The organism is Knoellia pratensis (assembly GCF_042666395.1).
GTDB classification, from domain to species: domain Bacteria; phylum Actinomycetota; class Actinomycetes; order Actinomycetales; family Dermatophilaceae; genus Knoellia; species Knoellia pratensis.
The window spans coordinates 572,455-1,021,976 of the sequence record NZ_JBHTDJ010000001.1; the positions used below are offsets into that span (position 1 = coordinate 572,455).

Consider the following 449,522-nt stretch of genomic DNA (forward strand, 5'->3'; position numbering starts at 1 on the left):
GTTGGCGTCGGGATAGAACGCACCTGCCTTGAAGAGCTGGGCGGCGAAGTCCACCGAAGCCTTGAACTGCTCGGTCTCGTAGCGGTGGACGAGCTTGCCGTCGCCCGTGGCCATCCAGTTGCCGAGCACGCCGTGCCACTGCGAGATCATGTGGACGACGTTGATGTAGGCCGGTTCGAGGGCGTAGCGGTTGCCCTTGGGGTCGTTGATCTCCTTGACCTTGTCCATGAACTCGGCGCCCGAGGTGCACTGGAGTCCGCCGACCTCGGACCACACGGCCTTGTTACCGAACATGACCTGGCCATAGGGCGTCGACGGGATCGGGGCGCCCCAGATCTTGCCGCCCACAACAGCGGTCTTCCACGACTCGGACTTCAGCGCCGCGAGGTTGGGGTACTCGAGGACGGCGTCACCGCTGAGGTACTTCGTGAGGTCCTGGAACTTCGCCTCGAGCATCGCGCCGACGTTGGGGATGCCCTGATTCGGCGGCACCCACATGAGGTCCGGCAGGTCGTTCGACGCGAGGACGGTCGCGAATTTGGACGGGTAGTCGTCGATGACGATCTGCATGTCGAGCTCACCACCGAGGGCAGTGTTGAGGCGGCCCCAGTAGGGGTTGTCCTTCATGCCGGGCGACACCGTGTCGAAGGTCTGGGACAGCGCCGTGACGCGACCCTTGAGCGGAGCGCCCTTCGTCGAGGCGACGGGGTTGGGCATCTTGCGGAAGCCGGCCTGAAGGCCCTGGGCGTTGCCCGGGAAGTCGGGGGTCGCGCCGGTGAACTCCTTGTAGGTGGGGAGCTTGAGCGACGCCGAGTCGGCGGCGCCTCCACCGGAGCCGGGCTTGGGGCCACGGCTGCAGGACGCGAGGCTCACGCCAGCGGTGACCAGGCCCATGGCTCCGAGGAAGTTGCGGCGGTTGAGGCTGGGTGAGGGAGTGGATGACGGCGTCATTGATGTGAACCTCTCGTGTGGGTGTGACTCAACGGGATGGGGCAGGGGTGGGGCAGTGGTGGGGCAGAGGAAGAGGGCGTCAGCCCTTGACGGCGCCGGTGATGACGCCCTTGGTGAAGTGGCGCTGGAGGAACGGGTAGAGCAGGCAGATGGGGACGAGGGCGATGACGACAACGGCCATCTTGAGTGACTGCGGCGGGGCCGAAACGCCGACGCCGAGCTGGTCAGCGGCGACTTGCGAACCCTGGATGACGTAGTTGCGCAGGATGATCTGCACGGGCCAGAGGTTCTGGTCGTTGATGTAGAGCAGTGCATTGAAGAAGGAGTTCCAGAAGCCGACGGCGTAGAAGAGGCCGACGACGGCGACGACCGCCTTGGACAGTGGGAGCACGATCTTCCAGAGGATCTGCCAGTCGGAGGCGCCGTCCATCTCGGCGCTCTCGATGAGCTCGCGCGGGATGTTCATGAAGAACGCGCGCATGACCACGAAGTTGAAGGCCGCGAACACTCCCGGGAGGATCAGCGACCACACGCTGTCGAGCAGGCCGAGCTGACGGAGCATGAGGAATGACGGGATGAGCCCGGGCGCGAAGAGCAGGGTGAAGAGCACGCCGATGATCACCGGCCGGCCGAAGAGCACCTTGCGACTCGTGGCGTAGGCCATCGTGATCGTGACGAACAGCGCGATGAGGGTGCCGACGACGGTGACGAAGAGACTGACTCCCAACGCCCGGAACATCAGTGGTCCGGTGAGCAGTGCCTTGTATGCCGCGAGCGAGGGGTGCGTGGGCCACAGGACATAACCGCCGGCCTCGACCAGCTGCTCGTCGTCGGCGAGTGAGGTCGAGACGACGACGAGGATCGGGATGATGATGGCGATCGCGAAGAGGCCGAGGAAGAGGGTCTTGAAGGTCTGAAGGCCGGGGGAGGCCTTCTCCTTCCAGACGGGACGCTTGCTGTCGCGGCGCAGCTTGCGCTCGATGGTTGCTGAGGGGACGGTCATGGTTGGTCTCAGCCCTTCTGGTAGATGCCGGCTTCGCCGAACTTGTGGGCGAGCTTGTTGGCTCCGACGATGAGGATGAGGCCGATGACGCCCTTGAAGAGGCCGGCGGCGGCGCCGACGCTCCACCCGCCACCGACGACGCCGGTGTAGTAGGTGAAGGTGTCGAGGACCTCGGCCGCGTGGGGTCCGACGGCGGGGCGTTGGAGGATGAACTGCTCGAAGCCGACCGACAGGATGTCGCCGATGCGCAGGATGAGCAGCAGGATGATGACCGGCCGCAGAGCGGGGAGGGTGATGTGCCAGAGGCGACGCCAGCGCCCGGCGCCGTCGGCCGCGGCCGCCTCGTACAGCGAGGTGTCGATGCTCGCCAGCGCCGCGAGGAAAATGATCATGGCCCACCCGGCGTCCTTCCAGACGAGCTGGGCGACGACGAGCATCGGGAACGTGTCGGGGTTGGTCATGAACGGGATCGCGTCGACGCCGAGGTCACGTAGGGCGTTGTTCACGAGGCCGGCCCCACCGAGGACCTGCTGGAAGAGCGCGACGACGAGCACCCACGACAGGAAGTGGGGCAGGTAGACGATGCTCTGGAACCAGCGGCGGGCGCGCTGGCTCACGAGCGAGTCAACGGCCACGGCGAGCACGAGCGGCACGGGGAAGAAGAAGATCAGCTGCCACGCCGCGAGGTAGAGCGTGTTGGTGAACGCGTTGATGAAGTCGGGGTTGCTGTAGAGCCCGACGAAGTTGTCGAGGCCGACGAAGTCCGACCAGCTGATGCCGAGGTAGGGCTGGTAGTCCTGGAACGCGATGACGTTGCCGAGGATCGGGACGTAGAAGAAGAGCAGCAGGAACAGCACGCCCGGCACCATCATGAGGAGCATCTGCCGGTCGTTGCGCAACCGCGTCCGCAGCGATGGGGTCGTGCGAGCGGGCTGGGTGCGCTCGCCGGCACGGTTCCGGCGGTTGCGCCGCGTGCGGCGCCCGTTCGCGGCAGGGGCGGGAGTGCTCTCGAGCGACTCGACCGAGCCCTCAGTGGGCGGCGTCAACACGGCCATGCGATCACTCCTTCGTGATTCCGGTGGATCGGGGTGGGCGACCGATCTCTCGGTCACTTAATCGATTCACCGGAGACTAGGGGCGACTCAACCAGAGTGCAATAGTTTGATCACTATGAGTTTGAAATGATCAGATTCAATCATGGCACGCGGTGTGCCCAGCCCGTGCTCAGCTCGTGCTCAGCCAGCCGCACCTCGGGCAGCGACAAAAAAGTCCCGCACCACACGGCATACGCCGGGGTGCGGGACCTTCGTGAGGCGGGGCCGGAGGGGTCAGTAGCGGCGACCCGCTCCACCCTTGCCCTTGAGCGCCTTCTTGGCCGCGCGCAGGACCGTCGCGCGGCGGGTCGTGCCCTCGCGCTTCGGCGGGAGGGAGAGCTCGACGACCTTCCAGTAGACGCCGCCGACCTGCTTGGCGAGCGAGCCCGTGACGTACTTGAGGTCGTTGCGCTCCATGAGGTCGCGGATCTTCGGCGCGATCTCGGCGTAGCGGTTGCTCGGCATGTCCGGGAAGAGGTGGTGCTCGACCTGGTGGCTGAGGTTGCCCGACATGAGGTGCATGGCCTTGGAGCCGGTGATGTTGCCCGATCCGAGCATCTGTCGCAGGTACCACTCGCCACGGGTCTCGCCCTCGATCGACGCCTTCTCGAAGGTCTCGATGCCGGGTGGGAAGTGGCCGCAGATGATGATCGTGTTGGACCAGACGTTGCGGACGAGGTTCGCGACGATGTTGGCGCTGAGGGTGTGCGGTGCGGAGCCGGTGAACGTGGCCGCGGCCATCGCGGGGTGCACGACGTAGTCCTTGGTCATCTGCGTCTTGATCTTGGCGACCGTCGCCTTGGCGTTCTTGTGGAACTCCGCCTTCTCCTCCTCGCTCATCCGCTTCTTCTTGGCGAGGTAGCCGCCGAGCTCGAGGTCGTAGGCCGCGATGGAGTACTCGAAGAGGAGGGCGTTGGCGACGTGCCAGACCGGCTGGAAGAGGTAGAACAGGCTCCACCTCTGGTCCTGGTCGACGCGCAGGATGCCGTAGCCGAGGTCGTTGTCGCGGCCGAGCACGTTGGTGAACGTGTGGTGGATCTGGTTGTGGCTGTGCTTCCACTGCTCGGCGGGGCTGGCGTGGTCCCACTCCCAGGCGGTCGAGTGGATCTTGGGGTCGCGCATCCAGTCCCACTGGCCGTGCATGATGTTGTGCCCGAGCTCCATGTTCTCGAGGATCTTGGAGACGGACAGGCCGGCCGTGCCGAGCCACCACATCGGGCGGATGCCCTTGTACTTCACACCCGAGAAGAGGAGCGCGGCTCGGCTGCCCATCTCCAGGTAGCGCTGTGCCGTGATGACCCTGCGGATGTATGCCGCGTCGGCAGCTCCGCGTGAATCCATCACTTCCGCACGGAGCGCGTCGAGCTCGCGACCGATCTCCTCGATCTGCTCGGGGGAGAGGTGCGAGGCGGGGTTGGGGCGGCCCGACTTCTTGAACTCGGGGCGCTGCGGGCGCGGCTCGGCGCTCGCGACGCTGAGGCGTGAGTTCATGCCGGGGGCAGGCATGTTGGGGTTCTCGGTGCTGGTGGTGGAGCGGGTCTGGGTGCGTTCGGGGGCGAGGGTCATGGGTTCAGCTCCTTCGTTCGTGTCCCCAACTCACCCAATAGGACGGTTGGGGACGGTTCGTGTGCGTGCCCAACCGTCCTATTGGGTGGGTTAGGGACGGTTGGTCAGAGTTCGATGTCGCAGCGACCGGCGACGGCACTGACGCAGGTCTGAATTTTGACGCCATCCGCAGCATCTTCGGAGGACGTGATGTCGCCGCTGCGCAGATCGCGCACGGATCCTTCACGCATGGTGACGACGCAGCCGAAGCAGATGCCCATGCGGCAACCGCTCGGCATGAGGACACCGGCAGCTTCACCGGCGTCGAGGATCGGGGTGCCACCGTCGGCTTCGAGGGTGACCTTGGTCTTGGCGAAGGTGACGGTGCCGCCCTCGCCGGGCTCGACCACGCTGGGCCGGAAGCGCTCGACGTGGAGCTGCTCGGCGAGTCCGGCTGTCTCCCAATGGGATTCAGCAGCATCGAGAAGACCGGTGGGGCCACAGACCCACACCTCGCGCTCGCGCCAGTCCGGCACGAGCGCGTCCAGGGAGGCGAGGTCGAAGATCCCGGCCACGTCGTCGTGGTTCTCGTGCAGCGTGAGGCGGCTCGCGGCGGCATACCCACGAAGTTCGTCACGGAAGATGACGTCTGCCTCGGTCGGCGCGCAGTGGATGTGGGCGACGTCGGCGAGGTCATCGAGGTGGTTGCGCAGCATGCCGATGACGGGGGTGATGCCGGAACCGGCGGTGAGGAACAGCGTCTTGGCCGGCAGCGTCTCGGGGAGGCTGAAGTCGCCGGTCGCCTGGTCGAGCATGACGAGCGTGCCCGGCGTGGTGGCCCGGACGAGCTGGTTGCTCACCTTGCCGTCGGGGATCGCCTTGCTGGTGACGCTGATGAGGCCGTCGCCCGCGTCGGCGCGGTGGGTGAGGGAGTAGGCGCGCCAGAGGCGAACGCCGTCGACGTCGATGCCGACCCGGATGTACTGGCCCGGGCGGTGGCCTGCCCAGCCGCGACCCGGACGGATCGTGATGGTCGCGGCGTCGGCGGTCTCGGGCGTGACGGACACGATGCGGCCGCGCAGGTCGGCGCCGGCGCGCATCGGGTCGATGAGGTCGAGGTAGTCAGCCGGTACGAGCGGTGTGGCGATGGCCTGGGCGACCTTGCGTGCGCCGTCGAAGAGACCGGCGAGACGAGGCGTATGCCGGGTCGCGGGGTTTCGGTTCAGGGTTGCGGTCACATACGGAAGCGTAACCTACGGCTCCGTAACTTACTAGCCCGTAGGGTCGCGTTCTGCGTCACATGGACGCGTCGCCGGCGAGGACCTCGGCTAGCCGCGCGCCGAACTCGACCGACGTGCCGGGCCACTCACCCTGGGCGCTCGCGAAGCCACCGTGGTGGCCAGGGAACATCGTCACCGGCAGCCCGAGCTCGTCAGCAACGCCGCGTGTGGTTCGGGCCGTGATCGCGTGGCCGGTCTCCTCACCGACGGCGAGGACGAGCCGCGGCGGGCCACTCCTCAGGGCCTCGAGATCGGGCCGACTCGCGGTCTCGCCGTCGGAGAACTTGGAGAGCAGTGGGTCATCACGTGATCCGTCGTCCTCGGTGGGCAGGCCGTACTCTGCCGGGTCGATCGGGGGCTGCGCGAAGTAGGCCTCAGTGAACTCGCCGTGCCAGCCCGTCAACCTGATGAAGGCCGCCATCCCCGCCCCGTAGCCGTGCTCCGCATAGGCCGTCGCGACCTCCGCGGAGGCGCGCTCGATCGCTTCCGCGTCGGGCAGGGCCCACATCGCCGGCGGCTCGTGGGCGACGACCGTGACGAGGTCCTCGGGGTGGGTCGCCGCCCAGGTCAGTGCGGTGAGGGCACCCCCGCTGCTCGCGAACAGGTCAACCGGCCCAGCGCCCAGGTGCCCGACGAGGGCGTGCAGGTCCGCGGCCTGGTCCTCGTGGTCCTGGTCGGTCCGACCGTCGCGCCGCATGGTGCTGCGACCGAGGCCGCGCGGGTCATAGGTGACGACCGTGCGGTCCGGGAACTCGGCCGCCAGTGCCTCGAAGCCGTCGGCGCACATCGGCTGCCCGATCATGAGCAGGGGTGGGCGCCCGTCGACCGTCGGGAGGGGGCCGCGCACGTCATGGACGAGGTCCACGTCAGGCCGTTCGAGGGTGTACGTCGTCACGTCCGGTTGGGTACCCATGAGTCGAGAGTAGAAGGAATCCCGCGTCGATCGGGGTGGCGCGGAACTTCCTTCCATTCTCGACCGCGTCGGTCAGTGGTGGGAGGCGCCGGCCATGAGTCCACTCCTCTGGAGGAGATCGGCCTGCGCGCCTTCGATCTCGGCGTCCCAGCCCACGTGCCATGCATCGAAACCACCCACGACGTCGGTCGCGTTGACGCCCAGGCTCCGTAGTGACGCGGCGGCAAGGCTCGAGCTGTATCCCTCCTGGCACAGCACGATGACCAGCGGATCACCGAGGGCCTCCTGCACTGCGTTGGCGCTGGTCGGGTCCAGGCGCCACTCCAGAATTGTCCGGTTGATGACCAGCGCTCCCGGGACCTCGCCGTAGCGGGCACGTTGGGTCTCGGTTCTCGTGTCGACGAGGACTGCACCCGCTGACATGGCGGCACGAGCCTCTGCGGCCGTGACTCGATCGAGCTGGCTACGAACCTCCTCGAGGTGCATCTCGATCGTGCTCATGTCAGCCGTTCCAGTCGAAGCCATGAGTCGAGAGGCCAGGGTCAACGATCTGGACGATGGGGTCGGCAGCGGCCGTCGTCACGGTCATTCCGGTCAGCACCGCCGCGAGAGCAAGGGCGCCGAGGAGGCGGTGTCCTGAGGTCCTAAAGAGCTGACACATATTTTGCCCGCTTTCACTAGTGTGTGCTTTCAACCTGGAGTGATTTCCAATGCCGTGAGACACATCAGAAGGGGGATGCTGTGCAGGGGGCCAGCAATCGGCGGGAGTCCGCCACTGCGGCACATTCCGGTGGTCGAAATCCGGTGGTCGAAACGCGTACGAGGGCGGGCCAGCAGCAATGAGTGGTGGGGCACATGACGGAATCGGTTGACCTTTTCGCCAAGCCAGGAAATGCGGGCGAACCGGACAGGTTGCTGCTTCGACGATCGGCACACCTCGTCGACCACGGAGAGGAGGTCAAGCAGCTTCTGTGGTCGGCCGTTATGGACGCGATCCACGCGCCGGAGCGTCAACGTCGGGTCGCGTTCGCGGCGAGGGGTCTGGAGGACAGCCGCGAGATGGTCGCCAAGTGGGCCCTGAGCACCCAGACGTCCGTGCGCAACAGCCAGGTCAACGGTGGTTTCGACATCTCGGGCCGCACGGCAAACCTCAACGAGTGGGCCTACCGGCACGGGGTCACTCTCACGCGCGTCGTCAACGAGGTGACGGCCAAGCACTACCCACTCCTCCCGCTGACCAGCCTGCACTGTCACCACATCGCGGTGGCGCCGGTCAGGTTGGCCATGATCCTGTTCGACGAGACGCACCTGGGATTCGCCGGACCACCGTTCGACAGTGGTGACAGCTCGTTGTGGTGGACCACCGACTCCGCTCTGGTGAACGCGGCCCGGGAGCTCGTGCTGGCCCAGTCGAGGGACGGCCACGGAATCGAACCCCTGCCGCCAACCGCCGTCAACCATCGCCGCCTGTGGGTCCTGATCCACCTGCTGAACGGGCTGACCGACACGGCCATCGCCCGTCGCCTGGACGTCTCCCTCCGGGTCGTCGAGCGGGACGTGCACCACATCAAGGAACTCGCTGGCGTGAACACGCGCATGGAGATCGTGTGGGGCCTCGGCTTCGGGGGGACCGCCTCCAGCAACGGCTGACCCTTCTCCGGGTCAGGGGCGGTGTACCGCCAATCCCTGCGTCATCACCCACCTTGGACCGAACACTCGGGCTCACGACCGATCACGGTCTGTTCGAGTGAGGCAAGGAGAAGACGCAAGTGGTTGCAACACGACAGCGGCATGCGGCGTTCACCACTGCGACCGGGGAATCGATCTCGGTCGGCAGTCACAGGGAGGTGTTCCTGCCGGGCGACTGGTCAGGTCGCTTCTTCTATCGAGAGATCAGCGACGTGCGGGTCTTCGAGATCCAGCCACGGGGCCACGGGCTGCTGATTCTCGACCACGGTTCGCCCACGAAGGTGACCGACGAATGGGTCGGAGACGGTGGTCGGTTCATGATCGCCCACGACCCCGACACGGAGGCCAACCTCGCCATCTGGTCCGGGCGTCACCACGACCTCGTGAGCTGGGTCATGGGCCCGGTGCCGATGCGCCGCCAGGTCCAGAAGCTCTATGACGCCCTCAGCTGGCGCGACACACCTTCCGGCATCAGCGTGTCCATGCGCTACCCCAACCGTGGCGGACGCATCGAGCAGCAGGAGTACCTCGTGGGCACGACAGACGGAGCCCTCCTCAGTGTCCGCGATCCTCGCTCCTTCGGCGACATGACGCCCAAGGGAGCCGGTGCCAAGACACGCAACGGCGAGGTGTGGAAGCGGCGCATCGAAAGGAGCGATGGCACGGTGGGTTCCTACTACGCCCTGGGCACCCCGACAGCACTGACGGTCTACTACCCCAAGGGCGCCGGCGTGGCCGAGTCCGTGGACCTCGACGTGCTCGACAACCTCTCCGTCTCGTGGGGCACGTGAGCTCCATGGAGCCCTTGACGGGAGCCGTCGTTCTGGCGTGGCTCGCGATCGTGGTCCTCGCGCTGGCAGTCTCAGGCCTGCTGAGGCGAGTGAAAGAACTTTCGGAGCAAGGGGTCGGGGCCGCGGCCGTCGGCCCTGCCTCTGAGGAGTTCACCCTCCCTGCCGTGGACCCCTCGACCTTCGGAGCAGCGAAGATCCACATCGTCCTCGTCGTCGACCCCCTCTGTTCGACGTGTCACGAGGTCCTTCCCCACCTGGCCCAGCTCTCGGAGCGTGCGGACCCGGTGGAGGAGTCCTTCCACGCGGTGAGCCACGAGAGTCGCCACGGGTGGGACGACACGGGCTTCCCCGTGATCATCGACGACGACCTGACCCGGCAGCTGGATGTTCCGTGGCGGCCGGGAGTGGCGTTGGTCGACCAGTCCGGCAACGTCGTCAAGAGCCGCCCCGTCGGCTCCGTCGCGGCGTTCTATGCCGCCCTTGAGGAATTTCGTCATGACCCGGCCGCACTGTCGGCCAGAGAAGGAGAAAAGCGATGAGCATCGTTGAAAGTCAGATCCCCGACATGGACCTCATGCCCTCCACCGCACCACGGTCGGAGGTCGGGGCACTGCTGCACTCGGCGCACAAGCGTGCCCTGTCACGACGATCCGCGCTGCAGGGCGCGCTCGTCGGGGCGGCGACGGCGTCCTTGGGTGGCCTCTCCCTCGTGAATCCCGCGAGCGCGTTGGCCAATGGCCCGCAGGGGGAGACCGAGTTCACCAACTGCACCGTCTACAGCTACTCGGATTCCGCCATCTGCATTGGTGGCAACGTCTCCAGCTCGTGGTGCAACGGGTCCAAGTGGCACCGGACGGATGGGTGGAGCATGACCTGTTCGAGCGGGCACTACTACATCGCCTGGGGCCGTTGCAACGGCCGTGAGGCCTGGCGCTGGGGCTATGGCGGCCGCACCTACCGGTGCGCCGACGGGTACCAGTGGGCGTACTCGTGCGGGAACACCGCAGGCACCAAGACCTGGACCATCTGCAAGGCGACCCTGTGACTGCTCCAACCCAGACAGTGGGTGCTCCGCGGTGGATCTTCCACCCCGGGGTGCCCACTGCCGCCATCGTGCTGGCCGCCGCGAGCGTCGCCCTGATCCTCGCCTCTCGCGGTTGGTCGTCAAGCCCGGCATGGGTCGTGCTCGCCCTGGCGGCGGGATACTCGATCTCCGGCTCTCCTTGAAGCCTGAACTCAGCTGACCTGCTGAACTCGTCGGTCTGGCGAGGCAAGCCTCTTTCGTGGTTCAACCTGGGTTTGGTCTTCGGCGCCCTGTTGAGCGCCCTCGTGGCCGTGTCTGCGGGCTCGATCATCCGAGCTGCCCTCCCGGAACGCGTGGTCCTCGTGGTCCTTGGCGCGTTCGCAGTGACGGTCGTGACGGCGGAACTGATGGGACGTCGACTGCCACTTCCACAGAACGCCCGCCAGGTTCCCCGATCCATCGTGTTCGATGACCCTCGGTGGGGCCCGTTCCAGTTCGGTTTCGAGATGGGCACGGGAGTGCGGACGTTCGTCCCCACGGGCCTGCCCCACCTCCTGGCCCTGGGCCTCATCCTTGCCGCCCCCTGGTATGCAGCTCTGCTGGCCGGCGTCGGCTTCGGTATCGGTCGTGGGTTCATGTCCACGAGCCGGACCAAGTCAGGAGACGTCGGTTGGTGGGACATCCGATACCAGCGGACGCGTCGTCTCAACGTCGCAGTCCTGTCCTTGGTGGCCCTGGTGAGCGCAGTGACCATCGCTGTCATGTCCTGGTGACGGGCACTCGGGCGGCCCCCGCCGTGGGGCCGCCCGAGTCGGAGTCACTGCACGTGGATGACGGGGCCACCCGCCGCGACGACCTCGCCGATGATCGGGGCGCCAGGGACCTCGCCGACGACCAGGAGGCCACCCGAGGTCTGAGCGTCGGCGAGCAGCAACAGTGCATCCTCGTCGGCGCCGCCGCCGAGATGTGGCCTCACCCATTCGAGATTGCGCTGCGAACCCCCGGGCACGAACCCGTCGCGCAGCGACTCCCGGGCACCCTCCATCACGGGGACGGCCGAGGCGTCGATCCGGGCCGCCACTCCCGAGGCGCGCATCATCTTGAACAGGTGGCCGAGCAGACCGAAGCCCGTGACATCCGTCGCCGCCCGCACTCCCGCTGCGGTGGCAGCCCGGGCCGCCTCGCGATTGAGCGCCGTCATCACGGAGATCGCTTCGGGGAAGACCTCGCCAGTGGCCTTGTGCCGGTTGTTGAGGATCCCGGAGCCCAAGGGTTTGGTGAGGCTGAGCGGCAGCCCCGCGACGGCAGCGTCATTGCGCATGAGGTCTTCGGGAGAGACCAGACCGGTGACGGCGAGGCCATACTTCGGCTCCGGGTCGGTGATCGAGTGCCCGCCTGCCAGAGGACATCCCGCCAGTGCCGCGACGGTGGCGCCACCGCGGAGCACCTCGCCGAGAAGCTCCATCGGCAGGACGTCGCGCGGCCATCCGACGAGGTTGATCGCCAGCACCGGATGCCCGGCCATGGCATAGACATCCGAGAGCGCGTTGGCAGCCGCGATGCGACCCCAGTCGAATGCATCGTCAACCACGGGAGTGAAGAAGTCCGCGGTCGAGAGGACGAGCTGATCACCCGCGATCCGGACGACTGCGGCGTCGTCCCCGTGCTCGAGGCCGACGACGAGAGTGTCGCTCCCGGGCATCTCGATCTGGGCGAGAAGGCCTTCGAGCTCACCCGGTCCGATCTTGCATGCGCAGCCGCCGCCGGCGGCGAACTGCGTCAGCCGAATGGTCCCCATGGGGCCGACAGTAAGTCATGCGGCCCGTCGGTGCATCGGGTACTTTGTGCCCGGAGGTGTCAGGGTTCCTGGTGGGCCCCACGGTCTTCAAAACCGATGAGTCCGAGCATCTCGGGCTGGCGGGTTCGATTCCCGTCCATCTCCGCCAGCTTGAGGAGGGGGTTGCCGTGGGTGCACGTGAGGATGATCGACGCCGGATCCCCCGCACGGATGTCCTCCTGAATGATGCCGAGGTCCGCTCCGCCGGGCGCGACAAGTCCGTTGCCGAGGTCGAGTTCGTGGTGCGAGGTGTCCTCGCCCGGGCACGCTCCGGGCAGCTGGGCGTCGACGACGTTCGGGCGCAGGTGCTGTCAGAGGTGGCCTCGCCCACCTACTCGGGCACACCGGTCCTCAACGCGACTGGGGTGGTGGTTCACACGAACCTGGGCAGGGCGCCGCTCTCGTCAGGTGCGGTGAGCGCCATGGTCGCCGCCGCCGGCTACGTGGACGTCGAGCTTGATCTCGCGACTGGTCGTCGCGGCCCGCGAGGGCTTGCCACTCGAGAGGCGCTGCTGCGTTGTGTCCCGGCGGCGGAGGACGCCCTCATCGTCAACAACGGGGCCGCCGCGCTGACCCTCGTGTGCACGATGCTCGCGCAGGACGGCGAGGTCCTGCTCAGTCGGGGCGAGATGGTCGAGATCGGCGACGGATTCAGGATTCCACCGCTCATCGAGTCGACAGGAGTTCGCCTGCGCGAGGTGGGTATGACCAATCGGACACGCCTGGCCGACTACGCCGACGCGATCGGACCACGGACGCGAGCCATCCTCAAGGTGCATCCCAGCAACTTCCGAGTGTCCGGGTTCACCACCAGCGTCGGGTTCGCTGAGCTGCGCACGCTGGGCTTGCCGGTCATCGCCGACGTCGGCTCGGGCCTGCTGTCGCCCGATCCTGCGCTCCCGGATGAGCCCGATGCTGCGACCACTCTCCGCGATGGTGCCGACCTCGTGATCGCCAGCGGGGACAAGCTCCTGGGCGGCCCCCAAGCGGGGATCATCCTGGGTTCGTCCGCTCTGGTCGAGCGGGCGCGCAGGCACCCGTTGGCGCGTGCGCTTCGGGTCGACAAGATCACCTTGGCCGCGCTCGAGGCCACCTTGAGAGGTGTGGAGGCACCGGTTCCCCACTATCTCCACCTCGATCCGGCTCGCCACGAGGAGCGAACGAGACGCCTCGCTGATCGGCTCGGAGCAACGGTGGTGGAGGTCACGGGCAGAGTCGGGGGTGGTGGTGCGCCGGAGGTGGGGCTCCCGGGGTGGGCCGTGGTCCTGCCGGAGGCGTGTGCACTCCACCTTCGGCGCGGGCGGCCGACCGTGCTCGCCAGGGTGGAGCAGGGACAGTGCCTTCTGGACGTGCGGTGCATACCCGAGGAGTCGGAAGAAGCTCTGGAATCCGCTGTGCAGTTCGCACTCAGCCAGGTCTGACATGCTCGTCATCGCCACGGCCGGTCACGTCGACCATGGCAAGTCGACCCTCCTGCGCGCCCTGACGGGCACGGATCCGGACCGACTGGCGGAGGAGAAGCGCCGCGGACTCACGATCGACCTCGGGTTTGCCTGGACCGCCCTCCCCGGAGGTGGCGCGGTGGCGTTCGTGGACGTCCCGGGGCACGTGGACTTCACGACCACGATGCTGGCCGGCGTCGCCCCCGCGAGCGCCGTCATGCTGGTCGTGGCCGCCGACGAGGGGTGGCGAGCCCAGTCGGAGGAGCACCTCCTCGCCCTCGAAGCACTGGGGACCACTCACGGGCTGGTCGTGATCACGAAGGCGGACCTCGCCGACCCCTCGTCGGTCCTGGAGTCGGTCCGTGAGCGGTTGAGGGGGACCTGCCTGGCTCGGGAAGACGTCCAGGTGGTGTCTGCCCAGTCCGGTGACGGGCTCGGCTCGCTGCTGGCGGCGCTGCAACGACTCTCCGAGGACATTCCCCCTCCCACGGAATCGAGGACCCGACTGTGGGTGGATCGCGCGTTCGTGATCCGTGGGGCGGGCACTGTGCTGACCGGCACCCTGGCCAGCGGCCAGGTCTCGGTCGGGGACGTGCTCGACGTGGCGGATGCGTCGGTGACGGTCAGGCGCCTGGAGTCGCTCGGCCAGCAGGTGGAACATGTCGGCGCACCCGGTCGGGTCGCGGTCAACGTTCGTGACCTCCCGGTGAGCGCGGTGCGGCGTGGAGACACGCTCACTGGGCCGGGCTGGATCCCGTCGCTCACCATCGACACCACGGTTCCACCCATGGACCTTCCCCAATCGGCCACGCTGCACGTGGGCTCAGCCGCCCATGAGGTCCGCATCCGTCCGTTGGACGAGGGCTTTGCGCGGTTGACCCTGCCCACACCCCTGCCGCTGACCCGCGGAGACCGCGCCGTGCTCCGCGCCAGCGGGACTCGCCACGTCCTGGGCGGTGTGCGCGTGCTGGACGTGGATCCACCGCCGCTGGTCCGACGCGGATCGGCTCGACGTCGGGCGGCCGCCCTGGCCACAGACCTCACCCCGGATGACCCCGTTGCTGAGATCCTTCGTCGCGAGGTGGTGAGTCACCTCGATCTGCAGCGGCTCGGGTTCGGGACTCCCGCGTCGAACGACGGACGCGTCGTCTCCATCGACCGGTGGTATCTCTCCGGCGAGGTGATGACTCGTTGGAGGTCCGTCCTCGTCGAGCGACTGTTGGACCCGCACCGCGACCTCCAGGACCCGGACCCCACCGAGCTCGCCGTCGTCCGGGACCTCGGCCTTCCGAGTCCTCGAGTCCTTGCCGCCGTCCTCGAGTCGACAGGACTGACCGTTCGCGGCGGCCGGGTCACCCGGGTCGAGCTTCCGCGTGATCTCGGGCCGCACGAGGCGGCCGTTGCGGCACTGGAGAACCGGCTGGCAAATGACCCCTTCGGGGCCATGACGAAACCTGACCTGGCCGCCACGGAACTTGGCCCAGCCGGCTTGAAGGGCGCGGAGCGGGCCGGAAGGTTGATCCTCCTCGACGATGAGGTCGTGCTCCTCCCGACGGCGTTGCCCTCGGCCCTCGAACGACTGGCCGCGCTACCGCAGCCGTTCACGACCAGTGAGGCACGGCAGGCGTTGGGGGCAAGCCGACGAGTGGCCCTCTCCCTGCTACGACGGCTGGATCACGACGGAGGGACCCAGCGACTCCCCGACGATCGACGGATGGTCAGTGGTCGCCAGCCATGAGTCGACCGATCTCGGTGCGGTCGGCGTCCTTGCCGTCGATCTCGGCGACGACCTTGCCGCCATGGATGACCGCGATGCGATCCGAGAGCGACAGGATCTCGTCGAGCTCGGCCGACACCAGGAGCACGGCTGCGCCCTCGTCCCGGGCCTCGACGATGCGCCGGTGGATGAACTCGATCGACCCGACGTCGACACCTCGTGTGGGCTGGGCCGCCATGAGAAGTCGCGGCTTGGCGGACATCTCGCGGGCGACGACGACCTTCTGCTTGTTGCCACCCGACAGCGAGCCGGCCGGGGCCTCGACATTGGGCGAGCGGATGTCGAACTCCTCGCGCAGCTCGACCGCGTGCTCGCGCACCGCACCGAAGTCGCGGATGAAGCCCTTGGCGAAAGGCGCCTCGTCGTAGGTGTTGAGCACGAGGTTGTCGGCGATCGAGTAGCTCGCGACGAGGCCGTGCTTCTCGCGGTCCTCGGGCACGTGCCCGACACCGGCGTTGTTGGTGTCACGGGCGTTGGACTTCGTGATGTCGTCTGCCCCGAGATGCACAGAGCCGGCGATCGATGGGCGCATACCGGCGATCGACTCGACGAGCTCGCGCTGACCGTTGCCCTCGACACCGGCCAGGCCCACGATCTCACCGGCTCGCACGTCGAGGTCGAGGCTGTTGACGGCACCGAGGCCGCGGTCGTCCTTGACCTGCAAACCCTTGATCGAGAGGACGGTCTCGCCCGGGGTGGCCTCGGCCTTGTCGATCCGCAGGACGACGTCGCGCCCGACCATCATCGAGGCGAGGTCGCTCGTCGTCGTGTTGGAGAGGTCATCGACCCCACCCACGACCTTGCCCTGGCGCAGGACGTAGCAGCGGTCGGCTGCGGCCAGCACCTCACGCAGCTTGTGGGTGATGAAGACGATCGACGTCCCACCCGCGGCGAGCTCCTTCATGACACCGAGCAGCTCGTCGGTCTCCTGAGGGGTGAGCACCGCGGTCGGCTCGTCGAGGATGAGCAGGTCGACCTTGCGCGAGAGCGCCTTGAGGATCTCGACGCGCTGCTGGGTGCCGACGGGCAGGTCCTCGACCTCGGCGTCCGGGTCGACCGCGAGCTTGTGCTTGGCCGACAGCTCGCGGACCATGTCGCGGGCGCCGTCGAGGTCGAGCACACCACCCTTGGTCGTCTCGTGGCCGAGCATGAGGTTCTCGGCGACCGTCATGACGGGCACCAGCTGGAAGTGCTGGTGCACCATGCCGATGCCGCGGCGAATCGCGTCCTTGGGGTCCTTGATCCGGCTCGAGTCGCCCTTGATGGTGATCGTGCCGGCGTCCGGCGTCATGAGTCCGAAGATCTGCTTGACCAGCGTCGACTTGCCGGCGCCGTTCTCACCGAGCAGCGCGACGATCTCGCCGCGGTCGACCCGCAGCGAGATGTCACGGTTGGCGTGGACCGTACCGAAGGACTTGGACAGCCCGTCGATCTCGAGGAGAGTCTCGCGGCCGCCTGCGGCGGTACTGGCGTATGCCGCCTGCTCACCGTTCGCACCGCCTGCGTCTGGAGGCGTGGTCGCCATGTCAGTCACCCTTCACGAACGGTTGGCCCACGGCAGCTGGCGCCCGCACCCGACCGGCAGCCGCGGCGAGCACGACGAGGGTGAGGACGTAGGGCAGCAGGTTGATGAACTGCTGGGGGATGTTGACGACGTCGCTCGCCTGGAGCTGCGATGCCAGCGACTGCATGAAGCCGAAGAACAGCGCGGCGGCAAGGGCTCGCAACGGACGCCAGGCCCCGAAGATGAGGATGGCCAGCGCGAGGAAGCCTCGACCGGAGCTCATTCCCCGCTCGAAGGTGCTCGTCGCCTCCATGGAGAGGTAGGTGCCAGCGAGGCCCGCAAGCGTTCCTGCCGCGGTGACGTTGAACAGCCGCAGGGCGATGACATTGATGCCGGCCGTGTCGGCTGCAGACGGGTACTCACCGACGGCGCGGGTGCGCAGACCCCACCGCGTCTTGAAGAGGAGGAAGTGGAGGGTGAACGCGATGATCAGGGCGAAGAGCGCGATCGGCCCGTCCGAGAAGAACACCGGCCCGAGCAGCGGGATCTTGGACAGCAGGGGCACGTCGAAGTTCGGCAGGCCACGCGGGATGACCTTCCCGGACTCGAAGTAGAACGACGTGATGCCGGTGGCGACGATGTTGATGACGACACCAGCGATGATCTGGTCGAGCTGGCCCTTGACCGTGGAGAACGCGAGGAACGCGCCCATCGCGATGCCGGACAGGGCACCGGCGAGGACACCGACGACGATCGACTGGGTTGCTGCCGCCGCAAAGAACCCGGCGAACGCACCGACGAGCATCTGTCCCTCGATGCCGATGTTGACCACGCCGGAACGCTCACCGATGACGCCAACCATGGCGCCGAGGACGAGGGGCACCGCGAGGAACCACGCGTAGGAGAACATCGAGACGGCGATGTTGGAGTTTGCGAAGTAGAAGCAATAGGCGCCGACGAGGATGAGCGCGCTCGTGCCCGCCCAACCCTTGTTGTGCTTGAGCCACTCCATGTCAGGCACCCCAACTTCCGGCGAGCTGTGTCTGCTTGGCCGCATGGCGTCGGAAGATCCACTTCGCGACGACGGGCAGCGAGACCATCAGCAAGGTGATGGCCAGGAGGACGTCGACGACCTCGGGGCGGATCCCGAGCTGGAACTGGAGCGTGGGCGCCCCGGCTCGCATGGCTCCGACGAGGATCGCCGCGGGGATCGTGCCGAGCGGGTTTCCCCGGGCGAGCAGCGCGATGGTGATGCCGTCGAAACCAAGGGAGCCCGCGATGCCGTTCTGGTAGCGGTAGGGCTCGATCTGAAGGAGTTCGAGGGCTCCTGCCAGACCGGCGAGACCACCCGACATCCCCATCGCGAAGAGGGTTGCCTTGGTCGTCCCGATACCTGCGTACGTGGCTGCGAACTTGTTGCGTCCGACGGTCTGGAGCTCGAAGCCCAGAGTCGTGCGGTTGAGCATCCACGCGACGACCGCAGCGAGGATGAGGGCCACCGGCAGACCCCACGGGATCACACCGAAAGGCAAGAGGCGCGCCCCCTCGGGCAGCGCGGGCGATGTCGGGAACGGCTGGCCCTTGTCAGCGAGCGGGCCGCCGTTGATGAACCAGTCGATGATGCCGACCGCGATCGAGTTGAGCATGATCGTCGAGATGACCTCGTGGACCCCGCGGGTCGTCTTGAGCAGGGCGGCGATGGAGGCCCACATCGCGCCGAACAGCACGGCGACGATGACTGCGACGATGACGAGCAACGCGGGAGGGAGATCGCGCAGCGCGTATCCGACCCAGGCGGCCCCGATGCCACCGGCCATGAGCTGGCCCTGGCCACCGATGTTGAACAGGCCCACCTTCAGCGGAATCGCGACCGCGAGGCCGACGAGGATGAGCGGCGTCGTCTTCTGCAGTGTTGCGAGCAGCCCACCCTCGGTGAGGAAGGAGTGCTTGAAGAGGACCTGATAGGCGTAGGTCGGGTTGAACCCTTGGGCCCGAATGAGGATCGCGCCGATGGCAAAGGCGAGCAGCACGGCAACGAGCGGGACGACGATCGCCTGGTGGCGCACGAGGAAGCCGAGGACCCCGGTGGGGGGCGGAGGCGCACCGCGTTCGGCGACGACGGGGACCGCCGCAACGGCCTCTGCAGGGGCGGGCTCCGCGGCGGGCGCAGGAGCGTCCTTGGCCGGTGGGAGATCGGGGTCAACCATGACACTCCGGAGATGTCGGAACGGAGGAACGGGCGCCCCCAGGGGAGGGCGCCCGTTCCGTGGAAAGCATGCCCGGACTGTATCTGAAGCAGCGTCGAACCGGCAGGTTCGGGGCGCTGTGCCACAAGCCCGATCAGGCCCGGGTGTGGACCAGGGTCAGGCGACCTTGATGGACCCGTCCTCGAGACCCTTGATGACGGTCTCGACCTTGGTCTTGACCTCGGCCGGGAGCTTGGAGTCGAAGTCGTGGTAGCCCGCGAGGCCGGTCTTGCCGAGGAAGTTGCCGCCCTTGATCGAGCCGTCCTTGGCCTGCTGGATGAGCTCCTTGGTGCCGTCGGTGAGCTTCTTCTCAGCCGACGTCACGAGGCACGGGTGCGCCTCGGGGAGGGTGTCCCACTGGTCGAGGTCGACACCGATGCAGTAGAGCGACGTGCCTGCGCCGGAAGACTTCGCGGTCTCGCCGAGAGCGCCGTTTCCGGTGCCACCTCCGGCGCCGAAGATGATGTCGGCGCCCTGGGCGAGCATCTTCTTGGCCTCACCGGCACCCCACGGGGAGTCGGTGAATGCCGTGTCGCCGGCGGGGTGGTAGACCTTCGCGACAGTCGTCTTGGGGTTGGCTGCCTTGGAGCCCAGCTCGTAACCCTTGGCGTAGGCCTGGGTGGGCGGGATCTCGGCACCGAGGACGATGCCGAGCTTGTTGGACTTGGTGAGGAGACCAGCGAGGTAGCCCGCGGCGTAGCCGGCGTTGGCCTCCGGGAAGATCAGGCCGGTGACGTTGGGAGCCGTGGCCTTCTCGTCCTGGAACTGGTCGACACCGATGAACTTGGTGTTCGGGTTGGCCTTGGCGGCAGTGACGCTGGCCTCGGTCATCAGGTAGCCGACGGTGACGATGACGTCGTACTTCTGGTCGGTGAACTGCTTGATGTTGGCCGCGTAGTCCTTGGCGTCCTTGGTCTCGATGGGCTTGATCTGAGCGCCGGAGCCCTCGAAGGACTTCACGCCCTCCCATGCGGCCTGGTTGAAGGACTTGTCGTCGATGGACCCGGTGTCGGTGACGAGACCGACGCAGAACACGTCCGCCGCGGAGCAGTCCTTGGGGGCCGTCGAGGCGCCATCGGTGCCACCGGTGCTACCGCCACAGCCAGCGAGGGCGAGGGCGAGCGCGGCGGGAGCCGCGACGAGGAAAGGCTTGGCCTTCATAGGGATACTCCTTGGGGGTGTGCAGGATGCTCCCGAATGGTAACGGCACGGACCGCCTGTTGAGACCGGCTTGCCAAGGGCCGTTGCAGGGTCGTTACTGGCGAGTCCGCACACGCGCGACGTCCCACGCTCGCAGACGGAAGACTCCCACGATCGCAATGGCAAAACCTGACGACGACGTCAGGGGCGCGTCAGCGCCGCGATCTCCGCGGCATACCCCGGAAAGTTCTCGGTGAGGTGGTCGCGCTCCCCGAGCGTGAAGTGCTGCGGACGGAATGCCGGGCTGCACCAGCACGACAGCAGGGTCCAGTCGCCCATCGTCGCTGCGCCCTGCCACACACCGCGGCGCACGAGCATCTGCCGACGTTCCGCACCGAGCAGGGTGAGGGTGCCGTGGTTGCGCCGCGGGCCCTCCTTGAGTCGCAGCAGCGCGGCGGGTGCGCCCTCGAGCCACTGCCAGCCCTCGTCGATCTCGAGCTGGTGCATCGCGGAGAAACCGTGGGCGTCCGAGGTCAGCAGGACGAGGATCGAGGAGAGCTCCTGGGTGCGCGGGCCCTCGACGAACCACGCACCCTCCCCGGGGATGGGCTTCATCTTGAGCTCGGCGATGATCTGCTCTGCTGTGCGCATCAATCAGGCTTCCTGGACTGCGTGTGCGGCGGCGGCGGCGGCGTCGCGAGCTCGGGCGCGACCTCGGTCGAGGAGGTCGCGCGTGTCCACCTGCGTGCTGCGGCGCTCGCTGACGACGATCCTGCCATCCACCAGAACGTCCGTGACATCGCCCCTCCCCGCCGCGTGGACGAGCAGCGCCGGGACGTCGTGCACGGGAGTGAGGTGCGGCTGGTCGAGGTCGAGCAGCACGATGTCGGCCCGCTTGCCCACCTCGAGGCTGCCGATGAGGTGATCCATTCCGAGTGCCAAGGCGCCGTCGATGGTGGCGGCCCGCACGATCTGCTCGGCATCGACGGCCGGGTCACCCGACGTGAGGGCCGCCAGGTGGGCGGCCTGGCGCATGGCCTGCCACATGTCGAGGTCGTTGCTGCTGGCACAGCCGTCGGTGCCGATACCCAGGTGTATGCCGTCCGCTCGCCAACGCTGCCAGTCCAGTGCGCCGGAGGCCAGTTTGAGATTGGAGCCCGGGCAGTGGGCGACCGTGACGCCGGCACGGGCTGCGGTCGCCCGGTCGGACTCGGTGAGGTGGACACCATGCCCGAACACGACTCGTTGCGTCTGCGGATGTGGCTGCTCTAGCGACCCTTTCCGCAGACGTTGCGGGAGTGGCGGGAGGATTCCGGCGCTCGCGAGGAGCTCGGTGGGGGTGGAGCCCAGGCGGGCCAGGGTGTCGGCGTTCTCGGCTGCGGTCTCCGAGACGTGGGTGTGCAGGACTCCCGCAGGAGCGATCTCGCGAAGCGCCGAAGCGACGTCGGCGAGGTGCTCCACTGAACACGTATAAGTACTGTGCGGCATCGCGGCCACCGGCACCTCGGGCCCGCCGATCGAGCGCAGCACCTCGGGCCAGGCGCGCAGACCGGCGATCCGCTCCTCCCACTCCAGGCCGTCGGGACCCGGGCCGTCGAAGAACGTGGGTCCGCCGACGTGCCTGGTTCCGGCCGCGACGGCGCCTCGGTGGGCGGCCTCGTGGTGGAAGTACATGTCGAGCTGGGTCGTGCACCCACCCAGCAGGGACTCGAGTGCCCCGAGCGTCGCGCCGAGCTCGACGGTCGCCGGGTCCATCACGGCACCCTCGGCGGCCCACACGCGTGTCAGGAAGCCCTGCAGGTCGACGCCCTCGGCGATCCCGCGCAGCAAGGTCATCGACAGGTGGGTGTGGAGGTTGACGAGTCCGGGCAGGGCAAGCCGAGTTCGACCGTCGATCACCTGGTCGCCATCACGCGCGGCGACCGCGCCGATCTCGGCGATGACCCCGTCCTCGATCGCGATCGAGACGTGCCGCAGCACGGTGTCGTCGGCGTCGACCGTGACCACGATCGCGAGGTCACGCAGGACGATGCGGCTCATCCGTCGCCTTCCGCATCCAGGGAGTCGGCATCGATCTCGGAGTCGTCGGCCGCGAACACCGACCGCGTGTGCACGAGCTCGTCGATGACAGCGAGCACTCTGGGCGCGCCTGTCTCGAGGACCGCCGAGATCTCGTCCATGGTGATCGGCTCACCCGGCCGGACCCCCGCCGCAGGGTTCACAACCAGGCTGAGGGCGGCATACCGAAGTCCCGCCTCAGCGGCGAGCGTCACCTCGGGTACGCCGGTCATCCCGGCGACCGTCCCACCGGCGAGCGCGGCGAGGCGGATCTCGGCGGGCGACTCGAAGCGGGGTCCGTCGAAGCAGACATAGACCCCGCCGTCGATGACCGACTGGCCGATCTCGGTCGCGGCGTCGAGGAGTTCGCGACGCAGCACCGGGTCGTACGCCGTCGTCATGTCTGTGTGGACGACGCCCTCGGGTCCGTCGCCTTCGTGGAAGGTCGCCTCGCGCCGCGTGGTGAAGTCGAGGAAGTCGTCGAGACAGACGATCTCGCCCGCCTCGAGGTCGGGGTCGATGCCGCCGGTGACGTTGACGGCGATGACGTCGCGCACCCCGAGGTCGGCGAGGGCGCGGATGATCGCGCGGTAGTTGACGCGGTGCGGCGGCACCTTGTGCCCGGCTCCGTGCCGCGTCACGAAGACGACGGGCTGACCGTGCCAGGACCCTTGGGTCACCGACGCCGGACCGTATGCCGTGTCGACCGTTTCGCTGTGCGCGTCGTCGAGGGCGTCGAGGTCGTAGAAACCGGTGCCGGCGATGATTCCCAGAGGGTGGCGAGTCACGGGCGTCACGCTACCCGTGGTGCGAGGATGCCGGGCATGACGAGTCCGACCAGGCAGGTGGCGATCGCGGCGACGGGGTCGGCATCGCTCGGTGCCGGGCAGGCCGTCGTCGCCGCGGGTGGGAACGCGGTCGATGCCGCCATCGCTGCGGCGATCACGGCCATGAGCAGTGAACCCGGGATCGTCAGCCTGGCCGGGGGTGCCTACGTGTCGGTGTGGCCGGCCTCGGGTTCGCCCGTTGTCATCGACGGCAACGTCGCCATGCCGGGGCGCGGGCTGCCGCGCTCGGCCTTGGGTGGGGGAGTGCGCGAGGTCGTCACCGAGTACGGCGGCGGCGTGACCATGTTTGCCGGTCACGGCTCGGTCGCGGTGCCCGGCGCTCTGTCGGCGTGCGAGGCGGCAGTGGCTGGCTTCGGCTCCTTGCCCTGGGCCTCGCTGGTCGAGCCGGCGGTGGGTGTGTGTCGTGACGGCTACCCGATCGGCGGGGCCGCGGCGCGCTACCTCGCTCTGGTGGCCGACCCGCTCTTCGGGCACGACGCCGGTGCTCGTCGGTTGACTCGGCGAGACGACGGATCCCCTTTTGTCGCAGGTGATCTCGCGCGCAACCTCGAGCTGGCGTCGGTGCTGGAGGCTGTGGCCCGTGACGGGTCTTCGCTCCTCACCACCGGCGACCTGGGCCGGGCCCTCGCAGCCGACATGGGCACCCACGGTGGGCTGATCACGGAAGCCGATCTCGCGGCATACAAGGTTGTTGTCCGTGAACCGGTGCGGCGCACCGTCGGTGAGTGGGACGTCGCGGTCAACCCGCCCCCGTCGGTCGGTGGGCCACTGCTCGCGGTGATGCTCGCCGAGCTGGCTCGGACCGGCGGGCCGACGACGTGGGAGGAGATCCTGCGGGTCCAGCGGGCGGTGTTGGCCTACCGACTCACGGTGCATGACCTCTCGCGCGACCTCGCCGCCGATGGGCACGCGCTGCTCGCCTCCGTCGACCGGCACGGGCTGGCGGGCCTGCCGACGTCGGCGTCGACGGCCCACATCTCGGCGGTCGACAGTGACGGGCTGGCGTGTGCGGTGACGATGTCGAGTGGCTACGGGTCGGGCGTGACGATTCCCGGGACCGGGCTGCTCCTCAACAACGCACTCGGTGAGCCGGAGCTCAACCGGTTGGGACTGCACGCCCTGGAGCCCGGGACCCGGCTGGCCTCGAACATGGCGCCGACGGTTGCTCGGGCCGCCGATGGGCGGGTCCTGGCGGTGGGCTCACCCGGCGCCGACCGGATCACGACGGCGCTCGTGCAGGTGCTGGCGCAGCTGTGCCTCGGGGACGTCGACCTCGATGTCGCGATTCGCGCTCCGCGGATGCACGTGCGGTTCGAGGCGTCAGGCGAACCGGTCGTCGAGCACGAGGCCTCCGTCGACATCGAGAACGCGGTGCGCAAGGCAGGGCTGAGGGGACTGGACCACGGCGACCTGTCGATGTACTTCGGCGGGGTGGGCGCGGCATACCGGAGTCGCGATGGTGAGCTGCGAGCGGCCGGCGACCCGAGGCGGGAAGCCGCCGTCGGCGTCTCCTGAATGCGACTTCGTGCCCCGCACGGACACGAACTCGCTGCGCTCGCCGTGTCCGTGCGGGGCACGGAGTCGATCGCTCAGCGGGTGGCGCCGGTGACCATCCATGTGTCGGTGCGGACTCGGGCCCACATCAGGACACCTCGGATGGCCATGAACGCGGTGAACGCGAGCCACAGCCAGGTGACCGCGTTGTTGGAGCCGCGGGTGCTGCCGCCCTCGAGGAGCCAGTCCCCCATGAGGTGCACCCCGAGGATGAGCGGGAGGTAGGCGAGGAAGTTGGCGAGCATCGCCCGCGCCAGCCATTTCCCGTCGCCCGCACCGATGAGGACGCCGTCGATGACGAACGCGTAGCCACTCAACGGTTGTGACAGGGCCACGATGATGAGCGCCGCAGCGATGGCCGACTGCACCGCCGGATCGTTCGAGAAGAGCCGCGGCAGCGTGGTGTGGAGCAGCAGCACGACGATGCCGAGAACCACCCCGCTGATGACTCCCCAGCGGATCATCAGTGTTGTCGCAGAACGGGTTCGGACGACGTCCCCGGCGCCGAGAGCCTTGCCCGTGATGGCCTGCGCGGCGATGGCGATGGCGTCGAGGGCGAAGACGAGGAAGGACCAGATGACCGCCGACACCTGGTAGGCCGCGAGCGGCACGTCACCCAGACCGGCCGCCACCCACGTCGTCGTGAGCAGTACCGCGCGCAAGGCCATGGTGCGGATGAGGAGGGGGACGCCCGTGCGCGCGGCCCCGAGGATCCGGCCCGGGTGGGCGCGCAGCGTGACGTGATGGCGCGCTGCTTCGCGCATGAGGACGGCGACGAGAGCCACCGCCATGCCGGTCTGGGCGATGACCGTGCCGAGCGCGGATCCGGCTATGCCCCAATGGAATCCGTAGACGAAGAGCAGGTTGAGCCCGATGTTGCTCGTGAAGCCGAGAGCGCTCGCGATGAGCGGCGTCCTCGTGTCCTGGAGCCCGCGCAGGACACCGGTCGTGGCCAGGACGACGAGCATCGCGGGGATGGAAATCGCACTGATCCGCAGGTAGGTGACGGCGTGGCCGAGGGCCTCCGGCGATGCTCCGAAGAGTCGACAGATCGGACCTGCGAAGGCCGCGACGAGCGCAGCCGTGACGGCCCCCAGCCCGACGGCGAGCCACGTGCCGTCGATGCCCGCAGCGATCGCACCGTCACGGTTGCCGGCGCCGAGCTGGCGCGCGACGACCGACGTCGTGCCGTACGCCAGGAACACGAAGATGTTGGCGGCGGTGAGCAGCATGGCGCTCGCGACCCCGAGGCCGGCGAGCTGGGGGGTGCCGAGGTGGCCCACGATTGCGGAGTCGGTGAGCAGGAACAACGGCTCCGCGACCAGGGCGAGGAAGGCCGGGAGGGCGAGTCGCAGGACCTCCCGATGCTGGCTCGGGGTCTCTTCGGTCGGGCTCACACGGTGACGCTAGCCGCAGAACTGGCCACGCATCGGTATCCACCGTGTTCTGGAGGTCTCGATGTCGAGACCTGCCCAGGGGGGGTCAGGAGGCGAGGGTGACCCAGAGGGCGGCGGCTGCGAGGGCTGCCGTCGCGGCGCACACGACGAGGACCTCAGTCGTCGCGGGCTCGAGCCCCGGTGCCGGGAACAGCCGACCGATGCGGCGGAGCCGGGTGCGCGTGTGGAAGAAGATCCACATGGCGGTGGCTGCCGCGAGGCCAACGACGACGGCGATGACGGGCCCGTGCTGCGTCGCCCATCGCAGGAACAGCAGCGACGCCGCGACGAACGAGATCGCCGTGCGCTGCCACGCGAGCGAGGTGCGCTCGGGCTGCAGGCCACCGTCCGCGCGAGGCGTCGTCGGATCGGGCATCGTCACTTCAGCACGAGGAGGAGCAGCACGATGGCCGCGAGCACGGTGGCAATGACGAGGAAGGGGATGAGGGTGGGGAAGGGCAGGGGCCGACTCTGGCGCATCGCCTGCTCGACGCGAAGCCAGCGCACTCCAGCACCGATGGCGACCGTGGCTCCCAGAAGGATGAGCAGGACCGCGAGGATGCCGCGCACGGTCTCGTCGAGGTTGATGCTGAAGCCCTCGATGGCAACGGCTCCGGCAATGAGGGCCAGGCCGGTGCGGATCCAGGCGAGGAACGTGCGTTCGTTGGCCAGCGTGAACCGGGGGTCGGGTTCGGTGCCGGGGCCGAGCACGCGCCGGGGAGTTTCTGCCATGGCCCGACCTTAGCCACAGCGGATGGTCAGGCCCTTTTGGTCGTCAGCGGTGCGGCATACGCTGGAGGTATGTGCCGAAACATCCGTCAGCTGCACAACTTCGAACCGCCGGCCACGGACAGCGAGGTGTATGCCGCCGCGCTCCAGTACGTGCGCAAGGTGAGTGGGGCGACGAAGCCTTCGCAGGCGAACCAGGAGGCGTTCGACGCTGCGGTGCGTGAGGTCGCGGATGCGACCCAGCACCTGTTGAACCACCTCGTGACCGCCGCGCCACCCAAGGACCGTGAGGTCGAGGCGGCGAAGGCGAAGGCTCGTTCGGCGGAGAGGTACGGCCGCGCGGGCTAGGACTTCGGGCGGACCGTGAGGATCTGGTTGAGCGATCCGATCGGGCCGTCCTCGTCATGCAGGACGGTGCTCGTGAGGCCGATCCCGTGTTCGCCGAACGTGACGGTTGTGTCGAAGCCGACCCAGCCAGCGCGCGGTGCCCGCACGAGGTGAGCGGTGAGGTCGAGGTTGGGGAAGGCGACCTGGTTGGGGTCCTCGCGCACCGTCATGCCGTTGGCGATGTCGAGGACGCCGATGGCTGCTGCGGTGGGAGACACGGGTTCGTCGGCGACGAGGGCTTCGTCGGTGCGGACCCAGAAGTGGGCGCGGCCGGGTTCGGTTTGTTCGCGACGCAGGTGGGCGGTCCTGATGAACCCGCCCGGCCAGACGGTGGTGGGGTCCCAGGCCGGGGTGTCTTCCGGGGAGGGGATGCGCGGGGTGACCGAGCCCGCGACGGCGCGCGTGTCGCGGGGCTGGAGAAGCCAGGCGCGCAGGATGACGGCCGGGCGGTCGCCGTGGCTCAGGGTGGCCTCGACGAGCTCGATGGTGCGACCGGGGCGTCGGACGGTGACGGTGGTGTCGACCTCGCCGATGGGAAGGGTGCCGAGGATGTCGTAGGACAGGCGCGCAAGGGGCAGGGCGTCTCGGGGGCTCTCGTCGCGGCGCTGGTTGCGGTCGGTCTCTACGACGTGCGCGAGCAGCCCGAGGGCGGGGGCGATGTGTTGCTCGTCGAGGGCCCAGGCGCCGCCAGTGTGCTCGGTCGCGCGGAACGTGGTGGGGCCGGTGCGTTCGAAATAGGCCATGTGTTGATCCTGACGCATGTGCGCAGGGGTGGGTCCGGCAGCCCTCTGAGGGTCGGGTGAGGGAGTGCCTTTGCTTCACGTGGTGAAGCACGTCCGCGGTCAGGTCCGGCGTCATGTCCGGGGTCTCGCCCGGCATCGGCGCCGGGGGGTGCTACTTGAGGGTAGGGAGGGCCAGAAGACGGGGTCAGGGCGGGTGATGGGTGGGCTACGTGACGCTGGGCATGTGGATGAGACACGCCCGAAAGTTTCTTTTGCTCACACCCGGTGCACGACAAAACCGCAGGTCAGAGGGCTGCGATGGGACTAGCCCGGCGACTATCCACAGGTCTGTCCACGGGCTGTGCACAACGCGGTCGGGCGTTTTCCACCCCCTGTCCACAGGTTGCCCACAGCCCCGGTTCGTGGAGTTGGATGTTGGGCCATACGGTGTGCAGATCGAGGGATCGTGGGCGCTGTCAGAGCTCGCTGGTACCAAGGGTCTTGGCAGCAATTCACGTGTGGGATGAGAGGGGCGGCGGGTGTCGATCGCAGAGCTCAGCAGCAGCTACACCGGCTCGAGCGCCGGTCCTCCCGACGACAGGCTCCCTCCCCAGGACCTCGGCGCGGAGCAGTCCGTCCTTGGCTCGATGCTCCTCAACAAGGACGCGATCGCCGACTGCCTCGAGGTCACGAAGTCCACGGACTTCTACCGCCCCGCCCACGAGCTCATCTATGACGCGGTCCTGGACCTGTATGGCCGCGGTGAGCCCGCTGACGCCATCACCGTCGCCGACGAGCTCAACAAGCGCGGCGACCTGACCCGAGTCGGCGGGCAGGCTTATCTCCACCAACTGATCCAGTCGGTGCCGACGGCGGCGAATGCCGGCTACTACGCCGAGATCGTCCACGAGCGCGCGGTGCTCCGTCGGCTCGTCGAGGCCGGGACGCGCATCGTCCAGATGGGCTATGGCCAGGGCGAAGGTGACGTCGACGAGATCGTCAACCGTGCCCAGGCCGAGGTCTACTCCGTCGCCGAGAAGCGCGGCGGCGAGGACTACCACCAGCTCGGCGAACTCCTCAACGCGACGATGGAGGAGATCGAGGCAGCGGCCGGCCGCACCGACGACCTGACCGGTGTGCCCACCGGCTTCCTCGAACTCGACACCCTGACCAACGGTCTGCACCCCGGCCAGATGATCGTCATCGCGGCCAGGCCAGCCGTAGGAAAATCGACGCTGGGAATTGACATCGCTCGCGCGGCGGCGATCAAGCACAACATGGCGACCGCCGTGTTCTCGCTCGAAATGAGCCGCACCGAAATCACGATGCGCATCCTCTCGGCCGAGGCCACCATCCAGCTCCAAGACCTCCGCAAGGGCCTCAAGGGTCAGGAGCAGTGGAACAAGTTGGCGCGCGTCATGGGCAAGATCTCGGATGCCCCGCTCTTCATTGACGATTCGCCCAACATGTCGCTCATGGAAATCCGGTCCAAGTGCCGTCGCCTCAAGCAGCAGCACAACCTGCGCATGGTGATCATCGACTACCTCCAGCTGATGAGCTCGGGCAAGAAGGTGGAGTCCCGCCAGCAGGAGGTCGCCGAGTTCTCGCGTGCACTCAAGCTCCTGGCCAAGGAGCTCGAGGTCCCGGTGATCGCGATCTCCCAGCTGAACCGTGGTCCTGAGCAGCGCACCGACAAGCGCCCCCAGATGAGCGACCTTCGCGAGTCAGGCTCGATCGAACAAGATGCTGACATGGTGATCCTGCTCCACCGCGACCGCTCCGACCCCGAGCGCGACGGCGAGGCCGACGTCATCGTGGCCAAGCACCGTAACGGCCCGACCGCCGACATCGTCCTGGCCTTCCAAGGCCACTACAGCCGGTTCAGCAACATGGCCCGCGACGGCGGCTTCTGATGTCGAGATGCAGCGAAGATTGCAAAACGCACCGACCTAGGTAACCTAAACCGATTGTTTGGGTTAGGCGGAGTATCCACACAAGTCGTTATGGAGGCCCCCGTACCTGCTGGCAAGCGCGCGGCGGGAAGTGGCCCGCGTCCTAACGGCATGGGGGTACGCGACGGTCGACCGCCCGGCACAGGTCAGTCCGGGTCCCGGCACTTGCCCACCAAAGCACGGCCGACAGGTGAGCGAAGCAGATGTCCGTCCGACACCCATCCTGTGTGCGGCTGGACGCCGATCCTGGCCCAGAGACCCCGGACCACCGTCCGCGTTGGAACCATTGGTTCTCGGTTGGGTCGATCGACGGATCCCGGACAACGGCAGGGCGGGTGTTGCGGGCGAGGCGGAAACGGGCCGCGTGGTGCGGGTCTAATGAGATTTCGGGGGAACCAGGATCTGCTGGATGGCGGGACCGAGGAGAGCGACGAGTTTCTCGGGATCGGCCGCCGCCAGAGTGGGTACCCCGATGACGCGGCGACCGACGATGACGCCGACCAGCATCGTGGATGCGAGACCGGCCCGCAGCGCGGCATCGTCGTCCGCGTGTCCCTTGGTGCCGTGCCGCAGTCGGGACTGGAGGAAGTCGCGCAGCTGCTCGCTCGCGCTCTCGTTGGCGACGGCGCCACGAAGCATGGCCATGAGCGGTTCGGAGTCCTCGGGCGAACCCTCCCACGCCAGGAGGGAGGCTCGGACAAGCCGCTCTCCCAGGTGCTCATCGGGTCCCTCGTAGGCGGTGTTGAACCGCTCGAGCGCGGACGCCGGGATCGCCATGGCCGCAGCGAACAGCTCGTCCTTGGACCCGAAGAACTGCATGACCTGGGAGGGGTCGACGCCGGCGTCACCGGCGACAAGGCGGATCGTCGTGGCCTTGAAACCGTTGGCAGCGAAACGAGCGCGGGCAGCCACCAGTACGGCTTCGCGGGTCGAGCTGGGCCCTGGCCTGCGGCCACGCCGGCCCTTGCGCACAGCGTCCTCGCGAGTAGTCACGGGTCGAAACTAGCCCACAGACCGATTCTCAACAACTGTTGATTTATTGCGTCCGCGGTCCTACCCTCTTAAACACCGGGGTCGTTCCCCGGCAGTCATTAAGTAGAGGAGCTCTCGATGAGCGACAGCCAGAAGATGTTCGTCACGTCCCAGCCGCTTCCGGTTCCGCGGACCGGCGTGCTCACCGCCTTCGACCCGGGCACCCGCGTGCTCGAGGCCGGCTTCCAGGTGGCGCCCCCCTTCAAGCCGCTTCCCGTCGACATCGTCTTCGAGAAGGACGTCGCGGTCACCCTGCGTGACGGGGTGACGATCTACGTCGACGTCTTCCGCCCGGTGGGCGAGGAGAAGGTTCCGGTCATCGTCGCGTGGAGCCCGTACGGCAAGGGTCAGGGCACGTCCGTCAGCGTCATGGGCGTCTTCGGTCTCGTGGGTCTGCCCAACGACGTCGTCTCCGGCCTGGAGAAGTTCGAGGCGCCCGATCCGGCCTACTGGTGTGCCCAGGGGTATGCCGTGTGCAACCCGGACGTTCGCGGTGTCGTGGACTCCGACGGAGACAGCGTGCTCTGGGACCGGCAGGAGGGCCGCGACTGCCACGACCTCATCGAGTGGCTGGCCGAGCGGGAGTGGTGCACCGGCAAGGTCGGGATGAGTGGCACCTCCTACCTCGCAGTCGCCCAGTGGTTCACCGCGGCCGAGCAGCCCCCACACTTGGCCGCCATCAACCCATGGGAAGGCGTCAGCGACGTCTACCGGGACCTCGTCATGCGAGGGGGCATGCCCGACACCGCCTTCGCCGGCCTGCTCCAGCACGGCAGCTTCTTCGGCAAGAACGCCAAGGAGGACATCCTTGCCGAGGCCGATCGGTACCCGTTGATGACGGGCCTGTGGGAGGACAAGATCCCCGACTTCGCCAGCATCACCGTGCCGGCGTACGTCGTGGCGAGCTACTCCAACACCCTGCACACCGCCGGAACGTTCCGGGCCTGGCGTCGGATGGCCTCACAGGACAAGTGGCTGCGCGTCCACAACACCCAGGAGTGGCCTGACTACTACGACGAGGCCAACGTCGAGGACCTGCGGCGCTTTTTCGACCGCTACCTCAAAGAGGAGGACAACGGGTGGGAGTCGACACCACGGGTGCGCTACTCCCTACTCGACCTCGCCGGCGGTGACCAGGTCGGACTCGCGGCCGACGCTTTCCCGCCGAGTGACGTCACCCCGACCAAGTACTACCTCGAGGCGAATTCGCGGGCACTGTTCCCCCACGCACCGGCCGCCGCCGCGACCGCCGAGTACGACGTGAGTGCCAACCCCAACGGCGTCTCGTTCATCACCCGCTTCCAGGTCGACACGGTCCTCGTGGGCTACCCCAAAGCCCATCTCTTCGTCGAGGTGCGTGACGCCGACGACATGGACCTGTTCGTCCTGGTGCAGAAGCTCGACGCCCACGGGACGCCCCTACAGGCGTTCACCACCACGAACCAGAACGCCAGGGTGCACGACCTCACCGACCACGGGGCGACCATCCTGCGCTACAAGGGCTCCGACGGGCGCCTGCGGGTCTCCGCCCGTCACCTGGACGAGGCTCTGACGACCGAGGACGTTCCCGCCCACACCTTCGACCAGGTCGAGAAGCTCGCAGCCGGCGAGGTCGTCGACGTCCAGATCGACTTGCTCCCGGTTGGGCTGTCCTTCAAGGCCGGTGAGCAGCTGCGCTTCGTCGTCAGCGCGCGCAACCTGCTCGGCACGATGATGCCCGGGCTCAGCGAGTACGTCGGCGCCAACAGCGGCCGCCACGTCATCCACACCGGAGGCGAGCACGCGTCCTACCTGCAGCTCCCCGTCCAGGGCAGCTGACCCACCCAACATCCGCGGCGGGGTCCGTGCTCGTCAGGGACTCCGCCGCCGCCTTTGATGCCGGCTGCAGCCCTGCCGACACGGGGGCGATTCCGCATACCCTGATCATGAATTTAAACACCCGGCTCTTTTATCGGCGAAGCCCTTGACAGCGTCGTTGACAGTGCCCATGATTTAAACACCCGAACTATCCGGGTAGTTTCAAGGAAGGAAACTGTGGGCACTTCTGTTGCACGAGCTGCGTCGCAAGCGTCACTCGGAGCACCGTCGGGTCGCGTCGTGCCCGCGGCGGTTGTCGAGTCGGCGGGCGCCGAGCCCACGTTGCGCACCATCGAGCTCCCCACACGGAGGACTGGCACCTCGGTCGTGGCCGTCGTCGCGGCGCCGCTGAACCCGCTCGACCTGCTCATCGCCTCCGGGACCTTCCACTCGGTCCGTCACGAGGGCCCTTATGTGCCGGGCAGTGAGTGTGTCGGTGTCGTGGTCGAGTCCGACACCCATCCCGTGGGGACCACGGTGTACGCAGAGTGCCACGCCTCGCCGACGTCCCCGGGCCCGTTGGCCTCCCACGTCCTCGTTGCCGACGAGGACCTGTTGGCCCTGCCGGAGGGGACGGACCCGGTACTGGGTGCCGCGGTCGGCAACTCCGGAACGGCGGCCTTCATGCCGCTGGTCGAGGTCGCCGGCCTGCAGCCGGGTGAGACGGTCCTCGTCCTCGGGGCGACGGGAGCGGTGGGCCAGTTCGCGGTCCAGATCGCCCACGCGCGGGGAGCCGGGCGGGTTGTCGGGGTGGCGCGCGACCAAGCCGCCCTCGACAAGCTTCTTAACCTGGGTGCCGATGCGGTCGTGGCTCTGGACCCCGAAGATGGCCTTGAGGACCTGGGCGCGCGCCTGGCCGAGGCGGCGGGACCCGTGGACGTCGTCCTCGACGGCCTGTTCGGTGGTCCGCTGGAAGCCGCCCTGCGGGCATGCGGCCCTCGCGCACGGGTGGTGAACATCGGCAATGTCGCCGGTGGCGAGATCGCCCTGCCTGCTGGGCTCCTGCGAGGCAGGCAGCTCAGCGTGTCCGGTTTCGCCGGGCTGCACACCCCGCTGGCGCAGAAGGCGGCCGCCCTCGCCTGGCTGTGGGGCGCTCTGACCACGGGCCACCTCCACGTCCCGGTCCGGACCTTCCGGCTCGACCAGGTCGCCTCCGCCTGGCGCGTGCAGGCCACCTCCCCCCACGCAAAGTGCGTGATCCTCCCCGGCGACGGGCACCGCCCAGGGGTGCCCGGCGACCCCAACCGCACGACCGACGAGAGCGAGCAGTGATGTCCACCGTTGACGCAGCCGAGACCCAGGTCGCCACCGGCGTCCTTGGGGGCCCCATCGCGGGGCTGAGGTATGAGACCCCCACCCAGGCAGGCCTCACCGACGACGGTGGCGAGTTCTCTTACCGCCCAGGCGAATCCGTAACCTTCTTCATCGGAGGGCTCATCCTCGGGTCGGTCGAGGGAGCGAAGCGGGTCAACCTCGCACAGCTGGTCCCGCGCGTCGACGGCAAGGTCGAGCGGCTGCACGACCCGATCGTCACCAACCTCGCGCGCTTGGTTCAGACGCTCGACCAGGAGGGTGACCCCGAGAGCGGAGTCACGATCTCTCCTCTCGTGCACGACTTGGTCGGACCCACGGTCCTCAACTTCAACCAGGGCGACGCCGACGCAGACGCTGTGCACGATGCCGACGGGGCAGGGGGCGGGCTGTCGAGCGCCAGCATGGTGAGCTTCGCCGGGGACCAAACGGTCACGTTCGCCAGCGACCCCGCCGTCACCGAACTCCTGGCCCAGCTCAACGACACGCCCGGCGTCTTCACGTCGAGCACCCCCCGGATCCTGCGCACCGCCGCCGCCGCCCGCAACGAGCTGCGCCGCAACATCCGCGGCATCATCAAAACGACCGACGTCCGGATCCCGACGCGTGATGGCTCCTACGTGTGCGCCGACGTCTTTCGCCCCGCCGACGATGAGCAGTACCCGGTCGTCATGAACCAGGGCTTCTACGGCAAGGCCTTCGACCATGGCGTCATCGGCAGCAAGCAGGACTCGCTGGCCAAGGAGGTCCTCGAGGACCGCTACTTCTCCGGGAACCCCGACGGATTCCAGTACGAGAACCACGAGAGCGTCGACTCCTCGGTGTGGGTTCCCGAAGGCTACGTGTGCATCCGCGTCGACGCCCGCGGCGTGGGGAACAGCCCCGGCCTGCAGGCACCCTTCAGCATCCAACAGGCCGAGGACTACTACGACGCGATCGAATGGGCCGGAACCCAGGACTGGTCCAACGGCAACGTCGGCCTCTGGGGCATGTCCTACCTCGCGATCACCCAGCACACCGTCGCCAGCCTTCAGCCCCCGCACCTCAAGGCCATGGTCGCCCTGGGCACCGACGCCGACCTCTACAACGAGGCCCTCTACGGCGGCGGTCTCTACGGTGACGGCTTCTGGAGCTGGTGGCGCATGGCCATGGCCGGGCACAACTACGTGGGCGAGCGACGCGAGACCGACTGGCTCGCAGGTGTTCTCGCGACCCCGTTCAACGACCCGGCCGCCTACGGGACCAACGGCTCGATCTTCATGCGGCCCCAGCTGGAGAAGGCCACCGCGCCAGTGTGGATCGTTGGCCCCCAGACGGGCGTCGTCATCCACCAGGCGGGAAGCAGCGAGACCTTCGTCCACTCCACGGGCGCCACCGCGAAGCGCTTCGACTTCGTTGACGCCTGGTTCCCGCACAGCTACAAGCAGTCGACGATCACCGAGCACATGCAGTTCTTCGACCACTGGCTCAAGGGCATCGACAACGGCGTCATGGACGAGCCGGCGGTCCGCGTGCAGGTACGGACCGGCAACGGCAGCCACGTCACCCTCGAGGAGTCGGAGTGGCCGATCGCCCGCACCGACTACCGCCGGTGGTACCTCGACGCCACCCCATCGCATTGGCAGAACGACGGTCGCCGCGACGACATCCTGCGCATCGTCGACGCACCCCCGAGCGCAGAGAGCAGCGCGGGCTACGACGCACACCTCGACATCGGCCGACGCATCCCGGCCCCGGTGGGTTTCGTCGGCGGTACGCCCCGGTGGTCCACCGGCGTGTCCTTCATCAGCGAGCCCATGACCGAGGACATGGTCCTTGCCGGCTACATGAAGGCCGGGCTATGGGTGTCGTCGACGAGCACGGACCTCGACGTCTTCGTCTCCCTGCGCGTGCTCGACGAGAACGACAGGGAGATCCGCTACGAGAGTCTCGTGCCTCCGGTCGACCCCACGAACATCCACCCCGTCGGGCACGGACTGCTCAAGGTGTCGCACCGCGTGCTCGACCAATCACGCTCGACCGAGTACTGGCCGGTCCAGACCCACACCGAGCAGGACCACGCGCCGCTCGAGCCGGGCGAAGTCGTCCAGGTCGAGATCGGGCTGAACCCCAGCAGCGCCCTGATCCGCAAGGGCTCCCGCCTGCGCATCGACATCCAGCCCTACTCGCCGGCCGGCATCCCCTCCCGGTCCTACGACGAGAGCTACCACGTGGGCGCGACCAACACGGTCCACACCGGTCCAAACCACCCGAGCTACGTGCAGCTCCCGATCGTGCCGACCCGTGGCTGACCGCCCGGGCGCCCTCCTCGAGGCAACCGCCCCACTCATGCCCATCCCCGGCGACGACGCAGGAGAGACGACGATGACATCGACCATGGACTCGAGCGACACGCTCACCACGATCCTCGAGCGGGTCCGCGCGCTCGGTCCCGCCCTGCGGGGGAGAGGCCTGGACGCGGAGCGCGCAGGCCGCCACTCCGACGAGACCATCGCCGACCTCCACGCGACCGGAGTGTTCGACATCGGCAGCCCTGCCGAGTTCGGCGGTCACGAGCTGTCCGTGCGAGAGCAGCTCGACGTCATCTGCGAGGTGTCCAAGTGGGACGGCTCGGCCGGCTGGACCGTGTGGGCCGGGGCATCCACGAACTGGCTCACCGTGGGCTCCGGGCCCCGGATCGTCAAGGAGGTCTACGGCGCGGAGTGGGTGGGCCCGCGCGTCGCCGGGTCGAGCCACTTCCCCTCCTCACGCGGACGCGTCACGCGCGTCGACGACGGCTGGCTCGTCACTGGCGGCCCTTGGGGCTTCGCCACCGACTCCCTGTGGGCACCATTCACCAACCTCGGCTGCATCGCCGACGACGGCGACGGGCCATACCTGGTCGCCCTGCAGGTGCCGCGCGAGGAGCTGCGCTTCCTCGACGACTGGAACGTCGCCGGCATGCGGGCGACCGGCAGCGTGTCGGTCGCGCTGACCGGGGATGAGCTCTTCGTACCCGAGCACCGGGGGGTTGTCTTCAGTGACATCGTCGGACGGACCCTGGACAGCGGTCTGGCCGGCACCCTCTGGTCCACCCCGTCGCTGGGCTGGGCGTTCAGCACCATGGCCGGCATGTCCATCGGCATCGCCCAGGGCGCGTTAGAGCGCTTCCTCGAGCGCTCCGCCGGCCGACCCATCCGGGGGACGACCTACAAGGACCAGCTCGAGGCACCCCTGACCCACTCGATGCTCGCGGAGGTGCACTCCAAGATCCAGTCGGCCACCCTCATGGCTCGCGCCAACGCCGAGGAGACCGACCGGCTGGGAGCCCTCGAAGCAGCCGGGACGCCGGCCGACCCTCAGTACATGCAGCTCTTCAGCGCTCGCGTGATGCTCGAGACGGCGTACGCCGCACGCTGGTGCGCCGAGGCGATCGAGATCCTCCAGCGGAACTCTGGGTCCACCGCAATCCTCGAGACCGAACCCATCCAGCGCGCCTGGCGAGACGCCCGCGTCGTGACCCTGCACGGAGCCCTCAACCTCGAGGCCCTATCCGAGAACTACGGCCGGCTCATGGCCGGACTCGACCCCCACAAGGTGGCTGGCATCACCACCCTCGACCGCTTCACGCCGGGCCGCTGAAAAAGGCGCAGTGAGAACCGTGCTGGACCCCACCGCACCCATCGACCACCCCACGCCCCCCACGAAGACGAGGATCATCATGAGAGTTCGATCAGCCCTGACACCCGCCCTTGCCACCGCCATGGTTCTCACAGCGGCCGCCTGCGGCTCCGAGGAGCCCAACGAGACGTCGGCATCTGCCGCCGCCGGCCCCACGAAGGTGACCTTCCTCGCCCTCAAGATCGCCCAGATCGCCCCCTACGTCCTCGCCGAGCAGAAGGGCATCTTCGACAAGCACGGGATCGACCTGACGATCTCCTACGCCGAGCCTCCGGCGCTGGTCCCGTCGCTCATGAGCGGCAAGGCCGACTTCATCTGGAACAACGCCCCAGCCCTGCTGGCTGCCCGCGGCAACAAGGTGCCGATCAAGTCGGTGACCACGACCTCCGTCGCCGGCGACGACCCCACCGCCTTCCCGATCCAGGTCATGGTCCCCAAGGACAGTGCAATCAAGGGGCTGAGTGACCTTGCCGGGAAGACGGTGGCCACCGCGTCGCTCTTCCAACTCAACGACCTCGCCCTCATGGAGTCTCTGACCAAGGCTGGCGTCGACGCCAAGAGCGTCAAGTTCGTCGAGGTGCCCTTCCCGAACATGGCCGACTCCCTCAAGGCGAAGCGCGTCGACGCGATCATCTCCACGGAGCCGTTCGTCAGCATCACCAAGGCCACGGGGACCGCGGTTCCGCTGGTGTCGGTGTCCGACGGACTCGCCCCGACCACGCCCATCTCGGCCATCGCCTCCTCGGAGAAGTTCATCGCCGGCAACGCCGACACCGTGAAGAGATTCCGTGCCGCGATCGACGAGGCCAGTGAGTATGCCGTGGCCCACGACGACGAGGTCCGCGCCACCGTGCCGACCATCACCGAACTCACCCCCGAGCTGGCCAAGACGATCATCCTCGCGCCGATCGCCACCACGGACGACTCCGCCGGGTGGGACCTGTGGGCCAACCTGCTCGTGAGCACGGGCGCCCTAGACAAGAAGCCGGACACGGCAGATGCCTTCATCGCTGACTGACGTGATCCCGCCGCCGGTCCGCAAAGCCCTGCAAGTAGGAGCCGGCCTGGCGGGTCTCGTGCTCGTCTTCGAGGCGCTGCGCTTGCTCGGGGTCCTGCCCCGGGCGAGCGTGCCCTCGACCGGTGAGATCGTCGCGGCCGTGGCTGGCTCCTTCTCCAGCGGCACCATGGGAGAGGCCCTCGGCGTCACGGCACTGGCCTGGCTGCTGGGGGTGCTTCTGGCCGCCGGCATCGGTGTCCCGGTCGGTGTCATGGTCGGCCTGTCTCGTTGGGCAGACAGCGCCACGGGGCGCGCCGTCGAACTGCTCCGTCCCATCCCCGTCGTGGCGCTGGTGCCCCTGGCCGTGGTCCTGTTCGGGATCGAGGTGTCGATGCAGGTCTTCCTCGTCGCCCTGGCGTGCGTGTGGCCGGTGCTCCTCGGCTCACGTGGAGGGGTCCGGACGGTGGACCCGCTCCAGGTCGAGACGGCCCGTACCTTCGGTCTGGGCTCGGTGGCCTCGGTGTTCCGGGTCGTCCTGCCGGCTTCGGTCCCGGCGATCGTCACGGCCCTGCGCATCGGCGCCAGTCTGGGCGTCGTCGTCGCAGTGGGGGCCCAGCTCATCTCCGGCAGCCCCGGGCTCGGCACGCTCCTCGTGACCAGCCAGAACGCCGGCCGCAACGACATCGTCTGGGCCTGCCTGCTGGTCACCGGACTGTTCGGCGTGATCGTCAACGTCCTCCTCGCGGCCGCCGAACGCGGCATCGCAGGTTGGCAAGAGCTGTCAACGGAGGGACGACGATGAAGAACGCGACCCTTCGCTCCCTCTCCCACCGACTCGTCGGCTGGGTGTTCGTCCTCCTGCTGATGGGGCTGTGGGAGGTCGCCGGCCGCCGTGACGAGACCGGGCTGTTCCCACCGCTGTCCGCCGTGCTCGTTGAGGCAGCCGACCTCCTGCGCTCCGAGGCGCTCACCAACGACATCCTGCCCTCGCTCTGCCGGGCACTCGCCGGCTTCGTCGTCGGATCCGTCATGGCCGTCGCCCTCGGCGTGGTCCTGGGATGGTGGCGCGCCCTCCACCCATGGATCACCGCACCCCTGGAGTTCCTGCGCTCGGTGCCCGCAGCCGCCCTCGTGCCCCTCGCCGTCGCGCTCTACGGGTCCACGACCCCGATGAAGGTCGGCGTCATCGCACTCGGCGCCTTCTGGCCAGTCCTGCTCAACACCGTCGACGGCATCCGCCGGGCCGAACCCGGCTTCGTGGAGAGCGCGCGGGTCTACACCTCCGGTTCCAGCCTGTCGATCCTGCGCCGCGTCGTCCTTCCCGCCGCCACGCCGCAGATCATGACCGGCCTGCGCATCGGCTTGGCGATCTCGCTGATCCTCATGGTCGTCAGCGAGATGTTCGGCGCCACGTCGGGTCTCGGCTACCTCATCCTCCAGGCTCAGCGGCTCTACGCACTCACCTCGATGTACGCCGGTGTGGTCATCCTGGCCGTCATCGGACTCATGCTCACCGGGCTCTTCTCCGCCGTGGAGAAGCGCGCGATGTTCTGGTTCGACGGAATGAAAGGTCGTACATGATGAACCACTCCCAGGCTCCAGAGCTCCTGCGCGCCGACGCCATCGGCAAGACCTACACCAGCGAGAGGGGCACCTCCGTCGAGGCGATCGGCTCGGTGTCGTTCGCCGCCCGCGAGGGCGAGTTCGTCGCCATCGTGGGGCCGTCGGGCTGCGGCAAGACCACGCTCCTGCGCACCATCGCCGGGCTGCTCCGGCCCACGCGCGGCGATGTCACCTTCGAGGGACAGGTCGTGCGCAAGGTGCCCGACGGCTTCGGGGTCGTCTTCCAGGAGTACAACCGCAGCCTGTTCCCCTGGCTGACCGTGCGGAAGAACGTGGAGTTCGGGCTGCACGGCCTGCCCCGGGCGCTGAGACACGAGCGTGCGACCGAGGCGCTGCGACGCGTGCACCTGGCGGACATGGAGGCCAGCTACCCATGGCAGCTCTCCGGCGGCATGCAGCAGCGCGTCGCGATCGCGCGCGCTCTCGCCGTGCACCCCCGGGTGCTCCTGATGGACGAGCCCTTCGCGTCGGTGGACGCCCAGACCCGGATCAGCCTGGAGCTCATGACTGCGGAGATCTCGGCCGAGCTGGGACTGACAACCGTGCTCATCACCCACGACATCGACGAGGCCATCTTCCTGGCCGACCGCGTCGTCGTCCTCAGCGCGCGACCGAGTCACGTGGTCACCGAGGTCGTCGTCGAGCTGCCCCGCCCGCGCGACGAGCTCGAGGCCAAGGCCGACCCTCGCTTCCTGGAGTACCGCCGCGTCATCCACGACGCGATCATGCACCCGAGCGCCTCGGTGACCCAGTTCGCCGACGTCGCGAGGAACCGATGAGCCACACACCCACCCAGAACGAAGGAGACAGAGCAATGGACGACACCCTCAAGGACAAGCTGGCCATCAGCGAGGTCCTCAACCTCTACGCTTTCGCGCTCGACGCCCGGCGGTTCGACCTGTTCGACCGCGTCTTCACGCACGACGTTGAGGCGATCTTCGGGCCGGCGGGCGCCGGTTGGAACGGGCTCGAGGAGTTCCAGGAGTCGTTCGCTGGGTTCCACGCCACCTTGGACCGTCACGTGCACACAATGATGGGCCAGCTCGTCCACGTCGACGGTGACGCCGCCAACGCGTTCAGCTTCGGCAACTGGCTTCTCGTGCGAGAGGCCGCCGAGGGTGGGCCGTCGTGGCTCGGTACCGGCTACTACGACGATGAGCTGGTCCGTACCGAGCAGGGCTGGCGCATCAAGCGGCGCGTCTGTCGCCTCCTGTCATGGAGCGGCAACCCCTCGGTGCCCGAGCCCCAGCGCGAGCACCAGCCCGACATGAGCGCCCGCGGACTGCACGACTACGCCGCCGCAGGGGATCTCGCCTTCCTCACGGTAATCACCACGTAGGTCGTTGATATTCCGCGCGCCCCGACCGGGTCGCGTCGTGAACCAGGCGCAGCACTGCGCCGCGATGGATGAGGAGATGTGCTGGTGATCCTTGTGACCGCCGCCCACGGCAACCAGGGCAAGCTTCTGGTGCCAATGCTCCTGACGTCCGGTGCCAAGGTCCGGGCCAGCGTCCGGTCCGAGGAGTCCGCGCGCGCACTGCGGTCTGCCGGGGTCGACGATGTCGTCGTCGGGGACCTTGGCGACCCGGGGGTGCTCGCTCGCGCCGTCGCCGGTGTGGACGAGGTCTACTACGTCGGCCCGGCCCTGCACCCCGGCGAACGGGAGGTGGGTTTCACCGCCGTTGACGCGGCGGCCGCTGCTGGCGTACGCCACTTCGTGTTCAGCTCCGTCCTGCACGCCATCACCACCGACCTGGTGCAGCACGAGGTCAAGCGCGACATCGAGGAGCACCTGCTCTCCTCCGGGTTGGACTTCACGATCCTGCAGCCGGCCAACTACATGCTGCGCCACCGCCTGCTGCCGGCCTTCCGGGACGGGGTGTTCCGGCTGTCCTGGTCGCTGGACCGGCGGCAGTCGATGGTTGACGTCGCCGATGTCACTGCGGTCGCCGCAGCCGTCCTGCTGGGCGGGGAAGGGCACCATGGCGCCACCTACGAGCTTGCGTCCCCGGGTCGCTACACCGCCCACGACATCGCGGCCACCATCTCCGAGGTGATCGCGCGTCAGGTGGTCGCAAAGGAGATCGGACCCGAGGACTTCCTCAAGGCCGCCCTCGGCGTGAAGAGCGCCGATGAGGCGCCGTACCAGGCTCGGCTCCTGCGGGCCATCAGTGCCCGGTACAGCAGCCACGACTTCGTGGGCAACCCCAACGTGCTCGGCTGGTTGCTCGGTCGACCACCCACGACGTTCCGCGAGTTCGTGCAGCGAGAGTTCGACGCTTTCCGGACCACCGCCGTCCAGCACCCCTCGGTGCACGCAGGTCCCGGAGGGCCGTCGTGAACCGTGACACTCTCGCCCTCGCCGGGCGATCCGTTGATGACCCCACCCTGAGGGAGCACCCATGTCCGAGTCGATAGATCCCACCCTGTTTCGCGAGACGCTGGGCAACTACCCGACAGGCGTCGCGGTCGTCACGACCCTGACGGAGGACGGGGCTCCTGATGGAATGGTCGTCGGCACGTTCTCCTCGGTCTCTCTCGATCCGCCGCTGGTGGCCTTCTTCCCGGCCAAGAACTCAAAGTCCTTCGAGCGGTTGCGGAACGCGACCAGTTTCTGCGTCAACGTCCTTGCCGCCGACCAGGAACCACTGTGCCGCCGGATCGCTACCGTGTGGGAGGGCAAGTTCGACGGTGTGCAGTGGCGGCCGGGCCCCCTCGGCTCGCCCATCCTCGACAGCGCCGTGTCATGGGTCGAGTGCACTTTCGAGGAGGTCCGCGAAGCCGGTGACCACTACGTCGTCCTGGGGCGCGTGCACGCCCTCGGCGTGCAGCGCCCGACACTGCCGCTGCTGTTCTTCCAGGGCGGGTACGGCCGGTTCTCGCCGCGCTCCTTCATTGCGGCACCCGAACCGGAGCTGATCCAGGCGGCACAGCTGGCCGAGGGTCTGCGCGTCCCCATCGAGGAGCTCAGCGCCGAGCTCGGGGTCAACTGCGGTGTCCTGGCCAAGGTCGGGACCGACGCGGTGCAGGTGTTGGCGTCCGACCGGAACCCCTCGACCGAGGCCTTCGCCCTGGGTCACCGACAACCGATCATCCCTCCGCTCGGCGCGGTTTTCATGGTGACCTCGACGCCGGAGGAGGTCGACGAGTGGTTGGGCCGTGTTCCACCGGGAGCCCCTGACCGCCAGGAAGTCCACCGGGCAGTCCTGGAGAAGGTCCGCGAGCGAGGGTACTCACTGCTCGCCGTCGACTCCGAGCTGCTGCAGCGTCACGGGGCTGCGCTCACCGAGTTCGAGCAGTCCGACCGCCTCCCTCGTCACGAACGTGCCGTTCGTGAGGTCACGGCCGAGTTGGCCGACCTGTTCTGTCCCGACCTCGTGCCGGGGGAGCGGTACGACCCCGCGTCGATCGTGGTGCTGATCCCCACCACGGCCGACCTGCCACCCATGGCCCTGCGGATGACCGGGCTGCCGCAGTCGGCCACGACCGAGCAGATCGAGTCATGGGTCGAGCGCCTCAAGCAGGTAGCCGAATCCGTGGTGGCGTCATGAACACCCATGAGGGACGAGTGGCCGTCGTCACCGGCGCGGCCGCCGGCATCGGTCGGGCCATCTGCGTCGACCTCGCCCGCCGAGGTGCTGACGTCATTGCCGTCGACATCGCGCCGGCGGACGACACCGTGTCCGACGTGCGAGAGCTTGGGCGCAGGACGCTGTCGCTTCGTGCGGACCTCTCCGACCCTGAGGAGGTGGCAGCCATCACGACCAACCTCCTCGGTTTCGCGGGGCGGGTGGACATCCTGGTCAACAACGCCGGTATCTTCCCCGCTCGCGGCATCTTCGACCTGGACTTCGCTGAGTGGAAACGGGTGCAGGGTAACAACATCGACTCCCAGTTCCTCATGGTCAAGGCCGTGATTGACCCGATGCAAGACCAGGCGTGGGGCCGGATCATCAACCTCGCCTCCAACACCCTGAGTCTCGCCGTGCCAAACATGACGGCCTACCTGACGAGCAAGGGGGCGGTCGTCGGCTTCACCCGAGCCCTGGCCAACGACCTCGCGCCGTTCGGCATCACCGTCAACGCCGTGTGTCCGACCGCGACGCGCACCCCGGGCATGAGTCACGTTCCAGAAGAGCGTCTTCAGGTGGTCGCCAACCTGCAGGCGATCAAGCGCGTCGGCACGGCGCAGGACGTCGTCGGGACCGTCAGCTTCTTGTCCAGCGAGGACAGCGCTTTCATGACGGGACAGACCTTGGTCTGCGACGGCGGTCTGATGCGGGTGTGATTTCAGGGGCGATGGGGACCGACGTGGCGCGCACGCGTGTCGACCTGCGGCCCGTCTGGGTGGCCCCGGCGGTCGATGGCCAGGTGGTCGGCCGCCGACGACGTCAGCGCACCAGCGCGTGCTCGGCCAGCTCCTGGTTGTCCGACATGCCCTCCGGGATGCCGGCTCCGATCGTGACTCCTCGGTGTGCCTCGACAGCGGCGCGCGTGGCGTCGAGGTCACCAGCGATGATCGCGTCGACAAGTTGCGTGTGGACGGCCACGCGCGATGCCAGGTACTGCTCTGCGTCGTCGTTCGCGTCTGCTCCCGCGTGCACGGGCAGTTCCGCGACGCAGCGGATCGTCCCGACGTACACACCCTTGGCGAGGTCGTTCGGGGTGACGGCGGCGATGCGCTCGTGCAGCGCCCAGTTGGCCGCCATGAACGTGGCCCAGTCGTTGTCGTGCGCCTCCATCGCGGCCACGCAAGAGCGCAGTTCGGAGATGTCCTCGGTGGAGCGGTGGCGCGCCGCGTCCAGGGCGATGAGTTCCTCGAGGGCTTCACGCACGGCGATGGCGTCGCTGACGCTGGACTGCCCTTGGGTGACCGTGAGCAGTGTGCGGCGCAGCCGGACCACCGGGCTGATGGTCGCGACGAAGAGTCCGCCGCCCCGCCCGGGACGGATCTCGACAGTCCCGCGCTCTGAAAGCAACCGAGCGGTCTCCCCGATCGTGGAGCGCCCGTATCCCGTCTGCTCCCGAAGCTCATCCATGGTCGCGATGCGCTCGCCGGACGCCAAGTTCCGCTCGACGATCGACTGCTCGATCTCGGTCGCGAGCTGCTGCGCGCGAGCAGGGGGTTTAGAAAACATACGGGCAGTTTACGCGGGTGCCCTTGACAGCGCGCAAGTCAACACGGAGGATCTAACTACCCGAACCATCCGGGTAGTTTATGACGAGGAGACAACATGCGGTTGACCGGAGTGCGGCTCGAGGGTCGGGTGGTCGTCGCGGCGGTGGTCGCGGACGCGCTCCTGCCCTTGGCCGAGGTGACCCAGTTCTGGAGCGACCCGTACCGCTACACGACTCCAGAACACCTGTCCTCCGCTGCGGCCGTTCCACTGGCGGGCGCCGACCTGGTCCCACCGGTCCGCCCGGACGCGCGGATCCTGTGTGTCGGCCTCAACTACGCCGACCACGTGGCCGAGGGTCCCTTCTCCACGCCCGACCACCCGACGATCTTCGGCCGCTGGACGCCGTCCCTGGCGCCCGCCGACCATGAGGTTGAGGTGCCGGTCGACGAGGACGGTCTCGACTGGGAGGCCGAGCTCCTCGCGGTCGTCGGGCGGCCGCTGACGGTGGCCACCCGTGACGAGGCGGCGGCTGCGGTCTTCGCCTACGGGTGCTTCAACGACATCACTGCACGGCGTGCGCAGAAGCTCACGACACAGTGGACCATTGGTAAGAACGTCGACTCGAGCGGCCCGGTCTCCGAGCTGGTGACCTGCGACGAGGCACCGGACCCTGCTAGCGGTCTGCGCATCTCCGCTCGCGTCAACGGTGAGTTGACCCAGGACGCACGGACCGACCAGATGATCTTCCCGGTGCCTGAGCTCCTGGCGTTTCTCAGCCGAACCTTCACGCTGCGTCCTGGCGACCTCGTCGCCACCGGGACGCCCAGCGGGGTCGGCTACGCGCGGCAGCCCGCGTGGCTGCTGCAGCCGGGGGACAGCGTCGAGGTCGAGATCGAGGGAATCGGCTCGGTGCGATCGCGCGTGGTTGCTTCGTCCGCCGCTCGACAGGCTGCGGACATCGCTGCCACCTCCATCGTCTGACCTACCCACCTTTCAGGAGATCTAGCCCATGGACGCGTTGCGCACGGAGCCTTCAGCCACGACGGACTGCGTTGTCGTCGGTGCCGGTCCCGTCGGGCTGACCACCGCCCTCCTGTTGGGCCGCGAGGGCTGGCGGGTGACCGTTGTCGAGCGCTGGCCGGAGCACTACCCCCTACCCAGGGCATGCACGATTGACCACGAAGCGCTGCGCATCCTCCAGGCGGCCGGGCTGATGGCGGAGCACGCCGGCCTCTTCGAGCCCTCCCAGGGTGGGCGAGGGGGCTACCAGATGCGTAACGCCGATGGTGAACTGCTGCGCGCCATCAACTGGAACCGAACCGCGGAGTCCGGGTGGGCGAACACGAACGGGTTCTACCAGCCGGACCTCGAGCAGGCGCTCGAGGAGATGGTTTCGCGGCTCCCCGGGGTCGAGGTGTGTCGCGGGTGGACGGTCACCGACCTGGCTCAGAGCGACCAGTCCGTTCTTGTCACCCTGGTCGCGACCGACGACGAGACGACGACTCGGACGGTGACCGCCCCATGGACGGTCGCGGCCGACGGAGCGAACAGTCCGGTCCGCCAGATGCTCGGCATCGAGAGCGTCGACTCCGGTTTCGAGGCCGACTGGCTGGTCGTGGACTACGAACCGATCGTCGATCGCGACTGGGACGCGTTCGTCACCCAGTACTGCGACCCCGCCCAGCCGGCCACGGCAGTCAACAGCGGGCCCGGTCGCCGCCGCTTCGAGTTCATGCGACGAGCGGACGTCACTGCGGAGGAGCTGGCACGGACAGAGACCGCGTGGCGACTGATGTCGCCCTGGGGAGTGACGCCGGAGAACGCCCGCCTCGAGCGCCATGCCGTCTATACGTTCCGCGGTCGATGGACCCGGGAGTGGCGCTCGGGCCGGGTGTTCCTCGCCGGAGACGCCGCGCACCTGATGCCACCGTTCCTCGGCCAAGGGCTGTGCGCCGGCCTGCGGGACGCGCGTGCACTCACCTGGCGGCTGGATCTGGTCCGACGAGGCCTCGCCGACGAGTCGGTCCTCGACAGCTACGGGTCCGAGCGCCGGCAGCACGTCCGCGAGATCATCGAGGAAGCGGTGTCCATAGGTCGGGTCATCTGCGAGCTCGACCCCGTGCGGGCGGCTGATCGTGACGCCGCGATGCGCGCCCAGTTGGCCGACCCCGACGCCCTCACCGTCGAACCACCCCATCCCCGGCTCGGTGAGCCATCCATCACCCGGCCCAGCGCTGGCGTCGAGGGTCGGCTGTCCGTGCAGGGCCGGGTGGAGGTCGGTGGCCGTACCAGCCTGCTCGACGACGTCGTTGGTGCCTCCTGGCAGCTCATCGGCCTCGACGTCGACCCCACCGCCCTCGCCACTGCCGAGCAGCTGGCGTGGTTCGCCGAACTCGGCGGGACGGTGACCTCCCTGCGGGACGATGGGCAGGTGCGCGACGTCGACGGCACCTACGCGCAATGGTTTCGCGCTCACGGGTGCACCGTGGTCCTCGCCCGCCCCGACTTCTACGTGTACGCCGCCGGACGGCTCGACGAAGTCCCACAGATGCTGTCCGCACTCCGCGCCACCCTGACCACCACCCGAACCGCCCGAGAGGTCGTCCGACCATGACCATGCGCATCACCAAGCTAACCAATGCCGAGCCGTTCGCCCCCGCGGGCCACACCGGTGTGGGTCCGGTCCGCCTCCAAGGCGGCGAAGGCACCCCCACCACCACCTTCAGCGTCGTTCTGTCGCACTACCTTCCCGGTGGCGCGGCCGAACTGGCACCGCAACCGACCGAGACGGTGTACGTGGTGCTCGAGGGCGCCCTCGTCATGGCGAGCGAGGGCGAGGAGGCGACTCTTGGCCCGAACGACTCCGTGCACTTCAGCACCGGCACCTCGCGCACGGTCGAGAACCGCACTCATCTCCCCGCGAGCATGCTCGTCATCCGAGCACACAAGCCCGAGCCGCAGGAGGCCTGACCTATGGGCGCCGACGCAAGTTCGCCTGACGCACTGGGGGAGGCCGTCCTTGCGCACCCCACCGCTCACCGGCCCGTTGAGGGCGACTTCAGCACCACCCGGGCGACCTTCGCCGCGATGGCGCTGTACGACCACCTCGACGGCGAGCAGCGGGCGCGTGTTGTCGTCCCCCTGGGCGACGACAACCGTAGCCACTGGAACTTCCTGCCCGAGTCAGGCCGCCGGGGCGTGGCCCTGCGGGACATGAACCAGAACCAGCGGTACCTGACCCACCGACTCGTCGCCGAGTGCCTCTCGGTCGAGGGGTACGCCCAAGTCGTTCAGGTCATGTCGCTCGAGCACGTATTGCGCGAGCTCAACGAGCCCCTCTTCGGGCACGTCGCCGCGCACTTCCGCGATCCCGAGGGCTACTTCCTCACCTTCTTCGACCAGCCTCAACCGGACAGCGACTGGGGATGGCGCCTCGTCGGTCACCACCTGTCGCTGAATTTCACCGTCGCCGGCCAAGATCTGATGGCCGCGACCCCCCTCCTCCTCGGGTCGGAGCCGGCGCGGCTCGGCCCGTTCCGGATCCTGGGACACGAGGAAGACCTCGGCTTCTCCCTGCTCGCCACCCTCGACGGCGCGCAGGCCTCCACGGCGACCATCCATCCGACCCCGCCCCCGGACTTCGCCACCCGATGCGTCCCGATCCTCGGGGACGAGGAGTGGCCTGACGTCCACGGCGTTGGCCGCCGTGACGCGCCCATCACCGACGCCGACCGCCAGGCATTGCGCTGGGTCAAGGACGAGCGCCGTGGACTTTCGAGGGGTGCAATGGGGGCCGAACAGCGTGAGGCGTTCGACCGCCTGCTCGAGTCCTTCGTCCTGCGGCTCAAGCCGTCGCAGGTTGGCCGCGAGATGGACCGCATCCGCTCGGCCGGTCAGGACGAACTGCACTTCGTGTGGGCGGGGTCGCACCGCATCGAGGAGCCGCACTACTTCCGCATCGAGGGGCCGGTCACCCTCGTCGAGTTCGACAACACCGAGGACGACGCGAACCACGTGCACTGCGTCTGGCGTGACCCGACCAACGACTTCGGGCACGACATCCTCGCCCAGCACCGGGCAACCCAGCACGCCCTTGCCCAATGAGTGCGACTGCGTCACCCCACGACGTCCAGACGGGTGGGCCGCTCGCCGGCCGGCTCGTGATCGACTTGTCTCGGGCGCTCGCCGGGCCGCACGCGGCGATGATGCTCGCCGACATGGGGGCTCGCGTCATCAAGGTCGAGTCGCCCACTGGGGACGACAGCCGCGGATGGGGTCCACCCTTCGTTGACCCCGGTGACGGGGGGACCCCGGAGGCGACCTACTTCCTTTCGGCCAACCGCAACAAGGAGTCGATCGTCCTCGACCTCAAGGCCGACGACGGCCGCGACGTCCTGACCGCTCTCGTACAGCGCGCGGACGTGCTGATCGAAAACTTCCGACCGGGAGTGCTCGACCGGCTCGGCTTCAGCACCGAGCGACTGCTCGCGCTCAACCCGGCACTAGTCGTGCTCTCGATCACCGGGTTCGGCCACGACGGCCCCGAGGCCGACCGCGCCGGCTACGACCAGATCGCCCAGGGCGAGACCGGTTTGATGTCGCTCACTGGGTCGGGACCGGATGACCCACAGAAGGTCGGTGTCCCGATCTGCGACCTGCTGGCCGGGATGAACGGTGCCGCCGGCGTCTTGGCCGCACTCCTCCAGCGGGAGCGCACCGGCGTGGGCCAGATCGTCCGCACGTCGCTCTTGGCAGCCGGCATCTCCGTCCATGCGTTCCAGGGCACGCGCTGGACGGTGGGGGAGGACGTGCCCCGCGCCGCCGGCAACCACCACCCCTCCATCGCGCCGTACGGCATGTTCCGGTGCCGTGACGGCGCGGTCCAGATCGCCGTCGGAAGCGGACAACTGTGGCGGCGGCTCTGCGCGGCAGTCGGTGTCGACGCCGACGACCCGCGGTTCGCGACGAACGACGACCGGGTCCGCAACCGCACCGTCCTCATCGCCGAGCTGGAGGCGACCCTCGTGGCCGTCGACACCGACGAGCTGTTGGGTCGGATGGCGCGTGCTGGGGTACCGGCCGGCCGGGTGCGAAGCCTCGATGAGGTGTACGCGTCGGCCCAGGTGCAGAGTCAGGGACTAACCGTGCAGGTTGACCACGCTCGACTTGGGACCGTGACCCTCCCCGGACTTCCCCTGCGCTTCTTCGACAGTCGCGAGACCGAGACCACGAGAACGGACCACGCCGCTCCGCCGGTGCTCAATGCCGACGGTGAAGCGGTCCGCCGATGGCTCTCGGACAACTCGTGACCCGGCGATCCAGCGCGCCGCACGCGTCAAGAACTGGACCCCCCTCGGTCGCGAATCGTCGGGCGTACCGCTGTCCGAACGAACGGCCGAAGCCATGACGCTGTCCTGGACTGCGCAACGTAACGCCGTCTCCGAGGGCATCGCTCTCGGGCTCGTTGTCTGTGGTTGTTCGTACCTGCCTGACCTGCATGAAAGGGTCGACCTCGCCTTCGCCCGGGCATGGTGGTCATGGGCACACCACGGTGAATTTCCGCGAGTCGATTGCGACGTTGGACGAGGTTTTGACGGCGAGCACGTCATCACCCGCGGAACGCGCAAACGCGCAACGTCCACTTTGTTCTGGGAGCGGCAAGGACAGCTAACTATCGTGGCACGACGTGAGGGGTTCAACGGGAACGATCCTGCCGACGCAATGTCGGCGGCCGAGGCGATTGGTACCGACATTCCTTTGGAAGCCTGGGTTGACTTGGCTCAAGGATTCCTCAACGCCTACCTTCCCGGCGCATCGCCGCCGCAGATTCGCAGGACCGAGGGTGCGGGGTGTGGCGTCGTGTACCGGCGGGGAATGCCGACCGGTCCTCAGGCCACCGGGTGATCACCCAGCGCGTAGGTGAGCAGCCGCACAATCGAGCGGACTCGCGAGTTTCCAAGCGTCGATCGCATCTGAACGAACGACCTGAGCCCTCAGCCAGCTCCCCACGCAGGACCAAGTCCACCAGTACGCCGGTCACTTGTGCGCAGCAGGTGGGTCTTCCTCTGCCCGGCTTGGTTGACCATGTCGAGGCCCAGGTCGTGGACTGTGCCGATGTCAAGGCGGTTGTCCTGGCCGCGTGACCACGTGGCCGCGATAGGTACGAATCGGGGGACAGGCGCTCCAGATGTTTCGACGCTGTCAAGAGTGTGGGCGAAGAAGTGCTGGGTGGTGAACTTCGGGATCCCTGATCATGACGTCGACGGCGGCCAACTGTGACGATCCCAAGCTCAACGCTTTCGACAACTGGTCGGGACACACGATGAGCTCCTACAAGAACACGAACTGGGTCCCGCAGGGCATGACCTACGACGCGAGCGGTGACCTGCTCTACGTCTCGATGTACCACCGTGACGCACTCGAGGTGCCGCGCGTCGTCGTCTTCAAGAGGTCGACCTCGGCCTGGGTCAAGACGATCGAACTCAGTGCTGTCCCCAAGACTGGGCACGTCGGCGGCCTCACGATCGGTCGGGGCAACCTCTACGTCGCCGACAGCGCCGGCGGCTCGTACGTCTACCGCATCCCGCTCGATCGGATCCGGGCCGTCCCGGCCGGCACCCGTCGTGCTGTCACCGTCGCAGCCAAGTACCGCCTGCAGGACAGCTCGGGCGCGAACCTCGCGCGAGCGTCCTACATGGACTACGACGCGGGCTACCTCTACGTCGGTGACTTCTATGGCAACATCATGCGCCGCTACTCGACGGCCACGGCGGGCTACGTCACGGTGAGGTCGAACGGTTCCTACAGCACTCCTTCGATCGTCCAGGGCGTTCAGGTCACCAGTGGCCACTTCGTCTTCAGCCGGTCGTGGGGTCGGGACAACTTGAGCAAGGTGACGACCCAGGTGCGTTCGACCGGGGCGCGCTCGGACCACAGCACCCTCCCGATGATGGAGGGCATCGTCTGGGCGCCGGCCACGGCCGGTTCGACAACCGTGCGCCTCTACTCGGTCTTCGAGTCGACGTCGCTGCAGTACGCCGACTCCAACTGCCGAACCCACCAGATCTGGAGCGCCTCGAGCGGCTACATCCTCTAGTTCGCTCCGTCAAGGACGCGCCGGTATGCCGTCCGCCCACCTTCCCTGCCCGACGCACGGAAGGTGCGCGGGCGGCATACCGGAAGGTCTTCAGGTCGCCAACGCCGATCTGGTGGGATGGGGGCATGGCGCACAAGAACGGGCACTCGGACGGCTCGGCGACCCCGGAACTCCTGACCGGCCTGCGCACTGCCCTGCGCGCCAAGGACTTCACCGAGTTCCTGGTCATCGCCTCGGTCCTGGGCGATGCCGGGCGGGACTACGACGCCCAACCGGCACCGGAGGGCTGGGCATCGTTTGTCGACAGCATGATCGAGGTCAACTACGCCGAGACGACCGCGCTGCTCCATGTCATCGCCGCCACGACTCCTGACGACATCGAGCGTCGTCACATTCGTCGAGCGCTCGCGACCCGACGCCAGCCAACACCCACGACCGTCACCGGGCTCGCCGAAGCGCAGGTGGACGCTGCGTACTTCATGGGCGACGAACTCGGCGACGGCGACAACGTCATCCTCGGCATCACGTGGCCGACGGGGGAGCGTGCCACCGCTGTGGCCTACATCGACCACAACATGGGGACGATCGTCAAGGACGGCTTCTTCATCGGCGAACCTGTGGAGGCCATCGTCGATCGCTTCATCCAGATCGCCCGGGAGGCCGGTGACCGCTCAGTGACCCCTGTCCCCACTGATCTCGCCGACTCCCGCGCACGCATCGAGCAGGGCCTCGCCAACCTCGACGACTTCCTGCCGGACTGGGAACAGGACGGCTGGCCGTTGTGCCGCTCACTCCTCGAATTCTTCGTCCGCACGCTCCCTGCGGGAGGGACGGGGTATGCCGGCCACGCGGCATACGACGTCGACGTCACCGAGCTTGTCGAGACTTTCCTCAACTCGCTGGAGGCGAGGTCGCTCAGCTCGACGAGACCGACGAGGGACGCGGCGGCGGCCTTGTTGGAGTTCGCTGTGGACCATTCCGGCGACGCCCTGCGATGGAGCCCGGTGTCCGTCGAGGTGTGTCTCGTGAACGAGCTGCCACTGGACCCAGAGCTCACCGAGCAGGCCCTCGACGCCGTCCCTGATGTTTTGCCGGCGCTGGTTCGCTACGCCCACCGAGAGCTGCGGATCAGCCCTGGCGGAACGACCGAGACTCTGCAGTCCGTCACGAGGTGGCTACCCAGGTTCCAGCTCATCCGTGGCCTCGGCGCCAACTCGGCGGTGCGCGACTACAAGGCGCACTTGGCCGCGGCGAGGACCGGGCCCTACGGCCCCGCGAACCGTGCGCAGCTCGTCGAGACCCTGGGCAGTGAGGCTGCGGTCGACGCCCTCGACGACGTGCCGCTGCCCGACGAACCGCTCGATCTCGACGGCATCACCGGCGAGGCCCGCGACCGGGTGCTCGCCATCGCCGTCCACCTCGACCGACTGATCGACGAGGGACCGTTCGACGCGCTCGGCGTGGAGTTCAGGACCGCGTGCCGACGATTCCTCACCGGCGTGGCCCGCCATGATCCCGACGTCGTGACACGAAGGTCGAAGGACGCCAACACGGCGGCCGCCATTGCCTGGCTCCTCGCCCGCGCGAACGACCTCATCGGGGAACCGCCGTCGCGGTTGCGCGCCGGCGAACTCTGGTCCTTCTTCGCCGTGTCGTCGCCACCGTCGACGCGAGCAGAAACCCTCGCCCGCACCTACACGAACGGCAGGACTCGCAGCACCACTGACGCACTTGGGGATCCCGCGCTGCTCGTCGGTCGATATCGACGTCGCCTCCTCGAGCTGCGCGAGGAGTGCTGGCCGGTCGAGACATGAATGTCACGCCTGACCCGCCTGCCAGGCCTCCCACGTCGAGAATGAGGCGTGCCGTCAGGGCGGTCATCCTGGCCGACCATGACCGAGTCCTGTTGTGCCGCTTCAGTTTTCCGCATCCAGCCGTACCGGCGGGCGCCACGGTCGTGTGGGCGGCCCCCGGCGGTGGAATTGAACCCGGTGAACTCCCGCTGGCGGCGCTGCGCCGGGAGCTGCTCGAGGAGACAGGGCTCGTCCTGGACGCCGACCCGCCTCACGTCTGGCACCAGGAGGTCGCCGCTCCCGGCTTGGCGGACAGCTACGACGGGTTGGTCAACGACTACTTCCTTGTCCGCACCGTTGGATTCGATCCCCGCGGAGCACTCTCCGACGACGCCCTCGCCGGCGAGTACATCAGCGGTTGGCGGTGGTGGCGGCAGGAAGACATCGCGAAGTACGCCGGACCCGACCTGTTCTCGCCGCGTGACATCGCCACACCGCTGCTGGCGCTGATCGCGGGAGAGCTCCCGGACCCGCCCCTGATGCTCGGCCTGTGACGGCTGTCAGGGGTTCGGCATACGTTCTCGTTCGGGCTCACTGCTGTCGCCGTCTCGGGATATCGCTCGCTGCGTGATGTCGTCGTGCCGCTGCACGGCCTTGACGTCGTCACCGGCGCGAACGGATCGGGCAAGTCGAGCCTCTATCGCAGCCTCCGGCTGCTCGCGGGCTGCGGCTGCGGCGATGCCATCGGCACCCTGGCGCGCGAGGGTGGCCTGCAGTCAGCACTGTGGGCTGGTCCGGTCAGCCTGAGTGGTGCGCGAAAATCGGGGTATGCCGTCGAGGGGACGGTGCGCAAGGGTCCGATCAGTCTGCGGTTGGGGTTCACGACCGAGGACTTCGGCTATCTCGTCGACCTCGGCCTTCCGCCCCAGGGCTCGGGGTCCGACGGAGGTGGCTCGGCGTTCCTGCGCGATCCCGAGATCAAGCGCGAGATCGTCTGGGCAGGGCCGGTGATGCGGCCCAATACCGTTCTCGTGCGCCGTCGTTGGGGCACGGTCGAGGCGCGTTGGACTGGAGACGGCCCTGACATCGCACGGGACTCGGACTGGTACGCAGGCAGGGACGAGGGGTGGGAGTCCGATCCCGAACCGATCGAGCCGTCTGCGACCAAGCGCCCGGGATGGGCCCGGCTCACCCAGTCCCTCCGACCGTGGGAGTCGATGCTCACCGAGGTCGCCGACCCTGACCGCGCGCCAGAGTTGCTGCAGGTGCGGCGACTCATCCAGGGGTGGCGGTTCTATGACGGCTTCCGGGCCGACGCAGCGGCGCCAGCGCGACAGGCCCACATCGGCACCCGAACCCCGGTCCTCGCGGACGACGGTGCCGATCTCGCCGCAGCGCTCCAGACCATCCGCGAGAACGGGCGGTCAGGCCTCGATGCTGCCGTGGCCGACGCCTTCCAGGGCGCGACGCTCGACGTCCCCGTCGTCGACGGGCGCTTCGACGTCCACCTCCACCAGCCGGGGATGTTGCGACCCCTCTCTGCCGCCGAGCTGTCCGATGGGACCCTGCGCTACCTCTGTCTCGTCGCCGCGTTGCTCACGGTCGACCCGCCGCCCCTCATGGTGCTCAACGAGCCCGAGACCTCACTCCACCCCGACCTGCTGCCACCCCTGGCCCGGCTCATCACCGTTGCGGCTGAACGCAGCCAGATCATGGTGGTGTCGCACTCGGAAACCCTCGCGCAACTGCTCCGCGTGCGCGACGACGACGAAGAGGACGACGACGGAGATGATGGCGACGAGGAGCGCACGATCGGGCTGGGCTCACCGGCTCGTCGCGTGACCCTCGTCAAGGACCTCGGCGAGACCTTCGTCGAGGGTCAGGGACTGCTCACCACCCCGACCTGGAACTGGGGCAGTCGCCGCTAGTCATCTGCCGTCGTGACTCGCCGAGGGCGCTCGGCGTGCTCACCCGCCTGCATCTTGGGCGAGATGGGGCGAGTTCTGTTTGACTCAATGGACTCGCAGCGGTTTCGCAGCGGGGTTTGGGACGTGGTGTGCCATGCAGGTTGGTCGGCGCGCGAAATGACCCAGACAAGCGAGCGGGGGCTGGTGGGCATGAGCGTTGTTTCAGGGTCCTCACACCCCGATCATGAGTAGAACCGGGAGAACTGACATGACAGACCATCACGAATCGTCCATGCCCAGTCGACGGATCATCCTGAGCGGGGGTGCAACGGTCGCCGGACTTGCCATCGGTGGCATCGTCGGAGCGCCAGCAGCTATGGCCGCGTCGTACGTGCGGCCCGTGAAGAACCCCACCGCGCACCCGATCACGGCCCAGTGGAGGCAGCCCGGCGACTGGGCGGCCGGATACCACACCGGCGTCGACATCGGCTGCCCCATCGGCACGCCGGTCTACGCGACCATCGCCGGCGATTGCCGCACCGGCCGGGCGAACTGGGGCTCCGCGTACGGCACCATGATCCTGATCAACGACAACGTGGACGGCTCGGACTGGGGCTACTGCCATCTGTCGAGGAGAGTGGTGAGCGACGGTCAGGCTGTCGCCACCAACCAGCTGATCGGCTACTCCGGCAACACCGGGAACACCACCGGCCCGCACCTGCACCTGGAGCGACGCCCGCGCTACGGCGGTTACGGATCGGACAAGAACCCCAACCTGTGGCCCTGACCCAGAGGTGATGCCCAGCCACGAGGGTCGAGACTGTTCGGCGTGGTGAACCGACCCGTGGCAGGTGAGGACCTCCGGGTGACGTGTGGACTGCGAAAGTCCCACGCCACCCGGAGGTTCTCCCGTTCCACGTCTGGCGACCGAGTGGCAACCGACCGCGACGGGCTACCCGTCCGTATCCCGGGATGGCTCTTGTCGAAGCGGCCGGGATCGTCACACTTGTGATCTGGATCACAAGTGCGCAACGCCAATGTCGCCGTTCGCGCGGTCCCGTCCCTGACCGCCGAACCCAGGAGCCTCATGGCCCCCGCCCTCCACCCTGCCGTCGCCCAGGTCACCGCATCGGTGACCGAACGCAGTCGTGCCAGCCGCACGGCATACCTTCAACGCCTTTCGCGCGCGGCCTCCGAGCTGAGCCTGCGCCCTGCCCGCACCGACCTCGGGTGCTCCAACCTCGCCCACGCCGTCGCCGCATGTGGTGGCGCCGACCGCACCACGATGGCGGCCGACACCGGTGTGAGCCTGGGGATCATCACCTCCTACAACGACATGCTGTCGGCCCACGCGCCCTTCGAGCACTACCCGAACTCCATGAAGCAGACCGCCCGCGAGGTCGGCGCCGTCGCCCGCGTTGCTGGCGGAGTGCCCGCGATGTGCGACGGCATCACCCAAGGGCGAGCGGGCATGGAGCTCAGCCTCTTCAGCCGCGACGTCATCGCCATGTCGGCAGCGATCGCCCTGTCACACGACGTGTTCGACGGCGTCCTCATGCTCGGCGTCTGCGACAAGATCGTGCCCGGGCTCGTTGCCGGTGCGCTCTCGTTCGGTCACCTCCCGACCGCGCTCGTCCCCGCCGGACCGATGGCGAGCGGACGCTCCAACGCCGACAAGGCCGAGACCCGCAAGGCGTATGCCGCGGGCGAGGTCGGTCGCGACGAACTGCTCCAGAGCGAGGTCGCGTCCTACCACTCGGCGGGCACCTGCACGTTCTATGGCACCGCCAACTCCAACCAGATGCTCATGGACGTCATGGGGCTCCACCTGCCCGGGGCCGCGTTCGTCCACCCGGATGACCCGCTGCGTGACGCGCTCACCGCCGCCACCACGGTCCGCATTGCCGAGATCGCCGCGTCGGACACGCCCTACGGCATCGGCCAGATCGTCGACGAGAAGGCGGTGATCAACGGTGTCGTCGCCCTGCTGGCCACCGGTGGTTCGACGAACCACACGATGCACCTCATCTCGATGGCGGCGGCCGCCGGGATCGACCTCACGTGGGAGGACTTCGACGTCCTGTCGTCGGCCGTCCCCTCCATCGCCCGGATCTATCCCAACGGCACCGCCGACGTGAACCACTTCCACGCGGCCGGCGGTACCCCGTTCCTCGTGAGCACCCTGCTCGACAACGGGCTCCTCCACGAAGACGTCCTGACGGTTGCCGGGCCGGGGCTTCGCCGCTACACGCAACGTCCGACGATCATCGACGGACAGCTTGAGTTTCTCGACGCCGCAACCGAATCCAGAGACCCGTCCGTCCTTCGCGAAGCCCACGACCCATTCACGGTCGACGGCGGACTGCGCGTTCTCGGCGGCACCCTGGGGCACGCCGTCATCAAGGTTTCCGCGGTCAAGGACGAGCACCGGGTCATCGAGGCTCCGGCCCGCGTCTTCACCGACCAGGTCGGCTTCCTGCAGGCATTCTCGCGTCGCGAGCTCGACCGCGACGTCATCGTGGTGATCCGCGAGCAGGGCCCCAGCGCCAACGGGATGCCCGAACTGCACGCGCTCACCCCCTCTCTCGGTGTCCTGCAAAAGCGTGGGTATGCCGTGGCTCTCGTGACCGATGGACGGATGAGTGGCGCTTCGGGAGCCATTCCGGCGGCCATCCACGTGACCCCCGAGTCGGTGCACGCCGGGCCGATCTCGAAGATCCACGATGGCGACGTCATCCGGGTCGACTCGCTCACCGGACGGCTCGATGTGCTCGTCGACGAGGACGAGTTCGCCGCCAGGGTTCCGTCGCCGCGCGTCAGCGCAGTGGGGACGGGCACGGGGCGTGAGCTGTTCGCACCCATGCGCGCCGCCGTCGGTCGCGCCGACGAGGGCGCCCACATCTTCGGCAACCTCGGTCACGTCTGGGACCAGAGCGATGCCGCACCGTTCGTCAGCAGCGAGGAGAACCGATGACCACCACCACATCCACCACCACATCCACCACCGCGTCGAGCTCCACCCGGCCCGTGATCGCGAGCGCTGACGACGTGCTCGACCTTGCCCCGGTCATCCCGGTCGTCGTCGTGGACTCGGTCGAGCAGGCGGTGCCGCTGGCCCGCGCCCTGGTGCGCGGCGGCATACCCGTCATCGAGATCACGCTGCGCAGCTCAGCCGGCCTCGGCGCGATCGAGGCCGTCGCTTCCCAGGTCGAGGGCATGGTCGTCGGAGCCGGCACGGTCGTGACCCCGGAGCAGGTGCAGCAGGTCAAGGACGCCGGTGCCCAGTTCATCGTCACGCCGGGATCGCCGCCGCGCCTGCTGGATGCCGCGCTCGCCAGCGGCCTACCGCTCCTCGCTGGGGCCGGGACCCTCACCGAGATGCTGACCCTGGCCGAAGCCGGGCTCACGGCGATGAAGTTCTTCCCGGCGGAGGCCAGCGGTGGACGCCCCTACCTGTCTGCGGTGAGCGGGCCGTGCCCGCAGCTGCGGTTCTGCCCGACTGGCGGCATCACCCCCGAGACGGCGGCCGCCTGGCTGGACCTGCCCAACGTCGGGTGCGTCGGCGGCTCGTGGCTCACGCCGAAAGATGCTGTGGCACAGGGTGACTGGGGCCGGATTGAGACGCTTGCTTCCGAGTCGGCAGCCCTGCGCCACGGCTGACCGAGTCCACCGGCTCCCCCCGCGGTGCAGACTCAGCGTCGCGGGGGGAGGATGGCGCCGCGCGCGACGGCGAGGACCGCGATGACCTCCACCGCTTCCGGATTCACGTGCTCGACGTCTTCGGGAGGGATCCCGGCGGCATGGAAGACCCAGGCGCCCGGGGCGGCCCCGTAGCGCGCGATGATGTCGGTCGTCGTCTCGGTGCCGGATTCGGGGATCGTGGACCAGGTGGCGCAGACCCACCCGATCGCGTCGTGAACGATCAGCTCTGCGGGGAGCGAGGCGAGCACGGTGACGAGGTGGTCCAGGCTCGCGTGGGGGTCGGGTGCCATCGGCTCCCCGGCCCACAGGTTGCGAGTGGCTTCGAACGCCGCGAGGTCTGCCCGAGGAATGTCCAGGGCCGCCAGGAGGTCGTCGATGGGCACGCTCGAGCCGCCGTGCTCGTGCGCGGCGAACCCCTGCGCGTGATCGCGAAGCAGACTGCCGCCCGGCAGCTGCTGGTCCCCGTCACGGTCACACACGAGGAGCGAGTGTGCCAAACGTGCAGGTGAAGCGCACATCCACCCGGATCCCTGGCCCGAGTCAGGGCGTGAGGGTGAGGCGCATGACCCAGCGCCACTTCGCGATCTTGCGGTCTCGCTCGAAGCCGAACTCCTCGAAAAGACTCTCCGGCCCGGTGTGGAAGAAGGCTCCGCGCTGCGGCCCACGCTCCTCGACCTGCTCGGGATAGGCCTCGACCACGCCACCGCCGCCCGCCCGGATCTCGTCCAGCACCGCCGTGACCGCCGCCCGCGCAACACCGTGACCCCGGTGCTTGCTGCCGGTGAAGATGCACCCGATCCGCCAGTCCGGCAGGTCCGTCGCGTCCTTCTCATAGACCTTCTTGTTCTTGATGTTGGGCAGTTCCACCGGGCTCCCGAACTGGCACCAGCCCACGCACTGCTCACCGGCATACACGAGCATCTGATGCACGGTGCCGGCGCGGACGTGAGCCTGCTTGGCGGCGCGGTTGCCGCTGACACTCGGGCTGTCGCCGAAGCCTTCGGGGTGGAAGCCCATGCACCAACAACCGCCCCACACACCGTTGTTCGCCTCGACGAGGGCAGCGAAGTCGTCCCACGTCTCGGGGGTCAGCAACCGCGTCGTGTACTCGTCCACTGTGGGTCCGAGTCAGAGGCCGAGGAGCGCTTCGCTGCGCTCCCACAGGCCCTGCGCCAGCGCGGCGTCCTTGACCTGGGGGTTGATCTTGCCGGGTTTGTTGTTCTCGTAGTAGCGACCCGACTCCCACGTCTCACCCGGGATGCCGGCCGCGAGCCACGTGAGTCGCCCGCCGCCCGACTCGACGCCGGTCAGCAGCCGCGCCAGGGGGGTGCGATAGACGAATCGCATCAGGCTGGGCGTGTCGTTGGCGAAGTTCGTGCGGATGACGCCCGGGTGGAAGGCCACGGCGTTGACGCCTTGGTCGTGGAAGCGTCGGTGCAGCTCGACGGTGAACAGCACGTTGGCGAGCTTGCCGTCGCCGTAGGCCTTGTTGGCGCTCCAGCTGCGGGCGTTGTCGAGGTCCTCGAGGTCGATGTTGCCGAAGAGGCGGTGCGCGGCGCTGGAGGTCTGGATGACCGTCGCGTCGGACTCGACGAGGCGGTCCATGAGGAGGTGGGTGAGCAGGAAGGGGGCGAGGTGGTTGACCTGGAAGGTCTTGTCGAACCCGTCCTTCGTGCTCTCCTGACCAAAGAGCCCGCCCGCATTGTTGGCGAGCACGTCGATGCGCGGATAGGCGGTCAGCAGCTCCTCGGCGAGCGTGCGGACCTGGTCGAGGTCGGCGAAGTCGGCCACGTGCGACGGGGCGTTGAGCTGCGAGGCCACGGCCGCGGTCTTCTCCGGCGAACGCCCGACCAGGACGACCTGGTGTCCCAGAGCCTGCAGCTGGCCAGCGGCAGCGGCACCGATGCCGTCGCTCGCTCCGGTGATGACGATGGTCTGCTGCTCAGTCATGAGCTACCTCGTGGTGTGGTTGGAGTGGGCCGGGACCTCTGAATGGTCGTGGTTCGAGCCGGAGGTTCCGACTGTTTCACACGGTTCACCAGAGGATGGCGACGCCCGGTGCTCTGCCGAACTGGGGGTCACGGCTGACCAGGGTCATGGACTCGACCAGGCTCTGCGCTGCCAGCATCCGGTCGAAGCGATCACGGTGATCCCAGTTCAATTGTCCGGATAACAGGGCGTGCTCGGATGAGATGGGCAGTTCCCGCGCTCCGAGGTCTCGTAGGTGATGCGACCAACCAGCTGTGATGGCCTCGACCCCGGGCAGTTTGCCGAGGCGCTGCTTGGTCGCGATCTCCCAGGCAGACGCAGCTGAGACCCAGACGTCCGTCGCGCGATCCGAGAGGGCCTCCCGTGAAGCGCCGCCGAGTCGTGCCGGGTTTGTGAGGGCCCACAGGAGGGCATGGGTGTCGAGCAGGACTTTCATGTCGAGGTCATTCCGAGTCGTCCCAGGCGCCGAGTTCGGCCTCGGTCAAATCGTCGAAGAAGGAATCGGGGACAGTCCAGGGCACGAAGCCGAGTTGGCGCGGCTCGGTCGAGATCGCGACGAGTCGAGCCACAGGCACGTTGCCGCGCGCGATCACGACGTCCTCCCCGGCTTCGACCTCGCGCAGGAGATCGGACAGGTGGGTCTTGGCCTCGAGCACTTTGACCGTCCGCATGCCCTCAAGAGTAAGTTGGTCAGCCGCCTTGGTCAACCTCGCTTCAGACCGCACGAAGGTGGCGCTCCTCGCCACCGATGTGGGGGCTCATGGCCCGCTCGACGGTCCATCACCCCGGCCCATCCGTGCGGAGTCACCATGGAGACGTCGGAGTCGAAGCCGTCGCGGGAATGGTTCGAGTACCGCCAGTCACGCAGGCAGGAGCCACTCGTCGCGCGAATCGATGGTCCGCCCCTGCCGGCAGACGACGGTGATGAACACGGACGTGTAGCCGGCGTGCCGTGCCGATGAATCCGGGTGCCCCGCCCCTCGTCGAGCACCTGAAGTCCCGCGCGAGATCGACTTTCACCTCGAGTGGTCTGTGGCGGTGCGACTGGCAGCCCTGCCCCGATGGTTGCTGCCTGACGTGGCAGGAGATCGAGAAGTCCAACACGGCAACTCTGGAGCTGACCTACCTCATCGATCACTTTTTGCGGCCGGGCGCCCACGCACGCACTGACGGGAGGGCCGACTTCGCTGCCTTCACCTTCGACCACGCCATCAACGGAACCATTGCGGCCGAGCGCGGAGACACTCGCAAACTCTTCCTGATCCAAGCCCGCGACAACGAGATCATCGAGCACACCCTCGTGCCGGGAATGCCCGACTGGTACTGACCTGGACGGACAATGGCGCTGTCCTCTCGACCTCAAGGAGCTCAGACGTGATTCTGCCGAAGGTCAGGGATCCCCGACTCGTCACGATCCGGCGTGGCGGGAGCCTCACGAACGCCGACCACCACCTCCTCGCACTGTGGGCCGCCTCGTGCGCCGAGCATGTCCTCGACCTCTTCGAGTCGGAGCAACCCGGCGACGACCGACCGCGTCAGGCCATCGAGCACGCGCGCGACTGGGTGCGCGGCGAGGTCCCGATGATGGTGGCGCGAGCCTCCGGTGGCCACGCCATGGGTGCCGCGCGACCGTTGCGTGGTGCGGCACGTTTCGCGGCGTATGCCGCCGGGCAGGCCGCCTGCGTCGCTCACGTTCCCGAGCACGACCTGGGCGCCGCGGCATACGCGATCAAGGCGGTGGGCGAGGCGGCTCCGCCTGACGGGAGGAAGGAGGCGATGCGACGCGAATGCGGCTGGCAGCGGGATCAGCTCCCCGATGCGATCCGCGACCTCGTCCTCGAGGACCAGCGTCGGCGCAACGACATCTGCTGGTCCGTCTTCGACGTCTGACCGATCACCCACGGCTGGGCGCGGCCAGGGCTAGCGTCGTCACCGTGAGAGCAGTCGTGCAGGACCACTACGGGCCGACCTCCGACCTGCGCTGCGTGGACCTGCCCGTGCCGGTGCCCGGGCCCGACGAGGTGCTCGTGCAGGTCCACGCCGCCTCCGTGCACCCGGACGTGTGGCACGTCATCACCGGGCGGCCAGCCGTCCTGCGGCTCATGGGGTCCGGTGTCCGCACCCCCAAGCAGCGGATACCCGGCTCGGACTTCGCGGGCACGGTGACGGCCGTCGGCGCCAATGTGACATCGATTGCGCTGGGCGACAACGTCTTTGGCGAATCCCTGCCCGTGATCCAGTGGATCAACGGCGGGACCTGGGCGGAGTTCGTGGCCGTCCGCCAGGACCGGCTGCTGCCGATGCCGACCAGTCTCTCGTTCGAGCAGGCCTGCACCCTCCCGACTGCCGGGATCATCGCGCTGCAGACCGCACGCGAGAACGGCAAGGTCGCCGCCGGGGATCGCGTCCTGGTCAACGGGGCAGCGGGAGGCGTGGGGTTGCTGTGCGTGCAGATCGCGAAAGCCGACGGCGCCATCGTGACCGCCGTGGACGGACCCGACAAGCAGGACCTGCTTCGCGACGCAGGTGCCGACCACGTCATCGACTACACGAGCGAGGACTTCACGCTCGGCGACGCGTCCTACGACGTCATCCTCGACATCCCGGGCAACCACACCTTCGCGCAGATCCGTCGCGTGCTGGCCCTCGACGGCACCTACGTCATCGTGGGCCACGACCAGTACGGCCGTGAGGGGCGGGCTGTGCTCGGCAGCATCCCCAAGGTCTTCGCCCTCATGGCCAGGGCCCGCTTCAACCCTCAGATCCCCCGGCCCAGCTTCCGCAGCCGCCCCAAGCTCGAGTACCTCCGCGCCCTCAAGGAACTCGCCGACGCCGGACACGTCCGCGCGGTCGTCGACAGCACCTTCCCCCTCGAGGAAGCGTCGGCGGCCCTCGACCACTTGGCCTCGGGTCGCGCTCGCGGTCGGGTCGTCCTCACGACGGTCAGCTGAGCTGGTCCCCGTCAGGGGCGATCGCTCTCCACGCCGACCTGATGTGCGCCTCGGTCAGGCGGGCGGCAGCGTCGGCGTCGCCGCGCACCACCGCGGCGTGGATCTCCTCGTGGTCGTGGCGCAGTCGTGGCGCGACGTCGTCCCAGGACGTGAGGTCGCGGAAGCGGTCAAGGATCGGCAGGCGCATCGACTCGCGGATCGCAGCGGTGAGGTCGGTCGCGAGGCGGTTGCCGGCGGCCGCTGCGAGCGCCACGTGGAACTCGGTGTCGCGCTCGTTGAACTCGGCTCGGTCGATTCCCGGGGCGGCCATGTCGTCGAGGAGTCCGCGAAGGGTCGCCAGGTCTTCTGCGGACGCGTGGGCGGCGGCCAGCCTGGCACTCAACCGCTCGAGGGAGACCCGGACCTCGATGACGTCCGGCAGAGGAAAGTTCGCCAGCGCGACATGGAGGCGCAACAGCCGACTCAGGGCGCGCGAGGGGACCGAGGTGATGACCGTGCCCCCGGCAGCACCGGCCCCGACCGAGGAGTGCACGACACCCTGCGCCTGCAGGGTTCGGACCGCCTCACGCACGGCGGCGCGGCTCACCTCGAGCGATGCCGCGAGCTCGCGCTCGGCCGGCAGTCGGTCGCCGACGTGGAGGCGTCCTTCGAGGATCTGGGTGTCGACCCAGGCGAGGACGACCTCGAAGGCCCGGGGTCCTCGAGGGCTCGCAACGTCGCGGGTGCTGGCCATGGCGTGAAGCATGCCAGCCGGCAGGACGTCGGTGAATCTCATGGTCAGACCTCTTGACGCGGCTCTGCGGCACGCCCTAGTTTCGAGCAATGATCAATGGTCAGACCATTGCCTTTGCTTGGATGTTGCCATGACGGCAACGCAGCCTGGGACCTCGGACCTCAGGGTTGCCCTCTTCGCGACGTGCTTCAACGACACGATGTGGCCCGAGACCCCGAAGGCCACCGTGCGACTCCTGGAGCGGCTCGGCGTCACGGTCGAGTTCCCGATGGGGCAGACCTGTTGCGGTCAGATGCTGACGAACACGGGGTATGCCGGTGAGGCCGTTCCGCTCGTCGCTCGCTTCGTCGACGTGTTCGGGGACTACGACGCCGTCGTCGCTCCGTCGGGGTCGTGCGTCGGGTCGGTCCGGGACCAGCACCCGATGATTGCCCACCTCGCGGGCGACCCGGGCCTGGCCTCCGAGGTCGAGCGGGTCTCGCCCAAGGTCCACGAGCTGTCGGAGTTCCTCGTCGACGTGCTCGGGGTGACCGACGTGCGCGCATATTTCCCGCACCGCGTCACCTATCACCCGACCTGCCACTCACTGCGAATGCTGCGCGTGGGTGACCGCCCACTCCAGCTCCTGCGAGCCGTCGAGGACATCGACCTCGTCGAGCTCCCCGGTGCCGAGGAGTGCTGCGGTTTCGGCGGGACCTTCGCGATGAAGAACGCCGACGTATCCGTCGCCATGGGCACCGACAAGGCAGCCCACGTCACCGAGACCGGAGCCGACGTCCTCGTCGCCGGCGACAACTCCTGCCTGGCGCACATCGGTGGGATCCTCGGAAGGCAACGGTCCGGCATACGCCGCCTGCATCTTGCAGAGATCCTGGCCTCGACCAAGGAGAACCCGGCATGAGCACCCCACGAAGTTCTTCCCCCGCTGCGCTCCTCCAGATACTTCGCGGGGACCCCGCATGAGCACCCCACGAAGTTCTTCCCCCGCTGCGCTCCTCCAGATACTTCGCGGGGACCCCGCATGAGCACCCCACCGGTCCAGAAGACGTCGCCGGCCTTCGTCGGGATGCCGAAGTTCCCGACGGCTGCTCGGGAGGCGCTGGCCAACACCCAGCAGCGGACGAACCTGCGCAACGCCACCCACACGATCCGGGAGAAGCGCGCGGCAGTCGTCGCCGAGGTGCCCGAGTGGGAGGCCCTGCGGGTCGCCGGGGCCGCGGCCAAGGACGAGGCGCTGCACCACCTGGGTGACTACCTGGAGCAGGTCGAGGCGTCGTTGACCGCCAACGGTGCGATCGTCCACTGGGCCAGGGATGCCGACGAGGCGAATCAGATCGTCATCGACATCGCGCGGTCCAAGGAGGTCGACGAGGTCGTCAAGGTCAAGTCCATGGCGACCCAGGAGATCGAGCTCAACGAGGCCCTGGGGGCTGCCGGGATCAGCGCCTGGGAGACCGACCTCGCCGAGCTCATCGTCCAGCTGTTCGGTGACCGGCCGAGCCACATCCTCGTGCCGGCGATCCACCGCAACCGCACCGAGATCCGCGACGTGTTCCTGCGCGAGATGGCCACGTTCGGGCGCCCCGCACCCGAGGACCTCACCGACGATCCGGCCCGGTTGGCCGAGGCGGCACGTCTGCACCTGCGCGAGAAGTTCCTGCGCGCGAAGGTTGCGGTGTCGGGTGCCAACTTCGCCATCGCGGACACCGGGACACTCGTCGTCGTCGAGTCCGAGGGCAACGGCCGCATGTGCCTGACCCTGCCCGAGACCCTCATCTCCGTGGTCGGGATCGAGAAGGTCCTGCCGACGTGGGACGACCTCGCACCCATGCTCCAGCTGCTTCCGCGCTCGAGCACGGGGGAGCGGATGAATCCCTACACGACCATGTGGTCCGGGGTGCACGAGGGTGACGGGCCACAGGAGGTGCACGTCATCCTCCTCGACAACGGGCGCAGTCACGTGCTCGCGGATTCCCTGGGGAGACAGGCGCTTCGATGCATCCGATGCTCGGCCTGCCTCAATGTCTGCCCCGTCTATGAGCGCACGGGTGGTCACGCCTATGGCTCCGTCTATCCGGGGCCGATCGGTGCCGTGCTCAACCCGCAGCTGCGGGGGACGGCGAGTGAGGTCGACCAGTCCCTGCCCTATGCCTCGAGCCTGTGTGGCGCCTGCTTCGATGCCTGCCCCGTGCGGATCAACATCCCCGAGCTGCTCGTCGAGCTGCGTGGCACCGTCGCCCAGCAAGGCGGGCACCGCGCCGAGTCCGCCGCGATGAAGGCGGCCGCCTGGGTGCTGTCCGACCCCAAGCGGTTGGCCGTCGCCCAGAAGGGTGCGACGACCGCTGGCAGACTCATCGGCAAGCGCACGGTCCGCTCCGTCCCGGGCCTGGGCGCCTGGACCGACGCACGCGACGTGCCGACGCCACCCAAGGAGACCTTCCGCCAGTGGTGGGTCCGCGAGCACGATGGACGCGAGGGGGACGAGTCATGAGTCTGGCCACGAACCCCACGACGAGTGCGCGCGCCGAGATCCTCGCCAACGTCCGCTCGGCGACGGCCGACATCACGACCGAACCCCGACTTCGTGCCCCGCACGGACACGACGATCCGCGCGGAGCGCGTCCGCACGTGTCCGTGCGGGGCACGAAGTCGCTTCCCCGTGGGGAGACGCTGGACCTGCTGGCGGAGAACGTTGCCGACTATCGGGCCACCGTCCTGCGCGTCCCCGAGGCAGAGGTGGGCGCCGCCATCGTGGGCGCCCTGCGCGCCGTCGACGCCTCCTCCGTGGTCCTGCCCACCGGGCTCGACGACGAGTGGCAGCAGGCCGTTCGAGAGGCCTTCGACGTGGTCGCCGAGTCAGGGTCGACGACCCTGGTCCTCGACTCGGTCGACGCCGTGGTGACGGGATCGGCGGTCGGCATCGCCACGACGGGCACGATCGTCCTCGACCACGGACCCGACCAGGGTCGCCGCGCGCTGACGCTGGTCCCCGACACCCACGTGTGCGTCATCCGCGACGCCCACGTGGTCCACGACGTGCCCGAAGCGGTGGCGCGACTGCGCACTGCGACAGGTCAGCAACGGGCGCTCACGTGGATCAGCGGTCCCAGCGCCACGAGCGACATCGAGCTGCAACGCGTCGAAGGTGTCCATGGCCCGCGCAACCTCGTGGTCATCATCGTCGCAACCGAAATCGTTGCAAAGGAACCGGTATGACCACGGCCCCGGAGACCACGCCCGTCTTCTTCGTCGCGGGAGGCACGGGCATCTCGGCCGAGACCCTGGGCAACCTCATGCTGGCGCAGTTCCCCGGGCTGACCTTCACCCGGCGCAAGATTCCCTTCATCACGACGATCGAGCACGCTCGGTCCGTGCTGGCGCAGATCGACGGCGCGATGACCGAGACGGTGACACCGCTCGTGTTCTCCACCGTGACCGACGCTGCGATCCGGCAGGAGCTGCAGGAGACCAAGGCCGCCTTCATCGACCTCTTCGGGTCACACCTCGACACCGTTGAGCGGGTGCTCCACGTCAACGCCACCCACAACACGATGGCCCTGCACGGGGTCGGTGACACCGGCCGCTACGACCTGCGGATGAAGGCCATCGAGTTCGCGATGGAGCACGACGACGGTGCCAGCCTGCGCAACCTCGAGCAGTCCGACCTCATTCTCGTCGCCCCGTCGCGGTGCGGGAAGACGCCCACGTCGATGTACCTCGCCCTCCAACACGGGCTCAAGGTCGCGAACTATCCCCTGGTGCCCGAGGACTTCGAGACCGAAGCCCTGCCCCGACCGATCGCCCAGCTCGCCGACAAGTGTTTTGGTCTGCTCTCCACACCGGTTCGCCTCAGTCAGGTGAGAAACGAACGCAGACCCGGTTCGACCTATGCCACGCTCGCCCAGTGCAGCTTTGAGCTGCGGCGGGCCGAGACGATGTACAGAGCGCATCGCATCCCCTCGATCAACTCCGCCAAGATGTCCGTCGAGGAGATGGCAGCCGTGATCATGCAGAGCAGCCGGCTGCCTGACCTCGGCTGACGCTGAACTGCTACTGCCGCACCGACGAAAGGGACCATCATGACCGCCACCACACAGGGGCCCGCCGGTTCGTCGGGTTCACCCAGCGCGAACATTGCGTGGTTCGCCGAGCTCGGCCTCGGCGATGTCGAGCACGTCGGTGGCAAGAACGCCTCCCTCGGCGAGATGGTCCAGCACCTGTCCAAGGCCGGGGTCCGCGTGCCCGACGGCTTCGCAACGACCGCCGATGCCTACCGCCGCTTCCTCTCCCACGAGGGTCTCGCCGACCGCATCAACGGCATCCTCGATGAGCTCGACGTCGAGGACACGCGGGCGCTCGCCGCGGCCGGCGCCGACATTCGCCACGCGGTCGAGGAGCAGCCCTTCCCGTCCGACCTCGAGAACGAGATCCGGACGGCATACACCAAGCTTGTCGGCGACACGGGCGACGAGGTGAGCTGGGCCGTGCGCTCGAGCGCGACAGCAGAGGACCTGCCCGACGCGAGCTTCGCCGGGCAGCAGGAGACCTTCCTCAACGTGCGCGGCATCGACAACATCCTGCTGGCGATCAAGAGGGTCTTCGCCTCGCTCTACAACGACCGCGCGATCTCCTACCGCGTGCACAGCAACTTCGACCACGAGTCGGTCGCGCTCTCGGCCGGCATCCAGCGCATGGTGCGCTCCGACATCGGTGCGTCCGGCGTCATGTTCACGATCGACACCGAGTCCGGCTTCTCCGATGCGGTGTTCATCACGAGCAGCTACGGCCTCGGCGAGGCGGTCGTCCAGGGCGCCGTGAACCCGGACGAGTTCTACGTCTACAAGCCCGCGCTGCGTGCCGGCCGCCCGGCGATCCTCAAACGCGGCGTCGGCAGCAAGGCGACCAAGATGGTCTACACCGACGACGCCGAGGTCGGCCGCTCGATCGACTTCGTGGACGTCGACCCGGCCGACAGCGCCCGACTCAGCCTCACCGACGCCGAAGTCACCGAGCTCGCCGAACACGCCCTCAAGATCGAGGAGCACTACGGCCGCCCGATGGACATCGAGTGGGGCAAGGACGGCGTCGACGGCGGCATCTACATCCTCCAGGCGCGTCCCGAGACGGTGAAGTCGCGCCAGTCCGGCTCGACCCTCCGGCGCTTCCGCATGGACGAGGGTGGCGGCGACGTGGTTGTCGAGGGTCGCGCGATCGGGCAGAAGATCGGCGCTGGAGCGGTGCGCGTCCTTGCCACCCCCGAGGCCATGCACGACTTCCAGGCCGGCGAGGTCCTCGTCGCCGACATGACGGACCCCGACTGGGAGCCGGTCATGAAGCGCGCCAGCGCGATCGTCACCAACCGCGGCGGACGCACCTGTCACGCCGCGATCATCGCCCGCGAGCTCGGCATCCCGGCCGTCGTCGGCACCGGCAACGCGACCCGCGAGCTCGCCGACGGACGCGAGGTCACCGTGTCGTGCGCCGAGGGTGACACCGGCTTCGTCTACGACGGGCTGCGCGAGTTCTCGGTCACCGAGACCGAGCTCGACGACATGCCCGACGTGCCCGTCAAGATCATGATGAACGTCGGCACTCCTGAGCAGGCTTTCGAGTTCTCTCGCCTGCCACACAGGGGAATTGGGCTCGCCCGCCTTGAGTTCATCATCAACCGTCAGATCGGGATCCACCCTCGCGCGCTCCTCGAGCTCGACGACCAGGAACCCGAACTCAAGGCCGAGATCGAGAGTCTCATCGCGGCATACGCCTCGCCTCGCGACTTCTTCGTCAAGCGCGTCGCAGAGGGCATCTCGATGCTTGCGGCAGCCTTCGCGCCGGAACCGGTCATCGTCCGGATGAGTGACTTCAAGTCGAACGAGTATGCCGGCCTGCTCGGTGGCGCTCGCTACGAACCTCACGAGGAGAACCCGATGATCGGGTACCGCGGGGCGGCGCGCTACCTGTCCGCCGACTTCGCGGAGTGCTTCGCCATGGAGGCGGAGGCGTTGAAGCTGGTGCGGGATGACATGGGCCTGACCAACGTCAAGGTGATGATCCCGTTCGTCCGGACCATCGCCGAGGCCGAGGGTGTCATCGACCTGCTCGGCCAGCACGGCCTCGTGCGCGGCGAGAACGACCTGCAGGTCGTCATGATGTGCGAGGTTCCGTCCAATGCCGTTCTGGCGGATGCGTTCCTCGACCACTTCGACGGGTTCTCGATCGGGTCCAACGACCTCACCCAGCTCACGCTCGGCCTCGACCGCGACTCGTCCCTCGTGGCCGGAAGCTTCGACGAGCGCGACCCTGCGGTGAAGAAGATGCTGAGCATGGCGATCGAGGCGTGCAAGGCGCGGGGCAAGTACATCGGGATCTGCGGGCAGGGCCCCTCGGACCACCCCGACCTCGCCGACTGGCTTCTCGACCAGGGCATCGAGTCCATGTCGCTCAACCCGGACACGGTCGTCGACACCTGGCTGCGCCTGGCCAAGCACGCGGGCTGAGGCGACCTCCGGAGGAGTTGGGCTCCGGCTACTTCGCGATGCCGCGGAGGATGACGCCCAGACCTGCTTCGAAGGACGCGATCCGGTCTTTCGGAGCAGGTCCCACGTGTGCCGGATCGGCGGCCCGTAGCTGCTCATCGGTCTGCTCCAGCGCGACCGAACCGAGCACGTGGGCGACGACGAGATCGGTGACCGCGGAAAGCGACTCGGTGGCCACACCGGCGAGGCCCAGCAGGCGGGTCACCTCCCTGATGGGAACCACGGAACTGGGCGCAGCGGCATACGCCATGGAGACGACCTCGGACCCGTCGGGGACCGCGGCGACGGTGGCCCGCACGGATCTCAGCAGGGCGGTCAGTGCCTCTGCGGGCGGCAGGTCGGGCGCCGGCAGCGGGACCTGTGACACCAGGGTGTCGGCGACCTCGACGAGCAGCTCCTGTTTGCTCGCGAGGTGCCAGTACAGCGCCCCCGGTTGGACGTCGAGCTCGCGCGCAAGTCGCCGCATCGAGAGGTCGGCCAGGCCGTAGCGGCGCAGGAGGTCCAGGGCGGTCACGACGATCTGCTCGCGTGAGAGTGCCACCCATCGCCTCCTGGTCCGCATTGACATGACGCCACGTCACCTCGGCATACTGTGCCCTACTTGAACACCGTTCAATGACGCGCGCAAGGAGCGACACCTATGTCTGGGCCGACCACTTTCGACCACCTCGCTGACCGGATCCTCGCTGGAACGCCGGCGACCGAGGCCGACGCCCTGGCCGTGCTGAGGGCACCCGACGATGAGCTGCTGGCCGTCGTCGGCGCCGCGAGCCGCTTGCGCCGCGAGCACTTCGGCAACACGGTCAGGGTCAACTACCTCGTCAACCTCAAGTCGGGTCTGTGCCCCGAGGACTGCGGCTACTGCTCCCAGCGGCTGGGCTCGACGGCCGACATCCTCAAGTACACGTGGTTGCAGGCCGACGAGGCCGTGGAGCAGACGGCGGCCGGGATCAGGGGCGGCGCCACCCGCGTCTGCATGGTGAGCAGTGGCCGCGGACCGACCGACCGCGACATCGAGCGGGTCGTCGGCATGGTGAGCGCCGTCAAGGAGGAGCACCCGCAGGTCGAGGTCTGCGCCTGCCTCGGCCTTCTCAGGGACGGTCAGGCCGAGCGGCTTCGCGAGGCCGGCGTCGACGCCTACAACCACAACCTCAACACGGCCGAGTCGCACCACGACGACATCGTCACGACTCACACCTACGCCGACCGGGTCGACACCGTGACCAAGGCCAAGACCGCTGGGCTGTCGCCGTGCTCAGGCCTGATTGTTGGGCTCGGCGAGTCCGACGAGCAGCTCGTGGAGGCGCTCTTCGCACTCAGGGCGCTCGAGTCCGACTCCATCCCGATCAACTTCCTCATGCCGTTCGACGGGACCCTCTTCGAGGGCAGGTGGGAGCTCACTCCGCAGCGTTGCCTCGTGGTCCTGGCATTGGCGCGCTTCGTCTGCCCGGACAAGGAGGTCCGCATCGCCGGAGGTCGAGAGATGCACCTGCGCTCGCTTCAGGGGTTGGCCCTCCACGTCGCCAACTCGATCTTCCTCGGCGACTACCTCACGTCCGAGGGGCAGGCCGCGGAGGCGGACCTCGAGCTGATCCGTGACAACGGCTTCGTCGTCCTGGGATCCGAGGAGCAGTCGCCCGAGCTGGTGGGTGCGGGCGCTGGCGCAACGCACGACATCGCGATCCGTCGGCGCGGCGCGGGCACCGACGCGCCCCCCAATGCCTGACGGCACCACGCTGGCAGGCCGCGACCGTGGACTCGTGTGGCACCCCTACGGTCCTTTGGACGGACCGATGGCGTATGCCGTTGAGTCGGCTTCCGGGGTGAGGCTCGGCTTGCGCTCGGCGCAGGGAGAGAGCCTCGACGCCATCGATGCCATGGCGTCGTGGTGGTGTGCGATCCACGGCTACCGCCACCCCGCCCTCGATGCCGCAGCCCATGCGCAGATCGACGCCTTCAGCCACGTGATGTTCGGCGGCCTGACGCACGAGCCAGCCGTCTCGTTGGCGGAGCGGCTGACGGCGATGGCGCCGGGCCCGATGGCGCACGTCTTCTTCGCCGACTCCGGATCGGTCTCGGTGGAGGTCGCGCTCAAGTTGGCCCTGCAGTACCAAGCTGCGAAGGGCCGACCCGGGAGGCAGCGGTTCCTCACCGTGCGTGGTGGCTACCACGGCGACACGTTTGCGGCGATGAGCGTCTGCGACCCCGTCGACGGCATGCACTCGGCCTTCCCGGGCGTGCTCGCTCAGCACCTCTTCGCTCCACGCCCACCCTCCGCGAGTCGCCACCCGAGCGCGTCGCACGCTGGCCTCGCTGACCCGGCCGTCGAGTCCTGGGCCGCGGAGTTCCGAGCGGTGGCCTCTGCACACACTGACGAGCTCGCGGCGATCATCGTCGAGCCGGTACTCCAGGGGGCAGGCGGCATGCACGTCTACGACCCCGAGTGCCTCCGGGTGATGCGCTCCGTCGCGGACGCGCACGGCCTGCTTCTCATCGCCGACGAGATCGCGACCGGGTTCGGTCGCACGGGCCAGCTGTTCGGTTGCGACTGGGCGGGTATCGCACCCGACGTCATGTGCGTCGGCAAGGCGCTGACGGGCGGCTACCTGAGCCTCGCCGCGGTCCTCGCGACCGCAGAGGTGGGGGAGACGATCACGCGCTCCGAGTTCCGGGCGCTGCTGCACGGCCCCACGTTCATGGCCAACCCACTCGCCTGTGCCGTGGCGGGGGCATCCCTGGACCTGCTCGCCGTCGGCTGGCAGGGCGACGTCTCACGAGTGGAGGGCGGGCTCGCCAGGGCGTTGGATCCTGCCCGAAACCTGGTGTCCGTCAAGGATGTTCGCACGCTGGGCGCCGTGGGCGTCGTGCAGCTCGATCGGCCGGTCGACGTCGGCGCGGTCACCCGGGCGGCCCTCGAACGCGGCGTCTGGGTGCGGCCCTTCCGCGACCTCGTCTACACGATGCCGCCCTACGTCTCCTCCGACTCTGACGTCGCGACGATCGGCGCCGCAATCGTCGGCGCGGTCGCCGAGGTCCACGGATGAGCGGCGTCGGCTCTGTCGAATCGAGCGTCTGGGACGACTGGTTGCACGAGCGGGCCCAGTTGCGCGAGGAGCGCGGCACGGTGCGCACCGACCCTGTCCTGCGCGACACGGGCGATGGGACGACACTCGACCTCGCCTCCAACGACTACCTGGGCCTGTCGCGGGACCCTCGGGTCGTCGCGGCCACCCACGCAGCAGTCGACCGTCACGGTTGCTCCGCCACGGCGTCACGCCTCGTCACGGGCACCCTGTCGATCCACCACGAGCTCGAAACCGCCCTTGCCGCGCTCGCGGGCTGGCCGAGTGCGCTCGCCTTCTCCACCGGGTATGCCGCCAACCTCGGCGTCCTGACCGCGCTGAGTGGGCGCGGGGCCGCGATCCTCCTCGACGAGCACGCCCACGCATCGCTGCACGACGCGGCCCGCATGTCCCGGGTCCCGTACGCCACATTCCGCCACAACGACGTCGACGACCTGGCCGTGCAGCTGGCGGCACGAGCGGGCAGTCGGGTCGTCGTCGCTGTCGAGTCGATCTATTCGGTGCTCGGCGACGCCGCACCGCTGCAGGCCCTCCTCGAAACCTGCACCACTCACGACGCCCTGCTCGTCGTCGACGAGGCCCACGGCATCGGGGTGGCAGGCGAGGGGCGTGGGCTGGTCGCCGAGGTTGGCCTGGCCGACGCGCGCAACCTCGTGGTGACCGCGACGCTCTCGAAATCCCTTGGGGCACAGGGCGGAGCGGTGCTGGCGTCACGTGCGATCCGCGAGCACCTGGTCAACACAGCGCGGAGCTTCATCTTCGACACCGGCCTTGCACCCGCTGCCGCCGGCGCGGCGGCCGAAGCCGCGCGGATCGTGGCATCCGCGCCGGAACTCTCGGCGCGCGTCCGGGACAACGCCGAGGCCATTGTTGCCATCTGCGGCATCACGCCGGCCGCCGGCGCGGTGCAGTCCATCCCGATGGCCTCACCGCAGGCGGCCGTCGCCGCGTGCCTCGACCTGCGGGAGCAGGGCGTCCTCGTCGGCTGCTTCCGACCGCCCAGCGTGCCCGACGGCGTCTCGCGCCTGCGGGTCACCGCGCGCGCCGACCTCACGCCCGACGCGGTGGCCGCGGCCGCCCACCGGATCGCGACCACGGCAGACCGCCACGGGCGGGCTGCACCGTGACGCCAGGGCGCGAGGCGACCGGCCTCCCCGGCATCGTCGTCATCACCGGCACCGACACCGAGGTCGGCAAGACCGTCACCACAGCGGCAGTGGCGGCAGTGGTGGCGCATGCGGGACTCAGCGTGGCGGCATACAAGCCGGTCCAGACGGGCGTGGCACCAGGGGAGGCCGGAGACATGGCCGAGGTCCGGCGCCTGTCGGGCATTGCCAGCGTTGAAGGGTGCCGGCTCCGGGAGCCGATGGCGCCCCGACCGGCGGCGACCCTCGAGGGGGCGACCCTGCCCACCATGGCTGAGCACAAGGCGACGATCACCCGTCTCGCGCAGACGCACGACCACGTGCTGGTCGAGGGGGCAGGGGGACTGCTGGTCGAGCTCACGGACGAGGGCGAGACCCTCGCCGATCTCGCGGACGCCCTCCCGGACGTCGGTGTCGTCATCGTTGCGAGGGGCGCACTCGGCACGCTCAACCACACGATGTTGACCCGAGTAGCCCTGTCGCACAGGCGCATTCGCCTGCTCGGTAATTGCATCGGGTCCTGGCCCGAACACCCCACCCGGATCGAGACCAGCAACCGTGACCATCTGACGGGCTTGTCCGAGGGCCTGCTGGGCGCCATTCCGGCCGGAGCCCCGGGGCTGACTCCAGAGCAGTTCCGGGCAGCGGCCACGAGCTGGCTGCCCGGGCTGGGTCGGCACCGGCAGGGAACCTGACGGCGTAGGACACACGAGACCAGGTATGCCGTGGTGCACCACGGCATACCTGGTCGTAGCTGTCCGCCCGGAGCCTGCGAACCGGACCACCGCGAGTAGCGTCTGCGCCGTGGACCGGATGACGACACGCCTTCTCATCGCCGTACTCGTCGGCGTGCCCCTCGGGCTGGTGCTCCCGCTGGGTGACGGCAGTGACGCGATGATCCGTGCGCTCGTCTGCTACGCCCTGAGCGGTACCGCGTTCGTCGGGCCTCTCGGCTGGACGATCCTCACCGAGGACCCGCCGCAGACGCGCTCGCGGATGGAGGGTGGCGACGGTGAGCGTCGACTGACCGATGTCATCGTCGTCGTCATCGGACTCGCGAGCCTGCTCGGCGTCGGTGTCCTGCTCGTCGGGAGCCGGTCCGACGGGGACGCCAAGGTGGCCGCCGCCGTCGCGGGCCTCGCGACCGTGGCGGTCGGGTGGTTGTGCGTGCAGGCGATGTACACCGTGCGCTACGCCCGCATCTACTACGCAACGGACAAGCCGCCGATCGACTTCAACGACGACGAGGACCCCGCGCTGTCGGACTTCGCCTACTTCTCCTTCAACCTCGGCATGACCTATCAGGTCTCGGACACCGACGTCCGCACTCGTTCGCTGCGCAAGGTGATCCTCGCCCACACGATGCTGTCCTACCTCTACGGAACGGTCGTCATCGCGACGACGGTCAACCTCGTCGCCGGCTTCACGTCCTGACCTCGCCCCTGGACGGGCTGGCTACGATCAGGAGGTGACCACCACTCTCGTTCTCACCGTCATCGGCGATGACCGCGCCGGACTCGTCAAGGCCCTGGCCGACGTCATCGAGGGTGGTGGCGGCAACTGGGAGCGCAGCCACCTCAGTGAGCTCGCGGGCAAGTTCGCCGGCATCGTCACGGTGACCGTCCCCGAGGATCGCGCCGATGCCCTGCGCGCGGCCCTTGCGCCCCTCGATGGTCTGCTCGCCGTTGCGGTCCACGACACCGCCGCGGGCGGTGCCGACGCCGAGCTGCGGGAGGCGGGGGAGGCGCGGCGGGAGTTGCGCATCGACCTTCTCGGCAACGACCGCCCCGGCATCGTCGGTGCCGTGTCGGGCGTCCTCGCGAAGCACGACCTCAGCGTCGCCGAGCTGCAGAGCTCGACCCGTGACGCGCCCATGGCCGGCGGGCGCCTCTTCGAAGCCACGGCGCTCGTCACCGTCCCGGCCGGTGCGGATCTCGCCGCCCTCCAGACAGACCTCGAGGAACTCGCGACCGAGATCATGGTCGACGTCGCCGTCTCGCCGGACACGGCGAACTGATCCCGACGGACCATGCGATCTGACTCGATGACAATGACTCTTCGGGACTGGTGACGGGGCTGCGCTGCCGGGTATACCTTCAATCAGCGTGCGCGACACGACGCCATCCCGACGCCTGCGGGCTGCGCACCACGTTGATGCGGAGCGACCATGAAGCTGTTGCACCTGATGGCCTCGCCTCGTGGCGAGATGTCGAACACGATGAAGATTTCCCAGTCGTTCCTGGACGGGCTCGCGGCAGCGCATGCTGACGTGGAGGTCGAGACGGTCGACCTCTATCACCACGACCTTCCGGCCGTGGCCGGTCTCAACATCGAGGCGAAGTACACCCTCATGCTGGGCCAGCCCATCGATCGTGACCATGCGGAGTCGTGGTCCCACATCGAGCGCGCCATCGCGCAGTTCCTCTCGGCCGACGCCTACCTCGTCACGTCACCGATGTGGAACTTCACCATCCCCTACGTCCTCAAGTACTACATCGACTGCATCGTGCAGCCGGGGTATGTCTTCCGCTACGACGAGATGGGTCGCCCCGTGCCGCTGGTGCACGGCAAGAAGATGGTCTGCGTGACGTCTCGCGGCGGCGACTACTCGCCGGGGACCCCGTTCCACGCCTATGACTTCCAGGAGCCCTATCTCAGGGCGATCTTCGGCTTCATCGGCATCACCGACGTCGACTTCATCAACGCCCAGCCCATGGACATCACTCCGGACCTGCGTGAGATCGCGAGTCGAAGCGCCATCGAGCGAGCCACCGCGCTCGCGGCGGATCCCGGGTGGGCCGACCTCACGGAGGAGCGTCTGTCGCGGGCAGCTGGCGGGTCCGACGTCGAACCGGCCGATCACGGTCACAGCGCGGCGGTCGTCTGACCCGACACCGCCTGAGCAGCTTCGCCCCTGGAGCATCCGGCGGAGGTGCCTGTCCCCGACGTGCCTGAGGTGCAGACCCACGTGCGCGGCGAGGGCGGCGCGGGAGGGCACGACGAAGGCCCCCCGACCACAAGGGTCAGGGGGCCTTCGTTTGAGATCAGATGTCTCGAAGGTGGTGAAGGGTCAGATGCCCTTGACCTTCTCAGCCTGCGGGCCCTTGGGGCCCTGCGTGACGTCGAACTCGACCTTCTGGCCTTCCTGGAGCTCGCGGTAGCCGCCGCTCTCGATGGCCGAGTAGTGAACGAAGACGTCAGCGCCGCCGCCGTCCTGCTCGATGAAGCCGAAGCCCTTTTCGCTGTTGAACCACTTCACGGTGCCGGTTGCCACTTGGTGTTGCCTTTTCTGTAGTGCGAGTACTCCCGTGTGGAGCACTCATGCTGCCGATGCTCACACCCGTAGGGGCCACGCGAACCTTCGCGCAACTACTCGGTCGTGTCGGCCACGCGTACGTGGACTGGAAAGGCAACAGTGATGACCGTAGCAGTCTTCGTGCCCCGTGGCCTATTGAGCGCACGGTTGGTTGAGACGAGTTTGGGTCGACCCATGGACGACAGCGCCCGTGAGCGGGCGTGAGCCGGCGGCATACATTGCCCTTGACTTATATAAGTTCGGACGCAAACATGGACGGATGCACGCTCTGGACGTCCTCGGGGACCCGGTCCGCCGGCGCATCCTCGAGCTGCTCGCCGAGGGTGAGGCGAGCGCCGGCACCGTCGGCGCCACGATCGGCGACGAGTTCGGCATCAGTCAGCCCGCCGTGTCGCAGCACCTGAAAGTGTTGCGAGACAACGGTTTTGCGACCGTTCGACCCGAAGGAACAAGGCGTCTGTATGCCGTTGACGCCCGTGGGCCGAGCGAGGCACGTGAGTGGTTGTCGGCTTTCGAGCGCTTCTGGCTCCCCGGGCTGGCGGCCCTCGACACCGAGCTCGCCCGCGGTCGTCGCACACGTCGGATCGCGACCACTCCCACCAGGCCAACCACGACATCCCCCAAGAACACGAAGAAGGAGACCTGACCATGGTCGATGTCCTGTCCCAGATCGGCGCCGTCACCCGCGAGCTCCGGATTGACGAAGTCGACGGCGAGAAGTTCCATGTCCAGTCGCTCGAGCAGTCCTATCCCTCCCCGATCGACGACGTGTGGGACGCGATGACGAGCCCTGAGCGGATCCAGCGCTGGTTCCTGCCGGTGTCCGGTGACTTGCGCGTGGGTGGCCGCTACCAGTTCGAGGGTCAGGCCGGCGGCGAGGTGCTCGAGTGCGAGCCACCTGCCGATGCCGCTGCCGGATCGGCACGGGTTTTCGTGACGTGGGAGTTCGGTGGGGGTGTCACCTGGCTGGCGGTTCGCCTCACGGCTCAGAGTGGGGGCACCACGCTCCGCCTCGAGCACGTGGCCAAGGCCTCGGAGGTGCCTGCCGAGATGTGGGAGGCCTTCGGGCCCGGCGCGACCGGGGTCGGCTGGGACGGCGGACTGCTCGGGCTCTCACTCCACCTCGGCGCGGTCGAGGGTTCGCTGGCGCCGAGCGAGGCGCAGGCCTGGGCGGCGACCGACGAGGGCCGACAGTTCTATCGGGGCGCTGCTGATGCGTGGGGTTCGGCGCACGCTGCGTCGGGTGTGGACGCGGCGGTGGCGGCGCAGGCGGCCGACGCGACCTACGGGTTCTACGCCGGCACCTGACCCCCTGAGCGTGCGACTTCGTGCCCCGCACGGACACGAAAACGGAGGCCTTCGGCCGACGATCGTGTCCGCGCGGGGCACGAAGTCGAGGAGTCAGTTCGTGGTGGCGGCGGCGAGGAGCTGGGTCTCGGCGGCGGTGAGGTAGTCGTCGAGCTCGGCGAGGGCTGCGTCGAGATTGCCGGCCTCGATGAGGTCGAGCAGGCGGACATTGCGCGCCAGGAAGGGCTCGTGCAGTGCCTGCCGATCGGGCAGTCGGAGGAACGCGAGACGGAGTTCGGCGAGCAGTCCCTCGAACATCGAGGACAGATGGACGCTGTCGCTCGCCCCGACCAGCAGGCGGTGGAAGTCGATGTCGGCGGTCCCGACGCCTTCCCAGTCGGCGGCGGTTGCGGCGAACTGGCCTCGCCTGACGACCTCGCGCAGGGCGGCCACGCGGTCCGGGTCGGTGATGCCCCGGACGCCGAGCGGCTCGACGAGCCGTCGCGTCCGATACATCTCGCGTATGCCGTCCGGTCCGACCGTGCGCACGAACACCCCTCTGTGCAGGGCGTGTTCGACGAGCCGCTCGTGAGCCAGGAGGCGGAACGCCTCGCGCACCGTGTTGCGTGAGACCTCGAGCGCGGCGGCGAGGTGTTCCTCGCGCAGCTGGGCCCCGGGGAGGATCCGGCCCTCGGAGATCTGGCCGCGCAGCACACCGGCAACGGCCTCGGCCGTGCTGGCGCGCCGGGGGAGCGCGGGCAGCGCGGCGAGGGCCGCATCGGTGCGGTGGGCGCGGTCTGGGGCGGACGGCATACGCGGAGCATATCCACGACGGACGAAGTTCGTCCCCCAAACCTCTTGTTGAATTGCTCAACAATCCGGTACGTTCGACGGAACCCGCCGACAACGCTGTCGGCGCTCGGACGTCAGGAGCACCCCGTGAGCAACACGCTCGAGAACCTTGGCCCATCACCGGCTCCCAAGGTGTCGTCGGTCCGTCGCGTCATCGCGGCCAGCCTCGTCGGCACATCACTGGAGTGGTACGACTTCTTCATCTACGGCACCGCCGCGGCGCTCGTGTTCAACAAGCTGTTCTTCCCCGACTTCGACCCGCTCGTCGGCACGCTCCTCGCGTTCGCCACGTTCGCGGTCGGCTTCATCTCCCGCCCGCTCGGCGGCATCATCTTCGGCCACTACGGCGACCGGCTCGGCCGCAAGAACGTCCTCGTCGTGACCCTGTTGCTCATGGGTCTGGCGACGTTCGCGATCGGCCTCCTGCCGACCTACGGGACGATCGGCGCGTGGGCGCCAGCACTCCTCGTCATCCTGCGCTTCCTGCAGGGTCTCGGCCTCGGCGGTGAGTGGGGCGGCGCGGTCCTCATGACGTTGGAGAGCGGCGACCCCGAGCGACGCGGGCTCAACGCGAGCTGGCCACAGGTCGGTGTCCCCGTCGGGCTGCTGCTCGCCAACGGCATCCTGTCGCTCATGGGTGGGGCAACGTCGGAGTCGGCGTTCCTCTCGTGGGGCTGGCGCATCCCGTTCCTCCTCAGTGGTCTGCTCGTCATCGTCGGTCTCGTCATCCGCCTGACGATCGCCGAGAGCCCCCTCTTCGCCGAGACAGAGGACTCCGGCGACAAGGCCAGGATGCCCATCGTCGAGGTCTTCCGCCGCTACCCCAAACAGGTCGCTCTCGCCATCGGTGCCCGCGTCGGAGTGGACGTCGCGTTCTACACGTTCGTCCTGTTCATCACGACCTATGTCACGACGTACCTCGACCTGCCCAAGAGCTACGCCCTCAACGCGGTGCTCATCGCGGCCGCGTGCCAGGTCGCCTTCATCCCGATCTTCGGGCACCTGTCCGATCTGTATGGACGACGCCCCGTCTATCTCTTCGGGGCGGTTGCCGCAGCCGTGTGGGTGTTCGTCTTCTTCAGGCTGCTTGACACCGGCAACCTCGCGCTCATCATCCTGGCAGCGATCGTCGCGTTGTTCTTCCACGCCGCGATGTATGGCCCGCAGGCGGCGTTCATCAGCGAGATGTTCCCGACGCGGGTGCGCTACACCGGCGCCTCGATGGGCTACCAGCTCGCCGGCATCGTGGGCGGTGCGCTCGCGCCGATCATCTCGACCTGGCTGCTCGACACCTATGACAGCTCGCTGGCCGTCTGCGCCTACGTCGTCGGGATGCTCGCCATCACCGTCGTGTGCGTCCTCCTCGCGCCGGAGACCTCGAAGGCCGACCTCAACGACGACCCCCCTGAGCAACGTGAGCCGGTCGAGTCGGGCGAGTCGGCTGAGTCGGGCGGGTCGACCGGGTCGACCGGGTCTGCGGCCAAGGGGCGGCACGCTTCGAGGCACGCATGAGCCCAGTCATCGATCTCAACAGCGACCTCGGCGAGGGCTTCGGTCGGTGGACCCTGGGTGACGACGAGGCCATGCTCGAGCTCGTCACCAGCGCCAACGTGGCCTGCGGCTTCCACGCCGGTGACCCGAGCATCCTGCGTCGGGTCTGCGCCCGGGCGGCTGAGCGGGGCGTCTCCATCGGCGCCCAGGTCGGGTACCGGGACCTTGCCGGGTTCGGTCGACGCCACATGGACGTCGACCCCGCCGAGCTCGTCAACGAGCTGCTCTATCAGATCGGGGCCCTTGACGGCATCGCCCGGGTCGAGGGCAGCCGGGTCACCTACGTCAAGCCCCATGGTGCCCTGTACAACGACGCGGCGAGCAACGCAGTGACGGCGGCTGCCGTCGCGGAAGCCATTGCCCTGTATGACCGCTCGCTCCCGCTCGTCGGACTGGCCGGCTCCGAGCTGCTCGTCGCCGCGAAGGGCGCGGGACTGCCTGGTGTGGCCGAGGCGTTCGCCGATCGGGCCTACACGGCACAGGGCCTGTTGGTCTCGCGCCGCGAGGAAGGTGCGGTCCTGCACGATCCCGCCACCATCGCCGCCCGCTGCGTCCGACTCGTGACCGAGGGTACCGTCGTGGCCATCGACGGATCGACCGTATCCGTTGCAGCACAGTCGATCTGCGTCCACGGTGACACCGAGGGTGCCGTCGCGATCACTGTCGCGGTCCGGGAGGCGCTCGAGGCCGCAGGCGTCGGCATCCAACCGTTCACCTCACCCCCGTCATGAGGCGGATGCTGCCCGCAGGCCACCACGGCCTCCTCGTCGAGTGCGACGCCCTCGAGGACGTCATGTCCCTCCACCGCGCCCTCGCCGCGACTCGCCCGCCGGGGGTCATCGACCTTGTGCCAGCGGCCCGCACCTTGCTCCTCACCTTCGACTCCACAACGACCCGGGCTGAGCTCGAGACGGTCGTGAACAGGACTGGGGCGGGCGAGACCGTTGCGCCCGAGGGCCAGACCGAGGTCGTCATTCCCATGACCTACGACGGAGGTGATCTTGCCGACGTGGCGGAGCTGACCGGCATACCCGTCGACGACGTCGTTCGCCGTCATCAAGCCGCGGACTACGTCGTCGCCTTCACGGGCTTCGCGCCCGGGTTCGCCTACATCGCGGGCGGCGACCCGGCCCTTCACGTCCCCCGGCGCACAACTCCCCGCACCCGCGTCCCGGCCGGATCCGTCGCTCTGGCAGGCGAATTCACCGGAATCTACCCCCGTGAAGGACCCGGCGGATGGCAGCTCGTCGGCCGCACGGATGCGGTCCTGTGGGATCTCCAGCGCGAAGCACCGGCACTGCTCACACCGGGCACGCGAGTGCGGTTCGCCGAGGTCGGCTCATGATCGAGGTACTGCGCTCGGGACCGCTCACGACCATCCAGGATCTCGGGCGACCCGGGCATGCGCACCTGGGCGTGGGTCGTTCGGGCGCCGTCGACCGGCCGAGCCTGCGGTTGGCAAATCGCCTTGTCGGCAACCCCGAAGGGACAGCAGCTCTCGAGCTCACCTTTGGCGGACTCGCCCTGCGCGCAATGCAATCCGTCACTGTGGCCCTGACCGGCGCACCCTGCGAAGCGATGGTCGGCGGACGAGGCCGAGACCTGTTCGCACCGCTCGCGCTGAATGCTGGTGACATCCTCGAGCTCGGTATGCCGTCGCGCGGGGTCCGCACCTATCTCGCCATGCGTGGTGGCATCGACTGCGATCCGGTGCTGGGTTCACGGTCCACGGACCTCCTGTCGCACCTCGGTCCCCACCGGCTGCGTGACGGCGACCAGCTGGCCATCGGACGACCCAACGGCGATGCGCCGGGGGTCGACGTGGCCCCGGTGCGCGGCCTGCCCGACGAGCCGGTGCTGCGGGTGGTTCCGGGTCCTCGGGACGACTGGTTCACGCCCGGCGCGTTGGTGGCGCTCGGCCGCACGCGCTACGACGTGACGTCCTCGTCGGACCGCGTCGGGGTGCGCCTCGACGGCCCTCCCCTGGAGCGGTCGCGCGGCGATGAGCTCCCGTCCGAGGGCATGGTCGAGGGCGCGGTCCAAGTGCCTCCCGACGGTCACCCGGTGATCTTCCTGGCCGATCACCCGGTGACGGGTGGCTACCCGGTCATCGCCGTGGTGCACCCGGACGACATCGCGATGGCCGCGCAGCTGCGCCCCGGTCAACCGGTGCGCTTCGAGGTCGGCTCGCTGGGCCGACGGGACAGGGTGCGACCACTTCACGGGTGAGCCACCGGGCGAGCCCCACTGCCGGTGGACCCCTGAAGGGATCCGTGGATGGTCACTCCACGGATGTGTCCTTTGGGGTGAGGCCGCCGATCGGTCGCTGCGCCTATGTTGAGCCCATGACCTGCTTCGTCGCCTCGCCTCAGGCTCCGGCGTGCTGACGCAACGGACCGACGGGCCGCCATCGACCTCGTCCCGGATCGCGGGGCTGGCGCGGTCCTGTCACCCCGGTCCATCCGCAGCGGTCACGATGTTGTCGGTCGCGTTCGCGATCGCCTCGGGCCTCACAACCGCCCGGCTCGTGCTGGTGGCCCTGGCCGTGCTGACGGGACAGCTGTCGATCGGCTGGGCGAACGACCTCATCGACGTCGACCGGGACCGTGCGGTCGGCCGCTCCGACAAGCCGCTCGCGAACGGCGACGTCGTCCTCGGGACCGCGCGCGTGGCGTGCGGTCTCGCGCTGCTGGCAACTGTCGTGCTCTCCCTCGCCTGTGGCCCCGTCGCGGGCCTGATCCACCTGGGCTGCGTGGCCGCCGGCTGGTCCTACAACCTCGGGGTCAAGTCGACGGTCCTCTCATGGGTCCCGTATGCCGTGGCGTTCGCCGGCCTTCCGGTCTTCATCACACTCGCCCCCCCGGGCGCCGGACCACCACCGTGGTGGGTGCCCACGGCGGGCGCCCTGCTCGGCGTCGGGGCACACCTGCTCAACGTCCTGCCCGACCTGGACGACGACGCGGCAACGGGTGTCCGGGGCCTGGCCCACCGGCTGGGCCACCGCTCCGCGTCGGTGCTGGCCGTGATCTGCCTCGTGTCCGCGAGTGTGTTGCTGGCTGTCGGTGCGCAGGACGAGTCCCTGCTGACGTCGGCCGCGGCACTCGTCGTGGTGGCACTCCTGGCGGTCCTCGCCCTCCGAGGGCACGGAAAGATCCCGTTCCGTGCCGCCATCGGGATCGCCCTGGCCGACGTCATCCTCCTGGTGGTCTCCGGATGAGCGCCGCGACGGGCGAGGTGTGGGACGTCGCGGTCGTCGGCGCGGGTCCGGCAGGCACAGCCGCGGCCCTCGCCGCCCTCGCAGAGCGGCCGACAGCGAGGGTGCTGCTCCTTGACCGCGACGACTTCCCCCGTGACAAGAGCTGCGGTGACGGCATCGCACCGCACGTCCTGGACGTGCTCGAGCCGCTGCACGCTGCCGACGTCGTCGAAGGGTGGAAGCCACTGGAGCACCTGGAGCTCTCCCGAGGTGCCAACGCGGTCCGGGGGCGGATGGCCCGACCCGTCCACGTCATCCCGCGTGAGGTCTTCGACGCCCGGCTCGTCGAACGGGCTGTCGCCGCAGGCGCCTGTCTGGTGAGACATCGGGTCCGCAAGGTGCAGGTCGAGGGGGACGGCGTCGTCCTCGACGGTGAGGTCAGGGCGCGCACGGTCATCGGTGCCGACGGCGCCCAGTCCGCCGTGCGCGCCGCGCTCTCCGCGCCGACCCCGGGTCGGCTGGCACTGGCCATCCGCGGCTACGCCCCCACCCAGCCCGAGCGCTCGGGCAGTCAGGTGATCCGCTACGGCCTGGGACCCTCCCAGCCGTCGTACGCCTGGGCCTTCGACCGGGGTGACGGTCTGTCCAACGTGGGCTACGGCGAGCTGGTCGGCGACGATCAGGCGCTCACGCGGCAGCTGCTGCTGGACCGCCTCGAGGAGCTGCTGCCCGGCACCGTCGAGCAAGGCATGCGGTGGCGCGCCCACCACTTGCCCCTGTCCGGTCGCGGGTGGAGGCGAGAGCAACCCGACGGGCCCGTGCTCTTCGCGGGTGACGCCGCCGGCCTGGTCAACCCCATGACGGGCGAGGGCATCTACTACGCGGTCGCGACGGGCGCGCTGGCCGGTTCCGCGGCCGTGACCGCGACGTCCGGCAGTCGGTGGGGCGGCGCGGGCGGGCAGTACCGCGCCGCGGTGCGTGCGCTCCTCAACCGTCACCTCCATCACACCTGGGTGGCGGCCCGACTGACCACGCGACCAGCTGTCGTCGACGCGGGCATCACGGCAGCCAGGCGGCACCAGCGCACCTTCGACGACCTCGTGGAGCTCGGGCTGGGTGACGGCCGGCTCACCCCGGGTCTGGTCACGTCGCTAGCCACCGCCCTGGCACGCAACCAGCTCATCCGAACCGGAGGTCGATGACGTGGAGATCCTCGCGGTCAGGGGCGCCTTGGCGCCACACCGCTACACCCAGGCCGAGATCACCGACACCTTCGCCGGTGTCATCGCCCGCGGCGGCGTCGACGAGAACGTGCTGCGTCGGCTGCACGCCAACGCGGGAGTGGAGCACCGCAACCTCGTGCTACCCATCGAGGACTACGCCGGGCTGGAGAACTTCGGGCAGGCCAATGACCTGTTCATCGAGCACGCCACCGCGCTCGGTGCCCAGGCCCTCGAGGACACCCTCAAGGCCGCCGACCTGACTCCCAGTGACGTCGACGAGCTGATCTGCGCCACCGTCACCGGCTTGGCGATCCCCTCGCTCGACGCCCGCATCGTCTCCGCGCTGGGTCTGCGCCCCGACGTGCGGCGAGTGCCGATGGTCGGGCTCGGCTGCGTCGCCGGCGCCGCCGGGGTGGCTCGCCTGCACGACTACCTCGGCGACAGGCCCGACCGGGTCGCCGCCCTCGTCACCGTCGAGCTCTGCTCCCTGACAGTGCAGCGCGACGACACCTCCATGCCCAACCTCGTCGCGAGCGGGCTGTTCGGCGACGGCGCGGCCGCGGTGGTCGCCCGCGGTGGCACCGGTCACGGCGGTCCCGTGGAGGTGCTCGACAGCCGCAGCCGGCTCTACCCCGACTCCGAACGGACCATGGGCTTCGACGTCAGCCACCGAGGCCTGCGCATCGTGCTCGACGCCCAAGTGCCGGCGATCGTCCGGCGATACATCCGCGAGGACGTCGACGCGTTCCTGGCCGACCACGGCCTCAGCCGTGCCGACATCGGCTGGTGGGTCTGCCACCCGGGCGGTCCCAAGGTCATCGACGCCGTCATCGGCGCGCTCGAGCTCACCGAACACGACCTGGCGTTGACCCGGGCCTCCTTGGCGCGCATCGGCAACCTCTCGTCCGCGTCGGTTCTGCACGTCCTGGAGGACACGCTGCGCGAGCGGCCCCCGGAGCCCGGCACCCACGGTGTGATGCTGGCGATGGGGCCGGGGTTCTGCGCGGAGATCGTCCTCCTGCGTGCGACTGACCCGGAGCCGCAACCGTGATGGACAGCGCCGCGCTCACCGGTCTCACGGGCTTCGTCATCGTCGTCGCGCTGGTCGCCATCGAGCGACTGGCCGAGCTGGTGGTCTCCCAACGCAACGCGTCATGGAGCTTCGCCCGCGGTGGCCTCGAGACTGGCCGGGAGCACTACCCGCTGATGGTCGTCCTCCACACCGGTTTCCTCGTCGCGATGCTGGTCGAGGCATTCGTGCGTCGGCCCGAAGTCCCCGCTGCCCTGGCCTGGTCGATGCTCGCGCTCGTCGTGGCCTCCCAGGCGTTGCGCTGGTGGTGCATCACCGTCCTGGGCAGGCGGTGGAACACCAGGGTCATCGTCGTGCCGGGTCTCGCTCCTGTGCGCTCGGGCCCCTACCGCGTCCTCGCCCATCCCAACTACGTCGCCGTCGTCGTCGAGGGCGCCGCCCTGCCGCTCGTGCACGCGTCGTGGGTCACGGCCGTCACGTTCACCCTTCTCAACGCCGCGCTGCTGAGCGTGCGGTTGCGCGTGGAGAACGCCGCACTGGCGGCACTGCCGGCGGCGAAGGTGCTGGACGATGCGTGACCTCATCGTGGCTGGCGGCGGACCGATCGGACTGTCCACTGCCATGTATGCCGTCCGCGCCGGTCTCGATGTCGGCGTGCGTGAGCCTCGGGCCGGCGTCATCGACAAGGCCTGCGGGGAGGGACTCATGCCGGGTGCCGTCGCGGCTCTGCGCGACCTCGACGTGGACCTCGACGGGCACCCGATCACCGGCATCCGCTACGTCGACGGCACCCGGAGCGCGCAGGCCCGGTTCCGGCACGGGCAGGGCCTCGGCGTCCGGCGCACGGTTCTGCACGACGCCCTCACCAGTCGGGCCGAGGCCGTCGGCATCGTCCCCGAACAGCGCCCGGTGCGTGAGGTCCTCGAACGTGGCGACCATCTCCTGGTGGACGGCGAGCCGACCCGCTACCTCATCGCGGCCGACGGGCTGCACTCACCCGTGCGGCGGCTGCTCGACCTGTCCGGCCCGCCCTCTCGCCTCCGCCGCTACGGCCAGCGGTGCCACGTCGAGATGGAGCCCTGGACGTCGTGTGTCGAGGTGCACTGGGCCTGCGTCGGCGAGGCCTACGTCACTCCGGTCGGCGCTCGCGAGGTGGGCATCGCCGTCCTCACCACCGAACGACGATCGTGGGACGACCTGCTCACGGACTTCCCGCTACTCGTTCGTCGGCTCGAGGGCCGGTCGCACTCCCGCCCGCTCGGCGCCGGTCCGCTCCGCCAGCGCAGCCGCCAGCGGGTCCGGGGGCGGGTGCTCCTGGTCGGTGACGCGTCGGGCTATGTCGACGCGCTCACCGGCGAGGGCATCGCCCTCGGGCTGGCCCAAGCGAGGGCTGCTGTCGAGGCCATTGCCGACGACCGGCCTGCGCGCTACGCCGGGGAGTGGCGCCGGCTCGGCTGGCGTCACGATCTGCTCACGCACGGCCTCGTCTCGGCCACCAGCCTGTCGCCGGTCCGGCACCGCATCGTCCACGCCGCAGCGGTCCTGCCCGGTGTCTTCGACGCCGCGGTCAACCAGCTCGCGAGGCCGGCGTGACCGCCCGGCGCGACGAGCTAGTGGTCCTGCTCGGCGACGACGGCCAGCCGATCGGCGCCGCCCCCAAGGTGGCGGTGCACCACAGCGAGACGCCGCTACACCTGGCTTTCTCGTGCTACGTGTTCGACCCCGCTGGTCGCTTCCTCCTCACCCGGCGGGCCCTGACCAAAAGGACGTGGCCGGGAGTGTGGACCAACAGCTGTTGTGGACACCCTGCCCCGGGCGAGCCGGTCGAGGAGGCCGTCCAGCGGCGGGTGAGGCAAGAGCTCGGAACCGAGCTGAGCGGCATACGCCTGCTCCTGCCCGATTTCCGCTACCGCGCCGTGATGGACGACGGCACCGTCGAGAACGAGCTCTGCCCCGTGTATGCCGCCACGTGCCCTGACCCGCGCGCGCTCGTCCTTGACCCGACCGAGGTGGCCGAGGTGGAGTGGGTGGACTGGGGTGCCTTCCGCCGCGACGTCCTCGTCTCCGGTCGCGAGGTGAGCCCGTGGTGCCTCCTGCAGCTCGCTGCCCTGCAGGAGGATCCGCGCTCGCCCGAGCACGGCATGCTGTGAGCGTCGGTCAGCCGGCGCGCACCACGGAGTAGTCGATCGGCTTGCAGACCCCGCCGTTGGACTTCTCGGCCGAGCAGGCCGTGATCGCCACGTGCAGGTCCATCTCTGCACGAACCGAGAGGCGGTCTCCAGCAACGCTCTTTGGTGGGTCGATGTGCAGCTCGCCCAAATCGTCGGCCCAGACGTTCATGAAGATGTTGAAGGCTGTCCCGATGCGGTCCGGGTCGACGCCGTGAGGGGCCAGCGCGTCCGCGAGGTTCGCGAAGCAACTCGGGTGCGGTGCCCCGCCGAAGTCGGGATAGAGGATGTCGAAGGTCTGCTGGCTGCACGGGGTGAGCAGGAAGTCGTTGCTCTCACAGGTGTCCTCGACGATCGTCAGCATCGGTCGGCTGCGGTTGCTCCACAGCCGGGCGCCCGTCGTGAAGCGCACGGTGTTCTCGAAGTCGATCGAGCGCCCCGACGACAACACCTCGGCAACGTCGTCGGTGCTGACACTGAAGAGATCGCTCACCTGCACACCCATCGGGTCCACGATCGTGAGGACGTCGCCGGGCGCGAGACGCACATGCGCGCCGGTCTGCGGGGCGAGCCGGATCGTGTCCACGGTGGGTGCTGAGCTCATGAGTTCTCCTGTCGGTGTCGGGCGGTCGGTGTCGCAGTGCCATGCTCCAAGGGTGCCTCCCACCCGGCATCCACCGCGCGACCGGAGTACTGCCGTGCTTCCGAGCTCACGCCGTAGTCGGCGACCATCGGATTGAGCGATCCCTGCAGGTCGAGGTCGCGGCCACGGATGAGGTCACGCATGCGGTCGTAGCGCCCCGATGCCTTGAGCTCCTCGAACTGGGAGTGCAGGTTGAAGACGAGCACGGGCCAGGGAGTCCGGCGGGCATCGCGCGAGGCATGCGGGTGGAGACCGACGACGAAGTAGGCGACGCCACCGAGGCTGAAGGAGAAGTCGACGTCCGCCGGGTCGTCGGACACGTCCGGATTCCAGGGGGTGTCGTCGAAGTCGTGCAGGTGCTGCAGGGTGGCCCAGAGCCGGTCCTCGAACGAGGACTCGGTCAGCGGCGCCTCACCGCCGAACGCGGCGATGAGGGAGGTGAAGCCCTGGCTGGGATCCGCCTCCTCGCCGAACTCGCGCAGCGCGCGGAACACGTCGAGACTGCTGCTCGCGGTGCCGAGTCGCCCGGTCGTGACGATGTGCGCGCGGTCTCGATTGAAGACGGCGCGGGCGCCGAGGCAGGGGTAGTCGGGGTTGAGCACCCATGGAGCGAGGTGGTCGAGTACCTCGTCCTCGGTCGGGACGGTTGAAGGGCGCTTCATCTGCTTCATCACAACGGGCCTCCTGGGCTGAATTGGCCCTCAGCCTCTCCGGATACCCCGGGGTGCCGATACCTCCTTTGGGGTGAGCCGGTGGGACTGGACTCGAACCTACGGTCGAGTCATGACCGCATACAGCACCGCCGTTCGCGCCCTCCACCTCGTGACCAACGCCGCGTGGTTCGGTGGCTCGCTCATGGGGGCGGTGGGGCTCAACCCCGCCTCCCGGGAGGGCGACACCGCCAAGGAGCGCTCTGAAATCGCGGATGCGGGCTGGACGAAGTGGGGTCCGGTCCAGGGTGCCGCCATCGGCTTGCATCTCCTCAGCGGCCTGGCCATCGTGGCCGACAACCGCCGACGAACCCTGACCCACCCGCCGACCACGGCGGCCGTGGTGCTCAAGACCACGCTCACGGGAGCCGCGCTCGCAGCCAGCGGAGCGGCATACCTCCAAGGCGCCAAGCTCGGCGAGGCGGCCGAGCAGGCCGAGCTGAATCCCCATGCCCGACGCCAGGCGCAGGAGCTGTCGCAGCGCATGCGTTGGTTGCAGTGGGCCACCCCAGTGACCACGGGCGGCCTGCTCGTGCTCGACGCCTACCTCGGTGAACAGCAGCGCGGCGTGGCCGGGCTGCTCGACCGCCCGACGTCCTTGCTTCGGCGAAAGTGAACCGCCGCTTCGAGTTCGCGTTCGCTCCGGCCCACCGACTCCCGGCGCTGATCTTCGGCATCCGCCCTCGGACGGCCCACGTGACCGTCACCGAAGACGAACTGCGGGTGCGATTCGGTCCCTGGTGCCTCGTCACCCCCCGCGCCAACATCGCCACCACCGAGATCACCGGCAACTTCCGCTGGCTCAAGACCGCCGGTCCACCGCACCTCTCCTTCTCCGACCGTGGCGTCACGTTCGCGACGAATGGGGAGCGGGCCCTGTGTGTGCAGTTCCTCGAGCCGGTTGCGGGTGTCGATCCCACCCGCACCATCAAGCATCCGGGAGCCACCCTCACGGTCGCGGACCCGGAATCGCTCCAGCGCGCACTGGCCTGAGCGCAGACCACTGCCAACGAAGGAGATCCCCATGAGTGACACCCACGTCGCCACGAACTCTGCCGAGCCGCAGGCAGGCGGCTCATCCGGCCCGAGTTTCCTGCGATGGGCGGAGCACGAGCTCGTGGCCGCCGCACGCTCTGCAGGCCCAGACATCGACGCAGCCCTCGAGCTCGCCCGCGCACTCGGACCCACGAGCGACTCCCTTGGACGGTCGACCTGGACCTACCTCCAGACCTTGGCCTCACTCGGAGCCGGGGACCTCACGGTTGGCCGCGTCGTCGAGCCGCACCTCGACGCGCTCGCCATCCTCGCGCAGGCGGCCTCGCGCGACCGGGGAGTCGATGGCAGCTGGCCCAGTGCGAGCGCACCCGGAGGAAGCACGTGGGGGGTGTATGCCGCCCACGCACCCGGAGCGCACCTCGACGCCCATTCGGTCGGCGGCGAGTGGATGCTCTCCGGGGTCAAGCCGTGGTGCTCTCTCGGTGGCCAGCTCTCACACGCCCTCATCACCGCCCACATCGACCACTCGCGCCGCCAGGTCTTTGCGGTTGAGCTGTCGCATCCGGGGGTTCGCGTCAGCGACGCTCCGTGGGTGTCCCGCGGACTCGCTGCGGTCCGGAGCACGGCTCTCGAACTCGACGGAGTCCCTGCCCTGCCCGTCGGCCCACCGGGGTGGTACCTCGAGCGACCGGGCTTCGCCTGGGGTGGGGTGGGGGTGGCAGCCGTCTGGTTCGGAGGCGCCTGCGCGCTGGCCCAGAGTGTGATCGATGCGGCTCTGCATCGCGATCCGGACCAAATCGCGATGCTCCACCTCGGCCGACTCGACCTCGCCCTGCAGGGGGCTGAACTCGCCCTGCGTGCCGCAGCCGACCGGATCGACTCGGGTGAGGCGACAGGGACCGCAGGTGAGGTCCTGGCCGCTCGCGTCCGGGGAACGGTCGCTGCTGCGGTCGACCGCACCCTGGCGGAGACCGCCCGGGCCCTGGGCCCGGCCCCCCTGACGAGCGACGAGGAACACGCCCGCCGCGTCGCCGACCTGGGGATCTACGTCCGTCAACATCATGGGGAGCGGGATGTCGCCCGGCTTGGCTCCCTGCTGGTCGGGCGGACGCCATGAGTCCTCGCACCGGCACGCTCCATCACCCCGAGGGTGAGCCGCGGTGGGTGCGCGACGAGCGGTGGTCCACGCTTCGGCGGCCGACGACTGCGACCCTTCTCGCGCCCTACAACCATCTGCTCGTCGTGGCGGCTCACCCGGATGACGAGTGCCTGGGAGCGGGGGCGTTCATCGCGGACGCTGCCTGCCTCGGGCTCGACGTCACCGTCCTGGTGCTCACCGACGGTGAGGGTTCGCACCCGCGCTCGCCCACGGTTACGCCCTCACAGTTGGCCTCGATGCGAAGCGCCGAGGCGGACCGTGCCGCCGCCGTCCTTGCTCCGTGTGCCCGAGTCATCCACGCGGGCCTCGCGGACGGCACGCTGCCCTCCTACCTCGCCGAATCGGTCGCCGCGATCCAGGACCTCATTCGTCCTGGCACGTTCGTGCTTGCGCCGTGGACCGCCGACGGCCACCCCGATCACGACGCGGCTGGTCAGGCTGCCACGCAAGCAGTGGCGTCACCCGCGCCCACTCAGGACGGGTCACAGGGGCCCGATGGGCCGGTCGGCCTGGCGCACTACATGGTCTGGCTCTGGCACTGGGGAGCACCGGACGACCTCCCGTGGGCGGAGTCAGTCGTCGTGGACGCAACGCTCGAGGGCCTGTCCGCGAGTGATCGAGCGCTCGACGAGCACCTCACCCAACGGCAGCCGCTCTCGCCTGCAGTGGGCGACGAGCTGCTGCTCACCGAAGCGGTGATGGCGCCGTTCCGCCGCGGGTTCACGACGCTGGTGCTCGCAGCCGTGGGCTCGGGCGCCGACCGCTCGCGCGCTCCGGAACCCGATCAGGTCACTCACGGACAGGTTGCAGGGGAGCCGCTGGGTCAGACTTTCGATGCGATGTTCGCCGACAGCGACGACCCATGGTCCAGCGAGAGCTGGTACGAACGCCGCAAGCGGGCTCTCTGCCTCGCCACGCTTGGCCGCGAGCGGTACGACCGGGTGCTCGACATCGGCTGCTCCACGGGCGCGCTCACCGCGGCGCTCGGTGATCGGGCCGACGCCGTGGTGGCCATCGACGTCAGCGCTCGCGCCTTGGCGATCGCGAGCAGTCGTGGGGCACACGGCATCTCGTGGCTCCAGGGGGTGGCCCCGGAGGTCCTGGAGGACGTCGAGGGAACGTTCGACCTGGTCGTGCTCTCGGAGGTCGGCTACTTCCTCAAGCCGTTCGACCTCTGGCTGACTCTTGCTGCTGTCCTTGAGCGACTCGAACCCGGAGGCGAACTGCTCGTCGTGCACTGGCGCCGTCCGACCAAACACATCCCCTCGGACGGCCCCGCCGTCCATGGTCAGATCCGGGCCGTCTGCGAGCGCTGGGCGACATCGAGCCACGCCGAAGCTGACTTCCTGGCCGACACCTACGCGGTGTCACGATGATCCGCGCCGTCCATGTGGTGATCCCGGCACGCGACGAGGAGCAGCTGCTGCCGCGGTGCCTCCTGAGTGTCGAGCAGGCCCGCCTCGCCCTGCGAGACGCGCGTCCGGACCTCCTCATCGACATCACTGTCGTGCTTGACCAGTGCCGTGACCGTTCGGCGCTGGTCGTGGATTCAGCGCGGATGCACGGCTTGTCCGTCGACTTCGGGATGGTCGGCGCGGCCCGCAACGCCGGGGTGCGAGGCGCCCTGGAGTCGAGTGCCAGCAACGGCGTTGCCCCCGAAGGGCTGTGGATCGCCTGCACCGACGCCGACTCGGTCGTGCCCACGAACTGGCTCACCGAACAGGTTGAGCTGGCGAGCGCTCACGATGTCGTCATCGGCACCGTGGAACCCTTCGGCCTCACGGACACGGCCGTGCTGTCTCGGTGGCGGGCGCGGCACCTCCTCATCGAGGGCCACCCGCACGTGCACGGTGCCAACCTCGGACTGCGGGGAAGCACCTATCTCGAGGTCGGGGGTTTCCGTTCGTTGGCCACGGACGAGGACGTCGACCTCGTCCGCAGGATCCGTGCCCACACGACCCGCTGGGTGGCGACGGACGCCGTCCGGGTGGCCTCCTCCGCGCGTCGGCTGAGTCGGTGTCGCGGTGGCTTCGCGGACTTCATCCTGGCACTCGAGGACGAGGTGAGCTGAGTGCGCATCGCCATGTTCGCGACGTCCCGCCATCCGATCGTCGAGCCGTATGCCGGCGGGCAGGAAGCGCACACCGCGCTCCTCTCGCGCGGGCTGCGCCAGCTCGGCCACCATGTCCGGCTTTATGCGTGCGCAGGAACCAACCCGGAGCTCGCGGACGAGGTCGTGCCCTATCCGGAGCTGCCAGAGCTCAGCGCCGTCGCAGCTGTCGATCCACAGCTGCCTGAGCCGGGATTCCTGCGTGACCATGCCGCCATGACGAGTGCGGTCGTGGACCTCCTGGCCCGCCCCGACGTCGACATCGTGCACAACCAGAGCCTTCACTTCCTGCCGTTGGCCTTCAGTCGAGTACTCCCGGCGCCCGTGCTCACGACCCTGCACACGCCGCCCTTCCCGTGGATGGAGCTGGGAGTCGCCCTCGCAGGTGCGCACGCGGCATACGCCTGCGTGTCCCGAGCGAACGCTCGGGACTGGACCACGCTCCCGTCGCCGCCACGGGTCATCCTCAACGGCGTCGAGGACGACGGGGTCGGCCCGGGCGTGGGTGGTGACGACCTTGTCTGGATGGGTCGACTCACGCCCGAGAAGGGCGCCGACCTCGCGATCCGAGCGGCTCGACACTCCGGCCGCCCGCTGCGTCTGGCTGGTCCGATCAGCGACCAGGCCTGGTTCGACGGCGTCATCGCGCCCGAGCTCGACCGCGAGGTCGAGCACGTCGGACACCTGTCGCACGTGGAACTCGCAGCACTGGTGCGCACGAGCGCCGCCGCTCTTGTCACGCCACGCTGGGAGGAACCCTTCGGCCTGGTGGCTGCCGAGGCGGCCATGTGGGGCACCCCGGTCGTGGCGCTCGACCGGGGTGGGCTCCGAGAGGTCGTCTCACCAGAGATCGGCGCGCTCGTGAGCACCCGAGGTGACGAGCAGCAGCAGGTCGCTGGGATCGCTGAAGCTCTGAGCGCTGTGTCCACCCTGCACCGAACTGACGTGCACCGTTGTGCCCGTCGTGATCTAGGAGTCGAAGCCATGGTGGCGGACTACGTCGAGCTCTATCGCGAGCTCGTCCTGACCAGGGAGGGACGGTCATGAAGGTGGGGTGGTACGTCCATCATCACGGCGCGGGCCATCGCACCCGCGCGATGGTGGTCGGGCGAGAGTTGATGGCTCGTGGAGCCGACGTCACCCTGCTCGGGTCGGCGCTCGAGGGCGACGCCGCGCGCAGGTCGCCGGTCCCCTCGGTCCGCCTCGCGATGGACGCGCCACTTCCCGAACCCGGCACGGAATCGGGTTCGGATGTGACCGCGCACGGGATGATGCACTGGGCACCCCTGTGGCACAGCGGATTCCGTGAACGCATGACCACGATCGCGCGTTGGGTCCAGGTGGAGGAACCGGATGTCGTGGTGGTCGATGTGTCCTGCGAGGTCGCGGTCATGGTGCGCCTGCTGGGCATCCCCGTGGTCGTGGTCGCCCAACCCGGTGAGCGCACCGACTCGGCTCACGCAGCGGCGTACGACGCCGCGACTGCGGTGCTGGCGCCATGGCCCGCCTGGGCCACCGAGGACATCTGGCGCACATCCCGCATCCTCGGGTGCGAAAACGGGCCCGATGCCCGTCTCGTGGCGGTCGGGGGGATCGCGCGTGAGCCCGTCGCCCGCGCGACCGGAGCGCCGGTGTCATCGGCCCCATCGCCCTCGTCGTCGTCATCGCGTCTTCGTGGTCTCGTGCTCGCTGGCTCGGACGGGTTCGACGACCCGGACCTTCACGGCGTCATCACCGACTCGGTCCCCGACATCGACTGGACGGTGGTCGGTGGCAAGGCCTGGATCCCGGACGTGCACGATCGCCTCGCCCAGACCGACGTGGTAGTCACCCATGCCGGCCAGAACGCGATCGCCGACGTGGCCGGCTGGGGGCTGCCGGCCGTTGTGCTGCCCCAGAGCCGGCCGTTCGACGAGCAACGTCACATGGGCGCGGTGCTCGCGAGCTCGGGGATCGCCCAGGTCGTGCAGCGCGACGACGTCAAGGGGGCGCACTGGGGCGACCTCGTGAACCTGGCCCACACCACCGGTGGCGAGGGCTGGCGCACCTGGGGTTGTCAGGGGGCAGCGGCTCGAGCCGCCTCCCTGGTCGAGGTGGTCGCAGGTGTCTGACCAGACGACGGTGGTGACCATCGCCCACGGCCGCCACGAGCACCTGCGCCAGCAACGCCGGGCGCTTCGGACGTTCTCTCCCGGGACGGCCCACGTCATCGTTGCGATGGACGACACCGCCATCGATGAGGTTGTCGGGCGAGAGGGCGGGACCACGGTCGTCCATGTCGACGGTGACCCTCTCGGCCTGCCGCTGGCACGGGCCCGCAACCTGGGCGTCGACGTGGCTCTCGCTGGCGGCGCGGACCTCGTCATCATGCTCGACGTCGACTGCGCCCCCGGCGCGCGGCTCATCGCGGCCTACGAGCAGGCAGCCTCTTGGGCCCCCGGCGCCCTGCTCGCCGGTCCGGTGACCTATCTCGACGAGAGTCACGGCATCCCGGGCGACCTGTCGCTCCTCGACCGGTTGAGAGCCCCCCACCACGTCCGGCCCGACCCACCCGTCGGTCAGATCCAGCGGGGCGGTGATCACGACCTCTTCTGGTCGCTGAGCTGCGCCATGACGGCGACGACCTGGACCACGCTCGGAGGCTTCCACGAGGAGTACGTCGGCTACGGCGCCGAGGACACGGACTTCGGCGCGGTGGCTCGGTCTCGAGGCGTTGACCTGGTGTGGGTCGGAGGAGCCGACGCCTACCACCAGTACCACCCCGTCTCTCACCCACCGGTCGAGCACGTGGTCGACATCGTCCGCAACGCGACGACCTTCCACCGCCGGTGGGGTGCCTGGCCGATGCGGGGGTGGCTCGACGAGTTCGCCGCCCGTGGCCTCGTGACCTTCGACGGGGGCGGTCTTGCGGTCGTGGAGCCCAGATGACCCGGCCAAGGGAGTGTCGGAGTGCCTCGTCGCGACGTACTCTGGTCGGCATGAGTGCGCCCGCTCGCCGACCCCTCACGGTTGCTCTGGTCAATGACCACGAGCTGATCGTGCGCGGGATCGCGGCCATGTTGGAGCCGTTCTCCGACCTCGTCGAGGTGGTTGAGCTCGACCTCGACCTGCCCGTCAGCCGTGCGGTCGACATCGCGCTCTATGACACGTTCACGCGCACCAGCCTGCATTCGGACGACCTCGACGATCTCTGCAACAACCCCGACATCGGCCGGGTCGTCCTCTACACGTGGCTCCTCACCGAGGACCTCGTCGCCTCGGCGCTGGCCCGGGGGGTTCACGCCGCCCTGCACAAGTCGCTCGATGCCGAGGCGCTGGTCAGGGCCCTCACCGAGGTCCAGGACGCGCACCTCGAGGTCATTCCCTACGCCGAGGAGCCGAGTCTTGCCAGCAACTCGTGGCCCGGTCGTGAGGAGGGGCTGACTCCCCGTGAGGCCGAGATCATCGCGTTGGTCACGGCTGGTCTCAGCAACAACGAGATCGCCGAACGCACCTACCTCAGCATCAACTCGGTGAAGTCCTACATCCGGTCGGCCTATCGCACGATGGGCGTGACGAGTCGGAGCAGAGCCATCCTCTGGGGGATCGACCACGGCATGGCGCCGACGCGGATGAGGGTGTTGCTCCCCACCGGGGACGCAGGCGTCGGCAACGTTGCCCTGGCCCAGGCGCAGGGGACGGCCTAGGTCACCTGGTCTCGTTGAGGCGACGGGCTGCCCTGTCGCCGAGCGTGCTGAGGGTATTGACCACTCGTGATCCAAGGGCCCGCCGTGCGTCCGCGCCGGAGACGTGTGCCGTGGCGTCGCCCATCGAGGGCCCGTCGGCGGACGTGCGTGGGAGTGCGCGAGCCACCAGCCCGAGCACTCGTGAGGTCGGGCCGGGAGCCACACCGTGAACCCTGCGACCCACCCAGGTCAGGGGCGTGAGCTCGACCTGCGAGCGCCCGGCCAGCACGGCATCCACGATCCGCCGGGCCGCTCGTTCGGCAGAGATGGACAGCAGCGGCAGCGAGGCCCCCGTGGAGAACCACGCATAGTCCTTGGGGGCGTCCCCCACGAACTGAGCGTGCAGGTGCCCGCCGGTGCGCATGAGTCCGGGCACGATCGTCGTTGCGGTGACGCCTGTGCCGCTCAGCTCGGCCTGGAGCCCCTCGCTGAGTCCGACGGCTCCGAACTTGGCCACCGAGTAGGGGAGCAGGTGCGGCACAGAGACCACGCCACCCACGGAGCTCACCACACCGATCCGGCCCGAGCCGGCTTCGAGCATCGTTGGCAGGACGGACAGGCAGAGGTGGACCGGTCCGAGGAGCATCGTGTCGATGGCGGCTCGGAAGTGCCCCAGTGAGGTCGACTCGACCGGGCCGACCTGGATGATGCCGGCGACGTGGATGGCGACGTCCACCGACCCCTCGGCCGACCGCACGTTCGCGACCCATTCAGCGACGGCCTCGGCATCGGCGACATCACAGACGTGGCCGATGAACTCTCCACGCCCGCCGCCCGGACGGTCCTTGGCCTCGATGCTCGGCCCCACGTCGCCGCTGTTGACGATCGCCTCGGCGCGGTCGAGCTCCGCGCGGTCGCGGGCGCAGCCGTGGACTCGGTAGCCCCTGTCCACGAGCTCGCTGCTGATGAGCAGACCGAGCCCGCGAGAAGCACCCGCGACGAGGGCGACCCCACTCATGGCTTGAGAACGACCTTGACGCACCCGTCCTCCTTCTTCTGGAACATCTCGTAGGCCGCGGGCGCATCGCTGAGTGCTGGCCGATGCGTGGCGAGGCTCTCCAACCCCAGCGGGTCACCGTCCTCGAGCACGACGGGGACGATGTCGTCGATCCAGCGCTTGACGTGGCACTGGCCCATGCGGAAGGTCAGACCCTTGTCGAACATCTCCATCATCGGCATCGGGTCGGCCATGCCTCCGTAGACACCGCTCACCGACACCGTCCCGCCCCGGCGCACGGACCCGATGGTCGACCGGAGAGCGGCGAGGCGGTCGATCCCGACCTTCTCCATCATGGGTTTGGCCAGCCTGTCAGGGACGAAACCGACCGTCTTGATGGCCGCCTCGGCGATCGGGCTGCCGTGGGCCTCCATGCCCACCGCGTCGAGTCCGCCGTCGACGCCGCGGCCGTCGGTGAGGTCACGGATCGCGCCCGGCACGTCGTCGAGGTCGGAACTGATGACCGTCGCGCCGTACCGCTCCGCCTTGGCCATGCGCTCCGGCACGTTGTCGATGCCCACGACCCGCAGGCCGCGATGGACGCCGATCGCCACGGCGAGCAGTCCCACCGGTCCGAGACCGAACACGGCGAGGCTGCCACCGTCGGGGACCTCGGCATACTCGACGCCCTGCCACGCCGTCGGCAGGATGTCGGACAGGTAGAGGAAGCGCTCGTCGGCGACCCCCTCCGGCACGAGGATCGGACCGAACTGGGCCTGCGGGACCCGGAGGTACTCCGCCTGTCCGCCGGGCACGGAGCCGTAGAGCTCGGTGTAGCCGAACAGCGCAGCACCCTTGCCGTGGGATCGCACCTGGGTCGTCTCGCACTGCGCCGTGAGGCCGCGCACGCACATCCAGCAGTGTCCGCAGGAGATGTTGAACGGGATCACGACGCGGTCACCGGGCTTGATGTGGGTGACCTCGGAACCCACCTCCTCGACGACGCCCATCGTCTCGTGACCGAGGACGTCGCCGGGGGAGAGGAACGGCCCGAGCGGGTCGTAGAGGTGGAGGTCCGACCCGCAGATCGCGGTGGAGGTGACCTTGATGACCGCATCGGTTGCCTGTTCGATGCGGGGATCGGGGACGTCCTCGACGCGGACGTCCTTCTTGCCGTGCCAAGTGAGTGCCTTCACGTGAGTTCCTTAGCGTCAACCTATGAAGTGGTCCGGTGGTGGGGTCAGGCGGTGAGGTCCCGATCCCAGTGACGGGGGCCAGCAAGACGAGCGACGTATGCCGTGGTGTCCTTTGCCGTGTCGACGGCCAGGCACGCTTCGTCCAACTTGCCGGTGAGGCCGGCAGCAGCGACGAGCGCGTCTGTGCCGGCGCCCAGGCCGATGACCTTGTAGTGGGTGAAGGCGTCGGTGAGGAAGTCACGGGCGGCGGGCTCGTCGGCCAGAGCCTTCTCGCCCTCGGCGCCGGAGATGATCGCGACCGCGTCGTAGAGCACCGACGGAGCACCGGCCACGGCCTGCTTGGCTGCGAGCACCGAACCGTCCGCGAGGGTGGCTCCACCGACCTTGACCGCGATGACCTCCACGGTGCCGCCCGCCTTCTCGACGGCTTTGGTGAGGCGCTTGACTGCTGCCGCGTTGGCGCCGTCTCCGACGAGCAGTCCGAGCTTGCGGCCCTCGAACGTCTCCTTGGCGTTCGCCAGGATGCTCAGGGCGGGGGAGACGTCGGTCTCCACGACGGGAGCGGCGGCCTCCGACGCGGCCGGCAACGGCATACCGAGTCCGTCCGCGACGCGTGCCGACAGGGACTCGTCGACGTTGCGCAGGTTGGCGACCATGCGCTCGCGGATCGCGGGGACCTCGCACTTGCCGAGCTCGAAGGCGTAGGACGCGACGATGTGGTCCTGCTCGACCGGTGTCTGGCTGATCCAGAACTGGCGAGCCTGGCTGTAGTGGTCGGCGAAGGACTCGGCACGGATCCGGCGAGTCTGCCCATCGACGGGTGCTGGGAACGGCACGTGACCCTCGGCGCCGACCTCGCGCGGACCCCGGTCGGCACCGGTGAATGAGTTCGGTTCGTATGCCGTGCGGCCCGGCTGCAGGGACGTCTGCATGTGACCGTCGCGCTGGAAGTGCGCCACGGGACACTTGGGTGCGTTGACGGGAAGCTGGCTGAAGTTGGTGCTGCCGAGGCGCTTGAGCTGCGTGTCGAGGTAGGAGAAGTTGCGGCCCTGGAGGAGCGGGTCGTTGCTGAAGTCGATGCCCGGCGGGACATTCTGGGTCATGAAGGCGACCTGCTCGATCTCGGCGAAGACGTTGTCCACCACCCGATTGAGAGTCATCTTGCCGATGAGGCGGATCGGGACGAGCTCCTCGGGGATGAGCTTGGTCGCGTCGAGGACGTCGAAGTCGAACGAGTCCGCGAAGGCGTCGTCGAAGACCTGGACACCGAGCTCCCACGCCGGGAAGTCTCCGGCAGAGATGGCGTCGAAGAGGTCGCGGCGGTGGAAGTCGGGGTCGGCACCGTTGATCTTGACGGCTTCGTTCCAGACCACCGACTGCATGCCGAGCACCGGCTTCCAGTGGAACTTCACGAACTGGCTCTCACCGGCCGCGTTGACGAAGCGGAACGTGTGGACGCCGAAGCCCTCCATCATCCGGAAGGAGCGAGGGATGGCCCGGTCGGACATCTGCCAGAGCGTCATGTGGGTCGACTCGGGCATGAGCGAGGCGAAGTCCCAGAACGTGTCGTGGGCCGACTGTGCCTGGGGGAAGCCGCGATCCGGCTCCTCCTTGACGGAGTGGACGAGGTCGGGGAACTTCACGGCGTCCTGGATGAAGAAGACCGGAATGTTGTTGCCGACGAGGTCCCAGTTGCCCTCGTCGGTGTAGAACTTCGTCGCGAACCCGCGGACGTCCCGGGCGAGGTCGAAGGAGCCGAGGTTGCCGGCGACGGTCGAGAAGCGCACGAAGGTCTCGGTCTTCTTGCCGGCCTTCGCGAAGATGCTTGCGCGGGTGATGTCGGACAGCGACTCGTAGGCCTCGAAGACGCCGTGGGCGCCGTATCCGCGGGCGTGGACCACGCGCTCCGGAATGCGCTCGTGGTCGAAGTGGAAGATCTTCTCGCGGAAGGCGTGGTCGGCCATGAGGGTGGGGCCGCGGTCACCGGCTCGAAGGGAGTTGTTGTCGTCCTGAACCGGTGCACCATGGGCGGTCGTCATGGGTGGGCTGTCGCCGCCCGCCAGCTGGTGGAGCTCCCCGCCGTTGCCGATCTCTTCGTTGGCCTTGGTGGCCTTCGTGGCCTTCGTGGCCGTCGTGGCCTCGGTTTGGGCAGCGGACTTCTTCTTGGTCGCCATGCTTGTCAGTCCCTCTCGCAGTGGGTGCCCGGAAGCCGGTCGCTTCGCGGGCCGTGCGCTCGTGTCCTCGACGCTAGGCCGCTGCGCCAACACCTGCCACCCCCCTTGGGGTGTGGTGGCACAGCACGTCTGTCGGCGAGCATGGCTGGGACTCAGCGCCACAAGCTGTGACCTACTGTGAAAGTCCCATCGAAGGAGGCCCTCGTGGTCCACATCGTCCGAGAGTTCGAGGCGCCCTGCCCCCAGGACGTCGCAGTCGCCTATCTGGCCGACTTCGCCAACGCTGTCGAATGGGACCCGGGGACCGTGGCGTGTGTGCGCAACGGTGACGCATCGGCACCTGCTCTGCCGGGCGCGACGTGGACGAACACGAGCAAGGTGCTCGGCCGCGAGACCCAGCTGCAGTACGAGCTGGTCACGCTCCAGCCGGATCACGTCGTCCTCCAGGGGACCAACGACACCGCTGACTCCACGGACGACATCCACGTCACGGCCCTTGACGGCGACCGCAGCCGGATCCGCTACGAGGCCACGATCACGTTCAAGGGAATGGCACGACTGGCCGGCCCTCTCATGGGTCTGGTCTTCCGTGGGATTGCCGACGAGACGGTCGACGACATGACCGCCGCCCTCACCCGCGTTGGTGCACCGGCTAGCTGACACCGATCCAACGGAACTGGTCGCAGCGGTCATGAAGGAGACGCGGATCGCGACGCCGACTACGTCGGAGGTCGTTCCTCGTTGCGGTGGCGGCCCTCGGCCAGGAAGGCCAGGCGCTTGAGAGCCTCGACGTTGCGCGGGCCGATCGCCAGCTGCCGCACCGGCTTCGGGATGAGGGTTCCCGGTCCGCTGGAGGCGTCCTCCTCGATGGTGACGGTGCAGCCGCCGCCGTCACGCGCAACGATCGAGATCGTGACCCGGGCCTCACCGGCTGGCCATCCACGTGCCGTGAGCACCAGCTGGGAAGGCTCGACGGAGCGCTCCACCTCGGTGGTGTCGTCGATGAGGAGAGGCCAGATGCCGATCGAGTGGTGGATCTGCGCGTGAGGGCGGGGCCAGCTGTCGTCGACCTCGCGCACGCGCGATGCCCCCACGACCCACGTCGCGTAGGACCATCCGTCGGCCAGCACGTCCCACACCGCCTGGTCCGGTGCCTCGACATCGCGGGTGACGGTGATGACTCCTGTGTTCTGCTCCATGCGTCCAGTGTCGGCCCACTTGCCGTGGAGCGCCTCACCCTCAGGGAGGGAACTCCTCGTCAGGCGAGCTCACGACGGTAGTGCTCGGTGAGCGCCGGGAAGTACTCGTTGAAGTCGATGTGGCCCAGATCCTCGCCGTTCTCGGCGGCGACCATCCGGTCGAGGTAGTAGTCCCATCCGGGGCCGACGCCCTCGGCAAGGGTGGTGTCGGCCACCTCCTGCGCGAACGTCAGGGTCGTCACGCCGTCTGCCTCGGCGAGGTCGATCTGCCACTTCCACTCAAGGCTGTGATCGTCCGGTCTGGCCGAGCGCATGACGACCCGTCGGGGTGCGTCGCACTCGTCGATGTGGATCGTCTCGGCGGGGGCGTCCGCGGCCTCCGCGGTCATGTAGAACGTGACGGCGCCGCTCGTCGGGTCCCCATCCCAGTGGCCGATCCAACGCACGAGCCGGTCCGACTCGGTCACTGCCGCCCAGACATCCGTGATCGGCGCACGGAAGGTGCGTTCGAAGACGAGGTATGCCGTCCCCTCACGTTCCTGCAGTCGGCCGGTCGCCTTCGGCGTGTGTGTCGTTGTCATGCCGTCTCCTCGGTCTGGGGCTGCGTCGTGGCAGCGTTGGTGGTCGGGGTCGTTGTGCCGGTTCGCTCGCGAACCGTGCGGCGGACCTCGAGGTCGAGGCCGTCGAGCACCGACTCTGCGAAGCGCGGGGTGGGAGTCAGGGTGCCGAGAAAGTCGGCGACCGGTGCAAGGCCGGCTCGCTGCAGGCGGTAGTGACGCTCGCGCCCAATGTCGTCCGCGGTGACGAGGCCCGCCTCGCCGAGCACGCGCAGGTGCCGACTGATCGCGGGCCGGCTGATGGAGTGCTCGCGCGCCAGGTCGACGACCCTGGCGGGGCCGGTGGACAGTCGGCTCACGAGGTCCCGGCGAACCGGGTCCGAGAGTGCGGCGAAGGCGTCCACAGCTATTGGTAACACGATAGTTACCAATAGAGCAAGCCAAGAAAGTGCGACACGGGTGTCGAAATCGGGCTGGGCCATCCGGCATACAGGTCAGAAGGCACCGGACCGGGGCCTCACCACCAAGGAGAAGAAGTCATGGGTTCGATCACCAGCAGCCTGTTCATCTCGCTCGACGGCGTCATCGAGTCCCCCGAGAAGTGGCACTTCCCGTACTTCAACGACGAGATGGGCGCCGTCGTCGGCGAGCAGATGGGCAAGGCCGACGCCACGCTCCTCGGCCGCCAGACCTACGACGAGTTCGCGAGCTACTGGCCGTCCGCCGACCCGGCGGACCCCATCACCTCGGCCATGAACGGCGCCCGCAAGTACGTCGTCTCGAGCACCCTCGACAACGCCGAGTGGGAGAACTCGAGCACCGTGAACGGTGACGTGGTGGCCGAGCTCACCAGGCTCAAGGCGGACTACGACCTCGGCACCACCGGCAGTGCCACGCTCGTCCGGTGGATGCTCGAGCAGGGCCTTGTCGACGAGCTGCACCTGCTCGTCCACCCGATCGTCGTCGGCTCGGGCAAGAAGCTCTTTGCCGACGGCGCGACCGTGCCCCTCCGCCTCGTCTCGTCCACTACGTTCAGCACCGGAGTGCTGCACTTGGTCTACGCCCCGGCGAAGGCCTGAACGAACCCCGAACATCACTGAGGAGAACTGAATGCGCTACATGGTCATGCACTACCAGACCCAAGCCAACGAGGACGGCATCGTGCCTTCGCCGGAGGAGCAGGCCGCCATCGGTGAGTACATGCGCGAGGCGCAGCTCTCCGGTGTCTTCCTCGGGGGCGAGGGCGTCCACAGCAGCAGCAAGGGCGCTCGCGTCGAGGTGACCGATGGCTCCGTTCGTGTCATCGACGGACCGTTCGCCGAGGCCAAGGAACTCATCGCCGGGTTCGCCATCCTCGACGTCTCGTCGCTCGAGGAGGCCGTCGAGCACGCCCGCAAGTTCGCCCTCGTCGTCGGCACGCACCGCGTCGACGTCCGCCAGGTCGTCGAGTATTCCGACCTCGCCTGACATGAGCACCGCAGCCGTGGACGCGACGATCGCCACGTTGTGGCGGGTCGAGTCACCGCGGCTCGTCGCTCGCCTGGGCCGGCTCGTCGGCGACCTCGACACCGCCGAGGAGCTGGCCCAGGACACGTTCGCCGCAGCCGTCGAGAAATGGCGAGCGGACGGCATACCCGACAATCCGGCCGCATGGCTGACGACGACGTCGCGCTACCTCGCCATCGATCGAATTCGCCGTCGGGACACCGGTCGTGACAAGTTGCGGACCGTCGCGGCCACCGCCGCGGAGACGACCGAGCTGGATGTGGACCGCATCGTCGACGGCGACCTCGCGGACGACCTCCTCGGCCTGATCTTCATGTCGTGCCACCCGCTCCTGGCGCCCGACGCGCGCTCGGCACTCGTCCTCAAACTCGTGTGCGGTCTCACGACGGCCGAAGTGGCGCGCGCCTTCCTCACTCCGGAATCGACTGTCGCGCAACGCATTGTGCGCGCCAAGCGCACGCTCGCTGCCGCCAACATCCGCTTCGAGCTGCCGGGACCAGAGGAGCGCCCCGCGCGTCTCGAGGCCGTCCGCGAGGTCGTCTATCTCGTCTTCAACGAGGGGTATGCCGCGTCGTCCGGCGATGCGTGGGTCCGCACCGACCTCTGCGAGGAGGCCCTGCGGCTCGGCCGGATGCTTGGCGCCCTCACGCCGAGTGACGCCGAGTCGCTCGGGCTGCTCGCGCTCATGGAGATCCAGACGTCGCGGCTCGCGGCTCGTGTCGGTGCGGATGGCGAGGCAGTGCTGCTGCTCGACCAGGACCGAACGCGCTGGGACCGGTTGCTCATCCGTCGTGGGCTGGAGCTGATCGACCGGATCGATGCCCTGCGAGGGACGGCCGGGCCGTATGCGCTCCAGGCCGCGATCGCGGCATGCCACGCGCGGGCTGCGACGGCGGAGGAGACGGACTGGGTCCGCATCGCCGCGCTGTATGACGGGCTGGTCCAGGTCGTCCCGTCGCCCGTCGTCGAACTCAACCGCGCGGTGGCGGTGGGTCGGGCGTTCGGCGCAGACGCGGGCCTCGCGATCATCGCGCCGCTCCGGAGTCTGCCGGCCCTCGCGAGCTATCACCTGCTCCCGGCTGTCGCTGGGGACCTCGAGTGCACGGCGGGGTTGCACGAGCAGGCGCGGGAGGACTTCCTGAGAGCAGCCTCGCTCGCTGGCAACGCCCAGGACAAGGTGACGATGCAGCGCCGCGCGGCGGAGTGCGCCGTGCACTCGGCCTGACCGAGCGCATCTGGAGCGGCAATCCGAACGCGGACACGACATCCTGTTGCGCGCGCGTCGCGGGTGACATGGTTGGCGCATGGCAAACATGGGGGACATGACGATCAAGCACGACCGGTGGCGGGTACTGCCCGGATGGGCCGTGCTCGTGGGGGGAGCCGCGGCGTTCTGGGTTGTGGGCCACATGCCCTGGATCGTCCACGGGATGCACGCGGAGGTCTCAGCCGGGTGGGCACGCTTCGACACCCTCAAGGGCCCGGTCGTGGCGCTGCCGTTCAACGAGTACGCCTTCCCGACACTGCTTGTCGGCGGAGTCATCGGGGGGACGGCGGCACTGGCAGTGTCATTCCTGGCGGCACCAGGTGTGCGGCACCGTCGCGGTCTCGCTGCGGCGGGCGCTCTCATCGCCCTCGTCATCGCGCTCACCCAGACCTACCTCGCAGTCCGGCCCGGCCTTGTTCAGTCGGACGAGGCGCGCCTCCTCGTTGGCGCGTTGGTCGCCGCTGCCCTCGGCACGGGTGTCTTCGGAGTCCTCGTCGGGGTGGGCGTTGCCCGCGGGAAGGGGTGGCCGCTGCTCCTCGGGGGCGCGACGGCCGCGTCGCTCGCGGGGTCCTGGTTCGTTGACCTGCTGTTTGACCCTCCGGGCCCCATTCCCGAGTGGTTGAACCGCATCGCCCAGCTGGGCCCGTGGGTGAGCGGCATTCTCCTCGGTGTCGTTCTGGCGGTCTGTGGGTTCCGGCCGACGACGCGACTTCTCGGTTGGTTCGTTGCGCTCGCCATCGGGTGGGTTGTCCCGTCGGTGCTCACCCTCATGGTCTACGTGACCGGCTACGCCAGCCAGGGATCCCCGCGTGCCGAGCGGCTCCGCGAGGTGGCCGACGCCGGCCGCGACGTGTTCGTGCAGTCACTCTCACCGAGCAACCACGTCACCGGGCCACTGGTCGCTGCCGTCGTCATCGGCATCGTGGGCGCCACCTGGCGTCTCAACCGAGCCACGGCGCGTCCGGAGGTCGCGGCAGAGGCTGGTTGAGTCCGTCCAACCGGTCGCCGAGGAGCACGTCAGCAATGCCTCGGGCGACGAGGACCTCTGCCCACGCGTCGACCGCTGCGCGAATTTGACCACGGACGCCTGTCGTCACGTCAGCCAGTGTCCTGCGTGCATGAGGGTGCGGTTGGCGAGTTCGGGAGACTCGCGCCACGCCTGGATCGTCACCGGGCTCACCGCGTATGCCGCGTAGTCCGGGCCTGCTTCCCGCGGATCCCAACCGGTGCGAGCGGCATACGCCTCCCAGCGTGCCGAAGGCACGTCAGACAGTGGGAGCTCGACGACCGACCCGTCGACCATGACGACATCGCGCAGGTCGCCGAGCGAGAGGCGGACGAGTCCGCTGTCGCGCATATTGCGTCCGGCAGGGGTGTTGCGACCGGTCGCGAGGAGGAAGTCGCTGCCGTTCCAGTCGAACGACAGCGGGACGAGCCCCGGGGCCCCGCCGTCGGGGTGCGCTGTCGCGACCCAGAGGTCGATGTCGTTCTCGAGCCGGGCGCGAGTGTCGGCGAGGCGTACTTTGCGCGGTCGGGGAGCAGAGTCCATGGCGATCATCCTGCCGTGTCGGCGGCTCAGGGGGCAGTGTCGGCGGTCGTTGTTAACGTCGGTTGAGTCGGGGTTGCAGTCCGAGCCAGCGTGGGGTGCCTTCGCGCGAATTCGCCTGTGGGAGTAGCGAATTCAGCCCAGAGCGTAGCTGAAAATGCTTGACAGTCGAACGTGAGTTCTAGCACAATGGGGGCATGAACGAAGCACCCGCAACCGACGTCGCGCGACTGCGCGCAGCGTTGGAGGGTGCCCGTGACGCGTTGGCATCGGATGCTTCCGGGGTGGGTCCGTTGGGGGAGGTGCTGGCCCGGTTGAGCGGCCCCGAGCTCGCGGAGTTCATGCGCCTGGCTGATGACGTCAAGGCCCGTGCGGGCGCCGCGCAGGTGCGCGTCACCGCGGAAGCAGCGCACCGGGGTGAGTTCACGTCGGCGCGTCGCGGGGTGGGGTCGGTGCATTCGTGGGTGCGCGAACACGCGCCGTCGTTGCAGCAGGACGGGGCAGGTCAGGTCGCGCAGTTGGCGCAGGAGGTGGCTTGCTCGGTGCCGGGCGGGTTGTGGTCCACGGCGGGTCCGAGTGCGGGCGCGTTCGCGGACGCGGAACGGCCCGAGGGGATTGTGTGGGTGCGGGTGATCACCGGTGAGGTCGGTCCCGGGTTGGCGTTGACGGCGCTCAAGGAGATGACCGAGCTCGAGGATCAGTTGTGTCCCGAGGCGGTGCCGACGGTGGCGAAGGCGATCCTGGACCAGGGTGTGCAGTGGGGACCCGCCGAAGCCCGCAGACTTCGCCCGCACCTGATCGCGATGTTCGGGGTGGAGGGTGAGTTCGACGACACGCAGAGCAAGTTGCGGAAGGCGGCGTACCTGACCTCGCCGCGGGTCAATGACGCCGACATCACGGAGTACCGGCTCGGCCTGACCCCGCAGCAGGCTGCAACCTTGGAAGCCGCGATCGGCCCGTTGTCCCAGCCCGCTCCGAACGACGTCACCGGGGAGCGGGATCTGCGACCGGCCGAGCAGCGTCGCGCGGAAGCCTTGGCGGCGGTGTGTGGTCGGGTCGCGGGGGAGGACGCCGCAGCGAAGAGTTCACCGGGCGGGGCACCGACCACCCTGCACGTGGGCATCGGCATGGATGACCTCCTCCAGCATTTCCCCGACGCAGACCCCGGCACCGGCACCGACGCCGACGCCGACGCTGCTCAGACTGCGGCGGATGATGAATCTCGAGTCACCACTGAGTCCGCTGGCTCGGGCGAGGGGTGTGGTCGGGTCATGGTGTCGCGGGCTCAGGCCACGATGTTGTCGCCAGCGATCGTGCGCCACCTCGCGTGCGACGCTGACATCATCCCGGTCGTGTTCGGCTCCGACGGGGAGTTGTTGGACCTGGGGCGGGCGGTGCGGTTGTTCGCCAAGAAGCAACGCCGGGCGTTGTGGCACCGGGACAAAATGTGTACCTATCCGGGCTGTGACATGCCCGCGGGGTGGGTGAAGATTCATCACCTCATCCACTGGGTTGATGGTGGCGATTCCGACCTGGCCAACGCGGCCCTGCTCTGCCAGCGCCACCACACGCTCGTGCATGACAAAAGGTTCATCGCGACCGTGCACCCACCGGATGAGCACGGGTCCTGCGTGACGTGGGACCTGACACCGGGCTCCTACGACCGCGAACTTCCCGCCCGACTGAACCAGATCCGGCGCGAACGCGCGACGAAGCGGGCCACGGCTGAACAGCGCGCGGCCGAACGTGCCCGCCTCGACACCGGCCCACCCGACCCCTGGGCCAACGAACCGCCCGACGACCTCCTCATCCAGTGGGCTGACGAATTCCTCGCCGAGCAGCAGGCCGCCGAAGCCTGGGCCGCGGAGAGCGATCACTGGGACGAGATCCGCGAGTTCGGCCTCACCGCCTGAGCCGGCATGGCCGCCTGCTCAGGGGAGGTCAGGCCCTGTGGCGCCCTCGGTCGTTGGGGTGAGGCCCTAGTCTCACGCCATGACCACCGTCGCGTTCGTCCTCGCCGGCATCGCAGCCCTCATCCACGTCTACATCTTCCGGCTCGAGTCGCTTGCCTGGACCGACCCCAAGACCCGCGCTGTCTTCGGCACCACCGCTGAGACCGCAGAGGTGACGAAGCCCCTGGCCTACAACCAGGGCTTCTACAACCTCTTCCTGGCGATCATTGCCGTCATCGGCATCGCAGTGGGTGCCTTCGGGTCGGCATCGTCTGACGACGTCTCAACCGCCCTCATCCATGCCGCGTGTGGATCGATGGTCGCCGCCGCCCTCGTCCTCGCGACGAGTGACAGCAGCAAGCTGCGTGGCGCCGTGATCCAGGGCGTGGCGCCGGCACTCGCGATCCTCGCCCTCCTGCTCAGCTGATCTGCTCACCGGTGGGAGCGGAGTAGCGTCACTCGCATGGCAGCTCCGGTAACCTTCCCCGAGTCCGCGGACCTCGACCCGACGGTTGCGCCGTCCGGCCCGGGATGTGTCGAATGCACTGCGGCGAAGGGGTGGTGGGTCCACCTGCGCCGCTGCGCCGCTTGCGGTCACGTCGGCTGCTGCGACTCCTCGCCGGCCCAGCACGCGAGCGCGCACGCCCGCGAGAGCGGTCACCCGATCGTCGCGAGCTATGAGCCCGGCGAGGTGTGGTTCTGGAACTACACGACCGAGGAGATGGGTCGGGGCCCGGCACTTGCCGAGCCGGCGGCGCATCCCGAGGACCAGCCGACGCCCGGGCCACGAGGCCAGGTCCCCGACAACTGGCGCGATCTCATCCACACCTGAGGGGACGGCATACCCACGCATGAATGACGCAACCAGGCTGCTCGGCGAGCAGCAGTACGTCGAGCTGACGACGTTCCGCCGCGACGGAACTCCCGTCGCAACGCCCGTGTGGATCGCGCCAGACGGCGACGAGCTGCTCATCGTCACCGTCGACGACACCGGCAAGACGAAGCGCCTCGCGCACACCGCGCGCGTCGAAGTGCGTCCGTGCGACATGCGTGGCGGTGTTGCTCCAGACGCTCCGCGGTATGCCGCCCGCGCTCGAGTTGAGCGCGGCGCTCCCGCTGTGGCCCGGGTGAAGCAGGCGATCGGAGCGAAGTACGGCTGGTGGTATCGCGCGCTCACCCTCTTCGAACCGGTCCTCGATCGGCTGCCGGGGCGCAAGGTCCGGGCCGCGATCGTCGTCACCGAGGTGGAGTTGCTCGAGACCTGAGCTCCTTGTCGATGGCGCGCCCGAAGCCCGAACCCATCGCGGCGAGAACGCCCTGCATCGTGGCCTGGATCGCGGGTTTGGCCAGGCGCGGGAAGGGCAGGTCCACCGTGACGGTCAGTTCGATCCGCAGATGGGTCGAACCCGTGCCCGCATCGCTGAGGTCGTAGCGTCCGTCGGTCCCCGCTCGCTCGGAGTCCTTGCCCGAAGGCGCGTGGGCGAAGGTGATCGTGGTCTTCGGGTCGTAGCTCATGGCCTCGGTGAAGCCGAGTTCGAACGACTGGCCGAGGACCGGGATCCTGACGAGCTGCCAGCGCCACAGGTCGCCCTTGGCAGTGATCGAGTGGACCAGCGGGGTCAGCCGGGCGATGGCTGCCGCGTCGGTGAGGACGTCCCAGACGAGGTCGCGCGGATGTTCCACGGTCGCCTCGGACACCTTGGTCGCGGAGAACGTCGCCATGGTCAGTAGCCGGACGAGCCGTCGATGATCGACACGCAGGCCCCGCCGAGGACGAAGCTGCCGATCGCCAGACCGAGCATGAGTCCGACGCCCCACGGCCGCGTTCTCTTGCCGAAGAGCAGAGGGATGCCCAAAAGGGTCGGGATGAGGGTGACCAGGAAGACCTTGAGTTCGGTGGGGATCTCGAGGTTGACGAGCCCGAACGCCAGGATCGGCGCAAGGATCGAGACCGGCAGTCCGATGAGGAACCCGAAGAGGGTCTTGGCCCACGAGGGCAGGCCGGGGGCAGGTGGGTACTGCCCGTACGGGTTGGTTGGGCCTTGCGGCGGCGGGCCATGAGGCGGAGGACCTTGCGGCGGCGAGCCCGGGGGCGGAGGGCCTTGCGGCGGAGGGCCTTGCGGCGGAGGGCCTTGCGGCGGTTGGGTCATGTGAGCTCCCATGGTCCGAATCCGATGACGAGGGCGGCCGCCCCCACGATGACGAGCAGGCCGAGATAGGCAAGGACGAGGCGGGTGTCGCCAAGCAGGCACTTCGACTTCAGCAGCCCGGCCCGTCTCGCCTTGCCGTAGCCGACGACTCCGAGTCCGGCGAAGAACACGAGGGCGATCGGCCCGAGCAACCAGCCGAGGAGCGCGATGGTCGCAAAGATGCACAGTCGCAACGGGTCGAAGACCTCGGGTTCGGCGACAGGGACGGCCACGTCGGTGGGGACGATGCGGGGGTCGGTGGTGTGCGGCCCAGTCGGGTGCGCGTCAGGCATGCCGGCCTCCCGTCGCGGTGGAGATACGGGTGCGTGACAACGGCGCCCACGCCTGGACCGCGCAGAACGGCGCGCACTGGTGGGCGTCGGTCTCGGCGTTGACGGTCGCGACGTGGACGCAGCATTGCGTCAGTCGCTCCTCGATCATCGTGTTCATGTCCATGAACGGCTTGACCGTGACGCGCAGGACCCGCTCGCCGAGCATCGTCCGCAGCCGCTCGTGCTGGCCGGGCAGTTTCGAGGACGCCAGCGTGGCGAGCGTGCCGATACCGATGTCGCAGTTGGCGCAGATGTCCTTCCAGATCGAGGTCATCGACGGGTGCGACAGGGACGACTGCTCGCTCAGCAGGTCGAGGATCGAGCCCTTGACGATGGCCTTCATGGTCGCCGGGATGGTGTCGTCGGCGATCCGGTTGGCGAGCAGGTCGGGTTCGAGGTCGAGCCATTCCTTGAGGCGGTCGTGGCCGATGAGACTCGTCAGTGACTTCCACGAGCCGGAGTCGTCCTTGAGGAGGTAGCCCACCGAGCAGCAGTGCGGGTGACTGCAGGGGAGGGCAGTGAGGTCACGCCATGTCACCTGTCCGGCGGTCTGACCCTCGAGCCGAGCGAGCACGCCGGTGTGGGTCAGGCGGTTGAGCGGGTCGACGCCGCTGCTCCGCCCACTGCCGAAGACGGGCTGGATCGTCACGCCGCCGACGTAGGGCGTGTCGAGGGCCCGCTTGATGACATGGCCGATCTCGTCGTCATTGACACCGAGCGACGCCGTCATGGTGAGAGTCGTGAAAACCCCTGCGGCAGAGAGGCGTTCGATCGCGCGCTCCTTGAAGCGGCGGATGTCGGCGCCCCGGTGGGTGATCGACGCCTCAGCCGACTCCCCGTCGTACTGGAGGTAGACCTCGACCCGCTCCCGGTGCCGACGCAGCAGGGCGACGAGCTCGTCGTCCTGTGCAACCCGCAAACCGTTGGTGTTGATGAGGATCCGCACGATGGGTCGGGCGATGACCGCTTCGAGCAGCTCCTCGAGCTGCGGATACAACGTCGGCTCACCGCCAGAGAGCATGAGGACGTCGATCCGACCGTTCTCACGGGACAGCCGGGTGTCGATCGAGGCGAGCACCTGCTCGAGCGGAGCCACGCTGGCCAGCGCCGGCGACGACTCGGCAAAGCAGGTCGGGCACTTGAGGTTGCAGTGGTCGAGCAGGTCCTCCAAGAGGATGCAGGTGTGCTGGGTCTGCATCTGCGGCAGCCCGTCCTCGTAGGCGCTCGGCACCGGTTTGAAGTTGCCGGTCAGGTCCGGCTGGTGAACCTTGGTCGGCGCCGTCCACTGCTCGAGGTAGCTGAGGATCTCGGGCGACTCGTCATAGAGCGTGCGGATCAGTCCATGGTCGGGACAACCGCGTTCGAGCCAGACCCGGTCGTCACGCACCGCGAGCCAGCCACTCAGTCGCTGGACCTCAGCGAGCGGCCGGTCGGGCTGCTCCTCGTGGCACAAAGGACAGAACGCGTTGACGTAACGGTGCACGCGATAGTCGCGCAACGGCATACCCGCTCCTCGTTCGGCGCTCATGCGTTCACCTCGGTGAGTTGTCGTTCGGGAGTGGGGGAGTAGGCGCCGGTCCGCCATCGCCAGGCGATCCGGGCCAGGACGAGGGGCACGGTCACCGCGAGGAAGAGCTGTGGCCGGGTGAGCCCCAACCAGGCGACGTCGTTGCCGCGCACGAACTCGACCAGAAAACGAAAGACGCCGTATGCCGCGACGAACCAGACGAACGTCTCTCCCGGTGGGAGGGGGCGGCGCCGCAACCAGAACCACAGCACAGCGAACGCCGCCAGGTGGAAGGCGATCTCGTAGACGAACGACGGATGCAGCGGCACACCCGCGACACTGCCCGTGCCAGCAGCCTGCGTCTCGTCGAGGGTGATCCCCCAACCCCCGCCGGTGGGCGTGCCCGGCTTCTCGGTGAGGAGACAGCCCATGCGGCCGACGGCCATGCCGAGCGCCACCGCAGGGGCGAAGAGGTCGCCGGTGCGCAGCCGATAGCCGGTGAGCCGCTTGGCGATGTGGACGCCGAGCCACGCCCCGACGAGCCCGCCGAGGATGGAGCGGTTGCCGTAGAGCCACTGCTCGGCCAGCGACGCGTTGTCGCGCAGGTCGATGTGTTGCAGCCACGTGCCCAGCCGCATGAAGAGAGCCCCGCCGGTCACGGCGCCGAGCACGACATGCAGGAGCCGCTCGTCGAACTGTCCGCGTCGGCGTGCCTCCAGGAAGAAGATCACCGCGGCAGCGGCGACCCCGAGGCCCACGAACAGCTCGTGGGTCGGAATCGGGCCGACGTCTGGGATCACCCGCTCACCCTCTCACCAGCACTCCTGCATCGCTCGTCATTCGGGCCAGGGCGAGTACGCGTCCCCACCCGGTGACCAGAGAATCTGTTCGCCGGAACGTCACTTCGAGCACCCGTGGATTTCGCCCGGGGCCGACACGGTGGACCCCGTCCCGATGACTCGACGAGGAGAACCCGACACATGGTCAACATCGACCGCCGACGCTTCCTGCAGCTCGCTGGTGGGGCCACCGCCCTGACCATGCTCGACCAGAGCATCGCGCGCGCTGCAAGCATCCCGGCCAACCGCGCCACCGGGTCGCTGAAGGATGTCGAGCACATCGTCGTCCTCATGCAGGAGAACCGGAGCTTCGAGCACTACCTCGGCACGTTGCGCGGGGTTCGCGGGTTCGGCGACCCTCATCCGGCGATCCTCCCGAGCGGCAAGAACGTGTGGCACCAGAGCAACGGCACCCGGGACATCCTCCCGTTCCACCCGTCCGTCGACGACCTGGGCGCGGCCTTCCTCGAGGGCCTGCCGCACAGCTGGACCGATGGGCAGCAGGCCGTCAACAAGGGTCACTACAACCAGTGGGTCCCCGCCAAGGGCACGACGACGATGGCCTACCTCGAGCGCCAGGACGCGGCCTTCCACTTCGCCCTCGCCGACGCCTTCACGGTGTGCGACGCCTACCACTGCTCGTTCATCGGCAACACCGACCCGAACCGCTACTACCTGTGGAGCGGCTGGACGGGCAACGACGGCAAGGGTGGCGGACCGGTTCTCTACAACGACGAGCTCGGCTACGACTGGAAGACCTACCCCGAGCGGCTCGAGGCTGCCGGCGTGAGCTGGAAGGTCTACCAGGACGAGGGCACCGGTCTCGACGCCGCGGGTTCGTGGGGCTGGACCTCGGACGCGTTCATCGGCAACTACGGCGACAACTCGCTGCTCTACTTCAACTCCTACCGCGGCGCCCGGGCCGGCGACCCGCTCTTCGAGAAGGCCCGCCGTGGCACGAAGGCCCGCGACGGCGAGGGCTACTTCACCCAGCTGCAGGCCGATGTCGCCGCGGACCAGCTCCCCTCGGTGTCCTGGATCGCCGCCCCGGAAGCCTTCTCCGAGCACTCGAACTGGCCGACCAACTACGGCGCCTGGTACATCTCGCAGGTCCTCGACGCCCTCACCTCGAACCCCGACGTGTGGAGCAAGACGGCGCTGATCATCACGTACGACGAGAACGACGGCTTCTTCGACCACGTCGTCCCGCCGCACGCCAACAACCCGCAGATCCCCGGTGCCTCGACCGTCCCGACCGACCACGAGTACTACGCCGGCAAGTACGGCGACGGCGCCTACGGCCTCGCCCCGCGCGTCCCGACCTTCGTCGTCTCGCCGTGGAGCACCGGCGGCTGGGTCTGCTCCGAGGTCTTCGACCACACGTCCGTCATTCGCCTCATGGAGGCCCGGTTCGGCGTCGAGGAGCCCAACATCACCCCCTGGCGTCGCGCGGTCTGTGGTGACCTCACGTCGGCATTCGACTTCTCCAGGAACGCCGTCGAGGTTCCTGAACTGCCGAGCACGTCGACGTGGGCGCCCAAGGACAAGCTGCGCCACCCGAGCTACCGGCCGGTGCCTCCCGTGAAGGGTGAACTCCCCGCGCAGGAGCCCGGCACGCGGCCGTCGCGAGCGGTGGACTACCGCCTCGACGTCGTCGAGACCACCATCGCCGGGCGCGTCAGCATCGACGTCACCAACCGAGGCTCACTCGGGGCGCACCTCCAGGCGCGCCTCATCGCGCCCGCTGGGCAGCCGCACAGCTACACGATCGGCGCGGGCGACCGCCTCACGGCACAGTGGCCGGTCACCGGCGACTACGACGTCCAGGTCCACGGGCCGCACGGTTTCTTCCGCCGGTATGCCGGTGTCGCAGACCGCGCGGACCTCACCGCCCGCTTCTCCTCCCGTGCCTCGAACGGCACCGTGCGCATCGACATCGACGCACCTCGCGGGGTCGAGTTCGTCGTCACCGATGCGTATGCCGGTGACGCACCGCTCAAGGGCGGGCGCGGCAAGGGCAAGGGTCACGTTTCCGTCGACACGACGCAGACCGGTGGTTGGTACGACCTCACCGTCAAGGCCGTCGGGACGACGTGGTCACGTACGTTCGCCGGCCACGTCGACAACGGTGAGCCGTCGGTGAGTGACCCCGCCCTGGGCGGGTGAGCACACGGCATACCCGGCGGTTCGGCCACCATGAGAAGACCCGTCAAAGTTGCGTCAAGACGAGCGGAACCCGCCCGACTTCGTCCTACTGTGGTCGATCGTGACGACACCTCTGACTCCCGGGCCGGTCAAGAAATGGCTCCTCGAGGTGGAGGACGTCGATCCGGGCGGTTACTACGAGGGTGAGCGCGAGGCCGAGCGCAAGCAGCACGTCCAGCCGTGGTGGCGGGTCATGTGCCTCACGGGTGTCGACTACTTCTCGACGCTCGGCTACCAGCCCGGCATCGCCGCGCTGGCCGCTGGTGCGCTGGCCCCGGTCGCCACCCTCGTGCTCGTGCTCGTGACGCTCTTTGCCGCCCTGCCGATGTATCGGCGGGTCGCCGTCGAGAGCCCCCACGGTGACGGCAGTCTCTCGATGCTCCAGCGACTGCTGTCCTATTGGCCGAGCAAGCTCCTCGTGCTCTCCCTGCTGGGCTTCGTCGCCACCGGCTTCATCGTGACGATCACGCTGTCGGCCGCCGACGCCTCGGCTCACATCGTGGAGAACCCGTTCGTCAAGGACGCGGTCCACGGCCAGGAAGTGGTGATCACGCTCGCGCTGATCGCTCTGCTCGCCGCCGTGTTCCTCAAGGGTTTCAGCGAGGCGATCGGAGTGGCCGTGGTCCTCGTCGTCGCCTACCTCGGGCTGAGTTCGGTGGTGCTCGTCCGCGGGATCGTCGAGGTCTTCTCGCACCCCACCGTGATCGGCGACTGGACCGATCACATGACGGCGACACACTCGATGCCGTTCGGCATCATCGGTGCGTCACTGCTCGTCTTCCCCGCCCTCGCGCTGGGGCTGTCCGGCTTCGAGACCGGCGTGGTCGTCATGCCGCTGGTCAAGGGCGACCCCACCGACACACCCGAAGCGCCGCTCGGCCGGATCCGCAACGCCAAGAAGCTGCTCACGTCGGCCGCCCTCATCATGAGCGTCCTCCTCGTCGGCTCCTCGCTCGTGACGACGATGCTCATCCCGGAGGCGCAGTTCCAGCCCGGTGGTGAGGCCAACGGACGCGCGCTGGCCTTCCTGGCACACGAACTGTTCGGCGATGGCTTCGGCACGGCCTACGACATCGCGACGATCGGCATTCTCTGGTTCGCCGGCGCCAGCGCCATGGCCGGGCTGCTCAACATCGTGCCGCGCTACCTGCCGAAGTACGGCATGGCGCCGGACTGGGCGAGTTCGACCCGGCCGCTCGTCCTCGTGCTCTCCGCCATCGCCGCGGTCGTCACCATCGCGTTCCAGGCAGACGTCGACGAGCAGGCCGGTGCCTATGCGACCGGGGTCCTGGCCCTGATGACGTCAGCGGCCATCGCGGTCTTCCTCACCGAGCTCCGGCGAGGTCATCGTGGGACCGCTGCATTCTTTGCGGTGGTGAGTGCGATCTTCGTCTACACGTTCGTCGTGACGATCATCGACCGTCCCGAGGGTCTCGTCATCGCGCTGCTCTTCATCGCGATGATCCTCACGGTGTCCGTGGCCTCACGCATCTCGCGCAGCACCGAGCTCAGGGTGCGGGACGTGGTCTATGACGAGGGCGCGACTGCGCTGCTCACCCGCACCAGCGACGGGAAGAACCCGTTGCGCTTCATCGCCAACAAGCTGGATGCCGGCGATGGAGCCGAGTACGACGGGAAGTCGCTCGACGTCCGCCTCGACAACCACCTCAAGGGCTGGCAGAAGGCGCTGTTCATCGAGGTCGAGATCACCGACGCGAGCGACTTCGACTCGCCGGTCTCCGTGCGGGCCGTGAAGGTCGGGCAGCACGAGATCCTGCGGGCCACCGGCACATCGGTGCCCAACGTCCTGGCTGCCGTCTTCCTCGACATCCGCGACCGCACGGGCATCCCGCCACACGGCTACTTCGAGTGGAGCGACCGGGCTCCCGGTGCCAACGTCCTGCGCTTCCTGCTCGCCGGCGAGGGGGACGTGCCTCCGCTCACCCACGAGATCCTGCGTCGGGCCGAACCGGACGAGGCTCGTCGTCCCAAGGTCCACGTCGGCGGCTGAGTCTGCGGCTGTCCCCCACGTGGCGTGAGGCTGGGTCACGGGGCGGTGTATCCCGTGATGTCCACCGTGAGCTCCCCCTCGGTGACGGGATCGTCGAGGATGAACACGAGCTGTGCCTGCTCGCCCCCGGCGAGGAAGTCGATGACCTGGTCGGCCTCGCTCGGCTTTCCGTCGACGACGAACTCCATGCTGACCTGCACGTTGGCCGCCGTCTCTTCGCCCGCGTTGCTGACCTCGACGTGGACGTGGTGCTGGTCGCCCACGATGGTGACCGATCCGATGCTCGCTCGTGGCGCGGCCGGTCCGTGTGGCCCGACCAGCTGGCTCAGGACGAGTGCAGCGACCACCGCGAGAATGAAGGACGACCCGATGAAGGTCGCCCACTCCGCCGAGGTCCGGCCTGTCTCGTTCTGTGACCTGCTCATATCGCCAGCCTTCCGGCCGCGCCGCCGACCGCTGCAGGAAAGCCGAGGACCACGGTGCGCGCGAGGAGGTCCGGCCATGGTTGGAGGTTGTGCTGGAAGATCCAGAGCAGGACGAAGGCGGTCGCCAACGCAATCAGGTAGCAGACGACCGTCTCGGTGATCGGGTGCTGGAAGGGTCCCTCGTGCCCGTGACGCTCGTCCTGCCTGGAGAACCCGGCGACGAAGACGATGGCGTAGGTGGTCAGCAGGGAGAGCGCCATCATGGCCAGAAGCCACAGTGGCGTCATGGCGCTGGCAATCATCGGCACCTCGTCCGTCGGGGCGATGCTCAGCGCGATGATCACCGCCCCGACGGTCGTGGCGCCGAGGTCGCCCAGCGTCGCGCTGGACCCTCTGGGCTCCTCGGTGGTGGATGACCGCTCCCCGCTCAGCAGGTGCCGAGCAAACCCGATCCCCAAGCAGAAGGGCAGCGCCTCGTAGAGCACCTTGCCCAAGCCGGCACCCAGTGGAGTGTCGGTCGTGAGCTCCCGCAGGAGCACCAGGACCGCGGCGGTGACGACGAGGGCGAGGGCCACGGCTTCGACCGTGTCACGGGCGGCATCGCGCCAGCGCACGTCGCGGGTGGCTCGGAAACCCTCCGTCTTGCTCATGGCGAGGACTGGCACGAACAACAGCCCTGCGAGCCCGAGCAGCACCCAGGGGGGAGTCTGTGTCCCGGCCCACCAGACCTCCATGGTGTAGAGGAGTGGAACCCCGAAGAGCAGCCCACCCGACGCCGCCCTGATCAGGTCCAGGCCCTCGGCTCGCCACGGATGCTGCTCCCGCTGCAGGGCCGCGCCGTCGCCCGGCGTCACGTCGGAGCTCCGCGCCATCGCGTCATTCCTGGACCATACCGAGAGAGCGGGTCAGGAAACGAGGCCCCTGTCCCTCGCGATGGCGGCGGCTTCGGTGCGTGAGGCCGCGCCGAGCTTGGCCAGGATCCGCGACACGTGGACGCTCGCGGTCTTGGTCGAGATGAACAACTGCTGCCCGACCTGACCATTGCTCAGGCCTCGGGCGACGAGTTCGAGGACCTCCTGCTCGCGAGGCGTCAGGGTGTCGGGTGAGCCAGCCGTCGCCGGGGTGGGTGCCGCGAGGTCGTCGAGCTCGGCCAGGAGTGGCCGGGCCCCCAGTCGGGCGGCCACCTCGCGGGCCAGGTCTGCCTCACGTCGCGAACCGGCTGCATCGCCGGCAGCCTTGAGGGCCGCGGCGAGGCGAGCACGCGACCGCGCCGTCTCGTAGGCGTGTCCGTAGCGCTCGAACGCGGCCACCGATTCCCGCCAGAGCGCGACCATCTCCTCGGTGGGCGGTGGCTGGCCCTGGCCCGTGCGCCACTGCAGCCGGAGCAGTTCCGCGCGCAGCCGGACGTTCCAGGCCCACGTCTCGGTGTTGGTCTCCTCGATCTCCTCTGTCGTCGGCTCGCGCAGTCCACGCTGAGGTTCGGCGACGATGCCATGAGCCTTCGAGATCATGCCCTCGAGGTCGGCGTTCGCGCGACGGAGCAGGGTGGCGTCGAGGGTCGGTGCGTGAGTCGCCACGTGTCCCGCGACGAGGGCGGCCAGTCGGACGACGGCATGGAAGCGTCCCCAGGTCCGTTCGAGATCGCTGATGGCGTCCTCGGCGATGTCGAGCGCACGGGCAAGATCCCCACGGTTCCCGTAGTGCTCCACCGCGGGCATGACGAGCTGCACGATCCCGAAGCCGTCGACGTGCCACCACTCGCGCACCGCAGCGATCTCGTCCTCGCCGATGGGTTCGCCCTGCCCGGCGCGGACATTCATCAGTGCCGCGTCGAAGAACGACCTCCCGGGCTGTCCCAGGAACGGATCGGTGACGTGGAGCCGTTGCCGGGCACCGTCCCAGTCGCCGATCTCGTAGGCCGTGAGTCCACCGATGAGCCGTGAGTCCAGTCCGAAGGGAGCCCAGTCGATGTGCAGTTCACTCGCCAGGGCCGCGCCACGGTCATGGGACTCAAGCGCCTGCTTGAGGCGTCCACGACGATGGTGCATCGTCGCGGCCTGGTGGTGGATGCGGACCCTCAGGGGGTCGGGTCGAGCACCCAGATCGGTGAGCAAACTGTTGATGTGGCGCTCGAGCGCGTCGAGATCGTCGTGGACCTCGATGACTCGAGACATCACGGCGCGGATCTCAATGAGGGCGTTGGGCATCGAGAGTCGTTCGGCCAGCGCCGTCGCCTCCTCACCGAGGTCTGCGGCTTCGGAGTACTTGCGGGTGTCGACGAGCTGCTGCATGTGTGCCGTGAGGACGAAGAGTCGGTCAGGGCCGTCGCCGTCAGGGACGATCGCCATCGCCTCTCGCGTCATCTCGGGGGCGGTCTCGGCAAAGGCGAGATCGATGAGCCGGATGCGGTTGGCGCATGTCGCGAGCAGGCGGGCCCGCATGGCCGGCGCCTGGTCGGGACCGGGGTGCTCGATCCGGTCTCGGAGGAGCTGCACCGACCGAACGACGTCGCCCGCAGTCAGCGCCGCGTCCGAGGCCTCGAGGCTCACCTCGTCACGCTCCTCGGCATCTTCGGCAAGCCACCCGAGAGCCTGCTCAAGGTGCTGCAGCGCGTTCACCGGCCCACCGACGGCGAGGTCGGCGCGGGCGGCCGCACGTGCCGCGCGCACCGCAGTGGTGAGGTCGCCCGAAGCCGCCGCATGACGAGCCAGCTCAGAGGCAGGGCCGAGCGTGGGATCGGAAGCCAGCGCGCCGGCATACGCCCGGTGTAGTCGCATCCGTTGTCCCGGAAGGAGATCGGCGGTTGTGGTCTCGGCGAGGAGTGCGTGTCGGAACGCGTAGGCGGGTGGCCACTGGGCCTCGATGACGTGGCGCTCGATGGCTTCGGCGATGGCGTCTTCGAGTTGGTTCTCGGTGAGGTCCACGAGGCGAAGCAGGAGGTCGTGACTGATGGTGCGCCCGCCGATGGCCATGGTGCGGACGACGTGTTGGGCCGGCTCGGACAGCTGGTCGATCCGCGCCCAGAGGACTCGGCTGAGACCACCCGTGACGGGTTGGCCTGCCACGGTGCTGGCAGCGAGCTGCTCTGCGAAGAACGGGTTGCCCTCGGCGCGGCGGGCGATCTCACCGATGGTTCGGTCAGGCATGTCGGTGGTCTCGGTGGCGGTGACAATCGCGCGAATGGCGTTGTCGTCCAGCGGTTTGAGGTCGTGGTGCTCGACACCGGCGATGCGCGCCCAGACTGCGAGGGTCTCGTGGAGGGGGTGGCGGCGGTGGAGGTCGTCGGAGCGGTAGGTGACGACGAGCGCGACCGGCGAGGCGAAACCACGCGTCAGCAGCAGAGTCATGAGGTCGCGCGACGACGGGTCGGCCCAGTGGGCGTCCTCGATGATGACGAGGAGGGGGGTGATCTCGCCGACGGCGGTCAGCAGGGCGTGGACGCTCTCGGCGACCTGGCCGGGTGAGTGGGCCGAGGCGGCGGCCATGCGGCGACCGGGCAGGAGCACGGCCAGAGCGGGTCGGGTGGCGACGACCTGCTCGATGGCTTCGGGCGCGAAGGTCTCGATGCGGGCGAGGAGCTCGGTGAACGGGAGATGGGCGACGCCACTGCCGGACTGCCCGACGCAGTGCCCCCACGCGACGTTCCAGTTGGCAGCCTCGGCGTCGGCGGCCACCCGCGCGAGCAGGCTGGACTTGCCGATGCCGGCGTCTCCGGACAGGACGACACCGTGCTTCGCCTCGCTCGTAAGTCCGATGATCTCGGCGATCCGGGCGAGGTCGGCATCACGTCCGACGAGCTCGCGGGCGGGGAAGGTCATGAGTCGAAGTATCGACGACAGAGGGCCTTCCCGCGGCGCGAGTTCCACTCCGGTGGACACCCGGCTCAGCGGGCGGTGCGTGCGGCCTGGACGCGAGCCCGGACCCTGCGGATCACGTGGAGCGAGGATCCGGGGCGCTCGTGCGTGTCGGTGAACTGTCCGTAGCGGGCGAGCATTTCGGCTCGGACTGCTTCGGGGGTGAGGAACGAGGTGTTCATGGCGTGCCTTCCAACGGGTGCTGTGGTTGCCGGCTCGTGCCGACAGGTCAACAGTCGTCGGGTGAGGTAGCGGGCCACATCGGTCAGGTGCCGTATTTCGTGCGTGGCGGCTACCTCAGTGGGGCACCTTTGCCTACCTCAGGCGCAGGTATGCCGTGTGCTCACCCTTCGTTCTGCCTGCACGAGTTCCGAGAGCCCGAGTTCCGAAAGCCCGGGTTCCGCAAGCTCGGGTTCCGCAGGCCCGGGTTCCGAATTGGGGAGATCCCGCAGATCTCGTGTGGACGTTCTGTGGAAAGACGCTCCGTAGCGTTTTCAACAACAACCACGGCCCGTCGGCACGCAGCGGATGGCCCCCACCCCAGGAGCAACAGCCATGAGCGTCACCCGTACCCAGAAGGTTCTCGTCCCTCTCGCCACGCTGCTCGTCGCCGGCGCCATCGCCGTGGGCTCGGGTGCCACCTTCACGTCGACCACGGGCAACACCATCAGTGCTGTGACCTCCGGTTCGCTCGAGCACACGAACTCCAAGAACGGTGCGGCGGTCTTCAACCTGACCAACGTCAAGCCCGGCGACACCCTCAATGGCACCCTGACCATCAAGAACACCGGCTCCCTCCCGGCTGCGTTCGGCCTGACCGAGGCCACGTCCGCCAACGCGTTCGGCGACGGTCTCCTCAAGCTCGTCGTCACCAACGTCACGACGGGCAAGCAGGTCTACTCGGGCAACTTCGGCGGCCTCGTCGACGGCACGAAGACCAGCCTCGGCGAGATCGCCCCGGCCGCATCCAACGAGTTCCGCTTCACCGTGACCCTCGACCAGGACGCGACCAACACCGAGCAGGGCAAGACCGCCAGCGCGACCTACGCCTGGGACTCCGTGCAGCTCGCTGGCGCCACCACCAACCAGTGACCGTCATCCGCCGGTCGATGCGGTGGGCCAGCAGCCTGCTGCTCCTCGTCGTGACGATCGGGTGCGCGGCATACATCGTGCCGGGTCTGCTCGGCTACGAGCGCTACGTCATCACCGGCGGTTCCATGACCGGGTCCATCGACAAGGGTTCGATCGCGTTCGAGAAGGCGGTGCCCGTCGCGGAGCTGGTCGTGGGCGACGTCATCACCTACCTGCCGCCGCCCGACAGTGGGGTCAGCACTCTCGTCACGCACCGCATCATCTCGATCGGCCCAGGAACCGGCGGAACGTCGATCCTCCACACGCAGGGCGACGCCAACCCGGACCCGGACCCGTGGCTGTTCAGCCTCACCTCGGGCACCCAGCCGGTTGTCGAGCACGCCGTGCCCTGGGCTGGTTCTGTCTTTGTCGGACTGGCCGACCCGCAGGTGCGACTGCTCGTGATCGGGATCCCGGCGGGTCTCATCGCCCTGGTCGCCCTGCGGGATCTCGTCACGGCGCTGCGCCCACCTCGTAGCAAACCGGGGAAGTCCTGGGGCACTTCTGTGGAACAACAGCAGCCCGCCGCTCTCTAGCGTTGGGACCACGGCCAACGACCGCTGACAAGCGCCAGCGCAAGCTCCCGTCGACGCAGCCACAGACACCGAGGAGGAGGACCGCATGAGGAACTGTCGCTCCCTGCAGCTCCTCGCGCTGGTCCTCCTCGTCGGCATGCTGGGCCTCGCCTTCCCCGGCTTCTCGTCGGCGTCCTTCACCGTGCGCACCCAGACCACGGGCTCCGTGAGCGCTGCCGCCGACTGGACGCCCCCCAGCGTCGCGGTCGTGAGTCCCGGCAGCACGGTCAAGGACATCCCCACGATCAGCGTGACGGCCACCGATGGTGAGTCGGCGATCGCGTCGGTCACCCTCGAGCAGCTCCCTCAGGGCGGCAACGACTGGACGGTCGTCTGCACCGACACCGTCGCGCCGTACGCCTGCGCCTGGGACACCCGCTCGCTCGCCGACGGGCTGTACTCCCTGCGCGCCCGCGCGACGGACGCGGCCGGCTACGAAGCAACCTCCGAGGTCGTGCGCACGACCGTCGCCAACAAGCTCTTGGTCGTCGTGACCTCGCCGGGAGACGCCGTGCGCGGCACCGTCCCGCTCACCACCACCGTCCACAACGCCGGCACGCTCACCCACACCGTGCGGCTCGAGTACACCGCCACCGGCACCACGAGTTGGAAGGCCATCTGCACCGGCCTCACCAGCCCCTACGCCTGCAGCTGGAACACCTCAGGCCTCGTCGCCGGCGACTTCGACCTGCGCGCGGTGCTCACCGCCGGTGCCACCACCACCATCTCGGCCGTCGTCGATGCTGTCCTGGTCGACAACATCAACCCCACGGTCACGATGCTCGACCCGGGCACGCCGCTGAGCGGCAACAAGACCTTCGTGGCGACGGCCTCCGACGCGAACTCCGGTGTCGTCCGAGTCGTCATCCAGTCCTCGCTCAACGGATCGGGCACGTGGCAGCAGCTCTGCGCGGTCACCGGGGAGCCCTGGAGCTGCCGGATCGCCACCTCCTCGCTTCCCGACGGTGCCTACTCCTTCCGAGCACTCGCCACCGACGCCGCCGGCAACACCAGCGTCTCGGTGGCCACGGGTGCCCGCGCGGTCGACAACACCGTCGCGTCGATCACCGTCGACGTCCCTGCCCCGCTCATCGGCACGGTCAACGTCGGAGCCACCGCGAGCTCGACCGCAGGAGTGGCTTCGGTCCGGATCCAGTCGGCCCCCACGGGGACGAGCACGTGGACCGACCTGTGCACCGACACCACGTCTCCCTACGCGTGCACGTGGAACACCACGGCGGTCACCGACGGCCTCTACGACATCCGCGCGGTGATGACGGATGCGCTGGGAGCCTCCACGACCTCACCCGTCGTCAGTGCGCAGCGGGTGGACAACGCGCCCCTGCGGGGTGTTGACGTCCAGAGCACCAACGGTGGCTCCGTGATCGGCCGGGTCGAGTCAGGTGACTCGTTCACCTTCACCTACAGCAACCAGGTCGACCTCACCAAGGTCGTCGCCGGTTGGACCGGCGCGAGCAAGACCGTCACCGTGAGGTTGCGCGACGGAAGCCTGTTGTCCAAGAGCGCCACCGACGACACCCTCGACGTCATGTCCGGCGCGACCCAGGTCAGCCTCGGCTCCCTCACCCTGCGCCAGGACCACGTCAAGACCGGGCGCACGGTGCAGTTCACCGCCACGATGACCGCAGCCACGGTCACGGTCAACGGTGTCGTCCGGTCCGCGGTGACGCTGCGCCTGGGGACGTTGGCCGCGGGTTCCAACAGCTATCTGCGCACCGTCAGTGTTGCGGCTGCCATGGTCTGGTCGCCCTCGGCCGCGGTGACCGACCTCCAGGGGCGCCCCTGTTCGGCCGCTGCGATCACCGAGACCGGCACGTCGGACAGGGACTTCTGATGCCGCGCACCCGCACGCACGCATCGCGTGGGGCTGCCGTCGCGACCTGGCTACTGGCTCTGGTCCTCCTCGACCAGGCCGTTCAGGCCGATTCGACGGGCGCCACCGTCCTGGCGGGTGCCGTGGGGGTCGCGGCGGCGCTGGGCGCGACGAAGATGTGGATCCACAACTGCTTCGAGTCCCACCTCGTCGTCGTGTTGGCGGTGGGCGCGGCGGTGATCGGCTCGGTTCTCAGCCTCACTCTGGGTATGCCGGGTGCTCCCGTCACGCCGTTGACGCCCACTCATGTGGTCGTCTTCGCACTCTCGATCGCCCTCGGCACAATGCTCTTCGTCGATGCGCGCACTCGTCGCGAGGGCGGGTGACGACCCCTCGCCGAGCCAAGTCGGGCAACTCTCCGTAGGCTCTGTGCACATGGTCGCCCACGTGCTCCTCGTCGAGGACGACGACAAGATTGCCGCTCCCCTGGTCCGAACTCTCGAACGTGAGGGCTACGAGGTCGAGCGTCTCGCCGAGGGGCTGCCTGCCCTGGAGAGACTGCTGGGGGGCTCGGTCGACCTGCTCCTCCTCGACCTCGGACTGCCGGACGTCGATGGTCTCGACGTCTGTCGCCGGGCCAGGGAGGGAGGCTTCACCGGCGGCATCATCATCCTGACCGCCCGCGACGGCGAGCTTGACCGGGTTGTCGGACTGGACGTCGGTGCCGATGACTACCTCGCCAAGCCTTTCGGCCTGTCCGAGCTCCTCGCTCGGGCTCGGGCTCTGTTGCGGCGCAGCGCCATCCGAGCAGGGGCAGTCACGGGATCAGGCCCCGGACCGGCCGCGGCCACCGTGCCGACGCAGGAGCGGAACGGGCTTCGCGTCGACGTCCAGGCCCGGCGCATCTGGGTCGGTGGCACCGAGCTCGCCGCGACGTCGAAGGAGTTCGACGTCCTTGCCCTGCTCGACGCCACCAGGGGCGCGGTGGTCAGTCGCGACCGGCTGATCAGCGAGGTGTGGGACGAGAACTGGTACGGCTCGACGAAGACCCTGGACGCCACGATCGGGCGCCTGCGACAGAAGCTCGACGATGCCGAGGCTCCGGCGACGGTCACGACCGTCCGCGGTGTGGGCTTCCGTCTCGAGGACGCCACCCATGCGTGATCGGCTCGTGGCAGTGCTGGTGGGGATGGCCATCGCGATCGTCGCCCTCTACGGAGTGCCCCGCGCCTATCAGATCGCAGACATGGTCACCACCCAGGAGAACGCGAAGATCGCGCGGTCCGCGAACCTCCTCACGGTCATCATCACCGAGCGCAACAGTGCCGCCTCGCCCGTGACCGCAGCCTTCCTCGACGGTCTGCTCAACACGGGCGAGAGCATCGAGTACGTCGCCGCCGACAAGTCCGTCGTCCGCGCTGGCTCCCGGGCAACGGGCCAGGACGACATCGTCCAGAGGCGAGAACTTCCCGGTGGCGGCACGGTGACACTGGCCCGGTCCGGTGCCGTCGTGGACGATCGAGTGTCCGGGGCACTCCTGCCGTTGATCCTCATCGGACTCGGCCTCGTCGTGTCCGCCGCCTTCGTCGGGTTCCTCCTCGCTCGGCGCCTGTCGCGACCGTTCGGCGAGCTCGCCGAAGCTGCTGACCACCTGGGTCGAGGGCGCTTCGACGTCGAGCTCCCGCACTACTCCATTCCGGAGGCCGAGCGGATCGGTGCCTCGCTGCGGCGGGCGTCGGCAAAGCTCGACGGCCTCGTCGAGCGCGAGCGCGAGTTCGCTGCCAACGTCTCCCACCAGCTGCGCACCCCCGTCACCTCGCTGAGGTTGACCCTGGAGGACCTCTCGATGTGGCCCGAGACCCCTCCCTCGGTGGCCGCCGAGCTGACCAGCGGCATGTCGGAGCTCGACCGGTTGAACGGCGCGATCACCGAGATCCTCGAGCTCTCGCGCGGCAAACGACTGGGCGATGCGGTCGACGTCGACCTGTCCGAACTCGTCGCCGACACCGTGGGCCGTTGGACGCAGCAGTACGCCGACCTGGGTCGCGTCCTCGTCCACGACCCCACGGAGCCGGTCCTCGCTCACGTCGTGCCGGGTCCCGTCATCCAGGTCATCGACGTGTTGCTCGAGAACGCGTGCGCCCACGGCACGGGGAAGGTTGCCGTCGGGGCCAGCGAGCGCGGGCGCTACCTCCACGTGGTCGTCGCCGACGAGGGCCCCCGGACCGTGGGTGACGAGATCTTCCAGCGCGGGACGGGCGACCGGGACAGCGACGGGCACGGGCTGGGCCTCACGATCGCCTCCCAGCTGGCCACCTCGCTGGACGGATACCTCATGCTCGAGGAGGCGCCCACGACGACGTTCGTCCTCGTGCTGCCCGCACCCGGTGTCCACGACGTCATCCTCGGGACGGTTCCCCACGTGACGGTCGAGGTGGCCGCTCGCCAAGGAGGTGCCTGATGGCGCGGATCCTGTTGTTGCACTCCGCCCTCGGGCTCCGCCCCGCGGTGGGGGACTTCGCCGAGCGACTGCGAGAGCTGGGGCACCACGTGGAGGCACCCGACTTCTACGAGGGCCACGTCTTCGACGACGAGGCCGCGGGCATTGCCCATCGCGACGCGCACCCCGAGTACTTCGACCACGTCCGCGCCATCGCCGCGGAGTTGCCCGCCGACACCGCCTTCGCGGGTTTCTCGCTCGGCTCGTGGTTCGCGCAACGCCTCGCAGCCAAGCGACCAGAGGCCCGGGCGGCGATCCTCCTGCACTCCGCCGGGGCTCCCAAGGGTCACTGGTCGGGAGTCCCGGTCCAGCTGCACCGCCACGCCGTGGACCCCTGGATCGACCCCTCCGATGTCGCCGGGCTGGGTGAGGCTGTGGGCGCGAGCGGAGCAGTCTTCGAGGACCACATCACCCCCGGTCAGGGCCACCTCTTCACGGACCTCGATGGCCCCGATGGCGACGTCCAAGCCACCGCGCGCACCATCGAGCGGATCGACTCCTTCCTGCGCTGACCAATCCGTGACCCTCGCCGCTCCGAACCCCAAGGGCAAGGCGCAGGGCCGTGACCTCGGTCCTGACTGACGAAGGAGCGCAACGATGCGACTGACCACCAAGACTGCCCTGGCCGTCCCAGGCACCGCACTGTTGATCCTGGCCGGCGCCACGGGCGCCCAGGCCGCGGACAACTACAACATGAAGCTCACCGACACCATGGGTAACAAGAGCGGGTCGAGCTCGACCGCGAAGCTCACCATCGAAGGCGACAGCCTCAAGATCACGATCAAGGGCAAGGGCTTCACGCCCAACTCCCCGCACGCCCAGCACTTCCACGGATCCTTCACCGAGAGCAAGAAGTTCACCTGCCCCGACTCGTCCTCGGACAAGGACGGCGACGGCCAGGTCAACACCGAGGAGGGTCTGCCGCAGTATGGCGACATCGTCCTCTCGCTGACGACCTCGGGCGACACCAGCCCCAAGAGCGGTCTGGCCATCGACCGGATGCCGAAGGCCGACGCTGACGGCAACCTGACCTACGACCGCACCATCGACCTGCCGGCTGGTGCGGGAGCCAAGCTGAAGAACCTGCACGTCGTGCAGCACGGTCTGGACGCCAACGGCAACGGCAAGTACGACCTCGAGGCCCTCGGCGAGTCCACCTTCGCGAAGTCGCTCGGTGCGAACGGCATCCCCGAGGAAGCCACCAACCCGGCGACCTGTGGCACCGTCGTGGGCGCGTCGACCGGTGAGATGCCGTCCGGTGGCGTCGACACGGGTGACGGCTCGACCAACGGCATTGAGGCCGCGGGCACGTTCGGTCTTGCTGGTGCGGCCTTCGCCGCTGCCGGCGGGATGCTGCTCTACCGTCGTCGGCTCGCCACGGACAAGGTCTGATCGGGACCTCCCATGACTGACGACAGAAGTGGCCGCAGTCGGCGCCTCACGGTGTCGGCTGCGGCCGTCATGGCCTTCGGGCTGCTCGGCGTGGGTGCGACGGGCTATGCACTGGCGCAACAGTCGGGACCGCCGCCCAAGGTTGCCGCTGGCCAGGGCGGCCACGCCGGCCACGGAGGGGTGTCGGCATCGACGTCGCCCTCCCCGTCAACGACGGCGGCGCCCTCCGGCGCCGCCCAGAACCCGCACGCCGGGCACGGAGGCACCGCACCGGGCGGAGCGGCATACGAGACACCGAAGGGACCACTGCTCGACCGATCGCGGCCCACGAAGGTGACCCTCCCGGGTCTCGGCGTGAGCGCCCCGATCATCGACCTCAAGCTCAAGGCCGACAAGCGGATGGAGGTGCCGGACAACGGCACCCAGGCGGGCTGGTTCACCAGCAGCCCGACACCCGGCGAGCTCGGACCGGCGATCGTCGTGGCCCACGTGACGCACAGGAGCAAGCCGGCGGTCTTCTTCAAACTGAGCGGGATGCGCAAGGGCGACAAGATCCAGGTGGCCCGTGAGGACGGCACGACGGCAACGTTCGCCGTGTCGAGCGTCGGGCAGTACCCGAAGGCGAAGTTCCCCTCCGAGGAGGTCTACGGCTCGGTCGACCATGCCGCGCTGCGGCTCATCACGTGTGGGGGAGTGCTCGACGGCGAGACGGGCAGCCACGTCGACAACGTCGTGGTCTACGCCGACCTGGTGAGCTGATCAGCCGGCAGACTGGCCCGATGCCCGAGCCACTGAAGATCGCCGTCGTCATCGCTTCCTCCCGACCGGAGAGGTCTGGTCCAGCCGTGGCCGCGTGGGTCATGGCGGGGACGCGCAACCGCAAGGAGGCGACCTACGACCTCGTGGACCTCGCGGAGCAGAACCTCCCCAACCTCGACGAGCCTGAGCCTGCGAGCTCCGGCAACTACACGCAGCCGCACACCCAAGCATGGGCCGAGAAGGTCGCGGGCTACGACGCCTTCGTCTTCGTGACGCCGGAGTACAACCACGGCATCCCCGGCCAGCTCAAGAACGCACTCGACTACCTCTATGCCGAGTGGAACGACAAGGTCGCCGGCATCGTCTGTTATGGCAGCAACGGTGGCTTCCGCGCGGCAGAGCAGCTCAAGCTCACCCTCAACGAGCTGCAGGTGGCCGTGGTCCGGGCCCAGGTCGAGCTCTCGACGTTCGATGACATGGACCCGTCGGGCGTGATGACCCCACGCGACTACCAGCCGGCCAAGCGCAAGGTGATGCTCACCGCCGTCGAGCGTTGGGCGGGTGCACTGCGGACGATGCGCACGCAGGACTGAGCCTCGGCCTAGAAGACGGGACGTCCACCGGTGACGCCGAGCACGGTCCCGGAGACATAGCTCGCCTCGTCGGACGCCAGGAAGACATAGGCCGCGGCCACCTCGACCGGGTGTCCGGCACGGCCCAAGGGGGTGTCCGACCCGAAGCCCTTGACCTTGTCGGGTGACATCGTCGCGGGGATGAGTGGGGTCCAGATCGGGCCCGGTGCGACGGCATTGACGCGGACTCCCCGCTTGCCGAGCTGGCTCGCGAGGTTGACGACCATGTTGTTGAGGGCGGCCTTGGTCGCCGCGTAGTCCAACAGCTGCTCCGACGGGTCATAGGCCTGAACCGACGTCGTGACGATGACCGAGCCACCGGACTTCTCCAGCTCACCGGCGAGCTTCTGCACGAGCCAGAACGGTGAGAAGACGTTGGTGGCGAACGTGCGCTGGATCTGCTCGGGTGGGAAGGCCTCGATCGCGTCGAACGTCATCTGGTATGCCGCGTTGCAGACGAGGATGTCCAGTCCGCCGAGCGCCGCGACGGCGTCGGTGGCGAGCTGCTGGTTCGCCGCCAGTTCTGTGAGGTCGCTCGCGAACAGGTGTGCCGTGCCGCCTGCCTGGGTGATGACGCGCGCCGTGTCCTCGGCGTCGGACTTCTCCTGCGGCAGGTGGGCGATCGCGACCGCGGCGCCCTCCTTGGACATCGTGATGGCGACGGCTCGACCGATGCCGGAGTCGCCACCCGTGATGAGGACCCGCTTGCCCTCGAGGCGCGCTCGCGGCGTCCACGACTCCTCGCCGTGGTCGGGTGCGGGAGTGAGGTCCGCGACGGTTCCAGGCCACTCCTGGGACTGGGCGGGGATTCTCGTCAGCTTGGGGCGGGACACGGTGACCTCCTGTGGTGTCGGGGATGGAAGTTCCACCATGCCCCATGCCAGCTTCGTGTCGCGGCGAGATCCTCGGGCTGTCCGGGCCCCAGCGATAATGGGGCCATGCCCGACTATGGCCTCGACCTGGAGTTCGGCATCTTCCCGAGCCCCGACGCGACCCGTCACCACGAGGTTCTCGAGCTGGCCCAGCTCGCCGACGTCGTCGGTCTCGACCATGTGAGCATCCAGGACCACCCCTACCAGGCAGCCCATCTCGACACGTGGACCCTGCTCTCGGCGATCGGTGCGAGGACGAGCCAGATCCGCCTGTCCACCAACGTCGCCAACCTGCCCCTGCGTCCGCCGGTCGTGCTGGCGAAGGCGGCAGCGAGCCTCGACGTCCTCACGGGCGGACGGGTCGAGCTGGGGTTGGGTGCCGGTGCGTTCTGGGACGGGATCGAGGCCGCCGGTGGTGGCCGCAAGTCGCCGAGGGAGTCGGTCGACGCCCTCGTCGAGGCGATCACGGTCATCCGGTCGTTCTGGGCGGGGGAGCCCGGACGCTTCGAGGGCGAGCACTATTCAGCTCGCGGTCTTCGGCCCGGGCCCGCACCGGCCCACGACATCCCCATCTGGCTCGGTGCCTACAAGCCGCGGATGATCCGGATCACCGGCCAGCTCGCGAACGGCTGGGTCCCGTCGATGGGATACGCCGATCCGCCGGCGCTCCCGGACCTCAACGCCCGCCTCGATGAGGCGGCAGTCGCCGCGGGTCGGGTTCCCCAGGACATCCGCCGGATCTACAACATCTTTGGCACGTTCGGCACCGGGTCCGGGCTCTTCGCGGGCACGGTCAACGACTGGGCTGAGCAGCTCACCGACCTCGCCGTGGGCGTCGGGATGAGCGCCTTCATCGTGGGCGCCAACGACCCTGACTTCGTCGCACGCTTCGCTGCCGAGGTCGTGCCGCTGACCCGCGAGCTCGTCGCGGCCGAGCGCGAGGGCGGGACGTCAGAGAAGCGTTCGGTCGTTGACGACTCGGGTCCCACCGAGACCATCGAAACTGTTGCCGCAGTGGATAGTTCGCAGTTCACCGCGGCGCAACTCGCCATCCCCGCGCACCTCGTGGAGGTCCATGACTACCTGCGCTCCGAGCTGGACCAGGTGCGCGACATCGTCCGGCAGGTCCGTGAGGGTCAGACGAGCGTTGGTCAGGCACGTTCGGTCATCAACACGATGACGATCCGCCAGAACAACTGGACGCTGGGTGCCTACTGCGAGTCCTACTGCCGGATCGTCACCGGGCACCACACCAACGAGGACCGCGGCATGTTCCCCCACCTCCTGCGGGCCGATCCCTCGCTGGAGCCGGTGGTCAGCAAGCTGGAGGATGACCACGAAGTCATCGCCGGCCTGCTCGACGCGCTCGACCGGGCGCTGGTCGCCCTCGTGGGGGATCCCGGCTACGGTTCCGACGGCCAGCGAGCCCTCGACGCACTCTCGGACGCCGTCGACCAGCTCGCCGAGTCGCTGCTCGCCCACCTGTCCTACGAAGAGGAGGCCCTCCATGACCCGCTCGCCATCCACGGCTTCGGCTGACGCGGCTTCGGCCGACGTCCCCGGGATCCCGCTCGACGCGGTCGAGTTCTATCGCGAACTGGAGGAGTCGAACTCGCGTGAGTGGTGGGCCGCCAACAAGGGCCGGTATGCCGCGAGCGTGCGTGAGCCCTTGGCTCACCTCGGTGACGTGCTCACCGAGGAGTTCGGCGAACCCAAGCTCTTCCGGCCCAACCGCGACGTGCGCTTCAGCAAGGACAAGTCGCCCTACAAGACGCACCAGGGCGTCTTCGTGCCGACCGTGTCAGCCATGGGCTGGTACGTCCAGGTCGGTGCCGACGGGTTGCGCACTGCGGGTGGCTTCTATGCCTCAGAGCCCGACCAGATCGCCCGCTACCGCGCGAGCGTGGACAACGACGTGGCCGGCCAGAGGTTGGTGGACCTCGTGGACACGTTGTTGGACAACGGTTTTGACATGGGAGGTGACCTGCTCGCGACGCGGCCACGCGGCATACCCGCAGATCATCCGCGATTGGAGCTGCTGCGGCACCGGACGCTCACAGCGGCACGTGACCACGGCACTCCGGACTGGCTCGAGTCCGATGAAGTCGTCGAGCGGGTGCGCGAGGACTGGGTCGCCATGCGCCCGCTGATCGAGTGGTGCGAGCAATACGTCGGGGCGAGCGAGAAGCCGGGACGGTTCGGATGAGTCCGAAGGCACGCCCGGCGAGAGCCAGTGACGTCGACGAGATCGCCGCCTCTCTGCCCGAGACCGAGCTCGGCATCTCGTGGGGTGACCGGCCGACGTGGAAGGTGCGGGGCAAGGGCTTCCTCATCCATCGGATGCCGCACAAGACCGCTGTCGATCCCGTGACCGGTGAGATGTGGGACGACCTCCTCGTCGTCATCACTCCTGACATGGGTGCCAAGCAGGCCCTCATCGAGGCGGACAACCCGTTCTTCGACATTGACCACTTCCGCAACCACAACGGGGTGCTCGTGAGGCTCTCGCGGCTCGGCGAGATCGACCGCGACGAGCTCGTCGAGGTCATCACCGATGCCTGGGCGACGCGGGCTCCGAAGAAGCTCGTCCGCGAGCACCTCGGCGACTGACACACTGCGAAGATGAGCGGTGACGGAACCAAGGAGTCCCCCTGGGAGCTGACGACGGCACCCGGGACGTCGACCTACACGATGTATCGCGACGAGGCAGGTGACCCGCCCGCGCTCGTGTGCCAGGTCGGGTCGACGACCCTCAAGTACCACCTCAGTGCCGTTGACGATCTGGTCGCGATGCTCAAGGAGCGCGGCGACTGGGTCGACCTCGGCGCTGCTGACGAGACGAAGGACGCCAAGGACGGGACGGTCGAGGCGTGGGGTCGCTCGGAGGGCAACCCGGTGGGCGGCTGGTACGGCCTGCGCAAGGGCTACCGGGGTCGCTTCGGGATGTACCTCCCGCCGCTGCTCGAGGAGCTCGGACTCATCGAGCTCGAGCACAACGCCCGCAACAACCGCGCCCGCGCCCTCTGACGCTTCCGGTGACCGTCTTCGTGCCCCGCACGGACGGTCGTCGCAAGCTCCGACTGTCCGTGCGGGGCACGAAGTTGCTCACGAGGGGGGCGCGCCGATGGAGGTGCGGACGGAGAAGAGCTCGGGGAAGAAGGTGAGTTCGAGGGCACGTTGCAGGAAGCCGACCCCGCTGGAGCCGCCGGTGCCCGTCTTCATCCCGATGACACGTTGCACCGTCTTGAGATGCCGGAAGCGCCACAGCTGGAAGTTGTCCTCGAGGTCGACGAGCTCCTCGCACGCCTCGTAGATGTCCCAGTGGTTCTCTGCGTCCTCATAGATGCCGGTGAGCACCTGCACGAGTTCGGCGTTCGGGACGTGAGCAATGCTGACGTCCCGGTTCAGGATCTCCTGCGGCACGGCATACCCACGTCGCGCCAAGTAGCGGAGGAACTCGTCGTAGACGCTCGGCGCCTCGAGGAGTTCTTCGAGGAGCGCGTGGGCAGCGGGGTCGGCCTCGTGGACCTTGAGCATCCCGCGGTGCTTGTTGCCGAGCATGAACTCGACGGCGCGGTACTGCCAGGACTGGAAGCCCGACGCATGGCCCAGGAACCCGCGGAACTGGCTGTACTCGGTCGGCGTGAGCGTGGCGAGGACGGACCACTGATCGGTGAGAGTGCGCTGGATGTGCTTGACGCGGGCGATGCGCTTGAGGGCCATGCGCATCTCATCGTGTGCGAGCAGGTCTGCGGCAGAACGGAGTTCGTGCAGAACGAGCTTGAGCCACAGCTCCGACGTCTGGTGCTGGATGATGAAGAGCAGCTCGTCATGGTGCTCGGGATTGCTCGCCGGGTGCTGGGCACTGAGGAGCTCGTCGAGCGAGAGGTAGGAGCCGTAGCTCATCTCCTTGGCGAAGTCGGTGTGGATCCCCGCTTCGATCGGCCTGGTGTTGCCTGCAGATGTCTCGCTCACGCCAACCACAGTACGGGCACTCAGATGCGGCGGAAGAGGGCGGCGAGGGCCTGGCCGCCCCCGATGCACATCGTCACGACGCCGGTCTCGAGGTCACGACGGTGCAGGTCCTTGGCCACACGTAGCGACAGGATCGCTCCGGTGGCGCCCACCGGGTGGCCGAGGGCGATGGCGCCGCCGTAGGGGTTGACCTTGTCGGGATTGAGCCTGGCGTCTCGCACGACGGCCACGGCCTGTGACGCGAAGGCCTCGTTGACCTCGAAGGTGTCGATGTCGTCGGGGCTCAGACCCGTCTGGGCAAAGAGCTTCTCGAGCGCGATGACCGGGGCGTAGCCCATGAGCTCGGGCTCCATCGCTCCCGTGGTGACGGCTTCGAGCGTGACGAGACCCGTGAGCCCACGCTCGGCGGCGACGGATGCGCGTGCCAGGACGACCGCGGCCGCGCCGTCGTTGATACCCGACGCGTTGCCGGCCGTGACGGTGCCGTTCTTGTCGAAGGCCGGGCGCAGGCCCGCGAGGATCTCGAGCGTCGTCTCGGGCTTGGGGTGCTCGTCCTCGGTGGCCGTGAACGGCTTGCGCCCACCGACCTCAACAGGTGTGATCTCCTGCGAGAACGCCGCGCGGCCGGCCTCACTCGCGGCCGACTGCTGGCTGCGGAACGCGAACTCGTCCTGCTGCTCGCGGCTCACGTCATAGCGTTTGGCGACGTTCTCCGCGGTGATGCCCATGCCGATGTCGTGGAACGGATCGGTGAGCATCATCATCGTGCCGTCGACGAGCTCACGGTTCCCGAGTCGATACCCCGCACGGGCACCGAAGTCATAGAACGGCATGCGCGACATCGACTCGTCGCCACCGGCGAGGGCGAAATCGACTCCGCCCCAACGCATCTGCATCGCCGCCGACCAGATCGCCTGCAGGCCCGAGCCACACAGACGATTGACCGTGTATGCCGGTGCCGACGTCGGGAGTCCGGCTGCCAGTGCCACTCGGCGGGCGTTGTAGGCGTCCGGCCCGACCTGGCCGATGCAGCCCATGACGACCTCGTCGATGTCCTCGGGCGCGACGCCGGAGCGGACCAGGGCCTCGCGAGCTGCCGTCGCGCCGAGCTCGTGGGCGGGGACGTCCTTGAACATCCCGCCGAAGCTGCCGATCGGGGTGCGGGCGCCGTCGAGCAGGACGATCTTCTCTGCGGTCTCTGAGCTCATCCCGCCATCGTAGGAACCCCTTCGAGCACGGGACAGGGCGCCGGGGTGTGAGTTGTGCTGGACTGCTGCGCATGGAGCACACCGCAGTCGTCCTCGTCGCCCACGGCACCCGGGACTCTCGCGGCGCCGAGACGGTGCGCCGGCTCGCCCGTCGAGTCGCTGAGGCCTTGCCGACCCAGGAGGTGGCGCTCGCCTACGTCGACGTGCAGGAACCGCTGGTCGGAGATGTGCTCGATGACGTCGGGACCCGGCACTCGTCCATGGTGGTCGTGCCCCTGCTGCTCAGCCGTGGGTTCCACGTCGATGTCGACATTGCCAACGCCGTCGCTGCGCACCACGGGTCGCGGGCCGTGGCTCCACTCGGCCCAGACCCGTTGCTCGCAGCCCTCATGGCCCAGCGCCTGCGCGCGAGCAACGTGGCGCCCGGAACACATGTGGTCCTGGCGGCGGCGGGGTCGAGTCGCGCCGTGGCCGCCGAGGACGTCGAGACGGCGGCCGACCAGCTCGCCCATGAGTGGGGCGGGCCCGTGACGGTCGCGTATGCCGCGGGCACCCAGCCCTCGGTGCCGGACGCCGTCGCTGCTGCTCGAACTGCTGGGGCCTCAACGGTCGCCGTGGCGTCCTACCTGTTGGCAGAGGGCTTCTTCCACGACCGGCTGTCCGACGCCGGCGCCGACGTCGTGACCCCGCCGCTCGGTGATGACGACGCCGTCCTCGCGGTCGTCCTCAGTCGTTGGTGATGTCTCGATGCCAGGACTCGGTCCTGTAGGCCGTTTCCCATCCGAGCGAGACGTAGAGGCCATCCGCTCCAGTGGGGGAGTCGTCGTCGACCTCGAGTCCGACGCGGTTGTTGCCGCGCTCGGCCGCATCACGAATCACCGTGTGCAGCAACGCCTTTGCGACGCCGCGACCGCGCGCGAGTCGGTGGACGCCGATGTAGTCGACATAGGTGCCGTAGGCGCCTGAGGCATCCGGCGGGACGACGGTTGCGACGAGCGCACCGCCGGGCACCATCTCACCGTCGTCGTCGATCTCCGCGATCCACCAGTGGTCCCACCGATGTCCCGGGTCCTCGCGCAGCCGCGACAGGAACTCGGGGAAGGACTCGCGATAGCTGTTGAAGTGGTCCGCGAACGACTCCTCGAGCATGCGGTGCACGGTCTGGAGGTCGGCGGCGACCGGAAGCCCGGTGTCGTGCTTGGCCACCCGGCGGATCGTCACACCTTCACGGACGGCGGGGAGCCCACCCTCCTCGGCTTCCTCCGGCGTCACGGGGCGTGACATCTGCAGCCACGTGCGGGTCTGGCGGTAGCCCGCTGCCGTCAGCCATCGGCGCTGGCGCTGGTCGTCGGCGTAGGCGCCGGAGTCGAGCTGGGTGCCGGGCAACACACGTCCGGTCGCGATGACCCGGCCCGCTTCCTCAGCCCACGTGAACAGCGCGGACGCGAGCGCGTCGGCGTCGGCCTCGTCGATGCCGTCGACGGCCACCGTCACCTCGACGAGGGTGCGGCCACCGGCGCGGTCATGGGTCGTCGCCCAACCGAGCACCGACCCGTCAGCGTCTGTCACCAACGCCTGGTGTCGGGTCCAGGACCCCTTGCCAGCAACGTTGCTCTCGATCACGTCGGTGTCGACCGAACCCGAGCCCTTGGCCATCTGCTGGTGCGCCTGCGACAGGGCCACGAGGGCGTCCACGTCCTCACGCGAGGGGACACGCACAACCCAGCCGGACGGCATACCCGTCAGGTCTGGCAGGCCTGATTGTGCTGGCGGAATCTCGGTCTCGGACAACGGATCTGGCGTCGACGACGTCATGCGATGGGTCCTCCGGACTGGACGATCGGGACAAGGTCGGCGATCGAGTCCATCACAGCGGTGGGTCGATACGGAAACAGCTCGACCTGGTCCGGACGCGTCGACCCGGTGAGCACGAGCACCGTCCGAAGTCCGGCTTCGAGCCCGGAGACCATGTCGGTGTCCATGCGGTCGCCGATCATCACGGTGGTCTCGGAATGGGCGTCGAGCCGGTTGAGGGCGCTGCGCATCATGAGCGGGTTGGGCTTGCCGACGTAGTAGGGCTGGCGCCCGGTCGCGGTCGAGATGAGCGCGGCGACGGATCCGGTGGCGGGCAGGATCCCCTCGGGCGACGGCCCGCTCACGTCGGGGTTCGTCGCGATGAAGCGGGCGCCCTTCTCGATGAGCCTGATGGCCTGGGTGATCTGCTCGAACGAGTAGGTGCGCGTCTCGCCGAGGACCACGTAGTCCGGCTTGCGGCTCGTGAGGATGTAGCCGACGTCGTGCAGTGCGGTGGTGAGACCGGCTTCGCCGACGACGTATGCCGTGCCGCCGGGTCGCTGGTCGGCGAGGAACTGCGCCGTCGCCATGGCCGAGGTCCAGATGGACTCCTCGGGCACGTCGATGCCACTGGCGAGCAGCCGGGCACGCAGGTCTCGCGCCGTGTAGATCGAGTTGTTCGTGAGGACGAGGAAGGGCAGGCCCGCGGCCTTGAGAGCCTCGATGAAGTCTGCGGCTCCGGGGATCGCGTGCTCCTCGTGCACGAGGACGCCATCCATGTCGGTGAGCCAGGTCTCGATCGCTTGCGGGTGAGTCATCCTGCGGTCTCAATCCATCGCTCTGTCATGTGGTCATTGTCGCGCCTACGGTGGAGGCATGGCACAACCAGACGACAACCGAGACCCGGCACACCGCAGCGAGTCCGACACGATGGGCTCGATCGACGTCCCCGTTGACGCCTACTGGGGTGCGCAGACGCAACGCAGCATCGAGAACTTCGACATCGGGCGCGACACGTTCGTGTGGGGCCGTCCGATGATCCGGGCGCTGGGCATCCTCAAGAAGGCTGCGGCACAGGCGAATGGTGAGCTGGGTGAGCTGCCCGCCGACGTCGCCGACCTCGTCGTGCGGGCCGCGGACGACGTCATCTCTGGGTCCCTCGACGCGCAGTTCCCCCTCGTCGTCTTCCAGACCGGGTCCGGCACGCAGTCCAACATGAACGCCAACGAGGTCGTGTCGAACCGCGCCATCGAGCTCGCCGACGGGGTGCGCGGCTCCAAGACGCCCGTCCACCCCAACGACCACGTCAACCGCGGTCAGTCGAGCAACGACACCTTCCCGACGGCCATGCACATCGCCGTGGTCCTCGAGGTCGTCGAACGCCTGGAGCCGGCGGTCGCGGAGCTGCGCGACGTCCTCGACGGCAAGGCCACGGCATACAAGGACGTCGTCATGGTCGGTCGCACGCACCTCCAGGACGCCACCCCGGTGACCCTCGGGCAGGTCTTCGGCGGCTGGGTCGCGCAGATCGACGAAGCCGTGAAAGCCCTGGGGTATGCCGTGGAGTCGGCTCGCGCTCTGGCCATCGGTGGCACTGCGGTCGGGACGGGGCTCAACGCGCACCCGCGGTTCGGCGCACTGGCGGCGGAGAAGATCGCGGCAGAGACGGGCCAGGCCTTCCGCCAGGCTCCCGACCTGTTTGCGGCCCTCTCGGCGCACGATGCCCTCGTCGGTGTCAGCGCTGGCCTCCGCACGCTCGGCGGCGTCCTCATGAAGGTCGCCAACGACGTCCGCTGGTATGCCTCTGGACCGCGAAATGGTCTGGGGGAGTTGCGGATTCCCGAGAACGAGCCCGGGTCGTCGATCATGCCGGGCAAGGTGAACCCCACCCAGGCCGAAGCACTGACGATGGTGGCGACCCGGGTTTTCGGCAATGACGCGACGGTCGCCTTTGCCGGGTCACAGGGCAACTTCCAGCTCAACGTCTACAAGCCGGTCATGGCCCACGCGGTGCTCGAGTCGATCCGCCTGCTCGCGGACGGGTGCCGGTCGTTCACTGCCCACTGCGCCCGCGGAATCGAGCCCAACACCGAGCGGATCGAGGCCAACCTCGCCAGCAACCTCATGCTCGTCACCGCGCTCAACCGTCACATCGGTTATGACAAGGCCGCCGCGATCGCGAAGCACGCGCACCGTGAGGGGCTCTCCTTGCGCGATGCGGCACTGGCGTCGGGTGATGTCACCGGCGAGCAGTTCGACGAGTGGGTCGTTCCCGAGGACATGACCCACCCCTGACCGGTGACGCCCTACCAAGGACACCAGCCTCTCGTCAAGCCCGCGGCGAGTTCTCGCCATGGGCTCGACGGTCGGCGTCTCGACACGTCATCCTCGGATCGTCACGGGCCAGCAGGGGGGTCCGTGAACGCCCCGCAGTCCGGCCACCGGCAGTGGAGGTCGGAGGGGAGTGCCCTGGCGTCGCGAGGAGTCGGGAAGGCGCTTCCCTCCCGGCCGCGGCGGCCTCCAGCACAGTCATGTGCTGTGCCGACCACGACCGAGCATGTTGAGGATCGCCTCGCCCCGTGAGCGGGCTTGGGTAATCTGCAGGATGGTGGCGACGTCGCGGGCCACGGTGCGCTCCGAGATGCCGAGCTGCCGGGCAATGGTCGCGTCAGTCCTGCCCAGGCACACCGCCCGGGCCACGTCGAGTTGTCGGGCGATGAGCGTGGGTAGGGCGCCGTCGGTCAAGACGGGTGTCGACTCGCGCCACGTGCTGTGCCAGAGGTCAAGGGCATTCTGCAGGAGCGGATTGAAGCGGAGCGCCTTGGGTGGTGTGATCGTCCGTAGGTCGACTCCACGAGCCCGCGAGCGCGCATCCAGCTCGTAGGTCTCGTCCTCCGGGTCGAACCGTGGCTGGGGCTGCAGGCTCCATACCGAGCGTCGGGTTCGCCGCTCCAGCTCCACCTTGGCGGGTGCGACGGCTGCCCGGCCGATGCCGAGTAGCGCCAACCCGGATGGGAGGTCCCGGCCCGGATGCGCGACCTCGTTCATTTGGCCCATGAGGGTGAGCGCCAGTCCTTGCGCTTCCGACCCGTGTCCCCTCCTTCCCTCAGGTGCGGCTCTGTCGCCCGCGCCCCAGCATGTTGAGCACGGCCTCGGCCCGAGAGTTCGCCTCGGTGATCTCAAGGATGGCGGCGACATGTCGTGCGATCGTCCGCTCGGACGTCCCGATCTGTCGGGCGATGGCGGCGTCCGTCTTCCCCAGGCACACGGCGCGGGCCACGTCGAGTTGGCGGGGGCTGAGCGGCGGCTCGGCTCCCTCGGGCAGCGCAGGACGCGATTCGGCAAAGGTGGCGTGCCACACGGCCAGAGCGCGCTCGAGGAACTCGCCGCTGCTGGCCAGCCAGGCCGTGGTGTAGCCGTCGACCGTGTCAGGACCGGCGACAACGGCCATCCGTCCATCCACGACGATGCATTTGAAGAGCACAGGTCCGATCCGCACGTTCGTGTTCAGGGACGTGAGGAGTGGGTTGAAACGCAACGTTCGCGGCAGGGTGATCGTCTGCACGTCGATGCCCCGGTCTCGTGACCGGGCGTCCAGGCTGTACGACACGTCCTCCGGGTCGAAGATCACTGTTGGGACGGTGTTCCAAACGCTTTTGCGGGCCCGTGGCTCAAGCGTGGCCAGACGCTCCATCACCTCGGCCTGACCCACACCGAACGTGCTGAGCCCTGGGGGTGGCTGCAGGCCGGGGTGTGCGACCTCGTTCATGCGACCCATGAAGTCCCGAGCCAGCTGATGGGCCTCGGACATTTCTGCGGCACCCCCCTGAGTTGTCGTTGTCTGCTCAAGTATCTGCGAATGTCCGGTCAGGTGTCCTGTCCATGTCCAGAAACGCCGTCCGTGCGACGCAGCGTCCACCGGATCACGGGCGGGCGAACGGCCGCGCACACCGGGCCACCACGCGCGTCGACCAGGGGCAGCCGACCCTCGAGAACTGCTCCGTCGGGTGCCGAGGCCATCTCGGCCGGGTCGAGGACGCCGAGCATGAGCTTGGCGCGCCGGAAGCCCTCGAAACCGTGGGTCGAGTCGTGCCCCCAACACAGATAGAGGAAGCGCTCGCCGCGCCTGCCCTGCACCCACGGCCCGCGGTAGTCCACGCCAGCCGGGGTCACGACGACGTCCAGCTCCGCGTCGAAGGTCATAGTCGTCCCCTCGACGGGACGCGGTGACACGACGTCGCGACCACGCTGCATACCCACAAAGACGTCCTGCCCGTCGAAAACCGTTGCAGGCAGCGAGACTCCGACGATGCGCACGTCCATCTCCTCATCCTCGCAAGACTCGCGTCGATCCACCGCAACAAACGCCGGACTAGGTTGAGCGCCATGAACTTCACCGCACCTTCACCTCACGGCGGCATGGGCGCCACCCCGGTCGACGATGGTGTGACGTTTCGGGTCTGGGCACCCCATGCCCAGCACGTCTGGGTCATCGGCGACTTCAACGGGTGGGACAGCGGCAACAACCCGCAGTTCGAGCACGATGGTGACGGCACCTCCGGCACCTGGTCCGTGCACGTCCCCGGGGCGCGGGCCGGGCAGCAATACCAGTTCCAGGTCGACACGGGTTCCGAGGTCGTGTGGCGGGCGGACCCCTACGCGCGCCAGATGACGAACTCCGTGGGCAACTGCGTTGTCTACGACCCGAATTCGTTCGATTGGGGTGACAACGGATTCCGTATGCCGTCCTGGGACGACGTGGTCATCTACGAGATGCACGTGGGCACCTTCGGGCGCGACTCGGGTTCACGGGGGAGCTTCGAGTCGGCGATCGCCGAGCTCGACCACCTGCGCGACCTCGGCGTCTCCGTGATCCAGGTGATGCCGCCGTTCGAGTACGCGGGCGACATCTCATGGGGCTACAACCCGAGCCACCTGTTTGCCGTCGAGTCAACGTATGGCGGGCCGGACGCGTTCAAGCGGTTCATCAAGGCAGCTCACGAGCACGGCATGGCCGTGATCGTCGACGTCGTCCACAACCACATCGGTCCGTCGGACCTCGACCTGTGGCGGTTCGACGGCTGGTCCGAGGGCAATGGTGGGGGCATCTACTTCTACAACGACTGGCGCGCGGCGACGCCGTGGGGAGCCACCCGCCCCGACTACGGGCGTCCAGAGGTGCGCTCCTATCTGCGTGACAGCGCGATGCTCTGGCTCGAGGAGTTCCGTTGTGACGGGCTGCGATTCGACGCCACCAACTACATCCGGTCCGCCACCGGAGGAACGTGGGACGGCGGTGCGGCCATCCCCGACGGTGCCGAGTACCTCTCGTGGCTCACCTCCGAGATCAAGGCGAAGCAGCCATGGAAGCTCCTCATCGCCGAGGACCTCCAGAACGACCCGGCGGTGACGACGATGACCGAGCAGGGTGGCCTGGGCTTCCACGCCCAGTGGGACGCCGGCTTCGTCCACCCCGTCCGCAAGGCCCTCACGGAACTCAGTGACGAGAACCGCGACGTCGAGGTCGTGGCCAGCGCCGTCCTCGGCGAAGGACGCGGGCCGGCCGGGACCCGGGTCATCTACACGGAGTCGCACGACGAGGTCGCCAACGGCAAGACGCGCCTGCCCGAGGCCGTGGCCCCGGGTGATGCAAACTCCTGGGCCGCGAAGAAGAGGGCAGCCCTCGGCTTCGTCACCGTGATGTGCGCCCCGGGTCTGCCGATGCTCTTCCAGGGCCAGGAGTTCCTCGAGGACCGCTGGTTCGACGACTCGGTGCAGCTCGACTGGGGCAAGTCCGAGTCGAACTCCGGCCTCATGGCACTGCACCGTGACCTGATCCGGTTGCGCCGCAACGCTGACGGCGTCAGTCGAGGGCTTCGCGGGGTCGGCATCAACCCGCTCCGGATCGACAACTCGGCCAAGATCCTGGCGTTCCACCGATGGGCCGAGGGCGGAGTTCACGACGACACGGTCGTCGTCCTCAACTACTCGACCCAGGTGCAGGGCGAGCTGCCCGTCGGTCTCCCTGCGCCCGGACTCTGGAAGGTGCGCTTCAACTCCGACTCGTCGGTCTATGCGCCGGACTTCGGCGGCACCGACGCGTTTGACGTCGAGGCGAGCGGCCCAGCCATGGATGGTTGCGGACAGAGCGCGGTCCTCACCCTCGGCCCCTACAGCGCGGTCGTCCTCACCCGGGAGTCCTGAGGCTCACTACCGTCTTCGTGCCCCATACGGACACGATCCGTGCGCCTTCGGCCGACGGATCACGTCCGTATGGGGCACGAAGGCGGGGGAGGTGGGTCAGCCAAGATGAGAATGGTTATCATCTAGGGCATGACTCATCTCCCCGTCTTCCTTGTCGCCGGTCTCGCCGAGGCCCCCATGTCGGCTGCCGCCATGGGCCTGCCGTGCGACCTGCCCGGCGCCGTCCTCCTTCGCCACGACATCGATGTGGAGCGACGCACCCTCACTCGCACCATCGCCGATCTCACCGGAATCCTCGAGCGCGAGGTCATCTACCTCGAACACCTCTGCGTCTCCTGCGCCATCCGGGAGGACGTCGTGCCGACCCTCGAGCGACTCGCCGCCCTCGACCGCTGGGAGGCCGTCGTGACTCACCTTCCGCTCGCGGCCGATCCGACGCAGGTATGCCGGGTGATCGAGCCCGACCATGGTCGCTCGCGCGGGTTCCGGGTCGCCGGAGTCGTCGTGGGGCTCGAAGGGGAGACGGTGAGGGAAGACCTCGTCGGCGGCGACCTTCTCGTGGAACGCGGCCTGACGACGTCGAGCGAGGACCGGCGCGGCCTGGCGGAGGTCACTGCTTCCCTCATCGAGTACGCCGACATCGTCGCCGTCTTCGGGGACTCGGACGGCACTGGTCCCGACGGTGTCGACCTCGGTCTTGTCGACGCGCTCTCCCGCCCGGGTGCGCTCGTCCTCACGGATTGGCCCGGGCTGCACGCTCGCGACCTGCTCCACGGCATACACGACCACGCCGCCTCGGAGGCCTGGGTCGACGAGGTGCGGCGAGGCGCGATGCCACCGTCACGAGCGCCCGGAGTGTGGACGCTGGACCTCGTCTCGTCCCGGCCGCTCCACCCCGGCCGGTTCCAGGCCGAGATTGCTGCCCTCGCACTGGGCGGTCACCGCAGTCGCGGCTGCTTCCATCTGGCCAGCAGGCCAGGGGTGGTCTGCGGTTGGGCCGGTGCCGGCGACGCGTTGAGCATCGGCAGCGTCGGCGAATGGGGCGGCGAGGAGCCGATCACGCGCATCGTCGTGCACGGCATCGCCGAGGGCGGTGCGGGCGAGGCAGAACGAGAGGTGGCAGAGCGCAAGCACTGCATCCAACGAGCGTTCGATGCCGCTCTCCTCACCGACGAAGAGCTTCGGGCCGGCCCGGTCGAGGCGGCGCGGGCCGACGGACTGGAGACCTGGCTCGGCCCCATCGACACCGCCGCCTGAATCCGACTTCGTGCCCCGCACGGACACGTACCACCGGGCGGAAGCCAGGGGCGTGTAGTTGCGCGGTCGCTCTTTCCACTGCCGTTCGGCCTACGCACATGTATGAGTGGTATCGCACGTATGTCATGAATGTGCTGTATCGTTACGAACATGACCGAACCCACAGCGCCAGCAGCCGCCCCCTCGGGGCCGGTCGTCGTCAAGAGGTCCCGCATCAGTCAGGCGGACATCCCGTCCATCAGCCTTGAGAAGGCCCGTCGTGTCCCGCAGGTCATCAGCGACTACTACGCGTCCCATCCGACGCGTCCCTTGGACGTGGCGTCCGCTCTGGACATGACCCCTTCGTCTGGGACTTTCCGAGTGCTGTGCGGGGCTGCGGTGGGCTACGGCCTGACGGACGGAGGCCCCAACGCCCCTCTCATCTCGCTGGCTCCGCTCGGTAGCCGGGCGGTGTCTCCCACCGAGGTCGATGACGACAAACATGCGCTGAGGGAGGCCGCGCTGAAGCCGACCGTCGCCAACCAGTTCTACACGCGCTACGACGGTGCACAGCTTCCGCCGAAGAACATCGCTGAGAACGTTCTGCGCAACGTCCTGTCGGTGCCGGCCGACCGCACGAGTGATGTGTATGACCTGCTCCTCGAGAACGCCAGGTTCGTTGGCTTCGTGAAGTCCATCAAGGACAAGGAGTTCATCGACATCACAGGGCCGAATGCCGGTGGAGGCGGCTCACCGGCCACTCCCACGAGCGCGGCGAGCACCCCGGCGCCCAGCCCCGACCTTGACGACGAGGGGACCGAGGAGGACGAGGAGACCGGGGCCGTCGAGAACGTCGCGCCCGAGGGCCCCCCGACACCCCCGGCACCCGTTCACAAGAACGCCATCTTCGTCGGCCACGGGGGTAATCGGAAGCCCATGGAGCAGCTGGTGAAGATCCTGAATGAGTACGGCATCCCGCACAAGGAGGCCGTCGACGAGGCCAACCACGCCCGACCGATTTCGGTGAAGGTCGCCGAGACCATGCGCGAGTGTGGCGCCGCGATCTTGGTCTTCACGGCGGACAAGGAGTACTTCGACAAGGACGGACACAGCATCTGGCGTCCTAGCGAGAACGTCTCACACGAGTTGGGCGCCGCCTCTGTGCTCTACGGCGAACGGATCGTGATCTTCAAGGAGAGGGGCATCGAGTTGCCGTCGAACTTCAGCAGCATCGGCTACATCGAGTTTGAGAAGGACAAGCTGAGCGACAAGGGGATCGAGTTGTTCCGCGAGCTGGTCAGCATGAAGATTCTCACGATCTCGGTGGGCTGACCTCTACAAGAACGCGGCCTGTGAGATCACCTGAGATCGCAGGTCGAGGCCCCAAATGGGGCCGGGCCGACGCGGCAACGTCGGCCCAGCAAGAAGAACACATCCAACCCTTAGGAGACTGACTATGCCCTCGCGCAACAGGCTACCGGAGTGGCCGCCCACGCCCAACCCCCCGTGGAACTGGGGAGGCGGGCTTCTCGTGATCGTGGTGGTCGCGTCGTCTATCCCGTGGCAGGAGTTCGGGGTCAGCATCTTGCTCCGCCGCTGACTCCTTCCGCACACACTGGCGCCCCACCCCTGGAGGAGGACAACGGGGGCGGGGCGTCAGCTGGGGCGGACTAGCGTCGACGTCACTCGGTGGCTCGGGTTCGCTCCCTACTTCGATTCGAAGCCGACCCTTCGCGCTGGTCCTCGCCGCCGCCGAGCGGGTGGGAGGACTGATCAAAGCACCACCCGCCCGGCGAGCGGACAATCAGGCACTGATGGTCGCCTTGACGACACCCGAGCGCAGAAGCACACCCATCTGCGCGCGGGTCTCGAGCCGAGCACGCACCCCGTTCTTGGCGAAGTCGTCGTTCTGGACGCCTCAGCTGCCGCGGACCTCGCCGTCCGTGAACAGTTTCACGCTGCCCTCGGCGAGGCCGGAGCCGCCGCGCCGGTCGGGACGGGGGTGGACAGCGCCACCGGCCACCCCACACCTGTCGCTTCTCGGTCGATCGGAAGCTGGCCCTGCGACCCGAGAAGGTATCCACAGGTCGCGCCGTTCTCGCGGAGCAACTCGATCGCCTCCCAGCTGGCCGGGTTCATGACCACCAGATACGGCACGAGGCTGACGTTCTCCAGAGCGGTGATCGCCTTCAAATGGTGGTCAGCGCGTCCACGGTGAACGCCACCAGTTGAATGCCATTCGCGGTGGTGATACCCGACAAGTTCTCCCGGTGCCGTCACCGTTGAGCGCCTGCACCGCGATCGCTTCGAGGAGGCCGGAGGCGAGTTCGGCCTGGACGAACTGACCCAGCGACGCGCTGTTCGAGAGCCAGTACTCGGGGATGGCCTCGCTCAGGTGGGGCAATCACGCGCAGCCGCGCCTCGATCCGCTGGAGCGTGACACCGACGTCGGCCTGATCGCACCCGCCGCGACGGGCGGAGCGTTGTTGGTGCGGGTGACCTGTCGGAGGAACGAAGAGTCTTCGTCGACGTCGCGCTCCACCGGAATCGACTCGATGAACGACACCGGAGCCCGTTCCTTCAGCACGGTGAGATCGAGGTCCGTGGTCTCGGTGACCTGAGAGCCGACCGAAGGAGTGCCTTGATGCCGAGCTGCGAACCCTCGTTGTAACGGACGAGTCGCTGAGCGACGCCTTGAAGCTCAGGCCGCGTGGACCGTCCCCGCCGTCGCGTCGCGACTTGCCGAACTGGGCGAAGAGCGCCTCGTCGTCCCGACCACCTGCCAGCCGCGCGCAGCGGCGTATTGCTCCGCGGCTTGGACCTGCCGGGCGATGGAGACTGAAGCCTCCTGAGCGACGGAGGTGCGGGCATAGATGACGGCCAGGAGAGCGCTTGACTTGACCATGCGCATACGGAAACCGGATCATTCCGGGCCGGGTTCCGGCGGCGAGGGCCCCCGTTGGCGTGTCCGGGAGGGGCACGAAGCCGAAAGAGGTCAGCCGGTGACGTAGGTGTCGGCGACGGCCAGGGCCGCGTCGAGCTTCTCGAGTCCTTCGCGCATCTCGACGGCCGTCGTCGTGCACGGCGGCGCGACGTGGGTGCGGTTGAAGTGGATGAAGGGCCACAGGCCGTTCTTCTTGCACTCGGCAGCGAACGCGCCCATGGGAGCTGCGGCCGGGCCCGAGGCGTTGAACGGGACCAACGGCTCGCGGGTCTCACGCGAGCGGACGAGCTCAACGGCATACATGAATCCGACTCCGCGAACGTCCCCGACGGACGGGTGCCGCTCGGCAATCGCTTCCAGTCCCGGCCGCAGGACGGTCTCCTCGACGCCGCGCACGTGCTCGAGGATGCCTTCCTCCTTGAAGATGCCGATCGACGCGACGGCCGAGGCGCACGCGAGTGGGTGCCCCGAGTAGGTCAGGCCGCCCGGGTAGGCGCGGTCGGCAAAGGTCGCCGCGATCGTCGCCGAGATGACGACACCGCCCAGCGGCACGTAGCCCGAGTTCACGCCCTTCGCGAAGCAGATGAGATCCGGGGTGACGCCCCATCGATCGATCGCGAACCACTCACCGCAGCGCCCGAACCCGGCCATGACCTCATCGGCGATGAAGACGATGCCGTTGTCGTCGCAGATCTCACGCACGCCGGCGAGGTAGCGATCCGGCGGGACGAGAACGCCGTTGGTCCCGACGACGGTCTCGAGCATGATCGCGGCGATCGTCGACGCGCCCTCGACCATGACCGTGTCGCGCAGGTGCTGCAGAGCGCGCTCGCACTCCTGCGCCTCGGTGCTCGCGTGGAAGGCCGAGCGATACAGATAGGGCCCCCAGAAGTGCACGATCCCCGGCACCGACGGCTCCGATGCCCAGCGCCGGGGCTCGCCCGTCGCCGCGATCGCCCCCGCCGTCGCGCCGTGATAGCTGCGGTAGGTCGTCAGGACCTTCTGGCGGCCGGTGTGCAGGCGCGCCATGCGCATCGCGTTCTCGGTCGCCTCGGCGCCGCCATTGGTGAAGAACACGGTGTCCAGGTCGCCCGGAGCGAGCTCGGCGATGAGCCGGGCGGCCTCCGAGCGGGCCTCATTGGCAAATGAGGGCGCCACCGTGAGGAGCTTGCCAGCCTGCTCCTGGATGGCAGCGACGAGCTTCGGGTGCTGGTAGCCGATGTTGACGTTGACGAGCTGGCTCGAGAAGTCGAGGTACTTCGAGCCGTCGGCCGTCCAGAAGTGCGAACCCTGGGCTTTCGTGAGCTCGGGGGGCGAGATCTGCGCCTGCGCGGACCACGAGTGGAAGACGTGGGCGCGGTCGGCATCGGTGGTCGTGCTCGTCGAGTGGGTCGGGTTCGTCGTGGTCACCCTCGGCAGCATATGGGCGTGGGGGCGAAGGCGTCACGAGTCACATGGTTGACCCTGTTCAATCACCCCATTTTGTCGCTACTCTGGGAAGAGCCGGGCGCGCGTCGTGAACCCCTGTACCGACGCGCGCCCTTGGCGTGTCCCGGGGTCTGTTCTTCAGACCGGCGTATGCCGTCTGTGCCCGTTCGGATGATCTGCGTCCCTCTCGGTGTTGTCTCGAGGGATCCCACCCCTGACACCCAAGGAGTTCTGCATGGCCACCGTCGAGCTGACCGCCGACACGTTCGAGAAGACCGTCACGAGCAACGACATCGTCCTCGTCGACTTCTGGGCCGAATGGTGTGGTCCGTGCAAGCGCTTCGGCCCCGTCTTCGAGGAGTCGTCGCAGAGGCACCCCGATGTCGTCTTCGGCAAGATCGACACGGAGGCAGAGCAGCAGCTCGCCGCAGCCGCACAGATCACGTCGATCCCCACCCTCATGGCGTTCCGCGACTCGATCCTGGTGTTCTCCCAGCCCGGCGCCCTTCCCGGCCCGGCGCTCGAGGGAATCATCGAGAAGATCAAGGAGCTCGACATGGACGAGGTGCGCTCCAGGGTCGCTCAGGAGCAGCAGACCCAGGCCGCCGCCCCGGAGGCCTGATCCTCCGCACACTGCTTGGATGACGGTGTGCCCTCACCGCCCCCGTACGTCGCCCTCGGAGACTCGTATGCCGCCGGCGTCGGCGGTGGGGCCAAGCGCAACGAGTGCTGGCGCGCGGTGGGGGGCTATCCGGTCCTCGTCGCTCGCACGCTCGGGCTGCACCTCGCCTACCAGGGGTGCATCGGCGCGACCATCGCCAACGTCGAACGCGACCAGATGCAGGCTCTCGGTCCGGAGACCACGCACGTCACCCTGACCGTCGGTGGCAACGACATCGGGTTCGTGCCCGTCCTCATCGAGTGCGCCAAGCCGTCCTGGATGTCCGACTCGGACCCGGTCATCGATGACGCGCTGGCGATCCTGCGGACCCAGCTGCCGGACCGTCTCGCGGCGCTCCTGGCGACCATCGCGAAACGCGCGCCGAACGCCGAAGTCGCCGTCACGGCATACCCCGTGTTGTTCAACGGCGAGGACTGCAACGCGCTGACCTTCTTCAGCCCCCACGAGATGGGGCGCATCAAGAACGGCGTGGACGAGCTCGCCGACGTCATCGGCGCGGCGGCGCGCGATGCCGGCGCTGCCTTCGTGGACCCTCGCCCGCCCTTCGCCGGGCACGCGATCTGCGACGACCTTGAGTGGCTCAACGGCGCCTCCCTGCCCCTCGAGCAGTCCTTCCATCCCAACGCGGACGGCCATGCGGCCTACGCGCGGCTGGTCACCACGGAGTTCGATGCGGCGAGTGCCGACCTCGGGCCCGAGCGCGACGTGCGCGTCATCGAGGGCCCGGCGAGTCGCGGTGACGCCCCGACCTTCAGGCTGCCCGACCTGCTGTCTCCCCAGAGTCTCGACGGTGCCCGACGTCACGGGCTCGATCCGAGCCGCGTGGAGGTGCTGGTGCGTGAGGGTCGGCACGAGGAACTGCAGGCGCTCGACCGCGAGGTGCGTGCGCGGCTGCAGAAATGAAGCAGCGCCGAGCCGACATTGGCTCAGCGCTGGACAGCGGCATGCAGGTCCGTCAGACGTTGCGGTGCTGCTGGAACTGCGAGGCCACCATGAGCTCGTGGTTGGCGCGGGTGAAGTCCATGTCGACGGTGGTCGACCAGCCGGAGGTGCCCTGGCGACGGAAGTTGCGGAGGCGGTCGGCGATGCGGTGGGCGGTGTTGAGGGTCTGGGTGCGGGGGATCATGAAGGCAATGATCCAACCTTCAACTCCTTAGCACAACGTGACTTTACTTAGGGGTTGTTAAGTAGCACTGTAGTATTACGGCATGCTTGATCCGCACCGTCTCAGGGTGTTTCGGGCCGTCGTCAGCAGCGGATCCGTGCAGGCTGCGGCCGACAACCTCGGCCTGACGTCGAGCGCCGTGAGCCAGCACCTCAGCGCTCTCGCGCGCGAGACCGGGCTCGTGCTCTTCCAGCGGGCGGGCCGGGGGATCGCGACGACCCCGGCGGGCCTGGAGCTCGCCTCCCAGAGCGAGGAGGCGATGAGTCAGTGGGGCCGGCTCGACTCCGTCGTCAACGACCTGCGCGAGGGGCGCAGTGGTCGGTTGACCGTGGGCTACTTCGCCTCTGCCGGGTCGGCGTGGATGCCCAACCTCGTCAAGCGGCTGACCCTCGAGCGGCCCGACCTCACCGTCGACCTCATCCTCACCGAGGCCACCAACCGCAACGTCAGACCGGACATCGACGTCGTCACGGACCTCCCCGACACGGCTCCGCCGGCGGGCTACCGGCGCGTGCACCTGGCGAGCGACCCCTATGTCGCAGTGCTTCCGCGGGATCATGAGCTCGCCCCGCAGCGGGCCGTGGGCCTGGCCGACCTGCGCGGCGAGACGTGGGTGTCCAACGACCTCGCGGGCAACCCGGGACACAAGATCCTCGTGCAGGCCTGTGCCGCAGCGGGATTCACGCCGCGCTTCGCGGTCCAGGCGCAGGACCACTACTCGGCCATCCAGTTCGTCGCTGCGGGCGTGGGGATATCGGTGATGCCGCGGCTGGCTGCGCGCTCGCTGCCACCCGAGGTGGTGCGACGTCGCATCACCGACCCGGCGCCCGTGCGCGAGGTCGTGGCGATGGTCCGCGAATCCGGGGGCCGCAACCCCGCCGCCGAGCGGATGCTGGAGATGCTCGTCGAGCTCAATGCCCACCCCACCCGCCGAGGCCGCCCAGCTTCCAGCTGACCCCTCCCTCCTCTCGTCCCTTTCTCGCCCATTCCCCCGACATGGACGGACATGCCTCGACACCGCGATCGGCGCCCTCGATGGAGGAGACCTGTGATGACCGCGAAGGCGACGCTGACCGACCGCTACGTGTGGACCGTGACCCGGCACCTGCTCGACGACTTCGGCCCAGACGTGGCGCAGGAGCTGCGCGGCACGCTCGCCTCCGAGGACGTCAGGGACGGGCGGCTTCGGCCTGGCGTCGCAGACCATCGAGGATGAGGTCGAGGCCCGCGGTGAACTGAAGGAAGTCGTCGTGGTCGCGGAACTCCGTGACGATGCGATGGACGAACGGGAACTGCTCCGGGTCGAGGTGAGCCCACCGATCGACCATGTCGTCGAAGTACTCCTGCTGGCCCTGTGGCTGCCCCGATGCAACCGGGGGCGCCTCCTGGTAGGCCATCTGGCCGCCGGTGCCGATGACGTAGTTCATGAACGCCGAGATCCCGTGGAAGAGCTGGGTCTTCGTGAGCCCCAGTGGCAGGAGTTGCTGGCCGGCGAGCTCGAAGAAGCGCAACGAGTTCGACTCGACCTCGGTGCTGCGCAGCATCGTGGTCGCGGCCCAGGGGTGGGCGTCGAGGTGGGTGAAGAGCGTGGTGCCCATGAGGCGCAGTGACGCGAGGCGGACGTCGATGTCGTCCGTGACGGGGAGGTTCGCGGCCTCGACCTCGTCCGCGGCTCGGCCCACGATGGCGTCCGTGGCCAGGCTGATGAGCTGTTCCTTGCTCCGGACGTACCAGTAGAGGCTGCCCACCCCGCCGCCGAGACGGGCGGCCAGTCCTCTGAAGGTGAGACCGGTTTCGCCCTCGGTGTCGAGCAGTTCGATGGCTCCGCCGAGGACGGCTTCGAGGGACAGCTGGGCGCGAACTCGGCCCCTGGGTCCGCGAGGTCCGCCAGCACCGCGGGGTCCCCGATCGGCCGGCTGGGGCGTCGCGCGAGCGCGGCCACGGCTGGGCGCGCGTCGGGGGTTTTCACGTTCGGGCACGAGCCGAGGGTACCGGGACTTGCAGGAATATCGAACGTGGTTCTATTCTCGAACTCAGTTCGATAACCGAACGTCGTTCGATAACGGACGACCCCTCACTCTTTCAGCCCCCCAGGAGGCCGACATGTCCACCACTACACCGGCATACGCCCCGCCCGACCCGGACCGGAGCGGGACTCCCGCCACGTCCACGAAGCCGACCACGCTGCTCGCCGCGTGGCCCGCCCTGCTCGCGCTCTGTCTCACGATGCTCGTCGAGATGCTCGACAACACCCTGCTCACCGTCGCCCTGCCGACCATCGGACGCGACCTCGCGTCCGGGACCACGGGTCTGCAGTGGATGGTCGCGGCCTACTCGCTCACCTTCGGCGGGCTGCTGCTCGTCGGCGGCTCGCTCGGCGACCGGTTCGGCCGCAAACGCATGCTCATCGCCGGGCTCGTCGGTTTCGGCGCGACCAGTGCGCTCGTGCCGCTGGTCGGCTCGACCGGGCAGTTCATCGCGTTGCGCGCGGCCACTGGCGTCTTCGCGGCTCTCGTCACGCCGGGCACGATGTCACTGCTCTTCCGTCTCTTCGACGACACCACACTGCGCATGCGCGCCATCGGCATCATCATGTCGGTGGCCATGGCCGGCTTCGCGATCGGACCCGTCCTCGGCGGTCTTGCCGTCTCCCACTTCCCCTGGGAGGTCCTCATCCTCGTCAACGTCCCGGCGACCCTCATCGCCGTCATCGGGGTGAGTTGGGGCATCCCGGCCGATGACCCGAACACGTTGCGCCGCAATGGTTCTGACATCCTGGGTGCGGTCCTTTCCATCGCTTCCCTCACCCTGTCGCTCTATGCCCTGACGTTGGGTGTCTCCGACGGCTGGTCCTCGCCGACAACTCTCGGCTGCGCCGCTGCGGCCATCGCTGCGGTGGTCGGCTTCGTCGTGCGGGAACGCACTGCATCCGACCCGATGCTCGACCTCGGCCTCCTCGCTCGGCCCGCGGTCCGCGGCGGCATGCTGCTCCAGACCGCGGTCATGACGGCCATGGTCGGCATGGGCTTCGCCAGCACCCAGCTGCTGCAGTACGCATGGGGTTGGTCGCCCATGCACGCGGGATTCGGCACCCTGCCGATCGTGGCGGGAATGTTCCTGGCCGCGCCCGCGACGGATCGCATGGTCTCCCGCCTCGGCCACCGGATGACCTGCCTCGTGGGGGTCGGGCTCGCCATCGTCGGCCTCGCGTCCGTGGCCGTGGGCGCACCCCACGGCTACCTCGGCGTGGGTGCCGGGATGTTCGCTCTGGCGGTGGGGGTGCGGTTCGTCATGACGACCTGTGCGATCGCCCTGATGGAGGAGCTGCCCGAAACCCACACCTCGATGGGATCCGCGCTCAATGACACTGCGCAGGAGCTCGGCAACTCCATGGGCGTCGCGGTCGTCGGCACCGTCATGGCCGCCGTCGTCGGCGTCCTCCTTCCGGAGGGCGCGTGGGGGCCGCTGCTCACCCACGAGTTCGTCCACGGGCTGCAGATCGCCTGCGGCGTCCTGGTTGCGGTCGTCGTCGCAGTGGCCGCGCTCGGACTCGGCAGTCTCACCAACTCACGTACCCTCGAGGAGCACCCCGAGCCATCCGAGGCCTCAGCCGCGTGACGTGAGTGAGGGACGGGTGTGGGGTGGGTGGAGCAGTTGCGTGGCCACGACGGCGGACGGGTTGAGCGGTCCGTAGATGTGCGGGAACTGCTCACCCGTCTCGGGGTTGCCCACCTCGCGCACCAGCGGCGACGTCAGCAGGGCCGGGTCGATCGTCAGCAGGACGAGGTCGTGGGCGACTCCGCCGTAGAAGTTCGAGAGCACGAAGTCGAGCTGGTCCGCCTCGCAGCAGTGGATGAAACCTTCGTCCTCCAGCGATCGGCCCAACGTCGACTCAGTGAAGGTGTCGTCCTCGACCGCCCGAGCCCAGGTGTCGGGCGCGGTGACGTGATGGATCACTTCTTGGTGACCTTGTCGATCGACATCACGAGGATGACGCGGTCGGCCTTGTCCGGCGGGATGGGCGTCTCGGGGTTGCCGTAGCGCGCACCGAGCACGGGATAGAACTCGCCCTCGGGGTCGGGGATGACCTCGATGAGGCGACCACGCAGCTCGACGAAGCGGTAGGCGTTGTCGGGATCGATGACCTCCATCGCCATCGCCGGGTTCGCCTGGAGGTTGCGGAACTTCGCCCGCTTGTTGGTGTGCGTGAACCGGACGGTGTTGCTCTGCGCGTCGTAGAGGAACCACATCGGGTTCACCTGGGGTGAGCCGTCGGGCCGCACCGTCGCGAGGTGCCCGTAGTTCGGGTCGGTGAGGAGGTGGACGAATTCGTCGGGAACTGTCGCCATGGCACCCAACCTACGCCGCGGCATACGCTCCCGTTCATGACGATCCGCGAGGCGACGCCCGACGATGTTCCGGCCATCCTGCAGCTGGTCCGCGACCTCGCGGTCTACGAGAAGGAGCCAGACGCGGCCAAGGCAACCGAAGCGCAGTTCCACGCAGCGCTCTTCCCGGCGACGGGCACACCCACGACGTTCGCCCACGTTGCCGAGGTCGACGGGACGATCGTCGGGATGGCGGTCTGGTACCTCACCTTCTCGACATGGACCGGGGTCAACGGCATCTGGCTCGAGGACCTCTTCGTCCAACCCGAGCAGCGCGGCAGGGGTCTGGGGCGCGACCTGCTCGCGACCCTTGCGCGCACGTGCGTGGAGCGCGGCTACACGCGCCTCGAGTGGTGGGTGCTCAACTGGAACGAGCCGTCGATCGGCTTCTACAAGAGCCTCGGCGCGGTGCCGCAGGACGAGTGGAGCGTCTTCCGCATGGACGGTTCGGCGCTCACCACCCTGGGCGGCTGACAAAGCGGGTATGCCGCCGGGTCACGGCCAGATCGAGGTGACCCACTCGGGGTGATCGATGAACGGGTTCCGGTTGTGCTGCCACTGGGCGTGGATGCGGTCGTTGCGACGCTTCTCGAAGGTGTCCGGCGGGTCGCCCGCGCTCCAGGCCTTGAGGACCGAGAGCTTGCCGATGTAGGGCGCGGTGCCGTTGTTGACCGACTCGTTGGGCTCGAGGTTCGCTCGCCCGTCGTCGCCCTCGTAGCGGATCGCCATGTAGAGGATCATCCGGGCCACGTCGCCCTTGACGGCGTCGCGCGGCTCGAAGGAGTCGCTGTCGCGCCAGCAGTCGGAGCACTGGTTGACGGCCGAACCGCCGTTGTCGAAGTCGAGGCTGCCGCGGTCGGAGTTGACCGTGACGTCCTCCGGTCGCAGGTGGTGCACGTCGGTGCCGGGTCCGTTGGTCGTGCCGAAGTCGCCGTGGCTCTTGGCCCAGACGTGTTCACGGTTCCACTGGTCGACACCACCACCGTTGTTGGACTTGGCAATCGAGCGGCCCGAGTAGATCTCGATGACGTTGGCGCTGTTGCCCGGGTCCTGGTCGGTGTCCTTGAGGGCGTCCCACACCTGGTCGTAGGTGAGAACGGTCTGGTTCTGGATGATGCTGTGCAGCGACGTGCGCAGCGCCGAGCCGGACTTGCCGAGTGCACTGGCGTAGTAGGTGTCGGTGCCGCCGCCCGTCGAGGTGGGCGTCGGAGTGGGGGTGGGCGTTGGGGTTCCAGTGGGCGTCGGGGTTGGAGTGGTCCCGACGGACGAGATGGCGGTCGGCGACTTGAGCCCGGCACGGGAGAAGTAGGCCGCGAGCGGGCCGGTGACGTCGATGACCTTGCCGAGGAGCGAGGGGTTGGTCTTCAGGCCCCAGGCGCTGCGCCACTGCGTCGTCAGCTGGACGTAGACCATCTTGCTGGTGTCGCTCTGGTTGGCCGTGTCGGCGAGAGCGATCGCGAGGTCGCCGGTGAATCCGCTGCGGTTGACCGTGGTCGTCGCGACCGGCTCACCGACGACGTAGCCGCGAACTGTCTGCGACGTCCCGTTCTGGCTGGCGATCGCCTGAGCCACCGTGAGGGGAGTGGCGGCGGTGGCGGTGCGGGCCGTGAAGGCGGTGAGCGCGATGGCGCTGATGAGGGCGACGAGCAGGAGCGCGGCAAGGGTGGCGACGCGTGTCTGGCTGCGAGTCGTGAGGGGCGCGCGGGGCGCGGTGGTGGGCATGCCGCTCAGCCTGCAGCCGGCATACGCCGCGTTGGGCAAAGCGAAGGTGAGGGTTCGGCAAGGGTTCGGCAAAGAGCGCAACTCGGGGTGAGACCCTGAGCCACCTCAGGGTGGCCCAAGGGGTCGGTCGGGTCCCGTCCCCGATGTGTGCGACCCCGGCCGGCCGCGAGGGTTGCGACCATGATCACCGTCGAGTCACTCACCAGGAAGTACGGCGACCACATCGCCGTCGACAACATCTCCTTCACTGCCCGCCCCGGTCGGGTCACCGGCTTCCTCGGCCCCAACGGCGCCGGAAAGTCCACGACGATGCGCGTGATGGTCGGGCTCACCCCGCCCACCAGCGGATCGGCCACCATCGAGGGCAAGCGCTTCGTCGACCTGCCCAACCCGGGCCTCGAGGTCGGCGTCCTGCTCGACGCCTCGGCCCAGCACGCCGGTCGCACCGGGCGCGAGATCCTCACCGTCGCCGCCATGACCATGGGCCTGCCCGCGTCCCGCGTCGACGAGATGCTCGGACGGGTCAGTCTCACCCCGACCGAGGCCGGGCGGCGGGTACGCAACTACTCGCTCGGCATGCGCCAGCGGCTCGGCATCGCCACCGCCCTCATCGGCGATCCGCACGTGCTGATCCTCGACGAGCCGGCCAACGGTCTCGACCCGGCCGGCATCCGCTGGATGCGTGACCTCCTGCGTGGCTATGCCAACGCCGGGGGCACCGTCCTGCTCTCCTCCCACCTGCTGCACGAGATCGAGGTCATCGCCGACGACATCGTCGTGATCGGCAACGGCCGCATCGTCGCCCAGGGCACCAAGGACGAGCTCCTCGCCGCCGCGGGCACCGTGGTGCGCACGCCCGATCGCACTGAGCTGGCCGACGCCCTCACCCGAGGCGGAGTGGAGTTCACGTCGTCCGACGACGGCGCGCTGCGCACCGTGGCTGATCCCACGCTCGTCGGCCAGATCGCCCGCGACGCCGGGTGTGCCCTCACCGAACTCAAGTCCGCCGACGGTGCAGGCCTCGAAGAGATGTTCCTCGAGCTCACCGCCGACACCCAGCGAGAAGGAGTAGCAGCATGACCGCCACGACCCTGGCCACGGCCGAAGGCACCACCAGTCCCGTTGCGGCGCAGCGGCGTTCGGCCCCCACCCCGATCCCCACCAGTCGACTGCTGAAGGTCGAACTGCGCAAGATGTTCAACACCCGGTCCGGGATGTGGCTGATGTGCAGCATTGGCATCCTCGCCCTGTTGGCCACCGGTGCCGTCATGATCTTCGCTGCTGATGCGGACCTGACCTACGACAACTTCGGCGCCGCCATCGGCTTCCCGATGGTGATCATCCTGCCGATCATCGCCACCCTCTCCGTCACCAGCGAATGGAGCCAGCGGAGCGGTCTCACGACGTTCACGCTCGTGCCGCACCGCGGTCGGGTCATCGGCGCCAAGCTCGCCGTCGCGGTGCTCGTGGGTGTCGCCGCCATGGTCCTGGCGTTCTCCATCGGCGCCCTGGGCAACGTGGTCGGAGCCTCGACCGCCGGCATCGACCCCGTCTGGAACATGTCCGTCTCCCAGATGCTCACGATCACCCTCGCCACCGTGCTCAGCATGCTGATCGGCTTCATGCTCGGTGTCCTCATCCGCAACTCCCCGGGCGCCATCGTCGGCTACTTCATCTACAACTTCGTCCTGACTCCGCTCACGATGCTGCTCGCCTCGAGCCAGTCGTGGTTTCGGGACCTGCAGCCGTGGGTGGACTTCAACTTCACGCAGGGGTTCCTCTTCGAGGGCGACCTGACGAGCACGCAGTGGTCCCAGCTGGGCGTCACCGGACTGTTCTGGCTCGCCATCCCGCTCGCGATCGGCCTGTTCCTGGTCCGTCGCTCCGAGGTCAAGTAGTCGTGCCCCGGCCGGGAACTGTGACGCAGGTGTCACAGAACCCGGCCGGGCGGCGTCTTCATGTCCGAGGGCACCACACCGGGGCCCTCGCCGACGACAAGGAGAGAGCCATGAGCACCACCGCCAGGATCCCGAGCATCGAAGTCAGCGGCATCCAGGGCCGCCTCATCACCACGATGGCCCGCCGCATGCTCGGCAAGGTCCCGGACTCGCTCGGAGTCATGTGGCACCACCCCAAGGCGATGAAGGACGCAATGGGCTTCGGCCGCAAGCTCGAGTCCTGGGACAAGCTCGACAGGAACCTCGCGTCCTTTGCCTCGATGGCTGCGGCCGCCGAGATCGGGTGCAGCTTCTGCCTGGACCTCGGCTACTTCATGGCCCACAACCACGGTCTGGACGAGGCCAAGGCGCGGGAAGTGCCGCGGTGGCGCGAGTCGACGGTCTTCACGCCGGCTGAGCGTCGCGTCATGGAGTACGCCGAGGCGATGTGCCAGACACCGGTCGCGGTGACCGATGAGTTGTCGGCGGCGCTGCTGGAGGACCTGGGCCCCGCCGGGCTTCTCGAGCTCACGGCCCGAGTGGGCTTCATGAACTACAGCGCTCGCAGCAACATCGCGCTGGGGATCGGCTCGGACGAGTTCGCTGACGCGTGCGGACTCGCGCCCCTGTCGGCACCCTCGAAGGCCGTGCCGAAAGTACCCTCGGTCGCATGAGAATGGACGCCACGAAGGCCGGAGACGGTGACCCCTTCACCGCGCACCGCAGCCTGCTCTTCACCGTGGCCTACGAGATGCTCGGGTCCGCGGCCGACGCCGAGGACGTCGTCCAGGACGCGTGGCTCAAGTGGGATGCCGTGGACCAGGGCGAGGTGCGCGACCCGCGCGCGTTCCTCGTGCGGGTGGTGAGCCGGACCGCGCTCGACCGGCTGCGGACGCAGTCGCGGCGCCGTGAGGACTACGTCGGGCCATGGTTGCCCGAGCCGCTCGTCACGGCCCGCGACGTCGCCGAGGACGTCGAGCTCGCCGACAGTGTGTCGATGGCGATGATGCTCGTGCTCGAGACGCTGACTCCCACCGAGCGCGCGGTCTTCGTGCTGCGTGAGGTGTTCGGGCTCGACTACGACGAGCTGGCGGAGGCGGTGGACAAGAGCCCGGCGAGCGTGCGGCAGATCGCCCATCGCGCCCGCTCGCACGTCGCTGCCCGCAGACCACGAGGGGACGTCAGGCCCGGGCAGGCGCGCGACGTCTTCGCGGCCTTCCAGCGAGCGGTCACGACGGGCGATCTGCAGGGACTCGTCGACGTCCTCGCCCCCGACGTCGTCATGCTCGGTGACGGTGGCGGCATCAGGCAGGCGCTCGCGCACCCGGTCGTCGGCGTCGACAAGGTGTCGCGCCTCCTCGTGGGTGGCTTCGGCAAGTTCGGAGCGATCACGTTCGAGCCGGCTGACATCAACGGCCGCCCGGCCCTCATCGTCAACCTCGAGGGAGAGCTCGACAGCATCCTCACGGTCGAGGTCGTGGACGGGCTCATCACCGGCGTCTACGCGGTCCGCAACCCCGAGAAGTTGTCCCGCATCGGTGCCGAGACGGACGTCAGCCGCTGACCTCCCCCTTGCGTCTGCGGATGTGGCGGTTCTAGCAGCCACATGCGCAGACGTTGGAAGTCAGGCCTTCGGGACGTTGCGTTCGATCTCGGCCAGCCACGCGGCGGACGAGACGTCGGACGGCATACGCCAGTCGCCGCGAGGTGACATCGTTCCCCCGGAGACGACCTTGGGACCGTTGGGCAGCGCGCTGCGCTTGAACTGGTTGTTGAAGTAGCGCTTGACGAAGACTTCCAGCCAGTGCCGGATCGTCGCGAGATCGTATGCCGCCCGGTCGCCTTCGGGATAGCCCGCCGGCCAGTCGCCGGTCGCCTTGTCGGACCAGGCGTGCTGAGCGAGGAACGCGATCTTGCTAGGCCGATAGCCCCTGCGCAGAACGTGATAGAGCGTGAAGTCCTGCAACGAGTAGGGGCCGACGGAGGCCTCGGTCGACTGGATCTTCTCGCCCTTCCTGGTGGGGACGAGCTCGGGGCTGATCTCCTGGTCGAGGATCTCGGTGAGGGTGTCGTTCACGCTCTCGCCGCCGTGACCCTCGCCCTCGAACTGGCCGGACGAGACGACCCAGCGGATGAGGTGCTGCATGAGCGTCTTGGGGACGCCGGTGTTCACGCCGTAGTGACTCATCTGGTCGCCGACGCCATACGTGCACCACCCGAGGGCGAGTTCGGACAGGTCGCCGGTGCCGAGGACGATGCCGCCGCGCTGGTTGGCCGCACGGAAGAGGTAGTCGGTGCGCAGCCCGGCCTGGACGTTCTCGAAGGTGACGTCATAGACCTCCTTGCCCTCGCCCGCTGGGTGACCGAGGTCCTTGAGCATCTGCGTTGCGGTCGGCTTGATGTCGAGGGTCTCGAAGGTGATGCCGAGCGACTCCATGAGGTGGATCGCGTTGGACTTGGTGCCGTCGCTGGTCGCGAACCCGGGCATCGTGAAGCCGATGATGTCGGTGCGCGGGCGGCCGAGTCGGTCCATCGCCTTGGCTGCGACGATGAGGGCATGGGTCGAGTCGAGTCCGCCTGAGACGCCGATGACGATCTTGGGCTGGCCGATGGCACGCAACCGCTGCTCGAGCCCGGACACCTGGATGTTGTAGGCCTCGTAGCAGTCCTGGGCGAGCCGGGCCTCGTCGTCGGGGACGAACGGGAAGCGGTCGACCTTGCGACGCAGCCCGATGTCCCCGGTGGGCGGGTCGAGCTCGAACGCGACGACCCGGAACGACTCGCCACCGGGCTCGCCGATGCCCTCGACCCGACGGTTGTCGTCGAAGCTGCCCTGGCGAATCCGCTCCTGCCGCAACCGATCCAGGTCGACGTCAACGACCGTCGCCTGCGGTCCGTTGGGGAAGCGCTCGGACTCCCCGAGGAGGTCGCCCATCTCGTAGACCATCGTCATGCCATCCCAAGACAGGTCGGTCGATGACTCACCTTCACTTGCCGCGGCATACAGGTAGGCCGCGTTGCAGCGTGCGCTCGCAGAGCGCGCGAGCAGGTGGCGGTCGTCGGCGCGGCCGACGGTGATGGGGGAGGCGCTGAGGTTGAGCAGGACGGTGGCGCCCGCGAGGGCTGCACGGTGGCTCGGCGGCACCGGCACCCACATGTCCTCGCAGATCTCGACGTGGACGACGAGGCCGGGGACGTCGGTCGCCTCGAAGAGCAGGTCGGTGCCGTAGGCGATGTCGCCGTCCTCGTCGGCTCCCGGCCAGTGCGGCCGGTTGACGAGGGTGTCGACCGCGTCGTCGCCCGGCGCGAACCAGCGCTTCTCGTAGAACTCGCGGTAGTTGGGGAGGTAGGACTTCGGTGCCACCCCGATGACCTCGCCTCCCTGGATGACGACGGCACAGTTGTAGAGGCGGTTGCCGATGAGCAGGGGAGCGCCGACGACGACGATGGGCGTGAGCTTCGCGGTGGCTTCGGCCACGGCAACGATCGCCTTGTCGACCTCCTCGAGCAGGACGTCCTGCATGAAGAGGTCGTCGATCGCGTAGCCGGACAACCCGAGTTCGGGGAAGAGCGCGACCGCGACCCCGTCCTCGTGGAGGGCGCGCACCTGCTCGATGGTGGCCGCCGCGTTCCTGGCCGGGTCGGCCATCGTCACGGGGAGCGTGCAGGCGGCGACGCGGGCGAATCCGTGCGCGTAGGCGTTGCGGAAGTCCATGAGCCTGAGTCTGTCAGGTGCGCGCCACCAGACCTGTCAGGTGCACCCCTCAGGCGATACGTCTGCTCAGGAAGGTCCCACGTCGCGCGAAGCGGTCCGGGCTGAGCCAGGCGAGGTCCGGGTCTGCGCGGTGGTTGATGGCCTGGTCGGCGATGAGGCGCGCAGTGACCGGAGCCAGGATGAGTCCCCACATGCCGTGACCCGTGGCCACCGAGAGGTTCTGCACGGTGTTGGTGGCCCCGATGACGGGTACGCCGTCCGGCGTGCACGGCCGCTCCCCGGCCCAGCGGTCGAGCACCGGTCGGCCCCGCAGCCCGGGCACGACTCGTGCTGCGACCTCGAGCAGCGCGTCGGCACGTCGCAGGTCCGCAGTGCGCGCCTCGTCACCGAACTCGATGGAACCAGCCACCCGGACCCAGTCCTTGATCGGGGTGACGACCACGCGATGCTCCTTGAGCCGCACCGGCTTTGCGAGGGTTCCAGCACTCGTCGCCACATCCACCACATAGCCACGACCTCCCCGCAGTGGCAGCCGCAGGCCCACCTGGTCCGCCAGGGCTCCCGACTCGACGCCCGAGGCGAGCACGACGTGACCGACTCGGATCCTGCCGGCCGTCGTGTCGAGAGCCGCAACTCGTCCGCCGCTGAGCACCTGCTGCTGCACCGTGGTGCCGAAGAGGACCTTCGCGTCGTGCGCCATGGCGTCGTCGAGCATCGCCCGCACGTAGCTACGACTCTCGACGACCCATTCCTCGGTGTGGTGCAGACCACCGGCAACGGGCGCGAGTCCCGGCTCCAGCTCACGCAACTCGGTGGGCGAGAGCAACCCGGCGACCGGACCGCGAGGGTGACGCAGGTAGACGTCGAGGGCACCTGTCTTCCGCAACGTGGGATTGAGGCCCTGGGCCCCGAGCTCGCGGTGGAGGTGGGTGCTCTCGTTCGCCAGCTGCCGCAGCCTGGCCTGGGCGACGCGCGCTCGGGTGGGTGTGGCCGACGCAGCCAGCTTGCCCAGCCAGGGTGTCAACCCACGTGTGGGCCGCACTCGCACCGCGGGTGGGCGGCGCATCATCTGAAGGGGGGCCTCGCGCAGGAGCGCAGGTGTCGCGAGAGGAGACACGTGGTCAGGGGCAAGGATCCCGGCGTTGGCGTAGGAACAGCCACCTCCCACCCCGGATGCCCTGTCGAGCACGACGACGCTGGCCCCACGCCTGGCCAGCTCCCGAGCAATACTGGCGCCGACGACGCCCGCGCCGATCACGGCAAAATCGAAGCTGCGCTGTCGCGTCCCGTCGAGGTGAGTCGTCATGCCTCGACGGTAGGGACCTCGGCGCTTGCTCCACCTCATCCCGGGGGGAGGATCCTGAGTACGCCCGACGCGGCGACACTGGAGCCCGCACGCGGGGCCACGGAGGAAGGACCGGCTTGGACGTCATGAAAGTGCTGCTGGTCGAGGATCACCCGGTCGTCCTGCGCGGACTTCGTACGCTCACTGCGGAGCACGCCGACTTCGAGATCGTGGGCGAGGCCACGAGCGCCTCGCAGGCTCTCGACTCGGCACGGCGCCTGAGGCCTGACGTGGTCGTCCTGCCGGTCAGGCTCGGGGGCGCCCACAGCGGGATCCAGCTCTGTCGGTCCATCAAGACCGTGTGCGGCGCCCGAGTGGTGGTGTTCACCTCCTTCACCCGCCCCATTGACGTCCAGATCGCCAGACTCGCGGGTGCCGACGCACTCGTCAGCAAGACGGCACCCAACGACGCCTTCATCGCAGCGCTCCGTCACGTGCGCGTCGGCCCACACGCGTTGGTGCTCGAATCCGGCCGCGCTTCGTGGGTCGAAGCTCGACGGTTCGCGCCGGTCGAGCCCCTGACCGAGCGGGAGAACGAGATCCTCCACCTGATGATCGAAGGGCTGACCAACCCCGACATGGCGGCTCGACTCACCATCGAGGTCTCCACGGTCAAGACTCACGTGCGCAGCATCTTGCGCAAGCTCGGCGTGGACAACCGGAGGGACCTGTTCCGAGGGGTGTGAGCGTCAGCCGCGCCAGAACTCGGCCTCAGCCGTGCGCACTCGGGTGTCCACTCGCGCACCCCGCTCCGATCAGGGGCGGGGCGCGACGAGGGCGGTGATGAAGTCGACCGCTTCGTTGACGTGAGCGGCTCCGTCGAGTGGCTCTTCATCCATCGCTGTGCGCAGAGTGAGCTCGGTCAGGCCGGCGACGAGACCGATGGACTCGGTCTCTGTCAGGGCGCGCAGGTCGGGGTGGTGCGCCCGAGACCGGTCGATGAGTTCGCGCAGGTAGGCCGCGTGCAGGTCCATGAGTTGGCGACGCGCGCGCAACCCGAGCTCCCCGAGGGCGTGTGACTCGAGCATGTGGGCGCGGGCGAGCGCCGGAGTGGCCGCGAGGTGGGTCAGGTAGGCCTGGACGCCGGCGCGGATCTGCTCGTCGATCGGCGCCGACGGATCGGTGACCACCGCACTGATCGCGGCCAGAAGATCACTGGAGCGGGCGGCATACAGAGCAAGGAAGGCCTCGTCCTTTGTGGCGAAGTGCTCGTAGAAAGTGCGCTTGCTCGTCCCAGCAATGCGCGCAATGTCGGCGACCGTGGTGCTCGCCAGGCCCTGCTCGACGATGGCCTCACCGAGGGCGTCGAGGATGCGATTGGCGGTGGGAGAGGTCATGCTGGTACGGTAGCGTACCGATGTGGTACGCATGAGTACCACAACGGCATGGACATCACCGTCAACGTCTGAGGACCTCATGACTGCACTGCGCGTCGCACTGACCGAGCTCCGTCGACTCACCGACACGACCTTCGCCAAGGTCGCGCTCGTGGCAATGCTCATCGTGCCGTCCCTGTATGCCGGGCTGTACCTCTACGCCAACAAGGACCCCTACGCGAACCTCGACGGGTTGCCCGCCGCGGTCGTCGTCGAGGACCGCGGCACGACGCTGGCCGACGGCGAGAAGCTGCAGGTCGGCGACGAGGTGGCGGCGACGCTGCTCAAGGCACACGACCTCGACTGGCACGAGGTCGACCAGGCCGACGCCAAGGCCGGGCTCGCCGAGGGCGACTACGCCTTCATTCTCACGGTCCCCGCGACCTTCTCCGCCGACCTCGCCTCGAGCGCCGACTTCACCCCGCGCCGCGCCAACCTCCAGATCGAGACCAACGACGCCACCAACTACCTCGCCGGCACCATCGCCGAGCGCGTGGTCGACCAGGTCCAGGTCTCGGTGGCCGAGCAGGTCAGTCGTACCGCGGCCAGCGAGCTGCTCGGCGGACTCACGACGATCCACGCCCAGATCACCGAGGCCGCAACCGGTGCGGGCAAGCTCGCCACGGGGGTTCACGACGCCCACGTCGGGTCGGGCAAGCTGCGCTCCGGCAGCGCCGAACTCGCTGACGGCCAGAAGCAGCTCGCGGACGGCACTGCCCGCCTGGCCTCTGGTGCAGACGAGCTGAGCAGCGGTCTCGCCACCCTCGACAGCAAAACCAACGCCCTGCCGGGGCAGACCGCCGAGCTCGCCGACGGCGCGCGCCAGGTCGCCGACGGCAACGCCAAGGTGGCTGCCGCCGGGCAGAAGGCCGCCGCGGCCGGGGCCAAACTCACGAGTGACCTCACCGCCTTTGACAAGACCTTGCCTTCCCGGCTGTCCGCAGCGGGACTCACCGATGAGCAGATCCAGGCCGTCCTCACCGAGACCGCCAAGCTCCGCACTCCCGTCAACGAAGCCAACGCCACCCTCCAGTCCGCCTCCAAGGACCTGACCCGACTCTCGACCGGAGCCAACCAGGTCGCGACCGGCGCAGCCCAGCTCGCCTCGGCATCAAGGGAACTCGAGAACGCCATCGACAGCGCTGCGGCCGGCAGCAAGAAGGTCGCCACCGGCGCCAACGACCTCAACGCCGGACAGCAGAAGGCCCTCGCCGGAGCCAACGAACTCGCCAAGGGTGCAGGCACCCTCGACGATGGGCTCGCCAAGCTCGACACCGGCGCCACACAACTCAGCACATCGCTCGCCGACGGCGCGAAGCACGTCCCCAACCCGACGGCCGATCAGCGCAAAGCGGTGGCCCAGACGATCGGCGCCCCCGTGGGAATCACGTCCGAGGCCCTCGCGACGGCCGGGTCCTACGGAGCCGGACTCGCACCCTTCTTCCTCTCCCTCGCCCTCTGGATCGGCGGCTTCACCCTCTTCACGCGGGCGCGGCCCCTCGTCGAGGAGGCCATCACCACCAAGTGGGCCGTCGTGCCCGTGGCCTTCGGCGGATGGCTGGCTCCCGCGATCATCGGCGTCGGCCAGGCGATCCTCACGTGGGGCATCGTCCGCTTTGCCGTCGGCATCGACCTCGCCCACCCGTGGTGGATGCTCGCCTTCATGGTCCTGGTCTCGATGAGCTTCATGGCAATCATCCACGGACTCATGGCCCGCCTCGGCGACAGCGGCCAGTTCATCGCGCTCATCCTCATGGTGCTCCAGCTCGTGAGCGCGGGCGGCACCTTCCCGTGGGAGACCCTGCCCGGGCCGCTGAAGTCGCTCCACCACGTGCTGCCCATGTCCTACTCCGTCGACGGACTGCGCGCCCTCGCCTATGGCGGGCCGGGAATGCATCTCGGCGTCGACGTCGCCGTGCTCCTCGCCTGGGGTGGTGGGGCGCTGCTCCTCTCCACTGCGGCCGCGCGACGCATCCACCTCCGCAACCGCTCCGATGCGCTCGAACCGGCCACCGCATGAGCCGACGCCGGTATGCCGCCGCTGCCGCGACTGCCGCTGTCACCTCCGCGGCGCTCCTCATCGGCGGGTGCTCAGTCCTGCCGGGAAACAGGACGGGAGATGACCCGGAGGGTGAGCGGGCGGCATACACGATGTCGGTGGAGTGCCCTGCACCTCCGGCGGAGGGGGCGATCAAGCCGACGGTCGCCCAGCTGAATTCCGTTGTGTCGGAGGCGGATCCGACCTATTGGCAGGCAGGGGACATTGGGGCGAGCGCCCGCCTCAAGGACGGACGGCTGGTGTGGATCTTCGGTGACACCCTCCGGCGCTCGGGTGTCGGACCGGGCATGGTCGCCAACTCGATGCTCATCACCTCGGGGCTGTGCCTCAGCCAGCTCATGGCGACGGCGCGTGGGCCGATCATCCCCGACGTCGAACCGGGGGTCGTGCGCTGGCCGATGTCGGTGACCGTCGTCGAGGACGACGGAGTCGAGAAGATCGTCATCTTCACCGGTCGGATCCGCAGGAGCAGCACGGCCGACCCGTGGGACTTCCGCTATCTCGGGTCCGACGCAGTCACGTTCACCGTCGAACCCGGCAAGGCGCCGCAGCTCGACGAGATCCTGGCCCTCACACCGGACGTCGAGAGCCCCAGCCAGGTCAACTGGGGTTCGGCATCGATGGTGTCCGGCGGCTACATCTACGTCTACGGGACGGAACTGCCGGAGGGGTCGGCGTTCGGGCGGTCGCTCCGGGTCGGGCGCAGCGCCGTCGCCACCGCGGACGACAAGGGGACGTGGCAGTTCTGGAACGGTTCGGTCTGGCGGGCCGACCCGGGCAAGGCGACGCCGGTCATCGCCGCGGACGGTGGGGTGTCACAGACGCTGTCGGTCGACGAGATCGACGGCGCGTTCGTCGCGGTGTCCAAGAAGGACGGCGACCTCGGTTCCACGGTCGCGACCTGGACCGCGGCGACGCCGATCGGGCCGTGGAAGCGCAGTGCCGCCCTGGAGGCACCGTTCCTCACGGGCAAGGACGAGTTCGCCTATGCGCCGCTCGCCCACCCGGAGGTCCTGCTGGCCGACGGCAAGCTGCTGGTGTCGATCTCGCGCAACACGACCGACCTGGCCCGGCTCAGGAAGAACCCGGTCATCGGCCGGCCGAAGTTCGCCGACATCGCCCGGCCCTGACACGAAGTCGGGTGGTCGTCAGGGGGTGAGGACGATCTTGCCTGTGGCGCGGCGCTCGTCGATGTCGCGCAGGGCGGCGCCCACCTCGTCGAGTGAGCGCACCATGCCGATGACCGGGTCGAGCTGGCCCGCCTCGAGCAACGGCACGAGGTCGTCCCACTGCTTGCGGATGAATCCCGGGCGCTCGGTCCAGAACGCGCCCCAGCCGACGCCGACCACGTCAATGTTGTTGAGCAGCAACCGATTCACCTTGACCTCGGGGATCGAGCCCGCGGTGAAACCGATGACCAGCAGCCGACCCAGGGGCGCCAGCGTCCGGAGGGAATCCGTGAAGCGGTCGCCACCAACCGGGTCCACGACGATGTTGACGCCGTGCCCTGACGTGAGCTCGCCGACCGCGTCCTTGAAGCCCTCGGCCAGCACGACCTCGTCCGCCCCGGCCTCACGCGCGACGTCAGCCTTCGCGTCATCGGACACCACGGCATACACGGTTGCTCCCCACGCCTTGGCGAGCTGGATCGCGGCGGTGCCGATGCCACCCGCGGCACCGTGGACGAGGACCTTCTCGCCCTCGGCGAGGCGGCCGCGCTGACGCAGCGCGAAGTGGCAGGTGAGGTAGTTCATCGGCAGCGCCGCACCCTGCTCGAAGGACACGTTCTCGGGCAGCGGGAAGACCAGGGCGGGGTCGCACACGACCTGTTCGGCGAACCCACCCAGGAACGGGAAGGCCGCCACGCGGTCGCCGACCTCAAGACCGCTGCCCGCAGGCGCGACTCGCACCACACCCGCGACCTCCGCCCCGGGGATGAAGGGAGGCGGGGGCTTCATCTGGTACTCGCCCCGGCTCAGCAGCACGTCCGGGAAGGAGACGCCGGCTGCGGCGACATCAATGAGGACCTGCCCGTCCGGCACGTCGGGGGCGGGGACGTCGACGACCTCCACGGCGTCGGGTCCGTCGAGTCGGGTCACCTGGGCTGCGCGCATGCTGGCGATCCTAGGAGCCGCCGGGCGATGTGCGACAAGGGCTCACCATCAGCCGGGACGGTGAGCCCTTGCCGGTTGTTCCCTGGCACGGAACTGCTGTCTGTGGCCGCCCTGGCGGCCATCGTCACCGAACGCAGGGCCGGGTTCCTGCAACCGTCCAACGAAAGTTCCTGAACGGTGGTGAGATGCATTCATGAACCTCGAGCAGGTTCCCGCTCTCGCCTCGCGCGGCAGGTGGAGCTGCTCGAGAAGGAGTCCTCCGACCTGCTGGGGGTCTCGCGCGAGGCACCACTCGTAGGTGCCGTCGCATCGCCTCGAACGTCTCACCGACGCCGTCGTCCAGGCAGCCCGGGCGGGTCTTCGTCCCGTCCGAACTGGGATTCCCGCTCCCCGTTCCCGGCGGGCCCGTCCACTCGTCGGCGCACATGAGGGAATGTGACGCCCGCCCTCGTAGATTGAGTCTTCGTGCCCCCTCCTCGCCATGCGCTCCTCGCCACCATCGCGCTCGTCGTCGGTGGCTTCGCCATCGGCACGACCGAGTTCGTCACGATGGGCCTGCTCCCGGACATCGCCGAGGGTGTCTCCGTCTCGATCCCGACGGCCGGGCACAGCATTTCGGCGTATGCCGCGGGCGTCGTCGTGGGTGCCCCGCTCCTCGCGATGCTCGGGGCCACGTGGCCGCGCAAGGCCCTGCTCATCGGACTCACCGTCGCGTTCGTCATCGGCAACGTCGGGACAGCGCTGGCCCCGGACTACAACTGGCTCCTCGTGGCCCGTTTCGTTGCGGGTATGCCGCACGGTGCCTTCTTCGGGGTCGCCGCCCTTGTCGCTGTGGACCTGGCCGCAAAGGGCCAAGCCGGGCGCGCCGTCAGCCGGGTCATGCTGGGCATCCCGATCGCCAACGTCGCCGGGGTGCCGGGTGCGACGTGGCTGGGTCAGAACTACGGCTGGCGCACCGCCTACTGGCTCGTGGCGGTCCTCGGCCTCGTCACCATCGGCCTGCTCCTCGCCTACATTCCCCACATCGAGCGCAACCTCGAGAGCACGATCAAGCGCGAGCTCAAGGGTTTCGCGACGACCCAGGTGGCGTTGACCCTGCTCGTCGGGGCGATCGGCTTTGGCGGCATGTTCGCGATGGCGAGCTACATCGCGCCGACCGTCACCGAAGTCACCGGGCTGGATGCCAGCGCCGTCCCGATCTTCCTGCTCGCCTCGGGTGTCGGTGGGCTCGTCGGCACCCCGTTGGCGGGTCGGCTTGCGGAGTGGTCAGTCCTGCGCTCGATCACCATCGGCTGCGTCGGCATGGGCGTGAACCTCGTCGCGTTCGCCCTCACCGCGCAGTGGTGGCCGACGGCGATCTTCTTCTACTTCCTCTCGTCGGTGCTCGCGGGGATCCTCGTCGTCAACCTCCAGCTGCGGCTGATGCAAGTGGCCGGTCAGGCCCAGACGCTCGCCGCTGCCAGCAACCACGCCGCGCTCAACACCGCCAACGCTCTCGGTGCGTGGCTGGGTGGCATCGTCATCGCCAACGGGCTGGGCTACACGGCACCGAGCTGGGTGGGCGCCGGGCTGTCGGTCCTGGGCGCCGGAGTCCTCGGCCTCAGCCTGCTCAAGCACCGCTCCGACACCCGCCCCGCAACCGCCTGACGATGCCCTCCCCTGCAGGCCTAAAGTGCGGGGCATGAGCGAACTCGTCACCACCCGCATCGAGAACGGCGTCGCCCACGTCGCCCTCAACCGCCCCGACAAGCTCAACGCGCTCACGCTCGACACCCTCGAACAACTCATCGCCACCGCGCAGCGTCTGAAGTCCGACCGCACCCTGCGCGCCGTGATCCTGTCCGGTGAGGGCGATGCGTTCTGCGCCGGGCTCGACTTCGGCACCGTCCTGCGCGAGCCGAAGCGGGTGGCGCTCGCGTTCGCCCCCCGTCCGTGGCGCGGCACCAACGTCTTCCAGGAGGCGTGCTGGGTGTGGCGCCGGCTGCCCGTCCCCGTCATTGCGGCGGTCCAGGGGCACTGCCTCGGCGGCGGAGTCCAGATCGCGCTCGCGGCCGACTTCCGGGTCACGACACCTGACGCGAAGTGGTCGGTGCTGGAAGCCAAGTGGGGGATCATCCCCGACATGAGTGGCATCAAAGCGCTCTCCCAACAGGTCGGCATGGACGTCGCCAAACGCCTCACGATGACCGGCGAGACCATCTCCGGCACCGAAGCGGTCCGGCTCGGTCTGGCGACCGAGGAGAACATCGACCCGTATGCCGGTGCGCTGGCTCTCGCTTCGACCATCGCCGAACGCTCACCCGACTCTGTTGCGGCGACCAAGCGCCTCTTCAACCGGACCTGGACGGCGAGCGATCGCCGCACCTTCATGTGGGAGCGGCTCGAGCAGGCCCGACTCCTCATGGGCGCCAACGCGGCCGAGGCCCGGCGGGCCAACACGCAACGTGAGACACCGGCATACAGGCCTCGCGCCGGAATCAACCCGAGAGGCTGACTCGCCGCTCAGGCATCCTGCTCCGTTCCGGGTGACCGGCTGAGGCTCCGGTGCGCCATGTCGAACGTGGACAGCACCTCCAGCAGGAAGTCCGACGCCGCCTGGGTGGCCGCCGTGGTTCCGCCGGCGGGGAGATCGCTGAGGATCTCGGCCAGCACGACGTGGTGGACGCCGACGAGGTCGAGGAGGCTGACGCCGTCGTCGACGGCCCGGCGCCCGAGCTGGTATCCCAGGGTCAACGCGGCCTCGCTGTGCTGAGGCAGGTAGCGCTGGAAGGCCGCGCGATAGTCGCGGGTCAGGTCGGTGACGTCAGCCACGCGCGCTCCCCGGGTCCCGAAGCCTCGTGAGGTGGGCCATCCCCTCCTCGAGGTCCAGGGCCGTCGTGACCTCACCCATCCCCATGCCCAGGCGGACCATGGCGAAGGCGACCTCCGGCCGGATTCCCACGATGACGGTCACGGCTCCACGCAGCCGAGCGATGTCGGCGATGGTCTGCAGGGTGCGCGAAGCGAAGCTGTCGATGACGTCGAGGGCGGCGACGTCGATGATCACACCGCGCGCCCGGTACTCCCCGATCTGCCGCACGAGGTCCTCCTGGAACCGGACCATCTCGGAGTCGTCGAGGGCAGTGTGGACCGACGCGACCAAGGTGTCACCCTGGCGCAGGATGGAGACGAGAGCCGGTCCGGAGTTCACGAGCCGTCGCTCACCCCCTTGCGTGTGACCGTGTAGCCCAGCAGCCGCTCCGCTTCCTCCAGACCGCCCTGCAGGTCTCCGATGGTGTTCATCTTGCTCAGGTCCACCCCGATGGTGACCAGGGTCTGGGCGATGGTGGGGGACAGCCCGGTGATGATGACGCTGGCACCCATGAGCCGCGAGGCATCCACGGTCTGCACGAGGTGGTTGGCCACCGCCTCGTCGACATCGGGCGCACCGGTGATGTCGATGACCACGACCTTGGCGCGGTGGGTGCGGATGCCGCCCAGGAGCTGCTCGGTGAGCTGCTTGGCACGGTCGCTGTCGAGGACACCGATGATCGGGAGGATGAGAAGCCGTTCCCGCACGGGCAGCACCGGGGTCGACAGCTCTCGGATGGCGTCCTGCTGCTGCCGGATCACTCGTTCGCGCTCGTCGACGAAGCTCACCGCAACCGTGTTGGCGATCCTGTTGGCGGCCGGCTCGTAGGCGTCGAGCACGCGGTTGAGCAGTCCGACGTCCCCTTGGTACTTCTCGAAGAGCGAGCGGGCCAGCACGTCGCGCAGGAGCAGGACGATGCCGACGACCTCGTGGGTCTCCACCCCCCGCGGGATGATGCGCTCGGACAGATCCCGGGCGTAGTGCTGGAGTGCCTCGACGCTCCCGGTCTCAAGGACTTCGACGTAGTTGTCGTAGACCGAGGTGGTCTCGGCGACCATCTCCTGCGGGGTCATCGCCTCGAGCAGGTGGGCGTCGTGGATCCGCGAGGCCCAGTCATCGCGGAGCTTTGCCCGGTGCTCTCGCAGGTGGGCCACGAGTTGCGGAAGCAGCATGTCGCCGGAGGGCGACTGGCCCTCCTGTGCGGTGGACTCTTCGGAGTTGTGAGCGTCCATGCTCATCCCTTCTTCTCGATCCATTTGGTCATGGTCACCGTCGTGCCCTGGCCGGGCTCGGAGACGATGCTGAACTCGTCCATCAGTCTTCGCGAGCCGGGGAGTCCCAGGCCGAGCCCGTTGTAGGTGCTGAACCCGTCCTCCAGCGCACGGTCTATGTCACGGATGCCGGGTCCGGTGTCCCTGGCCACGACGCGTATGCCGGTTCGTGGCCGCTCGAGGAGCTCGATGCTCACCTCGCCGCCCGAGGTGAACCGCACGATGTTGCGCGCGACCTCGGAGACGGCGGTGGCCAACATCGTGAGGTCGGTACCCGCGAAGCCGGCTCGGAGCGCGAGCTCGCGCGCGGCCTGGCGCGCCGCCACGATGTCGGGGTCGCCGGTGATGCTCACGTGGATCTCGCCCTGCCGCGCTGGTCCCCGGCCCAACAGCGGCTGGCTCAGCCGGGCGCAGACGTCGCACTCGAGGAGGTGGCGGTCGGCGTCGACCTCGCGCTGCCGGCGACGGTCTGCACTCGACAGGGTCAGGAGCACCGGTCGGCAGCGGTCGGTCGGCGGCTCGACGCCCTCGAGGGCCAGGACGTACTCGACCCGCAACCGCGCTCGCGTTCGCTTGAGCTGAGCGGCAATGGCCCCTGCGGTGCTCCCAGTCTCATCGGCCAAGGACTGGGTGGCCTGACCGCTCACCTCGTGCGCGAGCAGAATCTCTCGCTCTCGGTCCGTCAGTCGGCCGAGTGCCGCGCTGATGGCCGACTGCTCCTCTGAAGCGACGAGCAGATCCTCGGCGACCTCCGGCTCGCTCGGGTCGTGCATCCGGTGCTGGTTGCGGGCGTGTCGGTCATTCGTGCGCCACATCGTCGCAATGACGTTGCGCACCGTGGTGATCGCATAGGGCTCCAACATGCCGGACTGGATCCGGTCCTCCGCCGTCAGCACCCGGAGCAACGTCTCCTGGACGATGTCCTCGGCGGCCGGGTGCGAACCCACGCGCGCCGCGACGATGCGCCGCAGCATGGGCAGGAGAGCGGCGACTTCCGCCGACTCCGCACGGCTCTGCGGCTCGTCGCGCGCAGGCGTCGGGCTCACGAGCCCGACCCTACGCGCGGTCGCTCGACCACAGCGCGTAGCAATCAGCCCTGAATTCGACGGTGCTCTGTGGAGTTGTCGATCGGTGGGCCGCCGTCGTGTGCGGAGGGTAGGTGCTGTCCGTAGGTGTCCTCGGCACTGCTTCCCGCCAAGGGCTCGACGTAGCCCGGTGGGGGTGGCGGGTCGCGCAGGAGGGGGGCCTGCGGAGCGTCCTCGGATTGCGGGAAGGGTGGCGCAGTCATGACACGTTTCTTCCGTCGTGGTCGGGACGTGGGGACGTCAGGTTGCTGGGCCCAGACCTCCAGCCTGGCCATGCCGACGAGCAGGCCGAGCATGAGCACAGGCGTCAGCAGAGCGGCGGCCTTCACCGCGGTCGAATTCGGGTCGGCCCCTGGCTGCCGTGCGCACCACGGCGTGACCGACGGTTGATCGGTGTGGGCGCCGGCGGGAAGTGGAGTGACGGGGCGACGGCAAAGGGGAGGACGTCGATAACGATGCCCATGAGGTCCAGCTGCATCGGGCGGATGACCGCCTCGAGACCGTTGTCGTCGCGCTGCAGGTCCGCGGGGACGGTGCATCGGCGGCTGTCCACCCCGATCAGGGTGCCATCGGGCTCACGCAGCTCTCCGGTGAAGACGCCTGTCACGAAGGCGCCTCGGGGGACGATGACGATCCGTTGCAGGCGCAGGTGACCGGTGATGGTCCCTGTCCGTCCACGGGGCGACCTGAAGACCCCCGTGAAGGGATTCTCCTCGTCGTCCACGGGTTGCTGGTCGACGTCGCGTCGAGGTCGGAAGGCAATGACAGTCATCGCGGGTCTCCTGCGGGGCGAGAGGTTCGGTGTGAGGAGCGCCGATGGCGCCCTGCTTGGTCCGAGCAGGGCGCCACCCGCACGGCGGGCCCGGGTCAGAGACCCAGACCGAGACCGGAGAGGATCCGGTTGAGCAGTGCCACGAGGCCGGCGAGGGCACCGCCCGGGCCGTCGAAGAGACCGGCCACGGCGCAGAGCAGGTTGCCGAGCAGGTTGCCCGGTCCGGGGACCGCAGTGATGTCGAGCGAGACGGGTGCCAGGTCGATGACCAGGCCCAGCAGGTCGAGGTGCAGCGGGCCGAGGTCCAAGGTGAGGATCTTGCACCCCTGAGTGGCCACGAGGTCCTGGATCGGGGCGGTGAAGGTCGTACCCGTGGCCGGGAGCCCGGTGCCCGTGATGGTGCCGGTGAGCTGGACGACGCCGCCCACCACGGAGGTGGTCAGGTTGCTCAGTGCGCCGGAGAAGGCCGTGCCGTTCGGCAGGGTCCCGGTGACCGGCAGTGTGGTGGCAGCCGGCTGTGCGGTCGCGACGGCCTTGGCGGTGGAGGCGGGGGCGGCGGGGGCGGCACTGGCCGAGGCGGCGCCGGGGACCATGCCCAGGGTTCCGGCCAGCAGGACGGCCGTTCCGGTGCCGATGATCTTGGACTTCAGCATGACGTTCTCCTTCGTTGGTGCCCGGTCGGGCTCCTTGGCGGGGTTTCGTCGTGGCGGGCGCAGCATGCGGTTGCGCTGCATCCCGTCACACTGATGAAGACTCCGTCCCGGCGTCACATGACGAGGGATCCCAGGCGTGACGTGCCTCAAACCACGCGGGGACACGCAGGGACGCGCGGGGACACGCCGGGTGGCGCGACGGAACGCAGGAAAGCTTCGCGTCATGCACCTTGGGTGAAGGCGTCAGGCCTGCGATGCTGATCTGCCGTGCAGCACGGGCACGGGCACGGTGGACGGTGGACGGTGGACGGAGAGGAGCTCGACCTTGGTGACGACCGACGGCACGACCACCCGGCACATCACCTGCGTGCTGTGCGAGGCATCGTGCGGGCTCGAGGTGCAGGTGTGCGGACCCGAGATCGTGAGCATCAAGGGTCATGCGCAGGATCCTCTGTCGCGTGGGCACATCTGTCCCAAGGGTGTGGCACTGCAGGACCTCCACACGGATCCCGACCGGCTGCGACGCCCGGTCAAGCGCGTTGGCGACGAGTGGGTCGAGATCGAGTGGCCCGAGGCGATCGAGTTGGCGGCCGAGCTGCTGGCCGGTGTGCAGGAGCGGCACGGGCGCGATGCGGTGGCGACCTATCTCGGCAACCCCAACGTCCACAGCGTCGGTGCCCTGACCCATGGCACGGCGATCCCGCGGGTCCTGGGCAGCAAGCACGTCTTCAGTGCGACGAGTGTCGACCAGCTGCCACACCACCTCGTGGCCTGGGCGATGTATGGCCATCAGTTCCTCCTGCCCATCCCCGACATCGACCGCACCCGGCTTCTCGTCCTCGTCGGCACCAACCCGATGGCGTCGAACGGTTCGCTGTGGACGGTCCCTGACTTCCCCGGTCGGCTGCGTGAGCTGCGTTCTCGTGGAGGGCGGCTCGTCGTCCTCGACCCACGGCGCACCGAGACGGCAGCCGTCGCCGACGAGCACCACTTCGTGCGTCCGGGGACGGACGCGACAGTCTTGCTGGCTCTCGTCCATGTGGTCCTCGCCGAGGGTCTGGCTCGGCCGGCTGCCCATGTCGACGGTCTCGAAGATCTGCGGATCGCGATCGCCGACTTCACACCCGAGCTGGCGGAGTCTGTGAGTGGCGTTACGGCACAGGCGATTCGCGAGCTGGCCCGAGACGTGGCCGCGGGTGAGGCCGCGGTGCACGGTCGCATGGGTGTCTCGACCCAGGAGTTCGGCGTCGTGTGCCAGTGGGCGATCCAGTGCCTCATGGCGATCACCGGCAATCTCGACCAACCGGGCGGCACGATGTTCACGTCTCCCGCGATCGACATCATCGAGCGTGGCCTCGTGGGTCGCGGGCATCGTGGGCGCACGTCGTCGGCGGTGCGCGGACTCCCGGAGTTCGGTGGGGAACTGCCCGTCTCAGTTCTCGCGGAGGAGATGGAGGGTCCGACGCCTGCCATCCGTGGCCTCATCACGATGGCCGGCAACCCGGTGTCGTCGACCCCTGCCGGGTCCCGTCTCGCCGATCGACTGGCCGATCTCGAAGCAGTTGTGGCGATCGACCCCTACATCAACGAGACCACGCGTCATGCGCACGTCATCCTGCCGCCGACGGGTCCACTCGAGCGCGACCACTACGACCTCATCTTCCACACGCTCGCGGTCCGCAACACCGCCCGATGGTCGTCGGCCCTCTTCCCCCGTGGCGAAGACCAGCGTCACGACTGGGAGATCGCGCGCGACCTCGTGCTCGCGCTGGCGCGTCGCCGTGGCAAGAGACTGCCCAACAAGCAGAGGGTGCGGCTCGCTGCGTCCCCGCGGCTGTCGATCGATGTCCTTCTCCGGACGAGCCGTCGTGGTTTGTCGGTCCGCAAGCTGGCCCGCACCCCGGGTGGGGTCGATCTCGGGCCGCTGGAGCCGCGCTTCCCGGATCGGCTGAGGACGGACAACCACCGGATCGCGCTCACCCCGTCGGTCCTCACCTCGGGACTGTCCGCGCTGCGGGGCCGCCTGCCAGAGCTGCGTGCTGCGGCAGCCAGCGACGACCTGCTCCTCATTGGCCGACGGCACCAGCGCGACAACAACTCGTGGATGCACAACACCACCAGGCTCACCCGTGGTCGACCGCGCCACCAGCTGCTCATGCACCCCGATGACCTCGCAGCTCGCGGCGTCACCGACGGATCGCTCGTCACCGTCACCTCCGAGGTCTCGTCGCTACGGGTGGAGGTTCGATCCAGCGACGAGGTCATGCGGGGCGTCGTCTCCTTGCCCCACGGCTACGGGCATCGCCGACCCGGTGTCCGCCTGGCCAACGCGATCGAGGTCCCCGGCGTGACGATGAACGACCTCACCGACCCGGCCCGAGTGGAAGGTGTGTCGGGCAACGCCGTGCTCAACGGCATACCCGTCGTTGTCAGTCCTGCAGGGTCTGCCTCCCGCTAGTCATGCCCACACAGGTCTTGCCGGGCGGTGTGACCCGATCCCCTCTTTCGGCTAAGCGGACGCTCACCTAGGTTGGGGCCATGGACTTCTCATCGTCGGAGCGTTCTCTCGACCTGGCCCAGCGGGTCAGGGACTTCATCGACACGGAGATCGAGCCGGCCGAACGAGTCATCGCAGCCGACATCGCTGCTCGCCGAGCGGCCGGTGACGACCCCTGGCCGGCGCACCCCCTCCTCGCGGAGCTGCAGGGCAAGGCGCGGGCCCAGGGACTCTGGAACCTCTTCCTTCCTGCCGGACACGAAGGCCCGTATGCCGCCCGGTTCGGCACCGATGGCGGCTCCGGTCTGTCGAACTCGGACTACGCACCGATCGCCGAGGCCATGGGTCGCTCCTTCTCGGCGCCGCTCGTCTTCAACTGCAACGCGCCCGACACCGGCAACATGGAGGTGCTGCTCAAGTACGGCACCGACGAGCAGAAGGCGGAGTGGCTGGAACCGCTGCTGGACGGGCGGATCCGCAGCGCCTTCCTCATGACCGAGCCCGGCGTGGCGTCCTCCGACGCGACGAACATGGAGGCAACGGCCGTCATCGACGGCGACGAAGTCGTCCTCAACGGCCGCAAGTGGTGGTCCACCGGAGTGGGCAACCCCGACTGCAAGGTCGCCATCTTCATGGGCGTCACCGACCCCGATGCCTCACGGCACGCGCGGCACTCGATGGTCGTCGTGCCGTTCGACCACCCCGGGGTCAAGGTCGAGCGGATGCTGTCGGCGCTCGGTCACTATGACGAGCCGATCGGGCACGGCGAGGTCTCGCTGACCGACGTGCGACTCCCGATCACCAACATCATCGCCGGACCCGGACGGGCCTTCGAGATCGCCCAGGGGCGGTTGGGGCCGGGCCGCGTCCACCACTGCATGCGCCTCGTCGGCCTCGCCGAGCGCGCCCTCGAGCTGGCCTGCGAACGCGCCACGTCGCGCACCGCCTTCGGCAAGCCCATCGCCAACCTCGGTGGCAACCGTGAACGTCTCGCGCACGCCCGCATCGCCATCAACCAGGCGCGTCTGCTCGTACTCCACGCCGCGTGGAAGCTCGACACGGTCGGCGGTCTCGGCGCGATGAGCGAGGTCAGCGAGATCAAGGTCGCCGTCCCCCAGATGGCCTGCGACGTCATCGACCTGGCGATCCAGATCCATGGCGGCGCGGGCATGTCCGAGGACTTCCCGCTGTCCGCGGCCTACGCCAACGCCCGCTCCCTCCGTCTTGCTGACGGCCCGGACGAGGTCCACCTCGGGGTCGTCGCGCGGATCCTCCTTCACCCCTATGCAGAGAAGGCGAGCCGCTCATGAGCCGTCGAGTCCTCATCACCGGAGGGGCCTCCGGCCTCGGTCTGGCTCTGGCGAAGGCGTTCGTCGCTCGCGGTGACCAGGTCCTCGTCGTCGACCTCGCGGATACGAAGCCGGAGTCCGTGCCCGAAGAGATCAGCTACTTCCGGGTCGACGTCCGCAGCCAGCAGGACTGGGATGCGGCACTCACTCACGTCCGCGACCTCTGGGGAGGGCTCGACGTCCTCGTCAACAACGCCGGGGTCGCCACCGGTGGACGCATCGACGTCGAGTCGATCTCCGACTGGGAGCGCGTCCTCGACATCAACCTGCTCGGTGTGGTCCGCGGCTGCCAGACGTTCACCCCGCTCTTCAAGGACCAGAAGTCCGGGCACATCGTCAACACCGCCTCGCTGGCCGGCCTCGTCCACGGCCCCGGCATGTCCTCCTACAACGCCGCCAAGGCCGCCGTGGTCGCACTGTCCGAGACCCTCGGGTTCGAGCTCGCGCCCTGGAACATCCACGTCTCCGCCATCTGCCCGGCCTTCTTCAGGACCAACCTTCACGAGTCGCTCCAGGGCAAGGACACGGCGATGGAGGAGACCGCTCTCAAGCTCATCACCAAGGCGACCATGACGGCCGACGAGGTGGCCGGCATCGTCCTCAAGGGGATCGACAAGCACAAGCGGATCATCCTCACCGATCGTCTGGGGCACCAGGCCTACTGGACCAAGCGACTCGTGCGGCCTGCCTACACCTCCGCGATGAAGAAGGCCGGCCGGCGGCTGGCCAGCAAGGTCCGTGATGCCTGAAGCCCAGGCGCCGTCCACCCCGAGCAACGCTGTTCCGGTCCGTGACGAGGACGCCTTCGACGTGGAAGCGCTGGCCGCGTGGCTGCGTGCGCACACGACCGACGAGCCCGGCATCGACGCGACGCCGGAGGTGCGGCAGTTCAAGGGCGGCGCGTCGAACCTCACCTACCTGCTGCGCTATCCGACCCGCGACCTCGTCCTGCGGCGTCCGCCCGGCGGGACCAAGGCCAAGGGCGCTCACGACATGCGCCGGGAGAGCGACCTCCAGGCGTCGCTCGGTCACGTCTACGACCAGGTGCCGACGATCGTGGCCTACTGCGGCGACGAGTCGGTCATCGGCTCCGAGTTCTACGTCATGGAGCGGCTCGTCGGAACGATCCTGCGACGGGACATCCCCGACTCGCTCGGTCTGTCGCGGCACGGAGTGAACCTGTTGTGCCACAGGGCTCTTGACACTCTTGTCGACCTCCACCGGGTTGATGTCACGGCTGCTGGTCTGGACGGGCTGGGCAAGGGAGACGGCTACGTCGAGCGTCAGGTCAAGGGTTGGTCCGCGCGGTATCGCAAGGCGCGCACCCCCAACGTCGGTTCGTTCGAGGGCGTCATGGCGTGGCTCGAGGACCACCGCCCCGACGACACCGGACAGGTCCTCATCCACAACGACTTCCGCTTCGACAATCTTGTCCTGGCCGAGGGTGACCCGACCCGCATCGTCGGCGTCCTCGACTGGGAGATGGCGACCGTCGGCGACCCGCTCATGGACCTCGGCGGCGCCATGGCCTACTGGGTGCAGGCGAGCGACGACCCGGTGGCCAAGGCCCTGCGACTCCAGCCGACCCACACGCCGGGGATGCTCACCCGCATCGAAGCGGTCCGCTACTACTGCGACCGCATGGGCATCCCGATGGACGCCGAGCGGTGGGCGTTCTACGAGGTGTTCGGGCTCTTCCGCCTCGCCGTCATCGCTCAACAGATCTACCTGCGGACCTATCGCGGAGAGACGACGAACCCCCAGGCCAAGCGGATGCGCTGGTTCGTCCTCTACCTCGACCTGCGGTGCCGAGCACTGCTGCGTCAGCACCGTCGTGCCATCCGTCGCGCAGGCCGCCGATGAGCCGGATCATCCTCGTCCGCCACGGTCAGGCGTCGTGGGGCAAGAAGGACTACGACAAGCTGTCCGACCTCGGGCACGAGCAGGCCAAGGTCGTCGGGCGTGAGCTGTCCGAACGCGGCATCAGCCCGACGCGCGTCATCAGCGGCTCGATGCGCCGCCAGCGGGACACGGCGGCCGACCTCGTCGAGGCCGCCGGATGGCCGCTCGAGACGGTGAGCGACAGCGCGTGGGACGAATACGGACACGCGGCGATCCTCACGGCCTACAAGCCGGCCTATCGGTCGCTCACCCTCATGAAGGCGGACCTCGCGCGAACCCTGCGTCCGCACAAGGCTTTTGACGAGATGTATGCCGTGGCGACGGAACGCTGGGTCGCCGGCCAGCATGCCGCCGACTACGACGAGCCGTTCGCCGTCTTCGGGGACCGCGTCCTGTCCGGCTTGCCGCCCGTCGTCGAGAACCTCGGTCGCGGCGAGACGGTGATCGTGGTCAGCTCGGCGGGAGCGATCTCGTGGGTGACGGCGGCCCTGCTCGGCGGGGGAGCGCCGGTCTGGACACAGCTGCAACGGGTCATTGCCAATGCCTCGCTCACCACCTTGTCCGTGGGTGCCACTGGCCCCACCCTGCGCAGTTTCAACGACACGACCCACCTCGAACGCAGTCCTGACCTGCTCACCACCCGCTGAGGAGAACCCCTTTCATGACCACTACCCTCATCACGGGCGCCAGCTCGGGCATCGGCGCCGAGATGGCCCGCCAGCTCGCCGCCGCCGGCAACGACCTCGCGCTGTGTGCTCGTCGCACCGAGCGTCTCGACGAGCTCGCTGCTGAGATCACGGCGGCCCACCCCGGTCGCAAGGTCACCGTCAAGGCCCTGGACGTCACTGACGACGATGCGGTCTTCCGGGTCTTTCATGAGTTCGAGGCCGAGCTCGGTGTCGACCGCATCGTTGTCAACGCGGGCCTCGGCAAGGGTGCGCCCATCGGCGTCGGCGGCTATGCGGCCAACAAGGCGACGGCCATGACGAACTTCATCGGCGCGCTGGCCCAGTGCGAGGCGGCGATGGAGATCTTCCGCGCCAAGAAGCGCGGCCACCTCGTGGTCATCTCGTCGATGTCGGCCATGCGCGGCATGCCCAAGACCATCACGACGTATGCCGCGACGAAGGCGGGTGTGGCCGCCCTCGCCGAGGGCATTCGGTCCGAGATGCTCGGCAAGCCGGACCTCGACATCACCGTGACGACGATCTACCCGGGCTACATCCGCTCCGAGATGAACGAGAAGGTCGAGCAGCAGACCAAGTTCATGGTCGACACCGAGACGGGTGTGCGCGGCATCGTCGAGGCGATCGAGAAGGGTGTCGACTCGGCGCGGGTCCCGGCCTGGCCGTGGAAGCCGCTCGGCACAGCGATGCGTCACCTGCCGTTGGGCGTCGTCCGCAAGCTCACCTGAGGCACGCCGCGGTGGGCGCCCGGTCAGGCGACGTCGAACAGATCGGCCTCGTCCGGCCACGGGAGGGCGTCGGCCATCGCGGCCTCGTGCTCCGCCATGAGTGTTTCGATGAAGTCGTCCTCGTCTGGGTCGGCGTCGCGCCAGGGGTCAGGCCCGCCCGTGTCGAGGGCGAGTCGTCGGGCGTGGGCGTCGGCGCGATGCAGGTCGCGACGCCGCGTTGAGGCAGCCCGGAGTTCGGCCAGGCGCGCAGGTAGGACCCGGTCATAACTGCCAGGTGTGGTGTCCCAAGTGACGCATCGACCGTGTTCGTCGGGCGGATGGATGGTGGCTACCAGGCGCCGGTCGTGGACGTGGGTGTGGTGCCTCTGGCACAGGAGTGCAGCGTTCGTGAGGTCGGAGCGGCCTCCGTCTGCCCAGTGAACGACGTGGTGTGCCTTGGCCCACGCAGCCGGGCTGGTGCAGCCTGGCCAGGTGCAGCCGCGGTCACGGTGCGACAGGGCTCGCCGCTGCCCTCTGGTGTAGAGGCGGGCGGCGCGGCCGACGTCGAGGACTTCGCCAGCGGCCCCCAGGACGATCGGGATGATGTCGGCATCGCAGGCGAGCCGGCGCACGTCACCGGGGTTGAGCAGCGTTCCCGCTGCGGTCGATCCGCCCACGACCCCGGCACCATGACGGCCGGAGAGGGCCTGACCGCTGGCTTCGGCGGCCATACCGAACGCGTTCGTGTGGCCGAGCTCGCATCGAGCCAGGTCGTGGCCGGAGAGGTCGAGGAATCGGATGAGGTCGGCCAGTCCGATCGTGACGTGGAGCGCAGTCGACGCGGCAGCGGGTCCCTTGCCGTCACCGTCGCTTGCGGCGTGGCCAGTGACGATGGTCATGAGCGCTTCGGCGCGACGTTGCCCGTTGGATCGCTCGTCGAACACCCCTGTCTGGGGGTCGGGGATGGGCTTTGACAGGGGGCCAAGTGCAGCTTCGAGGGCAGCCGACTGTTCGGGGGTCAGGCCCATCCGGTATTCGGTGATGTCGCCGTCACTGACCTGGGGCTGTGACAAGTGGGCGCCGGCGCGGAGCCGACGCTGCTTGTCCTCCAGCTCTCCGTCGAGGCCGTGCTCCGCAAGGAGTCGGGTACGGATGCGCTTGCGTCGCGAGCACCCCAGTCGAACCCGTGGTCGAGGATGGCCTTGGTCACCGCGGCAATGGCATCGGGGTTGAGTCGGTCGGCCATGCGCGCGACCTCGGACAGTGCCGTCTGGGCCAGTTGGATGCCGATCTCGCCGGTGACGACCCGCGCCCAAGTGACCCCTTCGGCCCGTTCGGGGTCTGCGAAGGCGCCCGCGCTGGGCCCTGTGGTCGACCACTGGCCGTCTGGGGTGGCGTGAGCAACGTCTGCGGCGAACGACGCGAGCTGGCCGGCTCCACCCTGACGCAGTGACGGTGCGTGCTCGCGCACCCATTCGTGTGCCGATCCCTCGCCGCGTCTGGCGGAGGTGAACTCACCCCGGTGCGCCGCCTCGGTCGCGATGACGACCTGCGCCGCAGATGACTGGGCCCTCACCTCGTCGACGAGAGACATGAACTCTGCGAGCTCCGCTCCGCTCAGGCGGTGCAGGATCTCGCGCACCCCAGCGACCGCGGATCGCGCGACGTGGAGTGCGTCGCGGACGCTCCCCGGGTCGCTGACCCCTTCGGCGCTCTGGCTTTCCCCCATGCCCCTATTGTCCTCGAACTCACGTTCTAAAGTCAAGCGATCTCACCAGAAAATGCGGACGAATTATGCTGTGACACAACGGTATTCACGCGAGAGGGCGGAACGTCGGGCGCCACCATGAAGAGCCTAGTCGGGGTCACCGACAGCGAGCCCAGCTCTCATCAGAAGCGCGGTTTGATCGTCGCGCTCTCCATCTCGTGGGCGACGGACCATGCGCGCCACCTCGGTGAGTCCGGCACCCTCGATCAGAGCGGCGACCTCGTCGGGTGTGAAGAGGTAGCGCTCGAGTTCGATGTCGTGACCAAACCTTGCGTATGCCGCCGAGACGTCTTGCGTGCCCTGTCCCGACTGCAGCCCGACGAGGACGTGGCCTCCGGGCCGGAGCACGCGAGCCACCTCCGCAAAGATCTGCGGCTGACCGTGCGGTGGCGTGTGGATCGCGGAGTACCAGAGCAAGACCCCGGCGAACGTGTCGTCGGGGAACGGGAGGTCGGTCAGTGAGGCCACTGCGAAGTCGAGGTCTGGGTGGTCGCGCCGGGCCATCTCCACCATGCCGGCCGAGAGGTCGACACCCTGGACCGAGCAGCCACGGTCGGCGAGGTAGCGGCTCATCCGCCCCGCGCCACACCCCGCATCGAGTACCGGCCCCGGGTCGCCTGCCGCGGTCACGGCTGCCGCGAAGGCATCGACCATGGCGCGGTCGAGCGGCGACTCGGCGCTGGCGTCGGTGAAGTGATCGGCGTAGGTCCCCGCCACGGTGTCGTAGGCGCGCTGCACGCCGGGCTGGCCGAGGTCGTCAGAGAGGGAAGGCACGCCCCGATGCTGCCACCACGTTGGATGGATGACGCTCGACGAGATCAATGCCTTCGCGACGTCACTCGAGGCTGCAAGCGCAAGGGACGCCCGGGACGCGTGGCCTGGTACGTCGACGACCTGCTCGTCGTGCGCCAGGACGAGCCGGGCACAGTCCTCGTCCGCGTCGGGTTCGACGACCGCGAAAGTCTGCTCGCGGCATACCCGGAAACGTTTGGAGTCCCTCCGCGCTGGGAGGCGCACATGAAGGTCCAGGCCGACCTCGACGGCGACAGGGCCGCCATCTGTGAGGCGATCCGGCTCTCGTGGGCCGCCCAGCGCCGCGGCTGAGACTCTGGGCGTTCAGGCGTCGATCGTCGACATGTCTCCGTAGCGGGCGCCGACCACGGCATCACGCGGCACGGCCGTGTCGAGGGTGTCGAGATCGTCAGAGGTGAGCTCGAGCGAGGCGGCGCCGACGTTCTCCTCGAGGTAGCTGATGCGCTTGGTGCCGGGGATCGGGGCGATGTCGGTGCCCTGCGCCAGCACCCAGGCGAGGGCGAGCTGACCGGCCGTCGCGCCCTTGCTCTCGGCGATCTCGCGCACCTTGGCGACGAGCGCCAGGTTGGCGTCCAGGGCCTCGCCCTGAAAACGCGGAAAGTATGCCGTGCGTCGCGAGTCGTTCGCCTCGAGGTCCGCTTCGGCGGTGATCGCACCCGTGAGGATCCCGCGACCGAGCGGCGAATAGGGCACCAGACCGATGCCGAGCTCGCGGATCGTCGGCAGGATCTCGTCCTCGACATCGCGGGTGAAGAGCGAGTACTCCGTCTGGAGGGCCGTGATCGGGTGGACCGCGTGGGCCCGCCGGATGGTCTCGGGGGACGCCTCCGAGAGGCCGAGGTGGCGGACCTTGCCTGCTGCGACGAGTTCGGCCATGGCGCCGACGGTCTCCTCGATCGGGACGGTCTGGTCGACCCGGTGCTGGTAGTAGAGGTCGATGTGATCGACGCCGAGGCGCTGGAGCGAGGCGTCGGCCGCGCTGAGCACGTAGTCGGGCCGGCCGTTGACGCCAAGGCGGGTGCCGTCCTCAGCGCGCTCGTTGCCGAACTTCGTGGCGAGGACGACCTTGTCGCGGCGCCCGGCGATGGCCTTGCCGACGAGCCGCTCGTTGGTGAACGGGCCATACATGTCGGCGGTGTCGAGGAAGGTCACGCCGAGGTCGAGCGCGCGGTGGATGGTCGCGATGCCCGTGGCTTCGTCACCGGTTCCGTAGAACTCGGACATGCCCATGCAGCCCAGGCCGAGTGCCGAGACGGAGAGGGCGGACGTGCCGGTGCCAAGGGTTCGGGTGGGGATCTTCTCATTCGTGGTCATGACATCGAGTCAACGTCTTCGAGTGCGCTCGAAGTCAAGCGGGGCTCTCAGGGCTACTCGTCGATGCTTTCCAGCGTGCACTGGTAGAGGCCGATCTTGTGGTCGATGGCGCCCAGGTGCTCGGTCACCTCGGTCAGCTGGGCAAGGACCCGGGCGCGATGGGCCCGCAGGAGCTCGAGCCGCGCGGCCTCGTTGCCGGGCCCGGCCTGGCACAGCTCGGCGTAGTCCTTGACCTCGCGGATCGACATCCCGGTGGCGCGAAGCCGCGTCAGCATCGTCACCCAGCGCAGGTCGGCCTCGGCGTAGACCCGGTGGCCCGAACTCGAGCGAGGCACCTCGCGCAGCATCAACCCGTCGCGCTCGTAGTAGCGCAGCGTGTGGGCCGTGAGGCCGGTCTGCTCGGCGGCCTCGGCGATCGTGAGTCCGGATGGTGGAGCGGTGATGGTCACCCAGACATCTTCAGCCTTCGAGTGCACTCAAAGTCAAGCAGCTCAGAGGTGCTGGTGCATGACGTGCAGTCCGACCCGTCCGTGTGCGCGGCTGTCGAAGGCCTCCGGCACCGTGCCGATGATCGTGAACCCCAGGTGCTGCCACAGGGCCACGGCCGCGACGTTGCTTTCGACGACGGCGTTGAACTGCATTGCGGTGTAGCCCTGCTCGCGAGCCCACGCGAGGACCCACTCGCCGAGCGCGCGCCCGACTCCGCGCCCACGGGCGGTGGCCGAGACCATGAACGATGCGGTCGCGACGTGCGATCCACGTCCGGGGCGGTTGGGGCCGGTCTTGGCCGATCCCAGCACAGCCCCCGACTCGTCAATGGCCACGACGGTCACGCCGGGCGGAGACTCGACCCACCATCCACGTGCCTCGTCGATCGACAGTCCGACGGGAAACGCATACGTCTCACCGGCCTCGACAACCTCGCTGAAGGTCGGAAAGAACTCGACCCACTCGGCCTCGGTGATCTCGCGGATGATCATGCGGCTCCAGATTTCCGATTGCGTGGCGCGTCGCGAAGCCCGTGGACCAACAGGGCGAGGGCGGCGGTGTAGGTCGACAACACGATGCCGGAGACCATGGCTCGATGTCGCGGCGTTTTCGCCAGGTGCTCACCGACGATGATGGCCGCGTCGGACACGAGGAAGAGGCCTCCGCCCAGGGCCACGGATCGACGCCGGCGCGGACTGCCACCATCGCTGAGCGACAGTGCCGACATCGAGCCGAGCAGCAGCCCGTAGCCGGTCAGCACGGGGTCCGGCTCACCGGTCGCGCTCAGCTCCAGGGTCGCGAGCCCGGCCATGACGCTGCCCGCAGCAGCAGCGGACTTTGCGCGGGGGCGGACGCCGTCAGTGAGCAGGAGCCGGAGCAGCCCGGCCTGTTGGACCGCGAAAGCGCTGGCCCCGGCGCGCATCAGCTGCCGCCGGGCATCGCTGTGGTGTGGCGCAACGTCGGAGCGGTTCATGAACCAGTCGCCGACTGCCGAGCCCACGAGTGCCATGGCGAGGGTGGCCGTGCGAGTCGTGGAACGGTCCGCGCGAGTGGCGACCACACCTCCGGCGAGGGTGGGCGCGAGCAGCATCTTGCTCACGAGGTGGGCGCGCGGCCTTCCGGTCACGGCCGCGGCAGTCGTGGTCACCGCCAGCGGGACATAGGCGAGGAGGTCAGCGCGACGCCTCAACGTGCCGCCGATGTTCACGAACGGGTTGTCGTGAACTCGAAGTCGAAGCCCTCCAAGCGAGTCACAAGCGCCTCACCCAGAGCCACCGACGGAGTGAGCACCCCGCCACGAGAACCCAGTTCGTCGAGGGCCAGGGCCAGACCTGACTGGCCCAGCATGATTGCCGTGCCTGAATAACCCGGGTCGTATGCCGCGGCCACCCGGGTGCGGTAGCGCACCCCTGTCGTCGTGGTCGTCTCGACATCCATGACGAACCGTCCGTTGGCCATGGTCTCGTCGGACGGGCCTTCGCCCGGCTTGGGCAGGACGCGGTCAAGGACGCTTCGAGTGGGCGCCGTGGACATGCCCGCGAAGAGGCCACCAAGCACGGCCGAGGTCAGGCCCGCCTTGACGGCACCGAGAGGGCCTCGTCCGGTGTCCATGACTTCGTCGTAACGGAAGTCGCGACCGTAGGCGTAATCGCTCAGGGCGTTGCTGCGACGCACGATTCGCGTGTTGAACGACGCCATGAAAAAGGGTGCGACCCATCGCTTGGTCACGTGGTCGTAGCGGGTGCCGGACACTGCCTGCACCTTGCCCAGGAGCCCGAACTCGTCCGTGGGCTTGTTGCGTGACGGCGGCTCTGCGGCCCGGTCGGGCGACAGCCCGTGCGGGTCGGTCACCGCTCGACGGCGCTCAGGCGAACCGGCTGCCTCGATCGCCTGCTGGCGCATCGAGTCGATGGTTCCGCCGCTGACGCCACCGCGCAGGGTGCGCACGTGGAGCACGGTCTCGCCGAGAGCTCCCTCACCGTCTGCCGCCACGCGCTGCGCCGTCTTCCACACCCCTATGTCCGACGGGATCGAGTCGAAGCCGCACGAATGGACGATCTTGGCGCCGGTGCGCTCCGCCTCGGCGTGGTTGGCGTCGATGCTGTCCCGGACGAAGAGGACCTCGCCGGTCAGGTCCGCGTAGTGGGTGCCGGCGGCAGCGCACGCGGAAGCGAGCGGCATACCCAGTTTTGCGTAGGGACCCACCGTGGTGACCACGACGCGGGTGCGTCCGGCGAGGTCGACGACGGCGGCCGAGTCGGTCGTGTCGACGACGACGAGCGGCCAGTCAGCAGCAGCGGACGGCAAGGACGCACGCACGTCGGCCAGTCGGGACTCCGATCGACCAGCGAGGGCGATCCGCACCGTGGGCGGAGCGTGCTCCGCGAGGTGGGTCGCGGTCAGCCGACCGACGAAACCGGTGGCGCCGACAAGAACGAGGTCGAACTCACGCGTGGTGCTCATCCATCGAATCTAGGCGATGCCGCACAGCGTGAGGTGACGGGTGCAGTCGTGGGGCACAGTGGGTGCATGTCGCGACGACCCAAGGTGCTGGCCATCATCCAAGCGGGTGGCCAGGGCTCGCGCATGGACGTCCTCACCCGTGAACGGGCCAAGCCGGCCCTGCCGTTTGCAGGGCAGTACCAGCTCGTCGACTTCGCGCTGTCATCGCTGGCGCACAGCGGGGTCAGGGACGTGTGGCTGTCCGTGCAATATCTCGCCACGAGCCTGCACAAGCATGTCGCGAACGGACGTCCGTGGGATCTCGACCGGACCCGCGGTGGGCTGCAGTGGCTGCCGCCCCAGGAGGGGAGCGGTGCAGCCTCGCAGGCCGGCTTCAGCGAGGGCAACGGCGACGACCTCTATCGCAACCTCGACGCGATCCGTGACTTCGGTGCCGACGTCGTCCTCATCCTCAGCGCCGACTCCGTGTGTTCCCTCGACCTGCGCGACGTCGTCGACCAGCACCTCGAACGCGACTCCTCGTGCACGATCGTCACCACCGAGGTGACGCGGGCCCAGGCATCGGCCAAGGGCGTGGTCGAACTGGGACGCGACCGTCTCGTGAAGGCCTTCGACTACAAGCCGGAGAAGCCTGCGGCGACGACGATCGCGGCCGAGATCTTCGCCTATGACCCCGTGCGACTCTCGACCGCGCTCGAGGACCTGCGGGCCGAGCGGGTGGACGCCGCCCACGGTGAGGACTCCGGGGTCGGCGACTTCGGCGAGCACCTGCTCCCACGCCTCGTAGAGGGTGGCGCTGTGCATGCCTTCGAGCTCCCCGGCTACTGGCGCGACCTGGGAACGCCGAGCGAATACGTTGCGGCACACCGCGATCTGCTCGCCGGCCGGGTCGATGTGTTCGACGACCCCGAATGGCCGATCCTCACTCGCTGGCCCGAGCTGCCGTCCGCCGTCATCCGTCGGGGCGCCCGCGTCGATGGCTCGATCATCAGTGCCGGCGCCGATGTCGCGGGTACGGTCATCCGCAGCGTCCTTGGCCCGGGTGTGCGAGTCGCGGCAGGCGCGGTCGTCGAGGACTCGGTGGTGTTCGCCCAGACGACGGTCGAGGCGGGCGCCGAGGTGCGCGGCGCAGTGGTGGACTCGCGCAGCACGATCGGGCGTGGTGCCAAGGTCGGTGAGACCCCTCCCGGAACGCGTATCGGCGACGACCGGCTCGTCCTCGTCGGTCGGGACAGCCGCATCGGGCGCGGAGTCGTCGTCGCACCCGGTTCCCGACTCGAACCGGGATCGACCGCCTGAACTGCGAATTCACCCTTTGGAGGGTAGCGAGGCCGTCGACGAACGGGTAGACAGTCAGGACCGGCACCGATCGGCGTCGGCCCACACATGGAGGTACGCGATGACGCAGAACCCGACCAGTGGCATGAACCCCGATGAGGACCTCTCCGACCTCGGTCAGGCGCCCCAGGGCACCTCGGGTGTCGAGACAGAGGGCCCGGCCGACAGTGGCGCGGGCGAGACCGGTGCGCCTGACGAGCAGGATGGCGGCGCCGACGGCGGAGCCGATGACGCGGAGGGCCCGGCTGACAGTGGTGCGGACCAGCCGGCAGTGCCCGGTGAGCACGACGGCGGAGCCGACGGCGGGGCCGACGGCTCTCAGTGACCGACTCGCCGGAGAACCCGCGGTCGGGGACTGATCTCCCGGCCGCGGGTTCTCCTGCGCTGACGCGCTTGGTGGGTATGCCGCCCGCGGACTTCGCGACGGACGTCTGGTCGCGCGCCCCTTGGCTCACACGCGCGGCCGACTTGCCCCGTGACTTCTCCGACCTCTTCGGACCGGACGGCGTCGACGAGTTGGTGTCACGACGGGGGCTCCGGACACCCTTCGCCCGCATGGCCAAGGACGGGGCGACCCTGCCCGACCGCCAGCTCACCCTCGGTGGAGGAGTCGGTGCTGGGATCGGCGACCAGCTGAGCGAAGACCGAGTCCTGCGCGAATTCGCCTCTGGTGCAACCCTGGTGCTCCAGGCACTGCACCGGACGTGGGCGCCGGTCCAGGAGTTCGCGGGCGACCTCGCCGACGACCTCGGTCACCCGGTCCAGGTCAATGCCTATGTCACCCCACCTCAGAACCAGGGTTTCGCCGACCACTACGACGTCCACGACGTCTTCGTCCTGCAGATCGCCGGGGAGAAGCGGTGGCGCATCCGGCCCCCGGTCCTTGAAGCACCTTTGCGTGACCAACCCTGGGAGCAGCACCGGGCCGCCGTCGAGCAGGCGGCCACCGCCGAACCCCTCCTCGAGGAGACCCTGCGCCCCGGCGACTGCCTCTATCTCCCGCGTGGCTACCTCCACTCGGCGACCGCCCTCGGCGGGACGAGCATCCACCTGACCATGGGGGTCCACACCTGGACCCGGAGTCACGTTGCCGACGTTCTCCTCGCCCGGGTCACGGAGCGGCTCGCCGACGATGTCGAGGGGCGTCGATCGCTTCCCATCGCACCGGGTGGCTCTGGCCGGTCGGAGGTTGGCTTCGGGGATGACGCCGAGATCGTGCGGTCATTGGTCGCAAAAGCGCTGCAGGACATCGGTGTTGACGAGATCGTCGAAGGTCTGCGGGCCCCGGTGCGCAGTGCCCAGCGTGCTGAGGCGTTGGGTGTGCTCGACCAGATGGGGCAAGCCGAGGATCCGGCGGCGACCTGGCGACCACGACGTCACCTTGCCGCGCACTGGGAGGCACGCGGCGACGAGTGCACTCTGGTGAGTCGGGTCGGTCGGTTCCTCGTGACCGCAGACAAACGTGATGCGGTCGCGGAGGTGCTGGACGGCATACGCAATCCGGCGGACCTCGACGAGGAGCTGAGGCGACGTCTCGCCATCGCAGGCCTCCTGATCCCGGCTGATGACCCCGCCGAAGGGGACCGAACGTAAGCGCACCGCAAGGTCCACGAGAGGCGGGACGCCCGAGATTGCTGGCAGGGTCGACGGCATGAGGATCGTCGTCACGGGTGGGGCTGGGTTCGTCGGTGGCGCTGTCGTGCGCGCCCTCCTCGAGGAGTCGCACGACGTGGTCGTCCTCGACTCCCTGCGCCCCGACGTCCACCGCGACGGGGGAGACGCGGCACGCGACCGGCTGGCAGCCCAGGGCGTCCGGCTCGTCGAGGGCGACGTCCGGGACGTGACCCTGGTGCGGCAGCACGTCCAGGGAGCAGACGCCCTGGTCCACCTCGCCGCCAAGGTGGGGCTCGGAGTGGACCTCGACGACATGGACGACTACGTCTCGTGCAATGCGCTGGGCACGGCCACGGTCCTGCGCGCCTGTCACGACGCCGGAGTGAAGCGCCTGGTGCAGGCGAGCTCGATGGTCGTCTACGGAGAGGGTGCCTACGACTGCCGGCAACACGGTCCTGTGGCGCCGCCGCCGCGCGATGAAGGGCGCCTCGCCAGCGGGCTGTTCGAGCCGCCATGCCCTGAATGTGGGAGTGACCTCGTCCCCACTCTCGTCGCCGAGGACGCAGCCATGGACCCACGCAACACGTATGCCGCGACGAAGGTCACCCAAGAGCAGCTCGCCGCGGTCTGGGCGCGGGAGACAGGGTCGCGCGCCACGTCCCTGCGCCTGCACAACGTCTACGGGCCGGGCATGCCGCGGTCGACGCCCTATGCCGGCGTCGCCGCGCTCTTCTGGTCGGCGTCCTCGAGCGGGCAGTCGCCCCTGGTGTTCGAGGATGGGGGTCAGCGCCGCGACTTCGTGCACGTGGACGACATCGCGTCGGCATTCGTGGCGGCGGTGCAGAGCGAACGCGCCGCAGGCACGGCGGGTGAGCACACGGCATACAACGTGGGATCCGGAGTCGTGCACACCGTCGGTGACCTTGCGGCCGAACTGGCCCTGCTCGCAGGTGGCCCGCCGCCCGTGGTGACCGGTCGCTACCGACTCGGCGATGTCCGCCACATCACGGCGTCGAGCGATCGGGCGAGGCGTGAACTCGGCTGGACCGCAACGGTTCCGTTCCGCGAGGGACTGGCTGGTCTGACGTTCAGCTGACCCGCTCGGCGGCGGGCAGCGCCACCTCGAAGCAGCAACCGCCCTCGACGTTCATGACCGAGATCGACCCGGCGTGCGACTCGACGATCCCCTTGGCGATGGCGAGCCCCAGACCGGCGCCCGCGTCGTCACCGCTGCGCTCGGGGTCGGCTCGCCACCCGGCCTCGAAGACACGATGCAGGTCGGGTTCGGCGATTCCGCCGCACTCGTCGAGCACCGAGAGCTGGGTGCGGCCGTCGGGGCTGCGTTCGGCCCGCACGACGACCGAACCTCCGGGGGCGGTGTGCCGCACGGCATTGCCCACAAGGTTGCCGATCAGTCGGGTGAGCTCGTCCCCGTTGCCGGTGACGGCGAGCCGGTCGTCGTCTCCGTGGGTCTGGAGCCGGAGGTCGACCTCACGCTGCTGGGCATGCTGCTCGAGCTCACCGACGACATCGTGGGCGACTTCGACCAGGCTGACGAGCGCGGTGTCGTTCGGGGAGCGGGCCTCGGACGAGCTCACCCGGGACAGCTCGAAGAGGTCGCCGACGAGCCCGTCGAGGCGAGTCACCGTCTGTCGCATCTGGCGCAGCGCGGGCTCAGGTTCTATGACCTTGTCCTCGAGGCCCTCGGCCAGGGCGCGCAGGCCGGCCAGGGGTGTGCGCAGGTCGTGGGACATGAAGGCCACGAGTTCGCGTCGGGAGCGTTCCAGGGCTCGCTCCCGCTGCTCGGATGCGGCGAGGCGAGTGCGGGTGGTGTCGAGCTCGCGCCACAGGTCGGACAGCTCGGACGACACCGAAGCACCTCGACTGGCATCCGGGCCTGGGACACCGCCGTCTCCCAGGGTGCGCAGCGAGTCGACCAAGGCTGTAGAGCCGGCAGCCACCTGGCGACCGAGGACCAGTGACAGCAGCACGCCGATGAGGCCGGCCAGGCCGAGCGCCACGAGGACGACGGTCGAGTCGTGGGTGGAGATGAACATGCGCTGCACGTTGACGAAGACCGCGAGCGACACCGCGACGAGTGGGACGAGCGACGCCACGACGACAAGGACCATCGTGGACCGACCGCGCAACCCCGACAGGGCCATCGCTCCCGCGCCACCCGCGATCAGGCAGACGAGAGTGGTGACGGCGATGATCTGCTGCATGTCGCTCATGGCTGCTCCTCGGGGTCCCCGAACCGGTAGCCGGCGCCACGCACGGTGACGATGCGCTGCGGGTCGGACGGGTCGGTCTCGATCTTTTCGCGCACACGGCGCACGTGGACGGTGACCGTCGAGGTGTCGCCGAAGTCCCAGCCCCACACACGCCGCATGAGTTGTTCCTTGGTGAACGTCAGGCCGGGGTGAGCGATGAGATAGGCCAGCAGATCGAACTCGCGGGTCGTGATCTCGACGCCGTGACCGTCGACGGTGGCGGTGCGGGAACCCGTGTCGACGCGCACGCCCAGCCGTTCGGTGACCCGGGGCAGCAGCGTGACCGCGCCGAGTCGCTCGGCCCGTCTCAGCAGTGCCTCGACGCGGCCGAGGGCTTCGCGCGGGCTGAACGGCTTGACCATGTAGTCGTCGGCGCCCAGCTCCAGCCCGAGGAGCCGGTCGTCCTCCTCGCCTCGCGCGCTCAACACGATGACGGCAGCGTGGTCGTCCTCGGCGCGTCGACGGCGAAGCACCTCGAGGCCGGACATGAGGGGAAGCATGACGTCGAGGATGACGACATCGGGCCGCCGTTCACGCCACGCCTGCAGGGCGGTCAAGCCGTCGGCAGCGAGCACCGGCTCGAATCCGGCCCGCCGCAGATAGGCCGACAGGACGCTCGAGACGGTGGGATCGTCCTCGACGACCAGCACGGTTGCGACCACCCTCGCAGCGTATGCCGGTGAGTCGCCCCGGGCGCCCGTCTTGCCCCCTCGTGGGCTCACCGTAAGGGTCTCGTCATCCTCAGGGGGCCCGAGGCGGTCACCGTGAGCCCTAGCGTCGGGACATGGCTTCCGCTGAGGTGTTGGTTGACGTGGTGCTCCCGTGTCTGGACGAGGCGGAGGCCTTGCCAAGGCTGTTCGCGCGCATGCCCGAATGGGCGCGCCCGATCCTTGCGGACAACGGCTCGGCGGACGGCTCGATCGACCTCGCCCGGCAGCGGGGCATCGAGGTGGTGGAGGTTCCCCAGCGTGGTTACGGCGCCGCCTGCCACGCAGGGCTCTTGGCGGCCACCGCCCCACTCGTGGCCTTCATGGATGCCGACGCCAGCCTTGACCCGCTCTCGCTCGAGGTCCTGCTCGCCGAGCACCGTCGCCTGCTGCCCGAGCGGCGCTCCCACCTCGTCGTGGGAGCTCGACGGCCCATGAGCCGGGAAGCGTGGCCGTGGCGTCTCAGGGTCGCCAACCGCGTGCTTGCGCACAGGGTCCGACGCGCCACAGGAGTGGGGCTCGAGGACATCGGCCCACTGCGGCTGGCGCCCACGAAACGCTTGCAGGACCTGCCCATTGGGGACCGCCGCTCGGGCTATCCGGTCGAGACCGTGGTTCGCGCCGCCGAGGCCGGGTGGACCATCACCGGCGTGCCCGTCCCGTATCTCGCGCGCACGGGTCGGTCCAAGGTCACCGGCACGTGGCTGGGAGCGGCCCGCGCCGTGCAGGACATGAGCCGGGTGCTGGCCTCATGACCGTGACCACACCCCCTGATCTCAGGTGTCGAGACCTGGACACCGTCATCATCCTGGCCAAGTCCCCGCAGCCCGGTCGGGTCAAGACGCGGCTCACGCCCGACTTCTCACCCAGCGAGGCGGCAGCGCTCGCGGCGGCAGCCATCCGCGACACCCTCGCTGCGGCGCGCGCCACCGGCGCCCGGACGGTCCTGGCCTGGGACGGTCCACCGACGCGCTGGCTGCCAGACGACGTGCCCGTGCATCCCCAGCGTGGCAAGGGCCTCGACGAGCGCCTGGATCACGCCTTCCGCGACGCACTGGCGGACCACGGCGACCAGCCCACTCTCCTCGTCGGCATGGACACCCCGCAGGTCGGCGCCGACGACCTTCTGGCCGACTGGCACGGAGCTGACGCGGTGCTCGGACTGTGTGAGGACGGCGGCTACTGGGCGATCGGGTTGCGTCGATACCAACCTGGCCTGTTCGTCGGCGTCCCGATGTCCACGACCCACACTGGCGAAGCACAGCTCGAACGCCTTGTCTCCCAAGGACTTTCGGTGCATCTGCTGCCCATGCAGCGCGACGTGGACGAACCCGCTGATGCGGCAGCCGCGGTGGCGCTTGCTCCCGAGACGCGATTTGCCAAGACCTTCCGACGACTCGTGGCAACGCCGTGTGACCCGACCTTGATGTTCGACATCGCACTCACTCGAGGTGGGGTCCACCTCGAGTGGGCGTCCCCGGTCGAGGGGCGGCCGGCCCACCGTCAGCCGCTCGACGTGGCGTCGTGGCTGACGATGTCAGGTGTCGACGAGCTCATCGTGAGTCGGTGCTCCGGCCCTGTCATCGACGTCGGCTGCGGACCCGGCAGGTTCGTCGAGGCTTTGTCTGCTCGAGGCCTCCCTGCCCTGGGCATCGACGTGTCCGGCGCATCCATCGTGCAGACCCGAGCGCGCGGAGGGAGTGCCCTGCTGCGTGATGTCTTCCAGCCCATCCCGGGCGAAGGGCGCTGGCAGACACTGCTGCTCGCAGACGGCAATGTCGGCATCGGTGGGGATCCGCTGCTCCTGCTGCACCGCTGCGGCCAACTGCTCAGCCCGGAAGGGTGGGCGCTCGTGGAGGTGGACCCGGACGAGCGCGTCGACCTGCGCACAGAGGTGACCCTGACTGGTCCGTGGGGTCGTCGGTCCCTCCCGATCCCGTGGGCCAAGGTGGGAGCCACGGCCCTGCTCCGGTATGCCGCCCAGGCCGGACTGCTTGCCGTCGAGGACTGGCGTGTCGACGGGCGCGCTTTCGTGACCCTGCGCCAAGCGGCCTGAGCCTGCGGGTTCAGCTGCGCAGGCCGCCGGTGGCAAGGAGGGGCACGGTGATGAGCACGAGGGTGAGCACGGCCAGTCCGATGACTCTCACGAGGGGTCGTGCCCGCTCCGGGGCGCGATGGGCAACAAGCCACCCGGTGACGACACCGAGCGGCGCCAGAACTCCGTCATGGACGGCGATTCCGGCGCCGATCCAGAGGCCCACCCGCAGCCAGCCGCTGGTGGGCACGTGGGCGACGAACTGCCACGCACCCACGGCGACGAAGACCAGCCCGGCCGCACCGAGCAGGAGGCGAGCGGACCCGATCTCGCGGGCCCCGGCATACAGGGTCTTCATGGACGTCTTCATGAACGCACCTCCACGTCGGTCACCCATTTGGTCTGCAGCACGCCCGGACGGTTCGGCGCGATGAGGCGCACGGGGAAGCCGTGATCCCGGGTGAGCCGAGAACCGTTGAGCCGCAGGGCAAGCAGCGTGCTCGGATGGTCTGCATACGCGCGGGGGAGCAGGCTCTCACGATAGGTGCCGCTGGCCTCGGCCGAGCGGAAGGCGACGTCGCCGACCGCACCGCCCACGAGGTCCAGCACGTCGCGCAGCCGCACTCCCTGCCAGGTGGCCTCAGCGCTCCAGCCCTCTACACAGGCGATTGGGAGCGACACCGTCTGCTGGGGCAGGGCGCGTAGTTCGGCTGCGGTGAGGATGCGTTCGCCCGCGGCTCCCCGCACGGACAGCTGCCAGTTGTCGTCGCCGGTGGCGGGGTCGAGGTCCGGACTGATGCGTGCCTGTGCGGCCGTCCTGTTGACCGGGACTCCCAGCGGGCTGTTGCGTGGCCGTCGGGATCGAAGCACCGAGACCCGGTCCAGTGCAGGGATCGTCGAGCCGACTGTGAGGACCACTGCCCCGGCAGCCACGGCCAGCGCGCCGAGGACAAAGCCGCGCCGGCCGTTGACTTTCGACCGGGTCGTGCCCTCGGGGGTGAGGGCGTCGCGGATGGCCGGCAGCTTGACGGCGATGTGGACCGCCAGTGCCCCGATGGCCACCCACGCGAACGCCCAGTGGACCTTGGTGAACCCGAAGCCGAAGACATACCAGCCGGCGACGTTGGCAATGCCCGTGGACACCATCATCAGCGACGACCCGACGAGTACGGCGATGGACGCGCGCTCGAGCATCTGCACCGGTGAGCCCACGACGGGGCGCGTGAACAGGCGCGGATACGCGGCATACAGCTTGGCCAGAAGGAGCGGGACAGAAGCCGCGCCCGAGGCCACGTGCAGGCCTTGGGTGACGCGATAGCCCCACGCCGGACCGGTCGGGATCGGCAGCCACGAGATGGGGTTCTGGTGGAGGTGGCTGAGGATTCCGGTGAGGAAGCAGACGGTGAACGCGACGCCGAGGAGGGCGCCCATGCGGGCCACCACGGTGCGGTCGTGCACCGGCGACGTGAAGTCCTCGGGTGTGGGCGGCGCCGGTGGAGCGGGCAGTGTGCGCATGCTTCGACGGTAGGGACGTGGCGGCTCGATGAACCCGTCGCAGCGCTTACGGGGCGATGACGGATGGCCGGTCCGGGCCTTCACGTGCCCCGCCGGGGCCTGGCGTCGGACACAGTGGGCACATGCGCAGAATCCTCGTCGGCACGGTGGCCATGGCCGCCTGCTCCGCGGGCCATGCGCTGTCCGGCGACCTCGACACCGACCGCGTGCGGCTGGCCGTGGTCATGGTCGCGTGGTGGGTGGTCGCCGTCGCCACGATCCGCTGGGTGTTGGGTTCGCGCGGTGGTGGGGCGGGAGATTCGCTGCTGACCGGGCCGGTGCGACGCACGGCACTGCTGGTGTTCGTCGTGGCGCTCGTCGTCCAACTGCCCGGGCTGCTGACGTCCCCGCGGTCGAGCACCGATGCCTACCGGTATGTCTGGGACGGTCGGGTCCAGCTGTCCGGCACGTCGCCCTATCGCTACGCGCCGCTCGATGACCGGCTCGCCGACCTGCGCGACCCGATCCTCTTTCCCGGGCTGGCGTCGAGCGATCACTCGGGATACGTCACTCAGCCACTCCCGACTGATCGTTCGGGAGTGCGGGCACGAGCCAAGAACGACCCGCGCACCGTCATCAACCGCCCCCAGGTTCCGACGATCTATCCACCAGTGGCGCAGGTGTGGTTCACCGCAGTGGCCTCGGTGACGCCTTGGTCGTGGGGCACGCGTGGCCTGCAGGCGGGCTCGGCGTTGCTCGCGGCCGGTGTGGCCGGCGCCCTTGCGGCCCTGCTCCGACGGCGCGGGAGCGATCCTGGGCGGGCGCTCTGGTGGGCCTGGTGTCCTGCCGTGGTGGCCGAAGCGGGCAACGGGGCACACGTCGACGTGCTCGCCGCGGCGTTCGTGGTGGCGGCCCTGACCGTCGTGTCACCGGCAGTGGGAGGTGCTGGTCGTGGGCGTGCCGCAGCAGTCCTGGCCGGGGTGATGACCGGACTCGCAGCTCTCGTGAAGCTCTACCCCGCGGTGATGCTGAGCTCGCTCTTCTCGCTGCGGCACAACGCATCTCGGGCCCAGGCCGCGGTTGCAGTCACCGTTCTCACGGTGCTTTTGGCCTATCTGCCGCACTGGCTCGCCGCTGGTCACCTTGTCCTCGGCTACCTCCCGGCCTACGTCGTCGAGGAATCCGGCGCGAACCGGTCGGGCATCGTCCAACTGCTCGTCCCGGACGCCGCCGTGACTCCGGTGACCATCCTGCTGCTTGCGATCGTCGCGGGCGCCGTGGCCTGGAGTCGGGTCGGTGATCCGGCGACGGGTGCCACCCTCGTCCTGGGCTCGCTGCTGCTCCTCACGACACCGAGCTACCCGTGGTACGCCCTGCCGATGCTCGCGTGCGCCGTGCTCGCAGGCCGGCTCGAGTGGCTCGCCGTGGCCTTCGCGGCCGTGCTCGCCTACGCCTCGGCTTCGGTGCCACCCGTGCCGACGATTGCGTATGCCGCGTCGGCGGCGTTCGTGCTGGTGGTCGCCTTCCGTCGATCGCGCCTCACCGGAGGGTTGGTGGGGCGCTCCCACTCCAGCCGTATTGCCGGCGGCCCATCCGCGCGGGGGACGGTCGAGACCGGGTTCAGCTGCGGGTGACCTGGCCGGCGTCGACGTGCCAGCGCTGGTCGAGGTCGACGTTCTCGAGGAGTCGCCGGTCGTGCGAGACGAGCAACAGCGCGCCCTCATAGGTCTCGAGGGCCTCCTCAAGCTGCTCGATGGCGGGCAGGTCGAGGTGGTTGGTGGGCTCGTCGAGGACGAGGAGGTTGACGCCGCGCGCCTGGAGCAGGGCCATGGCGGCGCGCGTTCGCTCACCGGGGGACAGCCGTGACACGAGGCTCGTCACCTGGTCGGCGCGCAGGCCGAACTTGGCCAGCAGGGTGCGTCGTTCGGCAGGTTCGAGGTCGGGCACCGCCTCACCGAACGCGTCGGCGAGCGACAGGTCCTCGCGCAGGCCACTGCGGGCCTGGTCGATCTCACCGATGGCGACGCTGGCGCCGAGGCTCGAGCTGCCGCTGTCGGGTGCCAGTCGGCCGAGAAGGACGTTGAGGAGGGTGGTCTTGCCGGCGCCGTTGGGTCCGGTGATGCCGATGCGGGTGCGGGCTTCCACTTGGAGCGAGACCGGACCGAGGGTGAAGTCGCCCCGGCTCACGGTCGCCTCGTTGAGGGTGGCGACAACCGAGCTCGACCGCGGTGCCTCACCGATCAAGAACTGCAGGACCCATTCCTTGCGTGGCTCCTCGACCTCTTCGAGCCGGGAGATGCGTGACTCCATCTGGCGCACCTTGCGGGCCTGCTTCTCGGAGGAGTCGATGCTCGCGGCCCGGCGGATCTTGTCGTTGTCGGGGCTCTTCCTCATCGCATTGCGGACGCCCTTGCTGCTCCACTCCCGCTGCATTCGGGCGCGCCCTTCGAGGTCGGCCTTGGTCCCGGCGAACTCCTCATAGGCCTCGCGCGCGTGCCTGCGGGCGATCTCGCGCTCCTCGAGGAAGGAGTCGTAGCCGCCGTCGTGCACCGACACGGAGTTCTGCGCGAGGTCGAGCTCGACGATGCGGGTGACGCAGCGGGCCAGGAACTCGCGGTCGTGCGACACGAGGACGACGCCGCCGCGGAGCCCGGTGACGAAGGCCTCCAGGCGGTCGAGCCCCGCGAGGTCGAGGTCGTTGGTCGGCTCGTCGAGCAGGACGATGTCGAAGCGGCTGAGCAGCAGGGCGGCGAGTGCGGCTCGGGCCGCCTGTCCGCCGGAGAGCGATGTCATGAGGGCTTCGCGGCCGACGTCGAGCCCGAGTTCGGCGAGCATCGCGGGGATGCGGTCCTCGAGGTCAGCGGCACCGCTGGCCAACCACCGATCGAGAGACACGGCATACACATCATCTGCGTTGGAGTCGTCGCCCCCAAGGGCGGCGGCAGCCGATTCCATCGCCTCGGTCGCGGCTGTGGCCCCGGTGCGGCGGGAGATGTAGTCCGTGATGGTCTCGCCCGGAAGGCGCTCGTGCTCCTGCGGGAGCCAGCCCACGAACGCGTCGGACGGGGCTGTTGTCACGGTGCCGGCGAGGGGCGCTGATTCGCCGGCGAGGAGCCCCAGCAAGGTGGTCTTGCCCGCACCGTTGGCGCCGACGACCCCGACGACATCGCCGGGCGCGACCGTGAGGTCGAGGTGCTCGAACAGGGTGCGATGGGCGTGCCCTCCGGACAGGTCCTTCGCCACGAGGGTTGCGCTCACCCGGTCAGCCTAGGTGTGCGAGAGACAAGGTCATGCCAAGCGCGTCAGATGTGCCCCCCTTGGCATGACCTTGTCGAAGGTTTCAGTTGAGGAGCCGGGGAAGGGTCGCTCGCGAGCTTGCGAGCGACCGACGCTTCACTCCGGAATGCCGTGCAGTTGGCTTCGCAGGTGGGCGTACCTGCCGCGGAGCTCGGCGGTGCGTTCGCTCGCCCGCACATCCGGCGCAAGAACGGCATCGGTGCTGACCTCCCAATCGGGCAGGTCGGTGCCAAGGAGAGTGGCGGCGGCCTGACGAGCGGCCCCGAGGGCCACGTATTCACCGGACACGGGCAGGTGGACCTCGGCTCCAAAGAGGTCGGCGGCGATGGAGCGCACTGCCTTCGATGCGGATGCTCCGCCAATGAGGAGGACTCGTTCGACGCGAACTCCCTGTCCCCGCAAAGCAGCCAGCGCCTCGGCGAGATTGGTGAGCATGCCCTCGACGACGGCGCGGGCGAGGTTCTCGGGGGTGGCGTTCGCCCGGGTCAGGCCGGAGAGGGTGCCGGTGGCGGTGGGCAGGTTCGGGGTGCGCTCGCCGTCGAGATAGGGCAGGAGGGTGAGTCCGCCTGCGCCGGGTTCGGCAGCCAACGCCAGGCGGTCGAGCTCGGCCAGGTCGACGCCGAGCATCGACGCGCCAGCCGTCATGACGCGGGCTGCGTTGAGGGTGGCGAGCAGGGGCAGGAAGCCACCGGTCGCGTCGGCGAAGGACGCCACCGCGCCACTGGCATCGGCAATGGCCGCGTCGTGGCGAGCAAAGGCGGTGCCGCTCGTCCCCAACGAGATGACGGCGTCACCAGGACGCAGGCCGAGGCCGAGCGCGGCGCCCATGTTGTCTCCGGTGCCGGGTGCCACGACCAGCCCGGAGTCAGTGCGCCCAGCCACCTCGGTCGGCCCCAGGACGCGCGGCAACTCGAGCTGTCGACCGACAACCAGGTCGAGCACCTCCGGCAGGTAGTCACCCGAGCCCGCCGACCAGTAGCCCGTGCCGGACGCATCGCCACGGTCCGTCGTCCACGACTCAAAACCGTTGCCCTGCTTGAGGATCTGACCGGTCAGCCAGTCATGGGGGAGGACGCAGGTGCGCGTGCGGTCCAACGACTCCGGCTCCGCGCGCCGCAACCACCGCAACTTGGTGGCCGTGAACGACGCCACCGGCACCACGCCCACCTCGGTCGCCCACCGCTGCGCCCCGCCGAACTCCCCGATGAGCTCGGTCGCGTCCTGGGCGGACCGGGTGTCGTTCCAGAGCAGGGCCGGTCGCACGATCTCGTCGGACTCATCCAACGTCACCATGCCGTGCTGCTGCCCGCCGACCGCAATCGCGGAGACGCCGTCGAGCAGCCCGTCAGCGATGGCCGACTCGAACGCCGTCCACCATTCACTCGGGTGGATCTCGGTCCCGTCGGGGTGCGACGCGCGGCCCTGCCGGACGACCTCACCGGTCTCGGCGTCGCAGACGAGCACCTTGCACGACTGGGTGGACGAGTCGACTCCGGCGACGAGCGGGTTCTGCGTCTTGGCCATACCTGCATCCTTGCCGAACGGCCGCAGCGTTGCACCTGCCGTCTCGGTGTCTGTGGGGAGTGCTCCCCACAGACGGAGCGGCGGATCCGTGCTTGGATTCGCAGGGAGTGTGTCGCTGTAGGGGTGTCACCGTGAGGGAGGAGCGTTGATGGTCGATCCGGAAGACCTCTATCGCAAACTCGTCTCGGGCAACTCCGCAGCCGTGCGGGGGCAGGCCGACACCGTCGGTGACGCGATGAAGAAGGTCAACGAGTCGTCCGTGCGCGTCGAGGAGGCTGCAGACCGACCGAAGTGGACCAGTGCGGCATCTGCTGGCTATCGCGTCAGGACGGCCGGGGTGAGCCAGGGCATCGAGGTCAACTACTTCGTCCTCGGGCGGATCCAGACGGCCCTGAGCACCGGTGCGAGTGAATATGACTCCATGGCAGGAGACGCGGACGTTGCCATCGGCTACTGGCGCGATCGACCCGCGGGCCTCAACCCCGTGGTCGAGGACCTTCTCGCCCTGGGAGTTCACCTCAAACTGGTGGGTGTCTCGGCCCAGTACAACGCCAGGTTGAGGGCAGTCGCCTCCTTCGCGTCCGGCGAGACGATCGACCTGGACGAGCTCGATGCCGAGACCAAGAAGTGGTTGGCGGCCGGCATGGACAAGACGGCCGAATGGCTCAAGAAGCACGGCAATGGTTTGGGGCCGCTCATCCCGAACCTGGGGCTGAGCGGAGACAAGCGTGGCCTGATCCCGCAGGGACTGGGCATCGACCCGGACACCGGGTGGATCATCCAGACCAGCTACTCCAAGGACGGCGACCAGAACTCGGTCCTGTCGATGATCGATCCGGTCACCGGCCAGGAGATGACCGAGACCGAACTGGGTGGCTACCAGGGCGAGGACTCGGAGGGTGACGAGGTGAACATCCCGACTCCTGACCATGCCGGGGGAGTCTCCTCCCACGGCGACTACACCTACGTCACCTCGAGCGGGAACCCGTCGTATCTCCTCAAATACCTCACGTCGGATCTCAAGGACGGCGGCAAGAAGACGGCCGACCCCGTTGGCGAGCCGACCCGGCTTCCTGACGGCGCTGGCGCCTACGCCACCATCAAGGACGGCGAGCTCTACGTCGGCACCCACCAGGGAACCATCGGCTCCGGTGGAGGGGAGTACGACGGGGATGACGACGACGGCAAGCTCTACCACTACACCTCGGACGGCAACGGAGGGTGGAATGCGGATCCGGACTTCGGAGGCGGCGCGGGCTACGTGCACACACCACCGCAGGCGCAGGGTGTGGTCGTGCGTGACGGCGAGTATGTCTTCAGCGCCTCCCTCGGCCGCGACAAGACGGGGCGACTGATCACGCAGGACCGTCAGGACGACGAGTCCGGGAACGGTGAACGCGGCCCCATCCATGAGCTGCCCTACATGTCCGAGGGGATCATCGAGCTCAACGGGGAGATCATCGCCACCTACGAGTCGGGCGCAGACCACTACGGCCCGGATGGGTCCGACGACGACGAGCTGTGGATGAACCCCTTCATGACTCGGACGTCGTTGGCCGAGCTGGGGCTCAGCGAGGACGTCGACGTCTCACCGGAGACACTGCGCGGTGCGGCCACTGACCTCGACACTGCCGCGCGACCTCTCACGGGCGCCGCCAACCTCGTCGGGGGCATCACCGTCACCGCAGGCAACTTCGGACAGGTCGCTGCAGCGACGACTCTGACCACGGCGCTCAACCAGCAACTCGGCACGTCGGAGCGCAGCCTGGACGTCGGGGCAAAGGCCGTCCACCGGACGTCGGCAACACTGTCGGGCAACGCGAGCATCTACACCGGCACGGATGAGGGAGCTGCGGACCTCATTGGTCGACCCGGGAGACCCTGACGCCAGGCCTCAGTCGTCCCACGTGATGACGACCTTGCCGGACGCACCTGCGTCAGCCACGGCATACGCGTCTCCGGCATCAGCCAACGCGAAGCGGTGGGTGACGATCCGCTCGGGGTGCTCACCCCAGCGGGACAGCAGGTCCAGCAGCTCAGCCATGTGACCGAGCGAGGTCACCCACGATCCGTGCAGTGTCACCTGCTTGTGGATGAGCAGGTCCGAGACCGGGAAGTCGATGCGGCCGCCCTCGCCCACCATGACGCAGTTCCCGCGCGCGGCCGTGTGGGTCAGGGCGGCGACCCGGGCCTGTGCATTGCCGCTGCAGTCGAGGGTCACCTCGCACCCGCGACCGTCGGTCGCGTCGCCCACGGCATCAGGCAGGTCGGCGGGGTCGGTGACGATGACGTCGGCGAGGTCGAGGTCGCGGGCCAGGGCGGCGCGTTCGGCGTTGGGTTCGAGCCCGATGACGGTGGACGCTCCGAGGTGTCTGCCGAGCATTGCGGCGGCCAGCCCCACCGGCCCGAGTCCCGTGACCAGCAGCCGGTCGCGTCCGCTGACGCCGCCTCTCAGCAATCCCTCGTATGCCGTTCCGAAACCGCACGAGACCAGCGCACCATCGACGTGGGTCACGCCTTCAGGCAGGCGCAGGCAGGACACGGCCTCGGCCAGCATGAACTCGGAATGGCCCCCGTCGCGTTGCCAGCCGTGGGCGGCGCGAGTCGGTGAGGTGCACCCGATGGGGTAGCCGATCCGGCATTCGGCGCAGGATCCGCAGCCGGTGATGTGATAGACCGCGACACCTTCGCCGACCTCCAGCGTGGTGACTCCGGGGCCGAGCTCGACGACGTCCCCGCAGGGTTCGTGGCCCGCGATCACGCCCTGGTAGGCCTCGGCTCCGTGGCCGAGGTGCTCGCGATAGATCGCGCGGATGTCACTCCCGCAGATGCCCGAGGCACGCATGCGCAGCAGCACCTGCCCCGGCCCTGGTGCCGGCACATCCACGCTCACGTGCTCCACGGTGCTGTCCCCGGGCAGCCGCATCGCCTTCATCGTCGTCATCTGCAACTCGTTTCCTGGATGCTCCACGTCGGAGTGGATCTGGGCGTAACTGGGCTGTCGGACCACATGGAGGAGACAGTGAAGTATCGCGAATTCATCGGGCTCAGGTTGCTCGCCATACTCGTCATTGTTCCTGCGATGTTCTTCGTGGCCCTGGCTCTTGAGGGTTCGGCTTGGTGGCTCATTGCGGCGGTCGCCTATCCCTGCACCTGTCTCTTGGTTGTCGGCTACGTGAATCGCGACGAGTAGGGACAGCCGCGCGTCGCCGCACGGACTGTGTTCGATTCGTCATCGCCTCAGCTTCCAGAGAGTTCCCTTCATTGCGTATATCATTGATATAGGCGATGAAGGGATGAGCGATGAGTGGAGCCGTCGAGGTGGCCGGGCTTCGTCGCGCCGCCGGGCTGACACAGCGCGAGTTGGCAGAGTTGTCCGGGGTTGCCCAGGCCAACATCTCCGCCTTCGAAAGAGGCTCTCGCAACCCGTCCGCTCGGATGGTCGCCCGCCTGCAGAAGGCCGCGCGCCCTCGTCCGTCGAGCGTCTTGGCGGAGCACCGTGACGAGGTACTCCGGCTCGCCCGTCGGCACAGGGCAAGCAAGGTGCGGATCGTCGGGTCCATCGCCCGAGGTGAGGACCGACCGGGCAGTGATGTCGACCTCCTGGTGGCCTTCTCCTCGCGCGCTTCCGTGTTCGACCAGGTCGAGCTCATCGAGGATCTCGAGGAGTTGCTCGGGGTCCGCGTGGACGTCATCAGCGAGGCGGGGCTTACTGCGGCACACGATGCCCTCCGTGGTCAGGCGCGCCCGCTGTGATCCGATGGCCCGTCTGTGGATGAGCGAGCGCGACAGGCGCTCGCGGACCTTGTGGTGTTCGGAGAGCAAGCGTCGCGGCTCGTCGCGCGCGGCAAGGAGGCGTGGGACACGGACGAGGTGAATCGCCTCGCGGGCGAGGCCATCCTGCACAAGGCTGGCGAGGCGGTGAGCCGCCTCGAAAGGATCGACCCCGACATCCTGAATGCCCACCCCGAAGTCAACTGGCGAGGGATCAAGGGCGCCCGCAACATCGTGGCCCATCGCTATCACGCGGTGGACTACGCCATCTTGTGGAATGCGCTGTCGGACCGCCTTCCTCACGACATCGCAGCTGCGCGCAGCATCCTTGCTCAGGACGGCCCTCTGGTTTGAGGACGGTTCGGGTGGATGATCGACTTGATCGCCTGCGGCTCCGTGCGGGCCGCGGTGAGCGCGCCTTCGGTTTCCTCGAGGTCGAAGTGACCGGTTGCCAGGGGCTTGAGGTTCACCCGCCCCGAGGCGACGAGGTCGATGGCGGTCGGCCAGGTGTTGGCGTAGCGGAACACGCCGGTCACCCACAGCTCGCGGTTCTGCACGTCACCCAGTGGCAGCGCGAGGGTGTCGCCGCCCATGCCGATGAGCACGACCCGACCAGCCGGAGCCGCCGCGCGGATCGCGGCCTGGGTCGAACCCTCGTGACCCGAGCACTCGAGGACGACATCGGGACCGGGGCGGCCGGCATACGCATCTGCGAGGGACGTCGACGAGACATCCACGGTCTGCGTGGCGCCCAAGGACGAAGCCACCGACAGCCGGTGGGCGTTGACGTCGGCCACGACCACTTCCGACGCGCCAAAGGCCACGGCCACTTGGGCGGCGAGCTGACCCACGGGTCCGGCGCCCGTCACGAGCACCCGAACCCCCACCGCAACCCCGGCCCGCCGGCAGGCCCAGATGCCCACGGACAGCGGCTCGAGCATGGCGCCCTCGTCGAGGGACACCGAGTCGGGCAGCGCGAAGGCGAACGACGACGGGTGCACGACGTACTCGGCGAGCGTCCCGTCGATCGGCGGCGTCGCGTGGAAGACCATGTCGGGACAGAGGTTGTAGTGACCGGCGAGGCACTGCGCGCACGACCGGCACGGCACTCCCGGCTCGATCGCGACCCGCTCACCGATGCGCGCCGGGTCCACGTCAGCGCCGACGGAGACGATGACTCCGGCGCTCTCGTGCCCCAACACCAACGGCCCGGTGACGACGTGATCGCCGATGCGCCCGTGGTCGAAGTAGTGCGTGTCCGAGCCGCACACCCCGACAGAGCGCACCTCGATGAGCACCTCGTCAGGAGCCGGCGCAGGCACCTGCCGGGACTCCACGACGATCGATCCCGGCTCGGCCAGGACGGCCACCCGCATCGTGTCGGGCAGCGCGTCAGTCGTCATCGATTCGACTCCAGGTCTTCGAGGGTGGTGCGAGCGCCGTTGTCGTGCAGCGACTTCAAGAACGCAGCGTATGCCGTGGTGAACGGTTCGTTGTCCACGAGACTTCCGAAGAAGTCCCGGTTCCGCAGGAACGCGAGCTCGTCGTCCTCGTAGGCCCGGGCCGCAGCCATGACCTTGTCCCGGTGCCGGTCGACGACCTCGATCGGCCCGCCCCTCTCGTCGACACCCTCGGCATAGCGAGCCCACGACGCGACGATGAGGGCTGACCGCTCGAATGAGCCGCCCGAGTCGAGGTTCGCCTGGATCACCGGAACGAGCCACTTCGGGATACGGTCCGAGCTCTCCGCGCACAGCCGGGCCAGGGTGTCGCGAACCTCGGGGTTGGCGAAGCGCTCGATGAGCTGGCGCCGATAGACGTTGAGGTCGACGCCCGGCACCTCGGGCAGGGTGGGCGTCCCTTCCTCCTTCATGTAGCCGAGGAGGAACTCCGCAAAGAGCGGATCCTGTGCGACCTCATGGGCATGGCGGTAGCCCGACAGGAAGCCCAGGTAGCAGAGCGCCTGGTGGCTCGCGTTGAGCAGCCGGAGCTTCATCAGCTCATAGGGCACGACGTCGTCGACGATCTGCACACCGACGTCCTCGAACGGCGGTCTGCCAGAGGAGAAGTGGTCCTCAAGCACCCATTGCGTGAACGGCTCGCACACCACCGGCCACGCGTCCTCGACGCCGAAGTTCTCCTTCAGCGCCGCAATGTCCTCTGGCGAGGTGACGGGCGTGATCCGGTCGACCATGCAGTTGGGGAAGGCGATGTTCGCCTCCATCCAGTCACCCAGGTCGCTGTCCTTGAGCCGCGCGAACGCCACGATCATCTTCTTCGCGACGTCGCCGTTGCCGGGGAGGTTGTCGCACGACATGACCGTGAACGGCTCGGTGCCCGCTTCTCGGCGACGCCGCGCGGCCTCGACGACGAAACCGAACATGCTCTGCGGCATACCCTCGTCGTTGTCGCGCAGCGACAGATCCGATTGCAGGACAGGGTCGTTCGCGTCGAACTCACCGGTCGCCTGATTGACGTGGTAGCCCCCTTCGGTGACCGTCAACGACACGATCCGCGTCGCCGGGTCGACCAGCCGTGTGAGCACTGCCCCGGGGTCGTCGGGCGCAAACAGGTAGCCGACCATCGACCCGATGACGCGCGGCTCGAGACGTCCGTCGGGATGCTTGACCACGAGGGTGAAGAGGTTGTCCTGGGCGGACATCGCGTCGCGCATCCGTGCGTCGCCGGGCATGAGGCCCACGCCGACGGTGCCCCAGTCGAGGGCCTCGCCCTTGTTCATGAGCGCGTCGAGATACATCGCCTGGTGCGCTCGGTGGAACCCGCCGACCCCGAAGTGGACGATGCCCGGCGTCAGGGCGGAGCGGTCGTATGCCGGCCGCCCCACCTCCTCGGGCAGCTCACCGAGAGCCGACTGGCTGAGCCTCACGCTTGTCAATGTCACTTCACGGCGCCCATGGAGAGGCCCTGGACGAGCTTGTCCTGCGCGGCGAACCCGGCAGCAAGCACCGGCAGTGAGACGACGAACGACGCCGCACACACCTTCGCGAGGAACAGGCCCTGGCTGGTCACGAACCCAGTCAAGAACACTGGAGCCGTTCCCGCAACGGTCCCGGTGAGGACGCGGGCCAGGAGCAGCTCGTTCCAGCTGAAGATGAAGCAGATGAGGGCGGCCGCAGCGATGCCCGGCATGACGACGGGCGCGATGACCTTGCGCAGGGTCACCGTGAGCGAGGCGCCATCGACCTGGGCGGCCTCGAGCATCTCGACCGGCACCTCCGCGAGGAAGGAGCGCAGCATCCACACGGCGATCGGCAGGTTCATCGACGTGTACAGGATGATGAGCAGCCAGATGTTGTCGAGCAGGTTGACCTTCTGCGCGAAGAGATAGATCGGCAGGATGCCCGCGACGATCGGCAGCATCTTGGTCGACAGGAAGAAGAAGAGGACGTCGGTCCACTTCTTGACCGGCCGGATCGACAGGGCGTACGCCGCGGGGAAGGCCAGCAGCAGCACGAGGATCGTCGACAGGACGCTCGCCGTGAGCGAGTTGAGCAACGGTGGCCAGGGCCCGGCGTCGAAGAACGACCGGTAGCCGTCGAGGCTCAGCGGTGCGAAGAGGCTCGGCGGGTTCGTCGCGGCGTCCTCCTCCTTGTGGAACGACGTGAGGATCATCCACACGACGGGGAGGGCGAAGAGCAGCCCGCACAGCCACGCCGCGAGGGTGAGCAGGATGTGCGACCTCGGCGACTTGTGGTGGTTGATCGCCTGCGCCTCGCGGGTGTCAGTGCCCGTCTCTGCCGTGGTGTCTGTCGTGGTGCTCATCGGGGTCCTCGCGAAGTATCGGAGTGACGGAGGAACGTAGAACTTCGTGGGGTGATGCTCATCAGTTCTCATCCTTGAAGAGGCTGAACGCGGTTCGCAACGCGGCGGTCGCGATGATGATGGTGCCGACGACGACGACCACGCCTGCGGCAGAGGCCCGTCCGTAGTCCTGGGCGGTGTAGAAGGTCTGGTAGATGAAGTACGGCAGGTTCGCCGTGCCGAGGCCACCGGAGGTGATCGTGAAGACGTGGTCGAAGTTCTGCACGACGTAGATCGCGCCGAGCAGGCCACTCAGCTCGATGTACTGCCTCATGTGCGGCAGGGTCATCGTCCGGAAGATCTGCCACGCGCTCGCACCGTCGATGCGCGCCGCCTCGACGACATCGAGCGGTCGGGACTGCAACCCGGCCAGCAGGATGAGCATCATGAACGGTGTCCACTGCCACACGAGTGCGGCGACGATCGCGAGCAACGGGTTGTTGCTGATCCAGTCGGGCTGCGGCGCATTCTCACCGAAGACCGCCTTGAGGAGTCCGTTGAACAGGCCGTACTCGGGGTTGTAGAGAGCGTGCTTCCACAGCAGGGCCGCAGCGACCGGCACGACGAGGAACGGCGTGATCATCAGGGTGCGGACGATGCCTCGACCCATGAACTTGCGGTCGAGCAACAGGGCGATCCCCATGCCCAGCACGAGGCTGATGCCGACGACGAGCACCGTGAGCAGGATCGTCACGATGACCGCGTTGCGGGTGTTGCTGTCGGTGAAGACCCGAGCGAAGTTGTCGAAGCCCGCGAACCCGCGCTCGTCCGGGTAGTAGGCGTTCCAGTTCATGAACGACACGACGATCGTCGCGACGAAGGGCAACTGGGTGAGGACGATGACGAAGATCAGTGCGGGGAGCAGGGGCGCTCGCCGGGACCAGTCACCCGCCCTGGCCAGTTTGGTGGCGCGGGCTGCGTTCTCCTTCGGGCTACGTCCGGAACCGTCAGTCGACGACGGGACGGGACTGTCCGGCATACCCGAGGTTGTGACGTCGGAACTCATTTCCCACTCCTCGTCTGGTAGCGCTCCGCGACATCTTCGGCAAGGTCCTGCCCTCGGTCGAGGGCCTCCTGGACGGTCTTCTGGCCGGCGATGGCCGAACTGACGTCCTGGCTGACCTGGGTGCCGAGGTCGGGGAACTCGGGGATGTCGACGAACTGGATGCCGATGGCCGGTCGCTTCTGGAGGCCCGGGTTCGTCGGATCGGCGTTCTCGATCGCGGCCTTCGTCGGCTCGGCGAACGCGGAGGCGACCTTGAGGTACTCGGGGTTCTCGTAGGTTGAGGCGCGCTTGCCAGCGGGGACGCTGGTCCAGCCGATCTCTTCGCCGACGAGCTGCTCGTACTCCTTGCTCGACGCCCACGACACGAACTTCCAGGCGTTGCCCTTCTTGGCGCTCGCCTGCTGGATGCTCCACGACCACGCGTAGAGCCAGCCGGCGGAGTCGGTCTTGACGACCGGTGCCGGGGCATAACCGAACTTGCCCTTGTTGGGGGAGTCGTCGGCCTCGAGGGTGCCAGCGGCGGACGTGGCGTCGTACCACATGGCCACGTTCCCCTGGACGAGGTTGTTGAGGCATTCGGTGAATCCGGCCTGAGGAGCGCCGTTTTCGCCGTGCTTGCGCACGAGGTCGACATAGAACTGGACGGCCGCGACGAACTCGGGGGAGTTCACGCCGGGGGTCCAGTCCTCGTTGAACCAGGTGCCACCGAACGTGTTGACGACGGTCGTGAGCGGGGCGAAGATCTGGCCCCAGCCGGGCTGGCCGCGCAGGCAGATGCCCTTCATCCCGGGCTCGGCGCCGTCGACCTTGGCCGCGATGTCCGCGACCTCCTGCCATGTCGGCTTGTCCGGCATCGTCACGCCCTTGGCCTCAAGGATGTCCTTGCGGTACATGAGGAAGGAGGACTCGCCGTAGAACGGTTCGCCATAGATCTTTCCCTCGCTCGACAGGGACGTCGTCATCGGACCGAGGATGTCCTCCTGGTCGAACTCTGGGTCCTGGGCGATGAAGTCGTCGAGCGGCGCGATCCACTTGGCCTTCGCGTAGATCGGGATCTCGAAGTTGGACAGCGTCGCCACGTCGTACTGACCGGCCTGGCTCGAGAACTCCTGGCTGATCTTGTCGCGCACGTCGTTCTCGGGGAGGACGGTGAAGTTCACCCGGATGCCCGTGTCCTTGGTGAAGTGCTCAGCCGTGAGCTTCTGGAGGTCGACCATCTGCGGGTTGTTGACCATGAGGACGTCGATCGAGTCGGCGCCACCACCGCCCACTCCGCCTCCGCCCCAGCCGGCGCAGCCGGAGAGCGCAAGGCTGAGTGCCCCGGTCATGCCGACCGCGCCCCATCTTCCGCGTCGTCTGCTTCGTGCGGGGGTATGCCGTGTGCTCCCGGGCATCGTTGCCCTCCTGTTCGCCTCTGTGCCCATCGTTCTTGAGAACTCTGGGCTGTTCAGGTCGCCGTGCTCAAATGAGCGCGTATGCTGCACACATGAGCCTGTCGGGGTCGAGCGTCCGTGTCAAGGGCTGCCCACCCAACTCCCGACTTCGTGCCCCATACGGACACGTCTGCTCGCGCGTAGCGCTCCCCGACGTGTCCGTATGGGGCACGAAGTCGCAGGCTGCTCCGTACGGTGGTCCCCGTGTCTGAAGTTCTTGGTCCATCGGAGGCGGTGCTCGCCGCGGCTGTCGCGCGCCGTCACCTCCTCGAGGGCGAATCCAAGGTCGACCTGGCGACGTCCCTGGGCATCAGCCGCTTCAAGGTCGCGCGCCTGCTCGAGGCCGCCCGCGAGAGTGGCATGGTCAAGATCGAGATCGTGTCGCCGCTCGGCATCGACACGACCCGTTCGGGGGAGCTGCGGGAGGCCTTGGGGCTGCAGCACTGCGTCGTCGTGCCGGGGTCTGGTGCGCAGGCCGATCCGGGCGTATCGGCCGCCGCCGCAGCCCTGCTCACCGAAATCGTCACCGACCGCGATGTCCTTGGACTGCCGTGGAGTCGGTCCGTGAGCCGGATGGTCGACGTCCTTCAGAGCCTGCCCGAGATCCCGGTCGTCCAGCTCAGCGGCGCCATGGTCACCCCAGAGGAGGACAGCAGCTCAGTGGACGTCGTGCGCCGCGCCGGTCGCATCGCCGGCGGAGGACGCCATGTCTTCTACTCGCCCCTTCTTCTCGACGACGCTGCAAGCGCCGAGGTCATGCGCCGCCAGCCACCGGTTCGCCAGGCCCTCGACCACGTGGCCGACGTGACCCTGGCCGTCATCGGCCTCGGTGCGTGGGCGCCGGATGTCTCGACGATCTACGAGGTCCTCAGCCCGGCCGAGCGCAAGGCCGTGACCAAGGCAGGGGCCGTCGGCGAGGCGGCGGGAGTCTTCTTCGATGCCGATGGCGTCGTCGTCGACACCCCACTCACCGCGCGAATCGTCGGTCTCACCGGAAGCCAGCTGCACGGCATACGCCATGTGATTGCCATCGCCCACGGGCCTCAGAAGGTCAAGGCGATCGGCGCGGCCGTGAGAGGCGGTCTCATCGACTCCCTCGTCACCACCGCCGACACTGCCGACGCCCTCTTGGCCTCGGTGGCGTGAGGGGCCATACCCTCTCGTCATGAATGATGTGACGGCACCGCAGTGGTCGGATTGGACGGGCCTCACCAAGGACCAGAGGCGCGCGATTCTGCGAGGGGGAGTAGGCGGCTCCCTGCCCAGGGATCCACGCATGGCAGCCATCGCGATCATGTGGGCCCGAGAGTGGCCGCGCCGCGCTGCAGCTCGCGGAGTCCTGGTGCCGACGGCGGCGGCCGTGATCGCGGTCCTCGTGGACGACCGTGTCCTGCAGGTCATCGGCTGGGCCGGCGTAGCACTCGGGATCGTGGGTCTCGTAGTGGAGGCGGCCCGACGACTAGTGCCCCGACCCGTGTCAGGGTCTCGGCTCGACCAAGTCCTCGACCGCCCCTGATGGGCCGGGCCAATGGACATGCAGTGGTCTGCTCTGCCGGCCAATCAGGCCCATCGCGGTGCCTGTCCTTGAGCGATCGCGTTGACCGCTGCATGTCCAACGGTCCGCGGGTGGTGCGTCAGGCGGCCGTCTCCGCAGTGAGAAAGCCGGCGTCGGCGAGGTTCTGGCGCAGGGACTCGTCGAGGGGAGTGAAGTCGCCGCTGAAGCGGGCGGCCGTCTCCGTGGTGTCGAGGAGGAACGGGCGGCGGAACTGGTAGCCCATCTCGATCGTGGCTCGCGCCATCGGGTTGAAGAGGCCGACGATGCGCATGACAGCCGGCGGAAGCGAGGTGACCTTGACGGGTGGCCAGCCGGCGATCTCACCGGCGCGGCCGACGAGCTCGCGGATGGAGATCGCCGGAGGACTGGGCACCATCCAGTAGCGACCGTGGGCGCTCGAGTCGAGAGCGGTCCTGACGAGGAGGCGGCCAGCGTCGCCCGGGTTGGTCCACGTGTGGGGCGCGTCGAGGTCGCCCGGGATGAAGGCGCGCTGGCCCTTGGCAGCCCGGTCGTAGGCGAGCATGCTCACCAGCGATGGACCGTGACCGACGTAGTCGGATCCGCGCACGGCGACCGCACCCCCGATGCGGCCGGCGTCGGCTGCGGCGAGCAGGTCCTGCCACATCTTCAGGCGGATCGCGCCCTTCGTGCTGCTGGGGCGGTCCGGCAGGGCGGCTGACATGGGCACGTCGACGGGGCCGAACGGATAGAGGTTGTCGACCACCGCGACCACGGCGCCGGAGCTCTCGGCGGCGGCGAGGATCGAGGCGGCCAGCGGAGGCCAGGTCGTCGCCCACTCGTTGTAGTTGGCGGGGTTGAGGGCGTTGTAGATGACGTCCGCTCCCTCGGTGATGGCGGAGAGGGCGTCGGGGTCAGCGACGTCCGCGCGCACTTTGTTGGCTCCGTCAGGGCCGCCGCCGGACCGGGTGACCACCGTGACGTCCTCGCCTCGCTCGAGCAGGTCGCTCGCGATCGCCGTACCCACCGGTCCCGCGCCCAGCACCACGTGTCGTCCCATGACCATCCTCCAGCTCGAAGCCCGGCTCACTGCCACTCAGAGAGCACTGCTCTCACAATGTAGGGCCTCGGGCCAGAACTGCGCAAGAGCAGTGCTCTCCTTTGTGAGCGATGCTCGCCGGAGCGTGCCAGAATCGGGGGCATGACGACGACGCGTGAGCGACTGCGGGCCGAGACGCTCGAGGAGATCAAAGCCGCGGCACGAGGCCGTTTGGCCGTGGACGGGGCCAACCTGTCGCTGCGTGCCGTGGCCCGTGACGTCGGTCTGGTGTCCTCGGCTGTCTATCGCTACTTCCCCTCTCGCGACGCGCTGCTCACCGCGTTGATCATCGACTCCTACAACGAGATGGGCGAAGCGGTCGAGCGTGCCGAAGCCGCGCAGCCACACGGCGACCTCCACGCTCGCTTCCTCTCCGTGGCTCACGGCATTCGGGACTGGGCGCTGTCGGCGCCGAACGAGTACGCGCTCATCTACGGCAGCCCTGTCCCCGGCTACGAAGCACCTCAGGACACGGTTGCCCCGGCCGCGCGCGTGATCACTGTGCTCGGCCGAATCCTCACGGACGGTCTGGCGGACGGCACACTGTCCGATCCGGGTGACGCGGTCAGCAAGGCCCTCGCCAAGGACCTCGCGGAGTTCACCTCGCAGCCCCCGTTCGTCGGAGTGCCGCCTGCCCTGATGGCGCGTGGCGTCGCCGCGTGGTCGGCGGTCTACGGGCTGGTGAGCTTCGAGCTGTTCGGCGCATACGGTCCGCTCGGGGATCCCGGCGCACTCTTCGAGCACCAGGTGCTGGCCATCGCCCGCGGCCTCGGCCTGGCTCCAGCCCCCGGACGGTCCACGAGGTCCCGCAAGCGATCCACGTAGCATCGAAAGCGTGACACCCGACACCGTCCGCTGCTCCAACGCCTTTCGCGTGCGAGCCGAACCCATGCTCGGGTCCGCTCCCGTCGCTCGTCGCTGGTTGCTCATCGAGCACCCCGGGCCGTGGACCAAGGACCACCTCGAGACGCCGGGCATCGCCGGTCCCGTCGCCCGCGCCATCGAGAAGGCCTGCGCCGAACTCCAGGGCCGCTCGTTGTTGATGAGGCGTCCCGGGCGTCAGGATCCCGGACAGGCACCTGCTTGGTACGCCGTGGACACCGCCCACGGGACGTCCGTCACCGGCACGTGGCGCACCAGTGACGACCTCCTCGCCGCCGTGGCCGCGCTCGGTGCACCACTCGCCCAGTCCGAGACGCTGGCCGAACCGATGCTGCTCGTCTGCACGCAGGGCACCCGCGACGCCTGTTGCGCGTTGCGAGGGCGTCCCGTCACCGCGGCGCTCGCCAAGGTCTGGCCCGACGAGGTGTGGGAGTGCACGCACCTCGGGGGTCACCGCTTTGCTGGGACGTTCATCTCCATGCCCGACGGCACCTGTTATGGCACGGTCGACCTCCCCAACGCGGTCGACGTCGTGCGAGCCCACCGATCCGGCGAGGTCGACTCGAAGCACCTGCGTGGACTGGCCCGCTACTCGCCAACGGTGCAGGCAGCCACCGGCTCGGTCCTCGCCGCCCATGGTCCGGCGCCCATCACGGCGGCCCGGCCCGGCACCGTCGAGGTCGTCTCCGAAACCGTCACCCACGTCGAGGTCATCGGCGACGAGCCCCTGCCCGACACGACGTGGGTCGAGGTCCGGGCCGAAGCTCTCCCGCCCGCCCCGCTGTCGTGCGGCAAAAGCCCCGGCGAGCACACGGCATACCGGACGACTGTTCTCCTTGACCCGCGCTGACCTCACCCTGTCGGGTCGCTCGCGCCGAGTGGCAGAGTTGGGGGCATGACAGCGACGTCGACGATCCCCTCCGAGGCCACACAGCGTTATCGCGCCGCCCGCGACCAGATCCTCACGTGGCGGGGGAGGCACGAGGAGGCCGTCCGGGAGTTCACGTTCCCCGACCTCGGCGAGCGCTTCAACTGGGCCATCGACTGGTTCGACGTCATTGCGCGCGGCAATGCCACCAATGCGCTCGTCGTGGTTGACGAGGACGGGTCGTCGATGGAGGTCACCTTCGACGCGATGGCCAACCGGTCGGACCGGGTGGGCCGTTGGCTCGTGGATCGCGGTGTGACACAGGGCGATCCGGTCATCATCATGCTCGACAACCAGGTCGAGCTCTGGGACTGCATGCTCGCGGTGATGAAGCTCGGCGCGATCATCATGCCGACGACGTCAGCCGCTGGCGCCGCCGATCTCGAGGACCGTGTGGATCGTGGCGGCGCACGGCACGTCATCACCAACGCGTCGCAGGTCGACAAGCTCGCAGGGCTGCCGGGAGACATCACGCGGATCAGCGTCGGTGCCGTGGACGGCTGGCACGACCTCCATGACGCGTATGCCGTGGAGTCACCTCCGCTGCCGCATCCTGGCACCGCGCCCAGCGACCCGCTCCTGCTGTATTTCACCTCCGGGACGACGAGCAGGCCCAAGCTCGTCGAGCACACCCAGGTGTCGTATCCGCTCGGCCATCTGTCGACCGTCTTCTGGCTCGGGCTGCAGCCGGGCGACGTGCACCTCAACATCTCCTCGCCGGGGTGGGCGAAGCACGCATGGTCCTGCTTCTTCGCGCCGTGGATCGCGGAGGCGACGATCCTCGTCTACAACTACGCCCGCTTCGACGCGCCGAGGTTGCTGGAAGTGTTGCGGGACAATGAAGTCACGACGTTCTGCGCACCGCCGACCGTGTGGCGCATGCTCATCAACGCCGACCTGTCAGAGGGGCCCGGCTCATTGCGCGAGGTCATCGGCGCCGGTGAGCCGCTCAACCCCGAGGTCATCTCGCAGGTGCAGGACAAGTGGGGCCTGACCCTGCGCGACGGCTATGGCCAGACCGAGATGACGGCGGCTGTCGGCAACACCCCGGGTTCGCCGCTCAAGCCCGGTTCCATGGGTCGGCCGCTGCCGGGCTGTCCGGTGGTGCTGGTGGATCCGGCGACCGGCTCGCGGGTCGATGGGGTTGGCGAAGGCGAGCTGTGCCTGGATCTGGCGGCGTCGCCGTTGCCCCTCATGACGGGCTACCAGGGCGATCCGGAGCGCAACGCCGAGGCGATGGCCGACGGTTTCTATCACACGGGTGACGTGGCCTCGGTCGACGCAGACGGCTACATCACCTACGTCGGGCGCACCGATGATGTCTTCAAGGCGAGTGACTACAAGATCAGTCCATTCGAGCTGGAGTCGGTGCTGATCGAGCACCCGGCCGTCGCCGAGGCGGCGATCGTCCCGGCTCCCGACGAGGTCCGGCTCGCAGTGCCCAAGGCCTATGTCGTGCTGGCGCCGGGCCACGAACCCACCGAGGAGACGGCCCGCTCCATCCTCGCCTACGCGCGCGAGCACCTCCAGCCGTGGCAGCGCGTGCGCCGCCTCGAGTTCGGCGAGCTGCCCAAGACCATCTCCGGCAAGATTCGTCGCGTCGAGCTGCGTGGGCGCGAGGAGCAGGTGGCCAGCGGTGAGGTCGAAGCGCCCGAGAACGAATGGCGCGACGACATCCTCAAGGCCGACTGACCCAGTCGGTTTCTCAGGCGAGGGCGGCCTTGACCTTGTCGAGGACGGCCTGCTCCTCGGGGCTCACGCCGTCGGAGGCATCGGCCACGGCCTGGGCCGCCTCGAGGATGACGCCCTTGAACGCCTCGGCCGAGCCGTCGGCCTTTGCGGTGAGGATGCCCACGGCCTGGGTGAGACCAGTGAGGACTGCCTGCTCCTGAGCGGCCGCATCGCCGGTCGGGGGCTTGGGTAGTCCGCCGCTGCGCAGGAGTTCGGTGATCTCCTTGGGTGCCGACGCGAGGGCCTTGGACCCTGCGAGGCTCTCCTTGAACGACGAGAAGAAGCCGGGGTCGGCCTTGCTCACGAGGGCGATCGCCCCGAAAGCGGCGTTGCGGACGGTGTCACGTTCTGCATCGGTGTAGTCAGTCATGTTCGTCAGTCTGCCTCGCTTGGCGTCGGCTCGGTCGATTGAGCCGGCACCTCTGCGATGGTGAGGGAGCCGAGTGGGCCGGTGCCGGGTTCCGGCGTGGCGCACGTGCGGTCGTCGGTCGCCGTGTCGATGCGGCTCCCGTTGACGAGGCTGACGTCGTCGTATGCCGGCCGCCCCTCGATGACGTTCCGGTACCTGTAACGCGTCACCGACGTCAGGCGGCAGGTCTCGCCGAACGTCAGCACGTCGAACGCGGACGGTTGGCCGACAAGCTCCTCACCGTCCTCCTCGCCGACGAAGTGGGTGAGCGGTCCGCCGCCCGTGAAGGTGCCGACCTGGATTCGGTTCCCCTCCAGGTCGGGCGTGTGCATGTGCCCGTTGATGACGACGTCGGCGCGCGGCACGTCCTGCACCGCCCACGGCTCGTGCGACACGAGGAGGTCGATCGATTCCTGCTTCGCAAAGGCGTCGATGAACGCCTTCTTGGCGGGCTGTTGCTTGTCCTTGCTTCGCTTGCCGTCGTCGCCGAACCATCGGGGGTCGTTGAAACCACCGATGCGTATGCCGCCCGCGTCCACGACCGTGTAGGACTCCGGACTCGGCTGCAACAGAACGACGTTGGGGATGCGCTCCATCCGGTCGAGGATGGCTCGGTCGGTGGCCGACGTGGCGTCATGGTTGCCCCGGGTGAAGAGATAGGGGACCGGCAGGGAGGCGATGCCTGCGAACATCCCGGACGCATCGCCCTCGGTCACCGTCCCGAAGTTCACGAGGTCACCGGTGTCGATGACGAGGTCGATGTTCTCCTGCTCGACGATTGTGCGCAGCAGTGCGTACTCGTTGCCGGCGTGGAGATCGGAGACGAGGAGTACGCGCAGGGCGACCGGCTGGGAGAGCTCGGTGGGCGAGTACTTGTCCTGCAGGGCCGAGGACAGAGCGATGAGGTTGCGCAGGTAGGGCGACACCTGGGCCGTGCGCGCCTCGACATCGGAGAGGAGCGACTGGTTGCGCTGCACCGTGCCGAGCACGCCGGTCGAGGTGAAGTCGTGCTGACGCACCGGTTGATAGGTCTGCCAGATGCCCAAACCCGCTGCGCCACAGGCGATCACCCAGGCGAGCGACGCCCCCACCACGGTCCGGGCACGAGGTCGCCGGCGGCGCACGAGGGCCCCGACGCCCAGGCTCAGGGCCACGACGACGAGGGCGCCACCGCCGAACCGCAACCCGACGTCCCGGGCCGCGGTGCGGATGGCGGCGCTGAGTTCCAAAGGCCCCGGCTGCAGACTCGAGACCGTGACTCCCGGTCGGCTGAGCACGTCGGCGATCGACGCCTTGACCTGTGGCGTGGCCTCGATGCCCGGGGCGAAGCCGGTGAAGCCGACATTGATGTCGCCGAAGAGTGTGCGGGCGCTCAGGTGGTTTGCGGCCCGTGGGTCCATCGAGAGCTGCACCTGTGCCGAGTAGTGCAGGGTTTGCGCCGTGGCCGGTGCCAGCCGAGTGGCCGCCGTCCCACCGGTCGCGCAGGCGACGGTGAGGGCTGCGACCGTGAGCAGGCCGCGCACCCTCCGCCCGCCGACCCTGTGCCCGAGTGCCCACCACGCGGCGATCGCGGTGGCAAGGGGCCAGAGCGCGAGCAGCGCGGCGACGATGCGCTCGTGGGCACCGAACGGCATACCCGCCCTTGCTCCCACGGTGAGCGAGGCGACGAGGACGACCATGAGAACGGCCGCGGGGCGCGCGACGTTGCGCCGGACCAAGGATGTGCTCGAGTCGTCCGCCGCGAACCACGGCCAGATCGCGAGGAGCACGAAGCTCACCGAGGCGATGATCGTGTGGGCAAGGGCACCGTCGGAGCGTGACGGCAGCGGGAGGAGCGCCACGCCGATCGTTGCGACGCCGGCTGCGCCGAGCACCCAACGACCGGGGCGTCGGAGCCCGGGCAACATGAGCGCCGAGCCGACGTGCGCCAGGCCGGTGAGGACGAGCGCGACCGTCATGATCCAGCGATGCGGTGTCTCGACGGCGGCGAGGGCGCTGATCGACTCACGCACCGAGTCGAAGCCCGCGGGTTGCTGTGTCGCGGCGACCGTCCAGCCGCCGACGAGCGCCACGGCCGCAGTGGTCGCACTCAGCAGGGCGCCACGGGGACGTCCTTGATCAAGGCGAGCCATGTCACCACCCTAAGGTGACCGCATGGCTTCAACCCTTGCCGGGCAGTTCCCGGAGCGCTCCTTCGCCGGGGTCCTGTTCGACATGGACGGCACGCTCATCGACTCGCTGGGAGCCGTTGAGCGCTCATGGTTGCAGTGGTGCGACGAGTTCGGGATCGCCCCCGCGGCCCTGGCCGGAGCGCACGGACGGACGAGCGCCAACACCATCGCGATCGTCATGGCTGACCGCACGGAGGCCGAGCGGCTGACGGCGCACGCGCGGATCGGTCAGATCGAGGTCGCGGACACCGAAGGGATTGTCGTCCTGCCCGGCGCGGTCGAAGCCCTGGAGAAGCTCGATCGGCTCGGTGTGCCGCACGCCATCGTGACGTCGTGCGAGCGGGATCTGGCCGGGGCGCGGCTGGCTGCGACCGGACTGCCGCGGCCCTCGGTCGTGGTGACGGCCAGCGATGTGTCGCACGGCAAGCCCGGACCCGAGCCTTATGAACGAGGGGCAGCCCTGCTCGGTGTCCCGATCGGAGACTGTGTCGTCGTCGAGGACGCGACGGCCGGGCTGGTGTCAGGGAGAGCCGCTGGAGCCGGACTCCTGGTGGCAGTGCTCGGCACGGCGACCGTCGAGGTCCTGGCCAAGGATGCCGACGTCGTGGTCACCTCAGTCGCGGACATCCCCTGGCCCCAACTCTTCACCTCACCTTCCTGACAGAGCGACTTCGTGCCCGAAACGGACCGACTCGCTGGAGCTCGCCGGTCCGTTTCGGGCACGAAGTCGCTTGGTGGTCAGTTGGGGCTGGTGCGCTTGGCCCGCTCGATGGTTGCGCCGATGGCGGGGGCGCCGTCCTGGGCTGTGCCCTCGGCGCCGGGGTCGATGCCGCCCGCGGCGATGGTGTCGAGCACCTTCATGCCGGCCTCGCTCACGTGCCCGAAGACGGTGTAGTTGGGGCGCAGGCGCGAGTCCTCATAGACGAGGAAGAACTGGCTGCCGTTGGTGTCGGGCCCGCCGTTGGCCATCGCGAGGGCGCCGCGGGGGTAGACCTTGCGGCTGCCGTCGGGGAAGCCGGGCCAGTTCTCGAGCGCCTTGGCCGAGTCGAGCTCGTCCTTGAACGAGTAGCCCGGGTCGCCCCAGCCGGTCCCGAGCGGGTCACCGCACTGGAGGACGGACAGTGCCGCCGGCGGAGTTGTGTATGCCGTGAGGCGGTGGCAGTTCGTGCCGTCGAAGTACTTGGCCCGGGTGAGGTACTCGAGGCTGAGCACCGTGCACGGAGCCTTCGCGCGCTCGAGGACCACCGGGATGTCGCCGTGGTTCGTCTCGAGGACGACGCCCGCGTCACCGCGACTCGGGGTGCGTGCCGGGTCGTTGGGCAGTCCGACGAAGGTGGAGTACGTCTGGTCCTCGAGCGGCGCGAAACCGCACGCGCCCGAGGTGGGTTCGGTCGGCACGTCGGCCCCCGGTGCGGCAGCGGAGGCAGCGCTCGCGGTGCTCAGTCCGGCCATGAGGAGCGCACCGGCGAGGGTCACTGCTGCGGCTGAAGTGGTTCGGGTCAGGTGACGGGTCATCGTTGACCTCCTGTGTGGGAGTGGGGTGCTTGCGACGATAGGCGCGGCGAGCGCGCGGCGCCTGTTGAGCGGAACGGGACTGACCGGCATACGCATCCGTCGATGGCGGGCGACAGGCGGACGATAGGTTGAACCGCATGGACGCTGACGCCCTTGTCGTCGGGGCCGGCCTCGCCGGTCTCGTCGCTGCGAATGAGCTTGCTGATGCCGGACGCTCCGTCGTCCTTCTCGACCAGGAGAGCGAGGCGAACCTCGGCGGGCAGGCGTGGTGGAGCTTCGGTGGGCTCTTCCTCGTCGACAGTCCCGAGCAGCGGCGGATGGGGATCAAGGACAACTTCGACCTCGCCTGGCAGGACTGGGAGGGCAGCGCGGGTTGGGACCGCGACGAGGACTACTGGCCGCGCAAGTGGGGTCGCGCCTACGTCGAGTGGGCGGCCGGCGAGAAGCGGGACTGGCTGCGGCAGTTCGGGATCAGCTTCTTCCCCGTCGTCGGCTGGGCCGAGCGCGGCGATGGTCGCGCGGGCGGTCACGGCAACTCGGTGCCGCGCTTCCACATCCCGTGGGGCACGGGCACGGGCGTGGTCTCGCCCTTCATCGAGCGCGTCCGGCAGCACATCGCCGGCGGTCGCATCATCTATCGCCCGCGTCACCGCGTCGACGAGGTCATCACGACCGGCGGCGCAGTCACAGGTGTGCGTGGATCCGTTCTTGCAGAGGACAATTCGTCACGCGGCGTGGCCTCCAACCGAGACGTCGTCGGCGACTTCGAGTTCGGTGCGCATGCCGTCCTCGTCACCAGTGGAGGCATCGGAGGCAACCACGACCTCGTGCGCGCCAACTGGCCCGACCGCCTCGGCGCCGCTCCCGAGCACATGATCACGGGCGTCCCGGCCTACGTCGACGGGCGCATGCTCGCCATCACCGAGAGCGCCGGCGGCACGGTCATCAACCGCGACCGCATGTGGCACTACGTCGAGGGCATCAACAACTGGGACCCGATCTGGCCCAAGCACGCGATCCGCATCCTGCCCGGCCCGTCGTCGCTGTGGTTCGACGGCAACGGCGACCGGCTGCCGCCGCCGAACTTCCCCGGCTTCGACACGCTCGGCACGCTGCAGCACCTGCGCACGACCGGGCACGACCACTCGTGGTTCATCACCAACCGCACCCTCGTCGGCAAGGAGTTCGCCCTCTCCGGCAGCGAGCAGAACCTCGACCTCACCGACCGCAACTATCGCGACATCGCCAAGCGGCCCATCACCGCGGTGCAGCCCTCGATGCAGGCGTTCCTCGACCACGGCATCGACTTCGTCCAGGCCGACACCCTGCGTGAGCTCGTCGCCAGGATGAACGCGCTGACCCCCGACGCCCCCGTCGACCACGCGCACATCGAGCGCCAGGTGGTGGAGCGCGACCGGCAGGTCGACAACGGCTTTACGAAGGACGCACAGATCGCCGCGATCCACGTCGCCCGTCAGTACCGCGGCGACAAGCTCACCAAGCGCGCGTTCCCGCCGCACAGGATCCTCGACCCCAAGCGGGGCCCGCTCGTCGCGGTGCGGCTCAACATCGTGACCCGCAAGTCACTCGGGGGGCTGCAGACCAACCTCGACTCCCAGGTCATCGGAGCCGACGGTTCACCCGTGCCAGGCCTGTATGCCGCGGGCGAAGTCGCCGGGTTCGGCGGCGGTGGGGTGCACGGATACCGTTCTCTCGAGGGCACGTTCGTGGGTGGGTGCCTGTTCTCCGGCCGCGCAGCAGGACGCGCCGCAGCCCGCAGTCTTTGATCGGGGTTGGGTCAGAGGTTCATGCGGGCGGCGAGGGTGTCGCGCTTGTCCTCGAACCGCGACGCCTTCGTGTCGAGCCCGGACATGAAGTCAGCGAGCTCCATGCGCGCCTGCTCACCCTCGGCGGAGAGGTTCTGGAGGTCCCAGACCTTCCAGAAGCGGAGCACCGGCGCGACGACGTCATCGGCGTGCTGGCGGAGGTCATAGATCCCGGCGACGGCCATCTCGACGGCCTTGCGCTGGAACCCGGGGATGTCCGTGCCGGGCATCGCGAAGTTGAGGACGACGTCCCGGATCGCCATCATCGAGCTGCTGGGGTCGAGCTCGAGCGCGGCACCCATGAGGTTGCGATAGAAGATCATGTGGAGGTTCTCGTCGGCCGCGATCCGCTGGAGCAGCTGGTCGGCCATGGGGTCGTTGGTGTAGCGCCCGGTGTTGCGGTGCGACACCCGCGTCGCGAGCTCCTGGAACGACACATAGGCGAGGGAGTGCAGCAACTCGCCACTGTGTGCGGACTCGTAGCCCTGCGACATGTGCGTCATCCGGAAGTCCTCGAGCGCGGCTGGGTCGACCATGCGCTTCACGAGCATGTAGTCGCGCATCGCGATGCCGTGACGGCCTTCCTCAGCCGTCCAGCGGTGGACCCACTCGCCCCAGGCGTCGTCGCGCCCGAAGATCAGTGCGATCTCGTGGTGATAGCTCGGCAGGTTGTCCTCGGTGAGGAGGTTGACGATGAGCGCGGAGCGGGCGACCTCCGAGATCGGCGCGTCGTCGGGACTCCACGCGTCACCACCCATGAGGCCGTCGAAGTTGCGGCCATCGCTCCACGGGATGAAGTCGTGTGGGTACCAGGTCTTGGCCACACCGATGTGCCGGTTGAGGTTGGCCTCGACGACGGGGCTGAGTTCGCGCAGGAGATCGGTCTGGCTCCACGTGGTGGCGGTCATGTTCGTCAACTTACGCTTCCGTAGGTTTGCCTCGCTAGTTACTCATGAGTTCGACTTGGTCAAAGTTTCCCGACGCGACCCTTGCCGCCGGCGGCCCAGCAGGCGCCGTCGTCGGTGCAGTCGAGCGTGTGGAAGCCGACCGCGCTGAACTGCGACCAGGTCTGTCCGCCGTCGGTCGAGACGCTGCTCCCGGCGACCGGTCCGCTCTCGCCGACGACGACAACGGAACGACGCAGGTATGCCGCGTCCTCACCCAGGTGCGCGAGGTCGCCTCCGTTGGTCCAGGACTTCCCGTCCCGGGTCGTCGCCGACGCGTCGACGCCGTTGGCCGCGGCCGCGAAGTCGCCACCGACGGCGATGCCCTGGCGCGGGTTCTTGAACGCGAGCCCGAAGACGCCGGCTGCCTCGCCGGCGGGGATGGTCGAGTCCGTCGCCGTCCAGTTGAGCCCATGGTCGGTGGAGTGGAAGATCCGCGCCTTCGCGCCGCCCGAGCCGAACCAGGCGTCGCGCCCCGAGATGGTCAGGCAGTCGCCACTCGCCGAGAAGTTCGCCTCACCTGTCGAGTCCGGCATCCCCGCAGAGGGGAGCACCGACCACGACTTCCCGCCGTCCTGGGTCGAGATGATCCGGAACTTGCCGGCCACGGGGTCACTCACCGCGAGTCCCCGCTTGCCGCCCGGGTAGAAGTCCATGCAGTTGAAGAACGCCGTGGGTTCGGTGTTGCGGAACGTCTCGGTCCAGTTCGCCCCGCCGTCAACCGTCCGGTAGATCCGGGACGCCTCACCCTCGCCGATCGCGAGAACCGTTGCGGTGCGTGCGTCCTGGGCCTCGACGTCACGGAAGTTGAGGCCAGCGCTACCGGCCGGGCTGACGTCCTGCCAGGAGTTGCCACCGTCCGTCGTGCGGTAGACCTTGGCGTCGCCGCCGGTCACACTCGCACCGCTGACCCACGCGGTGTCGCGGTTCACGGCGTCGAGCCCGCGGAAACTCTGGTCGGCGTTGACCGTCGTCACGTCCCACGACAGATCAGCGCCACCGCCCGGGGGCGCCGCGCTCGCAACGGGAGCCGCAAGCGCGACGAGCGCGACGGCATACAGAGGGGCAGTGACGGTCTTTCGGGAAAGGCGCATGGTCAGCACCTTGCCCGAAAACGGTGGACCTGTGGGGGTTAGAGGTACTGCCCGGTGCCTTCGCCGGGGCCGCTGTCCGGTCCGCTGGCTGGTCCGCTCGGCATGTTGGGCATCCCCATCGGGTTGCCCATCGGACCCGGTGCCGGAGCGTGACCGGGAGGCAGTTGACGCATCTGCTGCAGCTGCGCCTGGGCCGCCATCTGTTGCGCGACGAGGGCGGTCTGGATGCCGTGGAAGAGGCCTTCGAGCCAGCCAACGAGCTGCGCCTGGGCGATGCGGAGCTCGGCGTCGGAGGGCGCGTCCTCGCTGAACGGCAACGAGATTCGCTCGAGCTCTTCGACGAGTTCGGGGGCGAGGCCGTCCTTGAGCTCGGCGAGTGAACGCTCGTGGACGTCGGCGAGTCGGGCGCGACCGGCGTCGTCGAGGGGCGCGTTGCGGACCTCTTCGAGGAGCTGCTTGATCATCGAGCCGATGCGCATGACCTTGGCCGGCTGCTCGACGAGGTCGGCGGGGTTCTGGGTCGGCTTACCGTCCTCGGGGCGCTCGGCGACACCCATCCCTTCGGGCGTCACGACGACCACGCGGTCGTCGTCGATCGTCGCGGTGGCGTGAACCTCGCGCGACTGCTGCTCGTCGGTCTCGTCGCTCTGATCTTCGGGCTGGCGCGGCTGGTCGCTCATGTCATCCATCCTGCCCCACCCGTCCACACGCGATCAGGCGGGCGGGGTCCAGGACGGGTCGCGGCCGATGAAGCCGACGAGCTTGTCGGTGATGTCGGCCGTTTCGGGGACGGCCACGCGCGGGCCGTACTGACCCGAGCTCCGCAGCATCTCGTCGTACTGCTCCATCCCGCCGAACAGCTGGTTCGCGAAGTCCGAGTCGAGCCGGTCGGGCTGGCCGCTCGAGCGCGCGAGATCCCACGTGTGCATGAAGACGTCCGCGGTGTAGAACTGGTCGATCGCCTGAGGCAGGGGCACGTCGCCCGTGTGGGGATTGCTGAGCACCTTGGACTCGGTCTCCGGGTCGTCGAGGAGGGCCTGGATCGCATCGGCGTGAGCGGTCCAGGCACCGATCGGGTCGTCGTCGACTGACGGGCCAGCGGGCAGTTCAATCCCGGTCCCGCCCTTGAGAAACGCCGGGAACCACTCCACGAGGTGCCGCACGACGTCCCGCGTCGCCCACCCCTCGACGGGCGCCGGGGCGTCCCAGTCGGTCACCCCGCGCGCACGCTCGCTGAAGGTGTCGGCAATCGCTCGGTGACGTCCGGCTGGGTCGGAAGGAAGCGGCATACGCAAAGTCTGTCAGGTGGGGCTGACAGTCAGGCGGTTCTGTGGGTCGCGTCCGGAGCCTTGCGTATGCCGGCCGCAGCCAGTGCCGCTGACACCACCGGTACCGCGATGGCGAACCCGAGCAGGAGGAGCCATGGGAACACGAGGATTGGGTCACCCATGAGCGAGTTGCCCGTGAGCGGGTCGTAGGACTGGGCGGTCAGGGGATAGGCCAGGGCGATGCCGGGGACGATGCCGACAGCGACTCCGAGGACGACGCCGATGATGCAGAGGGTGAACGCCTGCGCCGCCGCCATGATCCGGCGGGTGCCCCGACCCGAGCCGAGGGCCGCGAGTGTGGCTTGGTCGTTCTCCTGTTCGGCGAGAGTCAGCGCCGTCGACGTGAGGGTGATGACAAGAAGTAGCAGCATGAAGACGCCGAGGAGGACAGCGATGATCGGCCCGAGTTCGGAGACGAAGCCGCGCTCTGTCGTGAGGTAGACGTCGTCGTCAGCCCCGAAGCCGAGCCGGTCGGTGAGGTCCTGCGAGATCGGTCCGGCCGGGTCGTGGAGGGTGAGCTTGCTGGTGCGGGTGGACCAGCCTTGGGCCGTAGCGACCTCCGTCGTGGCGAGCAGGCTCGCGTTGAACAGTGCTCCGGCCGTGTCACGAGTGATGTCGATCTCGATGGCAGGAACGGTGGTCGTTTCGACGTCGCGCAGGTTTGCAGAGGGATCGGTCACCTCGGTGGCCGTGGGGTCGGTGCGTTGGGTTGCGGTCATGACGGTGATCGCGCCGTTCTCGATGATGCGCTTGTCTCCGGGTGCGCGTGTCACGACGACGGCCCCCTTGCGGACGGCGTCGACGTCAGCAGTGTGACCTATGGCGCTGAGTCGGCGACTGAGTTCCTCCAGGGTCGTGAAGTTCATCTGGGCCCCGGAGTTGCCCATGCCGTGCGTCCCGATGGCTTGGCATGGCGGCTGTCCAGACGCGTCGAGGCTCGGGCTGGGGTCGTAGACGGTCTGCTGTGGGGTGCACCCGGGCGGGACGACGTTGATGGCGCGCGTGTCATAGGGCTTGGACGGGGGGTTCGGACTCATCGAGTACATCATCGGATCGCCCGAGTCGATCGACGCGACGGGTGAGACGACGAGACCCGCTCGGACAGAACGGAATCCGTCCGCGATCCGCTCGAGGTCCTCGGCCTTCGGGTTCTCCCCGTTGACGAAGGCCGTGGTGTCGCCCAGGAGGTTTTGTGCCGCGTATTCGCGGCGGCTCTGCTCCTCGTCGCTGCCGCTGGCGATGAGCACCATCGTGAGGGCTGCGACGCCGGCGAGGATCGCCGCCACTGATGGCACGCTGCGCGAGCGCTGACGGCCGGCGTCGCGCGTGGCCATCCGCAGCGGGACGGGCAGCCGCGAACTCAGTCGGGCGATGCCGACGAGAATCATGGGAGAAAGCATCACGGCGCCCACGACGAGCGCAATCGTAGCCAGAACCGTGCCGATCTCTCCGCCATCTCGACCGGTCGCAGCCTGCGACGCCGCGAACGAGATCACCGCAGCACCACCGACTCCCGCGAGGACGGCGCCGATGAGGAAGACCACCTTGCTCGGGCGGGGAGAGACGCTCTGGCCCTTCATCACGCCGATGATGTCGAGCCGGCCCAGCCGTCGGGCCGGAATCAGTGCGGCGATGACGGCGCTGGCCATCGCCGTGACGGTCGTGCCGATGACCGGCAGGAGGGGCACTTCAAACGGTCCGCTGAGAGCAAAGTTCTCGGCAAACCACACCCGGTGGGTGAGAAGCCACGCAGCACCGATGCCCAATGCGGCCCCAACCGCTGCGGCGAGGATTCCGAGGACCACGGCTTGGGCCAGCACGGTGTGCCGCAGTTGGGCTGTGGTCGAACCATTGCTCGCCGCGAGCGCGAGCGTGCGTCGCTGGCGGGCGGCGCTCACCGCGAACGCCGGCCCCACCAGCAGAGTGGTGATGACGAGGAGGAGCGCGCCGCCGATTGCGACGAAGCTGCCCGTGCGGTCGTCGTCGAAGCCGGCCATGTCCTGCACCCGTGGCGGGAGCTCGCTCATCGCGGGCGGGTTGCGCAACATCTCGGCGGACCAGACGGTCAAGCCGTAGCGGTTGAGGTCCATGACCTTGGACCAAGTCACGGGCTTGTCGTCAAGGAGGACCCACGTGCCGCCGGAGACGCCCGAGATCATGGGTTGCGACGTGACGAGGTCGAGGTACTGCCCGCCGCCGTCCGAGACCACATCTGCGGTGCCGACGACGTCGACCTTGACGTCCACGAGGCCGGCGCGCACGTCGAAGGTCCCGCTGGTCGGCAACCCGCGCCCCGAACCGGCGGTGGTCACGAGGACTTCGCCGGCACGCTCGGGAAAGCGTCCGCTCGTGAGTGTGACCTTGCCGGTGACTCCCTGGCGGGCGTCGAGGGCCAGGCTCTGAAGGTTGAGGCGTCGGCCGTCTCGCCGCGTCGTCACGGTCTCCTCGAGAAGGGGGACCGCCTTGGTGCCGGTGAGGGTGCTCATCACGGCGGCGTTGTCGAAGGACGAACCGCCGTCGACCCAGCCCGGGATCTCCTTGCCGCCGTTGCTCGAACCCGTCCCCCCGGCGTTGGGGTCGGGGGGCTGCTCGACGTTCATGCCGACTTGGGGGTAGTCGACCATCGCTACCCCGTTGCCCATGCGGCTCGGGATCTGTTCGGCGCCGGTGACCTGACTCGTGGCTGCCGAGACGATCGCGAAGACGAGCAGAGCGGTCGGCAGCGCGACCATGATCATGATGAGTGCGCTGCGTCCCTTGTGGCGCCGTACGTCACGCCGGGCCATGCGCAGGGCGATGCCCCAGCTTCCCTTGAATCGGCCCCACGCCGAACGCTTTCCGGCGTTGGCGTCGGCCGTCATCGGTTCGCGCTCGCGGAGTCGAGGAGGTCCTCGGCCGAGCTGGCGCGCCCGGTGGAGTCGACAACGACACCGTCGCGCAGGAACACGACGCGGTCGGCCCATGCGGCGTGGCGGGCTTCGTGGGTGACGAGGAGTCCCGCGACGCCGTCGTCGCAGCGCTCGCGCAGGACGCGCAGAACGTCCTCTCCGGTGTGGCTGTCGAGGGCTCCGGTGGGTTCGTCGGCGAGGACGAGGCGGCGGCTGCCGACGAGGGCGCGGGCGATGGCGACGCGTTGCTGCTGCCCGCCGGACATCTGGTCGGGGAAGCGGTCGGAGAGCTCGCGCAGTCCCATGAGGTCGAGGCTCTGGCGGGCGTGGCGCCGGGCCTGGCTGGCGCGTTCGCCGTCGAGCTCGAGGGGGAGTGCGACGTTCTCGGCGGCGGTGAGGCTGGGGATGAGGTTGTAGTCCTGGAAGACGAATCCCACTCTCCTGCGCCGCAATTGGGCGATGCCCTTCGCGTTGAGGCCGGTGAGGTCCTCGCCCTCGATGACGACGCGTCCGCTGGTTGCCTTGTCGAGTCCGCCGGCGAGGTTGAGCAGGGTCGACTTGCCGGAGCCGCTCGGGCCCATGACGGCGACGAGCTCGCCGGGCAAGACCTCGAGGCTCACCCCGTCGAGGGCGCGGACCGCGGTGTCACCCGTCCCGTGAATCCGGGTGACGTTGTCGAGGAGCAGGCTGGGGGCGGTCATCGCCGTGCCTCCCTCTGGCTCGCGTCGGTCTGTTGCTGGCTTTCGAGCTCACGCCGGTATGCCGTCTCCTCGGCTGCCGCTCTCGCCGCCACCTCGCCCGTGGCCCCCGAACGAGGAAAAGGGCGCAGCGACTCCCGATGGAGCCGGGTCTCGACGTGGTCGAGCCAGCGGACCTCGGCCTCAGCCGTGAAGATGAGGTTCTCGAGGACGAGGAGCCAGGCGAGGTCGTGGTTGGCCGCGCCTTCTGCCTGAGGAGCTTCAGGGCTCTGGTCTGACTTCTCGGCGTCGCACTGCTTGCGCATCACCTGCTGCTTGAGCCGGGTGAGGTCGTGGAGGTGCTTGAGGGTCGAGGTGCGCTGGGTCTGGGCGACGGCCTGGACGTCGACGCCGGGAACCGTCACTGCCAGAGCGAGCTTGATCGTCAGCTCGTTGCGCGGCGTCGTGTCGCGGTCGACGGGCGTGGTCCACCAGGTGCGCACCTCGGCGCGGCCCGCGTCGGTGAGGCGGTAGGAGATGCGACCCTCACCGTCGGCCTCGCCGGTCGCCTCGACGAGCCCGTCACGCTCGAGACGGTTCAGCGTCGTGTAGACCTGCCCGACGTTGAGCGGCCACGTACCGCCGGTCCGTTCCTCGAACTCGACTCGCAGCTGCGCGCCATACATCGGCCCCTCTGCGAGGAGTGCCATGAGCCCTTGCTTGACCGACATCCGTGTCTCCTTCAACGTTCGACACGGGAACCCCTGCGCTCCCGCGTACGGTGCCGAGCCGGCATACCGAGTGGTTTCAGTTGGCCCCTGATCCGCCTGAATACCCGGTATGCCGTGCTCGGACAGGGACATGTATACCGAGTATTTAGGTGGTTGCGCAAGGCCATTTCGTGGCGAGTTCTCGCCAAGGTTGGTTGGGGTTCCGGCGCGTCAATAACCTTGAGGTGTGTAGCCAAACACCAAGAGGTTGTTGAGCCGAACCGCACCCTCACCGCACGAACCCGGTATGCCGGTCAGTTGGTGAGCAGGAGGATCTTGCCGATGTGGTGGCTGGCTTCCATCTCCGCGTGGGCCTGGCTGGCGTTGGCCAGGGGGTGGCGCGAGTGGACGATCGGGCGGACGCGAGCGTCGGCGATCATCGGCCAGACGTGTTCGCGGACGGCGGCGACGATGGTGGCCTTTTCGGCCACGGGGCGGGCGCGCAGGCTCGTGGCGATGACCGCGCCGCGCTTGCGGAGGAGGGCCTGGATGTCGAGCTCGCCCTTGACGCCGCCCTGCATGCCGATGATGACGAGGCGGCCGGCGGTGGCGAGGGCCTGGACGTTGCGGGGGAGGTACTTCGCGCCCATGTTGTCGAGGATGACGTCGGCGCCGTGGCCGTCCGTCGCCTTCTTGAGCTCCTCGACGAAGTCCTGCTCCTTGTAGTTGATGAGGATCTCGGCGCCGAGCTCGCGGCAGTAGTCGAGCTTCTCCTGGCTGCCGGCGGTGACGGCGACGCGGGCTCCGACCTCGCGGGCGAGCTGGATGGCCATGGTGCCGATGCCGGAGGAGCCGCCGTGGATGAGGAGGGTCTCGCCGGGCTGGAGGTTCGCGGTGAGGAAGACGTTGGACCACACGGTCGAGGCAACCTCGGGCAGGGCAGCTGCGTCCTTGAGGTCGACTCCGGCGGGGATGGGGAGGACCTGGCCGGCGGGCACGGTGACCTGCTCTGCGTAGCCGCCACCGACGAGCAGCGCGCACACCTCGTCGCCGACGACCCATTCGGTGACGCCTTCGCCGACGGCGTCGATGACGCCCGAGACTTCGAGCCCGGGGATGTCGGTCTCACCGGCGGGCGGGTTGTAGAAGCCCTGTCGCTGAAGGGTGTCGGCCCGGTTGACGCCCGCTGCGGCGACCTTGATGCGGACCTCGCCGGACTTGGGCTCGGGAGTGTCGACGTCGGTGAGGACGAGGGCTTCGGGGCCGCCCGGCTCGGAGATGGTGATGGCCTTCATCCCCCCAACGTACGACTCGGTGCTGGGGGCCCGGTATCGGGGTCATCCTGCCTTGTCACACCCAACGCCAACATTGTTGGCGTGATCGAAGTAGTCGCCGAGTACCGATCACGGCTTCAACTGGTCCGTCTTCTGATGCGCCACGGCGACCGCAATCGCCGCGGGCTACAGCGCCGACGACGAGCTGGACTGGCTCGATGACGGTGTCGCCGTTCCTCACCCAGCAGGCGAGTGACCAAGGCGAAGGGCGTCCCTCGCCCGCTTCGCAAAAGTGAGTATGGGATCCGGTTCGCGACGAATCAGTCCCGGAAGGGCTGGACGGATCTCGTTGCTACGCAACCCAATGCGGTCGTTGAAGCATGGGAGCACCTGACCCAGCACCCGGATCGCGAGACCACGCAGAACCACCGATTGAGGGGGAGTCTTGCCACCGTCACGCATCAGGGCAAGACGCACGAGAGGTGGCAGCACGAACCGCACAACGGTGCGCGAATCTGGTTCCACATCGACGACCGCGTTGTCTATCTGCTCGACGTTCACACCCACCACCCCAACCAGACGAAGTAGCGCGCAATGAATCGTCGGCTCGGCCCCGTGGGCAACCTTGTGTGCTCTCTGTTCTGCCTACTCGCGGGTGGCGCGTTCGTCGTGAACGCACTGGTGGTGCACCAGGCGCTCAAGGAGCGCGGGGTTGTCGCTGCGGCTGATGTGGTGCCATTCACAACCCGTGGGGGCGTGGGAGCCAGGACAGTGTGGATGTTCAACTCGTGGGGTCGGAGCACGCCGAGCCCATCAATCTCACTCGGTACGAGCTCGAGACAGAGGTGGGCGACCGCATCGAAATCCTCTACGACGCGTCGGATCCCGGCACCGCCGTGCAGCAGAGCGTGGGGGTCTGGGGCTTCTTCGAAACCGTGATGCTCGGCATTGGCCTTGCGGGCTTGGTAGGAACCGTGCACGCGACGTATCAGCTGATCACTCGGCCTAGACGCAGGCCATTCCCCACTCCGGAACGACCTGCGTTCAACCCGACAACCACAGGCTCATGGGCCAAGAAGGGCGCGCGACGTTCCATCCCTTCGAAGTCAAGATCGAGCAGACCCACGACCGCACGGCCTGAAGTGTCGGGCTACGACACGGGTGATCCTCGGGAGCCCGATCTGGAACGTGCGGGCACCAATGGTCATGCGCACCGTCGTGGAAGTCGTGGGTCTCGCGTGGCGGACCGTCCTGCCCTTCGTGACGTATGCCGTGAGCGGGCTGGGCGCTCGCCGGGATCGACGTATCAACCTCGCAGCAGTTCCGTCACCACCACCAGCGCCAGCACGAGGTAGACCCCGCCCGCGATGTAGTTCAGGGCCGCACTGGCGCCTCGGCTGCCACTGAAGCGCGAATGGAAGGTGCCGGCGAGCAGGCCGATCGTCCCGTAGAGGACGACCTCTGCGAGGACGTTGACGGCGCCCAGCAGGGCCAATTGCATCCCGTCGTTCTCCGCGTCGCCCATGAACTGTGGAAGGACCGCCAGGAAGAAGAGAATCAGCTTGGGATTGGTCAGGCTGACCACCACGCCTCGCACATACGGTCGCCCGGTCGAAGGTCCGTGGGAACCGCTGGTGCTGCGGCGCGCATTGCGGAAGGTGACGTACGCCAGCCACCCCAGATAGGCCGCACCGAGCACCTTGACCGCGTCGAGGAGTGGCGGGTGCGACTCGGCCACCCTTCCCAGTCCGATGACGACCGCAGTGGCGTAGATGCTCATGCCTGTGCCGATGCCGAGGATCGCTGCCAGTGCCGACCGGCGACCGCGTTCGAGACCGACGGCAAGCATGTAGGCCATGTCGGGTCCGGGTGGGATGAGGAACAGCAGAATCACCGCGACGAAACTCAGCAGAACTCCGACATCAACCATCGACTTGCGCCTTCCGTCCCGGCGTGGTGTGCCCGAATGGTCGTGGAATCGGGTCGGACAGTGGAACCGGCTAAGACGGTTCTATCAGCGTTGTGAGCCTTAGGCAACCGGCTAAGGTGGTTCCATGCTTTCTGAGTTTCCTGACTTCCGTCTCGGGGCCGTGCTGGCGACCAGCTTCACGGGGACGCTGTCGGAGCGTCATGGCACGCCTGTGGAGCGCATTCCCACGCCGCAACGACTGGTGGACTGGCTTGCGGTGAATGGGCTCGCCGTGGACTCCTGCACCCCTGTCCAACTGGAACTCGCCCGGGAGCTGAGGGAGTCGATTCACGCCGCGGCGACGGCGGCCGCGCTTCAGAAATCGCTGCCAGCAGCTGCGGTCCGCGTCATCAACGACTGCAGCGTCGGCGGTCGGGCCGCGCCCATCCTCACCGCCAAGCGCACACGGCAGTGGCGGCTCAGCTCACCCGCCTCCGTCGAGGATGCGCTCAGCGTGATCGCCGCCGACGCGATCGAGATCATTGCGGGAGAGCGTGACGGAAATCTGGCCTTGTGCTCCTCATCCATGTGCCGCGCAGCCTTCTTCGACACGAGCCAGAGCCGGAGCCGCAAATGGTGCGACATGAACACCTGCGGGAACCGCCAGAAGAAGGCGCGATTCAGGGCCAACCAGCGCAGGGACACCCCAGCAGTGGACTCCGCCTGACGTCACCGTTGCTCCGGGCAGGGATCGAACTTCGCGCGATGCGTCCGCGGCGACCGGAGTCATTTCTCCGCCATTGACCCATGGCGATCAGAGCAGGGCAAGGAACCGCTCTGCGTCGCCGGTGCGGGGCAGGTTGTTGAACATGACGTACGGCGACGGTCGGCCGTAAACCATGTCCCGCAGCCGGTGCAACTCGTCATCAGTGTGGACGTGTCGCGAGCCGGTAGTGCCATGCAGCCGGTAGTAGGTCTGGTCTGGCGTCACAGTCTCGGTCTGCATCGGGTCGACGACATGAACAAGGTCCAGCTCGGCGCAGAGTTCCGTGAGGAGCTGCGCGGGCCACTCACCACGGGGCTCCCACAGAAGCCGCCCGGCCGGCCGCTCCACCTTCGCCATGAAGGTGCGCAGCCGTCCGACGTTGTCGGCCGTCGGGCGAAAGCTCTTCGGGCACTGAAGCAGGACGGCGGTGGCCTGCAGGACCCGGGCGCACTCGAGGGTCCGCTGCCAGCCCGCAAGGACCGGAGGCGTGGTCCTGAACGCTCCGACCTGACCACGCGCGCTGTCCGGCAGAGGCTTCTTCAGTCGCCGATAGGTGGGGCTGTTTGACTCATGGGTGACGACCTGCCACGCCTTGATCGTGAACTCGAAACTGGTCGGCACCTGGGTGCGCCAGCGCATCAGCACGGCGTCCGCCGGCGGCTCGTAGAAGGTGTGCTGCACCTCGACGAGGGGAAAGCGACGCACATACGAAGACTGGGAGACCGTCCAGCCGCACAGCCCTACGCGAACATCCATCGAACTATCCGTCCCAGGTGTAGCGAACTTGAACCAACGCCCTGTGAAGCATGATCCAGTTGGCCACACATCGCGCTCATGGGCAATCGCTCCGGGTATGGAGGCTCAGTGCCAGACTGGGGATCATCACTGCGGCCGCGACGAGATGGAGCCCGACAAGAGCGGCCACTGTGCTAGCGGCTGACAGGAATGGTGGGACCAGGGAGATCGCGGTCAGGGTCACCGACACCTGGACGAAGCGCCTCGCGGGCTGAGTGCTCCATCTGAGCAGGGCGGTAGCGATGACGACGCCCACGACCGAGAAGACTCCTGTCACGAAGGCGATGCCGGACAGGGGGATCGTCTCGCCACCATCTGGGACCTCGAAGACCACGCCAGCGGCTTTCGCCAGTGCGGCGACAAATGTGGTGGCTGCGGTCGCAGCGACCGCGGCGAGCAAGCCTTTGGCGACGAGCTTGCGGACTCGAGGCTTCTGAGTGGAGCTCGTCTGGCTTGATGCCGGGCCGGCGTTGACCGTGGTGTTCTTGATGCTGCTCATGTCATTCCTCCATCAATCGTTCTTGGGTGTTCGGGTGTGGCGATGCGGACCATCGCCGTGTGAGGGCCGGGGTTGAGCAGGGCACGAACGCCGGTGCCCTGGAGCCAGAACCCGGCGTCTTGTCCCAGGACCGGCCCACTGGAGCCGTCGCGCAGCTCAAACTGCACCTCCCCGCGGGTGACGACACCGAACGCGTCGATCCACTCCGTGGGGACCACGGCGACTCGCTCGCCGCCACGCAGCGCGAGCGTTCGCACGGGGCTACTCCGTGCCGTCGGCCGGCAGGCTCTCCGGCAGCCCAAACCGCGGGAACTGGTCGTCGTGGAACGTGATGATCTCGGCGACCTTCCCGTCGGCGATACGCACGACGTCGAGGGTCAGGGGCAGGTACGCGCCCTCAGATGCCTGCCACTGGTAGAAGGCGATCGCTGGCTGCCGGTTCGCAGAAGTGGCCACCGGGCGCAGGCCCGTCATGCCTGCGAACCCGCTCTCTATCCAGTACTCCACCAGTGCCTCGCGACCCAGCTGCAAACCAGGGGTGGGCGGCATTGAGCTGCGGACGTCGTCCGTCACCATCGCCGCCAGCACGTCGATGTCCGTGGCCACGCAGGCATCGGTGAAACGGCGCACCAGGTCGCGCGTCTCCGCGTCCCCCTCGCCGCCACCCCCAACTCCGGACCCACCCATCCAGTCCTGACGCTCCGCCGGCAGGTGCTCCCGCATCCCGGCGCGAGCCCGCTGCAGCGCGCTGTTGACCGAGTTGACCGAGTCGCCGAGCACCTCGGCGACCTCCTTCGCCGGCCAGCCGAGCACGTCCCGCAGGATCAGTACCGCCCGCGGACGAGGCGCAAGGTGTTGCACTGCAACGAGATACGCGAGCTCGATCGTCTCCCGCGCCACGGCGAGCGCCTCCGGTTCGTCCGCCTCCACCGCGGGCAACTCATCGAGCAACGCATCCGGGTAGGGCTGCAACCACAGCACTTCGCCCCCCACGGCAGGCTCCGGCCGACGCTTGGCGAGTAGGTCGAGGCAGGCGTTCGTGGCGATCCGATACAACCAGGCCCGGAACGTCGACCGCCCCTCGAACGTCTCCCGCCCCCGCCACGCCCGCAGAAACGTCTCCTGCACCGCGTCCTCGGCATCCTCGAACGACCCGAGCATCCGATAGCTGTGCACATGCAGCTCCCGCCGGTGCCGCTCCGCCAGCTCCGTGAACGAGCCCTCGTCGACCTCGCCCAGCCCGCTCACGCCCAGCTCCTCAATCCCTGTCGTCGCACTCATCACCGTCATCCTTCTCGCTTGTCGTGTCCTGTCGATAGGTATGACCGGAGCGGGTGCGAAAACTCATCACTCGAGCTCAGGAGTCGACCGGACAGCCTCCAAGTCCTCAGGGGTGTCGATGTCAGCGACGTCGACTTCCGCCTGCACCAAACGGCTTGGAAGGGACAGCAGTTCTCGGGCCGGCAGGTTCGCGGGAGACTCCGGCATCGTGCCCCTCAAGGCACTGACCCGGTATGCCGCGAGCAACGGATTCGGTTGTCCCTCACCGTCGCTCAGCACGGCAGCACCCACCGACGAATCTCCTTCCAGCGCAGCCACCAACGACGGCAACACCGAACCAGCACGCGGCGCATCCCCCGGCGCCACACACACCACCTCGCCAGACACCAGCGCCAACCCCGCCGCCACCCCAGCCAGCGGCCCACCCCCAACAGGCGACTCCTGGACGAACCGAACCCGGGCCACCACAGCAGACGGAACCACCCGCGAAGGTCCGACAACAATCACGGCCCAGCTGGGCGGCATACCCAAGAGGCAGTGATCCAGAACGGATTCCCCATCGGGCAGCAACGCAGCGAGCTTGTCGGAACCAAAACGGCGCGACGTACCCCCTGCCAGCACGATCACACTCACAGAAGCCACCACGTGACCATTGTCCTCGCCAACCCGACGGCATACGTTGATCTGATTCCCTGCTCACAAAGGAGTGACGACATGGCAGTTGAACGACGCACCGTTATCAAGAGTGCGGCGGCCGCCGCAGGCGCCACCGCGCTCGCCGGCCCATTCGCTGGACTCATCGCCGGACCGGCTGGAGCCGCGCCCGTCGGCACGCTCGGAGGTCCCGCCTTCCGCGGCCTGCGCGCGACACCCGACCTGCGCGACGGCAAGGTGCGACTCCACCTGCCCGAGGGCTTCAGCTACCGCTCGTTCCACGACACCGAAACGCCCATCACTCTCGACGACGGCACCAAGCTGCCCGGTCGCCACGACGGTATGGGTGCCTTCGAGGGGCCCGGCGGTGACGGCGGCGACATCACCCTCATCCGCAACCACGAGGTCGCCGGTCCCGGCACCGCCTTCGGCCCACAGGGCTCCTGGACCTATGACCCGGGCGCCAAGGGTGGCTGCACCCACATCGACGTCAACGGCCATGGGGAGGTCATGGGCGCCTTCACCGCGATCAACGGGACGGCCAACAACTGCTCCGGCGGGCAGATGCCCTGGGGCGCCTGGGTGACCTGCGAGGAGACCGTCAACGGGCCGGACGTCGGCCCCGACTTCACCGGCGTCCCCAACTCGGGGTTCAGCAAGCCCCACGGCTATGTCTACGAGGTCCCGGTGACGGGCCGCTCCAGCGCCCAGCCGATCACTCAGGCAGGTCGGTTCTCCCACGAGGCCGTGTCGTTCGACCCGCGCGAGGGGCGCCTCTATCTGACCGAGGACAACTTCGCGTTCCCTTCGGGCTTCTACCGCTACACGCCGGCGACCAACCCGATGAAGTCCGGTCACCTCGACAACGACGGCAGCCTCCAGATGCTCGCCATCAAGGGCATGCCGAACGCGCACCTCGAGGGCCATCAGGACAAGGGCGCCGTCTACTCCGTGGAGTGGGTCGACATCGCCGATCCGGACCCGACCTTCACGCCGGGGCCGAGCGGCCAACTGCCCAGCAACAACTCGGCGCTCGTGGCGGTCGGCGACCAGGGGCGGGCCCTCGGCGCTGCCGGCTTCTCCCGACTGGAGGGCCAGATCTTCAAGAACGGAGTCGTCTACTTCACCTCCACCCAGGCGGGCGGTGCACCCGAGACCGGTCCCGAGCTGATCACCGGCTACGGCAACGGTTTTGGCCAGGTCTGGGCCTACGACACCCGCTCCGAGAAGCTCCGACTCGTCTACCAGTCGCCGGGCAAGCAGACCTTCGACTTCCCCGACAACATCACCGTGAGCAACCGCGGCACCCTCGTCGTCTGCGAGGACAGCAACCAGGACAACTACGTGCGCGGCCTCAGCCGTGGCGGCCAGCTCTGGGACATCGCCCTCAACCGCGCCGAGTCCGCCCGCACCGGATTGCCGCGCTACGACGACGAGTTCGCCGGATCGACGTTCAGCCCCGACGGCCAGACGCTGTTCGTCAACATCCAGGCCAGCGCGGGCATGAGCTTCGCGATCTGGGGCCCGTGGGAGCGCATGGGCGTCTGACGCTGTTTGTCCTGTCCCACAGCGCAATTCGGCGTATGCCGGTCAGTCACCTGGCCGGCATACGCCGAGGTCATGTTTGTCAGCAGGCGCACTCGGCGGTGGCAGGTGACATGTTCGGACATTCGGGTTTGGGAGCCACGTCGGGACGGTACGAGGACTCGACCGACACGGTCACCGCGTGCGGAAATGACTACCACGGCGGGTATGCCCAGCTGAAGGTTCAGCAAGCAGACGGCTCCTGGGCTGACAAGGAGCCCGTCAGGACCGGGGCGAGGACCTGTTATTCCGAGCGGCGCGAGGTTCAGCGTGAGAACGCGATGCTCAAGCTCGTGATCTGTCAGCTCGGTGACTGGGGTCAGACCCAGTACTGCGAGACCAAGACCTTCTCGGGCGCCTGAGACTGGACCTGGATACAGGGCGGGCGTATGCAGGGTGCCATCACCCGGCATACACCCGCCTTTGGTCTGTGGTCGTGTCACGCTGACGGCATGGCCATCGTGAAGCTGTCGCAGTCTCGTGCCGTCCCCGTCCCGGTCGAGGAGGCGTTCGACCGGCTGCTGCCGCACCCGCTGCCCGAGATCTTCCGGCGCCGCAGTCTGGCGATCCCTCCGATCAAGGAGGTTCGCGACCAGGTGGGGCAGTGGGGTGCCGTCGGCGAGACGCGCACGATCGTGACCACTGACGGCGGGACGCTGCGCGAGACGCTGACGTCCGTGGAGCGGCCGGGGTCGTTCGCCTACTCGATCACGCCGCTGTCAGGTCCGATGAAGCCGCTCATCGCGGGTGCCGACGGTCGGTGGTCGTTTGAGTCAGCGGGGACGGGCACGCGGATCACGTGGGCGTGGGAGATCACCCCGACCACGGCCGGACGCTTGCTGATGCCGGCGTTCGGCGCGATGTGGAACACCTACGCGCGCAAGGCACTCGAGCAGGTCGAGGCCATCCTGCTGAAGTGAGCCGTGTCCGGTGCGAGGATTTGCGCATGGGGATCTTCCGTCGCAAGGCCCAACCCGGCCCGGGTGTGGGGCAACAGCAGGCCATCGACGAGTTCTGGGCGTGGTGGACGGCCGAAGGTGCGGCCGCAACCGCCCGGGGCATCGCCGACCGCGACCCGTCGTCGATGGTCGAACCGATCTCGACACGGGTGAAGGCGATCGACCAGGGGCTGGCGTGGGAGCTCGGCCCGGGTCGCGGCGCCGCGCACCTGCTCGTCGTGTCACCCGAAGGCAATCCGGAAGTGCGGGCGGCCGCACGGCGATGGCTGCGGAGCGCGCCGAGTGCTGATGCCACGTGGGAGTACGCCGACAGTAGGCAGCGTGGCTCCTGCGACGGGTCCCTTGAGATCGGCCCACACCGAATCGGGTTCTCCGAGGTCGTGATTGGGGCGCGCCGTGAGGGTACGCATCTCGACGTGACCGTGCACCACCCGAGCTTCCATGACCTGCCCGAAGACGTGCGCCAGCAGGTCACCATGCTCGCCCTGGACGAGGCCATCGGTGAGAACGACGTCGAGACCTGGCTCGGCCACATCGGCCCGTCTGTGGAGGCGCCTCTGGACGGCTTCCCCCTGGTGCACCTCGCTGCAGTGGTCGATGGGTTGGCTGCCGAGCATCGCGATGACGAAGGTGAAATGACGTGGGCCCTCCTCCAGGGTGAGGGGCCGGCAGGGCGGGTCATCGCCTCGGCCCAGGTGCCCTTGCGTGCGACCACCTCGCCGGAGCTCGACCATCACGTGGCCGTGTCGGTTTCCTATGCGGATCGCACCGAGGAAGGGTTGCCCGGCGACGGGTCGCTGTCGGCCCTGCGGGCATTGGAGGACCATGTGGCCGAGCGTCTTGGTGGGTCTGGTCGGATCGTGGCCCACGAGACGGGGGCTGGCATTCGGACTATGCACTTCTATGTCGACTCCACCGGTCCTGGAGCGTCGGTCGTGCGCGCGGCCGTCACTGGTTGGGACCAGGGCCGCTGCGGGGTCGAGGACGAGTCCGACCCCGCCTGGAACCGCGTCGCCCACCTCCGCACGTGAACCGCAAAGGACTTCACTCCCTGGGGCGAGTCGAGATGGACCGACACGCCGTGCGGGGGAAGCGCGCGCAGCGTGTCGGTCCATCTCGACTTACGGCGCACTGGGAATCCTCGGGGTTTCGGCTCCCTTGATGTCGAGAACCTTGTGGTGGCTCCGTCTCAGAGACGTGAGCGGCCCATTCGGGCCGTGTGACCAGAGGGAGGAAGCACCATGGACACCCAGGAGATCACCGAGGTCCTCAACCGGTCCTACAGCTAGGAGCTATTGAACCGCGACCTGACCCGACTGGCCTATGTCGCCAAGGACGGCACGCCTCGCACCGTCCCCATCGCCTTCGCGTGGAACGGCACGACCATCGTCATGTGCACGACCAAGAACGCACCCAAGCTCCACGCGCTGCGCGAGAACCCGATGGTGGCGATGACCATCGACACCGAAGTCCACCCGCCCAAGATCCTGCTCATCCGTGGTCGGGCAGAGCTCGACCACACCGACGGCATCCCGGCCGAGTATCTCGAGGCCAACAGCACCTACGAGATGACGGCCGAGCAGCGGGTCGAGTGGGAGAAGGAGATCCGTTCGCTCTACGCCGACGGCATGGTCCGGATCCTCGTGACCCCGACGTGGGCCAAGCTCATCGACTTCGAGACCACCCTGCCGAGCGCCGTCCAGGAGCTGGTGGAGCAGCGCGAGGAACGCCAGCGCGCCTGAACGGACTCCACGAGGTCGTGGCCCGGAAACCCGGTGGCGCGTTGTCGGTGCTCGGGTGGAGGCTGGACCCAGACCTCGAGCCAGCGGGTGAGCCCACCGTGGGCTTGACCTCAAGTTGACATGAGCAATGAGGATTCAGACCATGGCGCGCCCGGACAGCGACACCACAGACAGCGACACCACGACCAGCACCACGACCAGCACCACGACCAGCACCATGCCCGCGTCGGCAGAGCCGACCGAGCGGAAGCTGCCGCGCGCCCTCACACCCTTCCGCGGGGCGGCATACCGGCGTCTTGCTGTTGCTCTGGTCTTCTCGACGTTCGCCAACGGTGTGTGGGCGATCGCCCAGGTCTGGGAAGTCGTGCGCATCGGCGGAGGCGCATCGCAGCTGAGCGTTGTCGCCACGGCTGCGGCGCTCGGCGTGATCATCCCCGCGCTGCTCGCTGGTGTCGTCGCCGACCGCATCCCGCAGAAGCGGATCCTCCTCGTGGTCGCGGGCGTCGAGCTCCTCTGCATGGCGCTGGTCGCGACGCTCTCGCTCCTCGACATCACCCAGCTGTGGATGCTCGCGACGGTGGCGTTCGTCAACGGGATGGCGATGGCGTTCTACTTCCCGGCCTACACCGCCTGGCTGCCCGCGCTCGTCGAGCCGCGCGACCTCATGGCAGTCAACGGTTTCGAGGGAATGGTCCGGCCGACGATCGGCCAGGCCATCGGCCCCGCAGTCGCCGGTGCGGCCATCGCCGCCGCGAGCCCCGGTGCGGCCATCGTCATCGCCGCGACGTCCGTCCTCCTGGGACTGCTCGCGCTGATGACCGTGCCCGAGACACCTCTGCGCCGACAGCTCGACGACAGCCACTCGCAACACCCGATCGGTTCGGCGTTCGCCGACATGCGCGAAGGCTTCTCCTACATGGTGCGTACGCCGTGGCTGCTCGCGACGCTCCTCTTCGCCAGCCTCATGATCCTCGTGATGATGGGGCCGTTCGAGGTGCTCGTCCCGTTCCTCATCAAGGACCGGCTCGGCGGCGGCCCGCGTGAACACGCCTGGGTCCTGGCCGCGTTCGGTATCGGTGGCGCGATCGGTTCGCTCGTCATGGCCTCATTGCGTATGCCGCGTCGCTACCTGACGTGGATGAACCTCCTGTGGGGCGTGGGCTCGCTCCCGCTCGCAGTCATCGGGTATGCCGGTCACATCTGGATCGTGATCGCTGCGGCTTTCGTTCTGGGCACGACCTTCTCGGCGCCGATGGTCATCTGGGGGACGTTGCTCCAACGGCGCGTGCCTCCCCACCTCATGGGCAGGGTGTCGAGCCTGGACTTCTTCGTGTCGATCTCGCTCATGCCGGTGTCGATGGCGCTCGCGGGCCCGGTGTCGCACGCGATTGGCATCCGACCGACCTTCCTCATCGCGGGCATCGTGCCGGGCATCATCGCGGTCATCGCCATCCTGTGGGCCAAGCTGCCTGCGGACGAGATCGCGAACCCCCTCCGCGACTGAGTTCGATTGTCCGAATGCTAAACCTGCAGGTCAGGGGCACGCGGCGTAACGTGCAACCTCGTGCCCGGCCACCGTCGGGCACTCCGTTTCACCTGAGGGAGCACGGATGTCGACAGCTGACGTCACCGAAAACAAGGTCGAAGAGAAGCCCACCCGGAGTCTGATTCCGGCGCGAATGCACGATATGCCATGGTCCAAATTCCATTGGATGGTCATCTTCGGACTGGGCACTGCGTGGATCCTTGACGGACTCGAGGTCCAGATCGTCGCGGCCGGTGGCTTCGAGAAGTCTCTCTCGATGAGCACCGCCGAGATCGGGCTCGCCGGATCGGTCTACCTCGTCGGCCAAGTCGTGGGAGCACTCTTCTTCGGTCGCCTCACCGACACGCTGGGCCGCAAGAAGCTCTTCACCATGACCCTGGCGCTCTATCTCGTCGCGTCCGGACTGGCGGCGTTCTCGCCGAACATGTTCGTCTTCCTCGCGCTGCGCTTCGTCGCCGGCATGGGCATCGGTGGTGAGTACTCCGCAGTGAACTCGGCCGTCGACGAACTCATCCCCGGACGCTTCCGTGGACGCGTCGACCTCGCCATCAACGGCACCTACTGGTTCGGTGCCGGCATCGGTGCCTTCGCGAGCCTCTTCCTCCTCGACACCGACCGCTTCGGTGAGAACGTCGGCTGGCGCATCGCCTTCCTCATCGGCCCGGTCCTGGGTCTCGCGATCATCTACCTGCGTCGCCACATCCCCGAGAGTCCGCGCTGGATGGTCACGCACGGCAAGGGCGAGGAGGCCGAGCGCATCGTCTCTGGCATCGAGGCGGAGGTCGTCGCCGCTGGCAAGAGGCTGCCCACGCTCGACGAGGAGAAGGACAGCATGTGGGTCAAGCCGCGCGAGGGTCTCACCCCCAAGCAGCTCGCCTACGTCTTCTTCAAGCTCTACCCGAAGCGGACGGTGCTCGGCGCGACCTTGATGATCACGCAGTCCTTCCTCTACAACGCGATCTTCTTCACCTACTCGCTCGTGCTGCAGAACTTCTATGACAAGACGGCGTCGAGTGCGGCTGTCTACTTCTTCCCGTTCGCCATCGGGAACCTGCTCGGGCCACTGCTCCTCGGTCCGCTCTTCGACACCGTCGGCCGGCGCAAGATGATCGGCGGCTGCTATGCCTTCGCGGCGATCGTCCTGGCAATCTCGGCGTTCCTCTTCAACGCCGGCACCCTGTCGGCGGGAACGCACACGGCCTTCTGGTGCGTCGCCTTCTTCTTCGCCTCGGCGGGTGCCTCGGCCGGCTACCTCACCGTCTCCGAGATCTTCCCCCAGGAGGCGCGCGGCCAGGCGATCTCGTACTTCTTCGCCATCGCCCAGGTCTTCGGCGCACTCGGCCCGGTCTTCTACGGCTGGCTCATCGGTGAGGGGGAAAACCGCACTCCGATGTTCTGGGGCTACCTCATCGCCTCCGGGATCATGCTCATCGGAGCGGCCGTCGCGGCCGTCTGGGGTGTCGATGCCGAGGGCAAGTCACTCGAGGAGATCGCACCTCCGCTCAGCAGCTATGACAAGGACGGCAACGAGACCGTCCACCTTCCGGTCTGAGGAGGCTGCCGTGACTGACGAAGTCCGGGTGCAACGTCCCTACACCGTGATCGTCGGGGTCAGTGCGAAGTCGAAGTCGCCGACTGCCCTTGAGTGGGCCGCAGCCCAGGTCGCGCAGAACAACGGTCGGCTCATCGCCGTCCGTGCCTGGCGGCCACCCGTCCCTGCGGGTACGACGTCCGGTGGCATCGCCGCGCGAGTGACCGACGAAGCGATGTCCGAGCGCTCCCAACAAACGGCCCTCGCGTCAGATGTTGCCGAGGTCCTCGGAGACGACCACTTCGCCGAGGTGCTGGCGATCCGCGGTGGCAAGCGCAAAGTGCTTCTTGCCGCGGCTGCCGATGCGGATCTGCTCGTCGTCGACGCTCCTCGCAGCTTCACCGGTGCTCCGTTGTTCGCCCAGCGGTTGGTGGACTCGGCGACGTGTCCCGTCGTGGTCATGCCACCGCGGATGTCGCAGGAGCCGCCGACTGCGATCGAGCGCGCAAGTCGTGCGGTGGGTCGGGCTGCGGTGAGGTCCGCCGCCCTCGCAGGACGCCCCGGCTATCGCCCGCCGATGGCTCGCGGCTGAGGACTGACGCTCGGTCCACGCGGCTGCCGGTGCAGCCGCGTGGACAGGTCGTCAGCGGCGTGGCCGACCGCCGCCACGAGTTTGCCCAGAGCCGCGTCGTCGACGAGTTCGGAGCGGAAGGTCACCGCGACCGACGCCACCGGGTGGTCGCTGTGGTCGAGCACTGCCACGGCCACGGACTTCAGTCCGCTCGTGATGTGACCGTCCTCCACGGCATACCCGCGTTGTCTGACGGCCTGGAGAAGCGAGCGCAACTGATTCGGCGTCGCGGGCCCGTGTCCGTCGCGCTGCACCAACGCGTCGGCGTGCGGGAAGAGCGCGCGAATCTGACCCGCAGGCAGGGACGCCAGCATGGCGAGCCCGGTCGCGGTGAGAGTGGCGGGCAGTCGCACGCCGACATCGGAGACGAGGACCGGCCCCTTGGGCGCGCGCTGCTCGATGACATAGAGGACGTCACGCCCGTGCAGGACCGCAAGGTGCGCGTTGTGTCCGGTCGCGTCGACGAGCCTGTCGAGGGTGCTGCGGGCGATGCGCTGCAACGGAGCCTGCCGCTGATAGGCAGAACCCAGTTCGTATGCCGCGACGCCCAGTCCGTAGCGACGCTCACCTTCGAGGTGCGAGACGTAGCCGCGATCCCGCAGGACCGCGAGCAGGTGATACGTGCTGGAGCGGGGCAGGCCGAGCTCGCGAGCGATCGTGGCTGCGGGGAGCGGCTCACCTCGACGCCCGAGCAGCTCCAACACGTCCAGCGCGTGTCCGGCCGCCGGTGCAGTGCTGCTGGCTCCGCCACGGGTGCCGGTCCTGGTCATGCGCACCAACAAAAGCGAAGCGCGACGAGAAGGTAATCACACGGCATACGCGCACTGTATCCGTGCCGGAAGGCCCGGCTCAGGACGAGAGCTGTGGACCCACCGGGACGTCCCCTCGCAGAGTGATCCGGTGCATGACGCGGTGGGCGTCGCCGTAGTCACGGTTGGCGTAGTGGGCCGTGCTGCGGTTGTCCCACAGTGCGACGTCGCCTTGCGACCAGCGGTGGCGCACAACGTGTTCGGGCTTGGTCAGGTGGGCATAGAGGATGTCGAGGATCCCGCGGCTCTCAGCATCGGACACCCCGGCAATGTGGGAGGTGAAGCCCGGGTTGACGAAGAGTCCCTTGCGGCCGCTCTCGGGGTGAACCCGGACGACGGGGTGCTCGACCGGGTCCAGCCGGGTGAAGGTCTTGCCTTCCCACTGGTTGCCCTTGCCGGCACGCTGCGCGAGGTAGTAGCCGAACTCGCGGTTGCCGTCGTGCACGGCGACGAGCGGGTCGATGAGCGCTTGGATGCCGGGCGTCAGGGACTCGTAGGCGAGCTGGCTGTCGGCCCAGTTGGTGTCCCCGCCATGGGCGGGGAGCGCGACGGCGCGCAGGATTGAGATCGCCGGGGGTCGGTCGACGAACGTCACGTCGGTGTGCCAGATGTCGGCAAAACCGTTGTCCTGACTGTCGATCGCATAGACCTCGGGCGCCACGTCTGGGCCGGAGTCGTGCACCGGATGGCCGGCGGTGAGCTCACCGAACCGGCGGCCGAAGTAGATCTGCGCGGCGTCGGCGACATGCTGCCCACTGAGGAAGAGCACCTTGAAGCTGACGAGGGCGTCACGCAGTGCCACGACCTGCTCGTCACTGATGTGGTCGAGGTTGACGCCCACGACCTCGGCGCCGAAGCTCGGGCCGAGCGGGTTGGCCTGGAAGCCGACCGAGGCCAGGGACTCCATCGCCCCCGCAATGGACGGCGTCGTTCCGGCGGCGGTGGCGATGGGACGGGTCGGGGTGAGTGTCATGAGGCTGCCTTTCTTGAGGTGTGCCGCGCGGTCGCAGCGGACTTGACGGCGTGGGCGACCTCGGCACGAAGGCGAGTGAACTCCGCGGACGTTCGGAGGTCGTCGGCATCCACGCCGGAGCGCGGCAGGTCGATGGACAGGTCGAGGGCCGTCGTGCCCGGCCGGTCCGTGAGGACGACGATGCGTGAACCGAGGAAGACGGCCTCCTCGGCGGAATGGGTGACGAAGACGATCGTTCGTCCCGTCTCGTGGCTCACCTGTCGGAGGTCTTCCTGTAGGCGTTCACGGGTGAGGGCGTCGAGCGCGGCGAACGGTTCGTCGAGGAGCAACGTCGAGCTGTCACCGGCGAGAGCCCGGGCGATCGCCACACGCTGCTGCTGCCCGCCCGAGATCTCCCAGATCCACCGGTCGGACACTCCAGCCAGCCCGACGCGGTCCAGGAGTTCATCGCGAAGGTGAGGTCGATCGGCCTTGGGGACACCGGCATACCGGAGGGCGAGCTCGACGTTTCCGCCGACGGTGCGCCACGGGAAGAGGCGCGGCTGTTGGAAGACGACGCCAGCCGATTCGCCGGGCCGCGGCGCGCGACCGGTGATCTCGACGGTACCGAGAGTGGGCTGCTCGAAGCCCGCGATGAGGCGCAGCAACGTGCTCTTGCCACACCCCGATGCGCCGACGAGGACGAGGAACTCACCGGCGGGCACGGACAGCGAGACCGGTCCGACGGCGGAGACGACTGATCCACGCTGGCCGTAGTCCCTGGTCACGCCGTCAAGGGCGATCGCGATCTCAGCCGAGGACATCGGGAAGTCCTTTGAGGTAGAGCGCCTTCGTGATCGTGTCGGCGGTCGCTGCCGACGGCACCTGCTTCTGAGCGGCGAGGAACTGGGCGGCGCTCGTCAGGTAGGTCGCGAGCTTGCCCGGTTGCCCCTCCACACCCAGCCATTCCGGCGACGACACCTCCTCGGGTGTGAGGAAGACGCCCTGCTTGAGCTGAGCGACCGCGTCGGCCTCGGGGATGCCCAGTTCCGCCGCGACGGTCCTGGCGGCAGCTGCGGGGTCAGCCTTGATGGAGCGCAGCGCCTCCGCTTGCACCTTGCGCCACGCGTCGATGGCGGCCGGGTCGCGGGCGATGAGCGCGTCGGTGACCACTCCGAGGTCGAGGGTGGGTTTGCCTGCCGTGGCGATCCTGGCGCTGCTCGTGAGCTGGGTTCCGGTCTTGCGCAGCTCATCGAGCGTCGGAAGCCACACGTATGCCGCGTCGATGTCCTTGCGCTGCCAGGCACCGAGAATTGCCTGGGGCTGGAGGTCGATGAGCTTGACGTCGGTGGCCTTGAGCCCGGCGGTCTCGAGAGCGGCGAGGAGGCTGAAGTGGGCGGTCGACGCGAACGGGGTGGCCACGACCTTGCCCTTGAGCCCCGCGACCTCCGTGACACCGGAGTCCTTGTGGGCGATGAGGGCTTCGTTCTCACCCGCGACGTCAAGGATGAACGCGACCTTGTAGGGGATCGGCGAACTGCCGGACAGGCCCCGGGCGAGCGGGCTGGAGCCCAGGGCGGCGATGTCGAGGGACTTGCCAATGAAGGCCTGGTTGACGCTCGCGCCGGAGTCGAACTTGATCCAGGTGATCTTGTGGTCAGGCAGGGCCTTCTGGAGCAGGCCGCGGTTCTTGACGAGCAGGTCACCGCTTGGGAAGGCGAAGTAGCCAATCCGCAGCTCCTTCGATCCACTGCCGGACGCACCGGCACTGTCGGAGCAACCCGCCGCTAGGAGAGCGGTGCTCGCCAGCCCTCCGAGGAGAAGCCCGCGGCGACGGATCGTCGACGTGGTGGTGACTGCAAGAGAGGGCCTGTTCATGGTGAGTGCTTTCTTGGTGGTTGTTGAGGGAGTCATGCGAGACCGCGCCAAGGCACGACGGCGCGTTCGAGCCAGAGGAGGAGGGAGTCGATTGCCAGACCGGACAGGCCGATGGTGACGATGCCGGCGAGGACGACCGGCGTGTTGTTGTAGTTCGCGGCGTCCTTGACCATCCCGCCGATACCGGGCAGTCCGTTGACGAGTTCGGCGGCGACGAGGGAGGAGTAGGCGACGCCCACAGCGAGGCGTACGCCGGTGAGGACCTCGGGCAGCGCCGAGGGAAAGACGACATCCACGACGGTTGACCAGCGCGATCCGCCGAGTGCCCTCGCCGCCTCGATGAGGCTCTGGGGGGCCGAGGCCACGGCTGCGGTCGTCGCGACCGCCACCGGCGGGAAGGCGGCAACGGCAAGCAGCGTCACCTTGGGCTCCTCGTTGATGCCGAGCCAGATGATCAGCAGCGAGAAGTAGGCCAGCGGGGGGAGCGTGCGCAGGAAGGTGATCCAGGGCTCGAAGAGCGACCGGGCCCACGGTGTGGTCCCCATGATCAGCCCGAAGACGACCCCGAGGACGATGCCGATGCTGGCGCCGATACCGATGCGGCGCAAGCTGATTGCCAGATGCTCGATGAGCGTCGTGCCGTTGTAGCCACGGACCCCGTCGTGGGTCGTGGACAGATCCTTGAACGCCTGCCACACCGCGGACGGTGGCGGCACGAGGGTCTCGCTCCAGAGCTGGGCGGCGGCGACCACCTGCCACAGGGCGAGGAAGAGGACCAGCGACAGGACGGGCAATGCAAGGCGTCGGGCCCCCGACCCGGCGCGTCTGCGAGCCGGCTGCTGAGGCGGCGCAGGCTGGGCGGGTCGTGCAGGTTGTGCGACCTCGGTGGGGCTGGTTTCGAGCGGGGGAGCAGACAGGGTACTCACGAGGAACCTCGACTTCGGACAGATCGGCTCGGAGGGCGGGCAGACAGCCGCGACGAGCAGGTCGTCAGTCGACGAGGGCGAAGAAGGGACTCCTCACAGGGGAGCCGGCACCATCAGCGTCGCGGCAAGGGCGCGCGACAACAGGCACCCTCGACGCGGCACAGGTCGATGACCCGGCGCTGAGTGAGGGGCGTGGTGAACATGGACAATTCCTACCCAATCACCCGGAGATGAGCGATGGTGTGACCACGGACTGGACAGGCAGCATCCGGCAAGGTGACGGCATACCTGCCGAACTGCCGGACGCACGCAGGTGTCAGTGGTCGTCGACGAGGCCGTTGAGGATGCGGGCCAAGGTCGCCCGGTCGCGTTCGCTCAGGTCGGCGAAGTAGCTCTCGTGATCGGCTCGCCGCGCCGTGTCGAGCTCGTCGAGCACCCGGCGCCCGTTGGCCGTCAAAGACACCTGCGTGGCGCGACGGTCGGTCGGGTCCGCCTCACGTGCCACGAACCCGCGCTTCTCGAGCGAGTCGACGACGTCGGTCACTGAGCGAGGTGCGATGCGTAGGTGTTGGGCGACCACTCCCAGCCGGGTGGGCTCGTGCGACCCGATGACCCGTAGCGCCCGCGACTCGTGCGGCGTCACGCCCCAGGGCTCGAGCGTCTCGGCGAACCGACGGCGCAGTCCCCGCGCCACCTGCATGACGAGCTCGCCCAGAGCGGGTTCGGAGGTGGACGAGGAGGGGGCGGGCGGCATACGGGGAATGATATCCACCACTAGCCTGTTTCACTCATTGTGAGTTAACCTCACCAATTGCGTTTCAAGCGCATGACTTCAGCAGCACAGAGCCAACAGAAGGGAAAGCCTCCATGACAGTCACAACTCATGAAGCTCCCAAGGACACATCGACGCGCCTCCCCGGGGGCAAGGGGATGGGCGTCGGCGGCGGACATGCTGGTCGAAGCGGCGGAGGTGGGCCGATGAAGATCGACCCGCGCGACCGCGCCCAGCTCGAGATCGCCCCCGTCCCGCTCAGGCGGGTCACCAACCTCTTCCGCGGCTTCGGTCGCCCCATCGGCATCGTCACCGCGATCATCGTCGCGACGTCCGTCATCTCCATGGCCCAGCCGTTCCTCGTCCGCGAGGTCGTCGACACCGCCATCCCGAAGCAGGACGTGCGCCTCCTCCTTGTCTCCGTCGCCGCGATGGTTGTCGTCGCCGCGACCACCCAACTCCTCGGCGTCGTGCAGACCTGGATGTCCACCGGTGTGGGTCAGCGCGTCATGCACCGCCTGCGCACCGACCTCTTCGCCCACCTGCAGGAGCAGTCGCTGGGCTTCTTCACCCGCACCCGCGCCGGCGAGGTCCAGTCGCGCCTCACCAACGACATCAACGGCATGCAGGGCGTCGTCACCACGACTGCGACCTCCATCGCCTCCAACCTCACGACCGCCATCGCCACATCCGTCGCGATGGTCGCCCTCTCCTGGCGCCTGAGCCTCCTCTCGCTCATCGTCATCCCGCCGGCCGTGTGGATGACCCGTCGCGTCGCACTCATCCGCCGCGAGGTCACCGCCCGCCAGCAGGCTCGTCGCGCCGACCTCAACGTCCAGATCGAGGAGGGGTTGTCCGTCTCCGGCGTACGCCTCTCCAAGACCCTCGGCGCCGGTCGCCGTCACGCCGACCGCTTCGCCGACACCTCGTCGGAGCTCGTCGACCTCGAGCTCCGCAGCCAGCTCGCCGGTCGCTGGCGCATGGCCACGATGCAGATCATCTTCTCGGCGATCCCCGCGCTCATCTATCTCGTGGCCGGACTCCCCGCGACCTCCGGTGGCATGACCATCGGAACCCTCATCGCCTTCACCACGCTCCAGGCCGGCATCTTCCGCCCGCTCATGGGTCTGCTCAACGTCGGTGCCCAGTGGGTGTCCTCGATGGCCCTGTTCTCAAGGGTTTTCGAGTACCTCGACCTCATCCCCGACGTTGCCGCCCCCGCCGCGCCCATCGCCCTCGACCCCACAAACGTGCGCGGCGAGGTCCGCTTCGAGAACGTGAACTTTGCGTATGCCGCAGACTCACCTCTCGCTGTCGCCGGCATCAACGCTGTGGTCCCGGCCGGTGGCTCCCTCGCTCTCGTGGGACACACCGGCTCGGGCAAATCCACTCTCGCGTCACTCGTCGCCCGGCTCCACGACCCCACCTCGGGACGCGTGACCATCGACGGTGTCGAGCTGCGTGACCTCGACCCCGAGGTGCTCGCCCGCATCGTCGGTGTCGTGTCGCAGGAGACCTACCTGGTGCACGCCTCGATCCGCGAGAACCTGCTCCTCGCCGCGCCCGACGCGACCGAGGCCGAGCTGTGGCGGGCCCTTGGCGCCGCCCAGATCGCCGACCTCGTTGGCACGCTGCCCGACGGTCTTGACACCCTCGTCGGCGCTCGCGGACACCGGTTCTCCGGTGGTGAGCAGCAGCGCATCGCCATCGCTCGCACGATCCTGCGCAACCCGCGCATCCTCGTCCTCGACGAGGCCACGAGTGCCCTCGACAACGACACAGAGCGGGCCGTGCAGAAGGCCCTCGACGAGCTCGTCCGCGGTCGCACGACGATCACCATCGCCCACCGGCTCTCGACCATCGAGGACGCCGACGAGATCGCGGTCCTCGACCACGGCCACATCATCGAGCGCGGAACCCATCGCGAACTCCTCGCCCTCGGAGGGCGATACGCGGCCCTCGCAGGCGAGCGGACGGCATACGCCGCCTGAAAGCGACTTCGTGCCCTCAGGGCACAGTCGAGACGGACCGGTGACGGCGGCTGGGTCCCCCGGAGGCCTCCGAGGGGGGTCCGTGTTGCGTGGTTCGGGTCGATAACCTATTGGTGTTGTGCTGCGCACCTATGGGTTATCGATGCAGACGAACCCCCGTTGAGATGTGGCGTCGCGGCTAGTTGGGACCAGCTGAGACGAGCTCACGGTCGACCACGTCGACCTCATTGGCGGCAGCCTGCGCCACCTCGTCCTCGCGCTGGAGGTGGGTGCGCAGCTTGGTGCCCTCGACGTCGAGGTCGGGGAGCAGGCGGTCGAGCCAGCGGGGGATCCACCAGGCGCGATCGCCGAGCAGGTGCAGGACCGCGGGGTGAGGGTCATGCGCACGAGGAAGGCGTCGACTGCAACGCCGATCGCCAGCCCCAGACCCATCGGCCGGATCATCGTGAGGTGGGCGAAGATGAACCCCGCGAAGACCGCGATCATGATGAGCGCGGCTGCTGCGACGACCTTGTAGCCATGGCGGAAGCCGGTGCGGATGGCCGTGCGGCTGTTCTCGCCGTGGGCACGGGCCTCGTGCATGCCCGACACGAGGAACATCTGGTAGTCCATCGCGAGGCCGAAGAGCACGCCGATGAGCAGGGTCGGCATGAAGGGCATGATCGGCCCCGGCCGGCTCACCTGCAGCAGGTCACCGAGCCAGCCCCACTGGTAGACCGCGACAACGGCGCCGAAGCTCGCGGCCACCGAGAGCAGGAATCCGGCCGTCGCCATGAGGGGTACGAGGACCGATCGGAAGACGGCCATGAGCAGGAGCAGTGACAAACCGACGACGAGCGCGACATAGAGGGGGAGCGCACCGGCGAGCCGCTGGGAGATCTCGATGTTCGCGACCGTCTGGCCCGTGATGCCGAGCTTGGTGCCGGCGGGCATGTGCTCCCTGAGGTCATCGAGCTCGTGGACGAGGGCTGTGGTCGACTCGCTGGTCGGGCCCTCGAGGGGGACGACCTGGAAGGCGAGCGTGTCGCGGTCCGCGCTGACCCCGAACGGCACGACGCGCTCGACCCCGGGGAGGTTGAACAGGGTGCGGCCGTTGCGGTTCTGCATGCCCGCGACCTCGGCCTTGTCCAGCGGTTCGTCGAACGAGACGACGGCAATGATGGGCCCGTTGGCGCCGGCGCCGAAGTTCTTCTCGATGGTCGTGTAGGAGTGGAAGGCGCTCGAGTCCTTGGGTTCGCTGCTGCCGTCGGGAAGGCCGAGGCGCAGCGAGAGAGCGGGCACGGCAAGGAGTCCGATGGCGACGACCGTGAGGACGATCGCTCGCCAGGGGCGGTTGGTGACGAGGACGGCCCAGCGGCCGGAGCCGCGACCAGTGGGCTTGGCGGCCTCAGCGGTCGTGGCCTCGTGGCGGCGCCAGGTGCGCTTCGAGACGACGCGGCGGCCCATGAGGCTGAGGACCGCAGGCGTGATCGTCAGAGCGACGAGCACCGTCATCGCGACAGTGGCGGCGGCGACGAGACCCATCTGGGCGAGGATCGGCAACCCCGAGACCGTCAGTGCGCCGAGGGCGATGATGACGGTCGTGCCGGCGACGACGACAGCGTTGCCGGCCGTGCCGGTGGCCAGTCCGATCGAGTGCTGCAGTGGCACACCGTCGAGCAGCTGCTGCCGGTGGCGGTTGACGATGAAGAGTGCGTAGTCGATGCCGACCGCGAGGCCGAGCATGAGGGCCAGAGCCGGGGTCATCGAGTTCATCTCGAAGAACGCGGTCGCGGCCATGGCGCCGAGCAGCCCAGCGCCGACGCCGATGAGGGCGACGAGCAGGGGGAGTCCCGCGGCGATGAGGCTGCCGAGCATCACGAGGAGGACGGCGGCGGCGATGCCGAAGCCGATGACCTCGCCGATGCCGACGATGCTTCGGGTCTGCAGGATGTCGGCGCTGTAGTCGACGCGCAGTCCGTCCTTGGCCAGCGCCTCGCCGATCTCGGGCACGTGGGCGCGGATCTCGGGGGACAGCTGCGGAATGGCTGTGTCGTACTGGATCTGCAGAAGAGTTGCGCTGCCGTCGGCGCTGATGAAGCGCGCACCGTTGGTCACGTCGAGCAGGCCCTTGCCCTCGGCGATCTGGACGCGAGCGGCGGCCAGTTTCGGCTCGGCGTCGTTGAGCCGTGCCTGGATCCCGGCGTTGCCCTTCTCCCGAGCTGGGATCTCGTAGCGCAGCGCCCGAGCCCGCTCGCTCTGGCCCTGACCGGACTTCTCGAGGTTCGCGAGCTCGGTGCGCGCTGCCTCGAGGTCGCGCTGACCCTCGTCAAAGAGCCACTGACCCTGCTGGAACTTCCAGTCCTGAGCCGCGTACTCCTTCTGGCCCGCTGCAACCTTGGCCTGGGAGTCGTCGAGCCGCTTCTGGGTTTCGAAGGGGTTCATCACCGACTGGACGTGAGGAGCCTTCTCCCACTGCGTCAGGGTGCGTTCGATGGCAGTGCGCTGGGCCGCAGTGATCGGGCCGTTCTCGTTCTCGATGGTGATGGTGCCGATGCCGCCCGCCGCGGCCGGGATCTCCTGGCCGAGCTGCGTCAGCACGGACGCGAACTTCGCTCCCGGAATGCTGATGGCGGACGTCGGGGGTGTCGCCACGGTTGCCATCGCTCCGCCGAGTCCGGCGAGGACGAGCACCCACGTGAGGATGGTGAGCCAGGCGTGGCGGGCGGTGAAACGCCCCACGCGATAGAGGAAGAGGGCCATGTCAGGACTCCTGGGTCGTGCCGGAGGCATCCGGCAGGGAGAAGGCGGTGAACAGGTGAGCGAACGCCTGTTGGAGAAGGTGGAGGTGCAGCTGTCGAGTGCGGTCGTTGACGACGCCTCGGGACTGGTCGACCCAGGCCGTCGTCGCGGCGTAGCCCGCGGACATCACGGCCCCGGCGACGACGCGCGCATAGAGCGCATCCATCGAGGGGTCGCGCCCCATGAGCGCTCGCGCGATCTGGTCCACTTCGGAGGCCTGGGCCTCCATCACGAAGAACCTCGCCGCAGACGACGTCGACGCCTGGCCGAAGCAGGTGATCGCCTTCTCGAGGACCTCCGCGTCGAGCGGTTCCGTGAGGATTGCGGCGAGCGACTCGCTGACGTTCTCGTCGAGGGGGCGGGCGACGAACCGGTCGACGAGCCCGGCGATGGCCTGGCGCATTGGCTCCTGGAGGACGAGCTCGACCCGCGGGAAGTAGTTGAAGAACGTCCTGCGCGAGACCCCTGCCCGGTCGGCGACGGCGTCGGCGGTGACCGCCTCGAAGCCGTGCTCTGCGGCGAGGTCCCACGCCGCCTGCTCGAGATTCTGGACCGTGCGCTCGCGGTTGCGGGCACGCAGCCCGTCGGTCGCCGCAGCGGCTGGTGTCTCACTCATGGACCTCACGTTAACCATAAGGTGCACGACCGTGCAAGTTTGCCCTGTCGTGCACAAACGGTTCGGCACAAGTCGGATCTGGCCTGGGCGGATGACCACGGAGCCTCCGGCTGACGTAGACCCGCGCCCACCGTTCCTCGTCAACGCATCCATCGTTTTCTGCTCATGCCGCAGTCAATGAAAGCCCTTCGGTGATGATGTGCGCATGTCAGTGCTCCTTCTCGATCAGCAGCAGGCGTCCGTCCTGCGCGCGGCCCCACTGTCGTTCACGCCGTTGAGCGAGTCGGGTGGGGCGGCATTCTCGGAGTATCACCACCTCAACCAATCCCTCACGCTCGCTCGGCGAGACTTCGACGGCGCCGCCCGCGACCTCTTCGAATGGCAGGTGCATTCCAGGGCCGGGCTGCAGGTGAAAGCCTCGGACATTCCACTGACCAAGGGCACGGTCGTGCTAATGCGGTGGGGGCTGGGTTTGCTGTCGGTGAAGATCCCTTGTCGTGTCGTCGATGTCGTCGACGAGAAGCGGCGCCGGGGCTTCACTTATGGAACTCTGCCAGGTCACCCGGAGGCCGGCGAAGAACAATTCCTGCTCGAACAGTTCGACGACGGTCGCATCGTGTTCACCATCACGGCGTACTCACGGCCCGCATCAACACTGGCGAAGCTCGGCGGCCCGGTCAGCCGAGCCGCTCAGCGCTTCATGACCCAGCGCTACCTCCACGCCTTGGATCGCTCCTAGGCCACGACCGGAAATCCCGAATTGAGTGCGTGTGTGGAGTCAGTCGAGAAGCAGGTCCGCACGAGAGGGATCGGCTCCAACGTCGAGGACTGCCTGCCGGGCCGCGATTGGCGCTCAGCCAGCCCACGCGCGGCTGAACTCATCCGCGCCGATCTGCCATGCCGACCAATCCTCGAGTTCGTCCACGCGGACGACACTGAGGCCTCCGTCGCGTCTTCGGGCGACTCCAGGCTGTAACGCTTCGTCGGGCCCACCGTCGTAGATCTCGATCTGGGCGTCGGGTAACCGTCCGCGTCGACCTCGAAGAACCACCAGCTTGAACCCCAACCGTCGCGGGCATCGCCGCGCGACTCGTCCCATCGACGCTTGAAGTAGGAACCCCTCCCTGAACCTGCCAGCCGTCACTGGAATGCGCACGCTTTTGTCGCGATCTGCGCGTGCTTGGGGTCGAAGTTGGGGGGGCCGCATCGAGATAGACCGACACGCCGTGTGCGAAATGGCGCGCACGGCGTGTCGGTCTATCTCGTTGAGGTGGGGCGGTAGCGGCGCTCGGGGCGGCCGGTGTTGCCGTAGCGGAGGGAGACCTCGGCCTCGCCCTTGCTCGTGAAGTACTCGAGGTAGCGGCGGGCGCTCACTCGCGAGATGCCGATCGCCTCGGCCGTCTCTGAGGCGGAGACACCAGCGGCGGCGGAACGCAACGTCGCCTCGACGAGCTGGGCGGTCTCGGGGCTGAGGCCCTTCGGCATCGCCGCTACGACGTCGGGGCGCGACGTCGCCGTGCGTGCGAAGAGCCGGTCCACCCCGGCCTGGTCCTCGGGCGAGGCGGCAAGCAGAGCCCGCTGGGCGGCATACCCCTCGAGTCTGTCGCGGAGGTCCTCGAACGCGAAGGGCTTGAGCAGGTAGTCGGCGACGCCGTGACGGACGGCGGCACGGACGGCATCCACCTCCTTGGCGGCGGAGATGACGATGACGTCGCTGTGTGATCCGGTGTGCCGCAGCTCGGCGACGATGTCGAGGCCGAAGCGGTCCGGGAGATAGAGGTCGAGCAGGAGCAGGTCGGGGGTGAGGTCACGCGCCATCGCCAACGCGTCGGCTCCCGAGTGGGCCACGCCGACGACCTCGAAGCCGTCGGTGCGTTCGACGAAGGCCCGGTGCACCCGCGCCACCATGAAGTCGTCATCGACGATGAGCACGGAGATCACGAGGGCACTCCTTCGGCAAGGGAAGCGGTGACACCCAGGCGAGCCGTGAACCGGGCGCCGGTGTCGGTGGGAGTCATGATGATCTCGCCTCCACGCTGCTCGCAGAGCATGCGTGTGAGGGCCAAGCCGATCCCGCGCGTGCCGTCACCGCCGGGCTTCGTCGTGAAGCCCTGGTCGAAGACCTCGTCGGCGATCTCGGCAGGGATGCCCGGGCCCGAGTCGGAGACGACGATCTCGACACTCGACGCGTCCTGAGTGATGGTGACTTCCACCCACTGCGCGGACAGTGCGGTGGGTGACTGGGCTGGCGCGGTCGCGCCCGCACTCGTCACCGCATCGAGGGCGTTGTCCACGAGGTTGCCGATCACCGTGCCGACATCGGCGGAGTCCTCGGGCTGCAACCGTTGCAACGAGGTCGTATCCGTGATGCGCAGGTCGATCCGCCGCTCTGACGCCAGGCTGGCCTTGGCCATGAGCAGGGCCGCCACGGCAGGGTCACCCACCCGGCTGTTGATGCTGAGGTCGAGGGAGTGGCGGCGCTCGCTGACGGTGTCGACATAGCTGACGACCTCGTCGTACTCGCCGATCTGGATGAGGCCGCTGATGGTGTGCAGCTGGTTGGCGAACTCGTGCGCCTGCGCCCGCAGCAGCTGCGTCGTGCTGCGGAACGTGCCGAGCTGGCGCTCCATGTCAGCCAGTGCTGTCCGGTCGCGCAGGGTCGTCACCGTGCCGAGAGGGCGGCCGTCGCGTTCGACGTGCATCCGGTTCATCACCAGGACGCGGCCTCGACGGACAACAACCCGGTCACGCGCGTTGGCGTCGTCGGAACCAGTGAGCACCTCGAGGAGGCGACCTCGCACCCGGAGGTCGGCGAGGGTGAGTCCCTCGGCGTGCTCGGGCAGGTCGAGAAGGCGGCGCGCCACGTCGTTGACGAGGGTGACCCGGCCCTGCTGGTCGAGGGCGATGACACCCTCGGCGATGCCGTGGAGCAGCGCCTCGCGGTGCTCGGCAAGACCCGCGATCTCGCTCGGCTCCATCCCCAGGGTCTGGCGCTTGATCCGGCGGGCGAGCAACCAGGACCCGAGCAGGCCGATGAGCAGTGCGCCGCCGACATAGGTCAGCAGATAGGAGGACGCACCTCGCGCCCGCTCCCACGCCGACGGGAAGGGCTCCGTGATCATCACGGTGCCCAGGTGTTCACCGACGCGACCCTCGCTCACCGAGAAGACGGGAGCCTGGGACACGAGCTGCCTCTGGCCGTCCAGGGTCAGCGTCCCGGACCAGCTGGCGCCATCACCAACAGCTTCTCGTGGCAACGGAATTCGCGCGTCCTCGAGCGACGGATCAGTCGACACTCGCACGTCCTCGTCCGCGTCGGCGAAGGTCACCGATCCCACGGAGGACTGGGTGGCGAAGGACTGGGCGAGGGTGGCCAAACCGGTGCGCGTCGCAGGGATCTCGAGGTTGCTGCGCACGAGCGGATTGCTCCCGAGCTGCTCGGCCAGCGCTGAGACCCGGCGGCCCTCGACGCGGGTGAAGGTCGCCTCGGACTGGGCCAACGACAACGCACCCACAAGGACCAGGACGACGAGGATCACGGCGACCTGCAGCACGAGCAGCTGGCCGGCCAGCGTCGAGCGGCGTGCGCGCATGACCACTATGTTCTCAACCTCCATTGCGGACAGAAGCGGGACTTGTGCGGGGCGACGCGACAGCATCAACGCAACCCACTTGATGGGACAGTGTCCCCCCTGATCCGAAAGGTCTCAACGATGAGATCACGCCCCACCGCCCTCCTCGGCGCTGCACTCGCCGCCGCGGCCCTCACCCTCAGCGCCTGTGGCGCCACCGCCGACAAGGGCGCCGACGCCGGCTCGTCCGCCACGGCCGACGCCAAGCCCGCCACCGGTCTCCAGCTCATGGTTCCCAACGCGCCGGGTGGTGGCTACGACACCACGGCCCGCACCGCAGCCAAGGTCCTCGAGGCCGACAAGATCACCAACTCGATCCAGGTGTTCAACCTTCCGGGAGCCGGCGGCACCGTCGGCCTCCAGCGGATCGTCAACGAAAAGGGCAACGGCAAGCTCGCGATGCAGATGGGTCTGGGAGTCGTCGGTGCGGCATACACCCAGAAGTCCAAGGCCACGCTCGCCGACACGACCCCGATCGCCAAGCTCATCGAGGAGGCCGGCGCGATCGTCGTGCCCAAGGATTCCCCCTACAAGGACATCACCTCGCTCGTCGCAGCGTGGAAGGCCGATCCCAAGAAGTTCGCGGTCGGCGGAGGTTCGTCGCCGGGTGGGCCCGACCACCTGCTCCCGATGCAGCTCGCCAAGGCAGTCGGGATCGACCCCAAGGACGTCAACTTCGTGACCTACGACGGTGGCGGTGAGCTCCTCCCGGCCCTGCTCGGCAACAAGATCGCGTTTGGCGCCAGCGGCTTCGGTGAGTTCCTCGACCAGGTCGAGGCCGGAGCGGTCCGCGTCCTCGCCGTGACCAGCGCCGAGCCGATCCCCGCGCTCAAGGACGTTCCGACCCTCAAGTCCTCGAACATCGACCTCGTCTTCACCAACTGGCGCGGCATCGTGGCCCCTCCCGGCATCTCCTCCGAGGACAAGAAGGTCTGGATCGACGCGCTGACCAAGATGCACGACAGCCAGGCGTGGAAGGACGAGGAAGCCAAGCGCGGCTGGACCGACGCCTTCCAGACCGGTGACGAGTTCGGCACCTTCCTCAAGGAACAGGACACGTCCGTCGCCGAGATCCTCAAGCAGCTCGGCCTCGCATGACCGACGCCTCAGTTGAGGCTTCGAGAGGGACCAAGGACCGCGCACAGTACGGACTGTGCGCGGCCCTGGGCCTCCTCGGAGTGCTCGTCCTCTTCGACGCCAGCCGCATCGGTTCGGCGTCCTCGAGCAACGACCCCATCGGTCCCAAGCCCATGCCCATCCTCCTCGGGGCCCTCCTGCTGATCGTTGCGGTGTTCTATGCGATCGACATCTCCCGTGGTGGTCGCGGCGAGGCCGAGGAGGGTGAGGACATCGACCTCAGCACGAGTGTCGACTGGCGGACCATCGGCCTGCTCATCGCCGTGTTCTCGCTCAACGCCGTCCTCATCGAGCCGCTCGGTTGGGTCATCAGCGGAGCCCTGCTGTTCGCGGGATCGGCCTTCGCCCTCGGCAACCGGCACCACATCCGCGGTCTCGTGTTCGGCGTGGTCCTCTCCCTCGCGACGTTCTATGCGTTTGCGATCGGACTCGGGGTCAACCTCCCGGCCGGCATCCTGCAAGGAATCCTCTGATGGACAACCTCAACAGCCTCATGGGGGGTTTCGGGGACGTCCTGACCCCCCTCAACCTTCTGATGGCCCTCTTGGGCGTCACCGTCGGCACGGCGGTGGGCGTCCTGCCCGGCATCGGCCCGGCCATGACCGTGGCTCTGCTCCTGCCGATCACCTACGGCCTCGAGCCGACCCAGGGTCTGATCCTCTTTGCCGGCATCTTCTACGGAGGCATGTACGGCGGATCCACCACGTCGATCCTGCTCAACACACCGGGTGAGTCCTCCTCGGTGGTGACAGCCATCGAGGGCAACAAGATGGCCAAGTCGGGTCGAGCCGCGCAGGCGCTCGCGACGTCGGCCATCGGGTCATTCGTCGCCGGCACCATCGGCACGCTCGGCATCGTCTTCCTCATGCCGCAGGTCGTGAAGTTCGCGATCAGCCTCGGTGCACCCGAGTACTTCGCGATCATCCTGCTCACCTTCACCGGCGTCACCGCGGTGTTGGGTGCGTCCCGCATCCGCGGCCTTGCCGCTCTCGTGCTCGGACTGACCATCGGTGTCATCGGCATCGACTTCGTCACCGGTCAGCAGCGGCTCACCGCTGGGATTCCCCAGTTGGCAGATGGCGTCGACATCGTCGTCGTTGCGGTCGGCATCTTCGCCGTCGGCGAGGCTCTCTGGGTTGCTGCCCACCTCCGGCGCAAGGCTGGCGAGGTCATCCCCGTCGGCCGCCCGTGGATGGGCAAGAGCGACTGGAAGAGGTCTTGGAAGCCATGGTTGCGTGGCACCGCCCTGGGCTTTCCCTTCGGCGCGCTGCCCGCTGGTGGCGCCGAGATCCCGACCCTGCTGTCCTACACCGCGGAGAAGAAGCTCACCAAGCACCCGGAGGAGTTCGGGCACGGCGCCATCGAAGGTGTTGCCGGGCCGGAGGCGGCCAACAACGCCTCTGCCGCCGGCACGCTCGTCCCGCTCCTTGCGCTCGGACTGCCGACCAACGCCACCGCAGCGATCATGCTCGCGGCCCTGCAGGGCTGGGGCTTCGAGCCGGGGCCGCTGCTGCTGACGAAGGAACCCGCACTCGTGTGGGCGCTCATCGCCAGCCTCTTCATCGGCAACACGATGCTGCTCCTGCTCAACCTGCCGCTGGCCCCGGCCTGGGCGAAGCTGCTGCAGATCCCGCGTCCCTATCTGTATGCCGGCATCCTCTTCTTTGCCTCCATGGGTGCGTATGCCGTGAACTCCCAACCGTTCGACCTGTGGCTGTTGCTCGGGCTGGGTCTGCTCGGCTTCGCCATGCGTCGTTTCGGCTTCCCGGTTCTGCCGCTCATCGTCGGGGTCATCCTCGGACCCCTGGTCGAGAAGCAGGGCCGGCGGTCGCTCCAGCTCACCGGTGGCGACCTGGACGGGCTCATCGGCGGACCGGTCGCCTGGTTCTGCTACGCGTGCATCGTCCTTGCCATCGCATGGCCACTCCTGTCCCGCTTCCTTCCGGGTCGCCGTGGCAAGGGCGGCCCTGGCGGCAAGGCGGGCGACGACGGTCCCGACCCCATGGCCAACGCCAGGGCCGGACACTCCTACAACTCCTCGGAGGCCTGACATGACCGTATTGGTGGGTTACGTACCCAATGGCTACGGCGAGGCCGCCCTCACGGCGGCGGTCGGTGAGGCGCGTCGTCGGCGCGAACACCTGCTCGTCGTCAACATGTCTCGTGATGATGTCCTCGCGGACGCTCATCGCGCCGACGAGGAGCAGCTCGCCCGGCTCCGGCGCGACCTCAACGAGCTCGGTCTCGACGCCGAGGTCCGCCGGATCGAGAAGGGCAACGACCCGGCGGAAGCGATCCTCGGAGTTGCCGACGAGGTTGAGGCGAGTGTCATCGTCATCGGCCTGCGGCATCGCACCCCGGTCGGCAAGCTGATCATGGGCTCGGTCGCGCAACGCATCCTGCTCGACTCCCGCTGCCCTGTCCTCGCGGTGAAGGGTGACGGAGCATGAGCGTCTCGACCGCCGACCTCTGGGACGAGCGGGGCGAAAGTCTCCAGTCCTGTTCGGTGCAGCTGCGCCACTACGGCGGGCACACGGCATACGCCGGGGTGATCAGCACGGTGCGCTGTCACCGCGACAACGCCCTCGTCAAGGCGGCGCTGGGCGAACCCGGTGAGGGCCGCGTGCTCGTCGTCGACGGCGGCGGATCCCTCGAGTCGGCCCTCATGGGAGACCTCATCGCGGCGTCTGCCGTGGCCCAGGGCTGGGCGGGTGTCGTCATCCACGGAGCCGTGCGCGACGTCGTGGCGCTGCGGGACCTGCCGCTCGGTGCCGTGGCACTCGGGTCCAACCCACGCAAGAGCGCCAAGGACGGTGTGGGGGAGCGTGACGTCCCCGTGTCCTTCGGCGGCGTCGATTTCATTCCGGGACAACAGGTCTGGGTTGACGAGGACGGAGTGGTCGCCTCCCTGGCGTGAGCTCGGGGTGATGCTCGCTCGCCGCGCGGACTAGTTAGTTTCGTGCCACTCTCATAGTCATGAGCGGCAGGCGAGCAGGCAGAGCGATCCTCGTGAGTGCGGCGGCGACGGTCGCAGCGCTTGCCCTGGCCGCAGGCGGCACTGTCGCCCCGGCGAGTGCCATCGGGTCATCGCCGAGCCCGCAGCCGGAGTCACAACCGCCGGTCGACACGGCCCAGGAGATCCAACGCGATCTGCAGGGTGCCAGCAGTCGCCCCGCTCTCGCGGGGACGATCCTGGAGCGGCTCAAGATCGCGGGCGCCGACCCGGCCCTGGGCAGCGGGGTCAGTGCCGTGGTGCTGGACTCGGCCACTGGCGCCGTGATCTACAGCCGCAACCCGTCACTGGCCCTCATGCCGGCGTCCAACGAGAAGCTCACCACGGCCTTCGTGGCACTCACGACGATGGGCCCGCAGAAGACGTTCCACACCGACGTCCTGGTCGACGCCGCACGAACGACGCTGTGGCTCAAGGGTGGCGGCGACCCCTCACTCACCGCAGCAGCGGTGAGGACGATGGCTGGCAAGGCTCACACCGCGCTCGTCAACGCGGGCAAGAGGTCTGTGGGGGTTCGTGTCGACGACTCCCTCTTCCCCGCGCCGACGAACGCGATCGGCTGGAAGACCAGCTATGTGCCGGGCGATGTCGCACCGGTCGGGGCGCTCGTCGTCGATGGCCGCAACCTCATGGACACGGGCCTGGATGCGGGCAATGTCTTCCGCAACGAGCTGGTCCGACTCGGCCTCAACGTCACGCCCGTCGCGCGCGCCGTCACTCCATCGTCGGCGGGCGTCATGACCAGCGTCGTTTCGCCGCCGTTGTCGACTCTGGTGGCGAAGATGCTCAACACCTCGAGCAATGACTACGCGGAGTTCCTCCACCGACAGTCCTCCATCGCGGCTGGCAAGGGAGCATCGTGGTCGGCCGCCAACGCGCACTCCCTGGCAACCCTGAAGGCCCGTGGGGTGAACACCCTGGGGGTCACCGTGCAGGACGGATCGGGCCTGTCCCGCTCGGATCGAGGGACCGGCACCAGCATCACCAGCCTGCTCCACGCCATCAGGAACAACTGGCTGGTCAACTACTACTTCTTCCGTCCTGACTCGATGCCCACGGCGGGCGTCTCAGGGACCCTGGCCAGCCGCTTCGCCCAACCGGACACGATCTGCGCCCGACGCAAGGTCCGCGCCAAGACTGGCACCCTCAGTGACGTGACGGCGTTGTCGGGCACGGCCGACGGTGTCGACGGGAAGCGTCGGATCTTCTCGATCGTGGAGAACGGAGCCCCCAACACGGCCGCGGCCCGCTTCGCCCTCGAGCGGTTCGCCACCGCAGCGACCGGCTGCAATCCCGCCTGACCGAGGCCACTGGCAGGCCGGGCCCTGTGATCCCTGACGCTCAGTGGCCCCAGGTCTCCTCGACCGCGGCGTCCAGGATGCCGTGCCGCCGGACATCGGTCGTGCGCTCGGAGTCGAGGGGGCCGCTGCTGTGTCGGCCGAAGTGACTGGGCACGGGAGCGCGCAGAGCGGCCATGAAGGCACGGCGTGTGCGATCGGGGTTCGTCGCCTCCCGTAGGACCCGTGCGACCGGACCGCTGTCGACGTCGAGGGCGGAGGCGAACGCCGACGCGATGGCCTCCGCCTCCCTCGAGGGGAGGGTGTTCACCTCACCCGACGTCCAGCCGACTCGGGCCCGGCGTTGACCTTCCTGCCACAGCTGGACACCGGTCCGGAGGTCGCCGACCACGAGGAGCAGTGCAGGGCCGAGCGCGCTGACCTCCTCGGCGACGCGTTCGAGCGCTGCTTGGTTCGGCTCACCGACATCGGCGATGGTCCAGCCGGCCCGCTCGCTGTCGACCAGCCGCACGCGGGTCCGCGCCCAGATGACGGGGCGCTGGAGCTCGGCTGCCGTCGCCCGGACGAGCAGCACCATCGAGGTCACGACGCTCCGGCCGCCAGGGTGACGATGTGGGAGCGGTGAGTGAGGAACTCCTCGCGTGCATCGCCCCAGTAGCCCCACGGGAAGGACGTCGCATGCGGGCCGATGGCCTGCAGCTGTTCATAGGCCTCGCGGTGCCGCTCGAGGTGGAACAGGATCCGCGTGAGGACGTTGCGAGTCCGTGCCGTGACGTGGTGCCCGGCGTCTGCATTGGCATCGAGGAAGCCGCGGGCGCGCGCGATCGCCTCCTCGGCCCGGTCGGGGTTGTCCGCGAGTGCTGACCCGTCGGAGGCGAGGTGCTCGAGGACGGAGTCGAGGAGCAAGGACTGGACCTGCGCCTCCGGAGGTGCGGCCTCGACACTTGCCTGCGCGAACTCGAACATCTCCTCGTGCGAGCCGAACCACTTGGCGCACAGGTACTGCATGGCCTCGAACCGGGCGCCGTAGTGGTGCGGGTCGGTTGACTCGAGGGCGCCGAGATATCCGTTGAAGGTCTCCCGATCGCACTCGGTGCCGCGCGCGTGGCGCAGGGCGAGCGACCACGGCACTGGGTCCCCCGGAGACCCGTCCACGGCCTGCTGGATCCGTTGCGTGGCGCGCTCGAGTGTCTCGTGGAAGGCTGCGAACTGCTCCTTGCTCACCTGGCTGGCGTCGTTGTGCGACCGCTGCTCCCACGCCTGCTCGACCAGCCGTCGGGCGTCAACGACGGCGAGGTCGGGATTGTCGGGGTCGCTCCCCTGCCAGGTCTCGAGCCACTGTGGCGACCTGAGTGCGAGCCGCCCGAGGCTGGCGACCTCGAGGTCGCGGTCCTCCCAAGCGCTTGCCTGGCGCGTCTGACGCAGCAGCTCGGCCGCGGGTTCGTACGTCCCGTCAAGGGCCGCGTCGATGGCCGGTCGCGCCGCGTCCGGGGGCGCGTCGATCACCACTGCGTCGTCGGGGACGAGGGCGCCAGCGAGGTCGTCGCCATGGTCGAGATAGGCCTTGGCTGCTTTGATCTTCTTGAACATCGATTCCTCCACGTCTCACTCCTTCCTGCACGCTAGCGCCGTCGTTGTCGTGGGGTGGTCGGTTCGTGAGGGCGTGTGCAACGTCTGGGATACGAGACGGTATGCCGCGTGCGCGCCTGTTGCTCCCGGCATACCGAGGGTTTGCTTGAGACATGACGGACACCCAGACGCAGCAGCCCCCGGTCGCCCTCGGCGGCGAGCACCTCAGCATCGATGACGTCGTCCGGGTGGCACGTCACGGTGCGCCGGTCGAGCTCAGCCCGACGGCCCTCGCCACGGTCCGCGCGACTCGCGGCACGATCGAGGGACTCGCGAACGACACGGTGGCGCACTACGGCGTCTCGACCGGGTTCGGCGCGCTCGCGACGCGGCACATCCCCGTCGAGCTGCGCGCGCAGTTGCAGCGCTCACTCGTCCGGTCGCACGCTGCTGGTGCCGGGCCCGAGGTCGAGCGCGAGGTCGTGCGCGCCCTCATGCTGCTGCGCATCGCAACGCTCTCGACCGGTCGCACGGGGATCCGGGCCGAGACCCTCGAGACCTACATCGCGATCCTCAACGCGGGGATCACGCCGGTGGTGCACGAGTACGGCTCGCTCGGCTGCTCCGGTGACCTCGCGCCGCTGTCGCACTGTGCGCTCGCGCTCATGGGTGAGGGTCTGGTGCGCGACGATGACGGCGAGGTGATGGACGCCGCCGAGGCGCTGGAGGCAGCCGGGATCACGCCGGTCATCCTCGCCGAGAAGGAGGGCCTCGCTCTCATCAACGGCACCGACGGCATGCTCGGCATGCTCTGCCTCGCCATCGCCGACCTGCGCCTGCTCGTCACCACCGCCGACATCGCTGCGGCCATGAGTGTCGAAGGACTGCTCGGGACCGACGACGTCTTTGCCGCCGACCTGCACGCCCTGCGTCCGCAGCCCGGCCAGGGCAAGTCCGCGGAGAACATGCGAAAGATGCTGTCGGACAGCCTGATTCGCGAGTCGCACCGCGACCCCGAGGCTTGCACTCGCGTCCAGGATGCCTATTCGCTCCGCTGTGCCCCGCAGGTCGCCGGCGGAGTGCGAGACACCATCGACCATGCAGCCCGCGTCGCCGGGTGGGAGCTCGCGTCGGCCATCGACAACCCGGTCGTGACGTTGGACGGCCGCGTCGAGTCCAACGGGAACTTCCATGGTGCGCCGGTCGCCTACGTCCTCGACTTCCTTGCGATCGTGGCCGCAGACCTCGCCTCGATCTCCGAGCGGCGGACCGACCGCTTCCTCGACAAGTCCCGCAACAACGGGCTGCCGCCGTTCCTCGCCGACGACCCCGGCGTCGACTCGGGCCTGATGATCGCGCAGTACACCCAGGCCGCCATGGTCTCGGAGATGAAGCGCCTCGCCGTCCCGGCGTCGGTCGACTCGATCCCGAGCAGCGCCATGCAGGAGGACCACGTCTCCATGGGCTGGTCCGCTGCCCGCAAGCTGCGCCGCTCGGTCGACGCGTTGACCCGCGTCCTCGCCATCGAGCTCGTCGCAGCCTCGCGCGGCATCCAGCTGCGGGCACCGCTGCAGCCGGCACCCGCCACCGGCGCTGTCATCGCCGGGCTGGCCGAGTTCGGGAACGTCGCTCCGGGACCCGACCGCTTCCTCGCGCCCGACCTCGAAGCGGCCTACGAAGCAGTCCTCGACGGCGCAGTGGTCGCCGCCGCGGAGGCCGTCACCGGTCGCCTGGCCTGAGGCTCAGCGTCCGGCGTAGGACAGGTCGGCACCGATGAGGCGGGCCGCCGCCTGGAGCCGGGCGACAGCCTCGTCGACGGCCGCGTCGGTGACCCGGGTCGTCGGGCCGGACATCGACAGGGCCATGGGGCGAGGCGCATCGGGGACGGCCACCGCGACGCAGCGCACCCCGACCTCCTGCTCGCCCTCGTCGAGGGCGTAGCCGCGCTCGCGTGCCACGTCGAGGGCGGCGAGGAACGCATCGGCCGTCGTCAACGTGTGCTCCGTCCGACGCGGCATACCGGTGCGGCTCAGGAGCGAACGCACCGTGCCGGGGTCGGTGTCGAGCAGCATGGCCTTGCCGACCGCGGTGCTGTGCGGGAGGGTCCGCCGGCCCACCTCGGTGAACATCCGCATGAAGTTCTTGGACGGCTGCACCTGCGCGATGTAGACGACCTCGTCCCCGTCCATCATCGCGAGGTTGACCGACTCACCGAGGTCCTCGACGGCCGCCAGCATGTGGGGGTGGGCCCACGCCGCGACGCGCTTGGAGGCGGCATCGGCGAGCCGCATGAGCCGCGGTCCGAGGGAGTACTGACGGGACTCCTCCTGACGGAGGTAGCCCAGGTCGACCAGGGTGCGGACGAGGCGGTGGATCGTCGCCAACGGCAACCCGGAGCGCTCGGCGAGCTGGGACAGGCCCATCACGCCGCCGGACTCGGCCAGTGTCTCGAGGATGGCGAACGCGCGGTCGATCGACTGGACCCCGCCCTTGGGCGCTTGGTCCTTGGTCTCGGCGGCGGTGACATCGGCGGTGTCATCGGTGGTGGTGTCGGCCTGCGGTGCGGTCAACGGTGGCTCCTCGGTGGGGAACGGACTGTGCCGTCCCAGTCTATTCCGTATATTGGAACAGTTCTTCCGTTCATGAGTCCAAGGAGACCCTGTCGTGCCCTCCATCCTTGTCACCGGCCCCCACGTCGACGGGCAGTCCGAGATCCTCACGCCGGAAGGCATGGATCTCCTGGCCGGGCTGCAGCGCGAGTTCGGGGCGCGGCGCGACCAGCTGCTGGCCGCCCGGGTGCAGCGACGCGAGCAGATCTCGCGCACGGGCACGCTGGACTTCCTGCCGGAGACGGCGTCGGTGCGAGAAGGCGACTGGCAGGTGGCGACCGCGCCCGCCGACCTGCGCGACCGCCGGGTCGAGATCACCGGCCCGACCGACCGCAAGATGGCGATCAACGCGCTGAACTCCGGGGCCAAGGTGTGGCTGGCCGACCTCGAGGACGCCAACACGCCCCACTGGCGCAACGTCATCGGCGGTCAGCTCACCCTGCGCGACGCCAACCGCCGCACCATCGAGCTGACGACGCCCGAGGGCAAGCACTATGCCCTCAAGGACCCTGACAGCATCCCGGTCATCCTGCCGCGTCCGCGCGGGTGGCACCTCGACGAGGCGCACCTCACCCTCGACGGTGAACCGCTCGTCGGGGCCCTCGTCGACTTCGGTCTGTATGCCGTGCACAACGCGCGTGAGCTCGTCGAGCGGGGCAGCGGCCCCTACTTCTATCTGCCCAAGATGGAGTCCCATCTCGAGGCCCGGCTCTGGAACGACGTCTTCGTGTGGACCCAGGACCGGCTCGGCATCCCGCAGGGAACGATGCGCGCCACCGTCCTCATCGAGACCATCACCGCTGCCTTCGAGATGGACGAGATCCTCTTCGAGCTGCGCGAGCACGCCAGCGGCCTCAACGCCGGACGCTGGGACTACCTGTTCAGCATCATCAAGAACTTCCGCGACGCCCCCGGTGACACCACCCTCCCGGACCGCAACGCGGTGACGATGGACGCCCCGATGATGAAGGCCTACTCCGACCTCCTCGTGCAGACCTGCCACCGCCGCGGCGCCTTCGCGATGGGTGGCATGGCTGCGTTCATCCCCTCGCGTCGCGACGAGGAGGTCAACCGCGTCGCCTTCGAGAAGGTGCGGGCCGACAAGACCCGCGAGGCGCAGGCCGGCTTCGACGGGTCCTGGGTCGCCCATCCCGACCTCGTGCCTGTGTGCGCCGAGATCTTCGACGGCGTCCTCGACGGCGACAACCAGATCGGCCGCCAGCGCGACGACGTCTCGGTCACGTCCTCCGACCTGCTCGCCCTCGACCGGACACCGGGTGAGCGCACCGAGGCCGGCCTGCGAGGCAACGTCGCGGTCGGCATCACCTATCTCGCAGCGTGGCTCTCGGGCAACGGCGCCGCCGCCATCCACAACCTCATGGAGGACGCTGCGACCGCCGAGATCTCGCGCTCGCAGATCTGGCAGTGGACGCACAACGGCGCCAGCCTCGACACGGGGGAGTCGATCACCCGCAAGCTCGTCGAGCGGATCGTCGAGGAGGAGTATGCCGGGCTGGTCGAGTCGGGTGCCTACGCCGATCACCTTCCGCTGGCGCGTGAGCTCTTCGTGCGCACAGCGCTCGACGACGACTACGCAGACTTCCTCACGCTCCCGGCATACGCCGAGATCCTCCGCGCAGGTGAGTGAGTCAGCAGTGACAGGTCAGCGCTGAAGCTGTTGTCCCGCAACCCAGCTCGCGGTCACGGCGGGTGACGTGCCCAGGGCGAAGGCCTTGGCGAGCGCATCCTCGGGTGAGAACGCGTGCCGCAGCGCAACGTCCATCGTCGACCCTGCTGCTGGGTTGACCCACACGGCGTCGAACTGCTTGCCCACCGAGAAGTCACCCACCGTGTCGGCGAGACCGAGGGCGTCCGCGCCGGCCATCGTCGCGAGATGCAGCAGGTCGGGTGCAGCGAGCCTGCGCCCGCGGTCACCGAGCAGCTGCTGCATGAAGTAGGCCTGCAGACCCTCCTTGAGGATCGAGAAGCCCGTCCCCGCGCCGACGTCGGAGCCGAGAGCGACCCGCACGCCGTGGTCGAGATGCTCCTTGAGCGGGAAGAGTCCGCTGCCCAGGGCCGAGTTGCTCGTCGGGCAGTGCGCGACGGTGGCGTCGGCGGCGGCGAGGTCGCACAGCTCACCGGTGGTCGGGTGGACGTTGTGGGCAAAGATGCTGCGGCGGCCCACGAGGCCGTGCGCGGCATACGTCTGCAGGTAGTCCTCGGCGTTGAACAGCTCCTTGACCGTCGTGATCTCGGCGAGGTTCTCGTTGATGTGAGAGGTGAACCACGCCTCGGGGACGTCCTTGAGCAGTGCCCGGCACGAGTCGAGCAGCTCGTCACTGCACGAGAGCGAGAAGCGGGGGATGACGGCATAGCGGTTGCGCCGCGTGCCGTGCCACCGGTCGGCGAGCGCCTTGCCGGCGGTGTAGGCCTCCTCGGGGTCGGTGTGCAGGTCCTCACGCAGGATGCGGTCGCTCACGACGAGCCCGCTCGTGACCCGCAGGCCGACCCGGTCGGCCTCGGTGAACAGGGCGTCGACCGCGCCCGGGAAGTGTGAGCCGAACACGAGTGCCGTCGTGGTCCCGGAGCGGACGAGCCCGGCGGTGAACTCGGTCGCGATCTCCTGTGCGTATGCCGTGTGGGCCAGTCGCGCTTCCTCCGGCAGGGCGGACTTCTCGAGCCAGTCGAGCAGGGGCATGCCGAGGGCGCCGATGGTCCGGATCTGCGGGTAGTGCACGTGGGTGTCGACGAAGCCGGGCAGGACGAGACCGCCCGTGAGGTCCTCGACCTCGTCGTCGCTGTGTCGGGCCCGGACCTCGGTCCAGGGACCGCGGTCGGTGATCGTGCCGTCGACGACCCGGATGCCGCCGTCCTGCTCCGAGCGCAGGACGCCGCCCGTGAAGGGGTTGTCCGGGACGTCGAAGAAGGTGCCTCGGAAGATGGTCATCGGGCGGTCTCCTGGGCGTGGTGGGCTGGCTCCGCGCCCTCTGTGTCGGCGCCCTCCGTGTCGGTGTCATCGGGTGGGGCGTGCCGGGTCGGCGCGAACGACTGGAGCAGCGCGGCGGCCACGCTGATCGCGATGGTCGCGGGGTCCTTGCCGGTGAGGGTCGTCAGTCCGATGGGGGTGGTGATCCGGGACAGGGCGGCCTCGTTGTGGCCCTCGGAGAGGAGCTTGCGACGGAAGCGCTGCCACTTGGCGCTCGACCCGATGAGGCCGATGGACGCGAGGCCCTCGGTGCGCAGGGCTGCGTCGATGAGTGCGGCGTCCTCGGCATGGTCGTGGGTCATGACGAGGACGTGGCTGCCGGGAGGGAGCTCCGACAGGACGAGCTCGGGCAGGACCGGGACGTGGTGCACGTGGACTGCCGCCTCGGCGTCGGCCAGCGGGGCGAGGACGTCGTCGGTGAGGAAGTCCTCACGTGAGTCGACGAGGTGGAGCTCGAGGTCGTGGCGGGCGAGGACCCGCGCCAGCTCCTGGCCGACGTGACCCATGCCGAAGATCGCGACCGACGGACGCACGGCCAAGGGCTCGAGAAGAACCTCGACGATGCCGCCACAGCACTGCACGCCGTGTTGGTACTTCGCCTTGTCCGACAGGTTGGCGGTGAAGCTGGTCGGCTCGGAAGCGTTGTCGTGCACCATGATTCGGGCACGGCAGATGGCATCCTCCTCGAGGTTGCCTCCGCCGATGGTGCCCCAGGTGCGGGTGGCCGAGACGACCATCTTGGTGCCGGCCTCGCGGGGAGCGTGGCCGCGCACGGAGGTGAGGGTGACGAGGACGCCGGGCTCCCTGCTCGTCCGCAGGGTGCGGACCGCATCGACCCAGGACATCTCAGCCACCCGCCAGTGAGCGCACGGCGACCTCGGACTCGGGCATCCGGGTGGGCGCGTCGGGGTCGGGTTCGTCGGGGTGGTGGCCCGGGAAGCCCTCGTCGACGTGCCCGTCTGCCTGGCCGTGTGCCGCCCGCGCCTCCTCGACCGCCCAGAACACCTGCTCGGGGGTGGAGGGGCAGCCGAGGTCGACGCTCGTGCCTGACGGTCCGAACGCCGCGGCTGCTTGGCGCAGGGCCTCACGGACCGAGAATGCGAGCATCAGCGGAGGCTCACCCACGGCCTTGGACCCATAGACGGCGCCCTCCTCGTGGGCCTGCTCCAGGAGCGCGACGTTGAAGGTCTCGGGCATCTCCGAGAAGCTCGGCAACTTGTAGGTGCTGGCCGCCTGGGTGAGGAAGCGACCGCGGCCCGGCCCGTCGCTCTCGTCCCACCGCAGGTCCTCGAGGGTGAGCCAGCCCGCGCCCTGGACGTAGCCGCCCTCGACCTGGCCGATGTCGACGAGTGGCGAGAGGCTGTCGCCGACGTCGTGGACGATGTCGACCCGGCGGGTCCGGTAGGCGCCGGTGTAGCCGTCGACCTCGACCTCGGTGGCGGCGACGCCGTGCGCGAAGTACTTGAACGGCGAACCCTGCATGACCCGCGAGTCCCAGTGCAGCCCCTCGGTGCGATAGAAGCCGGCTGCCGACAGCTGGACCCGGGCGAAGTAGGCCGCGTGCACCAGCTCTGCCCACGGCACCTGCACGTCCGAGCCGAGCCCGGTCACGAGACCGTCGTGGATGCGGATGTCGGCCGGCGGGACGCCGATCTTGGCGGAGGCGGTGATGCTCAGTCGTTCACGGATCTGCTCGCAGGCGTTCTTGACGGCACCTCCGTTCAGGTCGGCCCCGGACGATGCCGCGGTCGCCGAGGTGTTGGGCACCTTGTCGGTGCGGGTCGGCGCGAGCCGCACCGTGGACAGCGGCACACCCAGGGTGGTGGCTGCGACCTGGAGCATCTTGGTGTGCAGCCCCTGGCCCATCTCGGTTCCACCGTGGTTGATGAGCACCGAACCGTCCTTGTAGACGTGGACGAGAGCCCCGGCCTGGTTGAAGGCGGTGAGGTTGAAGGAGATGCCGAACTTCACCGGCGTGAGGGCCAGTCCGCGCTTGGTGTGCGGGTGAGACCAGTTGAACTCATCGATCTCGGCCCACCGCTGGGTGACGTCGGCCGACTCGAGCACCTGGTCCCAGGCGCGGGCCAACCGGTCGGCCTGGGTGATCGGCTGGCCATAGGGCGTGGTCTGTCCGTTGGCATAGAAGTTGCGGCGGCGCAGCTCGGCTGCGTCGATCCCGAGCAGTGGCGCACACCGCCCGAGGATGTCCTCGATGACGAGCATCCCCTGTGGCCCGCCGAAGCCTCGGAAGGCCGTCTGCGACGTCTTGTTGCTCTTGGCGACGCGGCCGTTCACCTTGATGTCGGGGATCCAGTAGGCATTGTCGATGTGGCACAGGGCCCGGGCCAGGACCGGCTCGGAGAGGTCGAGGCTCCACCCGCCGTCGGAGGTGAGGGTGGCCTCGAGAGCCTGGATGTGGCCGGAGTCGTCGAACCCGATCCGCCACTGCGAGTGGAAGCCGTGGCGCTTGCCGCTCATTGTCATGTCGAGGTTGCGGGTCAGTCGCAGGCGCACCGGGCGGCCGGTGAGGATGGAGCCGAGGGAGGCGATCGCCGCGAACCCGTGGGGCTGCATCTCCTTGCCACCGAACCCCCCACCCATGCGCAGGCACTGCACGGTGACCTCGCTGGAGGAGCGGCCGAGGACGTGCGCCACGATCTCCTGGGTCTCGCTCGGGTGCTGCGTGGAGCACTGGACGAACACCTGGCCGTTCTCGTCGACGAGGGCCAGCGAGCAGTGTGTCTCGAGGTAGAAGTGCTCCTGTCCGGCGAACTCGAACTCACCGCTGAAGACATGGGCGGCCTGCTCGAGGCCCGACTCGACGTTGCCGCGCTCCACGGTGGGCTGTGCGCCCTGGAAGCTCTCGGCGGCGATGGCCTCACGCACGGAGATGATCGACGGCAGGGTCTCGTAGTCGACGACGACGGCGGCGGCACCGCGACGCGCGGCCTCCAGTGTCTCGCCGAGGACCCAGCAGACGGCGTGCCCGACGAACTGCACCTCGTCGGGGAAGAGCGGCTCGTCGTGCTTGACCCCGGCATCGTTGACGCCGGGGACGTCAGCGCCGGTGAGCACGCGCACGACACCGGGGACGGCCAGCGCAGGACTCGTGTCGATGTCGACGACTCGGGCGTGGGCGTGGGGTGACTGCACCGGATAGGCGTGCAGGCAGTCCTTGGTCCGTCCGACCAGGTCGTCGGTGTAGAGAGCGGCGCCGGTCACGTGGAGGTCGGCCGCCTCGTGCGGCATCGACTGGCCGACGACGCTCTGGTCGGGGCGCTCGGAAAGGTGGCTCATGCGGAAATCCCCTCGCTGGCGGCGTGTTCGGCATGGAACTTGCGCAGGGACTGGCCGAGCATCGCGGCGCGATAGCGCGACGAAGCTCGGTGGTCGTCCATGGGTGTGCCCTCACCCGAGAGGACCTGGGCGGCCGCCTCGACGGTCTCGGTGTCCCAGGGGCGGCCGACGAGCGCCTCTTCGGTGGCCGTGGCGCGCAGGGGGGTGGCGGCGACCCCGCCCAGTCCGATCCGGGCCTGCCGGACGATGCCGTCGACGACGTCCACGGCGAATCCGACGGCGACGGAAGAGATGTCGTCGAAGCGGCGCTTGGCCATCTTGTGGAAGGCCGTGTGCTGGGCCAGCGGCAGGGGCAGGCGGATCTCGCGGATCAGCTCGTCGGCCCGCTTGACGGTCTGCCGATAGCCGGTGAAGTACTCGGACAGGGGCACGATCCGCTCCCCACGCCGGCTCGACAGAACCAGTCGGGCGTTGAGGGCGAGCAGGGCCGGCGGCGCGTCCCCGATGGGGGAACCGGTGCCGAGGTTGCCGCCGAGGGTGGCCCCGTTGCGGATGAGCCGCGAGGCGAACTGGGGGAAGAGCTCGGCGAGCAGGGGCACGCGGCCATCGAGCCGTCGCTCGATCTCGGTGAGGGTGAGCGCGGCGCCGATGCGGATCTCCTCGTCGTCCTCGTCGAGGTTGCGCAGCTCGGGCAGGCGGTCGATCGCCACGAGCAGCGGCGGGCGAGAGCCCCTGATGTTGAGCTCGACACCGATGTCGGTGGAGCCGGCCACGAGCAGGGCATCCGGTCGCTCTGCGAGGAGCGCGAGTGCCTCGTCGAGGCTTGCCGGGCGGACGTATGCCGCACCGTCGGCTTCCAGGTGCGTGTGCACCGGCGCCGGGGTGGGATTGGTGGCGCGCGAGGCCAGGGCGTCATCGAAGGCCGGCGCATCGGGCAGGGCGTAGGCGGCGTCGCGGATGGGCCGGTAGCCGGTGCATCGGCAGAGGTTGCCGCTGAGGGCGTGCAGGTCGAAGCCGTTGGGACCGTGCTCGGCATCTTGGCCGTGCTCGCCGTCCACGACCCCCTCGGCGCGCCCCGGTCGGTAGTACTCAGCGGCCATCGAACAGACGAATCCCGGTGTGCAGTAACCGCACTGGGAGCCTCCGCGATCAGCCATCTCGCGCTGAACAGGATGGAGGGCGCCCACGCTCCCCAGTCCTTCGGCCGTCACGACCTCTTGGCCGTCGAGTCCAGCCGCAGGGATGAGGCAGGCGTTGATCGCCACCCACTCGGTGCTCGCACCCTCGCTCACGCCCGGCCTTGCGACCATGACCGAGCAGGCGCCGCACTCGCCTTCGGCGCAGCCCTCCTTGGCTCCCGTCAGGCCGCTGTTGCGCAGCCAGTCGAGTGCCGTCGTGTGGGGCGTGACGCTCGCCAGCGTCAGCGGCGTCCCGTTGACCAAGACCGTTGGCTGCATTGCCAACTCCTCATCGACATCGTCCTGACGCTCTGCTGTCAGGAGCATGGTTGCGAAGTGGCGGCCCGCCGGTTGTCCATGCGAACGACGGGATGCTCTCAGGGTACCCACCGAGGGTGCCCACGGGAAGTGGTTTCGGAAATAGTTTTCCGTTAGCGCTCGCCTGCTGCCTCAGGATGGGTAGCGGGGCGAAGCTGTGCTCGCAGCTCACGTGGTCGTCAAGCATCCCAGCTCCAGCGCAGCCCGTGCCCGCCCACGCCAGCGTCCAGGACCACGATGTGCGCACAGTGGCTGGGACCCACCTCAACCGGATGGACCGTATGGGCGACCGCTGAGTCGAGGGGCGTCTGGTAGTGCCAGACCGCAGCCGGCAGCGCGGGTGGGGTGAAGCACACCTCCAACACATACTCGCGCAGGGGAGATCGGACACGGCGGTCGAAGTTTCTCGCGGGCGGGTACGGGGCCCGGCTCTGGAGCTCGTACTCCAGCAGGATGGTGTCACCGCGCCCGAGCGTCCGGTCGAAGAGAAGCTCAACGGCCACCACGCCCGCCGGGTCTTCGTACAAGTCGCCGATGCTGCAGTGTCGCAGGGGACGCACGAGCGGCAGCGTCTGCCCGGCTTCGTCCATCACGTGCATCAACAAGTGACGATCGACCCCGTCTCGCTCCGAGCGCAACAGCTGGCGTGCGGTCAACGTTCGCTCGCCACCCTCCGGCCCGACAACGAGCCGATCGTGGAGACTGAGACGGGTGAGGCCGGAGTCACCATCCGTGACCATCCCCTCCAGCGCCTTCGCGACGGCGTGCCTTCGCTCGTCCAGCACGATGCCGTCAAGTTCCGGGATGGCCTCAACCCGCTGGGTCCAGCGCCCCCTCGGTCGTCGAGGGCCGAGGAGCTGGGCGAGCGCACCATGCTCCAGGTTCAGCACGGACTCGAGCTCACTCAGCACCTCCATCGAGCTCTCGCGCTCCGGGCGGCTGCGACCGGACTGCCAGTAGCTCAAAGTTGCCAGGCTCACCGCCTGGCCGTGTCGCTGAAGTCGCGTCTGTATACGGCTGAGGCTGAGTCCGCGGGCCTGGATGGCCTCGCGCAGCGCTTCGGGAAACGCCTCGTAGTCGGTCACGATCCTCGTTTCTGTCCATGAGCCCTGACAGCAGTACAACGGGCGAGGCGAGGGCGTTCGCCTCGCCCTCAGCCTCGCCCATTCGCAGGGCCTGGGCTGCGCCTGCTCACGAGTGGGCGCAACGATGGGCCGGCACCCGGAGGTGTGCCGGCCCATCGCCGTCCTGGGTCCTCAGCTCGTGGCCAGTGCCGTGTCGTCGACGACGAACGACGTCTGCAGTGAGGAGTCCTCACTCATGAGGTACTTCACCGTGATCGTCTTGCCCTTGTATGCCGTCACGTTGAACGACTTCTGGGTGTAGGTCGCGTTGGTCCCGACGTTGGAGTACGTCGCCAGGGTGGTGGTCGTCGAACCGTCGATGACCTGGACCTTCATCGTGTCGTAGGCCGTGCTGCCGGACTCGGCCGTGTCGGTGCGCAGCCAGAACGACAGGGTCGCTGCGGTGACGGTCGAGGGGATCGCGACGCTCTGCTGGATCGTCTCGGTCGAGGTCGAGCCGTTGCCACCCAGCCACGCCTTCCAGCTGCCCGTACGTGCCGGACGACCGGTGTTGTTGGTGATCGGGCCGGCGGTGCCGGTCCAGTCCACCGCGCCGGACTCGAAGCCCGGGTTCCTGAGCAGGTTGCCCGACGGCGGAGTCGTCGGCGTGGGTGTCGGGGTCGGCGACGGAGTGCCGGTCCCTGTCGGGGTCGGGGTCGGGCCGCTGTCACACTTCTCGGTGCCAGCCGGAACAGAGATGGCCGTGAAGGCTGCCTCGACCGACGTGCACGTCTGGCTCGTGGCGCCGTAGAGCTCCTTGGCGGAGGCGATCGCACCGTTGCGGGCGTTGGCGTAGGTGCTGCCAGAGGTGAGCTTCGTGGACAGGGTCCGGTACCAGACCTTCTCGACGTTGCTGCGTCCTGCGCCGGTCACGGCGGGGGCGCCGCCACAGACGGGGCTGTCGTAGCTGACACCGTTGATGGTCTTGGCGCCCGAGCCCTCGGAGGCCATGTAGAACCAGTGGTTCAACGCACCCGAGGAGTAGTGCGGGTCAAGGTTCTTGGTGTTGGTGGACCAGCAGTCGGGGCTCTGCCCGTCCTTGCTCGGCTTGTCCATGTAGCGCAGCGGGGTGCCGTTGCCGTTGATGTTGATCTTCTCGCCGATGAGGTAGTCACCCACGTCGGTGGAGTTGTTGGCGTAGAACTCGACCGCCGTGCCGAAGATGTCGGAGGTGGCCTCGTTGAGGCCGCCCGCGTCACCGCTGTAGTTGAGGTTCGCCGTGTTCTCGGTGACACCGTGGCTCATCTCGTGTCCGGCGATGTCGATGGCAGTCAGCGGCTTGGTGTTGCCGGCACCGTCGCCGTAGGTCATCTGGGTGCCGTCCCAGAACGCGTTCACGTAGGCGTTGCCGTAGTGGACGCGGCTGCGAGCACCGGTGCCGTTGTTCCAGATGCCAGCGCGGCCCAGGACCGAGTTGTAGTAGGCGTAGGTCTTCTCCGCGCCGTACTGCGCGTCGACTCCGGCGGTCTGACGGCTCGTCGTCGACCCGTTGCCCCACACGTTGTCGGCGTCGGTGAACTGCGTGCCGGTGCCGGACGTCCCACCGTTGAGGTCGGTCGTGTAGTTGCCGATGGAGTCCTTGAGGAGCCAGGAGCTGCCCGACTGGGTCGTGTCGAGCGTGACCTGACCGGAGTACTGCGAGTTGCCGGTGCCGTGCTTGATCTCGTCCCACGACTGCAGGATCGCGCCGGAGTTGGCGTCGACGAGGGTGTGGAGTCGGCTCGGCGTCTGGTCGGGCTTCACCCCTTCGGTGATGACCTCGTAGGCCAGACGCGGTGAAGTGCCACCGGCCCAGACGACGAGCTCGCTGTCCTTGGCCCTGGCCGATGCACCCTTGCTCGCGTTCTTGGTCGCCACGGCTGAGGCCTCGGCGCCGCTCTTCTTCGGAGTCGTCGAGGGAACTGCTGCCTTGCCGGACGCGTTGAAGTGGACGTCGGCCTTTGCGCCGCTCCTGGTCGTCTCGAGGACGAGGTCGCCGCCGATGACACGCAGACCCTTGAAGGTGCGGTTGTAGCGGATGTGCTGCGTACCGTCGCGGTCGGTCACGACCGACGTCACGACGAGCTTCTCGTCAGCAGACAGGCCGAGCGCTGCGTGGTCCCGGGCGGGGTCAGCCTTCGCGGCTGCGGCAGGGCTGGAGCCGGCCGTGAGGCCAAGAGCTCCAGCAAGGGGCAGGGCCAGAGGGAGGGCCAGGGCGGCGGTAACCACCATGGCTCCGGTTGATCGTCGAATCACGTCGTACCTCTTCCGGTTCGGACCGCACGAGATGACGTGCGATCGCGGGGTAACCGAGAGAGTGGTCCTGACAGGACGTTCAGGGCAATGCCCTATTGCCCGATTGTCGCCATTAACTGTTAACCAATTTGTTTGGTCAAACTCAACTTTGCCTACTTCTTACCATTTCTTGACCATTTGACAAGCATGGAAATTGAGGCCCCGCGGCCAACCACATCGAAATGCAGCTCACCGCGAGCACGTCACACGAACTGGCGGCTCAGCGTCGCATGCCGGTTGACGTCCTTGTAGAGCAGATAGCGGAACCGTCCGGGACCCCCGGCGTAGCAGGCCTGGGGGCAGAACGCTCGCAGCCACATGAAGTCACCGGCCTCGACCTCGACCCAGTCCTCGTTGAGCAGGTACACGGCCTTGCCCTCGAGGACATAGAGGCCGTGCTCCATGACGTGGGTCTCGGGGAAGGGGATGGCCCCGCCGGGCTCGAAGCTGACGATGTTGACGTGCATGTCGTGCCGGATGTCGGTCGGGTCGGCGAAGCGCTGGGTCTTCCAGGCCCCGTCGGTGCCGGGCATCTCGAGGCCCTCGACCTCGGCGTCGGACGTGACGAAGGCCGGCGGAACCTCGATGCCGTCGACGTGCTGGTAGGCCTTGCGGATCCAGTGGAAGCTCGCCACCTCGTTGCCGCGGTTGTGCAGGGTCCAGTCGCTGGCGGGCGGGATGAACGCGTAGCCACCGGGCGCGAGCTGGTGCACCTCGTCGGCGAGGGTGAGCTCGAGGGTCCCGGCCACGACGAAGAGCACGCCCTCGGCGCCGGGGTCGAGCTCGGGCCGGTCCGACCCGCCCCCGGGCGAGACCTCGACGATGTACTGGCTGAAGGTCTCGGCAAAACCGCTGAGCGGGCGCGCGATGAGCCACATCCGCATGCCTTCCCAGAAGGGGAGCAACGACGTGACGATGTCGGTCATCGTCCCCTTGGGCAGGACGGCATACGCCGTCGTGAACCGGGCCCGGTCGGTCGTGAGCTGGGTCTGCGGCGGCAGACCGCCCTGGGGGGCGTAGTACTGCGTCATCGCTGTCCTCTCGTGAGCAACCGGCCACCGGGTGCGCTGTCGTTCGTGATGGGTATGCCGTGCAGCCAGGTCTGTCGTACCTGACCGTGCAGGTTGTGGTCGGCCCAGGCCGACACCGGGTTCTTGTGGTGCAGGGCAGCCACGTCGACCACCCACTCCTCCTCGGGGGCAAAGACGACGAAGTCGGCATCGGCGCCGACCTCGAGGCGGCCCTTGTGATGCAGGCCGACCCGGTCTGCTGTCGCGGTCGCCATCCACCGCACCACCTCGGCGAGGGTGTGTCCGCGCTCACGGGCACTGCTCCACATGGCGGGGAGGCCGAGCTGCAGGGAGGCGATGCCGCCCCAGGCCAGGCCGAAGTCGCCGACGTCGAACTGCTTGAGGTCCGCCGTGGAGGGGGAGTGGTCGGACACGACGAAGTCGATGTCGCCGGCGGCCAGTCCCGCCCACAGCTCGTCCTGGTTGGTGTGGTCCCGAATCGGTGGGCAGCACTTGAACTGGGTTGCGCCGTCGGCGATCTCGTCGGCGTCAAGGGCGAGGTAGTGCGGGCACGACTCGACGGTGAGGTCGAGCCCTTCGGCCCGGGCGGCCCGCAGGCTGGCCAGCGCGCTGGCACTCGACAGGTGCAGGACGTGCGACCTGCCGCCGGTCTCGCGGGTCACGTCGATGACCTGACCGATGGCGACGTCCTCGGCCGTCGGTGGCCGTGAGGCGAGGAAGTCGCCGTAGGCGCGACCGTGGGCGGGGGCAGCAGCCTCGAGCGTCCCGGCGTCCTCGGCGTGCACGATGAGCAGCGCGCCGAGTCGGGCGGTCTCGGTCATGGCCGCTCGGAACTGGTCGGGGTCAAGGGGTGGGAACTCCTCGACCCCGGAGTCGGCGAGGAAGCACTTGAACCCGAAGACACCGGCCTCGTGCAGGGCCTCGATGTCTCCGAGGTGGTCGGGCACCGCACCGCCCCAGAAGCCCACGTCGACGTGCACCTGGGGAGCGGCCACCTCCTGCTTGGCCCGCAACGCATCCACCGTCACGGTCGACGGGATGCTGTTGAGCGGCATGTCGATGATCGTCGTGACACCACCAGCAGCCGCGGCCCGGGTGGCGCTGGCGAAGCCCTCCCAGTCGGTGCGACCGGGTTCGTTGACGTGGACATGGGTGTCGACGAGCCCCGGCAGCAGCACCTCGTCGTCGGTCAGCTCGACGACCCGGGCTCCATCGGCCCCGCCGTCACCGACGGCAGCATCGAAGGCGTCGACCGCGACGATGCGCCCGTCGCGCACCGACACCACGGCGGACTGCTCCCGGCCGTCGATGATCGCCCGCGGTGCCCTGATGACGAGATCGGCCTGCACACCCCTCATCGTGGACCACTCGCGCCCACGGGGGAGCGGTGGAGCCCGAGAACACCGCCGTCGGCCTCGACGAGGTCACCGTCACGCAGGTAGGGCCGCGGCTCCGCCCGGGTGACCGCCGTCCCCACGGGAGTGCCGGTGAGGATGACGTCCCCCGGCTCCAGGGTCATGAGGCCGCTGAGGTGGACGAGGATGTCGGGGACGTCGAAGACCATGTCCGAGGTGGAGCCGTCCTGCATCCCGATCCCGTTCACCGAGAGCCGCAGTGCCACGGAGCCGGGGTCGCTCACCTCGTCGGGTGTCACGAGCCAGGGTCCCAGGGGGCAGAACGTGTCGGCGCACTTGCCCCCGGCCCAGGGGCCACCCCCGGCGGCGAGGTCGCGGTCGGTGACGTCGTTGGCGAGGGTGTAGCCGGCCACGGCCGCCAGCGCGGTGTCCCGGTCGACGAGCCCGCGCAGGCGGTGCCCGATGACGAGTGCGAGCTCGACCTCGAAGTCGGTGCTCGTCGAGCCCGGCAGGGGCCGGATCGCGTCGGTCGGTCCGCACACCGACGACGGTGCCTTGAGGAACACCACGGGCGATGCGGGTGGGTCGACACCCAGCCCTGCGGCATACGACCGGTAGTTGAGGCCGATCCCGATGACCTTGCTCGGTCCCGCGACAGGGGGCCCGAAGCGCGTTCCAGCGCGGTCGAGGGTCGGGAGGTCACGCGGATCCAGGCCCGGAAGCACGGTGTCGAGGAACCCGCCGTCGATGTCGGGGGTCACGGACGACAGGTCGCGCAGGACACCGTCGATCTCCACCACCGGTGTCTCGCACCCGGGTTGGCCGATGCGGGCAAGTCTCATGAGGTCTTCCTGTCTCGTTCGAGGAGCCAACGGCCGATCTCGGCGCCGGCTCGCTCAAGCAGTGGTCCGGGGGCGCGCAGCGCCTCGTCCGGTTCGGTGGCCAGGTCCGTGAGCGCCCACACGCGTTCGATCCCGGCTGATGCCAACGCTTCTGGGCTCAGCTCGCATCGTCCCGCAACGGCCACGACGGGTATGCCGTGTGCTCGCGCTGCGCGCGCCACTCCCGCAGGTGCCTTGCCGTTGAGGGTTTGCTCGTCGAGCGATCCCTCTCCGGTGACGACGAGGTCGACGCCGTTCAACACCGTGTGGAAGCCGGTGAGGTCGAGCGCAAGCTCGACTCCCGGTCGGAGCTGGCCGCCCAGGGCGACCAGCGCGGCATACCCGACACCGCCGGCGGCACCGGCACCGGCGACGTCTCGTCCCTCGGCACCGGTCGCGGTGTCCAGGATGTTCGCCCAGCGGCCCAGTGCCGCGTCGAGGGCCGCCACCTGCTCGGGGTCCGCGCCCTTCTGCGGGGCATAGACCGCAGCGGCCCCGCGCGGACCGGTGAGCGGGTTATCGACGTCGCAGGCCACGAGCAGCTCGATCTGGGTGAGCCGGGGGTGCAGGCCCGTCAGGTCGACCCGAGCCGCCGAAGCGAGTGCGCCACCACCATCGGGCAGCTCCTGCCCCGACGCGTCGAACGTCCGGGCACCGAGGGCGGCGAGCATGCCAGCGCCCCCGTCGGTCGAGGCGCTCCCGCCGATGCCGAGGACGACGCGCTCGGCGCCGGCATCGAGGGCGTGGGCCAGGGCGTCCCCCAGGCCACGACTGGACGCCGTGAGCGGGGCAAGGTCGCCAGCGAGCAGGGCGAGGCCGCACAGGCCGGCCATCTCGATGACCGCTCCGGTGCCGGACACGGCATACCTGCCCTGCCGCGGCGCACCGGTCGGGCCGCTCACCGTGACGGTGACCTCGGTGTGGCCGGCCTCGAGTGCGGCTGCGACCATCCCGTCACCACCGTCCGCGACGGCGACCCGGGCGATGTCCACCCCGTCCTCGACGTCGCCCAGAGCCGCCCGCAGCCCGCGACCGACGTGCTCGGCCACCTCGGCGGCGGTGAGAGTCCCCTTGAACTTGTCAGGGGCGAGCAGGACCCGGGTCATGGCGCTCAGTCGAGGTTGGCATAGAGCGCGGTCGGGGCGTCGGCGCCGCTGTCGGCGAGCTCCTCGAACTCGACGACGTTGTCGATCTCGGTGCCCATGGAGACGTTGGTGACGCGCTCGAGGATCACCTCGACGATGACAGGCACGCGGTGCTCGACGATGAGCTTCTTGGCCTGCTCGAGTGCAGGCAGGATCTCCTCGGGGTCGAAGACGCGAATCGCCTTGCACCCCAAGCCTTCTGCCACCTTGACGTGGTCGACGCCGTAGCCGCTCAGCTCCGGGCTGTTGATGTTGTCGAAGGACAGCTGCACGCAGTAGTCCATGTCGAACCCACGCTGCGCCTGCCGGATGAGGCCGAGATAGGCGTTGTTCACGAGGACGTGGATGTAGGGGACCTTGAACTGCGCGCCGACGGCGAGCTCCTCGATCATGAACTGGAAGTCGTAGTCGCCCGAGATAGCGACGACGGTCGAGTCCGGGTCGGCCGTCGCGACGCCGATCGCCGCCGGCACGGTCCAGCCGAGGGGTCCGGCCTGACCGGCGTTGATCCAGTGACGGTCCTTGAAGACGTGGAGCATCTGCGCGGCCTGGATCTGCGAGAGGCCGATCGTCGAGACGTAGCGGACGTCCTTGCCGAAGGCCTTGTTCATCTCCTGGTAGACACGCTGCGGCTTGATGGGGGTGACGTCGAAGTTGGTCTTGCGCCACAGCTTCTGCTTGCGCTGGCGGACGTCCTGGGCCCAGGCCGAACGGTCCGCCAAGGCGTCGCGGCGCTCCTTGGCGACCTCGACGAACAGCGCGAGTGCAGCCTTGGCGTCCGAGACGATCCCGAAGTCCGGCGCGAAGACGCGGCCGATCTGGGTCGGCTCGATGTCGACGTGCACGAACGTGCGGCCCTTGGTGTAGGTGTCGAGGCCACCGGTGTGGCGGTTGGCCCAGCGGTTGCCGATGCCCAGGACGAAGTCGGACGCGAGCATCGTCTCGTTGCCATAGCGGTGCGAGGTCTGGAGCCCGACCATGCCGGCGTTCAGGTCGTGGTCGTCGGGGATGGTGCCCCAGCCCATGAGCGTGGGGACGACGGGGATCCCGGTGAGCTCGGCGAACTCGACGAGCAGCTCGGCGGCGTCGGCGTTGATGATGCCGCCACCGGCGACGATGAGGGGGCGCTTCGACGCGGCGAGCATGTCGAGCGCCTTCTCGATCTGCTTGCGGCTCGCGGCCGGCTTGAACGCGGGCAGCGGCTCGTAGGTGTCGATGTCGAACTCGATCTCGGTCAGCTGCACGTCGATCGGGAGGTCGATGAGGACCGGTCCCGGTCGCCCCGAACGCATGAGGTGGAACGCCTGCTGGAACGTGCCCGGGACCTGGGCCGGCTCGAGGACGGTCACCGCCATCTTGGTGAGTGGCCTGGCGATCGAGGCGATGTCCACGGCCTGGAAGTCCTCCTTGTGGAGCTTGGCCACGGGAGCCTGACCGGTGATGCAGAGGATCGGGATCGAGTCGGCCGATGCGGAGTAGAGGCCGGTGATCATGTCGGTCCCGGCCGGGCCGCTCGTGCCGACACAGACGCCGATGTTGCCGGCCTTGGCGCGGGTGTAGCCCTCCGCCATGTGCGAGGCGCCCTCGACGTGTCGCGCGAGCGTGTGGTGCAACCCGCCCTGCGTCTGCATCGCCTTGTAGAACGGGTTGATGGCAGCACCGGGAAGCCCGAAGACGTTGGTGATGCCCTCCTTCTTCATGATCTCGACTGCAACTTCGGCGGTCTTCATCCGTGCCATGGTCGTGTCCTGTCTGGTGTGGTGCGCAAGGGGGGGTATGCCGCGAAGCCGGCTGTGCGGCATACCCGGCGGTGTGTGTTTCGGTCAGGTGAGGTCGGCGCCGGAGAGGCGTTCGACGCCGCGGAGCAGGCCGGAATGGTCGAGTCCGCCGTCGCCGTTGGCGCGGGCGCTGGCCATGAGCTGGGCCATGACAGCGCCCACGGGCAGGACCACGCCGGCCTCGCGGGCCGCGCTCGTGACGATGCCCATGTCCTTGTGGTGCAGGTCGATCCGGAAGCCCGGGTCGAAGGTGCGGGTCAGCATGTTCTGCTTCTTCTGGTTCAGGACGGCCGAGCCCGCGAGCCCGCCACCGAGGACCTCGAGCGAGGCCTCCATGTCGACGCCGTAGGCCTCGAGGAAGACGACGGCTTCGGCGACGGCCTGGATGTTGGTCGCGACGATGAGCTGGTTCGCGGCCTTGACGGTCTGGCCTGCGCCGTGGGGTCCGACGAGCACGACGGTCTTGCCCACCGCGTCGAGGATGGGCCGGGCGGTGTCGAAGACGTCCTGGGTCCCGCCGACCATGATCGACAGGGCGGCGTTCTTGGCGCCGGCCTCACCGCCGGAGACGGGAGCGTCGAGGATCGGGAAGCCGTGGGCCGTGGCCTGGTCGGCGAGGGCGGCGGAGACGTCAGGCCGGATGCTCGAGAAGTCGATGATGAGGGTGCCCGGCTTGGCGGATGCGAAGACTCCGTCCTCGCCCGTGAGCACGTCCTGGACGTCGGGGCTGTCGGGGACCATCACGGCGACGACGTCGACGTCGGACACGGCCTCGGCGATGGATCCGGCGGAGGTGCCGCCCGCCGCGATGAGGTCTGCGGTGCGGTCCGGGGTGAGGTTGAAGCCGACGACGTCGTGGCCGGCGTTCTGCAGGTGGACCGACATGGGGCTGCCCATGATGCCCAGGCCGATGAATGCGATGCGGGACATGCGAGTTCTCCTTCGGTGGTGACGATCAGGCGGTGCGTGAGGTGGTCGCGGCGCTGGAGCTCGCGTTGTTGGAAAGCGCGCTGCGGCGCTCGATCGGGAGCCAGGTGAGGCTCTCGTGCGTCGTGGTGGTCGGCTTGTACTCGAGGCCGACCCAACCGTCGTAGCCACGGGCGGCGAGGTCGGAGAGCAGTCCGTCGAGGTCGAGGTCGCCGGAGCCGGGCTCGCCCCGGCCGGGGGCGTCGGCGATCTGCACGTGGGCGGTGAGGCCGGTGTGGGCCGCGACCGCTGCGGCGGGGTCGTCGCCGTTGTTGGCGAGGTGGAACAGGTCGCAGAGGAAGCTGACGTTGTCGTGGCCGTCGGCCCGAACTCGTCCGATGACTGCCACGGCGTCGGCTGCGGTGCGCAGCGGGTAGGGCTTGGGGCCGCTCACCGGCTCGACGAGCACGGTGGCGCCGATCGACGCGGCGGCGTCGGCGGCGAGACCGAGGTTGGTGCGAGCCAGCTCGTCCTGCTCCTGCGGTGTGGCGGAGTCGACGCGGACGCCATAGAGCGCGTTGAAGGCGCTCACCCCGAGCTGTTCACCGATCGCGATGGCGACGGGAAGGTTGGCCCGGAACTCCTCTGAGCGGCTCGGGATCGAGAGGACCCCGGCGTCGGGACCGGCGAGGTCGCCGGCAAAGAAGTTGAGCCCGACGAGCTGCACTCCGGCGTCGCGCACCGCTGCGACGAAGGCGTCGACCTCGGACGGCGGCGGGGTGGGCTGGTCCGGCCAGGGCCACCAGAACTCGATGGCGTCGAAGCCCGCGGCACGGGCCGCAGCGGGACGCTCGAGCAGGGGCAGCTCGGTGAAGAGCATCGAGCAGTTCGCGAGGAACCGCAGGCCGTGGTCGGTTGCCATGTCATCTCCTTGTTTCCACAATATGGAAAAGTATTTCCAACTAGTGAGAGAATAGGGGTCGCGGTGAGCAGGCGTCAAGACGGCGTTTCGGAAATGAGACAGCGACTTCGTGCCCCGCACGGACCCTCGTCGCTGTGCTCCTCACGTCCGTGCGGGGCACGAAGTCGAGGGTCAGGGGGTCGGTGTCAGCGCTGGGCGTCGAGGAGGCGCCGGTGGGCGGCCAGCGCCTCGCGGGTCACGACGGTCTCGTCGACCGTGACCAGCTGGTCGCACTCGACGACCGGGCGACCCGCGACCGTGAGGAGCTCGAGCGGCGGGGTGACACCGAGGACGAGTGCCGCGACGGGGTCGACGACACCGGCGTGGGCGAGCGTGTCGAGCCGCCAGAGCGCGAGGTCCGCCTGCTTGCCGACCTCGAGCGATCCGATCTGGTCGTCCCAACCGAGGACGCGAGCGCCGCCGATCGTTGCCGTGTGCAGCGCGTCCCGCACCGTGAGCGCGCGAGGGCCACCACGGACCCGGGCGACGAGCACTGCCTGGCGCACCTCGGCGATGAGCGAGCCGGCCTCGTTGCTGGCCGTCCCGTCGACCCCAAGGCCGACCGGGGCCCCGGCAGCGCGTAGGTCGTGCACCCGAGCGATGCCGGCGCCGAGGCGTGCGTTCGACGAGGGGCAGTGTGCGACACCGGTTTTGGTGCGCGCGAGCTTAGCAATGCCGGCATCGTCGAAGTGGATCCCGTGGGCGAACCACACGTCCGGGCCGAGCCATCCCAATGAGCCCATGTGGTCCACCGGCGAGGCACCGAAGTGCTCGCGGCAGTAGGCGTCCTCGTCCAAGGTCTCGGCGACGTGGGTGTGCAGCCGCACTCCCTTGTCTCGCGCGAGCGCCGCCGACTCCACGAGCAGTTCCTTGGTCACCGAGAACGGCGAGCAGGGTGCGAGCCCGATGCGCAGCATCGAGTCGGGAGAGGCGTCGTGGTGCTCGTCGATCGCCGCGACGCTGGCCGCGAGGATCGCGTCGACGTCCTCGACGACGTGGTCCGGCGGCAGTCCTCCGCGGGACTCGCCGAGGTCCATCGACCCGCGAGTCGCGAGGAACCGCAGTCCGACCGCTCGGGCCGACTCGATCTCGGCTCCGAGCACGTCACCACCATCGCAGGGGAAGACGTAATGGTGGTCCATCGACGTCGTGCAGCCGGTGCGGGCCAGCCAGGCCAGCCCGGCCGTCGCGGACGCACCGACCCCGTCCTCGTCGATGCGCGCCCAGACCGGATAGAGGGCGGTCAACCACTCGAACAGGGTGGAGTCGACGGCCAGCCCTCGGGTCGCCCACTGGTAGAGGTGGTGGTGGGTGTTGACCAGCCCCGGAGTGAGCAGGCACCCGCGACCGTCGACGCGCCGCGCACCGGCCGTGGCAGCCGTGTCCGGCGCCGGTCCGGACCCGACCGACACGATCCGGGAGCCGGCGACGACGACGTGCCCCACGGCATACTCGCTGCGGTTGCCGTCCATCGTGACGACGGCGCAGCCGTCGACGACGAGCGTGGCCTCAGCTTCCGCGGTAGGTCGAGTAGCCATAGGGGTTGAGCAGCAGGGGCACGTGGTAGTGCTCGGCGCCGTCGCTGATCGTGAAGGTGATGGTCACGCTCGGATAGAAGCCGGTGGCTCCGGACGTCGTGAAGTAGTCGCCCGTGGCGAAGGTGAGTGCGTAGTCGCCGGCGTCGAGCACCTCCGGGCCGAGCGTGCCGACTCGCCCGTCGGCGTCGGTCGTGGCCCTGGCGAGCTCAGTGCCCTCGTCGGTGGCGAGGGTGACCGCCAGTCCGGCGGCCGGGCGGCCGAGCGAGGTGTCGAGGACATGCGTGCTGAGGGTTCCCATGGCTACACCACCTGTTCGAGTCGGAGCAGGGCGATCTGGCGGAGGTTGTCGACGACCTCGGCCCGCTCGCTCTCATCATCGTTGCCCAGACGGCGTTCGAGCTCGGCGAGGATCTGCGGCGCGGTGCGTCCAGCCGCCCGGATGAGGAACACGCGGTCGAACCTTTCCTCGTATGCCGTGTTGCCGGCGTGCAGACGAGCCGCCACCTCCGCGTCGCTGCGGTCGACAGCGGCCTGCTCGCGGGCCGAGGCCTCGACGTTGTGACCGGCTTGGGCGCGCTCGCCGATGCGCGGGTGGCCGGCGAGAGCAGCGTCCACCTCGGCGTCGGTGAGCTCGCGGGCCGCGCGATCGGCGGAATCGACGAGAGCCTGACGTGCGGCATACGGCCGCCCCGCCTCGACGTCGTCGACCCACCGATCGACGTCGAGGCAGGCGGCGAGCTGACGCTTCGCCTCGGTCGGGTCGAGCGCGTTGAAGCGCTCGAGAGTGCTGTGCTCAGACATCGCTTGCGGACCCTCGCTGACGTGCCGAGTGGATCGGGTTGGCCGCTGCCACGAGGTCGTTGAACCGGTAGTTCGCGATCTTGGCGATCTCGACCAGCGCGGCCGCCTGCTCCTGGGAGGCCCCGTTCTCGAGGCGCTGCTGGCCCTGCTTGAGGACGGTCTTGAACGAGTCGTGGTCGCGCACACAGATGACGAGCGGGAACCCGAACTTGTCGCGGTAGGCCTCGGTCAGCGCGGCGAGCTCTTCGTGCTCGTGGTCGGCGAGACGGGTGAGCCCGACCGTGCCCTGGTCACGGATGGACTCCTCGCCCTCGTCACCGTGGGCCACGGCGATCGCACCGAGGGCCGGGTAGGCACCGATGAGCTGCTTCTGCTCCTCCTCGGAGGCGCCGAACTGGGCCTCCTGGAAGGCGCGGCGCAGGTCGTGGGTGTCGCTGAACGGCCGCAGGTCGTAGGCGGCGTCGACGACCCAGCCCGGGCCCTGGTAGAGCCCGGCGAAGGTGGCGCCGAACTCCTCGCGCGACATCTCGTTGACCTGATCGAGGCGGATGCTCGCACCGGGGGCGCCGGCGACGGCGGGACCCCAGCTCTTGCCCAGGTGGTGGAAGATCAGGTTGAGGAAGATCGCGGTGATGCTGCCGAGGGTGATGCCGCTGCCGAAGATGATCTGGGCCCAGTCCGGGACGGCCTTCGCGACGTCGGGCTGCGCCGTGACGTACATGGCCAGTCCCAGGGAGGTCGCCACGATCACGACGTTGCGGTGGTCGTGGAAGTCCACCCGCGAGAGGGTCTGGAAGCCGACGACGGCCACAGTGGCGAACATCGCGAGCGCGGCGCCCCCGAGGACGGGGTGCGGGATTCCGGCGACGATGGCGCCGGCCTTGGGGATGAGGCCGATGACGATCATGATGGCGCCGGCAGCAGCGACGACGAAGCGGCTCTTGACCTGGGTGAGTCGAACGAGCCCGACGTTCTCGGCGAAGCAGGTGTAGGGGAAGGAGTTGAACACGCCACCGAGGGTGGTGGCGAGACCGTCGGCGCGCAGGGCGCGAGCGATGTCCTCCTGGCCGACCCGCTTCTCGACGATCTCGCCGGTGGCGAAGACGTCGCCGGTGGTCTCGACGGCGGTGATGAGCATGACGACGATCATCGAGATGATCGCGGCGGCGGAGAACTGCGGCCAGCCGAAGTAGAACGGGGTGGTCACGCCGGCCCAGGCGGAGTCGCCGACGGAGTCGAAGCTCGCGTCACCGAGGGCCCAGGCGACGAGCGTGCCGATGACGAGGCCGGCGAGGACCGCCACGGTGGCCATGAAGCCACGGAAGACCCTCTGGATGATGACGATGAGGGCGAGGGTGCCGAGGGCGTAGGCGAGGTATCTGCCGTTCGTCGGGTCGAGGCCCGGACCGGCGCCGCCGGCGGCGTCGGCCGCCGCGACCGGGAGCAGGGCGATCCCGATGATCGTGATGACCGTGCCGGTGACGACCGGCGGGAAGAAGCGGATGAGCTTGGAGAAGTAGGGCGCGATGGCGAACGTGAACAGGCCGGCGACGATGACCGCGCCATAGATCGTGAGCAGGCCCTCGGTGCCGCTACCGGCAGCGGTCGCGATGGCGATCATCGGTGAGACGGCGGTGAAGGTCACGCCCTGGAGGAGAGGCAGCCGGACACCGACCTTCCAGAAGCCGACCGACTGGATGATCGAGGCGATCCCGCAGGTGAAGAGGTCGGCGTTGATGAGGTGGATGAGCTGCTGCTGCGAGAGCCCGATCGCGTTGGCGAGCAGGATCGGGACGATCACCGCTCCGGCATAGAAGGCGAGGACGTGCTGGAACCCGTAGATCAACAGCTTGGGCGCGGGCAACACCTCGTCCACGGGGTGCTTGGGCCGAACGCGTTCGGCAGTGGGCGTGGTGGTCATGTCGAGGTCCAATCGTGGAAGGTGGGGAGGGGGCGGGCGGACCGAGGGATCAGATGAACGCGGGAACTGCGGTCCAGGCCGACCCGGGGTCGGAGGCGTCGTCGCGGGTCACGGTGGCCTCGATGAGCCCATAGGGCCGGTCGGCCGCCATGAAGACCTCACCGTTGTTCTCGGTGCCGAAGGGGGAGAGGTCGTAGAGGAAGTGGTGCTTGTTGGGTGCGGCGAACCGGATCTCGGCCACCTCGGGGTGTGCCTTGAGGGCGTCGTCACCCATGACGAACAGCGTCTCCTGCAGCGCCCGGCTGTGGGTCCGGGCGAAGGCGGCGAGCAGGATCGAGCGGATGCTCTCGTAGGTGCCGTCCCAGTCGAAGCCGTCCACGTCCTCGATCGTGTCGAGGTCGTAGCGCCACCGGGCCGTGAGCGAGGTCGCCATGACGCGGTCGTCGGTCTCCTGCAAGGTGGTGTAGCCGTCCTTGAGGTAGCCCTTGAACTCGGACCCCGTGGACTTGAGGACGGTGAGGTCGGTGAGGCCGGCGAGGACCGAGACCTTCTGGTCCGCGCCGCGTCCTTCGACGGTCACCACCGAGGTGCGGGTCTCCGTGCCGCGGCGGACGAAGCTGTGGTCGTGCTCCTTGCCGTCGACCGTGATGCGGTCCCAGACGTACTCCTCGACCCGGATCTGCGCAGCGGTGGCTGCGGGCGCGGCGTCGAGGAAGTGGGTGCCGAGGGCGATGGCGTAGTCCTCGGGGGAGGTGACGCCATGCTCCTTGGCGTAGGCGAACGCCGTGTTCTTCTGGGTGTCGGTCGGGAGGATCTTGGCCTGGTCACCGGTGGTGTGCGCCTCGTCGAAGTCACCCCGCAACGAGGTCGAGACGTTGAGGTCGCGGATCTCGTGGCGGTCGGTCTCGCGATAGATGCGGACGACCCGGTTCTCTGCCTTGCCGTACTGGTTCGATCCGAGGAAGGTGGTCATGGCGATGCGCTCCTGTTGCGTCAGACCCCCGCGGCCGAGTCCGACGTCTTTGTCGTGATCAAGAGGAACCATGTTTCCATAAAACGGAAACTTTATACCGACTGCCGGAAATAGTAGGGGCGATGGCGGCGTCCGTCAATGGTCCGAGCGGAACTCGTCCCCGCGGCTTCTGCTGCTGCGCTCAGGACCTGACGGGTCGAGCCAGGGCCGTGAGCGCTGCGGCGTCCAGGCCCGTTCCCGCCTCGACCTCGTCGGCGGTGAGGGCGCCGCAGTCGCGTCCGCGCATGATGAAGTCGCTGAGGGCGCGTGCCGTGGCGGGCTCGTCCATGACGCCCCCACCGACCTGCCCGAGGTAGTCGCGCAGTCTGCGGGCGGCAGGCTCAAAACCGTTGCGGTAGAACGCGAACGTCGCGGCATACCGGGTGGGCAGCTGTGCCGGGTGGAGGTCCCAGCCCTGGTAGTAGCCGCGCTCCAGCGAGCGGCCGACCAGTCGGTGGTGCAGCTGCCAGGCGGCGCGCACGGCAGCGTCGTCCCCGACCGGCAGGACGTTGGTGGACCCGTCGGAGAGCCGCACCCCCGTGCCCGCCGCTGCCGTCTGCATCACGAGCTTCGCGTGGTCGGCGACGGCGTGCTCCATCGACTGGTACTGCGCCGCGATGCCGCAGAACGCGCTGTAGTCGTAGGTGCCGTAGTGGAAGGCCGTGACCCGGCCGGCGCCGGCGTGGATCATCGGTGCGACGAGCGCCGTGCCGTCTGGCCCGAGGATGGACTGCGGTGTCTCGACCTGGATCTCAAACTGCAGCGTTCCGCTGGCGAGGTCGAGGGCGGACTCGAGCCGTTCGCACGCGTGCACCATCGCGCGCACCTGTTCGACGCTCGTGACCTTGGGCAGGGTCGTGACGAACCGGTCGAGCGACCCGCCACCCGCGACGAGCTCTGAGACGAAGCCGACGAGTGACCGCACGCCGCGTGCTCGCGTGGGTGCTTCGAAGGACTTGAAACGTATGCCGTGCAGCTGCGGCGCGGTGCCGCTCGCCTGGGCGTCGACGAGTGCCCTTGCGGCTCGCGTGACGTCGGCGTCCTCTGTGTCGTCGCCCCGGTTGCCGTACCCGTCCTCGAGGTCGATGCGCAGGTCCTCGATCGGCTCGGTGGCGAGCTTGGCTCGCACGAGGTCGCTCACCGTGTCATCCGCGACGAGGTCGCGCCAGCTCTGGTCATGGGCGTCGATCGTCGCGAGTGCGTCGGCTCCCCATGCGGGTGCGAGGTCGGCCGTGAAGCGGTCGGCCGGGACGTAGACGGTGTGGATCGGCTGGCGACCGGGTCGCTCGCCCGGGAACTGGGCGGCGAGCTCGGCGTCGGCCGAGGCCAGCTGCGTGTCGAGCTCGGAGGTGAGCTCAAGGATGAGGCGAGGGTCGACGGTGTCCACGGGGCTACTCCTGAGTGGGGATCATTTCCGATAGATGGAGAATATCTTCCACTTCTCGGAAACCAAAGCTTTGTCTCAGGTCTCGTATCCCAGACGCGTTCACCGGTTCCAGCCTTCAGGGCACGGTCCGGCGGGTGTTCAATGAAGGTGCGCAACGGCATACCCGTCCAAGTCCCGTATCTCTCCCAGGAGGATCCATGCAAGGCGCCCGCCCCGTTCGAGCCCCGCGAGGCACGTCCCTCACCCACGCGACCCACTGGGGCGCCGAGGCGCCCCTGCGCATGCTCATGAACAACCTCGACCCCGAGGTCGCGGAGCGCCCCGACGACCTCGTCGTCTATGGCGGCACCGGTCGCGCCGCCCGGGACTGGAACTCGTTCGACGCGATGGTCCGCACGCTGAGCACGCTCAAGCAGGACGAGACGATGCTCGTGCAGTCGGGCAAGCCCGTCGGTGTCATGCAGACCCACGAGTGGGCGCCCCGCGTGCTCATCGCCAACTCCAACCTCGTCGGGGACTGGGCGAACTGGCCCGAGTTCCGCCGACTCGAGCAGCTCGGTCTGACGATGTACGGACAGATGACCGCCGGGTCCTGGATCTACATCGGGACGCAGGGGATCGTCCAGGGGACCTACGAGGTGTTCGCGGCGATCGCCGAGAAGCTCGCCGCCCGGGAGGGCGGGCAAGGTCATGGTGGCGGAACGCTCGCCGGCACCCTGACCCTCACCGGTGGCTGTGGCGGCATGGGTGGAGCCCAGCCGCTCGCCGTCACGATGAACGAGGGCGCCTGCCTCATCGTCGATGTCGACGAGGCGCGCCTGCGCCGTCGCGTCGAGCACCGCTACCTCGACGAGGTCGCCGACAACCTGGACCAGGCCGTCGAGAAGGCCCTCAAGGCCAAGGACGAGAGGCGCGGTTGGTCCGTCGGTGTCGTCGGCAACGCGGCTTCAGTCTTCCCCGAGCTGCTGCGCCGCGGCGTGCCCATCGACATCGTCACCGACCAGACGTCGGCCCACGACCCGCTGTCATACCTCCCCGAGGGCATCTCGCTCGAGGACTGGCCGGAGTATGCCGCGAAGAAGCCCGAGGAGTTCACCGACCGCGCGCGTGCGTCGATGGCCAAGCAGGTCCAGGCGATGGTCGAGTTCCAGGACGCCGGCGCCGAGGTCTTCGACTACGGCAACTCGATCCGCGACGAGGCCCGGCAGGGCGGCTACGACCGCGCGTTCGAGTTCCCCGGGTTCGTGCCCGCCTACATCCGACCGCTGTTCTGTGAGGGCAAGGGACCGTTCCGCTGGGCGGCGCTCTCGGGTGACCCCAAGGACATCGCCGCCACCGACCGCGCGGTGCTCGACCTCTTCCCGGAGAACGAGCGGCTGCACAAGTGGATCAAGGGGGCACAGGACCGAATTGCCTTCCAGGGCCTGCCTGCCCGCATCTGCTGGCTCGGCCAGGGTGAGCGCGAGAAGGCCGGCGCGGCGTTCAACGAGCTCGTCCGCACCGGTGCGGTGAGTGCCCCGCTCGTCATCGGCCGCGACCACCTCGACACGGGCTCTGTCGCGAGCCCCTATCGCGAGACCGAGTCGATGGCGGACGGCTCCGACGCCATCGCCGACTGGCCCCTGCTCAACGCCCTCGTCAACACGTCATCGGGCGCGAGCTGGGTCTCGATCCACCACGGCGGAGGGGTCGGCATGGGCCGCTCGCTCCACGCCGGTCAGGTCTCGCTGGCCGACGGCACCGAGCTGGCCGCGCAGAAGCTCGCGCGGGTCCTGTCCAACGACCCCGCCATGGGCGTCATCCGCCACGTCGACGCCGGCTACGACATCGCCGACCGGACCGCGGCCGAGCAGGGCATCCGCATCCCCATGCGCGAGGGCTGACCACTGCCCGCGGTGGGACCGGTCCTCGGCCTACGATCTGCGAATGCGGCTCTGGTCGATCCACCCTCGCTACCTTGACCGCCAGGGGTTGACCGCGGCCTGGCGTGAAGGGCTGCTCGCGCAGGCGGTGGTGCTGGGACGGACCAAGGGCTACACCCGCCACCCCCAGCTCACTCGCTTCCAGGCACACCCGCAGCCAGCGCCGGCGGTCGGCGCCTGGCTGCACGGTGTCGCCGACGAAGCCGACTCGCGTGGCTACCGCTACGACCGCGGCCGGGTGCACCTCGGAAAGCTGGACCTCCAAGACATCGAGTTGATGGCAGTCAGCGAGGGCCAGCTCGCGCACGAGTGGCAGCACCTGCTGGTCAAGCTCGTTGCACGAAGCCCCCAGTGGTGGGCGCTGACCCATACGGGCACGGTTGAGCCGCACCCGCTTTTCACGGTCGTGCCGGGTCGTGTGGAGTCGTGGGAACGCGGGGTGGACAGGTTGGTCGAGGGCTGAGCCATCAGGGGTCGCACTCCGCCCCGGGTCGACCTTGTGGCACCACGGCGAACGGAGCAAGGTGTCTGCCTGACCCGTACCCCGAGCGTCGACGACGCACCCGCTTCCGCCAGCCCGCGGGAGATCTTTGACGTCGTCCTCGTCGGACCATCGGGGGCGGGTACGAGCACGCTCTCGAGCACTTCGTCACGGCCCGGGGCGAGGGGCGGCGCCCCAAGGACGTCGACCGCGTGTCGTCCACTCCCTTGTGTGCCGACTCGTGATCAGTTCGCGACGACGCTCCACTCCTTCCAACTCGCTGGGAGGACGCCAGCCCGGACGTAGGACTCACCGGACCGGGGCACCTCACGTTCCTGCCACGTCGCGCCCCGGTCCGTGCTGATGTGCAGCAACACCGAGATCGACCCCGTGGAGGTCCCGCGCACGCTGTAGACCGAGATTGCCCCATCCGGGCCGTCGGCCACCACGCCGATGACAGGTCGTCCGGAGGGGCTGACGTTGTGCCGGCGCCTAGCGCCGTTGGGGTCGGTCCAGACTGCGTCCAGGCGGGCCGCGTCACACTCGGCGACTGCGGCCACACCCCAGAGTCCTTCACGCGTGTTCTGGGCCCAGCGGATCGACTCCATGATGGCGTCCCGGCTCACCAGGCTTGTCGAGACGGCGGCGAAGCCTGCGGGAGGGGGCTCCTGCGGACGATCCACCGTGGCGCAGTCAGGCTCGGGGCGGTCGGCGACCACGGGATCCCGTGCATCCTCGGCCGTGACCGGTGGGTCGCTGGGAGTGGGCCGCACTGTCGCGTCGGGTGCGAGGAGTGCCCACACGAGCGCCAGGGCGATGAGCGCGACGGCACCCCAGTCGGTCATCCGGGTGGTGTCGGGAACCCAGCCGTTGAACCGGCCGGCGGCACTGTCCCTGTCCGGTTTCGGTGTCCGTCGCATGACTGCTCCATCGGTGCGGCGGGTGGTGGCTCCGCCCACCCATCACGGTACGCGCGTGCCTCCTGGCCGGGGGCCTCTTGACGGGCCCGCCTGCCACGGCGGGGTATGCCGAGTGCTTGACACGCGGCATACGCCGCCTTGGGTCTGTGGCTCTTGTGTCTCGGCGTGAGCGGAGGCAAGGTGTGACACGTGAACCGCTCGTCCGGCTCCGACAACGCACCCGCCCCCGCCAGCCCGCGGGAGATTCGCAACGTGGTCCTTGTCGGACCAGCGGGTGCGGGCAAGAGCACGCTCTTCGAGCACCTCGTCGCGGCCCGGGTCGAGGGGCGGCGCCCCAAGGACGATGACCGGCAGTCGTCGACCGGGCTCGTCGCGGCGAGCTTCACGAGCGGTGAGGTCGTGGTCAACCTCCTCGACACACCGGGCAACCCCGACTTCGTCGGTGACGTGCGTGCAGGACTGAGGGCGGCGGATGCCGCCCTCTTCGTCATTTCGGGGGCCGACGGACTCGACGACGCCACCAGGATGCTGTGGCGCGAGTGCGGAGTGACGGGGATGCCGCGTGCCATCGCCGTGACCCGTCTCGAGCAGGCGCGGGCGGACTTCGACGAGACGGTCGCGACCTGTCGGCGGGTGTTCGGTGAGGCCCAGCCCCTGGCGGTGCCGGTGCAGCCGGACGGGCCGGGGACGACGATGACCGGGCTGGTGGATCTCTTGGGGTCGTCGGGGGAGGACGCGCAGGGTCGCAGCACCCTCGTCGAGGCGATCATCGAGGAGTCCGAGGACGAGACGCTGCTCGAGCGCTACCTCGAGGGTGAGGAGGTCGACGTCGCAACGCTTCGGGCCGACCTGCACACAGCAGTGTCGACGGCGCGCTTCTTCCCCGTCCTCCCGACCAACGCGACCCGCGGTGTGGGCATCGAGGAGCTGCTCGACCTCTTCGAGCACGGGCTGCCGTCACCGGCGGACGTGGCACTGCCGCGCGTCTGGCGGACCAATGGTGGCGACTTCGGGGCCGTGACCTGTGACCCCGCCGGACCGCTCGTGGCCGAGGTCGTGCGCACGACCACCGACCAGTTCGTCGGGCGGCAGTCGCTCGTGCGGGTCTTCTCGGGGACGCTGCGGCCCGACGATCCCGTGCACGTCTCAGGGCACCTGCAGCAGTTCGCTACGGGGCAGCTCGGGGGCCACGACGACCACGACGAGGACCTCGACCGGGTGGGTGGTCTGACAGCTCCGCTGGGCGACGAGTCCCGGCCCAAGGCCCACGGCATCGCCGGGGAGCTCGTCCTCGTGTCCCGCCTCGTCGGAGCCGAGACCACGGACACGCTGTCGTCACCGAAGCAGCCGGCGCTCGTCGAGCCCTGGATTCTGCCCGAGCCGTTGCTGCCGGTTGCGATCCATGCCCGCAGCAAGGGAGACGAGGACAAGCTGGCGTCGGTGCTGCAGACGTTGGTGTCCGAGGACGTGACGATGCGCCTCGACCTCAACTCCGAGACGCACCAGGTCGTGCTCTGGACGATGGGGCCGGCGCACCTGGCCCTGCTGACCCGCGCCCTCGAGGAGCATCACCACGTCGCGGTCGAGGCCGAGCCGTTGCGCACGGCGTTGCGCGAGACCTTCATCAGCCCGTGCGAGGTGCAGGGACGACTCGTCAAGCAGTCGGGTGGCCATGGGCAGTATGCGGTGTGCCGCTTGCGGATCGAGCCGCTGGCGCGCGGTGGTGGCTTCGAGTTCGTCGACAAGGTCGTCGGCGGGTCGGTGCCGCGTCAGTTCATCGCATCGGTCGAGAAGGGTGCGCGGGCGCAGCTCGAGAAGGGCGTCCTCAACGGCTATCCCGCGGTCGATGTGCGGGTGACCCTGCTCGACGGCAAGGCCCACTCGGTCGACTCGTCCGACATGGCCTTCCAGACCGCGGCGGGGCAGGCGCTGCGCGAGGCCGCGAACGAGAGCACGGTGTCGATGCTCGAACCCATCGACACGGTGGACATCGAGGTGGGCGACGAGTCCGTGGGCTCGGCGCTCGCGGACCTGCGCGGGCGGCGCGGTCAGGTGCACGGAACCGAGCCCGCGTCCCACGAGGGACGTACCCTGATCCATGCCGAGATCCCGGCGCTGGAGCTCTCGCGCTACCCGATCGACCTGCGCTCCGTGTCGCACGGGACGGGCACGTTCACCCGGAAGTTCGCGCGCTACGACTACCTTCCGCCGCAGCTCGCCAAGGACGTCCTGGGCGGCGCCGGCGCCTGAACCAGCTGCTCGTCAGACAGGGTCGGCGGGGTCCGTGACGTCGGCGACTTCTGCGGCGAGAGCCCGCACCAGGTCGTCCGCTGCCAGGGACACCGAGGTCCCGTGGGCACCGGCGCCCATCGAGATCGTCCGGCCGACCACGGTCGCGTCGACGATGACCGGCCAGGCCGACGTCGACCCGAACGGCGTGATCGTGCCTCGCTCGTAGCCCGTGGCGTCGCGCGCCTTCTCGGCCGGCGGCATCGACAAGCGGTTGACGCCGAGGTGGGCGCGCAGCTTCGGCCACGAGATCTCGCGATCGCCCGGCACCAGCACGAACACGTAGTCACCCGACCCACGCCGCACCACGAGTGACTTCACGATGTCCCGCGGCTCGATCCCGCGTTGCTCCGCGGCCTCGGCGAGCGACGACGCGCGCTGGGTCGAGACGGTGATCCGGTGCTCGATCCCGCTGGTCTCGAGGGCTTCGCGGGCGCGCCGGGCCCCGTCGGTCTCCGTCACTTCGGTCATGGAATCACTCTAGGGCGCGCCCTTTCGTCTGCGATTTCAGACGGGTATGCCGTGGCGGCGCCCCCCGTGACCGTCTCCGGGGTGTGGAATGGCGGGGTGAGTCCCAGTGAAGCGAGTGCCCACGTCCCGGCCGTCCATGATCCGGCGCTGGCCTTCGGCACCATGTGGCGCGACCTCACGCCCATCGGGCGCGATGGCGCGAGCAACGGCTACCACCGCTTCGCCTGGACCCGTGAGGACCACACGCTGCGGGAGTGGTTCGTCGCCCAGGCGCAGGCGCGTGGGCTCGACGTCACCGTGGACCGGGTGGGCAACCAGTGGGCGTGGTGGGGAGACCCAGACGCCGCCCTCGCCGCGGGGCGGCCGGGCATCGTCACCGGCTCGCACCTCGACTCCGTGCCTGACGGTGGCGCCTTCGACGGACCGCTGGGGGTCGTCTCGGCCTTTGCTGCGCTGGATGCCCTGCGCGACAGGGGGTTCGAACCCGACCGGCCCATCGGTGTCGTGAACTTCATCGACGAGGAGGGGGCCCGCTTCGGGGTGGCCTGTGCCGGGTCGCGAGTCCTCACCGGCGCGATGACTGCTGATCGGGCCCGTTCGCTCACCGACGGCGACGGGGTGTCGATGGCCGAGGCGCTGCGTTCTGCCGGCCGTGACCCCGAGTCGCTCGGACCCGACTCCGAGACCGTCCGCCGGGTGGGCACGTTCGTCGAGCTCCACGTCGAGCAGGGCCGGCTCATGTCCGGCCTCGAGGTCGACACCCCGGTCGCCGTGGGCAGCGACATCTGGCCGCACGGTCGCTGGCGGATCCGGACCCTCGGTGAGGCCAACCACGCCGGCACGACCCGCCTCGAGGACCGCGAGGACGCGATGCTCGGCTTTGCCGCGGCGGTCATTGCCGCCCGCCGCGCCGCCGAGACCCACGGCTGCGTCGCCACCATCGGCAAGGTCGCTGTCACCCCCGGCGGCGTCAATGCCATCGCGAGCGAGGTCACCGGGTGGCTCGATGCCCGTGGGTCCGACGAGGCTGCCGTGCGACAGGTCGTCGATGACGTCCGCGAGGTCGTCGCCGACTTCGACGGCCTCGTCATCGAGGACTCCTGGACCGGCACGACCCCCTTCGACCCGGCACTGGTGAGACGCCTCTCGACCCGGCTGGGCGGCATACCCGTCATCGGGACCGGAGCGGGACACGACGCCGGGATCCTCGCCAACGCCGGCGTTCCCACCGCGATGCTCTTCGTCCGCAACCCCACCGGCATCTCGCACTCACCCGAGGAGTTCGCGACCTCGCAGGACTGCCTCGCGGGTGTCGAGGCGCTCACCACGGTCCTCACCGATCTGGCAGGGTCGCCCGCGTGACGACCTACTGGTGTGAACACGCGCAGCTTCCCGACAAGGTCCACCGCGGGGTGCGGCTCACGGTCGTGGACGGACGGTTCTCCGAGATCGCCACGGACACCAAGCCGCGCGACTCCGATGTGAGACTGCGCGGTGTCGTCCTTCCCGGCTTCGCCAATGCCCACAGCCACGCGTTCCACCGGATGTTGCGTGGTCGCACCCACGGCGACGGCGGCAACTTCTGGACCTGGCGCGAACAGATGTATGCCGTCACCGCCCGTCTCGATCCCGACACGTATTTTGCCCTCGCGAGAGGGGTGTTCACCGAGATGGTGGCGTCGGGCTACACCGTGGTCGGAGAGTTCCACTACCTGCACCACGGGCCCGGCGGGAAGCCCTATGACGACCCCAACGCGATGGGCTCGGCCCTCATCGCCGCGGCCGAGGAGGCCGGGATCCGGCTCACGCTCCTCGACACCTGCTACCTGTCCGGTGGGCTCGACTCGGGCGGCCACCTGCCACTCGACGAGGTGCAGACCCGCTTCTCCGACGGGTCCGTGCAGGCCTGGGCCGAGCGCGTGGAGGCGTTGCAGGACACCCCAATGGTGCGGATCGGGGCGGCTGCCCACTCGGTGCGCGCCCTGACCGGGGACCAGCTCGCGGAGTTCGCCACGGTCGTCGGCAACCGGCCCGTGCACGCCCACGTGAGCGAGCAGATGGGTGAGAACCTCACGACCCAGCTCGTCTATGGCGCCAGCCCGGTCGAGCACCTCACCGACACCGGGCTGCTGCGGGAGGGCTTCACCGCCGTCCACGCCACCCACATGTCCGAGGTCGACCTCGACCTCATGGGGCGATCGGGCGCTGGTGCCTGCTTCTGCCCGACCACCGAGCGCGACCTCGCCGATGGCATCGGTCCGGGGTGTGAGCTGGCGGAGCGGGATGTGCCGATCAGTCTCGGCTCCGACCAGCACGCGGTCATCGACCCCTTCGAGGAGATGCGCGGCATCGAGATGCACGAGCGGCTCAAGAGCCATGAGCGTGGACGGTTCGGCATGGCGCAGCTGCTCGAGATGGGGACCTCGGCGGGCTACCGCAGCCTCGGCTGGGACGGTGGCCGCATCGCCGTCGGCGCCCTCGCTGACGTCGTGGCAGTGCGCACCGACAGTCGCCGCACCGGTGGCGTCGCCCCAGCCCAGATCATCTTCGGCGCCACCGGAGCGGACGTCACCGACGTCGTCGTCGGCGGTCGACGGATCGTGTCCAACGGGGTCCACCCGCTCGGACCCGTCGATGACGTCGTCGCCGAGGCGATCGTCGCCGTGCGGAGCGCCCCGTGAGCCTGCCCGACCCCGGAGGCACCGTGGTGATCACGGGGATCGGGGAGCTCGTCACGTGCGATGGCAGCGGCGACGCCGGACTCGGGCTGCGAACCGGAGCAGCCGTCGTGGTCGAGGACGGCCGCATCGCCTGGATCGGCGACTCCGCAGCTGCCCCCGACGCCGACCGTAGGGTCGACCTCGAGGGCCGAGCAGTCTCCCCCGGGTTCGTCGACAGCCATAGCCACCTGGTCTTCGACGGTGACCGGTCGGCGGAGTTCGCGGCGCGCATGACGGGGGAGCGCTACGACGGAGGAGGCATCGGCGTCTCGGTCGCTGCGACCCGTGCCGCTTCCGACGATCGCCTCCGTGAGCTCGTGGGCCAACGAGTCCGAGAGATGCGCGACCAGGGCACGACGACGGTCGAGATCAAGAGTGGCTACGGCCTCACCGTCGAGGACGAAGCCCGATCCCTCAGCATCGCGAGCGAGTTCACCACGGAGACAACGTTTCTCGGCGCGCACGTCGTGCCACCGGAGGCGCGTGGGGAGCGGGCGGCATACCTGGATCTCGTCACGGGACCGATGCTGGAAGCCTGCGCGCCCTACGCGAAGTGGGCCGACGTCTTCTGCGAGCCGAACTCACCCCACGCCTTCACCGAGGACGAGTCCCGGGCCGTCCTGGCGGCCGCCCGCGAGGCCGGTCTCGGTCTGCGGGTCCACGGCAACCAGCTCGGCCACGGTCCGGGTGTGCAGCTCGCGGTCGAGCTCGGCGCCGCGAGCGTCGACCACTGCACCTACCTCTCCGACGCCGACATCGACGCCCTGGTGGGTTCGGCCGCGACCACCGTCGCGACCCTGCTCCCCGGAGTGGAGTTCTCGACGCGCTCGCCCTATCCGGATGCCCGCAAGCTGCTTGACGCCGGCGTCTCCATCGCGCTGGCGACCGACTGCAACCCGGGCACGTGCTACTCGAGCTCGATGCCGTTCGTCATCGCGCTGGCCGTGCGCGAGATGGGGATGACGCCGGGCGAGGCCGTGTGGGCGGCCACCGCCGGGTCGGCCAAGGCGCTGCGCCGCAACGACATCGGTCGGGTCGCCGTGGGCGGACCCGCCGACCTCGCCGTGCTCGACGCGCCGAGCCACCTGCACCTCGCCTATCGCGCCGGTGTCCCCATCGCCCGCGCCGTGTCCGAGACGAGGGGTGTGCCTTCGTCGTCGTAGCCGTAGGCCGCCACGTCCGCGTGCGACAGGACGCGGACGGGGGCCCCGAGGAGTAGTCCAATGTGCCCCGAGGCCGCCATCAGCGGCAGCCTGTCCGCCCCGGGCGGCACGGTGACCCCGATGAGGACTCGACAGTCGATGGCCTCTGTCCCGTCTGCGACGCCACCATAGAGGCGCGGATCGGCGCCGCCCGCCGAGGTGAGCAGGGTGAGAACCTCCTCCAACCGTGCGGTGAGCCTGCGCCCGATCGGTCCTGGGAAGCGCGCATGGGATGCCTTCCCCACGGCACCGCCCGCATCGGCCGGGTCGCTCGCGTGCCGGACAATCCACTCGAGATCGCAGCCGCAGGCCGCGACGAGCCGCTCCAGGGCAGCGACTGTCGGCTGCTGCTGACGTGCCTCGTATCGGGCGACGACGGTCTGGCTCACGCCCGCGCGCTCGGCCAGCTCCGCCTGAGTGAGTCCCTGCTGCCTGCGGGCGCGGCGGAGAATCTCTCGCGCCGTCGTGGAGACCGTGGTGTCACGCTTCATGGCACCACGATGGCGGGGTCCGCGTGGACTGGCGTCGAGTTGTCCACAGGCAAGCCCGATGCCGACGTCGGCCGAGGGTGTGTACGTCGTGAGGGTCGATAACCCATAGGTGTTGGGCTACACACCTATGGGTTATCGACCCACACGAACACCCCTACAGGCCCCTGGGGCGCCAACCCACGGCCAACGCGACCCAGGAACAACTCAGAGGTCGCGGTCAGTGATCTCCGCCGGCTTGTGACCGGCGGACTTCGCGTAGAACTGCGCTGCCTTGCGGGTCGCCAGCGTGCGAGCGACACCGGCCGCGAGACCGGTGAGGGCGGCATACGCCAACGCGGCCGCGAAGGGCGAGTCGGGGTCCTTGGGGTCGATGGCCTTGTCCTGACCGGCCTTCTGCCAGATCTGGTCGGCCACCTTGGTCGCGGCGAGACCAGCCAGGATCGCCGAGCCGGTTCCGATGATCTTCCACACGGTGCTGCCCACGGTCACTCCTTGACGGTTGCGGTGCCCGCGCAAAAGACGGGCTCCTCTCTCGTTCCACCCTGCCACAGCCGGGGAGTAGGGTGACCATCGTCAAACGACAGGGGAGCGCACCACGCGCTGAGAGTGCGGGCAACCGCAGACCCTCACACCTGATCCGGTTCGCACCGGCGTAGGGAGTCGAGTCTCAGGTGACTGAGCGGCACACGGCGTGTGTGCCGACTGGTCACCTCCCCGAGGTATCCAACGGCCCTGCGCCGGAGACCACGGGAGAAAATTTCATGGCAACACACACCACGGAGCCGGCCACCGCCGACTCCAGCAACACCAACAACACGACAGGCACGAACCCGGGCGGCGGACTCCTGCGCGCCCGAAGCATCCTCGCGACCCGCCCCCTCATGGGGTGGCGGACCGTCGACATCCTCACGATCACCTTCCTCGGCGCGGCCCTCGGTATCGCGTTCTGGGGTTGGGGCGTGTTCTACAACGGGCCGCTGAGCGCCATCACGTTCGGGTTCGCCCCGCTCGGTGGGCTCTTCGCCGGGCCGTGGTTCCTCGCCGGAGTCGTCGGCGGTCTCGTCGTGCGTCGCCCCGGTGCGGCTCTCCTCTGCGAGGTCGTGGCGGCGCTCGTCTCGATGATCCCCGGCACGGAATGGGGCGCGACGACGCTCGTGTCGGGCATCGTCCAGGGCCTGGGCACGGAGCTCGTCTTCGCGCTCCTCGGCTACCGGCTCTTCGGCATCGCGGCGGCCATGCTCGCGGGTGCCATGGCGGGTCCGTTCGCCGCGTTCTACGAGTCGTTCACGTGGATCCAGGACTGGTCCTTCGCGTGGAAGCTCGCCTACGCCGGTGTCCTTGCCGTCTCGGGCGCGGTCGTCGCCGGTGGTGGTGGGTGGTTGCTCACCCGGGCCCTGGCAGCGGCTGGCGCGCTCAACGCGTTCCCTCCCGGCCAGGAGCACCGCGAGAACCGCGCTGTCTGACGTGATCGCGCACGACGCCGGCGCCGGTGGAGGGGCCGGCACCGTCGACGGCGCTGACCGTGTGGTGGGCGGCCACGTCACCCTCGAGGGGGTGACGTGGCGGCCGTACGGTCGGCGCGAACCCGTCCTGCGCGAGATCTCGCTGTCCATCACCCCGGGCCAACGCGTGCTGCTCGTGGGTCCGAGTGGCTCGGGCAAGTCGACGTTGCTGCGGGCGATCGCCGGTCTCCTCGAGACCGCTGACGCCGGTGAGCTGTCGGGCTCGGTGGCCATCGACGGTCATAGCCCGGGGTCGCGCGCCGGTGAGGTCGGGCTCGTCCTCCAGGAGCCGGGTGCCGGGGTGGTCGCCTCCTCGATCGGGCGCGACGTCGCGTTCGGTCTCGAGAACGTGGGTATGCCGCGTGCCGGCATGCCGCCCGCCATCCGTGCCGCTGTGGCTGCGGTGGGACTGGGCCTGCCCCTCGACACCCCGACGGGCGCCCTGTCCGGGGGCGAGACGCAGCGGTTGGCTCTCGCGGGTGCGCTGGCCCTCGCGCCAAGCGTGCTCCTGCTCGACGAACCCACGGCCATGCTCGATCCGGGCCACGCCGCCCAGGTGAGGGCAAGTGTGGAAGGTGCGCTCGCGGCATACCCGATCACGACGGTCGTCGTCGAGCACGTCCTCGGACCGTGGGTCGACCTCGTCGACCGGATGCTCGTCCTCGACGCCGACGGGGTCCTCGTCGCCGACGGGTTGGTGCACGAGGTGCTCGCCCGCGAGCGGCAGCGGCTGCTCGACCTGGGTATCTGGGTGCCCGACGCGCCACCGCCCACCCCCCTGGCGTCCGGCGCCCTGGTGGCCAGGGCGTCGAGCCGTCGGACGGAGCAGGTCACGGCGACCCCGCTGACGATCGAACGCACGACTCGACTGCTGGACGGATCCTCGCGCACGCAGACCGCGGCCCGGCTGGATGTGGCGCTGACCCCAGTAGCCAGCACGGCCACCGCCCTGGTCGGGCCGAGTGGCTCGGGCAAGTCGACGGTGCTGCTGGGCTTCGCCGGGGCGTTGAAGCCGAGGCTGGGCTCGATCGATGCCGCAGGGTCGCCGGTCGCCGACCTCTCGACCCGCGATCTCGCCGCCCACGTCGGTTGGGTGCCGCAGTGGTCCAGCTCGACGATCATCGGGCGCACCGTCCTCGACGAGGTGCTCGTCGCGAGCCACGCGTTGGGCGAGGAGTCGGCCGAACGCGTCGTCGAGGCCCACGCTCTGCTGATGGCTCTCGGCCTCAGCCACCTCGAGGGTGCCGACCCGCGCGAGCTCTCCGGCGGGGAGCAGCGCCGCCTCGCCATCGCCTCGGCGATTCTTCACCAACCGCCGCTGTTGCTGGCGGATGAGCCCACGGTGGGCCAGGACCGGCACACGTGGGCCGCCGTCGTCGGCCTCCTCGACTCCTATCGCGCAGCCGGGGGAGCGGTCCTCGTCTCCACGCACGACGAGGCGCTCATCAAGCGCTCAGACCATGTCGTCGAGCTCGCGACGCCGCCCAAGGAGCCGCCGCCCCCGGAGCCGCGTCGCGTGCTCGCCGGACGGGCAGGTCCTCTCGCCCTGATGCTCGGCGCACTCGTGGCGATCCCGGCCGGCATCATCCCCGGGCACTGGCGCACCTCGCTCCTGGTGCTCGCCGTCCAGGTGGTGCTGGCCTGCATGGCTCTGTCCGCCCCCGGTGCGGGTGCCCGTCCGACGGGTCGGCTGCGTCGCGTGGTGTTGCGGCTGCTGCCCGGAGTGCTCGGTGGGCTCTCTGTCGGCTGGTCGACGTGGCTGCTCGGTGGGCACGACACGACGACGGCGTTCACCGCGGCTCTGCGCGTGCTCATCATCGTGCTGCCGTCAGCGGTGCTCCTGCCGTTCGTCGACCCGGACCGGCTCGGCGACCACCTCGCCCAACGCCTGCGCATGCCGGCCCGTCCCGTCGTCGCCCTCGCCGCGGCCCTGCAGCGGGTGCACACGTTCGGGGCGGTGTGGTCGGAGATCTCGCTGGCCCGGCGGGTGCGCGGGCTCGGCATGGACCCGCGTCGGCCCGTGGCGATGGTGCGTGACCTCGCGACCGTGACGTTCGGACTGTTGGTGCGGACGCTGTGGATGGCGGCCGACCTGGCTGTCGCGATGGACGCGCGTGGCTTCGCGTCGGCGTCGAGGCGCGCCTGGTTCGCCACCGCACCCTGGCGACTGGCCGACACCGTGGTCGTCCTGGCGTCACTGGTCCCCATCGCCGCCGCTCTCCTCGCCCGTCCCTAGCTCACCCAATTGGACGGTTAGGGACGTGGAGACTTCAACGTCCGCAACCGTCCAATTGGTGAGTTAGGGACATGAAACGGGGGCGGGGGAATGTCGGAGGGGCGCGGCATACTTGTCCCTGCCATGACCACCCCCACTCCCGCGCCGGTTGAGCGTGTCCGCATCCCGCGCGAGATCTGGGTGCTCGTCGCCTCCGCGTTCGTCATCGCGCTCGGCTTCGGCCTCATCACGCCCGTCCTGCCGCAGTTCGCGCAGAGCTTCGGGGTCGGCGCCACCGCGAGCGCGGTCGTGGTCAGCGTCTTCGCGTTCTTCCGGCTGGTCTTCGCTCCTGCGGGTGGCGCCCTCATCGTCCGCCTGGGTGAACGCCCGATCTACCTCGCCGGCCTCCTCATCGTTGCGGCGTCGACGGCGGCCACGGCGTTTGCGCACTCCTACTGGCAGCTCGTCGTCTTCCGCGGTCTCGGGGGCATCGGCTCGGTGATGTTCACCGTCTCGGCCACGGCGCTCATGGTGCGTCTCGCCCCACCGTCGATCCGTGGCCGGGTGTCCTCGGCCTACGGCTCGGCGTTCCTCATCGGCGGCATCGGTGGTCCTGCCGTCGGTGGCGCCCTCGGCGGCCTCGGTCTGCGAGTGCCTTTCCTTGCGTATGCCGCCGCGCTCGTCCTCGCTGCGGCTCTCGTCGCGATCTTCATCAACGGCCACGCCCTGCGTCCCGCTCCCGACGCACCCGTGCTCCCGGTCATGACCGCGCGAGAAGGGTGGCAGGACAGCGCCTTCCGCGCGGGTCTGGTCTCCGGCTTCGCCAACGGGTGGGCCAACTTCGGGGTGCGCAACGCGATCATCCCGCTCTTCGTCGCGGCCAACATCGGCAAGGAGCCGTGGCTGGCCGGTGCCGTCCTCGCGATCTATGCCGGGGGCAACGCCATCGGCATGAATGTCGCCGGACGCCTCAGCGACACCGTCGGCCGCAGACCCTTCATCATCGGCGGCCTCGCGGTGGCTGGGGTCGCGACCATCGCCACCGGCTTCGCGACGACCTTCCCCGTCCTCGTCGCCCTGTCCATCGTCGCCGGGATCGGCTCGGGTGCGCTCAACCCGTCGCAGCAGGCGAGCATGGCCGACGTCATCGGGCGGGACCGCAACGGCGGTCCGGCGCTCGCGGCGTTCCAGATGTCTGCCGATGCCGGCGCGATCATCGGGCCGATCATCGCCGGTGCCCTCGTCGACTCCGGGAGCTTCGCTCTGGCCTTCGCGGTCACGGGTCTCCTGAGCCTGCTCGCGACGATTCCGTGGTCGCGTGCCCGCGAGACCCTGCCGCGTGAGGCCGTTCTGTCCCGCTGACCTTTCGGTCGCCTGAAGGTCCGGTCAGCGCACGAGGACGGTCGAGCCCTTCGGCATGAGGTCACGCGCCCAGATCATGTTCATCGCGGAGTTGCTCACGCGGGCGCAGCCGTGCGAGGCCGGGTGGGCCGGGATCGACGGCGACCCGTGCACGGCATACCCGCCGTGGAAGTAGCGCGGCCGCCACATGGTCCCGAGGAAGCCCTCATCGGAGCCATCGACGGTGTAGTAGACCGTGAACGTGCCCTTGGGCGTTCGCGCGGTCGCGGTGTTGCCTTTCTTGGTCTCGTACTCGTAGCCGCCCCCGGTGCTCGTGTTGAGGATGTACTTGACCTCGCCACCCCGCACGATCATGAGGATCTGGCGCTTGAGGTTGATGTCGATCCCGTTGCCCGAGAGGTTCGTGCTCGGCCGGACGCCGTTGGCCAGGGCCTTCTGCGTCGCGGGTCCGACGTTGCCGTCCCGCGACAGGCCCGCGCTCTTCTGTAGGGCCCACACCGCCTGACGGGTGAGGGAACCGTAGTGCCCGTCGGGCTCGCCGAGCCAGTAGCCGAGGGCGCTGAGCCGCTGCTGGAGGGCGAGCACCTTGGGGCCGCGGTCGCCGATCCGCAGATCGGTCCGGACGGGCGTGGGGGGCTTCGACGGCTCCGTCTTGGCCGGCACGCTCTGGGTCGGCTTCACCTTCGGCGTCGTCGAGGGGGCCGGCTGGGCCGAGCTCGGTCGCGGTGTGAGCGTGACCGGGGGCAAAGTCGCGGGGGTCGCGGGCGTCGTGGGGGTCACCAAGGGCGTGATCACGGGCGTGGGCGTGGACTGGTCCGTGCTGGCCGTGCGCGCGGGCTGCGTCGCCCTGCTCACCGACGATCCCGCCTGGGGTTGCTCAGGCGTCGGCCCGCAGGCGCTCAGCCCCACTGCCAGCGCTGCCGCAACCGACACACTCGCCACACCCCGCCGGACACTCCCTGACACGTCGTTCCCCTCTGTCGCGTTCGAGATGCCTCACGGATCATGACGCGCTGGGCGGGTTGGAGGTTGCGTCTGTTGCCAACTCGTGACCGGTCAAGGATGCCCGACGTGCGCTTCGGAACGAGGGAGGCAGGCTGTCGTGCGGCTCTTTGCGGGGTCGCGTCTTACGGCTCGATGGGGCGGATCCGCGCGCCGTACATCGAGTACAGGCTGGCGTTGTGTGCGTCGCCGAGGGGCGTGTTGGCCGAGAGGTAGACCGGCACCGGCGCGCTGATCTCCTCGAGGGCTCTGCACGTGGCTTCGGTCAGCAGCTGGGCGATGAGGACGCCCGTCAGCGATGACACCGCCCCGATTCGCTGCCCGCCGTCGAGCTGGATCGTGGCATCGCCTCGCGGCGCACGGTTGTCGATCCCGACGTCGGCGAGGTCGGCCAAACGCCGACCAGAGTCGTCGCGTGACGCCACGCCGCGGGTGTGGCTCATCGACGTGATCGCGACCAGAGGGTGCCCGTTGGCCTTGACGAGAGATGCCATCTCCACGATTGCGGCGTTGATGCCGGAGTTGGACGCGATGACGAACAGGTCGGTGGGCTGCGGCCGGGCGAGCTCATAGATGCGAGCCGCCAGCCCGGGCTCTCTCTCGTAGGTCGGGTCGAGGATCGAGGTGGGGTCGACGCCTCCGAACATGACGAGATCCTTGACGCTGAGCATTCCCACCGACGCGAGTCCGCCGGCTCGTGCCGCCAGCTCGAGCGCGACGATGCGGGAGTGCCCCGTCCCGTAGGCCTGGACCACCCCTCCGTCGCGAATACTGGCGGCCATCAGCTGTGCAGCGGCGAGCACGGCCTCCATCTGGCTCGTGATGACGTCATCGACGACCGACCGTGCGACGTTCGCGTACTCCAGCTCAGACAAGGGACTGCTCCTGATCGTTGGTTTCGTGGGTGCGGTGGGCGAGCTCGACAGCCACATCGACGACCTGCTCTCCGCTCCCGGCGGCGACGGGGCTGACCAGCACCTCGTAGCCGACGTCGGAATCGCGTGTGGGCAGATAGCCCAGGTAGCCGTTCGTGTAGCCCAGCACCACGGTCTGCTCCGGAACCGGCGCCCGGCGTCGGATCTCGGTGCCGAGGGCGAGGAAGAGCTCTGCGGGCACGGCCGCGAAGGTCACACCGGACACGTGGGCGACGGCGATCTCGATGGAGATCGTCGCTGGGTGCCGGGCGGCGCGGTGGGTGGCGATCTCGTGCCCCTGACGAAGGACGTGAAGGAGCCTCTTGTCCCGCACTGCCAGGTCCGGGCCGGGTGCACTGCTCAGGAGGGCGCCGTCAGGGTCGTCTCCCTGCTTGACCATGAGCGTCACGGTCCGGGTCGCCACCGAGGCGTCTGGGGTGTCGGCAGACGCGACGGCGGATCCCGCAGTGTGGGCGAGCAGGGCGTCCTTGATCGCCCCGGAGGCGGCATCGGCAACCACGTCGCCCAGCCGGTCGATCTCGCGCGGTTCGCGATCCCGACGGCTGAACCGGGTGCTGATGTCTCCGGCTGCGCCGGTCGCGGTGACCACCCAGGGTGTGCCCGTCGGCCCGTCCGGAAACCGACGCTTCAGGGCTCGACGGATGCCGCCGCTGAGGTCCGCGCTCGCGAGGGTGTTCTCGGCCCCGAGCACGGTGGGGTGGACGGGTGTCACCACGAGCAGGCCCAAGAGCTCGGCGTGGCTCGATGCCACGACGATGTCGATGGGGATCCCCTGGGGCCCTGTCGTGCTCATCGTGCGATCACCTGCGAGGCCCTTGACCTCGACGCGGACAGCGTCGAGACGACCGGGCGCCTGCGCCTCGGTCGCCGCGCGGGCGGCGCTGACGGATGCCTCCACGAGTCGGCTCATCACGGCCGGCGGTGTCACGTCACCGCCGGGGTGGCAGCCGCTCTCCGGCCCCGCGTGGGTGTGGGTGGCGGCCAGCCACACGCCAGAGATGCCGAGCTGGGTCAGGAGGGCGTCGCGCACGGCCAGCACGGCGTCACGGTTCACGCACACGAGGTCGACGACGACGAGTGCCCAGTGCAGGTCGCCCCCGCCGGTCACGTCGACGACGACGGCGTGCACCTCGAGAGGGTCCTGGGTCCCACGCACCCCGCCTTCGCGGTCGGCGTAGCCACCCATGGCCTCACCCTGCGTGACCGGCATGAAGGCGGTGCCGTGTCCGAGCCGCATCACGCTGCAGTCCCTTGCCGTGCCATGAGCCCCGCATAGATGCCGGGTTCGTCCGATCGGGCCAACGTCACCGCGCCGGACAGTGAGTCGCCCGCCGGCGGGGTGAGCTCGAGGCCAGCGGCGTCCAGCGCCGCGTGGAAGGCGCGTCTCACGGGACCCGCCCCGGTGAGCAACCGCCCGGCATACGACACGGAGGGTGCCTCCGAGTCGACTCCGACGGCTTGGGCTGCCGCTATGGCGGTGGCGGCCAGGTCGGTCCCGGCCGAGTCGCAGATCGACCGCGCGACCTCGTCGCCGTGCTCGGCGTGCCGCGCGACGATACGGGCGAGCCCGGACACGAAGGCGACGCGGTCGGGGCGGCGGTGGAGGCGCTGGAGGGCTTCGAGGTCGGCGCCACCGAGGGCCGCGAAGATCTCGTCGCCCATGCTGGTGGTCATGCCGGTGCGGTCGGCCGCGGCGGCTGCTGCTCGCAGAGCACTCTGGCCGATGTCGTGGGCGCTGCCGCGGTCGCCGACGGCAGGACCCCACCCGTCGCGCCGGGCCCACCTGCCGTCCGCCGCGACCGCGATGGCGACTGACCCGGTCCCCGCCGAGAGGACGGTCCCGGGGCGCGCCAGGGCGCCGGCGTGCGCGGTGACCACGTCGTCGACCAGCACCACCCTCGCCGAGAACATGGCTGCGAGCGTCACCTTGAGCACCTCTCGATCCGCGTCGTGGCCCGGGAGCCCGGTGAGTCCTGCACACAGGCGGGTGGGGACATCGTCGCCCAGGCTCCCGGCCGCGGCACGGACGGCCGCGACAAGGTCGTCGAGGTCGGCGCCGGACTCGGACGTGTAGGCGAAGCCCCCGCTCTCGCCCTGCCACAGCACGTGTCCTTCGTCGTCGGTGGCGAGTACCCGCGTGGCCGACTTGCCGCTGTCGATGCCGATGAAACGCCGCGTGCTCATTTGCCGATGCCGGCGGTGAGGCCCGCCACGATCTGCTTCGTCGCGAAGACGAAGACGAGGACCAGAGGCGCAAGGGCAAGGACGAGTCCGGCGAAGAGCGCTCCGCGGTCGGCGGCATACTCGCCGATGAAGCGGGTCAGGCCGACGGGGATCGTGTACTTGTCGTCGGAACGGATGAGCACGAGCGGGTAGAAGAAGTCGTTCCAGATGGGCGCGAACTGGAACACCGTGACGGCCGCCAGAGCTGGCCGCATGAGCGGCAGCACGACCGAGCGGAAGATGCGCCACTCGTTGGCGCCGTCGATGAGGGCAGCCTCCTCGAGCTCGGAGGGCACCCCACGCAGGAAGCCCATGAGCACGAAGACTGCGAAGGGGATCCCGCCGGCGGCATACAGCAGCACGAGGCCGATCCGGCTGTCGATGAGACCGGCGGACTGGAACATGTAGAACACGGGGAGCAGACCGAGCTTGGCCGGAATCATCAGGCCGGCGATCACGTAGGCGGCAAGGACGGCGCCGCCGCGGAACTGCCAGCGTGCCAAGCCGTAGGCCAGCATGCTCGCGAGCCCGACGCAGAGCGTGACCGCCGCCACCGACACGAGTGCCGAGTTGAGGAAGTAGGTGGACAGCGAAGCCGTCTCCCAGGCCCGCGCGTAGTTCGCGAGCCCGGCGCCACCGGGCAGGCCGATGGGTTCGGAGAGGAGGTCGCTGTTGGTGCGGAAGGACCCGACGAGGACGAGCAGGATCGGTCCGAAGGCGACCACGGCGTAGGCGCACAGCAACAGCTGGACGCCCACGATCCGGGCGGTCGGCCTGCGGCGGTCGGGCCGAGGCGCGGCCTGGCGCGGCGAGGCGCGTCGTGGAGCGAGAGTGGCGGTCACAGCTGCACCTCTCGGCGGCGAAGGGCTCGTTCGAGCAGGAGGGCCACGCCGAAGATCACGACGAACATGAGCATGGCGACGGCGGAGGACTCCCCGATGGCGTTGGACCCGCCCCGGAACGCCGTCCGGTAGTAGAGCAGGCCGAGGACATCCATCGAACCGCCCGGGCCACCGCTCGTCCCGCCAAGGGCATAGACGAGATCGAAGACGTTGAAGCACCCGATAAAGGTGAGCACGGTGATGACGCCCACCGCAGGGATCAGCAGCGGGAAGCGGATCTTCCAGAAGAGCGTCCACGGCCGCGCACCGTCGATCTGTGCTGCTTCCTCGAGCTCCTCGGGAATGCCCCCCAAGGCAGCACCGAAGATGAGCAGGGGGCCACCGATCCACTGCCAGGCATTGACGAGGATGAGCACCGGAAGGGCCAGGTCGGGGTCGCCCAGCCAGGGCTGGGCCCAGCTCTCGAGGCCGATCGCCTCGAGTCCGGCGTTGAACGGGCCGAAGGTGGGGCTGAGCAGGAGCGACCAGAGGTAGCCGACGATGAGCGGGCTGATGAGGAACGGCATCGAGAAAAGGGTCTGGAAGAAGCGCTTGCCCCTGGGGTTGCGATGCAGGAGCAGCGCAAGGCCGAGTCCGATGGTGTTCTGGATGGCCATCGTGCCGACGAAGAAGAGGACGTTGTGCAGCAGGGCGCTCGACAGCTCTGAGCTGATCGGGTACCTCGTGAGCACCTCGACGTAGTTGCCCAGTCCCACGAAGGCGCCTCGGGTCGTCCCCTGCCATGTGAAGAAACCGTAGACCAACGCGGTGAGGAGCGGATAGATCACCATCGCTGAGTACAGGCCAGCGCCGGGAAGGCAGAACGCCAGGACCCAGCGCCGGGAGACGCGGCGGCCACGCGCAGGACCGCCGCGTCCGCCGCGTCCGCCGCGGCGTCCCGTCACGGCTTCGGCTTGAACCACTGGTCGACGCCGCGCTGGATCGAGGCGCCGGCCTGTGCCGCCGTGGACTTGCCGAGGACGGCGTTGGAGAACTCCTTCGACGCGAGGTCCCACGCGCCGGGGGTTCCGGCCGAGAAGTAGGCATAGGTCAGGTAGGGACTCGGGTTGGCTGCGTAGTCCTTGACCGCCTGCGCCAGCACTTCACCCTTGGGTTCGACCCCGGGCACCGGGGAGATCTGCTGCAGCTCGTCGGAGAACGCCTGCCCGAACTCGGCTCCGGCCATCCACGTCACCAGCTCGAGGGCGGCGGCCTTGTTGGGGGTCTTGGAGGACACGCCGAAGGAACCGTCGACGAAGCCGGGAACCAGCGTCTTCTGCGAGACCGCGTCCGGCGCCGGAGGTGCATTGAAGATTCCGATGTTGAGCTCCGGGTTTGCCGTCTTGAAGCCCGCCACCTCCCACACACCACCCGGGAAGGCCGCTGCCTTGCCCGAGGCGAACTGGGCCTTGGCGTCGTCGTAGCCCACGCCGGTGGCCTTCGGGGACCAGTAGGGCTTGGTGCTGAGCCACGTGTTGACGGACGCGACCCAGGCGTCGTCGGTGAACTTGCCCTTGCCGCTCATCATGCGGTCGCGCTGCTCCGTGCCGCCGTAGCGCGTCGCACCAAAGATCTCCTGCTGGATCGGCAGCATCCAGGTGTCGGTGACGGTCGCGGCCAGCGGCACGACGCCCGCCTTCTTGAGCTTGTCGAAGCCCGCGGTCATCTCTGCCCACGTGGTCGGGACGGACAGGCCGTGCTTCGCGTAGAGGTCCTTGTTGTAGATGACGTGCATGGTCTGGATGGCGAAAGGCACGCCATAGACCTTCTGGTCGCTCTGGCTGCGGGCACCGTCGAGCACATCGGACGGGTAGCCCTTGAGGGCGGGAACGGTCGAGTCCAGCTCCACGAGCGATCCTGCACCGGCGAGCGGCTGAAGGAGGCCGTAGGACCGGAGCTGTGCGACGTCGGGTCCGTTCGTGCCGGTGAGCCCCGTCTTGAGGATGGTGTCGTACTCGGTGTTCTTGTAGGGGACGTACTCGACGGTCACGCCGGGATGCTTGTCCTCGTAGAGCTTGAAGATCTTCTTGTATGCCGCGACGTCCTCCTGTCGCCAGCCCCAGACCTTGAGCGTCACGGGCCCATCCTTCGAGCTGTCCGTCCCGCCCCCTCCGTCCGTGCCCGCTGTGCTCGGCGAGCACGCGGCCACGACACCAACCAGCACGGCCAACGATGCGGTCCTTGTCCATCGAGTGCCCACCGGGGCCTCCTTCGCTCTGCGACCGGTCGGGTGACCCTTGTCGATGGCAGGACGATAATACTGGTCTAGACCGCGAGTCAAGAGGGCAGGACGAACGGGAGTGAGGGTCATGACCGGCACAGCGTTGGACTGCCGTGGAGCTAGGGTGTGTGCACCTATCCAGGAGGAGGCCGAGTGCCCAGACATCGGCATGAGGTGACGGTCGACTCCCTCGCCGCGCAGCCGCCCAAGCACGGCCAGACCAAGGGCGAGCACATCCTCGAGGCGTTGCAGGCCACTGCGCAGGCGACGCCAGCCGGCTCCCTCCTGCCGTCCGAGCGCGCCCTGGCCGACCACTTCCGGGTGTCGCGCATGACGGTCCGCGGCGCGGTCGACGAGCTCGCGAGCAAGGGCTTCGCCACGCGGGTCCCCGGGCGGGGCACGTTCGTCAAGCACCCGCAGCTCACGCACTCCGAGACGTTCCGCTCGTTCAGCGACGACATGCGGCTCCGCGGTCTGGAGCCGGGGTCCCTGGGCTACCGGTCCTCGACACGCGGGGCGACCCAGGCCATCGCGACGGCACTCGGTGTCGAGCCCGGGTCCGAGATCCTGCACATCGAACGTGTCCGCACCGCCGACGGGGAGCCCATGGCGCTCGAGCGGACGAACGTCTCCCTCGACCGCTTCCCCGGTCTCCGCGCCCAGATGAGTGCTGACGAGTCCCTGTACGGCCTCATCCAGCGCCTCTATGGCATCCGCCTCGAGAGCGCCCGGCAGCGCGTCTCAATCTCCCGACTGTCCGCCCGCGACGCGACGAAACTCGCTGTGGCGGAGGGGGATCCCGCATTCCTCGTGGAGCGCACAGCCCTCGACAACATGGGGAGGGTCGTCGAGTTCGGTCGGTCGCTCTACCGCGGCGACCGCTACGCCATCGAGATGCACGTCGGGGCGGCGAGCTCCCTGACCGTGAGCTGACCCATTGACGGAATGCTGTGGTCTAGTCCAGTATTCCGACCACGGCACGGATCGCACCAGCGACCCGACGCTTCACCAGGGAGCACGCCGTCAGTGAAGGAAGGCGTCAGATGCGGCCCGAGAGAACACATCGACGACGGCAGGGCAGGGCAGTGGTGGGCGGAGGGCTCGCGCCGATCGCTCTGGCCGCGTTCGCGGCAGTCAGCACCGGTGCAGGCCCCGCGGCGAGCACTCCCGCTGGGAGCAATCCCGCTGGGAGCACTCCCGCGGCGAGCGCCCTTGCGGCGCCGCAGATCAGCCCTCGCCCGCAGCAGCTGACGGTGACGGGGGCTCGCCTCGACCTCACGTCGTCGGTCACCGTTGTCCGGGGCGCGGGGGCTGACCCTGCCGCGGTCACGGCCACGTTGGCTGCCCTGGCATCCAGCGGCACGTCGGTCACGACGAGGACCACGGACCCCGGCACGGGTGACACCATCTATGTGGGTGGACCGAGCGAGACTGCCGCGAGCGCCCCGGCCCTGACTGCGCTGGGAGTGGTCGCTGCCCCCGATTCGCGCAAGCCTGAGGGCTACGTCCTGGCCAGCGGCACGGACTCGGGCGGTCGCAAGCGCGTCGTGCTCTCCGGGCACGACAAGGCGGGCACGTTCTACGCCGCTCAGACGCTGCGCCAAGTCCTCACGCCCGACGCCACGGGTGCGGCGGTCGATCGCGTTACCATCAACGACTGGCCCGGCTTCGGGTTCCGCGGAGGCATGGACTCCGCCAACCCGCCGCCCGACGGTGTCGCTCGCTGGACCACGGCCGACCGGCTCGAGCAGGTCGAGGTCCTGGCCCGCAACAAGATGAACACCTTCTTCTACGGCCCGGCCATCGACCCGCACACAGGTGGTCTGTCCGGGAAAGGCACGTGGCGCGATGAGTACTCCTCCGACGAGCTCAACGACTTCGCGGCGATCGTCGCCAAGGCCAAGCCTCTGCACGTGGACGTCGTCTACCGCATTTCCCCGTCCGCCCCGCTGTTGCAGTCCGCGGGGATCTGCCACTCGTCCGCTGCCGAGCGCGCAACGCTGGTGAACCGTCTGAAGACCCTCTATGGCATGGGCGTTCGCCAGTTCGTCGTGGCCTGGGACGACATCGCGGCCGGCGAGGAGTTCGTGTGCCCCGCAGACACCGCTGCCTATGGAACTCCCGGCCCGAACGGCACCAAGGTGGTCGACCGGGCGGCGTGGGCGCGCGCACAGGCCGCCGTCACGAACTTCGTGCAGACCCAGTTCATCGCACCCAACGGCCTCCCGCGTCTCTACACCGTGCCGACGGAGTACTCGGGCAACAACCCCGACTCCAACTACCGGGCTGTGCTGGACCAGGCGCTGAGCTCCGCGGTCGGGATCTACTGGACCGGCCCGGAGGTCATCTCGCCGCAGATCCAGGTGGCCGACCTGGCGGCAGCCACGAAGACCTATCCGCGCCACGGGGAGTCCGTGGCGATCTGGGACAACTACCCGGTCAACGACCAGGTCTGGGACCGCTTGCACCTCGGCCCCGTCGACCGTCGTGACGCCGGGCTCAGCTCCGCGCCCGGCATCCTCTTCAACGAGATGACCCAGCAGGGCCCGTCCCAGCTGCCGCTCCTGACGGCTGCCGACTACGCGTGGAAACCCGAGGGCTACAACGCCGAGGACTCGTGGACTCGCGCTCTGTCGGCGTTGGGCGGGACACGTGCAGCTGACCTGAGGACCTTTGCCGAGCTCAACCGCTCCTCGGCGCTCACGCAGTCCGACTCGCTTGCCCTCGCCGCGAGCATCGACGCCTTCCGCCAGGCGCTGAGGACCAACACCGACGTGGCCGCCTCTGCCACCACGCTCAAGCAGAAGCTCGCGTCCATCCGCTCGGCAGGCACGAACCTCCAGTCGATGACGACGAGCCTCGCGACGCAGTCCAAACCGTGGCTGGAGCAGGCTGTCCGACTCGCCGACGCGGGCACTCTCGCCGTGGACCTGCTCGTCGCGGAGGAGTCCGGCCAGACGGCGACGGCCGCTGCGCTCCGTCTCCAGCTCCTCGACAAGCTCCCGGCCATCGCGGCCGAGCCAGCAGCGGTGAGCCCGGGCGTGCTGCCGCCGCTCGTCTCGCTCGCCCTGCGCCGAGGGGTGCCTGCCGGGGACCTCGACGGGGACGGCCGCGCCGACGTCCTGGCCGTCAACAGTGCCGGAGAGCTCATGGCCTACAAGAACCGGAACACGACCTACAACTGGCCCAACCTCGAGCCAGAGGGCGTGAGAGTGGGCGAGGGGTGGAGCGCCTCGATGATGCCGGTTCCTGCGGATCTCGACGGCGACCGCCTCGCCGACCTGCTTGCTGTCACGCCTGACGGACGGCTCATGCAGTACCGCAACACCGGAGCCTCCTTCGCCAGCATCGCGAAGGACGGGGTCCAGGTCGGCAGCGGTTGGCAAGGCACCCTCGCCGTGCGGCCCGCCGACCTTGATGCGGACGGACGTGCCGACCTGCTCGGCGTCTTCCCCGACGGACGGCTGCTCGCCTTCCGCAACAACGGCATGAGTGGAGGAGCCGTCACCTGGGCGGCGCCGCTCACGGTTGGGCAGGGGTGGGCTGCCAACGAGCTGCCGTTCGTCGGCGACCTGAACGCCGACGGACGCGCCGACGTCATGACGGTCAGGCCGGACGGCACGCTCTGGCACTTCCTCAACACCGGAAGCCTCTCGGGTGCCATGTTCGCCAACGGGCAGAAAGTGGGGGAGGGATGGTCCGGCTTCCTCGCCATGCACGTGGTGGACCTCGACGGCGACGCCCGCGCGGATATCCTCGGCGTCATGGGCTCCGGGGAGTTGCGCGCCTTCCGGAACACGGGGGTCACCCAAGGAACCAACGGTGCCTTCGTCACCCTCGGAGCGAGTGCGTCTGTCGGAGGTGGGTGGAGCGCGTCCAAGCTGCCGACGCCGACCGACTTCAACGGTGACGGACGCGCCGACCTCGTGTCGATCTCGGACACGGGGCACCTCGTCACCAACATCAACGCTGGACGTTTCGCCAGCGGGCTCATGTTCCCCACTGTGGTGTGGCACGGCCCCGGTTGGGCAGGGGCGAAGTTCCCTCGCTGACCCGCTGCGTCCCCGTCCCGCGGCTCGGTGCCCCGAGCTGCGGGGCGGGACGTGGCCCGGATGGGGGTTGGCCCTGAGCGACCCCCGACCGGGTCCCTGAGGGCACCCTGAAAAGCCTGTTCACCGCCGTAGTCAGCCACGACGGTGGGGACATGCGCACCGCTCTCAGGCTCGTCGTCGCCGTCGTCACCATGGTGGTCCTCGTCGTCGGCGGGTTCGCGGCATACATCGCGTGGTCGTTCTCGACGGCGAGCATCGACACCATCGGCAAGGTCGACTTCGACCGGCCGCTCGTGATCCCACCGCTCGCGAAGTCCACGGTCGACGCCAAGGGTGTGCGCACCTTTGACCTCTCGATGCAGGCGGGTGAGACCGACCTCGGCCGCGGTGGCGCGACCCGCACCTGGGGCTTCAACGGCGCCTTCCTCGGCCCCACCCTGCGCGCGACTCGCGGTGAGCAGGTCAGGGTGAATGTCAGCAACCGGCTCGACGAGACCTCCACGGTGCACTGGCACGGCATGCACCTCCCTGCGGCCATGGACGGCGGGCCCCACCAGGCGATCAACCCCGGCGGCACGTGGTCGCCGCACTGGCAGGTCGACCAGCCCGCTGCCACCCTCTGGTACCACCCCCACCCGCACGGCGAGACCGCAAAGCACGTCTACCGGGGACTCGCCGGGATGTTCATCATCGACGACGCCAACGACGTCGCGCTCCCCAAGACCTATGGGCTCGATGACTTCCCGATCCTGGTGCAGGACAAGGCCTTTGACGGATCGCAGCTCGACGACACCCACGGACTCTTCCAGTCCGCCGGCATCCTCGGCGACACCGTCCTCGTCAACGGCACACCCGGCCCGTTCCTCGACGTGGTGACCGAGCGCGTGCGCCTGCGCGTCCTCAACGGCTCGAACGCCCGCGTCTACCGCTTCCACTTCGACGACAACCGGGCGTATGCCGTGGTCGCCAGTGACGGTGGCCTCCTTCCGAGACCTGTGGAGACGAGGGAGCTGCTCCTCTCTCCGGGGGAGCGCGCCGAGATCGTCGTCACCGTGCGCCCCGGAGACCGGACGGTCCTGCAGAGCACCCCACCCTTCGTCGACACCAACCGCTTCACCGGTGACACGGACCGGCTCGACATCCTCGAGCTGCGCGGGGCCGCGACCCTGCGCCCCAGCCCCGCCATCCCCTCAGACCTCGCGCCAGCCCCCGACCTCTCCGACGACCCCGTCTCGGCCACTCGTGAGATCAGCCTCAGTGGCAGCAACACCAACTTCGGCAAGATGGACATGGAGCGCGTCGACGTCGTCTCCCGCCTCGACACCACCGAGGTCTGGGACGTCACCAACTCCGACGGGCAGGCGCACAACTTCCACATCCACGACGTCCAGTTCCAGGTGACCCGGTATGCCGGCGGCCCACCCCCGGCGGTCCTCGCCGGGTGGAAGGACACCATCTTCATCGCGCCGAACGAGAGCGTGGAGCTGCGGATGCGCTTCGCCGACTTCGCCGATGCCAACAACCCGTACATGTTCCACTGCCACCTGCTCCGGCACGAGGACCAAGGGCTCATGGGCCAGTTCGTCGTCGCCCGGCCGGGCGAGGCTGTCGGCGGCATCCACGTCCCGGGCCACGTCGACCACGTCGCCGGTTCCGAACCCAGCGACGGTCATGCAAGGCACGCCGACTGAGGGTGAGCCCGGCCGTCAAGAAACCCGGGTTTCAGGCCCTCGCCGCAGGGTATGTCGTGCATGATCGGGCTGAGCAGACCCGCCAGAAGAGTGCTTTGAGGAGACCCCATGTCGCAGGACGCCATTGTCATGTTGAAGGCAGACCACAAGGAGGTCCGAGGCCTGTTCCGCGAGTTCCAGAAGTCCACCACGACCGACGCTCGCAAGGGCAAGCTCGTGGAGCAGATCATCGAGCTGCTCACGGTCCACACCTACATCGAGAACGAAGTGATGTACCCAAGGGTGCGCGAGCTCCTCCCCGAGCTGGAGGACGACGTGCTCGAGTCCTACGAGGAGCACCACGTCGCCGACCTGCTCGTGATGGAGCTCGTGACGATGACCCCCAAGGACGAGCGCTTCGAGGCAAAGACGACGGTGCTCATCGAGAACGTCACGCACCACATCGAGGAAGAGGAGCAGGACTGGTTCCCCAAGGTCCGCGATGGCCTGTCCCGCACCCAGCTGCGCGAGATCGGGGCCGAGCTCGCTGAAGCGAAGAAGGGGGCACCTCGCCGCCCGGAGCAGCCGAGCGCACTCAAGAAGACCGTCGACGCAGTGTTGTCCTGAAGCCATGAATACTCATGCCGGGACAGACATTACGGGGGGCACCCTCCAGACCACGCCTTCCCTCGTCGCCGCCACCCAGCGCCTCGAGCAGAGCGCGGGCCTCGACCGCCTGCGAGCCATCTATGCGGTGGCAGCCAAACCGCTGGACCGTTGGTCGGGCAGCGAGCTGCTGCGCTCCGGGGTCATCGGCCACGCCCTGCATCCGTTGCTGACCGACGTGCCGCTGGGGTGCTGGACGGCTGCGTCGGTTCTCGACCTCCGTGGCCGCCCGGAGGACCGTGACGCGAGCCGGCGACTGGTCGGTGTCGGTCTGGCTGCCGTCGGTCCCACCGCCCTCACCGGCTTGGCGGAGTGGTCACGCACGGGCCGCGAGGCGCAGCGCGTTGGCGCGCTCCACGGTGTACTCAATGTTGTGGCCACCACCCTCTACCTCACCTCATGGGTGGCACGCGGGCGCCGCCGCCACGGCCTGGGCATGGCCACGGCACTGGCCGGAGCCGCGGTCGCTGGGGCCTCCGGATACCTCGGTGGTCACCTCACGACCGCACGCAAGGTCGGCAGTCGCAACCCGGCATACGCGGACGACCAGGTCGAGGATGACCTTGGCGCGGAGGCCAAGCCTCGCCGCACCGGTGACACGGACTTCGCAATCTGAGGGGCGCGCGCCAATCAGTCGTCCGTCGCGCCCATGACGAGACCTTCGATGTCGTGCTTCTGGACAATCGGCTCCAGCATCTCCACGACGCGCGCGTCGAGGTGTCGGCGAGCCTGCTCGGGAAGGCTGTCCCAGAAGGGCTGGGTGACCATCAGGTCGTGCAGCTCGGCGTGTCCCGCCCCGGGGGCATCGACTCCGAGCACCACCACGGGCCTGGCGAGCTCGCTGTGGTTTGCCGTTCCTCGATGCAGCGTCAGTGCCGAGCGCGCCGAGATGTCGCCTCGCTGCGGCACGCGCAGCTGCGACATCTCCTGGTAGCGCGGCCACTCGGATCGGGGCGGGAACATCTGGTGCGGCCAGTCCAGGCCGGCTTCGTAATGGGTGCCGGGGGCGATCTGGAAAGGGCCCATGTCCGCGGTGGTGTCGACGGTGCTGATGTTGAACGCCAAGGACGTCAGGCGGCGCTGCTCGTGCGTCTCGATCGGCGACGGGAAGTCACGGTGCCACGGCTGGTCGGCGGACCCAGGGAACGGGATGTCGAACCCGATCTCGACGATCTCGTAGTCCTGCCCCAGGGCGGACTCGCAGATCCCGGTCACCCACGGGTGGGTCACCAGGTCGACGAAGCCGTCGAGCTGTTCGGGGTGGACCTCGACGTACCACCGTTGCGGTCCCCGCCCGATGGCTCCACCCTCGCGGTGACGGGCCTCCTCGAACGCAGCGAGGACGTCGCTGTGGAGGCGGTCCACCCACGCGACGTCGAAGGCACCTCGTCGCGCGACGATCCCCTCACGCGACAGCTCGTCAAGGTCCTCGGGCGATGCGGGTGCGGTTCTGCCCGGCGCTGTGGGCGTCATGCGCTGCACCACTCTCTTCCCGGGACAAGCTGCGTTGCCCATGCCCTCGAACGTTTCTCCCAGCGTAGGGACAGCGTCAAGAGCAAAGGGTCATGGGCGGTGACCAACTCGTTGACGCACCACGCGCCGTCGCAGGGTGGGTGAGGCCACCACCTGATAACCGGCCTCGATGAAGACCTGCAGCAGCCCGACCGACGCCTCGTCCCAGATCACGGTCTTGCCCGGCGGCGGCTCTATCGGGTACCCCTCCAGGATGCGCGCGCCAACCTGCTGGCCGTACTCGACAGTGGCTGCGGCGAGCTCGTAGGTCAGCCCCGACTGACGCTGGCCCGCGCGCACGACGAAACAGGTGACTGACCAGACGCCCTCGAGCTCGGGGTCCATCCGCATCCACGGCTGCTTGCGACTCCACAGCCTGGGATAGTTCTCCCGCGGCTCGACCGCGACCCAGCCGGCCGCCTCGCCGTCGACGTATCCGATGAGCCCCGACGTCGGTCCGGCGGTGCCGCAGGCGCTCTGCTCGAGCAGCGCGACGTCTCTCTGCTCCTGGCTCGTGTCGCGCCAGATCCAGCCAGGCACCTTCATGGCCTGGCAACGGCACTTCTTCGCACCCCCCGTGGCGAACACCGCCTCGACGTCCTCGACTGTTGCCTGGTTGGCGGGCAGCCAGGTGAACTCGGGCATGCGCTTCTCCTGGTTCGGGCCGCTGTCGGGAGGCATGGCGAACTGTCGTCCGCACATCAGGCTCCCACGCCCCGCTCGCCGGTGTGAGGACCGTCAGCTCGTTGCTCCTGATGCGGCACGCAGCAGCGCGACGGTGAGGGTCTGCGCGACCTGCACCACCTCGCGCAGATCGACCTCTTCGCGCGGGGAGTGCGCCACTTGGGCGCTGCCCGGCCCGTAGTGCAGCGTGGGGACGCCCGCACCCGAGTACAGGCGGAGGTCGCTGCCATAGGGGACGCCGCGAGGCTGACGGGGCGTGGTGGCGCCCACGGAGTCCAGGGCGCCCCCGAGGAGGCCGAGGAGTGGCGCGCCGTTGACCAGACGTCCGCTGGCGTACTGCCCGCCCGTCCAGCTCACCGTGGGTGGGTGATGACGCAGCCACTCGTCGCCCCGAGCAGTGAGCTGAATCGCCTCTTCCAGGGCGGCCCTTGCCTCAGCAGGATCCTCGTCGAGTGCCACGCCCAGACGCCCTTCGGCCACGAGCAGGTCAGGCACCGAGCTGGCCCAGTCGCCGCACCGTACCCGTCCGATCGAGATGGGGTACGCCACCGGGAGCCCAGTCATCAGTGGGTCCACGGTCTCGTTGCGCCTTCTCTCGAGGTCCCCGAGCGCCTTGAGGAAGGGAACGAAGTGGTTCAGGGCGCTGCGTCCGGCGTATGCCGTGCTGCCGTGAGTCGCGACCCCGCCGACCCGGATCTCGAAGGTCAGCGCTCCGCCCGCCGCTGTCACAATGCCGCCGGAGGTCGGTTCGGTGATGATGCACGCATCGGCGAGGTGACCCCGACGGACGGTCGCGAACGCGCCGAGCCCGCCGTCCTCTTCGCCGACCGCGAAGTGGAGTCCGATCGGTCGGGAGGTGGGCAGACCCACCCTCTGCACCGCCCGAACTGCGGCCAGGTTGGCGACCAGCCCGGCCTTCATGTCGCACGCCCCGCGGCCGTGCACCCGGGTGCCAGCGAACCGCGCGGCGTAGGGGTCGCCGCTCCACTTGGCGAGATCACCCGGGGGGACGACATCGACGTGGCCCTGGAGGACGAGCGCGGGCACCCCTGGCCCGCTGGAGGCGACCAGTCCCCATGCTTCTGAACGCTCGACCTCCTCACCGGGGAAGTCCGGGTCCGCCCGGAGGGCGCCGAGGTCGGCTTGCCACAGGTCGACGTCGAGCCCGCACTCGTCAAGGCGGCGGGCGAGGGCATGTTGGATCTCGCACTCCGCATCGGATCCCGAGACGCTGGGGATGCCGATCAGCGACACCAGCTCGGACCGGATCTCATCAAGGTCGATCGTGTCCAGCGCCCGGCGTTCGGCATCGCTCAGATCGACGGGCTGTATCGCTGCGGTGTCATGAAGTGGCATGACTTCACGCTAGGCAACGCGATGGCGCAACGCCATGCCCCAAACATTGTGTCTGGTCGCACATCGTTGCGCTTCTGCTTTGACTGGTGAACGATCGTTGCGTGCCCCACGACTTCCGGCCCGATGCGGTCGACGACCTCATCATCGGCTCGCTCTCCGCCGACGGACGACGCAGCTTCGCCTCGATCGGCCTCGAGGTCGCCCTCTCGACGGCGGCGGTGAAGCGTCGTGTCGACAGGTTGCGCCGAGCCGGTGTGATCACCGGGTTCACGGTCCTCGTCGACCAGAAGCGACTCGGTCGCCCGATCGAGGCGCTCGTCGAGCTGCACACGGATGGGGTCCTCGGTGTGGACCGTCTGCGCCGTGCGCTCGGCCCCATCGCCGAGATCGTCGAGGCCGTCACGGTCACCGGAGACGCGGACACGATCGTCCGGCTGGTAGCCGCCGACACCGACCGGCTCGAGGCCGCTGTCCAGGCACTGCGCGCCATCCCCAGCGTCCGCAAGACCGAGACCAACATCGTTCTCTCGCACCTGATCAGTCGGACGCCGACAGCCTTCTGAGCCCGCCCCTTGCCACGCGGCATACGGTTCTCGGGTGGAACACGTGACTGATCTGGACCTGCCCGGTGGGGGACACACCTCGGTCATCGGCGTCGATGGTGGAGGCCCGGGCGACCCGGTTGTCATCCTGCTCCCGGCGCTCGGCGTGGCCGCGGGCTACTACGGCCCGTTCGCCGCGGCCCTCGCCGCCCAGGGCGTCGCCGTCCTCTCGGCCGACTTCCCGGGCCAGGGCGTCAGTCGTCCACTCGCGAGCCGCAAACACGACTTCGGGTATGCCGCCGTGTCCGATGTCGTTGTTGCCGCCACTGTCGCTGTGGCCCAGGAGCGTCGGGCCGGAAGGCCGCTCGCGTTCCTCGGGCACTCGTTCGGCGGTCAGGTCGCGCTGGTTCATCTCGCCACGCACTCCTCGCCGGTGAGCGCCCTGGTGCTCATCGGCTCGGGCTCGCCCTACTGGCGCGGCTTCCCGAACCGGCTCAAGCTCCTCGTCCAGACGCAGACCCTGGGTGCAGTGGCGCGCGTGCGCGGGCACTGGCCGGGAGACCGGGTCGGCTTCGGCGGGCGCCAACCTCGCCAGCTGATGCGCGAGTGGGCGCGGTTCGCGCGGCGCGGCGATCTCGCGGTGGAGCGGGGTGCAGTGGTGGGCGAACCGGACTTCTCTGGCGTCGCGCTGCCGGTCCTCGCGATCACCCTGGACAACGACGACCTGGCTCCGCAGGGCTCGGTGGACAACCTCGCCGACAAGCTCACTGGTTCGCGGGTCGAGCATCGTTTCGTGACCCGCCCGGCGGGCGAGGACGGCCCGGCCTTCGACCACTTCACGTGGGTGCGCCATCCCGGCAGCTTCGCCGACGACGTGGCGACGTGGCTGCGCAGCGCCGTCACGCCAGGCTGAGGGCCAGGAGAGCGGCCGACACTGCCGCGGCCGCGCACAGAAGGCTGCGGACGGCATACGGCCACGCATCGATCGTGAGCCCGGCGCGACGACACCGGTCGCGCCAGAGCAAGGTCGCGAGAGACCCCCACACGGTCACGATCGAGCCGACGTTGACCCCGATGAGGAGCGCCATGAGGCGCGCTGGTGAGTTGTCGGCGACCGGCTCGAGCGCGAGGTACGCAGGCAGGTTGTTGACGACGTTGGCGCTGATGGCCCCCACGGCACCGATGCGCCACAGGTTCCCCTCGTCGCCGCTTCCGCCCACGAGGGCAGAGAGGGCGGGCTCGAGGCCGTGGCGCATCGCGATGTCGACGACGATGAAGAGGGCGCAGACGCCGAGCACCATGAGCCACGGCACCTGGATGGAGCGCACCTTGGGTCGCCAGCGCCACGCGAGGGTCGCCACGAGCACGACCGCCGCGATGACGGCGGGGATCGCGGGCGTGACGCCGCTGACGAAGGCCGGTCCGAGGGCCACGCAGACGCCCCCAGAGATCCAGAGCAGGACCCGGTCGTGCGGATCTGCTGGCGGGTCGAGGGAGTAGCGCGTCAGCAGGTCGCGGCGGTGCAGGACGAAGAGGACGACGACCGTGGCGAGGATCGCGGCCAGCGCTGGCTTCCACGCGAGGGAGATGTATTCGTGCGTCCCGGCTCCGAGCTGCGAGAACCGGTGCAGCGCAATGAGGTTGGAGAGGTTGGACACCGGGAGCAGAAGGGAGGCGGTGTTGGCCAGCCAGACCGTCGTCAACGCGAACGGCATGGCCGCGATCCCCAGCTGACGGGCCATGGCGATGACCACTGGCGTGAGCAGGACAGCAGTGGTGTCGATGCTCAGGACGATCGTGCAGGCCACCGCCAGTGCCACGACAAGGAGCCACAGCAGCCAGGTCCGATGCCGCCCGGCGTGGGCGGTCCAGTGCGCTGCGACATCGAAGACTCCGGCGATCTCGGCCACCTCGGCGACGACCGTCATCGCGATCAGGAAGACCATCACGGGACCGATGCGGGCGGCGAGGTCCAGCAGTTCCTGACTGTTCATGCGGCGACCGCTGCGAGATCGACGATGTGCTCGGCGATGGGGAAGGCCGAGGTCGCCGCGGGCGACGGCGCGTTGCAGACGTGAACGGTGCGGTCGGTCCGGCGGATCAGGAAGTCGTGGACGAGGGTGCCGTCCCGCAGGACGGCCTGAGCGCGTATGCCGGCCGGCTCGGGAAGGAGGTCGTCGAGCGTGAGCTCTGGGCAGTAGCGACGGACGAGGTCGAGGTAGCCCTGTCGGCGCAAGGAGTCCCACTGCTCTGTGAGGCCAGTGCGCCAGTGGGTGCGGGCGACCTGCCACATCCCGGGGAAACGGGCGAGTGCGGCGAGGTCGCGCACGTTGATCGAGCCCTTGCGATAGCCCTCTCGACTGAAGCCGAGGACGGCATTGGGGCCGACGGTGATGCCACCGTCGATGGTGCGGGTGAGGTGCACGCCGAGGAAGGGCATCGCAGGGTCGGGCACGGGATAGATGAGCGCGTCGATGAGGTCGTTGTGGACTACCGGTAGGCGGTAGTACTCGCCACGGAACGGCACGATCTGGAAGGAGTTGGCGCCGTGGTTGAGACCCGACATTGTCGCGAGCCGGTCGGCCTGCAGCCCGGCACACACGACGACCTGACGCGCGGATTCGACGCTCTCCCAACCGTTCTCGACGAGAGTCAGGGTGACCGAGGCCGAGGACTCGTGGATCGCGGTGACCGCAGTGGAGGCGCGGACGACGCCACCGGCGGCCGAGATGTCGAAGGCGAGCGCACGGCATACAGCGGGGTAGTCCGTGATCCCCGTGGCGGGGACGTGGAGGGCGGCCAGTCCGGTGATGTGCGGCTCCCTCTCGCGCAGGGCTGTGCCCGACAGGGGAGTGACGGTGAGCCCGTTCGCGACGGCGCGCTCGGTCAGGTCGTCGAGCCGCTGGACCTCCCTGGGGTTGGTCGCGACGACGAGTTTCCCGGTGTCGGAGAACGGGATTCGCTTCTCGGTGCAGTAGGCGCGGGTTCGCGCCGCACCCTCGCGACAGAAGCTGGCCTTGAGGCTGCCGGGCGCGTAGTAGACGCCCGCGTGGATCACGCCACTGTTGTGGCCGCTCTGGTGTCGCGCGACCTCGGTCTCCTTCTCGATGACCAGCACGTCAGCACCCGGTCGCCGGCGCAGGATCTCGAGTGCCGTCGCGAGACCGACGATCCCGCCTCCGACGACCACGACATCACGCATGGGCTCATCCAAGCCCATGACTCTGACTGCGTTGGCGGGGGTCAGGAGGTGGTGACCTCGAAGTGGGCGCGGCCATCGATGACGTCCTGCACGGCGGCCACGAAGCGGGGGCAGGCCGTGATGTCGTGGGCACGGCACCGCAGGGCGTGCTCGGTCATCTCGCGGGAGCGTTCGAGAGCCAGCATCCGCTCCTCGAGATCGCGCAGGTGTCCCTCGAGAACCTCGTGCCGGTCCTTGGCCTCGGCGTCGAGGAGGACCCGGATCTGCTCGAGCGTCATGCCCGCGAGCTTGTTGCGCTGGATGATCGCGATCCGCACGAGATCGTCCTGCCCGTAGCGGCGGTAGCCGGAGGTGTCACGCCGCGGCTCGAGCAGGCCGATCGACTCCCAGTGGCGCAGGACGTGCGTGGGCAGGTCGAAGCGGCTCGCGAGGTCGCTGATGGACCAGTTCTCGTCTGCGGCAGGCTTCATGTGAGCCTCAACGCTTGCCCGTCTGGGTTCGTGCCCGCGTGAGTCAGGTGGTCGAGCGGTTCAGTTGGCTTGGTCCCTGGGTGACGCCGCTGTGAAACCACGCTTGCGGTGGTGCTGCTCGTGGCGAAACCATTTCCGCTCGATGGCCTGCTCAACGTCGATGCCCTGCCGATGGGCATAGACCAGACACATGCTGACGACATCAGCCAGCTCGTCCTCGGTCGCTCTGCGCTGTGCGTCCTCACCACAGCCGCGGTCGCGGCTCTGACCCGACGAGGTCAAGTGCGCTTGGACGAGCTCCCCCACCTCCTCGGTGAGCTTCAGCAGGATCCATTCATCGGTGCGCTCGACATCGTGCAGGTCGGCGTAACCCGCAGAGATGTACTAGATCCGTTCTGTGAGGTCACCCAAGTCCATGCCTTCACCCTATGCACGCGGCTTGGCCCCATCGGTGTCCCCGCCTCACGGCACACTGGTGGCATGGCCCGATGGGTGCTTCACGTCGACCTCGACCAGTTCATCGCGGCGGTCGAGATCCTGCGCCGCCCGGAGCTGGCCGGGCTGCCCGTCGTCGTCGGCGGCCGGGGTGACCCGACCGAGCGGGCCGTCGTCTCGACGGCGTCCTATGAGGCGCGCGCCTTCGGCGTTCATTCCGGTATGCCGCTCAAGCTCGCCTTCCGCAAGATCCCCGACGCCGTGTTCCTCCCGGTGGACGGCCCGGCCTATGACGCGGCTTCGGCCGTCGTCATGGAGACCGTGCGCGCCCATCCCGGAGCCGTCGTCCAGGTCCTCGGTTGGGACGAGGCCTTCGTCGGCATCTCGACGCCCGGCGACGACGTGGCCGAGGCAGTGGCCCACGCCGACGCGATCCGGGCCGAGGTGCTCGAGGCTTCGGAGCTGCACTGCTCCGTCGGTGTGGGGGACACGACCGTGCGCGCCAAGATCGCGACCGACTTCGGCAAGCCGCAGGGCACGTTCGTCCTCACGCGTGACAACTGGTTCGAGGTCATGGGGGAGCGGCCGACCACCGCCCTGTGGGGAGTCGGCAACCGGATCGCCGCCCGGCTCGCGGAGCACGGCTACGAGTCGGTGCAGCAACTCGCCGATGCCGACGACGAGGTGCTGACCGCCGAGTTCGGGCCGCGGATGGGGCCGCACTACGGACGGCTCGGTCGCGGACTCGGAGCGACCGTCATCGACGACACGCCCTGGATCGCCCGGGCACACGGCCGTGAGACGACCTACCAGTCCAACCTCGTCGAGCCGGCCGAGATCGAGGCGGCGATCCTGTTGCTCTCCGAACAGGTCGTCGAGGACATTCGGCGCGAGGAGAGGGCGTGCGCGCGGGTCCACCTCAAGGTGCGCTTCGCGCCCTTCTTCACGACGACGCGCATTCGCAAGCTGCCCGAGCCGACCTTCGATCCGTCGGCCATCGCGGCAACGGCGATGGACCTCCTGCGCGGGCTTGACGACAACCGACCCATCCGGCTGCTCGGCGTCCGCGCCGAGATGGTCCCGCCCGAAGGTGGCTACGAGCAGCCCCGCACCACCGGCCGAGGCGGCCCCGCCGCCGCCGACCCCAACCCCCACCCCTGACCCCCGCTCAGGTGGCTGGGGCGTCCTGAGTCGCTGGTGCTGGCGTCGCGGGTGCTGAGGCCGGAGCCGCGTGGCGTTCCAGGTGTCGCTCGGCGGCCCGGGCGGCCGGGTGTGACAACACTGCGGCGGTCACCGCGATGACCGCGATGACGGCCCATCCGGGCGGCCCCCACGACAGCGCGAGGAACGTGTAGAGCGCCGGAAAGATGATGGGCTGGATCTGGTAGCCGAGGCCCCAGACGCCTTGGTAGTCGCCGAGGCGACGTGGGTCCGAGAGCTCGGAGGTGAAGCCCCAGTCGGCCGCGGACTGCCACAGCTCAGCGCCGGTGATGGTGATGTGCCCGATCCAGATGAGCACGATCGAGACCCAGCCAATCGTCTCGTGGGTCACGCTGATGACGGCGCACGAGAGCACGAAAGCCAGACCAGACAACCGGACAGCGCGCAGTGACCCCGCCACCGTCTCCGCTCCTCGAGAGGCCCTGACCTGCAGCAACACGGCCAGCACCGTGTTGGTGCCGAAGAGCCAGGCCAGCAGGGCGCGCGGTGCATCGGTCTGCTCGACGAGCCACAGTGGCACGACGACATTGAGCAGCACCTGGTTGGACTGGAGCACGCCGTTGCAGAGCGCCAGACCGACGAAGCCGAGGTTCTTGAGGGCAGCCGGTGAGACGTGTCCCTCCGACCCGGACGCCCCATGGGCAGAGGACTGGATCGTCGGCAGGAACGAGATCATCACCGCGTTGATGACGAGCAGCCCGGCCGTGATCAACGGGACGGCGATGATGGCTTCGCGAGTGCCGATGCCCAGGGCGACACCAGCGGTGCCGGCGCCGAGTGTGTAGCCCACGTTGCGTGCCGCCCTCTGATAGGCCATGGCCCGCACCCGGGTCTCGCGGGGGAAGACCTCGATGCGATAGACGTTGCGCGCCGAGCGGCCGGCGTTCTCCACGCAGGCGAGCACTGCCAGCAGCACGACGAAGGCAACGAACCCGCTCGCCAATGGCCAGGCGAGATACAGCAGCGCCTCGACGCCAGCGCTCGCCACCCAGAGTTTCTTGGCTCCGATGATGTCGGTCAGCCGGCCCAGTGGCATCGACAGGGCCAGCGTCACTGCCGCTGCGATCGACATGCCGAGTCCGACCTGCGCGCCGGTGAGCCCGACGATCTGGGTGAAGAAGACCGCCGTCCCCGTGAGGAAGGACCCGGTCGCGAACGCCGAGAGCACGCTCTGCAGCGCCAGGTCGCGCTCGAGCTTCGTCGGCGGAACGATCGACCGCCACCATCTGGTCATCACTGGGAACCCCTCCAAAAGTGTCTTGACGTCAAGATACATGCCCGCCGCACCGAGTGCTCCCCATTTTCCGCGCTTGCCTTCAGGTCAACCTGAAGGTTCAGCATCAGAGCATGACGACTTCACAGCACACCGAACCACTGCACACGGAATCACTGCACACCGACATCGCGATCATCGGCGGCGGCCCCGCCGGGCTCCAGGCGGCCCTCACCGCCGGCCGGGTCCGCCGCCGCGTCACCCTCTTCGACGACGGCATTTACCGCAACGCCACGGTGGGCCACATGCACAACGTGCTCACCCACGACGGCACCCCACCCGCAGACTTCCGCGCGGACGCACGACGCGAGCTCACGGCATACGACACGGTTTCGGTTCGCGAAGAACGCGTCGAGACGATCGAGCGCCATGGCGACGACTTCCGGCTCACCCTCGCGAATGGCTCCGTCATTTCGGCGTATGCCGTTGTGCTGGCCACCGGTGTCCGCGACGAGTTGCCGCCGATCCCGGGTCTGCAGGACGTGTGGGGGGACCTCGCGGCACAGTGCCCCTTCTGCCACGCGTTCGAGTTCGCGGGCAAGCGGATCGGCATCGTCGGGGCCGGCGCCGCAGGTCACTACACGGCGCTCATGGGACCGGTCGCGGGCGAGTTCGTCGTCTTCGCCGAGGGCCAGGAGCTACCCGAGGGTGCGACCACGGATGCCCCGATCATCGAGGCAAGGATGACGGGCATCGAGCGCGTCGGCGATGGCCTCCGGGTGAGCCTCGACGACGACTCGACCGAGGACGTGGCGGTCCTCTTCGTTGTCCCGACCCTGCACCAGTCAGCCCCGTTTGCAATGCAGTTGGGGCTCGACCTCAACCCCTCGGGTGCCGTACGGATCGACGAGTTCGGGCGCACGAGCGTGCCCGGAGTGACCGCCGGAGGCGACCTCGCCCACCTTGCCGCGTTCCCGATGCCCATGGCGTCGGTCGTCATGGCCACCGCCGCGGGACAGATGGCCGGGCACTCGGCCATCGCCGCTCTTCTCGCGCGCGCCTGACACACCGTCCCGCAGCAGCCCCGTCACCTGTCAGGCCGCGACCGATACGTGCGTTTCGGCATGGCGTCGGCTCCCGTTGCGCAAGTACGCATTGGTGAGCGCAGGAAGGATCGCCAGGATGGCGAGGACAGCCATCCCCATTCCCAGGACCACGGGGGCACGGAGCCCATGGACAGGGATCAGCGCAGACCCGATCGCCGAGCCGAGAATGACCCCCAGGGTGATGAACGATGCGTGGATCGTGTTGACCAGCGCAGACGTGCTTCCAGCACGCTGCACCCTCACGGCCATCGCGGGGTTCATCGTCACACCGACCAGACCAATGCCGAGCATGAAGGCCAAGGCCAGCGGCGGGACATCCGTGAACAACGCGAACCCTGCCAGGAAGACCGCATTCAACCCGGTGCCGATCAGCAGCGTGGAAATGGTGTATCGATCCGCCAGGCGGGCGACGATCATGTTGCCGGCCAGGGTTGCGGCTCCGTAGGCGAGCAGGAGCAGCGGAACGAGGCTGTCCGAGAACCCGGTGATCTCGGTGAGGATCGGCGTGAAGAAGCTGAACGCCGAGAAGGTCGCTCCGATGATCAGCGTGCTGGAGACGAGTGCCAGCACGAACTGGGGACGGCGCAGCACCGCGAGCTCCTCCCGCATCGAGTTCGATGCACCCTCCGGGGTGTCCGACTCGGCGGGGTTGTGCACGAACATCATGGTCAGAATCGCAGCGATGATCGTCAGGACGGAGATCGTCCAGAACGCGGCGCGCCAGTCAAGCTGTCCGCCGATGAACGTCGCCAGCGGCAGTCCAAGCAGTATCCCGAGCATCAGCCCGTTCATTGCTACCCCGCTCGCGCGTCCACGCATGCCTTCGTCGACGAGTCGCGCGCTGAGCGACACGGCGATGCCGAAGAAGGCTTGGGCGGCGACGCCGCTGATGATCCGGGCGATCACCATGACCGAGTAGGAGTCCGCCAGCGCCGCTGTGACGTTGCCGACGAGAAAGATCCCGAAGATCGCCAGCAACGCGGTCTTCGCCGGCATCCGCAGCAGAACCATGGTCAGGGCCGGTCCGCCGACCGTCATCGCAACGGCGAAGACAGTGACGAGGTATCCGATCTGTTCGATACCCGTGCCGAGGCCTTGGGCCAGCTGGGGCATGAGGCCCGCGACCGCGAATTCGCTGGTCGTCATCGCGAAGATGCCCGCAGCAAGGACGTAGACCGGCAAGGGGACGGCCCTGGATGGGGTGCGTGAGGTCATGACTCGACTTTCTGTGATTGAGAATCCAAAACGATGGCATGCGAAAGCGCCCTTCAGGAGGGCGTTGCGGTGGAGTCAGTGCAGCAGGGCGTGCAGCCCTGCCAAGGCGATCCGCCGGAGCGTCTCTGGAGGTGCGCCGGACTGTGCAGTGACGCGCACCCCTGAGATGACGGTGTTGACGAGGATGGCCCCATCGTCCGGCTCCACGTCGCTCGCTACGGTTCCGTCGAGCTGGCCAGCACGGACAGCCTCGGCCAGGAGGGCGGTCCGAGCCCGAAGGTCGCGATCGAGGATGCGCGCGACGCGATCGTCCCGTCGGCGCAGGGCTGGGCTCATGAAGCTCTGCACGACCATGCAGCCGGCTGCCCGGCCGCGTTGAGCAGCATCTTGTTCCTCACCGACGACCACGTCGATCAGCGCGCGCAGCCGGTCCGCGCCGCAGAGCGCATCGTCCGCGAGGATCGCTGTCTGGCGCACACGTACCACGTCGATGTAGTGCTCCAGGGCGCGCAGGAACAGCTCGTCCTTGGAGGTGAAGGCGTTGTAGAGACTGCTGCGCCGCACTCCGGCGGCGTCGCAGAGCCGCTCGGTGGAGGTGTCGGCATACCCCAGCACCCGAAACTCACCCGCCACCGCGTCGAGCACAGCCGCCTCATCGAACATTCGCGGTCTTCCCATGAGCGTCACGTTAACACGTTTTGGATCCGCAAATACATAATCCGAGCCGGGGTGGTGGTGGTGGCCCTGGGACCGACCGCGGCTCCGACCTTCGTGAACAACCCAGCGGCAGAACAGGCCGCCACGGTCCAAGCGCGGCCGGGAGCTCAGCTGGGCGCCGACCCGAAGAACCGTCGGGGCGCGGACAGCCGCGACAGGACCAGGCGGTCGAGGAGCAGGACGAGCACCAGTGAGATGCCTGTCACCGGAAGGAAGATCCCCAGCGCCACGATGCCCACGGCCAGAGCGGGACTGGAGGCGAGCGGCATACGCCCTCGCGGAGCGCCCACCGAACCCGAACCCCGCGGGCGGCGACGCCACCACATGACCGGACCGGTCACGCACGACGCGATCACGGCGAGGCAGAACACCGTCGTGAGCACCATGTTGAGCGTTCCGAAGCGGCGGCCCTCGTGGAGCGCGATGCCCTGCGAGACAACCTTGGCCAGTCCGGGGTAGTCGTCGTAGCCATAACTGCTCGCGACCCCGCCGCCGTACTGGTCGACGTGGACCGTCCGCTCCTTCGCGGGGTCGTTGAAGGCGTAGCCGATCGCCGAGAACACTCCCTCGTCATCAGCCGGGAGGGCCACGGTCATCGGCCGGGCCAAACCTTCGCGGGCACCCACCGTGATGGCTGTATCGACGTTCGCGACCGAGACCTCACCCTCAGCCGCCGGCGGCGTCGGCGAGGTCGGCACCGGAGTCTTCTCCTGGGCCCACGGGACGACGTGATGGCTGTGGGGGAGCGACTCATCAAGGGTGGACGTGGGGTTGGAGAGGGCGCCGTGGTCGTCTGACCACATCGACGAGCCGGCACCCGTGACGAGCTTCTGCACCTGCGCACCCCACACCCCGGTCCACGGCAGGCCGGAGGCGATGAGGAGCAGGAGGCCGACGCCCATGACCGACCCGATGCGAGCATGGGTGGAACGCAGCATTGCCGAGCGAATGCCCCTCTCCCGCTGGCGCTTTCGCGCCCGCCGCCCCTTGAGGAAGAGGTAGTAGCCCGTGATGGCCATGACCAACGCCCAGCACGCACCCAGCTCCATGACGAGGTCTCCGACGCGTCCGCCCATGAGGTCGGCATGCAGGCGGATCGCTCGTCCGCTGAGGGTCGTGTCGGGGTTGAGGTCGCCCAGCACCCTCGCCGTGTAGGGGTTCACGAACACATCGCGTGTCTCGTCGCTCGCGGTCGTGGTGGTGAATCGGGTGCTCTGGTCTGGCCCTCCCGGCTCCGTCATCGACACGATGGTGTTGTCAGGGTGGGCGGCGGCGACATTGAACCGCTGCACCTCGTAGGGCAGCGCTGACTGGCCTGTGGTGGCCTCGACGCGCATGAGGTCGCCGTGGAGGGCCGGCTCGATCTGGAACCGGAAGAGATAGACCAGTCCCGTGATGGCCAGCACGAGAAGGACGGGAATGACGACGACGGAGGCATAGAAGTGCCAACGCCAGAACGCTCGAAACAATCCGGTATGCCGCCCGCGCAGCTTGGTCGGTGCCGGTGGGGTTGTCGTGGGGTCGTCGATGACAGCCATGCAGGTACTCCTGAATTCAGGGGAAGGAAGCGCACAGGTGCGCCGCTCGACCCGGCGAGGAGTCGCCGGGGAGCAAGAAGATTCGAAGCTGCGCTCAGGCAGCGCAGGGTCGCGGGGGTCCGCGACGGCAGGGCGCGGGCGAGCGCCAGAGGTCTGCCAGGGCAGGCGGTGGTGCGGAGCCGGACTCGTCGTGTCCACGAAGCACGGGCAGGGGCGGGTTCAGGGCTGTCAGCACAGGGATCGACAGGCGAGCCAGGAGGACGACCAGCCGTTGTGCTGCCCACTCCTGTCCGCGCTGCAGGGCGCGGAGTCCGACCCAGCCGGACTCGGCCTGGGTGAGGAGCGCGGCGACGAGGACGGCTGAGCACAGGTGGGCGACGATCATCATCGGGGACGGCATGAGCATGTGGCCGGAGGCCATGACAGACGACGTGGATGCTGCGTGCTGCAGGTGCGCCACCGAGGCGTGGACGGCGTGTCCGTTGTCGAGGGCGGCGGCGAGCTGTGCGGTCGGACGAACGGGTGCGCTGTGGTTCGACGACATCTGGCTGAGTGCAGCGTGGGTCACGAACTGCTGCACGAGAAGCATCGGCCCGTGCCGGGTGAGCCGAAAAGCGCTGCGGCACAACGGCATACCTGCGATTGTCAGGAAGGCACCCACCACGAGACTGGCAGTGAGTCCCGGAGGGGTGCCGCCCGCCGCGAGGTGGGCCGCGCCAGCCAGCGCCCCGGCGAACCAGCTCAGCGTGAGGGCGCGCGCGATCCCGGTCGCGCGGCTCGGCTCACCTGACGTCACGACGTGAAACCTATCCGAGTCCGACGCCAGGTGCTCGGTGGCGCATGCTGGACCGATGGTGGAGATGTGTGAGTTCAGGGTTGGCGACGTGACGCTGGCGACGCGCTGGTGGGAGTGCAGCCAACCGACGCACCGGCCCGTGGTCCTGCTACCGGGCACCGGGCTGACAGCGGCGGACTGGGACGTGGTCGCGAGTGACCTCTCGCAGGACCGGACCGTGCACGCGGTGGACCTGCGCGGGCACGGGGGGAGTGACTGGCCCGGTACCTACTCGATCGAGGCGATGGCCGACGACGTGATGAACCTCCTGCCGCAACTCGGCGCGGAGGTCGACCTCGTCGGTCACTCTCTGGGCGGGCTCGTGGCGTGCCGGGTGGCAGCCACGTCAACCCAGGTACGCGCGCTTGTCCTCGAGGACGTCGGACTGATGAGGCGGCGCCAGCCGGCGATGCCCGCTCGGCCACCGGGCGACCTCCCCTTCGACTGGGCGATGGTCGAACAGACCCGCCCCGAGGTCGACTCACCAGCGGCTGACTGGCGCGACGTCCTGCGCCGAATCACCGTGCCCGTCCTCGCCATCGGCGGTGGTCCGGACAGTTTCGTCCCACAGGAGTGGGTGGGCGACCTCGTCGAGACGGTCTCGACCGGCACACTGCTCACCATCGACGCCGGACACGAGATCCACTCGACCAGGCCGACGGAGTTCCTCGCCGCGGTGCGAGCCTTCCTCGACAAGACGGCTTCGCAGCAGTCCTGAGTGGATATGCTCCGGGCGTCAGAGTGAATGTCCGGCGGGGATGACAGTTTTGGGGTGCCAGTGAACGACGAGATGCGGGTCCGGGACATCCCTGCGGTGCTGGTGTCGGCGGCGCGGATCCTGCGCACCTACTGGGCGCCCTTCATCGTCATTGCCTGTCTGGGGCTCGCGGTCCGCAGTGGCGCCCTCTGGATCGCGGTCGAGGTCAGTGACCACAACGCGTTCGTCGCCCAGCTCATCCTTGTCGTCGCGCCGCTCGGCTTCCTCCTCGCGATGATCGCCATGCTCTACCTGACTCGTGGCGCCCTGCCCAACGTCGTGGAGCTGTCGAAGCGCGAGGCGCGTCAGGCCACGACCGAGAAGCGGGAGATGCGGCTCGTTGACGTCGCCGTGTCCGTGCTCGTGCCGTTCCTCGCGGTCTACGTGTCCTACGGGCTGCTCAAGGAGGACCTGCTCCGCTTCACCAACGAGGCGGCCTACGCAGAGTTCAACCAGTTCAGCCTGAGCGAGACGCCGGACTACGACTTCGCGGGGCGACTCGCGATCTATGACTGGCAGGTCGTCCTGACCATCGTCGCCATCGCCTGGGTGCTGCGCTTCGCCCTCGGCAAGATCGAGAGCGTGACTCGCTTCCTCTGGCTGGCGTTCCTCGGTGCGCTCGTCGAGGTCTACTACACCTCGCAGGTGGCACAGAAGGTCAGTGAAATCCGTGACGCAGGTGTCGCGTGGGTGGAGGGGCGACGCGCCTCTCGCGCGGTGCTGGAGCAGTACGACACCGTCGTCGCCAACCTCGGCCCCCTGGCGAACCCGGTCGACACCGTCACCGGCTGGCTCTTCGGGCTGCTCGGAGCCATCGACGCCGTCGTCATCGTGCCTCTCGCATGGCTCACCGTGGGCGCCGTCGTGCTCGGCCACAAGCTCAGCCCGCCCGAGAGCGCTGGGAGAGAACCGAACCCGCGCTGGGAGCGGATCCCTGCACCGGTCCGTCGCTACGGTGGCGGGCTCGTCGCCGACCTTCGCGAGCGCTGGTCGGCGTTCTGGAACGGCCTGCGGATGATGGCGACGGCAGGACTGCTGCCCATGCTGACCTTCTGCCTCGCGTTCCTCCTCGTCATCCGGATCCCGTGGGCCGTCGGTCAGCTGCTGCGGCTCGCGATCGGCCCTACCGAGACGACGACGTGGCTGGCCTTCTCGCCGATGGAGAAGGTCGCGGGGCTCGCGATCACCATGGTGCTCGCGGCCGCCCTGCTCGCCGCGGCGATCGACTGGCTGCTGGGTCCCAAGCTCGCGCCCGCGGGTGCCGGAGACCCAGAACCTGCTGCCCCCGCAGAGATCAGCGCGCCAGTTTGAGGGTGACGTAGTCCGGTTCCTCGAACGAGATCCTCAGCTCGACGAACCGCGCATCTCGCGGCACGGCGATGGCCGGGGACGTCGACCACTCTCGGGGACGAGGTTGCTCGCCCTTGGGCAGCACTCCACGCTGCTGGTGCGCAAGGATGGGCTGGCTGGGCCCCGGCGTCTCTTCGGGGACGCAGTTGGTGACGTTGGGCCCGATGGCGTCGAAGGAATGCCCGACCCTGAACTCTCGGCCCTGGTCGTCGATGAGGGTGAGGGCGCAGCCCTTGAGCGGCTGCTCCGGTGCGGCCCTGAAGTCGAGCGTGACCACCTGCGCGACCATGCCGTCGGCGAGGGTCACTTCGTCGCCGATGCGGTCCTCGTATGCCGGGCCGGCACTTCCGAGGCCGGCGAACCTCACGGAGTAGTCGCGGGTCGTGTCACCACGGGCGTCGGTGAAGGGCTCGTTGACCTGCGCCCACTGCTCGGGCTCGGCACTCGCGATCTCATGGTGGAGCCCGGACTGGTACCAGAACACGGGAACCCGGTAGCCGGTGGCAGCGAGCATCGTGACGATGGCGACCGGGACCCCTGCGATCCACCAACGACTGGGCCGTCCTGGCGGGGACGAGGGTGGGGTCGTGCGCGGCTCGACCACATCGGGGGGCGTCGTGATGCTCATCGGCGGTCCTCCGACGGTGGCATGACGCTCGACTCCTTGACGTTGATCGCGTCCTTCTGAGCCCAGAGGGCATCGACCTCGGACGCCGAGATGCCGAGGTCGATGTCGGCGAGGTCGTCGCGGCGGAAGTTCGACTCGACGCTGTCGTAGGCGCTGCGGGTGGCGAAGAGTCGAGCACCCGTGAGGGCCTTCTTGGGGATGTCGAAACAGACACTCGCATAGCTGCGCACACCGGTGGCCAGTTTGACGCTGGTGGCGCACTCGCTGCCGCGGGCCGACGCGATGTAGCGGCGATCCTGCCCGTCGACGAGGAAGAGGCCGGCGACCGTCACCGGCGCCGTGCGGGCCAGCATCTCGGTGTCCACGATGAGCCAGCGGCCACCCGCCGCGGAGGCGGGATTGCCCATGACGGTCGGCGTCACGTGCACGGCCGTGACGGTGACGTCGGCGTACTCGAGTCCGACGACCTTGCCGACGGAGCCGGTGTGGCTGAACGGCTCTGCGGCTGTCACGTCCAGGGGCACGTGGTCGGTGATGAGCCGGCCGAGGGCCATGGCGGCGATGACGAACGCCGCCGTCGCGATGCTGCGCCTCATGACTTCCTCACCACGGGGAGGGTGCCCTGCGACGCGATCTCGTCGCGCGACTTCCACGCATCGGAGTCGAGGGTCAGGGGGTCCTCGTGGACGAACTCCACGAGGTTGCTCTTCACGGTCACCGTGTCGCCCACCCACGGCCCCGTCGTCGTGAAGGTGATCGCCAGCCGGTAGGTGACGTCAGGATTCATGCCGGTCAGCCTCGTGGCGTCATCGACGAAGTACAGATCAGGTTTCTGGGTCTTGACCCCGCCACCAGAAATGCGGAGGTTGCTGGTCAGGGTCGTGGTGAGCTCGGGTCGATCACCCTTCAGGGTTACGTGGGAGTCGAGCACCATGACGCGCTGCGGGGCTTTGGGTTCCACCGCGGGTGCCAGGTCAGGGAGCTCGACAGCCTTGTCGATGACGACCTCGAATGGCCCCACCATGATCGGTGTGCCGAGCCGCAATCCGTCAGGTGGCGGCTCAGGTGGCCCCGACAGGCCGCCGAACGGGGTGCTCGCGAGCAGCGCGGCGGCCACTCCGCCGCCGACCTTCTGCGTCGTCGGCCGGCCGCGAACGAAGCTGCCCGCTCGTCGCAGGACCCCGGTGTTCTCCCCCATGGCACGAATTCTAGGGACTGGGTCGGCCGCGTGACGCGGAAGCCGTCAGTTGACGCGGATCTCCCCGTGTCATCCCGGCTTCCGCGTCCCCCTGTCACGGCCACGGTGCCGTAGCCACCACGCGAGCATGAGGGCGCTGGCGGTGGTGTTGAACGCATGCAACGCCCACAGGGGCCCTGGCGGCACGATGGTCAGGTACAGGGTCTGGACGGTGTTGCCCGCGTTGGCCATGACGAGGTTCGCGCCGCTGTAGGACGCGAGGTCCTTGGTTCGTCGGGCCTTGATGAGCATGGGCAGCGTGGCCGCGACGAAGATGGCTGTGGCGACGACGCCAGCGCTCGTCGCGATCAGGGTCCACACGCGGGCTTCACCAGGCGACCGGACCGTTGGCGTCGATGAAGGTTCCCGACGCTGCGCCTTCGGGAAGGGTCGCGGCCACCACGATCGGCACGGCCGCCTGGTCCGCCGTGAGTGGTGCCTGCTCGTGGTTGATGGGGGTCAGATCCGTCTGGACGAAACCGGGGCATACCGAGGTCACCGTGATCGGGGTGTCCGCCAGCTGTTTGGCCAAGGCGATGGTGATGTTGTTGAGGGCTGCCTTGGAGCTCTGGTATGCCGGCAGGACCATCGAGTAGTAGGGCGACTCCGGGTTCGTCTGGTCCGAGAGAGATCCCACGGTCGAGCTGACGTTGACGATGCGCCCGGCCGGCGAGGTCCGCAGGAGGGGGAGGAAGGCCTCAAGGACGCCGACGGGGCCGAGGACGTTCGTCGCATAGGTCTGTCGGAACATCTCGAGGTCGACCGACTCGGTGGGATCCGCGTTGGTGGCCTCGGGCAGGATGCCAGCGTTGTTCACCAAGACGTCCAACGAGCCATGGGTCCGGGAGATCTGCAGCGCGGCTGCGGTGATCGACGCAGGATCGGTGACGTCGAGCTGGACACTCATCGCTCCGCGACCGATCTCCTGTGCTGCGGCCTCGCCGGCGGCGGTGTCCCTGGCGCCGACGATGACGGTCATCCCCTGGTCCGCGAGCTGTTGTGCGACGGCTCGGCCGATGCCCCGGTTTGCTCCGGTGATCAATGCAGTTTTCACGGTTGGGACTCCTGTGCGTTGGTGGACGTGCGCCGCGGTTGGACGCACTCCTCTTCAACGGCGCGCAGGTCATTCGTGTGAGCCCGCCTGTTGTCGAAGCGCCACGGCTACGACCCCCGCGGTGAGGAGCGCGACGGCAGCGTTGACGCCGATCGCCAACCGCAGCCCGTGCACGGTCGTCGTGCTCGCCTGGCTGGCGACGATCGCGGACATCACCGGTGTGCCGAGAGTGATGCCGACCTGTTGGCTCATGGTGACCAGTCCGGTCGCCAGTCCCTGCTGTCCTTCGGGGACACCGTTGGTCGAGGTGACGACATAGCCCACGATCGCGACGAGGTTGGCCACGCCACCTGCGAACGTGGTGACCAGCAGGGGGAGGAGCCACGCTCGGTTGTCGCCGACGAAGGCCAGGGGCGCCGTCGCGGCTGCCTGGAGGACGAAACCGGCCACGATCGCGTTCCGGGACCCGATGCGACCGATGACGCGTGGAGCAGCGAGCCCACCGAGCACAGTGCCCATCCCCAGCACCGCAAGGATGAGTCCCGCGCTGACGGCGCTGTAGCCGAGGACGTCCTGCAGGTAGAGCGTGAGCAGGAAGACCAGCGACGTCTCGGTCGCGAAGGCGAGCAGTCCGGCGACGTTGCCCCAGGCCACGTTGCGGCGGGTGAGCAGAGCGGGCTGGATGAGGGGTTCTGCGACGCGCGACTCGATCCTCCAGAACCAGCCGAACAGAGCCATCGATCCCAGGATCGGCAACCACGAGTCGGTCGCGGTCCAGCCGGACTGCCCAGCGGTGGTGATGCCGTAGACGAGCGCGACGAGGGCGAGCGTCACGGTGATCGCACCTGGTGCGTCCAGCCGCGGGCGGCGCTCGGCCCGCACGTCGGTGAGCACGCGAGGCGCGACGACCAGCACGGCCACGGCGATGAGGACGTTGATGAAGAAGGCCCACCGCCAGCTGACCACGCCGGTGAGCAGCCCGCCCAGGACCGCGCCGGTGGTGAACCCAGCAGCCATCAGGGCACCGTTGAGCCCCAGGGCTTTTGAGCGAGCTCGGCCCTCCGAGAACATCGCCGTCAGAAGGGACAGTGCGGCGGGCGTGACCATCGCGGTCGCGATTCCCTGAGCGACGCGGGCAGCGAGGAGGAGGACCGGCTCCTGGGCGAGGCCCCCGACCATGGAGGAGGCGCCCAGGAGGGCAACGCCGGCGAGGAACACGCGTCTGCGGCCGAGGACGTCCGCCACGCGACCGAAGAACAGGGTGAAGCCAGCGGCACACAGCGCGAACGCTGTGACGATCCACTGCAGGTTGCTGGTCGCAAAACCGAGATCCGCCCCGATGTGAGGCAGCGCGACGTTGAGGATGGAGAAGTCGACGGCCAGGGTGAAGTTGGCGGTGAGCAGGACGGCCAGACCGGCGCGCTGCCGGCCGGTCAAGCGCTCCTCCGGCTCGGCGTGGGTGTGCGTGGAGGTGTGTGGGTGACTCATGGACCTCACGCTCACAGTCCGCGGCGAACCCAACCAGACCTCTGGTCTGACTATCCCTGGCAGGGACAGGTTCTCGGTCCGGCCATCGGGGAGACTGGTGCCATGGAGACCTCACTGCGCAGACCCGGCGGCCCGCGGGTCACCGAGCTGGGTGAGTTCCTGCGATCTCGCAGGGACGCCTTGTCGCCGGAGACGGCCGGTGTGCGCGGCTACGGCCGGCGCCGCGTGCCGGGCCTGCGACGTGAGGAGCTGGCGCAGCTCGCGGGAGTCTCCGTCACCTACTTGACGCGCCTCGAGCAGGGCCAGTCGCAGAACGCCTCCGACGCGGTGATCGACGCGTTGGCCCGGGCGCTCCAGCTCGACCCTGACGAGCGCACCCACCTCTTTGCCCTGGCGCACCCCGCTCCCACGAAACCCCGGCGTGCGGCGCGCCCCGAGGTCGCCAGGCCGGGCGCGCGGCAGCTCCTCCACTCGATGGCCGACACACCTGCCCTGCTGCTCGGACGCTTCAACGACGTCCTCGCGTGGAACCGGCTCGGCCACCTGCTCCTCGCGGGCCACCTCGATCCCGAGGCGCCGTCCCGGCCGGCGGAGCGACCCAACCAGATCCAGCTGCTCTTCCTCGACCCTCACACCCGTGAGCTGCACCGGGACTGGGCGAGCGAGGCGGCGCTCGCGGTCTCCTCGATCCGCTACGTCGCTGCCCAGTTCCCGGACGATCGCCGTTTGGCAGAGCTCATTGGCGAGCTGAGCCTCAACAGCCCGGAGTTCGCATCGCTGTGGGCCAGGCACACGGTGAAGCTGTGCACGAGCGGCACCAAGCGCTTCCATCACCCGGAGGTCGGCGACCTCGACCTGGACTACGAGGTGCTGCACCTGCCGGGGGCCAGCGGACAGAGGCTGCTCACCTACACGGCCGAACCGGACAGCGCGTCACTGGCCGGGCTGCGTCTGCTCGCGACCACCTGATCAGGACCAGGGGCGGACAGGCGTTCAGCTGCGCGAGGGGAGCAGCAGGGCCGAGTCGCCGAACTCGTGCCAGAGGTATCCGTGCGCCATCGCGGCGTCGTATGCCGCCTGGGTCAGCTCCGCGCCGGCGATCGACTCCACGAGGAGCAGATGTGAGGCCTGCGGGTTGTGCCACCCAGTGATGAGCCCGTCGACGACGCGGGCGGGTTCCTCCGGTGAGATGACGCGCTCGGTCCAGCCGCGGGTTGCTTCCAGCCGACCGCCGGGGGAGACAGCTGACTCGAGAGCCCTCGTGACGGTCGTACCCACGGCGATGACGCGGCCACCCGTCGCGCGCGTGGCGTTGACCAGGAGGGCGGTGGTCTCGGGAACGGCGAACCGCTCGGCTTGTGGGGCCTCGCCAGCATCCTGGGAGGAGACGCCGGTGTGCAGCGTGATCGGCGCGACGCCCACGCCACCGGCGACCAGTCGAGTGATGATGGAATCGGTGAAGGGCCTTCCAGCAGAAGGCATTTCGGCGCTACCCGGCACCGTGCTGAAGACGCTCTGGTAGTCGGTCAGCGGATATCGCTGGTCCAGGTACCCGTAGGCGATCGGCCGCCCGTGCCGCCTCATCGTGTCCGGCAGGTCTCCGTCGACGAGCACTCGCCACAGCCGGTTGCCGACGCCCGTCGGCGACGAGTGCGGGTGCGGGTAGGGCTCGAGCAGGGTGAGGACGAGTCGACCGACCTCGATGCGTTCACCGGCCACGGCCCCCAGGATCGGCGTCGACGCGTCGGGCGCGGTACGCAGCTCGATCACCCACGTGCCGTCGTCCAACGGAGTCGCTGCGTGCACGACCACCGGCCCCTGACCTTCGCGGAGTCCGTCGATCTGCCCGGCCACCGTGGCCGAGTTGTTGATGACCACGAGGTCACCGGGAGCGAGGTGGTCGGGCAGGTCACGGAAGTGCGCGTGGACGATGTCGTGGCCGTCGGCCACCATGAGGCGAACCTCGTCGCGGGCCACCCCGCGGGCCTCGGCAGGGGCGGGGGCCGTCATGTCGTCAGGCTCGCGGAAGCGCGTGGTGGGGGTGTGGGCGAGGACGGGCACGTCAGACCCCCTGAGTGGCGGGTGCGTGAACGGCTGCGAAGTCAGCGGCCTTGTAGCGCCCCGACGGCGGACGCTGGGCGAGCAGGCCCAGCAGGTGTGGCACGACCGACTCCGGGAGCGGCCGGTCGGAGATGTCCTCACCCGGGAAGGCGTCCTGGTGCATCTGCGTGCGCATGTCGCCGGGGTCGATGGCGTATGCCGTCAGGCCCGCCTCCTGCCCGTAGGTGAGGGTGACGTGGTCCAGGCCGGCCTTCGACGCGCCGTACAGCCCCCAGCCCTCGTAGTGCTCGATTGCTGCATCGGAGGAGATCGAGACGAGGACGCCGCCGGCTGCCCTGAGGGCGGGCAGCAGCGTTGCGGTCAGGACGAGTGGGGCCCCGACGTTGCTCTGCCAGACCGTGCGCAGGTCCTCGACCGTCATCGTGTCGAGGGGACGCAGCGGACTGGGGCCGAGGGTGCTGGCGTTGTGGACGAGCAGGTCGAGGCGCCCGTGGTCGGCGACTGCCTGCCTCAGGTGCTCGCGGTGGTCGGCGTCGGTGACGTCGCCGGGGATGGCGATGACGTGGGGCAGGGCGGCGGTGGCGGCGTTCAGCCGGTCGGCGTTGCGGCCGTCGGTGATGACGGTCCAGCCCTGACCTGCGAGTGCTCTGACGAGCTCGAGGCCAAGACCGGCAGAACCGCCCGTGATGAGGGCTGCAGACATGTGAACTCCTTGACGTGGTGGTGTCCTTGGAGTCATGCTGCAACTTCAAGTCGACTTGAAGTCAAGGGACGAAATGAATTCTCAGGAGGCGCTGTCCGTCGGCGCCGTCGCGCATCGCAGCGGCTTCGCCACGTCAGCGCTGCGCTACTACGAGGCGCAGGGCCTGATCGAGGCCGATCGCACCGGCGGCGGACAGAGGCGCTATCAGCGCAGTGTGCTGAGGCGACTCGCGTTCATCAGAGCGGCCTCCAACGTCGGGCTCTCACTCGAGGAGATTCGTGACGAGCTGCAGCGGTTGCCAGAGGGCCGGACCCCGAACAAGGCCGACTGGCAGCGCATCACACGGCACTGGCGTGGGCGCCTGGATGAGCGCATCGCTGCGCTCGAACGGCTTCGCGACGGTCTCGACTCCTGCATCGGCTGCGGATGTCTGTCCCTGCAGCGGTGTGGGATCTCGAACTCCGGCGACTGGGCCGCCTCCACGAAGACCGCACCGGGCGCTGCCTTCCTTCCCCGGCTCCTCCGCGAGCAGCATCCGGAGACCTGACCCGGTCGGCGTGGACCGTGTGAGTGCCCCTAGACCTGTCGGTGACCGGTGAGCAGTCCACCGTCCACAGGGAGGGTCTGGCCGGTGATCCACCCGGCTTCGTGGGAGGCGAGGAAGGCGACGGCTGCCGCGATGTCGTCGGGCTCGCCCACGCGCCCCAACGGATAGAGCGGCACCATGCGGTCGGCGCCCCCCTCCTGGTCGTCCCACACCCGGGTGCGAATGGTGCCCGGCGCGACGGCGTTGACCCGTATGCCGGCCGGTCCGAGCTGGGCGGCGAGGTTCTGGGTGAGCGACACCAGCCCGAGCTTCGCCGCCGAGTAGGGCTCGCCGCCGAGAGCCGACAGTGCGTTGACCGAGCTCACCGAGACGATCGCCGGGTGGTTCTCACTGCGGCGAAGGTGGGGCAGCGCCGCGCGGATGCACCGGACGGCACTCATCAGGTTGAGTTCGATCATCTGGGACCACGTGTCGTCGCCGACGTGCTCGAAGTCCTCGTGCGCGACACCACCGCCGGCGACGTTGATGAGGACGTCGAGGCCGCCGAAGTGGTCAGCCGCGGTCGCGACGCAGGCGCGGACGGAGTCGTCGTCGGTGACGTCCAGCTCGACCGCGAGGTGCAGGTCACCCGAGCCGCCGAGGGCCGCGACCACCTCCCGGCCGGTCGCGAGGTCGAGGTCGGCCACGGCCACGCGAGCCCCCTCAGCGGCCAGCCACTGCGCGCAGGCTCGCCCGATGCCGTGAGCGGCCCCGGTCACCATGACCCGCGAGCCGGTGAATCGAGGACCATCGTGGTGAGCCATGACTTCACCATGCACCACATTCGGCTTCTGGCGTGAGTCAACCGTGCGCCCGGTGCCGGGCGTGCCTCTCGTCCCTGGCGCGTGGGCGGCGCCCCAGGACCAGGGCGATCAATGCCGCGACAGCGGCCAGTCCCTCGAAGAATGCACTCAACGACTTCTCGAGGAACCACACGGGCTCATACATCGCCGGCAAGGGCCCCAGGGCGGGGATGTTGACATAGCGGTAGAGGACGACGGCAACGACAGCACTGAGCCCGACGGCGAAGGCGGAGATCAGCGCAGGGCGGCTACCGCGCCAGAGCACCCACACAGCAACGACCAACGCCACGACGGCTTGGATGCGAAACAGGTTTCCGGCGCCGATGCCGCTTGGTGCGGCCTGCTGGTAGCCGGGTGCGAGCCGTAGGTGGACGACAGCATCCACCAGCAGCGACACCGCAATGACCACTCGAAGGATCAACGGCACCAGAGGCCCTGCGGTACGTGGGCGTGTGGCCGTCGGGGCGGTGCTCACCTCACGACCAGTGTGCCGGTCATGTTCGGGTGGAACGAGCAGATGAACGGATAGCTCCCGGGCTTGCTCGGCGCGGTCAACGTTGCCGTCCCGTCGGGGCCAATCTCGACGTCGAACGCGCCGTCGTTGGCCGTGACCGTGTGGGCCGATGGGTCGGCGTTCGTGATGCTGATCTTGGCGCCGGGCGCCACCGAAGCAGGCACCGTGTACTTGAAACCCTTGATCGAGATGACCGCTTTTTCGGCCTCGGCCGTGGCTGACGGGGACGCAGGCTGGGTGGCTGACGTCGACGGCGAGGGCGTCGGGGACGTGGACGAGGTCGGGGACGCTTCCCCATCGTCCGTGTTCGAGGAGCTGCAGGCCGACAGGCCCAGGGCCAGCGCGGGGACGAGCGCGAGGAGCGTGATCTTGCGAGTCATGGTGATGCCTCCGGATCAAGCGGCCGAGACGTCGGCCACATCGAGAGGGGTTCGGTGCAGGGATGAAACCGGATTGCTCCGCAGTGACCTGCGCCTTGATCTGGTTTCAGGAACGGTCGCCGGGAACAAGGTCACGCAGCCAAGAGTTGAGTCGAGTGAACGCAAGTTTGGACGCACGGATTTGCCATGCGGCATACCGGCTCCTAACTTGAGTGCAAGCAACTCAACGCAAGCTCAACACGCAAGGAGATCCACATGGCCCGCGCAGTCGGAATCGACCTCGGAACCACGAACTCAGCCGTCGCCGTCCTCGAAGGTGGCGAGCCCACGATCATCGCGAACTCCGAGGGCGGACGCACGACCCCGTCGGTCGTCGCCTTCACCAAGGGCGGTGAGGTCCTCGTCGGCGAGATCGCGAAGCGCCAGGCCGTGACCAACGCCGACCGCACGCTGCGCTCCGTCAAGCGCCACATCGGCACCGACTGGACGAGCGAGGACATCGACGGCAAGAAGTACAACTCGCAGGAGATCAGCGCGCGCACGCTCCAGAAGCTCAAGCGCGACGCGGAGGCCTACCTCGGTGAGCCCGTCACCGACGCCGTCATCACCGTCCCCGCCTACTTCGACGACGCCGAGCGTCAGGCCACCAAGGAAGCCGGTGAGATCGCGGGCCTCAACGTCCTGCGGATCGTCAACGAGCCCACTGCTGCGGCCCTCGCCTACGGCCTCGACAAGGGCAAGGAGGACGAGCTCATCCTCGTCTTCGACCTCGGTGGTGGCACGTTCGACGTGTCCCTCCTCGAGGTGGGCAAGGACCCGGAGGACGGCTTCGCCACCATCCAGGTCCGCGCGACCAGCGGTGACAACCAGCTCGGTGGAGACGACTGGGACGACCGCGTCGTCCAGCACCTCCTCACCACGGTGAAGAACAACACCGGCGTCGACCTCGCCAAGGACAAGATCGCGATGCAGCGTCTGCGTGACGCCGCCGAGCAGGCCAAGAAGGAGCTCTCCTCGGCCAGCTCGACCAACATCTCGATGCAGTACCTCTCCATGAGCGAGAACGGCCCCATCCACCTCGACGAGACGCTGACCCGCGCCCAGTTCGAGCAGATGACCCAGGACCTGCTGGACCGCACCAAGCAGCCGTTCCAGAACGTCATCAAGGACGCCGGCATCAAGCTCGCCGACATCGACCACGTGGTCCTCGTCGGTGGCTCGACCCGCATGCCCGCCGTGACCGAGCTCGTCAAGGAGCTCACCGGTGGCAAGGAGCCCAACAAGGGCGTCAACCCCGACGAGGTCGTGGCGCTCGGCGCTGCCCTCCAGGCCGGTGTCCTCAAGGGTGAGCGCAAGGACGTCCTCCTCATCGACGTCACGCCGCTCTCGCTCGGCATCGAGACCAAGGGTGGGCTCTTCACCAAGCTCATCGAGCGCAACACCGCGATCCCGACGAAGCGCTCCGAGGTGTTCTCGACCGCTGAGGACAACCAGCCCAGCGTTCTCATCCAGGTCTTCCAGGGTGAGCGCGAGATCGCGCAGCAGAACAAGGCGCTCGGCACGTTCGAGCTCTCCGGCATCGCGCCCGCCCCCCGTGGCGTCCCGCAGGTCGAGGTCACCTTCGACATCGACGCCAACGGCATCGTCCACGTGACGGCCAAGGACCGCGGCACCGGCAAGGAGCAGAAGATCACCATCTCTGGCGGCAGCGCGCTGTCCAAGGAGGAGATCGAGCGCATGGTCAAGGACGCCGAGGCTCACGCCGAGGAGGACAAGGCCCGCCGCGAGGAGACCGAGACCCGCAACCAGGCCGAGTCGCTCGTCTTCTCGACCGAGAAGTTCCTCGCCGAGTCCGGTGACAAGCTCAGCGACGACGCGCGCAAGCCCGTCGACGAGGCGCTCGTCGCCCTCAAGGACGCCCTGAAGCCGGAGGCCCAGGCGTCGCGCGAGGACATCCAGTCCAAGATCGACACCCTCAACGAGGAGTCCCAGAAGATGGGCGCCGCCATGTATGCCGCGGCGGCCGAGCAGGGCGAGTCCGGTGACGTTCCCGGTGGCGAGGCTTCTGACGCTGGCGAGGCCGACGCCCAGGCCAACGACGACAGTGATGTCGTCGACGCGGAGGTCGTGGAGGACGACGACACCGCTGACACCGAGGACAAGAAGTGACCGACTCGAGCAGTGCGGGAGACCGCGTGCCGGGGGACGACGAGATCTTCGACGGCGAGATCGTGGACGAGGAGTTCTCCGACGCGATCAACACCGAGTCGGCCAACGACGGCGAGGAGGTGGCTCCGGCCCAGACCGGGGCCACCGCCTCGGTGGCGGACCAGATCGACGCCATCGATGTTGGCGAAACTGGCGTCGGCGACACCCGCGAGACCGGCGAGACCGGCGGCGAACACCCGGACACGGCGCTCGCGGCGCAGCGGCTCGACGACCTCCAGCGGCTCAACGCGGAGTACGTCAACTACAAGCGTCGTGTCGACCGTGACCGGGCGAGCGTCCAGGAGCGTGCGGTGCGCGACGTCCTCGAGTCGGTTCTGCCGGTCCTCGACGACATCCAGCTGGCCCGTGACCACGGCGATCTCACCGACGGCCCGTTCGCGGCGATCGCCGACAAGCTCGAGACCAGTCTCGGCAAGTTCGGCCTGACCCGCTTCGGTGGCGTCGGCGAGGTGTTCGACCCGATGCAGCACGAGGCCCTCATGCACGCCGCGTGGGACGCCTCGAACCCGGAGCTGCCGACCGATGCGACGGCCACCACCGTCGTCCAGGTGCTCCAGCCCGGCTATCGCACCGGCGACCAGGTCCTCCGCCCCGCGCGGGTGGCCGTCGCCGATCCTGAATGATGCAGCGTGAGAGGCCGTTTCTTCGAAGGAGGCGCTGATGGCCAGTCAGGACTGGTTCGAGAAGGACTTCTACGCCATCCTCGGCGTCTCCAAGGACGCTGACGCGGCCGCGATCAAGAAGGCCTACCGCAAGCTCGCCCGCACGCACCACCCGGACAAGAACCCGGGTGATGCGGGCGCCGAGCAGAAGTTCAAGGACATCGGCGAGGCCAACGCGGTGCTGTCCGACACCAAGCAGCGCGAGGAGTACGACGCCGTGCGCCAGATGGCCCACGGCGGCGCTCGCTTCACGGCGGGTGGTCCGGGTGGCAATGGTGGCTTCGACGACGTCTTCAGTGCCTTCGGCGGTGGCGGCGGTTCACGCATGCGCTTCGACACCGGTGGTGGGTCGTCCTACGGCGGCTACCCCGGTGGCGGTGGCGGCGAGGACATCAACGATCTGCTGTCGCAGATGTTCGGTGGCGCTGCCGGCGGTGCCGCTGGCCGCGGTGGACAACCGGGGTATGCCGGTTACGGCGCCCCTCGCGGTCCCCGCAAGGGTGCCGATGTCCAGGCCTCCACGACGCTGCCGTTCCGCGACGCCGTCGAGGGTTCGACGGTGACGCTGCGCACGGCTGAGGGGCGCACCATCACGGCGCGCATCCCGGCCGGCGTCAGGGACGGTCAGAAGATCCGTCTGCGTGGCAAGGGTCAGCCGGGCGAACCGGGTGCTGCGGCCGGCGATCTCATGCTCGCCGTCTCGGTCGAGAAGCACCCGGTCTTCGGACGTGAGGGCGACAACCTCACGATCGACCTGCCGGTGACCTTTGCCGAGGCTGCCCTCGGTGCCACGGTCGCGGTGCCCACCCTCGACGGCCACGACGTCAAGGTGCGCATCGCCCCCGGCACGCCCTCGGGCCGTGTCCTGCGCGTCAAGGGCCGTGGGGTCGTGGGCAAGAACTCGACCGGCGACCTGCTCGCCAAGGTGCAGGTCATCGTGCCGGATGCCCTGTCCGACAGGGCTCGTGAGGCGATCGAGGTCCTGCAGGCCGAGGCCGACGGCGTCGACCCGCGGGCCGAGCTCGCCGACAGGGCCAAGGCCTGATCATGGCTTCCCGCCCGCGCCTCCCGCGACCGGATGACGAGGCACCCGTCTTCGTCATCTCGGTCGCGGCCGAGCTCGCTGGCATGCATGCCCAGACCCTGCGTCAGTACGACCGGATCGGGCTCGTCACCCCGTCACGCACCAGAGGTGGCGGGCGCCGATATTCGGCGCGCGACGTCGAGATGCTTCGTGAGGTGCAACGCCTCTCGCAGGAGGAGGGAATCAGCCTCCCCGGCATCGCCCGCATCCTCGAGCTCGAGAACCGGGTGGACGCCCTGCAGGCCCGCATTGCCGAGGTGACGCTCGAGGCCGAGCGGTTGCGCATCGCCGCCTTCGGTGGGTCGAGGGTGTTCTCCGTGGGCCCGGGCGGCGAGATCTTCGCCAGCCGTCTGGGGGAGCGGCCCCGCCGTCGGCCCGGTGGGGGCTCTGCTTCGCAGGCCCTGGTCCTCTGGCGCCCCTGACCTTCCGCACACCACTCCTACCCCGGCTACTGTCACGGTCATGGCAGGACAATCCGAGGTCGAGGAGACGCGCCCGACCAAGCAGTCGCAGGCGATCTCGCGCCTTCGGGCACTGGCCGACACCCTGGGCTCGGGGGCGATGCTCCCGACCGAGCGGGCGCTCGCCGAGGAGTGGAGCGTTGCGCGCATGACCGTGCGCGGGGCGATTGCCGTGCTCACGCGCGAGGGCCGGCTGCGGGCCGAGCAGGGACGCGGGACCTTTGTGCAGCCACCGGCCATCGCCCTTCGGGTGAGACTCGGATCGTTCGCCGACGAGGTCAAGCGCGCCCAGCTCAACCCGACAACGCGAACCCTGGGCCGGGCCCTGGACGACGCGCCACCCGAGGCGGTGCGTGTCCACCTCCGGCTGCGGGCGGGAGCTGCGGCCGTTCGCCTGGACCGGTTGCGGCTCGGCGATGGCAATCCGCTTGCGCTGGAACGTGTTTGGCTCCCCGCGCGCCTCGCCCGTCCCCTGCTCAAGGGTGAGCCTCCGGCAAGTCTGTATGGCTGGCTCCGAGATCGCGGCCAGCTACCGGACGCGGGTGAGGAGAGCGTTGTTGTGGGCTTCCCGACGGCGTCCGAGCAACGCCACCTGGCCATCTCGTCGGCGTCTCCCATCGTGCGCCTGACCCGCCGTGCCACGGCTGCCGGCATCCCGGTGGAGTACGCCGAGGCCGTCCTTCCCGCTGATCGCTACGAGCTGTGGTTCCCGCTGGCCGCCGGACCGGACGGGCGACTGGCGGCAGCACCGGAAGCCCGCTGAACGGCATACTCACGTTTCATGACCGAGCACCTGCTTCTCTTCCCCGACCGCGCCGTGGCACAAGAGATCGCCGCCGACCTTGCTGACGAGGGTTTCAGCGAGGTCCGGGTCCTGCGCGTTGCCCTCGCGGGAGAAGACGACGCCGAGGACCACGAGTGGGGTGTTCACGTGCGTGAGGACATGGTCGAGGACGAGTCAGGACCTGTGGAGAGCGGTCTGCGCGACCGGTTCGCGGCCCTCGCGAAGGAGCACCACGGTTGGTACGACCCCGTTCCGACAGATCCCTGACCGATACGGCTGTCGATGCGGGAGTGCCCTGTCATGCACCAGACGCGGGTATCACGGGGCATCCCGGGTGTTTTTGTCCGATTAGCCTTGTCCACTGGACAAGGCTGGGCGTCCCGCCACCGAGGTGACCGTCAACGACAGGTGACGGGTCTAGCATCGGCTCACCGAGGCCATCGAGGTCCTCGGTGAGTGACTCGATGAGGAGACGATGTGGCCGGTTCGGCACCCATCCTGGAGATGACGGGCATCACCAAGACCTTTCCCGGTGTGAAGGCCCTCTCCGACGTCACCCTGACGGTGCGCCGCGGTGACGTCCACGCGATCTGCGGTGAGAACGGCGCGGGCAAGTCGACCCTGATGAAGGTCCTGTCAGGCGTCCACCCGCACGGCACCTATGAAGGCACGATCCGCTTCAACGGCGCCGACGTGACGTTCAACAACATCCGCGACTCCGAGCACGCCGGCATCGTGATCATCCACCAGGAGCTGGCGCTCATTCCCGAGCTCTCCATCGCCGAGAACATCTTCCTGGGCAACGAGGAGACCAAGCGCGGCGCGATCGATTGGGTCAAGACCAACAACCGGGCGCGCGACCTCCTGGCACGCGTCGGCCTCGCGGAGGACCCCGAGACGCCGATCAAGAACATCGGTGTCGGCAAGCAGCAGCTCGTGGAGATCGCCAAGGCGCTCTCCAAGGATGTGCAGCTGCTCATCCTCGACGAGCCCACTGCGGCGCTCAACGAGGAGGACTCGCGCCACCTGCTCGGCCTCATCCGAGGCCTGCAGAGCAAGGGCATCACGTCCATCATGATCAGCCACAAGCTCAACGAGATCGAGGCCATCGCAGACGCGATCACGATCATCCGTGACGGCGAGACGGTCGAGACCCTCGACGTGCGCGAGGGTGCCGTCGACGAGGACCGCATCATCCGCGGCATGGTCGGGCGTTCGCTCGAGTCTCGCTTCCCCGACCACACGCCGCAGATCGGCGAGGTCATGTTCGAGATCAAGAACTGGACCGTCGGGCACCCACAGGTTGCGGATCGCCTCGTGGCCAAACAGTCCGAGTTCTTCGTGCGCCGCGGCGAGATCGTCGGCTTCGCCGGTCTCATGGGCTCCGGGCGCACCGAGCTCATGCGCTCGATCTTCGGCCATTCCTACGGCACTTGGATGAGCGGCGAGATGACGCTCAACGGCAAACGGGTGGACCTGCGCAACGTGCCCGCGGCCATCGACGCGGGGATCGGCTACCTCACCGAGGACCGCAAGTCCCTCGGCCTCAACCTGCTCGACGACATCAAGGCGACGACGGTCTCGGCCAAGCTCAAGAAGATCACCCACCAGCTGGTCATCGACCGTCGCGCCGAGCACTCCGCGGCCGACGACTATCGCAAGGCGCTGCGCACCAAGACCCCTTCGGTCGACTATGGCGTGGCCAAGCTCTCGGGTGGCAACCAGCAGAAGGTCGTCCTGGCCAAGTGGCTCTTCACCGATCCCGACCTGCTCATCCTCGACGAGCCCACCCGCGGCATCGACGTCGGCGCGAAGTTCGAGATCTACGGGATCATCCAGCGCCTCGCGAACGAGGGCAAGGGCGTCATCGTCGTCAGCTCCGAGCTGCCCGAGCTGCTGGGTCTGAGCGACCGGATCTACACGATCAGTGAGGGCCGGATCACCGGCGTCCTCGACAAGGCCGCGGCGGACCAGGAGTCCCTCATGCGCCTCATGACCAAGACCGGGCCAACGAACTCCACCTCCGACTCGACCCCGAAGGACGCCGCATGAACAAGCTCAAGGAGATCTTCGGAGGCGACACCCGCCAGTTCGGGATGATCTTTGCCCTCGTCTTCCTCATCGTGCTCTTCCAGTTCTTGACGGACGGGCTGACGCTCGACCCGGGCAACGTCATCAACATCTTCCAGGGCAACAGCTACATCCTCGTGATGGCCATCGGCATGGTGCTCGTCATCATCGCGGGCCACATCGACCTCTCGGTCGGGTCGATCGCCGCCTTTGTCGGCATCTGCGTCGCCATCGCGATGCGCGACTGGGGCATCCCCTGGTACCTCGGCATCCTGCTCGGCCTCGCCATCGGCGCCCTGGCCGGCGCCTGGCAGGGGTTCTGGGTCGCCATCGTCGGCATCCCCGCCTTCATCGTCACGCTGGCCGGCATGCTCATCTTCCGCGGGGCCAACCAGTGGGTCGGCAAGTCAAACACCGTTCCTGTCGGCGAGGACTTCCAGACCATCGGCGCCGGGTATCTGCCTGAGGTCGGGCCCAGGACCGGCTACAACAACCTCACCATCCTCATCGGGCTGCTTCTCTGCGCGGCCATCATCGGCGGGACCCTGCGCAACAGGCGCAACCAGGCCAAGATCGGTGTCGACGTCGAGGCCGGCTCGGTCATGTGGATCCGGCTCGGCCTGATCTCCGTCGCCATCCTCGCCGTCGCCATGCTCATGGCGTCGGGTCGGCGTGGTACCTCCCTGCCGATATCCGCGCTCATCCTCGGCGGACTCGTCCTGCTCTACGGCTTCATCTCCACGCGCACGATCATCGGACGCCACGTCTACGCCGTCGGTGGCAACCGCCACGCAGCCGAGCTGTCCGGCGTGCGTTCCAAGCGGGTCAACTTCCTCGTCATGATGAACATGTCGATCCTCGCGGCCCTCGCCGGGATGATGTTCGTCGCCCGCTCCAACGCCTCCGGCCCGTTCGACGGGGTCGGCTGGGAGCTTGACGCGATCGCCGCCGTCTTCATCGGTGGCGCCGCCGTCACCGGTGGTGTCGGCACCGTGGTCGGAGCCGTCATCGGGGGTCTCGTCATAGCCGTCCTCAACAACGGGCTCCAGCTCAAGGGTGTGGGCGCCGACATGACCCAGATCATCAAGGGCCTCGTGCTGCTCACCGCCGTCGCCTTCGACGTCTACAACAAGTCACAGGGCCGGCGCTCGATCACGGGCCTGCTCACCCAGAACTTCGGTCGGCGAGCGACCCAGGACACGACCGAGACGGTGAAGCAGGAGTCCTGACCCCGGGCTCGCCGGACCAGCCAACTTCATAGGCACCACAGGTGACGTCTCCGCCCCGGGTTCGTCACGGCATACGAAAGAAAGAGACAACATGCGTTCCCTCACCAAGGTGATGGCGGTCTCCGCCATTGCAGCTCTTGCACTGACCGGCTGCGGCCGTGCCGACGAGAAGACCCCGACCGACACCGCGAGTGGTGCCGCCAGCGGCGCAGCCGAGGCCTTCCCGAAGGACGCCCTGATCGGCGTCTCCCTCCCGCAGAAGACCTCCGAGAACTGGGTCCTCGCCGAGAACCTCTTCAAGGACGGCCTCGCCAAGGCCGGCTTCAAGGCCGACGTGCAGTTCGCCAACGGTGGTGTCGGCGAGCAGCAGAACCAGCTCCAGTCCATGGTCACCAAGGGCGCCAAGGTCGTCGTCGTCGGCGCCATCGACGGTGCCCAGCTCGGCACCCAGGTCAAGGCCGCCAAGGACAGCGGAGCGACCGTCATCGCCTACGACCGGCTCCTCCTCAACACTCCCGCGGTCGACTACTACGTCGCCTACGACAACTTCAAGGTCGGTGTGCTGCAGGGCAACGCGCTCCTCGAGGGCATGGCCGCCAAGAAGCCGGCCGGTCCCTACAACATCGAGCTCTTCGCCGGTTCGCCCGACGACGCCAACGCCAAGGTCTTCTTCGACGGCGCCATGAGCGTCCTCCAGCCGAAGATTGACGACGGCACCCTCAAGGTCGTCTCGGGTCAGACGCAGTTCACCCAGGCCGTCACCCAGGGCTGGAAGGCCGAGAACGCGCAGAAGCGCGCCGACACCCTTCTTTCCGCCAGCTACTCGACGGCCACGCTCGACGGCGTCCTCTCCCCGAACGACACCCTCGCCCGCGCTGTCATCACGTCGGTCAAGGCCGCAGGCAAGCCCGTCCCGGTCATCACCGGTCAGGACTCCGAGGTCGAGTCGGTGAAGTCGATCATGGCTGGCGAGCAGTACTCCACGATCAACAAGGACACCCGCAACCTCGTCAAGGCCACCATCGAGATGGTCGTCGCCCTCCAGAAGGGCGAGAAGCCGACGGTCACGGACGACAAGTCCTACAACAACACCGTCAAGGTGGTTCCGGCCAACTTGCTCGAGCCGCACATCGTCACCAAGGCAAACGCCAAGGAGGAGTACGCGAACGACCCGACCCTGTCCGTGCTCACCAAGTGAGCTGACAGCCCACGGTCCACACGCACTCGGCCCCGTCACCCCCTCCCGGTGGCGGGGTCGAGGCGCGTCTGTGTGCCCGAGGGTGAACGGCACTGCGGCGTATGCCGCCAGCTCACCCTTGCGAGGTCGGTGCCTGTTTCTGCTCGGCCCAGAGCTGTTTGGTCTCGCCCATGGTGCGACTCATGATCGCGACCATCGCGGCGTGGGCCATGTCGCCGTCGCCTCGCTGGATCGAGGAGGCGACATCGGTGTGCAGCTGGAGCGCGTCGACGTGGGGGTGGTGGGGCATGAGCCCGTAGGCGTGCCGACCGGTGAGGACCTCGGCCACCTGACGGTGCAGGTGCTCGAACATCTCGTTGCCCGAGGCAGCGAGGACGCGTCGGTGGAACTCGATGTCGAGGGCGAGGAAGTCGTCCATGCGCCCGTCCTGACCGGCGGCCCAGAGCTGGCCCGCGAGGGTGACGAGGCCGCTCGCCTCGAGCGGCAGGGCGCGTTCAGCCGCCAACCGCGCGGCCTGTGGCTCGACGGCGGTGCGCAGCTCGGTGATGGACCGGAGCTGGATGAGGCGCCCGTCGGTCGCGAGGCGCCAGCGGATGACCAGCGGGTCGTAGACGTTCCAGGAGCCGGCGTCGAGGACCAGGGTGCCAACCTTGCGGCGGGACGCGACGAGACCCATGGAGGAGAGAACGCGCAGCGCCTCGCGCACCACGGAGCGCGAGACGGCGTGCTCGGACACGAGCTCGTCGATGAACAGGACGGTCCCGGGCGCCAGGGCGCCGCCACAGATGGCCAGTCCAAGACTCTCGACGAGGCGTCCGTGCAGACCGGTGACCTCGTCGACAGGGCGGGGGGCAGTGGCCATGCGTTAAATCATACGCATTCTGGTCAGAGTCTTGCTCAAGTCATACTTATGACTCTAGTATCCCGTGATTAGACGGACGTAGTGGTCCGGCGCGGCGACGGCTCCAACGACGGGGCGGCCTCGACACTCAAGGAGATCGACGTGTTGCGACGCACAGCAACCGGATCCGCTCTGGCTCTCGCCGCGGCCCTCGGCCTGTCGGCCTGTGGTGGCGGCGGCGACGAAGAAGGCACCGGCTCGAAGACCATCCAGGTCACTCTGGCCAACCATGTGTGGACCGAGAACCTCAAGGCGGCCCTTCCCGAGTTCGAGAAGTCCACGGGCCTCAAGGTCGAGCTCACCCAGCTCGGCGAGGACCAGCTCTCGGACCAGTACAACGTCAAGCTCAACGCTGGCACGAGCGACCTCGACGTGATGATGTATCGCCCCCTGCAGGAGGGCAAGCTCTTCGGCAAGAACGGCTACCTGTCCGACCTCACCAAGGACGTCGAGGGTGCCAAGGACTGGAACTGGGGCGACTTCCAGCCGGGCCCGGTCGAGGCCGCCACCTATGACGACAAGGTCGTCGGCGTGCCGCTCATCACCGAGACCGAGGTCCTCTACTACCGCAAGGATCTGCTCCAGAAGGCTGGCTACTCCGCACCGCCCAAGACGCTCGACGAGCTCAAGGAGGCTGCCGCCAAGGTGCAGGCCGCCAACCCCGGCGTCGCCGGGTTCGTGGCTCGCACCGGGAAGTCGGCGGCCGTCACGCAGTTCTCGAGCTACCTCTACAGCTTCGGTGGCAACTGGGTCGACGACAGCGGCAAGGCATCGGTCAACTCGGCTGAGGCCAAGCAGGCCTACGCCTACTACGGGGGGCTCCTCCACGACCACGGCCCCAAGAACGTCAGCACGGACATGAGCTGGCCGGAGGCCATGGCGATCTTCACCCAGGGTCAGGCCGCCTTCTACACCGAGGCGAGCTCGCTCTACAAGAATGCCACCGACCCGGCCAAGTCCAAGGTCTCCGAGACGGTCGGATTCGCTCCCTTCCCTGAAGGTCCGGCCGGCTCCAAGCCCTACAACGTCCCGTCGTGGGCGCTGGGGATCAACGAGGCCTCCGAGAACAAGGCCAACGCGTGGAAGTTCATCGAGTGGGCCACCACCAAGGAGCAGACGCTCGCCAACCAGAAGGCAGGGGTCCCCGGAGCCCGCACCTCGGTCTCGAGTGACGCGGACGCGACGTCGACCTACCCGAAGGACCTCGTCGAGGCGGCTGCCGCAGGCGCCAAGAACGGTGTCGGCTTCGACCGCCCCCAGGTCGTGAAGGTCCCCGAGGCTCGTGAGCTCGTCGGACTCCCGATCGTCGACGCGATCACCGGCAAGGACTCGGGGGCCGCGGCCGACGAGGCTGCCAAGGCCTTCCAGGCCCTGCTCGACGACGAAGCAAAGTGACGGGCTGACGCAGCCTGAGTTTTGACCCATGGGCCCTGGTGCCGAGAGCCGCAGGGCACTCGGCACCAGGACCCGGGCCCGATCCACCCCGAAATCCACAGCAGCGAAGGTGAACCACCCATGTCAGCTGACGCGCTCCCCGTCACGGGAACCTCAGGGTTCTCGCGCTGGGCGAACAACCACCGCAAGTGGCTCTTTGCCTCTCCCGCAATGGCATTCGTCACCGTGCTCATCATCTTCCCGGTGGCGTGGACCGTCTATCTCAGCCTCACCGACGCCGAGGGCTCCGTGCGAGCGGAGAAGGAGTTCGTCGGAGCCCAGAACTACCTCGACGTCCTCACCGACACCGCGCGCTTCTGGCCGGCGGTCTGGCGCACGGTCCAGTTCACCGGTGTCGTGCTCCTCGTCGAGGTCGTGCTCGGGATGGCCATCGCCCTCCTGCTGTGGCGTCCGTTCCGCGGCGAGAAGTGGGTCCGGGTCGCCATCCTCATGCCGCTGGTTGCGACGCCTGTCGCGGTCGGCATGATGTGGCGACTCATCTTCGACCCCAACATCGGCCTGGCCAACCAGGCCCTCGGGTGGGTCGGCATTCCAGCACAGCCGTGGCTGGCCGGTGAGAACTCGGCGCTGTGGACGACGATGTTTATCGACATCTGGCAGTGGACACCGATGGTGGTCCTCATCCTTCTCGCAGGCCTCACGTCCCTGTCGGACGAGCCGCAGGAGGCCGCCCTCATCGACGGAGCGAACGGGTGGCAGCGCTTCCGCTTCATCACCCTCCCGCTGATGAAGTCGACCGTCCTCGTCGCGATCCTGCTCCGCGGCATCGACGCGCTCAAGACGTTCGACATCCTCTATGCCACCAAGGGCAAGGGCGGTGGCAGCTACCACGAGGTCGAGACACTCAACGTCTACGCCTACGGCCTGAGCTTTGACTACAACGAGTACGGCACCAGCTCGACGGTGCTCATCATCTTCTTCCTCCTCATCATCGGCTCCATGTGGGTCATCACCTCACGTCGGAAGGCGGACCACTGATGCGCAGCGGAACGGCATACAAGGTCTTTCGCGTCGGGGCACTGGTCCTCGTCGTCCTCGCCCTCCTCATGCCCCTCATCTGGATGGTCGCGGCGTCGCTCAAGACGAACGTCGACATCTATGACACGAGCAAGGCGCTGCTCTTCTCGCCGACCGTCGAGAACTACAAGACCGTCCTCGACCAGGCCAACTACGTCACCTTCATCATCAACAGCCTGTGGGTGGCCTTCGCCTCGACCGTGCTGTCGCTGCTTCTCGGTGTCCCGGCGGCCTACTCGATGAGCCGTTTCACGATGAGGCGCTCGGCTCTCGTCGTGCTCATGGCGCGCGTCATCCCCGGCGTCTCGCTGCTCGTCCCGTGGTTCTACGTCTTCTCGAACCTCAGGCTCGTCGGCGGATTCACGGTCCTGGTGCTGAGCCACATGTTCGTGTCGCTGCCGCTCGTCGTCTACATCATGATGGGCTATTTCGACGGCATGCCCCTGGAGCTGGAGGAGTCGGGTCAGATCGACGGGCTCACCCCGATCGGTGCCTTCCGGCGGATCACGCTGCCGCTGTCCACGCCCGGGATCGCCACGGCCGGCATCCTGGCGTTCATCTTCTCGTGGAACAACTTCATGTTCGCCCTGGTGCTCTCGGGCGCCAAGACCAAGACTCTGCCGGTCGCCATCTTCGACTTCGTCGGGTATGCCGCGATCGACTGGGGTGGCCTCATGGCCGCCGCCACCGTTGTCACGGTGCCGATCATGATCCTTGCCCTCCTCGCCCAGAAGTACGTCGTCTCCGGCCTCACCGCCGGTGCGACCAAGGGCTGATGGGGATGGCATCGATGATTGAGCGGATCGAGACCTTCCTCGTCGCCCCCCGCTGGCTGTTCGTCCGGATCGAGACCTCGGACGGACTCGTCGGCTGGGGAGAGGCAACCTGCGAGGGCCGCTCCGAGACCGTGCGCACCGCGGTGGAGCAGCTCGCCGAGATGGTCATCGGCGGTGACCCGGAACGCATCGAGGACCACTGGGCGGTGATGACCAAGGGGTCGTTCTATCGCGGCGGCCCGATCCTGGGCAGTGCCGTGTCCGGCATCGACCAGGCGTTGTGGGACATCAAGGGCAAGAGGTATGCCGTGCCCGTGCACCAGCTGCTCGGTGGGGCGGTGCGTGATCGGGTCCGTGTCTATGGCTGGGTCGGCGGGGACGAACCGAACGAGGTGCGTGATCACATCGCCGAGCAGATGGCGGCTGGCCTCACGGCGGTGAAGATGAACGCGAGCGGGCGCATGTCGCCGCTGGGGACCGTGGCCGAGATCGACGGTGTCGTCGCCCGCGTCGCTGCCGCTCGTGAAGTGCTCGGAGACCACGGCGACGTGGCCGTCGACTTCCACGGGCGCTTCACCCTCGCCAACGCGCGCCGGGTCGCACCTCTGCTCGAGCCCTATCGGCCGATGTTCCTCGAGGAGCCGGTGACTCCGGAGAACTCACACCTCATCGGTGAGTTCGTCCGTTCGACGACGACTCCGGTGTCGACGGGGGAGCGGCTCTATGGCCGCCAGGAGTTCCTTCCGGTCCTGCAGGCCGGGGTGGCCGTGGTCCAGCCCGACCTCTCGCACGCCGGTGGGATCACCGAGGTCCGCAAGATTGCCTCGCTCGCCGAGACCTTCGACGCTGCGCTGGCACCGCACTGCCCGCTGGGGCCCTTGGCCCTCGCGTCCTCCCTGCAGGTGGCCTTTGCGACGTCGAACCACCTCATCCAGGAGCAGAGCATCGGCATCCACTACAACCAGGGGGCGGACGTCCTGGACTACCTCGTGGACACGAAGCCGCTGGAGTTCGTCGACGGCCACATTGCGCGGCTCACTGGACCCGGGCTCGGCATCGAGATCGACGAAGCCGCCGTGCGTGCTGCAGACAAGGCCGGACACGCGTGGCGCGGCCCGGTGTGGCGTCAGCCCGACGGCACGTTCGCGGAGTGGTGATGCAACCGGGACAGCTGCCTGCCCTCGTGCGGGCCCACCGCATCATGGCCATCATCCGCGGCACGTCGCAGGAGGCTGCGCTCGACACCGGCCGGGTGCTGCTCGAGGAGGGAATTCGCCTCGTCGAGATCACCCTCACGACGCCGGGCGCCCTGGCCACGATCGAGGCCCTTCGCGCCTTGGCGCCCGAGGGTTCCTTCGTCGGGGCGGGGACCGTGCTCATCGAGGACGACGTCTCCGCCGCCAAGAGCGCTGGTGCCGAGTTCGTCGTCACCCCCGCCGTGACACCCTCGGTGGCCGAGGCCGCCAGGCTCGGGATTCCCTGCGCTGCAGGGGCGTTCACGCCGACGGAGGCGCACGCGGCGTTCACCGGGGGTGCCGAGGTCGTGAAGCTCTTCCCGGCATCGACCGGCGGCCCGGCCTACCTCAAGGCCCTGCGGGACCCCTTCCCGCAGATTCCCTTCATGGCCGTGGGCGGTGTCGGGATCTCCGAGGCTCGGGCCTACCTCACGGCTGGTGCCATTGGTGTCGGTGTCGGGGGACCGCTCGTCGGGGACGCCGCCAACGGGGGTTCGCTCGACGCGCTGCGCCACCGCGCCCGGGCCTTCGCCTCGTGGGCGGAGGATGCGGGGGAGTCGTCGTGACCGTGGACGTCCTCACCATCGGCGAAGCCCTCGTCTCGTTCCGCTCACCGGGCCCGCTCATGTTCGGCGCCGCCCTCACCCCGGGCCTGGCGGGTGCAGAGTCCAACGTGGCCATCGGGTTGGCCCGCCTCGGGCACTCCGTCGAGTGGCTCGGCCGGGTCGGTGATGACGCCTTCGGTGGCGAGGCAGTGCGCACTCTGCGCGCCGAGGGGGTGGAGGTCGACCGTGTCGTCGTCGATGACACCGCTCCCACGGGACTCATGTTCCTCGAGCAGCGCACCGCCGATCTCACGCGCGTCGAGTACCACCGCGCCGGGTCAGCCGGTTCGCGCCTGTCACCGGAGGACATCGACCTGGTCGACTTCGAGGACGTCCGCGCCCTCCACGTCACGGGCATCACCACGGCGCTCTCTGCACCAGCCGCCGCAACCGTGCAGGCTGCCGTCCAACAGGCGTCTGCCGCAGGTGCTTTCGTCTCCCTTGACGTCAACCACCGGGCACGTCTCTGGGCCAGGGATGAGGCGGCTGCCGCCCTGCGCCACCTGCTGCCGCACCTGTCCCTCCTCATTGCCAGTGACGACGAGCTCGACCTCGTGTCCACGGGCCCCGAGGACGAAGCCGTGGCCGCCCTGCTGGGCGGACGCATCGAGCAGGTCGCCATCAAGCGTGGCGCTGACGGCGCCTCCCTCTTCACGTCAGAGGGCCGGGTGGACGCACCCGCTCGTCGCGTCACTGCGATCGACACCGTCGGAGCCGGTGACGCGTTCTGCGCTGGCCTGCTGAGCGGCCTCCTCGACGGGCTCGACCCCGCAGGCAGGCTCGACAGGGCGGCCCAGCTCGGGGCCTGGGCCGTGAGCACCTACGGGGACTGGCAGGGCCTCCCCCGCCGCCGCGACCTGGGCGACCTCGCCACCCACCGCCCGGGCGAGACGATCCGCTGACCCGCGCGCACGGCATACGCCATGAATGTGACCTGACCACAACGCAACTCGAGAGGACTGCTCGTGAAGATCGTCGCCGCAGACGTCATCGTCTCCAGCCCCGACCGCAACTTCGTGACGCTGCAGATCACGACCGACGAAGGCATCACCGGCCTCGGCGACGGCACGCTCAACGGGCGTGAGCTCGCCGTCGCGTCCTACCTCAAGGACCACGTCGTCCCCCTGCTCATCGGCCGCGACCCGCACCGGATCGAGGACGCGTGGCAGTTCCTCTACCGGTCGGCCTACTGGCGCCGCGGGCCCGTCACGATGGCTGCCATCGCCGCGGTCGACGTCGCACTGTGGGACATCAAGGCCAAGGCGGCGGGGATGCCGCTCTACCAGCTCCTCGGCGGCGCCTCCCGCACCGGGATCATGGCCTACGGCCACGCGTCGGGTCGCGACACGGAGGAGCTCTTCGACTCCATCCGCAAGCACCTCGACCTCGGCTACCGCTCGATCCGCGTGCAGACGGCCGTGCCGGGGATCAACGCCGTCTACGGGGTAGCCGCCCAGCCCAGCGCCGACGGGAAGCGCTACGACTACGAGCCGGCCCAACGCACTCCGCTCCCGGCCGAGGAGGACTGGGACACGCGCGCCTACCTGCGGCACATCCCCACGGTGTTCGAGGCCGTCCGCTCCGAGTTCGGGCCGGAGCTCCCGCTGCTGCACGACGGGCACCACCGGATGACGCCGATCCAGGCCGCCAAGCTCGGGAAGTCGCTCGAGCCCTACGACCTCTTCTGGCTCGAGGACTGCACGCCCGCCGAGAACCAGGACGCCCTGCGGCTCGTCCGTCAGCACACGACGACCCCGCTCGCGATCGGCGAGATCTTCAACACCGTGTGGGACTACCAGACGCTCATCCAGGAGCAGCTCATCGACTACGTGCGCTCGGCCGTCACCCATACCGGCGGCATCACGGCGCTCAAGAAGATCCTCGACTTCGCGGCGCAGTACCAGGTGAAGTCCGGCATCCACGGGCCCACCGACATCTCGCCGGTCGGCATGGCCGCAGCGCTGCACCTCGACCTGGCGATCCACAACTTCGGGATCCAGGAGTACATGCAGCACGGCGCGCTCACCAACGAGGTGTTCCAGCAGTCGTTCAGCTTCGAGGACGGGTACCTTCACCCGGGAGAGCAGCCTGGCCTCGGGGTCGAGCTCGACCTGGCTGCGGCGGCCGCGCACCCGTACCAAGCGGCCTACCTGCCGTTCAACCGACTGAAGGACGGAACCGTTCATGACTGGTGACCCGACGCGGCACGTCGTCGTCATGGGAGTGTCGGGCAGCGGCAAGACGACCATCGCACGAGGCGTCGCCGAAGCGACCGGGCTCGAGTTCGCCGAGGCGGACGCGTTCCACTCCGCCGCGAACATCGCCACAATGGAGCGGGGTATTCCTCTGACCGACGAGGACCGTTGGCCCTGGCTCCGGTCATTGGCCGCCTGGATGGACGCCAAGGCGGACGACGGGATCTCGACGATCATCACGTGCTCGGCGCTGAAGCGGACCTATCGGGATGTGCTGCGCGAAGGGCCGCCCTCGGTCGACTTCCTCCACCTCGACGGGCCGGCCGAGGTCATCAAGGGCCGGATGTCGAAGCGTGAGGGTCACTTCATGCCGGCGAGCCTGCTCCAGTCGCAGATCGACACCCTCGAGGCGCTCGAGCCTGGTGAGAGCGGGATGGTCCTGGACCTCGGGCAGCGTCCCGAGGAGCTCATCGAGCGAGCCCTTGCCTGGCTCGACATCGCACCGGCCGAATCCTCCGTCGCGCCCTGAGTCGTGCTGAAGTTCGCCCGCGCGTCATCTCCTCGCCGCGCGCGGTCGACTCGGCCGACCTAGCGTCGAGAGCATGACTCCACTTCGCACTCTCGCCACCCTCGCTGCCGCCTGCCTCCCACTGACCGTCGGAGCTGGACACGCGGTCGCCTCCCCCTCCGACCCGTCCGGCGCGGTCGTGCTCCCGCAGAAGACCCACTTCGACGTGCAGGCGCACCGCGGTGGACTCGGGCTGACGACGGAGAGCACGCCGCAGGGCTTCGCCAAGGCGCTCGAGCTCGGCGTCACGACCCTTGAGCTCGACACCCAGATCACCCAGGACGAGAAGGTCGTCGTCACCCACGACCGCCAGGTGAGCGCCCAGAAGTGCGCCGACACGGCGCCGGCATTTGCGGGCGACCCCGAGTACCCCTACGTCCGTGACTACATCAAGAACCTCACGCTCGCCCAGGTCCAGACGTTGAACTGCGGATTCCAGCAGCTGCCCGGTCACCCGCAGCAGGAGCAGGTCGACGGCGCGCGCATCGTCGAGCTGAGCGAGGTCTTCGACGTCGTCAAGGCACACAAAGCCCGTCAGGTCACCCTCAACATCGAAACGAAGGTTGAGGCAGGTGCCCCCGAGCAGACCGCTCCTCGCGCGTTGTTCGTCCGGCGCGTCCACGAGGAGATCGAGGCGAGTGGCCTGGCCAAGCAGGTGACCGTGCAGTCGTTCGACTGGGGCTCACTCATGGAGATGCACCGGCTCGCGCCGACACGCCCCCTTGTCGCCCTGACGAACTTCGACTTCCTCCAGGTGGGCAAGCCGGGCGCGTCACCGTGGCTCGGTGGCATCGACGCGGATGACTTCGGTGGAGACTTCGTCGCTGCTGCGGCGTCCATCGAAGGCGTCACGGCGTTGTCACCGAACTACGGATTCCCGCAGAGCGGCAAGGTCGGTGACCCCGGATTCCGCTTCTATCCGAGTGAGCAGATGGTGGCCGACGCCCACGCGCTCGGGCTCAAGGTCGTGCCGTGGACGTGCGACGACCCGGCCACGATCGAGGCGCTCATCGACATGGGTGTCGACGGGATCATCACGGACTACCCGGACCGGGTCCGCACCATCCTCACCGACCGTGGCATGCGCCTTCCCAAGGCCTATCCGGTGGGCTGACGGGCAAGGGCGCGTTGGCGGGCGAGGCGCTTCATGCCGTCTGCGGGGCGGATGGGTTCGGGCCACTTGGGCAGGGCGTGGTCGCCCTCCGACCGGCCGGTGAGTCGCCGGCGTACCAGAGGCGCCACCTCGGTGCGCAGGAAGCGACCCTCGTCGCGCACCGCCCGGCGCCACCCACGCGGCTCCCACTCGTCGAGCTCGCGCACCTTGAGGGTGTGCGGCACGCCGAGTTCGCGCAGGACGAAGGCCGCCATTCGCTTGTGCCCCAACCGGTTCATGTGGATCTTGTCGGGTGCCCAGAGACGCCGGTCGTCGTACTCCCGCATCAGCGAGTGGTCGAGCAGGGTCGCGCCGTGGGTCGACGCGAGCTCGCGCACCACATCGTTGAAGGTGAGGACGCGGCGCCTCAACGGTTCGAGCAGCGCGGTCGTGCGCATGTCGAAGGCGGTGAAAACGAGGACGTGAGCGCCACTCGCGGTGAGTCGGGTCAACGCGTCCTCGTAGCGACCCATCAGGGCGTCGAGGTCCGAACGCAACGAGAGGAGGTCGTTGCCGCCCGCATAGAACGAGATGTGCGTCGGTGCCAGGGCCAGCGCGTCGTCGAACTGGTCCTCGACGACCTGGTCGAGCACCTTGCTGCGGATGGCGAAGTTCGCGTACTCCCACCGGCGGTCGTCGCGACCCAGTTGGCGGGCCATCCGATCGGCCCATCCGCGAAATCCGTTGGGGTAGTGCAGGTTCGGATCGCCCACCCCCTCGGTGAAGGAGTCTCCGAGAGCGACGAACCGACCGGGCTGCATGCCCCATGCCTTTCACGGAATCGGCCGCACCTCAACCCGATCGGGCCCACGTCGGCTGTTGTTCGCGCAGATGTCCCGTGCCCGTCGTCGGGACGTCACAGGGCAGGCGGGCAGACGGCATACCGTCCGCTCGTGGCCAGGTTCGTCGCGCTCGGCGACTCACTCACGGAAGGGGTCGGCGACCCCCACCCCTCATGGCCCAACGGACTGCGGGGCTGGGCCGATCTCGTGGCGGCCCTGCTCGCCGCGCACGACCCCGCATCTGACTACGCGAACCTCGCGCTGCGCGGCAAGACCGCCCGCGACGTGGCTGCCGAACAGCTGCCGGCCGCCGTGGCGCTGCGGCCCGACATCGTGACGGTCTGGGCCGGCGGCAACGACATCCTGCGCCCGAGGCTGAGGCTCGACAACGTCCTGGCGCCACTCGACCACGCCCTTGCGCAGTTCGCGGCAACGACCACGGTCATCGTCTTCACCGGCTTCGAGATCAGCGGGTCACCGGCCCTCACTCCTTTGCGCTCTCGGGTCCGGGCCCTCAACACCGGATTGCGCGAGATCGCCCGGGATCGAGGTGCCCTCATCGCTGACGTGTCGGAGCGTGGCGCGTGGGCGGATCGGCGCCTGTGGGCGGGGGATCGGGTCCACCCGTCGCCGCTGGGTCACCAGCGTCTGGCGGCCCAGGTCGCGCACCTCCTCGGACTCGGCACTGTCGCCACACACGTCACCGACCCCACACACGCCACCGCCGCCCCCGAGCTGGAGCCACCGCGTCCGTCCCGGTTCGGGCAGACCCTCGCCGCAGAGATCGACTGGTGGCGCGTCCACGCTGCTCCGCACATCGCGCGGTGGGCCACGGGGGCCTCTCGACGCGAGCTCGTCGTGCCCAAATGGTCGGTGCCGGTGCGGCCTGCGGGGACCTTCCCGTGGTTCGACATCGACAATGATCTGGGGGCGAGTTCCGCGCGGTCACAGTCAAGGCCCAGCCAGTGACGGCATGATGGCCGGGTGCCCTTCCACGACGACGACTACGACGAGTACGACACCCGGGGTGCACGCCGCAGCCGCGTCCGGGGTGGGACGGGTCGATTCTTGCGCCTGACCGCTCTGAGCACGCTTCTCCCGGGTGCCGGACTCATCCCGACGCGTCGGCGTGCGTTCGGGCTGGCGCTGTTCCTGGGGGCGCTGCTCCTCGGCTCACTCTTCCTCTTCTATGCCTGGCGCAAGGGCTTCGTCGTTGCGGCCCTCGATCTCGCCGTGCGACCGCGTGTTCTGGTCGGGCTGCTCGTCGCCACGGTCGTGGGCACCCTGCTGTGGTGCGCGGGGATCGTGCTCACCGCACGCGAGACGTCACCCAGGGGTCCGGGGAGCGTGTGGCGCGCAGCCTTCGCCGTGGTGTGCTGTCTCCTTGTCATCGCCCCCGCTGCGACGGCGGCGCGCTACCTGACCATTCAGCGCGACGTCATCACCGTCCTCACCGACAACGGCGGCGACGGCGGCGCCAACGAGGACGATGCCAATGCCTGGGCCGACAAGCCCCGCGTCAACGTGCTGCTTCTCGGCTCGGATGCCGGCGACGACCGGGTCGGCATCCGCACCGACTCGATGATGGTCGCGAGCATCGACACAGAGACCGGGGACACGGTCCTCTTCGGGCTTCCGCGCAACCTCGAATACGTCCCGATCCCCAAGTCGAACCCGTTGTCGAAGCTCTGGCCCAACGGCTACGACTGCGGTGATGAGTGCCTGCTCAATGGCATCTGGACGCTCGCCACGGACCACTCCGACCTCTTCCCCGGCAATGACAACCCGGGCCTGAGCTCGACCCAGGATGTCATCGGAGAGATTCTCGGACTCAAGATCGACCGCAGCCTCGTCGTCAACCTCCGCGGCTTCCAGGCCCTCGTCAACGCGATGGGTGGTGTCGAGATCAACGTCCAGGAGCGCGTCTGCGTCAGCTGCAAGAACGTCAACGGTCGCATCGTCTTCAGCGGTGGCAAGGAGCAATGGATCGAACCCGGCCTCCAGAAGCTCGACGGCTACCACGCCCTCTGGTACGCCCGTTCGCGCGCCGGCAGTGACGACTTCAGCCGCATGCGCCGCCAACGCTGTGTCACCGGCGCGATCCTCAACCAGGCCAACCCGGTCGAGCTCCTGCGCAACTACCCGGCGCTCGCCGAGGTGGTCAAGGAGAACGTGACGATCGACATCCCCGGGTCCGAGCTGCCGGCGTGGGCCGAGCTCGTGGGCACCCTCCAGGACAAGGGATCCATCCGGAGCCTGCCGATCACCAACAAGGTCGTCAAGGTCGCCAACCCGGACTTCGACAAGATCCGCACGCTCGTGCAGTCGGCGATCAACCCCGCGTCGGCTCCCAAGCCGAGCAAGGCCACCCCGACGCCGAGCGTGACTCCCAGCCAGTCCCAGCCGGGGAGCCGCCCGACCCCGAGTGAGCCTACCGACGAGGTGGAGGACCTTGCCGCGACCTGCTGACCCCGGCCCCTTCAGGAGATCCCCACGATGGAACTGACCCCGACGACCAAGGTTGCCGAGGCGCTCGCGCTCGCCCAGCGGACGGCGCAGAGCGACGGACACCCGGAGATCACCCCCGATCACCTGGCGTTGGCGCTCTCCGAGCAGCCGGAGACGTCGACACCTGCTCTCCTCGAGGCTGCCGGCACCACCGCGTCGGCTGTCGCCTCCGCGGCGCGCTCCGCGCTGTCCCGTATGCCGGTGAGTTCCGGTCCCAGCACCACCACGCCTGCGCTCGGGCAGGCCGCGCTCGTGGTGCTCCAGCAGGCGAGCACCCTCATGTCCGCCAAGGGCGACACCCACCTGGCCACGGACCTCCTCGTGCTCGCCCTCGTCGAGAAGGGCGCCATCCCAGGCGTCGACCGATCGGCCGCCAAGTCAGTCGAGGCGCGCATCGGCGAGTTGCGGGCTGGCCGCAAGGTCACGTCCGAGGCGCAGGAGAGTGGGAGCGAGTCCCTCGAGAAGTACGGCACCGACCTCACCGCGCAGGCCCGTGACGGCAAGCTCGACCCGGTCATTGGTCGGGACTCCGAGATCCGCCGCGTCGTCCAGGTCCTCTCGCGTCGCACGAAGAACAACCCGGTCCTCATCGGCGAGCCCGGCGTCGGCAAGACCGCCGTCGTCGAGGGACTCGCCCAGCGCATCGTTGATGGTGATGTCCCCGAGTCACTGCGGGACAAGCGACTCATCAGCCTTGACCTCGGCGCAATGGTCGCGGGGGCGAAGTTCCGCGGTGAGTTCGAGGAGCGGCTCAAGGCCGTGCTCGAGGAGATCAGGGCGAGCAACGGCCAGATCGTCACCTTCATCGACGAACTGCACACTGTCGTGGGTGCCGGCGCGACCGGTGAGGGCGCGATGGACGCCAGCAACATGCTCAAGCCGATGCTGGCCCGGGGCGAGCTGCGACTGGTGGGCGCGACGACCCTGGACGAGTTCCGTCAACACGTCGAGAAGGACCCGGCGCTTGAGCGTCGCTTCCAGCAGGTCTTCGTCGGCGAGCCGTCGGTCGAGGACACGATCGCGATCCTGCGCGGCCTCAAGGAGCGCTACGAGGCGCACCACAAGGTCGAGATCGAGGACGCCGCGCTTGTCGCAGCCGCCTCGCTGTCGGACCGCTACATCACTGGACGCCAACTGCCGGACAAGGCGATCGACCTCGTCGACGAGGCGGCATCCCGGCTGCGCATGGAGATCGACTCCAGCCCCGTCGAGATCGACGAGCTCCGCCGTGCCGTCGACCGGCTCAAGATGGAGGAGCTGCACCTCGAGCGCGAGACCGATGACGCGAGCATCGACAGGCTGAGGCGTCTGCGCTCGGACCTCGCCGACAAGTCCGAGGCGCTCGCCGGTCTCAACGCCCGGTGGGACGCCGAGAAGTCCGGCCTCAACCGGGTCGGTGACCTCAAGGCCCAGGTCGACGAGGCCCGCACCCGCCTCGAGAAGGCTCGGCGCGAATACGACTTCGAGACCGCCAGCCGGATCGAGTTCGGTGAGATCCCCGAGCTCGAGAAGCAGCTCGCGGCCGCCGACCGAGAGGCGACTGCCAGCGCCGACCACGGCGATCTGATGGTCAAGGAGCGGGTGGGTGCGGACGACATCGCCGAGGTCATCTCGGCCTGGACCGGCATCCCGGCCGGCCGCTTGCTCCAGGGCGAGACCGAGAAGCTCCTGTCCATGGAGGCCATCATCGGGTCCCGCCTCATCGGTCAGGCGAGCGCCGTCCAGGCGGTCTCCGACGCGGTGCGACGCAGCCGGGCCGGCATCGCCGACCCCGACCGGCCCACGGGCAGCTTCCTCTTCCTCGGGCCAACCGGTGTCGGCAAGACCGAGCTCGCGAAGTCGCTCGCCGACTTCCTCTTCGACGACGAGCGGGCGATGGTCCGCATCGACATGTCCGAGTACTCCGAGCGCCACGCCGTCGCGCGGCTCATCGGCGCTCCTCCCGGCTACATCGGTCACGAGGAAGGTGGCCAGCTGACCGAGGCCGTCCGCCGGCGGCCCTACTCCGTCGTGCTCCTTGACGAGGTCGAGAAGGCCCACCCCGAAACCTTCGACATCCTTCTTCAAGTCCTCGATGACGGGCGCCTCACCGACGGTCAGGGCCGCACGGTCGACTTCCGCAACGTCATCCTCGTCATGACGAGCAACCTCGGCAGCCAGTTCCTCATCGACCCGACGTTGGGGCCGGAGGACAAGCGCGAGGCCGTCATGGCCGCGGTGCGCACGGCCTTCAAGCCCGAGTTCCTCAACCGCCTCGACGAGGTCGTGATCTTCGACCCGCTCAGTCGTGACGAGCTGGCCCACATCGTCGAGCTCCAGGTCCGTGCCCTCGGGGCCCGGCTGAGTGACAGGCGCATCGACCTCGAGGTGACCGACGCGGCACGCGAGTGGCTCGCGGACACGGGATACGACCCGGCATACGGCGCTCGTCCGTTGCGGCGACTGATCCAGAAGGAGATCGGGGACCGGCTCGCCCGAGCCCTTCTCGCCGGAGATGTCCGCGACGGCCAGACGGTCACCGTGGACCGCGGTGACGATGGGCTCACCCTCCGCTGAGCCAACCAACCGGCCAGTAGGGTGGGCGTCATGCGACGTCGTGCTCTGCTGACCAGTTCAGTGACCGTGGCCGTCGCCATGCTCGTGGGTTGCTCCGGTGGCGGTGACACCCCCGAGGCCAAGGCCGACCCCAAGGCCCAGCTCGCCGCAGCCAAGAAGGTGTTCGACGAGGCCAAGTTCGTCGGCCTCACGCTGTCGAGCAAGGACGTCCCCAAGACCGAGAACGGCGTCACCGGCGCCATCGGCACCGGCGCCATCAGCGCCACAGAGCCGAAGTTCAAGGGCAACGTGACGGCGACGATCAAGGGTGTCAGCGGTGCGGCCGAGGTCATCACGATCGGCGACGCGGCATACATGAAGTTCTTCACGCCGACCTACAACCCGGCCGACCTCGCCGACCTCGGTGCGCCGAACCCGTCGGACTTCTTCGACCCTGCCAAGGGCATCTCGCAGCTCCTCGTCGAGACAGGCAGCCCCGCCGCGGGCAAGGAGGTGCGCGACGGTGCCGCCGTGCTGCAGCAGGTCTCCGGCACGCTCCCCGGCTCGCGCATCAAGGCGCTGTTCAACCTCGGGGACGGCGCGGGCGAGTTCACGGTCACCTATGGCATCGGCGAGGGCGACAAGCTGCAGCTCGCCACGATGACCGGACCGTTCTTCGCCGGGACGACGTCGACCTACACCTTGCGCCTCAGGAACTACGGGACCCCGGTTGAGATCACCCGCCCCTAGGGCGCTCCTCGCGACGGCGTCCGTTGCGGTGGCGCTCGCGGCCGCCGACACCTATGTCGTCGTGCTCGCCCTCACCGACATGATGTCCGGCGTCGGCATCGGCATTGACGCCCTGCAGCGTGCGACGCCGATCATCTCGGGCTTCCTCCTCGGCTACATCGCGGTGCTGCCCCTCATCGGCCGACTCGCGGATCTGACTGAGCGACAACGGGTTCTGCTCGGGTGCCTCGCGATCTTCGTCGTCGGCTCGGCCATCACCGCGCTCGCTGTCGAGCTGCCGGTGCTCGTCGCGGGCCGCGTCATCCAGGGCATCGGCGGCGGTGGGCTCGTGCCCGCCACCCTGGCGATCGTCGCGCAGCTGTGGGACCGCGACCGCCGTGGGACTCCACTCGGTGTCGTGGGCGCGGTGCAGGAGCTGGGTTCCGTCGTGGGGCCGGTGCTCGGTGCCGCGGTGCTCGCGGTCGCGGACTGGCGCGCCATCTTCTGGATCAACGCTCTTTTGGGAGTGCTGCTTGCCGGCGCTGTGGTCGTTGTCGGAGGGGGTATGCCGTCCCGCCCCCGTGCGCTTCCCGTCGCTGTGTCGCTCGTCGCAGCGCTCGTCGGCTGGCTTGCGCTGGCTGCTCCGGGGCCGCTCGTGACGTCGGTCTCGCTGGGCGTGCCGTTCGTGCCGTTCGGCGAGTCGACGTCGCGGGTGCTGACGCCCATCGGTGTGGCGGCGCTGGTGCTTGCCGTTGCTGCCGTGGCGTTGTGGGTGCGTGGTGCCTGGCCGGTGCTGAGTCGGGCCGACCTCCTCGGTGCCCTGCTGCTCGGTGGGGCCCTCGGCTGCATCGTCCTGACCTTCGCTGCGGCCAACCCCGAGAAGGAGATCGTCGGCCCGCTCGGGTTCGCGCTCCTGCCCGTGGCTGCAGTGCTCGCGGGTCTCTATCTCCTGCACCACCGTCGTGCCGCCCAGCCTCTCGTGCCTCGAGGTGTCGTGGTCGGTCGCGCTCGGTGGGCGCTGCTCGTCTCCTTGTGTGTGGGCATCGCGCTCGTCGCGGTCATCGTCGATGTGCCGTTGTTGGCGCGCCTGGTGCACACCGAGAGCGAGACCGTGGCGGCCTTCGTGCTCGTCCGGTTCCTCATCGCCGTGCCCGTCGGTGCCCTTCTCGGTGGCTGGTCGCTCCGCTGGCTGGGCGACGGACTCGTGAGCGGGGTCGGGCTCGCGCTCGCAGCCCTCGGTCTCGTCATCATGTCGACCTGGGGGCGTGGGTCCCTCGACGAGGTCTCGTCGACTCTTGTCCTCGCACTCGTCGGACTCGGCATCGGCCTGGCCCTCGCCCCCGTCAACAATGCGGCACTGGCCGACTCACCCGATGACGCGCACGGCACGGCGAGCGCCCTCGTCGTCGTCGCCCGGATGATTGGCATGGTCGTCGGGCTCGCCCTGCTCACCGCGATCGGCCTGCACCAGTACTACGCCGCCGTCGCTGCCCTGCCCGACCAGACCGACGGGCAGGCCCTGCTCGACGCTGCGGTCGTGCAGGTCGAGTGGGTCTTCCGCGGAGCTGCGATTGCGGCCGTGGTCGGCGCCCTGTCCTCGGTCGCGCTCGGCGTCACCCGCCGTTCCTGACTTCGTCGTGCGCCTGGACCAACCGGTGAGTGCCGTTCGCGCGCCGGCCCCGACGGCGGCGCAACACACCGCCAGAGCGGCCATGCCCGCCACGAACCGCGGGGTGATGGGCGCTCCCGACGATCCGAGAAGGACAGCTATCCCCACGAGATACGCCAGACCGAGCACTGCTCCGATGAGGCGCGTCCTGCGTCGCCGGGACAGCACGAGGGTCACGGAGACGATGCCGGGAATGAGGAGCATGCCCTGCCCCAGGCCGAGGACGATGGCTGGCAACGCGAGAAGCTTCCACCACCGCGACCGGCGACGCTGCTTCAGGTCGTAGGCCGCTGCCAGGGCGACACCGGCGACAGCGAAGATGCCGACGATGAACCCTGTTCCCACCCACGTGAACTCGGGGTCCTCGGCGAGCAGCCGCATGAAGCCGCGTGCCTCGGCGCCCGTGAGGACGCCGAGGACGAGACCCAGGCCGAGGTGGCGAAGGAACGTCACCACGACACCGTGAGGCAGGCGAGCCGGGCACCTGCCGCACCGGTCTGAGGATTGGTCGGCGCCGCGTGGACGACGACCGAATGTGACCCGGACACCGGCACGAAGGGAACAGTGGCCGTGCCTGTCCCGGCACCATCGGCGACCGTGAAGTCCAGCCAGATCTCGGTCCGGTCGCTGACCTCGGGAGAGAGGCCGCCTTGGACATGTGAGTTGTAGTGACCCAGTGCGGCCGCTCCGTCGCCGGCGACGCAGGGACCGTCGTGGAGGTGGGCGCCGAAGGTCTGGCCCTCGGCGGCCGCGCCGATGCCCTTGACCGTGAGGACGGCGTGGCTCGCACCGTTGGCCGACTCGGCGATCTGCACTCGCGCCCGGGCACCGTCGAACGGTCCGGACGAACTGGGCGCAAGGTCACTCAGGAGCCCGTCGGTGCGGATGATGGCGCCAAGTGCCAGCGCGGGGGTGGCAGTGAGGAGGACGATCGCGGTAGCAGTTGCTGCGATCCGAGCCTGCGAGGAGGTGAGCATCGGGTGTCCTTTCTTCGGGGCCGACGAGGTGTCGACATCAAGGCAGACGTCGGACTGCCGCGAATGGGTGACACGGCGAAAACCCCTGAGAACAGTGCGTTCACGAGTCACCCGAACGGCACGTCTCACACGTCTGTCAGGGCGATGGAGACCGTTGCCGAGCTCGCCCTCGACCCGATCGACGTCGGGGCAGGCCTCGACGTCATGGCGTTGTTCGCGCAGGAGGGGGCCTCGCTCACGCGGTTGGCGCGCTTCTATCTCGATGACCGCACCGCCGCCGAAGACCTCGTTCAGGAGGCCTTCATCCGCCTCTCCCGCTCAGCTGCGCGGATCCGACAACGCGGCGGCATACCTGCGGTCGATCGTCATCAACCTGGCCCGCGACCACAACCGTCGTGGTCTGGTCTCACTCCGTCACCGTCCACCTGCGATCGGCGACTCGGCCTCGGCCGAGGAGGATGCGGCGACCCGCGCGCAACGGCAGGAAGTCATCGACGCGCTGCGCACCCTGCCGCGCCGCCAACGCGACTGCGTCACGCTCCGCTACTACCTCGACCTGTCCATCCCGGACATCGCCGAGACCCTCGGCCTGTCGGCCAACACCGTCAAGACCCACCTGCAACGCGGGCTCGCCAGCCTCGCCCAGACCTTGGAGGGGAATCGATGAGTGATCTCGAAGACCGACTTGCCCGTGCCTTGACGGACTACCCCATCGAGCCGTCGCCCGACCTCTTCGAACGAGTCGTCGAGGGCATCGCTGCGGACCGGGTCCGTCGCCGCTCGATCCGGCGATGGTCCCTCGTCGCAGTGCTGTTCGTCGTCCTGGCCGTCACGGCCGTGCTCACCCAGACCCCCCGAGTGAACGGAGCTCTCGCCATGCCTTGGTGGATCCTCGAAGTTGCCACGAACCTCGTGCTCGTCGCCATCGCCCTGTGGCTCGGGCCCTTCATCAAGCGGTTCGGGCGGGCCTACGCCGCCGACGTCTTCCACGACAACCCGCTGACAGGCAAGAGCTACATCGTCCTCACGGACATCGTCTACTACCTGATCTTCACGGCCTACATCCTCTTCTCGATCAAGGTGGCGCCGAACCCGGAATGGTCGCTGCTGCGGGAGCCCGTGGAGACCGTCACCGCGGGTCAGGTCACCTACGAGCTGTCCCGGATCGGCGGCATCCTGCTCATCATCGGGATCCTGCACGGTCTCAACATCGTCCTCATGCCGATGCTCGGTCGGCTCTTCTCGCTCAACCGCCGACTTCCCGATCCCGGGTCCCGGGACCGCGCTACCGGGGCGTAACTTCGCTGGCCGACCTAGGTTGGGTCCATGGCCTCTTCGCGCCCTCGCGCCACCCGTGTCCTTGCTCTCGCCACTGTTGCCGTGTGCGGCGTCGGACTCGGGGGAGGTGCGGCCCGGGCTGCCGACCCGACGACCATGACCCCGATCGGGGGCGGCTACACCCTCGAGACCTTGCAGGGCTTTGGTCGGGCAGCCGCCAACGGGGCAACCGGTCCCACCGTGGACATCGTCGTCGTGCCGTCGTCCTATGGCGACGCTCCCGCCGACCGGGCCGAGAACCTCGTCCTCGCGCAGCAGCGCACCAACGAGGTCGATGCTGCCTGCGATGCCGTCGTCACCGCCCCGTTCACCGGGTGTGCCGCGGTCCTCGCGCCGCTGCTCAACCGGGCCGACGCCGACGACCCCGCCAACTCGGCGATGATCACCGACCAGACCGACGGTTTCTTCATCCTCGGTGGTGACCAGGGGTTGGCGATGTCGATCCTCGCGGACTCGCCCGCCGAGACGAGGATGGCGGCAGCCTTCGCCCGCGGCGCAGCTGTCGGTGGCACGAGCGCCGGTGCGGCGGTCGAGTCAAAGACCATGATCAACGGTTACGTCGGCGCCCTCGGACCGGCTGACGGTCTGCGACAGGGGAGTTCGATCATCTGGTGGGGCGACGACGCCGACCGCGAGCGTGGACTGACCTTCGGCTCGCAGCGGGCGATCTTCGACCAGCACTTCTACCAGCGCGGGCGCTTCGGTCGTCTGCTCTCGACCCTCGCCACGTCCGATGCCCAGTTCGGTGGAGTGAGCAGGGTCGGCGTCGGGGTCGACTACGCGACCGGCATCCACAACACCGCTGACACGACTCTCACTCAGACCTTTGGCGCTTCTTCCACCGCCGTCCTCGACCTCGAGTCGCTGGCGTCGCCGATCGCCTGGGTCGGCCCCAGCAAGGTGATCTCGACCCGCAACGTCGTCACCCACCTGCTGCCGCCCGACAGCGCAGGCAGCCCGACGGCATACGACCTCGCGACGCGCACGGTGACCCGAGCGGGAGTCGCCGTCGCGACGCCGACCCCGGCCGCAGCGGCCGGACCGACTGTCCCCGGAGCGACGGGCAAGGTCTATCTCGGGGGTGACGTCGTCGGTGGTGGCTCGACAACCGTCGTGAGCCAGGTCGTCGCCGACGCCAGGGCAGCGGTGGCCGGGGGAGCGCAAGCGCGAATCGTCGTGCTCGCGGCCTCGTCGAAGGACATGAAGGCGATCAACGCGTATTCGAGTGCGCTCAAGGCAGCCGGCTGGTCGGGCAAGGTCGAGGTCGTCGAGCAGGGCAAGAACTCCCGGGTGTCTGCGGCTGGCGCCGCTGGTGTCGTCCTCGTGGGGGAGACCCCCGCAGCCGTGGCGACGGCCCTGGGCGACGCAACCTTCGCGGGTGTCGTGCGCTCGGCCGTCCTCACCAGTCCCGTCGTCCTCGCCGACCGTCACCTGACGGCTGCCCTGGGCACGTGGTTCTCGACGAAGGCCGACCCGACCGCGACGAACTACGAGGAAGAGAGCGTCGCCAACTTCCGCACGGGTGACGGTGCGTGGCAGCGCGGACTGGGCCTCGTGACAGGCTCGCTCGTCCCCTCGCTCACGGTCGACTACCGCTGGGGCAAACTCTATGATCTCGGCGCCCTGGAGCCGGGCCGGGTCGCCTGGGGCGTCGGCGAGAACACCGCGCTCCGCGTGACTCCCGGTGCCGCGACAACCGTGGTCGGCGACGGATCGGTCGTTGCCCTGGACCCGCGAGGTGCCCAGTTCTGGACCGGACCCAACGGTGCGATCGGCGCGATCAATGTGCTGCTCAACACCTACGGCGCTGGCGACACCCTCGCCATCGGCTGAGGTGGGCAGGGGGTCCCACGTCCTGGGCCGCGTGACACCTCAGGTCAGGGAAGGGATGCGGCAGGTACGGTGTCGACAATGAGCCGGGGTGAGCCGCAGGACGAGACGACGCGCGAGGACGGACGCCACACGCGTTGGGACGGCCACCGCGCACAGCGGCGGGACAACATGCTGCGCACCGCGATCAACGCCATCGAGCGCAGGGGCAGCGAGATCGCCGTCGCCCAGATCGCGGCTGAGGCAGGCATCCCTCGCTCTGTCGTCTATCGCCTCTTTCGCAACCGTGAGGACCTCGACGAGCAGATCCGCGTCCGGATCATTGAGGACCTCATGAGCGAGCTCGAGCCGGCACTCAACCCCGAAGGGACCATCCGCGAGGCGATCTCCGACGCCATCGCCGTCCATGTCGGCTGGGTGAGCCGACATCCCGCACTGCACCAGTTCCTCGGGGTCGGCGCCGTCAGCCCCAGTCCGGGCGCCAAGATCGTGGCCGGGACCCGGACCGCGATTGCGGTCTACCTCGCGGCCCTGCTCGACCTTCAGCTCGCACGGCTCGGTCGCCGAGCCGTGCCGGCCGGCACCGCGGAGAACGTCGCGTTCGGCATCGTCGGGTTGGTGGACGGCTCCGTCAACCGCTGGGTGTCGCGGCCGCCGGAGCTGCGGACCTCGGTCGAGGACCTCACCGAGTTCCTCTGTGACACGGTCTGGGGAACACTGGCCGGAGCGGCCACCCGCCTCGGGATCGAACTCGACCCGGACTTCTCGCTCGCCGGCGAGGCAGAGATCGGGACCCCCCTCGACTCGCCCTGAGTGTCCCGTCAGAACGCGTCGAGGGGACTGCTCAGCCCTGTGTTTCGATGACGTTGAGCTGGACCTCGGTCGTGCCGCCACAGATCGTCGTGGCCCGTCCTGCCAGCCGCTGCTCCATCGACCTGTCGCTCGGCTGACCCGCGATCCTCACGGTTCCGGCCAGACCCAGCTCGGCCACGACGAACTCGGCGATCCGGCGGCGAACCGAAGAAGGTCACCGTCGTTGAACAGCGCCGAGCCGGTCATCTCACGCAATGGGCGGACGGTCACCCCTGGCGACCTCATGTCGAGGACGAAGTAGGTGATGCCCTGGTGCTTGGGTGCGTCCGGTGCGGTGCGCGCGATGAGCATGGCCCAGTCCGAGAAGTGCGCCACCGTTGTCCAGACCTTCTGACCCGTGACCTACCAGCCGCCCTCGACCTTGACGGCCCTGGTTGTCAACGAGGCGAGGTCCCACGACGCCGTCGCGTCAGACCGCGCGGGCCACTACGCGTGAGCGCTGGATCCGGCGGGCGCGCTGGGGCTCACGCGTGGCATCGATCATGGCCTCGCGGTCGACGAGCTTGATGCGTGGACGACCGGCGAGCGCGCCGGCTGTGCGCTCGGCTCGATCGATGGCTCGCCACCCCTCGGTGCTCACCTCACCCGGAAGTCGAGGCAGGGTCCCGGTGGGGGGCGCAAGGAGGCCGGCGTCGGCATCGTCCAGGAGAGCCACCACCGTCTGCTGGGCGCAGGTCTTGTTGGAACCAAGGAACCCCGTCGGGCCCCGCTTGATCCAGCCGGTCACGTAGACACCGGGCGCGACCCTGCCACCGTCGTGAGGGACGACCGCGCGGTCGTCGTCGAACGGCAGGTCCTTGACCGGGGTCGCGCGATATCCGATCGCGCGGAGCACGAGTCCGGTGGTGATGATCTCGGTGTGTCCCGTGGGAACCGCACGGCCGTCCACGACCTCCGTCGTCGCGATCTCGAGCCCCTCGACGCGGTCCCCACCGATGAGACGCACGGGTGCGGTGTTGAAGCGCAGCACGACGCGGGGGAGTCCCTCGCGACGCGGCCGGCCGGCGAGCTCACCCAGCACCGAGGAGGCCAGCGGGTCGACCTCACCCTCGACGACGACGTCGATGCCCTCGATCCCGGCGAGACCGACGAGTTCGGGAAGGGTGAACGCCGCCTCCGCGGGTCCTCGGCGTCCGAGCACGATGACTTCGCGAATCGCGCTGTCGCGCAACGCTTCCAGCGCGCCGTCTGCGATGTCCGTGCCGGCCAGCACCTCCGGGTCGGAGGTGAGGATGCGCGCGACGTCCAGGGCGACGTTGCCGTTCCCGATGACGACGGCACGCTCACTGTCCAGGGGGTAGGAGACGCCTGCCTGGTCGGGGTGGCCGTTGTACCAAGCCACGAACTCCGTGGCGGAGCCACTGCCTGAGAGGTCCTCACCCTCGAGACCCAGCCGACGATCGCTCGCTGCGCCCACGGCATACACAACTGCGTGGTATGCCGTCCGCAGCTGTTCGTGGGAGACGTCACTGCCGACCGTGACGTTGAGTCGGTATCGGAAACCCTTCTCCTGCTCCATGGAGCTGAAGAGGTCCATGATCTTCTTGGTGTGCTGGTGGTCAGGAGCCACCCCGTAGCGGGCCAGACCGTGGGGCACCGGAAGCCGGTCGAACACGTCGACCCGCACGCCCGGGAGCTTGAGCAGCTCGTCCGCGGCGTAGAGACCGGCAGGTCCCGCGCCCACGACCGCCACGCGCAGGTCGTCGACGGCCACGTCCCGTTGCGCCGGGATCACCTCCATGGCAGTGCGGTCCGCGTAGGGGTTCTGCTTGTAGTGCAGCGCGTTGAGCTCGATGAACGGCAGCTGGTTGGGAGCCAGCTTGGAGTGCGGGAGCACGGCATCCACCGGGCAGGCCGTGGCACAGGCCCCACAGTCCACGCAGGTCGCGGGGTCGACGAAGAGCATCTCGGCCTCGGCGAAGCCGGGCTCGCCGGGCGTGGGATGGATTGCGTTGACCGGGCAGGCGACGACGCACGAGGCATCGGCGCAGCAGGACTGCGTCACGACATAGGGCACGGCAGGACTCTCTGGTTCTCGGGGCGCTCAGGCAGATTTCGGCGCGGGCTCGCTGCGGAATCGCGACGGCCGACCGTCGATCCGCATGGCCCGCCAGAAGGCCTTGGAGACCGGGTTCATCAGGCGCGTCTCCACGGCGAGCGCGCGGACGTCGGCGAACAGGTCCCGCAGCAGCTTGCGCGACTCCGGTGCTCGCCAGTAGACCTCCTTGGCCACCGAGCGCGGGATCCCGAACTGCTTGTTGAACTGGCGTGACGGGCGCGCGATGACGTCGCAGAGGACTCGCATGATGATCGGGTACGTGACGGCGAGGAGCTGGCGGCGCCACCTGGGAAGGGTGGGCACCTTGCGGGCCAGGAACTCGTGGGCGAAGGAGATGTGGCGGGCTTCCTCGGCCACGTGGATCTGCATCACCCGGTGGAAGACCGGGTGCACGTCGACACCGGAGCGCAGGAAAGACTTCTGCAGGTGGTCGATCGGCTCCTCGCCCGCGAGGATCCCGGTGAAGAACACCTCCGGGAGCAGGCGCCCGAAGACGGGCAGGATCGACTGGCTGGCCCGGAACCAGCGAGGTGCGCCCAGCACGTCGGCGCCGGTGCGGTTCACGAGCTCCTGGAACATCTGGATGTGGTGGGTCTCCTCCGTCACCTCGTGCATGAGGTAGCGGAACTCGGCACTGTTGTTCGGCGCGTTCACGAGGTACTCGAGGACGCCCTTGATGAGGATGTTCTCGAACTGCCAGCCGACCTTGGCGATGTTGGCCATCCGGGCCTTGCCGATCTCGATCTGGCGGTCGAGGGGCAGCGAGAGGTACCACTCGTGGCCACCCATCGGGTCGACGGCGGGGAGGACCCAACGAGCGTCGTCCGGGATCACTGCGTAGTCCGGGTCGTCCCAACGGATGTCGGTGAAGGCGTTGAAGGAGACGCGCACAGAGCCCTCGGAAAGGGTCTGCAACTTCTCTTCGTAGGTCTGCAGCTGGCTCATCTCTTCCTCCTCAAACTGCCACGGACTCGTCAGAGACCGAGGCGTTGGTGGTTGCGGTGCTGGTGGTCGCGCTGCTCGTCGTGCTGAACTGCAGCGCATCGTCGGTGATGCTCTGGCGGAGCAGCATCGGCGTGTCCTTGTAGTAGTCGTTGAAGATGCGCCACGGTGCGGCCTTGCCCTGGCGCGGCATCACCGAGTTGCCGCGCTGGATGTAGCCCGATCGCATCGAGTCGCCCAGGATCGACGCCTCGTCATGGGGGGCGTCGGTCGCAGTGGGCACGACACGGGTGTGCCCTTGCGACGCCATGTGCTTGAGCAGCCGGCACAGGTAGGCGCTGGCCAGGTCGGCCTTGAGGGTCCACGAGGCGTTGGTGTAGCCGACGACGAACATCGCATTCGGCACGCCCTCCATGAGCACGCCCTTGTAGAGCAGGCGGTCCTGGACGACCACCGGCTCCCCGTCGACCTCGATGGACGCGCCACCGGCGAGCTGGATCTGCAGGCCGGTCGCCGATACGACGAGGTCCGCGGGAATCTCCTCACCCGACTTCGTGCGGATGCCGGTCTCGGTGAAGGTCTCGATGTGGTCAGTCACGATCGACGCCTCGCCGTCGCGCAGGGTCTTGAAGAGGTCGCCGTTGGGCACGACGCACAGCCGCTCGTCCCAGGGGTTGTAGGACGGGGTGAAGTGAGCCATGTCGACCTTGCCGCGCAGCTGTCGTCGGGCCACTCCGAGCAGGACGCGGCGGGCGAGCCGGGGGTTGGCGCGGCAGAACTTGTAGAGCCCCTGCTGCAGCAGCACGTTGCGTCGGTGACCGAAGCGGTGGATGAGTCGCGCGGGCACGCCGATCCTGGCCAGCGGCGAGGCGACGGGGTCGGTCTCGGGCACCGGCATCACGTAGCTCGGCGAGCGCTGGAGCATGGTGACGTGGGCCGCGTCCTTGGCCATCGACGGGACGAGCGTGATCGCCGTGGCACCGCTCCCGATGATGACGACGTTCTTGCCGGTGTGGTCGAGATCGGCCGGCCAGAACTGTGGGTGCACGATCTGTCCGCCGAAGCTCTCCTCGCCGGGGAACTTCGGCCGGAAGCCCTGGTCGTAGTTGTAGTAGCCGGTCGCGCCGACGAGGAAGCGGCAGGTGTAGACCTCGCGCTGGTCGGCCGCGGTCGCCTCGACGGTCCACAGGTCGTCCTGCGAGGACCACGAGAACTTTGTGACGCGCCGACCGAACCGGATCCTGTCGGTCACGCCGAACTCGGCCGCGGTCTGCTCGACGTAGCTCTTGATGCTCGGCCCGTCGGCCAGCACCTTGGTGCCGACCCAGGGGCGGAAGCCGTAGCCGAAGGTCAGCATGTCCGAGTCGGACCGGACCCCGGGGTAGGTGAAGAGGTCCCAGGTGCCGCCGATCGCCTCGCGTCGCTCGAGGATCGCGAAGTTCGTCGTGGCGTCCTCGCGCACGAGATGGCACGCCGCGCCGATGCCGGAGAGGCCGGCCCCGATGATCAGGACCTCGAAGTGAGTGGTGTCAGTCATAGTGGGCCGAAAGTAGCACGGACAGCCTGTCCAACATAAGGGGTTGTGGGGTGCGTCCCACGTCACAGTGCCGACCCCTCGGTCAGGGCTACCTTGGACGTGGCGTCCGGCCTACAATGACGCCGCCCACCCGGTGTCCTCCGGGTGTTCGCCACCCGTTTCAGGAGTACTGACCCATGAAGTTCCTTTCGCCCTTCCGCGAGGTCCGTTCCGGACGGAGAACCACCTCTTCTTCGGACCAGCCGTTCCACGACAAGGTCGTCGTCATCACCGGAGCCGGATCCGGGATCGGCCGCTCACTCGCGGTCGCCACAGCCCGCGACGGAGCGCTCCTCGCACTTTCCGACATCAACGAGGAAGGGCTGGCGGAGACCGCGGACCTCGCCCGCCGCGCAGGGGCGCCGGACGTGCACACCGCCCGGCTCGACGTCGCCGACCGCGCGGCGTTCCGCGACTACGCCGCCACCGTCGCGGAGCACTTCGGCCGGGTCAACGTCGTCATCAACAACGCGGGCGTCGCGGTGGCCGGCAACTTCGAGGAGATCGAGTACGCCGACTTCGACTGGATCGTCGGCATCAACTTCTGGGGCGTCGTGCACGGGACCAAGGAGTTCCTGCCGCACCTCATCGCGTCCGGTGACGGCCACATCGTCAATCTCTCCTCGCTCTTCGGACTGCTCTCGATCCCGGGGCAGAGCGCCTACAACGCCACCAAGTACGCCGTCCGGGGCTTCAGCGAGTCATTGCGGCAGGAGATGCTCATCGGCAAGCACAACGTCCGCGTCACGGTGGTCCACCCGGGCGGCATCAAGACCGAGATCGCCCGCAACGCCCGCGTCTGCGCAAGCGAGGACAAGGAGGCGACGGCGAAGTTCTTCGACAAGATCGCCACGATGGGTCCAGACCGCGCCGCGAAGGTCATCCTGCGCGGCGTGACGCGCAATCGCCCTCGCGTGCTCGTGGGCCTGGACGCGCACGCCCTGCACACGTTCGCCAAGTTCAGTGGCGCGCGCTACCAGGACGTCGTCGCCGCGTCGTCGAAGCGGATCCTTCCCGCCAAGCTCGTCTGACCGTTACCGCGTCGGCGGATCAGGACTGGTCGACCAGCTCGATGATCGCGTCGGCGACGACATCGGTCGCCTCGTGCATGAGCATGTGCCCCTTGCCGGGCAAAACCGTCAACTGCGAACCGGGTATGCCGTCGTGCAGGCTGCGTGCCCACCTCACCGGTGTGAGTTTGTCCTTGGTGCCGACCAGGACGTGGGTCGGCATGTCCGCGAACTCGGCCAGCGACTCGGTCTCGTCGTGGTCGCGGATCGAGGCGAAGTAGCGGCCCGTCGTCGCCAAGGACGTCTGGCCCATGAGTCGGGTCATGTCGCGCACAGTGGCCCTGTCGGGGTTCTCGCCGAAGTTGAGGTCGCGCAGGACCCTGCCAGGGACGAACATCCCAGTGCGCAGCAACGGAACTCGCGCCGCGAGGGCCATGGCGAGAGCCTCACCCCGGACTTCCGGGCGACCATCGATCGAGGCCGTCGTGGAGACGAGGGCGACCCCGCGCACACGGTCACGGAACTCCGAACTGTGCGCACCGGCATACGCGAGGATCGTCATTCCGCCCATCGAGTGACCGCCGAGGACGAGCGGTCCGGTGGGTGCAGTGGCGGCGATGACGGTGGCGAGGTCGTCGGCGAGCCCCTTGATCGACTGTGACCTGACCGAACCCCAGGTGGAGCGTCCGTGGCCGCGCTGGTCGTAGGTGATGACGCGAACAGCCCTGTGCGACTGGACTTCTGCCACGACGAGCTCCCAGCTGGCGCGGGTGAGGGTCCAGCCGTGGGCCAGGATCAGGGTGGGGGTGTCCGGGTCGGGCGTGGTCGACGGGCGGAACTCGGTCGCCGTGAGGTTGCCGCCGTTCGCTGCCGGGATCGACAGGGTGCGGGTGTTCATCGGGGTCCTCGCAAAGTATCGGAGAGACGGAGGAACGTAGAACTTTGTGGGGTGATCATGGATTCTCCACTTCGATGACGACGGGTGCGTGGTCGCTGGCGCCCTTGCCCTTGCGTTCCTCGCGGTCGATGGCCGCGCCCCGAACCCGTTGTGCCAGTGGGTCGCTCGCAAGGATGAAGTCGATCCGCATGCCGCGTCGCTTCTGGAAGGCGAGGCGCTGGTAGTCCCAGTAGGTGTAGGTACCCGGTTCTGACGTGTGCGGGCGGACGACGTCGCTGACCCCGGCGTCGAGCACGGCCTGGAAGGCGGCGCGCTCCGGCGGGCTGACGTGGCTCTTGTCGAGGTAGTAGTCCATCGACCACACGTCCTCGTCCTGCGGCGCGATGTTCCAGTCGCCCATGAGCGCGAACGGTGTGCCCTCGGCGGCCCAGGCGCCGGTCTGGACACGCAGCTGCTCGAGCCAGGCAAGCTTGTAGTGCATGTGCGGGTCCTCGAGCGCGCGCCCGTTGGGGACGTAGAGGGACCAGAGGCGGATGCCGCTGCACGTGGCCCCGATCGCTCGCGCCTCCGCAACAGCCGGCTCACCCCAGTGCGGCACGTCCGGGAAGCCGCGGCTCACGTCGTCCAGACCCACGCGGGAGGCGATCGCGACGCCGTTCCACTGGCTCAGACCGTGGTGCGCCACGGCATACCCGAGGGCTTCGAAGCGATCGAACGGGAACTGGTCCTCGCGGCACTTCGTCTCCTGGATCGCCAGGACGTCGACGTCCGTGCGCTCCAGCCACGCCTCGACCCGGTCGATGCGTGAACGGATGGAGTTGACGTTCCAGGTCGCGATGCGCACCACCTCACCCTACCCACCGGTATGCCTGGTCCTGAAGGTCCTGCCCAGGTGCGCCCACCGCCTGCACGCAGCGCCAGTGCATGCGCCGTCGGGTGGCTGCGCCGTCGTGCAGTGGATGCGAAGACGATGGACAAGGCCCGTTGGCGGTGGGACGCTGGACGTATTCGTGCCGGACCGGTTCAACGGAGGCATCAGATATGCGACGAGGACATGCACGACTCATCCTGGCCGTGGGAATGGTCACCGTCATGGGTGTCGCCCCGGCGTTCGCGGCGACCACGACGGTGCTTGCCACGACGCAGACGGTGGACCGCCAGCCGTCCGGCACCAACGACGCGGACGACCCGTCGTTCTGGGTGCATCCGACGGATCCTGCTCAGAGCCTCATCATCACCACGGTGAAGCAGGCTGGCATCGACGTCTTTCGTCCGACCGGGCAGCTGGTCCAGACGATCTCCATTCCCACCACGATTCGTTTCAACAACGTGGACGTCCTCTACGGCATCCAGGTCGCTGGTGCGCCGCAGGACCTCGCCGTGGTGAGTGACCGGGGTACGGACAAGATCCACGTGTATCGCATCGACGGCAGCGCGACTGCGCCCCTGACCGAGGTGACCGCTGCCGGGGTGCCACTCGTCTTCGGCGGCACGAAGAAGATCAGGTCGAAGACGACGTACGGCCTCACGGCGTGGAGCCCGTCGCCGGGCAGGGGCGAGCTCTTCGTCACGCAGGAGAACACCACCAACATCGCCAAGCTCGTCCTCACGGACGCCGGGGGCGGCAAGGTGGGTTACCAGAAGGTGGCCTCGATCAGCCTTCCCAACAGCTTCACCTTGCCGAACGGTAGCTCCTGGACGCCGTGCTTCAACCCGGCCCATCCGGACTGGCAGGCACACGCCGAGGGGATGGTGGTGGATCCGTCGACGGGGACGCTCTGGGTCGACCAGGAAATCGTGGGCCTCTGGAAGATGAACACCGACTTCACGGCGCGGGAACTCGTGCACCCGTTGACCCGTTTCGGCCAGACCTACACGGTCGTCAACCAGAAGTGCAGGGTCGACGCCACATCCACGAGCTACGGCGAGCCCTACCTGCCCGGGGACCTCGAGGGGATCGGCCTGTACCGACGGGATGCCCGCGACGCAACGGGGTACCTGATCATCTCCAACCAGCAGAAGTCGATCTTCACAGTCTTCGACCGGAGCGGACAGAACTACCTGGGAGCCTTCGCGATCGGGGCGGGGCCGAGCACGGACGCGGTCGAGCAGACAGATGGACTCGACGTCATGAACGTGTCCTTGGGTGGCCAGTACTCGCAGGGCATGCTTGTCACCCAGGATGGCAACAATGCGCCGGAGGGTGGCACCAACTTCAAGTTCACTCCATGGCCGACCGTGGCCGGTGCGATGGGGTTGGTCGTGGACACCTCGGGAGGACCGCGTGGCTGACCGCTGCGTCTGCGCCTGAGTGACCTGTCTGTCGGCGTGGACGATCGTGGCGACAGGTGACTGCGGACTGACGGCGTTCCGCGAGGCGGCGACTGGCCAGCAACGACTTCATCCGCGAGTTGACGGAGTAGCCCACGATCCTGGCTCAGCGCACACGTCCGGGTTGGCGGGCCACGTGGTCCGTCGGCCGGCGTGTAGCCAGCATCCACGGACTACTGGATGGGGAAGCGGGCGATGCCTGCACGAGGCATGCCGTTCACCTTGGTGAACTCGCCCAAGGCGTAGAGGTTGCCTCCGGCCGTCGTAAAACTCCGGATCCCGGCGGCCGAGTTGAAGCTCGCGAAGGGACGTGGGGCACCAGTTCCGGCGTCGACGACCACTGCCTTACGAGAGGCAAAATCGATCAGGCATGTTGTTGTCGAGCTGGCGGAACACGTGTTGTTGAAGTGGCCGCCGACGTAGACGTCTCCACCCTGAGGCTCGATCGACTCCACGTCACCGTCGACCTTCACCTGCCAACGCTGGGCACCGGTAACCACATCGGTGGCATAGGCGGAGTTGCCGACCGGCAGGTGTCCGCCGGCGCCCAGGTAGACGTCAGAGTCCGTGGGGGCGATGTCGAACACCTGCGCGTCCAATCCCAGTCGTGCGTCGTAAGGCTGCACGACTCCGGCGGCGTCCAGCCGGGCCACGTAGTTGCGCGCGGCTCCGCCGATCGTCGTGAACTTGCCGCCCGCATAAATCTGGCTGCCGCTGGACTTGACCACATGGACGATGCCGTTGGGCTGCGGGTTGAACGTGCTGCTGACCGTCCCGTTGATGGGATCCAGCGCGGCGAGGTACTTGCGGTTGACACCGTTGATGGTGGTGAAGGCACCACCGACGTACAGGGTCCCGTTGACGTAGTCCAAGGACTCGACGGTGGAGGACGCTTTCGGCTGGAAGGTGCCGATCAGCTGACCGGAGGGAGTGAGGGCAGCCAAGTTGGTGCGCGACACACCTCCCACGCTGCTGAACGACCCACCAATGAAGATGTTCGTCCCGTCGGTTGCTAGGGCGCGAACCGCGCCGGTGACATCCGCGCGAAACCCCGGGTCGCGTACACCGGTGGAAGCGTCGACGGCCGCCAGCCCAGCGTGGCTGGTGGTGTCGACCCTGGTGAATGTTCCCCCGATGTACAGGCGGCCTCCAGCCTCCACCGAGCTCAGGACCGGACCGACCACATCGGACGACGACGCCGGTGACGTGCCCACGGCGGCCAACGCCGGGGCAGCCATCAGGACAGCTGCACCTGCAGCCATGACGAGGGGGACGCCGATTCGTGAACGCATGTGTTCCTCCGTGCCTCGCGCCAGAGGCCGAACCTGACAGGTCCGCATGTGGCATCAGCGCCTCATCGGAGCCCGCCTGGCCGACCACGGGCTGGGGCTGGGGCTGGGGCAAGGGGAGTGCTGGTCCACTCGTTGCGAAGAGCCAAGTGCCTCGGCATCTTTGCTTCTTGCGGGACCAACTTACCATCTCTTTACCTAACGCATGAGAAACGGCCAGATTGGGTTCCTTCTCCGGTTGCCGGCCATGCCAAAGGACGAGCGGGCTCACGCGTTCTGCACCTCGATATCGCCGGGAGCGTGGTCGCTCGCGCCCTTGCTCTTGCGTTCCTCGCGGTCGATGGGCGCCCCCCACACGCTGTGCCAGAGGGTCCGACGCGAGGATGAAGTCGATCCGCATGCCGCGCCGCTTCTGGAAGGCGAGGCGCTGGTAGTCCCAGTAGGTGTAGGTGCCCGGTTCTGACGTGTGCGGGCGGACGACGTCGCTGACACCCGCGTCGAGCACGGTCTGAAAGGCGGCACGCTTGGGCGGGCTCACATGGCTCTTGCGGATGTCGCCGCAGGTCGCGCCGATGGCCCGCGCCTCCTCGGCGGCGGGTTCGCCCCAGTGCGGCAGGTCCGAGAAGCCGGTCCTCGCGGCATGCTTGGGGTCGTGACCATGACCACTGCACTTGTCACCGGCGCCACCGCCGGCATCGGCCGCGAGTTCGCCCTCCAGCTCGCCGCCCGGGGTGACGACCTCGTGCTCGTTGCGCGCGACGTCGCGCGCCTCGAGGCCTTCGCGGGGGAGTTGCGCACCGCTCACGGGGTGGACGTGGAGGTGATCGGTGCCGACCTCAGCGCCCGAGACCAGCTCGGGCAGGTTGCCGACCGGGTCGCGTCCACCGACAAGCCCGTGGACGTCCTCGTCAACAACGCCGGCTACTCCCTCAAGAAGCGCTTCCTCGACAACGACGTCTCCGCCGAGGAGGCCGTGTTCGACGTCCTGACTCGGGCAGTGCTCGTGCTTTCTCACGCAGCGGGCAGTGCCATGCGGGTGCGGGGTCGCGGCGCGATCGTCAACGTGTCGTCCGTGGCGGCGTTCATGGCTGCCGGGCCCTACAGTGCCAGCAAGTCGTTCGCGACCGTCTTCAGCGAGGGGCTGGCGGCGGAGCTGGCCGGGACCGGAGTGACGGTGACGGCGCTCTGCCCCGGCTTCACCCACACCGAGTTCCACCAGCGCGCCGACGTCGACATGTCCAAGATGCCCGAGTTCATGTGGCTCGACGCGCCCCGACTCGTCCGCGATGCCCTCGCCGACGTCGACAGGGGCAAGGTCGTGTCCGTGCCGGGCCGCCAGTACAAGGCGATCGTCACGGCGCTGCGGATCCTTCCGCGCCCGCTCGTCCGCAGGCAGTCGCGCGGAGCCCACCGCCCCAGCTCGACCTGATGATTTCGGCTCAGCCGAGGATGTCGCGGATCTGGGCGTAGGCCTCGGCGTCGGCTGAGCCCTGGTCGCCTGTCTCCGAGATGACGTGGGCGGCGAGGACATGGCCGGCCTGCATGGACGCTCCCGGGCCGTGCCCGGTCAGTCGGGACGCAAGGTAGGCCGCGGCGAAGGCATCACCGGCACCGACCAGCTCCACGACGACCACCGGGACGGGCTCGCTCGTCGTCCACGCCCCGTCAACCCAGACGGACGCCGGTTGGGCACCGTCCTTGACGACGATCTCTCCCACTTCGGGCAGGAGTTTGCGGATCGCGTCAGGCGTCTGCGCTCCCCACACCTCGGTGGCCTCGTCCAGCCCGATGAGCACGATGTCGCAGCGCCGCGCGATCCGCAGGAGCACCTCGGCCGCTGTTCCGTCAGGCCACAGCGCCGGTCGGTGGTTGAGGTCGAAGGACACCGTCCAGGTGCGCCCGGGAACGCTCAGGGCCTCGAGACGCTCGATGAACTCGTCCGACACGGCCGCCGCCACACCGCTGACGTGGACGTGCCGGACCGATGCGAGGTCCTCGGTCGTGAGCGGCCAGGGGCCGGCAGCGGCTGAACCCTCGCGGTAGTAGTGGACGCTGCTGCCATCGCCTGCCTCACCTGCCCTCTGCTTGAAGTAGATGCCCGTCGGCCGATCGCCCACCTCGTGCAGCGCGCGGTCGTCGACCCCCTCAGCGACACAGGCACTGCGGATGCGCTCCCCGAACGGGTCGGCTCCGACGGCTCCGGCAAAGCGCACGTCCAAACCGAGCCGGGCCAGGTGGAGCGCGACGTTGAGCTCGGCGCCGGCCACGCCGATCGACAGTTCGTGAGCCGTGACGAGGTCCTGGCCAACGTGGGGCGTCAGCACGACGAGGGGCTCACCACAGCACAGGATCGTGGGGGCTGTCATCGCACGAACTCTCCGCGGCTGAGTGCGTCACCGGCTGCGGCGAGGGCGAGCAGGAGCAGACCCTGCCCCCACGGCTGAGGCCGGTCGTCGCGAATCACGCTGTAGCCGAACGGAATCAGTTGCAGCACGGTCCCGGCGCTGACGCGGGTGAGCACTCCATCGTCGACCTGGCCGAGGACTCCGCGCAGGGCGAGCCAGCCGGACGCGGCATACCGGTCCGTGCCCAACAGCGGCACCGAGCGGAGCATCGCGGCGGCGATCCCGGCGGCCGCCGAGGACTCGATGATCCCTGCGGTCTCGGGGTGGCCGTCGACGAGGACGTCCCAGATCCCGTGGTCGGGTTGGGTGGCCACGAGGGCGGAGAGCTGCAGGTCGAGTCGGCGTCGCAGCTCGTCCCGCGAATCGGGGTCGACCAGGTCTCGGTCGATCTCGAGCGCCTCGACGAGGGCGAGCGCTGCCCACGCATTGGCGCGTCCCCAGTGGCAAGGGATCGCCTCGCCATGGTGCGAGCCGTGGACGAAGAGCCCGTTGTCGGCCTGCAGCACCTCGGCGTGGGCCAGCACCTGGGCCACGCCCTCGGCGACGAGCGTCCGATCGCGTCGCTGCTCGCCAAGCCGCAGGAGGAACGCCCCGACCATGACCATCGTGTCGGCCCACACCCCGCCCGGCCAGTGCTCGATCGCGCCGGTGACGTCGCGGGTCACCTCAGGTCGGCGGGTCCACTTCTCGAGGCGGTCCAGGGCCGGCAGGTATGCCGTCCGCGCGCCGTGCGTGACCAGGTGGACTGCCGCTGTGCCCGGGGCGACCTCGTTGACGTGGTCGAGGAGGGCGGTGGGGTCGACCGAGGGGTCGGCGAGGTGGGAGTCGTACCAGTCGAGCACGGCCTGGGGCACGGGCTCATCGAACGCCTCGGCGGCACGGACGAGGCCGAGGAGGCACACACCCTCGCCCCAGAACCAGCGGCGCAGGCCGAGTCGCCAGGTGGCGGCCGCGACCTCGTGGGTCACGCGGTGGAGGTTGAGTGCTGTCGTCGCCTCGACCGTCCAGCCAGGGCGGGGCGGCACGGCGAGCCGGGCGTTGTCGGTGTCCTCAGCCGCCATGGGAGACACCGCTCGGAGGAGTCAGGCGCCGTCCGGCCACGGGGTCGATCTCGAGGTGCTGCCCGGCCCAGGCCACGCGAACCGGATCGGTCGCGGACGCAACGGTCGTGGCTGGGTTGTCGAGGTGTGGCGCCGTGGCGGGCGTTCCGGCCTCGACGTCGGCTGGCTGGCCATCGATGAGGAACGGTCCGGTCCAGGCGAGTTCGAGAGCAGGACCATGCCTGGCGATGACCCGCACGCCACTGTCCGCCTCCCGCCAGTCGAGCCCGGGCAGGGCCGCCACGAACTCGGCGAGCCCAGCGAACTCACCCGTGTGGGCGTGGACGGCGACGAGCAGTGGTGCGCCGCGCGGTCGCCAGCTCTGCCAGGCCTCATCGCCGGTCGTGGTGGGGTCGAAACCTCCGGGTCCGGCGACTGCAACGAGTCCGTTGGCCCTGCGTCCGACGAGCCAGTCGCCGGATGTCTGCCATTCGTCGAAGCGAGCCGCCGGGAACCAGAGGTGCACCTGCTCGGCGAGGGCGTCGCCACGATGGAGCGCGATGACCGTCCGGTCGTGCTGGCGCACACGTGGGAGGACTCGGTGGCCCACCCAGCCGCTGGGGCGCGTGTGCGAACCATGGTTGGCCGCAGCCGGATTCGTCGCCCACACCTGCAGTGATCCGGGCAGCGTGATGCCCCAGATGTGCTCCTGCAGGCCGGGCAGACCCACGCGGTAGTCCTGCACGGATGACACCATCCCGCCGGGGCCGCGACGTACCTCGACCGTCGAGGCATAGCTGCGCGTGAGCAGGTCGCGCTCCATCGCGTACTCGCCGCGGTAGTGCTGGGTTCCCGTCCACTCGTGGTCAGGATCCGAGGCGATCGCGCGGATCGCCTGCGGCAGAACGTATGCCGTGCTCGTCGCCAGTGCCGTGGCTGGCAGGGTCGCCTCGTTGAGCGCCCCCATGCCCCAGTAGAGCCACATGATCGAGGCCGTCTCCTCCAGGCATGATGCCCGGAGCGTTGGGGTGTAGCTCCGGCCGTGGGCCGACCCGTGCGTGCCACGCCAGGAGTTGCAGGCCAGGGTGAGCAGGATCTTGTCGAGCAGGGCCTCGGCCCGGCGCCGAAGGTCCTCGTCGGCGGCATGGTCGACGAGCGCCACGAGCGCGAGAGCGTCGATCGCGAGGTAGGCGTTGGAGTCGAACTCGCTGAACCCCGAGGTGAGCTTGCGGTTGACCCAGGCCCGCGCCAGCTCGCGCCCGTGATCGGCATGCTCGGCTCCGGTCCAGCCGGTGTTGGCGAACTTCTCGTCCGAGAACGCCTCTCCCACAAGGGTTTCGGCCGTGTGCCAGACCATCTGGTGGTTCTCGGTGAAATAGCACATGGCGTCATCGCCGGGCTGGTCGATCCAGTACTTGAAGTCGAGGAGGGCTTCGCGCACCGAAGCGCGCGCACCCGGGTCCCACTGCGCCTCCGGCACGCGGTGCCACAGGAGCATGAGCCCGACGGCCTCGAAGTCGGCGCAGTCGGACCGACTCGTGATGAAGCCGAGCGCGGCCGTCAGGTCCTCCGGCAGCACGGCCATCTCGCCGGTGTCGCTGGCGAGCGCGTGACGAGCGAGAGCGCGCGCCGAGCCACTGCGTCCCCGCACGTGCTCGAGCAGCTCCGTGCGCCACACCTCCGGCTCGCCCTCGGGTGAGTGTCGCTGCGTCCACGGAAGGTGACCGACGAGCAGGTCCCGACGCGAGCGGCATACGTCGTCGTCCATCCGGACGGTGAGCGTCACTTCACCCGTGCCGAGCATCGAGGCCTGCGAACTGTCTGCATCGGCCGCGACGAGCAGCACGTCAGCAGAGCCGTTTTCGTCGAAGGTGACGGGAGGGACGGTCTGTCCGCCGACATCCACGCGCACCCGCAGGCCGGGCGGGCCGTGCAGGGTGGCAACACCGTCGGTCGTCTCCCACTGCTGCACGGCCACGCCGTCAAGGAGTCCCTCACCCACGCTGTCGCGGTGCTCGTCCGCACCGGCGGACGGGATGACGACTCGCACGGGCAGGCCATCCACCCTGACCGAAACCGTCTGGCGGAGCTCACGCAGGGCGACATTCCAGGACTCGACGACGAGGTCGCTCGTGCCCGAGGGCAGCAGGGTCTCGATGACCTGGGTCCACGGCTGCATGTAGCCGAACTCCGCGTGGTCGAGCACGAGCTCACCGCGAAGCCAGACCCGCAGGGGTCCAGTGCTGCGCACCACCAGCCGCCGCACCTCGGGCTGGTCCACTTCGAGCCGCGTCGCCGCCACGAAGGCGCGCTCGGTCGGGGTGTAGCAGAAGGTGCTCCGCTCGATGACTCCGTCGTATGCCGTGTGGTGTCGTTCCCAGAGCCCGCGTTCACCCATCCACTGGAACTGTGTGCCCTCCGCGTCGTCCAACGACGGAGGCGAGGGTGGCACGGCAGGGGAGCGGACGGCATACAGGGCGTCCTTGACGACAGCGACGTCCGGCCCGTTGGTGAGTCTCCACCGACCGAGCCGGTCGTCGTCGTCCCACGGCGAACCGTCGGGTGACACGACCTGGTCGAGAGCGGTGCAGGGTGCCTCCCAGACGGGACCGACGAGCCAGTCGAGGATCGCCCCGTCAGGACCGAGGCGGTGGACGGTGCGGCTCACGTGAGTCCGTTCATTTCAGGCCCGTCTGGGCGATTCCGGTGAGGATGTGGCGCTGGAGCACGAGGAAGATGATGACGACGGGAAGGATCGTCAGCACCGACATCGCGAGCACGAGGTTGAAGGGCACGACCTGTTGACCGTTGAAGCGGGCGAGCGCCACGGGCAGGGTGTAGACGCTCTCGTCCTGGGCGATGATGAGCGGCCAGAGGAAGTCGTTCCACCGCCAGATGATCGAGAAGATCGCGACGACTGCCAGGGCCGGGCGACACAGCGGCATCATGATCCGCCAGAAGATCCGCCACTCCGACGCGCCGTCGATCCGGGCGGCCTCCATGAGGTCGTCGGGGATCGTCAACATGTACTGCCGCAGCAGGAAGACCCCGGTCGGGGTCGCGGCCGGCGGGATGATGAGACCCCAGAGGCTGTTGACCAGACCGAGGTTGGCGACGACCTGGTAGACCGGCAGCAGGATGACCTGGAGCGGGATCATGATCGTTGCGAGCGTGAGCAGGAAGAGGGCGTTGCGTCCCCGGAAGTTGTACTTCGAGAGCGCGAACGCCGCCATCGAGTTGATGAGCAGGGTCAACGCTGTCGCAGAGACCGTGACGATGACGCTGTTCTTGAAGTACGTGAAGAAGTTGAAGCTCGTGAGGGCTTCGGTGTAGTTCGAGAACGTCGGGTCCTTGGGAATGATCGTCGGTGGGCGCTGAGCCAGCTCGGATGTGTCCTTGAAGGACGACAACACGGCCCACACGACGGGGATGAGCATGATGATCGCGCCCGCGATGAGGAGCGTCGTGCGGATGATCGTGCCCGTGCTGGGGGCGCTGCGCACAGCGGTGGTGGGGCGTGTTGCGGTCGCGGTGCTCACACCGCCTCCTGACGTCGGCCGAGCAGGTAGTTGAGCAGGGTGATCCCGAAGATCGTGATGAAGAGGATGACCCCGGCCGCGCTGGCCAACCCATAGCGGATCGGCGACTCGAAGGCCTGCTCGTAGATGTACTGGACGATGAGCGTCGTCGACCCCGTGGGGCCGCCGCCGGTCAGCGTGTAGATGAAGTCGAAGGCCTGGAACCCGGCGATCGTCGACAGGATGAGGACGACGAGCATCGTGGGGCGCAGCATCGGCAGGGTGATGAGGCGGATCGTCTGCCAGGTGTCGGCCCCGTCGAGTCGGGCAGCTTCGTAGACGTTGCCGTCGATGCCCTGCAGCCCGGACAACAGGATCAGGCCGTAGAAGCCGAGGTGGGTCCAGACGCCGACAAGCACGGTGCAGGTCATCGCGAGGGTGGGGTCGATGAGCCAGCCGGGCTGTCCGAGTCCGATCGCCTCGGTGATGGTGTTGACGAGCCCGACCCGGCGCTCGAGCGCCCAGCCCCAGATGAGGCCGACAACGACTGGCGAAAGCAGGACAGGCAGGAAGTATGCCGCTCGCAGGACTCCGCGACCGCGTTGCTGGGCGTTGAGCATGAGGGCCAGAGCGGTGGACAGCACCATGGTCACGACGACGAACGCGATGACGAAGATCGCGGTGTGCCGGACCACGCCCCAGAACTCGTCGTCGCCGAGGATCTGCTTGTAGTTCCCGGTGCCGACGGGCTTGAAGGTGCGCCCGTTGCGGCTGTCGAAGAAGGAGATGTTGAAGCCGTTGATCGCCGGCCAGATGGTGAAGATGGCGAAGACGATCATGTTGGGCGCGACGAACAGGTAGGGCGCCCAGCGAGACCTTGACCGTAGGCGGGAGGGCTTGCCCGACGGCCCGTCCGCCGACGGGCGCCCGGTCTTCGGGGCGCCCGCGACGGTGGTCGCGCTCACTTGCTGTCGGCGATGACCTTGTCGATCCCCGCCTTCAGGTTCTTGGCGGTGGTGGCGGCGTCCTGCTGGCCGGCCACGGCCTTGGCGAACTCTTCGACGAACACGGTGGCGGAGGGTCCGAAGGCGGGCGAGGCCACGGCGTCGTACGTGTCAGCCGGCGTCTCCGCCACGTCTGCGGCGAACACCTCCATGTCGGCCTGGTGACTCGGGTAGGTGACGCCCTTGGACTCGCTGAGGTCGTTGCGGGTCGGCAGCCACATGGACTCGGCGTCCATCCTGGCCTGCGACTCCTTGGAGTTGAGGAACTGGACGAGGGCGGCCGCCATCTGCGGTTCCTTGGACTGGCTCAGGCCCACGGTGTACTTGCCGCCGGGGAAGCCCCCGCAGCGCTCGGAGCAGGCGTTGGGCACGGCCTGCCAGGCGAACTTCGCCGACTTCGCGAACTGTCCGACCTGCCAGTTGCCGGAGATGTAGATCGGGGCCTGCTGCGCGAGGAAGATCTCGTTGGCGCCCTTGTACTTGCTGCCGGACTCGATCCAGAAGTCCTTGGGGATCGTGCCGTCCTTGATCAGCGTGAGCAGGCTGTCGATGGCCTTGGTCGCCTTGGTCACGTCGAGGGTGTTGGTCATGTCCTTGCCGACCATCGTCGTGCCGAACTGGCTGAGGATCGTCGAGAGCCGGTGGCCGGACTTGTCGATGGCGATGCCGGCCTCGGTCTTGTTCGCGGCCTGGACCTTCTTGGCGTCGGCGACCATCTCGTCCCAGGTCCACTTGGTGGGGATGGCCACGCCAGCCTTCTTGAAGAGGTCGACGTTGACGAACGGCCCGTTCATCGTGAGGTCGTTGGGGACCGCGATGATCTTGTCGCCGTCCTTGACCGCTGCGGCCGGTCCGGCGAGGAACTCGTTGGTGTAGTCCTTGCCGACGACTCCGGAGAGGTCCATGAGGTCATCGCGGAAGGGTGCGAGGTCGGCGAGGCGGGCGACGTCGGGAGCGTTGCCGCCCGACAGGCGGGCCTGCAACGACTGCTGGAGGTCGGCGAACGGGACGATCTGCAGGTCCACCTTGCCGCCGGTCTTGGTCTCGAACTCCTTGAGCAGGCCTCTGGTCGCGGCCTCGTCGGGGCCGTCGGTGAAGTAGAGGTAGGTGATCGTCTTGCCCTTGAACGAGCTGAGGTCGACGGATCCGGACGCCTTGGGCGCCGCTGCGTCGGGGGACTCGGTGGTGCCGGGGGAGCAGGCCGTGAGGGCGGCGATGCTCACTGCCGCCAGGCCGGTGATGAGGGTCGAACGCATCGGGATTCTCCTGTGCTGTGCGCGGGCCGTCCGCCGGAGGGCTCTGGCGGCGACGTTGCCGTTGGTGCATAGTGGTTCCATATTCAGCGTCAAGGGAAGTCATTTCCGCTGGACGGGAAGAATCCTCGAACTCAGGAGAGCCATGACCGACGTCCGCATCGCCACCCACCCCGCGGAGTTCGTCCGCCTCACTCCCGACGAGATGCGTGAGCGCTTCCTCGTGGAAGGGCTTTTCGTGGACGGCGAGGTCCGGTGGATGCTCAGTCAGAGCGACCGCATCCTTCTCGGTGGCGCGCTCCCCGACGGTGGCTCACTGGCTCTCGAGGCCCCTCCCGAGATCCGTTCCAAGGGAACGCTCACCGATCGCCGCGAGCTCGGTGTCGTCTGCCTCCACGGCTCGGGTTCCGTGGCCGTTGACGGCGGTGAGGCGTATGCCGTGGAGACCGAGGACATTGTCTACATCGGTTCTGGCAGTGGGCAGGTCACGCTTTCCGGGGACGCGGCCTTCTATCTCGTGAGTGCTCCGGCGCACCTTGCGCACCCGACCACCCTGATCCGCAGGGCCGACTCCCAGTCGGTCGAGATCGGTGACGAGGAGAAGGCCAGTCGACGCACCCTGCGCAAGTACGTCCACGACCAGGGAGTCGCCTCCTGCGAGCTGGCACTGGGCATCACGACGATCGAGCCGGGCAACGTCTGGAACACGATGCCCTGCCACACCCACGACCGCCGTACCGAGTGCTACCTCTACTTCGGCCTCCCCGAGGGTGAGCGCGTCATCCACATCGCCGGCCAGCCGGGGCAGACCAAGAGCATGGTCGTCGCCGACCGCCAGGCGATCATCTCGCCGCCGTGGTCGGTGCACTTCGGGGCCGGCACCTCGTCCTACAAGTTCGTCTGGTCGACGGCCGGGGAGAACCTCGCCTACGACGACATGGACGCGGTGGCCACGACGGACCTCCGATGAGCGAGAACTCCTGGCTCGAGCAACAGTTCGGCTTGGCTGGGCGGACAGCTCTTGTCACGGGAGCCCGCACCGGGATCGGTCGCGCCTGCGCCCTCGCGCTGGCCTCTGCGGGAGCCGACGTCGTGCTGTGGGGTCGCTCCGAAGGTGACTGTGACGAGGTCGCGGCTGAGGTGGAAGCGTTGGGGCGCAGGGCTTTTGGTGTCGCCGCCGACTTCTCTGACCGGGAGGCTGTGCAAGCGCTGGCCACTGGCGTCGCCACCGATCACCAGGTCGACATCCTCGTCAACAACGCCGGCACCATCCGGCGCACGCCGGCCGCACAGATGTCCCTGGAGGACTGGGACCTCGTGCGCGTCGTCAACCTCGACTCGGTGTGGATCCTCACCCAGACCCTCGGCGCCGCCATGGTCGCGCGAGGTGACGGCGCCGTGGTCACCATTGCCTCCCTCCTCGCCTTCCAGGGCGGAGTGAACGTCCCGGGGTATGCCGCGACGAAGCACGCCGTCGCCGGCCTCACCAAGGCGTTCGCGAACGAATGGGCGGCCTCGGGTGTGCGGGTCAACGCGGTGGCTCCGGGCTACGTCGAGACCAACAACACCGAGGCGTTGCGCGCCGACGAGGAGCGGCGAGAGTCGATCTCGGCGCGCATCCCGGCGGGGCGGTGGGCGACTCCGGACGACATCGCCCCCGCCGTGGTCTATCTCGTGAGCCCGGCCGCGGCCTACGTCCACGGTCATGTGCTGACGGTCGACGGCGGATGGATGGCGCGATGACGCAGCTCTCCGCCCTGCAGAAGGCCATCGCCGTCGTCGAGGCCCTGGCTCACGAGCGCCGACTCAGCGACATCGCGCGGCACACCGGGCTTCCGGTCTCGACCGTGCACCGCATCCTGCAGGAACTCGTCTCTGTGGGTTGGGCCCGTGAGGAGGAGGGGCGGACCTACGCGATGGGTGCTCGGTTGCTCTCGCTGCCGTCACGGTCGACGGGTACCGACGACCTCGCCCGTCTTGCCCGACCGCAGTTGCGCCAGCTCTGCGAGGCGAGCGGGCGCACGGTGCACTTTGCCGTGATCGACGGTGACCAGCTCGTCTACCTCGACAAGCACGAGGGCACCCGCGCCTATTCGATGAAGTCCCGCATCGGGATGATGCTCCCATTGCACTGCACCGCAATTGGCAAGGCGGTGCTCGCGCAGATGACCGACGCGGACGTGCGTCAGTTGGCCAACCGGACCGGCCTCCCGGCACTCACTCCGCGGACCATGACCGACGTCAACGTTCTGTTGCGTCACCTCGGCAAGGTGCGCCAGAGGGCGTATGCCGTGGACGACGAGGAGAACGAGCCGCACACCCGCTGTGTCGGGGCCGCAGTGGTCAACCACCGGGGCGAGCCCATCGGGGGAGTGTCCATCTCCTCCTTGGTCTTCGACGTCACAGGCGCCGAGGTCGAGGAGCTCGGGGCCATGGTGGCCGCCACGGCTTCGGCCATCTCGACCGTCCTTGGCCGCCCCTTGGCGCAGGTCGATGCCGGATGAGCACCTCGCCCCTGGACGTGTCGCCCGTCATCCCCGTGGTGCAGCTCCCACCGGACTGCGACCCCGTGCTGGCGGGTGTGGGGATCGCGCGGGCCCTGGTCGCCGGTGGGATCTTGATCATCGAAGTGACGCTGCGGACGGATGGGGCAATCGACGCCATCTGCGCCATTCGTGAACAGGTGCCCGAGATCCTCGTCGGCGCAGGCAGCGTCCTGGACCTTGCCGGGCTCGGGGCGGCTCTCGCCGCCGGAGCCCAGTTCGTCGTCACGCCCGGGACGTCCCAGACCCTGCGCACTGCCCTCGGAGAGGTCGGCGTCCCCGTGCTGCCCGGTGCGGGCTCGGTGAGTGAGGTGCTCGAGCTCAGGGACGCCGGCTTCACTGAGATCAAGGTCTTCCCCGCTGAACCCCTCGGCGGACCGGCCTTCCTCAAGGCGCTGCTGGCCCCGGTTCGTGATGTCCGGGTCTGCCCCACGGGAGGAATCACGCAAGCCAGCGCACCGGCATACCTGTCGATGGGGAACGTGCCCTGCGTGGGAGGTTCCTGGCTCACGCCACCCGACCTCGTCCGCGCAGCGGACTGGCCCGCGATCACCGCCCTCGCCCGGGTGGCGTCGGGTCGGTAGCCTCGGGGCCGTGACTGACAACGCTGCCGACCGCGCCCGCCTGCTCGAGATCATCAAGGACAAGGCCATCGTTCATGGCCGCGTCACTCTGTCATCCGGCAAGGAGGCCGACTATTACGTCGACCTGCGCCGCATCACGCTCGAGGGTGAGGCCAGCCCGCTGGTCGGCCGCGTCATGCGCGAGATGGTCGCCGACCTCGACTTCGACGCCGTCGGGGGACTCACGCTGGGCGCCGACCCGGTGGCCACCTCGATGCTCCACGCGGCCGCCGCTGCCGGCGAGCGCCTCGACGCCTTCGTCGTCCGCAAGGAGGGCAAGGCCCACGGTCTCCAGCAGCGCATCGAGGGTCCGTCCATCACGGGCCGCCGCGTGCTCATCGTGGAGGACACCTCCACCACGGGTGCCTCCCCCCTCGACGCTGCGAAGGCCGCGCAGGAGGCTGGCGCCACCGTCGTCGGTGTCGCCACGATTGCCGACCGGGCCACAGGTGCCGCCGAAGTGTTCGCCGACGCCGGTCTCGAGTACCGCCACGCGTTCGGACTGACGGACCTCGGCCTCGCCTGACCAATGCGCCTCCAGTGCCACACGGCACCCAGGCTCTAGGATCGCGAGCGAGACGCCACCAACAGGGGAGTTCCCATGATCACCACCATCGTCATCGTCGTCGTCCTGCTGCTGCTCGTCGGCATCGTCGTGGGGATGTACAACGGCCTCATCAAGCTGCGCAACCTCGTGCAGGAGGCCTGGCGCCAGATCGATGTCGAGCTCACCCGGCGTCACGACCTCATCGGCAACCTCGTCGAGACGGTCAAGGGCTACGCGGCGCACGAGCGCGGCACCCTGGAGGACGTCATCAAGGCTCGTTCGGCCGCGATGGCGCCGAACCAGTCGCCGGGCCAGCAGGCCGAGAGCGAGAACATGCTCAGCCAGGCGCTCGGTCGACTCCTCGCGATCGCCGAGGCCTACCCCGACCTCAAGGCCAACCAGAACTTCCTCGCCCTCCAGCAGGAGCTCACGAGCACCGAGGACCGGATCGCCTCGGCCCGGCGCTACTACAACGCGACCGTGCGTGACCTCAACACCAAGGTCGAGACGGTCCCCACCAACTTCATCGCCGGCATCTTCGGCATCAAGACGGCCGAGTACTTCGAGGCCGTCGGCGAGCAGCGCGAGGCCCCCAAGGTCGACTTCGGTCAGCGTGACGCCACGATCCCGCCGCCCAGTGGGTATGCCGGCCCGTCGCCTTCCGCGTCGAACCCGCCTGCTCCGTCGTCCCCGGCGACCACGCCTGCGGCTCCGGTGGATGGCACCCAGCCGATCGCGCCGACCACCCCGGGCGACGTTCCGCCCGCACCTCCAGCGCCTCGGGTCTGAGCTGGTCATGTCCGTTCTGGGGGGAAGTCGCAACACCGCCGCTGCGCCATGGGTGGCCGAGATCTGGGTTGATCCGCAGTGGTACGAGTGTCAGAGCAGTCCCGACCGTTTGCCTGACCCCGGACCGCCGACGGTCGTCAGCTTGCGGGGCAGCCAGGTGCTCATCGGTCGGCACAGCGAGGTCAAGTCCGTGGTGCCGCAGATCGACTGCGAAGGGGACGCCGGCGTGAGTCGGCGCCACGCCCAGCTCACCCGTCACAACCTCGGCTGGGTCGTCGAGGACCTCGGCTCGGCCAACGGCACCTATGTCAGCACGATGATCGGCGACATCCCCGACGACCCGATCGATGCCGGTCACCCGCTGGCTTCCGGTCACGTGCTCTACCTCGGGTCATGGACCCGCATCGTCCTGCGCCAGGAGTCCGTCCTCGCCTGACCGACGTTCACGCGACCTGCATCTCGTGCTCGAGACACCAGTCGTCCGGCGGGTCGGGAATCCATCCGCCCCAAGGATCTTCGGGCAGGGGGAGGTCCTGGAGGTGGACGTCGTTCGCCCAGTCGTCAGGAACGGTTTCGGGCGCGATCCAGCCCTCGCCGAGGATCGGTGGTGCGGTGGAGTCGTGGATCCGTCCGGTTGGGGTCGTGATGCGTATGTCGTGCGGTCCGGTTCCGTCGAGGCCGGTCGAGCGCACGGTGAAGTACCAGCCGACTTCTTCTTTGACGAGGTTGTGGCGTTTGCAGAGCCCGCCGGCGTTGGCGCCGGTCGTGGCGCCGCCGTCATGGACGGGTTGGACGTGGTCGGCCTCGATGGCGGGGGCGTCACACCAAGGGACGCGGCAGGTCGGGTCACGCAGCTCGAGGAAGCGGCGGAGGCCGCCTTGGAATCGGCGGCGCGTGGAGTCGAGAGCGACGAGGTCACGCCCGGTGGGGTCGGTGAACAAGCGGCGCAGCCACGCGAACGCGCCAGCGTCGCCAGTGGTCGCGGCGGCGGTTGTCTTGTCGTTGGTTGCGGTGGCGTGGTCGAGGAGGGCGGCGATGTGGGCGCGAGCTTCGGCTCCGGGGATCGGTCCCCAGCCGGGGATGACCGCCACGTCGTCCGCGGGCGCGTTGCCGCCGAACATTGCCGGGAGCAGGACTGTGTCCGTCATGACGAGGTTGACCTCGACGGGTTGCGGCTGACCCTTCGCCCGCCCGGAGAGCAGTTCGAGTGCGCGGTCGGAGAGCCAGGCACCCTTGCCGCGGGTGTCGGCCCTCGCGGCAGCGGCGGCGGCGTCCCACTGGTCGGCGGGCAGGTCGGGGTCGATCTGGTGGCGGCGTCCTTCCTCGGCCAGCAGGGCGACGTGGGCTCCGATGATGTCCTTCATCGGTCCCAGGATCGACATCCACGCCATCCCGTCGGGTGCGGGACGCACACTCATGCGGCGTGAGGCGACTGCCCGCCGGTTCCGCTCGGCCAACGACTCGGCGTCCAGCTGGGCACCCACACGACGGGCCGCCCCAGCCAACGCCTTGTCACCCAGCGATGTCATCGTCGCGGCCAACCGCTTGTCGACCTCGGCGCGGTGCTCGCGCGACAGGCACGCGGTCTCGCGGACCAGGATCCCCGCCCGCTTCTCACTGAGCTCACCGCGGGTCAACGCGGCCAGAGTTTCGGGCATCTCGCCGACGAGCGCTTTCGCGACACCCACGTGCTGATCCGCCAAGGTCGGAGAACACCGACGAGCCAACGCCAGGTCGGCGCGGACACTGCGCGAGTCCTCACCCAACGCTTCACGGTCCACCACTGAGGCAGCGGTCACGCGAGCCTGCGCCGCAGCCGCAGCACCCTTGAGGCACTCCAACGCGGCGACCACCTCAACCCGCTCCGCCTCGGTCAAACCCTCGGGCTCGACCGTGGCCAAAGAGGACAAGAAGGAGCGGACCTGAACCTCAGGCCCTGCGGCGAATGGTGTCCCCTCCATGCCTCTCATCGTACACCTGTCCACCGACACCCAAGCGGTTATCCACACACGAATTCAGCTGCAGCACAGCACAATTCATCACTTCGTAGCATGTACAGGCACGCCGACATCGGCCGCCTGCTCCACCCGCTGACCACCCACTCAGGAGTCCATCAGAAGCCTCTGACAGGCCCGCGGCGCCACGTCAGCGGATGAAGCCGATCCACCCCGCGTCGGTGTCGAACGCGAGCATCGGCCCGTCTGTCGAACCCTTGAGCTGCACGCTGGCGTGGTCGTCGATGAGGGCGGCCAGCCAAGCGTCCACGGCGGCCGGTTCCTCGGGGCAGCCGATCTCGGTCATGACGATCCCGTCGACGGCCGAAAGGCGATGATCCTCGATGGTGACCTTGGCACTCAGGTGGTTGCAGGCGGCATACAGGCGCAGTTCGTCGTCCTTGATGGTGAGTCGCACCGGCGTGGTCCACGGCTTCGTCCCATTGGAGGCGAAGCCCACGTGAGACACCCACTGCCCCTGCACACCGTCAAGCGAGGTGAGCCAGCCGGCATCGTTCTCGGACGCGCGATCGCGAGCCGACCACACGGCGTACGCGCCCCCGAGGAGGAGGGCAGCGACCACGCCGATCACGGTCCACGTCCGCCACGCGACGACTCTCATGACACTTGGACCTGTCCGCGCACCGTTCGGTTCCCGCTACTTCTCCGCAGGGAGGACCAGCGCGTAGACGTCCCACGGCCGAGCGTCGGCGGGGTGCTCGCGACGGGTGCGTCCACGGTGCGCTCGGAACACCGCGTGCAACTGCTCCTTGAGGACCTCGAGCTCGGCGTCGGTGACCCACAGCCGTCCTCGCGAGGTCATGCCCACCTCATCGCCGGTCTCCAAGGACTCCGCGAGCCGGTCCAGCCCCGCATCCAACCCCACGAACCATTTGGCCAGTGACGACCGGCTCAGATCCCGACCCGCAGCCCGGTGGGCCTCCGGCAGGATCGAGATCGTCGTCGCCGTCGATCGCCAGGGCCGCTCGCGCCCATCACTCGACGAGTCGCGCTCGACGACGCCCCACTTCTCCAGCGCGCGCAGGTGATAGCTCGTCGCCGACGGTGTGAGGTCCACGAGAGATGCCGCCTCGGTCGCGGTGAGCACTTCGCCCGAGAACAACTCGGTGATGAGTCGCTGCCGGGCCGGGTGAGCCAGCGCACGCAGGGCCCGGGGGTCCGTGATGCGCAGCTCGTCGGGTCGCTTCTTCGCCATGACCCCACTTTAGTGTTGACGGATCAATTCGTGAAGCGTTACCTTCATAGTTATGAAGCAACTACTTCACGAGTATGCCGGTGTGCTGGGTGTGCCGCAGGCTCGCCTTGTCCTCGGGGCGAGCCTCACGTCGGTCGTCGGCGACGTGATGGCCATGGTCGCGCTGCTTCTGCACCTCCATGACACAGGTCATGGACCGTCCGCCGTCATGGTGCTCCTCATCTGTTTCGCCCTGCCGCTCGTGCTGACGATGGGCGTCGCGGGCTCGGTCGCGGACGCACTCGACCCCCGCCGAGTCCTGGTCGTCGCGACCCTGGTGCAAGCCGTGGGCGCCCTCGGCCTCGTCGTCGCGCCCTCGCTCGGCTGGACCTGTGTCTCGGTGTTGGTGCTGCAGACCGGGTTCGCCTTCGCCAACCCGGTCTGGTCAGCCGTGATGCCCCTTGTCGTCGGCGAGGACCTCTCCGGCACCTACGTCTCCCTGTCGCAAGGACTGCGGGCGGTCGCGTCACCGCTGGGCGCCGCGCTCGCCGGGGTGTTGGTCCAGCACTGGGGGAGTCAGGCGGTCCTCGGTCTCAATGCTGCGAGCTTCGCCGGACTTCTCGCTGCCGCTGTCGCCCTGCGCGTCACCCGCAGACCAACCGCCCGCCACGCGACATCGTTCCTACCACGTGACGGACTCGCGGCCCTTCGTGCCAACCCCGTGATCGCGGCCCTGGTCTTCGGTGTCGTGCCGATCATCCTCACCGTCGAGGCGGTCAACGCCGTTGAGGTCTTCCTCGTCCGGGGCGAACTCGGTGCGAGCCCCGCTCAGTTCGGACTCGCCGAGGCATGCGGCGGAGTCGGTGCCGTGGTCGGCTCGTTCGCGGCCGCAGCGGTGAGGACTCGCGACCGCCGCATCGTCGGACTTCTGATCGGCATCGCCGCGGTGCCCATCGTCCAGATCGTGCAGGGGCTGGCTCCCAACCTCGGTGTGTATGCCGTGTCAGCCTTTGCCGTCGGTCTCGCCCTGGGCGTCGTCAACGCCTTGATCTTTGCCCTCTTCCTGCACGAGATCACCGAGGGTGACCGTGGCAAGGTCATCGCCCTCGTGAGCGGTCTGTCGAGAACGACGACGATCGCGGCCCTCGCCATCGGGGGAGTGCTTGCTACGCAGCTGGGTGCGCGGACGGCATACGTCGTCTGTGGTTCTCTCGGGCTGCTCATCGCGGCGTCCGCCGCGCTCAGAGTTCGCAGCGCCATCCACCGGTCGGTGGATGCCGAGTCCACCCGGCGGTCGGTGCCGCGCGGCACCTGACCGCACCATGCTGGACCCATGACAGCGATCAGCATCCGCGGGCTCGTCAAGGGCTATGGCGACAAGCGAGCCGTTGACGGGCTCGACCTGGACATCGAATCCGGCGAGGTCTTCTCGCTCCTCGGCCCCAACGGTGCCGGCAAGACCACGACGGTGGAGATCCTCGAGGGGTTCCGTACCCGCGACGCCGGGGAGGTGAGCGTCCTCGGACAGGATCCAGCGTCGGCAGATCGCCTGTGGCGCAACCGAATCGGCATCGTCCTGCAGAACTCCTCCGGCCTTGACCTCCTCACGCCCCGCGAGATCCTCAGGTCGACGGGCCGTGCGTATGCCCACCCACGCGACGTCGACGACGTCATCGCCTCTGTCGGGCTCGAGGAGAAGGCCGACGTGCGCATCACTGGACTCTCCGGAGGACAGCGCCGCCGCCTCGACGTCGGTCTCGGGATCGTCGGCCGACCCGAGCTCCTCTTCCTTGATGAGCCGACGACCGGCTTCGACCCGCAGGCACGCCGCGACTTCTGGGGGCTCATCCGCAGCCTGGCCTCCGAGGGCACGACGATCCTCCTCACGACCCACTACCTCGACGAGGCCGAACAGCTGGCTGACCGCGTCGGTGTCATCGCGGCCGGCAAGCTGCTCGCACTCGACACCCCCGCCAACCTCGGCGGCCGTGCCTCCGAGGAGGCCACGGTGTCGTGGACCGAGGACGGCCAGCGACGCACCCTGCGCTCTGCCACCCCGACCCTCGAGGTCACGCGACTCGCCGAGCGGCTCGGCGGCGAAGTCCCCGAACTCGTCGTCAGTCGTCCCTCGCTCGAGGACACCTATCTCTCACTCATCGCACCGCACATCGAAGCTGTTCAGACAGAAGAGGTCATGGCATGAACGCCCTCGCCCTGGGAGTCGACCGCACGGTCCTCGAACTCAAGATGTACTCGCGCGAGAAGGAAGCCGTCTTCTTCTCGTTCCTCTTCCCCATCCTCATGCTCGGCCTCTTCTCGGTGATCTTCGGAGACGACATGGAGTCCGGCGGCGCGCAGATGAGCGCCGCCGAGTACTTCCTGCCCGGCATGATCTCGGCAGGCATCCTGCTCACGTCGTTCCAGACGATGGCGATGTCGGTGACCGCCGAGCGGGACGACGGCACCCTCAAGCGACTGCGCAGCACTCCCATGCCGGCGGTGTCCTACTTCCTCGGCAAGGTCGGTTTGGTCGTCGTCACCGCCCTCGCCCAGCAGGTGCTGCTCCTCGCCGTCGCCAAGTTCGCCTTCGGGGTGGACCTGCCCGACACGGCTGGCCGCTGGTTCACCTTCGCGTGGGTCTTCGGGCTCGGAGCCTTCGCCGGCACCGTCCTCGGCACGGCCTACAGCTCGCTCGCCTCGGCGCGCTCGGTCGGCGCCATCGTCATCGCGCCGATGCTCATCCTGCAGTTCATCTCCGGCGTCTACTTCGCCTTCACCGACATCCCGTCATGGCTCCAGCAGATCGCCTCGGTCTTCCCGCTCAAGTGGATTGCGCAGGGCATGCGATCCGTCTTCTTCCCCGATGTGATGGCCTCCTTGGAGATGGGTGGCACCTGGGAGCACGGCCGCACCGCGATGGTGCTCGGCGTGTGGGCCGTCGCTGGCCTGGTCCTGTGCGTTCTCACCTTCCGCTGGTTCAAGCGCGGCACGACATGATGGCACCGTGACCGAGTCGCCGACCCCGATGGCAGAGCTCTCGAGCGACCAGCTCGCCGCGATGTGGCGCGGGCAGGCGAAGTGGTGGCACCTCGGCTGCTACGCACTGATCGCGACGGCGGTCACCGTCGTGCTGCTCGAAGGGCCGGGGGCGCATGGTCGCCTGCCGACCGTCGTCCTGCTTGTGGGGATCGCGGTCGCCTACACCGTTTTTGGTCGCCGCGCGATCCAACGCGAAGGCACTCGGTATGCCGTGCTCTACCAGTTGTGCGCGTGGGCCTGCCTCCTCACCGTCATCGTCATCGACCCCGGCTTCGAGTCGTGGCTGCTCTTCTTCTGCCTCTTCCCCCAGATCTGGGCCACGTTTGAGAAGAGGTCGGCGCTGATCGGGACGGGCCTGGCCCTGGCCGCGCTGTTCACCGCAGCCGTCGTGCCGGCCGCCGATCCGGTCGCGGAGGTGCCCAGCGCCCTCGTGTCCGTCGTCATCTCGTTCGTCCTGTCGGCCTCCTTGGGCATGTTCATCCACCGGATCATCAGTGAAGCGGAGGAGCGAGCCATGGTCATTGACGAGCTGCGCTCCACCAGGGCTCAGCTCGCCGCCGTAGAGCGCGCCCACGGTGTGCAGGACGAGCGCAGCCGCCTCTCCCGCGAGATCCACGACACCCTGGCCCAGGGCTTCACCTCGGTCATCGCGCTGGCCCGGGCCGCCAGTTCCGCCCTCGATCGCGATGACGTCGACAAGGCTCGGGAGCGGCTCGCCATGATCGAGAGCACTGCCGTCGACAACCTCGCCGAGGCGCGCGTCATCGTCGCCGAGCTCACCCCCGGTCACCTCCAGTCGCGCACGCTCGTCGAGGCGCTCGCACGGCTCGCCGACACGATGACGCGAGAGACCGGCATACAGGTGTCGTCGTCCGTCGCAGGGGAACCAGCCCCGCTGGGTGGCAACGCCGAGGTCGTCGTGCTGCGCTGCGCCCAGGAGGCACTGTCCAACGTTCGTCGCCACTCCGGCGCGCAGACCGCGGCCGTGACCCTCGCCTATGAGCCCGAGCGCATCGCCCTCGAGGTGATCGACGATGGATCCGGCTTCGACCCCGCGACAGCCAGTGGGTTCGGCCTCGACGGATTGCGCTCTCGTGCAACCGAACTCGGCGGAGACGTCACCATCGCTCGCGGAACACCGAGCGGCACCCGACTCGTCATGGAGCTGCCCCGATGATCCGCATCCTTGTCGTCGACGACCACCCCGTCGTGCGCGCCGGAATGGTTGCGCTGCTCAGCGAACTCGAGGACCTCGACGTCGTCGGAGAAGCTGGCAACGGCGCCGAGGCGCTCGCCCTCTCGCCGAAGCTCGCTCCCGATGTGGTCCTCATGGATCTGCGTATGCCGGTCATGGACGGTGCCGAGGCCACCGCTCGCCTTCGTGCCCAACCGGACCCGCCCGAGGTGCTCGTCCTCACGACCTACGACACCGACGCCGACATCGTGCGGGCCGTCGAGTCGGGCGCTCGCGGCTATCTGCTCAAGGACACCCCGCCAGCCGTCCTCGCCGACGCCATCCGCCGCGCCGCCCTGGGTGAAACGGTCCTCGCGCCACCAGTGGCGGCCCGACTCGCCGAGCGACTGCGCGCCCCAGCACAGGTCGAACTGACCCCCCGAGAACTGGACGTCCTGCGTGCTGTGGCACGCGGGCTGTCCAACGGAGAGATCGGTCGCGAACTCTTCATCGGCGAGGCAACCGTCAAGACCCACCTGCTGCGGATCTTCGCCAAGCTCGAGGTGACGGACAGGACCGCCGCGGTCACGGCGGCATACAGGATCGGTCTGATCACGCTGCCGCGGAACTGACCCTCAGCCGAGGACCTGGCCGAGGAGGCCGCCTGCGCCTCCACTGCCGCCGCCACCCTGCTGCTGGTGGGCGCCGTCGACGACCGACTCGCTGGGCTGGACGAGGACGTAGCCCTGGCCGGTGAAGGCCATCTGCAACGTCTCACCGGACCCACCGCGCACCAGGGAGCCGAGGCCTCCGGTGTCGACACGGACATCCATCTGCACGCCTGCAGTCCACAGCACAACGGCCTGGGCGTCCCCGAACGTGGGGGCACTGGCGACATCGAGGGCCACGGGGTCGCCCTTGGTCGTGACCGCGACGTAGCCGGTCCCCTGGAGCGAGACGTTGTAGAGGCCGCCGGTCATGGCCGCACCGCGGGCCTGGATCCGGTGGATGTCCCAGGTGATCGAGCTGCTGAAGGCCAGCACGTTGTTGCCGTTGACCGAGATGGCGTCGTTCTCGAGATACATGATCTGGACCTCGGCAGCGGCCTCCGCGAGGAACAGGTCGCCCTGCCCGGAGCAGGTCATCATGGTCAGGCCCTCGCCCGTGACGGCGGACTTGAGGAACTTCCCCATGCCGGAGCCCTTCTTGGCGAAGCGCACGTCACCCTGGTAGGCGACCATCGATCCGGCGCGGGCCATGACCTCGCCGTAGCGCATGTCGACGCGGAGCAGTTTCTTGTTCTGCAGGGAGAACGGGTCGGCCGCCTCCTTCTCCTTGAAGTCCTGGAAAAGCGAGCCGTGGATCGTCATCTTCGGTACCCCTCGCAGTTGGTGTCTCTGCCCGAAACTGGGGCCGGGCGCTTGTCTGCAAACGTATTCCACCGCGTGATCGCAGGGCTATCGTTTCAACAGACTCACCACCACGAGCGCACGACCAGCGCAGGAGGCAGACATGGGGTTCCTCGACAAGGCCACAGCGGCGGCCAAGCAGGCCGCGACCGACGCCAAGAAGGCTGCGACAGACTTCCAGGCAGCCAATCCCAACCTGATGAGTGGCAACCTGGGGGGAGGCCCCAGCGGCGGCGCCCCGGCCGACCGACTGTTGCGTGATCTCGGGGTGCTCGCCTACCTGAACGCGCAGGGTCGTCCTGGTTCGGCTGACGAGCACCAGCGAATCATGGGCGAGCTGCAGCGTCTCGAGTCCGCGGGCGGACTCGACCTCACGCTCACCTCGGCGTATGCCGCCCCCGGGGCTCCGCCGCCGCCTCCCGGCGCGGTGCGCAGCGCCCACGAAGCCGCCCAGGCCCCGCCGCCGCCCCCGGCGCCGATGGGCAGCGCCCCGCCGCCCCCCGCAGCGGCCCCGCCAACGTCCAGCGAGGACCTCGGCGGCGGTCAGGGAACGGGCGCACCCCCACCGCCGCCCAGCTGGAGCTGAACTGCACTGACTGCACTGAACTGAACTGCGCCGACCTGGCTCAGGCGTTCTCGCGGGCCTTGTTGCGGTGCCGGAGGTACTCGAAGAGCATCGGCAGCACCGAGGCGAACACGATGAGAAGGACGGCAGCCTCGAGGTTGTCGTGGATGAACGTGATGCCGCCGAGGAAGTAGCCCAGCAGCGTGATGGTCGTGGCCCACAGGACGGCTCCGACGGCGCTCCACACGAAGAAGTGGCGGCGATCCATTTTGCCGACGCCGGCGACGACGGTGATGAAGGTGCGCACGATCGGCACGAACCGGCCGATGACGAGCGCCTTGGCGCCGTACTTCTCGAAGAACGCGTGCGTCTGGTCGAAGTACTTCTTCTTGATGAAGCGGCCCTCGCGCTCATAGAGCGGGGTGCCGATGGCCCGGCCGATCTCGTAGCCGGCGACGTTGCCCAGGAAGGCCGCGATGCTGAGGATCACGCACGCCAAACCGATGTTGATGCCGATGTCGCCGCGGTTGATGAACAGGCCGATCGCGAAGAGCAGCGAGTCGCCCGGGAGGATCGGGAAGAGCAGTCCGCACTCGATGAACACGATGAGGACACTGACCCAGAAGAACTGGGAGCCGAAGCGGTCCAGGAGCCACTGGGGGTCCATGAAGTCGGGGCCGAGCGAGGGCATCATCACGGGCGCAAGGGTATGCCGTGTCTCTGAACGTCCGCTGAACGGCTCACTGGCCGGTGCGACCGTCGATGCACTCGCGCAGCAGGTCGGCGTGCCCGAGGTGCTGGGCATACTCCTCGATGAGGTGGACGACGACGTCGCGAACATTGAGTTCGCCGTGGTGGCCCGCGTCGATGACCTGACCCATGTCGTCGTGCGCGGCGAGCCAGGCTTCGGCATACGCGACCTCTTCACGCCACGCCGCCCAAGCGGCATCGACCGACTCCTGGTCGCCCACGACATCGTTGAAGTCGGCGTCGGAGCGCGGCGGTCCCCAGAGCCGCTCGGCGTCCTCGCCGGCCAGGGTCCGGCGCCACCAGCCGCGCTCGACCTCCGCGAGGTGTCGCACGAGTCCGAGCAGGGACATCGACGACGGTGGGACGGAACGCTGAGCCATCTGCTCCGGGTTCAGCCCGTCGCACTTCAGCTCGAGCGTCTGTCGACGATGACGCAGGTATGCCGCGTAGTTGTCGCGTTCGTCCATCGGCGGGCTGTCGCTCTCGCGGGGGTCCTCGTCGGGCGCCACCCACATGTCGTCGTACGTCTCGTTGCTCATGCCTGACATTGTTGGCCCCGTGAGTGACGAGCGCGAGGCGATTGTTGGCGTCGGCCCCTGGGAGGGGCCGTGGCCCGACGACGACCGGCTCGACCCGGACCTGCTGCGCGACGGCGATCGGCGCAACGTCGTCGACGACTACCGCTACTGGCGGCACGACGCGATCGTCGCCGACCTCGACACGCGTCGCCACGACTTCCACATCGCCATCGAGAACTGGGAGCACGACTTCAACATCGGCTCGGTCGTCCGCACCGCCAACGCGATGGGCGCCGCCGCCTTCCACATCGTCGGCCGGCGCCGGTGGAACCGCAGGGGTGCGATGGTCACGGACCGCTACCAGCACGAGCACCACCACCCCGCGCCAGGTGACCTGGCCACGTGGGCTGGTGCGAACGGCATACGCCTCATCGGGATCGACAACCTGCCCGGCAGCCGCCCGCTCGAGACCTACGACCTCCCGAGGAACGCGATGCTCGTCTTCGGGCAGGAGGGGCCGGGGTTGTCCGAGGCGATGCGTGCGGAGTGCGAGGCGACGCTGCACATCGAGCAGTTCGGTTCGACCCGCTCGATCAATGCCGGCGCTGCCGCAGCCATCGCCATGCACGCCTGGGTGCGACGGCACGTCTTCGACCAGCCGATCACCTAGGCTGTCTCTTCCCCCCAACACACCCTGAGCTCAGGAGAGGCACTTCGTCATGCCCATGAACGAGGAGCTCACGGAAGAACAGCACCATCTCGCGAACGCGCGAGCCGAACTGGCCCGCATGCGCGAACGCACCCTGGCGCTCGACATCCAGGGCGGTGACGCGGTCTCGTCGGAGCGGCTCGCCGAGACCCTGTGGCGTCGGGCCCGATCGCTCGAGGACGACCCGACGACGGCGCTCTTCTTCGGCCGCGTCGACCTCGACACCGACGAGCGCTGGTACATCGGCCGTCGCCACGTCACCGACGACGCGGGCGACCCCTTGGTGATCGACTGGAGAGCGCCGGTGTCGACGACGTTCTATCGCGCGTCGCACACCGAGCCGATGGGCGTGCGGCTGCGGCGACGCTTCGGCTACGACCACGGCTCGATCACCGCCATGGAGGACGAGCACCTGCTCGACGTCGGTGAGCCGGAAGCGCGCTCGCGGATCCTGGCGACCGAGATCGAGCGCCCGCGCGTCGGCCCCATGCGTGACATCGTCGCGACGATCCAGCCCGAGCAGGACGCGTTGGTGCGTGTCGACGCGACGACGACGGTCTGCATCCAGGGCGCACCGGGGACGGGTAAGACGGCGGTCGGTCTGCACCGCGCGGCGTGGTTGCTCTATGCCTATCGCGCTCGGCTCGGTCGCAGCGGAGTCCTCGTCATCGGCCCGAACGACGCCTTTCTCGAACACATCGGTGCAGTGTTGCCCACACTTGGTGAGGTCGAGGTCCGGCACACGAGCATCGAGGCACTCACCGCATCGGTGCCGATCCGCGCGACGGAGGCGACAGCCGTCGCACAGCTCAAGGGTGACGCGCGGATGGCCGCGGTGTTGCACCGCGCCGTGTGGTCGCACCTCGTGCCGCCCGGTGAGGCGATGGTTGTGCCGCGCGGGGCGCGCAGGTGGCGGGTCGCGGCATACGACATCGCTCCTCTGGTCGATGGGCTCGCGGGTCGCGATATCCGCTACGACGCCGCTCGGGTGCTGTTGCCGCAGCGGCTTGCTCACGCCGTGCTGGTCAAGATGGAGGCGTTGGGGGAGTACCCCGATGACCGCGTGCAGGACGCCATCGCGCGCAGCGCTCCGGTCAAGGCGTATGCCGCGTCGCTCTGGCCCAAGGTCGACGCCCGTGCGCTGCTGCACCGGTTGTTGTCGGACAGTGATGCACTCGCGACCGCGGCCGAAGGCGTGCTGAGCGACGAGGAGCAGCAGCTGTTGCTCTGGGAAAAGCCCTCTCGCGCAGCGGGATCGGCGAAGTGGACCCTCGCCGACACGGTGCTGCTGGATGAGTTGGGCGACCTCCTCAACCGGACACCGAGCCTGGGCCACGTCGTGTTGGACGAGGCCCAGGACCTCTCACCGATGCAGCTGCGAGCGGTCGGTCGACGCTGCTCGACGGGGGCCGCGACGGTGCTTGGTGACATTGCGCAGGGGACGACGCCGTGGTCGACGGCGTCGTGGGCCGAGAGTCTCCACCACCTCGGCAAACCCGACGGCGTGGTGTCAGAGCTGCGCCGCGGGTTCCGCGTGCCGGCGAGCGTCATCGAGTTCGCGGCGCGGCTGCTGCCCCAGGCGGCGCCCGGTCTCGCGGCTCCGGAATCGGTGCGAGACAACCCTGGTCGGCTCGATCTGGTTACCGTGGGACCCGCCGATCTGGTGAGTGAGACTGTCTCGCAGGTGGATCGGCTGCGTGTCCTCGAAGGCAGTAGCGGCGTCATCGTTCCTGACGGGCGGGTCGCCGAGGTGTCCCGAGCGCTCGATGCTGCCGGGATCGAGCACGGCACGCTCGGTGCCACTCATGGGGACGTTGACCACCAGGTTGACGTCGTTCCCGCGACGGTGGCCAAGGGCCTCGAGTTCGACCACGTCCTCGTGTTGGAGCCGGGCGAGATCGCGGCCGCCGAGCCGGACGAGCGCACGGGCCTGCGGCGTCTGTACGTCGTCCTCACTCGTGCCGTTTCCGATCTCACCGTCGTCCACTCCGCGCCACTTCCGGACGCCTTGAGGAACTAGGGTTCCCGACGCTGTCAGTGGCTGTTGTCAGCCTGGTTGACGAGGGTGCGGCTTGTCGTGCCTGTATGGTGAATATCGTTGTGCCACTTGCGAATTCAGCCCAGAGCGTAGCCCGAAAACCTTGACTCTAGAACTCACGTTCGAGTATTGTTGGGTCATGGAGACCACCGCTGCGACCGCCGCCCTTGAGGGCCGGTATGCCGCGTTGCGTGCGTGCGCTGACCAGTTGAGTTCCGATGAGCTCCTGGACGTCATCGAGCTCGCGCAGCGGGAGAAGGACGCGGCGTCGGCCCGGCAGGCGGTGGCGTTGGCGCACCTGTCCGCGCGCGATGCGCACCGGCAGGAGGACGGCATGCCTGCGGAGGTGCATCACGGGTTGGGCTACCAACGCCTGGACGGGCCGGAGCTGGCGGCACCCAGGTTGGGGTGTTCGGTGTTCGTGGCGACGAACCGGATCCTGGATGCGATCCGGCAGATGACCCGCACCCCGGCCGTGGTCGATGCCATGGCCTGTGGTGACCTGGATGAGTACCGTGCCCGGGTTGTGACGGAGGAGACGGAGTTCTTGTCGGCGGAGTCCGCGGCGGAGGTGGTGGACCGGGTCAAGGACGTGTGGGGGCAGCTGACCGTGGGCCCGTTGCGTCAATTCCTGGCCCGGACCGCGGCGCTGGTGGACCCGGATGCGGTGACCGCGCATGTGGAGGACGAGCGCGCCCGGCGCGGGTTGACGCGTCGCACCGGCGTCAACGGTACTGATCACTGGCGCGGTGACTTCCGTGTCGAGGACGCGCGTGGTGCGTGGGCTGCTGTCACCGAACGCGCCCGCCAGCTGGTGCGGGAGAACAAGGCCCACAGCCTCGAACTCGCCCGGGCGGACGCGATGATGGAACTCATCCTCGAACACAGTGATGTCAAGGTCATCGTCCACACCACCCGCGCCGCCGACGACGGTGACACCACCGCCACCACCGCCGACACCAACACCGCCGCGGCGAGCGGTGCAGCGGAGGACCTGGTTGAGGTGGGTGGCCTCGGACAAGGTGGCACGACCTTCGTGCGCCGTGAATGGCTCGACAATGCCGGCACCTCCGACCCCGACCGGGAACTGACCTGCGACCGCGACACCGGCGCACTCGTGCACGGTGACGTACCCGCAGCGTTGGCTCGCGGACAGGCTCGCGCCCGACGTGCCCACCGCAAAGCCGAACGCTCCGACCAGAACCTCGAAGACTTCAGCCAGTCCTACCGGGTGCCCGACGGCATGGCCCGACTCACCCGACTACGCGATGGATCCTGTCGCTTCCCGGGGTGCACTGTGCCCGCACACCAGTGCGACCTCGACCACGTCCGCCCCTGGCCGACCGGACCCACAAGCCCGATCAACCTCATGTGCCTGTGCCGACGCCACCACCGCATCAAGCAACGCGACGGCTGGACCGTGACACTCCACCCCGACGGCACAGTCACCTGGACCGACCCCACCAGGCTGCAACGCACCACGTGGCCCGTGGACCACCTCCACCTCGTCACCGCCGGACACACCCACCGCGACCCGTCCGCGTCCACCACGTCCTCGGCGCGAGCCGACGGCGGCGACATCCCCACCACCTTCGAGGAGGAGCTCATCGAACTCCTCGGCGGACCCGACAACGCCCAACCCCGCGCGTACCCGTTCGCGTTCGACATGAACGGCAACACCTTCGGCGGCCCACCACCACGCATCGACCTCGACTTCAACCCCAGCTGGAACCGCTACCACGTCGACTTCCCACCGCGACCACCCCGCCCGCCCCAACCCATCCCCTTCTGACGCGTTTCGAGTCGTGTTGTCGATTCGGCTGTGGTTCGCTCGTCAGGTGAGTGAGGTCGCACTCGCGCCCTCACTCACCACGACCACTTGGAGAACCCGATGAGTCGCTTCCTCGTCCTGCTGCCCGCACCTGAGGCGGAGTGGGCGCAGCTCCCAGCCGAGGAGCACGAGAAGGGGATGCGCTCCCACGAGCAGTTCCATCGTGACCTCGCCGCGGGTCAACACAAGATCGTGGCTGGCGGCCCGTTGGAGCCGTCGGCGCGCGCAGTCTCGATGCGCCCCGGCGAGCGGGGCGGGCCAGCGCTCGTCACCGAAGGTCCGTTCACTGAATCCGTCGAGCAGATCGTCGGCTTCTACCTCCTGGACTCCGAGGACGGTGACGACCTGCGTCGCGTCTGCGAGGAGTTCGCGTCCCGTGGTGAACACATCGAGTTCCGCCGGATGGCCGAGACAGAAGAGGATCTGACATGAGCGCACAGACCAAGGAATACGTCGTCCTCATCATCGGAGACGCCGATCGCTGGTGGACCACGATGACCGACGAGGAACGCAAGGCCGGGTATGCCGTCTACGACCGTTTCGGTGAAGAGCTCGCCGAGCGTGGACACGAGGTGACTGGTGGAGCCGAACTGAATCTCTCCTCCACCGCCAGGACCATCCGTGCCGGCGGGGGCCCCGTCACCGACGGCCCGTACGCGGAGTCGGCCGAGCAGGTCGGAGGCTTCTACCAGGTCAGGACGGAGAATCTCGACGACCTCCTCGAGTGCTGCCAGATGCTCGCCGAGCTCGGCGACGGCATCGAGGTCCGCCCGGTCGTCACCGACGAGGACCGGGCGTCATGAAGCGCTACGTCATCCTGCTGCCCGGCGACGAGTCGGCGTGGGAGGCCGCGACCCAGGAGCACCGTGACGCGGTCTATGCGCGACACGACGAGTTCGGTCAGCAGCTGAGGGCGCACGGCCACACCGTTGTCGGTGGTGCCGAGCTCACCCACTCGCGTGAGGCCAAGCTCGTGCGGGCAGATGCCGACGGGAAGGTCATGGTGAGCGATGGTCCCTTCGCGGAGACCGCCGAACAGCTGACCGGCTACTACGAGGTCGAGACCGACGACCTCGAGGACCTGCTCCAGCTGGTGGGCCTCGTCGCCGGACCAGATCACGACCGCGCCGGCATGGGCGGCGTCGAGGTGCGTCGCGTCATCGGTGACGAGGATCGGGTGTCGTCGTGAAGCGCTACGTCTTCCTCCTCGCCTACCGCGAGAGCATCTGGGGCGAGGCGTCAGTCGAGCAGCAGCAGTCGTGGATGGAGGATCACGAGCGCTTCCACGCGTTCGTCGCCCTCCATGGGCGCACGATCGCGACGGCTCCGCTGGCCAGCGTCAGCGATGCGACGACCGTCCGCCACATCGAGGGTCAGCGCGTGGTCACCGACGGTCCGTTCGCCGAGACGACGGAGACCGTTGGCGGCTACTACGACATCGAGCTCCCGAGCCTCGACGTCGCCATCGAGGGGGCGGCCCTCCTGCCGTCCGGCTACGCCATCGAGATCCGGCCGACCATCTCGATGGGGGAGGCCGCGACCGCGTGACCGCTCTCGAGCGCGTCGTGCGCGAGGAGTGGGGCCGACTCGTGGCCCTGCTCCTCGCCCAGTTCCGACGCCTCGACCTCGTCGAGGACGCGCTCGCCGAGGCCGTCGCGACCGCTCAGGCGCGCTGGCCCGACGACGGCGAACCCGACAACCCCAGCGCCTGGCTCGTCACAGCGGCCCGGCGCCGCATCCTCGACCGGCTCCGCGCCGAAGCCATGGCCGCCCGCAAGGAGCCACTCCTCCTCGTCGAGGCGACGCACCGGCAACGACAGGAGGGCCTCATGGTCGACGACGGCTCCATCGTCGACGACGACCTGCTCCGCCTCGTCCTCATGTGCGCCCACCCGGCCCTGCCCGCCGAGGGCGCCGCTGCCCTGTCCCTCCGCCTCGTCATGGGTATCTCGACCGCGGACGTCGCGCGACTCTTCCTCGTGCCCGAACCAACGATGGCGGCGCGGATCACCCGGGCCAAGAAGAAGATCGTCAGCGCGGGCATCCCCTTCGCCATCCCCGGGACCGAAGCGATCGGTGAGCGACTCGACGTCGTGGCACACACGGCATACCTCGCGTTCACGGCCGGCTACGCGCCCGGGAGCGGACCCGACCTCCTGCGCGCCGAGCTCGCCGGTGAGGCGATCCGGCTCGCCCGAGTGGCACACCGCCTTCGACCGACCGACGCGCTCGCGCACCTCATCGCCCTCATGTCGCTACAGCACTCGCGGCGGGACGCCCGGGTCAGCCCCGACGGATCGCTCGTCCTCCTCCCCGACCAGGACCGTCACCGCTGGCACCACGACGAGATCGCTGAGGCGGTGGCCCTCCTCGACGCCACGCGGCCAGGGTCGTCGCCCCTGTCCGAGAGCTACCGCTTGCAGGCGCGGATCGCGGCTGAGCACGCGACCGCACCATCACCGGAAGCGACCCGATGGGACCGCATCACCACCTTGTATGCCGCCCTCGAACAGCTCTCCCCCTCACCTGCCGTCCGGGTCGCCAGAGCAGTCGCGGTGGCAGAGGCGGACGGGCCACGGGCAGGGCTGGCACTGCTCGACGGCCTGGACCTGCCCGGGCACCGGCTGCCCGCGGTTCGCGGCGAGCTCCTCGCCCGGGCGGGGGACCTCGAGGCGGCAAGGGACAGTCTTGCGACGGCGATATCCCTCTGCGACAACGAGATCGAGCGGCGACATCTGGAGCGTCGACGTGCTGAGGTTCGCCACGATGAGCCGCCAACTCGTGTCGTTCCCAAGACCTGACGCGGTGGTTTGCGGTCGCTGGCTGGGCATGGCCTGTTGTCCCGAGGACCCTCGTGGAAGGATCGGCGGGAGATCCTGCTCACCGTTGACAAGGAGACCCCATGCCCATCGCCACACCCGAGATCTATGCCGACATGCTCGACCGGGCCAAGAACGGCTCGTTCGCCTACCCGGCCATCAACGTCACGTCGAGCCAGACGATCACCGCGGCGATCCGCGGCTTCGCCGAGGCTGGGAGTGACGGCATCATCCAGGTCTCCACCGGCGGTGGTGAGTACGCATCCGGTTCGACGATCAAGGACATGGTCACGGGTTCGCTCGCGCTCGCGGCCTACGCAGAGGTGGTGGCCAAGAACTACCCGGTCAACATCGCGCTGCACACCGACCACTGCCCGAAGGACAAGCTCGACGGGTTCGTGCGTCCCCTCATCGCGGCGAGCACGGAGCGGGTCAGGGCCGGCGGCCTGCCGATCTTCCAGTCGCACATGTGGGACGGCTCGGTCGTGCCCCTCGAGGAGAACCTCGTCATCGCCGAGGAGCTGCTGGCGCTCTGCAAGGCCGCCAGGATCATCCTCGAGATCGAGGTGGGTGTCGTCGGTGGCGAGGAGGACGGTGTCGCCAACGAGATCAACGACCAGCTGTACTCGACGCCCGACGACGCCATCGCCACGGCGCGTGCGCTCGGCACCGGCGAGCAGGGTTACTACATGACTGCCCTCACCTTCGGCAACGTGCACGGCGTCTACAAGCCGGGCAACGTCAAGCTCAAGCCGGCGGTCCTCAAGGCAGCCCAGGACGCGGTCCACACGGAGTTCAACACTCCCAACGACAAGCCCTTCCACCTCGTCTTCCACGGTGGCTCGGGCTCGACCGCCGAGGAGATCGCCGAGGCCGTTGACTACGGCGTGGTCAAGATGAACATCGACACCGACACCCAGTACGCCTTCACCCGCCCGGTCGCCGAGTGGATGTTCCGCAACTACGACGGTGTCCTCAAGATCGACGGCGAGGTCGGCAACAAGAAGCAGTACGACCCGCGTGCCTGGGGCAAGGAGGCCGAGGCAGGCCTGGCCGCCCGCGTTCGCGAGGCCTGCGAGAACCTTCGTTCCGCCGGCACCCACCAGGCCTGAGAGGTCACGCACCCATGACGGAGAATCTCCTCGGCATCCCCGAGACCCGCCTCCCGCAGGACCCCGCAGCGCGCCTGCTCGATGACGGTGTGGCCGCCGACCAGGTCGCCGCGGCCAACCCCACGTCGTCGTTGGCCTGGGCCACCCTCGCCGAGGATGCCCTCGCCGACGGTCGCACCGTCGAGGGCTACGCCTATGCGCGCACCGGCTACCACCGGGCGCTCGACTCGCTCCGCAAGAACGGCTGGCGCGGCCAGGGTCCGGTCCCGTGGGAGCACGAGCCCAACCGCGGCTTCCTGCGCGCGCTCGCCGCCCTGTCCAAGGCGGCCGGAGCCATCGGCGAGGTCGATGAGGAGCGTCGCTGCGCCGACTTCCTGCGTGACTCGTCGGCCACAGGCGCGCGAGAGCTGGGACTGTAGCGCGCAGGTCAGAGACCCGAACGACCAAGCCGGCGAGGCGGCATACCCGGTGGTGAAAATGCATGCGAGAGGGGCTCGGACCATGGTCCGAGCCCCTCTTCCCCTGCCAGGGATGCCGCGCCGAAGCGCGCACCCGTCCGAGAGTGTCCCCTGCCACCTTGGGACGAGCGTGCGCCCATCATGCACTCTGCACAGAGTTTTCTGCGACACTTAGATGCCAATGGCAGCAACCTGCCGTCGCGCTCGTGCTGGAGGCACCCATGCCGCTGAACTCGCCGGATGTCACCTCGCCGGGTCGACTGCTCGAGGAGTACTTCGACCGCGAGAACGCGCGGATCGAAGAGCGACTGCGGGACCTCGGGCAGGTCCGAGGTCTGATCGACCGGCTGCGCGAGGCCGACCCGGCCCATCCGAGGCCAGGCGTCGAGCCGATCAGCGACGACCTCGCGCCGACGGTCGTCCAGCGGCTGCTCCACGAAGCAAGCGGCGTGCTGCGCAATGTCGCCATGGTCGTGGACTCCGGTCCGGCCCTCGATGACGCCACGATGCGCGACAACCAGCAGTGGATCAGCGATGGCAACCTCCAGCGGACGATCTATCCTGCGGCGGCACTCGACACGCCCCAGGGGGTGCAGTGGCTGCGCTCCTGGGCCGGCGTGGGGGAGGAGCAGCGACTGTTGCCCCAGGTGGGTTCGGAGTTCGCGGTGTTCGGCGAGACGGGAGCGGTCGGGTTGGCGCGCTGGGGTGACCTCACCTCGGGCTACGTCCTCGTGCGCGACCCGTTGCTCATCTCGACGCTGATCGCCTACTTCGACCTCGCGTGGGAGCACGCGCACGCCGTGCCCTTCGCGGCCAGCCTGCCCGGCGACCAGCGTCTTCTCGAGCTGCTCGGCATGGGCCTCAAGGACGAGGCGATCGCCCGCTTCCTCGGCATCGGGTTGCGCACCGTCCGTCGGCGGATCGCGGCGCTGATGTCGGTGCACGGAGTCGACACCCGCTTCCAGCTCGGAGCCGCGCTCGCCACCCAACGACCGAGGATCCGCTAGGGAGTCACCGGACGGGGCGTGACCGGGGCCACGCTAGTCTTGGTGGCATCGGGGGCCCGCCGCGTCACCACGCGCCGGGTTCCTCGCATGTCACGCACGCGCGGGCCTTCCGCGCAAGGAAGGACACAACCACATGCCGGCAATCGTGCTCGTCGGAGCCCAGTGGGGCGACGAAGGCAAGGGCAAGGCCACCGACCTCATGGGCGAGGACGTCGACTACGTCGTCAAGTTCAACGGGGGCAACAACGCGGGCCACACGGTCGTCATCGAAGGCGAGGACGGCCAGCGCGAGAAGTACGCCCTCCACCTCCTGCCCTCCGGCATCCTCACGCCGACCGTCACCCCGATCATCGGCAACGGTGTCGTCGTCGACCTCGAGGTGCTCTTCGAGGAGCTCGATGGTCTGAACGCGCGCGGAGTCGACACGAGCAAGCTGCTCATCAGCGCCAACGCGCACGTCATCGCGCCCTACAACCGCACCCTCGACAAGGTGACCGAGCGCTTCCTCGGTGCGCGCAAGATCGGCACGACCGGCCGCGGCATCGGCCCGACCTACGCCGACAAGATGAACCGCGTCGGCATCCGCATCCAGGACATCTTCGACGAGGGCATCCTGCGCCAGAAGGTCGAGGCGGCGCTGTCGCTCAAGAACCAGGTGCTCGTCAAGATCTACAACACGCGCGCTGCCGACGCCGATCGTGTTGTGGAAGAACTTCTCTCGTATGCCGACCGCTTGCGTCCCATGGTCGCTGACACTGCGCTCGTGCTCGAGCAGGCGCTCAACGACGGCAAGAACGTGCTCCTCGAGGCCGGCCAGGCGACCCTGCTCGACGTCGACCACGGCACCTACCCGTTCGTGACGTCCTCATCGGCCACGGCAGGTGGCGCGTGCACCGGGTCCGGCATCCCGCCGACTCGGGTGTCGCGGGTCATCGCGATCCTCAAGGCCTACACGACACGAGTGGGTGAAGGTCCGTTCCCGACCGAGCTCGACGACGACAACGGCGAGTTCCTGCGCAAGACCGGTGCTGAGTACGGCACCACGACCGGCCGCCCGCGTCGCTGCGGCTGGCTCGATGTCGTCATCGGCCGCTATGCCACCCGCATCAACGGTGTCACCGACTTCGTCATCACCAAGCTCGACGTGCTCACGGGCCTGGACACCGTCCCCATCTGTGTCGCCTACGAGGTCGACGGGGTCCGTCATGACGAGATGCCGGTGGGGCAGAGCGACTTCCACCACGCGAAGCCGATCTACGAAGAGCTCCCCGGTTGGTGGGAGGACATCTCCGAGTGCCGCACGTTCGAGTCGCTGCCGGCCAACGCGCAGGCCTACGTGCTGCGCGTCGAAGAGCTCATCGGGGCCCGCGTCTCGGCGATCGGTGTCGGCCCCGGCCGCCACGAGATCATCGAGCGCCACGCCCTGCTCGACTGACCCCACCCACAGCGTCTGCGGAAGTGGTTGCTAGAACCGCCACATGCGCAGACGCTACCCGGCCCCAGCTCGCAGCGTCTGCGGATGTGGGTGCTAGAACCGCCACATGCGCAGACGTAAGCGGGCGGGGGGTCAGTTCGGGCGCAGGACGGTCATGCGGTGCGCTGCTCGGGTCAGCACGACGTAGAGCACGCGCACTCCGCCGGGTGACTCGTCGATGATCGCGTCGGGGTCGATGACCACGGTCGCGTCCCATTCGAGGCCCTTGGTCGACAGCGGGTCGATGACCTGGACGCGACCGTTGCCGGCGCCGTCGAGGTGCGCGAGCCGATCGGCCCAGCGTGCCGGCGTGATGACGGCGATCGAGCCCTCGACCTCGGTGAGGAGCTCATCGACGGCGGCCTCGGCAGACGCGATCGGCGGCGCCTCGACGACGCGGTCGATCGGGTCAACTCCGGTCTCGCGCACCGCAACCGGGATGTCGGCGTCGGGCACCAGCGGCAGGATGACGTCGCGGGCGTAGTCGAAGATCTCAGTGGCGTTGCGGTAGTTCGTGTCCATGTGGAAGCCGCGCAGCTGCTGCGTTCCGTAGGCCTCAAGACGCGCCGAACGCGCTTCCTCGAGGTCTCCCCAGGAGGCCTGCGCAGCATCGCCGACGACGGTCCAGGACGCGTTGCGACCGCGGCGGGCCAGCATGCGCCACTGCATCGGTGAGAGGTCCTGGGCCTCGTCGACGAGGACGTGGGCGCTGCTGGACGGGCGGTCGATGCGTCCGTGGAGCAGGCGGTCGCGGGCGTCGGTCGGCGTGACGGCGCTGCGGTTGTCGTCGTCCCGCACACGGCGGTCTACACCGGCCCGGACATCCAGCACGCCGTAGGACGCGAGGTCGTCGTACTCCTCGATGTCGTAGAAGCCGCGCTCCTCGACCTCGGGCTCCTGGACCTGGCCCAGCTTGGCGCAGAGGTCGTCGATGAGCGCGATGTCGGAGACCGACCACGAGCCGAGCGAGAGGGCCTCGCGCATCGAGTGGGCGAGAGCCGCGGCCTCTTCGTGGTCGAGCACGCCTCGGGCGAGGCCATAGACGTGGTCCGTGTCGGCGAGGGTCAGCAGGACCTCGCGTGGGTCGAGCTGGCGCCACCACGACAGCATGAACTCGTCGATGTCGCGCGAGGAGTCGAAGGCGTCGAAGAACTCGTCGCGCTCACCCTGACGGACTGACTTCCAGGCCGCCTGGACGAGCTCCTCCCGGGCGTGCTTGGTGGCGACGTTGTGCTGGCTCGTGCGGAGGACCTGGCGCCGAATGCGGTGCAGGACAGCCTCATCGAGTCGCACGGCGTGTCCATTGATGAAGGCGCGCAGCTGGGTCGGGGCGCCTTCCGGCGGACGTGTGGCCGCCCGCGAGAGGAGGCGCCGGATGCGCAGCGATCCCTTGACCGCTGCGACCTCGGGCTGGTCCAGACGCGTCGCGGTCACGCCATCCACAAGGTCACCAAGGGCGCGGAGCGAGACGCTGTCCTCGCCGAGTGAGGGCAGGACCCGCTCGATGTATGCCGTGTAGGCGGACGAGGGTCCGACGACGAGGATGCCACCCGACTCGAAGCGGCGCCGTTCGGAGTAGAGCAGGTAGGCCGCGCGGTGCAGGGCGACGACCGTCTTGCCGGTGCCGGGTCCGCCGGTGATCTCGGTGACGCCTCGTGAGGGTGCCCGGATCGCTTCGTCCTGGTGGCGCTGGATGGTGGCGACGATGTCGCGCATCTGTCGTCCACGGCTGCGGGTCAGAGCGGCGATGAGGGCGCCGTCGCCAAGGACGACAAGGCCCTCGGGCGCCTCGGGGACCATGAGGTCGTCCTCGGCGCCGATGACGGTGGCGCCGCTGCAGCGCAGGACCCGGCGGCGGAGCACGCCCATCGGGTCCACCGGCGTCGCGCGATAGAACGCCGCTGCGGCGGGCGCGCGCCAGTCGACGACGAGGGGCTCGTAGTCGTCGTCCCGCACTCCGAGACGGCCGATGTGCCGGACGTCCCGTTCAGCGGGAGGGGTCTCCAGGTCGCCCAGGTCAAGGCGCCCGAAGACGAGGCCTTCGTACTGCTTCTCGATCGCGGCACGGCGTTTCGCGGCGGCATACACCAGGGCATCGCGTTCGAAGAGCCCGGTCATCTCCTCGTCGCGGACGTCGCCGGTGCGCATCGTCTTGCCGCGGGCCATGCCGTCGGCCTCGACGTCGTTGGCGCGCAGTGAGGCCTTCTGGAGCTCGGCGTAGACACGATCGACGTGAGCCTGTTCGATCGCGATCTCACGGGCGACATCAGCCGAGGTGTCAGTGGCACCGGGGCGCGTGGTCGTCACGTTCGAGGCCCTCCCTGCAGTGCTGCGGATGTGCCGTGCTCCCAGCGCACGGAAGCATCGAGTCTACGCGCGCGCAGGGGCCTTCGTGACCGAGCCGCCCTGACGCGCACAGGCCTGCTCAGAGGAAGCCTCGACGCACCGCGATGGCGCCCGCCTGGAACCGGGTCGTGGCGCCGAGCTCCTCCATGATCGTGCGCACCCGACGCTCGACCGTGCGTTGCGAAATGCTCAGCTGCCGGGCGATCGTCAGGTCGCTCGCACCAGCGGCCAGCATGGCGATGATCTGACCGTCTCGGTCGGTGAGGCGCCTCAGGCTTGGACCGCGGGGAGTGCGCGGGAGAGGCGTGCTCAGCGAGAACAGACCGATGCACATGTCCATCAGGGCACTGGCGAGCTGGCGTTGTTGGACGTAGAGCGAACCGCCGCCGCCGGGTTCGAGATGGCTGATGTCGACGACCGCGGCGGTGCGGTCGACGGCGAGGACCGAGAACGCGAGGTGGGGGGTGAGCCGCACCTCGATGCCGTTGGCGCGCATGGTCTCGAGCGCGTTGAAGGCTCCATCGACCTCGAGGATCGACTGCTCGAAGACGACCATGCGCTCCAGGCTCGGTCTGGACGCCGTCGCACGCGGGGCGATGATCGACTCGGCGTGCCTGATCACGACCTTGTCCATGCGGTCGCTGCGGGCGACGAGGCGCACGATGCGGCTCTCGGCACGCCCGGCTGCCCGGAAGAAGGCTGCCTCGATGTCCTCGACCGTGTCGAGCAGCGTGACCTCGGGACTCGTGCGAGCGCCAGCCGTGCCGCTGCGGGACTCGTAGAACAGGTGGGAAAGGCCCTCGATCGCCGAACGGGTGGTGCGAGCCTGCCGCTCGAGGTCCGCGGCGTAGGCCGGCAGCGTGGTGTCGGGTGGGAAGACCTCGATGACGTCCTGGCGGGAGGCCTGGACCATCCCGCGCTCCTGCAGGGTCGCGAGGGACGTCGCGACCTCGTCCTCGGTGTAGCCCTCCTGCAGCAGGGCGGAGCGACGTGGTGATGGCAGGCGCAGGAGAAGGAGATAGATCCGCGTCGTCAGCTCATCGCCCAGGGGTCGGGTCTCGAACTCGCTCACGTGCTCACACTATGGCGGGAAAGCGACATTGTCAGGAATCCGCCGCCCTTCGGTTTGAATGAAGGGTGAGCCACGTGTCATGGTTGTTCTTGTCGACCTCGTCGACGTTCACACAGAGCCTCCAGTTCCCCCCAACTGTGAGTGCCGTGTGAACGGGCGCGGCGCACCCGGGGGTACCCCCCTGCTCCCCGGGCGCGTCGCGCCCACACCTTTTTTTGCGGGTGTGGTTCCACGAAAATGACGGAGTATGCCGCCTCGCGGACTGCCGTCTCGGCTCGCCGTCCTCACCCCTAGGCTTGGCGCCCATGAAGGTCCTCGTCGTCGGCTCCGGTGCCCGTGAGCACGCCATCGTTCGCAGCCTCGTGGCCGACCTGGTCGTCGACGCGGTGATCGTCGCGCCGGGCAATCCGGGCATTGACACCCTCGCCCGGTGCGAACCTCTCGCGGACGTCACGGACAGCACGGCCGTCCTGGCCATCGCCCAGCGGCACGCCGTGGACCTCGTGATCATCGGGCCCGAGGCTCCGCTCGTCGCGGGTGTCGCTGATGTGTTGCGGGACCGTGGGTTTGACGTCTTCGGGCCCTCTGCCGAGGCTGCCCGCCTCGAGGGCAGCAAGGCCTTTGCCAAGGACGTCATGTCGGCGGCGGACGTGCCCACCGGCCTCGCGCACGTGTGCACGACCATCGAACAGGTCACCGACGCCATGGATGCGCTCGGCGCTCCTCACGTCATCAAGGAGGACGGCCTCGCGGCAGGCAAGGGCGTCGTCGTCACGGATGACCGCGACGCCGCCCTGGCCCATGCCGAGGCCTGTCTGGCCAAGGAGGGCGGGAGCGTCGTCGTCGAGGAGTTCCTCGACGGACCCGAGGTCTCGCTCTTCGTCCTCAGCGACGGGCTGACAGTCCTGCCCCTGGCTCCGGCCCAGGACTTCAAGCGCGTCGGCGACGACGACGCGGGCCCCAACACCGGCGGCATGGGTGCCTACAGCCCGCTGGGCTGGGCTCCTGACACCCTCACGGCCGATCTCGTGGCCAGGGTGGCGCAGCCGACGGTCGACGAGATGCGGCGTCGGGGGACCCCCTTTGTCGGGGTGCTCTTCATCGGTGTGGCCATCACGTCGAGGGGGCCGCGGGTCATCGAGTTCAACGCCCGCTTCGGCGACCCCGAGACGCAGGTCGTGCTGGCCCGCCTCCTGACGCCACTGGGTGGCCTGCTCAAGGCCGCGGCCACGAACCGGCTCGACGACTACGAGACCCTCCGCTGGTCCAGGGATCACGCCGTGACCGTCGTCGTGGCCTCTCACAACTACCCGGGGACGCCGCGCACGGGTGACCCCATCGCAGGGCTCGAGGCGATCGAAAGCGTGCCCACGGCATACGTGCTCCACGCCGGAACCACCCTCGATGGTGACGGGACGCTCGTGTCCTCCGGTGGGCGCGTGCTGTCCGTCGTCGCCACTGGTGCCGACCTCGCCGAGGCGCGCGAACGCGCCTACGCCGCGGTCGAACTCGTCGAACTCGACGGGTCACACCACCGCAGTGACATTGCGCTCAGGGCTTCGCGCGACGAGATCAGCATCAGCTGAACAATCCACTGGGTCGGTGAAAGGCGCTGTGCGACAGGCGAGTTGGCCGCACTCTCGGGTGCACGTCAATGGGCCAGTTCTCCTCGACATGCGCGCGGTGGGGTGAACTGGTAAACCTTTGACGCACAGGGGGAGCGCAACGGAGCTATCCCCCGTGTGCTGAGGAGGCTCATGTGGGAACTCTGAGGAAGATTCGCCGGACAGCTGTCGGCATCGGACTGGCCAGTCTGCTCACGACACCGGTGGTGCTGGGTGCCGGGATGGGGCCAGCAGCGGCCGTCGACGGAGGTGTCTCGTCGCATTACACGGCCATGGGCGGGGGCGGGTCCACGGCCCAGGCCTACGTGAACTGGTCCAGCTCGACCAAGGTGGTGTGGCAGGACATCTACGTCAACGACACCTGTCCTGGCGATGGCCACGTGGCCATCCTGAAGTTCGTGGTTCGCTACGAGGGCGACTCCGGGTGGACCACGGTGGGGACCCGTAGGGACGAGGGGACCTGCGAATCTGCGCCCTACACGGAGTCGTCGGCCTCGTGGTCCTCTTCGCGGCGCATCAATGACGCCACCGTCGTTGCCTGCGTGGAGTCCGTGGGCTGTGCGGCTGCAGGCAGCGACTACCGGGACAACCCCTACTGGTGACTTCGTGGGCCTCGCTGAGGCCGTCGATCGCTGACACCGAAGTGCCCCGCCTCCCAGCGCGTCGAGAGGCGGGGCACTTCGCTGATCAGCTGAGCTGGGGCACGACAGTCGCCGCGATCTCTTCCAAATGGTCGAGGTCGTCGAGGTCGAGTACCTGGAGGTAGAAGCGGGTCGTGCCGACCTCGGCGAACCGGCCGAGCTTGTCGACGATCTCGTCAGCCGAACCGGCAAAACCGTTGGTGCGCAACTCATCGACGTCCCGTGAGATCGCCTCGGCGCGACGGCGCAGGGCCGCGTCGTCGTTGCCGAGGCAGACGACGTTGGCAGCCGAGAGGGTGAGCTCGTCGGGGTCCCGGTGGCGGTCCTCACAGGCGGCGCGGACCCGGGCATAGAGCTCGCGCGTCTCCTCGGCGGGCCGGAAGACCGCGTTGAACTCGCTGGCGTAGCGCGCCGCGAGTTCTGGCGTGCGGCGCTTGCCCTGGCCGCCAATGATGATCGGGATGCCGCCGCGGTGGTCGGGCGTACCCAGCCCGGGGGCGTCGACGATGGGGTAGTGCGACCCGTCGTGGTCGAAGGTCTCGCCGCGCGGTGTCGTCCACAGTCCGGTGATGACGGCGAGCTGCTCCTCGAAGCGGTCGAACCGTTCCTTGACGTCAGGGAAGGGGATTCCGTATGCCGTGTGCTCGGCTTCGAACCATCCCGCACCCAGACCCATCTCGACTCGACCACCGGACATCTGGTCGACGTTGGCCACCTGGATGGCCAGTGGTCCGGGGAGGCGGAAGGTGGCTGCGGTGACGAGCGTGCCGAGGCGGATCCGGGAGGTGTCGCGAGCCAGGCCGGCGAGCGTGATCCACGCGTCGGTGGGGCCGGGGTCGCCGTCACCGCTCATGTGGAGGTAGTGGTCCGACCGGAAGAACGCATCGAACCCCGCGTCCTCAGTCGTGCGCGCGACGGCGAGCAGATCGTCATAGGTGGCGCCCTGCTGGGGCTCGGTGAAGATCCGGAAGTCCATGACGCCAACCCTACGGACCGCCCGAGGCGAGGGCTGCGAGCGCTGTCGGCGCCCCGCGCTACGTTGACGGAATGAGCACTCCACTCGTCCTGGGCATCACGGTCGACTGCTTCGACGCGCAGGTGGCGGCGGCGTTCTGGTGTCGCGCCCTGGGCTACGTCGAGTCCCCGCCTCCCACGGGGTGGAGCGACTGGCCGAGCTTCCTGCGCGACCACGACGTGCCCGAGGAGGAGTGGGGCGATGGTGCGGCCATCACGCCCGCATCCGGAGAGGGTCCGACGATCAGCTTCCTCAAGGTTCCGGAGTCCAAGACGGTGAAGAACCGCGTCCACCTCGACGTCAAGGTCAGCGGCGGTCGGCACATCGACCAGGGCCTGCGGGAGTCACGCATCCGGGAGAAGGAGGCCGACCTCGTCGCCCACGGTGCGCGCCGCCAACGCGAGGATCGCGTCGACGGACACCTCGACCACTTCGTCATGGAGGACCCCGAGGGCAACGAGTTCTGCATCGGCTGAGGGGTTCCCGGCGTGCTGGCGTCGGGCCTCAGGGCCTCACACGCGGTGCTGTGCGACGTTGATGACCGCGCCGCCCGGGGCCCGCACGAAGAAGCGGGTGATTCCCCATGGCTCGTCCGTCAGGGGGTGCACGATCTCGTGGCCGGCCGCCTGCGCCGCGGCATACGCCGCTTCGACATCGTCGACCTTCACCGTCATCGCGGAGTCCTCGGGTGCGGTGGCATCGCGGGTCACGAGCTGCACGGCCGCGCCGGACTCGTCATCGACCCATCGGGTGACCCAGTCCAAACCCATGTCCAAGTGGATGAGGCCGAGGACATCGCCGAAGAATGCCCCTGCCGCCTCCATGTCGTCGACGTGCAGATTGGTGATCGTCTCGGTGGTGCGCATGCCCTTGACGCTATCGAGCGGGCGGTCCGTCGTCGACGCCTCGGGCCGTCAGAGCCTCGCCCAACCGGTCCGCATGCCGCAGCGACCGGACGATGAGCGGCACGGCGAACGCCCGCGGACTCGCTCGAAGCCCCCGCGCGTGCTGGGCCTCACGGACCTCCTCGGCCAGGCCGATGACCACGTGCACTGAGCGGATACCCAGGGCGAGCATGAGCCCGACGCGCTCGGGGTCGACGCCGAACCGCCGCAACCAGCCGCTCATTCGGACGACGATGTCGACCATGGCCGTCGTGCGGGTGGTCAGTGTCACGAGCCCGGCCAGCAGGACGAGCGAGACGAACGACCCCACGACTCCCACGCCGGTCTGCCACGACGCAAAGATCCACTGAATCACCAACAGCGGCACCGCAATCCACGCCAGCCCGACCACCTGACGAACGAGAGCTCGGAACGGCAGGCGAGCGACGGCATACCCGACAAGAACGAGCGCAAGGGCGAGCCCGATTTGCCACGGTGAGCGCCAGATCGCCAGCGCGATGCCGGCAGCCAGCAACACCAGGAGCTTCGTGCCGGCACCCACCCGGTGCACGACAGAGGTGCCGGGGTGGAAGAGCGGGACAGCCTGAGCCATCAGCGAGTGGCGAGCGCGCGGTAGGCCGCCACGGCCTCGGTGGGTGCGCCGTCGTGGACGATCCGACCCTCGTCGAAGACGAGCACGCGGTCGAAGCCGTCGAGCAGGTCGAGGTGGTGGGTGACGAGGACGACCTGTTGCGGCAGTCCGTCGACGACGCGACGCACCATCGCAGCATTGCGGAGGTCGAGGAGGGTGGTGGGTTCGTCGAGGACGAGCAGGTCCGGCTCGGTGACGAGGACGCTGGCGAGCGCCAGGAGCTGCTTCTGGCCGCCGGAGAGCAGGTGGGCGGGGTGGTCGGCGTGACCATCGAGCCCGTATGCCGTGAGCGCTCCTTCAGTGCGGGCGCGCATCTCGTCCTTCGAGAGGCCTCGACGACGCAGCCCGAACGCGATGTCCTCGCCCACGGTCGGCATGACGATCTGCGCGTCGGGGTCGGTGAAGCAGAAGCCCACCCGGCGCCGGACCTCGCGCCCGTCGCGAACGGTGTCGCGCCCGTCGATCGTCACCGTGCCCGAGTCGGGGTGGACGAGGCCGTTGAGGAGGCGGACGAAGGTGGACTTGCCCGAGCCGTTGGCCCCGACGATGCCGATGCGCGGCTCGGTGAGCGTGACGTCGAGGTCCACCAGGACCGGCCGCCGCGCCGCCCCGTCGCCGAAGGAGTGGCTGACGGAAGCGACGCGGATCTGTGGCATCAGAAGCCTTGTGGCACGGTGGTGGGGATCTCCTGGGTCAGACGGGGACGCGGTCGGCCGACGCCGCCCGCGGGGCGCGCGCCGGGATGAGGCCCGGGTAGGCGGTGTGGACGCCGGCCGCGACGAACGCGGTGATGACGGCCTTGACGACGTCGCCGGGCATGAAGACCGCAGCCAGGGTCGTGGCCTTGACCAGCGAGACGTCGAGCATG

Annotated in this window: 449 protein-coding genes, 1 tRNA gene, 5 pseudogenes and 1 riboswitch (2 of these 456 only partly in view); of the genes and pseudogenes, 245 read left to right on the forward strand and 210 right to left on the reverse strand. The window is 68.6% G+C overall.

From position 1 onward, the window contains the following. From ACFQRE_RS02575 to ACFQRE_RS02610, 8 genes are all read right to left on the reverse strand, one after another. Window positions 1-951, reverse strand: partial view of a sugar ABC transporter substrate-binding protein gene (locus tag ACFQRE_RS02575; RefSeq protein WP_380118558.1) — the 5' portion only. Its footprint begins 705 nt before the window's first position; 951 of the gene's 1,656 nt are visible here — the first part of the coding sequence; its start codon is at window positions 949-951; its stop codon lies off the left edge, out of view. 79 nt (window positions 952-1,030) lie between these two features. Beyond that, window positions 1,031-1,954, reverse strand: coding sequence for a carbohydrate ABC transporter permease (locus ACFQRE_RS02580; protein WP_380118561.1), 924 nt, complete (start codon window positions 1,952-1,954; stop codon window positions 1,031-1,033). Between the two features lie 8 nt (window positions 1,955-1,962). After that, window positions 1,963-3,009 (reverse strand): ABC transporter permease, encoded by a 1,047-nt coding sequence (locus tag ACFQRE_RS02585; RefSeq protein ID WP_380118563.1) that lies wholly within the window; start codon window positions 3,007-3,009, stop codon window positions 1,963-1,965. A 273-nt stretch (window positions 3,010-3,282) separates the two neighbouring features. Then, window positions 3,283-4,614: a fatty acid desaturase family protein gene (locus ACFQRE_RS02590; RefSeq protein WP_380118566.1), complete on the reverse strand. Its 1,332-nt coding sequence runs from the start codon at window positions 4,612-4,614 to the stop codon at window positions 3,283-3,285. A 104-nt stretch (window positions 4,615-4,718) separates the two neighbouring features. Further along, window positions 4,719-5,831, reverse strand: coding sequence for a ferredoxin reductase (locus ACFQRE_RS02595; protein WP_380118569.1), 1,113 nt, complete (start codon window positions 5,829-5,831; stop codon window positions 4,719-4,721). 58 nt (window positions 5,832-5,889) lie between these two features. Further along, window positions 5,890-6,786, reverse strand: a complete 897-nt coding sequence (locus tag ACFQRE_RS02600; RefSeq protein ID WP_380118572.1) for an alpha/beta fold hydrolase — start codon at window positions 6,784-6,786, stop codon at window positions 5,890-5,892. 72 nt (window positions 6,787-6,858) lie between these two features. Next, on the reverse strand, window positions 6,859-7,287 hold the full coding sequence (locus tag ACFQRE_RS02605; RefSeq protein ID WP_380118574.1) for a rhodanese-like domain-containing protein: 429 nt from the start codon (window positions 7,285-7,287) through the stop codon (window positions 6,859-6,861). Window position 7,288: 1 nt separating this feature from the next. Beyond that, window positions 7,289-7,447 (reverse strand): hypothetical protein, encoded by a 159-nt coding sequence (locus ACFQRE_RS02610; protein ID WP_380118576.1) that lies wholly within the window; start codon window positions 7,445-7,447, stop codon window positions 7,289-7,291. Between the two features lie 194 nt (window positions 7,448-7,641). On the opposite strand from ACFQRE_RS02610, the gene ACFQRE_RS02615 reads away from it, so the two are divergent. The 6 genes from ACFQRE_RS02615 to ACFQRE_RS02640 all read left to right on the forward strand — a co-directional run bounded on the left by ACFQRE_RS02615 (window position 7,642) and on the right by ACFQRE_RS02640 (window position 11,063). After that, entirely contained in the window at window positions 7,642-8,436 is a 795-nt protein-coding gene (locus ACFQRE_RS02615; protein ID WP_380118578.1) for a helix-turn-helix transcriptional regulator, read from the forward strand. A gap of 119 nt (window positions 8,437-8,555) precedes the next feature. Then, entirely contained in the window at window positions 8,556-9,266 is a 711-nt protein-coding gene (locus ACFQRE_RS02620; RefSeq protein WP_380118580.1) for a hypothetical protein, read from the forward strand. A gap of 5 nt (window positions 9,267-9,271) precedes the next feature. After that, window positions 9,272-9,805 (forward strand): TlpA family protein disulfide reductase, encoded by a 534-nt coding sequence (locus ACFQRE_RS02625; protein WP_380118582.1) that lies wholly within the window; start codon window positions 9,272-9,274, stop codon window positions 9,803-9,805. After that, window positions 9,802-10,311: a twin-arginine translocation signal domain-containing protein gene (locus ACFQRE_RS02630; protein WP_380118585.1), complete on the forward strand. Its 510-nt coding sequence runs from the start codon at window positions 9,802-9,804 to the stop codon at window positions 10,309-10,311. The genes ACFQRE_RS02625 and ACFQRE_RS02630 overlap by 4 nt, the downstream gene beginning before the upstream one ends. Next, complete coding sequence (locus tag ACFQRE_RS02635; RefSeq protein ID WP_380118587.1) at window positions 10,308-10,493, forward strand: hypothetical protein; 186 nt, start codon at window positions 10,308-10,310, stop codon at window positions 10,491-10,493. The genes ACFQRE_RS02630 and ACFQRE_RS02635 overlap by 4 nt, the downstream gene beginning before the upstream one ends. A gap of 90 nt (window positions 10,494-10,583) precedes the next feature. Further along, entirely contained in the window at window positions 10,584-11,063 is a 480-nt protein-coding gene (locus tag ACFQRE_RS02640; RefSeq protein WP_380118590.1) for a hypothetical protein, read from the forward strand. Window positions 11,064-11,107: 44 nt separating this feature from the next. Here ACFQRE_RS02640 and selD read toward each other — a convergent pair whose 3' ends face one another. After that, window positions 11,108-12,088, reverse strand: a complete 981-nt coding sequence (gene selD, locus ACFQRE_RS02645) for a selenide, water dikinase SelD (RefSeq protein WP_380118592.1) — start codon at window positions 12,086-12,088, stop codon at window positions 11,108-11,110. A 52-nt stretch (window positions 12,089-12,140) separates the two neighbouring features. Between selD and ACFQRE_RS02650 the strand changes: the two genes are divergently transcribed. The 3 genes from ACFQRE_RS02650 (at window position 12,141) to selB (ending at window position 15,307) form a co-directional block, all read left to right on the forward strand. Beyond that, window positions 12,141-12,236 (forward strand) — tRNA-Sec (locus ACFQRE_RS02650). A 19-nt stretch (window positions 12,237-12,255) separates the two neighbouring features. Next, window positions 12,256-13,548, forward strand: a complete 1,293-nt coding sequence (gene selA, locus ACFQRE_RS02655) for an L-seryl-tRNA(Sec) selenium transferase (RefSeq protein ID WP_380118595.1) — start codon at window positions 12,256-12,258, stop codon at window positions 13,546-13,548. A gap of 1 nt (window position 13,549) precedes the next feature. Continuing rightward, on the forward strand, window positions 13,550-15,307 hold the full coding sequence (gene selB, locus ACFQRE_RS02660) for a selenocysteine-specific translation elongation factor (protein WP_380118598.1): 1,758 nt from the start codon (window positions 13,550-13,552) through the stop codon (window positions 15,305-15,307). Here the strand turns inward: selB and ACFQRE_RS02665 are convergent. The 7 genes from ACFQRE_RS02665 to ACFQRE_RS02695 all read right to left on the reverse strand — a co-directional run bounded on the left by ACFQRE_RS02665 (window position 15,288) and on the right by ACFQRE_RS02695 (window position 23,082). Continuing rightward, window positions 15,288-16,871 carry an ABC transporter ATP-binding protein gene (locus tag ACFQRE_RS02665; protein ID WP_380118600.1) on the reverse strand — a complete coding sequence of 528 codons (1,584 nt, stop codon included), beginning with the start codon at window positions 16,869-16,871 and terminating at the stop codon, window positions 15,288-15,290. The two genes, selB and ACFQRE_RS02665, sit on opposite strands and share 20 nt — an antisense overlap. Before the next feature lies 1 nt (window position 16,872). Beyond that, window positions 16,873-17,862, reverse strand: coding sequence for an ABC transporter permease (locus ACFQRE_RS02670; RefSeq protein WP_380118602.1), 990 nt, complete (start codon window positions 17,860-17,862; stop codon window positions 16,873-16,875). A gap of 1 nt (window position 17,863) precedes the next feature. Beyond that, on the reverse strand, window positions 17,864-19,057 hold the full coding sequence (locus ACFQRE_RS02675; RefSeq protein ID WP_380118605.1) for an ABC transporter permease: 1,194 nt from the start codon (window positions 19,055-19,057) through the stop codon (window positions 17,864-17,866). Between the two features lie 156 nt (window positions 19,058-19,213). Continuing rightward, the gene (locus ACFQRE_RS02680) at window positions 19,214-20,257 is read right to left on the reverse strand and encodes a BMP family ABC transporter substrate-binding protein (protein WP_380118607.1); all 1,044 of its coding nucleotides are present in this window, start codon (window positions 20,255-20,257) and stop codon (window positions 19,214-19,216) included. Between the two features lie 180 nt (window positions 20,258-20,437). Further along, on the reverse strand, window positions 20,438-20,887 hold the full coding sequence (locus ACFQRE_RS02685) for a cupin domain-containing protein (RefSeq protein ID WP_380118610.1): 450 nt from the start codon (window positions 20,885-20,887) through the stop codon (window positions 20,438-20,440). A 3-nt stretch (window positions 20,888-20,890) separates the two neighbouring features. Further along, entirely contained in the window at window positions 20,891-22,276 is a 1,386-nt protein-coding gene (locus tag ACFQRE_RS02690) for an amidohydrolase family protein (RefSeq protein WP_380118612.1), read from the reverse strand. Beyond that, window positions 22,273-23,082 carry an S-methyl-5'-thioinosine phosphorylase gene (locus ACFQRE_RS02695; protein ID WP_380118615.1) on the reverse strand — a complete coding sequence of 270 codons (810 nt, stop codon included), beginning with the start codon at window positions 23,080-23,082 and terminating at the stop codon, window positions 22,273-22,275. Before ACFQRE_RS02695 ends, ACFQRE_RS02690 begins: the two co-directional genes overlap by 4 nt. Before the next feature lie 36 nt (window positions 23,083-23,118). On the opposite strand from ACFQRE_RS02695, the gene ACFQRE_RS02700 reads away from it, so the two are divergent. Further along, window positions 23,119-24,657 carry a gamma-glutamyltransferase gene (locus ACFQRE_RS02700; RefSeq protein WP_380118617.1) on the forward strand — a complete coding sequence of 513 codons (1,539 nt, stop codon included), beginning with the start codon at window positions 23,119-23,121 and terminating at the stop codon, window positions 24,655-24,657. Between the two features lie 74 nt (window positions 24,658-24,731). Here ACFQRE_RS02700 and ACFQRE_RS02705 read toward each other — a convergent pair whose 3' ends face one another. The 3 genes from ACFQRE_RS02705 to ACFQRE_RS02715 form a co-directional block, all read right to left on the reverse strand. Continuing rightward, entirely contained in the window at window positions 24,732-26,093 is a 1,362-nt protein-coding gene (locus ACFQRE_RS02705; RefSeq protein ID WP_380118620.1) for an MATE family efflux transporter, read from the reverse strand. A gap of 85 nt (window positions 26,094-26,178) precedes the next feature. Beyond that, window positions 26,179-26,508: a DUF202 domain-containing protein gene (locus ACFQRE_RS02710; protein WP_380118623.1), complete on the reverse strand. Its 330-nt coding sequence runs from the start codon at window positions 26,506-26,508 to the stop codon at window positions 26,179-26,181. A 2-nt stretch (window positions 26,509-26,510) separates the two neighbouring features. Beyond that, the gene (locus ACFQRE_RS02715) at window positions 26,511-26,864 is read right to left on the reverse strand and encodes a YidH family protein (protein ID WP_380118626.1); all 354 of its coding nucleotides are present in this window, start codon (window positions 26,862-26,864) and stop codon (window positions 26,511-26,513) included. A gap of 69 nt (window positions 26,865-26,933) precedes the next feature. Between ACFQRE_RS02715 and ACFQRE_RS02720 the strand changes: the two genes are divergently transcribed. After that, on the forward strand, window positions 26,934-27,209 hold the full coding sequence (locus tag ACFQRE_RS02720; RefSeq protein WP_380118628.1) for a DUF2277 domain-containing protein: 276 nt from the start codon (window positions 26,934-26,936) through the stop codon (window positions 27,207-27,209). On the opposite strand, the gene ACFQRE_RS02725 is transcribed toward ACFQRE_RS02720, so the two are convergent. Beyond that, window positions 27,206-27,991: a thioesterase family protein gene (locus ACFQRE_RS02725; protein ID WP_380118630.1), complete on the reverse strand. Its 786-nt coding sequence runs from the start codon at window positions 27,989-27,991 to the stop codon at window positions 27,206-27,208. The genes ACFQRE_RS02720 and ACFQRE_RS02725 overlap by 4 nt on opposite strands. 518 nt (window positions 27,992-28,509) lie before the next feature. Between ACFQRE_RS02725 and dnaB the strand changes: the two genes are divergently transcribed. After that, a complete protein-coding gene (gene dnaB / locus ACFQRE_RS02730; protein WP_380118633.1) occupies window positions 28,510-29,883 on the forward strand; it encodes a replicative DNA helicase in 1,374 nt (457 codons plus the stop codon). Window positions 29,884-30,297: 414 nt separating this feature from the next. On the opposite strand, the gene ACFQRE_RS02735 is transcribed toward dnaB, so the two are convergent. Continuing rightward, on the reverse strand, window positions 30,298-30,915 hold the full coding sequence (locus ACFQRE_RS02735; protein ID WP_380118635.1) for a TetR/AcrR family transcriptional regulator: 618 nt from the start codon (window positions 30,913-30,915) through the stop codon (window positions 30,298-30,300). A gap of 117 nt (window positions 30,916-31,032) precedes the next feature. Here ACFQRE_RS02735 and ACFQRE_RS02740 point away from each other — a divergent pair, with 117 nt between their 5' ends. The 12 genes from ACFQRE_RS02740 (at window position 31,033) to ACFQRE_RS02795 (ending at window position 44,690) form a co-directional block, all read left to right on the forward strand. Continuing rightward, window positions 31,033-32,772, forward strand: a complete 1,740-nt coding sequence (locus ACFQRE_RS02740) for a CocE/NonD family hydrolase (RefSeq protein WP_380118637.1) — start codon at window positions 31,033-31,035, stop codon at window positions 32,770-32,772. A gap of 279 nt (window positions 32,773-33,051) precedes the next feature. Further along, window positions 33,052-34,083, forward strand: a complete 1,032-nt coding sequence (locus ACFQRE_RS02745; protein WP_380118639.1) for a quinone oxidoreductase family protein — start codon at window positions 33,052-33,054, stop codon at window positions 34,081-34,083. Next, window positions 34,083-36,413: a CocE/NonD family hydrolase gene (locus ACFQRE_RS02750; RefSeq protein WP_380118641.1), complete on the forward strand. Its 2,331-nt coding sequence runs from the start codon at window positions 34,083-34,085 to the stop codon at window positions 36,411-36,413. The genes ACFQRE_RS02745 and ACFQRE_RS02750 overlap by 1 nt, the downstream gene beginning before the upstream one ends. Continuing rightward, window positions 36,406-37,743, forward strand: coding sequence for an acyl-CoA dehydrogenase family protein (locus ACFQRE_RS02755; RefSeq protein WP_380118643.1), 1,338 nt, complete (start codon window positions 36,406-36,408; stop codon window positions 37,741-37,743). Before ACFQRE_RS02750 ends, ACFQRE_RS02755 begins: the two co-directional genes overlap by 8 nt. A gap of 79 nt (window positions 37,744-37,822) precedes the next feature. Further along, the gene (locus tag ACFQRE_RS02760) at window positions 37,823-38,800 is read left to right on the forward strand and encodes an ABC transporter substrate-binding protein (protein ID WP_380118645.1); all 978 of its coding nucleotides are present in this window, start codon (window positions 37,823-37,825) and stop codon (window positions 38,798-38,800) included. A gap of 1 nt (window position 38,801) precedes the next feature. Continuing rightward, complete coding sequence (locus ACFQRE_RS02765) at window positions 38,802-39,581, forward strand: ABC transporter permease (protein WP_380118647.1); 780 nt, start codon at window positions 38,802-38,804, stop codon at window positions 39,579-39,581. Continuing rightward, complete coding sequence (locus ACFQRE_RS02770; protein ID WP_380118649.1) at window positions 39,578-40,360, forward strand: ABC transporter permease; 783 nt, start codon at window positions 39,578-39,580, stop codon at window positions 40,358-40,360. The genes ACFQRE_RS02765 and ACFQRE_RS02770 overlap by 4 nt, the downstream gene beginning before the upstream one ends. Then, a complete protein-coding gene (locus tag ACFQRE_RS02775) occupies window positions 40,360-41,181 on the forward strand; it encodes an ABC transporter ATP-binding protein (RefSeq protein ID WP_380118651.1) in 822 nt (273 codons plus the stop codon). The genes ACFQRE_RS02770 and ACFQRE_RS02775 overlap by 1 nt, the downstream gene beginning before the upstream one ends. Before the next feature lie 35 nt (window positions 41,182-41,216). Then, complete coding sequence (locus ACFQRE_RS02780) at window positions 41,217-41,741, forward strand: nuclear transport factor 2 family protein (protein WP_380118653.1); 525 nt, start codon at window positions 41,217-41,219, stop codon at window positions 41,739-41,741. A gap of 84 nt (window positions 41,742-41,825) precedes the next feature. Next, a complete protein-coding gene (locus ACFQRE_RS02785) occupies window positions 41,826-42,743 on the forward strand; it encodes an NmrA family NAD(P)-binding protein (RefSeq protein ID WP_380118656.1) in 918 nt (305 codons plus the stop codon). 61 nt (window positions 42,744-42,804) lie between these two features. Next, a complete protein-coding gene (locus ACFQRE_RS02790; RefSeq protein ID WP_380118658.1) occupies window positions 42,805-43,953 on the forward strand; it encodes a flavin reductase in 1,149 nt (382 codons plus the stop codon). Continuing rightward, on the forward strand, window positions 43,950-44,690 hold the full coding sequence (locus ACFQRE_RS02795; RefSeq protein ID WP_380118660.1) for an SDR family NAD(P)-dependent oxidoreductase: 741 nt from the start codon (window positions 43,950-43,952) through the stop codon (window positions 44,688-44,690). The genes ACFQRE_RS02790 and ACFQRE_RS02795 overlap by 4 nt, the downstream gene beginning before the upstream one ends. A 103-nt stretch (window positions 44,691-44,793) precedes the next feature. Here ACFQRE_RS02795 and ACFQRE_RS02800 read toward each other — a convergent pair whose 3' ends face one another. Continuing rightward, window positions 44,794-45,540, reverse strand: coding sequence for a FadR/GntR family transcriptional regulator (locus ACFQRE_RS02800; protein ID WP_380118662.1), 747 nt, complete (start codon window positions 45,538-45,540; stop codon window positions 44,794-44,796). A 96-nt stretch (window positions 45,541-45,636) separates the two neighbouring features. On the opposite strand from ACFQRE_RS02800, the gene ACFQRE_RS02805 reads away from it, so the two are divergent. The 13 genes from ACFQRE_RS02805 (at window position 45,637) to eda (ACFQRE_RS02865) (ending at window position 59,978) form a co-directional block, all read left to right on the forward strand. Further along, window positions 45,637-46,503: a fumarylacetoacetate hydrolase family protein gene (locus tag ACFQRE_RS02805; protein ID WP_380118664.1), complete on the forward strand. Its 867-nt coding sequence runs from the start codon at window positions 45,637-45,639 to the stop codon at window positions 46,501-46,503. A gap of 28 nt (window positions 46,504-46,531) precedes the next feature. Then, complete coding sequence (mhpA, locus tag ACFQRE_RS02810) at window positions 46,532-48,136, forward strand: bifunctional 3-(3-hydroxy-phenyl)propionate/3-hydroxycinnamic acid hydroxylase MhpA (protein WP_380118666.1); 1,605 nt, start codon at window positions 46,532-46,534, stop codon at window positions 48,134-48,136. Further along, window positions 48,133-48,492, forward strand: a complete 360-nt coding sequence (locus ACFQRE_RS02815; RefSeq protein ID WP_380118668.1) for a cupin domain-containing protein — start codon at window positions 48,133-48,135, stop codon at window positions 48,490-48,492. The genes mhpA and ACFQRE_RS02815 overlap by 4 nt, the downstream gene beginning before the upstream one ends. A 3-nt stretch (window positions 48,493-48,495) precedes the next feature. Beyond that, a complete protein-coding gene (locus tag ACFQRE_RS02820; RefSeq protein ID WP_380118671.1) occupies window positions 48,496-49,626 on the forward strand; it encodes a DUF3500 domain-containing protein in 1,131 nt (376 codons plus the stop codon). Next, window positions 49,623-50,831: a CaiB/BaiF CoA transferase family protein gene (locus ACFQRE_RS02825; protein WP_380118673.1), complete on the forward strand. Its 1,209-nt coding sequence runs from the start codon at window positions 49,623-49,625 to the stop codon at window positions 50,829-50,831. The genes ACFQRE_RS02820 and ACFQRE_RS02825 overlap by 4 nt, the downstream gene beginning before the upstream one ends. Beyond that, complete coding sequence (locus tag ACFQRE_RS02830) at window positions 50,794-51,426, forward strand: hypothetical protein (RefSeq protein ID WP_380118675.1); 633 nt, start codon at window positions 50,794-50,796, stop codon at window positions 51,424-51,426. Before ACFQRE_RS02825 ends, ACFQRE_RS02830 begins: the two co-directional genes overlap by 38 nt. A gap of 349 nt (window positions 51,427-51,775) precedes the next feature. After that, window positions 51,776-52,618, forward strand: a complete 843-nt coding sequence (locus ACFQRE_RS02835; RefSeq protein ID WP_380118677.1) for a hypothetical protein — start codon at window positions 51,776-51,778, stop codon at window positions 52,616-52,618. A gap of 125 nt (window positions 52,619-52,743) precedes the next feature. Continuing rightward, window positions 52,744-54,432, forward strand: a complete 1,689-nt coding sequence (locus ACFQRE_RS02840; protein ID WP_380118679.1) for a hypothetical protein — start codon at window positions 52,744-52,746, stop codon at window positions 54,430-54,432. Window positions 54,433-54,473: 41 nt separating this feature from the next. Then, a complete protein-coding gene (locus tag ACFQRE_RS02845; RefSeq protein ID WP_380118681.1) occupies window positions 54,474-54,965 on the forward strand; it encodes an NUDIX hydrolase in 492 nt (163 codons plus the stop codon). A gap of 84 nt (window positions 54,966-55,049) precedes the next feature. Beyond that, window positions 55,050-56,339, forward strand: a complete 1,290-nt coding sequence (locus tag ACFQRE_RS02850; protein ID WP_380118683.1) for an AAA family ATPase — start codon at window positions 55,050-55,052, stop codon at window positions 56,337-56,339. A 271-nt stretch (window positions 56,340-56,610) separates the two neighbouring features. Then, the gene (locus ACFQRE_RS02855) at window positions 56,611-57,105 is read left to right on the forward strand and encodes a M23 family metallopeptidase (protein WP_380118685.1); all 495 of its coding nucleotides are present in this window, start codon (window positions 56,611-56,613) and stop codon (window positions 57,103-57,105) included. Window positions 57,106-57,405: 300 nt separating this feature from the next. Continuing rightward, entirely contained in the window at window positions 57,406-59,292 is a 1,887-nt protein-coding gene (gene edd / locus ACFQRE_RS02860; RefSeq protein ID WP_380118687.1) for a phosphogluconate dehydratase, read from the forward strand. After that, window positions 59,289-59,978, forward strand: coding sequence for a bifunctional 4-hydroxy-2-oxoglutarate aldolase/2-dehydro-3-deoxy-phosphogluconate aldolase (eda, locus tag ACFQRE_RS02865; protein ID WP_380118689.1), 690 nt, complete (start codon window positions 59,289-59,291; stop codon window positions 59,976-59,978). The genes edd and eda (ACFQRE_RS02865) overlap by 4 nt, the downstream gene beginning before the upstream one ends. A gap of 32 nt (window positions 59,979-60,010) precedes the next feature. Here the strand turns inward: eda (ACFQRE_RS02865) and ACFQRE_RS02870 are convergent, their stop codons facing one another. The 5 genes from ACFQRE_RS02870 to ACFQRE_RS02890 all read right to left on the reverse strand — a co-directional run bounded on the left by ACFQRE_RS02870 (window position 60,011) and on the right by ACFQRE_RS02890 (window position 62,680). Next, complete coding sequence (locus tag ACFQRE_RS02870; RefSeq protein WP_380118691.1) at window positions 60,011-60,499, reverse strand: hypothetical protein; 489 nt, start codon at window positions 60,497-60,499, stop codon at window positions 60,011-60,013. Window positions 60,500-60,560: 61 nt separating this feature from the next. Next, complete coding sequence (locus tag ACFQRE_RS02875) at window positions 60,561-61,136, reverse strand: GNAT family N-acetyltransferase (protein ID WP_380118693.1); 576 nt, start codon at window positions 61,134-61,136, stop codon at window positions 60,561-60,563. A gap of 12 nt (window positions 61,137-61,148) precedes the next feature. Next, window positions 61,149-61,970 (reverse strand): SDR family NAD(P)-dependent oxidoreductase, encoded by an 822-nt coding sequence (locus ACFQRE_RS02880; RefSeq protein WP_380118695.1) that lies wholly within the window; start codon window positions 61,968-61,970, stop codon window positions 61,149-61,151. A gap of 85 nt (window positions 61,971-62,055) precedes the next feature. Continuing rightward, entirely contained in the window at window positions 62,056-62,445 is a 390-nt protein-coding gene (locus tag ACFQRE_RS02885; RefSeq protein WP_380118697.1) for a type II toxin-antitoxin system VapC family toxin, read from the reverse strand. A gap of 7 nt (window positions 62,446-62,452) precedes the next feature. Next, entirely contained in the window at window positions 62,453-62,680 is a 228-nt protein-coding gene (locus ACFQRE_RS02890) for a type II toxin-antitoxin system Phd/YefM family antitoxin (protein ID WP_380118699.1), read from the reverse strand. A gap of 281 nt (window positions 62,681-62,961) precedes the next feature. On the opposite strand from ACFQRE_RS02890, the gene ACFQRE_RS02895 reads away from it, so the two are divergent. The 3 genes from ACFQRE_RS02895 to ACFQRE_RS02905 are packed head-to-tail and all read left to right on the forward strand — an operon-like array spanning window position 62,962 to window position 64,960. After that, window positions 62,962-63,336 (forward strand): hypothetical protein, encoded by a 375-nt coding sequence (locus ACFQRE_RS02895; RefSeq protein WP_380118702.1) that lies wholly within the window; start codon window positions 62,962-62,964, stop codon window positions 63,334-63,336. Window positions 63,337-63,383: 47 nt separating this feature from the next. Then, on the forward strand, window positions 63,384-63,899 hold the full coding sequence (locus ACFQRE_RS02900) for a putative immunity protein (protein ID WP_380118704.1): 516 nt from the start codon (window positions 63,384-63,386) through the stop codon (window positions 63,897-63,899). Between the two features lie 44 nt (window positions 63,900-63,943). Further along, window positions 63,944-64,960 carry an NAD(P)-dependent alcohol dehydrogenase gene (locus ACFQRE_RS02905; protein ID WP_380118706.1) on the forward strand — a complete coding sequence of 339 codons (1,017 nt, stop codon included), beginning with the start codon at window positions 63,944-63,946 and terminating at the stop codon, window positions 64,958-64,960. Here ACFQRE_RS02905 and ACFQRE_RS02910 read toward each other — a convergent pair. Beyond that, window positions 64,953-65,735, reverse strand: a complete 783-nt coding sequence (locus ACFQRE_RS02910) for a FadR/GntR family transcriptional regulator (RefSeq protein WP_380118709.1) — start codon at window positions 65,733-65,735, stop codon at window positions 64,953-64,955. The two genes, ACFQRE_RS02905 and ACFQRE_RS02910, sit on opposite strands and share 8 nt — an antisense overlap. Before the next feature lie 88 nt (window positions 65,736-65,823). Here ACFQRE_RS02910 and ACFQRE_RS02915 point away from each other — a divergent pair, with 88 nt between their 5' ends. The 5 genes from ACFQRE_RS02915 to ppsA all read left to right on the forward strand — a co-directional run bounded on the left by ACFQRE_RS02915 (window position 65,824) and on the right by ppsA (window position 72,190). Continuing rightward, entirely contained in the window at window positions 65,824-66,594 is a 771-nt protein-coding gene (locus tag ACFQRE_RS02915; protein ID WP_380118711.1) for a (Fe-S)-binding protein, read from the forward strand. A gap of 120 nt (window positions 66,595-66,714) precedes the next feature. Continuing rightward, a complete protein-coding gene (locus ACFQRE_RS02920; RefSeq protein ID WP_380118714.1) occupies window positions 66,715-68,184 on the forward strand; it encodes a LutB/LldF family L-lactate oxidation iron-sulfur protein in 1,470 nt (489 codons plus the stop codon). Beyond that, window positions 68,181-68,909: a LutC/YkgG family protein gene (locus ACFQRE_RS02925; RefSeq protein ID WP_380118717.1), complete on the forward strand. Its 729-nt coding sequence runs from the start codon at window positions 68,181-68,183 to the stop codon at window positions 68,907-68,909. The genes ACFQRE_RS02920 and ACFQRE_RS02925 overlap by 4 nt, the downstream gene beginning before the upstream one ends. Next, a complete protein-coding gene (locus ACFQRE_RS02930; RefSeq protein WP_380118719.1) occupies window positions 68,906-69,733 on the forward strand; it encodes a pyruvate, water dikinase regulatory protein in 828 nt (275 codons plus the stop codon). Before ACFQRE_RS02925 ends, ACFQRE_RS02930 begins: the two co-directional genes overlap by 4 nt. A 39-nt stretch (window positions 69,734-69,772) precedes the next feature. After that, window positions 69,773-72,190: a phosphoenolpyruvate synthase gene (gene ppsA / locus ACFQRE_RS02935; RefSeq protein ID WP_380118721.1), complete on the forward strand. Its 2,418-nt coding sequence runs from the start codon at window positions 69,773-69,775 to the stop codon at window positions 72,188-72,190. A gap of 28 nt (window positions 72,191-72,218) precedes the next feature. On the opposite strand, the gene ACFQRE_RS02940 is transcribed toward ppsA, so the two are convergent. After that, window positions 72,219-72,770, reverse strand: coding sequence for a TetR/AcrR family transcriptional regulator (locus ACFQRE_RS02940; protein ID WP_380118723.1), 552 nt, complete (start codon window positions 72,768-72,770; stop codon window positions 72,219-72,221). 99 nt (window positions 72,771-72,869) lie between these two features. Between ACFQRE_RS02940 and bioB the strand changes: the two genes are divergently transcribed. From bioB to ACFQRE_RS02975, 7 genes are all read left to right on the forward strand, one after another. Then, a complete protein-coding gene (gene bioB / locus ACFQRE_RS02945; protein ID WP_380118725.1) occupies window positions 72,870-73,955 on the forward strand; it encodes a biotin synthase BioB in 1,086 nt (361 codons plus the stop codon). Beyond that, a complete protein-coding gene (gene bioA / locus ACFQRE_RS02950; protein WP_380118727.1) occupies window positions 73,948-75,273 on the forward strand; it encodes an adenosylmethionine--8-amino-7-oxononanoate transaminase in 1,326 nt (441 codons plus the stop codon). The genes bioB and bioA overlap by 8 nt, the downstream gene beginning before the upstream one ends. After that, window positions 75,270-76,439, forward strand: coding sequence for an 8-amino-7-oxononanoate synthase (locus ACFQRE_RS02955; protein ID WP_380118729.1), 1,170 nt, complete (start codon window positions 75,270-75,272; stop codon window positions 76,437-76,439). Before bioA ends, ACFQRE_RS02955 begins: the two co-directional genes overlap by 4 nt. Further along, window positions 76,436-77,152, forward strand: coding sequence for a dethiobiotin synthase (gene bioD, locus ACFQRE_RS02960; RefSeq protein WP_380118731.1), 717 nt, complete (start codon window positions 76,436-76,438; stop codon window positions 77,150-77,152). Before ACFQRE_RS02955 ends, bioD begins: the two co-directional genes overlap by 4 nt. A 118-nt stretch (window positions 77,153-77,270) precedes the next feature. Next, window positions 77,271-77,891: a DUF1345 domain-containing protein gene (locus tag ACFQRE_RS02965; RefSeq protein ID WP_380118733.1), complete on the forward strand. Its 621-nt coding sequence runs from the start codon at window positions 77,271-77,273 to the stop codon at window positions 77,889-77,891. A 34-nt stretch (window positions 77,892-77,925) separates the two neighbouring features. Further along, a complete protein-coding gene (locus ACFQRE_RS02970; RefSeq protein ID WP_380118735.1) occupies window positions 77,926-78,474 on the forward strand; it encodes a glycine cleavage system protein R in 549 nt (182 codons plus the stop codon). A 150-nt stretch (window positions 78,475-78,624) separates the two neighbouring features. Next, the gene (locus ACFQRE_RS02975; RefSeq protein ID WP_380118737.1) at window positions 78,625-79,344 is read left to right on the forward strand and encodes an FMN-dependent NADH-azoreductase; all 720 of its coding nucleotides are present in this window, start codon (window positions 78,625-78,627) and stop codon (window positions 79,342-79,344) included. Between the two features lie 183 nt (window positions 79,345-79,527). On the opposite strand, the gene ACFQRE_RS02980 is transcribed toward ACFQRE_RS02975, so the two are convergent. Then, complete coding sequence (locus tag ACFQRE_RS02980; protein ID WP_009777120.1) at window positions 79,528-79,731, reverse strand: cold-shock protein; 204 nt, start codon at window positions 79,729-79,731, stop codon at window positions 79,528-79,530. A gap of 301 nt (window positions 79,732-80,032) precedes the next feature. Between ACFQRE_RS02980 and ACFQRE_RS02985 the strand changes: the two genes are divergently transcribed. Continuing rightward, complete coding sequence (locus tag ACFQRE_RS02985) at window positions 80,033-80,419, forward strand: ArsR/SmtB family transcription factor (RefSeq protein WP_380120391.1); 387 nt, start codon at window positions 80,033-80,035, stop codon at window positions 80,417-80,419. A gap of 2 nt (window positions 80,420-80,421) precedes the next feature. Continuing rightward, a complete protein-coding gene (locus tag ACFQRE_RS02990) occupies window positions 80,422-81,081 on the forward strand; it encodes an SRPBCC domain-containing protein (protein WP_380118739.1) in 660 nt (219 codons plus the stop codon). Between the two features lie 93 nt (window positions 81,082-81,174). Here ACFQRE_RS02990 and ACFQRE_RS02995 read toward each other — a convergent pair whose 3' ends face one another. Beyond that, the gene (locus tag ACFQRE_RS02995) at window positions 81,175-81,873 is read right to left on the reverse strand and encodes a GntR family transcriptional regulator (protein WP_380118741.1); all 699 of its coding nucleotides are present in this window, start codon (window positions 81,871-81,873) and stop codon (window positions 81,175-81,177) included. A 126-nt stretch (window positions 81,874-81,999) separates the two neighbouring features. Between ACFQRE_RS02995 and ACFQRE_RS03000 the strand changes: the two genes are divergently transcribed. The 10 genes from ACFQRE_RS03000 (at window position 82,000) to idi (ending at window position 91,062) form a co-directional block, all read left to right on the forward strand. Further along, the gene (locus tag ACFQRE_RS03000; RefSeq protein WP_380118743.1) at window positions 82,000-83,424 is read left to right on the forward strand and encodes an MFS transporter; all 1,425 of its coding nucleotides are present in this window, start codon (window positions 82,000-82,002) and stop codon (window positions 83,422-83,424) included. Then, window positions 83,421-84,194, forward strand: coding sequence for a LamB/YcsF family protein (locus ACFQRE_RS03005; RefSeq protein WP_380118745.1), 774 nt, complete (start codon window positions 83,421-83,423; stop codon window positions 84,192-84,194). Before ACFQRE_RS03000 ends, ACFQRE_RS03005 begins: the two co-directional genes overlap by 4 nt. Beyond that, entirely contained in the window at window positions 84,191-84,808 is a 618-nt protein-coding gene (locus tag ACFQRE_RS03010) for a 5-oxoprolinase subunit B family protein (protein ID WP_380118747.1), read from the forward strand. The genes ACFQRE_RS03005 and ACFQRE_RS03010 overlap by 4 nt, the downstream gene beginning before the upstream one ends. After that, window positions 84,805-85,692, forward strand: a complete 888-nt coding sequence (locus ACFQRE_RS03015) for a 5-oxoprolinase subunit C family protein (RefSeq protein ID WP_380118749.1) — start codon at window positions 84,805-84,807, stop codon at window positions 85,690-85,692. Before ACFQRE_RS03010 ends, ACFQRE_RS03015 begins: the two co-directional genes overlap by 4 nt. Window positions 85,693-85,843: 151 nt before the next feature. Beyond that, a complete protein-coding gene (locus ACFQRE_RS03020) occupies window positions 85,844-86,680 on the forward strand; it encodes a UbiA family prenyltransferase (protein ID WP_380118752.1) in 837 nt (278 codons plus the stop codon). Beyond that, the gene (locus tag ACFQRE_RS03025; protein WP_380118755.1) at window positions 86,677-87,861 is read left to right on the forward strand and encodes an NAD(P)/FAD-dependent oxidoreductase; all 1,185 of its coding nucleotides are present in this window, start codon (window positions 86,677-86,679) and stop codon (window positions 87,859-87,861) included. Before ACFQRE_RS03020 ends, ACFQRE_RS03025 begins: the two co-directional genes overlap by 4 nt. A 1-nt stretch (window position 87,862) precedes the next feature. Continuing rightward, window positions 87,863-88,933, forward strand: coding sequence for a type III polyketide synthase (locus ACFQRE_RS03030; RefSeq protein ID WP_380118757.1), 1,071 nt, complete (start codon window positions 87,863-87,865; stop codon window positions 88,931-88,933). After that, window positions 88,933-89,490, forward strand: a complete 558-nt coding sequence (locus tag ACFQRE_RS03035; protein WP_380118760.1) for an isoprenylcysteine carboxyl methyltransferase family protein — start codon at window positions 88,933-88,935, stop codon at window positions 89,488-89,490. The genes ACFQRE_RS03030 and ACFQRE_RS03035 overlap by 1 nt, the downstream gene beginning before the upstream one ends. Beyond that, window positions 89,483-90,505 carry an NAD(P)/FAD-dependent oxidoreductase gene (locus ACFQRE_RS03040; RefSeq protein ID WP_380118762.1) on the forward strand — a complete coding sequence of 341 codons (1,023 nt, stop codon included), beginning with the start codon at window positions 89,483-89,485 and terminating at the stop codon, window positions 90,503-90,505. The genes ACFQRE_RS03035 and ACFQRE_RS03040 overlap by 8 nt, the downstream gene beginning before the upstream one ends. Next, window positions 90,502-91,062, forward strand: a complete 561-nt coding sequence (idi, locus tag ACFQRE_RS03045) for an isopentenyl-diphosphate Delta-isomerase (RefSeq protein ID WP_380118764.1) — start codon at window positions 90,502-90,504, stop codon at window positions 91,060-91,062. Before ACFQRE_RS03040 ends, idi begins: the two co-directional genes overlap by 4 nt. Window positions 91,063-91,069: 7 nt before the next feature. On the opposite strand, the gene ACFQRE_RS03050 is transcribed toward idi, so the two are convergent. Then, complete coding sequence (locus ACFQRE_RS03050) at window positions 91,070-91,684, reverse strand: DUF1989 domain-containing protein (RefSeq protein ID WP_380118767.1); 615 nt, start codon at window positions 91,682-91,684, stop codon at window positions 91,070-91,072. Then, the gene (gntA, locus tag ACFQRE_RS03055; protein WP_380118770.1) at window positions 91,681-92,394 is read right to left on the reverse strand and encodes a guanitoxin biosynthesis heme-dependent pre-guanitoxin N-hydroxylase GntA; all 714 of its coding nucleotides are present in this window, start codon (window positions 92,392-92,394) and stop codon (window positions 91,681-91,683) included. Before gntA ends, ACFQRE_RS03050 begins: the two co-directional genes overlap by 4 nt. Window positions 92,395-92,506: 112 nt before the next feature. Here gntA and ACFQRE_RS03060 point away from each other — a divergent pair, with 112 nt between their 5' ends. Genes ACFQRE_RS03060 through ACFQRE_RS03100 form a run of 9 tightly spaced genes read left to right on the forward strand, consistent with a single transcriptional unit; the run spans window position 92,507 to window position 100,384 of the window. Continuing rightward, on the forward strand, window positions 92,507-93,049 hold the full coding sequence (locus tag ACFQRE_RS03060) for a hypothetical protein (RefSeq protein ID WP_380118773.1): 543 nt from the start codon (window positions 92,507-92,509) through the stop codon (window positions 93,047-93,049). Continuing rightward, window positions 93,046-93,426, forward strand: coding sequence for a hypothetical protein (locus ACFQRE_RS03065; RefSeq protein WP_380118775.1), 381 nt, complete (start codon window positions 93,046-93,048; stop codon window positions 93,424-93,426). Before ACFQRE_RS03060 ends, ACFQRE_RS03065 begins: the two co-directional genes overlap by 4 nt. A 31-nt stretch (window positions 93,427-93,457) precedes the next feature. Further along, window positions 93,458-94,546: an acyl-CoA dehydrogenase gene (locus ACFQRE_RS03070; RefSeq protein ID WP_380118777.1), complete on the forward strand. Its 1,089-nt coding sequence runs from the start codon at window positions 93,458-93,460 to the stop codon at window positions 94,544-94,546. Further along, complete coding sequence (locus tag ACFQRE_RS03075) at window positions 94,543-95,964, forward strand: PIG-L family deacetylase (protein WP_380118779.1); 1,422 nt, start codon at window positions 94,543-94,545, stop codon at window positions 95,962-95,964. The genes ACFQRE_RS03070 and ACFQRE_RS03075 overlap by 4 nt, the downstream gene beginning before the upstream one ends. Beyond that, window positions 95,961-96,659, forward strand: coding sequence for a glycosyltransferase (locus tag ACFQRE_RS03080; protein WP_380118781.1), 699 nt, complete (start codon window positions 95,961-95,963; stop codon window positions 96,657-96,659). Before ACFQRE_RS03075 ends, ACFQRE_RS03080 begins: the two co-directional genes overlap by 4 nt. After that, the gene (locus ACFQRE_RS03085) at window positions 96,660-97,745 is read left to right on the forward strand and encodes a glycosyltransferase (protein WP_380118784.1); all 1,086 of its coding nucleotides are present in this window, start codon (window positions 96,660-96,662) and stop codon (window positions 97,743-97,745) included. Further along, window positions 97,742-98,809, forward strand: a complete 1,068-nt coding sequence (locus ACFQRE_RS03090; protein ID WP_380118787.1) for a glycosyltransferase — start codon at window positions 97,742-97,744, stop codon at window positions 98,807-98,809. The genes ACFQRE_RS03085 and ACFQRE_RS03090 overlap by 4 nt, the downstream gene beginning before the upstream one ends. Beyond that, complete coding sequence (locus ACFQRE_RS03095; protein WP_380118789.1) at window positions 98,802-99,626, forward strand: glycosyltransferase family 2 protein; 825 nt, start codon at window positions 98,802-98,804, stop codon at window positions 99,624-99,626. Before ACFQRE_RS03090 ends, ACFQRE_RS03095 begins: the two co-directional genes overlap by 8 nt. A 50-nt stretch (window positions 99,627-99,676) precedes the next feature. Next, window positions 99,677-100,384 carry a response regulator transcription factor gene (locus ACFQRE_RS03100; RefSeq protein WP_380118791.1) on the forward strand — a complete coding sequence of 236 codons (708 nt, stop codon included), beginning with the start codon at window positions 99,677-99,679 and terminating at the stop codon, window positions 100,382-100,384. 1 nt (window position 100,385) lies between these two features. Here the strand turns inward: ACFQRE_RS03100 and ACFQRE_RS03105 are convergent, their stop codons facing one another. From ACFQRE_RS03105 to ACFQRE_RS03115, 3 genes are read right to left on the reverse strand one after another with little or no spacing between them, the layout of a single operon-like run. After that, window positions 100,386-101,381, reverse strand: a complete 996-nt coding sequence (locus ACFQRE_RS03105; RefSeq protein ID WP_380118793.1) for an SDR family NAD(P)-dependent oxidoreductase — start codon at window positions 101,379-101,381, stop codon at window positions 100,386-100,388. After that, the gene (locus ACFQRE_RS03110) at window positions 101,378-102,556 is read right to left on the reverse strand and encodes a zinc-dependent alcohol dehydrogenase (RefSeq protein ID WP_380118795.1); all 1,179 of its coding nucleotides are present in this window, start codon (window positions 102,554-102,556) and stop codon (window positions 101,378-101,380) included. The genes ACFQRE_RS03105 and ACFQRE_RS03110 overlap by 4 nt, the downstream gene beginning before the upstream one ends. 44 nt (window positions 102,557-102,600) lie before the next feature. Beyond that, window positions 102,601-104,730 carry a catalase gene (locus ACFQRE_RS03115; RefSeq protein ID WP_380118797.1) on the reverse strand — a complete coding sequence of 710 codons (2,130 nt, stop codon included), beginning with the start codon at window positions 104,728-104,730 and terminating at the stop codon, window positions 102,601-102,603. Between the two features lie 204 nt (window positions 104,731-104,934). Here ACFQRE_RS03115 and ACFQRE_RS03120 point away from each other — a divergent pair, with 204 nt between their 5' ends. Continuing rightward, a complete protein-coding gene (locus ACFQRE_RS03120) occupies window positions 104,935-105,390 on the forward strand; it encodes an SRPBCC family protein (RefSeq protein WP_380118799.1) in 456 nt (151 codons plus the stop codon). A gap of 59 nt (window positions 105,391-105,449) precedes the next feature. On the opposite strand, the gene ACFQRE_RS03125 is transcribed toward ACFQRE_RS03120, so the two are convergent. The 3 genes from ACFQRE_RS03125 to ACFQRE_RS03135 are packed head-to-tail and all read right to left on the reverse strand — an operon-like array spanning window position 105,450 to window position 106,890. Next, window positions 105,450-105,929: an SRPBCC family protein gene (locus ACFQRE_RS03125; RefSeq protein WP_380118802.1), complete on the reverse strand. Its 480-nt coding sequence runs from the start codon at window positions 105,927-105,929 to the stop codon at window positions 105,450-105,452. Window positions 105,930-105,988: 59 nt separating this feature from the next. Next, window positions 105,989-106,510 (reverse strand): SRPBCC family protein, encoded by a 522-nt coding sequence (locus ACFQRE_RS03130; protein WP_380118805.1) that lies wholly within the window; start codon window positions 106,508-106,510, stop codon window positions 105,989-105,991. Next, window positions 106,507-106,890, reverse strand: coding sequence for an ArsR/SmtB family transcription factor (locus ACFQRE_RS03135; RefSeq protein ID WP_380118808.1), 384 nt, complete (start codon window positions 106,888-106,890; stop codon window positions 106,507-106,509). Before ACFQRE_RS03135 ends, ACFQRE_RS03130 begins: the two co-directional genes overlap by 4 nt. A 135-nt stretch (window positions 106,891-107,025) precedes the next feature. On the opposite strand from ACFQRE_RS03135, the gene ACFQRE_RS03140 reads away from it, so the two are divergent. From ACFQRE_RS03140 to ACFQRE_RS03155, 4 genes are all read left to right on the forward strand, one after another. Then, window positions 107,026-107,565: a dihydrofolate reductase family protein gene (locus ACFQRE_RS03140; protein WP_380118810.1), complete on the forward strand. Its 540-nt coding sequence runs from the start codon at window positions 107,026-107,028 to the stop codon at window positions 107,563-107,565. 31 nt (window positions 107,566-107,596) lie between these two features. Beyond that, the gene (locus tag ACFQRE_RS03145; RefSeq protein ID WP_380118813.1) at window positions 107,597-107,953 is read left to right on the forward strand and encodes a YciI family protein; all 357 of its coding nucleotides are present in this window, start codon (window positions 107,597-107,599) and stop codon (window positions 107,951-107,953) included. Window position 107,954: 1 nt separating this feature from the next. Then, complete coding sequence (locus ACFQRE_RS03150; protein WP_380118815.1) at window positions 107,955-109,217, forward strand: RNA polymerase sigma factor; 1,263 nt, start codon at window positions 107,955-107,957, stop codon at window positions 109,215-109,217. Window positions 109,218-109,314: 97 nt separating this feature from the next. Further along, window positions 109,315-110,247: a hypothetical protein gene (locus ACFQRE_RS03155; protein ID WP_380118818.1), complete on the forward strand. Its 933-nt coding sequence runs from the start codon at window positions 109,315-109,317 to the stop codon at window positions 110,245-110,247. A gap of 105 nt (window positions 110,248-110,352) precedes the next feature. On the opposite strand, the gene ACFQRE_RS03160 is transcribed toward ACFQRE_RS03155, so the two are convergent. Continuing rightward, complete coding sequence (locus tag ACFQRE_RS03160) at window positions 110,353-110,808, reverse strand: pyridoxamine 5'-phosphate oxidase family protein (RefSeq protein WP_380118820.1); 456 nt, start codon at window positions 110,806-110,808, stop codon at window positions 110,353-110,355. Between the two features lie 194 nt (window positions 110,809-111,002). On the opposite strand from ACFQRE_RS03160, the gene ACFQRE_RS03165 reads away from it, so the two are divergent. The 4 genes from ACFQRE_RS03165 (at window position 111,003) to ACFQRE_RS03180 (ending at window position 114,022) form a co-directional block, all read left to right on the forward strand. Continuing rightward, complete coding sequence (locus tag ACFQRE_RS03165) at window positions 111,003-112,718, forward strand: HNH endonuclease signature motif containing protein (protein ID WP_380118822.1); 1,716 nt, start codon at window positions 111,003-111,005, stop codon at window positions 112,716-112,718. 79 nt (window positions 112,719-112,797) lie between these two features. Beyond that, a complete protein-coding gene (locus tag ACFQRE_RS03170; RefSeq protein ID WP_380118824.1) occupies window positions 112,798-113,184 on the forward strand; it encodes a DUF1304 domain-containing protein in 387 nt (128 codons plus the stop codon). A 36-nt stretch (window positions 113,185-113,220) separates the two neighbouring features. Continuing rightward, window positions 113,221-113,589, forward strand: a complete 369-nt coding sequence (locus ACFQRE_RS03175) for a UBP-type zinc finger domain-containing protein (protein ID WP_380118826.1) — start codon at window positions 113,221-113,223, stop codon at window positions 113,587-113,589. Between the two features lie 19 nt (window positions 113,590-113,608). Next, window positions 113,609-114,022, forward strand: coding sequence for a PPOX class F420-dependent oxidoreductase (locus tag ACFQRE_RS03180; RefSeq protein ID WP_380118828.1), 414 nt, complete (start codon window positions 113,609-113,611; stop codon window positions 114,020-114,022). On the opposite strand, the gene ACFQRE_RS03185 is transcribed toward ACFQRE_RS03180, so the two are convergent. Genes ACFQRE_RS03185 through ACFQRE_RS03205 form a run of 5 tightly spaced genes read right to left on the reverse strand, consistent with a single transcriptional unit; the run spans window position 113,994 to window position 117,585 of the window. Beyond that, window positions 113,994-114,479 (reverse strand): hypothetical protein, encoded by a 486-nt coding sequence (locus ACFQRE_RS03185; protein WP_380118830.1) that lies wholly within the window; start codon window positions 114,477-114,479, stop codon window positions 113,994-113,996. The two genes, ACFQRE_RS03180 and ACFQRE_RS03185, sit on opposite strands and share 29 nt — an antisense overlap. A gap of 2 nt (window positions 114,480-114,481) precedes the next feature. Then, on the reverse strand, window positions 114,482-114,907 hold the full coding sequence (locus ACFQRE_RS03190; RefSeq protein ID WP_380118832.1) for a hypothetical protein: 426 nt from the start codon (window positions 114,905-114,907) through the stop codon (window positions 114,482-114,484). Next, complete coding sequence (locus tag ACFQRE_RS03195) at window positions 114,904-115,239, reverse strand: hypothetical protein (protein WP_380118834.1); 336 nt, start codon at window positions 115,237-115,239, stop codon at window positions 114,904-114,906. Before ACFQRE_RS03195 ends, ACFQRE_RS03190 begins: the two co-directional genes overlap by 4 nt. After that, window positions 115,232-116,806 (reverse strand): radical SAM protein, encoded by a 1,575-nt coding sequence (locus tag ACFQRE_RS03200; RefSeq protein WP_449274543.1) that lies wholly within the window; start codon window positions 116,804-116,806, stop codon window positions 115,232-115,234. The genes ACFQRE_RS03195 and ACFQRE_RS03200 overlap by 8 nt, the downstream gene beginning before the upstream one ends. Then, complete coding sequence (locus tag ACFQRE_RS03205) at window positions 116,803-117,585, reverse strand: prolipoprotein diacylglyceryl transferase (RefSeq protein ID WP_380118836.1); 783 nt, start codon at window positions 117,583-117,585, stop codon at window positions 116,803-116,805. The genes ACFQRE_RS03200 and ACFQRE_RS03205 overlap by 4 nt, the downstream gene beginning before the upstream one ends. Before the next feature lie 180 nt (window positions 117,586-117,765). Between ACFQRE_RS03205 and ACFQRE_RS03210 the strand changes: the two genes are divergently transcribed. Then, window positions 117,766-119,790 (forward strand): phosphocholine-specific phospholipase C, encoded by a 2,025-nt coding sequence (locus ACFQRE_RS03210; protein WP_380118840.1) that lies wholly within the window; start codon window positions 117,766-117,768, stop codon window positions 119,788-119,790. 148 nt (window positions 119,791-119,938) lie between these two features. Continuing rightward, a complete protein-coding gene (locus tag ACFQRE_RS03215) occupies window positions 119,939-121,840 on the forward strand; it encodes an amino acid transporter (protein ID WP_449274544.1) in 1,902 nt (633 codons plus the stop codon). 35 nt (window positions 121,841-121,875) lie between these two features. Here ACFQRE_RS03215 and ACFQRE_RS03220 read toward each other — a convergent pair whose 3' ends face one another. From ACFQRE_RS03220 to ACFQRE_RS03235, 4 genes are all read right to left on the reverse strand, one after another. Continuing rightward, complete coding sequence (locus ACFQRE_RS03220) at window positions 121,876-122,265, reverse strand: hypothetical protein (RefSeq protein ID WP_380118844.1); 390 nt, start codon at window positions 122,263-122,265, stop codon at window positions 121,876-121,878. Beyond that, window positions 122,262-123,137: a TIGR02587 family membrane protein gene (locus tag ACFQRE_RS03225; RefSeq protein WP_380118846.1), complete on the reverse strand. Its 876-nt coding sequence runs from the start codon at window positions 123,135-123,137 to the stop codon at window positions 122,262-122,264. The genes ACFQRE_RS03220 and ACFQRE_RS03225 overlap by 4 nt, the downstream gene beginning before the upstream one ends. 33 nt (window positions 123,138-123,170) lie before the next feature. After that, window positions 123,171-126,083 carry a helix-turn-helix transcriptional regulator gene (locus ACFQRE_RS03230; RefSeq protein WP_380118848.1) on the reverse strand — a complete coding sequence of 971 codons (2,913 nt, stop codon included), beginning with the start codon at window positions 126,081-126,083 and terminating at the stop codon, window positions 123,171-123,173. 65 nt (window positions 126,084-126,148) lie between these two features. Further along, window positions 126,149-126,301: a hypothetical protein gene (locus ACFQRE_RS03235; protein WP_380118850.1), complete on the reverse strand. Its 153-nt coding sequence runs from the start codon at window positions 126,299-126,301 to the stop codon at window positions 126,149-126,151. 373 nt (window positions 126,302-126,674) lie between these two features. On the opposite strand from ACFQRE_RS03235, the gene ACFQRE_RS03240 reads away from it, so the two are divergent. The 10 genes from ACFQRE_RS03240 (at window position 126,675) to ACFQRE_RS03285 (ending at window position 134,903) form a co-directional block, all read left to right on the forward strand. Beyond that, entirely contained in the window at window positions 126,675-127,211 is a 537-nt protein-coding gene (locus tag ACFQRE_RS03240) for a hypothetical protein (RefSeq protein WP_380118852.1), read from the forward strand. Continuing rightward, the gene (locus tag ACFQRE_RS03245; protein ID WP_380118855.1) at window positions 127,208-127,786 is read left to right on the forward strand and encodes a signal peptidase I; all 579 of its coding nucleotides are present in this window, start codon (window positions 127,208-127,210) and stop codon (window positions 127,784-127,786) included. The genes ACFQRE_RS03240 and ACFQRE_RS03245 overlap by 4 nt, the downstream gene beginning before the upstream one ends. 85 nt (window positions 127,787-127,871) lie before the next feature. Beyond that, entirely contained in the window at window positions 127,872-129,680 is a 1,809-nt protein-coding gene (locus ACFQRE_RS03250) for an Ig-like domain-containing protein (RefSeq protein WP_380118857.1), read from the forward strand. Further along, a complete protein-coding gene (locus tag ACFQRE_RS03255; protein WP_380118859.1) occupies window positions 129,680-130,045 on the forward strand; it encodes a hypothetical protein in 366 nt (121 codons plus the stop codon). Before ACFQRE_RS03250 ends, ACFQRE_RS03255 begins: the two co-directional genes overlap by 1 nt. A gap of 49 nt (window positions 130,046-130,094) precedes the next feature. Next, on the forward strand, window positions 130,095-130,823 hold the full coding sequence (locus ACFQRE_RS03260) for a response regulator transcription factor (RefSeq protein ID WP_380118862.1): 729 nt from the start codon (window positions 130,095-130,097) through the stop codon (window positions 130,821-130,823). Next, window positions 130,816-132,120, forward strand: coding sequence for a HAMP domain-containing sensor histidine kinase (locus tag ACFQRE_RS03265; RefSeq protein WP_380118864.1), 1,305 nt, complete (start codon window positions 130,816-130,818; stop codon window positions 132,118-132,120). The genes ACFQRE_RS03260 and ACFQRE_RS03265 overlap by 8 nt, the downstream gene beginning before the upstream one ends. Then, window positions 132,120-132,671, forward strand: a complete 552-nt coding sequence (locus ACFQRE_RS03270; protein WP_380118866.1) for a dienelactone hydrolase family protein — start codon at window positions 132,120-132,122, stop codon at window positions 132,669-132,671. The genes ACFQRE_RS03265 and ACFQRE_RS03270 overlap by 1 nt, the downstream gene beginning before the upstream one ends. An 85-nt stretch (window positions 132,672-132,756) precedes the next feature. Then, the gene (locus ACFQRE_RS03275; RefSeq protein ID WP_380118868.1) at window positions 132,757-133,551 is read left to right on the forward strand and encodes a hypothetical protein; all 795 of its coding nucleotides are present in this window, start codon (window positions 132,757-132,759) and stop codon (window positions 133,549-133,551) included. Window positions 133,552-133,563: 12 nt separating this feature from the next. Then, window positions 133,564-134,310 carry a class F sortase gene (locus ACFQRE_RS03280; RefSeq protein WP_380118870.1) on the forward strand — a complete coding sequence of 249 codons (747 nt, stop codon included), beginning with the start codon at window positions 133,564-133,566 and terminating at the stop codon, window positions 134,308-134,310. Between the two features lie 20 nt (window positions 134,311-134,330). Further along, window positions 134,331-134,903, forward strand: a complete 573-nt coding sequence (locus ACFQRE_RS03285) for an NADPH-dependent FMN reductase (RefSeq protein WP_380118872.1) — start codon at window positions 134,331-134,333, stop codon at window positions 134,901-134,903. 8 nt (window positions 134,904-134,911) lie between these two features. Here the strand turns inward: ACFQRE_RS03285 and ACFQRE_RS03290 are convergent, their stop codons facing one another. Beyond that, the gene (locus tag ACFQRE_RS03290) at window positions 134,912-135,775 is read right to left on the reverse strand and encodes an SDR family oxidoreductase (RefSeq protein ID WP_380118875.1); all 864 of its coding nucleotides are present in this window, start codon (window positions 135,773-135,775) and stop codon (window positions 134,912-134,914) included. A 105-nt stretch (window positions 135,776-135,880) separates the two neighbouring features. Between ACFQRE_RS03290 and ACFQRE_RS03295 the strand changes: the two genes are divergently transcribed. From ACFQRE_RS03295 to ACFQRE_RS03310, 4 genes are read left to right on the forward strand one after another with little or no spacing between them, the layout of a single operon-like run. Then, a complete protein-coding gene (locus ACFQRE_RS03295; RefSeq protein ID WP_380118877.1) occupies window positions 135,881-137,353 on the forward strand; it encodes an LLM class flavin-dependent oxidoreductase in 1,473 nt (490 codons plus the stop codon). Then, on the forward strand, window positions 137,322-138,020 hold the full coding sequence (locus ACFQRE_RS03300; protein ID WP_380118879.1) for a DUF2461 domain-containing protein: 699 nt from the start codon (window positions 137,322-137,324) through the stop codon (window positions 138,018-138,020). The genes ACFQRE_RS03295 and ACFQRE_RS03300 overlap by 32 nt, the downstream gene beginning before the upstream one ends. Continuing rightward, a complete protein-coding gene (locus ACFQRE_RS03305; protein WP_380118881.1) occupies window positions 138,017-138,424 on the forward strand; it encodes an MmcQ/YjbR family DNA-binding protein in 408 nt (135 codons plus the stop codon). The genes ACFQRE_RS03300 and ACFQRE_RS03305 overlap by 4 nt, the downstream gene beginning before the upstream one ends. A 12-nt stretch (window positions 138,425-138,436) precedes the next feature. Next, complete coding sequence (locus ACFQRE_RS03310) at window positions 138,437-138,841, forward strand: DUF6855 family protein (protein WP_380118883.1); 405 nt, start codon at window positions 138,437-138,439, stop codon at window positions 138,839-138,841. Between the two features lie 78 nt (window positions 138,842-138,919). Here ACFQRE_RS03310 and kynA read toward each other — a convergent pair whose 3' ends face one another. Then, complete coding sequence (kynA, locus tag ACFQRE_RS03315; RefSeq protein WP_380120396.1) at window positions 138,920-139,720, reverse strand: tryptophan 2,3-dioxygenase; 801 nt, start codon at window positions 139,718-139,720, stop codon at window positions 138,920-138,922. 89 nt (window positions 139,721-139,809) lie between these two features. Continuing rightward, window positions 139,810-140,997, reverse strand: a complete 1,188-nt coding sequence (locus ACFQRE_RS03320) for a thiolase family protein (RefSeq protein WP_380118885.1) — start codon at window positions 140,995-140,997, stop codon at window positions 139,810-139,812. A gap of 71 nt (window positions 140,998-141,068) precedes the next feature. Here ACFQRE_RS03320 and ACFQRE_RS03325 point away from each other — a divergent pair, with 71 nt between their 5' ends. Beyond that, on the forward strand, window positions 141,069-141,737 hold the full coding sequence (locus ACFQRE_RS03325) for a sirohydrochlorin chelatase (RefSeq protein ID WP_380118888.1): 669 nt from the start codon (window positions 141,069-141,071) through the stop codon (window positions 141,735-141,737). Here the strand turns inward: ACFQRE_RS03325 and ACFQRE_RS03330 are convergent. Both ACFQRE_RS03330 and ACFQRE_RS03335 read right to left on the reverse strand, forming a co-directional pair. Next, on the reverse strand, window positions 141,724-142,812 hold the full coding sequence (locus ACFQRE_RS03330) for a GNAT family N-acetyltransferase (protein WP_380118890.1): 1,089 nt from the start codon (window positions 142,810-142,812) through the stop codon (window positions 141,724-141,726). The genes ACFQRE_RS03325 and ACFQRE_RS03330 overlap by 14 nt on opposite strands. Further along, the gene (locus ACFQRE_RS03335) at window positions 142,809-143,609 is read right to left on the reverse strand and encodes an HAD-IIA family hydrolase (protein WP_380118892.1); all 801 of its coding nucleotides are present in this window, start codon (window positions 143,607-143,609) and stop codon (window positions 142,809-142,811) included. Before ACFQRE_RS03335 ends, ACFQRE_RS03330 begins: the two co-directional genes overlap by 4 nt. Before the next feature lie 58 nt (window positions 143,610-143,667). On the opposite strand from ACFQRE_RS03335, the gene fumC reads away from it, so the two are divergent. Next, window positions 143,668-145,086, forward strand: a complete 1,419-nt coding sequence (gene fumC, locus ACFQRE_RS03340; protein ID WP_380118894.1) for a class II fumarate hydratase — start codon at window positions 143,668-143,670, stop codon at window positions 145,084-145,086. 234 nt (window positions 145,087-145,320) lie between these two features. Here the strand turns inward: fumC and ACFQRE_RS03345 are convergent, their stop codons facing one another. From ACFQRE_RS03345 to ACFQRE_RS03355, 3 genes are all read right to left on the reverse strand, one after another. Next, complete coding sequence (locus ACFQRE_RS03345) at window positions 145,321-145,839, reverse strand: helix-turn-helix transcriptional regulator (protein WP_380118896.1); 519 nt, start codon at window positions 145,837-145,839, stop codon at window positions 145,321-145,323. 58 nt (window positions 145,840-145,897) lie between these two features. Then, on the reverse strand, window positions 145,898-146,422 hold the full coding sequence (locus ACFQRE_RS03350; RefSeq protein WP_380118898.1) for a response regulator transcription factor: 525 nt from the start codon (window positions 146,420-146,422) through the stop codon (window positions 145,898-145,900). Between the two features lie 236 nt (window positions 146,423-146,658). Further along, complete coding sequence (locus ACFQRE_RS03355) at window positions 146,659-147,114, reverse strand: DUF5990 family protein (RefSeq protein WP_380118900.1); 456 nt, start codon at window positions 147,112-147,114, stop codon at window positions 146,659-146,661. A 63-nt stretch (window positions 147,115-147,177) separates the two neighbouring features. Between ACFQRE_RS03355 and ACFQRE_RS03360 the strand changes: the two genes are divergently transcribed. The 3 genes from ACFQRE_RS03360 to ACFQRE_RS03370 all read left to right on the forward strand — a co-directional run bounded on the left by ACFQRE_RS03360 (window position 147,178) and on the right by ACFQRE_RS03370 (window position 151,563). Further along, the gene (locus ACFQRE_RS03360) at window positions 147,178-148,995 is read left to right on the forward strand and encodes an alpha-amylase family glycosyl hydrolase (RefSeq protein WP_380118902.1); all 1,818 of its coding nucleotides are present in this window, start codon (window positions 147,178-147,180) and stop codon (window positions 148,993-148,995) included. A 129-nt stretch (window positions 148,996-149,124) separates the two neighbouring features. Beyond that, window positions 149,125-150,252: a GTP-binding protein gene (locus ACFQRE_RS03365; RefSeq protein ID WP_380118904.1), complete on the forward strand. Its 1,128-nt coding sequence runs from the start codon at window positions 149,125-149,127 to the stop codon at window positions 150,250-150,252. A 150-nt stretch (window positions 150,253-150,402) separates the two neighbouring features. Then, complete coding sequence (locus ACFQRE_RS03370; RefSeq protein ID WP_380118906.1) at window positions 150,403-151,563, forward strand: TIR domain-containing protein; 1,161 nt, start codon at window positions 150,403-150,405, stop codon at window positions 151,561-151,563. 621 nt (window positions 151,564-152,184) lie between these two features. Here ACFQRE_RS03370 and ACFQRE_RS03375 read toward each other — a convergent pair. The 3 genes from ACFQRE_RS03375 to ACFQRE_RS03385 form a co-directional block, all read right to left on the reverse strand. Further along, window positions 152,185-152,388: a hypothetical protein gene (locus ACFQRE_RS03375; RefSeq protein ID WP_380118908.1), complete on the reverse strand. Its 204-nt coding sequence runs from the start codon at window positions 152,386-152,388 to the stop codon at window positions 152,185-152,187. A 544-nt stretch (window positions 152,389-152,932) separates the two neighbouring features. Further along, window positions 152,933-153,136, reverse strand: a complete 204-nt coding sequence (locus ACFQRE_RS03380; RefSeq protein ID WP_380118911.1) for a recombinase family protein — start codon at window positions 153,134-153,136, stop codon at window positions 152,933-152,935. Between the two features lie 90 nt (window positions 153,137-153,226). Continuing rightward, a complete protein-coding gene (locus tag ACFQRE_RS03385) occupies window positions 153,227-154,597 on the reverse strand; it encodes an aspartate aminotransferase family protein (protein ID WP_380118913.1) in 1,371 nt (456 codons plus the stop codon). A gap of 241 nt (window positions 154,598-154,838) precedes the next feature. On the opposite strand from ACFQRE_RS03385, the gene trxA reads away from it, so the two are divergent. After that, the gene (gene trxA / locus ACFQRE_RS03390) at window positions 154,839-155,225 is read left to right on the forward strand and encodes a thioredoxin (protein WP_380118915.1); all 387 of its coding nucleotides are present in this window, start codon (window positions 154,839-154,841) and stop codon (window positions 155,223-155,225) included. 27 nt (window positions 155,226-155,252) lie between these two features. Continuing rightward, window positions 155,253-156,188 (forward strand): SGNH/GDSL hydrolase family protein, encoded by a 936-nt coding sequence (locus ACFQRE_RS03395; protein ID WP_380118917.1) that lies wholly within the window; start codon window positions 155,253-155,255, stop codon window positions 156,186-156,188. 52 nt (window positions 156,189-156,240) lie between these two features. On the opposite strand, the gene ACFQRE_RS03400 is transcribed toward ACFQRE_RS03395, so the two are convergent. Further along, complete coding sequence (locus ACFQRE_RS03400) at window positions 156,241-156,411, reverse strand: hypothetical protein (RefSeq protein ID WP_380118920.1); 171 nt, start codon at window positions 156,409-156,411, stop codon at window positions 156,241-156,243. Window positions 156,412-156,493: 82 nt separating this feature from the next. On the opposite strand from ACFQRE_RS03400, the gene ACFQRE_RS03405 reads away from it, so the two are divergent. Both ACFQRE_RS03405 and ACFQRE_RS03410 read left to right on the forward strand, forming a co-directional pair. Then, entirely contained in the window at window positions 156,494-157,405 is a 912-nt protein-coding gene (locus ACFQRE_RS03405) for a LysR family transcriptional regulator (RefSeq protein WP_380118922.1), read from the forward strand. A 96-nt stretch (window positions 157,406-157,501) separates the two neighbouring features. After that, window positions 157,502-157,666 (forward strand): hypothetical protein, encoded by a 165-nt coding sequence (locus ACFQRE_RS03410; RefSeq protein WP_380118925.1) that lies wholly within the window; start codon window positions 157,502-157,504, stop codon window positions 157,664-157,666. Here the strand turns inward: ACFQRE_RS03410 and ACFQRE_RS03415 are convergent. Further along, complete coding sequence (locus ACFQRE_RS03415) at window positions 157,620-158,429, reverse strand: TetR/AcrR family transcriptional regulator (protein WP_380118927.1); 810 nt, start codon at window positions 158,427-158,429, stop codon at window positions 157,620-157,622. The two genes, ACFQRE_RS03410 and ACFQRE_RS03415, sit on opposite strands and share 47 nt — an antisense overlap. Window positions 158,430-158,553: 124 nt before the next feature. Here ACFQRE_RS03415 and ACFQRE_RS03420 point away from each other — a divergent pair, with 124 nt between their 5' ends. After that, complete coding sequence (locus tag ACFQRE_RS03420; RefSeq protein ID WP_380118931.1) at window positions 158,554-160,068, forward strand: MFS transporter; 1,515 nt, start codon at window positions 158,554-158,556, stop codon at window positions 160,066-160,068. On the opposite strand, the gene ACFQRE_RS03425 is transcribed toward ACFQRE_RS03420, so the two are convergent. After that, window positions 160,057-160,407 (reverse strand): DUF952 domain-containing protein, encoded by a 351-nt coding sequence (locus ACFQRE_RS03425; RefSeq protein ID WP_380118934.1) that lies wholly within the window; start codon window positions 160,405-160,407, stop codon window positions 160,057-160,059. The genes ACFQRE_RS03420 and ACFQRE_RS03425 overlap by 12 nt on opposite strands. Then, window positions 160,404-160,799, reverse strand: coding sequence for a PPOX class F420-dependent oxidoreductase (locus tag ACFQRE_RS03430; RefSeq protein ID WP_380118937.1), 396 nt, complete (start codon window positions 160,797-160,799; stop codon window positions 160,404-160,406). The genes ACFQRE_RS03425 and ACFQRE_RS03430 overlap by 4 nt, the downstream gene beginning before the upstream one ends. A 36-nt stretch (window positions 160,800-160,835) precedes the next feature. On the opposite strand from ACFQRE_RS03430, the gene ACFQRE_RS03435 reads away from it, so the two are divergent. Next, window positions 160,836-161,312 (forward strand): GNAT family N-acetyltransferase, encoded by a 477-nt coding sequence (locus ACFQRE_RS03435; protein ID WP_380118940.1) that lies wholly within the window; start codon window positions 160,836-160,838, stop codon window positions 161,310-161,312. Between the two features lie 21 nt (window positions 161,313-161,333). Here the strand turns inward: ACFQRE_RS03435 and ACFQRE_RS03440 are convergent, their stop codons facing one another. Continuing rightward, window positions 161,334-162,560 (reverse strand): endonuclease, encoded by a 1,227-nt coding sequence (locus ACFQRE_RS03440; RefSeq protein ID WP_380118942.1) that lies wholly within the window; start codon window positions 162,558-162,560, stop codon window positions 161,334-161,336. Between the two features lie 180 nt (window positions 162,561-162,740). Here ACFQRE_RS03440 and ACFQRE_RS03445 point away from each other — a divergent pair, with 180 nt between their 5' ends. From ACFQRE_RS03445 to ACFQRE_RS03460, 4 genes are all read left to right on the forward strand, one after another. Then, window positions 162,741-163,640 (forward strand): ABC transporter ATP-binding protein, encoded by a 900-nt coding sequence (locus tag ACFQRE_RS03445; RefSeq protein WP_380118944.1) that lies wholly within the window; start codon window positions 162,741-162,743, stop codon window positions 163,638-163,640. After that, window positions 163,637-164,458: an ABC transporter permease gene (locus ACFQRE_RS03450; protein ID WP_380118946.1), complete on the forward strand. Its 822-nt coding sequence runs from the start codon at window positions 163,637-163,639 to the stop codon at window positions 164,456-164,458. The genes ACFQRE_RS03445 and ACFQRE_RS03450 overlap by 4 nt, the downstream gene beginning before the upstream one ends. A gap of 110 nt (window positions 164,459-164,568) precedes the next feature. Then, window positions 164,569-165,171, forward strand: coding sequence for a carboxymuconolactone decarboxylase family protein (locus ACFQRE_RS03455; protein ID WP_380118948.1), 603 nt, complete (start codon window positions 164,569-164,571; stop codon window positions 165,169-165,171). Then, complete coding sequence (locus ACFQRE_RS03460; protein ID WP_380118950.1) at window positions 165,168-166,061, forward strand: RNA polymerase sigma-70 factor; 894 nt, start codon at window positions 165,168-165,170, stop codon at window positions 166,059-166,061. Before ACFQRE_RS03455 ends, ACFQRE_RS03460 begins: the two co-directional genes overlap by 4 nt. 60 nt (window positions 166,062-166,121) lie before the next feature. Here ACFQRE_RS03460 and ACFQRE_RS03465 read toward each other — a convergent pair whose 3' ends face one another. Beyond that, a complete protein-coding gene (locus tag ACFQRE_RS03465; protein ID WP_380118954.1) occupies window positions 166,122-168,212 on the reverse strand; it encodes an NAD(+) synthase in 2,091 nt (696 codons plus the stop codon). Between the two features lie 49 nt (window positions 168,213-168,261). Next, entirely contained in the window at window positions 168,262-169,518 is a 1,257-nt protein-coding gene (locus tag ACFQRE_RS03470; RefSeq protein WP_380118956.1) for an NAD(P)/FAD-dependent oxidoreductase, read from the reverse strand. Window positions 169,519-169,643: 125 nt separating this feature from the next. Between ACFQRE_RS03470 and ACFQRE_RS03475 the strand changes: the two genes are divergently transcribed. Continuing rightward, window positions 169,644-170,243, forward strand: coding sequence for a response regulator (locus tag ACFQRE_RS03475; protein ID WP_380120398.1), 600 nt, complete (start codon window positions 169,644-169,646; stop codon window positions 170,241-170,243). A gap of 69 nt (window positions 170,244-170,312) precedes the next feature. On the opposite strand, the gene ACFQRE_RS03480 is transcribed toward ACFQRE_RS03475, so the two are convergent. Then, window positions 170,313-170,894 (reverse strand): TetR/AcrR family transcriptional regulator, encoded by a 582-nt coding sequence (locus tag ACFQRE_RS03480; protein WP_380118959.1) that lies wholly within the window; start codon window positions 170,892-170,894, stop codon window positions 170,313-170,315. A gap of 79 nt (window positions 170,895-170,973) precedes the next feature. Here ACFQRE_RS03480 and ACFQRE_RS03485 point away from each other — a divergent pair, with 79 nt between their 5' ends. Together ACFQRE_RS03485 and ACFQRE_RS03490 are read left to right on the forward strand one after the other, a co-directional pair. After that, window positions 170,974-172,953 carry a YhgE/Pip family protein gene (locus ACFQRE_RS03485; RefSeq protein WP_380118961.1) on the forward strand — a complete coding sequence of 660 codons (1,980 nt, stop codon included), beginning with the start codon at window positions 170,974-170,976 and terminating at the stop codon, window positions 172,951-172,953. Further along, window positions 172,950-174,122, forward strand: a complete 1,173-nt coding sequence (locus tag ACFQRE_RS03490) for a DUF4185 domain-containing protein (protein WP_380118963.1) — start codon at window positions 172,950-172,952, stop codon at window positions 174,120-174,122. The genes ACFQRE_RS03485 and ACFQRE_RS03490 overlap by 4 nt, the downstream gene beginning before the upstream one ends. Before the next feature lie 18 nt (window positions 174,123-174,140). Here the strand turns inward: ACFQRE_RS03490 and ACFQRE_RS03495 are convergent, their stop codons facing one another. Further along, a complete protein-coding gene (locus tag ACFQRE_RS03495) occupies window positions 174,141-175,106 on the reverse strand; it encodes an NADPH:quinone oxidoreductase family protein (RefSeq protein ID WP_380118965.1) in 966 nt (321 codons plus the stop codon). A 465-nt stretch (window positions 175,107-175,571) separates the two neighbouring features. Between ACFQRE_RS03495 and ACFQRE_RS03500 the strand changes: the two genes are divergently transcribed. Together ACFQRE_RS03500 and ACFQRE_RS03505 are read left to right on the forward strand one after the other, a co-directional pair. Further along, window positions 175,572-176,753: an MFS transporter gene (locus ACFQRE_RS03500; protein ID WP_380118967.1), complete on the forward strand. Its 1,182-nt coding sequence runs from the start codon at window positions 175,572-175,574 to the stop codon at window positions 176,751-176,753. A gap of 34 nt (window positions 176,754-176,787) precedes the next feature. Then, window positions 176,788-177,600, forward strand: coding sequence for a crotonase/enoyl-CoA hydratase family protein (locus ACFQRE_RS03505; RefSeq protein ID WP_380118969.1), 813 nt, complete (start codon window positions 176,788-176,790; stop codon window positions 177,598-177,600). 8 nt (window positions 177,601-177,608) lie between these two features. Here the strand turns inward: ACFQRE_RS03505 and ACFQRE_RS03510 are convergent, their stop codons facing one another. The 7 genes from ACFQRE_RS03510 to ACFQRE_RS03540 form a co-directional block, all read right to left on the reverse strand. After that, window positions 177,609-177,917, reverse strand: a complete 309-nt coding sequence (locus ACFQRE_RS03510) for a phosphatase RsbU N-terminal domain-containing protein (RefSeq protein WP_380118971.1) — start codon at window positions 177,915-177,917, stop codon at window positions 177,609-177,611. Then, the gene (locus tag ACFQRE_RS03515; protein WP_380118973.1) at window positions 177,910-178,296 is read right to left on the reverse strand and encodes an STAS domain-containing protein; all 387 of its coding nucleotides are present in this window, start codon (window positions 178,294-178,296) and stop codon (window positions 177,910-177,912) included. Before ACFQRE_RS03515 ends, ACFQRE_RS03510 begins: the two co-directional genes overlap by 8 nt. Next, a complete protein-coding gene (locus ACFQRE_RS03520) occupies window positions 178,293-179,195 on the reverse strand; it encodes an STAS domain-containing protein (RefSeq protein ID WP_380118975.1) in 903 nt (300 codons plus the stop codon). The genes ACFQRE_RS03515 and ACFQRE_RS03520 overlap by 4 nt, the downstream gene beginning before the upstream one ends. After that, on the reverse strand, window positions 179,192-180,274 hold the full coding sequence (locus ACFQRE_RS03525) for a sigma-70 family RNA polymerase sigma factor (RefSeq protein WP_380118978.1): 1,083 nt from the start codon (window positions 180,272-180,274) through the stop codon (window positions 179,192-179,194). The genes ACFQRE_RS03520 and ACFQRE_RS03525 overlap by 4 nt, the downstream gene beginning before the upstream one ends. A gap of 44 nt (window positions 180,275-180,318) precedes the next feature. After that, window positions 180,319-180,516, reverse strand: coding sequence for a hypothetical protein (locus tag ACFQRE_RS03530; protein WP_380118980.1), 198 nt, complete (start codon window positions 180,514-180,516; stop codon window positions 180,319-180,321). A gap of 122 nt (window positions 180,517-180,638) precedes the next feature. After that, complete coding sequence (locus ACFQRE_RS03535; RefSeq protein ID WP_380118983.1) at window positions 180,639-181,085, reverse strand: hypothetical protein; 447 nt, start codon at window positions 181,083-181,085, stop codon at window positions 180,639-180,641. Between the two features lie 95 nt (window positions 181,086-181,180). Beyond that, window positions 181,181-181,819 carry an ABC transporter substrate-binding protein gene (locus tag ACFQRE_RS03540; protein WP_380118985.1) on the reverse strand — a complete coding sequence of 213 codons (639 nt, stop codon included), beginning with the start codon at window positions 181,817-181,819 and terminating at the stop codon, window positions 181,181-181,183. Between the two features lie 247 nt (window positions 181,820-182,066). On the opposite strand from ACFQRE_RS03540, the gene ACFQRE_RS03545 reads away from it, so the two are divergent. From ACFQRE_RS03545 to ACFQRE_RS03570, 6 genes are all read left to right on the forward strand, one after another. Next, window positions 182,067-184,196 (forward strand): molybdopterin-dependent oxidoreductase, encoded by a 2,130-nt coding sequence (locus ACFQRE_RS03545; RefSeq protein WP_380120400.1) that lies wholly within the window; start codon window positions 182,067-182,069, stop codon window positions 184,194-184,196. Between the two features lie 80 nt (window positions 184,197-184,276). Further along, complete coding sequence (locus tag ACFQRE_RS03550; RefSeq protein WP_380118987.1) at window positions 184,277-185,545, forward strand: acyl-CoA dehydrogenase family protein; 1,269 nt, start codon at window positions 184,277-184,279, stop codon at window positions 185,543-185,545. Continuing rightward, entirely contained in the window at window positions 185,542-186,333 is a 792-nt protein-coding gene (locus tag ACFQRE_RS03555) for an SDR family NAD(P)-dependent oxidoreductase (protein WP_380118989.1), read from the forward strand. Before ACFQRE_RS03550 ends, ACFQRE_RS03555 begins: the two co-directional genes overlap by 4 nt. Continuing rightward, window positions 186,326-187,447: a phosphotransferase family protein gene (locus ACFQRE_RS03560; protein WP_380118991.1), complete on the forward strand. Its 1,122-nt coding sequence runs from the start codon at window positions 186,326-186,328 to the stop codon at window positions 187,445-187,447. Before ACFQRE_RS03555 ends, ACFQRE_RS03560 begins: the two co-directional genes overlap by 8 nt. Beyond that, the gene (locus tag ACFQRE_RS03565) at window positions 187,444-188,133 is read left to right on the forward strand and encodes a histidine phosphatase family protein (RefSeq protein ID WP_380118993.1); all 690 of its coding nucleotides are present in this window, start codon (window positions 187,444-187,446) and stop codon (window positions 188,131-188,133) included. Before ACFQRE_RS03560 ends, ACFQRE_RS03565 begins: the two co-directional genes overlap by 4 nt. Before the next feature lie 14 nt (window positions 188,134-188,147). Beyond that, on the forward strand, window positions 188,148-188,900 hold the full coding sequence (locus ACFQRE_RS03570) for an SDR family oxidoreductase (RefSeq protein ID WP_380118996.1): 753 nt from the start codon (window positions 188,148-188,150) through the stop codon (window positions 188,898-188,900). A gap of 23 nt (window positions 188,901-188,923) precedes the next feature. Here ACFQRE_RS03570 and ACFQRE_RS03575 read toward each other — a convergent pair whose 3' ends face one another. From ACFQRE_RS03575 to ACFQRE_RS03585, 3 genes are all read right to left on the reverse strand, one after another. Next, the gene (locus ACFQRE_RS03575) at window positions 188,924-189,991 is read right to left on the reverse strand and encodes an HNH endonuclease signature motif containing protein (RefSeq protein WP_380120402.1); all 1,068 of its coding nucleotides are present in this window, start codon (window positions 189,989-189,991) and stop codon (window positions 188,924-188,926) included. After that, complete coding sequence (locus tag ACFQRE_RS03580) at window positions 189,898-190,608, reverse strand: hypothetical protein (protein ID WP_380120466.1); 711 nt, start codon at window positions 190,606-190,608, stop codon at window positions 189,898-189,900. Before ACFQRE_RS03580 ends, ACFQRE_RS03575 begins: the two co-directional genes overlap by 94 nt. 126 nt (window positions 190,609-190,734) lie before the next feature. Next, entirely contained in the window at window positions 190,735-191,421 is a 687-nt protein-coding gene (locus tag ACFQRE_RS03585) for a class I SAM-dependent methyltransferase (protein ID WP_380118998.1), read from the reverse strand. A 99-nt stretch (window positions 191,422-191,520) separates the two neighbouring features. On the opposite strand from ACFQRE_RS03585, the gene ACFQRE_RS03590 reads away from it, so the two are divergent. Next, on the forward strand, window positions 191,521-191,751 hold the full coding sequence (locus ACFQRE_RS03590; RefSeq protein ID WP_380119000.1) for a hypothetical protein: 231 nt from the start codon (window positions 191,521-191,523) through the stop codon (window positions 191,749-191,751). Between the two features lie 12 nt (window positions 191,752-191,763). On the opposite strand, the gene ACFQRE_RS03595 is transcribed toward ACFQRE_RS03590, so the two are convergent. The 5 genes from ACFQRE_RS03595 to ACFQRE_RS03615 are packed head-to-tail and all read right to left on the reverse strand — an operon-like array spanning window position 191,764 to window position 195,726. After that, entirely contained in the window at window positions 191,764-192,774 is a 1,011-nt protein-coding gene (locus ACFQRE_RS03595) for an aldo/keto reductase (RefSeq protein WP_380119002.1), read from the reverse strand. Between the two features lie 53 nt (window positions 192,775-192,827). Then, entirely contained in the window at window positions 192,828-193,223 is a 396-nt protein-coding gene (locus tag ACFQRE_RS03600; protein ID WP_380119004.1) for a MerR family transcriptional regulator, read from the reverse strand. Between the two features lie 42 nt (window positions 193,224-193,265). Beyond that, window positions 193,266-193,754, reverse strand: a complete 489-nt coding sequence (locus ACFQRE_RS03605) for a GNAT family N-acetyltransferase (protein WP_380119007.1) — start codon at window positions 193,752-193,754, stop codon at window positions 193,266-193,268. After that, window positions 193,751-194,470, reverse strand: coding sequence for a lysoplasmalogenase family protein (locus ACFQRE_RS03610; protein WP_380119009.1), 720 nt, complete (start codon window positions 194,468-194,470; stop codon window positions 193,751-193,753). The genes ACFQRE_RS03605 and ACFQRE_RS03610 overlap by 4 nt, the downstream gene beginning before the upstream one ends. Further along, a complete protein-coding gene (locus tag ACFQRE_RS03615; RefSeq protein WP_380119011.1) occupies window positions 194,467-195,726 on the reverse strand; it encodes a saccharopine dehydrogenase family protein in 1,260 nt (419 codons plus the stop codon). Before ACFQRE_RS03615 ends, ACFQRE_RS03610 begins: the two co-directional genes overlap by 4 nt. A gap of 66 nt (window positions 195,727-195,792) precedes the next feature. Between ACFQRE_RS03615 and ACFQRE_RS03620 the strand changes: the two genes are divergently transcribed. From ACFQRE_RS03620 to ACFQRE_RS03635, 4 genes are all read left to right on the forward strand, one after another. Continuing rightward, a complete protein-coding gene (locus ACFQRE_RS03620) occupies window positions 195,793-197,025 on the forward strand; it encodes a glucose-1-phosphate adenylyltransferase family protein (protein ID WP_380119013.1) in 1,233 nt (410 codons plus the stop codon). Between the two features lie 100 nt (window positions 197,026-197,125). Next, the gene (locus ACFQRE_RS03625; protein WP_380119016.1) at window positions 197,126-197,389 is read left to right on the forward strand and encodes a BatC protein; all 264 of its coding nucleotides are present in this window, start codon (window positions 197,126-197,128) and stop codon (window positions 197,387-197,389) included. Continuing rightward, window positions 197,386-198,657 carry a cupin domain-containing protein gene (locus ACFQRE_RS03630; protein ID WP_380119019.1) on the forward strand — a complete coding sequence of 424 codons (1,272 nt, stop codon included), beginning with the start codon at window positions 197,386-197,388 and terminating at the stop codon, window positions 198,655-198,657. Before ACFQRE_RS03625 ends, ACFQRE_RS03630 begins: the two co-directional genes overlap by 4 nt. A gap of 58 nt (window positions 198,658-198,715) precedes the next feature. Further along, window positions 198,716-199,774 (forward strand): NAD-dependent epimerase/dehydratase family protein, encoded by a 1,059-nt coding sequence (locus ACFQRE_RS03635; RefSeq protein ID WP_380119021.1) that lies wholly within the window; start codon window positions 198,716-198,718, stop codon window positions 199,772-199,774. Here the strand turns inward: ACFQRE_RS03635 and ACFQRE_RS03640 are convergent. Together ACFQRE_RS03640 and ACFQRE_RS03645 are read right to left on the reverse strand one after the other, a co-directional pair. Beyond that, on the reverse strand, window positions 199,767-200,912 hold the full coding sequence (locus tag ACFQRE_RS03640; RefSeq protein ID WP_380119023.1) for a sensor histidine kinase: 1,146 nt from the start codon (window positions 200,910-200,912) through the stop codon (window positions 199,767-199,769). The genes ACFQRE_RS03635 and ACFQRE_RS03640 overlap by 8 nt on opposite strands. Further along, the gene (locus ACFQRE_RS03645) at window positions 200,909-201,613 is read right to left on the reverse strand and encodes a response regulator transcription factor (RefSeq protein ID WP_380119025.1); all 705 of its coding nucleotides are present in this window, start codon (window positions 201,611-201,613) and stop codon (window positions 200,909-200,911) included. Before ACFQRE_RS03645 ends, ACFQRE_RS03640 begins: the two co-directional genes overlap by 4 nt. A 122-nt stretch (window positions 201,614-201,735) precedes the next feature. Here ACFQRE_RS03645 and ACFQRE_RS03650 point away from each other — a divergent pair, with 122 nt between their 5' ends. After that, window positions 201,736-202,413 (forward strand): glycosyltransferase family 2 protein, encoded by a 678-nt coding sequence (locus ACFQRE_RS03650; protein ID WP_380119027.1) that lies wholly within the window; start codon window positions 201,736-201,738, stop codon window positions 202,411-202,413. Window positions 202,414-202,415: 2 nt separating this feature from the next. Beyond that, on the forward strand, window positions 202,416-203,714 hold the full coding sequence (locus tag ACFQRE_RS03655) for a TIGR04282 family arsenosugar biosynthesis glycosyltransferase (protein ID WP_380119029.1): 1,299 nt from the start codon (window positions 202,416-202,418) through the stop codon (window positions 203,712-203,714). A 10-nt stretch (window positions 203,715-203,724) separates the two neighbouring features. Here ACFQRE_RS03655 and ACFQRE_RS03660 read toward each other — a convergent pair whose 3' ends face one another. Beyond that, entirely contained in the window at window positions 203,725-204,063 is a 339-nt protein-coding gene (locus ACFQRE_RS03660) for a hypothetical protein (RefSeq protein ID WP_380119031.1), read from the reverse strand. Further along, window positions 204,060-205,208 (reverse strand): molybdopterin-dependent oxidoreductase, encoded by a 1,149-nt coding sequence (locus tag ACFQRE_RS03665; protein ID WP_380119033.1) that lies wholly within the window; start codon window positions 205,206-205,208, stop codon window positions 204,060-204,062. The genes ACFQRE_RS03660 and ACFQRE_RS03665 overlap by 4 nt, the downstream gene beginning before the upstream one ends. A gap of 122 nt (window positions 205,209-205,330) precedes the next feature. Between ACFQRE_RS03665 and ACFQRE_RS03670 the strand changes: the two genes are divergently transcribed. Then, window positions 205,331-206,821, forward strand: a complete 1,491-nt coding sequence (locus ACFQRE_RS03670; protein ID WP_380119035.1) for a glycosyltransferase 87 family protein — start codon at window positions 205,331-205,333, stop codon at window positions 206,819-206,821. Here the strand turns inward: ACFQRE_RS03670 and ACFQRE_RS03675 are convergent. Both ACFQRE_RS03675 and xylB read right to left on the reverse strand, forming a co-directional pair. After that, on the reverse strand, window positions 206,808-208,445 hold the full coding sequence (locus ACFQRE_RS03675) for an ABC-F family ATP-binding cassette domain-containing protein (RefSeq protein ID WP_380119037.1): 1,638 nt from the start codon (window positions 208,443-208,445) through the stop codon (window positions 206,808-206,810). The two genes, ACFQRE_RS03670 and ACFQRE_RS03675, sit on opposite strands and share 14 nt — an antisense overlap. Window positions 208,446-208,580: 135 nt before the next feature. Continuing rightward, the gene (gene xylB / locus ACFQRE_RS03680) at window positions 208,581-210,008 is read right to left on the reverse strand and encodes a xylulokinase (RefSeq protein ID WP_380119040.1); all 1,428 of its coding nucleotides are present in this window, start codon (window positions 210,006-210,008) and stop codon (window positions 208,581-208,583) included. Between the two features lie 148 nt (window positions 210,009-210,156). Between xylB and ACFQRE_RS03685 the strand changes: the two genes are divergently transcribed. Continuing rightward, the gene (locus ACFQRE_RS03685; RefSeq protein ID WP_380119042.1) at window positions 210,157-211,893 is read left to right on the forward strand and encodes a hypothetical protein; all 1,737 of its coding nucleotides are present in this window, start codon (window positions 210,157-210,159) and stop codon (window positions 211,891-211,893) included. 9 nt (window positions 211,894-211,902) lie between these two features. Here the strand turns inward: ACFQRE_RS03685 and ACFQRE_RS03690 are convergent, their stop codons facing one another. Beyond that, on the reverse strand, window positions 211,903-212,952 hold the full coding sequence (locus tag ACFQRE_RS03690) for a zinc-dependent alcohol dehydrogenase family protein (protein ID WP_380119045.1): 1,050 nt from the start codon (window positions 212,950-212,952) through the stop codon (window positions 211,903-211,905). A 78-nt stretch (window positions 212,953-213,030) separates the two neighbouring features. On the opposite strand from ACFQRE_RS03690, the gene ACFQRE_RS03695 reads away from it, so the two are divergent. The 3 genes from ACFQRE_RS03695 to ACFQRE_RS03705 all read left to right on the forward strand — a co-directional run bounded on the left by ACFQRE_RS03695 (window position 213,031) and on the right by ACFQRE_RS03705 (window position 214,136). Continuing rightward, window positions 213,031-213,201, forward strand: a complete 171-nt coding sequence (locus ACFQRE_RS03695; protein WP_380119047.1) for a hypothetical protein — start codon at window positions 213,031-213,033, stop codon at window positions 213,199-213,201. Between the two features lie 110 nt (window positions 213,202-213,311). Continuing rightward, a complete protein-coding gene (locus ACFQRE_RS03700) occupies window positions 213,312-213,764 on the forward strand; it encodes a nucleotidyltransferase domain-containing protein (protein ID WP_380119049.1) in 453 nt (150 codons plus the stop codon). A 15-nt stretch (window positions 213,765-213,779) separates the two neighbouring features. Then, entirely contained in the window at window positions 213,780-214,136 is a 357-nt protein-coding gene (locus ACFQRE_RS03705; RefSeq protein ID WP_380119051.1) for a HepT-like ribonuclease domain-containing protein, read from the forward strand. On the opposite strand, the gene ACFQRE_RS03710 is transcribed toward ACFQRE_RS03705, so the two are convergent. From ACFQRE_RS03710 to ACFQRE_RS03730, 5 genes are all read right to left on the reverse strand, one after another. Continuing rightward, entirely contained in the window at window positions 214,115-215,185 is a 1,071-nt protein-coding gene (locus tag ACFQRE_RS03710; protein ID WP_380119053.1) for an NAD(P)-dependent alcohol dehydrogenase, read from the reverse strand. The genes ACFQRE_RS03705 and ACFQRE_RS03710 overlap by 22 nt on opposite strands. Beyond that, window positions 215,182-216,678, reverse strand: coding sequence for a mannitol dehydrogenase family protein (locus ACFQRE_RS03715; RefSeq protein ID WP_380120405.1), 1,497 nt, complete (start codon window positions 216,676-216,678; stop codon window positions 215,182-215,184). The genes ACFQRE_RS03710 and ACFQRE_RS03715 overlap by 4 nt, the downstream gene beginning before the upstream one ends. A gap of 2 nt (window positions 216,679-216,680) precedes the next feature. Then, a complete protein-coding gene (locus ACFQRE_RS03720) occupies window positions 216,681-217,565 on the reverse strand; it encodes a carbohydrate ABC transporter permease (protein WP_380119055.1) in 885 nt (294 codons plus the stop codon). 61 nt (window positions 217,566-217,626) lie between these two features. After that, window positions 217,627-218,583, reverse strand: a complete 957-nt coding sequence (locus tag ACFQRE_RS03725; RefSeq protein ID WP_380120407.1) for a carbohydrate ABC transporter permease — start codon at window positions 218,581-218,583, stop codon at window positions 217,627-217,629. 23 nt (window positions 218,584-218,606) lie between these two features. Then, window positions 218,607-219,938, reverse strand: a complete 1,332-nt coding sequence (locus tag ACFQRE_RS03730; RefSeq protein ID WP_380119057.1) for an ABC transporter substrate-binding protein — start codon at window positions 219,936-219,938, stop codon at window positions 218,607-218,609. Between the two features lie 309 nt (window positions 219,939-220,247). On the opposite strand from ACFQRE_RS03730, the gene ACFQRE_RS03735 reads away from it, so the two are divergent. Both ACFQRE_RS03735 and ACFQRE_RS03740 read left to right on the forward strand, forming a co-directional pair. After that, window positions 220,248-221,189: a sugar-binding transcriptional regulator gene (locus ACFQRE_RS03735; RefSeq protein ID WP_380119060.1), complete on the forward strand. Its 942-nt coding sequence runs from the start codon at window positions 220,248-220,250 to the stop codon at window positions 221,187-221,189. A 19-nt stretch (window positions 221,190-221,208) separates the two neighbouring features. Further along, a complete protein-coding gene (locus tag ACFQRE_RS03740) occupies window positions 221,209-221,559 on the forward strand; it encodes a hypothetical protein (RefSeq protein WP_380119062.1) in 351 nt (116 codons plus the stop codon). Window positions 221,560-221,677: 118 nt separating this feature from the next. Here ACFQRE_RS03740 and ACFQRE_RS03745 read toward each other — a convergent pair whose 3' ends face one another. Continuing rightward, window positions 221,678-222,616: an NAD-dependent epimerase/dehydratase family protein gene (locus tag ACFQRE_RS03745; protein ID WP_380119065.1), complete on the reverse strand. Its 939-nt coding sequence runs from the start codon at window positions 222,614-222,616 to the stop codon at window positions 221,678-221,680. A gap of 141 nt (window positions 222,617-222,757) precedes the next feature. Here ACFQRE_RS03745 and ACFQRE_RS03750 point away from each other — a divergent pair, with 141 nt between their 5' ends. The 3 genes from ACFQRE_RS03750 to ACFQRE_RS03760 are packed head-to-tail and all read left to right on the forward strand — an operon-like array spanning window position 222,758 to window position 226,157. Beyond that, window positions 222,758-223,480 carry a TetR/AcrR family transcriptional regulator gene (locus tag ACFQRE_RS03750; protein ID WP_380119068.1) on the forward strand — a complete coding sequence of 241 codons (723 nt, stop codon included), beginning with the start codon at window positions 222,758-222,760 and terminating at the stop codon, window positions 223,478-223,480. A gap of 10 nt (window positions 223,481-223,490) precedes the next feature. Beyond that, window positions 223,491-224,387 carry a sucrase ferredoxin gene (locus ACFQRE_RS03755; protein WP_380119070.1) on the forward strand — a complete coding sequence of 299 codons (897 nt, stop codon included), beginning with the start codon at window positions 223,491-223,493 and terminating at the stop codon, window positions 224,385-224,387. 45 nt (window positions 224,388-224,432) lie between these two features. Next, the gene (locus ACFQRE_RS03760; protein ID WP_380119073.1) at window positions 224,433-226,157 is read left to right on the forward strand and encodes an AMP-binding protein; all 1,725 of its coding nucleotides are present in this window, start codon (window positions 224,433-224,435) and stop codon (window positions 226,155-226,157) included. Between the two features lie 13 nt (window positions 226,158-226,170). Here the strand turns inward: ACFQRE_RS03760 and ACFQRE_RS03765 are convergent, their stop codons facing one another. Further along, window positions 226,171-226,566, reverse strand: coding sequence for a hypothetical protein (locus tag ACFQRE_RS03765; protein WP_380119075.1), 396 nt, complete (start codon window positions 226,564-226,566; stop codon window positions 226,171-226,173). A 5-nt stretch (window positions 226,567-226,571) separates the two neighbouring features. Further along, window positions 226,572-228,737, reverse strand: coding sequence for a DUF998 domain-containing protein (locus tag ACFQRE_RS03770; protein ID WP_380119078.1), 2,166 nt, complete (start codon window positions 228,735-228,737; stop codon window positions 226,572-226,574). Between the two features lie 22 nt (window positions 228,738-228,759). On the opposite strand from ACFQRE_RS03770, the gene ACFQRE_RS03775 reads away from it, so the two are divergent. Further along, window positions 228,760-229,437 (forward strand): HAD-IA family hydrolase, encoded by a 678-nt coding sequence (locus ACFQRE_RS03775; protein ID WP_380119080.1) that lies wholly within the window; start codon window positions 228,760-228,762, stop codon window positions 229,435-229,437. 77 nt (window positions 229,438-229,514) lie between these two features. Here ACFQRE_RS03775 and ACFQRE_RS03780 read toward each other — a convergent pair whose 3' ends face one another. After that, complete coding sequence (locus ACFQRE_RS03780) at window positions 229,515-230,291, reverse strand: peptidylprolyl isomerase (RefSeq protein WP_380119082.1); 777 nt, start codon at window positions 230,289-230,291, stop codon at window positions 229,515-229,517. A gap of 137 nt (window positions 230,292-230,428) precedes the next feature. Here ACFQRE_RS03780 and ACFQRE_RS03785 point away from each other — a divergent pair, with 137 nt between their 5' ends. Further along, window positions 230,429-232,078, forward strand: a complete 1,650-nt coding sequence (locus ACFQRE_RS03785) for an FAD-binding dehydrogenase (protein ID WP_380119085.1) — start codon at window positions 230,429-230,431, stop codon at window positions 232,076-232,078. A gap of 11 nt (window positions 232,079-232,089) precedes the next feature. Here ACFQRE_RS03785 and ACFQRE_RS03790 read toward each other — a convergent pair whose 3' ends face one another. The 8 genes from ACFQRE_RS03790 to ACFQRE_RS03825 all read right to left on the reverse strand — a co-directional run bounded on the left by ACFQRE_RS03790 (window position 232,090) and on the right by ACFQRE_RS03825 (window position 241,053). Further along, on the reverse strand, window positions 232,090-233,025 hold the full coding sequence (locus ACFQRE_RS03790) for an acyl-ACP desaturase (RefSeq protein ID WP_380119087.1): 936 nt from the start codon (window positions 233,023-233,025) through the stop codon (window positions 232,090-232,092). 59 nt (window positions 233,026-233,084) lie between these two features. Beyond that, a complete protein-coding gene (locus ACFQRE_RS03795) occupies window positions 233,085-234,155 on the reverse strand; it encodes a WD40/YVTN/BNR-like repeat-containing protein (RefSeq protein WP_380119089.1) in 1,071 nt (356 codons plus the stop codon). A gap of 38 nt (window positions 234,156-234,193) precedes the next feature. Next, complete coding sequence (locus ACFQRE_RS03800) at window positions 234,194-234,844, reverse strand: bacterial proteasome activator family protein (RefSeq protein ID WP_380119091.1); 651 nt, start codon at window positions 234,842-234,844, stop codon at window positions 234,194-234,196. A gap of 24 nt (window positions 234,845-234,868) precedes the next feature. Then, complete coding sequence (locus ACFQRE_RS03805; protein ID WP_380119094.1) at window positions 234,869-235,444, reverse strand: TIGR03086 family metal-binding protein; 576 nt, start codon at window positions 235,442-235,444, stop codon at window positions 234,869-234,871. A 29-nt stretch (window positions 235,445-235,473) separates the two neighbouring features. Next, entirely contained in the window at window positions 235,474-238,344 is a 2,871-nt protein-coding gene (locus ACFQRE_RS03810) for an ABC transporter permease (RefSeq protein ID WP_380119096.1), read from the reverse strand. Further along, window positions 238,341-239,072 (reverse strand): ABC transporter ATP-binding protein, encoded by a 732-nt coding sequence (locus ACFQRE_RS03815; RefSeq protein ID WP_380119098.1) that lies wholly within the window; start codon window positions 239,070-239,072, stop codon window positions 238,341-238,343. The genes ACFQRE_RS03810 and ACFQRE_RS03815 overlap by 4 nt, the downstream gene beginning before the upstream one ends. Further along, window positions 239,069-239,779: a PadR family transcriptional regulator gene (locus ACFQRE_RS03820; RefSeq protein WP_380119100.1), complete on the reverse strand. Its 711-nt coding sequence runs from the start codon at window positions 239,777-239,779 to the stop codon at window positions 239,069-239,071. Before ACFQRE_RS03820 ends, ACFQRE_RS03815 begins: the two co-directional genes overlap by 4 nt. Before the next feature lie 293 nt (window positions 239,780-240,072). Beyond that, a complete protein-coding gene (locus ACFQRE_RS03825) occupies window positions 240,073-241,053 on the reverse strand; it encodes an NAD(P)H-quinone oxidoreductase (RefSeq protein ID WP_380119102.1) in 981 nt (326 codons plus the stop codon). A gap of 1,179 nt (window positions 241,054-242,232) precedes the next feature. On the opposite strand from ACFQRE_RS03825, the gene ACFQRE_RS03830 reads away from it, so the two are divergent. Next, window positions 242,233-242,439: a hypothetical protein gene (locus ACFQRE_RS03830; protein ID WP_380120410.1), complete on the forward strand. Its 207-nt coding sequence runs from the start codon at window positions 242,233-242,235 to the stop codon at window positions 242,437-242,439. On the opposite strand, the gene ACFQRE_RS03835 is transcribed toward ACFQRE_RS03830, so the two are convergent. After that, window positions 242,339-242,962, reverse strand: a complete 624-nt coding sequence (locus ACFQRE_RS03835) for a LysE family translocator (protein WP_380119104.1) — start codon at window positions 242,960-242,962, stop codon at window positions 242,339-242,341. The two genes, ACFQRE_RS03830 and ACFQRE_RS03835, sit on opposite strands and share 101 nt — an antisense overlap. Before the next feature lie 160 nt (window positions 242,963-243,122). On the opposite strand from ACFQRE_RS03835, the gene ACFQRE_RS03840 reads away from it, so the two are divergent. Next, the gene (locus ACFQRE_RS03840) at window positions 243,123-243,668 is read left to right on the forward strand and encodes a CGNR zinc finger domain-containing protein (RefSeq protein WP_380119106.1); all 546 of its coding nucleotides are present in this window, start codon (window positions 243,123-243,125) and stop codon (window positions 243,666-243,668) included. A gap of 87 nt (window positions 243,669-243,755) precedes the next feature. Here ACFQRE_RS03840 and ACFQRE_RS03845 read toward each other — a convergent pair whose 3' ends face one another. From ACFQRE_RS03845 to mobA, 5 genes are all read right to left on the reverse strand, one after another. After that, window positions 243,756-244,412, reverse strand: a complete 657-nt coding sequence (locus ACFQRE_RS03845) for a DUF72 domain-containing protein (RefSeq protein WP_380119108.1) — start codon at window positions 244,410-244,412, stop codon at window positions 243,756-243,758. A gap of 127 nt (window positions 244,413-244,539) precedes the next feature. After that, a complete protein-coding gene (locus ACFQRE_RS03850; RefSeq protein WP_380119110.1) occupies window positions 244,540-245,001 on the reverse strand; it encodes a DUF6069 family protein in 462 nt (153 codons plus the stop codon). Continuing rightward, window positions 244,998-245,258, reverse strand: a complete 261-nt coding sequence (locus ACFQRE_RS03855; RefSeq protein ID WP_380119112.1) for a hypothetical protein — start codon at window positions 245,256-245,258, stop codon at window positions 244,998-245,000. The genes ACFQRE_RS03850 and ACFQRE_RS03855 overlap by 4 nt, the downstream gene beginning before the upstream one ends. A 4-nt stretch (window positions 245,259-245,262) precedes the next feature. Further along, on the reverse strand, window positions 245,263-246,282 hold the full coding sequence (locus ACFQRE_RS03860) for an RNA polymerase subunit sigma-70 (protein WP_380119114.1): 1,020 nt from the start codon (window positions 246,280-246,282) through the stop codon (window positions 245,263-245,265). Between the two features lie 66 nt (window positions 246,283-246,348). Further along, window positions 246,349-246,924, reverse strand: coding sequence for a molybdenum cofactor guanylyltransferase (gene mobA / locus ACFQRE_RS03865; RefSeq protein ID WP_380119117.1), 576 nt, complete (start codon window positions 246,922-246,924; stop codon window positions 246,349-246,351). A gap of 72 nt (window positions 246,925-246,996) precedes the next feature. Between mobA and ACFQRE_RS03870 the strand changes: the two genes are divergently transcribed. From ACFQRE_RS03870 to ACFQRE_RS03905, 8 genes are all read left to right on the forward strand, one after another. Next, window positions 246,997-248,484 (forward strand): PhoX family protein, encoded by a 1,488-nt coding sequence (locus ACFQRE_RS03870; RefSeq protein ID WP_380119120.1) that lies wholly within the window; start codon window positions 246,997-246,999, stop codon window positions 248,482-248,484. A gap of 110 nt (window positions 248,485-248,594) precedes the next feature. Beyond that, on the forward strand, window positions 248,595-248,882 hold the full coding sequence (locus tag ACFQRE_RS03875) for a hypothetical protein (RefSeq protein WP_380119122.1): 288 nt from the start codon (window positions 248,595-248,597) through the stop codon (window positions 248,880-248,882). A gap of 90 nt (window positions 248,883-248,972) precedes the next feature. After that, window positions 248,973-249,440 (forward strand): SRPBCC family protein, encoded by a 468-nt coding sequence (locus tag ACFQRE_RS03880; RefSeq protein ID WP_380119125.1) that lies wholly within the window; start codon window positions 248,973-248,975, stop codon window positions 249,438-249,440. Window positions 249,441-249,466: 26 nt separating this feature from the next. Continuing rightward, on the forward strand, window positions 249,467-250,510 hold the full coding sequence (locus ACFQRE_RS03885) for a DUF695 domain-containing protein (protein WP_380119127.1): 1,044 nt from the start codon (window positions 249,467-249,469) through the stop codon (window positions 250,508-250,510). A gap of 264 nt (window positions 250,511-250,774) precedes the next feature. Next, a complete protein-coding gene (locus ACFQRE_RS03890) occupies window positions 250,775-251,221 on the forward strand; it encodes a pyridoxamine 5'-phosphate oxidase family protein (protein WP_380119129.1) in 447 nt (148 codons plus the stop codon). 142 nt (window positions 251,222-251,363) lie between these two features. After that, a complete protein-coding gene (locus ACFQRE_RS03895; RefSeq protein ID WP_380119132.1) occupies window positions 251,364-252,725 on the forward strand; it encodes an MFS transporter in 1,362 nt (453 codons plus the stop codon). A gap of 106 nt (window positions 252,726-252,831) precedes the next feature. Continuing rightward, window positions 252,832-254,319: an MFS transporter gene (locus ACFQRE_RS03900; protein ID WP_380119134.1), complete on the forward strand. Its 1,488-nt coding sequence runs from the start codon at window positions 252,832-252,834 to the stop codon at window positions 254,317-254,319. A 10-nt stretch (window positions 254,320-254,329) separates the two neighbouring features. Next, window positions 254,330-254,890 carry a universal stress protein gene (locus ACFQRE_RS03905; RefSeq protein WP_380119137.1) on the forward strand — a complete coding sequence of 187 codons (561 nt, stop codon included), beginning with the start codon at window positions 254,330-254,332 and terminating at the stop codon, window positions 254,888-254,890. Here the strand turns inward: ACFQRE_RS03905 and ACFQRE_RS03910 are convergent. The 6 genes from ACFQRE_RS03910 to ACFQRE_RS03935 form a co-directional block, all read right to left on the reverse strand. Continuing rightward, window positions 254,863-255,699, reverse strand: a complete 837-nt coding sequence (locus ACFQRE_RS03910) for an IclR family transcriptional regulator (RefSeq protein ID WP_380119139.1) — start codon at window positions 255,697-255,699, stop codon at window positions 254,863-254,865. The two genes, ACFQRE_RS03905 and ACFQRE_RS03910, sit on opposite strands and share 28 nt — an antisense overlap. Before the next feature lie 79 nt (window positions 255,700-255,778). Then, a complete protein-coding gene (locus ACFQRE_RS03915; protein WP_380119143.1) occupies window positions 255,779-256,711 on the reverse strand; it encodes a TauD/TfdA dioxygenase family protein in 933 nt (310 codons plus the stop codon). Then, entirely contained in the window at window positions 256,708-257,514 is an 807-nt protein-coding gene (locus tag ACFQRE_RS03920; protein ID WP_380119147.1) for an ABC transporter ATP-binding protein, read from the reverse strand. The genes ACFQRE_RS03915 and ACFQRE_RS03920 overlap by 4 nt, the downstream gene beginning before the upstream one ends. Further along, complete coding sequence (locus ACFQRE_RS03925) at window positions 257,501-258,568, reverse strand: taurine ABC transporter substrate-binding protein (RefSeq protein WP_380119149.1); 1,068 nt, start codon at window positions 258,566-258,568, stop codon at window positions 257,501-257,503. The genes ACFQRE_RS03920 and ACFQRE_RS03925 overlap by 14 nt, the downstream gene beginning before the upstream one ends. A 32-nt stretch (window positions 258,569-258,600) precedes the next feature. Next, window positions 258,601-259,494 carry an ABC transporter permease gene (locus tag ACFQRE_RS03930; protein WP_380119152.1) on the reverse strand — a complete coding sequence of 298 codons (894 nt, stop codon included), beginning with the start codon at window positions 259,492-259,494 and terminating at the stop codon, window positions 258,601-258,603. 316 nt (window positions 259,495-259,810) lie between these two features. Continuing rightward, window positions 259,811-260,248, reverse strand: coding sequence for a MarR family winged helix-turn-helix transcriptional regulator (locus ACFQRE_RS03935; RefSeq protein WP_380119154.1), 438 nt, complete (start codon window positions 260,246-260,248; stop codon window positions 259,811-259,813). A gap of 176 nt (window positions 260,249-260,424) precedes the next feature. On the opposite strand from ACFQRE_RS03935, the gene ACFQRE_RS03940 reads away from it, so the two are divergent. Next, window positions 260,425-262,257 carry an ABC transporter ATP-binding protein gene (locus tag ACFQRE_RS03940; protein WP_380120412.1) on the forward strand — a complete coding sequence of 611 codons (1,833 nt, stop codon included), beginning with the start codon at window positions 260,425-260,427 and terminating at the stop codon, window positions 262,255-262,257. 178 nt (window positions 262,258-262,435) lie between these two features. On the opposite strand, the pseudogene ACFQRE_RS03945 reads toward ACFQRE_RS03940, so the two are convergent. Next, a pseudogene (locus tag ACFQRE_RS03945) lies at window positions 262,436-264,999 on the reverse strand (MMPL family transporter). Between the two features lies 1 nt (window position 265,000). Then, the gene (locus tag ACFQRE_RS03950) at window positions 265,001-265,654 is read right to left on the reverse strand and encodes a TetR/AcrR family transcriptional regulator (protein WP_380119158.1); all 654 of its coding nucleotides are present in this window, start codon (window positions 265,652-265,654) and stop codon (window positions 265,001-265,003) included. A 205-nt stretch (window positions 265,655-265,859) separates the two neighbouring features. Between ACFQRE_RS03950 and ACFQRE_RS03955 the strand changes: the two genes are divergently transcribed. Next, on the forward strand, window positions 265,860-266,393 hold the full coding sequence (locus ACFQRE_RS03955; RefSeq protein ID WP_380119160.1) for a DUF1990 family protein: 534 nt from the start codon (window positions 265,860-265,862) through the stop codon (window positions 266,391-266,393). A 518-nt stretch (window positions 266,394-266,911) separates the two neighbouring features. On the opposite strand, the gene ACFQRE_RS03960 is transcribed toward ACFQRE_RS03955, so the two are convergent. Together ACFQRE_RS03960 and ACFQRE_RS03965 are read right to left on the reverse strand one after the other, a co-directional pair. After that, window positions 266,912-267,595, reverse strand: a complete 684-nt coding sequence (locus ACFQRE_RS03960) for a response regulator (RefSeq protein WP_380119162.1) — start codon at window positions 267,593-267,595, stop codon at window positions 266,912-266,914. Beyond that, window positions 267,592-269,247 (reverse strand): sensor histidine kinase, encoded by a 1,656-nt coding sequence (locus tag ACFQRE_RS03965; RefSeq protein ID WP_380119165.1) that lies wholly within the window; start codon window positions 269,245-269,247, stop codon window positions 267,592-267,594. The genes ACFQRE_RS03960 and ACFQRE_RS03965 overlap by 4 nt, the downstream gene beginning before the upstream one ends. 120 nt (window positions 269,248-269,367) lie before the next feature. Here ACFQRE_RS03965 and ACFQRE_RS03970 point away from each other — a divergent pair, with 120 nt between their 5' ends. From ACFQRE_RS03970 to dacB, 6 genes are read left to right on the forward strand one after another with little or no spacing between them, the layout of a single operon-like run. After that, complete coding sequence (locus tag ACFQRE_RS03970) at window positions 269,368-270,384, forward strand: Bug family tripartite tricarboxylate transporter substrate binding protein (protein WP_380119167.1); 1,017 nt, start codon at window positions 269,368-269,370, stop codon at window positions 270,382-270,384. Beyond that, window positions 270,381-270,896 (forward strand): tripartite tricarboxylate transporter TctB family protein, encoded by a 516-nt coding sequence (locus ACFQRE_RS03975; protein WP_380119170.1) that lies wholly within the window; start codon window positions 270,381-270,383, stop codon window positions 270,894-270,896. The genes ACFQRE_RS03970 and ACFQRE_RS03975 overlap by 4 nt, the downstream gene beginning before the upstream one ends. Beyond that, window positions 270,896-272,473, forward strand: coding sequence for a tripartite tricarboxylate transporter permease (locus ACFQRE_RS03980; protein ID WP_380119172.1), 1,578 nt, complete (start codon window positions 270,896-270,898; stop codon window positions 272,471-272,473). Before ACFQRE_RS03975 ends, ACFQRE_RS03980 begins: the two co-directional genes overlap by 1 nt. Before the next feature lies 1 nt (window position 272,474). Next, complete coding sequence (locus ACFQRE_RS03985) at window positions 272,475-272,873, forward strand: universal stress protein (protein WP_380119174.1); 399 nt, start codon at window positions 272,475-272,477, stop codon at window positions 272,871-272,873. Next, on the forward strand, window positions 272,870-273,340 hold the full coding sequence (rraA, locus tag ACFQRE_RS03990) for a ribonuclease E activity regulator RraA (RefSeq protein WP_380119177.1): 471 nt from the start codon (window positions 272,870-272,872) through the stop codon (window positions 273,338-273,340). Before ACFQRE_RS03985 ends, rraA begins: the two co-directional genes overlap by 4 nt. A 59-nt stretch (window positions 273,341-273,399) precedes the next feature. Then, window positions 273,400-274,737: a D-alanyl-D-alanine carboxypeptidase/D-alanyl-D-alanine endopeptidase gene (gene dacB, locus ACFQRE_RS03995; protein ID WP_380119179.1), complete on the forward strand. Its 1,338-nt coding sequence runs from the start codon at window positions 273,400-273,402 to the stop codon at window positions 274,735-274,737. A 40-nt stretch (window positions 274,738-274,777) separates the two neighbouring features. On the opposite strand, the gene ACFQRE_RS04000 is transcribed toward dacB, so the two are convergent. Further along, window positions 274,778-275,320: a hypothetical protein gene (locus ACFQRE_RS04000; protein WP_380119181.1), complete on the reverse strand. Its 543-nt coding sequence runs from the start codon at window positions 275,318-275,320 to the stop codon at window positions 274,778-274,780. Continuing rightward, window positions 275,317-276,336 (reverse strand): hypothetical protein, encoded by a 1,020-nt coding sequence (locus ACFQRE_RS04005; protein ID WP_380119182.1) that lies wholly within the window; start codon window positions 276,334-276,336, stop codon window positions 275,317-275,319. Before ACFQRE_RS04005 ends, ACFQRE_RS04000 begins: the two co-directional genes overlap by 4 nt. Before the next feature lie 140 nt (window positions 276,337-276,476). Here ACFQRE_RS04005 and hutH point away from each other — a divergent pair, with 140 nt between their 5' ends. Then, on the forward strand, window positions 276,477-278,042 hold the full coding sequence (gene hutH / locus ACFQRE_RS04010; RefSeq protein WP_380119183.1) for a histidine ammonia-lyase: 1,566 nt from the start codon (window positions 276,477-276,479) through the stop codon (window positions 278,040-278,042). A 3-nt stretch (window positions 278,043-278,045) separates the two neighbouring features. On the opposite strand, the gene ACFQRE_RS04015 is transcribed toward hutH, so the two are convergent. Further along, a complete protein-coding gene (locus ACFQRE_RS04015; RefSeq protein WP_380119185.1) occupies window positions 278,046-278,873 on the reverse strand; it encodes an IclR family transcriptional regulator in 828 nt (275 codons plus the stop codon). Between the two features lie 94 nt (window positions 278,874-278,967). Here ACFQRE_RS04015 and aceB point away from each other — a divergent pair, with 94 nt between their 5' ends. Then, a complete protein-coding gene (aceB, locus tag ACFQRE_RS04020; RefSeq protein ID WP_380119187.1) occupies window positions 278,968-280,560 on the forward strand; it encodes a malate synthase A in 1,593 nt (530 codons plus the stop codon). 15 nt (window positions 280,561-280,575) lie between these two features. Here the strand turns inward: aceB and guaD are convergent, their stop codons facing one another. From guaD to ACFQRE_RS04115, 19 genes and pseudogenes are all read right to left on the reverse strand, one after another. Further along, entirely contained in the window at window positions 280,576-281,859 is a 1,284-nt protein-coding gene (gene guaD, locus ACFQRE_RS04025; RefSeq protein ID WP_380119189.1) for a guanine deaminase, read from the reverse strand. Then, entirely contained in the window at window positions 281,856-282,743 is an 888-nt protein-coding gene (gene xdhC / locus ACFQRE_RS04030) for a xanthine dehydrogenase accessory protein XdhC (protein ID WP_380120414.1), read from the reverse strand. The genes guaD and xdhC overlap by 4 nt, the downstream gene beginning before the upstream one ends. 1 nt (window position 282,744) lies before the next feature. After that, window positions 282,745-285,195, reverse strand: a complete 2,451-nt coding sequence (gene xdhB, locus ACFQRE_RS04035) for a xanthine dehydrogenase molybdopterin binding subunit (protein ID WP_380119191.1) — start codon at window positions 285,193-285,195, stop codon at window positions 282,745-282,747. Then, entirely contained in the window at window positions 285,192-286,652 is a 1,461-nt protein-coding gene (locus tag ACFQRE_RS04040) for a xanthine dehydrogenase small subunit (RefSeq protein ID WP_380119193.1), read from the reverse strand. Before ACFQRE_RS04040 ends, xdhB begins: the two co-directional genes overlap by 4 nt. Before the next feature lie 218 nt (window positions 286,653-286,870). Further along, window positions 286,871-287,776 carry a helix-turn-helix domain-containing protein gene (locus tag ACFQRE_RS04045; protein ID WP_380119195.1) on the reverse strand — a complete coding sequence of 302 codons (906 nt, stop codon included), beginning with the start codon at window positions 287,774-287,776 and terminating at the stop codon, window positions 286,871-286,873. A 171-nt stretch (window positions 287,777-287,947) separates the two neighbouring features. Then, window positions 287,948-290,026: a M4 family metallopeptidase gene (locus ACFQRE_RS04050; RefSeq protein WP_380119197.1), complete on the reverse strand. Its 2,079-nt coding sequence runs from the start codon at window positions 290,024-290,026 to the stop codon at window positions 287,948-287,950. Between the two features lie 266 nt (window positions 290,027-290,292). Further along, a complete protein-coding gene (locus ACFQRE_RS04055; protein WP_380119199.1) occupies window positions 290,293-291,120 on the reverse strand; it encodes a bifunctional allantoicase/(S)-ureidoglycine aminohydrolase in 828 nt (275 codons plus the stop codon). Continuing rightward, window positions 291,117-292,478: an allantoinase AllB gene (gene allB / locus ACFQRE_RS04060; RefSeq protein WP_380119201.1), complete on the reverse strand. Its 1,362-nt coding sequence runs from the start codon at window positions 292,476-292,478 to the stop codon at window positions 291,117-291,119. Before allB ends, ACFQRE_RS04055 begins: the two co-directional genes overlap by 4 nt. Further along, window positions 292,475-293,317 (reverse strand): fumarylacetoacetate hydrolase family protein, encoded by an 843-nt coding sequence (locus ACFQRE_RS04065; RefSeq protein WP_380119203.1) that lies wholly within the window; start codon window positions 293,315-293,317, stop codon window positions 292,475-292,477. Before ACFQRE_RS04065 ends, allB begins: the two co-directional genes overlap by 4 nt. Beyond that, complete coding sequence (locus ACFQRE_RS04070; protein ID WP_380119205.1) at window positions 293,314-294,462, reverse strand: glycerate kinase; 1,149 nt, start codon at window positions 294,460-294,462, stop codon at window positions 293,314-293,316. The genes ACFQRE_RS04065 and ACFQRE_RS04070 overlap by 4 nt, the downstream gene beginning before the upstream one ends. 5 nt (window positions 294,463-294,467) lie before the next feature. Next, complete coding sequence (gcl, locus tag ACFQRE_RS04075; RefSeq protein WP_380119207.1) at window positions 294,468-296,240, reverse strand: glyoxylate carboligase; 1,773 nt, start codon at window positions 296,238-296,240, stop codon at window positions 294,468-294,470. A gap of 84 nt (window positions 296,241-296,324) precedes the next feature. Then, window positions 296,325-297,377, reverse strand: a complete 1,053-nt coding sequence (locus ACFQRE_RS04080; protein WP_380119209.1) for a 2-hydroxy-3-oxopropionate reductase — start codon at window positions 297,375-297,377, stop codon at window positions 296,325-296,327. After that, window positions 297,319-298,107: pseudogene (locus ACFQRE_RS04085) on the reverse strand (hydroxypyruvate isomerase family protein); the annotation flags it as partial. The gene ACFQRE_RS04080 and the pseudogene ACFQRE_RS04085, both read right to left, overlap by 59 nt. A 185-nt stretch (window positions 298,108-298,292) precedes the next feature. Continuing rightward, entirely contained in the window at window positions 298,293-299,684 is a 1,392-nt protein-coding gene (locus ACFQRE_RS04090) for an 8-oxoguanine deaminase (RefSeq protein ID WP_380119211.1), read from the reverse strand. Further along, window positions 299,656-299,982 (reverse strand): hydroxyisourate hydrolase, encoded by a 327-nt coding sequence (gene uraH, locus ACFQRE_RS04095; protein WP_380119213.1) that lies wholly within the window; start codon window positions 299,980-299,982, stop codon window positions 299,656-299,658. Before uraH ends, ACFQRE_RS04090 begins: the two co-directional genes overlap by 29 nt. A gap of 2 nt (window positions 299,983-299,984) precedes the next feature. Continuing rightward, on the reverse strand, window positions 299,985-300,485 hold the full coding sequence (gene uraD / locus ACFQRE_RS04100; RefSeq protein ID WP_380119215.1) for a 2-oxo-4-hydroxy-4-carboxy-5-ureidoimidazoline decarboxylase: 501 nt from the start codon (window positions 300,483-300,485) through the stop codon (window positions 299,985-299,987). Beyond that, the gene (uraD, locus tag ACFQRE_RS04105) at window positions 300,478-302,406 is read right to left on the reverse strand and encodes a 2-oxo-4-hydroxy-4-carboxy-5-ureidoimidazoline decarboxylase (protein WP_380119218.1); all 1,929 of its coding nucleotides are present in this window, start codon (window positions 302,404-302,406) and stop codon (window positions 300,478-300,480) included. Before uraD (ACFQRE_RS04105) ends, uraD (ACFQRE_RS04100) begins: the two co-directional genes overlap by 8 nt. 49 nt (window positions 302,407-302,455) lie before the next feature. Beyond that, window positions 302,456-303,379: a factor-independent urate hydroxylase gene (pucL, locus tag ACFQRE_RS04110; protein WP_380120417.1), complete on the reverse strand. Its 924-nt coding sequence runs from the start codon at window positions 303,377-303,379 to the stop codon at window positions 302,456-302,458. A 181-nt stretch (window positions 303,380-303,560) separates the two neighbouring features. Beyond that, a complete protein-coding gene (locus ACFQRE_RS04115) occupies window positions 303,561-304,805 on the reverse strand; it encodes a DUF6986 family protein (RefSeq protein WP_380119220.1) in 1,245 nt (414 codons plus the stop codon). A gap of 197 nt (window positions 304,806-305,002) precedes the next feature. Here ACFQRE_RS04115 and hutU point away from each other — a divergent pair, with 197 nt between their 5' ends. After that, window positions 305,003-306,688 carry a urocanate hydratase gene (gene hutU / locus ACFQRE_RS04120; RefSeq protein ID WP_380119222.1) on the forward strand — a complete coding sequence of 562 codons (1,686 nt, stop codon included), beginning with the start codon at window positions 305,003-305,005 and terminating at the stop codon, window positions 306,686-306,688. A gap of 43 nt (window positions 306,689-306,731) precedes the next feature. Further along, complete coding sequence (locus tag ACFQRE_RS04125; protein WP_380119224.1) at window positions 306,732-307,190, forward strand: pyrimidine dimer DNA glycosylase/endonuclease V; 459 nt, start codon at window positions 306,732-306,734, stop codon at window positions 307,188-307,190. A 263-nt stretch (window positions 307,191-307,453) separates the two neighbouring features. Here the strand turns inward: ACFQRE_RS04125 and ACFQRE_RS04130 are convergent, their stop codons facing one another. After that, window positions 307,454-308,128, reverse strand: a complete 675-nt coding sequence (locus ACFQRE_RS04130; protein WP_380119226.1) for a hypothetical protein — start codon at window positions 308,126-308,128, stop codon at window positions 307,454-307,456. A gap of 189 nt (window positions 308,129-308,317) precedes the next feature. Here ACFQRE_RS04130 and ACFQRE_RS04135 point away from each other — a divergent pair, with 189 nt between their 5' ends. Next, entirely contained in the window at window positions 308,318-310,378 is a 2,061-nt protein-coding gene (locus ACFQRE_RS04135; RefSeq protein ID WP_380119228.1) for an elongation factor G-like protein EF-G2, read from the forward strand. Between the two features lie 12 nt (window positions 310,379-310,390). On the opposite strand, the gene ACFQRE_RS04140 is transcribed toward ACFQRE_RS04135, so the two are convergent. Further along, entirely contained in the window at window positions 310,391-310,888 is a 498-nt protein-coding gene (locus ACFQRE_RS04140) for an aminoacyl-tRNA deacylase (protein WP_380119230.1), read from the reverse strand. Window positions 310,889-311,050: 162 nt separating this feature from the next. Here ACFQRE_RS04140 and ACFQRE_RS04145 point away from each other — a divergent pair, with 162 nt between their 5' ends. Genes ACFQRE_RS04145 through hutI form a run of 3 tightly spaced genes read left to right on the forward strand, consistent with a single transcriptional unit; the run spans window position 311,051 to window position 314,771 of the window. Further along, a complete protein-coding gene (locus ACFQRE_RS04145) occupies window positions 311,051-312,250 on the forward strand; it encodes an allantoate amidohydrolase (RefSeq protein ID WP_380120419.1) in 1,200 nt (399 codons plus the stop codon). After that, window positions 312,247-313,569 carry a formimidoylglutamate deiminase gene (locus ACFQRE_RS04150; protein ID WP_380119233.1) on the forward strand — a complete coding sequence of 441 codons (1,323 nt, stop codon included), beginning with the start codon at window positions 312,247-312,249 and terminating at the stop codon, window positions 313,567-313,569. Before ACFQRE_RS04145 ends, ACFQRE_RS04150 begins: the two co-directional genes overlap by 4 nt. Beyond that, entirely contained in the window at window positions 313,566-314,771 is a 1,206-nt protein-coding gene (hutI, locus tag ACFQRE_RS04155; RefSeq protein ID WP_380119235.1) for an imidazolonepropionase, read from the forward strand. The genes ACFQRE_RS04150 and hutI overlap by 4 nt, the downstream gene beginning before the upstream one ends. Here hutI and ACFQRE_RS04160 read toward each other — a convergent pair. Together ACFQRE_RS04160 and ACFQRE_RS04165 are read right to left on the reverse strand one after the other, a co-directional pair. Then, a complete protein-coding gene (locus tag ACFQRE_RS04160) occupies window positions 314,705-315,301 on the reverse strand; it encodes a helix-turn-helix domain-containing protein (protein WP_380119237.1) in 597 nt (198 codons plus the stop codon). The genes hutI and ACFQRE_RS04160 overlap by 67 nt on opposite strands. Window positions 315,302-315,505: 204 nt before the next feature. After that, window positions 315,506-315,784, reverse strand: coding sequence for a DUF4235 domain-containing protein (locus ACFQRE_RS04165; protein ID WP_380119239.1), 279 nt, complete (start codon window positions 315,782-315,784; stop codon window positions 315,506-315,508). An 89-nt stretch (window positions 315,785-315,873) separates the two neighbouring features. After that, window positions 315,874-315,977: riboswitch (TPP riboswitch) on the forward strand. 85 nt (window positions 315,978-316,062) lie between these two features. On the opposite strand from ACFQRE_RS04165, the gene ACFQRE_RS04170 reads away from it, so the two are divergent. The 3 genes from ACFQRE_RS04170 to ACFQRE_RS04180 all read left to right on the forward strand — a co-directional run bounded on the left by ACFQRE_RS04170 (window position 316,063) and on the right by ACFQRE_RS04180 (window position 320,380). Next, window positions 316,063-316,764: an ECF transporter S component gene (locus tag ACFQRE_RS04170; protein WP_380119241.1), complete on the forward strand. Its 702-nt coding sequence runs from the start codon at window positions 316,063-316,065 to the stop codon at window positions 316,762-316,764. A gap of 1 nt (window position 316,765) precedes the next feature. Next, complete coding sequence (locus tag ACFQRE_RS04175) at window positions 316,766-319,039, forward strand: ATP-binding cassette domain-containing protein (RefSeq protein ID WP_380119244.1); 2,274 nt, start codon at window positions 316,766-316,768, stop codon at window positions 319,037-319,039. A gap of 123 nt (window positions 319,040-319,162) precedes the next feature. Then, the gene (locus ACFQRE_RS04180; protein ID WP_380119246.1) at window positions 319,163-320,380 is read left to right on the forward strand and encodes an MFS transporter; all 1,218 of its coding nucleotides are present in this window, start codon (window positions 319,163-319,165) and stop codon (window positions 320,378-320,380) included. A gap of 24 nt (window positions 320,381-320,404) precedes the next feature. Here ACFQRE_RS04180 and ACFQRE_RS04185 read toward each other — a convergent pair whose 3' ends face one another. Continuing rightward, a complete protein-coding gene (locus ACFQRE_RS04185) occupies window positions 320,405-321,061 on the reverse strand; it encodes a L,D-transpeptidase family protein (protein ID WP_380119249.1) in 657 nt (218 codons plus the stop codon). Here ACFQRE_RS04185 and ACFQRE_RS04190 point away from each other — a divergent pair. Continuing rightward, window positions 321,033-321,389: a hypothetical protein gene (locus tag ACFQRE_RS04190; RefSeq protein WP_380119252.1), complete on the forward strand. Its 357-nt coding sequence runs from the start codon at window positions 321,033-321,035 to the stop codon at window positions 321,387-321,389. The genes ACFQRE_RS04185 and ACFQRE_RS04190 overlap by 29 nt on opposite strands. A 118-nt stretch (window positions 321,390-321,507) precedes the next feature. Here ACFQRE_RS04190 and ACFQRE_RS04195 read toward each other — a convergent pair whose 3' ends face one another. From ACFQRE_RS04195 to ACFQRE_RS04220, 6 genes are read right to left on the reverse strand one after another with little or no spacing between them, the layout of a single operon-like run. Beyond that, window positions 321,508-322,257, reverse strand: a complete 750-nt coding sequence (locus ACFQRE_RS04195; protein WP_380119254.1) for a sugar isomerase domain-containing protein — start codon at window positions 322,255-322,257, stop codon at window positions 321,508-321,510. Further along, window positions 322,250-323,557 (reverse strand): hypothetical protein, encoded by a 1,308-nt coding sequence (locus tag ACFQRE_RS04200; RefSeq protein WP_380119257.1) that lies wholly within the window; start codon window positions 323,555-323,557, stop codon window positions 322,250-322,252. The genes ACFQRE_RS04195 and ACFQRE_RS04200 overlap by 8 nt, the downstream gene beginning before the upstream one ends. After that, complete coding sequence (locus ACFQRE_RS04205) at window positions 323,554-324,501, reverse strand: N-acetylglucosamine kinase (protein ID WP_380119260.1); 948 nt, start codon at window positions 324,499-324,501, stop codon at window positions 323,554-323,556. Before ACFQRE_RS04205 ends, ACFQRE_RS04200 begins: the two co-directional genes overlap by 4 nt. After that, the gene (locus ACFQRE_RS04210) at window positions 324,498-325,382 is read right to left on the reverse strand and encodes a carbohydrate ABC transporter permease (RefSeq protein WP_380119262.1); all 885 of its coding nucleotides are present in this window, start codon (window positions 325,380-325,382) and stop codon (window positions 324,498-324,500) included. Before ACFQRE_RS04210 ends, ACFQRE_RS04205 begins: the two co-directional genes overlap by 4 nt. Further along, window positions 325,379-326,326, reverse strand: a complete 948-nt coding sequence (locus tag ACFQRE_RS04215) for a carbohydrate ABC transporter permease (protein WP_380119264.1) — start codon at window positions 326,324-326,326, stop codon at window positions 325,379-325,381. Before ACFQRE_RS04215 ends, ACFQRE_RS04210 begins: the two co-directional genes overlap by 4 nt. Continuing rightward, window positions 326,323-327,498, reverse strand: coding sequence for an ABC transporter substrate-binding protein (locus ACFQRE_RS04220; protein ID WP_380119267.1), 1,176 nt, complete (start codon window positions 327,496-327,498; stop codon window positions 326,323-326,325). The genes ACFQRE_RS04215 and ACFQRE_RS04220 overlap by 4 nt, the downstream gene beginning before the upstream one ends. Window positions 327,499-327,795: 297 nt before the next feature. Here ACFQRE_RS04220 and ACFQRE_RS04225 point away from each other — a divergent pair, with 297 nt between their 5' ends. From ACFQRE_RS04225 to ACFQRE_RS04245, 5 genes are all read left to right on the forward strand, one after another. Beyond that, window positions 327,796-328,575 (forward strand): GntR family transcriptional regulator, encoded by a 780-nt coding sequence (locus ACFQRE_RS04225; RefSeq protein WP_380119270.1) that lies wholly within the window; start codon window positions 327,796-327,798, stop codon window positions 328,573-328,575. Between the two features lie 152 nt (window positions 328,576-328,727). Next, on the forward strand, window positions 328,728-331,694 hold the full coding sequence (locus tag ACFQRE_RS04230) for a beta-N-acetylglucosaminidase domain-containing protein (RefSeq protein ID WP_380119273.1): 2,967 nt from the start codon (window positions 328,728-328,730) through the stop codon (window positions 331,692-331,694). A gap of 152 nt (window positions 331,695-331,846) precedes the next feature. Next, window positions 331,847-333,385 (forward strand): multicopper oxidase family protein, encoded by a 1,539-nt coding sequence (locus ACFQRE_RS04235; protein ID WP_380119276.1) that lies wholly within the window; start codon window positions 331,847-331,849, stop codon window positions 333,383-333,385. A 108-nt stretch (window positions 333,386-333,493) separates the two neighbouring features. Then, window positions 333,494-333,991, forward strand: a complete 498-nt coding sequence (locus ACFQRE_RS04240; protein WP_380119279.1) for a hemerythrin domain-containing protein — start codon at window positions 333,494-333,496, stop codon at window positions 333,989-333,991. Window positions 333,992-333,995: 4 nt separating this feature from the next. After that, window positions 333,996-334,646 (forward strand): DUF2231 domain-containing protein, encoded by a 651-nt coding sequence (locus tag ACFQRE_RS04245; protein WP_380119281.1) that lies wholly within the window; start codon window positions 333,996-333,998, stop codon window positions 334,644-334,646. A gap of 14 nt (window positions 334,647-334,660) precedes the next feature. On the opposite strand, the gene ACFQRE_RS04250 is transcribed toward ACFQRE_RS04245, so the two are convergent. The 3 genes from ACFQRE_RS04250 to ACFQRE_RS04260 form a co-directional block, all read right to left on the reverse strand. After that, entirely contained in the window at window positions 334,661-335,503 is an 843-nt protein-coding gene (locus ACFQRE_RS04250; protein WP_380119284.1) for a phytanoyl-CoA dioxygenase family protein, read from the reverse strand. A 90-nt stretch (window positions 335,504-335,593) separates the two neighbouring features. Further along, window positions 335,594-336,187, reverse strand: coding sequence for a GNAT family N-acetyltransferase (locus ACFQRE_RS04255; RefSeq protein WP_380119287.1), 594 nt, complete (start codon window positions 336,185-336,187; stop codon window positions 335,594-335,596). A 93-nt stretch (window positions 336,188-336,280) separates the two neighbouring features. Next, entirely contained in the window at window positions 336,281-337,582 is a 1,302-nt protein-coding gene (locus ACFQRE_RS04260) for an ArgE/DapE family deacylase (RefSeq protein ID WP_380119289.1), read from the reverse strand. A gap of 101 nt (window positions 337,583-337,683) precedes the next feature. Here ACFQRE_RS04260 and ACFQRE_RS04265 point away from each other — a divergent pair, with 101 nt between their 5' ends. Continuing rightward, entirely contained in the window at window positions 337,684-338,145 is a 462-nt protein-coding gene (locus tag ACFQRE_RS04265; protein WP_380119291.1) for an Lrp/AsnC family transcriptional regulator, read from the forward strand. Window positions 338,146-338,188: 43 nt separating this feature from the next. Continuing rightward, window positions 338,189-339,037, forward strand: a complete 849-nt coding sequence (locus ACFQRE_RS04270; RefSeq protein WP_380119293.1) for an alpha/beta hydrolase family protein — start codon at window positions 338,189-338,191, stop codon at window positions 339,035-339,037. Here the strand turns inward: ACFQRE_RS04270 and ACFQRE_RS04275 are convergent. From ACFQRE_RS04275 to ACFQRE_RS04290, 4 genes are read right to left on the reverse strand one after another with little or no spacing between them, the layout of a single operon-like run. Then, window positions 339,024-340,118, reverse strand: coding sequence for an SLC13 family permease (locus tag ACFQRE_RS04275; protein WP_380119295.1), 1,095 nt, complete (start codon window positions 340,116-340,118; stop codon window positions 339,024-339,026). The genes ACFQRE_RS04270 and ACFQRE_RS04275 overlap by 14 nt on opposite strands. Beyond that, on the reverse strand, window positions 340,115-341,326 hold the full coding sequence (lhgO, locus tag ACFQRE_RS04280; protein WP_380119297.1) for an L-2-hydroxyglutarate oxidase: 1,212 nt from the start codon (window positions 341,324-341,326) through the stop codon (window positions 340,115-340,117). The genes ACFQRE_RS04275 and lhgO overlap by 4 nt, the downstream gene beginning before the upstream one ends. Window positions 341,327-341,367: 41 nt before the next feature. Continuing rightward, window positions 341,368-341,796, reverse strand: a complete 429-nt coding sequence (locus tag ACFQRE_RS04285) for a MerR family transcriptional regulator (protein ID WP_380119299.1) — start codon at window positions 341,794-341,796, stop codon at window positions 341,368-341,370. Between the two features lie 60 nt (window positions 341,797-341,856). Further along, window positions 341,857-342,102: a hypothetical protein gene (locus tag ACFQRE_RS04290; protein ID WP_380119301.1), complete on the reverse strand. Its 246-nt coding sequence runs from the start codon at window positions 342,100-342,102 to the stop codon at window positions 341,857-341,859. A 174-nt stretch (window positions 342,103-342,276) separates the two neighbouring features. Here ACFQRE_RS04290 and ACFQRE_RS04295 point away from each other — a divergent pair, with 174 nt between their 5' ends. Beyond that, window positions 342,277-343,392 carry a DNA polymerase IV gene (locus ACFQRE_RS04295; RefSeq protein WP_380119303.1) on the forward strand — a complete coding sequence of 372 codons (1,116 nt, stop codon included), beginning with the start codon at window positions 342,277-342,279 and terminating at the stop codon, window positions 343,390-343,392. 7 nt (window positions 343,393-343,399) lie between these two features. Here the strand turns inward: ACFQRE_RS04295 and ACFQRE_RS04300 are convergent, their stop codons facing one another. Beyond that, a complete protein-coding gene (locus tag ACFQRE_RS04300; protein WP_380119305.1) occupies window positions 343,400-344,686 on the reverse strand; it encodes an MFS transporter in 1,287 nt (428 codons plus the stop codon). A gap of 113 nt (window positions 344,687-344,799) precedes the next feature. Here ACFQRE_RS04300 and ACFQRE_RS04305 point away from each other — a divergent pair, with 113 nt between their 5' ends. Beyond that, entirely contained in the window at window positions 344,800-345,729 is a 930-nt protein-coding gene (locus tag ACFQRE_RS04305) for an NAD(P)/FAD-dependent oxidoreductase (RefSeq protein WP_380119307.1), read from the forward strand. Window positions 345,730-345,759: 30 nt separating this feature from the next. Here the strand turns inward: ACFQRE_RS04305 and ACFQRE_RS04310 are convergent, their stop codons facing one another. The 4 genes from ACFQRE_RS04310 to ACFQRE_RS04325 all read right to left on the reverse strand — a co-directional run bounded on the left by ACFQRE_RS04310 (window position 345,760) and on the right by ACFQRE_RS04325 (window position 350,037). Next, window positions 345,760-346,986 (reverse strand): MFS transporter, encoded by a 1,227-nt coding sequence (locus tag ACFQRE_RS04310; protein WP_380119309.1) that lies wholly within the window; start codon window positions 346,984-346,986, stop codon window positions 345,760-345,762. A 75-nt stretch (window positions 346,987-347,061) separates the two neighbouring features. Then, entirely contained in the window at window positions 347,062-347,664 is a 603-nt protein-coding gene (locus ACFQRE_RS04315) for a TetR/AcrR family transcriptional regulator (RefSeq protein ID WP_380119311.1), read from the reverse strand. Window positions 347,665-347,810: 146 nt separating this feature from the next. Continuing rightward, window positions 347,811-349,241, reverse strand: coding sequence for a PepSY-associated TM helix domain-containing protein (locus ACFQRE_RS04320; protein ID WP_380119313.1), 1,431 nt, complete (start codon window positions 349,239-349,241; stop codon window positions 347,811-347,813). A gap of 94 nt (window positions 349,242-349,335) precedes the next feature. Next, a complete protein-coding gene (locus tag ACFQRE_RS04325; protein WP_380119315.1) occupies window positions 349,336-350,037 on the reverse strand; it encodes a hypothetical protein in 702 nt (233 codons plus the stop codon). Window positions 350,038-350,125: 88 nt separating this feature from the next. Between ACFQRE_RS04325 and ACFQRE_RS04330 the strand changes: the two genes are divergently transcribed. Continuing rightward, window positions 350,126-350,794: an alpha/beta fold hydrolase gene (locus ACFQRE_RS04330; RefSeq protein ID WP_380119317.1), complete on the forward strand. Its 669-nt coding sequence runs from the start codon at window positions 350,126-350,128 to the stop codon at window positions 350,792-350,794. Window positions 350,795-350,848: 54 nt separating this feature from the next. After that, a complete protein-coding gene (locus ACFQRE_RS04335) occupies window positions 350,849-352,144 on the forward strand; it encodes a hypothetical protein (RefSeq protein ID WP_380119319.1) in 1,296 nt (431 codons plus the stop codon). Here the strand turns inward: ACFQRE_RS04335 and ACFQRE_RS04340 are convergent. The 6 genes from ACFQRE_RS04340 to ACFQRE_RS04365 form a co-directional block, all read right to left on the reverse strand. After that, window positions 352,128-352,811, reverse strand: a complete 684-nt coding sequence (locus ACFQRE_RS04340; RefSeq protein ID WP_380119321.1) for a hypothetical protein — start codon at window positions 352,809-352,811, stop codon at window positions 352,128-352,130. The two genes, ACFQRE_RS04335 and ACFQRE_RS04340, sit on opposite strands and share 17 nt — an antisense overlap. Continuing rightward, on the reverse strand, window positions 352,808-353,407 hold the full coding sequence (locus ACFQRE_RS04345; RefSeq protein WP_380119323.1) for a hypothetical protein: 600 nt from the start codon (window positions 353,405-353,407) through the stop codon (window positions 352,808-352,810). The genes ACFQRE_RS04340 and ACFQRE_RS04345 overlap by 4 nt, the downstream gene beginning before the upstream one ends. Further along, on the reverse strand, window positions 353,404-354,009 hold the full coding sequence (locus ACFQRE_RS04350) for a hypothetical protein (RefSeq protein WP_380119325.1): 606 nt from the start codon (window positions 354,007-354,009) through the stop codon (window positions 353,404-353,406). Before ACFQRE_RS04350 ends, ACFQRE_RS04345 begins: the two co-directional genes overlap by 4 nt. Window positions 354,010-354,078: 69 nt before the next feature. Further along, complete coding sequence (locus ACFQRE_RS04355) at window positions 354,079-354,369, reverse strand: hypothetical protein (RefSeq protein WP_380119327.1); 291 nt, start codon at window positions 354,367-354,369, stop codon at window positions 354,079-354,081. Window positions 354,370-354,376: 7 nt separating this feature from the next. Continuing rightward, entirely contained in the window at window positions 354,377-355,102 is a 726-nt protein-coding gene (locus tag ACFQRE_RS04360; protein WP_380119329.1) for an SDR family NAD(P)-dependent oxidoreductase, read from the reverse strand. Between the two features lie 69 nt (window positions 355,103-355,171). After that, window positions 355,172-356,590 carry an MFS transporter gene (locus tag ACFQRE_RS04365; protein ID WP_380119331.1) on the reverse strand — a complete coding sequence of 473 codons (1,419 nt, stop codon included), beginning with the start codon at window positions 356,588-356,590 and terminating at the stop codon, window positions 355,172-355,174. Window positions 356,591-356,692: 102 nt separating this feature from the next. On the opposite strand from ACFQRE_RS04365, the gene ACFQRE_RS04370 reads away from it, so the two are divergent. Then, window positions 356,693-357,559 carry a helix-turn-helix transcriptional regulator gene (locus tag ACFQRE_RS04370; RefSeq protein WP_380119333.1) on the forward strand — a complete coding sequence of 289 codons (867 nt, stop codon included), beginning with the start codon at window positions 356,693-356,695 and terminating at the stop codon, window positions 357,557-357,559. A 24-nt stretch (window positions 357,560-357,583) separates the two neighbouring features. Here the strand turns inward: ACFQRE_RS04370 and ACFQRE_RS04375 are convergent, their stop codons facing one another. Together ACFQRE_RS04375 and ACFQRE_RS04380 are read right to left on the reverse strand one after the other, a co-directional pair. After that, complete coding sequence (locus ACFQRE_RS04375; protein WP_380119335.1) at window positions 357,584-358,651, reverse strand: S-adenosylmethionine:tRNA ribosyltransferase-isomerase; 1,068 nt, start codon at window positions 358,649-358,651, stop codon at window positions 357,584-357,586. A gap of 1 nt (window position 358,652) precedes the next feature. Further along, the gene (locus tag ACFQRE_RS04380) at window positions 358,653-359,354 is read right to left on the reverse strand and encodes an SDR family oxidoreductase (RefSeq protein ID WP_380119337.1); all 702 of its coding nucleotides are present in this window, start codon (window positions 359,352-359,354) and stop codon (window positions 358,653-358,655) included. A gap of 73 nt (window positions 359,355-359,427) precedes the next feature. Between ACFQRE_RS04380 and soxR the strand changes: the two genes are divergently transcribed. After that, the gene (gene soxR, locus ACFQRE_RS04385; RefSeq protein WP_380119339.1) at window positions 359,428-359,901 is read left to right on the forward strand and encodes a redox-sensitive transcriptional activator SoxR; all 474 of its coding nucleotides are present in this window, start codon (window positions 359,428-359,430) and stop codon (window positions 359,899-359,901) included. A 29-nt stretch (window positions 359,902-359,930) separates the two neighbouring features. Here the strand turns inward: soxR and ACFQRE_RS04390 are convergent, their stop codons facing one another. Genes ACFQRE_RS04390 through ACFQRE_RS04400 form a run of 3 tightly spaced genes read right to left on the reverse strand, consistent with a single transcriptional unit; the run spans window position 359,931 to window position 361,637 of the window. Next, a complete protein-coding gene (locus ACFQRE_RS04390) occupies window positions 359,931-360,704 on the reverse strand; it encodes an SDR family NAD(P)-dependent oxidoreductase (protein ID WP_380119341.1) in 774 nt (257 codons plus the stop codon). 37 nt (window positions 360,705-360,741) lie between these two features. Then, window positions 360,742-361,170, reverse strand: coding sequence for a hypothetical protein (locus tag ACFQRE_RS04395; protein ID WP_380119343.1), 429 nt, complete (start codon window positions 361,168-361,170; stop codon window positions 360,742-360,744). Between the two features lie 44 nt (window positions 361,171-361,214). Next, on the reverse strand, window positions 361,215-361,637 hold the full coding sequence (locus tag ACFQRE_RS04400) for a cupredoxin domain-containing protein (RefSeq protein ID WP_380119345.1): 423 nt from the start codon (window positions 361,635-361,637) through the stop codon (window positions 361,215-361,217). 255 nt (window positions 361,638-361,892) lie between these two features. On the opposite strand from ACFQRE_RS04400, the gene dnaK reads away from it, so the two are divergent. The 9 genes from dnaK (at window position 361,893) to ACFQRE_RS04445 (ending at window position 371,354) form a co-directional block, all read left to right on the forward strand. Next, window positions 361,893-363,806: a molecular chaperone DnaK gene (gene dnaK, locus ACFQRE_RS04405; protein WP_380119347.1), complete on the forward strand. Its 1,914-nt coding sequence runs from the start codon at window positions 361,893-361,895 to the stop codon at window positions 363,804-363,806. Then, window positions 363,803-364,489, forward strand: coding sequence for a nucleotide exchange factor GrpE (grpE, locus tag ACFQRE_RS04410; RefSeq protein ID WP_380119349.1), 687 nt, complete (start codon window positions 363,803-363,805; stop codon window positions 364,487-364,489). The genes dnaK and grpE overlap by 4 nt, the downstream gene beginning before the upstream one ends. A 37-nt stretch (window positions 364,490-364,526) precedes the next feature. Next, on the forward strand, window positions 364,527-365,573 hold the full coding sequence (locus ACFQRE_RS04415; RefSeq protein WP_380119351.1) for a DnaJ C-terminal domain-containing protein: 1,047 nt from the start codon (window positions 364,527-364,529) through the stop codon (window positions 365,571-365,573). Between the two features lie 2 nt (window positions 365,574-365,575). Further along, window positions 365,576-366,034, forward strand: coding sequence for a heat shock protein transcriptional repressor HspR (locus ACFQRE_RS04420; protein WP_380119354.1), 459 nt, complete (start codon window positions 365,576-365,578; stop codon window positions 366,032-366,034). A gap of 40 nt (window positions 366,035-366,074) precedes the next feature. After that, window positions 366,075-366,836: a GntR family transcriptional regulator gene (locus ACFQRE_RS04425; protein ID WP_380119356.1), complete on the forward strand. Its 762-nt coding sequence runs from the start codon at window positions 366,075-366,077 to the stop codon at window positions 366,834-366,836. A gap of 18 nt (window positions 366,837-366,854) precedes the next feature. Beyond that, a complete protein-coding gene (locus tag ACFQRE_RS04430) occupies window positions 366,855-367,124 on the forward strand; it encodes a hypothetical protein (RefSeq protein WP_380119358.1) in 270 nt (89 codons plus the stop codon). Between the two features lie 237 nt (window positions 367,125-367,361). Continuing rightward, window positions 367,362-368,909, forward strand: coding sequence for a multiple monosaccharide ABC transporter ATP-binding protein (gene mmsA, locus ACFQRE_RS04435; RefSeq protein ID WP_380120421.1), 1,548 nt, complete (start codon window positions 367,362-367,364; stop codon window positions 368,907-368,909). Then, window positions 368,906-370,156, forward strand: coding sequence for a multiple monosaccharide ABC transporter permease (mmsB, locus tag ACFQRE_RS04440; RefSeq protein ID WP_380119360.1), 1,251 nt, complete (start codon window positions 368,906-368,908; stop codon window positions 370,154-370,156). Before mmsA ends, mmsB begins: the two co-directional genes overlap by 4 nt. Window positions 370,157-370,247: 91 nt before the next feature. After that, on the forward strand, window positions 370,248-371,354 hold the full coding sequence (locus ACFQRE_RS04445; protein ID WP_380119362.1) for a substrate-binding domain-containing protein: 1,107 nt from the start codon (window positions 370,248-370,250) through the stop codon (window positions 371,352-371,354). Window positions 371,355-371,466: 112 nt separating this feature from the next. Here ACFQRE_RS04445 and ACFQRE_RS04450 read toward each other — a convergent pair whose 3' ends face one another. Beyond that, window positions 371,467-372,216: a FadR/GntR family transcriptional regulator gene (locus ACFQRE_RS04450; protein WP_380119364.1), complete on the reverse strand. Its 750-nt coding sequence runs from the start codon at window positions 372,214-372,216 to the stop codon at window positions 371,467-371,469. Between the two features lie 141 nt (window positions 372,217-372,357). Between ACFQRE_RS04450 and ACFQRE_RS04455 the strand changes: the two genes are divergently transcribed. From ACFQRE_RS04455 to ACFQRE_RS04495, 9 genes are all read left to right on the forward strand, one after another. Next, entirely contained in the window at window positions 372,358-373,650 is a 1,293-nt protein-coding gene (locus ACFQRE_RS04455) for an ABC transporter substrate-binding protein (protein ID WP_380119366.1), read from the forward strand. Between the two features lie 120 nt (window positions 373,651-373,770). Then, complete coding sequence (locus tag ACFQRE_RS04460; protein ID WP_380119368.1) at window positions 373,771-374,688, forward strand: carbohydrate ABC transporter permease; 918 nt, start codon at window positions 373,771-373,773, stop codon at window positions 374,686-374,688. After that, window positions 374,688-375,503: a carbohydrate ABC transporter permease gene (locus tag ACFQRE_RS04465; RefSeq protein ID WP_380119370.1), complete on the forward strand. Its 816-nt coding sequence runs from the start codon at window positions 374,688-374,690 to the stop codon at window positions 375,501-375,503. The genes ACFQRE_RS04460 and ACFQRE_RS04465 overlap by 1 nt, the downstream gene beginning before the upstream one ends. A gap of 5 nt (window positions 375,504-375,508) precedes the next feature. Further along, the gene (gene dgoD, locus ACFQRE_RS04470; RefSeq protein ID WP_380119372.1) at window positions 375,509-376,660 is read left to right on the forward strand and encodes a galactonate dehydratase; all 1,152 of its coding nucleotides are present in this window, start codon (window positions 375,509-375,511) and stop codon (window positions 376,658-376,660) included. Further along, window positions 376,660-377,304, forward strand: coding sequence for a bifunctional 4-hydroxy-2-oxoglutarate aldolase/2-dehydro-3-deoxy-phosphogluconate aldolase (locus ACFQRE_RS04475; RefSeq protein WP_380120423.1), 645 nt, complete (start codon window positions 376,660-376,662; stop codon window positions 377,302-377,304). Before dgoD ends, ACFQRE_RS04475 begins: the two co-directional genes overlap by 1 nt. Next, window positions 377,301-378,245, forward strand: a complete 945-nt coding sequence (locus ACFQRE_RS04480; RefSeq protein ID WP_380119374.1) for a sugar kinase — start codon at window positions 377,301-377,303, stop codon at window positions 378,243-378,245. Before ACFQRE_RS04475 ends, ACFQRE_RS04480 begins: the two co-directional genes overlap by 4 nt. Before the next feature lie 63 nt (window positions 378,246-378,308). Beyond that, the gene (gene manD / locus ACFQRE_RS04485; protein WP_380119376.1) at window positions 378,309-379,538 is read left to right on the forward strand and encodes a D-mannonate dehydratase ManD; all 1,230 of its coding nucleotides are present in this window, start codon (window positions 378,309-378,311) and stop codon (window positions 379,536-379,538) included. Then, window positions 379,528-380,067 (forward strand): gluconokinase, encoded by a 540-nt coding sequence (locus ACFQRE_RS04490; protein ID WP_380119378.1) that lies wholly within the window; start codon window positions 379,528-379,530, stop codon window positions 380,065-380,067. Before manD ends, ACFQRE_RS04490 begins: the two co-directional genes overlap by 11 nt. 73 nt (window positions 380,068-380,140) lie before the next feature. After that, window positions 380,141-381,220: a glycerophosphodiester phosphodiesterase family protein gene (locus ACFQRE_RS04495; RefSeq protein ID WP_380119380.1), complete on the forward strand. Its 1,080-nt coding sequence runs from the start codon at window positions 380,141-380,143 to the stop codon at window positions 381,218-381,220. Here the strand turns inward: ACFQRE_RS04495 and ACFQRE_RS04500 are convergent. Further along, a complete protein-coding gene (locus ACFQRE_RS04500; RefSeq protein WP_380119382.1) occupies window positions 381,205-382,020 on the reverse strand; it encodes an SGNH/GDSL hydrolase family protein in 816 nt (271 codons plus the stop codon). The genes ACFQRE_RS04495 and ACFQRE_RS04500 overlap by 16 nt on opposite strands. A gap of 132 nt (window positions 382,021-382,152) precedes the next feature. Here ACFQRE_RS04500 and ACFQRE_RS04505 point away from each other — a divergent pair, with 132 nt between their 5' ends. The 5 genes from ACFQRE_RS04505 to ACFQRE_RS04525 are packed head-to-tail and all read left to right on the forward strand — an operon-like array spanning window position 382,153 to window position 389,443. Continuing rightward, window positions 382,153-383,010 carry an SGNH/GDSL hydrolase family protein gene (locus ACFQRE_RS04505; protein WP_380119384.1) on the forward strand — a complete coding sequence of 286 codons (858 nt, stop codon included), beginning with the start codon at window positions 382,153-382,155 and terminating at the stop codon, window positions 383,008-383,010. Window positions 383,011-383,025: 15 nt separating this feature from the next. Then, window positions 383,026-384,510 (forward strand): LCP family protein, encoded by a 1,485-nt coding sequence (locus ACFQRE_RS04510; RefSeq protein WP_380119386.1) that lies wholly within the window; start codon window positions 383,026-383,028, stop codon window positions 384,508-384,510. 27 nt (window positions 384,511-384,537) lie between these two features. Further along, the gene (clpB, locus tag ACFQRE_RS04515; protein WP_380119388.1) at window positions 384,538-387,105 is read left to right on the forward strand and encodes an ATP-dependent chaperone ClpB; all 2,568 of its coding nucleotides are present in this window, start codon (window positions 384,538-384,540) and stop codon (window positions 387,103-387,105) included. Window positions 387,106-387,135: 30 nt separating this feature from the next. After that, window positions 387,136-387,834 (forward strand): LppX_LprAFG lipoprotein, encoded by a 699-nt coding sequence (locus ACFQRE_RS04520; RefSeq protein ID WP_380119390.1) that lies wholly within the window; start codon window positions 387,136-387,138, stop codon window positions 387,832-387,834. Beyond that, the gene (locus tag ACFQRE_RS04525; RefSeq protein WP_380119392.1) at window positions 387,815-389,443 is read left to right on the forward strand and encodes an MFS transporter; all 1,629 of its coding nucleotides are present in this window, start codon (window positions 387,815-387,817) and stop codon (window positions 389,441-389,443) included. Before ACFQRE_RS04520 ends, ACFQRE_RS04525 begins: the two co-directional genes overlap by 20 nt. 488 nt (window positions 389,444-389,931) lie before the next feature. On the opposite strand, the gene ACFQRE_RS04530 is transcribed toward ACFQRE_RS04525, so the two are convergent. Further along, on the reverse strand, window positions 389,932-390,459 hold the full coding sequence (locus tag ACFQRE_RS04530; protein ID WP_380119395.1) for a superoxide dismutase family protein: 528 nt from the start codon (window positions 390,457-390,459) through the stop codon (window positions 389,932-389,934). Window positions 390,460-390,663: 204 nt separating this feature from the next. Here ACFQRE_RS04530 and ACFQRE_RS04535 point away from each other — a divergent pair. From ACFQRE_RS04535 to ACFQRE_RS04555, 5 genes and pseudogenes are all read left to right on the forward strand, one after another. Then, a pseudogene (locus ACFQRE_RS04535) lies at window positions 390,664-390,744 on the forward strand (SigE family RNA polymerase sigma factor); the annotation flags it as partial. Then, window positions 390,722-391,126, forward strand: a complete 405-nt coding sequence (locus tag ACFQRE_RS04540) for an RNA polymerase sigma factor (RefSeq protein WP_380120425.1) — start codon at window positions 390,722-390,724, stop codon at window positions 391,124-391,126. The pseudogene ACFQRE_RS04535 and the gene ACFQRE_RS04540, both read left to right, overlap by 23 nt. Then, entirely contained in the window at window positions 391,123-391,758 is a 636-nt protein-coding gene (locus ACFQRE_RS04545) for a hypothetical protein (protein ID WP_380120468.1), read from the forward strand. The genes ACFQRE_RS04540 and ACFQRE_RS04545 overlap by 4 nt, the downstream gene beginning before the upstream one ends. 27 nt (window positions 391,759-391,785) lie before the next feature. Then, on the forward strand, window positions 391,786-393,630 hold the full coding sequence (locus ACFQRE_RS04550) for a hypothetical protein (protein ID WP_380119397.1): 1,845 nt from the start codon (window positions 391,786-391,788) through the stop codon (window positions 393,628-393,630). A gap of 78 nt (window positions 393,631-393,708) precedes the next feature. Next, entirely contained in the window at window positions 393,709-394,440 is a 732-nt protein-coding gene (locus tag ACFQRE_RS04555) for a TetR/AcrR family transcriptional regulator (RefSeq protein WP_380119399.1), read from the forward strand. A 147-nt stretch (window positions 394,441-394,587) separates the two neighbouring features. On the opposite strand, the pseudogene ACFQRE_RS04560 reads toward ACFQRE_RS04555, so the two are convergent. The 4 genes and pseudogenes from ACFQRE_RS04560 to ACFQRE_RS04575 all read right to left on the reverse strand — a co-directional run. Further along, window positions 394,588-394,830: pseudogene (locus tag ACFQRE_RS04560) on the reverse strand (acyl-CoA dehydrogenase family protein); the annotation flags it as partial. Between the two features lie 79 nt (window positions 394,831-394,909). Then, window positions 394,910-396,517, reverse strand: a complete 1,608-nt coding sequence (locus ACFQRE_RS04565; RefSeq protein WP_380119403.1) for an FAD-dependent oxidoreductase — start codon at window positions 396,515-396,517, stop codon at window positions 394,910-394,912. A 27-nt stretch (window positions 396,518-396,544) separates the two neighbouring features. Further along, on the reverse strand, window positions 396,545-397,504 hold the full coding sequence (locus ACFQRE_RS04570; RefSeq protein ID WP_380119405.1) for an AurF N-oxygenase family protein: 960 nt from the start codon (window positions 397,502-397,504) through the stop codon (window positions 396,545-396,547). 10 nt (window positions 397,505-397,514) lie between these two features. After that, on the reverse strand, window positions 397,515-399,038 hold the full coding sequence (locus ACFQRE_RS04575) for a flavin-containing monooxygenase (RefSeq protein WP_380119407.1): 1,524 nt from the start codon (window positions 399,036-399,038) through the stop codon (window positions 397,515-397,517). Window positions 399,039-399,214: 176 nt separating this feature from the next. On the opposite strand from ACFQRE_RS04575, the gene ACFQRE_RS04580 reads away from it, so the two are divergent. Next, a complete protein-coding gene (locus ACFQRE_RS04580; RefSeq protein ID WP_380119409.1) occupies window positions 399,215-400,108 on the forward strand; it encodes an SDR family NAD(P)-dependent oxidoreductase in 894 nt (297 codons plus the stop codon). 19 nt (window positions 400,109-400,127) lie between these two features. On the opposite strand, the gene ACFQRE_RS04585 is transcribed toward ACFQRE_RS04580, so the two are convergent. Both ACFQRE_RS04585 and ACFQRE_RS04590 read right to left on the reverse strand, forming a co-directional pair. Next, window positions 400,128-400,985, reverse strand: coding sequence for an alpha/beta fold hydrolase (locus ACFQRE_RS04585; protein ID WP_380119411.1), 858 nt, complete (start codon window positions 400,983-400,985; stop codon window positions 400,128-400,130). A 55-nt stretch (window positions 400,986-401,040) separates the two neighbouring features. Then, complete coding sequence (locus ACFQRE_RS04590; protein WP_380119413.1) at window positions 401,041-401,829, reverse strand: exodeoxyribonuclease III; 789 nt, start codon at window positions 401,827-401,829, stop codon at window positions 401,041-401,043. 197 nt (window positions 401,830-402,026) lie between these two features. Here ACFQRE_RS04590 and ACFQRE_RS04595 point away from each other — a divergent pair, with 197 nt between their 5' ends. Then, entirely contained in the window at window positions 402,027-403,277 is a 1,251-nt protein-coding gene (locus tag ACFQRE_RS04595; protein ID WP_380119415.1) for a phytase, read from the forward strand. Window positions 403,278-403,489: 212 nt separating this feature from the next. Here ACFQRE_RS04595 and ACFQRE_RS04600 read toward each other — a convergent pair whose 3' ends face one another. Together ACFQRE_RS04600 and ACFQRE_RS04605 are read right to left on the reverse strand one after the other, a co-directional pair. Then, window positions 403,490-404,608, reverse strand: coding sequence for a hypothetical protein (locus ACFQRE_RS04600; RefSeq protein WP_380119417.1), 1,119 nt, complete (start codon window positions 404,606-404,608; stop codon window positions 403,490-403,492). 264 nt (window positions 404,609-404,872) lie between these two features. Beyond that, window positions 404,873-405,149, reverse strand: a pseudogene (locus tag ACFQRE_RS04605) (exodeoxyribonuclease III); the annotation flags it as partial. 114 nt (window positions 405,150-405,263) lie between these two features. On the opposite strand from ACFQRE_RS04605, the gene ACFQRE_RS04610 reads away from it, so the two are divergent. After that, a complete protein-coding gene (locus ACFQRE_RS04610; RefSeq protein WP_380119419.1) occupies window positions 405,264-406,034 on the forward strand; it encodes an SDR family NAD(P)-dependent oxidoreductase in 771 nt (256 codons plus the stop codon). A 10-nt stretch (window positions 406,035-406,044) separates the two neighbouring features. Here the strand turns inward: ACFQRE_RS04610 and ACFQRE_RS04615 are convergent, their stop codons facing one another. From ACFQRE_RS04615 to ACFQRE_RS04640, 6 genes are read right to left on the reverse strand one after another with little or no spacing between them, the layout of a single operon-like run. Further along, window positions 406,045-406,971, reverse strand: coding sequence for a sugar kinase (locus tag ACFQRE_RS04615; protein WP_380119421.1), 927 nt, complete (start codon window positions 406,969-406,971; stop codon window positions 406,045-406,047). Then, window positions 406,968-408,071, reverse strand: coding sequence for a glycoside hydrolase family 88 protein (locus ACFQRE_RS04620; RefSeq protein ID WP_380119423.1), 1,104 nt, complete (start codon window positions 408,069-408,071; stop codon window positions 406,968-406,970). The genes ACFQRE_RS04615 and ACFQRE_RS04620 overlap by 4 nt, the downstream gene beginning before the upstream one ends. Further along, complete coding sequence (locus tag ACFQRE_RS04625; protein ID WP_380119425.1) at window positions 408,061-410,718, reverse strand: hypothetical protein; 2,658 nt, start codon at window positions 410,716-410,718, stop codon at window positions 408,061-408,063. The genes ACFQRE_RS04620 and ACFQRE_RS04625 overlap by 11 nt, the downstream gene beginning before the upstream one ends. Window positions 410,719-410,728: 10 nt before the next feature. Next, window positions 410,729-411,589 carry a carbohydrate ABC transporter permease gene (locus tag ACFQRE_RS04630; RefSeq protein WP_380119427.1) on the reverse strand — a complete coding sequence of 287 codons (861 nt, stop codon included), beginning with the start codon at window positions 411,587-411,589 and terminating at the stop codon, window positions 410,729-410,731. Further along, window positions 411,586-412,533, reverse strand: a complete 948-nt coding sequence (locus ACFQRE_RS04635) for a carbohydrate ABC transporter permease (protein ID WP_380119429.1) — start codon at window positions 412,531-412,533, stop codon at window positions 411,586-411,588. The genes ACFQRE_RS04630 and ACFQRE_RS04635 overlap by 4 nt, the downstream gene beginning before the upstream one ends. Continuing rightward, window positions 412,530-413,828 carry an ABC transporter substrate-binding protein gene (locus ACFQRE_RS04640; protein ID WP_380119431.1) on the reverse strand — a complete coding sequence of 433 codons (1,299 nt, stop codon included), beginning with the start codon at window positions 413,826-413,828 and terminating at the stop codon, window positions 412,530-412,532. Before ACFQRE_RS04640 ends, ACFQRE_RS04635 begins: the two co-directional genes overlap by 4 nt. A 142-nt stretch (window positions 413,829-413,970) precedes the next feature. On the opposite strand from ACFQRE_RS04640, the gene kduI reads away from it, so the two are divergent. From kduI to ACFQRE_RS04675, 7 genes are all read left to right on the forward strand, one after another. Next, on the forward strand, window positions 413,971-414,795 hold the full coding sequence (gene kduI / locus ACFQRE_RS04645; RefSeq protein ID WP_380119433.1) for a 5-dehydro-4-deoxy-D-glucuronate isomerase: 825 nt from the start codon (window positions 413,971-413,973) through the stop codon (window positions 414,793-414,795). Further along, window positions 414,792-415,568, forward strand: a complete 777-nt coding sequence (locus tag ACFQRE_RS04650; RefSeq protein WP_380119435.1) for an SDR family oxidoreductase — start codon at window positions 414,792-414,794, stop codon at window positions 415,566-415,568. The genes kduI and ACFQRE_RS04650 overlap by 4 nt, the downstream gene beginning before the upstream one ends. After that, window positions 415,565-416,329 (forward strand): IclR family transcriptional regulator, encoded by a 765-nt coding sequence (locus ACFQRE_RS04655; protein ID WP_380119437.1) that lies wholly within the window; start codon window positions 415,565-415,567, stop codon window positions 416,327-416,329. The genes ACFQRE_RS04650 and ACFQRE_RS04655 overlap by 4 nt, the downstream gene beginning before the upstream one ends. After that, window positions 416,326-416,952, forward strand: coding sequence for a bifunctional 4-hydroxy-2-oxoglutarate aldolase/2-dehydro-3-deoxy-phosphogluconate aldolase (gene eda, locus ACFQRE_RS04660; RefSeq protein WP_380119439.1), 627 nt, complete (start codon window positions 416,326-416,328; stop codon window positions 416,950-416,952). Before ACFQRE_RS04655 ends, eda (ACFQRE_RS04660) begins: the two co-directional genes overlap by 4 nt. A gap of 10 nt (window positions 416,953-416,962) precedes the next feature. Then, the gene (gene pyrE, locus ACFQRE_RS04665) at window positions 416,963-417,517 is read left to right on the forward strand and encodes an orotate phosphoribosyltransferase (protein WP_380119441.1); all 555 of its coding nucleotides are present in this window, start codon (window positions 416,963-416,965) and stop codon (window positions 417,515-417,517) included. A gap of 75 nt (window positions 417,518-417,592) precedes the next feature. Then, window positions 417,593-418,327: a LemA family protein gene (locus tag ACFQRE_RS04670; protein WP_380119443.1), complete on the forward strand. Its 735-nt coding sequence runs from the start codon at window positions 417,593-417,595 to the stop codon at window positions 418,325-418,327. Between the two features lie 142 nt (window positions 418,328-418,469). Continuing rightward, window positions 418,470-418,763 (forward strand): FHA domain-containing protein, encoded by a 294-nt coding sequence (locus ACFQRE_RS04675; protein WP_380119445.1) that lies wholly within the window; start codon window positions 418,470-418,472, stop codon window positions 418,761-418,763. Between the two features lie 7 nt (window positions 418,764-418,770). Here ACFQRE_RS04675 and ACFQRE_RS04680 read toward each other — a convergent pair whose 3' ends face one another. The 3 genes from ACFQRE_RS04680 to ACFQRE_RS04690 all read right to left on the reverse strand — a co-directional run bounded on the left by ACFQRE_RS04680 (window position 418,771) and on the right by ACFQRE_RS04690 (window position 421,537). Then, window positions 418,771-420,288, reverse strand: a complete 1,518-nt coding sequence (locus ACFQRE_RS04680; protein ID WP_380119447.1) for an HNH endonuclease signature motif containing protein — start codon at window positions 420,286-420,288, stop codon at window positions 418,771-418,773. Window positions 420,289-420,472: 184 nt separating this feature from the next. Then, window positions 420,473-420,943 (reverse strand): META domain-containing protein, encoded by a 471-nt coding sequence (locus tag ACFQRE_RS04685; protein ID WP_380119449.1) that lies wholly within the window; start codon window positions 420,941-420,943, stop codon window positions 420,473-420,475. A 36-nt stretch (window positions 420,944-420,979) separates the two neighbouring features. After that, window positions 420,980-421,537: an ArsR/SmtB family transcription factor gene (locus tag ACFQRE_RS04690; protein ID WP_380119451.1), complete on the reverse strand. Its 558-nt coding sequence runs from the start codon at window positions 421,535-421,537 to the stop codon at window positions 420,980-420,982. Between the two features lie 52 nt (window positions 421,538-421,589). Between ACFQRE_RS04690 and ACFQRE_RS04695 the strand changes: the two genes are divergently transcribed. Genes ACFQRE_RS04695 through ACFQRE_RS04715 form a run of 5 tightly spaced genes read left to right on the forward strand, consistent with a single transcriptional unit; the run spans window position 421,590 to window position 426,361 of the window. Then, window positions 421,590-422,831, forward strand: coding sequence for an MFS transporter (locus tag ACFQRE_RS04695; protein WP_380119453.1), 1,242 nt, complete (start codon window positions 421,590-421,592; stop codon window positions 422,829-422,831). Window positions 422,832-422,849: 18 nt separating this feature from the next. Then, a complete protein-coding gene (locus ACFQRE_RS04700) occupies window positions 422,850-423,719 on the forward strand; it encodes an ABC transporter ATP-binding protein (protein WP_380119455.1) in 870 nt (289 codons plus the stop codon). Continuing rightward, window positions 423,716-424,513 (forward strand): ABC transporter permease, encoded by a 798-nt coding sequence (locus ACFQRE_RS04705; RefSeq protein WP_380119457.1) that lies wholly within the window; start codon window positions 423,716-423,718, stop codon window positions 424,511-424,513. Before ACFQRE_RS04700 ends, ACFQRE_RS04705 begins: the two co-directional genes overlap by 4 nt. 7 nt (window positions 424,514-424,520) lie before the next feature. Continuing rightward, a complete protein-coding gene (locus ACFQRE_RS04710; RefSeq protein WP_380119459.1) occupies window positions 424,521-425,732 on the forward strand; it encodes a sensor histidine kinase in 1,212 nt (403 codons plus the stop codon). Then, a complete protein-coding gene (locus tag ACFQRE_RS04715) occupies window positions 425,729-426,361 on the forward strand; it encodes a response regulator (RefSeq protein ID WP_380119461.1) in 633 nt (210 codons plus the stop codon). Before ACFQRE_RS04710 ends, ACFQRE_RS04715 begins: the two co-directional genes overlap by 4 nt. A 3-nt stretch (window positions 426,362-426,364) precedes the next feature. Here the strand turns inward: ACFQRE_RS04715 and ACFQRE_RS04720 are convergent, their stop codons facing one another. Next, window positions 426,365-427,099 carry an AIM24 family protein gene (locus ACFQRE_RS04720; protein ID WP_380119463.1) on the reverse strand — a complete coding sequence of 245 codons (735 nt, stop codon included), beginning with the start codon at window positions 427,097-427,099 and terminating at the stop codon, window positions 426,365-426,367. 142 nt (window positions 427,100-427,241) lie between these two features. Here ACFQRE_RS04720 and ACFQRE_RS04725 point away from each other — a divergent pair, with 142 nt between their 5' ends. After that, window positions 427,242-427,724 carry a hypothetical protein gene (locus ACFQRE_RS04725; RefSeq protein ID WP_380119465.1) on the forward strand — a complete coding sequence of 161 codons (483 nt, stop codon included), beginning with the start codon at window positions 427,242-427,244 and terminating at the stop codon, window positions 427,722-427,724. A 40-nt stretch (window positions 427,725-427,764) separates the two neighbouring features. Here the strand turns inward: ACFQRE_RS04725 and ACFQRE_RS04730 are convergent, their stop codons facing one another. Further along, the gene (locus ACFQRE_RS04730; protein WP_380120427.1) at window positions 427,765-428,394 is read right to left on the reverse strand and encodes a DedA family protein; all 630 of its coding nucleotides are present in this window, start codon (window positions 428,392-428,394) and stop codon (window positions 427,765-427,767) included. Between the two features lie 49 nt (window positions 428,395-428,443). Then, on the reverse strand, window positions 428,444-428,992 hold the full coding sequence (locus ACFQRE_RS04735) for a DinB family protein (RefSeq protein ID WP_380119467.1): 549 nt from the start codon (window positions 428,990-428,992) through the stop codon (window positions 428,444-428,446). On the opposite strand from ACFQRE_RS04735, the gene ACFQRE_RS04740 reads away from it, so the two are divergent. From ACFQRE_RS04740 to ACFQRE_RS04795, 12 genes are all read left to right on the forward strand, one after another. Further along, complete coding sequence (locus ACFQRE_RS04740; protein ID WP_380119469.1) at window positions 428,991-429,641, forward strand: TrmH family RNA methyltransferase; 651 nt, start codon at window positions 428,991-428,993, stop codon at window positions 429,639-429,641. The genes ACFQRE_RS04735 and ACFQRE_RS04740 overlap by 2 nt on opposite strands. 55 nt (window positions 429,642-429,696) lie before the next feature. Next, entirely contained in the window at window positions 429,697-431,700 is a 2,004-nt protein-coding gene (locus tag ACFQRE_RS04745) for a HelD family protein (protein ID WP_380120429.1), read from the forward strand. A gap of 157 nt (window positions 431,701-431,857) precedes the next feature. Next, the gene (locus ACFQRE_RS04750) at window positions 431,858-433,510 is read left to right on the forward strand and encodes an HNH endonuclease signature motif containing protein (RefSeq protein WP_380119471.1); all 1,653 of its coding nucleotides are present in this window, start codon (window positions 431,858-431,860) and stop codon (window positions 433,508-433,510) included. A 99-nt stretch (window positions 433,511-433,609) separates the two neighbouring features. Next, window positions 433,610-433,981: a YciI family protein gene (locus tag ACFQRE_RS04755; protein WP_380119473.1), complete on the forward strand. Its 372-nt coding sequence runs from the start codon at window positions 433,610-433,612 to the stop codon at window positions 433,979-433,981. After that, a complete protein-coding gene (locus ACFQRE_RS04760; protein ID WP_380119475.1) occupies window positions 433,978-434,352 on the forward strand; it encodes a YciI family protein in 375 nt (124 codons plus the stop codon). Before ACFQRE_RS04755 ends, ACFQRE_RS04760 begins: the two co-directional genes overlap by 4 nt. Continuing rightward, window positions 434,349-434,738: a YciI family protein gene (locus ACFQRE_RS04765; protein WP_380119477.1), complete on the forward strand. Its 390-nt coding sequence runs from the start codon at window positions 434,349-434,351 to the stop codon at window positions 434,736-434,738. The genes ACFQRE_RS04760 and ACFQRE_RS04765 overlap by 4 nt, the downstream gene beginning before the upstream one ends. Next, window positions 434,735-435,097 carry a YciI family protein gene (locus tag ACFQRE_RS04770; RefSeq protein ID WP_380119479.1) on the forward strand — a complete coding sequence of 121 codons (363 nt, stop codon included), beginning with the start codon at window positions 434,735-434,737 and terminating at the stop codon, window positions 435,095-435,097. Before ACFQRE_RS04765 ends, ACFQRE_RS04770 begins: the two co-directional genes overlap by 4 nt. Next, window positions 435,094-436,350, forward strand: coding sequence for an RNA polymerase sigma factor (locus tag ACFQRE_RS04775; RefSeq protein ID WP_380119481.1), 1,257 nt, complete (start codon window positions 435,094-435,096; stop codon window positions 436,348-436,350). Before ACFQRE_RS04770 ends, ACFQRE_RS04775 begins: the two co-directional genes overlap by 4 nt. Window positions 436,351-436,451: 101 nt before the next feature. After that, window positions 436,452-437,480: a class II fructose-bisphosphate aldolase gene (gene fbaA / locus ACFQRE_RS04780; protein ID WP_380119483.1), complete on the forward strand. Its 1,029-nt coding sequence runs from the start codon at window positions 436,452-436,454 to the stop codon at window positions 437,478-437,480. A gap of 14 nt (window positions 437,481-437,494) precedes the next feature. Next, window positions 437,495-437,899, forward strand: coding sequence for a DUF3151 domain-containing protein (locus ACFQRE_RS04785; RefSeq protein WP_380119485.1), 405 nt, complete (start codon window positions 437,495-437,497; stop codon window positions 437,897-437,899). A gap of 260 nt (window positions 437,900-438,159) precedes the next feature. Continuing rightward, the gene (locus ACFQRE_RS04790; protein WP_380119487.1) at window positions 438,160-438,945 is read left to right on the forward strand and encodes a helix-turn-helix transcriptional regulator; all 786 of its coding nucleotides are present in this window, start codon (window positions 438,160-438,162) and stop codon (window positions 438,943-438,945) included. Window positions 438,946-439,078: 133 nt separating this feature from the next. Further along, entirely contained in the window at window positions 439,079-440,380 is a 1,302-nt protein-coding gene (locus tag ACFQRE_RS04795; RefSeq protein ID WP_380119489.1) for an adenylosuccinate synthase, read from the forward strand. Between the two features lie 132 nt (window positions 440,381-440,512). On the opposite strand, the gene ACFQRE_RS04800 is transcribed toward ACFQRE_RS04795, so the two are convergent. Next, a complete protein-coding gene (locus tag ACFQRE_RS04800) occupies window positions 440,513-442,726 on the reverse strand; it encodes a HelD family protein (RefSeq protein WP_380119491.1) in 2,214 nt (737 codons plus the stop codon). Window positions 442,727-442,844: 118 nt separating this feature from the next. Then, window positions 442,845-443,837 (reverse strand): helix-turn-helix transcriptional regulator, encoded by a 993-nt coding sequence (locus ACFQRE_RS04805; RefSeq protein ID WP_380119493.1) that lies wholly within the window; start codon window positions 443,835-443,837, stop codon window positions 442,845-442,847. A gap of 305 nt (window positions 443,838-444,142) precedes the next feature. Between ACFQRE_RS04805 and purD the strand changes: the two genes are divergently transcribed. Together purD and ACFQRE_RS04815 are read left to right on the forward strand one after the other, a co-directional pair. Beyond that, window positions 444,143-445,423, forward strand: coding sequence for a phosphoribosylamine--glycine ligase (gene purD, locus ACFQRE_RS04810; protein WP_380119495.1), 1,281 nt, complete (start codon window positions 444,143-444,145; stop codon window positions 445,421-445,423). A 173-nt stretch (window positions 445,424-445,596) separates the two neighbouring features. Continuing rightward, entirely contained in the window at window positions 445,597-446,064 is a 468-nt protein-coding gene (locus tag ACFQRE_RS04815; RefSeq protein WP_380119497.1) for a hypothetical protein, read from the forward strand. A gap of 85 nt (window positions 446,065-446,149) precedes the next feature. On the opposite strand, the gene ACFQRE_RS04820 is transcribed toward ACFQRE_RS04815, so the two are convergent. Further along, window positions 446,150-447,079 (reverse strand): LLM class F420-dependent oxidoreductase, encoded by a 930-nt coding sequence (locus tag ACFQRE_RS04820; RefSeq protein ID WP_380119499.1) that lies wholly within the window; start codon window positions 447,077-447,079, stop codon window positions 446,150-446,152. A 71-nt stretch (window positions 447,080-447,150) separates the two neighbouring features. Here ACFQRE_RS04820 and ACFQRE_RS04825 point away from each other — a divergent pair, with 71 nt between their 5' ends. Continuing rightward, complete coding sequence (locus ACFQRE_RS04825; protein WP_380119501.1) at window positions 447,151-447,594, forward strand: VOC family protein; 444 nt, start codon at window positions 447,151-447,153, stop codon at window positions 447,592-447,594. A 36-nt stretch (window positions 447,595-447,630) separates the two neighbouring features. Here the strand turns inward: ACFQRE_RS04825 and ACFQRE_RS04830 are convergent, their stop codons facing one another. The 4 genes in view from ACFQRE_RS04830 to ACFQRE_RS04845 are tightly spaced (at most 37 nt apart) and all read right to left on the reverse strand, a layout consistent with a single transcriptional unit that may run on beyond the window. Beyond that, window positions 447,631-447,984: a VOC family protein gene (locus ACFQRE_RS04830; protein ID WP_380119503.1), complete on the reverse strand. Its 354-nt coding sequence runs from the start codon at window positions 447,982-447,984 to the stop codon at window positions 447,631-447,633. A gap of 10 nt (window positions 447,985-447,994) precedes the next feature. Next, window positions 447,995-448,615, reverse strand: coding sequence for an energy-coupling factor transporter transmembrane component T family protein (locus ACFQRE_RS04835; RefSeq protein ID WP_380119505.1), 621 nt, complete (start codon window positions 448,613-448,615; stop codon window positions 447,995-447,997). Next, the gene (locus ACFQRE_RS04840; RefSeq protein WP_380119507.1) at window positions 448,615-449,310 is read right to left on the reverse strand and encodes an energy-coupling factor ABC transporter ATP-binding protein; all 696 of its coding nucleotides are present in this window, start codon (window positions 449,308-449,310) and stop codon (window positions 448,615-448,617) included. Before ACFQRE_RS04840 ends, ACFQRE_RS04835 begins: the two co-directional genes overlap by 1 nt. A 37-nt stretch (window positions 449,311-449,347) precedes the next feature. Further along, window positions 449,348-449,522, reverse strand: the end of a protein-coding gene (locus tag ACFQRE_RS04845; RefSeq protein WP_380119509.1) for a biotin transporter BioY. 413 nt of this gene lie beyond the right edge of the window; only the last 175 of its 588 coding nucleotides appear in the window; its start codon lies beyond the right edge, outside the window; it ends in the stop codon at window positions 449,348-449,350.

Coding starts and splice junctions, on each gene's coding strand:
- ACFQRE_RS02615 (WP_380118578.1), top strand. CDS start 7,642: ATGACGGAATCGGTTGACCTTTTCGCCAAGCCAGGAAATGCGGGCGAA.
- ACFQRE_RS02585 (WP_380118563.1), bottom strand. CDS start 3,009: ATGGCCGTGTTGACGCCGCCCACTGAGGGCTCGGTCGAGTCGCTCGAG.
- ACFQRE_RS04065 (WP_380119203.1), bottom strand. CDS start 293,317: ATGAGACTTGCCCGCATCGGCCAACCCGGGTGCGAGACACCGGTGGTG.
- ACFQRE_RS03420 (WP_380118931.1), top strand. CDS start 158,554: ATGTCCACCACTACACCGGCATACGCCCCGCCCGACCCGGACCGGAGC.
- kynA (WP_380120396.1), bottom strand. CDS start 139,720: ATGAGCTACGGCTCCTACCTCTCGCTCGACGAGCTCCTCAGTGCCCAG.
- ACFQRE_RS04700 (WP_380119455.1), top strand. CDS start 422,850: ATGACAGCGATCAGCATCCGCGGGCTCGTCAAGGGCTATGGCGACAAG.
- ACFQRE_RS04530 (WP_380119395.1), bottom strand. CDS start 390,459: ATGCTCACCTCCTCGCAGGCTCGGATCGCAGCAACTGCTACCGCGATC.
- ACFQRE_RS03875 (WP_380119122.1), top strand. CDS start 248,595: ATGTTCGGACATTCGGGTTTGGGAGCCACGTCGGGACGGTACGAGGAC.
- ACFQRE_RS03250 (WP_380118857.1), top strand. CDS start 127,872: ATGAGGAACTGTCGCTCCCTGCAGCTCCTCGCGCTGGTCCTCCTCGTC.
- ACFQRE_RS03335 (WP_380118892.1), bottom strand. CDS start 143,609: ATGACTCACCCGCAAGCGATCGAGACCTGGCTCACCGACATGGATGGC.
- rraA (WP_380119177.1), top strand. CDS start 272,870: ATGAGCGTCTCGACCGCCGACCTCTGGGACGAGCGGGGCGAAAGTCTC.
- ACFQRE_RS03360 (WP_380118902.1), top strand. CDS start 147,178: ATGAACTTCACCGCACCTTCACCTCACGGCGGCATGGGCGCCACCCCG.
- ACFQRE_RS04260 (WP_380119289.1), bottom strand. CDS start 337,582: ATGCCACTTCATGACACCGCAGCGATACAGCCCGTCGATCTGAGCGAT.
- ACFQRE_RS03540 (WP_380118985.1), bottom strand. CDS start 181,819: ATGCAGCGCAACCGCATGCTGCGCCCGCCACGACGAAACCCCGCCAAG.
- xdhC (WP_380120414.1), bottom strand. CDS start 282,743: ATGTCCTGGGTCGATGCGGTCCGCACCCTGCGGACGAGCAGGGAGCCC.
- ACFQRE_RS03060 (WP_380118773.1), top strand. CDS start 92,507: ATGACCGCATACAGCACCGCCGTTCGCGCCCTCCACCTCGTGACCAAC.
- ACFQRE_RS04160 (WP_380119237.1), bottom strand. CDS start 315,301: ATGAAGCGTGACACCACGGTCTCCACGACGGCGCGAGAGATTCTCCGC.
- ACFQRE_RS03105 (WP_380118793.1), bottom strand. CDS start 101,381: ATGAGTGGGGTCGCCCTCGTCGCGGGTGCTTCTCGCGGGCTCGGTCTG.
- ACFQRE_RS03520 (WP_380118975.1), bottom strand. CDS start 179,195: ATGAGCATGGACGCTCACAACTCCGAAGAGTCCACCGCACAGGAGGGC.
- pucL (WP_380120417.1), bottom strand. CDS start 303,379: ATGACCACCTTCCTCGGATCGAACCAGTACGGCAAGGCAGAGAACCGG.
- ACFQRE_RS03160 (WP_380118820.1), bottom strand. CDS start 110,808: ATGGACTCTGCTCCCCGACCGCGCAAAGTACGCCTCGCCGACACTCGC.
- ACFQRE_RS03985 (WP_380119174.1), top strand. CDS start 272,475: ATGACCGTATTGGTGGGTTACGTACCCAATGGCTACGGCGAGGCCGCC.
- ACFQRE_RS04575 (WP_380119407.1), bottom strand. CDS start 399,038: ATGACTGACACCACTCACTTCGAGGTCCTGATCATCGGGGCCGGCCTC.
- ACFQRE_RS03660 (WP_380119031.1), bottom strand. CDS start 204,063: ATGAAGACGTCCATGAAGACCCTGTATGCCGGGGCCCGCGAGATCGGG.
- fbaA (WP_380119483.1), top strand. CDS start 436,452: ATGCCCATCGCCACACCCGAGATCTATGCCGACATGCTCGACCGGGCC.
- ACFQRE_RS03550 (WP_380118987.1), top strand. CDS start 184,277: ATGGACTTCTCATCGTCGGAGCGTTCTCTCGACCTGGCCCAGCGGGTC.
- ACFQRE_RS02690 (WP_380118612.1), bottom strand. CDS start 22,276: ATGAGCCGCATCGTCCTGCGTGACCTCGCGATCGTGGTCACGGTCGAC.
- ACFQRE_RS03080 (WP_380118781.1), top strand. CDS start 95,961: ATGATCCGCGCCGTCCATGTGGTGATCCCGGCACGCGACGAGGAGCAG.
- ACFQRE_RS03635 (WP_380119021.1), top strand. CDS start 198,716: ATGAGGATCGTCGTCACGGGTGGGGCTGGGTTCGTCGGTGGCGCTGTC.
- trxA (WP_380118915.1), top strand. CDS start 154,839: ATGGCCACCGTCGAGCTGACCGCCGACACGTTCGAGAAGACCGTCACG.
- ACFQRE_RS02710 (WP_380118623.1), bottom strand. CDS start 26,508: ATGCCCGATCCGACGACGCCTCGCGCGGACGGTGGCCTGCAGCCCGAG.
- ACFQRE_RS02990 (WP_380118739.1), top strand. CDS start 80,422: ATGGTCGATGTCCTGTCCCAGATCGGCGCCGTCACCCGCGAGCTCCGG.
- selB (WP_380118598.1), top strand. CDS start 13,550: ATGCTCGTCATCGCCACGGCCGGTCACGTCGACCATGGCAAGTCGACC.
- ACFQRE_RS04790 (WP_380119487.1), top strand. CDS start 438,160: ATGCCGCTGAACTCGCCGGATGTCACCTCGCCGGGTCGACTGCTCGAG.
- ACFQRE_RS04420 (WP_380119354.1), top strand. CDS start 365,576: ATGGCTTCCCGCCCGCGCCTCCCGCGACCGGATGACGAGGCACCCGTC.
- ACFQRE_RS03975 (WP_380119170.1), top strand. CDS start 270,381: ATGACCGACGCCTCAGTTGAGGCTTCGAGAGGGACCAAGGACCGCGCA.
- ACFQRE_RS03230 (WP_380118848.1), bottom strand. CDS start 126,083: ATGACCTTCCCCGCCCGCGAGCTCGTCGGACGTGATGCCGACCTCGCC.
- ACFQRE_RS03950 (WP_380119158.1), bottom strand. CDS start 265,654: ATGAGTGAGACACCAGCCGCTGCGGCGACCGACGGGCTGCGTGCCCGC.
- ACFQRE_RS03830 (WP_380120410.1), top strand. CDS start 242,233: ATGGTCATGCGCACCGTCGTGGAAGTCGTGGGTCTCGCGTGGCGGACC.
- ACFQRE_RS04835 (WP_380119505.1), bottom strand. CDS start 448,615: ATGGCTCAGGCTGTCCCGCTCTTCCACCCCGGCACCTCTGTCGTGCAC.
- ACFQRE_RS03035 (WP_380118760.1), top strand. CDS start 88,933: ATGGACAGCGCCGCGCTCACCGGTCTCACGGGCTTCGTCATCGTCGTC.
- edd (WP_380118687.1), top strand. CDS start 57,406: ATGGCCCCCGCCCTCCACCCTGCCGTCGCCCAGGTCACCGCATCGGTG.
- ACFQRE_RS04125 (WP_380119224.1), top strand. CDS start 306,732: ATGCGGCTCTGGTCGATCCACCCTCGCTACCTTGACCGCCAGGGGTTG.
- ACFQRE_RS02835 (WP_380118677.1), top strand. CDS start 51,776: ATGACGTCGACGGCGGCCAACTGTGACGATCCCAAGCTCAACGCTTTC.
- ACFQRE_RS04400 (WP_380119345.1), bottom strand. CDS start 361,637: ATGACTCGCAAGATCACGCTCCTCGCGCTCGTCCCCGCGCTGGCCCTG.
- ACFQRE_RS04350 (WP_380119325.1), bottom strand. CDS start 354,009: ATGGGGGAGAACACCGGGGTCCTGCGACGAGCGGGCAGCTTCGTTCGC.
- ACFQRE_RS03970 (WP_380119167.1), top strand. CDS start 269,368: ATGAGATCACGCCCCACCGCCCTCCTCGGCGCTGCACTCGCCGCCGCG.
- ACFQRE_RS03780 (WP_380119082.1), bottom strand. CDS start 230,291: ATGACCCGTCACCTGACCCGAACCACTTCAGCCGCAGCAGTGACCCTC.
- ACFQRE_RS03530 (WP_380118980.1), bottom strand. CDS start 180,516: ATGACTGCGCCACCCTTCCCGCAATCCGAGGACGCTCCGCAGGCCCCC.
- ACFQRE_RS03790 (WP_380119087.1), bottom strand. CDS start 233,025: ATGACCGCCACCACGTGGAGCCAGACCGATCTCCTGCGCGAACTCAGC.
- ACFQRE_RS02665 (WP_380118600.1), bottom strand. CDS start 16,871: ATGGCGACCACGCCTCCAGACGCAGGCGGTGCGAACGGTGAGCAGGCG.
- ACFQRE_RS03090 (WP_380118787.1), top strand. CDS start 97,742: ATGAAGGTGGGGTGGTACGTCCATCATCACGGCGCGGGCCATCGCACC.
- ACFQRE_RS03965 (WP_380119165.1), bottom strand. CDS start 269,247: ATGCGCGCACGCCGCTCGACGCTGGCCGGCCAGCTGCTCGTGCTGCAG.
- ACFQRE_RS03800 (WP_380119091.1), bottom strand. CDS start 234,844: ATGGATGACATGAGCGACCAGCCGCGCCAGCCCGAAGATCAGAGCGAC.
- ACFQRE_RS04460 (WP_380119368.1), top strand. CDS start 373,771: ATGTCAGCTGACGCGCTCCCCGTCACGGGAACCTCAGGGTTCTCGCGC.
- ACFQRE_RS04830 (WP_380119503.1), bottom strand. CDS start 447,984: ATGCGCACCACCGAGACGATCACCAATCTGCACGTCGACGACATGGAG.
- ACFQRE_RS04465 (WP_380119370.1), top strand. CDS start 374,688: ATGCGCAGCGGAACGGCATACAAGGTCTTTCGCGTCGGGGCACTGGTC.
- ACFQRE_RS04680 (WP_380119447.1), bottom strand. CDS start 420,288: ATGGAGGGGACACCATTCGCCGCAGGGCCTGAGGTTCAGGTCCGCTCC.
- ACFQRE_RS03895 (WP_380119132.1), top strand. CDS start 251,364: ATGGCGCGCCCGGACAGCGACACCACAGACAGCGACACCACGACCAGC.
- ACFQRE_RS04730 (WP_380120427.1), bottom strand. CDS start 428,394: ATGCCCTCGCTCGGCCCCGACTTCATGGACCCCCAGTGGCTCCTGGAC.
- ACFQRE_RS03115 (WP_380118797.1), bottom strand. CDS start 104,730: ATGGCGACCAAGAAGAAGTCCGCTGCCCAAACCGAGGCCACGACGGCC.
- ACFQRE_RS04735 (WP_380119467.1), bottom strand. CDS start 428,992: ATGAGCAACGAGACGTACGACGACATGTGGGTGGCGCCCGACGAGGAC.
- ACFQRE_RS03880 (WP_380119125.1), top strand. CDS start 248,973: ATGGCCATCGTGAAGCTGTCGCAGTCTCGTGCCGTCCCCGTCCCGGTC.
- ACFQRE_RS03225 (WP_380118846.1), bottom strand. CDS start 123,137: ATGGCGCGGAGCTCCGACGTGACGCCGGGCGACGGCGCGGCCCTGCAG.
- ACFQRE_RS04545 (WP_380120468.1), top strand. CDS start 391,123: ATGAGTGATCTCGAAGACCGACTTGCCCGTGCCTTGACGGACTACCCC.
- ACFQRE_RS02670 (WP_380118602.1), bottom strand. CDS start 17,862: ATGGAGTGGCTCAAGCACAACAAGGGTTGGGCGGGCACGAGCGCGCTC.
- ACFQRE_RS03580 (WP_380120466.1), bottom strand. CDS start 190,608: ATGGGGGAAAGCCAGAGCGCCGAAGGGGTCAGCGACCCGGGGAGCGTC.
- ACFQRE_RS04450 (WP_380119364.1), bottom strand. CDS start 372,216: ATGGCCACTGCCCCCCGCCCTGTCGACGAGGTCACCGGTCTGCACGGA.
- ACFQRE_RS03240 (WP_380118852.1), top strand. CDS start 126,675: ATGAGCGTCACCCGTACCCAGAAGGTTCTCGTCCCTCTCGCCACGCTG.
- ACFQRE_RS02815 (WP_380118668.1), top strand. CDS start 48,133: ATGACCATGCGCATCACCAAGCTAACCAATGCCGAGCCGTTCGCCCCC.
- ACFQRE_RS03910 (WP_380119139.1), bottom strand. CDS start 255,699: ATGACCAGGACCGGCACCCGTGGCGGAGCCAGCAGCACTGCACCGGCG.
- ACFQRE_RS04415 (WP_380119351.1), top strand. CDS start 364,527: ATGGCCAGTCAGGACTGGTTCGAGAAGGACTTCTACGCCATCCTCGGC.
- ACFQRE_RS03825 (WP_380119102.1), bottom strand. CDS start 241,053: ATGAAGGCCATCACCATCTCCGAGCCGGGCGGCCCCGAAGCCCTCGTC.
- ACFQRE_RS04430 (WP_380119358.1), top strand. CDS start 366,855: ATGACCGAGCACCTGCTTCTCTTCCCCGACCGCGCCGTGGCACAAGAG.
- ACFQRE_RS03200 (WP_449274543.1), bottom strand. CDS start 116,806: ATGAGCGCCGAACGAGGAGCGGGTATGCCGTTGCGCGACTATCGCGTG.
- ACFQRE_RS03775 (WP_380119080.1), top strand. CDS start 228,760: ATGGCTTCAACCCTTGCCGGGCAGTTCCCGGAGCGCTCCTTCGCCGGG.
- ACFQRE_RS03745 (WP_380119065.1), bottom strand. CDS start 222,616: ATGGGACGACACGTGGTGCTGGGCGCGGGACCGGTGGGTACGGCGATC.
- allB (WP_380119201.1), bottom strand. CDS start 292,478: ATGAGGGGTGTGCAGGCCGATCTCGTCATCAGGGCACCGCGGGCGATC.
- ACFQRE_RS03455 (WP_380118948.1), top strand. CDS start 164,569: ATGAGCACCACCGCCAGGATCCCGAGCATCGAAGTCAGCGGCATCCAG.
- ACFQRE_RS02955 (WP_380118729.1), top strand. CDS start 75,270: ATGAGCGGCGTCGGCTCTGTCGAATCGAGCGTCTGGGACGACTGGTTG.
- ACFQRE_RS04235 (WP_380119276.1), top strand. CDS start 331,847: ATGCGCACCGCTCTCAGGCTCGTCGTCGCCGTCGTCACCATGGTGGTC.
- ACFQRE_RS03835 (WP_380119104.1), bottom strand. CDS start 242,962: ATGGTTGATGTCGGAGTTCTGCTGAGTTTCGTCGCGGTGATTCTGCTG.
- ACFQRE_RS02965 (WP_380118733.1), top strand. CDS start 77,271: ATGACGACACGCCTTCTCATCGCCGTACTCGTCGGCGTGCCCCTCGGG.
- ACFQRE_RS04310 (WP_380119309.1), bottom strand. CDS start 346,986: ATGACCTCACGCACCCCATCCAGGGCCGTCCCCTTGCCGGTCTACGTC.
- ACFQRE_RS03100 (WP_380118791.1), top strand. CDS start 99,677: ATGAGTGCGCCCGCTCGCCGACCCCTCACGGTTGCTCTGGTCAATGAC.
- ACFQRE_RS03475 (WP_380120398.1), top strand. CDS start 169,644: ATGAAAGTGCTGCTGGTCGAGGATCACCCGGTCGTCCTGCGCGGACTT.
- ACFQRE_RS04555 (WP_380119399.1), top strand. CDS start 393,709: ATGAGCCGGGGTGAGCCGCAGGACGAGACGACGCGCGAGGACGGACGC.
- ACFQRE_RS04755 (WP_380119473.1), top strand. CDS start 433,610: ATGAGTCGCTTCCTCGTCCTGCTGCCCGCACCTGAGGCGGAGTGGGCG.
- xylB (WP_380119040.1), bottom strand. CDS start 210,008: ATGGCCAAGACGCAGAACCCGCTCGTCGCCGGAGTCGACTCGTCCACC.
- ACFQRE_RS02925 (WP_380118717.1), top strand. CDS start 68,181: ATGAGTCTGGCCACGAACCCCACGACGAGTGCGCGCGCCGAGATCCTC.
- ACFQRE_RS03040 (WP_380118762.1), top strand. CDS start 89,483: ATGCGTGACCTCATCGTGGCTGGCGGCGGACCGATCGGACTGTCCACT.
- ACFQRE_RS04425 (WP_380119356.1), top strand. CDS start 366,075: ATGGCAGGACAATCCGAGGTCGAGGAGACGCGCCCGACCAAGCAGTCG.
- ACFQRE_RS03440 (WP_380118942.1), bottom strand. CDS start 162,560: ATGCCCACCACCGCGCCCCGCGCGCCCCTCACGACTCGCAGCCAGACA.
- ACFQRE_RS03810 (WP_380119096.1), bottom strand. CDS start 238,344: ATGACGGCCGACGCCAACGCCGGAAAGCGTTCGGCGTGGGGCCGATTC.
- ACFQRE_RS03155 (WP_380118818.1), top strand. CDS start 109,315: ATGACGATCAAGCACGACCGGTGGCGGGTACTGCCCGGATGGGCCGTG.
- ACFQRE_RS03150 (WP_380118815.1), top strand. CDS start 107,955: ATGAGCACCGCAGCCGTGGACGCGACGATCGCCACGTTGTGGCGGGTC.
- ACFQRE_RS03450 (WP_380118946.1), top strand. CDS start 163,637: ATGACCGCCACGACCCTGGCCACGGCCGAAGGCACCACCAGTCCCGTT.
- ACFQRE_RS04765 (WP_380119477.1), top strand. CDS start 434,349: ATGAAGCGCTACGTCATCCTGCTGCCCGGCGACGAGTCGGCGTGGGAG.
- ACFQRE_RS02770 (WP_380118649.1), top strand. CDS start 39,578: ATGAAGAACGCGACCCTTCGCTCCCTCTCCCACCGACTCGTCGGCTGG.
- ACFQRE_RS04670 (WP_380119443.1), top strand. CDS start 417,593: ATGATCACCACCATCGTCATCGTCGTCGTCCTGCTGCTGCTCGTCGGC.
- ACFQRE_RS02605 (WP_380118574.1), bottom strand. CDS start 7,287: ATGAGCACGATCGAGATGCACCTCGAGGAGGTTCGTAGCCAGCTCGAT.
- ACFQRE_RS02780 (WP_380118653.1), top strand. CDS start 41,217: ATGGACGACACCCTCAAGGACAAGCTGGCCATCAGCGAGGTCCTCAAC.
- ACFQRE_RS03535 (WP_380118983.1), bottom strand. CDS start 181,085: ATGACTGTCATTGCCTTCCGACCTCGACGCGACGTCGACCAGCAACCC.
- xdhB (WP_380119191.1), bottom strand. CDS start 285,195: ATGAGCCACCTTTCCGAGCGCCCCGACCAGAGCGTCGTCGGCCAGTCG.
- clpB (WP_380119388.1), top strand. CDS start 384,538: ATGGAACTGACCCCGACGACCAAGGTTGCCGAGGCGCTCGCGCTCGCC.
- ACFQRE_RS02915 (WP_380118711.1), top strand. CDS start 65,824: ATGACGGCAACGCAGCCTGGGACCTCGGACCTCAGGGTTGCCCTCTTC.
- ACFQRE_RS03185 (WP_380118830.1), bottom strand. CDS start 114,479: ATGGCGACGTTCTCCGCGACCAAGGTGTCCGAGGCGACCGTGGAACAT.
- ACFQRE_RS03435 (WP_380118940.1), top strand. CDS start 160,836: ATGACGATCCGCGAGGCGACGCCCGACGATGTTCCGGCCATCCTGCAG.
- ACFQRE_RS03860 (WP_380119114.1), bottom strand. CDS start 246,282: ATGAGTGCGACGACAGGGATTGAGGAGCTGGGCGTGAGCGGGCTGGGC.
- guaD (WP_380119189.1), bottom strand. CDS start 281,859: ATGACCATCTTCCGAGGCACCTTCTTCGACGTCCCGGACAACCCCTTC.
- ACFQRE_RS04740 (WP_380119469.1), top strand. CDS start 428,991: ATGCCTGACATTGTTGGCCCCGTGAGTGACGAGCGCGAGGCGATTGTT.
- ACFQRE_RS04245 (WP_380119281.1), top strand. CDS start 333,996: ATGAATACTCATGCCGGGACAGACATTACGGGGGGCACCCTCCAGACC.
- hutU (WP_380119222.1), top strand. CDS start 305,003: ATGCAAGGCGCCCGCCCCGTTCGAGCCCCGCGAGGCACGTCCCTCACC.
- ACFQRE_RS03710 (WP_380119053.1), bottom strand. CDS start 215,185: ATGACGACTGACGCGCTGCCCGACACGATGCGGGTGGCCGTCCTGGCC.
- ACFQRE_RS03670 (WP_380119035.1), top strand. CDS start 205,331: ATGCGCAGAATCCTCGTCGGCACGGTGGCCATGGCCGCCTGCTCCGCG.
- ACFQRE_RS03130 (WP_380118805.1), bottom strand. CDS start 106,510: ATGACAACGACACACACGCCGAAGGCGACCGGCCGACTGCAGGAACGT.
- ACFQRE_RS04650 (WP_380119435.1), top strand. CDS start 414,792: ATGAGCGAGAACTCCTGGCTCGAGCAACAGTTCGGCTTGGCTGGGCGG.
- ACFQRE_RS03405 (WP_380118922.1), top strand. CDS start 156,494: ATGCTTGATCCGCACCGTCTCAGGGTGTTTCGGGCCGTCGTCAGCAGC.
- ACFQRE_RS03465 (WP_380118954.1), bottom strand. CDS start 168,212: ATGGACTTCCGCAACGCCTACGCGCACGGATTCGCCCGCGTCGCCGCC.
- ACFQRE_RS04580 (WP_380119409.1), top strand. CDS start 399,215: ATGAAGTTCCTTTCGCCCTTCCGCGAGGTCCGTTCCGGACGGAGAACC.
- ACFQRE_RS04305 (WP_380119307.1), top strand. CDS start 344,800: ATGACGACTTCACAGCACACCGAACCACTGCACACGGAATCACTGCAC.
- ACFQRE_RS03410 (WP_380118925.1), top strand. CDS start 157,502: ATGACCGCGAAGGCGACGCTGACCGACCGCTACGTGTGGACCGTGACC.
- ACFQRE_RS03325 (WP_380118888.1), top strand. CDS start 141,069: ATGGAGCACACCGCAGTCGTCCTCGTCGCCCACGGCACCCGGGACTCT.
- mmsB (WP_380119360.1), top strand. CDS start 368,906: ATGAACAAGCTCAAGGAGATCTTCGGAGGCGACACCCGCCAGTTCGGG.
- ACFQRE_RS03265 (WP_380118864.1), top strand. CDS start 130,816: ATGCGTGATCGGCTCGTGGCAGTGCTGGTGGGGATGGCCATCGCGATC.
- ACFQRE_RS03070 (WP_380118777.1), top strand. CDS start 93,458: ATGAGTGACACCCACGTCGCCACGAACTCTGCCGAGCCGCAGGCAGGC.
- ACFQRE_RS04570 (WP_380119405.1), bottom strand. CDS start 397,504: ATGAGCCAGCTGCAGACCTACGAAGAGAAGTTGCAGACCCTTTCCGAG.
- ACFQRE_RS04750 (WP_380119471.1), top strand. CDS start 431,858: ATGGAGACCACCGCTGCGACCGCCGCCCTTGAGGGCCGGTATGCCGCG.
- ACFQRE_RS04585 (WP_380119411.1), bottom strand. CDS start 400,985: ATGAACACCCGCACCCTGTCGATCCCGGCAGCGAACGGCGGCAACCTC.
- ACFQRE_RS04320 (WP_380119313.1), bottom strand. CDS start 349,241: ATGGCTGTCATCGACGACCCCACGACAACCCCACCGGCACCGACCAAG.
- ACFQRE_RS04550 (WP_380119397.1), top strand. CDS start 391,786: ATGGCCTCTTCGCGCCCTCGCGCCACCCGTGTCCTTGCTCTCGCCACT.
- ACFQRE_RS04720 (WP_380119463.1), bottom strand. CDS start 427,099: ATGACGATCCACGGCTCGCTTTTCCAGGACTTCAAGGAGAAGGAGGCG.
- ACFQRE_RS04600 (WP_380119417.1), bottom strand. CDS start 404,608: ATGCGTTCACGAATCGGCGTCCCCCTCGTCATGGCTGCAGGTGCAGCT.
- ACFQRE_RS02820 (WP_380118671.1), top strand. CDS start 48,496: ATGGGCGCCGACGCAAGTTCGCCTGACGCACTGGGGGAGGCCGTCCTT.
- ACFQRE_RS04365 (WP_380119331.1), bottom strand. CDS start 356,590: ATGAGTCACCCACACACCTCCACGCACACCCACGCCGAGCCGGAGGAG.
- ACFQRE_RS03565 (WP_380118993.1), top strand. CDS start 187,444: ATGAGCCGGATCATCCTCGTCCGCCACGGTCAGGCGTCGTGGGGCAAG.
- ACFQRE_RS02725 (WP_380118630.1), bottom strand. CDS start 27,991: ATGGCCTATTTCGAACGCACCGGCCCCACCACGTTCCGCGCGACCGAG.
- ACFQRE_RS04205 (WP_380119260.1), bottom strand. CDS start 324,501: ATGAGCACGCGGCGTTTCATCGGCATCGACAGCGGCAAGTCGGCCACG.
- ACFQRE_RS02580 (WP_380118561.1), bottom strand. CDS start 1,954: ATGACCGTCCCCTCAGCAACCATCGAGCGCAAGCTGCGCCGCGACAGC.
- ACFQRE_RS03595 (WP_380119002.1), bottom strand. CDS start 192,774: ATGACCACGAATGAGAAGATCCCCACCCGAACCCTTGGCACCGGCACG.
- mmsA (WP_380120421.1), top strand. CDS start 367,362: ATGACGGGCATCACCAAGACCTTTCCCGGTGTGAAGGCCCTCTCCGAC.
- ACFQRE_RS04825 (WP_380119501.1), top strand. CDS start 447,151: ATGAGCACTCCACTCGTCCTGGGCATCACGGTCGACTGCTTCGACGCG.
- ACFQRE_RS03815 (WP_380119098.1), bottom strand. CDS start 239,072: ATGACCGCCCCCAGCCTGCTCCTCGACAACGTCACCCGGATTCACGGG.
- ACFQRE_RS02920 (WP_380118714.1), top strand. CDS start 66,715: ATGAGCACCCCACCGGTCCAGAAGACGTCGCCGGCCTTCGTCGGGATG.
- ACFQRE_RS03125 (WP_380118802.1), bottom strand. CDS start 105,929: ATGGAGCAGAACACAGGAGTCATCACCGTCACCCGCGATGTCGAGGCA.
- ACFQRE_RS03165 (WP_380118822.1), top strand. CDS start 111,003: ATGAACGAAGCACCCGCAACCGACGTCGCGCGACTGCGCGCAGCGTTG.
- ACFQRE_RS04500 (WP_380119382.1), bottom strand. CDS start 382,020: ATGCAGCCCGGTCGGTTCGTCGCTCTCGGAGACTCCTTCACCGAGGGG.
- ACFQRE_RS03370 (WP_380118906.1), top strand. CDS start 150,403: ATGACCGAACCCACAGCGCCAGCAGCCGCCCCCTCGGGGCCGGTCGTC.
- ACFQRE_RS04785 (WP_380119485.1), top strand. CDS start 437,495: ATGACGGAGAATCTCCTCGGCATCCCCGAGACCCGCCTCCCGCAGGAC.
- dnaK (WP_380119347.1), top strand. CDS start 361,893: ATGGCCCGCGCAGTCGGAATCGACCTCGGAACCACGAACTCAGCCGTC.
- ACFQRE_RS03010 (WP_380118747.1), top strand. CDS start 84,191: ATGAGGCGGATGCTGCCCGCAGGCCACCACGGCCTCCTCGTCGAGTGC.
- ACFQRE_RS03170 (WP_380118824.1), top strand. CDS start 112,798: ATGACCACCGTCGCGTTCGTCCTCGCCGGCATCGCAGCCCTCATCCAC.
- lhgO (WP_380119297.1), bottom strand. CDS start 341,326: ATGCGTGATGTCGTGGTCGTCGGAGGCGGGATCGTCGGTCTCGCGACG.
- ACFQRE_RS02800 (WP_380118662.1), bottom strand. CDS start 45,540: ATGTTTTCTAAACCCCCTGCTCGCGCGCAGCAGCTCGCGACCGAGATC.
- ACFQRE_RS03295 (WP_380118877.1), top strand. CDS start 135,881: ATGCCCGACTATGGCCTCGACCTGGAGTTCGGCATCTTCCCGAGCCCC.
- ACFQRE_RS02910 (WP_380118709.1), bottom strand. CDS start 65,735: ATGAGATTCACCGACGTCCTGCCGGCTGGCATGCTTCACGCCATGGCC.
- ACFQRE_RS04745 (WP_380120429.1), top strand. CDS start 429,697: ATGAACGAGGAGCTCACGGAAGAACAGCACCATCTCGCGAACGCGCGA.
- ACFQRE_RS03175 (WP_380118826.1), top strand. CDS start 113,221: ATGGCAGCTCCGGTAACCTTCCCCGAGTCCGCGGACCTCGACCCGACG.
- ACFQRE_RS03075 (WP_380118779.1), top strand. CDS start 94,543: ATGAGTCCTCGCACCGGCACGCTCCATCACCCCGAGGGTGAGCCGCGG.
- ACFQRE_RS02775 (WP_380118651.1), top strand. CDS start 40,360: ATGAACCACTCCCAGGCTCCAGAGCTCCTGCGCGCCGACGCCATCGGC.
- ACFQRE_RS04250 (WP_380119284.1), bottom strand. CDS start 335,503: ATGACGCCCACAGCGCCGGGCAGAACCGCACCCGCATCGCCCGAGGAC.
- ACFQRE_RS03190 (WP_380118832.1), bottom strand. CDS start 114,907: ATGACCCAACCGCCGCAAGGCCCTCCGCCGCAAGGCCCTCCGCCGCAA.
- ACFQRE_RS04760 (WP_380119475.1), top strand. CDS start 433,978: ATGAGCGCACAGACCAAGGAATACGTCGTCCTCATCATCGGAGACGCC.
- ACFQRE_RS03280 (WP_380118870.1), top strand. CDS start 133,564: ATGACTGACGACAGAAGTGGCCGCAGTCGGCGCCTCACGGTGTCGGCT.
- ACFQRE_RS04595 (WP_380119415.1), top strand. CDS start 402,027: ATGCGACGAGGACATGCACGACTCATCCTGGCCGTGGGAATGGTCACC.
- ACFQRE_RS03300 (WP_380118879.1), top strand. CDS start 137,322: ATGACCCGCTCGCCATCCACGGCTTCGGCTGACGCGGCTTCGGCCGAC.
- ACFQRE_RS02590 (WP_380118566.1), bottom strand. CDS start 4,614: ATGACCCTCGCCCCCGAACGCACCCAGACCCGCTCCACCACCAGCACC.
- ACFQRE_RS04040 (WP_380119193.1), bottom strand. CDS start 286,652: ATGCAGCCAACGGTCTTGGTCAACGGGACGCCGCTGACGCTGGCGAGC.
- ACFQRE_RS04520 (WP_380119390.1), top strand. CDS start 387,136: ATGCGACGTCGTGCTCTGCTGACCAGTTCAGTGACCGTGGCCGTCGCC.
- ACFQRE_RS03145 (WP_380118813.1), top strand. CDS start 107,597: ATGCGCTACATGGTCATGCACTACCAGACCCAAGCCAACGAGGACGGC.
- ACFQRE_RS03220 (WP_380118844.1), bottom strand. CDS start 122,265: ATGAGCAGGTCACAGAACGAGACAGGCCGGACCTCGGCGGAGTGGGCG.
- selD (WP_380118592.1), bottom strand. CDS start 12,088: ATGGGGACCATTCGGCTGACGCAGTTCGCCGCCGGCGGCGGCTGCGCA.
- ACFQRE_RS02795 (WP_380118660.1), top strand. CDS start 43,950: ATGAACACCCATGAGGGACGAGTGGCCGTCGTCACCGGCGCGGCCGCC.
- ACFQRE_RS02625 (WP_380118582.1), top strand. CDS start 9,272: ATGGAGCCCTTGACGGGAGCCGTCGTTCTGGCGTGGCTCGCGATCGTG.
- ACFQRE_RS04170 (WP_380119241.1), top strand. CDS start 316,063: ATGGCAACACACACCACGGAGCCGGCCACCGCCGACTCCAGCAACACC.
- ACFQRE_RS04255 (WP_380119287.1), bottom strand. CDS start 336,187: ATGCCCGAGTTCACCTGGCTGCCCGCCAACCAGGCAACAGTCGAGGAC.
- ACFQRE_RS02675 (WP_380118605.1), bottom strand. CDS start 19,057: ATGGTTGACCCCGATCTCCCACCGGCCAAGGACGCTCCTGCGCCCGCC.
- ACFQRE_RS03235 (WP_380118850.1), bottom strand. CDS start 126,301: ATGAACACCTCGTTCCTCACCCCCGAAGCAGTCCGAGCCGAAATGCTC.
- ACFQRE_RS04685 (WP_380119449.1), bottom strand. CDS start 420,943: ATGAGAGTCGTCGCGTGGCGGACGTGGACCGTGATCGGCGTGGTCGCT.
- ACFQRE_RS04370 (WP_380119333.1), top strand. CDS start 356,693: ATGGAGACCTCACTGCGCAGACCCGGCGGCCCGCGGGTCACCGAGCTG.
- ACFQRE_RS04285 (WP_380119299.1), bottom strand. CDS start 341,796: ATGAAGCCTGCCGCAGACGAGAACTGGTCCATCAGCGACCTCGCGAGC.
- hutH (WP_380119183.1), top strand. CDS start 276,477: ATGACGGACACCCAGACGCAGCAGCCCCCGGTCGCCCTCGGCGGCGAG.
- ACFQRE_RS03980 (WP_380119172.1), top strand. CDS start 270,896: ATGGACAACCTCAACAGCCTCATGGGGGGTTTCGGGGACGTCCTGACC.
- bioA (WP_380118727.1), top strand. CDS start 73,948: ATGCCTGACGGCACCACGCTGGCAGGCCGCGACCGTGGACTCGTGTGG.
- ACFQRE_RS02985 (WP_380120391.1), top strand. CDS start 80,033: ATGCACGCTCTGGACGTCCTCGGGGACCCGGTCCGCCGGCGCATCCTC.
- ACFQRE_RS03260 (WP_380118862.1), top strand. CDS start 130,095: ATGGTCGCCCACGTGCTCCTCGTCGAGGACGACGACAAGATTGCCGCT.
- ACFQRE_RS02880 (WP_380118695.1), bottom strand. CDS start 61,970: ATGACTGAGCAGCAGACCATCGTCATCACCGGAGCGAGCGACGGCATC.
- ACFQRE_RS03900 (WP_380119134.1), top strand. CDS start 252,832: ATGTCGACAGCTGACGTCACCGAAAACAAGGTCGAAGAGAAGCCCACC.
- ACFQRE_RS04655 (WP_380119437.1), top strand. CDS start 415,565: ATGACGCAGCTCTCCGCCCTGCAGAAGGCCATCGCCGTCGTCGAGGCC.
- ACFQRE_RS04090 (WP_380119211.1), bottom strand. CDS start 299,684: ATGGCTACTCGACCTACCGCGGAAGCTGAGGCCACGCTCGTCGTCGAC.
- ACFQRE_RS02715 (WP_380118626.1), bottom strand. CDS start 26,864: ATGGCAGAAACTCCCCGGCGCGTGCTCGGCCCCGGCACCGAACCCGAC.
- ACFQRE_RS04610 (WP_380119419.1), top strand. CDS start 405,264: ATGACCACTGCACTTGTCACCGGCGCCACCGCCGGCATCGGCCGCGAG.
- purD (WP_380119495.1), top strand. CDS start 444,143: ATGAAGGTCCTCGTCGTCGGCTCCGGTGCCCGTGAGCACGCCATCGTT.
- ACFQRE_RS03025 (WP_380118755.1), top strand. CDS start 86,677: ATGAGCGCCGCGACGGGCGAGGTGTGGGACGTCGCGGTCGTCGGCGCG.
- ACFQRE_RS03770 (WP_380119078.1), bottom strand. CDS start 228,737: ATGGCTCGCCTTGATCAAGGACGTCCCCGTGGCGCCCTGCTGAGTGCG.
- ACFQRE_RS03385 (WP_380118913.1), bottom strand. CDS start 154,597: ATGCTGCCGAGGGTGACCACGACGAACCCGACCCACTCGACGAGCACG.
- ACFQRE_RS03885 (WP_380119127.1), top strand. CDS start 249,467: ATGGGGATCTTCCGTCGCAAGGCCCAACCCGGCCCGGGTGTGGGGCAA.
- ACFQRE_RS02840 (WP_380118679.1), top strand. CDS start 52,744: ATGGCGCACAAGAACGGGCACTCGGACGGCTCGGCGACCCCGGAACTC.
- ACFQRE_RS04715 (WP_380119461.1), top strand. CDS start 425,729: ATGATCCGCATCCTTGTCGTCGACGACCACCCCGTCGTGCGCGCCGGA.
- ppsA (WP_380118721.1), top strand. CDS start 69,773: ATGACCGCCACCACACAGGGGCCCGCCGGTTCGTCGGGTTCACCCAGC.
- ACFQRE_RS03615 (WP_380119011.1), bottom strand. CDS start 195,726: ATGAGCACCACGCGTGAGTTCGACCTCGTTCTTGTCGGCGCCACCGGT.
- dgoD (WP_380119372.1), top strand. CDS start 375,509: ATGGCATCGATGATTGAGCGGATCGAGACCTTCCTCGTCGCCCCCCGC.
- ACFQRE_RS02740 (WP_380118637.1), top strand. CDS start 31,033: ATGAGCGACAGCCAGAAGATGTTCGTCACGTCCCAGCCGCTTCCGGTT.
- ACFQRE_RS04795 (WP_380119489.1), top strand. CDS start 439,079: ATGCCGGCAATCGTGCTCGTCGGAGCCCAGTGGGGCGACGAAGGCAAG.
- ACFQRE_RS04840 (WP_380119507.1), bottom strand. CDS start 449,310: ATGCCACAGATCCGCGTCGCTTCCGTCAGCCACTCCTTCGGCGACGGG.
- ACFQRE_RS04615 (WP_380119421.1), bottom strand. CDS start 406,971: ATGACAGCCCCCACGATCCTGTGCTGTGGTGAGCCCCTCGTCGTGCTG.
- uraD (WP_380119215.1), bottom strand. CDS start 300,485: ATGTCTGAGCACAGCACTCTCGAGCGCTTCAACGCGCTCGACCCGACC.
- ACFQRE_RS03725 (WP_380120407.1), bottom strand. CDS start 218,583: ATGCCGGACAGTCCCGTCCCGTCGTCGACTGACGGTTCCGGACGTAGC.
- ACFQRE_RS04540 (WP_380120425.1), top strand. CDS start 390,722: ATGACCGCACCGCCGCCGAAGACCTCGTTCAGGAGGCCTTCATCCGCC.
- ACFQRE_RS04055 (WP_380119199.1), bottom strand. CDS start 291,120: ATGACGCAGTACTACGCCCCCCAGGGCGGTCTGCCGCCGCAGACCCAG.
- ACFQRE_RS03015 (WP_380118749.1), top strand. CDS start 84,805: ATGATCGAGGTACTGCGCTCGGGACCGCTCACGACCATCCAGGATCTC.
- ACFQRE_RS03050 (WP_380118767.1), bottom strand. CDS start 91,684: ATGAGCTCAGCACCCACCGTGGACACGATCCGGCTCGCCCCGCAGACC.
- uraD (WP_380119218.1), bottom strand. CDS start 302,406: ATGACCACCACGCCCACTGCCGAACGCGTTCGGCCCAAGCACCCCGTG.
- ACFQRE_RS04315 (WP_380119311.1), bottom strand. CDS start 347,664: ATGGGAAGACCGCGAATGTTCGATGAGGCGGCTGTGCTCGACGCGGTG.
- ACFQRE_RS03555 (WP_380118989.1), top strand. CDS start 185,542: ATGAGCCGTCGAGTCCTCATCACCGGAGGGGCCTCCGGCCTCGGTCTG.
- ACFQRE_RS03625 (WP_380119016.1), top strand. CDS start 197,126: ATGACGCAGAACCCGACCAGTGGCATGAACCCCGATGAGGACCTCTCC.
- ACFQRE_RS03255 (WP_380118859.1), top strand. CDS start 129,680: ATGCCGCGCACCCGCACGCACGCATCGCGTGGGGCTGCCGTCGCGACC.
- ACFQRE_RS03690 (WP_380119045.1), bottom strand. CDS start 212,952: ATGACGACGATGAAGGCGATGCGGCTGCCCGGGGACAGCACCGTGGAG.
- ACFQRE_RS03760 (WP_380119073.1), top strand. CDS start 224,433: ATGACAGCGACGTCGACGATCCCCTCCGAGGCCACACAGCGTTATCGC.
- ACFQRE_RS03720 (WP_380119055.1), bottom strand. CDS start 217,565: ATGAGCACCACGACAGACACCACGGCAGAGACGGGCACTGACACCCGC.
- ACFQRE_RS03430 (WP_380118937.1), bottom strand. CDS start 160,799: ATGGCGACAGTTCCCGACGAATTCGTCCACCTCCTCACCGACCCGAAC.
- ACFQRE_RS03955 (WP_380119160.1), top strand. CDS start 265,860: ATGTCAGTGCTCCTTCTCGATCAGCAGCAGGCGTCCGTCCTGCGCGCG.
- ACFQRE_RS03330 (WP_380118890.1), bottom strand. CDS start 142,812: ATGACGTCGTCGACGCCAGATCCGTTGTCCGAGACCGAGATTCCGCCA.
- ACFQRE_RS03700 (WP_380119049.1), top strand. CDS start 213,312: ATGAGTGGAGCCGTCGAGGTGGCCGGGCTTCGTCGCGCCGCCGGGCTG.
- ACFQRE_RS03560 (WP_380118991.1), top strand. CDS start 186,326: ATGCCTGAAGCCCAGGCGCCGTCCACCCCGAGCAACGCTGTTCCGGTC.
- ACFQRE_RS03795 (WP_380119089.1), bottom strand. CDS start 234,155: ATGCGCCTTTCCCGAAAGACCGTCACTGCCCCTCTGTATGCCGTCGCG.
- ACFQRE_RS02685 (WP_380118610.1), bottom strand. CDS start 20,887: ATGCGCACAGCAGAGCAGATCATCGCCGAGCTCAAGATGAAGCCCATC.
- ACFQRE_RS04705 (WP_380119457.1), top strand. CDS start 423,716: ATGAACGCCCTCGCCCTGGGAGTCGACCGCACGGTCCTCGAACTCAAG.
- ACFQRE_RS02790 (WP_380118658.1), top strand. CDS start 42,805: ATGTCCGAGTCGATAGATCCCACCCTGTTTCGCGAGACGCTGGGCAAC.
- ACFQRE_RS02600 (WP_380118572.1), bottom strand. CDS start 6,786: ATGGGTACCCAACCGGACGTGACGACGTACACCCTCGAACGGCCTGAC.
- ACFQRE_RS02995 (WP_380118741.1), bottom strand. CDS start 81,873: ATGCCGTCCGCCCCAGACCGCGCCCACCGCACCGATGCGGCCCTCGCC.
- ACFQRE_RS03505 (WP_380118969.1), top strand. CDS start 176,788: ATGAGCGAACTCGTCACCACCCGCATCGAGAACGGCGTCGCCCACGTC.
- ACFQRE_RS03305 (WP_380118881.1), top strand. CDS start 138,017: ATGAGTCCGAAGGCACGCCCGGCGAGAGCCAGTGACGTCGACGAGATC.
- ACFQRE_RS04695 (WP_380119453.1), top strand. CDS start 421,590: ATGAAGCAACTACTTCACGAGTATGCCGGTGTGCTGGGTGTGCCGCAG.
- ACFQRE_RS03270 (WP_380118866.1), top strand. CDS start 132,120: ATGGCGCGGATCCTGTTGTTGCACTCCGCCCTCGGGCTCCGCCCCGCG.
- ACFQRE_RS02890 (WP_380118699.1), bottom strand. CDS start 62,680: ATGCGGACGGTCAAAGTGCTCGAGGCCAAGACCCACCTGTCCGATCTC.
- ACFQRE_RS04490 (WP_380119378.1), top strand. CDS start 379,528: ATGACTGGTGACCCGACGCGGCACGTCGTCGTCATGGGAGTGTCGGGC.
- ACFQRE_RS04725 (WP_380119465.1), top strand. CDS start 427,242: ATGGGGTTCCTCGACAAGGCCACAGCGGCGGCCAAGCAGGCCGCGACC.
- eda (WP_380118689.1), top strand. CDS start 59,289: ATGACCACCACCACATCCACCACCACATCCACCACCGCGTCGAGCTCC.
- ACFQRE_RS04475 (WP_380120423.1), top strand. CDS start 376,660: ATGCAACCGGGACAGCTGCCTGCCCTCGTGCGGGCCCACCGCATCATG.
- ACFQRE_RS03275 (WP_380118868.1), top strand. CDS start 132,757: ATGCGACTGACCACCAAGACTGCCCTGGCCGTCCCAGGCACCGCACTG.
- ACFQRE_RS02700 (WP_380118617.1), top strand. CDS start 23,119: ATGACGAGTCCGACCAGGCAGGTGGCGATCGCGGCGACGGGGTCGGCA.
- ACFQRE_RS03925 (WP_380119149.1), bottom strand. CDS start 258,568: ATGAACAGGCCCTCTCTTGCAGTCACCACCACGTCGACGATCCGTCGC.
- ACFQRE_RS04640 (WP_380119431.1), bottom strand. CDS start 413,828: ATGCGTTCGACCCTCATCACCGGCCTGGCGGCAGTGAGCATCGCCGCC.
- ACFQRE_RS03195 (WP_380118834.1), bottom strand. CDS start 115,239: ATGCCTGACGCGCACCCGACTGGGCCGCACACCACCGACCCCCGCATC.
- ACFQRE_RS03685 (WP_380119042.1), top strand. CDS start 210,157: ATGGTCGATCCGGAAGACCTCTATCGCAAACTCGTCTCGGGCAACTCC.
- ACFQRE_RS03470 (WP_380118956.1), bottom strand. CDS start 169,518: ATGACGACTCACCTCGACGGGACGCGACAGCGCAGCTTCGATTTTGCC.
- ACFQRE_RS04820 (WP_380119499.1), bottom strand. CDS start 447,079: ATGGACTTCCGGATCTTCACCGAGCCCCAGCAGGGCGCCACCTATGAC.
- ACFQRE_RS03740 (WP_380119062.1), top strand. CDS start 221,209: ATGAATGATGTGACGGCACCGCAGTGGTCGGATTGGACGGGCCTCACC.
- ACFQRE_RS03490 (WP_380118963.1), top strand. CDS start 172,950: ATGAGCCGACGCCGGTATGCCGCCGCTGCCGCGACTGCCGCTGTCACC.
- ACFQRE_RS03320 (WP_380118885.1), bottom strand. CDS start 140,997: ATGAGCTCAGAGACCGCAGAGAAGATCGTCCTGCTCGACGGCGCCCGC.
- ACFQRE_RS03935 (WP_380119154.1), bottom strand. CDS start 260,248: ATGCCGCCCGCCCCCTCCTCGTCCACCTCCGAACCCGCTCTGGGCGAG.
- ACFQRE_RS03785 (WP_380119085.1), top strand. CDS start 230,429: ATGGACGCTGACGCCCTTGTCGTCGGGGCCGGCCTCGCCGGTCTCGTC.
- ACFQRE_RS03485 (WP_380118961.1), top strand. CDS start 170,974: ATGACTGCACTGCGCGTCGCACTGACCGAGCTCCGTCGACTCACCGAC.
- ACFQRE_RS03870 (WP_380119120.1), top strand. CDS start 246,997: ATGGCAGTTGAACGACGCACCGTTATCAAGAGTGCGGCGGCCGCCGCA.
- ACFQRE_RS02680 (WP_380118607.1), bottom strand. CDS start 20,257: ATGAAGGCCAAGCCTTTCCTCGTCGCGGCTCCCGCCGCGCTCGCCCTC.
- ACFQRE_RS04070 (WP_380119205.1), bottom strand. CDS start 294,462: ATGACCCGGGTCCTGCTCGCCCCTGACAAGTTCAAGGGGACTCTCACC.
- ACFQRE_RS04140 (WP_380119230.1), bottom strand. CDS start 310,888: ATGACCGAAGTGACGGAGACCGACGGGGCCCGGCGCGCCCGCGAAGCC.
- ACFQRE_RS03005 (WP_380118745.1), top strand. CDS start 83,421: ATGAGCCCAGTCATCGATCTCAACAGCGACCTCGGCGAGGGCTTCGGT.
- ACFQRE_RS02630 (WP_380118585.1), top strand. CDS start 9,802: ATGAGCATCGTTGAAAGTCAGATCCCCGACATGGACCTCATGCCCTCC.
- ACFQRE_RS04345 (WP_380119323.1), bottom strand. CDS start 353,407: ATGAGGCGCAGCATCGCGACGGCGGCGTTCGTCATCGCCGCCATGGCC.
- ACFQRE_RS03180 (WP_380118828.1), top strand. CDS start 113,609: ATGAATGACGCAACCAGGCTGCTCGGCGAGCAGCAGTACGTCGAGCTG.
- ACFQRE_RS04180 (WP_380119246.1), top strand. CDS start 319,163: ATGACCACCCCCACTCCCGCGCCGGTTGAGCGTGTCCGCATCCCGCGC.
- ACFQRE_RS04050 (WP_380119197.1), bottom strand. CDS start 290,026: ATGGTGGTTACCGCCGCCCTGGCCCTCCCTCTGGCCCTGCCCCTTGCT.
- ACFQRE_RS02975 (WP_380118737.1), top strand. CDS start 78,625: ATGAAGCTGTTGCACCTGATGGCCTCGCCTCGTGGCGAGATGTCGAAC.
- ACFQRE_RS02720 (WP_380118628.1), top strand. CDS start 26,934: ATGTGCCGAAACATCCGTCAGCTGCACAACTTCGAACCGCCGGCCACG.
- fumC (WP_380118894.1), top strand. CDS start 143,668: ATGGCACAACCAGACGACAACCGAGACCCGGCACACCGCAGCGAGTCC.
- ACFQRE_RS03380 (WP_380118911.1), bottom strand. CDS start 153,136: ATGGTCAAGTCAAGCGCTCTCCTGGCCGTCATCTATGCCCGCACCTCC.
- ACFQRE_RS03355 (WP_380118900.1), bottom strand. CDS start 147,114: ATGGACGTGCGCATCGTCGGAGTCTCGCTGCCTGCAACGGTTTTCGAC.
- ACFQRE_RS02930 (WP_380118719.1), top strand. CDS start 68,906: ATGACCACGGCCCCGGAGACCACGCCCGTCTTCTTCGTCGCGGGAGGC.
- ACFQRE_RS03620 (WP_380119013.1), top strand. CDS start 195,793: ATGTCGCGACGACCCAAGGTGCTGGCCATCATCCAAGCGGGTGGCCAG.
- bioB (WP_380118725.1), top strand. CDS start 72,870: ATGTCTGGGCCGACCACTTTCGACCACCTCGCTGACCGGATCCTCGCT.
- ACFQRE_RS04340 (WP_380119321.1), bottom strand. CDS start 352,811: ATGAGCATCACGACGCCCCCCGATGTGGTCGAGCCGCGCACGACCCCA.
- ACFQRE_RS02760 (WP_380118645.1), top strand. CDS start 37,823: ATGAGAGTTCGATCAGCCCTGACACCCGCCCTTGCCACCGCCATGGTT.
- ACFQRE_RS04390 (WP_380119341.1), bottom strand. CDS start 360,704: ATGGCTCACCACGATGGTCCTCGATTCACCGGCTCGCGGGTCATGGTG.
- ACFQRE_RS03640 (WP_380119023.1), bottom strand. CDS start 200,912: ATGAGCGACATGCAGCAGATCATCGCCGTCACCACTCTCGTCTGCCTG.
- ACFQRE_RS02610 (WP_380118576.1), bottom strand. CDS start 7,447: ATGTGTCAGCTCTTTAGGACCTCAGGACACCGCCTCCTCGGCGCCCTT.
- ACFQRE_RS03445 (WP_380118944.1), top strand. CDS start 162,741: ATGATCACCGTCGAGTCACTCACCAGGAAGTACGGCGACCACATCGCC.
- ACFQRE_RS04620 (WP_380119423.1), bottom strand. CDS start 408,071: ATGGCGGCTGAGGACACCGACAACGCCCGGCTCGCCGTGCCGCCCCGC.
- ACFQRE_RS03480 (WP_380118959.1), bottom strand. CDS start 170,894: ATGACCTCTCCCACCGCCAATCGCATCCTCGACGCCCTCGGTGAGGCC.
- ACFQRE_RS03820 (WP_380119100.1), bottom strand. CDS start 239,779: ATGTCGGTCAAGCAAGGGCTCATGGCACTCCTCGCAGAGGGGCCGATG.
- ACFQRE_RS03210 (WP_380118840.1), top strand. CDS start 117,766: ATGGTCAACATCGACCGCCGACGCTTCCTGCAGCTCGCTGGTGGGGCC.
- ACFQRE_RS02885 (WP_380118697.1), bottom strand. CDS start 62,445: ATGAAAGTCCTGCTCGACACCCATGCCCTCCTGTGGGCCCTCACAAAC.
- ACFQRE_RS04295 (WP_380119303.1), top strand. CDS start 342,277: ATGGCCCGATGGGTGCTTCACGTCGACCTCGACCAGTTCATCGCGGCG.
- ACFQRE_RS04690 (WP_380119451.1), bottom strand. CDS start 421,537: ATGGCGAAGAAGCGACCCGACGAGCTGCGCATCACGGACCCCCGGGCC.
- ACFQRE_RS02845 (WP_380118681.1), top strand. CDS start 54,474: ATGAGGCGTGCCGTCAGGGCGGTCATCCTGGCCGACCATGACCGAGTC.
- ACFQRE_RS03650 (WP_380119027.1), top strand. CDS start 201,736: ATGGCTTCCGCTGAGGTGTTGGTTGACGTGGTGCTCCCGTGTCTGGAC.
- soxR (WP_380119339.1), top strand. CDS start 359,428: ATGAATTCTCAGGAGGCGCTGTCCGTCGGCGCCGTCGCGCATCGCAGC.
- ACFQRE_RS04495 (WP_380119380.1), top strand. CDS start 380,141: ATGACTCCACTTCGCACTCTCGCCACCCTCGCTGCCGCCTGCCTCCCA.
- ACFQRE_RS02855 (WP_380118685.1), top strand. CDS start 56,611: ATGCCCAGTCGACGGATCATCCTGAGCGGGGGTGCAACGGTCGCCGGA.
- ACFQRE_RS03805 (WP_380119094.1), bottom strand. CDS start 235,444: ATGCCGCTTCCTTCCGACCCAGCCGGACGTCACCGAGCGATTGCCGAC.
- ACFQRE_RS04445 (WP_380119362.1), top strand. CDS start 370,248: ATGCGTTCCCTCACCAAGGTGATGGCGGTCTCCGCCATTGCAGCTCTT.
- ACFQRE_RS03850 (WP_380119110.1), bottom strand. CDS start 245,001: ATGAGCAGCATCAAGAACACCACGGTCAACGCCGGCCCGGCATCAAGC.
- ACFQRE_RS04130 (WP_380119226.1), bottom strand. CDS start 308,128: ATGCGACGGACACCGAAACCGGACAGGGACAGTGCCGCCGGCCGGTTC.
- kduI (WP_380119433.1), top strand. CDS start 413,971: ATGACCGACGTCCGCATCGCCACCCACCCCGCGGAGTTCGTCCGCCTC.
- gcl (WP_380119207.1), bottom strand. CDS start 296,240: ATGGCACGGATGAAGACCGCCGAAGTTGCAGTCGAGATCATGAAGAAG.
- ACFQRE_RS04300 (WP_380119305.1), bottom strand. CDS start 344,686: ATGACCAGATGGTGGCGGTCGATCGTTCCGCCGACGAAGCTCGAGCGC.
- uraH (WP_380119213.1), bottom strand. CDS start 299,982: ATGGGAACCCTCAGCACGCATGTCCTCGACACCTCGCTCGGCCGCCCG.
- ACFQRE_RS03570 (WP_380118996.1), top strand. CDS start 188,148: ATGACCACTACCCTCATCACGGGCGCCAGCTCGGGCATCGGCGCCGAG.
- ACFQRE_RS03915 (WP_380119143.1), bottom strand. CDS start 256,711: ATGACACTCACCCCGACCCGTCCCATCGCCACCGCCGCCGGAACGACG.
- ACFQRE_RS03605 (WP_380119007.1), bottom strand. CDS start 193,754: ATGATCATCCGCGAGATCACCGAGGCCGAGTGGGTCGAGTTCTTTCCG.
- ACFQRE_RS03920 (WP_380119147.1), bottom strand. CDS start 257,514: ATGTCCTCGGCTGAGATCGCGATCGCCCTTGACGGCGTGACCAGGGAC.
- mhpA (WP_380118666.1), top strand. CDS start 46,532: ATGGACGCGTTGCGCACGGAGCCTTCAGCCACGACGGACTGCGTTGTC.
- ACFQRE_RS03285 (WP_380118872.1), top strand. CDS start 134,331: ATGCCCGAGCCACTGAAGATCGCCGTCGTCATCGCTTCCTCCCGACCG.
- ACFQRE_RS03460 (WP_380118950.1), top strand. CDS start 165,168: ATGAGAATGGACGCCACGAAGGCCGGAGACGGTGACCCCTTCACCGCG.
- ACFQRE_RS04240 (WP_380119279.1), top strand. CDS start 333,494: ATGTCGCAGGACGCCATTGTCATGTTGAAGGCAGACCACAAGGAGGTC.
- ACFQRE_RS02750 (WP_380118641.1), top strand. CDS start 34,083: ATGTCCACCGTTGACGCAGCCGAGACCCAGGTCGCCACCGGCGTCCTT.
- ACFQRE_RS03750 (WP_380119068.1), top strand. CDS start 222,758: ATGACGACGACGCGTGAGCGACTGCGGGCCGAGACGCTCGAGGAGATC.
- ACFQRE_RS02805 (WP_380118664.1), top strand. CDS start 45,637: ATGCGGTTGACCGGAGTGCGGCTCGAGGGTCGGGTGGTCGTCGCGGCG.
- dacB (WP_380119179.1), top strand. CDS start 273,400: ATGAGCGGCAGGCGAGCAGGCAGAGCGATCCTCGTGAGTGCGGCGGCG.
- ACFQRE_RS03365 (WP_380118904.1), top strand. CDS start 149,125: ATGACTCATCTCCCCGTCTTCCTTGTCGCCGGTCTCGCCGAGGCCCCC.
- ACFQRE_RS03310 (WP_380118883.1), top strand. CDS start 138,437: ATGAGCGGTGACGGAACCAAGGAGTCCCCCTGGGAGCTGACGACGGCA.
- ACFQRE_RS03730 (WP_380119057.1), bottom strand. CDS start 219,938: ATGACCGGGGCACTCAGCCTTGCGCTCTCCGGCTGCGCCGGCTGGGGC.
- ACFQRE_RS03765 (WP_380119075.1), bottom strand. CDS start 226,566: ATGACTGACTACACCGATGCAGAACGTGACACCGTCCGCAACGCCGCT.
- ACFQRE_RS04275 (WP_380119295.1), bottom strand. CDS start 340,118: ATGAACAGTCAGGAACTGCTGGACCTCGCCGCCCGCATCGGTCCCGTG.
- ACFQRE_RS02825 (WP_380118673.1), top strand. CDS start 49,623: ATGAGTGCGACTGCGTCACCCCACGACGTCCAGACGGGTGGGCCGCTC.
- ACFQRE_RS03345 (WP_380118896.1), bottom strand. CDS start 145,839: ATGAACGAGGTCGCGCATCCGGGCCGGGACCTCCCATCCGGGTTGGCG.
- ACFQRE_RS03495 (WP_380118965.1), bottom strand. CDS start 175,106: ATGCGCGCAGCCCAGGTGACCCGACTCGACGGACCCGACGCCGTGGAG.
- ACFQRE_RS03140 (WP_380118810.1), top strand. CDS start 107,026: ATGGGTTCGATCACCAGCAGCCTGTTCATCTCGCTCGACGGCGTCATC.
- eda (WP_380119439.1), top strand. CDS start 416,326: ATGAGCACCTCGCCCCTGGACGTGTCGCCCGTCATCCCCGTGGTGCAG.
- ACFQRE_RS04380 (WP_380119337.1), bottom strand. CDS start 359,354: ATGTCTGCAGCCCTCATCACGGGCGGTTCTGCCGGTCTTGGCCTCGAG.
- gntA (WP_380118770.1), bottom strand. CDS start 92,394: ATGAAGCAGATGAAGCGCCCTTCAACCGTCCCGACCGAGGACGAGGTA.
- ACFQRE_RS04145 (WP_380120419.1), top strand. CDS start 311,051: ATGTGGCGCGACCTCACGCCCATCGGGCGCGATGGCGCGAGCAACGGC.
- ACFQRE_RS03665 (WP_380119033.1), bottom strand. CDS start 205,208: ATGCGCACACTGCCCGCTCCACCGGCGCCGCCCACACCCGAGGACTTC.
- ACFQRE_RS03940 (WP_380120412.1), top strand. CDS start 260,425: ATGGGCGTCGGCGGCGGACATGCTGGTCGAAGCGGCGGAGGTGGGCCG.
- ACFQRE_RS03400 (WP_380118920.1), bottom strand. CDS start 156,411: ATGATCCCCCGCACCCAGACCCTCAACACCGCCCACCGCATCGCCGAC.